Source organism: Microbacterium sp. dk485 (assembly GCF_004570445.1).
Taxonomy (GTDB): domain Bacteria; phylum Actinomycetota; class Actinomycetes; order Actinomycetales; family Microbacteriaceae; genus Microbacterium; species Microbacterium wangchenii.
In genome coordinates this window covers 112,869-559,963 of the sequence record NZ_SPQW01000002.1, presented here as the reverse complement: position 1 = coordinate 559,963, position 447,095 = coordinate 112,869, and the positions used below count along the sequence as shown (strand labels likewise).

The following is a 447,095-nucleotide window of genomic DNA, read 5'->3' as shown; positions in this document are numbered from 1 at the left end:
CTTCGCCAAGCACGAGTGGTCCAACACCGAGCTGCCCGACCTGCTGTCCGAGCTCGAGGCCACGAGCGGCCGCGACCTCGCCGGCTGGTCGAAGAAGTGGCTGGAGACGGCGGGCGTGAACACGCTCTCGCCGCTCATCGATGAATCCTCCGACGGCACGATCTCCCGCTTCGGGATCGTGCAGACCGCGCCCGCGGACTACCCGACGATCCGTCCGCATCGGCTGGGCGTGGGGTTCTACGACCTCACCGACGGCGCCCTCGAGCGCACGCACTACCTGGAGCTGGACGTGGACGGCGACCGCACCGACGTGCCCGAGCTGACCGGCCACCGCCGCCCCGACCTCGTGCTGCTGAACGACGGCGATCTCGCCTACGCCAAGATCCGGCTGGACGAGCGGTCGCTGCGCACCGCCATCGCGCACCTGAAGGACATCAGCGACCCCCTCGCCCGCTCGCTGGTGTGGGGCGCGGCGTGGGACCAGACGCGGGATGCCGAGGCCTCCGCGAGCGACTACGTCGACCTCGTGCTGCGCAACATCGGCGCCGAGACCGAGTCCACCACCGTCCGCACGACCCTTGCGCAGCTGCAGCTCGCGGCCAATTCCTACGTCGCCCCGGAGACCCGCGACGCCACGCGCGAGCGGGTCGCGGCAGGCCTCTGGGAGCTGGCGCAGGCCGCCGAGCCCGGCAGCGACAGCCAGCTGCAGTTCGTCACCGCGTTCGCCTCGGCCGCGGCGACCGCCGACCAGTGGGACCAGGTGCGCGCGCTCCGCGACGGGCAGACGCGGCTGGAAGGCCTCGAGATCGACACCGACCTGTCGTGGCAGCTGCTGGTCTCCCTCGCCGCCGGCGGACGTGTCGGGGTCGCCGAGATCGACGCCGCCCTCGAGGCAGACAACACCGCGAAGGGCGGGGAGTTCGCCGCGCAGGCGAAGGCTGCCCTGCCGGATGCGGCGGCGAAAGCCGCGGCCTGGGACGCGCTCGTCGCCAACGACGAGGCGCCCAACACGATCGTGCGGGCGGCGGCCGCGGGCTTCGTCCACCCCGCGACGGTCGACGCACTCCGGCAGTTCGTGGCGCCCTACTTCGACATGCTGCTGCCCATCTGGGAGTCGCGGACCTACCAGATCGCGCAGTACCTGATCGTGGGCCTGTACCCCGCGCCCCTCGCCGACGTCGCACTGCGCGATGCCACGCGCGCGTGGCTGGCGGAGCACCCCGACGCCCCGCCGGCCCTCCGCCGCCTCGTTCACGAGAACCTCGCGGGCGTCGAGCGCGCCCTCGCGGTGCAGGAGCGCGACGCGGAGTAGCGCGGCACGCCGCACGGATGCCTCGACGCCCAGCCGGCGCCGAGGCATCCGTCGCTAGCATGGGAGGGATGTCCGCTCCCACTCCCCCGCCCGAGACCGACGTGACGAACCCGGATTTCTGGGTGCGTGTCGGGGAGGTCGCCCTCGATGTCGGCCTCAAGGCCCTCAACGTCGTCGTCGTGATCGCGGTGAGCGTGCTGCTCGCGTGGCTCCTCCGGTTCGTGATCCGCCGCGTCGTGGGGCGCATCGTCAACGGTGCCAAGAGCAAGGCGAACGTCGACGACACGCAGGCGCTGGAGCGCTCGCCCCTGAGCGCGGTGCGACTCGTGCAGCGCACGCGCACGCTCGGCTCCATCCTGCAGAACATCGTCAACGTGGCCGTCGTGGTGATCGCCCTCGTGCTCATCGCCGGCATCGTGGCCCCCGACATCCTCGCCTCGCTGACCCTGCTGACCGCCGCGATCGGCGCCGGCCTGGGTTTCGGCGCGCAGAACATCGTCAAGGACGTCCTCAACGGCATCTTCATCGTCGCCGAGGATCAGATCGGCATCGGCGACGTCGTCGATGTCGGCCTCGCCACCGGCGTGGTGGAGTACGTCAGCGTGCGGATCACGCACGTCCGCGACGTCAACGGCACGCTCTGGTACGTCCGCAACGGCGAGATCACGCGCATCGGCAACATGTCGCAGGGGTGGTCGCGCGTCATCGTCGACCTGGCCGTGCCGGCGGACGCCGACGTCGGCGAGGTCGAGTCTGCGATGCTCGGGGCCGCCCAGACACTCACGAAAGACCCGAAGTGGCGTACCCGCATCATCGAGCAGCCCGAGATCTGGGGCCTGGAGTCCGTCAGCGGCGACGCCCTCGTCATCCGCATCGTCTTGAAGACCCGCGCGAATGCCAAGGATGATGTCGCCCGGGAGCTGCGGATGCGGCTCAAGCGCGCGATCGAAGAGCTGGGGCTGAAGATCCCCCAGCTGAACTCCATCGTCCTCTCCGGCCCCGAGGGGGCGCAGCGCGTGCGGGGGGCCAACCCGCCCAGGACGCGTCCGAACCCGGTGACACCGGAGCGCCCCGTGTGGAAGCCGCGCCGCAAGCGCGCGGCCGCGGAGGACGCCGGCGGCAAGGACACCGGCGCGAAGGACACCGGCGCTTCATCGAAGGCCCCGAAGACACCCCCGGCACCCCCGACGCCGCCGGCCGAGCGCGCCACCGGGAAGCCCGCGCCGGGCAGCCCCGAGGAGCCGGGCGCATGAGCGAACCGTTGAGCTTCTTCGACGAGGTCGGCGGCGAGGCGGTGTTCCGCCGCCTGGTCGAGGTCTTCTACCGCGAGGTGGCCCTGGACGACGTGCTCAAGCCGATGTATCCGGAAGAGGACCTGGGGCCGGCGCAGGAGCGCCTGACCCTCTTCCTCATGCAGTACTGGGGCGGACCCACCACCTACAGCCAGGGCCGCGGTCACCCGCGCCTGCGGATGCGGCACATGCCGTACGTCGTGGACGCGGATGCGCGCGACCGGTGGCTGCGCTGCATGCGCACCGCCGTCGACGAGCTCGAACTGCCTCCCCTGCACGAGGCCACCCTGTGGGACTACCTCTCCCGCGCGGCCTATGCCATGGTGAACACGATGGACGCGACGGGCGACCGGGGAGCCCGGTCATCGCTGCCACTGGCGGGAGACGACCGCCGCTGACCGCCGGGACGACGAAGGAGTCGCCATGACCGTCCGGACGCACGACACCGACGTGCTCATCATCGGGTGGGGCCTGGCGGGCCTGGTCGCCTCACGCGAGGCCCTGCGCGCGGGGAAGCGGATCGTCGTGGTCGATCAGGAATCGCGCACGAACCTCGGGGGTCAGGCGTGGTGGTCCTTCGGCGGCCTGTTCTTCATCGACTCCCCCGAGCAGCGGAGACTCGGGATCACCGACTCGCTCGACCTGGCCCGTCAGGACTGGTTCGGCACGGCCGGTTTCGATCGGCCGGAGGACGCGCGGCCGCGGGAGTGGGCCGAGGCCTACCTCGCCTTCGCCGCCGGCGAGAAGCGCGCGTGGCTGAAAGAACTCGGCATCGGGTTCTTCCCCATCGTCGGGTGGGCCGAACGCGGCGGGTACACGGCCCTGGGCCCTGGCAACTCGGTGCCCCGCTTCCACATCGCGTGGGGCACGGGCCCCGGCATCGTGGCGCCGTTCCAAGCCGCACTCGAAGAGGCAGAACGCGACGGGCGCGCCGTCGTCCTGCCGCGCCATCGGGTGACGCAGCTGCGCACCGCCGGAGGCGTCGTCGTCGGCGCGGCCGGCGACGTACTGGCACCCACGGGCGCGCCCCGGGGCGCGGCATCCTCGCGCGAGAGCATCAGCGGCTTCGAGGTGAACGCGGCGGCCACCGTGGTCTCGGCCGGCGGCATCGGCGGAAACCAGGACCTCGTCCGCGCGCAGTGGCCCGCCCGCCTGGGAGAGCCGCCGCGGTCCATGGTCACCGGCGTGCCGGCCTACGTGGACGGGTCGATGCTGGGCATCGCCGGCGAGGCGGGGGGCAGGCTCATCAACGGCGACCGCATGTGGCATTACGTCGAGGGCATCCGCAATTGGGACCCGGTATGGCCCTCGCACGGCGTCCGCATCCTGCCCGGGCCCTCCTCGCTGTGGCTGGATGCCACGGGCCGGCGCCTGCCCGCTCCCCTGTTCCCCGGGTTCGACACGCTGGGGACCCTCGCCCACCTGCGCGCCACCGGCTACGACCACTCGTGGTTCGTCCTGTCCTCGCGCATCGTGGAGAAGGAGTTCACCCTCTCCGGCAGCGAGCAGAACCCCGACCTGACCGGCAAGGACCTGGGCCTGCTCGTCCGTTCCCGCCTGGGCAAGGGCGCGGCAGGTCCGGTGCAGGCCTTCCTGGACCACGGGGAGGATTTCGTCGTGCGCGAGGACCTCGACGCCCTCATCGCCGGGATGCGGGCCCTGCCCGGCGGGGACGCGCTGGACGCCGCCTGTGTGCGCGCGGAGGTGGAGGCCCGCGACCGCGAGATGGCGAACGACTTCACCAAGGACGCGCAGATCGCGATGCTCCGCTCCGCGCGCGCCTTCCGCGGCGACCGCATCATCCGCACGGCCGCACCCCACCGCATCCTCGACCCCGCCGCCGGCCCGCTGATCGCGGTGAAGCTGCACGTCCTCACGCGAAAGTCGCTGGGCGGCCTGGAGACCGACCTGGGCGGCCAGGTCCTCGGCGACGCCGGCGCACCGGTACCGGGCCTGTACGCCGCCGGTGAGAGCAGCGGGTTCGGCGGCGGCGGGATGCACGGCTACCGGGCACTGGAGGGGACGTTCCTGGGCGGCTGCCTGTTCTCCGGCCGCGCGGCCGGACGCGCCGCGGCCGCGGCCCTGTAGCCCCGGTCGGCCCTCACTCCGGGCCGGTGCGGCGCACGGGCGTCAGCCCGGCGCGCACAGGCCCGCGCACCAGCACGTGTCCGCGCCGGAGCGAGATCCGCGTCCACGGGCCGGCGGAGCGCATGCTCGCCGTCTCCTCACCGGCGATGAAGCCGAGGGCGAAGGCCGCGAACGCCACCCCCAGCGGCAGGCCGCCCAGGGCGTCGTCGGGCGGCCCCCACACCTGGGCGCGGACGGCACGGACGGCGTCCTCGCCGGCGTCGACGGGCACCCGGTCGGCGACGGCGGCGATCCCCCACTGCGCGCGCGCGGCCAGGACGGATGCGGTCAGCTCGCCCGCCGCGGCCCATCCGCCGCGCGGCGGCGACACACCGGCCCAGCTCGCCGAGAGCGCCGTGGCCGGCAGCGCCACGGCCGCCCGGTCATCCAGCGCCGTCGTGAGCGCGTCGGCGGCGACGACGAGGTCGCATTCGAGCTCGGGATCCACGCCCATCACGCGCATCCCCAGGATCGTGGGCGTGCTGTCGCCCAGGCCGCGCGGGGCCAGCGGCGCGCACGTCACCACGAGCGTCCCCGCCGCCGCGCGCAGCCGCACCGCGCCGTCCCCGAGCCGCGAGGCGCGGGAGGCGAAGGTGAGCAGATCGGCCGCGGCCAGGGCGTCGGGGAAGATCAGGCGCGGGGACACCCGGCCTAAACTATCAAGGGGTGGTGGACGCCCGCCGGTAGGAGGACGAGTGTCGGACGCGGTCGATTCGGTGCAGGCACTGCTGGATGTCCTCGATCTGAAGGATGCCGGCGCACGCACCACCGAGGACATCTTCACCGGCACGTCCCAGCCGATGCCCACGGGGCGCGTGTACGGGGGGCAGGTCCTGTCGCAATCGGTGGTCGCCGCCGCGCGCACGCTGCCGTCCGATCGCATGATCCACTCCATGCACGGGTACTTCCTGCGCCCCGGCGATGTCGAGGACGGCATCACCTTCTCCGTCGATCGCATCCACGACGGCCGTTCGTTCTCCACCCGGCGAACCCAGGCGTACCAGGCGGGCGTGCCGATCTTCTCGATGATCGCCTCGTTCCAGGACGAGGACCCCGGCGTGGACCACCAGGAGCCGATGCCCGACGTCCCCGACCCCGACGACCTGGCCGATCCGGCGCTCGGCCCCGAGGCGCAGCATCCCATGACGCGGCGGCTCTTCAATGCGCGGCCCGTCGACCTGCGCCACGTGCCCTCTTCGATCTACTTCGAGGTCACCGGCGACCCCGCGCCGCGCCAGGCGGTGTGGATGCGCGCGCGGCGGCGTCTCCCCGACGACCGTCTGCTGCACCGCGCCGCTCTCGGCTATCTGAGCGACCTGACGATCCAGGAACCGATCCTGCGCGCCCACGGCATCCCGTGGTCGTATCCGGGACTGCGCGTGGCGAGCCTGGATCACGCCATGTGGTGGCACCGGGACGCGCGGGTGGACGACTGGCTGCTCTACGTGCAGGAGTCCCCCAGCGCCCTCGGCGGACGGGGGCTTGCCACCGGGCGGATCTACACCCGCGAGGGCGTCCTGGCCGCCAGCGTGGCGCAGGAGATCATGGTGCGCATCCCTCAGGACTGACGGCGCCGCCGGTAGTCGATCGGCTCGTCGAGGAACGGCGTCCACGCGGCGCGCTCCTCGGCGCTCCAGCGCTGGGGGCGGCCGGTGGCGGTGTCGACGATCACGACCACGGCCGTGGCCCGCGCGTACAGCACCTGCTCCTCGTCGCCGAGCGGGCTGTACACCTCGAAGCACACGTCCGCGCTGGAACCGCCGATGCGCCCGATCCACAGCTGCACGTCCAGCGGCCGCTGCCCGTACGGCACCGGCCGGTAGTACTCGATCTCCTGGCGGGCGATGAGGGTCGCACGGGCGCCGCCGTTCTCCAGCACGTCCATGTCGAACACGGCCGTGGGAAGCGGCTCCGCGGTGCCGTCGCCGCGCCAGAAAGCCCGCAGCCGGGCCTCTTCGAGCAGCTTCAGCATCGAGGTGTTGTTGACGTGACCGAGCGCGTCCAGATCGCCCCAGCGCAGGTGGATGGGGATGTGCAGCCGCGGCCGGTCAGTCACGCGTGAGCTTGCGGTAGGTGGAGCGGTGCGGGTTGGCGGCATCCGGGCCGAGGCGCTCGATCTTGTTCTGCTCGTAGGCTTCGAAGTTGCCCTCGAACCAGTACCACTTGTCGGGCTGCTCCTCGGTGCCTTCGTACGCCAGGATGTGCGTGGCGATGCGGTCCAGGAACCACCGGTCGTGCGTGATGACCACCGCGCAACCGGGGAATTCCAGGAGGGCGTTCTCCAGCGACCCCAGGGTCTCGACGTCGAGGTCGTTGGTCGGCTCGTCCAGCAGCAGCAGATTGCCCCCCTCCTTGAGCGTGAGCGCGAGGTTCAGGCGGTTGCGCTCACCACCGGAGAGCACGCCGGCCTTCTTCTGCTGGTCGGGTCCCTTGAAGCCGAACTTCGACACGTAGGCGCGCGAAGGGATCTCCACCTTGCCGACGGTGATGATGTCCAGCCCGTCGGAGACGACCTCCCACAGCGACTTGTTCGGGTCGATGTTGGCGCGCGACTGGTCGACGTAGCTGATCTTGACCGTCTCGCCGATCTTGAGCTGGCCGCCGTCCAGCGGCTCCAGGCCCACGATCGTCTTGAACAGCGTCGTCTTGCCCACGCCGTTGGGGCCGATGACGCCGACGATGCCGTTCGGCGGCAGGCTGAAGCTCAGTCCGTCGATGAGCGAGCGGTCGCCGAAGCGCTTCTGCAGATTCTTCGCCTCGATCACGACACTGCCCAGACGCGGCCCCGGCGGGATCTGGATCTCCTCGAAGTCGAGCTTGCGCGTGCGGTCGGCTTCGGCGGCCATCTCCTCGTAGCGCGCCAGGCGCGCCTTGGACTTGGCCTGGCGTCCCTTGGTGTTCGAGCGGACCCAGTCCAGTTCGTCGGCGAGCCGCTTGGCCAGCTTGGCGTCCTTCTTGCCCTGCACCTCCAGGCGCTCGCGCTTCTTCTCCAGGTACGTGGAGTAGTTGCCCTCGTAGCCGATGAGGCGGCCGCGGTCGACCTCGGCGATCCATTCGGCGACGTTGTCGAGGAAGTACCGGTCGTGCGTGACGGCGATGACGGCGCCGGGGTATTTCTGCAGGTGCTGCTCCAGCCACAGCACGCTCTCGGCGTCCAAGTGGTTGGTCGGCTCGTCCAGCAGGAGGAGGTCGGGCTTCTGCAGCAGCAGCTTGGTCAGCGCGACGCGGCGCTTCTCACCACCGGACAGCGGCGCGATCTCTGCGTCGCCGGGAGGCGTGCGCAGCGCGTCCATCGCCTGCTCGAGCTGCGAGTCGAGGTCCCACGCGTCCGCGGCGTCGATCTCCTCCTGCAGCGTGCCCATCTCCGCCAGCAGCGCATCGAAATCGGCGTCGGGGTCGGCCATGAGACCGGAGATCTCGTTGAAGCGGTCGACCTTCGCCTTGATCGCGATGCCGTCCTGGATGTTCTCCAGCACGGTCTTGGATTCGTCCAACTCCGGCTCCTGCATGAGGATGCCCACGGTGAAGCCCGGGCTGAGCTTGGCCTCACCGTTGGAGGGAGTGTCCATCCCTGCCATGATCTTCAGGATCGTCGACTTACCCGCACCGTTCGGACCGACCATGCCGATCTTGGCACCGGGAAGGAACGCCATCGTGACGTCGTCGAGGATCAGCTTGTCGCCCACGGCCTTACGGGCGCGCACCATCGAGTAGATATATTCCGCCATAACCTGTCCAGTCTACGGTCCGCCGCCTGGACGCCGCCGTCACCAGTCGATCGGACGGGTGTTGCCGACGAGGCAACCGCCGGACTCGAGCCCGGGCATCACGGCGGTCACCGGGTCGCCGGTGGCGGGTCCCACCTGCCCGATGAGGCACTCCTCGCCCCACCGCACGGAGAACTGGATGCTTTCGGCGGGGTTGCCCACCGTCGACTCGTCGGCGGTGACCTGCATCGCCGTCCGATCGAATCCGGCCGCGGTGAGAGCGTCGATATAGGCACGCCCCGCCACTCGGTCCGGGTCAGGTCCGGCCCACACCGCCTGGACGATGCCGGTGAAGAAGGGCAGGTTGTCCTCGGCGGTGCCGTCGGGCACCAGCGCCGGCGCGGCCGGCGTCGGCGGAGCGTCGGACGGCGTGGGCGCCGGTGACGCGGCCGTCTGCGTGGGAGCAGGCTCGGATGCTGGGGTGCACGCCGTGGCCGTTGCGGTCAGCGCTCCGGCGAGCAGGAGGGCGGCAAGACGCCGGGTCAGGAGCGTTCGGGCCACGAGGGCAGTCTATGCCGCCTCAGAACGGCGTCTCGTCCGGGCCTCCCGAGGCCGCGGAGACCCTGTCCGCCCCGGCACCCACCAGATCCCCGGCCGGGATGGTCCAGCCGCTCGCATCGGTGGCGCCGGCGGCGGCCTGCTCGCCCGTACGGGCCTGCTCCCCCGCTCCCCGGTCGGCGTCCCCGCCGTCTGCGCGCTGGTAGGACGTGGTGCCCCACAGCAGGTCGTGGCCGACGGAGTCGGCGTCGATCTCGGCCGTCGTGCCGCGTTTGCTCCCGGTGTCCCAGTCGCGCAGCCGCAGTCGTCCGGTGACGACCACCCGGTCGCCCTGATGCAGCGACGCGTAGGCGTGCTCACCCAGCCCGCGGAAGGCGGACACCGTGAACCAGTTCGTGTACTGCTCGACCCACTTCCCGCTCCCGCGGTCGAACCGGCGGTGCGGGGATGCCACGCGGAACGAGGTGACCCGCACGCCTTCGGCGATCGTGCGCTGCTCGGGCTCGGTGGCGATATTGCCGGTGACGGTGATGATCTCGGTCATGTCGCATCCTCTCGGTCGGATGCTCCGGTGCCCGCGTGCCCGTCGGGCACCGGAGCTGTCACCATCGTCGCGAGCGGATGCGGTCCCTGGACGGCCGCGCACCTGGGCTGGGGACAGGCTGCGCTGCACGCGGCCTGGGGAGGAGACTCAGCCGGCCAGGATGTAATCAGCGAAGCGGGCGCGCACCTTGCTCACCTTCGGGACGGCCACGGCCAGGCAGTACCCCTGCGTGGGATTCTTCGCGAAGAAGTCCTGGTGCTCGTCCTCGGCCGGGAAGAACTCCCCGAGCGGTTCGATGGTGGTGACGACCCCGCCGTCCCACCACTGCGATGCGCGGTCGCGTGCTGCCTCGAACAGCCGGCGCTGCCCGTCGTCGGCGAAGAACATCGCGCTGCGGTACTGCGTCCCGATGTCGTTGCCCTGTCGGTTCAGCTGCCGAGGGTCGTGCATCGTGAAGTACGCGTCGAGGATCACCTCGGGCGGGATGACGTCGGAGTCGAAGGAGACCGCGACCGCTTCGGCGTGCCCGGTGCGCCCCATGCACACCTGCTCGTAGGTCGGGGCAGGCGTCTCGCCCCCGGTATAGCCGGAGACCACAGAGGTGACACCGCGCAGCGCGCGGTAGGCCGCATCCAGGCACCAGAAGCAGCCGCCTGCCAGCACGAACGTGGTCATGACTCCTCCTCTGGTCCGGCCCTCGCCTCCACGCTACGCGCTTCCCCTGCCCGCCCGGCGGCGCAGCGATGTCGGAGGGGGTGCCTACCGTGGACGGCATGATCACGATGGACACGCCCGAGCTGCCGGCACTGGCCTGGGCGCGCGTGCAGGTCGTCGGCCGGGGCCGGTGGCGGGTGACCGACCGCTCCGGACGCGTTCTCGGGCACGTGCACCGCGTCGCCACCGATCGGGGCTGGCGGTACGCCGCCGAGCGGTTCCACCTCGCGTCGCGGTCGTTCCGCCGGCTGGGCGAATTCTGGACGCCGGATGAGGCACTCGAGTGCCTCAGGTATCAGCGCTGACTCACACCACGGCGTCGAAGCGCTCGGCGCGGCCCAGCGGCGCACCCGCGATCACCCCGGGCCACGTCTCGGCGAGGATCCCGGCCGCCCGCACGAGCTCGTCCGGCGGTGAGGTGAACGGAACGCGCAGGTGCCGGTCGTGACCGCCCTCGACGGCGAACCGCGCGCCGGCGGACAGGTACAGCCCGCGCGACCGTGCCGCGATCACGAGGGGCGAGCTCAGCGGGGCATCCAGCTCGACCCACAGCGACACCCCGCCCCGCACCTGCGGCACCTCCCATTCCGGCAGCAGTGCGGCCAGCGCCGCGCTCAGCGCGTCACGACCTGCGCGCAGACCCGCGGAGCGCTGGGTGATGATCTCGGCCATTCGGGGCAGCAGCGCGGCGGCGACGGCCTGCTCGAACTCGGGGGTGCCGAGGTCGTGCACCGGCCGCGCCGCTGCGAGACGACGGATGATGTCGGCCGATGCCCGCACCCACCCGACCCGCAGACCGCCCCACACCGTCTTGCCGAGCGAGCCGATCCGGACCACGCGGGTGTCGCCGGCGAACGGCTCGGGTCCGCCGTCGTCGTCGATGGCGAGGTCGGCGATCGTCTCGTCGACGACGAGGAGGGTCCCGACCCTGTCGGCCGCCGCAGACAGCGAGCCGACCTCGCCGGGCGTCATCGTGCGGCCCGTCGGGTTCTGGAAGGAGGGCATCAGGTAGGCCAGCACCGGCAGGGTGCGCGCGAAGGCCTGCTCGGCGCGGTCCAGATCCCATCCCTCCCCCGTGGTCACCGGCACCGCGACCATCCGCGCCCCCGCCCGTCGGAAGGCATCGGCGGCATGCGGGTAGGTCGGCGTCTCGATGAGGACCCGGTCGGCACGGCCGAGCAGTACGGCGGCGATGAGATGGATGGCGCTCTGCGCACCGGAGGTGACCAGCACCTCGTCCGCCCCCGTGGGAATGCCCCGGTCGCGGTAGCGCCGGGCGATCTGCTCCCGCAGGACCGGGTGCCCCACGACGTCGTACCCCGAGCGCGCCACGAGCGTCGTCGCCCCCGTGGCGACCTCGGCGATCACGCCCGCGAGTCCGGGCCACGCCGAAGGCGAGGCCTGCTGCAGATCGAGCGCGTCGGACACGCCCGGGCGGACGCCGGGGTCGGTGCGGACAAGCGGGAGGGTCACGCTCCCCGATCCGCGGAGGCTCCGGATGTGGCCGGAGTCACGGAGGCTGCGGTATGCGGCGGCCACCGTGGTCCGGCTCACACCGAGTGCCGACGCGAGCTCCCGCTCGGCGGGCAGCGCCGTGTGCGCCGCGAGGCGGTTGTCCAGGCACAGCAGGCGCACGGCATCGGCCAGCGCCTCGTAGGCCGGCTCACTGCTGCGCCACCCGCCGAGACCGGTGGCCAGCGCCCGGGCGGAGATCCGCGAATCCATGCATGCCACCGTAGCCCTATTGGACCGTACGTCGAGGGCCAATCCGGTGATGTGATGGTTCCGTGCCTCGCCGGATCCTTCAGTTGCTCATCGGTCTCGCGCTGTACGGGTTCGGCTGCGCCTTGACGATCTCGGCCGGTCTGGGGGTCGACCCCTGGACGGTGCTCGCCGAGGGGCTGTCGTTGCGCACCGGCATCGGTGTGGGATGGATGACGAATCTGCTGGGGGCGGTGGTGCTGCTGGCGTGGATCCCGCTGCATCAGCATCCGGGCATCGGCACGCTGGCCAACATCGCCCTGGTGGGGACGGCGATGCAGGCCACGCTCGCCGTCGTGTCCACACCGTCGGCCCCGCTCCCCCGCATCGCCATGCTCGCGGCCGGAGTCGTGTCGGTGGCCGTGGCGTCGGGCCTGTACATCGGCGCGCGATTCGGTCCCGGGCCCCGCGACGGGCTCATGACAGGCCTGAATGCGCGCTTCGGCACGCCCATCTGGCTGTGCCGCCTCGGCGTGGAGGGGTCGGTGCTCGTCCTGGGATGGTGGCTCGGCGGCACCGTGGGGATCGGGACCGTGGTCTTCGCGGTGTGCATCGGCCCGCTGGTGCACATCGCGCTGCCGTTGTTCGACATCCCACCGGAGGGTCCCGGCGCGCCTGTGGGCGTCGTCAGTGCTCGCGGTACTGCGCGGGCTCGGCCCCTGGCTTGAGGTGGGACTGCAGCGCGCGCTTGGCGATGTCCATCGACGGATACGTTCCCAGAGCGGCATCCGCACCGGCCATGTGGACCGTGTAGCCCTCGCCGTCCTTCTGGATGGTGCCCACCACGCCGGCCGGTCCGTATGCCACCCAGAGGCGGCGTGTGCTGGTTTCGGTCATCGTCGATCCGTCCCTTCACTCGTGCGCCTCCGACGCTACGCCGCGCGACGGAGGGGCACCAGTGCACGCGGGCTCGCGCATCGGTACCCTGGGAGATCGACCCCCAGTAGCTCAGTGGATAGAGCAGCGGCCTTCTAATCCGCCGGTCACACGTTCGAATCGTGTCTGGGGGACGTGCGGCACCGGGGGGTTCCTCGTCCTCATTAGGATGGGGGACATGGTGGGAGCTTCCGAGAACGACCGCCTCGTGTGGATCGACTGCGAGATGACGGGACTCGACCTCACCGTCGACGAACTCGTCGAGATCGCGGTCGTGGTGACCGATTTCGAACTGACCGTGATCGACCCGGGGTTCCAGATCGTCATCAAGCCAGACGAGTCGGCCCTGGCGAACATGAGCGAATTCGTCACGGAGATGCATCGCACCTCCGGGCTGCTGGAGGAGATCCCCGCGGGCGTCTCCCTGGCGGACGCCGAGTTCCAGGCGCTGGAGTACATCCAGCGGTTCGTGCCGCTCGAGGGCAAGGCCCCGCTGGCCGGCAACACGATCGGCACCGACCGCATGTTCCTGGCGAAGTACATGCCGCGCGTGGATCGCTGGCTGCACTACCGCAACGTCGACGTGTCCAGCATCAAGGAGCTGTCGCGTCGTTGGTATCCCCGGGCCTACATCCATGCTCCGGCCAAGAGCGGCGGCCACCGCGCCCTCGCCGACATCCACGAGTCGATCCGCGAGCTGGCGTACTACCGCGGCGCCGTCTTCGTTCCCGAGCCCGGGCCCTCCAGCGACGACGCGCGCGCCGTGGCGGCGGCGACGGTGTCCGCGTATCCCTTCGCGATGTGAGAGAATCGTTGGGTTGCCCCGCGTGAGCGGGGCGCATGGTGGGTATAGCTCAGTCGGTAGAGCACCTGGTTGTGGTCCAGGGGGTCGCGGGTTCAAGTCCCGTTACTCACCCCAATGTTCTCTGCGAGAACCGGGGCACCTCAGAAGGCGTGCAACGTCACCCTAGAGGGACGATGTAGGAATCGACCTGTGCGATCAAGTCCCGCTGGAACGTGAACAGGTCGCTGTATGCGAACCGAAAGCTGCCGGTCTCGCGGTGGTGCCCGCGGCCGATCCCGGTGACGACGACGGCATCATCGGCTTCCAGGACGCGTTCCACCTCGAGCAACGGACTGCCCTCGAAAGCAGGGTTCTCGATCTCGGTGTCGAATTCGGCCTTCCCACGGGTCGTCCGCATGCCGTGAAGCTTCCAGACCACGTCCTCCGTCAGGCAGTCCAGGATCGCCTCATGATCGCTGCTGCGGAAACCATCCAGGTAGCGCTGCACGGTCTGCTGCCGGTTGCTCATAGGTTCATCCCTTCTGTGCGGGTCAGATCGGTGAGGACGAGCGCGAGTCGCTCGAGGACCCCGGTCAGTCCGGTGCGTGCCTGCTCCGTCCGCAGATCGGCGGGCAGGGCACGCTGGCGGATTCGGACCATCGTGCCGACACCGGCGGGTTCCAGGCTGATCTCCGTCACCAGGCCCGAGTGGGGCGAGCTGAAGGACAGCAACGACGGCGGGTCGATGACCTCGTACCGGAAGCGGAGCGGATGACTGCAACCATCGACCCCGACCGTGGCGAGCGTGAAAGCGCCCCCGATGCGAAGGTCGGCGGACACCGAGCCGGTGCGGATCGTTGCGTGATCGCCGCCCCAGAACGCCGCCAGGTGCTCGGGAGTCGTGAACATTCGCCACACCATCTCGGGATCGGCATCGAGATGCCGGACAGCGATCAGCTCGTCGCTATCCAGGGTCGCTCTCGCTCTCATGACTCCCCCTTGACCGCCGCAAGGTGCTGCTCGAGCAGGTCGAGGCGGGACTCCCACTCTCGCCGTTGATCGGCTATCCAGTCGCTGACCTCCTGCAGCCGTTCGATGTTCAGCCGACACGGGCGCCGCTGGCCATCGACCCGCTGGTGGATCAGACCACGGCTCCGGAGGATGCCGACGTGACGGGACACGGCCTGAGGCGTCAGGTCGAATGGTTCGGCGAGTTCGCCGACGGTTGCCTCGCCCCGCGTGAGTCGGCGGATGATCGCCCGGCGAGTCGGATCCGCCAGGGCATCGAAGGCTGCATCCAGCGCGAGGTCGGACTCACTCGTGATCATGGCGACCACGGTATACACAAGCTTCTCCTTGCACAAGGATCACGCTGTGTACGCCGGGTGTACCGGCTTTCTGCCACTGTGGTCTTCCGGAGGCACCTACCCGGCGGGTCGGCTAAGTTGGAACAGTCCGCGCCGGACCCGTGATCATGCCCCCACACCACGCCCCCTGCCCCCGCCCAGCCCCGTCGCCGTCATGATCGATCTGGACGACGACGCCTCGGGGTTGGGCAGCATGGATGCCGCGACCTTCGAGCAGCTCGTGATCGATGAACTGGACCGCCTCCCCGACGACATGGTCGATGGACTCGACAACGTCGTCTTCGTGGTGGAAGACCGCCCGGAGGACGGCTCGCTCGACCTCCTCGGACTCTACGACGGGTGGTCGCTGACCGAACGCGACCGGTACGGCAGCTCCGGCGAACTGCCCGACCGCATCATCCTGTACCGCGAGCCGCACCTGGCCGCGTGCGAGAGCCTGGAGGAACTGCGCGACGAGGTGCACACCACGCTCGTCCACGAGATCGCCCACTTCTACGGCATCGACGACACACGCCTGCACGAGCTGGGGTGGGCATGACCGGCACCCTGACCGAAGAGGACGTCCGGCGCGACACCGCCGCCGTCGCCGACCGCCCCTGGCAAACGGTGGTCTGGAACGATCCGGTGAATCTGATGAGCTACGTCGTCCACGTCTTCCGGACGTACTTCGGCTACCCGCCGGCCGAAGCCACCCGCCTCATGCTCGCCGTGCACCACGACGGTCATGCCATCGTGGCCGAAGGCCCGCGCGAGCAGATGGAACTGCACACCGCGGCGATGCACGACTACGGATTGTGGGCCACCGTGCGGAAGGCCCCCGAATGAGCGGCCGCCTGCTGGTGCTCGAGCTCACCACCATCGAGGTGGCTCATCTGATCGCCATCACCGAGCAGTTCCTCGAACTGGTCGGCGATACCGGTTCATCGCGCGATCCAGCGGTCGCGCGCCTCGTGCCCGACGCCTACCCCGGCGATCCGGACGCGTCCGGCGATTTCCGCCGGCTCACCTCCGGCGATCTCCTGGATCGCCGCGCGAACGACGCGCGCACGCTGCTGGGCACGCTCGCCCAGCACGGCCCGGTCCCGCCCGTCTCGGAGCTGGACGAGCACTCCGCGATGCGTCCGCTGACGGTGACCCTCGACGCGGAGGAGTCGGCCGCATGGCTGCGCACACTGGCCGCGCTGCGGCTGGTCCTGGCGTCGCGCATGGGCATCGTGGACGAGGACGACGATCCGATCGACGATCCGCGCGCCGTCCTGTACGACTGGCTGGGCCAGCGCCTGGACGCGCTCGTGGCCGCGGTGGGCCCGGCCTGACCGCTGTCGGGCGAGAGTGCCGGTGACGCGTAGGCTCGGGAGTTATGGCCGCCGGCGCAACAGTCCACACGTTCAGCGTGAATCTGGCCGATGTCGACCGCGGCGTGTATGAGGAACTATCGCTGCGCGTGGCGCGCCACCCGTCCGAGACCGACGCGTTCATGATGACGCGCGTCCTCGCGTACTGCATCGAGTACGAGGAGGGGATCGCCTTCAGCGAGGGCATCTCCGCCACGGATGAGCCGGCCGTGCTCGTGCGCGATCGCACCGGTCGCGTCACGGCGTGGATCGAGGTGGGGGCACCGGATGCCGAGCGCCTGCACTACGGCAGCCGGCTCGCCGACCGGACCCGCGTGTACACCCACCGCGATCCCGCGAAACTCGTCGCGTCGTGGGCGGGCAAGCGCATCCACCAGGCGGACGCGATCGTGGTGCACAGCTTCGACGCGGGATTCATCGACGCCGCCGCATCCCGCCTCGAACGGCGCAGCACGATGACCCTGTCGATCACCGAACGCCGTCTCTACCTCGAACTCAACGGCGCGACCCTGGACTCCGCCGTGCACGACCTCGCCTTGGACGCCGCCTGATCACGGCAGAGTGAAGCTCGCCGTGGCGTGGCGCTGGGGGTCGTCCGAACGGAGATGCGCGTCCTCCTGCGCGGCCCAGCGCTGCCAGTGCGGTCGATAGCCCTCGCCGTCGCGCGCCAGTGCCCGCGTCCGCCGGGCCGGCTCGGGAGCGTCCAGCCACACCCGCACGTCACCGAGCAGGGCCGTGCGGGGCGTCAGGAGGCCGGAGCCTTCGACGATGAGCGGCAGCGACGGATCCACGGCATGCGCCTCGGCGCGTCGGCCGCCCTCCCAGTCCCAGCGCTGCCAGACGCCGACCGCGCCGCGCGCATGAGGCACGAGGATCGCGGTGCGCGCGTACTCCACGCCCTCGGTCAGGCCGTCCCAGCCGGGGTAGAGGGAATCCAGGGCGACCAGCTGCACGCGACCGCGCTGCGGCCAGCGCGCCACGAGAAGCCGCGCGAGCGACGTCTTCCCCGCGCCGCTCCGGCCGTCGATCAGGACGACCGGGTTGGCGGCGGCGACCCCGCGGACGGCATGTGCGACCGCATCCGCCGCCGACTCCAGCGCGCGGGCGAACGGGTCGGGACTACTTCTTGAGTGCCCGGACGACACGGCTGAGGGCGCGACCGGCCACCCACACGAACGGGATCGCCACCGCGAGGAACGAGACGATGTTCGGCTCGAACCGCAGGTCGTCCCCACGACGGATGTAGGCGCCGAGGGGCACAGTGTAGCCGCCGCCACCACCGCCGCCGTTGCCGGACTCGTCGGCCCCGCCGCCGAAGCCCGTCCAGGTGAGGGCGACCGGCACGAGACGGACGCCGTCGACGTCGAGCTGCTCTCCGTATGCGGCGGTGACGCCGAACTGCGCGGCTTGTTCACCGAGTTCGAGTGCGATGTTGGGCATGGCTCCACCGTAGCGCCCGGCAGCGACAGTTCCCAGCGTCACTCCCCGGACGGCAGCGGATGCGACGGCAGCGACCCGCCGTCGCGCCGCGGGCCGAGCAGGGCTGCGCGCGTGACGGCGCCCCGCCCGAAGCGCTCGGCGGCCCCGTCGAGCGCATCCTCCACGGCGCGCCACTCCTCATCGTCGTCCCACAGCCCCAGCGGCCCGGCGGCGGCCCGCAGCTTCTCCGCGCGCACGCCGATCAGCCGCACCGGGAGGGGCCGGGGGATGCCGTCGAACAGCTCGATCGCCGCCTCCCCGATGCGCTGCCCGACGGCGGTGGGCTCGGCGAGGGTGCGCGAACGGCTGAGCGTCGTGAAATCCGAGAACCGCACCTTGATCGCGACGGTCGCCGACTCCACGCCGTGCCGGCGCAGGCGCACGCCCACCCGGTCGGCGAGGCGGCGCAGCTCGACGTGCAGCACGCGGGTGTCGGCGATGTCGACCGAGAACGTCTCCTCGTGGCCGATGCTCTTCTCGACGTGCTCGGTCTGCACCTCGCGCGCGTCCAGGCCGTGGGACAGCTGCCACACCCGCTCCCCCATCGCCGGCCCGAGGGCGCGATCGAGGATGTGCCGCGGCGAGGCGAGCACATCGGCGACGGTGCGGATGCCGCGGGATTCCAGCGCCTCGGCGGCCTTCGGGCCCACGCCCCACAGCGCCCGCACCGGCCGGGCGGCCAGGAACGCCAGCGTCTCAGCCTCGGGCACGACCAGCAGGCCGTCCGGTTTGCTGATCGTGGAGGCCATCTTCGCCACGTGCTTGGTCGCCGCCGCACCGACACTGCACGTGAGGCCGGTCTCCTCGAGCACCCGGGCCCGCAGCATGCGCGCGATCTCGGTCGGGCTCCCCCACAGCCGGCGGGCGCCGCGGACATCCAGGAACGCCTCGTCGATGGAGAGCGGCTCCACGAGCGGGGTGAAGTCGCGGAAGATCTCCATGACCTGGCGGGAGAGCTCGGTGTAGCGGTCGAAGTGCGGCATCACGACCACCGCCGTGGGGCACAGGCGCAGCGCCTGCCACACCGGCATCGCCGAGCGCACGCCGAACCGTCGCGCCTCGTACGAGGCGCTGGAGACGACCCCGCGACCTTCGGGCGAGCCGACGATGATCGGCTTGCCCGTCAGCGACGGGTCGTCCAGAACCTCCACCGAGGCGTAGAACGCGTCCATGTCGACGTGCAGGATGCCCGCGCCGGTGTCGTCGGCGCCGTCGGCGGAGACGATACGTCCCGATCCGTCGCCGCGTCCCATACGTCCATTCTCCCCGTCGCCGCCGACATCCCCGCACCGCCCCGAATCAGGAGAATCGCCCGAGTCAGGACCGGATTGCTCCGGATGCTCCTGATTCGGGCGACTCTCCTGATGTGGGCTACTGCGCGGCGCGCTCCAGCACGAGCTCGCGCACGCGCGCGGCGTCGGCCTGGCCCTTCATGGCCTTCATGACCGCGCCGATCACCGCTCCGGCGGCCTGCACCTTGCCGTCGCGGATCTTCGCGAGGACGTCGGGCTGGGAGGCGAGAGCCTCGTCGATCGCGGCCAGGAGCGCGCCGTCGTCGGAGACCACGGCCAGGCCGCGTGCATCCACGACCTCCTGCGGCGTGCCCTCGCCGGCGATGACACCCTCCAGCACCTGGCGGGCGAGCTTGTCGGTGAGCGTGCCGGCGTCGATGAGGCGCTGCAGCGCGGCGACGTTCTCCGGCGACACGAGGTCGGGAGCCTCACGGTTCTGCGCGTTCGCGATGCGGCTGATCTCGCTCATCCACCACTTGCGGGCCGCGGCGGGCGAGGCACCGGCGGCGACCGTCGCCTCGACCTCGGCCAGCAGGCCGGCGTTGACGACGCCCTGGAAGTCGATGTCGGCGAAGCCCCACTCGCCCTGCAGCCGGCGCCGGCGCGCGGCCGGCGGCTCGGGCAGAGCTGCCCGCAGCTCCTCGATGAGCTCCTCGGAGGGAGCGACGGGGAGCAGGTCGGGCTCGGGGAAGTAGCGGTAGTCGTCGGCGTCCGACTTCGGGCGGCCGGGCGAGGTGGTGCCGGTGTCCTCGTGCCAGTGCCGGGTCTCCTGGATGATCGTGCCGCCGGCGGCGAGGATCGCGGCCTGGCGCTGGATCTCGTAGCGCACGGCACGCTCCACCGAGCGCATCGAGTTGACGTTCTTCGTCTCGGTGCGCGTGCCGAGCTTCTCCTGCCCCCGCGGGCGCAGGGAGACGTTGGCGTCGCAGCGCAGGTTGCCCCGCTCCAGACGCGCCTCCGAGATGCCGAGGGACAGCACGATGTCGCGGATCGTCTGGACGTACGCCTTCGCGAGCTCGGGAGCGGACCGTTCCGCTCCGAAGATCGGCTTGGTGACGATCTCCACGAGCGGCACGCCGGCGCGGTTGTAGTCGACCAGGGAGTATTCCGCCCCCTGGATGCGGCCGGTCGAACCGCCCACGTGGGTCAGCTTGCCGGCGTCCTCCTCCATGTGCGCCCGCTCGATCGGCACGGTCACGACCGTGCCGTCGGGCAGTTCCACCTCGACCGAGCCTTCGAAGGCGATGGGCTCGTCGTATTGGGAGATCTGGTAGTTCTTGCCCAGGTCGGGGTAGAAGTAGTTCTTCCGTGCGAACCGGCTCGAGGGCGCGATCGAGCAGCCGAGGGCGAGCCCGAGCGAGATGGAGAACCGCACGGCCTGCTCGTTGACGACCGGCAGGGCTCCCGGGAGCCCCATGTCCACGGGCGCCACGAGCGTGTTCGGCGCGGCGCCGTGGTTGTCGGAGTGGGCGGGGTTGGGCGCTCCGGAGAACATCTTCGTGCGCGTGTTCAGTTCGACGTGCACCTCGAATCCGAGGACCGGCTCGAAACGTTCGAGGGCCTCGTCGAAGTCCATCAGCGTGTCCTTCGCCATCAGCGGCTCCCTCCGTCCAGGGCGGGTGCGCGGTCCAGCAGCGGGCCGCCCCACTCGTCCACCAGCAGTGCCTCCACGGCGGCGCCCACGCGGTACAGGCGGGCATCCTCCCGCGCGGGCGCGAGGAACTGGATGCCCACGGGCAGCCCGTCCTCGGCGGCGAGACCGGAGGGGATGGAGATCCCCGGCACGCCGGCGAGGTTCGCCGGGATGGTCGTGACGTCGTTGAGGTACATCTGCAGCGGGTCGTCGATCTTCTCGCCGAAGCGGAAGGCCGTCGTGGGAGCCGAGGGCGTCGCGATGACGTCGACCTGCGCGAAGGCGGCGTCGAAGTCGCCCTGGATGAGCGTCCGCACCTTCTGGGCGCTGCCGTAGTACGCGTCGTAGTACCCCGCCGACAGCGCGTAGGTGCCCAGGATGATGCGGCGCTTGACCTCGTCGCCGAAACCGGCGTCGCGGGTGGCGGCCATGACCTCCTCCACGGTGGCCGCGGCGTGCGGGGTGACCCGCATCCCGAACCGCACCGAGTCGAACTTCGCAAGGTTGCTGGAGGCCTCCGCCGGGAGGATCAGGTAGTACGCGGCCACGCCGTACTCGAAGTGCGGCGCGCTGACCTCGACGATCTCGGCGCCCTGCGCCGCCATCGCCGAGAGGGCGTCGCGGAACGACGACGCCACCCCGGCCTGGAAGCCGCTGTCGGCGAGCTCGCGGATGACACCGACCTTCAGTGCCTTCAGGACCTGTCCGGTCGCGCCCTCGCGGGCGGCATCGGCGAAGGACGGCCACGCGTCGGTGAGCGAAGTCGCATCGTGCGGATCGTGTCCGGCGATGACGTCGTGCAGGAGCCCGGCGTCCAGCACCGTGCGCGTGACCGGCCCGACCTGGTCCAGGCTCGAAGCCAGCGCGATCGCGCCGTAGCGGCTGACGCCGCCGTAGGTGGGCTTCATCCCGACCGTGCCGGTGACGTGCGCCGGCTGGCGGATGGAGCCGCCGGTGTCCGAGCCCAGGGCCAGCGGCGCCTCGAAGGCGGCCACCGCCGCCGCCGATCCGCCGCCCGAGCCGCCGGGGATCCGCTCACGGTCCCACGGGTTGCGCGTCGGGCCGTACGCGGAGTGCTCGGTGGAGGACCCCATGGCGAACTCGTCCATGTTGGTCTTGCCCAGCGGCACGAGACCGGCCGCGCGGGAGCGTGCGACGACCGTCGCGTCGTACGGCGACAGGTAGCCCTCGAGGATCTTCGAGCCGCTCGTGGAGGGCATGTCGGTCGTGACGAGCACGTCCTTGATCGCCAGCGGCACGCCCGCGATCGGGCCGAGCTCCTCGCCGGCCGCGCGACGGCGGTCGATGTCGGCGGCGACGTCGAGGGCATGGGCGTTGACGTGCAGGAAGGCGTGCAGGTCGCCGTCGACGGCGGCGATCCGGTCGAGGTGGGCCTGCGTGGCCTCCACGCTGGACACCTCACCGGCGGACAGGCGCGCGGCGAGATCGGACGCGCTCAGGCGCGTGAGGTCGTCGGTCACTGCTCCTCCCCCAGGATCGCGGTCACGCGGAAGCGGTTGTCCGCCGCATCCGGGGCGTTCTGCAGCACCTGCTCCAGGCTCAGCACGTCGCTGGGCACGTCGGTGCGGAACACGTTCTGCAGCGGGATCGGATGACTCGTCGCGACGACCTCGGGCGTGGCGACCTCCGAGACCTTCGCGATGTTGTCGACGATCACGTCGAGCTGGCCGGTGAGGCGCTCGACCTCCTCGTCGCTGAGCTGGATCCGGGCGAGCACACCGAGATGGCGCACGAGATCGGGGGTGATTTCAGACACCCCTTCAGTCTAGGTTCTGCCGCACGACCCTCCGATGCACCCGGCGCGGAGGCGGGAGGGGTCGTGACGGACGAAATAGGGTGGCGGGATGACCACGTACGACCCGCCGCGGCCCTGGGTGAACAGCTACGCCGACGGCGTGCCCGCCGACCTCGATCCCGTGAGCGGGTCGCTCGTCGACATCGTCGCGGCATCGGCGCGCGATTATCCGGATGCTCCGGCCCTGGAGTTCTTCGGTCGCACGACGTCGTACCGCGAGCTCGAGCAGCAGATCTCCCGGGCAGCCGAAGGGCTGCGGGCCCGGGGCGTGCGGGCGGGAGACCCCGTCGCCATCGTCCTGCCGAACTGCCCGCAGCACATCGTGGCGTTCTACGCGGTGCTTCGCCTGGGCGCCGTGGTGGTCGAGCACAATCCGCTGTACACGCCTCGCGAACTGCGCAAGCAGTTCGAGGACCACGGCGCCGCGCACGCGATCGTGTGGAGCAAGGTCGTCGGCGCGGTGCAGGCCTTCCCCGACGACCTCCGCGTCGACACGCTCGTGTCGGTCGACCTCACCCGTGCGATGCCGCTGGCCACGCGCACCGCGCTGCGGCTCCCCATCGCACGGGCGCGGGAATCCCGGGCCGCCCTGCATGAGAAGGTCTCCGGAACGGTGACGTGGGAAGAGCTGCTGCGCGCCGAGCCGCTCCCCGCCACCTACCCCCGGCCGGCCACCGACGACCTCGCGATCATCCAGTACACCTCCGGCACCACCGGGACCCCCAAGGGGGCCGCGCTCACGCACCGGAACCTGCTGGCCAACGCCGCACAGGCGCGCGCGTGGGTGCCCTCCATCCACCGCGGCGACGGATGCGTCGTGTACGCGGTGCTGCCGATGTTCCACGCGTACGGCCTCACTCTGTGCCTCACCTTCGCGATGTCGATGGGCGCCCGGCTGGTGCTCTTCCCCAAGTTCGACCCCGACCTGGTCCTCGCCGTGACCAAGAAGCGGCCGGCGACGTTCCTGCCGCTCGTGCCGCCGATCGCGGAGCGGCTGCTGACGGCGTCGCGGGAGAAGGGCATCTCCCTGGCCGGCACGGGAATCGCGATCTCGGGCGCGATGGCCCTGCCGCACGACCTCGTGGTGCCCTTCGAGGAGGCCACCGGCGGGTATCTCGTCGAGGGCTACGGGCTCAGCGAATGCGCCCCCGTGCTGATGGCCAACCCCGTCGCCGACAACCGCGTACCCGGTACCGTCGGCCTGCCGCTGCCGGGCACCGAGTGCCGCGTCGTGGATCCCGACGATCCCCGCACGGACGTGCCCGCGGGCGAACGCGGTGAGCTCGTCGTGCGCGGACCGCAGGTCTTCGGCGGCTACTACGGCAAGCCGGAAGACACCGAAGCCGCCTTCGTGGACGGCTGGTTCCGCACCGGCGACATCGTCACGATCGACGAGGCCGGCTTCGTGCGCATCGTCGACCGCATCAAGGAGCTCATCATCACCGGCGGCTTCAACGTCGCCCCCACCGAGGTGGAGAACGTCATCCGCCAGCATCCGCACGTCGCCGATGTCGCCGTCGTGGGTCTTCCCAGCGACCGCTCGGGCGAAGAGGTCGTAGCCGCTGTCGTCTTGGACGACACCGACGACGACGTCGACGTGGAGGCGATCCGCGCGTTCGCGCGCAGCATCCTCACCCCCTACAAGGTGCCGCGGCGCATCTTCGTCGTCGATGAGCTGCCGCGCTCGCTCATCGGGAAGGTGCAGCGCCGTCAGGTGCGCGATCGTCTGCTCGCGCTGACATCGGGGGCCTGACGGCGGCTGTCCGTCGGGGTCCGCGGGGCCCGTTCCCCGTGGAAACAGCACGGTAACGCGGAGGAACCGGCGCCGAAATCCGCCCTCGCAACACTGGGGTCCTCGACAGAAAGCGACGGACCCCATGGCGACGACCGTTCCCCCGGCCCTCATCAGCGAACCCCCGGCCCCGAGCCGGAGCCGACGCTACGGGCGGGCGCTCCGCCACCCGGCCGCCCTCATCGGCATCGCCGCGATCGCAGGGATCGCCTTCGGACTGCTGGTGGGCGACTGGGCGGCCAACCTCAGATTCATCGGCGACCTGTTCATCCGCCTCATCCAGATGTCGATCGTGCCGCTGGTGATGGCCTCCGTCATCGTCGCGACCGGCTCGCTCACGGGCACCGGAATGGGAAAGCTGGCCGGCCGCACGTTCTCGTGGATGATCGGGTTCTCCGCCGTCGCCGCCCTCGTGGCATGGGGACTCAGCACCCTCATCCGGCCGGGCGCCGGGATGGTCTTCGACGGCGAGCTGGATCCCGCCCTGCAGGAGTCGGCCTCGCAGGCGACGGGGTGGCAGGAGACGATCCTCGGATTCGTCTCGACGAACATCTTCTCGGCGATGTCGACGGCCACGATGGTGCCGATCATCCTGTTCTCGCTGCTGTTCGGTCTCGCCCTGAACAGCTACATCGCCAAGACCGGCAGCCGCCTCGTCCTGGATTTCCTCGATCAGGTGCAGCAGATCGTCCTGACGATGATCCGCTTCGTGATGTACATCGCCCCGATCGGCGTCTTCTGCCTGCTCGCGGCGCTGGCGGGCGACGTGGGTTTCGCCGTCATCACCTCGGCCGTGGCGTATCTCGGCACGACGCTCCTCGGTGTCGTCATCATCACGGTGCTGTTCGTCGTGGTCGTCACCGTCCGCACGCGCCTCAGCCCGTGGCGCCTGCCGGCCAAGCTCGCCGAGCAGACGGTGGTGGCCATCACCACGACGAGCTCGGCGGTGACCTTCCCCACCGTCCTGCGCAACGCGGTCGAAAAGGTCGGCATCAGCCAGCGGGTGGCGAACTTCACGCTCTCGGTCGGACTCACGATGGGCTCGTACGGCGCAGTCCTGAACTACATGATCGTGGTGATGTTCCTCGCCCAGGCGGGACGCGTGGAGTTGACGGCCGGCCAGGTCGTGCTGGGCATGGCGCTGGCGATCCTGCTCAACATGGGCACGATCACCGTCCCGGGCGGCTTCCCCGTCGTCGCGATGTTCCTGGCGACCTCCATCGGCTTGCCCATCGAGGCGGTCGGACTCCTCATCGCCGTCGACTGGTTCACCGGCATCTTCCGCACGTTCCTCAACGTCAACGGCGACACGATGGTCGCGATGCTCGTGGCGCAGTCGACGGATGAGATCGACCGCGACGTGTACAACGGCACGGCGGACGCCGCCCCCGCGCACATCGACATGGCCGACCACGGCGACCGCTTCGCCCGCGCCGACGCCGCCGACTGACCCCTCATCCGCGCCGGCCGGCCTCTCCTCCATCGAGAGGCCGGCCGGTCCTTGCGCCGCTCGAAGCGTCGGACCGCGTCTTGACATGGTGTGCGCTCCAGGTGGTTTCATGCCCCCATGACGACAGACACCGCCGGCATCGCCTTGGGCACGATGTATTTCGGAACGCGGCTGGATCGGGCCGCGTCCTTCGCGATCCTCGATCGTTTCGTGGAACGGGGCGGACGCTGGCTGGACACCGCCGACAACTATGCGTTCTGGGTGGACGAGTCCGGCCTGGGCGGCGCCAGCGAGACCGTGATCGGAGCGTGGCTGCAGGCGAACCCGGGAGCGCGCGACGAGGTTCTCCTCTCGACCAAGGTCGGCGCGGATCCGACCGTGGCAGGAGCTTGGCCCGAGTCGATGGAGGGGCTGCGGCCGCAGACGATCCATGACGCCCTCGACCGCTCCCTCGCCCGGCTGGGCACCGATCACGTCGACCTGTACTGGGCGCATGTGGAAGACCGCTCGGTCGACCTCGACGCCCAGGTGGAGGCCTTCGGCTCGGTGATCGCAGACGGCCGGGCGCGCCGGATCGGAGCATCCAATCACGCGACCTGGCGGGTCGAGCGCGCCCGCAGCCTCGCCCGGCAGCGCGGAGTGGAGCCCTTCACCGCCGTGCAGCTGCGGCACACGTACCTCCAGCCGATCCCCTTCGCTCCGCTTCCCGACCAGGGGCACGTTGTGGCGACCCCCGAAGCGCTGGACTACGCGGAGTCGGAGGGACTGGCCGTGTGGGCCTACAGCACCCTGCTCACCGGCGCGTACACGCGGGAGGAACGCCTGCAGGAGCCGTACCGCCACCTGGACACGCGGCGTCGGCTGGAGGCGCTGGATCGCGTCGCCGAACAGCTCGGCGCCACGAGGAACCAGGTCGTGCTGGCGTGGCTTCTGGGGTCCACCCCACGGATCACCCCCATCGTGGGCGTGTCCGGCATCAGCCAGCTCGACGAGACGATGGACGCGCGCGACCTCCACCTGGATGCCGACGCGCGCACCCTCCTCGACGAGGCGGCGGGCCGGTGAGCGCGACACTCACGATCGGCGAGGCGAGCGCGTCGAGTGGAGTCTCACCGGACGCGCTCCGCTACTACGAGGAGGAGGGGATCATCGGGCCGCTCGGCCGGGACGCCTCGAACCGTCGGAGGTTCAGCGAGAGCGACATCGCGTGGATCGGTGTCGTGACGTGCATGAGGGAGGCTGGTCTGGGGATCTCCGAGCTGCGGGTGTTCGCCGCACTGCTGCGCGGCGGCGACACGTCGGAGGACCCCGTCACCTTCCTCCGGGGTCGGCGGGCCGCGCTCGCTGCGCGCGCCGACCTTCTCGCGCGGGCGATCGATGTCCTCGACGACAAGATCTCGTACTTCAGCCGGATGTCGGCGTCGGAGGATGGCACGAGCGCGCACGTCGCCGGTTAGCAACGACCCCTGCCTCGCCGCGGGCCGCCGGGGCCGCTGTCAGCGCTCGCGCTCCTCGGGGTCGAGCCCGTGGGCTGCGCGCCCGCCGTCGACCGGGATCACCGCACCGGTGAGGAAGGACGCCGCATCCGACAGCAGGAACCGGATGACGGCGGCCACGTCGTCCGCCTCCCCCATGCGGCCGAGCGGCTGCAGGCGGGCGATCGCTGCGCCGAAGGCGACGCGATCGGGCTCGGGCAGCTCCTGGAGGTGCCGATCGGAGCGGGCGGTGCGGATGGATCCGAGCGCCACCGCGTTCACGCGGATGCCGTCGGGGCCGCCGTCCACGGCCAGGGCGCGCGTGAGTCCTTCCACGGCGGCCTTGGCCGTGGCGTAGGCGAGGCTTCCGCGCACGGGACGCGCCGCCTGATGCGAGCTGACGTTGACGATCGCGCCGCCTCTTCCGCTGCGGCGGAACTCCCGCACGGCGGCGGCGCATCCGACCACGGCGGGGCGCAGGTTCGCGTCGATCGCGGCCATCGCCGCGTCGCCGCCCGCCTCGTCCAGCCAGACGTCAAAGAACAGCGCCGACACGTTGACCCAGCCGCCCAGTCCGCCGAGTCCTTCCGCCGCCCGTACCGCGGCGCCGGCGACCTCGGGGTCTCCCCCGTCGCCGCGCACGACGGCGATCCCATCGGCGGATGCGACGGGCGCGACGTCGACGGCGACCACCGGTGTGCCGTCCTGTCGCAGCGCGGAGACCAGCGCCGAGCCGATGCCGCCTGCGGCACCGGTCACGACGACGGCGCGGGTCATCCCGCGTCGGGTGCGATCGCGTCGAGCGCGGCGGGACCCTCCGTCACGAGCACGTGGAACTGCGCCGCGTCGATGATGCGCACGCCCAGTTCTTCGGCCTTGCCGAGCTTCGATCCGGCGCCGGGCCCGGCGGCGACGAAGTCGGTCTTCTTGGACACGCTCGATGCCGCCTTGCCGCCGGCGCGCAGGATCGCCTCCTGCGCGCCTTCGCGCGTGTAACCCTCCAGCGACCCGGTGGCCACGACCGTGACCCCGTCCAGCACCCCGCCGCCTTCGGCCGCGGCGCCGGGGCCGGGGTGGCCGGGGGTGGCGAGCTGCGCGCCCGCCGCGGCCCAGCGCTCGACGATCTCGCGGTGCCAGTCCACCGCGAACCAGTCGGTCACCGCATCCGCGATGATGCCCCCGACACCCTCGACCGCGGCGAGTTCGTCCCGCGAGGCCGCGCGGATGGCATCGACCGAGCCGAACCACTGCGCGAGGGCGCGCGCGGCCACCGGGCCGACGTGGCGGATGTTCAGCGCCACGAGGAAGCGCCACAGCTCCTTCGTCTTGGCCTTCTCCAGCTCCTCCAGCAGCGTCACCGCCTGCGCCGACGGCTGGGGTCCGGTGGCGCCGGCCTTCCTCTCCGCGGGACTGGGGTTGCGCCGGAACGGCGCGCGCCGCACCGGGTCGCCGGTCTTCTCGTCGACGCGGGGCTCGCCGGTCTCGGTGTCTCGGACGATCACCTCGATCGGCACGAGCTGCTCCAGAGTGAGGTCGAACAGGCCCGCCTCGGTCTCCAGCGGAGGCTGCTCCGGCACGCTCGGCTGGGTGAGGGCGGCCGCCGTGACCTCGCCGAGCGCCTCGATGTCCAGCGCGCCGCGCGAGCCGATGTGCTCCACGCGTCCGCGCACCTGAGCGGGGCACGCCCGCGTGTTGGGGCAGCGCAGGTCGATGTCGCCCGCCTTCGCCGGGCTCAGCGGGAACCCGCACTCCGGGCACTCGGTGGGCATCACGAACGCGCGTTCGCTGCCGTCCCGCAGCTCCACGACCGGGCCGAGCACCTCCGGGATGACGTCGCCGGCCTTGCGCAGCACCACCGTGTCGCCGATGAGCACGCCCTTGGCCTTGACGACCTCCTGGTTGTGCAGCGTCGCCTGCCGCACGACGCTGCCGGCCACGCGGGCGGGAGCCATCACCGCGAACGGCGTCGCCCGTCCGGTGCGGCCGACCGACACGACGATGTCCAGGAGCTTCGTGTTGACCTGCTCGGGTGGGTACTTGTACGCGATCGCCCACCGCGGCGCGCGACTGGTGGCGCCGAGCTCGTCGTGCAGTGCCAGCTCGTCGACCTTCACCACGACGCCGTCGATCTCGTGCTCCACGGCGTGGCGGTGCTCGCCGTACTCGGCGACGAACGCGAGCACGCCGTCGATGTCGTCGGACATGCGGAAATACGGGCTCGTCGGCAGACCCCACTCGGCCAGCAGCCCGTACACCTCGCTCTGCGACGACACCGGCGGCGCCGGCCAGGCGCCGATCCCGTGCACGAACAGCCGCAGCGACTGCAGCCGGGCGCGCCCGGCCTCCAGCTCGAGTCCGCTCTTCTTCTCCAACTGCTGCCGCAGTCCGCCACTGGCGGCGTTGCGGGGGTTGGCGAAGGCGGGGAAGCGTCGGGCGGCGCTGCGGGTCGCCTTCTCCTCGTCTCCGCCCCGCGCGAGGGATTCCGCGACGACCCGTTCGCGCAGGCGCGCCTGGAGGGCGTTGAGCTCGTCGAACGCGGCAACGGGGATGAACACCTCGCCGCGCACCTCCACCAGCGGCGGATGGCCCGTCCCGGACAGACGCTGCGGGATCCCCGTCACCTGCAGCGCGTTCCCGGTCACGTCCTCCCCCACGCGCCCGTCGCCCCGGGTGGCGGCCGAGGTGAGCACGCCGTTCTCATAGCGCAGGCTGATCGCGAGCCCGTCGATCTTCAACTCGGTGAGCCAGCGGACCGACCGCCCGGCGGAGGCGGAGGTCTTGACGCACCAGTCCCGCAATTCGTCGGAGCTGAACACGTTGTCCAGGCTCAGCATCCGCTCGGCATGCTCAATCGGCGCGAACATCGTGCTCTCGGCGGCGCCCACCGACTGCGTGGGGCTGTCCTGTCCCTGCAGCTCGGGGTAGAGCCGCTCGATCTGCTCGAGGCGGCGCATCCACTCGTCGTAGGTGGCGTCGTCGACGATCTCGGCGTCACGCCCGTAGTAGGCATCGCGCGCGTCGACGATGCGCGTGGTGAGGTCGGCCGCCTCCGCGCGCGCCTCGTCGAGGGTCAGGTCGGGGAGTTGATCACCGTTCGCCACCCGGCCAGTCTAGGGAGCACCACCGACGCCGCCCGGCCCCTTGCGCAGGTCAGGCGGGGACGGGAACCGCCGACACCGTGCGATCGATCGTGAACTGGCCGATCACCCGGGTGCCGTCGTAGAGGACCGCCGTCTGGCCGGGGGCCACGCCGTCGAAGGGGACGTCGGGGACGACGGAGAGTGTGCCGTCCACCCAGCTCGCGCGGGCGGGGACGGGGTCGGCGTGCGCACGAATCTGCACGTGGCACGCGAACTCCCCGGGCTCGGGCGCGCGACCGGCCCACGTGTATCGCGAGCCGGAGATCTCGGCGGTCGCGAGGGCCTCCTTCGGCCCGACCACGACGGTGTTGCTCACCGGACGCACCTCGAGGACGAATCGCGGCTTGCCGTCGGGTGCCGGTGTGCCCAACTGCAGCCCGCGGCGCTGTCCCACGGTGTACGCGTGGGCGCCCTCGTGGGAGCCGACGACCGCACCGGCCCGATCGACGATGGGGCCCTGCTCGGCCCCGACCTTCTCGGCGAGCCATCCGCGTGTGTCACCGTCGGGGATGAAGCAGATGTCATGGCTGTCGGGCTTGTGCGCGACGGTGAGGCCGCGAGCCTCCGCCTCGGCACGCACGAGTGCCTTGGACGGGGTGTCACCGAGCGGGAAGTACGTGTGCGCGAGCTGCTCGGCGGTCAGGACGCCCAGGACGTACGACTGGTCCTTCGCCGCATCCGACGCGCGGTGCAGCTCCCGCCCGTGGGGCCCGTCCACCAGCGCGGCGTAGTGCCCCGTGCACACGGCGTCGAAACCCAGTTCGAGGGCGCGCTCGAGCAGCGCGGCGAACTTGATCTTCTCGTTGCACCGCATGCACGGGTTGGGCGTGCGGCCGGCGCGGTACTCGGAGATGAAGTCGTCGATGACGTCGTCGCGGAAGCGCTCGGAGAAATCCCACACGTAGAAGGGGATGCCGAGGCGATCGGCGGCCCGGCGGGCGTCCATCGCGTCCTCGATGGTGCAGCATCCGCGGCTGCCGGCGCGCAGGGTTCCGCCGGCCCGGGAGAGGGCCAGGTGCACGCCGACGACGTCGTGCCCCGCGTCCACGGCGCGGGCAGCCGCGACCGCGGAGTCCACTCCACCGCTCATCGCCGCCAGAATCCGCATCCTGCCAGTCTACGAGCGGAGCCCGGGCGTGGGCTGGACGGACGGCGGGTGCTCCGCCGTCACCGCGCAGAACTCAGGAGATCCGGGCCTTTCACCGCCCCGGAGCCCACTCCCATCGGCGTGTCTCCTGAATTCTGCACAGCGCCGGGTGGCGGCCGGACGGCCGGGCGGAGCGCCGGAGTAGCGGCGTCAGCGGCGAGCGCGGGCGGCGGCGGAAGCGGCCCGCGCGTACGCGTCGGGGAGCGCCTCGAGGAAGGCGGCGACGTCGGCCGCGGTCGAGGTGCGCCCGAGGGTCAGGCGCAGCACCGAGCGCGCCTCGCGCTCGGTACGACCCAGGGCGAGCACGACGTGCGACGGCTCGGCCACGCCGGCCTGACAGGCCGAGCCTGTCGAGACGGCGATCCCGGCCTGATCCAGCAGGAACAGCAGCGTCTCCCCCGCGGCGTCGGGGAAGAGCACGTGCACGTTGCCGGGGAGGCGCTCCTGCGGGTCGCCGAGCAGCTCCACCCCCGGGACCAGGGCGCGGATGCCGCGCACCAGCGCATCGCGCAGCTCCGACAGCCGCGCGTCCTCCGCGTCGCGCTCGGCCTCGGCCAGCTCCGCGGCCACGGCGAACGCGGCGGCCCCGGCGACGTCCTGCGTCCCGGCCCGGAGCCCCCGCTGCTGCCCCCCGCCGTGCACGAGCGCGCCCAGGCGCGCCGAGCGGGCCACCACGAGCGCGCCGACCCCGACCGGGCCGCCCACCTTGTGCGCCGACAGGCTCATCCCGACCAGCCCGGCCCCGCCCGGAGCGTCGCCTCGCCATCGCGCGAAGTGCACCGGCACGTGTCCCAGCGCCGACACGGCGTCCAGGTGCAGCGGCGCGCCGGCGCGGGCGGATGCGGCGGCCAGGGCCGCGGCATCCTGCACCGTGCCCACCTCGTTGTTGGCCACGAGCGCCGTCGCGAACGCGGATCCGGCCGCGGCCTCCCCGAAAAGGCCCGGATCGATGCGTGCCACGCCGTCGAGCGGCACACGGAGGACGCCGGCTCCCTCACGCTCGACGAGCCACGCGACGGTGTCCGTCGTGGCGTGATGCTCCCCGTCGGGCAGCGCGATGACACCGGGGCGGTCGCCGCGCGCCCACCACAGGCCCTTCACCGCCGTGTTGATCGACTCCGTGCCGCCGGAGGTGAAGACCACCTCGACGGGGTCGCATCCCAGGACGGCGGCGAGACGCTCGCGGGATTCCTCCAGCACGCGGCGCGCGGCCTGACCGCCGCCGTGGATCGAGGAGGGGTTGGCTCCGACGGATGCGGCGGCCAGCCACGCCTCGGCGGCTTCCTGCCTCAGCGGGGTCGTCGCGGCGTGGTCCAGGTAGACCGGCATGCGCCACCTCCCGTCGTCACGCGCCCGACGCACGACGTAACTACTGTAGATCGCATGGCGCGACCCGAACCTGCTCTCGTGCCTCCTGCCCGCGCGGGCCTGCTGGACGCCGTCTACGACGACCTCGGGGTGCGCCAGGGGCCCGAGGGCGGCACGCTGCGGGTGTGGTCGGGGCATGCCGACAGCGTCGAGCTCGTCGTCTTCGACGACGTCGACCTCGACTGGGCGGTCGCGACCCTTCCCCTCGTCCCCGTCGGCGGTGGGGTGTGGGCCGTCACGACGGAGCTGCTGCGGCCCAGGGCGCGGTACGCCGTGCGCGCCGACGGTCCCCCCGCCCCGGGGAACACCTTCAACCGCGAGACCCTCCTGCTCGATCCCTATGCGCGCGGCATCGTGGCCGGCGGGTTCGGCGATCACCGCGCCGTCGTCGTGGACGGCGGGTTCGACTGGGGCGGGGTGACCAAACCCGCCGTGCCGATGGATCGCACGGTCATCTACGAGGCGCACGTGAAGGGGCTCACCAAACGCCACCCCGGCGTCCCGCCCGCCCTGCACGGCACCTACGCGGGGCTCGCCCATCCCGCGATGATCCAGCACCTCCTCGATCTGGGCATCACGAGCGTCGAACTGCTCCCCGTCCACGCGTTCGCGACCGAACCGCGCCTGCTGCATCTCGGGTTGACGAACTACTGGGGCTACAACACCGTCAACTTCTTCACGCCGCACGCCCGCTACGCCACCGCAGAGAGTCGTCGCAGCGGGCCCGAGGCGGTGCTGCGGGAGTTCAAGGGCATGGTCCGGCTGCTGCACGAAGCCGGGCTCGAGGTCATCCTGGACGTCGTCTACAACCACACCTCGGAGGAGGGCGTGGGCGGCCCCCGCTCCAGCCTGCGGGGGCTGGACAACCGCTCCTACTACCGTCAGCACGACGACGGGACCTATATCGATGTGACCGGATGCGGCAACTCGGTCGACACCGCCACCGACGCCGCCGCGCGGCTCGTGCTGGATTCGCTGCGGTACTGGGCCAACGACGTGCAGGTGGACGGCTTCCGTCTGGACCTCGCCGTGACCCTCGGCCGGGACGGCGCGCACACGTTCACGCCGGATCATCCGCTGCTGCGCGCCATCGTGGACGACCCCCTCCTGGCGGGGGTCAAGACGATCGCGGAGCCGTGGGATGTCGGCCTGGGCGGATGGCAGACCGGCAACTTCGGCACCGGTTGGCACGAGTGGAACGACCGCTACCGCGACCGTGTGCGCAATTTCTGGTTGAGCGACGTGGACTATGCGCGACGCGCCGACACGTCCCCGACCGGAGTGGGCGGTTTCGCGACGCGCCTGGCGGGATCGTCGAACACGTTCAGCGCCGAGCGCGGTCCCCTCGCCAGCGTCAACTTCGTCACCGCCCACGACGGGTTCACGCTGCACGACCTGGTCTCCTACGACGTCAAGCACAACCTCGCCAACGGGGAGCACGGCCGCGACGGCGCCGACACGAACCGTTCGTTCAACCACGGCACCGAGGGTCCCACCGACGATGAGGGCATCCTCTCGGTGCGCCGGAAGGCGATGCGCAACCTCCTGGGAACGCTGCTGCTGTCCGCCGGCATCCCGATGCTCACCGCCGGCGACGAGTTCGGCCGCACGCAGCGCGGCAACAACAATGCGTACTGCCACGACTCCGCGCTGACATGGCTGTCATGGGACCACGCGCCGTGGCAGGACGATCTCGCCGCGCACGTGCGGCGCCTCCTGCAGCTGCGACGGGAGAATCCCGCCCTCCGCCCCAGCCGGTTCGCGCGTCTGGGCGAGCACATCCCCTCGGCCTCGGTCATGCAGTGGTACGACGAGCACGGCGAGACGATGTCGATCGAGCGGTGGACCAGCGCGACCCACCGCACGCTGCAGTACGTCGCCGCGTCCACCCCCGAGCACGAACCGCACAACCGCATCCTGCTGATCGTGCACGGCAACGAGGCACCCATCGAGGTGACCCTGCCCGAGCTGGAGGGAGCCGAGCGATTCGTGTCGCTGTGGACCAGCCTCACCGACCGCCCGGCCGAGGACAGGCCGGAGTTCGCCGCCGGCGACGTGGTCACCATGCCCGACACCTCGATTCACCTGTTCCGGGTCGTCTGACCCAAAACGGGGCCGCTTGTCAACCGCCGGCTCTCACCTGTGCCGCTTTCGGCGGCCGGGGTAGGTTCGGATGGTGGCAGCTCCGACACGATCTTCGACCCCCCGTCCGTGGCGCAGCGGCAGCGCAATCCCGGTCCGCCCGGCGACGGATTCCGTCGTCGCGACGGTGACCCCGCGCATCCCGATGGCCGCCCCTCGCCCCTCGGTGCCCGGCGGACGTTTCCGCCCGTCCGCCTACGTCGAGGAGGCCGTGCCGTTCACGGTCACCGCTTTCCGCGAGGGGCACGACCTCATCGGCGTGCACGTGCGCCTGTTCTCCCCCGCCGGCGACGAGTCGCTGCATCGTCTATCGCCCCTCAACGACGGCCTCGACCGGTGGTCGACCCTGGTCGCCCCGCTGGAGCAGGGCGTGTGGCGGTTCCGCTTCGAGGCGTTCGCAGATGATTTCGCTACGTGGCAGCACGCGGCAGAGGTGAAGATCGCCGCCGGCGTGGACACGGCGCTCATGCGCACCTCCGGAGCGCTGCTGTTCGATCGGGCCGTCGCCGACAAGTCGCGCCCCCGCGCCGAGCGCACCGCGCTGCAGGGGGCGGCGCGGGCGCTGCGGGATACCGCCATCACCGACGAGGTGGCGCTGGGGATCGTGACCGACCCGGAACTGGCTGCGTACTTCGCCGAACGCCCGCTGGCGATGCTCGGCTCCGTCGGTGACGAGCTGGAGCTGCTCGTCGAACGGCAGCGTGCCGGTGTGGGCGCGTGGTACGAGTTCTTCCCCCGCTCCGAGGGCGCGCGGCGCCTCAAGGACGGCACCGTCAAGAGCGGCACCTTCCGCACCGCGGCCAAGCGGCTTCCGGCCGTGGCGGCGATGGGCTTCGACGTGCTGTACCTGCCCCCGATCCATCCCATCGGACAGAGCAACCGCAAAGGCCCCAACAACACCCTCCACCCCGCCCCGGGCGACCCCGGATCGCCGTGGGCGATCGGATCTTCCGCGGGCGGCCACGACGCCGTCCACCCCGACCTGGGCACCCTCGCCGATTTCCGGGCGTTCGTGCGGGCTGCGCGCAGTGCCGGAATCGAGGTGGCCCTCGACCTGGCCCTGCAGGCTTCCCCCGACCACCCGTGGGTGAGAGAGCACCCGGAGTGGTTCACGACACTTCCCGACGGCTCGATCGCCTACGCCGAGAACCCGCCGAAGAAGTACCAGGACATCTATCCGGTCAACTTCGACAACGATCCGGAAGGGATCCGCGCGGAGGTGCTGCGGATCGTGCGTCATTGGATCGCGCAGGGCGTGCAGATCTTCCGCGTGGACAACCCGCACACCAAGCCGCTGCAGTTCTGGGAGTGGCTCATCGCGACGGTGAGCGCCGAGTCCCCCGACGTCGTGTTCCTCGCCGAGGCGTTCACGCGCCCCGCTCCCCTGCAGGGACTGGCGATGGCCGGCTTCCAGCAGAGCTACACCTACTTCACGTGGCGCAACACCAAGGAGGAGCTCGCGGAGTTCCTCACCTCCCTCGCCACGGAGACCGACGATTTCCTCCGGCCGAACCTCTTCGTCAACACCCCCGACATCCTCACCGAGTACCTCCAGTTCGGCGGGCGCGCCGCCTACAAGGTGCGCGCGGCCATCGCGGCCACCGCCGCCCCCAGCTACGGCGTGTACGCCGGGTACGAGCTGTTCGAGAACGTGGCCAGGCCCGGCTCCGAGGAGAACATCGACAACGAGAAGTACGAGTACAAGTTCCGCGACTGGGAGGGCGCCGAGGAGCGCGGCGAATCGCTCGCGCCGTACCTGCGGATGCTGAACGCGGCGCGCCGCGCGCATCCCGCGCTCGGGCAGCTGCGCAACCTCTCGGTCCACTGGAGCGACGACGATTCGATCCTGGTGTACTCCAAGCACCTGGATGCCGCGCTCTCGCCCACCGGCGCATCGGACACCGTCCTGGTGGTGGCCAACGTCGACCCGCACTCCGTCCGCGAGACGATGGTGCACCTGGACACGACGCTGTGGGGCATCGCCCCGGGCGAGCCGTACCAGGTGGAGGATCTCGTCACCGGCGCGGTGTGGACCTGGACCGATCACAATTTCGTGCGTCTGGATGCGTTCACCGAGCCGGTGCACCTCCTGCATGTGAAGGAGTCACGATGACACCGTCCACCCTCCCCGACGACGCCCTGCTCGACGCGGTCGCCGCCGGCACGCATCACGATCCGCACTCGGTGCTGGGCGTGCATCCCGCCGGCGACGGCGCATGGGTGATCCGCACCCGGCGGCCGCTCGCGGCCACGGTCACGGCGAACCTCGCCGACGGCTCGTCGGCTCGCCTCGAGCACGTGCGGGCAGGCATCTGGGAAGCGCGCGTGCCCCGCCAGCCCGGGCCGTACACGATCACGTCCACCTACGAAGGCGGCACCGATTACACCGCCGACGACCCGTACCGGCACCTGCCCACCCTCGGCGAGATGGACCTCCACCTCATCGGCGAAGGGCGGCACGAAGAGCTGTGGCGGGTCCTGGGCGCGCACGTGCGCACGCTCGACGGGTCCCCCGGCGTCGCCTTCGCGGTGTGGGCGCCCGACGCCCGCGCCGTGCGCGTGGCCGGCGACGTCAACGGCTGGGACGGCACCGCGCACGCGATGCGGTCGATGGGCGGCAGCGGAGTGTGGGAGCTGTTCGTGCCGGGGATGGCCGCCGGCGACACCTACAAGTTCGAGATCCTGACCCGTCGGGGCGAGTGGATCCTCAAGGCCGACCCGATGGCGCGGTTCGCCGAGAAGCCCCCGGCCACCGCATCCGTGGTCACCGAATCGTCATACGCGTGGGGTGATGACGCGTGGATGGCGCGGCGCGCGCGCACCGCGCCGGTGTCGGCTCCGATGTCGATCTACGAGATCCATCTGGGCTCGTGGCGCCCGGGCCTGACGTACCGCGACGCGGCCGATCCGCTCGTCGAATACGTCACCGCGCAGGGTTTCACGCACGTGGAGTTCCTCCCGCTGGCCGAGCATCCGTTCGGCGGGTCGTGGGGATACCAGGTCACGGGGTACTACGCCCCCACCAGCCGCTTCGGACAGCCCGACGACCTGCGCTACCTCATCGATCGCCTCCACCAGGCCGGGATCGGCGTGATCATGGACTGGGTGCCCGGGCACTTCCCCAAGGATGCCTTCGCGCTCGCCCGCTTCGACGGCGAACCCCTCTACGAGCACCCCGACCCGCGCCGCGGCGAGCACAAGGACTGGGGCACGCTGATCTTCGACTACGGGCGCAACGAGGTCCGCAACTTCCTCGTCGCCAACGCCCTGTACTGGCTCGAGGAGTTCCACGTCGACGGGCTGCGCGTGGATGCGGTGGCCTCCATGCTGTACCTGGACTACTCCCGCAACGAGGGCGAGTGGGCGCCGAACCAGTACGGCGGCCGCGAGAATCTCGAGGCGATCCGCTTCCTCAAGGAAGTCAACGGCACCGCGTACAAGCGCTACCCGGGCATCGCGATCATCGCCGAGGAATCCACCAGCTTCCCCGGCGTCACCGCCCCCACCGATCATGCCGGGCTCGGCTTCGGGTTCAAGTGGAACATGGGCTGGATGAACGACTCGCTGCAGTACATGGCGCGCGACCCGCTGTACCGCGGCCACCACGAGGGCGAGCTGTCGTTCTCGTTCGTCTACGCGTTCAGCGAGAACTTCATCCTCCCCGTGAGCCACGACGAGGTCGTGCACGGCAAGGGGAGCCTCTTCGGCCGCATGCCCGGCGACCACTGGCAGAAGCTCGCCAACATGCGTGCCTTCCTCGCGTACATGTGGGGCCACCCCGGCAAGCAGCTGCTGTTCATGGGGCAGGAGTTCGGGCAGATGTCCGAATGGGCCGAGGGGCGGAGCCTGGACTGGTGGATGCTGGAACAGCCCTCGCACGCGCAGTTGCACGACTTCGTGGCGACGTTGAACCGGACCTATCGCGAGCAGGCGGCGCTGTGGTCGCGGGACTCCGACGGCGCGGCGTTCACGCGCCTGGGCGCGCCGTCCTGGAACTCCAACGTGCTCGCGTTCGCGCGACGCGATTGGCACGGCAACACCGTCGCGGTCGTGTGCAACTTCTCCGGCGCCCCCCTGCACGGCTATGAGCTGACTCTGCCCGAACACGGTGTGTGGGAGGAGATCCTCAACACCGATGCCGCCGAGTACGGCGGTTCGGGCGTCGGCAACCTCGGGGTCGTGCACGCCGACGACACCGGGCGCGCGGTCCTCAGCCTGCCCCCGCTGGGGGTGCTGTGGCTGCACCACCGTCGCGACAATGCGCGCCTCCCCGCGCCCGGCAAGGGCTGAGGGGCGGCACGGCCGTCGCCGGTGAACGTCACCCCGCGAGGCACTCCCCGATGACGCGGACGGCGTCGGGGAAGGCCCCGGGATTGGGCCCGGAGTAGTTCAGGCGCATGAAACGCCCCGTCGACTCGGCGGGGAACCAGTCGTCGCCCGTCGCGATCGCGACCCCGCGCGTCTCGCACTCGCGGGCCAGGCGCGCCAGGTCGGTCTCGTCGGGCAGCTGCACCCAGAGGTTCAGACCGCCGGCGGGGACGGCCTCCAGGTGGGCCGTCGGAAGGTGGGTGCAGACCGCGTCGACGAGGAGGTCCCGGCGGGCGGCCAGCTGCTCGCGCACGCCGCGCAGGTGCGTGCGCCACCCGGGTTGGGTGACGACATCCAGCGCCGCGGCCTGAAGTACGCCGCTGACGTAGAGGGAGTGGGCCTGAAGGTCGGCGAGGATCCGCTCGCGCGCAGGACCGCGGGCGATCAGGCCGGCCACGCGGAGAGCTGGGGACACGCTCTTGGTGAGCGACCGCACGTACACCACGTGCCCGGCGTCGTCTCGCGCGGCCAGGGGCGACGGTGCGGTGGAGATCCCGAAGTCATGGGCCCAGTCGTCCTCGATGAGGAACGCGCCGTGTGCGCGGATGACGCGGAGCACCTCCTCCGACCGGGCCGGCGACCACTGCGCTCCGGTGGGATTGGCGTAGGTCGGCTGCGCGTAGAACGCGCGGGCCCCCGTCTCGGTCAGCGCTCGGTCCAGTTCTTCAGGGTCGGGGCCGTGAACCCCTGAGGCGAGAGGGACGACCTGCACTCCGGCCTGTGCCGCCGCCCCGATCGCACCCCAATAGGTGGGCGACTCGATCAGGAGCGGCATGCGGGCCCCCACGAGGCTGCGGAACAGTGTGCTGAGACCGCTCTGGCTCCCCGGGAGGACCATGACGTCCTTCGCCGTCGGGGCGGCCAGGCCGGCCGGCGTGACGGCAGCCAGTTCCGCTGCGAACCAGGCCTGCAGCTCGGGGATTCCGGCCGACGGCGGTCGGGTGACCGCGACGTCGCCTCGGGCCGCCCGGGCGAGGGCCGCACGCACCAGCCGATGCGGAAGGAGATCTCGCTCGGGATAGCCTTCGTGCAGCGCGACGGCCTCCGGCGAGGTCGGACGCAGGGATGAGGACTGCGCCACACGAGCGGCGGGTGCTCCGAGGGCCGCCGTCTGCCATGCATAGTCGTGCGGCCGGGTCGCCCGCGGCCTGCTCACGAAGGTGCCGGCGCCCGGACGCGTCTCGATGAGGCCCTGCAGGGTCAAGGCGTGCAGCGCCTTCTGCACGGTCACGGGGCTCGCACCATGGGTGCGCGTCAGCGAACGCGTCGAGGGCAGCCGGGCGCCGGGCGGGGCGGCCGCGACCCACGAGCGCAGTTCCGCCGCGATCCGCGCACTGCTACTCTCTCCCATGAGACCAAAAGATAGCGCTATCGCGCGGATCCGTCCACCGCTACACGGCCGCGGGGCGGGGCTCTGGTGGGGTGCCCTCGGCGTCATCGCGTTCTCCTTCACGATGCCGTTCACACGCGTGGCCGTGGAAGACGGGGCGATGTCCCCGCTGTTCGTCGGCTCTGCCCGGGCCGTGCTCGCGGCTGTCCTCGCCGGCGCTGCCCTCGCCGTCACCCGCCAGCGCGTGCCGCGCGGCACCCAGTGGGTGCGCGTGGGGATCGTGGCAGCCGGCGCCGTGGTGGGCTTCCCGCTGCTGACCTCCTACGCCCTGACGGGGGTCGCGGCCAGTCACGGGGCGGTCGTCGTCGCCCTCCTTCCCGCGATGACCGCCGTCATGGCCGTGGTGCGCGCCGGCGAGCGGCCCCGGCCGTGGTTCTGGGTCGCCGCAGGCCTCGGGGCCCTCGCGGCGGTTTCCTTCGCCGCGCTCCAGCACGGCGGCCTGGGCGCGGCGGGAGCGCCCGACCTCCTCCTGTTCGCCGCCGTGATCGTCTGCGCGATCGCGTACGCCGAAGGCGGGCTGCTCTCCCGCGAACTCGGGTCGTGGCAGACGATCTCGTGGGCACTCGTCCTCGCCGCCCCCCTCATGCTGGTGCTGACGGGCATGGCCGTCGTCGACACGCCGCCGGAGGGCACGGCACGCGAGTGGGCGGCGCTGGCCTACCTCGGGGTCATCAGCATGTTCCTGGGCTTCGTCGCGTGGTACCGAGGTCTCGCCATCGGCCCGATCGCGCGCGTCGGTCAGGTGCAGTTGGCGCAGCCGGTGCTGAGCATCGTGTGGGCCGGCCTGATCCTGCACGAGCCGATCACCTGGACGACGATCGTGGGGGGCGCGGTCGTCGTCGCGTGCGCGCTGCTGGCCGTGCGCACGCGCGGCTCGGCAGCGGGACGCCCGGCCGCGGGAATACCCTCCGGGGTATCGGGTTCCGTGGCAGAATAGCCGTCTGCGCGGGCGGACCGCGCAGGAGGGAGGCGGACATGGGCGCGACGGCGAACATGGATCGGCAGCGTCGTGACGACGCCGAAGCACAGGCTCAGCAGCGCAAGATCGTGAACCGGCTGCGCCGCGCTCAGGGGCAACTGGCTGCGGTCATCACTGCCGTGGATGCGGGAGCCGATTGCCGCGACGTCGTCATTCAGCTGTCCGCCGTCTCGAAGGCGCTCGACCGCGCGGGCTACGCCATCATCGCGTCGGCGATGCGGACGTGCCTCGCCGATCCCACCGACGATTCCGTCACTCTCGACGAGCTGGAGAAGCTCTTCCTGACGCTCGCCTGAGCGACGGCGCGCCGCCGCGACTCAGCGTCCGAACAGCCGCGCGAGGAAGCCGGTCGAGGGCGCGCGGTCATGCCCCGGGCACCGCTGGGCGCGCGACACCCCCGCCATGACCTGGTCCACGTGCTGGCCGCATCCCGCCCACGTGGTCTTCCCGCACGTCGCGCATGTCGCTGCTCGGCACATGATCGATCTCCTTCATCCGCCGACGAGGGCGGGTTCCTTCTCGAGGATGCGGTCGGTGTCGTCACCGAGGACGGCGCGGAGGGTCTGCATGCCGCCCGACAGCGATGCCGAGTCGATGCCCGCGTGCGCCAGGACACGATGGGCGATGGCGGAACGCACGCCGGAGGCGCACAGGACGCGCACCGGCCGTCCGCCTGCGTGCTCGCGGACCTCGTTCAACCGGCCGCGCAGTTCGGTGTGCGGGATGTGGAGAGCGCCGGGCAGGTGACCGGACCGCCACTCCTCTGCGCGCCGTACGTCCAGTACGAGCGCCGACGCTCGCACCTCGTCGACATCGTCCGCGTACCACAGCGACAGCGTCCCGTTGCGCACGTTCTCCCCCACCATGCCGGCGAGATTGACGACATCCTTGGCCTGCCCATACGGCGGGGAGTACGCCAGGTCGAGATCGATGAGGTCCTCCACCGAGAAACCGGCGGCAATCGCGGTCGCCAGGACATCGATGCGCTTGTCGACACCGTCACGACCGACCGCCTGAGCGCCGAGCAGACGGCCGCTGCCCGGATCGAAGTGCACGACCAGGTGGACCGGGCTGGCGCCGGGGAAATAGCCTGCATGCTGGTTGCCATGCAGGTGCAGAGTGCGATGTGCCACACCCGCTGCCGCGAGCGTCGCACGATTGGCACCGGTGAGCGCCGCTGTCAGTGCACCCACCCGGACGATCGCCGTGCCGGCGGGCCGGGGAATCGGGCGAGCGAGCCCCGGCCTCAGGATGTCGTCGGCGACGAGCCGTCCGGCACGGTTGGCCGGCCCGGCCAGCGCGACGGGACGTCGGGACCCGGTGATCGGATCGATGCTCGCGGTGGCATCCCCCACCGCCCAGATACCAGCGACGCCGGTCCGGCCATGCTCATCGACGATCAGCGCGCCGCCGTCACAGGGGATGCCCGCGTGCTCGAAGACGGCCGTGTCCGGACGCACGCCCACCGACACGACGACGAGATCCGCGGACAGGCGGGTGCCGTCGGCGAGGACCACGGTGTCGGCGGCTGAGCCGGGCTCGACGGCGGTCGCCGCGACTCCGGCGTGCACGTCCACACCGAGGCGGCGCAGCTCCTGGGACACCTCCCACGCCAGCTCCCGCTCGAGCGGCGGCAGCGGGTGCGCGGCCAGCTCCACGAGGGAGACCTCGAGCCCCTGCGCGGCCAGCGCCTCGGCAGCCTCGACTCCGATGAAGCCCGCCCCGAGGATCACCGCCCGCCGCGCGCCCGCGCCCACCTGACGACGCAGGGCGACCGCATCCTCCACGGTGCGCAGCGTCCGCACGCGCGGCGACCGGATCCCGGGGATGGGCGGCAGGGACGCCACCGCGCCGGGCGAGAGCACGAGCGCGTCGTAGGACAGCTGCTCCACACCCCCGTCGGAGCGGACGGTCACCATCTTCCCGTCAGGATCCACTCCCACCACCTCATGCCCGGGACGGACGTCCAGGGCCAGGGATGCCCGGAGTGACACGGGCGTCTGCACGAGCAGGGCATCGGGATCCTCGATCTCCCCGCCGACGAAGTACGGCAGGCCGCAGTTGGCGAAGGACACGTGGGCACCTCGCTCGAGGACGATGATCTCGGCGTCCTCGTCCAACCGTCGCGCGCGAGCGGCGCAGCTCATCCCCCCGGCCACCCCGCCGACGATGACGATCCTCATCTTCTCTGCTGCCGTGACTTCGCCCACGCGTGACTCCTTCTGATCCTGCACCCATCGTAAGTTATACCCCCTGGGGTATAACTGGGACGGCTCTCAGGGACAGGACGCAGGCGTTTCCGGGCACGCAGAATCCCCGCCCGCGGGAGGCCGGGCGGAATGGGAGCGAAGCTTCAGAACAGAAGCGAGGACAGACGTCCGCGAGCCCGCGTGACACGCGGGTCGGCGTCGCCGACGAGCCCGAACAGCTCCAGCAGCCGCTCGCGGACGGGCGCGCGCCGATCCTCGGGCAGAACGGAGAACACGTCCAGCAGCCGATCGAAGGCGTCTTCGACGTGACCGCCGGCGACGTCGAGGTCGGCGACGAGGAACTGGGCCTCCAGGTCCGCGGGGTCGGCTGCGGCGGCGGCACGGGCGGACTGCAGGTCGGCGCCCTGCACGCGAGCGAGCAGGCGCACCTGACCGAGGCCTGCGCGCGCATCCGCATCGTGCGGATCCTCGGCCAGCGCCTGCTCGTAGGCACGGACGGCACGGTCGTAGTCGCCGCTCTCGATCGCCTCGAACGCCTCCGCGTGCAGTGGCGGCAGCGGCGGGTCGGCGGGGGCCTCGTCGCTGTCGGCCTCCGGCGCGCCGGACACCGCGACGGTCCCCGTCACGCCGTTCTGCGCCGCCAGCTGCAGCAGCTGAGCGAAGACCTCCCGCACCTGCTGTTCGGGCACGGCCCCGGTGAACAGCGGAACAGGCTGCCCGCCCACGAGCGCGACGACCATCGGGATGGACTGCGCGCGGAAACCCTGCGCGAGCTGCGGGTTCGCGTCGACGTCGACCTTGGCCAGGACCAGCCGTCCCCCGAGCTCGGTGACGACCTTCTCCAGGATGGGCGAGAGCTGCTTGCACGGTCCGCACCACTCGGCCCACAGATCCACCACGACGGGCACCGTGCGGGAGAGTTCGAGCACCTGGCCGAACGTCGCGTCGGTGACATCCATCACCAGCGAGGGCACGGCGCCGGCGGGTGCTTCCGCCTGATCGCCCGTGGGCGCGGCAGGCGTCTGCGGACGGTTGCGCAGAGCGGACAGATCGACAGCGCCGCGCAGGACGGAACCAGGCTGGGGAGTGCTCACTCGAGGACCTTCGCTTCCAGGATGTTGGACCGGTAACCCAGGAGGCGAATCGGTTCGTTCTCGCCTTCGAGGGGGACGTAGAAGAAGAGCTGATCGGCGTAGGTCGTCTGGAAGCCGGTCGCCGACTGCTCCACGCCCGTCAGCGCGCGCACAGCCGGGTTCTCGGGCAGCCGGATCACCGCGTCGGCGTTCGTCGGACGGACGATGTCGCTCTCGCGGACCTCCACGGCCACGATGGCCCCGCCGTCCAGCGTCGTCAACGCCATGGGCGCGCCCGCTCCCGCCGTGGCCTTGAACTCCAGGCTCGAGGTGCCCGACCCGGTCTGGTTGAGCTGATCCAGGCGCTGCTGCTGGTTCTCGCGGATGCTGGGCAGGAGCAGGTCGCCCGCGGTGTCGAAGTCGTTCCAGTACGCGCTCTTCTCGCCGTTGTTGATGAGGTCGGCGTACGCCGCGGCGACCTCATCCGGGCGCAGGCGCAGGAACGGGGAATCCGGCGGTGCCAGCGCGGCGCCGACGTAGGTGGCCGGCAGGTCGGGCAGCAGCGTCGCCGCCTCCAGGCCTGCGATGTAGGTGGCCTTGTACTCCGACCACGGGTCGGCCTGGGTCATCACCATGATCGTGGGCGCCACGGTGGTGTCATCGGAGGCTTCCACGACCGTCATGAACGAGCGCGGCCATTCATCGAAGGCCTGCGGCAGCACGATCTCGACCGGGCGGTCGGGGATCGGTGCGAGCGGGGTCTGCTCGGGAAGCTGCGCCCGCAGGCCGTAGTTGGTCTGCCGTTCGGCCAGCGCGGGGCCGGCCAGACGCGACGCGGCCAGGTCGGCGTCGGCCGCGGCGTCCGCCTCCGCCACCGTCGAGGCGATGCGCGCGAGGATGCGTTCGGCCTGAGTCTCGGTCACCGCCGGCGACTGCTGTCCCTCCGGGACGATGACCGACGACGTCGGCGACGGGGTGGGCGAGACGGCGAGGTCGGGCCACGCATCGGAGGAGCAGCCGGCGAACAGCAGGCTCGACATCGCGATGGCGGGGACCACGACGAACGACCGCCGTGCCTTGATCGCCCGGCGCCGCCCCGAGCTGATGACGCCCTTCTTGCCGCCTTCGACGGCCAGGTCGATGGGTTCGGTGGGCGGCAGGGGCAGCCCCTTGCGCCGCGGGCCGCGCGAGCGCCGAACATGGCGGATGCCCAGCAGATAGAGGATCACGCCGGCCACCAGCACGATTCCGCCGCCGACGATGAGCGGGCCGGCCCACGGGGTGCTGCGGTCGACCGGCCAGGTGACCGAGATGTCGGCGGGGGCCGGGGCGGTGCCGTCGGATGCCACCAGGACACTCATGTCCTCGGGCAGCTGCAGGGGCGTGGACAGCCGCCGCTCCTGCTGGAACTCGTCCAGCCACAGGTCCGATCCCACCGGGGTGCGCCCGGCGGACTCCGTCTCCTCCGAATCGTCGGCGGGTTCGGCCGCGGCCTCGTCTCCCGCGGGGGCGGCCTCGGGCTCCACCACGCGCGTGCGGAACTCCTCCCCGTCCACGGTGATCCGGTTGTAGGGAACGTCGGCCAGCCAGGCCTGCACATCGGCGGTGCGCCCGTACGCGGCGAAGATCGTGCCCTCACCCTCGACCGTGAGCGTCTGCGCGCCGGGGAACAGGTTCAGGACCTCGCCGTCGATGACGGTGTAGGCCTCCTCCTCGCCGGCGGGCAGAGCGGTGGCTTCGGCGGGGGGCGGTTCGAAGATCGTGCGCTGCGCGATGCCCGCACCGATCATCAGCGCAGCGATGACGAACGCCGCGACCGCCCACACGAAACGCACGAACCATACCTTCCCGATGCCGGCCCGTCGGGTCGGGCCACGCACACACGACATTCCAGCGTAGCGGGAACGACCTGAAAGTCGACCGGGAGGGGGTGCCTGCCGGGTTTGCGGGCCGCCGGTGCGTATCCTGACGGAACGAGATGGCGGCTTCGGCCGCAGCCGGACAGGAGCCCGCGTGAAGATCCACAATCCATTCCGTGTCGCCCTCGTGGCGACGCTCGGGGTCGGCGTCGGCCTGCTGCTGATCAACAGCGTGCAGACCCTGTCCACGATCCTCCTGTACGTCGGCACGGCGCTGTTCCTCTCGCTGGGCCTGGACCCGGTGATCTCGTGGCTCGAGCGGCGCAAGCTCCGCCGCTGGGCCGCCGTGCTGATCACGATCCTGGGGGTGCTGGGCATCTTCGCCGGCATCATCCTGACGATCGTCCCGGTGATCGTGAGCCAGGTGGCTCAGCTGGTCGGCCAGATCGAGGAGATCGCCACCGACCTGGAGTGGGATGACGTCGTCCGGGACGCACGCGCGTGGATGGAGGACACCTTCCCCGCGCTCAATGTCGACACCGCGTGGGGGTACATCGAGGACTGGTGGACCTCTCTCGACCTCGGGACGATCTCCAGCGACGTGGGTGAGGGGATCCTCGGGTTCGTCGGCGCGGTCGTGGTGGGCCTGGGCGGGGCGTTCATCGTCCTGATCCTCACGATCTACTTCACCGCGTCCACGCCGGCGCTGAAGGCCGCCGTGTACCAGCTCGTGCCCGCTTCCAAGCGCGCGCGCTTCATCGACCTGGCCGAGCAGATCACCCGCTCGGTGGGCTATTACGTCATCGGGCAGGCGAGCCTGGGCGTCATCAACGGCGTGCTCAGCGCGATCTTCCTCTCGATCATCGGCGCGCCCTTCCCCGCCGTGCTCGCCGTGGTCGCCTTCTTCTTCTCGCTCATCCCGCTCGTGGGGACCCTGACGGGCTCGACCATCATCGTGCTCACGTGCCTGATCCCCGGTCTCGGCTCCCCCACGACGGCGCTCATCGCGGCGATCTACTACCTGATCTACATGCAGGTCGAGGCCTACGTCGTCTCTCCGCGCATCATGAACCGCGCGGTCGCGATCCCCGGCTCCGTCGTGGTCATCGCGGCCCTGGCCGGCGGATCGCTCCTCGGACTGCTCGGCGCCCTCGTGGCGATCCCGGTGGCCGCCAGCATCCTGATCATCTACCGGCAGGTGCTCATCCCACGGCAGAACGAGCGGTGACGCTCAGTCCTGCGGCACCGGACCGTCCCACGTGGTGGGCAGGGGCAGTGCCGCGGGATTGACCACGCCCACGATCTCCGACAGCACTCGGCGGGTCTGACTCTCCCCCACCCACAGGTGCTTGCCGCCCTCCACCGGGACGAGCGTGGCCTCCGGTACGGCCGCGAAGCGTTCGGCGGCCTCGGCGGGGCGGAGGTAGTCGTCGAACTCGGGGACGACCACCACCAGGCGACGAGGATCTCCCGCCCACCCCGCGAGCTCGTCGGCGCTCGTGCGGTGCAGCGGCGGCGACAGCAGGATGGCACCCTCGACGTCGTGCTCGCGGCCGTACTTCAGTGCCAGCTCGGTGCCGAACGACCAGCCCAGGAGCCACGGATGCGGCAGTCCGCGCTCGGCGGCGAACCGCACCGCCGCCGCGACGTCATGGCGCTCGCCGGCGCCGCCGTCGAAGGCTCCCTCGCTCGTTCCCCGCGGCGAGCTCGTGCCGCGGGTGTTGAAGCGCAGCACGGCGAGGTCGGCCAGCGCGGGCAGGCGCGCGGCGGCCTTGCGCAGGATGTGCGAGTCCATGAATCCACCCGCGGTGGGCAGCGGATGCAGCGTCACGAGCGTCGCGACCGGATCGCGGCTCTCGGGGAGCGCGAGCTCGCCGACGAGGGTCAGGCCGTCGTCGGTGTGCAGCTCGATCTCCTCGCGGCGCGCGGGCAGGGCGAGCGGTCCTCGGATTTCCATGTCAGCCGATCCTCCAGCAGTGGGTGTGCCAGTGGCGGCGGGCGGCGAGGTCGGCGGCGTCACCGAGGACGCCGTCCGCCCGCCACACCACCACGTGGGCGACACCGGGTTCGACCGTGCCGCCACATCCGGGACACGTGTAGGGCTTCTGTGCGGCGTGGGCGGCGACCGGTTGCACGGTCCATTCGACGCCACGCCGGCTCTCGGTGCGCTTCCATCCTGCGATCAGGCGCGCCAAGGAATCATCGCCGGATGACTGCGGCCGGCGCCGCTTCCCGCGGGCCACCGGTCAATACCAGCCGCGGCTCTGCGAGCTGCCCCAGGCCCCGCACGGGTCGCCGTAGCGACTGCCGATGTACCCCAGCCCCCACGCGATCTGCGTCGCCGGGTTGGACTCCCAGTCGGCGCCCGCGCTGGCCATCTTGCTCCCCGGCAGCGCCTGCGGGATGCCGTACGCGCCGCTGGAGGAGTTGTACGCGTTCACGCGCCAGCCGGATTCCTTCTGCCACAGCGCCCGCAGGCACGCGAACTGGTCGTCGCCCCAGCCGCGGGCGAGAACAGCCTCGTAGGCGATCGCCTGCGCGGTGCCGGGGTCCGGCGCCACGAAGGGGGGCTGCCATCCCGACGATGACGAAGCCCCGGCCGGCGCCGCCACGCTGCGCGCGGTGGCAGTGGGGGTGGGCGTGGGCTTGGGGGTGACGTACACGGAGTAGGTGCCGCGCTCGAGCGCGGCCGGGGTGATGGCACCCGGGGCCGGCGAGTAGCTCTGCGTGTCGGCGAGGGCGTTCTCGAACAGCGAGACCCGATCCGGGTCGACCTCCGCCAGCGCCGCCCCCGTGGGTCCGACGTACGCCGCCACGAACCCCAGCGCGGACAGCGCGGCGAAGACGGCGAGCACCCCGCGCCGACGCGACCAGCGGGGCGTCCGGCGCGGCGGCGTAGGCGGGGGCACCACATCGAGACCGTTGGCCGGCCTGCGGACGATCGGTCCGGAGGTGGCGCGCGTCATCTCGGTGCCGGAGGTCACAATGCGCTCGATTCTAGCCGCCTGCCCCATCGCCCGCCATCCGCCGAGCCGGGGGTGCAGGACGACGTCAGCCGACGGCGAGCATGACCTCGACCACGGCATCGAGCACCGCGTCGACCTGGTCCTCGCGATAGCCGCCCCGCTGCATCCGGAACGCCACGGCTCTGACCTGGTCGGCCGTCACCGGCTCCCCCGCCGCGAGGTAGCGCGCGATCTTGTCGGCGACCAGGTCGACTTCGTCCACGCGATAGCCGTACCGCAGCACGCCGACGCGGTCGAAGCGCTGTCCACGCGGGCGCAGCAGCCGGTCCAGGACCACCTGCGCGGTCTCGCGCGACTCCGCGACCCAGGCCCGCGCGCCGCGCCGGTTCATCGCCCACTCGCGCTCGCGAGCGGCGAAGGCGTCCTCGATGCGCCCGAGCGCGGCATCGACGGGGGCGATGGCGTACCCGTGACGGACGAGCGGGAACGCCGTGGCGCGCACCTCCGTCGAGCGCAGCGCATCGGGCTCGTCGGATTCGAAGGCGGCACGGGCCCGCTCGAGGAACGCGTCCACCGCGCGCTTCTCGTAGCCCTTCTGCCGACCGGTCGCGTCGGGGAACGGCGGGCGGGTCTCGGTCGCGGCCTCCTCGGCCGGGCGCTCCGTCTCGAGGGTCATGTCACCACCAGAGGGCTCAGGAGATAGAACAGCGCCAGGGCTCCCGTGGCCGAGGGGAGGATGGAATCGAGTCGGTCGAGCACGCCGCCGTGGCCGGGCAGCCACGAGCTCATGTCCTTGATGCCGAGATCGCGCTTGATCATGGACTCACCGAGATCGCCCGCCGTGGCGGTGCCGAGGATCACCGCGCCGAAGATCAGCCCCGCCCACCACGGGAGGTGCAGCATGTACAGCGCCAGCAGGACTCCGGCCGCAAGCGCGGCGACGGCGGCGCCGGCGAAGCCCTCCCACGTCTTCTTGGGGCTGATCCGCGGGGCCATCAGATGACGCCCGCCGCGTCCGAAGGTCAGACCGGACACATAGGCCCCCGTGTCGGCGGCGACCGTCACGATGAGGAAGGCGAGAACCCACCACTCCCCTTCGGGTTGAGCGAGCAGCACCATCGCGAGGCTGCCCATGAACGGCACGTACAGCTGGATGAACCCCGCGACCAGGACGTCGGAGAGCACCGCGCCGTACGAGCGGCCGTCGCGCGCGAACATCTGGCCGAGCAGGCGCCACACCACCACGAGCACGACCGCCGCGATCACGGCGACCCAGTGCAGCCACAGGCTCGTGAATGCACCCGAGAGCAGCAGGAGCGTACTCGCCAGCAGCTGCGGGACGAGATCGACGCGACGTCCGGAGGCCTGCAGGGCGCGCGCGAACTCGAAGACCGCCAGTGAGACCGCGGCGATCGCGAAGACCAGGAAGATCCACTTGACGAACAGGAGGGATCCGAGCACCGCTGCGCCGGCGGCCAGGCCGATGAGGGTCGCCAGCAGCAGGTTGCGCCCCGTGCGCTGTGCGATGCGTGCGTTGGCCTCTTCGAACTCGGCGCGCGCGTGCGCGACCTGGCTCTCGAACTCCGTGCGTGCGGCGCGGATGTGCGTCTGGAAGCCCGCCCCGGCGTCGGCGGCGCTCTGCGCACGGCGCGCACGAGCCGCGTCGCGTCGGGAGAGCGGCGCGTCCGGGGGTGACGCGCTTTCCGGGCCGGAGGGGTCGGTCATGGGGTCTAGACCTCGAGGAGCTCTGCCTCTTTGCGCTTGAGCGCCTCGTCGATCGCGTCGACGTGCGCCTTGGTCAACGCATCCAGCTCCTTCTCAGCGCGGACGAGTTCATCCTCGCCGACCTCGCTCTTGAGCGCATCCAGCTCGTCCTTGGACTTGCGGCGGATGCCGCGGACGTGCACCTTCGCGTCCTCGCCCTTGCCCCGGACGATCTTGACGAACTCCTTGCGGCGCTCGGCGGTGAGCTCGGGCAGCGTGACGCGCACGATGTTGCCGTCGTTGGTGGGGTTCGCGCTGAGGTTCGGCATGTCGCGGATGGCGGTCTCGATCGCCTTCAGGGCCGACTTGTCGTAGGGGGTGACCACGAGGGTGCGGGCTTCGGGGTTGTTCAGCGAAGCCAGCTGGGCCAGCGGGGTGGGGGAACCGTAATAGTCCACCATCACCTTCTGGAACATCTGCGGGTTCGCGCGCCCGGTGCGAACAGTGGCGAAGTCTTCTTTCGCAGCTTCGACGGCGCGGTCCATGCGCGTTTCGGCGTCGGCCAGAACATCGGCGATCACGGGGACTCCATTCGTTGGGCTCGACGTCTCAGTCTAGACAAGCGCGCGCCATCCGGCGGGCGCACGCTCCGCTCACGCGGTGACGCGGGTTCCGATCGGCTCGCCCAGCAGGGCGCGCGTGACGCTGCCGGCCGGCACCATGCCGAACACGCGCATGTCCATGCCGTTGTCCATGCACAGGCTGAATGCCGTGGAGTCGACGACTTTGAGCCCGCGCTGGAGGGCGTCGCGGTAGGTGATGGTGTCGATGCGCGTCGCCGTGGCGTCGTGCCGCGGATCGGCGGTGTAGACGCCGTCCACGCCGTTCTTGGCGACGAGGACCTCCGTCGCGCCGATCTCCAGCGCCCGCTGCGCGGCGACGGTGTCGGTGGAGAAGTACGGCAGGCCGGCGCCGGCTCCGAAGATGACCACGCGCCCCTTCTCGAGGTGGCGCTCGGCGCGGCGCGGGATGTACGGCTCGGCGACCTGGGTCATGGAGATGGCCGACTGCACGCGCGTGGCCGCGCCGGCCTGCTCGAGGAAGTCCTGCAGCGCGAGGGCGTTCATGACCGTTCCCAGCATGCCCATGTAATCGGCCCGGCCGCGGTCCATTCCCCGCTGGCTGAGCTCGGCGCCGCGGAAGAAGTTCCCCCCGCCCACGACGACGGCGACCTCGACACGATCCACCGCCGCGGCGATCTCACGGGCCATCTGGCTGACGACGTCGGGATTGACACCCAGCTGCCCTCCGCCGAAAGCCTCACCCGACAGCTTCAGCAGGACGCGGCGGCGTCCGGTGGCCTCATCGATCACGTGTCATCCTCTCGTCGGGTACAACTTATCGTCGGGCATGGGAAAGGCCCGCACCGGTCAGCGATGCGGGCCTTCCACACGTGTTACGCGCCGACCTTGAAGCGAGCGAAGTCGGTGATCGTGATCCCGGCGTCCTTGGCGACCTGAGCCACCGACACCTTGTTGTCCTTGGCGTAGTCCTGGTCCAGGAGCACGACCTGCTTGAAGAACGCGTTCACGCGACCCTCGACGATCTTCGGCAGCGCCGCCTCCGGCTTGCCCTCGTTGCGGGAGATCTCGGTGACGATCTCGCGCTCCTTCTCGACGTCGGCCTCGGGCACGTCCTCGCGGGCGAGGTAGGTCGGGTTGGCGAACGAGACGTGCTGCGCGATGCTGCGAGCGGCCTCTGCGTTCTCGCCGCTGTAGGCGACGACGACACCGATCTGCGGCGGGAGGTCCTTGCTGGTCTTGTGCAGGTACACCGAGAAGTGCTCGCCGGTCAGCGTGCGCACGCGACGCAGCTCGACCTTCTCGCCGATGATGGCGGCCTCGTCCGAGATCAGCTCGGCGACGGTCTGCTCACCGGCGGGGGCGGCCAGGGCCGCCTCGGCGGAGTCGGCGGAGGCGGCGGCAGCCGCTTCCACGACCTTGTCGGCCAGCGCGATGAACCGCTCGTTCTTGGCGACGAAGTCGGTCTCGCACGCGAGCTCGAGCAGGGTGACCTTGCCGTCCTGCTCACGCGCGGTGACCAGGCCCTCGCTCGTGGAGCGGTCGGCGCGCTTGGCGTTGCCCTTCGCGCCCTTCAGACGCAGGATCTCGACGGCCTTGTCGACGTCGCCGTCGGCCTCCTCGAGCGCCTTCTTGGTGTCGACCATGCCCGTGCCGAGCTGCTCACGCAGCGCCTTGATGTCGGCGATCGTGAAGTTTGCCATGTGTGGTGGCTCCTAGTTCTGGTGAGTTCTGAGGGAGACGTCGGCGAGGTCGCTGGTCACGACCTCGCCGACGGGAGTGTGGTGTGGGCGCCGATTACTTCTCGGCGGACTCGGCCTGAGCGGCCTCGTCGGTGGTCTGCTCCGCGGCGGCGGCTGCCTCGGCGTCGGCGGCGGACTCGGTCGCCGCTTCGCCCTCGATGGCCTGCTCGTCGGCGATGAGCTCGTTCGCCTCGGCGGTGGCCTCGGCGACATCCGCGACCTTCTCGGTCTCGGCGGAGGACTGCGACGGGGCACCCTGCTCGAGCAGCTCGCGCTCCCACTCCGCCAGCGGCTCGGCGACCTCGGTCGCCTCCCCGGCGGGCTGGTGACGCTGGATGAGGCCCTCGGCCGCGGCGTCGGCGATGATGCGGGTGAGCAGGCTCACCGAGCGGATCGCGTCGTCGTTGCCGGGGATCGGGTACTGGAACTCGTCGGGGTCGGCGTTGGTGTCGAGGATGCCGATGACGGGGATGCCGAGCTTCTTGGCCTCATCCACGGCCAGGTGCTCGCGCTTGGCGTCGACGACCCAGATGGCGGACGGGGTCTTCTGCAGGTTGCGGATACCGCCCAGCGACTTGTGCAGCTTGTCGAGCTCCCGCTTCTTCAGCAGCAGCTCCTTCTTGGTGAAGCCGCTCTCGGCGGGGTTGTCGTAGTCCAGCTCCTCGAGCTCCTTCATGCGCGCGAGACGCTTGGAGACGGTCTGGAAGTTGGTGAGGAGGCCACCGAGCCAGCGCTGGTTCACGTACGGCTGGCCGACGCGGGTCGCCTGCTCGGCGAGGACTTCCTGCGCCTGCTTCTTGGTGCCGACGAAGAGGATGGTGCCGCCGTGGGCGACGGTCTCCTTGACGAACTCGTACGCCTTGTCGATGTAGGACAGCGACTGCTGCAGGTCGATGATGTGGATGCCGCTGCGCTCGGTGAGGATGAAGCGCTTGACTTTCGGGTTCCACCGGCGGGTCTGGTGTCCGAAGTGGACGCCGCTGTCGAGCAGCTGGCGAATGGTGACGACGGCCATGGCCGTTCTCCTTCTCTGGGCGCGGATGCGCCTGGGTTGCGGTTGGTTTCGCGCCGGCCCGGATGGGCGGCGAGCCTGGTGTCCGGCACGCATCCGCTCCCGGGCGAAAGCTCGGGAGACCGGTGGATGCGGGATGCCGCGCGGTGCAGTTCGCAGGGAACCGCGGTGCGCTGTGGACACGCGGAGTCACCCCGACGGACGGGGTGCCCTTCTACTGTACCAGCCGCGCCTCCCCAGCACCCCGCATCGCCGGCACCGTCCACCGGAGCCGTTTCCGCCCGCCGGTGGGCAGTGGTCGCGCGCGATCCTGGGGCGATGCCGCATCCGTTCCGCAGCGCCGTGACCGTGGCCGTCGCCGCAGTGTGGGCGGTGACCACTCCTGCCTCAGCGCCCCTGATGGAGCGCGGATGGACGTGGCCGACGGCGCCGGTGCAGATCGTCCGCCCCTTCGCCGCGCCCGCGCACGCGTCCGGTGCGGGGCACCGCGGCATCGACCTGGCCGCCGACGGCGCGGTGCGCGCCCCCGCCGACGGGGTCATCGCCTACTCCGGCACCGTGGTGGACCGGGGCGTCCTCACGATCGATCACGGTGACGGGCTCGTGACGACCTTCGAGCCGGTGGAGTCGGCGCTGCGTCCCGGCGACGCCGTGACTCGCGGGCAGGAGGTCGCCGAGGTCGCCTCCGGAGGCCATACCGCCGAGGGAGCCGTGCATTTCGGAGTGCGGCTGGACGGCGACTACATCAACCCGCTGCTGCTCCTGGGCGGCGTGCCGCGCGCCGTCCTCCTGCCGTGCTGCTGAAGGCGCGGATCACTGGATGGAGTTGCGGGCCCCGCCGTCGGAGATGACCGCATCGTCGTCGATGCCGCGGACGACGTTGTCGTTCCCGTCCACCGTGACGGCGTCGATGGAGTCCGTCGCGGTGACGGTGTTGCGGTCTCCGGTCATGATGAGGTCGTCGAGATCGCGCGCGGTGACCGTGGAGTCGTTCCCCACCAGCGTGAGCGAATCCGTCTCCCCCACCGTGACCGTGACACGGTCGCCTTCGATGCCCAGCACGTCGATGTCGGCGGCCGAGAGGTCCACGGCGAGGTCGTTGCCCTGCACCTGCACCGAGGGGCAGTCGCCGCGCACGGCCAGGGAGGGCGAGCCCGCCGTGAGCGTGAGCGGTGCGCCGGCGCAGTCCTGCGCGGTGCCGGGGTCGGCCGGGGCTGCTGTCGGCGTCGCCGGAGGCGAGGACGTGGCCGACGGCACGGGCCGGGCCTCGTCGGAGGGCAGGCGCGTCACGACGGGGTCGGGCGCGGCGCATCCGGACAGGATCGCCGCCGATGCCACCAGAACGGCCAGGTGTGCGCGTCGAGTCATGTTTCCACGGTAGGTCCCTCGCCCGGCGAACGAGGAGATCCGGCCGATCGAAGGTCCGAAAGACCCGGGTGCTCTCGATCCGCGAGAGTCCTCGATTCCCGCGCAGCTACGCGCGCGGGTGCGCGAGCCGGTACGACTCCTTCAGGCGCTCGCTGGAGACATGCGTGTAGATCTGCGTCGTGCCCAGGCTCGCGTGTCCGAGGATCTCCTGCACGGCGCGGAGGTCGGCGCCGCCGTCCAGGAGGTGGGTTGCGGCGGAATGGCGCAGCGCGTGGGGCCCCACCGCCGCCGATCCCACGGCCGGCCCGACCGTGCGGGTGACCAGGTCGTACACCGTGCGCACCCCCAGGCGCCGTCCGCGGACGCCGAGGAAGAGTGCGGCCCCGGCATCGTCCGCGCGCGCGGCGAGCGCGGGCCGGGCACGCACGAGGTACCCGTCGAGGGCCCGGGCGGCGGCGCCGCCGTACGGCACGACCCGCTCCTTCGATCCCTTGCCCAGCACCCGCACGGTCCGCCGCTGCGGGTCCAGGTCATCCACGTCGAGTCCGCACAGCTCCGACACGCGCACGCCCGCGCCGTACAGGAGCTCGAGCACGGCGGAGTCGCGCAGCGTCACCGGGTCGCCCTCTGCGGCGCGGACCGCGAGCTCTTCGAGCACCTCGCGCAGCGAGTCGGCCGAGGCGACCTGCGGCAGCGTGCGTCCGCGTTTGGGATTGGTCAGCCGGAGCGTCGGGTCGGACTCGATGAGGTGCTCCTCCCGCGCCCAGCGGAACAGTCCGCGCACGGCGGCGGTGCGCCGCGCCAGCGTGCTGCGCGCCAGCCCGTGCTGCGCCGCGCCCCATGACCACTCCCGCAGGTGCTCGACGTCCACCTCCGCCAGCGGCGCGTCGCCGACGGTGGCGATCAGATCGTCGAGGTCGGACCGGTAGGCGCGCACCGTCGCCGGCGCAAGCCGCCGCACCGACTCCAGGTCGGCGAGGTAGGCGTCGGTCGCGGCACTCAGCAGCACTCTCCCAGGATGCCCCGCCGCGCCGCCCGTGGGGGGCGGGCGCGCGGCGGGTCACCGGGTCGGCGCGCGTCGCCAGCCGTCCCCGTCGGCCAGGAGGTCGCCGGACAGGGCGGCCAGGCCGAGCAGCGCCTCCACCTCCGCCGGCGCCAGGCCACTGCGCCGCGCCAGCTCGAGGGCCGGCGTCGCGACACGCGTGCTCGCGGCATCGAGCAGGCGCGTGAGCTCGGAGGTGCGGCTTCCGGTCGCCACTGGCGCCGCCACGGTGAACCCGAGAAGCTCTCGCACGTCGTCGGCGCCGGTGATGCACACCCCGTCGAACTCCCGCAGGATGCGGTGCGCCCCCGCGGATGCGGCGCTGGTGACCGGCCCGGGAACAGCACCGAGCGCCCGGCCGAGGGAGGCCGCGTGCGCGGCGGTGTTGAGCGACCCGCTGCGCACGCCGGCCTCCACGATGATCGTGGCGTCGGACAGCGCCGCGATGAGCCGGTTGCGCGCGAGGAACCGCCACTTGCTGGGTGCCGTGCCGCACGGCGTCTCCCCCGCCACCACGCCGTGGCTCGCGATGCGGCGGAGAAGGTCGGTGTGACCGGTCGGATACGGGCGGTCGACCCCACCGGCCAGGAGGGCGACGGTGCGGCCGCCGGCGGACAGCGCGGCCCTGTGCGCGGCGCCGTCGATCCCGTAGGCGGCGCCGGAGACGACCGTCACCCCCTCGCCGGCCAGCTCGGCCGACAGCTCCGCGGCCACATGCTCCCCGTAGCCGGTCGCCGCGCGGGCGCCCACGAGAGCGACCGCGGGCGTGACGTTCCAGTCGCCGGGCGTCCCCTGCATCCACAGCGCATGCGGCGCGTGCTCGCCCAGGTCACCCAGGCGGGTCGGCCATTCCGCGTCCCCGGGTACGACGAGCCGGGTTCCCGAACGCCGGGCGCGCTCCAGCGCCGTGGCGACGAGTGCGGGGTCGGCCCGCGGCATCCACCGCTCCCGCGCGGTCGCCATGTCCCGCGGCGACACGGGCGACTCCGCTGCGGCGCCGGAGAGGGCGTGCCGCAATGCGGGCGCCGCGCCCAGGTGCGCGATCAGCGCTCCGGCGACGCGGTCGCCCGGTTCGGTGAGCACGCTCCACACGGCACGGGCGTACACGTCGGCGGATGCAGCGGATGCGGCGCGCACGCCGCGCAATGCCGCGGTGGACGCGTCGGCCGACAGATCGAATCCACTCATGCCATGACCCCTCTCTTGAGGAAGAGGGCGCGTCCGATGTCGCCGACGTCCACGGTGGCGCGCCCGGCGAGGTCGGCGAGGGTCCAGGCGACCCGCAGGACGCGGTCATAACCGCGCAGCGTGAGCGCGCCGCGATGCAGGGCGGCATCGAGCGGCCGACGCACGATGGGCGCCAGGGCGAGCGGGCCCTGGCGAAGCCATGTCCCCGGCACGTCGGCGTTGCGGCGCCACGGTGTCTCCTTGAGCCGCGCCAGGGTGCGCTCCCGTGCGGCGAGCACCCGTCCGCGCGCGGCGGCGCTGGTCGTCACGTGTGGTGCCGCGTCGCGGTGGGCGACGGAGACCCGCCGCAGCGACAGCTCGATGTCGATGCGGTCCAGCAGCGGGCCGGACAGGCGCCCGAGGTAGCGGCGGATCGCGTGCGGCGGGCACACGCACGTGCCGCCGGGAACCCCGTACTGACCGCACGGGCATGGATTGGTCGCGAGCACCAACTGGAACCGGGCCGGATAGGACGCGTACGCCCCGGCGCGGTGGATGGCGATCGTGCCGGACTCCAGCGGCTGCCGCAGGGCATCCAGCGCCGATGCCGCGAACTCGCCCGCCTCGTCGAGGAACAGGACTCCGCCGCTCGCACGCGCGATCGCACCCGGGCGCACGACGCGCGACCCGCCGCCCACCAGAGCGCCCACGCTCGCGCTGTGGTGGGGCGCCTCCCACGGAGGCGTGCGCGAGAGGCGGGTCACCTGGGCACCCGCGAGCGAGCGCACACACGCCGCCGTGAGCGCCGCATCGTCGTCCAGGGGCGGCAGGATGCCCGGCAGCCGCCGCGCGAGCATCGTCTTGCCCGCACCCGGCGGTCCGCTCAGCAGAACGTGATGCCCACCGGCGGCGGCGACGACCATCGCCTCGACCGCCTCGGGCTGCCCGATGACGTCCGAGAGGTCGGGCACCTCGTCGGACGCCACCGGCTCGACCCCGCCCTGTACGCTCACGGCGTCGAGTTCGGGAGCATCGGTGGCCGCTCCGTGCCAGCGCAGCACGTCGGCCAGGCACACGGCGCCGAAGACCTCGATGCCCTCCACCAGCTCCGCCTCCGCCAGGTTGGCCCACGGGACGACCGCGCGGGCGACGCCGCCGCGTGCCGCCGCGAGCACGGCGGGCAGCACCCCCGGCAGGGGGCGCAGTCGGCCGTCCAGCCCGAGCTCGCCGATGTGCACGGTCGAGGCCACACGCGCCGCATCCAGCGGATGCTCCGTGGCCAAGGCCGCGACGGCGATCGCCACGTCGAAGCCGGACCCGTGCTTGGGCACGCTCGCCGGGGAGAGGTTCACCGTCAGGCGACGCCGCGGAAGGGGCAGGTTTCGATTGGCGCACGCATTCGTCACCCGCTGCACGGCCTCGCCGATGGCCTTGTCGGGGAGGCCGATGACCCGGAACCCCGGTGTCTGCGGCGTGAGGTCGGCCTCCACCTCGACGACGGCGCCGTCCAGCCCTGACAGCGCGATGGACAGCGTGCGCGCGGTCGTCACAGCGCATCCTCGAGGTGCTCCAGCATCGCGGTGGCCGGATCGACGCCGGTCAGCGCGATCGCGTCCACGCGCAGCCGCCGGCCGCGCGCGTCGGCGGGGTGGGCCGCGATCCACGCCAGCGCCAGGCGCCACAGTCGCGCTCCCTTGCGCTCGTCGATGGCCTCGAGGGGATGGCCGAATGCGTCCGAGCGGCGGGACTTGACCTCCACGACGACGAGGTCGCGGCCGCGCACGGCGACGAGGTCAATCTCCCCCTGAGGGCACCGCCAGTTGCGGTCGAGGAGGGTGTACCCGTGCGCCCGCAGGTGCGCGGCCGCACGATCCTCGCCCGCCCTGCCGAAGTCGTCCTTGGCTGCCATGCGCTCAGCCTGACGGCGCGCGAACCCCCGGACGCGGGTGGCCGCGTCATCCGGGGACGGCGCGTGAAAGCCGGCGGTTGGGGAGGAGAGGTGGGCTCAGCCGTCGAGGGAGAGCTCTTCGGGAAGCTGGAAGTCGCGGCGCGACAGCTCCTCGACGTTGACGTCCTTGAAGGTGAGCACGCGCACGGACTTCACGAAGCGGTCGGCCCGGTAGATGTCCCACACCCACACGTCGTTCATCGAGATCTCGAAGTAGAAGTCGTGCTCGGTGTCACGACGCACGACGTTCACCTCGTTGGCGAGGTAGAAGCGGCGCTCGGTCTCGATCACGTACTGGAACTGCGAGACGACGTCGCGATACTCGCGGTACAGCGCGAGTTCGAGTTCGCGGTCGTAGTCCTCGAAGACATCGTCATCCATGGTGTCTCCATCCTAGGGCGCGGCATGCGGGTGCGGTGGGCGGAGCCCCGCCGCGTGGTCGGTCAGAACAGCGTGGGGGCGTCGGCGATCGCCCACGACTGTCGGTGATGCGGGCTCATCCCGTGCGCCCGGATCGCGTCGCGGTGCTCGGGGCTGGCGTAGCCCTTGTTGCGCACCCACTGGTAGGCCGGGGTCTCGTCGTGCAGGCCGGTCATGACCGCGTCACGGGCGACCTTGGCGATGACGGATGCCGCGGCGGCGCTCGCGCAATCGCGGTCTGCTTTGATCACGGGCGTGACGCGGAGCCCGGACGCACCGGCGGCGGTGATGTAGTCGTAGTTGCCGTCGAGGATGACGATCGCCTCTTCGGGGACCACACCGTAGGTCCGCAGGTCGGCGATGGCGCGGATCGCCGCCAGCCCGAGCGCCCGCATGATCCCGACCTGGTCGATCTCCGCCGAGCTCGCCCACCCGACGGCGCTGGCCGCGACCCACGACGACGCCCGCGCTGCCACGTCGGCACGCTTGAGCTCGGGCACGAGCTTGGAATCGCGCAGTCCGGCGGGGATCCGTTTACGTGAGCGCTCCGGGTCGATCACGGCCGCACCGACGGCCACCGGACCTGCCAGGGCACCGCGGCCCACCTCGTCGCACGCGATGACCAGCGCGTGCTCCTTCAGCAGGCGCCGCTCGAGCGTCAGACGCGGCTCCACGACCGTCACGGCGGATCCTCGGACGAGGGGACGCCGGCGAAGACGTCATGGTGGAAGTCGATCGGACCGAAGCGGCTCACCGGCCACGTCTTGAGGAACGCCCGGCCCACGACGTTCTCCAGCGGGACGAAGCCCTCCCCCGGTTGGTCCTGGTTGTACCGGGAGTCACGCGAGCTGTCACGGTTGTCGCCCAGGACCCACAGCGACCCCTCCGGCACGTCGATCTCGTACGGCACCGGCTCGGCGGCGTCGCGGCCGGGCGGAAGGTTGAGGTAGTCGGTCTCGTCGATGGGGACGCCGTTGACACTCACCTGCCCGAGCGCGTTGCAGCAGATCACGTGGTCGCCGGCGACGCCGATCACCCGTTTGATGAGGTGATCGTCGCTGTCCGGCGCGGAGAGACCCACCAGCGACAGCAGCCACTCCCCGGCCTCCACGATCGGGGGGCGCGGGGCTCGGACGGTGGGCGGGAGCCACCCGCCCGGATCGCGGAAGACCACCACGTCGCCGCGCTCGTAGCCGCCGAACCGGGGCGTCACCTCGTCGACGAGGATGCGATCATCCACGAGCAGGGTCTGCGCCATCGACGCGGATGGGATGTAGAACGAACGCACGACGAAGGTCTTCACCAGGAACGACACCAGGAGCGCCACCACGACGATGACCACGACGTCGCGCAGGAAGATCAGCCAGCCACGCCGGCGATCGTGCTCCCCGCCCGCGGGACCGGCGGCGGCCGCCGGGACGGATGCGGTCTGGTCGCTGCTCATGGGGATCCTTCACACCGGGCCCGCCGAGGACGACGCGGACCGCCCGTCAAGCGTCGCACACCTGGCGCGCGCAGCGGGAATCCACCCAGCGGTTCTGCGGGAAACCAGAAACGCCCCGGCCGGAGCCGGGGCGTTTCGGTACGGAGGCGCTCAGCGGTCGCGCTTCTCCTTGATCTTGGCCTTCTTGCCGCGCAGGGCGCGGAGGTAGTAGAGCTTGGCGCGGCGGACGTCGCCGCGGGTCACGACCTCGATGTGGTCGATGACCGGGCTGTGCACCGGGAAGGTGCGCTCGACGCCCACCTGGAAGCTGATCTTGCGGACGGTGAAGGTCTCGCGCACGCCGTCACCGGAGCGACCGAGCACGATGCCCTGGAAGATCTGGATACGAGAGCGCGTGCCCTCGGTGATGTTCACGTGCACCTTGACGGTGTCACCGGGACCGAAGTCGGGGATGTCGGAACGGAGCGAGGCCGCGTCGACGGCATCGAGGATCTGCATGATCTTCTCTTCCTGCGACCGCCACAGGTCGATCGCACGATGGTTGGTGAGGTTCGGAGTGTGCCCGAGGCCGCGGAACGCGGCGGTCTCCCCTGTGGCAGAGCCGGTCAGGGCACAATGATCCATTCTGCCATGGATGCGGAGCGCCCCCAAACCATCAGGCGTCCGGCGGGCGCTCCACGACGACGATCACGGGCGTCTCAGCGGCCTTGGGCTGCGCCTGCGGCTGAGGCTGCGGCGGAAGGTAGGCCGTGCCGTCGGCGGCGCGCAGGTAGGCCCGGGTGCCGTCCCGCGCCTCGCGCCACAGCTGCCACAGCGTCAGCCAGAACAGCGCGACGGCGACGAACAGGGTCAGCACGAGGACGGGCGCGAACCACGTGGCGTTGAACAGTCCCGTCGCGATGATGAGGGCATGCCAGACCCCGAACCCCAGCACGTCCCACCACGACACGGCTCGCGTCAGGCGCACGCTCGAGCGCGCCCGCACGAGGAACGCGAGGATCAGCTGGGAGACGAACACCGAGGGCATCGCGAGGAACAGCACCCACAGCAGCGCCCACCCGCCGGCGTCGAACGCGATCCAGCCGGCCAGCAGCCACGCCGGGAGCACGACGGCGGCAGGGAACAACCACCAGAAAAACGCGCGACGAAGCCACATGCTCCGATGCTAACGCGGGGGCCGCGCACCCGTCCCGGGCCCCGGATTTCCCTCGGCATCCTCTCGGCTGGCGCATGACGGAGAATGGAGGGGACGGAAGGACATCCATGATCGAGTTGCGCACCCCGGCGGAGATCGAGGCGATGCGGCCGGCCGGCCGCTTCGTGGCGGAGGCGCTGGCGACCCTGCGCGATGAGACCAAGGTGGGCACCAACCTGCTGGCGATCGACCGTCGCGCCCACGACATGATCCGTCGTGCCGGAGCCGAGTCGTGCTACATCGACTATCACCCCTCGTTCGGGGCGAGCCCCTTCGGCAAGGTCATCTGCACGTCGATCAACGACGCCGTGCTGCACGGGCTGCCGCACGACTACGCGCTGCGCGACGGCGACCTGGTGACGCTGGATTTCGCCGTGTCCGTGGACGGCTGGGTCGCCGATTCGGCGGTCTCCTTCGTCGTGGGCACACCGCGCGACGAAGACCTCGCACTCATCGACACCACCGAGCGTGCCCTGGATGCGGCGATCCACGCCGCGACCGTCGGAAACCGCATCGGCGACATCTCCGCCGCGATCGCCGCCGTCGCCCGCGCCGACGGGTACTCCATCAACAACGACTTCGGCGGGCACGGCGTGGGGCGCGAAATGCACGGCGACCCCCACGTGGCCAACGACGGCAAGCCCGGACGCGGCTATCCGCTGCGCGCAGGCCTCGTTCTGGCCCTGGAGCCGTGGTTCCTCGCCACCACCGACAAGCTCATCACCGACCCCGACGGCTGGACGCTGCGCAGCGCCGACGGGTCGCGCGGCGCGCACTCCGAGCACACCGTGGCCATCACCGAGGAGGGGCCCGTCATCCTGACGGATCGGTCCTTCCTCGGCGTGGACTGATCCGGCCGGATCAGGGCAGCGGAGTACTCACTCGGCCAGGAGGTCGGGGCGGCGCAGGCGCGTACGCTCCATCTGCTGTTCGCGGCGCCACGCGGCGATCGCGCCGTGATTGCCGCTGAGCAGGATCGGCGGCACCTCCCGGCCGCGCCACACGGCCGGCTTCGTGTACGACGGGTACTCCAGCAGGCCGTCTTCGTGGGACTCCTCCACGAGGCTCTGCGGATTGCCGACGACGCCGGGGATGAGCCGGCCGATGGCTTCGATCATCGCCATCGCCGCGACCTCGCCGCCGTTGAGGACGTAGTCGCCCAGGCTGATCAGCCGCACCTCGCCCAGGGTGGCGGCCTCGGCGAAGACCCGCTCGTCGATCCCCTCGTAGCGACCGCATCCGAAGACCAGGTGCGGCGCATGCGCGAGTTCGCGCGCGGTGGACTGGCGGAACACCTCGCCGGCCGGGGACGGGAAGACGAAGACGGGGCGCTCGCGCGTGTCGCGCACGATGTCATCCAGCGCCTCGCCCCACGGCTCGGGCTTCATGACCATGCCGGCTCCGCCGCCGTAGGGGGTGTCATCGACGGTGCGGTGACGGTCGTGCGTCCAGTCCCGCAGGTCGTGGACGCGGATGTCGAGCACGCCGGCCGCGCGGGCCTTGCCCAGGAGCGACACCTCGAGCGCGTCGAAGAAGGACGGGAAGATCGAGACGACGTCGATGCGCACGTCAGTCCTCCCGGGGCTCGTCCTCGTCGGATGCGGGAACGGCTTCGGCCGGCTCCGGCTCGTCGTCGGCCGCCGGGGGCAGCTCCTCGAACAGCCCGGGCGGCGGGGTGACCACCACGCGCCCGGCGGAGACATCGACCTCCGGGACGATCGCCTTCACGAACGGCACGAGGACCTCGCGCTCGCCCGCCGTCACGATCAGCAGGTCCTGCGCGGGCATGTGGTCCACGCGCGCCACGCGTCCGACCACCTCGCCGTCGCGCACGACGTCCAGGCCCACCAGCTGGTGGTCGTACCACGCGTCGTCCTCGGCGGGAGAGGCCGCGGCATCCTCATCGATCCAGAGGATGGCGCGGACGAGCTCCTCGGCGGCGGAACGGTCGTCCACGCCCTCGAAGAAGGCGACGGCGTGACTGTTCATCCAGCGGAACTCCCGCACGGTGAGCGTCTTGCCGTGCCACGGCGAGGACGTCGGCACCTGCAGTGTGAACGTCGCGCCAGGGACGAACCGGCCCTCGGGGTCATCGGTGTACAGCTCGAGCTTGAGGGCGCCCTTGAGCCCGTGCGCCTTGACCAGCCGGCCCACGCGCAGTTGCGTGCGCGGGGGCTTGGCGGGTCGGGGCTGTGCTGCGTCCGACATCAGTCGTCGGCGACGTCGACGCGAACGCGACGACCGTCCGCGAGCGCCGAGATGAGAGTACGCAGCGCTTTGGCCGTGCGTCCGCCGCGCCCGATCACGCGCCCCCGGTCGTCCGGGTGCACGCGCACCTCCAGCACGTCGCCTCGCGGGGACGTGCTGGAGCGGATGGTCACGTCGTCGGGGTGATCCACGATCCCCTTGACGACGTGCTCGAGCGCGGCGGCCAGCAACGGATTACTCGGAGTCGGACGCCGCGGGGGCGTCGTCGGCGGAGGCGTCGGCCGCGGGGGCCTTCTTCTCGGCCTTGGGCTTGACGACGGACTTCTTGGACGAGTCGACCTCGAACGGAGCCTTCGGCTCGGCGACGCGCACCTTCGAGGAGGTGTCCTTCTCGCCCTTGAACTTGGCCCAGTCACCGGTGAGCTTCAGCAGCGCGGCGACCTGCTCGGTCGGCTGTGCGCCGACGCCGAGCCAGTACTGCGCGCGGTCGGAGTCGACCTCGATGAACGAGGGCTCCTCGGTGGGGTGGTACTTGCCGATCTCCTCGATGACACGACCATCGCGCTTGGTGCGCGAGTCGGCGACGACGATGCGGTAGTAGGGCGCGCGGATCTTTCCGAGACGCTTGAGACGGATCTTGACAGCCACGATTCTCCTGGTGGTGTGGAAGGTGACGAACCGGTCGCCGGAGTGGGGTACGCATCCGACGGAAGCTCAAATGGTCGGACCGGGGCTGGATAGAGGGTCGAGCACACGGTCCAGCCCTCTATTCTGCCAGACATCGGGGGATGCTGCGAAACGAGCGGTCGCGGTGCGTCCCCGTGTCAGACTGTCGCCATGACGGTCCCGTTCGCGCCCTCCGCACGTTCGTCGGTCGGGATCGAGTGGGAATTGATGCTCGCCGACCGCGAAACCGGCGATCTCGTCCCCCGCGCGCCCGACATCGTCGAGCCGCTGGAGGAGAGCACGAAGCTCGAGCGCTTCACCATCACGCAGGAACTGCTCACCAACACCATCGAGCTGACCAGCGGCGTCGGCGACACCGTCGCGGCCGCCGTGGATGACATCGCCGACGCGATCGCCGCCGTCCGCACGCAGACCGAGCCGTTCGGCGTCGAGCTGCTGTGCGCCGGCAGCCACCCCTTCGCGCAGTGGTACGACCAGCAGGTGACCGACAAGACCCGCTACCACAAGCTCATCGAGCGCACCCAGTGGTGGGGAAGGAACATGCTCATCTGGGGCATCCACGTGCACGTGGGAGTGGAAGACGTCAACAAGGTGTTCCCCCTCATCGACGCGCTGTCGGTGTACCTGCCGCACCTGCAGGCGCTGTCGGCGTCGAGCCCGTTCTGGGCGGGAGAGCGCACCGGCTACGCCTCCAACCGCGCGCTGGTGTTCCAGCAGCTGCCCACCGCCGGGCTGCCGTGGCAGCTGGAGAACTGGGCCCAGTACGAGGCGTACCTGGATGACATGATGCGCACCGGCGTCATGGCCGACGCCACCGAGGTGCGGTGGGACATCCGCCCCGCACCGCGCTGGGGCACGATCGAGATCCGCGCGTGCGACGGGATGTCGACCCTCCCCGAACTCGCCGCCGTCGCCGCGCTCGCCCAGACGCTCGTGGAACGCTTCTCGCGCGACCTCGACGAGGGGCGGCCGATCCCCCGCATCCCGCCGTGGTACATCCGGGAGAACAAGTGGCGCGCCGCCCGGTACGGCCTGGGCGCGCGCATCATCGTCGACGCCGAGGGGACGCAAGCGCCCGTCGTGGACCACCTCCGAGAGACGGTCGATGAGGTCGCCGACATCGCCGTGGAGCTGAAGTGCGCGCGCGAGCTCGCCGCGCTCGAGACGATCCTCACGACCGGCGGCAGCTCCGCCCGTCAGCTCGCGGTGGCCGAGGCCGCCGACGGCGACCTGCGCGAGGTCGCGCAGCACCTCATCCGGGAGTTCCGCAGCGGGCCCACGCTGCGCGAGCACTTGCGCTCCTTCGCCTCCTGACCGGCCGCCGCCAGCCCGAATTCAGGAGAATCGCCGGAGTCAGGACCGAATCCGCTGCATCCCTCCTGATTCCGGTCGATCTCCTGAATCCGGTTGATCATGATGAGCGGCTGGCGAGGTGGAGACCCTGCGCGATGGCGAGCACCACGGTCTCCTCGACGTACGCCCAGTCGAACAGCACCTGGTGGAAGTCGAACCGGAGCACCGTATAGCCGCGGAGGCGGAGGCGAGCGTCGTGGGCGATATCGCGGCGGCGGTCCGCGGCCCGGTGATGGGCGAAGCCGTCCAGCTGCACCACGAGCCGCTGCCCGATGAGCACGTCCACGGGGTGGCCATCGAGCCAGACCTGCTGGCGCAGGGCGATCCCGAGGGCGCGCATGCCCGCGAGAAAACGGGTTTCGAGTCCGGAGTCCGAGAGGAGGGATGCCGCGTCGGCCAGCTCCCGCGCCGCGGGGCTCCCCCACTGGACGGCCTGCAGGATGGGCGCCTCGGCGAGCCGCAGCCGTAACGCGGACTCCCACACGGCCATCGCCTCCGTGCGTGGCAGACACCGCGCGGCGTGGAACAGCACGTTGACGAGCGGGTCTTCGTTCGACGTCGGGGCGACCGGCGCGGGCCCCGCCGCCCAGTGCACCACGAGGCCGGCGGCGTCGAAACGAGCGGCGTTCGCGGCGACGGCGACGTGCACCCCGTCGTGGTTCGGGACCCACAGCCCGACGAGGACGGCCTGCGTGACGCACGTCGTTCGGCCGCTGACCGCTGCTGCCGCGACGCGGCGGGGATCGGCGTCAGGTGCGACGAGCCAGGAGCGGCGAACGCGGCGGAGCAACCCGAGTTCCACCGCGCGGGCGACATCGGTCTTGCTGAATCCCGCGGCGCGTGCGGCCGACGTATGGGCCACACCCTTGCCCTCGCGGACCCAGCGCAGGAGGGCGACGTGTCGAGACATGTCCTGAGCGTGCCGCCCGACCGCGACGGTCGGCGCCGTCGCACGCGATCCGTGGAGAGGACGCGCCGATCGCCGCGTGGGGAGGAGACCCCGCCGCATCCGAATTCAGGAGATATGCCCGGATCAGGACGCCTGGGGCCTACTTCGGCCTGAATTCAGCTGATCTCCTGAATGTGGGCGCGGCCGCACCGGGACGGCGGCGGGTCAGCCGCGGCCGAGGAGCTTCTGCAGTTCGGCGAGGTCGGACTCGCTCGGCGCAGCCGCGCCGGCACCGCCACCCAGGCCGAAGCCCGAGCCCGTCGGTGCGGCGGGGGCGGATGCGGCCAGACCGGCGTTCTCCGCGGCCCGCTTGGCCGGGTTGCCCGAGCGCGAGCCCTTCGACTTCTGCTGCTTGCCGCGCTTGGACGAGGCTCCGGGGCGACCGGCGCCGGGGACGGGACCCATCCCCGGGATGTTCGGCACACCGCCGCGGGCCATGGTCTTCATCATCTTCGCGGCCTGCTCGAAGCGCTGCACGAGGGAGTTCACGTCGGTCACGGTCATGCCCGAACCGCGCGCGATCCGCAGGCGCCGCGAGCCGTTGAGCAGCTTCGGGTTGCGCCGCTCGGCGGGCGTCATGGAGCGGATGATGGCTTCGGTGCGGTCGATCTCGCGTTCGTCGAAGTTCTCCAGCTGCTGCTTCATGGAGCCGACACCCGGGAGCATCCCGAGCATCTTCTTCATGGAGCCCATCTTCTTCATCTGCTGCATCTGCTCGAGGAAGTCCTCGAGCGTGAAGGTCTCCGTCGCGAGCTTCTCGGCGACCTTCATCGCCTCTTCCTCGTCGAAGGCCTGCTGCGCCTGCTCGATGAGGGTCAGGATGTCGCCGAGGTCGAGGATGCGCGACGCCATACGGTCGGGGTGGAACGGCTCGATGTCGTCGAGACCCTCACCCGTGGAGGCGTAGATGATGGGTCGCCCCGTGACGGATGCGACGGACAGGGCGGCACCGCCACGGGCGTCGCCGTCGAGCTTGGACAGCACGACGCCGGTGAAGTCGACGCCCTCCTGGAACGCCTTGGCGGTGTTGACGGCGTCCTGACCGATCATCGCGTCGATGACGAACAGGACCTCGTCGGGGTCGGTCGCGCGGCGGATGTCGGCGGCCTGCTTCATGAGCTCGGCATCCACGCCGAGGCGTCCGGCGGTGTCGATGATGACGGTGTCGTGCTGCTGACGACGCGCGTACTCGACCCCGTCACGCGCGACCTTCACCGGGTCGCCGACGCCGTTGCCCGGCTCGGGGGCGTAGATCGCAGCTCCGGCGCGCTCAGCCACCACCTGCAGCTGGTTGACGGCGTTGGGCCGCTGGAGGTCGGCTGCGATGAGCAGCGGCGTGTGTCCGTCCTTCTCCAGCGAGCGGGCGAGCTTGCCGGCGAAGGTCGTCTTCCCCGAACCCTGGAGGCCGGCGAGCATGATGATGGTCGGCGGGTTCTTGGCGAACTGCAGGCGACGCTGCTGGCCGCCGAGGATCCCGACGAGCTCCTCGTTGACGATCTGCACGACCTGCTGGGCCGGGTTCAGCGCACGATTGACCTCGTCGCCGAGGGCGCGCTCGCGCACCGCCGCGGTGAAGTCCTTCACCACCGGCAGCGCCACGTCGGCCTCGAGGAGGGCGCGACGGATCTCGCGGACCGTTCCGTCCACGTCCGCGGGCGTGAGCTTGCCCTTGGTCCGGAGGTTGCGGAAGGTCTCGGTGAGCCGATCGGAGAGCGTGCCGAAGGTAGCCATGATGCGGCAAGTTTACGCGAGCGCGCCGTCCGCCTGGTCGAGGCTGTCAGCGCGCGGCACGACCGCCAGTGCGGCCGTCAGCACATCGACCAGCTCGCTGCGGCCCGGACCCCGCGCGGCCCATCGCCAGATGGCCGCGAGCACGGCTCCCCCGTAGGCCGCGCCGAGCACCTCGGCCTGAAGCGGATCGACGCCCTCCCGCCGCAGGCGCTCGGCGACCGCCTCGGCGATCCGCGCCCTGCGCACCCCCGCCTCGCGCTGGAGTTCGTCGCGGATCCCCATCGCCTCGGCCTGCGCGGCAGCCAGCGCGAGACTGTCGGGCCGGAAGCCGTCGGCGAGGGCGGTCACGGCGCTGCGCACGCGCGCGTCGGCGTCGCCGGCCGGCTCGTCGCGCAGTCGCCGCGTCAGCGCGAGGATGCGTTCATCCAGAGCCGCCCACAGCACGTCACCCTTCGAGGCGAAGTAGTTGAAGAAGCTGGAGCGGCTCACCCCGGCCCGCGTGGTGATGTCGGAGACGGAGGTGGCGTGATATCCCTGCTCGAGGAACAGCTCGCACGCCGCTTCGGCGAGAGTCTCGCGCGACGACGCCTTCGGGCGCCCGGTACGGCTCTCACTCGACATTCCTCCAGGCTAGTCGGCGCGGATTCGCCGCCGATCGCGGCGTGGGGTCCGGCTTCGCGCAGGCGGTCCGACTCAGACGGTCGGCCAGATGTAGGGCAGATCGTCGGGGATGTCGCCGAAGATCGGCCGGTAGTGCTCCGGGTCCTTCCGGATGAGGTTCGACCGATGCGAGAGGTGGAAGGCCTCGTCGCCGAGCCACGGCGGCACGTCGAGCTCTTCCTGCGGGACGCCGTCGATCTCCGGCGCGAACGCGAGCAGCTTGTCGCGCACGGTGTCGGCGCGACCGGATGCGATCCACTCGTCGGTCATCGCCAATCCGTAGGCCACGAGCGCGGGCACGTACCCGGTCCACATCTTCGCCGCCGGATGGTGGCGCCACCCGTAGCCCGGAACCGTCTGAGCGCGGAGCAGCTGGAACGCCTCGACCCTCTGCTTACCCAGTCGTGGGCGGTCCAGCACGCGCGCGGACTCGCGGAACGACGGGTAGGGCAGGAAGGTCTGCACGCCGGGGCGGTCAGTCCGCGCTCGTGACCGACTGCACGTGCCCGTCGGAGGCGAGGTTCACCAGCAGCACGTCGTCGGTGGCGTCGGGGTCCAGCGCGTACTCCAGCACCGCGAAGGGCTCGCTGCCGCCGTGCTCGTCGGCGAGGATCGTCATGCTCATCAGCTGCAGGGAGCGGATGACGTCGACCTGCACGTCGCCGGAGACGTCGACCATGAGGTCTTCCAGCTCCTCGCCCAGCACCTGCTGCTGCTGGAGGATGTACTCGATCACCTCGCTCGTGCGGTCATCGAGCTCGGACACCATGGCGTTGCGGGCCGTGCGGTCGATCGCCTCCAGAGACGACACCATCGCCGCGGCGACATCCAACGCCCCCTGCGACACATCGTCCTGGTCGGGAGCGGTCAGGTCGACCGTCACCGTCTGGTCGCCCAGTTCGACGTTCTCGGACCAGAAGATGGATCCGTCCGGGCCCGACTCTAAGAGTCCGAAGAAGTCGTGCTCGATCGCCATGGCCCTATGAAACCAGTCCCTTCGGTAGTGCGGTAGTCGCCGTGGTCAGTCCACGAGCGACGCGGCGAAGACGTGCGGCGTGAAACCGGTCAGGTCGCCGACGCCCTCGCCCTGGCCGAGGAGTTTGACCGGGATGCCGGTGCGCTCCTGAACGGCCAGGATGAACCCGCCCTTGGCCGACCCGTCGAGCTTGGTGATGACGAGGCCGGTGACGCCGGCGTGCTCGAGGAAGGCCTGTGCCTGCATCACACCGTTCTGCCCGGTGGTGGCATCCAGCACGAGCAGCACCTCGCTGATGGGGGCCTGCTTCTCGATCACGCGGCGGATCTTGCCGAGCTCGTCCATGAGCCCGCCCTTGGTGTGCAGGCGCCCTGCGGTGTCGACCAGGACGATCTCGGTGCCGGTCTCCTTCGCGTACGTGATCGTCTGGAAGGCGACGGATGCCGGGTCCTGGCCCTCGTGCTGGGGCCGGACGATCGCCGCTCCCCCGCGTTCGGCCCACGTCGCCAGTTGATCGACGGCGGCGGCGCGGAAGGTGTCGGCGGCCCCCACCACGACCGACCTGCCGTAGCGCTGGAGGAACTTCGCGAACTTGCCGATCGTCGTGGTCTTGCCCACGCCGTTGACCCCCACCACGAGCACGACGGCAGGGCGCTCGGTGAGGCGCAGCGTCGTGTCGAACTTCGCGAAGTGCTCTTCGAGGGTCTCCCGCAGCATCCGCTGGAGGTCGCGCGGATCGGTCGTGCGGAATCGCTCGACCTTCTCCCGCAGCTCATCGACGATGCGTTCGGTGATGTCGGGGCCGAAGTCGGCGGTCAGCAGCGCCGTCTCGAGGTCTTCCCACGTCGTCTCGTCGATCGTGGGCTTGACGAACAGTCCGCGCAGCGCGCGACCGAGCGACCAGGAGTTCTCCGCCATGCCTCCAGCCTACGGGCCGCGGTCAGGCCGACGCGCGATCGCCCACGCGCTGGCCCACGACCGCCGAGACGCCGTCCTGGCGCATCGAGACGCCGTAGAGGGCGTCGGCGATCTCCATCGTGCGCTTCTGGTGCGTGATGACGATGAGCTGGCTGCTCTCGCGCAGGCGTTCGAAGACGCCCAGGAGCCGGCCCAGGTTGGCGTCGTCGAGTGCGGCTTCGACCTCGTCGAGGATGTAGAACGGGCTCGGCCGGGCCTGGAAGATCGACACCAGGAACGCCACCGCAGCCAGTGACCGCTCCCCGCCGGAGAGGAGCGACAGCCGCTCGATCTTCTTTCCGACCGGGCGCACCGACACCTCGATCCCCGTCGTCAGCGGAGAGTCCGGGTCTGTGAGGGTGATGCTGCCGGTGCCACCGGGGAACAGGATGGGGAAGACCTCCGCGAACGCGGCCTTGGTGTCTTCGAAGGCGGCGACGAAGATGGTCTGCATCCGCTCGTCGAGCTCCTCGATGATGGTCATCAGGTCTTTGCGCGTCTGCGTCAGGTCGGCCAGCTGCTCCGTGAGGAAGGCGTGACGCTGCTCGAGGGCGGCGAACTCCTCCAGAGCGAGGGGGTTCACCCGCCCGAGCTGGGAGAGCTTGCGCTCCGCGTCGGCGCGGCGACGTTTCTGGGCGGCGCGGTCGAAGGCGACCAGCGGCGGCTCCTCACCCTCCGGGACCGGCGTATCCGAGGGGATCGGCTGATCGGGACCGTATTCCCGAACGAGAATATCCTCCTCCAGCCCCAACTCCGAGTGCACGCGCTCGAGGAGGCTCGTCACGTGCAGGCGCTTCTCGTGGATCTGCAGCTCCAGGCCGTGCACGTTCTCGGTGAGCGCGCCGAGGCGGTCTCGCAGGGCGGCCTCCTGGCTGCGGGCCTGCGCCAGTTCGGCCGTCACGGCCGTGCGTGCCGACTCGGCCGCGGCCAGGTCCACGCGCGCCTGGCTGACCGAGCGGTCGACGGAGTCCAGCAGCGCGGGGAGCTGGGCCGCCACATCGGCGGCGATCTCCCGTTGCGCCCGCCGCACGACGGCGCGCCGGGCGGCTTCCTCGGCGGCCGCGCGTTCGCGCTCCCGCTGGCGTTCGAGCTGGATGACGCGGGCCTCGCCGGCGCGCACGCGCTCTCGGAGCGTCTCGACCTCCAACCGCGCGCGCATCTCGGTGTCGCGCGCCTCTTCCAGAGCTGCCAGCAGGCCGTCGCGGGCGGACGCGTCGAGGATCGGGCGGGGCGCCTCCAGCGCCCGCTCCAGGGCGCTCCGCGCTGTCCGCTCCGCGGCCTCCGCGTCGGCCACGGCGGCCTGGGCCTGGGCGAGTCCGGCCTGGAGCCGGTCGCATTCAGCGACCGCGGCCTCGTGGCGGACCGTGGCCCGGTTGACCTTCTCCGCGTGCGCGGCCAGCGCGGCGTCCTGCGCGCGCAGGGCGTTCAGCGTCTCACGGGCGCGCTGACGCGCCGCGCCCTGGGCGGCCACCGCGTCCGACAGCGCCTCGCGCAAGGAGTCGGCGATGACCGTGATCTCGGCGAGCCGCTCGGCGGCGGCGTCGCGCTCGGCGGCCAGTTCGAGGCGGGAACGGCCGGCGCCGGAGCCGGCGCGCACGGTGACGGCCGTGACGACCTCGCCGGCCCGCGTGACGATCGTGAACGGACCGGGGGCGTCCTCGAGCTCGGTCAGCGCCGCGCGTGCGGCGGGGAGGTCGTCGGCGACGAGCACCCATGACAGCAGCGCGCGGACTCCCTCCGGGGCCGTCACGACGTCGGCGGCCGGGACGACGCCGGAGATCGCGGGCGGTTGCGACCGGCCGGGCGTGGCCTGTGCGGTGAGGATGTCCACAACCCCCAGGTCGCCGTCGCGCGCGAGCAGCGCCGTGGCGAAGGCGTTGTCCCGCGTGTCGACGAGGAGGCCTTCGGCCAGCGGCCCGAGGGCCGCCGCGATGGCGGCCTCATAGCCGGAGCGGACCTTGACCGCGTCGCTGACGAGCCCGCGGATGCCGGCGCCTCCTCCCGCCACGAGTTCTGCGGCGGCGTTCCGCACATCCAGGGCGCGGCCGAGGGCCGTCGTCTGCGCGGTGAGCGCCTCCCGCTCGCGTTCGGCGGCGTGGAGCCGTTCACGCAGCTCCGCCACGGTCGTCTCCGCCTCGTTGGCCTCGCGCTGCGCGCGTTCGTACGCGGCGGAGTGCTCGGCGGCCGACTCCTCCGGGGCGAACTCGGGCTCGAGCCCCTCCCGCTCGGCTTCGGCTTCCGCGCGACGGACGAGCGCGGCATCCAGCGCCCGCTGCTGACGCTCGACGGCCGATCGCACCGCTGCCAGGGCGGATGCGGCGGCCTCGGCCGTGCCGCGCAGGGCGGTGATGCGCATGTCGTGCTCGGACACCAGGGCGCTCTGTGCGGCGATGTCCACGTCGAGGGCATCGAGTTCGGCGCGGGCGCGGGTGACGCCGCGGGCGGCTTCGGCGGCAGCATCCTGCGCATCGCCCAGTCCGGCGGAGATCTCGTCGATCTCGGCGCGGGCGTCATCGATCATGCCGCGCGAGACGGTGGCGGAGAACCCGGCGGGGTCGTCGTCGTCGGCCGAGAGAAGGGTGAGGCGCTGCCCCGCGAGCGAATAGAGCCCGCGCAGCCGCTCCTGCACCTGCTGAAGGGAGAAGGCCACCCGACGCGCCCGATCGACCGCTTCCGAGCGCTGGTCGTTCTCCAGCCGCTCGATGCGCACCCGCAGGTTCTCGGCCTGGTCCTGCAGGACGACCCGTTCGGTGTGCCGTTCGTTCTCCGCGCGGGCGTGGTCGGCCAGTTGGGTGCGCAGCGCCACGAGTTCGTCGGCGAAGAGGCGGGCCTTGGCATCACGGACGACGGCGGCGATCGTCGCCGCTTCCCGCGCGATCTCGGCCTGGCGACCGAGGGGCTTCAGCTGGCGGCGCAGCTCGCCGGCGAGATCGCTCAGGCGGGTGAGGTTGGTCTCCATCGCCTCGAGCTTGCGAAGGGTCTTCTCCTTGCGCCGCCGGTGCTTGAGGATGCCGGCGGCCTCTTCGATGAATCCGCGCCGGTCCTCCGGCGTGGCCTGCAGCACGCTGTCGAGGCGGCCCTGGCCGATGATGACGTGCATCTCGCGGCCGAGTCCGGAGTCGCTCAGCAGCTCTTGCACGTCCAGCAGGCGACAGGTCTCGCCGTTGATCGCGTACTCGCTCGCGCCGTTGCGGAACAACGTGCGGCTGATCGTGACCTCGGCGTACTCGATGGGCAGCGCGCCGTCGCTGTTGTCGATGGTCAGCTGCACCTCGGCACGGCCGAGGGGTCCTCGCGTGGAGGTGCCGGCGAAGATGACGTCCTCCATCTTGCCGCCGCGCAGGGTCTTGGCGCCCTGCTCCCCCATGACCCAGGCCAGCGCGTCGACGACGTTGGACTTTCCCGAGCCGTTGGGGCCGACGATGCACGTCACACCCGGCTCCAGTGCGAAGGTCGTCGGCTGCGCGAACGACTTGAAGCCCTTGAGCGTGACGCTCTTCAGGTGCATGGATGCGCCTTCCCGGCCGGGTTCCTCACCGGCTCACGGTACCCGAACGCGTCTGGGAACCTTGCGCGGCATGCCGTACCACCGCCCCTGCACCCACCCCGACACGCCCGGGAGAGGGCAGTTCCTGAGAAAACCCTTGACGGCATCGGGTTCCCCGCGCTAGCGTCACAGGTCGCGTCTGAAGTCGAGAGGAGGTCCAGCATGATTCAGCCCACTGCGTATCGCATCGCTCCGATGGGGAACCCGTCCGGGGTCTTCGCTGTGACCGTCTCCTTCTGCGCCACTCCCACAGCCTGCTGAGAGGGCTCCAGGAGAACTCCGCCCTCTTCCGGGCGGAACGGCCTGTGTCCGCCCTTGCGGCTGCGGCCCGCCCGGCGCCGCCCCGCCTCCGCGCGCTTCTCGCCGCGCGCCCCTGCGCCCTCATCGCGCGATGACCTCCACGACTCACGAAAGCCTCCTCATGAACACCCCTCTCGACCTCGCCCGCTCTCGCGACCTCGCCGAGCACGATGTGTTGCACGAACTGCGCTCCCTCGCGCACGACGTGCGCCTCATCGACCGCATGTCGCTGCGTCTGGGACTGTGGCTGCTGCTGCGCGGCACCCGCAGCATCCAGCCCATCCCGGATCGTGACGCCCACACGCGGCGGCGGTCGGCCCTGCGCGCCCGCGAGGCGCGCGAACTGGCCGCCCAGCGAATGGCCGCGCTCCTGCCCACCCGCCCGTGACGACAAGGGTCGGGGCCGTCGCACGGCGGCCCCGACCCGGCACCCCCACCCCCATCCGTGTGAAGGAAACCCGATGAGCACCTCCCCTGCCGGCCTGGAACTGCGCCCCCTCCCCCTCCCTGCCTCCGTGGACGCCGACGATGCGGGCGACTTCGTGGAGATGGTGCGGGTGCGCAACCTCATCTCCACCGAGATCTCCGGCCATGACGACTTCCATCTCGCTCCGCACGAGCTGCTGCCGGCGTACGCGCCGGATCCGAACGAGCGACGGATGCTGTGGGTCGTCGTCCTCGACGGCGAGATGGTCGGGCGGGTCGGCGTGGACATCCCGCTGGAGGAGGGCTCGCGCGTCGCGTACTGGCTCGTGGAGCTGCGCCGCTCGGTGTGGGGCCGCGGCATCGGCACCGCCGCCTCTGAGCTCGTCGAACGCACCGCCCGCGCCCACCGGCGCACAGTGCTGCAGTCGTGGGCGCAGCATCCGGCCTCCGCCGACCCCCGTCTTCCGTCGCCGACCGGATTCGGCAGCGTCCCCCGCGATCACTCGGCGCGCTTCTACCTGCGGCACGGTCATACCCTCGAGCAGGTCGAGCGCATCAGCGCCCTCGATCTGACCGATCCTCGCCTGAACGCCCACCTCCAGGGGCTGCTGGAGCAGGCGACGGTGGCCGCCGAAGGCTACCGCGTCGTGCAGTGGGAGCTGCCGACGCCGCCGGAGTTCGTCGAGGGGTACGCGTGGATGAAGTCGCGCATGATCACCGACGCACCGGCGGCCGGCCTGGAGTTCGACGAGGAGGTGTGGGACGCCGACCGGCTGCGCCGCCACGAGCGGTTCTACCTCGACGCGCGTCGCCGGATGCTGGTGACCGCGGCCCAGCACGTCGACTCCGGCGACATCGTCGCCTTCAACGAGCTCGTCGTGGGAGGCGACGGCACGCAGGCCACGCAGCAGGAGGACACGCTCGTGCTCTCCGAGCACCGCGGCCACCGGCTGGGCATGCTCGTCAAGTGCGCAGCCCTCATCGCGTGGCGGAGCGTCGCGCCCGGCTCCCCGCGCGTGCTGACCACCAATGCCGAGGAGAACCGACCCATGCTCGACATCAACGAGGCGATCGGATTCGTACCCATCGCCTACGAGGGCGGCTGGAAGAAGGTGCTCTCCCCCGGCGAGTGAGCCGGCCGGGGAAGGCGCTGGCAGTGCGGGCAGTAGTGGCTCGAGCGGTTCATGAACGACACCCGGACGATCGGCCGGCCGCACCGCGGGCACGGCTGTCCCGTCCGCCCGTAGGCGTTCAGCGAGTGGGCGAAGTAGCCGGCTTCACCGTTGACGTTGACGTACTGCGCATCGAAGCTCGTGCCGCCCTCGGCCAGTGCCTTCTCCAGCACCGCCCGCACTTCCGCGAGGAGCCGCCGGGCGGAGCGCGTGGACAGGACCTGAGCGGGCGTCTCCGGATGCAGACGCGCCGCCCACAGTGCCTCGTCGGCGTAGATGTTCCCGATGCCGCTGACGGTGGTCTGATCCAGCAGCACCCGCTTGATGCCGGACTTCTTGCCTGCCAGCGCGGCGCGGAAGCCGGCAGCGTCGAACGCGGGGTCCAGCGGGTCGCGCGCGATGTGCGCGGCCTGCGACGGGACCTCCGCCCGCGTGCTTCCCCAGCCGCCGGGCGCACCGTCCGGCGTGGGGACGAGGGCGTCGACCGCGAGGGAGCCGAACGTGCGCTGGTCGGCGAACACGACGGCCAGCTCGCCATGACGGGGCGAATCCACGTCGATGCGCACGCGTTCGTGACGCTCCGCCGGCGCGCCCGCGGCGCGCAGCAGCAGCTGTCCACTCATCCCCAGATGCGCCATGAGGGCCTCGGGCCGCTCCGGCGCCGGGCCGGCCAGCGGCAGCCACAGGAACTTGCCGCGGCGCGCCGCGCCTTCGATGGTCCGGCCGATCAGCGCCGCCTCGAACTCGGATGGGGTGCCGGAGTGACGGGTGAGCGCCCGCTGGTCCAGCACCGTCACGCCGCTGATGCGGGCGTCGGTGACGGCGGGTTCCAGCCCCGCGCGGACGACTTCGACCTCGGGGAGCTCAGGCATGCGCGCTGAGGCGGCGCCACGCGGTGAGAGCCGCGGCCATCTCCGCCTGCTTCTTGCTGGAGCCCTCGCCGGTACCGGCCAGCTCCCCCACCCGCACGGTGGCCGTGAACCGGCGATCGTGGTCGGGGCCGCGCGCGTCGACTTCGTACGCCGGTGCGGGCATGCCTCGGCGCGCCGCGAGTTCCTGCAGGCTCGTCTTGGGGTCCATCGCCGCACCGTAGCGGTCGGGATCGGCCAGAAGAGGCTCGACGAGGCGCAGCACCAGTGCCGTCGCGGCATCCGGACCGGCCGAGAGGTACGTGGCGCCGATGACGGCCTCCATCGTGTCGGCGAGGATCGAATCCTTGTCGCGCCCCCCGGTGAGGTCTTCCCCGCGTCCGAGACGCAGGTGCGCGCCGAGGCCGATCGTCCGTGCGACCTCGGCGAGGGCGACGGTGGACACCACGCTCGCCCGGCGCTTGGCGAGCTCGCCTTCGTCGAGATCCGGATGCTGCGTGAACAGTCGCACGGTCACGGCTTGGCCGAGCACCGAGTCCCCGAGGAACTCGAGGCGCTCGTTGTGCGCGATGCCGCCGTTCTCATACGCGAAGGAACGGTGCGTCAGCGCAAGCGACAGAAGCTCGGGGTCGATGTCGACCCCGAGCTCGTCGGTGAGCGCCTCGCGCTCAGGCACGTCAGACGTCGGCGACCTTGCGGCCCTTGTACTCCAGGAACAGCTCGGTGCCCTGCGAGTCGGTGACCACCTTGGCCTGGTGAGGACGGCTGTACACGACCTTGCCGTTCTCGATCGTCTTGACCAGCGTGGGCGCTTCGGCCTTCCACTGCGCACGGCGCGAACGGGTGTTCGAGCGGGAGACCTTCCGCTTCGGGGGGTTACCTGCCATGTCTAGCTCTTTCCTGTGTTCTCTACGTCGCGGCGCGGTGCGTCGGCGTCGGGCTCTGGGGTGAAATTCTGCAGGGCGGCCCATCGGGGATCGACGGATTCCTGCGGCCGCTCCGTGGTGTTCTCGGTCAGTCGCTCGCCCGTAGCCGGGTCAAGGCCGGGGCAATCCGGCTGACACACCGGCTGGAACGGAAGCGACAGGACGATCGCGTCCCGAACGAGGATCTCCAGATCCACACGGTCGTCGCGAACCTCGAAGTCCTCCGCTTCTTCCCCAGGATACGCGAAAAGCTCCTGAAACTCGACTTCGACCGGCTGAGCGATGTCGGTCAGGCATCGCCCGCACACACCGGAGTAGGTCGCTCCGGCCGTACCGGAGACCAGCATGCCCTCATGGACGGATTCCACGCGGAGGTCGATGTCGATCGGCTCCCCCTCGGGCACCGATACGAGGCCCTCGCCCCATTTGTCGGGTGCGGGGACCTCCAGCTCGAACTCGCGCATCTCGCCGGGGCGGCGCATGATGTCGCGCACGGCCACGGAGAAGGGTCCAGGTCGGTTTCTCACGGTCGTCAATGCTACCCGCGTCCGAGCGGGCGGGATCCCTCAGTCGCGCGCGCCGGTGTCCAGGAACCGCGCGACGGCGGGCGGAACGAACGGCGACACGTCGCCGCCCAGCGCCGCCACCTGGCGCACGAGCGAACTGGACACGAGCGCGTGGGCGGGGTCGGGCAGCAGGAACACCGTCTCGACGTGGGCGAGGTGCCGGTTGACGATCGCCATGGGGGTCTCGTAGGCGACGTCGACCTGCGAGCGGATGCCCTTGACCAGCACGCCCGCTCCGACATCGGTCGCGTAGTCCACGAGCAGCCCCATCGTCCACGACGCCACGACGATCTCTGCGCCGTCGATGCCGCTCTCGGCCACGGACTGCTCCAGCAGGGTGAGCCGCTGGGCGATGGGAAGCATGGCCTCCTTGCCGGGGTTGTGCACCACGAGGACGTGCAGCTCGTCGTACAGCCCGGCGGCCCGGCGGATCACGTCGAGATGTCCCAGGGTGGGCGGATCGAACGATCCGGGCACCACGGCGATCCGACTGTTCATGACCCTCACCCTATCGGGACGGCCCTCACCCCTTCGCCAGCGCGGCGCGCTCCTCCGCGCTCACGCGGCGCTCGATCGCGGCGGCGAGTCCCCGGTGGGCAGCCAGGGCCGGATCCTCGGCGAGGACCACCTCGGCGGCGGCGCGCGCCTGCGTAATGAGGTCGGCGTCGGCGACGACGCGCAGCAGCCGCAGCGAGGAGCGGGCGCCGGACTGCGCCGCTCCCAGCACGTCTCCCTCGCCGCGCAGCTCCAGGTCGACCTCGGCGAGCTCGAACCCGTCGAGGGTGGCGGCGACGGCTTGCACGCGGGCACGGGCGGGGCTCCCCGGCCGCGCCTCGGTGACCAGCAGGCACAGCCCCGGCACTCCCCCGCGGCCGACGCGACCGCGCAGCTGATGCAGCTGCGACACGCCGAACCGGTCCGCTTCGAGGATGACCATCGTCGAGGCGTTGGGCACGTCGACGCCCACCTCGACCACGGTCGTCGCGACGAGCACGTCGATGTCTCCGCGGGCGAAGGCCTGCATCACCGCGTCCTTCTCCTCGGCGGGCATCTTCCCGTGCAGGATCTGCACGCGGATGTCTGCGAACGCCGGATGCCGCGACAGCACGTCGGCCACCTGCACGACGCCCCAGCGCGTGCGCGAGGACTCACCCGCGTCGTCGAGCACCTCCTCGCCGGTGTCGTCCTCCGCGCCGGTCTCGGCGTCGATGGCCGCGCACACCACGAATGCCTGGCGGCCCTGCGCGACCTCCTCGGCCACGCGGTCCCACACCCGCGCGAACCACGCGGGCTTCTCGGCCACCGGCGCCACGAACGTCTGGATGCCGGCGCGCCCGGCCGGCATGGTGCGGATGGTGGAGACGTCGAGGTCGCCGAAGACGGTCATCGCGACGGTGCGCGGGATCGGGGTGGCGGTGAGGACGAGGGTGTGGGGTGCCGTGCCCTTGGCGCGCAGGGCCTCGCGCTGGTCCACGCCGAACCGGTGCTGCTCGTCCACGACGACCAGCCCCAGGTCGGCGAACGTCGTCGAAGAGCTCAGCAGCGCGTGCGTGCCGACGACGATGAGTGCCTGACCCGACGCCACGCGCAGGGCCGCCCGGCGTCGCTCGGCCGCGGGGAGCTGACCGGTCAGCAACGTGGGCATGAGCTCCGGTGCGAGCGTCGGTCCCAGCATCCGTGCGATCGACCGCACGTGCTGGGCGGCGAGCACCTCGGTGGGGGCGATGAGCGCCGACTGGCCGCCGGATTCGGCCACCTGCAGCATCGCGCGCAGTGCCACGAGCGTCTTGCCCGAACCGACCTCGCCCTGCACGAGCCGGTTCATCGGCCACTCGCCGGCCAGGTCGGCGGCGATCCGGTCGCCGACGACGACCTGGTCAGGCGTGCGCTCGAACGGCAGCGCGGCGTCGAAGCGCTCGAGCAGCCCGCCCGGGGCCGCGGAGCGCTGCCGCGCCGACAGCGCACGCACGGCCTGCCGCTGCTGCAGGAGGGCGGCCTGGAGCACGAAGGCCTCGTGCATGCGCAGCGTCGCCACGGCGGGTCCCACCTGCTCCTCCACCTCAGGGCGGTGGATGCGCTCGAGCGCCGTCCGCGCATCCAGGAGTCCGTGGCGGCGTCGCAGGTCGTCCGGCAGCGGATCCTCGACGTCGCCGAGCCCGTCCAGAACGAGCGAGATGGTCTTGTGGATCAGGGGGCTGGGCAGCGAAGCGGTCGCCGGGTAGATCGGGATGGGCAGCTGCGCATAGCTCTCCGCCGTCATGCGGGCGCTCTCGACGTCTTCGAAGAGCTCGTAGTCGGGATGCGTCAGCTGCGTCGCCCCGCGGTACTCGCCCACCTTCCCCGAGAACATGCCGCGTCGCCCCGGCTGCAGGTCTTTCAGGCGCCACGTCTGATTGAAGAACGTCAGCGTCATGCGCCCGTCGCCGTCGCTGATGACGACCTCGAGGATCGACCCCTTGCGGTTCTGCATGCGGCGCTCGCCCGCGCTGACGACTTCCGCGACGATGGTGACCGGCTCCCCGAGCGGGAGGGAGGCGATGGGGGTCAGCTCCCCGCGCTTGGCGTACCGGCGGGGGTAGTGCATGAGCAGATCGCCGACCGTCGTCATGCCGAAGGCGCGCTCGAAGGCCCCCGCGGTCTTGCCGCCGACGGCACCGTCCAGGCGCGAGGCGAGGGAGAGGCCGGGCATGATCCGAGTCTAGGCATGCGCGACGACACCGATTCTCCGCTCATGCCTTTGTAGGCTGAGACGGTGACACGCATCATCGCCGGAGCCGCGGGCGGCACGGTGATCGCCGTCCCCTCCGCCGGTACCCGGCCCACGAGCGACCGTGTGCGCGAGTCGCTGTTCGGTGCGCTGGATGCGGCCGACCTCCTCCACGGCGCACGGGTGGCCGACCTGTACGCCGGCTCCGGCGCGCTGGGACTCGAGGCGGCCAGCCGCGGCGCGGCGGCCGTGGACTTCGTGGAGAAGGCTCCCGAGGCCGCATCCGTCCTGCGCCGCAACGCCGCGCGCGTCGCGCAGTCCGGGCGGCTGTCCGCGCCCCTCCGGGTGCACCGCGCCGCGGTGACGACGTTCCTCACCGCCGCCGCTCGCGGCCCGTACGACCTGGTGTTCCTCGACCCGCCCTACGACCTTCCCGATGCCGACCTGGCCGCCGCCCTCACTGCGCTGGCCGGCCACCTGAGCGAGGACGCCGTGGTGATCGTCGAACGCGCGCGCCGCTCCCCCGAGCCGCCATGGGCGGATGCCGGACTGGAGGCCCTCCGCACGCGGGCCTACGGCGACACCGTTATGTGGTGGGGTCAGCCGCGCCCGGCGTCCCAGTCGCGGTAGGGGTCCCAGCCGCCCCGGCGCTCGTACGCGACGCCGTCCACGGTCAGGGCAGCCGCACCGCGCTCCCGGACCACGCCGATGCGCCGCCCGGCCGAGGTCGTCCCCGGCGGCACGGTCAGCAGCAGCGCGTGGTCCTCGCCACCGGTGAGGGCCGCCGCCGCATCCTCTCCCAGGGTGGAGCGCTCGAGGTCGAGCGTGACACCTGAAGCCTGCGCCATGCGGGTGGCATCCAGTGCGAGCCCGTCTGAGACGTCCATCATCGCCGTCGCTCCCGCCGCGGCGGCATCCGCTCCGGCCGCGACGGGCGGACGGGGTGCGAGCTGGCGGGAGACGGCGTGCGCCGCGTCCGGCGCGAGCGCCCCCAGGGCCGCCGCCGTGACCGGCAGCGGTTCTCCCCCGGGCCCGCTGAAGCGGTCGAAGAGCACCGCGAGGCCGCGGGCCGCGATGCCGAGATCGCCGATCACACGCACCTCGTCGCCCGGCCGCGCACCGCTGCGGCGCACCGGATCGCGTCCGTCGAGGGAGCCCAGTGCGGTGACGGCGATCGTCAGGGTGTCCGACACCGTCAGATCGCCCCCCTCCACAGCGCAGCCGGGCGCCAGCTCGGCGCACGCGGCGGCCAGGCCGTCGGCGAGTCCTTCGACGAAGGCCGCCGGCGTCTCATCCGGAAGCGCGAGAGCGACCAGGAGAGCCGTAGGGCGCGCCCCCATGGCCGCCACATCGGCGAGATTGACCGCTGCCGCCTTCCAGCCCAGCTGGAACGGGGTCGACCACGCGAGGCGGAAGTCCGGACCGTGGACGAGCGTGTCGGTGGTGGCCACCACGCGCCCATCCGGCGCCGCGATCACGGCAGCGTCATCACCGGGACCGACCAGGGCCGCCGAGGCCGGCAGGCGGCTCAGGATGCGGCGGAGGATCTCCGCCTCGCCGGTCGCGCCTACTGTTGCACCCACACGACCCACGCTACCGGGCGGGTTAGCCTGGAGGAGTGATCCGCCCGCGCCGTCTCCTCGCCGCGGCGGCGCTCTCCCTGCTCGCCGCCGCGACCCTGTCCGGCTGCGCGGGGACGGTGTCGCTCCAGCCCGCCGCCAACGCCGGCGACCCCGCGTGCGCGGCGGTGTCGGTGCGCCTCCCCGACCGGGTGTCGGGGCAGGAGCGCCGCTGGACGGACGCCCAGGCCACCGCCGCGTGGGGCAGCCCGACCGCGATCATCCTCACGTGCGGTGTGGAAGAACCCGGCCCCTCCCCCCTGCGCTGCGAGACGGTCGAGGGCGTGGACTGGCTCATCGACGAATCCGAGGCGGCCGACGATCATTACCGGTTCACGACCTTCGGGCGCACCCCCGCGGTGGAGGTCTACCTCGACTACGACGTCGTGCGCAGCGGCGACACCCTCCGCGCGCTCTCGCCGATCCTCAACCCGATCCTGGAGAAGACCGGCTCGGTCTGCACGCCGCGCGTCTGAGCCGGCGCGGGGCCGTTCGATCAGGCGCGCGACAGCCCGTCCTCGATGAGCTCGCTCACCAGCTCCGGGTAGCTCATCCCCGACGCGATCCAGCAGCGCGGGAACATCGAGATGGGCGTGAATCCGGGCATGGTGTTCACTTCGTTGACGAAGAACTCCGTGCCGGTGAAGAAGAAGTCCACGCGGGCCAGGCCTTCCCCACCCAGCGCCTCGAAGGCGCGCGCGGCGATCCGCTGCATCTCGGCCAGTTCGCCGTCGCGCAGGTCGGCCGGGCAGACCAGGTCGATGCCGGGAGCGCCGAGGTACTTGGCCTCGAAATCGTAGAAGTCGCGGCCGCTGACGACGATCTCCCCCGCGACGCTCACGCGGGTCGGGGCACCCTCGCGTCCGGGGAGCACGCCGCACTCCAGCTCCCGCCCGATGACCGCCTGCTCGACCAGGACGACGGAGTCCTCCGCGAACGCCACGTCCAGCGCCGGCTCCAGCTCCTCCCACGCGGAGACCTTGGTCACCCCGACGGAGGACCCCGAGCGGTTCGGCTTGACGAACACGGGCAGGCCCAGGGCCGCGATCCGGCGCTCGGTCTCCTCGCGGTCGCGGGCGAGGTCGGCCCGGGTCAGCGACACCCACGGGACCACGGGGACGCCCGCGGACCGCAGCACGCTCTTGGTCACGTGCTTGTCCATGCCCAGCGCCGACATCAGCACCCCGGCCCCGGCGTAGGGCAGGCCGACCACCTCGAGCATGCCCTGCACGGTGCCGTCCTCGCCGAAGCGGCCGTGGAGGATCGGCAGCACCACGTCGATGTCGCCCAGGGAGCGCTCACCAGACTCGTCCAGCACCGTCAGCTCTCGCGTCGCCGTGGATTCGGGCCAGCGGATGCGGGTGCCGTTGTCGGCGACTTCGGGGAGCGTCGCACCATCCAGCGCGAACTTGTCGGGATCGTCTTCTTCCAGGACGAACGCGCCTTCGCGCGTGATCCCGACCGGGATCACGCGGTAACGCTCACGGTCAATCGCCCGAAGGACGCCGCCCGCCGTCGCGGAACTGATCGAGTGCTCGCTGGATCGACCGCCAAAGAGCACCACGACCACCGGCTTGTCCATTCTGCGTCCTTTCGCCCGTGGGCTTGTCATCATCGGTGGTGAGGTGCGGGGCGATGTCGCGGGGATCCATCGTGCCGTCCAGCACCATCTTCACCTGCTCGACGATGGGCATCTCCACCCCCACTTCGCGGGCCAGCTGGAGCACGGGGGCGACGGAGGCGAGCCCTTCGGCGGTCTGCTGCATCTGCTTGATGACATCGGGCAGCGTCACTCCCTGCCCCAGCAGCCTTCCGGCGGTGTTGTTGCGGCTCAGTGGCGACTGGCAGGTCGCGATGAGGTCGCCCAGACCCGCGAGCCCCTGCAGCGTCTCAGGATGCGCGCCCTGTGCGACGGCGAAGTCGGTCATCTCGACCAGGCCGCGCGTGATGATCGACGCCTTGGTGTTCTCGCCGTAACCGACGCCGTCGACGATGCCGATCGCCACGGCGATGAGGTTCTTCAGCACGCCGCCGAATTCGGTGCCGATGACATCCGTGTTGACGAAGGTGCGGAAGTACCGGTTACGGGCTCGCAGCGCCACGGCCTCGGCCGTGGCCTGACTCGTCGAGGAGATCACCGCCGCCGTGGGCTGCTCGCGCGCGATCTCGAGGGCGAGGTTCGGCCCGGACGCGACGGCGATCCGGGCCGGGTCGCACTCCAGCCCCTCCTCGATCACCTGGCTCATCCGCATCCCGGTGGCCTTCTCCACGCCCTTCATGAGCGAGACGATCGGAGCATCCGAGGCCGCGACGAGCGGGCGCACGGCGGCGAGGTTCTCCCGCAGCGCCTGACTGGGCACGGAGAGGTAGACCTGATCTGCGCCCTCGAGCGCCTCGGCGAGGTGGGATGTCGCCGTCATCTGGTGCGGCAGGTTGATGCCCGGCAGATACTGCGTGTTGCGGTGGGCCTGGCGGATCTCCTCCGCCTGCTCGGGCCGGCGCGACCACATGGTCACGTGCGCGCCGCCGTCGGCGAGCACCTTGCCGAACGTCGTCCCCCAGCTGCCCGCACCGAGCACCGCCACGCGCGGCAGCGGGGCGTCCTGCCTACGGCTCAAGGCGACCCGTCTCCTTCTGCCCGTGCACTGCGGGGTCCCACCGCTCGGCGGGAGCGGGGATGCCGCGCAGCTGCGAGAGCAGATCCGTGATCCGATCCATCACCACCGACGTCGCCTGCATGAGGACAGCCGGTTGCGTGCTGCCCTCCCGGTAGGCGGACAGATCCACGGGGGGCCCGAACACGATACGCACGGGACGGCGCAGGGGCCACAGCCGGGGCTTGCCGTACCGGGGCATGATCTCCTGCACGCCCCAGTGGGCGACCGGGATGATGGGCAGATCACCCGCGAGCGCCAGGCGCACCGCTCCGGTCTTGCCCCGCATGGGCCACAGGTCGGGGTCGCGGGTGAGCGAGCCCTCGGGGTACACGACGACGCCGCGGCCGTGCGCGACGAGCTCCTCGGCGCTGCGGATGGTCTCGCGGGCCGAGGCCCCCGACGCCGTCCGTGCCACCGGCACCATCCCCGTGGCCCGCAGTGCTGCGCCCAGCACCGGGATGCGGAACAGGCTCTCCTTCGTGAGGAACCGCGGCGCCCGGCCCAGCCGCCACACGGCGACCGCCACGACGCACGGGTCGAACTCGGAGAGGTGGTTGGGCGCCAGGATGTACGGCCCCTCCTCAGGGAGGTGCTCCTGGCCGGATATCTCGATCTTGGCGAGCAGGCTGACGGCAGGCTCCACCACGGCCCCCAGGAGCCAGAAGACGCTCGGTCGTGACTTCTCGCGCGACGCGCGACGACGGGATGCCACGGCTATCCGATGACGTCGAAGTCGGCGCCGACCGCGTCGAGCTTGGCGAGGAACTTCTCGTACCCGCGGCGGATGATGCCGATGTTGCGGACCACCGACTCCCCCTCGGCCGCGAGTGCGGCGATCACGTAGCTGTACCCGCCGCGCAGGTCGGGCACCACGACATCCGCGCCGTGCAGAGGCGTCGGGCCCTTGATGACGGCGGCCTGCTCGAGCGAGCGGCGGGGCACGCGGCGGTCGGGGCTGTCGATCCCCTGCGGGTGCACCACGATGTCGGCGCCCATCTGCACGAGGGCGGCGGTGAACCCGAGGCGGTTCTCGTACACCGTCTCGTGCACGACGGAGGTGCCCTCCGCCTGTGTGAGGGCGACGATGAGGGGCTGCTGCCAGTCGGTCATGAAGCCCGGGTGCACGTCGGTCTCCACCATGACGGGCTTGAGGGCGCCGTCGCGGCGGAACCGGATGCCGTCCTCCTGCACGTCGAACCATCCGCCGGCCTTGCGGAACACGTTCAGGAACGTCAGCATCTCCTGCTGCTTGGCCCCGCGGACGAAGATCTCACCGTCGGTGGCCAGGGCGGCGCACGCCCACGACGCGGCCTCGTTGCGGTCGAAGATCGCCCGGTGGTCGTAGCCGCGGAGCGAGTCGACGCCCTCGATGAGGATCACGCGGTTCGGCTCGTAGGAGATGATCGCGCCCATCTTCTGCAGCACGGCGATCAGATCCATGATCTCCGGCTCGATGGCGGCGTTGCGCAGCTCGGTGACGCCCTTGGCCTTGACCGCCGTCAGCAGCACCTGCTCGGTCGCGCCCACGCTCGGGTAGGGCAGCTCGATCTCGGCGCCGTGCAGGCCGTCGGGGGCGGTGATCCGGATGCCCTCGTAGCTCTTGTCCACCACCGCGCCGAACGCGCGCAGCGCATCCATGTGGAAGTTGATCGGCCGGTCGCCGATCCGGCAGCCGCCGAGGTCGGGGATCAGCGCCTCGCCGAGGAGGTGCAACAGCGGTCCGCAGAAGAGGATCGGGATGCGGGAGGCTCCCGCGTACGCGTCGATCTCCTCGAAGTGGGCCGTGGCGGCGCCGCTGGGGTCGAGGTGGATCTCTCCGTTCTCACCGTCCTGGACGCGCACGCCGTGCACCTCCAGCAGGGAGCGCACGATCTGCACGTCGCTGATGTCGGGCACGTCGCGCAGGACGCTGGGGGTCTCGCCGAGGAGCGCTGCCACCATCGCCTTGGTGACGAGGTTCTTCGCTCCCTTGACCTCGACGTCTCCACGCAGCGGGCGGCCCCCGCGGATGGAGAGGACCTCACCGGATTCGCCGGCGGGCCCGGAGTAGGCGGGACCGGCGTCGGGGACGAGTGCTCTCATGCAGGGGACCTCACTTGGTGTTGACGAGGGGATGGCGCCGGCCCGGGTGAGGCCTGACGTGGCTTACCGGACAGGGAGCGTCCGCGGCCGCCATCCCTCGCGGCGCGCCTCGAACTGCGCGATCTTGTCTTCGTTCCGCAGCGTGAGCCCGATGTCATCGAGCCCCTCGAGAAGCCGCCACCTAGTGTAATCGTCGATGTCGAACGCGACCCGGAGATCGCCGATCTCCGCTTCCCGCTTGTCGAGATCCACCGTCATCCGCACCCCCGGTTCGGCGTCGACGGCCGCCCAGATCCGCTCCAGGTCGCCCTCGGTGATGACGCCCGTGACCAGGCCCTGCTTGCCCGCGTTGCCACGGAAGATGTCGGCGAACTTGGGGCTCAGCACGACGCGGAAGCCGTAGTCCCGCAGCGCCCACACGGCGTGCTCGCGGCTGGATCCGGTACCGAAGTCCGCACCGGCGACGAGGATCGACGCGGCCGAGAACGCCGGCTGGTTCAGGATGAAATCGGGGTCCTGCCGCCAGTTGGCGAACAGCGCGTCCTCGAAGCCGGTCTTGGTGACCCGCTTGAGGTAGACCGCGGGGATGATCTGGTCGGTGTCGACCGCGGATCGCTTCAGCGGCGCGACGACACCGGTGTGGGTGACGAACTTCTCCATGTCAGGCCTCCGCCCCGATCGTCGCGGTCTCGTGCAACGGCGCCAGGTCGCTGGGACTGGACAGCGTCCCGCGCACCGCCGTGGCCGCAGCCACCAGCGGCGAGACCAGATGCGTGCGGCCGCCCTTGCCCTGACGGCCCTCGAAGTTGCGGTTCGACGTCGACGCGCACCGCTCGCCGGGGGCGAGCTGGTCGGGGTTCATCCCCAGGCACATGGAGCAGCCGGCGAAACGCCATTCCGCCCCGAACTCCTCGAACACCTTGTCCAGGCCCTCGGCCTCGGCTTCCAGGCGTACGCGCGCCGAGCCCGGGACGACCATGACGCGCACGCCGTCGGCCTTGGTGCGACCGCGGACGATCGAGGCGAAGGCACGGAGGTCTTCGATGCGGCTGTTCGTGCACGAACCCATGAACACCGCATCCACCCGCACGTCCTTCAAGGGAGTCCCGGGGGTCAGATCCATGTACTGCAGCGCCCGCTCGGCGGCGACCTGCTCGGCGGGGTCCGTCATCGCGGCGGGGTCGGGGACGACGTCGCTCAGCGAGACGCCCTGACCGGGGTTGGTGCCCCACGTCACGAACGGCTCCAGCTCCGCGGCATCCAGGAACACCTCGGCGTCGTAGACGGCGCCCTCGTCGCTGGGGAGGGTGCGCCAGTAGGTGACGGCCTCCTCCCAATCCTGGCCCGTCGGCGCGTGCGGGCGCCCCTGCAGGTAGGCGAAGGTCGTCTCGTCCGGGGCGACCATTCCGGCGCGCGCGCCGGCTTCGATCGACATGTTGCAGATCGTCATGCGGCCCTCCATCGAGAGGGCGCGGATGGCGCTGCCGCGGTACTCCAGCACGTACCCCTGCCCACCGTTGGTGCCGATCTTGGCGATCACGGCGAGGATGATGTCCTTCGCCGTCACGCCGGGCTTGAGGTCGCCCTCGACGGTGATGGCCATCGTCTTGAAGGGCTTGAGCGGCAGGGTCTGCGTCGCCAGGACGTGCTCCACCTCGCTCGTGCCGATGCCGAAGGCCATGGCCCCGAAGGCGCCGTGCGTGGAGGTGTGCGAGTCGCCGCACACGACGGTCACGCCGGGCATCGTGAGCCCCAGCTGCGGCCCGACGACGTGGACGATCCCCTGCTCGGCGTCGCCGAGGGAGTGCAGGCGCACCCCGAATTCGGCGGCGTTGCGGCGCAGCGTCTCGATCTGGGTGCGGCTGGTCAGATCCGCGATCGGCTTGTCGATGTCGAGGGTGGGGGTGTTGTGGTCCTCCGTGGCGATGGTGAGGTCCAGGCGCCGCACGGGACGCCCCTCGGCGCGCAGTCCGTCGAAGGCCTGCGGGCTCGTGACCTCATGGACCAGGTGCAGGTCGATGTAGATCAGGTCGGGCTCGCCGTTCTCGCCCTTGACGACGAGGTGGTCGTCCCAGACCTTCTCCGCCAGCGTGCGGGGGCGGTCGGGGATCGACGGGATTTCGGGGTGGGCGGTGCTCATGTGTTCTGCCGTTCTCCTCGGATGGGGATCAAGCCCGCGACGAACTCCGCGACGAGAGAGGCCTGTTACGAGGTCTCGCCGCGGCCGCTAAGGAGAAGGCGAGCGATCCGCACGCGCCCACGATACCACCGGGTCCGACGGCACCGATCACGGCGCGTCGGAGCCCCGATCCGGCCCCGCCCCCGTGTCGTCGTGCCCGGCTCAGCCCTCGCCGCGCTCGGTCGCCGAGCGCTCGACGGTGGGCGGCGTGCCCTTCTCGTCCGCCACGCGGGATGCGGCGGCCGTCGCGGTCGCGGCCGTCCGGCGGTCGCGCGCCGAGGCGAGGAGGCTCGCGATCGTGGCAACGGCCATGGCCACGACGATCACGACGAGGGAGGCCATGGTGGAGATCTCCGGCGCCCATTCGATGTGCTCGCCGCCGTTGATGAACGGCAGCTCGTTCACGTGCATGGCGTGGAAGACGAGCTTGACGCCGATGAACGCGAGGATGAACGCGATCCCGTAATGCAGGTAGCGCAGGCGGTCGAGGAGATCGCCGAGGAGGAAGTAGAGCTGGCGCAGCCCCATCAGCGCGAAGATGTTCGCGGTGAAGACGATGAAGGCGCTCTGGGTGATGCCGAAGATGGCGGGGATGGAGTCGATCGCGAAGAGCAGGTCGGTGACGCCGATCGCGACGAAGACGATGATCATCGGCGTCCACATCTTCTTGCCGCCCACGACCGTGCGGATCTTGGATCCGTCGTACTCGTCGCTGATGTCGATCATGCGGCGCAGCTGGCGGACGACGAAGCCCTCGCGTTTGGCGTCGTCGTCGTGGTCTCCGCCGGGGAAGGCCTGGCGGATCGCGGTGTAGACGAGGAATGCACCGAAGAGGTAGAAGATCGGGCTGAAGTTCTCGATGATGGTGGCGCCGACGAGGATGAACGCCCCGCGCAGCACGAGGGCGATGATGATGCCGACCATCAGCACTTCCTGCTGGTATCGGCGCGGCACCGAGAACTGCGACATGATCAGCACGAAGACGAAGAGGTTGTCGATCGAGAGGCTGTACTCGGTCAGCCATCCGGCGATGAACTGGCCCGCGTACTCGCCGCCGGCGAAGACCCACATGAGGCCGGCGAAGATGAGGGCAAGCGTCACGTAGAACACCACCCACAGCGTCGACTCGCGTGTCGAGGGGATGTGCGGCCGCTTGAGGATCAGCAGCAGGTCGGCCAGCAGGATGAGGGTGAGCACGACCAGCGAGCCGATCTCGAACCAAAGCGGCAGTTCCAGGTCCATCGGGGCCTTTCAAAAGGGTGAGGGGTCGGTAGACGCCGAAAGTCTCTCCCCGCGACGCGTGTCGCGGCGCGTACCCGGGGTCCGCCGAGGGGCCCGTGATGACGGATGCGCGCTGTCGGGATACTCCCTCTCGCGGCGTCGAGTCTACCGTCATGACCGCACACCGATCGGATGCGAGACGATCCCTGCCCGGCGGACACCTCCTCAGTGAGAGACAATGGGCCGGCGGCGCGGGGGCGCAGCCGGGGACGGGACGACATGACGCAGGAGCAGGTCGACGACGCGACGCTGGTGGCACGCGCCGCGGGCGGATCGGAGTCCGCCTTCCGTGCGCTGTACCGCGCGTATGCGCGACCGGTGTACTGGATCGCGCACCGCCTGCTCGAGAACGCCTCCGACGCCGAGGACGTGACGCAGGAGACGTTCGTCCTGGCGTGGCAGAAGATCCCCCGGCTGCAGCTGCAGGGCGCCTCGCTCCTGCCGTGGCTGGCGACGATCTGCCGGCTGCAGGCGGCCAACCGCCTGCGCGCCCGGCGCCGCGACCGCAACCGCTCGGCGGAGCTGGATGACCGCATCCCCGACACCATCGACGTCGAGAAGCAGGTGATCGACTCGGTGACGGTGGCCGCGATCCTGCGCGAAGTGGACGGCCTCAGCGACCTGGACCGCGAGATCTTCCGCCTCTGCGCCGCCGAGGGGTATGCCTACCAGGCAGCCGCCGAAGAGCTCGGCGTCGCCCACGGGGTCGTGCGCAACCGTCTCTCCCGCATCCGCACACGTGTGCGCGGTGCCGTGACCGAGACGGAGAACGCATGAACACGCACGACCTGGATGCGCCGGTACTTCCCGAATTCACCGACGAGCGCGTCGCCGCGATCGAGCGTGACGTGTTCGCGCGCATCGCGGACGACCGCCGGCGGCAGCGGCGGCGCCGCACACTCGCGTGGTCCGTCGGGGGCGCCGCGGCCGCGGTCCTCGTCGTCGCCGCGGTCATCGCCCCCGGTCTCATGGCGTCGCTGTCGGGCGGGGCGGACAGCTACTCGGTGGCGCCGGCAACCGACTCGGGCGGCTCGGAGTCGGCGGCGGCCGACCGCGCGACGGTGGGCGAAGCGGCCGTCGGCGAGAGCGTACGCGCGGTGATCTCCACGGCATCCGCGACGGTCGTCGTGGAGGACGTCGCCACCGCGGCGCAGCGGATCGCCGACGACGCGGAGGCACGCGGCGGGTATGTGGAGTCGCTCAGCGTCGACGCCGCCGCCGAGGGGATCACGGGGGGCGCGCCGGTCGACGGCCTGCGCTTCGACACCGACCAGGTGCTCATCGAGCCCGCCCCCGGGCCGGGCTCCGGTGCCGGTCGGGTCACGGTGCGCATCCCGGACGAGGATCTGGACGCCGCCATCGCCGCCCTCGCGGAGGTGGGCGAGGTCACCTCCTCGACGGTGTCACGGCAGGACGTCACGGATCAGGCGATCGATCTGCGTGCACGCGTGGCGGCGGGCGAAGCATCCGTCGCCCGGCTCACTGAGCTGCTTGCTCAGGCCGCCGACGTCGCGGACCTGATCGCCGCCGAGACCGCCCTCGCCGAGCGGCAGGCGGCGCTGGAGTCGGACCGCCAGCAGCTCGCGTGGCTCGAGGGGCAGGTGGACCTCTCGACCCTCACGGTGCAGCTCGTGCCGCGTTCGACGCCGGTCGAGGCCGACCCGGCCGGATTCACCGACGGCGTCATGGCGGGATGGAACGGGCTGGTCGCCGCCGCCAACGGCGTCGTGATCGCCGTCGGCTTCCTGCTCCCCTGGCTCGCCGTGGCCGCGGGAGCCGGGGCGGTCGTGTGGGGCATCGTCCGCCTCATCCGCCGTTCGCGCCGGGTGCGGGGCGGACGGCGCTCCCCCGGCGACGCTCCCCCGGCTCCCTGAGCCGCCGCCGCGCCGTTCAAAACTCAGGAGACACGCCGAGCCGAACCTCGGATCGGCCGCTCCCGGGCCCGATTCTCCTGAATTCTGAACCGACGAGTCAGACGACCTGGCGGCCGCACATGCCGCACTCGCCGGTGGCGGAGACCTCGACGAAGCAGTCCGGGCACATCGCGCGGACGGTGTCGGTGTCGACGGTGCGGCGCACGGGCGCCTCACGGCGCGGGGCCTTGGCCGCCGCAGGGCGGGCGGCACGAGGAGCACGCCCGGCCGGTGCGGCCGCCGCCGCGGGGGCGGGGGCTGCGGGCGTGTGCGCGGCGCAGTAGAACCGCACGAAACCGGCGTGGTGGTTGGGGTGACGGTGCTTGACGGCCCACAGCTCGGTACGTGGCAGCGGCTCGCCGCTCGCCCCACACGCGAAGCACCGTGTCGGCTCCCCGGGGGCGGCCTCCGCCGCCGGAGTCGGGACGTCGAAGGGGATCGCGTCCCGCCAATCGGATGACTGCACAACCCGCATGGCGTCTCCTCCCACTCCACCTTCCACGGTACGCGACTCCACGCGCTCCGGCGGCCACCTCGCGGTGACCTCGTCAGCGGCGCGGCGGCACTCCGGCCAGCAACTCCTCGAACACCCGACGGGCGTCCTCCTCCCGGGCGAGAGGTGCGGCCTGCCCCGCCCACAGCGACAGCAGCTCGCCGCGATCCTGCTGCGCCGCGGCGGCGCGGAAGCCGCCGGTGAGCCAGTTCTGCACCGGAAAGGGGGCGATCGCCCCCGCCGCCTCGATCTCCTGGACGGCGCGATTGGGGATGCCGCGCGCCAACCGTCCGCTCATCGCCCGCGTGAGCACCGTCTCCTCGGCGGAGGCGGCCGGGATGCCGGCGCGATGCGACTCGGGCGCGGCGGACTGACGCGTGCGCAGGAACGCCGTGCCGACCTGCACCCCGGCGGCACCGAGGGCGAAGGCGGCGGCCACACCGCGACGATCCGCGATGCCGCCCGCGGCGATCACCGGCACCGCGACCGCATCCGCCACCTGCGGCACCAGCGCCATCGTCCCCACGAGGGACTGCTCGGGGCCGCGCAGGAACGACACGCGGTGCCCGGCGGCCTCGAACCCGGTCGCCACCACCGCGTCCACTCCCCCCTCTTCCAGCGCGAGGGCCTCGGCGACGGTGGTCGCCGTTCCCACCACCGCGATGCCGCGGGCATGCGCGCGGGACACCATGTCAGGTGTCGGCACGCCGTAGACGCAGCTGACGGCGGCAGGCGCGGCCTCCAGCACGGCGTCCCACTGCTCCTGCACCGCCGGCACCACCGCGTCGGGCACCGCCGTGGGCACGGTCGCCCCGACGGCGGCGTACAGCGGCGCGACGGCGCGTGCAGCGCGGGTGAACTCCGCCGTCGGAGCGCCCGGGTCCGATTCCAGCGGCAACCACACGTTGAGGGCGAACGGACGGTCGGTGGCCGCGCGGAGAGCGCGGACGGTCTCCGCGATGCGGTCGGGCGCATACCCGTACAGACCGTAGGAACCCAGGCCGCCCGCCTCGCTCACGACGGCGACGAGCTCCACCGACGACAGCCCGCCGAACGGTCCCAGCACGATCGGGTGCTTCGTCCCGAGCATCCCGGTCAACGATTCCGCCACGTCACTCCTCTTCCTCGCGTGGTGCTCCGCATCGCCAGCACACCGCCCGCTCCACGATGGCGCCGCAGTCGGGGCACGTGGCTGCCAGCCAGCACGCGGGATCGCCGCCCGCCGGCGCGTCGTCGCGGCGCTCGAAGCTCACGAGGCCATTGTCCCCGCACGCCCCGATCCTCCGCATCCCTCGACGCCATCCTCGGACGCCACGAACGGGTGCCGGCGGGAAAACACCCCACGACTTGCCTTTTCCTGGTTCCGGGCTATGGTGAGGGCCATGTCCCGTTCCCCCCGTATCAGCGCCACGACCCCCGCCTCGCGCGGCGGCTTCTCGGCGCCCGGGACGCGACTGTCGAGCGGCCGAGCGGGGATCCTGCCGCCGCGGATGAGCGCCACGGGAGGCGTTCTGCTCTTCCGCACCTCGCACCGCGCCCCGCCGCCCTGAGCCTCTCCCGGCTCATCCGGCGCGTCGCATCTGCGGCGCGCTTTTCGTTTATGCGGTGCGGAGCGATCCGTCACCGCGCCCTCCGGCGCACCCGCCGACCGAAAGAGAAGAGAACCATGCGCACCGAAGACGCCACCTCGACCCTGCCCGCCGCGGGCCTCGACCTGACGGCCATCCGCCGCACTCTTCAGAGCGAGCTGACCGAGCGGGAGGAGAGGATCCGCCAACTCTCCCCCCACGCCGCCCCTCACCTCGACCCCGTCGCGTGGTCTGCGCTGGCGGCGGCCCGCCGCGCCGTCGAGCAGATCACCGCAGCCCTGGACAGGCTGTCCGCCGGGACCTACGGACGCTGCACCCGCTGCGACGGCGCGATCCTGCCCGCCCGCCTGGAAGTGCTGCCATCGGCCCCCACGTGCATCGATTGCCAGAACCGTGTCGAAAACGCATAGCGATCCGAGACCGCCCGCGCGCGTGGCGATCCTCGGGGACCCGCTGCCATGCCTGCGCGACCTGCGGGCACGCCCCGAGGCGGAGAGCTTCACCGACGTGGCGGACGTGCAGGGAGGCCACTCCGGGGCGGTGGTGGGAGTGGATGCGACGGCGGCGGGCAGCCGGGCGGAGTTGCGCGGGCACCTCCGCTGCATCGGCGACCTCGGCGAGGAACTGTGCCGGCGCCTGCCCGCCCTGGAGCACCTCATCCTCCTGATCGACCGCGTCGCGCTGCCTGCGGAGGACGTGCGGCGCGAGTGCGACACGGCAGCCCGCCGCATCCACACCCGCCTGGAGCAGGCGGGCGGGCGCTCGGTCATCGTGACCGCCCTGCTCACCGACGGATGCGACGACTACGCCCGGCTCGCCGACCGGGTGCTGGCCCGCTCGCGTCAGGCCGAGTCGCTCGACGCGGGCGTCGCACTCCTGTGGCGCGAGATCGCCCGCACGCCGATCGGGAGAGTCGCAGCCAACGACTACGTGTGACCCGTCAGCGTTCGGCCAGGAGCTTCTCGCGCACCTCCCGGCGCAGCACCTTGCCGATGAGCGAGCGGGGCAGCTCATCGACGACCACGAACCGGCGCGGCACCTTGTACGTGGCCAGGTGCGTGCGGCAGTAGTCCCGCAGGCCCTCCACGTCGAACTCGGCGCCGGGGCGCAGGACCACTGCCGCGGCGACGTCTTCGCCGCCGTCGCGGCGCGGCAGCGCCACCACGGCGGCCTCGGCCACATCCGGGTGCGTCTGCAGCGCGTCCTCGACCTCCGTGGGCGAGACGTTGAAGCCGCCGGTGATGATGAGCTCCTTGATCCGGTCGACGATCGTGACGAAGCCGTCGGGCGAAACGGATGCGATGTCTCCCGTGCGCAGCCAGCCGTCGGCCAGAAGCGTGGTGGCGGTCTCTTCGGGTCGCTGCCAGTACCCCTGGAAGACCTGGGGGCCGCGCAGGAGCAGCTCCCCGGTCTCGCCGAGCGGACGGTCGACGCTCGGATCGTCCGGATCGACGACGCGGATCTCGGTGCTGGGGAACGGCACACCCACCGTCCCGGGGCGGCGCGTGCGGCCCATCGGGTTGCCCACGGCCACCGGCGAGCTCTCCGTCATCCCGTACCCCTCGACGAGGATGCCTCCCGTCGCCTCCTCCCACCGCTCCACGGTCGCGACCGGCAGGCTCATCGCGCCGGAGATCGCGAACCGCACCGTGGAGAGGTCGATCGTGCCGCGGGATGCGGCCCGGGCGAGCCGGTCGTAGATCGGCGGTACGGCGGGCAGGAAGGTCGGCGGGCTCTTGCGGGACGCCTCCGTGACCAGGTCCAGGTCGAAGGTGGGGAACAGCACGAGCCTGGCGCCCATGCTCATCGCGAAACTCAGGCACAGGGTCATGCCATAGGCGTGGAAGAGCGGCAGCACCGCATAGAAGGTCTCCTCGCCGTCCACGAGCCCCGGCACCCATGCGCGCCCCTGCATCGCGTTGGCACGGAGGTTCGCGTGCGAGAGCATGGCCCCCTTCGGCGAGCCGGTCGTGCCGCTGGTGTACTGCAGGAGGGCGATGTCCTCCAGGGCGGGGCGGGGCGTCCGGCGCGGCAGCGGGCGGTGGTCGAGGAGCTTCTTCCACGCGATCCGGCGCTTGGTCCCGGGGGTCGTACTCAGGCGCTCCCGCGACTCCCGGGCCTTGGGGATCGGCAGGCGCAGCGCGGCGCGTTTGCCGAGCGGCAGGGCCTCGGTCATGTCGACGCTGACGATGTGCTCGACGGCGAGGTCGGACGGGAAGCCCGCGACGGTGTCGACGCACTTGTCCCACACGATCGCGAATCGCGCCCCGTGGTCTTCGAACTGGTGGCGGAGTTCACGGGCGGTGTAGAGCGGGTTGTGCTCCACCACGATGGCGCCCAGGCGCAGCGCGGCGAAGAAGGCCACGACGTGCTGAGGGCAGTTCGGCAGGACGAGGGCGACCCGGTCGCCCTTGCGGACGCCGAGGCGCCGCATCCCCTCGGCGGCCCGCGCGATCTGCTCGCCCAGGCTCCGGTAGGTCGTGACCGCGCCGAAGAACTCCAGCGCGGGCCGGCGTCCGAACCGCGCCACGCTCGCGTCGATCATGTCGGTCAGGGTCTGCGAGGGCTCCGCGATGTCGGCGGGCACACCTTCGGCATACGCGTCGAGCCACGGACGGGAGGCGTAGGGGTGGGAGGGCATGTGTCCATTTTCCCTCGCCGCTGCCGGCGCACCGACGAGGAAGCTCGCCACCAAGAGATGTGGTAAGGCCTCGGCGAAACTAGGCTGCGGCGAGGAAGGGGCGCTGGTGATAGCCCGACGAGTCGACCGTGAGCACGGTCGACTCCGGCACCTCGATGAAGGCTCCGGGCAGGTCGTTGAGCGGCTCGGACACGATCAGCCGGGCTCGCGGGCCGAAGAGCTTCAGCCGTTCGGCGTCGGGGTACATCGCCTGCAGCGTTTCGACGTCGGCGGAGTGGAACAGGGTCCGCGTCCGCCGCTCGGACGAATACCGGAACGCCCACACCGTGGCGCCGTCGGAGACGGCGACGGTCCCCTGCAGCGGGAACGGCACGCCGTGATCGCGCCCGACGTCCTCCACGTGGCGGATCGCCGCGCCCAGACCGGCGATCGGGTCGTCCTGCAGACCGAGCGTGAGGGCGAGGTGGAAGAGCACCTCCGAATCGGTGCTGCCGAGGATGTGCGGGTACAACGACGGGTCCACCGCGAAGGTCAGAGCGCGCTTGAGCGTGGGGAACTGCGCGATCGACCCATTGTGCATGAACATCCAGTTCTCGTAGCGGAACGGATGGCAGTTCGTCTGCTGCACGGGTGCCCACGTGGCCGCCCGAACGTGGCTGAAGAACAGCGAACTGCGGATGCTGCGGGTGAGTTCGCGGAGATTCCGGTCGTTCCAGGCCGGCTCCGTGCTGTGGAACAGCGCCGGCTCGCTGCCGTCGTCGGGGTACCAGCCGAACCCGAACCCGTCGCCGTTGACCGTCTCGGCACCGAGGGCGGAGCGGAGGGACTGCGCGACCAGCGAGTGCTGCGAATCGAGGACGACCGTGGAGGGCCGGAGCGCTTCACCCGAGTAGGCCAGCCATCGGCACATGTCGCACCGCCTTCTCGCCATCCGGGCCGTGACGACACGATAGGTCAGGGCGCCATCGGGCACCAGTGACCGCGATCGCCCGGAAACCGAGAAGCGCCCGTCCGTTCGGACGAGCGCTTCTCGGTGTTGGTGACCCCAGCGGGATTCGAACCCGCGTTACCGCCGTGAGAGGGCGGCGTACTAGGCCGCTATACGATGGGGCCGTCAGGCAACCGTTCGATTATGCCACGCCCCGAACGGCCCGACCAAATCGGCGCGCCCCGGCGGCGCGTCGGTTGCCGTCGCCGGGCCGGGGCGGTTGACTCGCCGGTATGCGAGTGACCAAGTACGAGCACGCGGCGCTGCGCCTCGAGGTGTCGGGCAAGCAGCTGATCATCGACCCCGGTGTGTACACCACGCCCCTCACCGACCTCGGGAACGTGATCGGCATCGTGCTCACGCACGAGCATCCCGATCACTGGACGCCCGACCACCTCGACCGCATCCTCAAGGCCACCGGCGGCGTGCCGATCTTCGCGCCGGCCGGCGTGGCGGCAGCCGCCGCCGGTTACGACATCACGGTGGTGGCCCCTGGCGACCGCGTGGAACTGGGGCCCTTCCACCTGGAGTTCTTCGGCGGGCGGCACGCCGTGATCCACGAGTCCATCCCCGTGATCGACAACGTGGGCGTGCTGGTGAACGGGGTCTTCTATTACCCCGGCGACTCCTACGCGGTCCCCAGAGGCGCCGACGTGCAGCTGCTGGCGGCGCCGATCGGCGCGCCGTGGCTGAAGATCGGCGAGGCGATGGACTTCGTCCTCGCCGTGGCGCCGCGCCGTGCCTTCGGCACGCACGATATGACGCTGTCGGTGGCGGGACGTGGAATGGGACGCGCGCGGCTGACATGGGCCACGGAGCAGGGCGGCGGGGAGTTCCTCGAACTGGAGCCCGGGGACAGCGCCGACATCTGACGGCGCCCGGTCCTCGCGCGTCAGGGTGCGTCCAGTGGAGCGCGGACCCACACGTGCACGCGCGATCCGACGTGCTCGAAGCGCAGGAAGCTGTCGGGCGGCAGGTCGCCGAACACCTGTTCCCGCATCCCCCGCCACACCCGCAGGTCGATGACGGGATCCAGGCCCGCCGGAGTGCAGTTGAAGCCCAGCACGCCGTAGCGGTCGGCGTCGATCACGAGGCACCGGTCGCCCGTGTCGGCCAGGACGACCCACACCTGAAGCGACTCGTACGCTTCGAAGCGCTGCACCTCGGCGACGGTGACCCCGGCGGCGTCCAGGAACCCCTGTCGCGCCAGGCGTTCGCCGTCGACGCCGGCGGGGATGCGTCCCAGACTCCGGTCGGACTGCGGCGCCGCCAGCTGCGCCCCGCCCCACGCGATCGCCACGACGAGCACGAATGCGATCGCGATCGCGACCATGCGCCGGCGGGCGATCCATCCCTTCGCCGACGCTGCGGCATCGCGGAGGCGTCGCCGCAGCGGGGTGCGGGTCACGGGCTGCGGGGCAGGCGCCGCGGGCTCCTGGGGTGCCCACGCGTCGCGCGCGACCGGTGGCGCGGCATCCGTCGCCGGCGCGGGGCGTTCTGCTCGTGGGGACGGCGCGGGGACGGAGGCCGGGTGCGACGCCGACTCGAGCGCTGCCAGACGTGCCAGCGCCGCCGTATCGGCGGCGATGTCGGGGTGGGGCCCGTAGGCCCGCTGACGCAGGGCGGCGAGCTCCTGAGCTTCCTCAGGACTCAGCGCCGTCGCGTCCATGATTCATTATCGCCACCGCAGCCCCGGGGGCTACCGGTCCCGGCCCGCCGATGCACGCGACGCGCTCATCCGGGGGCTCCCGTGACGATGGTCCCGCCGGCGGGAAGACGGCCGCCGAAGGTGACCGGAATCGCAGCCGCCGACGACGGATCGGTGCCGTCCATCGCCTGCACGTGCACATGGGGCTCCGTGCTGTTGCCGGAGTTGCCGCACTCCCCCACCCCGTCCCCGACGGCGACGCGCTCGCCGGGCGCGACCCGGATGCTCCCCCGGCGGAGGTGGCACACCGCGACGACGACGCCGGAACGCGGAGCGATCAGAACGTGATTGCCCGCCAGCGCCTGCCAACCCGCCGCCACGCGCCCGGCCTGCGTGAGCGCGTACCAGAGCGAGGGAAGGCCCCGGAAGGCCGCGTGGTCGTCCTCCCCGTCGTGCACGGCGACGACCGTGCCGGTCACAGGCGCCAGAACCGGCCGCCCGAATCCGACGAATACGTCCGCCGGCTCGGGGCGCACGAGCGTGCGGCCCGTGATCGCCCCCGACCGGCCGGCGCCGTCGACGGGGACGAAGTCGATCGCGAAGGCGGTGGCGAACCGCTGCGTGCCGTGACTGGGTACGCGATCGGCGGGGCTGTTCTGCACGAGGCAGCGCCCTCGGAACGGATACGCGAGGTCTATCCCGGCTCTCTCGCCGTGATGATCCCGCTCCAGCGACGCCATGCGCCCAGTGTGCACCCACGTCACCGCGAAGACGGGCCGGCCCGAACGACGGCGGGAAAGCAAGAAGCCCGGCTCCGCGTGATGCGGACCGGGCTTTCTGCGTCTTGCTGGGGTACCTGGACTCGAACCAAGAACAACGGTACCAGAAACCGCCGTGTTGCCAATTACACCATACCCCACCGGGTCAGAACCGAAGTCCTGCCGAGGATCGAGTCTACGCGACGGCGACGGCGGCTCCAAACCGGCGTGTCATCGCGCCAGGTGTTCGACCAGCGCGCCCAGGCGCCGGATGCTCTCCGGCTTGCCCAGCAGCTCCATCGATTCGAACAGCGGCGGCGACACACGGCGCCCGGTGAGGGCGACGCGCGGCGGCCCGTAGGCCACGCGGGGCTTGAGCCCGAGCTCCTCCACGAGCGCGCGGGAGAGCGCTTCCTGCACGCCGGCGGCGGTGAACTCGGCCTCCGGGACCAGTTCCAGCGCACCCACGCACGCCACCAGCACCTCCGCGGCGTTGGCCGGGAGCCCCTTGAGCGCATCCGCCTCGTACGTCACGTCGTCGACGAAGAGGAAGCCCAGCATGCCCGGCACCTGTCCCAGCAGCTGCACCCGCTCCTGGACGAGCGGGGCGGCAGCGTCGATGAGCACCTGCTGCGCGGGCGTGGGTGGCTCCTGCACGAGCCCGGCGTGCGCGAGGTAGGGCACGATGCGCTCCGCGAAGTCGGCAGGCTGCAGCATCCGGATGTGGTCGCCGTTGATCGACTCGGCCTTGGTCTGGTCGAACCGCGCGGGATTCGGATTGACGTCGGCGATGTCGAAGGCGGCCACCAGCTCGTCGAGGGAGAACACGTCGCGGTCGGGAGCGATCGACCATCCGAGCAGCGCGAGGTAGTTGAGCAGGCCCTCGTGGATGAAGCCCTTCTCGCGCTGGAGGAAGAGGTCGGCCTGCGGATCGCGCTTGGAGAGCTTCTTGTTGCCCGTCTCCCCCAGCACGAGCGGCATGTGCCCGAACCGGGGGACGAAGTCGGTGACACCGGCGTCGATGAGCGCGCCGTACAAGGCCAGCTGACGCGCCGTGGACGGCATGAGGTCTTCGCCGCGGATGACGTGCGTGATGCCCATCAGCGCGTCGTCCACCGGGTTCACGAACGTGTAGAGCGGCACTCCGCCTGCCCGCACGAGAACGAAGTCGGGGAAGGTGCCGGCGGGGAAGGTGACTTCGCCGCGGATGAGGTCGACGTAGGTGAGGTCTTCGTCGGGCACCCGCAGGCGCCACGCCGGCTCGCGCCCCTCGGCGCGGAAGGCGGCCTTCTGCTCGTCGGTGAGGTGGCGGTCGAAGTTGTCGTAGCCCAGCTGCTTGGCTCGGCCGTTGGCCTCGTTGCGTGCGTCGATCTCGGCGGCGGTGGAGTAGCTCTCGTACACCGCCCCGGATGCCACGAGCTTCGCCAGCACGTCGCGGTACACGTCGTGACGCTGCGACTGCCGGTACGGCGCGTGGGGCCCGCCCACCTCGACGCCCTCGTCCCAGTCGATGCGCAGCCACCGCAGCGCGTCGAGGAGCTGCTGGTAGCTCTCCTCGCTGTCACGGGCGGCGTCGGTGTCTTCGATACGGAAGACCAGCTTGCCGCCGTTGTGGCGCGCGTACGCCCAGTTGAACAGCGCCGTGCGGATCAGTCCGACGTGCGGAAGCCCCGTCGGCGAAGGGCAGAAGCGGACGCGGACGTCGGCGCCGGAGGCGGTGGTGGTACGGGGATCGGGCGAGGAAGGCATCCGTCCGATCCTAGTCGCCGGAGCCGAGCGCTTCCCGGGCCCACGGACCCTCGAGCACGTCGGCCACCGTCTCCAGCGTCGCGCGGATGAGGGGGACGCGGTCCGCCCCGCCGGCGGTGACGACGTGCAGTGCCCGCGCCTCGCTGCGCGGCAGCCGCCGCGCGGTGATGCCGGCCAGCAGCGGGAAGGACGCCAGCGCCATCGCCGGCAGCAGCGCGACCCCGAGCCCCTGCGCGACGAGGCTCTCCACGGCGACGTAGTTGTCGGTCTCGTAGCCGATGTCGGGCGTGAACCCGGCACGGGCGCACGCTTCGAGCAGGTGCCCTCGGCACTGCGGGCATCCCGCGATCCAGCGCTCCCCCGCCAGCAGCGCGAGCTCCGCGTCGGCGGGAGCCGCGGCCGGGTGGCCCTCCGGCATGACGACGTACAGATCGTCGTGACCCACTGTGCGCACGGAGAGCCCCGTCGCGCTCTCCCCGTGCGGATCGCCGCGATCGCCGGCATAGCTGAAGGTGAGGGCGATGTCGGCGCGGTCCTCGCGCACCGCGGCGATCGCCTCGGCCGGCTCGAACTCCACGAAACGGAGTTCGACGCCCGGCCGCCTCATCGAGATCGCGGCGATGACGCGAGGCACGAGCGTGGCGGACGCGGACGGGAAGGCAGCGATGCGCACGCGCCCCGCCCGCAGCCCGCGGAGCTCGGCAAGGTCTCCAGTGGCCGCCTCCAGTGCGGTCGTCACCACAGCGGCGTGGCGCGCGAGCACCCGTCCGGCCTCCGTCAGGCGCACGCCGCGGCCGACCCTCTCGATCAGCGGCATTCCCGCCTTCCGCTCGAGGCGGCGCAGCTGCTGGCTGACGGCGGGCTGGCTGTAGCCCAGGTGCCGCGCGGCGGCCGTCACCGAGCCATGATCGGCCACCGCCTTCACGACGCGCAGGGCGTGCGCGTCGACGCCGTCATCGACCAGAGGGTGATCGGTCATCCCCGGATCATAAGCGCGGGGCATGGATGGCATCCAGACCCTGTCGTGGTGCGATGCCTCGCGAGGGAGGAACCTCGAAGCGTGACCTCACCATCGCCCCTCCCCCTCGCCGATGCCCGGAGCGCCTTCACCAGTGGCCGCGACTACCTGTCCGCCTGCACGATGGGCCTCCCCCCGCGCGCCACGGTCGACGCCGTGACCGCCGACCTGGCCGCAGCCGCCGCCGGCCGCCCCGACGTGGCGGCGGCCGTGCACGACACCGAGCGGTCGCGTGCCGCGTACGCGCGACTGGTGCACGCGGAGGTGGACGACGTGGCGATCGCCGCTCAGGTCTCGGTCGCGGTATCGATGGTCGCCGCGTCCGCCCCCGACGGTGCCGAGATCCTGTGCGCCGACGGCGACTTCTCCTCCGTCATGCTGCCGTTCGCGCAGACCGGCCGCGGCGTGCGCGTGCGCACGGCGCCCCTGGCCGATCTGGCCGCCGCGGTCGGTCCGGACACGTGGCTGGTCGCGTACTCGCTCGTGCAGTCGGCCACCGGCGAGATCGCGGATGCCGACGCGATCAGCCGCGCAGCGCGTGCGGTCGGCGCATGGACGCTGTGCGACCTCTCCCAAGCGGTGGGCTGGCTGCCGGTCACCGCCTCCTGGTTCGACGCGAGCGTGTGCCACGCCTACAAGTGGCTCTGCGCGCCACGCGGGGTGGCCTTCGTCACCGTGACCAAGGAGTTCGGCGAGCACCTGCGGCCGGTGCAGGGCGGCTGGTATGCCGGTGAGGATCCGTGGGCGTCGTGCTACGGCGTCGACATCGAATTCGCCGCATCCGCCCGCCGGTTCGACGTGTCGCCGGCGTGGCAGGCGTTCGTAGGCGCCGCCCCGGCGCTGGAGCTGTTCGCCGACGTGGACGCCGACGCGCTGCACGATCACGCCACGGGGCTCGCCGCCGCATTCCGCGAGGGGATGGGCCTCCCCTCGCCCGCGCGGCAGTCGGCGATCGTGACGTGGCCCGACGCCGATGGGGCCGCACTGGGGCGCCTGCGGGCGGCGGGGATCACGGCGTCCGGACGCGCCGGACGCGCGCGGGTCGGGTTCCACCTGTTCAACGACGCCGAGGACGTCGCGCGGGCTCTCACCGCGCTCGGGCGTTGACGGCGACGGGGGCGCCGATGGACACGGCGACCACGAGAACGAGAGCCACGAGGGCGAGCCCGCCGTAGCCGATGCCGGCCAGCACGAATCCGGCCACGACGGCGCCGGCGGCGCCGACGAGGCTCATCGTGAAGTCGCTCAGCCCCTGGCGGCGCGTGCGGATCTCCTCCGCGGAGACCTCCGTCAGCAGCGCCGACCCGGACACGGTCGTGGCGCTCCATCCGAGTCCGAGCAGGACGAGCGCCGTGGTGACGGCAGGCATGCTGTCGGCTCCCACTGCCGCGAGGATCAGTGCGGCCGCCAGGAGCACCTGACCCACGAGGATCGTCCAGCCCCGCCCGATCCGGTCGGAGAGGATTCCGAACACCGGTGACAGCGCGAACATCCCGGCGACATGGAGGCTGATGGTCAGGCCCACCACCGACAGGCTGGCGCCGTGATGCACGAGGTGCACGGGGGTCATCGCCATCACCGAGACCATGACGGCGTGGGCGCCGGCCACCGCGAAGATGGCGTACCGGGCCACCGCGGGGCGATCGGGATGCGTCATCGCCCCTCCCGAGGCGGCGTCGCGCACCGCCACCCGGGCGGCCAGCAGCAGTGGATCCGGGCGGAGCCACACCAGGTACACGACGACCGCCAGCACCTGGCCGACGATCGTGAACAGGTACGGGCCGGTGAGGGCGGGCATGGCGAACACGGCGCCGATCGCCTCTCCCGGCCCCACCAGGTTCGGCCCCAGCACGACACCGATGGTGGTCGCCCACACCACCAGCGACAGCGACCTGCCGCGCGTGGCGTCGGTGGCGAGGTCGGTGGCGGCGAAGCGCGACTGCAGATTCACGGCCTGCCCCGCACCCACGAGCGCGAACGCGATCAGCAGCAGCGGGAAGGAACCCACCGTGGTGGCGACGAGGACGAGGAGCACCCCGGCCAGGGCGACGAGCATGCCGGTCGTCAGGCTCAGCCTCCGTCCGCGGCGCCGTGCCAGTTGGGCGAGCGGGATCGCGGCCAGCGCCGTGCCGAAGGTGAGGGAGGCGGTGGCGAGCCCGGCGACGGACTCATCGCCGGCCACGTCGGCCGCCAGCAGGACGCCGAGCGACAGGCTCGCCCCGAAGGCCACACCGCCGAGCACCTGGGCGGCGGCGAGGACGGCGACCGTGCGACGCTGGATGCCGGCGAGCCGGGAAGCGACGGGAAGGTCGGTGTCAGGCATCCCGCGCCGTGTTGCGGAGCACGCCGATGCCTGAGATCTCGACCTCGACGGCGTCGCCTGCCTCGAAGGGTCCGACACCGGCGGGCGTGCCGGTGAGGATGACGTCGCCGGGAAGCAGCGTGAACGCGGCGGAGGCGTACGCGATGATGTCGGCGACGGAGTGGATCATGTCCGTCAGGGGTGCCTGCTGCTTCACCTCGCCGTTCAGGCGCGTCGTCAGCACGGCGGCGGTGGCGTCGAACTCGGTCTCGATCACCGGCCCGAGGGGGCAGAAGGTGTCGAATCCCTTGGCGCGGGACCACTGCCCGTCGCTGCGCTGCAGGTCGCGGGCCGTCACGTCGTCGGCGACGGTATAGCCGAAGACGTACTCGAGCGCGCGCTCGGCGGGGACGTTCTTCGCGATCCGCCCGATGACCGCCGCCAGTTCACCCTCGAAGTGGGTGTTGTGCGACTGCGGCGGGCGGACGATGACGTCTCCGGGGCCGATGACGGCGGTGTTGGGTTTGAGGAACAGCAGCGGTTCGGCCGGGGCCTCTCCGCCCATCTCGGCGGCGTGATCGGCGTAGTTCTTGCCGACGCACACGACCTTGGAGCGCGGGATGACCGGCGCCAGGAGCGCGACGTCGCCGAGCGGCACGCGCTCGCCCGTCGTGTCGAATCCGGCGAACATGGGGTCTCCGGCGAGGACGACGAGTTCGCCCTCGTCGACGATGCCGTAGCGGATGGCGTCCTGGTGGCTGAAGCGCGCGATCTTCACCCGCTCAGCCTACCGACCGCCACCCCCACCGCACCGCGTCCCCCTCCCCCCGCCCCGCTCGAACCCGCGAGACTGCACGCACCCGGCGAGACCGCGACATCATGTCGCGGTCTCGCCGGTGCGGTGCAGTCTCGCGGTCCGGGGTGGGTCCGCGGGGCGGGCCGGCGGGGGCCGGCGGGCGGGGCGGATCCGGAACGGTCAGGCGTCGAGGCGGACGAGCCAGTTGTGGCGGTCTTCGGCGCGGCCGTACTGGATGTCGGTCAGCTCCTGGCGCAGCTCCAGGGCGAGGGAGCCGGTGGGCTGCTGGTCGATGAAGTCGCTGCCCTTGAGCGTGCCGATGGGGGTCACGACAGCGGCGGTGCCGCACGCGAAGACCTCGGTGATGTCGCCGGATGCGACGCCCTCGCGCCACTCGTCGAGCGAGATCGCGCGTCCCTGCACCGTGTGCCCGCGGTCGCGGGCGAGCTGCAGGATCGAGTCGCGCGTGATCCCCTCGAGGATGCTCGGGGACTCGGGGGTCACGAGCGTGCCGTCCTTGTAGACGAACACGATGTTCATGCCGCCGAGCTCCTCGACGTTGCGCTTCTCGTCCAGGAACACGACCTGATCGCACTCGTGCTCGTACGCCTCGGACTGCGGCAGGAGGCTCGCGGCGTAGTTGCCGCCGGTCTTGGCCGCTCCCGTGCCGCCGCGGCCGGCGCGCGCGTAGTCCTCGCTGAGCCAGATCGACACCGGCTGCACGCCGCCCTTGAAGTACGCGCCCGCGGGGCTGGCGATGAGGTAGTACGCCACCTTGTGCGCGGGGCGGACGCCCAGGAACGCCTCCTTGGCGAACATGAAGGGCCGCAGGTACAGGCTCTGGTCCTCGCCGGAGGGCACCCAGTCGCCGTCGAGGGCGATCAGCTCCCGCAGCGACTGCACGAAGTACGGTACGGGCAGCTCGGGCAGGGCAAGGCGCCGTGCGCTGCGCTGCATCCGCCGTGCGTTCTGATCGGGGCGGAAGGTGTGGATCGAGCCGTCGGCATGACGATAGGCCTTGATGCCCTCGAAGACCTCCTGCCCGTAGTGCAGCACCGCGGCGGCGGGGTCGAGGGAGATCGGACCGTACGGCGACACGCGCGGGCGATGCCATCCGCCGCGCACCGACCAGCAGATGTCGACCATGTGGTCGGTGAAGCTCATGCCGAATCCGGGGTTGGCGAGGATCTCCGCGCGCTGTGCCGGCGACTTCGCGGCGAGGTTGCGGGTGACGGCGAACTCGAGCGGGTCGAGTCCGGTGTCGGGATCGGTGTCGATGAGAGTCATGTTCGTCCTGGCGGGTCGGGGAGCAGTACGGCGGCGCGAGCTCGGTCTCAGACTACGCCTGGAGCCGAGCGACGATCGCGTCGCCGATCTGCGTCGTGGTGCGGGCGGTGGCGCCCCGGGCTGCGATGTCCTCTTCGACCGCGTGGGTGATGCGCTCGGCCGCCTCCCGCAGCCCGAGGTGATCGAGCAGGAGGGAGACGGAGAGGATGGCCGCGGTGGGGTCGGCCTTGTGCTGTCCCGCGATGTCGGGCGCCGATCCGTGCACGGGCTCGAACGTCGAGGGGAGGACGCCGTCGGGATTGATGCTGCCCGAGGCGGCGAGGCCGATGCCACCGGTGACGGCGCCGGCCAGGTCCGTGAGGATGTCGCCGAAGAGGTTGTCGGTGACGATCACGTCGAAGCGGCCCGGGTTCGTGACCAGGAAGATCGTGGCCGCGTCGACGTGCAGGTAGTCTACGGCCACCTCGGGGTATTCGGCCGAGACGGCGTCGACGACGCGCTTCCAGATGCCGCCGGCGTGCACGAGCACGTTGGTCTTGTGCACGAGTGTGAGCGCGCGGCGCCGCCGCTGGGCCAGTTCGAACGCGTAGCGGACGACCCGCTCGACGCCGAAGGCGGTGTTGACGGAGGTCTCGTTGGCGATCTCGTGCGGTGTGCCGCGGCGGATCGAGCCGCCGTTGCCGACGTAGGCGCCTTCGGTCCCCTCCCGCACCACGACGAAGTCGATCTCGCCGGGGTCGGCGAGCGGACCCGTGGAACCGGGGTACAGCTTGGAGGGGCGGAGGTTGACGTACTGGTCGAACTCGAAGCGCAGCCGCAGCAGCAGACCGCGCTCGATGTTGGCGTCCTTCAGCCGCGGATCGCCGGGCACTCCCCCGACCGCGCCGAGCAGGATCGCGTCGTGCGCGCGGAGGGCCTCCAGGTCGTCGTCGGTGAGCGTGTCGCCGGTCTCGAGGTAGCGCCCGGCGCCGAGGGAGAAGTGCGTGCGCTCGAACGTGACGTCGCTGCCGGCCGTGACGGCGTCGAGCACCTTGACCGCTTCGGCGATGACTTCAGGACCGATGCCGTCGCCGGGGACGACGGCGAGCTTGACGACACGCGACATGGCACTCCTTGCAGGAACCGGCGCGTCAGGACTTCGCGCCGCGGGATCCTCCCAGGCTAGCGGCCGCGACGACCCCGGCCACGACGATCAGCCCCGCGCCGATGAGTGCGGTCACGACCACGCCCGAGTCGAACGCATGCGCGGCGGCCTCATGCAGGGCAGCCCCCACATCGGGCGGCAGGGCGGATGCGGCGGCCACCGCTCCCGCGAGGGTCTCGCGCGCAGCATCCGCCGCGGCATCCGGAACTCCCGGCGGGATGACCAGGCCGGCGCGATACAGGGCGGTGAGGATGCCACCGAGGATCGCGGTGCCCAGCACCGCACCCAGCTCGTAGGCCGTCTCGGACACGGCGCTGGCAGCGCCCGACTTCGCCGAGGGGGCGCTGGAGAGGATCAGCTCGTTGGAGACCGTCTCGGCCGCGCCGATGCCGATGCCCAGGGCCGCGAAGGCCGCGATGAGCACGGGCAGGTTGCCGGCGGCGAAGGCCACCACGGCGTACGCGACGACGGAGAACAGCAGCGCGGCAGGCACCACGATGCGGGCGGGGAAGCGCTTGGCGATCGGAACGACGAGGAGGCCGGAGGCGATCATCGCCACGAGCCCTGGCACGAGCGCGAGCCCGGCCTGCATGGGCGGGAGCCCTACGACCAGCTGCAGATGCTGCGCGGCGAAGTACAGGAAGCCCACGAGTCCCACGACACTCAGGAGATTGACCACGATCGCCCCCGAGAACGTGCCCTGCCGGAACAGGCTCATGTCGAGCATGGGGGTCTCCAGGCGCAGCTGCCGCCGGACGAAGAGCACGCCCACGGCGACCCCGAGCACGAACATGACGGGCGCGATGCTGACCACGCCGTGCACCGCGAGCTCCTTGATGCCGTAGACGATCGGGATCATCGTCCCGAGCGACAACAGGATGCTGAGCGGATCGGCGCGCCCCGGGCTGGGGTCGCGGCTCTCCGGGACCAGGAGGGGTCCGAGGATCAGCAGCGGGATGAGGACCGGCACGGCCAGGAGGAAGACCGAGCCCCACGCGAAGTGCTCCAGGAGGAGCCCGCCCACGATGGGGCCGAGGGCCGAGCCGGCCGAGAACCCGGACGCCCAGATGGCGATGGCGATGCGGCGCTGGTCACGGTCACGGAAGATCGTGCGCAGGAGCGAGAGCGTCGAGGGCATGAGCATCGCCCCGAACACGCCCAGGAGCGCCCGCGCGAGGATCAGCAGCGACGCCGTCGGTGCGAACGCGGCCAGGGCGGAGACGACCCCGAAGCCGGTGGCGCCCAGCAGGAGCATCTTGCGGCGCCCGAACCGGTCGCCGAGGGTGCCCATGGTCACGAGCAGTCCGGCCAGCACCAGCGGGTAGGCGTCGATGATCCACAGCTGCTCGATACTCGTGGGTTCGAGGTCCAGGGCGATCGCCGGCAGCGCGAAGCTGAGCACGGTGTTGTCGACCGAGACCAGGAGCACCGGCAGCATGAGCACGACGAGCGCCACCCAGCCGCGCCAATCGGCTCGGAGGGTGGGCAGGGTCGAGGTGGGTTGTGACATCTGAAGCATGTGCGCGCGAAAGCCTAACTGAACCGTCCAGCCGGTATAGTAACACGAGACCCTTTCCCCACCCCTGGACCCGAGCACGCCATGAGCAGACCACCCCGCGCCCGCGAGAGCGTCCTGGACGCCTTCGCCGCCATCCTCGCCGCCGAGGGCGACCGGGCCGCCACGATGGATGCCACGGCCCGCGCCGCGGGGGTGTCCAAGGGCGGGCTCCTGTATCACTTCGCCTCGAAGGACGCGCTCGAAGCCGGCCTCATCAGCCGCATGGAGGCCCTCGCCGCCGAGGACATCGCGCAGATCAAGCAGTCGCCCGAGGGTGCCGTGGCCGCCTTCATGCGCACGTCGCTGCACAGCGGTACGCCCTTGGACAACTCCATCGTGGCCGTGTCGCGCCTGGCGCAGAACGGCTGCGCGCCCGCCGTGGCCGCCCTGCGCCGCATCCGGGAGTCGTGGGAGGAGGCCATCCGCCCGCACGCGCGCGACGAGACCGCTCTGCAGCTGATCATGCTCGTCAGCGACGGTCTCTACTTCAACAACGCCCTGACGGTCGGCTCCGTCCCCGGCCCCGTCCCCACCGGCGCCGAGCTGGACGCGCTCATCGCGCTCGTGCAGTCCGCCGCATCCGCCGACTGACCCGGCGGGGCGCGCGGATCAGGACTCGGTGATCTCGATCTGGCGGAACATGTCGGCGCCCACCGCTTCGCGCATCTTGGTCAGGATGGCGTCGGGCACCGGCGAATCCACCGTGAGCACCGAGAGCGCACGGCCACCGTCATCCGGCGCGACCTGCAGGCCCGCGATGTTGATGTTCGCGTCCCCCAGCTCCTTGCCGTAGATCGCCACGATGCCGGGGCGGTCCTTGTACCGCATCACGACGTGGTAGCGCTCCAGCGGCACCTCGATGTCGTACCCGTTGATCTCGACGACCTTGGGCACCATGCGGGTTCCCGCGAGCGTGCCGGCGACGGTCAGCACAGACCCGTCGGCGAGCGTGCCGCGCAGGATCGTGATGTTGCGGTACAGCGGGCTCTCCGGCTCGACGATGAGACGCACCTCGAGGCCGCGCTGCTCAGCGAACAGCGGCGCGTTGACGTAGGAGACGCTCTCGCTGACGATGCGGCTGAAGATGCCCTTGAGCGCGGCGAGGCGGTAGACGCTCACGTCGTAGGCGGCCAGTTCGCCGCGCACCTCGATGTCCAGGCTCGTGACCGCGCCGTCCGCGAGGCCGCTGAAGAACTGCCCGAGCATCTCCGCGAGGGCGATGCCGGGGCGCACGAACGGGTCGATGACGCCGCCGGCGACGTTGACGGCGTCGGGGACCAGGTCGCCCTCGAGCGCGAGCTTGACCGAGCGGGCCACGGAGACGCCGGCCTTCTCCTGCGCCTCGTGGGTGCTCGCGCCCAGGTGCGGCGTCACGACGACGTTGGGGAGGTCCAGCAGCCGGTGCGCGGGGCCGTCGGCGGCGGGCGGCTCGGTGCTGAACACGTCCAGACCCGCGCCCGCGATCTCACCCGTCGTGAGTGCCGTGTACAGCGCGTCCTCGTCGATCAGCCCGCCGCGCGCGACGTTGACGACGTAGGCGGTCCGCTTCATCCGCTGGAGCTGCTCGAGTCCGATCATCCCGGTGGTCTCGGGCGTCTTCGGCATGTGGATCGTGAGGAAGTCCACCTGCTCGAGGAGCTCGTCGAGGGTGACCAGCTGCACGCCCAGCTGCTGCGCGCGGGTACTGGTGACGTAGGGGTCGTACGCGATGACGCGCATGTCGAAGGCCTGCAGGCGCGCCGCGATGAGTGCACCGATGCGGCCGAGCCCGACGATGCCGACGGTCTTCTCGAACAGCTCGGTGCCGGTGAAGGCGCTGCGCTTCCACTGCCCCTGCGCCAGCGACGCGTGCGCGGCCGGGATGTGCCGGGCGAGGCTCAGGATGTGGCCGACGGTCAGCTCCGCCGCCGAGACGATGTTGGACGTGGGCGCGTTGACGACCATGACACCCGCCGTCGTGGCGGCCTTGATGTCGACGTTGTCCAGTCCCACGCCCGCACGGGCGACGACCTTGAGCTTCGGCGCCGCGGCCAGCGCCTCGGCGTCGATCTTCGTCGCGGAGCGCACGAGGATCGCGTTCGCGTCGGCCAGTGCGGCCAGGAGGGCCGGGCGATCGGTGCCGTCGACGTGTCGCACGTCGAAGTCGGGACCGAGCGCGTCGATCGTTGCGGGAGAGAGTTCTTCGGCGATGAGGACGACGGGGTTCGTCACAGAGGGATCCTTCTGGCGCACGGGTGAGGCGGGTTACGGCGCCGCCCACCTCCGGCCACGGAGGGGCGGCGAGGCCTCCGCCAGCCTAGCGCGGGCTCGCCCGTCTCCCCGACCGTATGACGGCCGCCCTCAGCCGCCGTACAGCGAGAACGACGTCACGGCGTAGGCGAGGATGTTCGTCCAGAACGCCGCAGCCACGGCGAGGCCGGCGACCAGGACGAGGGCGAACTCCCACGTCCGGCGGCGCCATCCGATGACGAATGCGACGGCGAAGGCGATCATCGGGAAGACGATGGGCAGGATGTGCACGAACCAGCCCCACCCGTTCAGCCCGAGTGGCCCGGACGCCTGGCGGATGAGGAGGTCCACGGCGCTCCACACGAGGTACGCGTAGAACAGCCCGATGAGGCCGGCGACGGCGAGGGCGCGCCACGGAGGCGTGGTGGCCCGTGCGCGTGCGGTGTCCGCGGTCATCCGAATGCTCCCGTCAGGAGGAACGGCCACGGCACCAGCAGCACGACGCCCGCGATAAGCCACGTGAAGCGCACCCATGTGCGCGAACGGCGCGTGAGGGAGTACGCGGCGGCGAACCAGATCAATGGCGCGGCGGCGGCGGCGATCGTGATCGTGATGAGCGCCACCGAGGGCACCGGGATGGCGCCGACGGACTGCAGCCGCACGCTCACGATGAGCCACCCCACGGAGTAGAGGATGAACGCGGCGGCGATCATCCCGACCCCGACGAGCCCCGCGTTCCCCAGGGGTGTGGGCTCTGCGTCGGCGGCGGTTTCGACCGCGCCACTCCCCCGGCCCACCGCGGTGAAGCCGCGCGGGAGCTTGCGCGACTCCGGCGCATCCGATGGTCTGCTCGACGCGCGCGGCGGCCGGCCGGATGGGCGCGGTGGGGCGGGCGCCGCCTCGGTGCCGGGGTCGAGCGTGGGGTCGTCGTCGCCGCCCCAGCTGAGGGCGTCGTCGTCGCGTCCGGTGCTCACTCCCCCAGCGTAATCCCCGTCGCATCCGCGCCCCCAGTCCACGCCCTTTCCGCGCGTGCGCGCCCCGCGTGCGCCCCCACCCCTCCGCGCCCCCAGCCCTCCGCGCCCCACATCCGCGCCTGTTCGGTGCGTCCGCGCCGCTTAGAAGCGTGGCGGATGCACCGAACAGGCGCGATCGTGGGATTGCGGGGCGGCGGGGCGGCGGGCCGGCTCAGTCGAGCGGCAGTGCGGCGAGGATCGCGTCGATCTCGGAGCGAGCGCGCTCGCTGCGGTCGCCGATATCGGACAGGCGGCCCAATTCCGCGGTGTCGGACCTGTCGCCGGCGTGCGAGCGGGCCAGGGCGATGTTGGCGCGCAGGTTGATGAGGGCGGCGCCCAGACCCGCCCGGAGCGATTCCGAAGCCACGCCGGTGTCGGCGACGAGGTGCGGATTGCCCACCTCCGCGACCAGGCGCAGCTGCGCGACGAGGGCGATGCCGACCTCGGCCAGATCGGCGGAGGATGCTGCGGCCGCCACGGCCGCGTCGTACAGGCGGGCGCTGCGGTCGGGGCCGTCCTCGCGCAGGGCGGCGCCGAGGGCGACCGACCGCACGCCGTCCTCCTCGGATGCCCGCAGGGACGCCGCGCGCAGCTCCCGGACCCGCTCGCCCGCCTCGGCGGCGACGGGCTCGTCGGGCGTGTACCCGCACACCATGTGCAGGAGGGCCGCGGCGAGGGCCATCATGACGCCGGCGGCCGATCCTCCGCCGGGCGCTCCGGTGGGCTCGGCCAGGCGCGCGAGCCACTCGTCCATGGCCAGGGAGGTGGGAACATCCGGATCGCTCTGCATCCGTTCACGATAGCCCCGGAACGCACGGATGCCCCGGACCGCAGTGGCCCGGGGCATCCGTCGAGGAAGGTCAGCGCGCAGCCGAGCCCTCCGTGTAGTCGCTGTCGGTCTGCTTCCACGCGAACAGCGAGCGCAGCTCCCGGCCGGTGGCCTCGATGGGGTGACCCTGCTCCTTCTCGCGCAGCGCGAGGAACTCGGGGGCACCGGCATCCTGGTCGGCGATGAAGCGCTTGGCGAACGCGCCGGACTGGATGTCGGCGAGCACGGCCTGCATGTTCTCCTTCACGCGCTCGTCGATGACGCGCGGGCCCGAGACGTAGTCGCCGTACTCCGCGGTGTCGGAGATCGACCAGCGCTGCTTGGCGATGCCGCCCTCCCACATGAGGTCGACGATGAGCTTGAGCTCGTGCAGCACCTCGAAGTACGCGATCTCGGGCTGGTAGCCGGCCTCGGTGAGGGTCTCGAACCCGTACTGGACGAGGTGGCTCATGCCGCCGCACAGGACCGCCTGCTCGCCGAAGAGGTCGGTCTCGGTCTCTTCGGTGAAGGTGGTCTTGATGACGCCGGCGCGCGTGCCGCCGATGGCCTTGGCGTACGACAGGGCGGTGTCCCACGCGGTGCCCGACGCGTCGCGCTCGACGGCGATGATGTCGGGGATGCCGCGGCCGGCGACGAACTCGCGGCGCACGGTGTGACCGGGGGCCTTCGGCGCGACGAGGATCACGTCGACGCCCTCGGGTGCGTCGATGTACCCGAAGCGGATGTTGAACCCGTGCGCGAAGGCGAGGGTCTTGCCCGGGGTCAGGTTGTCGCGGATGCTGTCGCTGTAGATGCCGCGCTGGTGCTGGTCGGGCGCGAGGATCATGATGAGGTCGGCCCACTTCGTCGCGTCGGCGACGGAGAGGACCTGGAATCCGTCCTCCTGCGCCTTCGCGGCCGACTTGGAGCCGTCCTTGAGCGCGATGGCGACCTCGACGCCGGAGTCACGCAGGTTCAGCGCGTGCGCGTGGCCCTGGGAGCCGTATCCGACGATCGCGACCTTCTTGCCCTGGATGATCGAGAGGTCGGCGTTGTCGTCGTAGAAGATCTCTGCCATGGGGTTCTTTCTCTTTGGTGGGTGGGATGCTGTCAGCCGCGCAGGACGCGTTCGGTGATGCTCTTGCCGCCTCGGCCGATGGCGACGAGGCCGGACTGCGCGAGTTCCTTGACGCCGAAGGGCTCGACGGCGCGCAGGAACGCGTCGACCTTGCCGTGGTCGCCGGTGATCTCGATGACGAGCGCGTCGGGGGCGTAGTCGACCACCGATGCGCGGAAGAGGTTGACGACCTCCAGCACGTGCGAGCGCGACGCGTTGTCGGCGCGCACCTTCACGAGCATGTGCTCGCGCTGCACGGAGCTGGCGGGGTCGAGTTCGACGATCTTGATGACGTTGATGAGCTTGTTCAGCTGCTTGGTCACCTGCTCGAGCGGGAGGTCTTCGACATCCACGGCCACGGTGATCCGCGACAGGCCCGGGATCTCGGTGACCCCCACCGCGAGCGAGGAGATGTTGAAGCCGCGGCGGGCGAACAGGCCTGCCACACGCGTGAGCAGACCGGGCTTGTCCTCCACGAGGAGGCTCAGCACATGACTGGGCATCGTCTCAGTCCTCCTGCTCGAAGGCGGGCGAGTGGTCGCGGGCGTACTGCACGTAGCTGTTGCTGACGCCCTGCGGCACCATCGGCCACACCATGGCGTCGGCGCTCACGACGAAGTCGATCACGACGGGCCGGTCGTTGGTCTCCAGGGCCGTGCGGATGGCCGCATCCACGTCCTCCTCCTTCTCCACCCGCAGGGCGAGGCATCCGTAGGCCTCGGCGAGCTTGACGAAGTCGGGGATGCGGATGCTGTCGTGGCCGGTGTTCAGGTCGGTGTGCGAATACCGGCCGTCGTAGAACAGCGTCTGCCACTGGCGCACCATGCCCAGCGAGGAGTTGTTGATGATCGCGACCTTGATCGGGATCTTGTTGATGACGCAGGTGGCGAGCTCCTGATTGGTCATCTGGAAGCAGCCGTCGCCGTCGATCGCCCACACCACGCGGTCGGGCTCGGCGACCTTGGCGCCCATGGCTGCCGGCACCGAGTAGCCCATCGTGCCGGCACCGCCGGAGTTGAGCCAGGAGTTGGGGCGCTCGTACTTGATGAACTGCGCGGCCCACATCTGGTGCTGGCCGACGCCGGCGGCGTACACGCCCTCGGGCCCGGTGAGCTCCCCGATCCGCTGGATCACGTGCTGCGGGGAGAGCAGGCCGTCTGTGGTCGGGGCGTAGCCGAGGGGGAACTCCGCCCGCAGCCCGTCCAGGAACGACCACCACTCGGAGATGTCGGGCGTACTCGTGCCGACGACGTCGCGGTACGCGGCATCCAGGTCCACGAGCACGTCACGCAGATCGCCCACGATCGGCACGTCGGCGACGCGGATCTTGGAGATCTCGGCGGGGTCGATGTCGACGTGCACGACCTTCGCGTCGGGGGCGAACAGCGCCGCCTTGCCGGTCACGCGGTCATCGAAGCGCGCGCCGAGGGAGATCAGCAGGTCGGATTCCTGCAGCGCGAGCACGGCGGGGACCGTGCCGTGCATGCCGGGCATCCCGAGGTGCTGCGGGTGCGAGTCGGGGAACGCGCCGCGGGCCATGAGCGTGGTCACCACGGGCACGCCGGTCGTCTCGGCGAAGGCGAGCAGCTCCTTGGACGCGCGGGAGCGGATCACGCCGCCGCCGACGTACAGCACGGGCTTCTTCGCGGCGGCCAGCAGCTGCGCGGCGGACTGGATCTGCTTGCCGTGCGCCTTGGTCACCGGACGGTAGCCGGGAAGGTCGATCTTCGGTGGCCACACGAACGGCGCCTCGGCCTGCTGCGCGTCCTTCGTGATGTCCACGAGCACGGGGCCGGGGCGGCCGGTCCCGGCGATCTCGAACGCCGCCGCGATGGCTCCGGGGATCTCCTCGGCGCGCTTGACGAGGATCGAGTGCTTGGTGATGGGCATCGTGATTCCCACGATGTCCGCCTCCTGGAACGCGTCGGTCCCCATGAGGGTGGAGAAGACCTGCCCCGTGATGCAGACGATCGGCACCGAGTCCATGTACGCATCGGCGATGGCCGTGACGAGGTTGGTCGCGCCCGGTCCCGACGTGGCGATGGCGACGCCGGTGCGTCCGGATGCGGCGGCGTAGCCCTCGGCGGCGTGGCCGGCGCCCTGCTCGTGCCGCACGAGGATGTGGCGGATCTCGGACGTGTCCATGAGCGGGTCGTAGACCGGCAGGATCGCGCCGCCGGGCAGACCGAACACGTCGGTGACACCGAGCAGCTCGAGGGAGCGGACGACCGCCTGCGCGCCCGTGAGCACGGGCGCGGGCGCGGTGCGAGCGGGTGGCCGGGGAACGGCCGTGGCGGATTCGGCGGGCATGGTGATTCCTCGCATGCAGATGGTTGAAGGGACGGCGATTACCCCGTGACCGCGCCCTCCGCAGCGGAGTGCACGAGCTTGGAGTACTTGGCCAGGACGCCACGGGTATAGCGCGGGGGGAGGGGCTCCCAGCCAGAGCGGCGGGAGTTCAGCTCGGTCTCGTCGACGAGTAGGTCGAGAGTGCGAGCCGCGATATCGACCCGTATCAGATCACCATCGCGCACGAAGGCGATGGGACCTGCGTCCACCGCTTCGGGTGCTATGTGGCCGATGCACAGGCCGGTTGTGCCGCCTGAGAATCGTCCGTCCGTCAAGAGTAGTACATCTTTTCCGAGGCCTGCGCCCTTGATGGCGGCGGTGATGGCGAGCATCTCGCGCATGCCGGGGCCGCCCTTGGGGCCCTCGTAGCGGATGACGACGACGTCACCGGCGGTGATCTCCCCGGCCTCCAGCGCGTCCATCGCGGCGCGCTCGCGCTCGAACACGCGCGCGGGACCTTCGAAGACGGCGGCGTCGAATCCGGCGGTCTTCACGACCGCCCCCTCCGGTGCCATCGAGCCGTGCAGGATCGTGATGCCGCCGGTGGCGTGGATGGGGTTGTCGAAGCTGTGGATGACGGTGCCGTCGACGGGGTCGGGGTCGAGGTCGCGGAGGTTCTCGGCGAGCGTCTTACCCGTCACCGTCAGGGCGTCGCCGTGCAGCAGTCCCTCGTCGAGCATCGCCTTCATGATGACGGGGATGCCGCCCTGGCGGTCGACGTCGTTCATGACGTAGTTGCCGAACGGCTTCATGTCCGCGATGTGCGGGACCTTGTCGCCGATGCGGTTGAAGTCGTGCAGGTCCAGCTCGACCTCGGCCTCGCGCGCGATCGCCAGCAGGTGCAGCACGACGTTGGTGGAGCCGCCGAGGGCCATCGCGAGGGCGATGGCGTTCTCGAACGCCTCCTTCGTGAGGATGTCGCGCGTCGTGATGCCCAGGCGGAGGAGGTTCACGACGGCTTCGCCGGAGCGGTGCGCGAAGTAGTCACGGCGGCGGTCGGCCGACGGCGGGGCGGCCGAGCCGGGGAGGCTCAGCCCCAGTGCTTCGGCGACGGAGGCCATCGTGTTGGCGGTGTACATGCCACCGCAGGCGCCCTCCCCCGGGGCGAACGAGCATTCGATGCGCTTGAGGTCGGCCTCGCTCATACGCCCGGCCAGGCACGCCCCGACTCCCTCGAAGGAGTCGATGATCGTGATCTCCTTCTCGGTGCCGTCCGACAGCTTGACCCAGCCGGGTGCGATCGACCCGGCGTAGAGGAAGACGCTCGACAGGTCCAGGCGCGCGCTGGCCATCAGCATCCCGGGGATGGACTTGTCGCAACCCGCCAGCAGCACCGTGCCGTCGAGGCGCTCGGCCATGACGACGGTCTCGACGGAGTCGGCGATGACCTCGCGCGAGACGAGGGAGAAGTGCATGCCCTCGTGGCCCATCGAGATGCCGTCGGAGACCGAGATCGTGCCGAACTGCAGCGGGTAGCCGCCGCCGGAGTGCACGCCCTCCTTCGCTCCCTGGGCGAGGCGGTCGAGGCTCAGGTTGCAGGGAGTGATCTCGTTCCAGCTCGAGGCGATGCCGATCTGGGGCTTGTCCCAGTCCTCGTCGCCCATGCCGACGCCGCGGAGCATGCCGCGGGACGTGGTGGCTTCGATTCCGTGGGTGACCACGCGGCTGCGCGGCTTGATGTCGATGGTGCTGTCGGGCATTCTCGCAGTCTATTCCCGACGCGCTCCCCGCATCCGCGCGAGCACGTCCAGGAGGTCGGCGAACGCCGCGATGTCGGCGACGGTGACGGTGGCCGCGGTCTCCCCCGGCCCCACCCGCACGCCCAGGTCATCGCGACCGAGCGAACGGATGGCGTCCTCGTCGGTGACGTCGTCACCGGCGAAGAGCACCGCCGTGGCGCCCGTGCGTTCGCGCAGTGTCCGCACGGCGGTGTCCTTGCCCTCGTGCCGGAACGCGTACTCGAGGATGTTGTGGCCGGTGCGTCGCCGCCACGCCGGCGCGTTCGCGCGCACGAGGTCGTCGACGACCCGGTTGGCGTGCTCGGCCGTCACCGCATCGGCCCGGCGGGTGTGCACGCCGAGCCCGAAGGTCTTCGGCTCGATCCACACTCCTGCCATCCCGCGCGTGGCCTCTTCGGCGAGGCCGCGCAGGCGGTCACGGAGGGCGACCTCCTCGGCATCCTCCTGGGGCTCGATGGCGCCGATGCCGGGCTGCCAGTACTCGGCGCCGTGCGACCCCGCCAGCCACAGCGGCGAGGCGTCGTCATGTTCGGCGATGATGCGGAGATCACGCAGGCTCCGCCCCGAGACGAGGGCCACCACGGTGTCGGGCAGGGCGGCGAGCGCCTCGACGGAGCGGCGTGCGGCCGGCAGCATCCGCGCGTCCATGGGCTCGTTCTGCAGCGGCGAGAGCGTGCCGTCGAAATCGAGCGCGACCAGCAGGCGCGGGGTGCGGGCGAGGGGCTCGAGGAGGTCCTCTGCGACGGTCGTGGTCATGCCGTCACCGCCTTGGCGCGGTCGTGGAAGACGGCGAGCGCGTCGAGGAAGTCACGCGACCAGTCTTCGACATCATGTTCGCGCACGCGCCGTCGCAGGGCCCGCATCCGCCGGCCCTGTTCACCGGCGGGCATGTCGATCGCCCGCATCACCGCGTCCTTGAGCCCGTCGATGTCGTGCGGGTTGACGAGGATCGCGCTGCCCAGCTCGTCGGCGGCGCCGGCGAACTCGCTGAGCACCAGAACGCCGCGATTGTCCACGCGACTGGCGACGTACTCCTTGGCCACGAGGTTCATGCCATCGCGCAGCGCGGTGACGAGCATGACGTCGGCGGCGAGGTACAGGGCCACCATCTCTTCGCGCGGATACGCCTGGTGGAGGTAGCGGATGGCCGTGTGCCCCATGGTGTCGTAGTCGCCGTTGATGCGCCCGACGGTCAGCTCGATCTCATCGCGGAGCTGGATGTAGGCCTCCACCCGCTCCCGGCTGGGACTGGCCACCTGGACGAGGGTGACGTCGTCGACGCTCACGCGGCCGTCTTCGAGCAGCTCCCCGAACGCCTTGAGACGATGGCGGATGCCCTTGGTGTAGTCCAGGCGGTCCACCCCGAGCAGGATCTTCTTCGGGTTGCCCAGGCTCTCCCGGATCTCCAGCGCGCGCGCCTGGATGTCCGGACGCTGGGCGAGCTCGATGTACGAATCGGCGTCGATGGAGATCGGGAACGCCTTCGCCAGGGCCGTCCGCGTGCCGCCCGCGCCGTCGGGCACGGAGATCCCGGACGCCTTCGTCTCGTAGCGCAGCTGGCGCCGCACCGCGCGGGCGAAGTTGCCCGCATCGGCGACGCGCTGGAAGCCGATGACATCCGCACCCAGAAGCCCCTCGAGCACCTGCCGACGCCACGGCAGCTGGGAGTACAGCCCGTATGCCGGGAAGGGGATGTGGTGGAAGTAGCCGATCGTCAGGTCCGGCCGCGCCTCGCGCAGCATCTTCGGAACGAGCTGGAGCTGATAGTCCTGCACCCACACGATGGCGTTCTCCGCCGCGACATCCGCGGCCGCGTCGGCGAAGCGCTGGTTGACCTTGACGTAGGCCTCCCACCACTGCCGCTTGAACCGGGGAGCCGCGATGACGTCGTGGTACAGGGGCCAGATCGTGTCGTTGGAGAACCCTTCGTAGTAGTTCTCGACGTCGTCGGCGGAGAGGTTCACCGGGACGAGGTGCGTCCCCTCGAAGTCGAACGGTTCCAGGTCGAGGTCGGCTTGACCGGCCCAGCCCACCCAGGCACCCTCGGCCTTGCGCATCACCGGCTCCAGCGCGGTCACGAGACCGCCGGGCGAGCGGCGCCAGCCTCCCTCGTCGTCGGGGTCGGCGTCAGCGATGCGGTCGACCGGGAGACGGTTGGCGACGACGACGAACTCTGCCTGGGTCACGCGGGCTCCTCCATGCGGTGTTCCCCCCAGGCTACCCCGCAGCCTCCGGCGCTCCCGGGCCCTTGCATGTCAAGCCCGCGCATCCCCTATCGTCGGCACCGATAGCGTGGGCGCATGCGCAAGTACCTCTTCGGCACCGGTCTTGTCAGCGCCATCACCGGCGGTCTGACGCTCCTGCGGAGCCTTCGCAGCAACGACCCGTTCACCTGGCGCACCGCGCTGGCGTTCCTGAGCTGGGGCATCTCGCTCGCACTGGCCATCGGCAGCGTCGTCGACACGCGCCGGGCCACGCGGGGCGGCATGGTGCCGTCGGACTCCCCCGTCTCGGGCAAGGAGCAGAAGCTGCTCCGCAAGCGCCTGCGCGCCTGACCCCGCCTCCCGTGGCCGCCTCCTCCCCCGTCCGCGGCTCCGTCGTGCTCATCACCGGCGGAGCGCGCGGCATGGGCGAGCTCTACGCCCGGCGGGCCGTCGCCGCCGGTGCCCGCGCCGTCGCCCTGTGGGACATCGACGCCGACGCGGCGACCGCCCTGGCGCACGATCTCTCCCGCTCGGGCACGGACGTCCGCCCCTACCGCGTGGACGTGTCGCAGCTGGCGGACATCCAGACGGCGGCGGCTGCGGTACGGGCCGACCTCGGGTCACCCGACATCCTCATCAACAACGCCGGGATCGTCCGCGGCGCACCGTTCTGGGAGCACGACCCGGTGCGCGACATCGAGGCGACTCTGCGGATCAACACCCTCGCGGCGATGTGGCTGACCCGGGAGCTCCTCCCCGACATGATGGCCGACGCATCCCGGCCCAAGCGCATCCTCAACATCGCCTCCGCGGCCGGAACGCTCGCCAACCCCAACATGAGCGTGTACGCCGCGTCGAAGTGGGCGATGATCGGCTGGAGCGATTCCCTGCGGCTGGAGCTGGCGAAAGGCGGGCACCGGCACATCGCCGTGACGACCTACTGCCCCAGCTACGTCTCCACGGGGATGTTCGAGGGCGCGCGCGGACCGCTGCTCACCCCGATCATGACGCCGCAGCAGGCCACCCGAGCCGCGTGGAACGGGATGCTGCGGGGCACGCCGATCGTCATGCGGCCATGGACGGTGAAGCTCGCGACGGCCCTGCGCGGCGTGCTCCCCACGCGGGCGTGGGACCTCGTGGCCGACAAGGTGTTCCGCGTCTACTCCTCCATGGACCACTTCACCGGTCGAAGCGGAGGGCCGCGACTATAGCTCGCGATTCCCCGGCCCGCGAGGGGGTGAGGAGCGCCAGAGCGACGACGCAGGCTGGAAGGGAATCAACGAGAGGACAGCCATGAGCGATGTCGCGAACGAACCCCCCGCCCCCAGCGAGGAGGACCGCCCCGTCCTGACCAACCGTCAGGGGCACCCGGTCTACGACAACCAGAACTCCCGTACGGTCGGCGACCGTGGCCCCGCCACCCTCGAGAACTACCAGTTCCTGGAGAAGATCAGCCACTTCGACCGCGAGCGCATCCCCGAGCGGGTCGTGCACGCGCGCGGCGCCGTCGCGTTCGGTCACTTCGAGGCGACCGGCAAGTGGGGCGATGAGCCGATCGAGAAGTACACGCGCGCGAAGCTCTTCAACACCCCCGGCAAGAAGACCGACCTGGCGATCCGCCTGTCCAGCGTGATCGGCGGCCGGGACTCGTCCGAGGCGGCCCGCGATCCGCGCGGCTTCGCCGTGAAGTTCTACACCGAGGACGGCAACTGGGACCTCGTCGGCAACAACCTGGCGGTGTTCTTCATCCGGGACGCCATCAAGTTCCCCGACGTGATCCACTCCCTGAAGCCGGATCCCGTGACCTTCCGCCAGGAACCGGCGCGCATCTTCGACTTCATGTCGCAGACCCCCGAGTCGATGCACATGCTGGTGAACCTCTTCAGCCCGCGCGGCATCCCGGCCAACTACCGCACGATGCAGGGGTTCGGCGTGAACACCTACAAGTGGGTGAACGCCGACGGCGAGACGGTGCTGGTGAAGTACCACTGGCTGCCGCGCGCGGGGGTGAAGAGCCTCACGGAGGAGGACGCCGCCAACATCCAGGCCACCGACCTCGGGCACGCCTCGAAGGATCTGTACGAGGCCATCGAGTCCGGCGACTACCCGCAGTGGGACCTCTACGTGCAGATGATGAGCGACGACGACCACCCCGAACTGGACTTCGACCCGCTCGATGACACCAAGGTGTGGCCGGAGAACGAGTTCGAACCCAAGCTGGTGGGCACCATGACGCTCACCGCCAACGTCACCGACCATCACAACCAGAACGAGCAGATCGCGTTCGGCACCGGGGTGCTCGTGGACGGCCTGGACTTCTCCGACGACAAGATGCTGGTCGGCCGCACGTTCTCGTACTCGGACACGCAGCGGTACCGCGTGGGCCCGAACTACCTGCAGCTGCCGGTGAACAGCCCCAAGAACGCCCGCGTGTCCACCAACCAGCGTGGCGGGCAGATGTCGTACGGCGTAGACCTCGGCGAAGGTCAGAACCCCCACGTCAACTATGAGCCGTCGACCATGGGCGGGCTCCGGGAAGCCGAGTATCCCACGAAGGACGAGCAGGGACCGGTCATCAGCGGCCGCCTCACGCGGGCGCGCATCCCACGGACCAACGACTACACGCAGGCAGGCCAGCGCTATCAGCTGATGGAGCAGTGGGAGAAGGACGACCTGGTGCGGAACTTCGTCACGCTGATCGGGGAGGCCACCGAGCAGGTCCAGCAGCGGATGGTGTGGCACTTACTCATGGCCGACGACGAACTCGGCCTGCGCGTGGGCGAAGGACTGGGCATCACCGTCGACGAGGTGAAGGACCTGCCGCCCCTGCAGTCCCAGACGCTCAGCGACGACGAACTGCAGCGCCTGGCGAACCTGGGGAAGAACGGCCCACGCGATGTCGCGGGCCTGAAGATGACGCACGTCGTGCCGAACGAGCGCGTCGTGGTCGAGCGGGGCGGCCCCGCGGCGGCGTGAGCGCCCTTCGGAGCACCTCCGCGTAGTGGTGCGATGCCCCGGGACCGGAAGACGGTCCCGGGGCCTAGCGCTCTTCGCCGAACAGCTTCGCCAGGAGCGGTACCGATTCCATGCCGTAGGTGACTCCGCCGACGGGGACGCGGCCATCCACGGCGGCCGCGACCTCGGCCACCACCTCCGTTCCGAAGCCACCGCAGAGCTCGATCGACTGCGCTCCGTCATCGACGAGCTCGACCGCGACGGCCACGGCGGCAGCGGGATCCGGGACGGCGACGATCGTCGTCTTCAGTCCACCCCGATCGATCACCGCGCGGTCCTGCGCAGGATCCTCCTCACCCACCCCCAGGTAGATGAATCCCCACTGGTGAAAGCTCATGTCGACCTCCCTTGAACGGATGGATTCACCAACGCCTCGCCGGGGAGGACGATTCCTTCGCGCTGCCGAGAGCGGAACGCATCCGCGCCGCCAACCGCTCAGGCGATCGTCATCCAGCGTTCACACGCGGGGAACACGATCGTCGCGGGTTGGGGCGCAGCATGGAGTCACCGTTCCGGGCTCTGGGGGCTCGGTATCCGGGTAGGGCTCTCTGCGTGCCGACGGCGCTGCGGATGGGAGCACCGCCGTCCATCGGGAGGGGAACCCCATGGCACGCATTCCATCCGCACACCATCACCGCCGCCACGGCCATGCCCAGCGCGAGCAGCCGGAGAAGGGCGGGGAGCCGACGCCCGTCATGATCCTGCTGGTCGTGGTGGCGACCATCGGGGTCCTGGCGTACACGGGGTTCCTGCTCGCCCCGGGCAGCCGCGGCGATCTGCTTCCGTACGTCATGATCATCGCCGCGGAGTCCGTCCTGGTCGTCCAGGCGCTGCTGTCGATGTGGACGATCCTCTCCAGCGGCCGCAACCCGCGCGACTATGCCGCGCACGACGCCGCCGCGCGCCTCCTGCCGCGCCTGGCCCGCGGCGACGACCGCATCCACCTGCGTGGCCGCCCGATCGTGATCGATGTGCTCGTGACGGTGTACGGCGAAGAGCTCGACACGGTCCGCCGCACGGTCACGGCCGCCGTGGGGATGCGGGGGGCGCACCGCACGTGGGTCCTCGACGACGGCCGATCCGACGACGTGCGGACCCTGGCCGAGACCGCCGGCGCGCGTTACGTGCGCCGGCTCAGCTCCCACGGCGCCAAGGCCGGGAACATCAACCACGCCCTGACGCTGGCCAAAGGCGACTTCTTCGCCATCTTCGACGCCGATTTCGTGCCGGTGCCGACGTTCCTGCTGCAGACGATGCCGCTGTTCGTGCACGACGACGTCGCGTTCGTCCAGACCCCGCAGGTGTACGGCAACCTGCACACGGTCGTCGCGCGCGGAGCCGCGTACATGCAGACGGTCTTCTACCGGTTCGTCCAGCCCGGTCGCAACCGCTTCAACGCGGCGATCTGCGTGGGGACGAACGTGGTCTTCCGCCGGACGGCGATCGACGAGGTCGGGGGGATGTACACCGACTCGAAATCCGAAGATGTGTGGACCTCGCTCCTCCTGCATGAGCGGGGCTGGCGTTCGGTGTTCCTCCCCGACGCGCTCGCGGTCGGGGAGGCACCCGAGACCATCGAGGCGTACAGCAAGCAGCAGCTGCGCTGGGCGACCGGGGGCTTCGAGATCCTCCTGCGCCACAATCCACTGAGCCTGCGACGCCGCCTGACGATGGATCAGCGCATCCAGTACCTGGTGACAGCCACCTTCTACCTCACCGGCATCTGTCCGCTCCTGCTCCTGCTCGTGCCGCCGCTGGAGATCTACTTCGACCTGCGTCCGATGACGCTGGAGACCACCGTCCTCACGTGGGCGCTGTACTACGGCGGCTTCTACGCCATGCAGATCCTGCTCGCCTGGTTCGCGGTCGGATCGTTCCGGTGGGAGACGCTGACCCTGGCGACGGTCTCGTTCCCGATCTACGCCAAAGCCCTGTGGAACGTGCTGCTGGGGCGTGACATCGGATGGCACGTCACCGGTTCCGCGTCGCGCCGCTCACCCTTCAACTTCGTCATCCCGCAGACCCTGTTCTTCGTCTTCCTCGCGCTGACGACCCTCGTGGCCGGCTGGCGTGACGTCGACAACGGCGCGCTCACCCTCGCGACCGCCTGGAACGCCACCAACACCGTGATCCTCGGCGCGTTCCTGGTGACGGCGCTTCGCGAAGCGCGCGCCATGGCACGACCGCAGGAACGCCCCGCACCCTCCGCAGCGCCGGTCGTGACCGCCCCGCTGACGGTGGTCGCACGGCCGCTCCCCCTCGCCGCCCGCCCGGCGGAGCCCGCCGCCGACGAACCGGCCCTCGTCCCGGCGGGAGGTGCCCGATGACGTGGGCGAACCGGCTGAAGATGACCGCCGGCCTCCTCATCGTCCTCGTCCTCGTGGCCGCCTTCACGGTCGTGTTCAACCAACGGCAGCAGCGGGTCCTCTCCACGAGCGCCGCGATCGTCGCGGAGAGCTACCCGGTCGGCACCGATTACGGCGGCATCGTCACCCGGCAGTACGTCGAGGTCGGTGATGAGGTGGCCGTGGGCGATCCGCTCTTCGACGTACGGAGCCTGCACCTGCAGCGCGACATCGCCACGGGCCAGGTCGCGGATCCGGCCCTCGCCGCGGGCGTCTCGGCGGACGGCACGTCCACCATCGCCGCGACGGTGGACGGCACGGTGCGGGAGATCGCCGTGCCGCAGGGAGGCTTCGCTCAGGCAGGGGGCATGCTCGCGACCGTCGATGAGAATTCCTCGCTGTTCGTGGAGGCGGAGTTCCAGCTCTCCGCACGCGACTATGCGCGCATCGCCGAGGGGAACGACGTCGAGCTGCTGCTGCCCAATCAGGCGCTGCTGGAGGGTGCGGTCGTCGGCATCGACGTGACCACCGTCGAGGGGCAGGCGCTGTCCACCGTGCGGATCGAGAGCCGAGACCTGTCGGACAAGAGCGCCACAGGGATGTTCCAGGCCGGGACTCCCGTGCAGGCGACCCTGCAGCTGCGCCAGGACGGGCCTCTGGCCGGGGTGGGCGACGCCGTGCGCGACCTCCTGCGGAAGGTCGGCCTGTGACCGCCCGCCGCCTCCCGGCGGCGCTGGCGATCGCCGCGGTTCTCGTCTTCAGCGGATGCACCGCCACGACGCCCGCGGACCAGGCGGCGCCCACCGGCACGGCCGAGCCGTCGACGTCCATCGCCGCCCTGCCGGTGGAGAGCGTGGCCGACATCGGCGAGGCCCGCCTCGCGGAAGATCTCATCCCCCCGACCAACCGCTGGTACTCCGGACTGGTCTTCGGCGCACAACCGCAGCCGGTCTATCCCTTCCCCCTCGCCTTCGCCGCCGATGACGACGCGTTCACCGTCGACCTGCCGGCCGTGACCGCGACGGAGAAGACCATCGCCGCCTCCTTCGGCGCAGGACTGCGCATCGGGCTGGACGCCGACCGTTTCGCGGCGGTGCGGGCCGATCCGGTGTCGGTCACCCTGCGCTGGTGGAGCGGCGACGACCCGATCGGCGACGTCACCATCGCCGAGGGATCCCCCGTCGTGGGCTTCACCGCTGCGCGCGAGAGCACGCTGGTCCCCGCCGCGCCGCTGCGCTCCGCGGGAGATGACGTGTGGACGGCGACGGCGGACGACACCGCCTTCGGCGTCGTCGCGCGGGGTGCTCGCTGGGACGGGAAGGCCCTGACCGTGCCGGAGGGCGGTCACGCCCAATGGTTCGCGATTCCGGAGGACTCCGACGTGAGCGCGTGGGCCGAGGCTCTGGATGCGCCCGTCGACGGGGTGCACGTCGAAACCGGCGCCGCGAGTGCGTCCACGCGCCTGACCTACACCGGGACGGACAGCACCGTGCTCGTGCCGTTCCCCACTCAGGCCGGCGCGGGCTCGGACTGCGATCTGGGCACCTTCGCCACCGCCTACGGCGAGGCCGACGCGTGTCGCGGCACGGAGCTCGCGTGGACCGTGCCCGAGACCTCGCCCCGCGCGGCGTTCGACCTCGGCGCGATCGACGATGAGACCCGCGCCGCCATCGCGGCTCAGGCCGCCGCGGATCTGGATGCCACGCCTCCCCTCCCCGCCGACACCTACTACGGGGGGAAGGCTCTCGCCCGGCTCGCCGCACTCCTCACCCTGGCCCGTGACCTGGGCGACACGGCGCTGGCCGATCGCGCCGCCGTGAGGTTGTGGACGGAGCTGGCACCGTGGGCCGAGGCGGACGGATGCCGCGAGCGGGACAGCCGCTGCTTCGTGTACGACGACGCCCTGCGGACCGTCGTCGGCAAGACGCCGACCTTCGGGTCGGAGGAGGGCAACGACCACCACTTCCACTACGGCTACTTCCTGACCGCCGCCGCCGCCCTGGTCGCCGCGCAGCCCGAGAAGGCCGACGCGCTGGCCACCGTGATGGACATCCTCGCCGCCGACATCGCCGCCGGCGCCGCCGAGGAGGCGCTGCCGCGCCTGCGCGTGTTCGATCCGTACCGCGGCCACTCGTGGGCGTCTGGACTTTCCCCCTTCGCGGACGGCAACAACCAGGAATCCAGCTCGGAAGCCGTCGCGGCGTGGAACGGCCTGGCACTGTGGGCCGAGATCCGCGGCGACGACGGACTGGCCCACACCGCCCGATGGCTGCTGTCGGCGGAAGTGGCCGCAGCCCGCGCCCTCTGGCTCGAGCCCGACTCCGACACCCTGGCCGAGGGGTTCGATCATCCCGTCGTTTCGCTGACGTGGGGCGGCAAGCGCGACTACGCCACGTGGTTCAGTCCCGAGCCGTCGGCGATCCTCGGCATCCAGGTGCTTCCGCTGACCCCCGTGGCCCTCGACTACCTGGCGCAGGACCCGGGCCGCGTCGCCCGCAACGTCGCCGACGCCGGCCCGCAGGCGTTCAGCGGACCGCTGGGCGAGTACGTCCTGATGTATTCGGCGCTGGGCGGCGCCGCCCCGCATGCCGCCGCGACGGAGGCCCTGGCGGCGCTGCCCGCCGACGGCCTGGACGACGGAAACTCCAAGGCCGTGATGATGGCCTGGCTCGCCGCGATCGAGGCCTCACCTGGGCGTTGAGTGCGCGCATCCGCGGCCTCCGGCGAGAACCCGGAAACGAAAAAGCCCCGGAAACTGGCGAGAGTTTCCGGGGCTTCGTGCACCCCCAGGGACTTGAACCCTGAACCCACTGATTAAGAGTCAGTTGCTCTGCCGATTGAGCTAGAGGTGCAGGTCGCCGGTGCCGTTTCCGGCGGGGCGAACCGAGGGATCACATTACCATCCTGATCCGCCCCGCCGCGAATCGAGCAGGCCCGGCGCCTGTAGCCTGGACGCGTGTGCCCTGCCGCCGACGCGCTGCCTTCCCCGACCGGTCCGTATGCCGACGATCTCGTTCTCGCGCTGCGACTGGCCGATGCGGCGGACGCCGTCACGATGGCACGCTTCGATGCCGGCGATCTGGACGTGACCGCGAAGGCGGACGCGTCCTATGTCACGGAGGCGGATCTGGCCGCCGAGCGGGAGATCCGCGCGATCCTCGACGCCGAGCGTCCTGACGACGGTGTCCTGGGGGAAGAGTACGGATCCCGCGGATCCGCTGCGCGGCGCTGGATCATCGACCCCATCGACGGTACGCACAACTATCTGCGCGGCATCCCGGTGTGGGCGACGCTCATCGCGCTCACTGTCGACGGAGCTCCGGTGGTCGGGGTCGTGAGCCAGCCGGCCATCGGGCGCCGGTGGTGGGCCGCGGCATCCGCCGGCGCGTGGACCACCGCATCCGATGGCGGCGTGCGTCGCATCCACGTCTCGGACGTGTCGTCGCTCGAGCAGGCCAGCGTCAGCTTCCAGAGCATCGCGCAATGGACCGACGCGGGGCACCGGTCGGCGCTGCTGGAACTCTCGCGCAACGTGTGGCGCGACCGCGGCTACGGCGACGCCCTCCCCTACATGTGGCTCGCCGAAGGCCGGCTGGAGATGGTCGCCGAGTTCGACGTGAAGGAATACGACATCGCCGCGCTCGCGCCCATCGTGACGGAGGCCGGCGGCCGGTTCACCGCCTACGACGGCTCCGATTCGCTCACCGCCGGCTCGTCACTCGCCACGAACGGCGTCCTGCACTCCGCCTTCCTCGACCTGCTCCACGCCACCGATGCCCGCGACGTGAAAGAGCTCGCATGAGAATCCCCCGCCTCGTGACCTCGCTCGCGATCGCCGTCCCTCTCGTCCTGCTCGCGGGCTGCGCGAACGAGACCACGCCGGAGACGACCCCGACGACGCCGGCTCCCCCGACCGCCGTGCCCACCTCCCCCGCACCCACGCCTTCGGGCGACGGGTCCGGAACCGATCCCTCCGAGCCGACGTGCGAGACGATCGTGCCCGCGGGTGTCGTCGACGAGTTCCAGAAGGTCGGATGGAGCGCGCAGCCGCAGCCCTTCCGCATCGGCGGCATCGAGATCCCCGGCGGGATCCAGTGCACGTGGGGCGACTATTCCGTCGCCACCGACCACGTGCAGATCTTCGGCTGGGCTCCCATCGAGGACGCGCAGATCGAGCGCGCCCAGTCCGAGCTCATCGGGTCGGGTTGGCGGCGCGAGGAGGGCGAGGACGGGTTCTACGTCACCGAGAGCGCCGACACCGTCATCGCCCCCGACGAGAACGGGTACGGCTTCACCTACTTCTTCAGCGACACCTGGGTGACGATGGCCGACACCAAGCAGGGCCTCGTGCTCGTGGAGTGGCCCCCGCGCTGACGCTGCAGGCGGTCGGGCCCGCCGAGGCGCGCCGACGCGGCGGCCTCGTCTGCCCGTCCGGCCTCGTCGGCCCGAACTCCTCAAGACCGGCCGGTTCGTCCTCGTCGGCCCGAACTCCTCAAGACCGGGCCTCGCGCGGCCGCATCCACCCGATTTCGGCGCATCTGCGCCCGGATTTGAGGAGTTCGGAACAGGCCGCTTGAGCCATCGGCAAGCGGGAGGGCCCGTGCAAGTAGGCGGGCGGTTCGTCGTCGGCTGCCCGGAATGGCCATCCCACCGCCTTCCGTTCCACCGCCACCCCACCCGAACTCCGCAAAACCGGAGCATCCACCGCCCAATCCGCCCGGTTTCGTCGCATCGGCGCCCGGATTTGAGGAGTTCGGGATCGACACCCCGGAGAGCGACACGCGTCGGGCCGCTTCAGGCGCGCTTCAGCTTCGGACGGCCAGACTGGGGAGCGATGCGGATTCTGGTGGTGGACGACGAGGTGCGCCTCGCCGACGGCGTCAGGCGGGGCCTGGAAGCCGAAGGCTTCGCCGTGGATGTGGCGCACAACGGCGTCGACGGACTGTGGCGGGCGCGCGAGACCCCGTACGACGCCATTGTCCTGGACCTCATGATGCCCGGCATGAGCGGATGGAAGGTCTGCGAAGCGCTGCGCGCCGAGGAGAACTGGACGCCCGTGCTCATGCTCACGGCCAAGGACGGCGAGTGGGATCAGGTAGAAGCGCTGGAGACAGGGGCGGATGACTACGTCACCAAGCCGTTCTCGTTCGCGGTGCTCGTGGCCCGACTTCGCGCGCTCATCCGCCGCGGTGGCGTGGAACGGCCCGTGGTCCTCGAAGCCGGTGACCTCCGTGCGGACCCGGGAGCGCGACGGGTGTGGCGGGGCGAGACGGCGGTGTCGCTCACCGCCCGGGAGTTCGCGGTGCTGGAGTACCTGCTCCGCCGCCGAGGTCAGGTCGTCTCCAAACGCGACCTCATCGCCGGCGTGTGGGACGACGACTTCGACGGCGACCCGAACATCGTCGAGGTGTACGTCGGTCACCTGCGACGAAAGCTCGACCGGCCCTTCGGTCGGGAGGCCATCGAGACGGTGCGCGGCGCCGGTTACCGGCTGGCGGCCGACGGTGGCTAGGCGGATGCTGCGGTCGGTACGCGCCCGCACGACCGCCGGCGCGACCGCCGTCGTGGCGGCGGCACTGGTCATCGGCGCATTCGCCTTCTTCGGCGTGCTGACGGCGATCGTGTTCGAATCCGCCGAGCGCGCCGCCGAGAACCGGGCGGAGGAACTGGCCGCGCGGATCGATGACGACTCCCCCCGGTTCATCTCCACCCTCGACGAGGAGGTCGTCCAGGTCCTCGACGCGAACGGCGATGTCATCGCGTCCGGCGGCGACGCCGGCTCCGAGCCCCTGCCCACGGGCAAAGCCCCCGGTGTCGTGCGCGTCGACGGGGAGCCGGTGTTCCTGGTCACCGAGGACCTCCCCGGCGGACGCGTCCTGGCCCTCGGCGTCTCCGTGGAGGACGAGACCGAGACCCTGGGCACCGTCGCACTGCTCCTGACCGCGGCCGTGCCGGTACTCGTCGCCCTGGTGGCTGCCACGACGTGGATCGTCGTGGGTCGCGCGCTCCGGCCGGTGGAACGCATCCGCGCGGATGTCGACGGGATCACCGCGGAGCACCTCGAGCGCCGTGTGCCCGTTCCCGACTCCCAGGATGAGATCGCCCATCTCGCGATGACGATGAACGGGATGCTGGACCGCCTGGACGCGAGCGCGCAGGCCCAGCGCCGGTTCGTCTCGGATGCCTCGCACGAACTCCGCTCGCCCCTGGCCACCATCCGCCAGCACGCAGAGATCGCGCAGACCCACCCGGACACCACGTCGGTGGGCGAGCTCGCCGAACTCGTGCACGAGGAGGGGCTCCGGATGCAGGGGCTGGTCGACGCCCTCCTCCTCCTCACCCGGCTCGACGAGGGAGCGGCGCCGCCGCACGAGACCGTCGACCTGGACGACCTCGTGCTCACCGAGGTGCGTCGGCTGCGGCAGTCCGGACGAACGGTCGACGGGTCGGGTATCGGCGCGGCCCGCGTCGCGGGAGATCCGAGGCTTCTCGGCCAGCTCGTGCGCAACCTCGCCGACAACGCCGCCCGCCATGCCCGCAACCGGACCGCGTTCACCGTGGGCGAGCACGCGGGCACGGTCGTGCTCGAGGTCGAGGACGACGGCTCGGGCATCCCCGAAGCCGAACGCGACCGCGTCTTCGAGCGGTTCGTGCGGCTCGACGAGGCCCGGGCACGCGACGCCGGCGGCAGTGGCCTGGGCCTGGCGATCGTGCGCGCGATCGCCGCCGCGTCCGGAGGCAGCGTGACCGTGGCGGAGTCGCGATGGGGCGGCGCGCGATTCGTGGTGCGCCTCCCCGCCGCGCCCTGAAAGCCCCTTCAGGAAGCTTCAGGAGCGCTTCAGCGGCTTCCCGGCACCATCGGATCATGACCGATCCCACCGCCCCAGACAATTCCACGCCCGACACGCCCGACTCCCCCGCAGCCCCGACCGACTCCCCCGCAGTCGCGGCCGAGCCCGCGCCGGCATCGGCATCGGCACCGGCGAAGCGCTCCCGCACACGGCGGTTCCTCGTCGCGGGAGCCGCCGTTCTGGCTGCCGCCGTCCTGGCCGGGGGTGGCATCGCCATCGGTGCGGCGATCGCCGACGAGGACGACGACGACGACCGTCAGACGAGCATGACCACGGACGCACCGAACGAGGACGATGAGGATGCGGCCGCCGACCTCGGCGACGCCGGCACCTCGTCCGCCGACGAACTGATGGAGATCATCGACGCGGCGGCCGCGGAGGCCGAGGGCGAGCCCGTCGCCATCGACGCCGAGCGTGACGGCGCGTGGGACGTCCAGTTCCGCACCGAGGCCGGCGAAGAGACGGAGGTGCGCGTGGCCGCCGACGGCACGGCGACGGTCATCTCGACCGAGGCCGCCGACGCCGACGACGCCGCGCCGACAGGGTCCCTGGACGCCGACACGGTCGAGGCCCTGGTCTCGGCCGCTCTCGCCGAGGTCGACGGCCGCGTCATCGACCTCGAGATCGACGACGACACCACCTCGCCCTACAGTGTCACCGTCGTGGCGCAGGACGGCCGCGCGGTCGACATCGCGCTGGACGCCGAGATGATCGTCGTCACCACCGACCGCGACTGAGCGGACTCACTCCGTCAGGCGCAGGATGCGGGCCGCCATCGCATCGGGATCCCACCCGTGATGGCGGCCCGCGATGCGTTCGGCCGCGCCCCCGGTCGCCGAGGCGATGGCGTGCGCGGCGTCGTGCATGAAGGGCTGGGCGTCGTCGGCGGTCAGGGCCAGCACCGGGACGCGGATCGGGGCGAGCAGCTGCGTCAGCGGTGCCGACTCCAGCCATGCCAGTGCCTCGGCGTCCGCCTCGAACGACGGGGCCATGTCCAGGAGCGACGCCCAGCCGGGGCCGGCCTTCGCCTGCTCCAGCCACTGCGGCGGCATGTCCTTCATGTAGTACTCCACGATGGCCGCCGCATCCCCCGCGCGGACGCGCTGCCGGATGCCGTCGAGGAAGCCCGCCGCTTCCCCGGTCCCGTCGAAGGGCAGTTCGAACAGCACCACTCCGCGCACGGCCTCGTTCCGGGCCGCGGCGGCCAGTGCGATCGCGCCGCCGGAGGACCATCCCACGACGATGGCCGGTCCGCTCTCGCGCAGGAGCGCGTCGATCGCCGCCAGCTCCCGTGCCAGCGTGATGGGAGGCGCCGCGGGACTGTCGCCGCGGCCGACCCGGTCGTGCACGACGGCGGTGCGGCCGGCGTCGGCCAGGACGCGGAGGGTGGCGGGCGTGATCGGATCGGTCGCGCGGGTCTGCCCCGCGGGCTGCACGAACAGCACCGACGGGCCCTGCCCGATCCGGTCGTACACGACGTGGTCGCCCTCGACGGTCTCCGCGAGCCCGGTGATGACATCCGACATGGTCATATCCTTCCGATTGATTTCACCTCGCCCGCTCCGGTGGGACGGGACTCCGGCGGCGTCGCCGGTGAGGGCGCGCCGCGCACGCCCTCGATCGCCGCGTCGACAACGGCGCCGGCGAGCGCGTCCACGACGGCCGGCGGCTGCCACTGCAGGGGTCCGTGCACGGCGATGTCGGCGAAGCCGTGCACCGCCGACCAGCACGCCCACTCCGCATGCGGGCGGCGCTCGGGGGCGAGGGCGCCGGCGGCGACCATCGCATCCAGCGCGTCCAGCAGGAGCCGGAACGGCTCGACGACCTCATCGTCGAGGGTGACGATGGCGTCGCTGGGCGTCTGATCGTGCACGGTGAACGCGAGCTCGAACCATCCGCGTTCCCGTCGTGCGAAGTCGATGTAGCCGAGGCCGAGGAGGCGCAGCCGTTCCACGGAGGCGTCGTGCGCGGACAGTCCGGCCGACGCCGTCTCCAGGCGATCCGAGATCGCCTGCGCGAGCGCGAGCTGCGCCTGCGCTGCGGCAGCACGCACGAGCTCACCCCGATCGGCGAAGTGCCGATAGGCGGCGTTGGGTGAGACGCCGACCGCGCGCGTCACCTCACGCAGCGTGACCGCGTCGGGGCCTCCCGTCCGTGCCGCGCGGAATCCCTCCTCGATCAGCGCGCGTCGGAGGTCACCGTGATGATAGGCCCGCGTCTTGCCACTGGTCATTGCATAGCCCCACCCCGGTGTGTACCGTATGACCACCGAATGTGTACGGCGTCCACATTGAGCCTACTCCCCCTCCTCCTTTTCAGCACACCCCGCGCGGAAGGATCCCCGCACATGACCGAACCCGTCGCCACGACGAGACGACCCGACGAAGCGCAGTTCACCCCCGGGCCGCGGACGGTGCGCGCGTTCGGGCACGTGCTCGCCAACACCGCGGTGGCCAACGTCACCTCCAGCTATCTGTGGTGGGCGCTGACCTTCTGGGCGTACTTGGAGACCCGCTCAGTGCTGGCGACCGCGATCATCGGCGGCTCCTACATGCTCCTGGTCGCCGCCCTCGGCGTCGTGTTCGGGGTGATCGTCGACCGGCTGAAGAAGAAGGCCGTCATGGTCCTCTCCAGCCTCGTGACGCTCACGACCTACCTCCTCGCCGGCGCGCTGTATCTGTCGTTCCCCGAGAGCGTGCTGGTGAATTGGGGCGGGCCGTGGTTCTGGGTGTTCGCGGGCGTGATCCTGGTGGGTGGCGTCGTGGAGAACATGCGCAACATCGCTCTGTCCACGACCGTGACACTGCTCGTGCCCGCCGATCGCCGCGATCGGGCCAACGGCCTGGTGGGCGCGGTGCAGGGCATCGCGTTCATGGTGACGAGCGTCTTCTCCGGCCTGTCCATCGGCCTCCTCGGAATGGGGTGGACCGTCGTCATCGCGATCGTGGCCACCGGTGCTGCTCTCATCCATCTGCTGTTCGTCCCGATCCCCGAGCGCGGCGTGGCACACGTCGAGGGCGAAGCGGCGAAGAGCATCGGCTTCCGCGGGGTCATCCCTGCCGTCGTGGCCGTCCCCGGCCTCCTCGCCCTCATCCTGTTCTCGACGTTCAACAACCTCGTCGGCGGGGTGTTCATGGCCCTCATGGACCCGTACGGACTCACGCTGTTCTCCGTCGAGATGTGGGGCATCGTGCTGGGCGTCACGAGCATCGGGTTCATCCTCGGGGGCGGCCTGGTGGCGAAGTTCGGCCTCGGGAAGAACCCCGTGCGCACCCTGCTGCTCGTGAACGTGGGAATCGCGCTGCTGGGGATGACCTTCGCGATCCGCGAGTGGTGGTGGCTCTACGCACTCGGCGTGCTCGTGTTCATGTGCCTCATGCCGATCGCCGAGGCGGCGGAGCAGACCATCGTGCAGCGCGTGGTGCCCTTCGAGAAGCAGGGACGGGTGTTCGGATTCGCCGCCAGCATGGAATCGGCCGCGGCGCCGGTGTCGTCGTTCCTCGTCGGACCCCTCGCGCAGTTCTGGCTCATCCCGTTCATGAACTCCCAGCCGGGGCGTGACTCGTTCGGGTGGCTCCTGGGTCCGGGCGAAGCGCGCGGCATCGCGCTCGCCTTCGTCGGGGCGAGCCTGGTCCTCCTGGTGGTCGTGCTCCTCGCGTTCGTCTCGCCTCCCTACCGCCGGCTGTCCGCGGCGTACGAGGCGGCTCCGCCGCCACTTGCCGCCGACGCGGCCGAGCCACCGTCCGGAGTCCGGTCAGATCCGGCCGCGCACGCCGGGGCGAGCGCTCACGCCGCGTCGGCGGGAGGAGCGACTGAGCCGGCGTGAAAGGATCGGTGGGTGGTCGACAGCTCCTCCCCCGCCTCATCCGAATACATCGTCGCAACCGACGGCGCCTGCAAAGGAAACCCCGGACCTGCGGGGTGGGCGTGGGTCGGGATGGACGGCGAATGGGCGGCCGGATCGGTGCCGGAGGGCACGAACAACATCGGTGAGCTGCTGGCTCTCCTCCGCGCGCTGCAGCACCATGCGGATGTGCCGCACCTGCGGGTGCAGGCCGACTCCAAGTACGCGATTGACACGTACTCGTCGTGGATGGACGGCCACCGCCGCCGCGGGTGGAAGACGTCGACCGGCGCGCCGACGAAGAACCGCGACATCCTCGAACTGCTGATCGTTGCCCGCGATGCGCGCAAGGCCGCCGGGCTCCCGCCGGTGACGCTCGAGCACGTGCGCGGCCACGCCGGCCACGTGCTGAACTCGTGGGCCGACAACCGCGCCGTCCGCGCCTCGCACCATGCCGCATCCGGCCTCACGCGAGAGTGGTCGACGCGCACCGGTCAGGAGCGCATCGACGTCGCGGCGCTGCCGCCCAGATCCGCGGAGGACAAGCCGGCCAAGCGCCGCTGAGTCACCGGTACGGGTTGACGGCATCCTCTCCGGATGCCGCGTGTCCGCGGTCCCACGCGTCGCCGCGCGCCTCGAGGTCGCGCGAGAGCGCATCCGCGTCGAGGATGCGCCGCGCCAGTCGCACCCAGTCGCCCCAGGATGCCGCGACCGTGGGTTCACCCTCCCCGCCGGCGTGCACGTTCCATCGCTCCGGTGCCTCGGAGGGGCTCATCGAGAGGGTGCCCGCGTTGATCGGGCGCCTGCGCGGATCGGACATCCTCTCACCCTAGTGACGCCGCCGGCGTCTCCCCCGGCGGCAGCAAGAAGCGGACTACCGCGGGTTCCGGCGTGTGCGGGGCTCCGGCGCGGGAGGCACGGGCTTGGCGGCGACGATGTCACGCACGGCGATGCGCTCGACCCCTCTTTTGCCGTCGACGACGACCGTCTCCGCATCCGCGCTGAGGAGTTCGCCGAGCGCATCCGTCGCCTGCCCCGAGGGCAGGAGGTACCGCACGACCACGCGGGCACCGACGGCGGGCGGGTTCACCATGCGCCGGGGGCGTAGTCCTTGAGGAAGACGCCGAAGAGGTCTTCACCCGCCTCGCCCCGCACGATGGGGTCGTACACGCGCGCCGCGCCGTCGACGAGGTCCAGGGGCGCATGGAACCCCTCCTCCGCGAGACGCACCTTCGTGGGGTGGGGGCGCTCGTCGGTGATCCACCCGGTGTCGACGCTGGTCATGAGGATGCCGTCGGTCTCGAACATCTCCCGGGCACTCGTTCGCGTGAGCATGTTCACCGCCGCCTTGGCCATGTTGGTGTGCGGATGCCCCGGACCCTTGTAGCCGCGGCCGAACACGCCTTCCATCGCGCTGACGTTCACGACGTAGGTGCGTCGCGCGCTGCTGGCTGCGAGCGAGGGCCGGAGCTTGGACACCAGCAGGAACGGTGCGGTGGTGTTCGCCAGCTGAACCTCGAGCATCTCGAGGGGGTCGACCTGGCCCACGCGCTGCGTCCAGGAGTTCACGTCGTCGAGGTCGGGGACGAGCCCGCCGGCATCGATCGCAGTTCCCGCGGCGAGCCGCTCGAGCGAGCTCGAGCCCGCCGCCATCGCCTGCTCGGTCAGTTCGTCCGCACGAGCGGCCGCGGCGGCGAGAATCGGATGCCCGGCGACGGAGCGCTCGAGCGCCTGCGGGTGCCGGTCGTTGGTGTGACCGAAGGTCAGCAGCTCCGGGAGCGGCCCGTCCGGCAGCGGCGCGAGCTCCGCGTCGACCAGCGGCTGGTACGCGCCGGGCGAGCGCCGCACCGTCTGGGTCGCGTTGTTGATCAGGATGTCGAGACTGCCGGCGGATGCCACGTCATCGGCGAGTCCGATGACCTGAGCCGGATCGCGCAGATCGATTCCCACGATCTTGAGCCGATCGATCCACTCCGGCGCATCCGGAAGGCTGCTGAAGCGGCGCACCGCGTCGCGCGGGAACCGGGTCGTGATGGTGGTGTGCGCGCCGTCGCGCAGCAGGCGCAGCGCGATGTACATGCCGATCTTCGCCCGGCCGCCGGTCAGCAGAGCCCGTTTGCCGGTGAGGTCGGTACGCGCGTCGCGCTTGGCGTGGCTCAGCGCCGCGCACGAGGGGCACAGCTGGTGATAGAACGCGTCGACCACGGTGTAGGGCTGTTTGCAGATGTAGCAGCCGCGCGCCTTCTTCAGGGTGCCCGCGGTGGGCGCGGTGGTGGCGGTGCTGATCGGGATGCCTCGCGTCTCGTCGTCGATGCGGTCGGGGGCGCCCGTGGCGGTGGCGGCGACGACCTCGCGGTCGGCGGTGGCGATCGCCTCCCGGATCTCCCGGCGGCGGACCTTCTTGACGGCCTTGAACATCCGCGCCGTCGCGCGCCGGACGGCGACGAAGTCGGGGTGGGTCTCATCGAGCCCGGCCATCCCATCCAGGACGCGGAGCGTGACCTCAAGATCCACCGGATCGATTCCGCTCGGGGACAGGGCAGCGGCAGGGGTCTCGGGAAGCACACACGATCTTACGACGGGGCCGATGGGCGGATCCTGTACCGTGCCACCGTGACCTCCGTTCTCCACCCCGCCCCTGCTCGCCGCATCCACGTCTCCGCGGCGGTCATCGTCGACGCGGAAGGGCGACTGCTGCTCGTGCGCAAGGCCGGGACGACGGCGTTCATGCAGCCCGGCGGCAAGCCCGAGCCGGGTGAGTCGCCGAGTGAGACCCTGAGCCGCGAGCTCGCCGAGGAAGTCGGCGTCTCCGTGGCGCCGGCCGACCTCTCCTCCCTCGGCACCTTCACCGCGGCAGCGGCGAACGAACCGGGTTTCGTCGTGGTGGCCGAAGTGTTCGCCGCCGACATCGGCTCGCAGCATCCGGCCGTGGGCGCCGAGATCGCCGAACTGCGCTGGGTGGGTGCCGATGACGCGGACGGCATCGACATCGCCCCGCTGGCCCGCGAGCACTTCCTCCCCCGCTGAGGCCGGCTATTCGTCCACCTGGCCGCCGCCCCAGCGCTCCAGCGCGACGATCGCCTCGCGGAGGGCAAGCCCACGCTCGGTCAGCGCATAGGCCCGCGTGTTGTGCCGGAGCGGCAGGCGGGACAGCACGCCGGCCGCTTCGAGCTCGCGTAGGCGCGTCGCGAGGATGTTCGTCGGCACTCCGAGGTCGCGCTGCAGGTCGCCGTAGCGCCGGGGCCCGTCGAGCAGGCGCGCCACGATGAGCAGGGCCCACCGCGGTCCGACGACGTCGAGGGCCGCGGCGAGGTCGCTCACGCTGTGGCGTCGGCGTTCGGCTTCATCCAGAACGGCGAGTAGTGGTAGCCGTCGGGGTCGTCGAACTGGCGCTGGTACATGAACGGGTAGTCGTCGGTGTCGCCGATCCGCCCGCCGGCGGTGCCGGCGTGCTCGACGAGCGCGTCGACCGCCTCACGGCTGTCGAGGTCGAAGGAGACCGTGACCTTGGAGGGCGTGTCGGGTCCGCCGACCAGTTCCTCGGAAGCGCCGATGCTCGCGTACATCTCGCGGCTGCCGAGCATGACGTACTGCTCCGGCGCGATCGCGAAGCACGACACATTGTGGTCGGACATCTCGGTGTTGAGGGTCCAGCCGAGGGCGGTGTAGAAGGCGGTCGCGCGCTCGACGCTCTCGACCGGGCAGGTGATGAAGAGGCTCATGCGGTAACACTTGCAAAATACAAGTGGGTCGTCAAGAGCCGGTCGCGCAAGGCGAGGCCACGGCGACCAGCTGCTTATCCCCTCCCCTCTCGGCTCCGGCCCTCTCGACAATGCGTAACCTGGCGGTTACGCTTCCCGGGTGGACGTCTTCGAGTGTCTCGCCGACGCGACGCGTCGCCGGCTGCTGGCTGCGCTGGCACACGGCGAGCACACCGCCGGCGAGCTCGCCGGGCGGGAGCCGATCAGCCGCCCCGCCGTCAGCCGCCATCTCCGCGTGATGCGGGAAGCAGGCCTCATCGGCGTCGCCGCCCACGGCCGTGAGCGGCGGTACCGCCTGCGGGCGGGGACGCTCGAACCGGTGCAGACGTATCTCGCGGCGCTGATGCATCCGCCCGTGCCCGAGTCGGCGTTCGACGCCCTCGACCTCGAGGTGCGCCGGGCTTCGCGCGACCAACGCCGGTCCGACGGTCCGCCGAATCAAGCCGCGGGCGCACCATCCATCGACACCGAGGAGATCGCATGAGCATTCCCACTCCGACCGGGACGGTCGGCGAAGGTCCGCGGGGACGGGAGGTGCAGTTCGTCCGTCGATACCGCGCTACGCCGGATGCGGTGTGGGCCGCCCTCACCGAGTCCGATCGGCTGGAGCGCTGGATCGGCCGGTGGGAGGGTGACTCCGCCACGGGCAGGGTCACCTTCTTCATGACGGCCGAGGGCGATGAGGTCGAAGGCGAGGAGGTGTCGATCGTGGAATGCGACCGGCCCACCCGTTTCGCCGCCGACACCCGCGTCGGCGACCAGCAGTGGCACCTCCGCTTCGAGCTGGAGCAGGAGGCGGGTGGCGTGACGGTGCTCACCTTCGCCCAGATGCTGTCCGATGACGACGTCTCGAGCGTCGGCCCGGGATGGGAGTACTACCTCGACCGCCTCACGGCCGTGATGGACCGGAGCGACGTCGATGCGGTCGACTTCGCGGACTACTTCCCCGCGATGAAGGACTACTACGCGGCGCTTTCCTGACCGGACTCCCGCCATCACGAGGGGGCGGAGAGCACCCCGTCGGACGACCTACCAGACGATGCCGCCGCCCATCGAGATGCCACCCCACGTGAGCGCCACGAAGATCGCCGCGAACACGACCGGCGCGATGCCCGTCCCGCTGCGCGCGAGCCCCTTGAGAAGCGCGATCACGGCAAGGATCGCGGCGACGATCGAGAGGCCGCCACCGAGGATCAGCCCGATGAACAGCGGGATCGGCATGAGGACGAGGCCGGCCAGAGCGAACCAGAACGCGGCCCAGGCCGCCGGGTTGGTGCGGCGTTCCACGTAGGAGGACATGCATCGATTATCCCGCGTCCCGGCCGCTACGCGCGGACGCTGCGTCAGCCAACCGAGGCGAGCCCCGGGGTTGCGGTGACGGTGGTCACGACGCGCGCGCTCAGGCGAGACCGACAGCGTCCACCGATTCGCGACGGTGTCACAGATCGGCTCTCTCGGCGGTCATTCCTGGCAGAGGCCCCGCTGTGGGCCGGATCGGAGACCGTGACATGAAGATCGTCGTCGTCGGAGGCACGGGGTTGATCGGCGCCCGCACAACGGCACTGCTCAGATCGCGAGGCCATGACGTGATCGCGGCAGCGCGGTCGACCGGGGTGGACTCGTACACCGGCGAAGGACTCGACGACGCGCTGGAGGGCGCAGAGGTGATCGTCGATGTATCCAACTCGTCGTACACCGACGAGGCCGCCGCCCGCGAGTTCTTCTACGCCTCGACCTTGAACCTGCTCACCTTCGGTGCTGCGCACGGAGTCCGTCACAACGTCACCCTGTCGGTCGTGAACACCGACAGGCTCGCGCGTGCTCAGGGCGGGTACTTCCAGGCGAAAGCAGATCAGGAGAAGCTCGTGACGACATCGGCGCGGCCGTACACGCTCGTCCACGCGACGCAGTTCTTCGAGTTCGTCCGCAGCATCACCGACTCCGCCATGCACGGTGGAGTCGCGCGGGTGGCCGACGCGCTCATCCGGCCGATGGCCGCGGATGACGTCGCGGCGGCGGTGGCGGCCGCCGCGGAGGCCGAGCCGCGCCGCGGCATCGTCGAGCACGCCGGGCCCGAGGTCTTCGAGCTGCGCGATCTCGCCGTGCGTGAAATGAGGTGGCGGCGGGACGACCGCGAGGTGGTCGCCGATCCGCTGGGCACGTACTTCGGTGCCCAGCTGTCCCGTCGCGATCTCCTCCCCGGCCCGGGCGCGCATCTCGCCGCGACGCGGTTCGAGGACTGGCAGCAGCAGGGGCGCCTCGTCGGTTCGCGCTGACGGGGGCCGGGCGCGACGGCGGCTTCCGCGCGGAGACAGGGCGGAGTAGCGTGTCGGCCGGTTCAGGCAGCGGAGGTGACATGAGCACCCACATCGCCGGCGACGACGCTGTGACGGTCTTCGACGCCGAACGACGACGGCTGTTCGGAATCGCCTACCGGATCCTCGGGTCCGCGCCCGACGCGGAGGACGTCGTCCAGGAGACCTGGATCCGCTGGCAGGGCTGCGACCGTGGCGTGGTCAGGAACACCGCAGCGTTCCTGACCACGGTGACCACGCGCCTGGCGATCAACGAACTGCGCAGCGCGCACGCGCAACGGGAGACCTACATCGGCCCCTGGCTCCCGACTCCCGTCGACACCTCGAGCGATCCGACCCTCGGGGCTGAGCGCGACGAGGCGCTGAGTCTGGCCGTCCTGCTCCTCATGGAGCGGCTGACGCCGCCCGAACGCGCGGCGTTCACCCTGCGCCAGGCCTTCGACTACCCCTATGGGCAGATCGCGGAGATCCTCGGCGTCACCGACGTCCACGCCCGCCAGTTGGTGAGCCGCGCGCGCACACACCTCGAGGCCGCCCGCACGCACAGCGTCGACGGCGAGAGACACCGCCGCCTGTTCCGGGTGTTCCTCGCCGCCGCCCGCGGCGGCGATCGTGCACGTCTGGAGAGCCTGCTGGCCGAGGATGCGGTGAGCTACACCGACGGCGGGGGCGCAGTGCACCGCACGGCCCGCCGGCCGATCGTCGGCCGGGACACGCTGGTGCGGTTCCTCCACGGGGTGTCCACGTGGTTCTGGGGCGACGTGGAGGTGGAACTCGTCGAGGCCAACGGACGGGAATCGGCCCTTCTCCGTCGCGAGGGGTCGGTGTTCGCGCTCCTCACGATCGCGGCGCGGGAGGAGCATGTGTCGCATGTCCTGTGGGTGATGGCGCCGGACAAGCTGGAGCCGCTGCGCCGCGCGGCCGCGTGAGGCCCCGGCATGCTCGCTCCGGATGCTGCGGGGCGCCTGTGCGGGCGCCCCGCAGTGAGGCTACCGACGGGGCGGGTTTGCGGGCAGCCACTCGTCCAGGCGCGTGGCGAAGATCTGCGCTCCGTCCACGGGTACGAGGGTCCGCTCCTCGATGTGCGCCCCGTAGTACGTCGCATCAGGATCCTGCACCACCTGCCGCGGGTCGTTCCGGAAGGCGAGGCCCCGGCGCACGAACTCGTCCATCGTGAACTGCTCGGGGCCGGCGATCTCGATGTCGCCGTTGACCGGTGCGCCCGCCGCAGTGCGCGCGACCGCCGTCGCGACATCCTCCGCAGCGATCGGCTGCATGAGTGCGCCGGGCAGGTGCACGGTCTGGTCGCCGTCCATCGAGATGTCGGCGATGGCTCCCAGGAACTCGAAGAACTGGGTGGCGTGCACGAGGGAGTACGGGATCCCTGAGTCTCGGATGAGCTTCTCCTGCGCGCTCTTCGCGCGGAAGTAGGGAATGTTCTGCGGCCGGTCGGTGCCGACGATCGTGAGAGCGACGTGGTGACCGACGCCCGCCGCCGCTTCGGCTGCGAGGAGGTTGGTGGTCGACGTGGTGAAGAACTCCATCACGGCGTTCTCCTCGAAGGAGGGCGAGTTGGAGACGTCCACGACGACCTGGGAGCCGGCCATGGCCTCGGACAATCCCTCTCCGGTCAGACTGTCCACGCCGGTGCTGGGCGCCGCAGCCACGGCCTCGTGCCCGTGCTCCCTGAGCTTCGCGACGACCTTCGAGCCGATCAGACCCGTGCCGCCGATGACCACGATCTTTGCCATGTCCTTGCCTCTCCGTTCCGTGGCGCCCCAGCGGCGCCTCGCAAGTCATGACCGCGGGAGTGGCCGATGTGTGACGTCACGAGGATCTGTTCCAGTGCACGAGCTTGTCGGGGTTCACGACCACCCACATCATGGCGATCCGACGCCCCCGAAGCGCCGTCACGACCACGGCGACCACCTCCGCGCCGCGCCGGACGACGAGCGCCGGAGCGCCGTTGACGGAGGCCACCGTCGCCGCGGTGCCCGCGTCGCGCGGCAGCACATCCACGAGAGCGGCCGCGGCGGCATGGCGGCCGCGCACCGGTGCCAAGGGTGCTGACACGCGTCCACCCCCGTCCACGACGAGGGTCACCGCCCTGTGCAGCGTCTCCGCCACGACCTCCGCACGGCCGTCGGCGACGGCATCACGGAGAGCGTCGAGTGCAGAGCGGCGGCGCGCGGACCTCCCCCACACGCTCCGTGCCCACGCCGACCCCAGCGGGGTCGTCATCCCCCCGCCGGAACGACGTGTCGCAGCTTGTCAGGGCTCATCACCCAGAGAAGCTGCGCGATGCCGTCGGCGGCCGACGTGATCGTGACGATCGTGGTGACCTCTCCCCCCTCGGAAAGCGTCGCGGCGGGCTGGCCGTTGACCTGCACCCAGCCGATCGTCTTGCCCGTCCAGAAATGACTCGAGAACGCCGCGACGAATTTCGCCACGCGTCCGCGGCCGTGCACGGGAATGCGCGCGGCGAGCTTGACGCCATTGCCGTCGGTGTAGCTGACGACGTCCTCGATGAACAGCTCCTCCAGGGCCGCGACGTCGCCCCCTCGCGCGGCCGTGAGGAACGCTTCGAGGAGTCGTCGCTGATCCGGAGCGGGTGCAGGGATGCGCCGACCCTCGGCCAGGTGGCGGCGAGCGCGGCTGACGAGCTGACGCGCGCTCGTGACGCTCGATCGGACGATCTCCGCGATCTTGTCGTACGGGTAGTCCAGGGCTTCCCGCAGCACGTACGCCGCCCGCTCGGTCGGGGTCAGATTCTCGAGCAGCAGAAGCACAGCGAACTGCAGGGCCTCCCCACGCTCGGCGCCGAGCGCGGGGTCGTCTTCGGTGTTGACCGGCTCGGGAAGCCACGGGCCGATGTAGATCTCCCGGCGAGCGCGCGCGGACTGCATCTCGTTGATGCAGAGCCGCGTGGTCACCGTCGTGAGAAAGGCGGCAGGTTCCCGCACGACGGCATGGTCGCTGTGCTCCCACCGGATCCACACCTCCTGCAGGATGTCCTCCGCATCCGCGACGGTCCCCAGCATCCGATAGGCGATACCGAAGAGCCGTCGTCGCTCGGCGCCGAAGACCTCTGTCGGCGTGCGCGGGTCGGTCATCGCCTGCACCTCTCTTCCTCCCATGGCGTCCATTCGCACTCCGCTCCTCACTGCGTTCCCGGCACGCACCATCGGCGCCCCTGGACCGGTTGACCGGACAGCACGTCACGTTGTGACACGACACGCCGGGGCTACCCCCGACCGGCGCCGGATGGGGCGGAATCCGCGGCGTCGGTCACACGTGGCCGCTGCGGCCGGTCATAACTCTCAACAGCCCGCCCCGGCTTCGGCCGATCGACATGAGAGGAACACCATGCCCGAACCCGTCCTGGAACCCGACGCCCAGGCGTTCGCGGACGCCGCCGCCACGCCTCCCCGCCTCGCCGACCTCGGCGTCGACGGCGCGCGCGCCCTGCTCGACAGCGTGCAGGCCGAACCCGTCGACAAGCCCGACGTCGACGAGGAATGGATCACCGTGCCCGCCGACGTCGGGGACGTGCGCGTACGCGTCGTCACGCCTCCCGGAGCGCACGAGCCCCTCCCCGTCCTGCTGTACGTGCACGGGGGCGGGTGGGTGCTCGGCAACGCCGGCACGCACGACCGCCTCGTGCGCGAGCTCGCGGTCGGAGCCGACGCGGCCATCGTCTTCGTCGAGTACGACCGCTCCCCCGAGGCGCGCTACCCCGTCGCCATCGAGCAGGCCTACGCCACCGCCCGCTGGATCGTCCGCCATGGGGTCGAGAAGGGCCTGGATACGCGGCGCGTCGCCGTCGCCGGCGATTCGGTCGGGGGCAACATGGCTGCCGCGCTCGCGATCCTCGCCCGCAAGCGCGGCGACGTGTCGTTCATCCATCAGTCGCTCTACTACCCGGTCACGGATGCGGCGCAGAACACCGAGAGCTACCGCGAATTCGCCGACGGCCCGCACCTCACGGCGAAGGCCATGGCGTGGTTCTGGGACTGCTACCTGCCCGACACTTCGCGCCGTGCAGAGTCCACGGCCTCCCCGCTGCGAGCCGACCCCGAGGAACTCACCGGGCTCCCGGAGACGCTGCTCATCGTCGACGAGAACGATGTCCTGCGCGATGAGGGCGAAGCCTACGGGCGGAAGCTCATCCAGGCCGGCGTCCGCACCACCCTCGTCCGCTACGACGCGACCCTGCACGACTTCATGATGCTCAACCCGGTGCGCCGCACCGCCGCGAGCACGGCCGCGATCGATCAGGCCGTCTCCGCCCTGCGCACGGCATTCGCCTCGCGCTGATCATCCGCATCCCTCTCCCACGAAAAGGAACAGAACAATGACCGAGCCCCAGCCCACGATCGTCCTCGTCCACGGCGCCTTCGCCGAGTCGGCCTCGTGGAACGACGTCATCGCACAACTGCAGGGTCACGGCCTCGCCGTCGTCGCCGTGGCCAATCCGCTGCGGAGCCTCGCCGGCGACGCCGCCTACGTCCGCGACGTCATCGCCTCGATCGGCGGACCCGTCATCCTCGTGGGCCACTCCTACGCCGGGATGGTGATCACCGAGGCGGCCTCGCGCAACGACGCCGTCGTGGCGCTGGTGTACGTCGCCGCCTTCGTGCCCGACACCGGGCAGAGCGCCTTCGAACTGTCGGCGAGCGAACCGGGAAGCACCCTCGGCGACGCGCTGGACGCGTATCCCGTCCGCAGCGGCGGCGACGAGTTCGTCATCCGGCAGGATATCTTCGCCCAGCAGTTCGCCGCCGATGTGCCGCCGGCGCAGGCGACGCTGATGGCGGCGACGCAGCGGCCGGTGACGCAGGCCGCCCTCACCGAGGGCCTCCCGACCGATCGGCCCGCGTGGCGGGACATCCCGTCCTGGCACGTCTTCGGCGAGCTGGACCGGAACATCCCCGCCGCCGTGCATCGCGCGGGAGCAGCACGCGCTGGTGCCCGGGAGACACGCAAGATCGCCGGCGCGTCGCATGCCGTCTCGGTGTCTCAGCCCGCGGCCGTTGCCGACACGATCGCCGCCGCGAGCAGGGCCTCCCTCACCGCTCGCGTGGCAGCCGCGACCGTCTGAACCCGTGGGCGGCGCCGGCTCTTCCGCCGGCGCCGCCCACTCAGCAGAAGGAGCAGAATGATGAGAATCGTCCTCGTGGGCGGAACGGGCCGGATCGGCTCCCGTGTCGCCGCGAAGCTCCTCGGGCACGACGTCGTCGTCGCCGCACGATCGACGGGCGTGGACTCGGCATCGGGGGCCGGGATGGGGGAAGCGCTGAGCGGCGCGGATGTCGTCGTGGACGTGACCCGCCCGCCCGCTTCCGAGCCGGCTGCGGCCGACGCCTTCTTCCGGCGATCCACGACCAACCTCCTCCGTGAGGGTCGGAGCGCGGGCGTTGGTCATCATGTCGCGCTCACGATCGTCGGGACCCGCCGTCACCCCGACATCCCCTACTACGCGGCGAAGGCGATGCAAGAACGCCTGATCCGCGGATCCGGCATGCCTTACACGCTCGTGCACGCCACGCAGTTCTTCGAGTTCGTGGGCGGGATCGCCGACGCAGCCACGGCCGGCGGCTCCGTGCGACTTCCGCGCTCACTGGTCCAGCCGATCGCCGCGGACGACGTCGCGGACGCACTCGTGCGCACCATCCTCGCCCCGCCCATGAACGACGACGTCGAGATCGCAGGGCCCGAGCGCTTCCCTCTCGATGACTTCGTGCGGCGAGCGCTCGTGGCACGCAACGACTCCCGCCTCGTCCTGGCGGATCACCGTGCGCGCTACTTCGGGGGACGCATCGGGACGCGCACGCTCCTGCCCGGCGCGCACGCCGCCATCGGCACCACGCGCTTCGACACGCTGCTCACCCAGCTCCGCAGCAGTGCGGTGACGGCCATCAGCCCCCTGCCCGCGGAGCTGTGATCGCCGTGGCGGAGCCGCCGCCCAGGCAGCGCGAGACGATGTATGGCCAGGCGGACCCGACTCGAGTGACCGCTGCGCAGGGTGCACGACGTATTCTGCGAGGCATGAACGCTCCCCGCCCCCTGCCGAACATCGGCGCACCAGCCGCGAGAGCGCTAGCGGAGGCGCGGGTGGAGGACCTGGATGACGTCGAGAAAGCCGGGATCGACTACCTTGCGACGCTGCACGGCGTCGGACCGAAAGCGGTGCGGCTCCTGCTCGCAGCTCTCGGCGAGTAGCTCCGCGACTGCGGCACGGACGATGGGGGCGTTCCCGTCGTATGGGGCGCAAGCCTCCGCACTTGGCACAATGGACTGTGACCTCATCACCTGCCGCCCCGGTTGACATTCACGCCGGACGACGAATGTGGCAGGAGTATGCCGCGGCGCACCCCGAGGCGGTTTCGGTGTGCTCCGAATACACGATCGAGCACTTCGGCGACTCGGAGAGACTGGCCGACGAACTCTTGACGCATGTGCTCAGCGGACGCAAGAGGGCGACCTCAGAACTCGTCGCAGACTACATCGCCCGTGGCGATGACATTCCCCGCGTCGGGTCGCACTGGATCGCCTGCGACGGGCGTGGTGTGCCCAGGATCATCATTCGGACTGTGGAGCTGCGCCTCGGTCCGTTCGCAAGCGCGGACGCCGCGTTCGCTGCGGATGAGGGCGAGGATGACCTGAGCCTGGCGAACTGGCAGCGTGAGCACCGTCGATATTGGACGCGCGTTGCACAGGCACAAGGGCGCGAGTGGTCGGAGGACGAAGAGATCGTCTTCGAGCGCTTCCAGGTGGTCTGGCCCCCGCAGCACACGTCCTAGAGAATCTCCCCTTCGCACTCGGCGCGACCGGTGGCGTCACGGCTCTCGCCGACGTCGCCCCCGGCGGACGCGGTGCGGCAGGATGACGGGGTGAGTTCCTACGTGCGTCCCTCGATCGATGGGCCGGTGTTCCGCGACGCCGACGGTGAGGTCATCGAGTACGGGAACCGGTGGGGCGGGTCACCTCCCGAGGACACCTACTCGGTGGACACGCACCCGGAGAGGTTCGCGCCGCTGCACGCCGTCGCGGACGCCCTCATCGCGCACCTCCGTGAAACCTACGACGTCGAAGTCGATGAAGGCGTGGAGACGGCGGCGGATCTGCTTCACCCCGCGTACCACGACGTGGTGCGCGCAGTGCGGATCCGACCGAATGATCCGGCGGCCGCATCCCTGACGTTGGTCTTCACCGCGTACCCGGGGATCTACATGCACGCCGGGCTGCTCAACGACTTCCATTACCCGGTCTGCGGCTGCGACGCCTGTGACTCGACTTGGGAGGGGGAAGCCGACGACCTCGAACGACAAGTGCTCGCCGTCGTCACCGGGCACTATCGCGAGAGCATCAAGGGCGGCATCCGTCCCTTGGTGGCGCACAGCTTCACCTACCCCGACGGGAGCGGGCGGAGTGGGGAGTCCCGCGCGCAGGACCTTCCCGCGGCACGCGTCAAGGCGGCTCGGCCGATACTCCGCAACGCCCCCGGCGGGTGGGCTGCATGGCCTCGCTCGGCCTCATGCTCTTGATCTGTTCCGGGCGACGGGCCGATCGCTTGCCGCGGGCCCGCCACGCGAGGTAGGTCGACGTCGAGGGTTGCAGTTGCCGCTCGTTCATTGAGCATTCGCTCGCGCGGGTCATACGTGCGCTCGTCGTGGGGCGTTGAAATCGCCTTGCTCGCCAGAGGCACGGCGCGCGCCAGAACCCCTCGTGGGCTCGAGATGGGCCCTCCCTGCGCCGGTCTTCCAGCGGGCGTGGCACGCTGGAGCCATGAAGGGTCCCTCTCTCCGCGCGCGGCTGCTCACGGCGCTTTCGGGCGATCCGGACGGCACGCCCCGGTGGGTGCGTGAGCTCGCCGAGGGCGACGACGACGGGTACTTTCCCGACGGGGGCGCGGTCTGGACGGTCCACGCCGGCACCGCGACCTTCGTCGCCGGCATCCGGGCGCTGCTCATCCAAGCCCTCCACCCCGGCGCGATGGCCGGCGTTCACGACTTCTCGCGCTACCGAGAGGATCCACTAGGCCGACTGACGGGCACCGTGCGGTGGATCATCTGCGTCACGTACGGCTCGACGACGCAGGCGAAGCAGGAGACGGCGCGCGTGGGCCGGCTGCACGAGCGCGTAGCGGGAACCTACGCGACGGATGCCGGGGCTCATGCCTACTCGGCGTCGGACGCCCGTCTCGTGGAATGGGTGCACCTCGCCTTCGCAGACGCGTTTCTGGGCGCGCACGAGCGGTGGGGCGGTCCGATCCCTGGAGGTGCCGACGGATACGTGCGCGAGTGGGCGACCGCTGGGCGTCTCATGCATGTGGAGAATCCGCCCGAGACCGAGGCCGACCTGAGGGAGAGGCTGCAGGGGTTCCTCGACCGTGCAGAGCTCCGCCGCGACGAGCGCGTCGACGAGGTCGTGCGGTTCTTGCGTGACGTGCCCTTCACCGGCTCGATGCGACTTGCCTATCGCGTGCTGTTCGCCGCCGCTGTCGCGAGCCTGCCGCGGCCGTACCGCAAATTGCTCGGGGTGCGTCGCACCGTCCTGCCCGTCGTGACGGCGACTCGCATCGTGCTCGCGGTATCGCAGCGCGCGCTCGGCGCGGGCCCTCGCGCACAGGATTTCGCTCGAGAGCGGCATCGCCGCCTCGCGCACGAACAAGCCGGGGCCCATCCCGCAGAGTGAGGCTTCGGCTCCCCGGCCGTTGAATCGCCCCGCTCCCCATCGAGGAACCACGCCACGCGGCTTCACAGCGCGCAGGGAGCGCCCGTTTGACGACCGGCTTGCGAGTGCCCGAATGGCAAACGATCAGGGCCTTCGCGATGTGAGCGCGGCTGCTGCGGCGCGTCGGAATGATCGCAACGCAAAGCCCCAGTACGAGCCAGGGCTGAGGCCGCAGGCGCGCAGCGCCGCCCGATGGTCGATTGCCACCACCGTCGCGGCTCCTACCGCGACGCTCCACCACGCCACGAAGACCAACCCGCGTGCCGCGGTGGGCGTTGAGGCGAATCCGACCCTGAGTTGATCGATCTGGAATGCCAGGTGGTGCTCCTCGTCGAGTGCAATCCTCCTCCCAATCGCCCGGACGACCTCGTCCGGGCCGGAACGCGCGAGCATGACGAAATACGGCATGGCAACGGCCTCCGCTGCCAAGAACAGGGCCAGCTCGGTTCGCAGACCGAGCAGCCGCCGCAAATGCGTGAACGTTCGGTCCGACCAGTGAGCCGGCAGCGGGGCCGCGCCCAGGTGCCGCAGACCACGTTCGAACAGCTCAGAGTGCAGTTGCTCCTCCACGACGAGCATGCGGAGCGCTTCCTGTTGCGCCGCGCTGCATCCCGAGGCCTTGCGCAACAGGTGCTGTCCGTCGCCACCCTCGCCCAGCTCGAACCTCTGGAACGAGTGAACGATCGCAGTCCGGACATCATCGGCGAGATCTGCAGCCGAGTCCCAGTCCACGCTGGCCTCGATCGCCTCGTGCCGGGCACGGTTGCTGGCGAAGTGGCCCACCCAACGGTCAAACTGATGCGCTGTGGACGTAGCTGCACTGACAGCCACCACCGGAGTTCTCATGTTCATCGCTGATCGCGTCCATGCCAGGGGCCGGTGGGCCGCGTGCCGCTGCGAGCTGGGAGCGGTTGCCGGTACGCGTTCATATGCTCAATGTGCCAGAAGCTGAGGGCGTGACTCCAACCAAACACACGAGGACGGATGAGCCCGCGAGGGGACCCTTTGCGATCTGCGCGACATGGGCGCGGTGCGGAGGATAGCGTCGGGAAGGTGACGGCCCATTCGATGGATGATGCCCGCTCGAACCCGACGGAAGCCCGGAGTGTGCGCGACCCGGGAGCCGCGGTGGCGGTCTTGCTCGGCGGCATCCTGGCTCTCCTTCTCGGGTCGCGGACACTTGGCCTCGTTCGAGAGACGCTGCGCTTCAACTGTTCGTGGGGTATCGGCGGGGAGTGGGGGCCGGAGGGCACGTGGGTGTGCGCCGACGGCATCGGCTACCTCGGGGCGGCTGTGGGGCTCGGCGGCATGTCGGCTCTGCTGGTGGTGGCCGGGCTGCTGGTCGCGGTGGCGAGGCCCTCGCGCGGTCGTGTGTTTCTGGTGTTGGCCGCGATCTCGATTGGGTGGATCGGATGGTGGACGTACTATGCCGCGACCGCATACTCCGGGTCCCGGCCAGCCGGCGAAACGGGATGGGGTCTGTGGGTTACGGCCGTGATGCCCGGCATTATCCTGTGCGCGATCGGCTTGGTTGTCGGAGCCGTCGGCGCCCTGACGTTGCACCGATGGTCATCGGTCGCACTGTGGTGCGGGATCGGCCTGACGATCGTCGGGACGGCGCTCCAGCCAGGCATCGGCATCGCGACGCTCGTCTCGGCCGGGATGCTGGCAGCGGCTGAGATCGGGCGGGAACGCGTACGCTAAGCCACCGCGATTCGAGCGCTGAGACAAGCGACGCGAAATCCGGGGAGGGGCCTGCCGCGATCCCCTGTTAGGGGATGTAGGTGTTGTTATTGATCCCGAGTTGGAACAGCTCCCCACCCCAGAGAATCTGGGCGGCGATGATCCCTGCCCCGGAAGCAACAATCACCGCGAGGATCGCAGCGGGAATGCCGCGCTTCCCGTAACTCCACCATCCCAGGAGCAACAGGAGGATGAGCCCGATCAGGTGGGCAAGGACGAGCGGAACGCCGCCGATGACCTCCGCAAAACCTGCCATCGTCGTGCCAGCAGATAAAGCCTTGGGCTGTTCCGTCTGCGCTTCGAACTGTGCGAGTCCGTACCAGACCCACGCGACGGCCGACGCGATGACGCCAAGCGACGCCACGATCCAGAAGGCTATCCGCGTGCCACGCGAGCCGTGATCAGTTTTCACCTCTGCGGCGGCGCTCACGCGGTCAGCCTACTCAGGACGTGCTTGGCAGACGTGCGCGCTCGCGGGCCGGCAAGCGGTCGAGGGAGTAACGGGTTCAAGTCCCGTACCCCATTCCGTGTCGGCGAGCTCGTCGTCCTGCCGACCCCGGCGCGCTTCGCATAACGATCGGGAACACGAGTTTCTCGGATCAGCGGGACGTTCCTATGCTGAGGCGATGTCGGGAGCAACGAGGATTGGTGCCGCGCCTCGTCAGCGGTCGCGGCTGCGAGGCGGGCAGATCTTGATCGCCACGCTGATCGTGATCGCCGCACTCGGCCTGGCATGGTTTGTCGCCGTGCCAGTAGGGCCGTCGTGTGCCCAGCGATCATGCCACCCGCAACGAACTGCATGCCCTCCTACCGTGCGGGCACAGCGGTCGTCCTCACTGTCGTCAGCGTTGCGGTCTACATGGCGACCGTCATCATCGCCCTCACGATCGGTCGACAACGCGCTTGCCTGACGACGACAGGCATCGTGATGCTCGGGCTCCTGCTTCTGGCGGCCTTGCCGGTCACCGGCTTTCTTCCCGGGTTTCCGTTGTCGGGATTCTGACCCCAAGCTGCGCGCGATGACCCATGTTTGTTCGCCCTGCGGATGGCACCCCGTCACACATCGCGACCCCGAGCCCCGTACGATCGCGGAATGCCGTCACCGACACCCACCGCCGTTGAGCCCGGCATCTACCAGCACTTCAAGGGTTCCCGCTACGAGGTGATCGGCGCAGGACGACACAGCGAGACCGGCGAGCACCTCGTGTTCTACCGCAAGCTCTACGACGATTACAGCTTCTGGGTGCGCCCGCTCGATATGTTCCTCGAGTCCGTCAGCCGCGACGGTTACGAAGGCCCCCGGTTTATCCGAATCGCCTGACGACGCGACGGAATGCCCCGCCCCGGCCTTGGCGCCATCGTCCATCACGAGAGCACCTACGCGCGAACACCGCTCATGCCGGAAACCTGCGACCGTTGGAGGACCGTCTTTCGCGCCAGTCGTGTCATCAGTCACAGGTTTGACTTGGTCCACCCGGTTCGACGGGTTCGGTAGATGCTTTCGTGAAACCAAGGAAGGCCAGCAGCATCGGAGAGCCGTCCTGTCATTCGTTAGCTCAAGGTGGCCAGCGGCGCCGCAAGGACCCCAGCTCCCGTCGCCCAGATCGTTTCGAGCAGGTACTGCCAGAACTTTCGTGGGGTGTTGGTCGTGCTGTTGGTGTTCGGCTTCTGAACTGCGTCCATAGGCTTCTCCTTTCGCTTGCAGATGCGACGTTCGCCAAGAAGGCGCACGAGAGCAAGGATCAGGGCGACCGCCAGCCACACTGCGCCGAGCCCGAGGTTGCGGGTGGACTCGCTGGCACCTTGAACCAACGACCTCATCATCATGGCCGGGACGAACCGTCATGGTCGAGTGTCCTCCCGCAGGTTCGTAGCCATTTGGAAGCGACGTTGTCGCCGCGGATCCTCGGCGGTGTCGGGTTCACGGCTTACGCTCTCCCCATGGGGACGGTGACAGTCAGCGCTGTGCGGCTGTCCAGCATGCTTTCCAACCGGCATCAGACGCCAGCAGATCTCGCCGCCACGATGACGCTGTCCGTCGAGCCGGATGCTTGCGTTGCTGAGGACTCGGAACTCACCCTCGATGACCTCGTCCACCTTGGGAAGTTCTTCAAGCGCCCCTGGTCGTATCTGCTGATCGATGCTCCTGAGGTGATCAGCTCGGCTGGGCTCGACAACCGGTCGCTTCGCAACCAACGCGCGGCGCCGTCGGCGGCACTCCTCGATCAGATCGACAAGGTCGCCGAGATGCTTGCGACCGCTGCAGACCTCTTCCCTGAGACTCGATACGAAGTGCCGGACGGTATTTCCACGCAGACGCCGCCGAAAACGGCGGGGCGTGCTCTCCGTGGCTTCCTCGACGTTAGCGAGCATGAGCAGCTCGCAACGAAGGACGAGTTCGCAGCACTTCGCCTCTGGAGCGATGCGCTCCAACGACGGGGCGTCTACGTTTCGCAGCGTCGCCTCGACGACGACACGGTGCGAGCCTTCAGCCAGGTTGACGGTGCGCATGCTGTCGTTGTCGTCGACACCCGCGACAGTGCGTATGCGCGGATCTTCTCGCTGATCCACGAGTACACCCACATCGTGCTTCGGACCGCTGGTATCTGCGACCTCGACGACCATTCGCGTGTCGAGCGCTTCTGCAACGCGGTGGCGGCTGCCGCGCTCATGCCCGCCCGGCTCGTGAGGAAGGCGCTCCGGGACCGCAGCTTCTCTGGCGTCACCGAAACCGACGATGAGTTGCTGCGGCTTCTTAGCCGCGAGCTGCACGTGAGCCAGGCGGCGTTGCTCATCCGCCTGCGCGAACTCGGAACGATCTCCACATCCCACTTTGACGAGATGGAGCGTCGTCGCTCGGATCGCCGATCGGATGAGGAACGCACACCGGGCGGCACGTACTACCCGCCGCGCATCAACAGGGTGGGGCGGCGCTTCGCACGAGAAGTCTTTGGCGCGCTCGATGGTGGCGAGATCGATCGTCAAGATGCGAGCGCCGCGCTCGAGATTGGTGAGCACCTCCTCGCGACGTATCGTGTCGAACTCCGAAAAGGCGAGTCCCGGTCATGAACGGCGGACCAGGACTGTTCGAGATCGAGGCAAGGTACTGCATCGATACGAACGTGCTGGTCAGCTTCCTGAGCGAGTCCGACGCCGAGTATTACGGCGCCGACATCTTCCCCGAACACTGGGCGCTCATTGAGCGTCTGGTCACGAGCGGCGAGATGGTCGCGCCAAGGCAGATCGAGTACGAACTGACTGGTCATGCGAAGAAGCACGCCAAGATCGGCCTATGGCTGCGACGAAACGACCACATGTTCCGTGACCTCGGAGGGTCCGACGAGTTGCGGCTCGCGAAGGCCATTGTCAACAAGTACGACGCATACGGGCGGAACACGAATTACCTCGGCGACCTTGAAGTGATGGTGCTCGCCGGGGCGCGCGGGCTCACCGTTGTGTCGATGGAGGTTGGACTCCAGCAGGCAGGACAGCGTCGGCCCAAGATCCCGAATGTCTGCGCCGACTTCGGCATCGCCTGCCTCTCGGTTTCAGGGTTCCTCCGGGCGGAGAAGCAACTCGCGAAGTAGCCGCCGGCAGTTTGTGCCGTCGATCCTCACCTCTCGAGAGATCGTTCATCTGAATATTCTGCACAGCACGTTCCCACCGCAGACGGCGCGATCACTTGGTGCTCTAGGCTGCTGCCGCGAGCTGATCCCACCATCTACTGCGCGGCGCGGACTTGGTCGTGCCATACTTCGTTTTCACCGTTCTCGATCGCGAGACAACGAGGCCTCGCTTTGCCCTGGAGAGCATCACCATCAGGGCCCGTGCTTCTTCGGGGTCTTCTAGCGATCGGTAGTCCGGCACGTGGCCTTCTTCGAGCCCGATTACAAAGACCCAATCGAACTGCTGTCCCTTGCCGAGATGAGCATTCAGAACGTGAACTCCTGGCGGGGCAACATCGGTGACATCCACTGCTTTCGTCCGAGCCAGGACCGCACGCACGCCCTCGCCTTCCGAGGCACGTTGCCTGAGCAGGTCGATTGCATCACCGAGAATGTTTGCCGTATCGACGTCGTCGTCGCCGGCGAGGCCATGTAGGCAGCGCTCGTTGAGCATGCGGAGCTGATCCTCGAGCGGAAGGGTGGCCGCGATGCCCGTTGCCGCGGTGCGTAGTGCGGTCAGCAGGCCGGGGTGATCGAGCGCCATGTCCCAGAATTGCAGCGGTACGTCGTCGACGGCTGACAGCTCCCGGTCGAGCGGTCCGCGTCGCCAGCCAGATCGTGCGATCACCGCCACAGCAGCCTGAGGACGCTTACGAGCTATCCCCACTGCTAGCTCGGCGATCTTCGAGGCTTCGTCCTCTTCGCTATCGAAGACGTAAGCGCGAGTTCGTTGGCCGGATCCCCAGGCGGAGGGGTCCGCTGCGTGTAGTTCAGTTGCGCCGATGGGCACCCCGACTGCGTTCACTATCGCGAGAACTTCGGGGGAAGATCGATACGAGACGTTCAGATCGACGCGTGTTGTGCAGCGATCTCGGAGGGCCGCGATCACAGCATCGGGCTGCGCTCCGGCCCACGAATAGATGCCTTGGAGCGGATCGCCCACGTATGTTCCGCGACGGGTGCAAGCTCGCGTGACGATGTCGAACTGCTGTAGCGACAGGTCCTGAAACTCGTCCACGAGGACGGCATCGAAATGTGACTGGTAGAGCCGTGCCACACCTGGGACATGGAGAAGCCGCTGCGCATGTCGAATGAGATCCTGGTAGTCGAGCCGGTTGGCGCTTCTACGCACTTGCTCGACCGCTAAGGCGAGTTCGTCCCCACTGCTTCGGAGCTGCGCGTCGATCTCTACGTCGCTAATGGGACTTGACTTGACCTCGAGCAGCCGAGACTCCGCGGCCTTTCGAGATTCCCATCCAGCACCTATCTGGGACACCGCGTCCCCGAACCATCGCTTCGTGGGCATGACGAAGTCCTTCGGGATGTCCAACGTTGTCGCGTGGGCCCTGACGATCCTTCCGGCGAGTCCGTGGAAGTTCAGCACGGTAACGAATCGACTGGTGAGTTCGGGGCCAAGTCGCTCCTGGATGCGTTGGCGCATGTTGTCGCGAGCCCGCTTGGAGTATGTGATAGCAAGTAGGCGACGCCCAGGGAGGATGCGCCCTTCGCGCACGAGAAACTCGGCGCGCATCGCGAGCAGCTCCGTCTTGCCACAGCCAGGTGGCGCAATCACCAGCACTTGATCGTCGAGGCTCTCGACGGCCTCCATTTGGCGCTCGTCGGCGACCAATTCGGTCACAGTTGCTCCACGTAATTGAGGAGGCCATTGATAGCGGGCATCGCCGAAATCTGCTGATCCGTTAGATGAAGGCCGACCGCGACCGCGTTCGTTACCTTGTCCTTCTTGACGAACGCTTCTAGTTCCGTGGGCTGAACACTTGCCACATTCGAGGCGCCGGTTGACTGCAGAATTGACTGTTCTTTGACGCCCTCCGCGATGAGTGCGGCAGCGACCGCGGGTGCGCCCATTCCGAGCACGTACTCGCCCTCAAGATCCGTCGCGCAGACGAACACTCTGCGAACATTGACGTCCTTCGGTTTCGCTCCGAGTCCGTTGATCCAGCTGCCGCTCTCCGCCGCGTCAACTAAGCCCATCAGGTCAAGCGCGAACCCGTCGGGTCCGAGGAGCCGATTGACATGGCGGAACTTTTCGGCCCCGCCGATGTCAAGAACTGCGACTCCGAGGCGGTCCAGGCTAATTCCGCGTGCGCGCGCCGCCGCTTCAACGATCGCTCGATCAGCCGCACCTTCCACGATGAGGGTGTGCGGTGCGGTCAATGATTCAAGGAGGTGCGGCGACCACCAGTTGGCCTTCTCCTTCTGGACTGTGTTGAACCTCTTCCCGGGAATCTGACGAACCGATCGATCCGCTCTGACGACGGCAACATGCCGCGGCTCGAACCGTTGCATCACGTAGGGCGAGTGGGTGACAAGCAGACGCTGAGTCGGGCTACGAGCAAAGAGCTCAGCGACAGTTCGCTGACTCGACGCGTGGAGATGTAGTTCGGGCTCGTCCACTGCAACGATGTTCGCGGCTTCGCGAGCCAAGTCGAAGAAGCTCATCGTCATGAGCTGCCGCACGCCGTCGGACTGCTCGTCAAGTGCAGCGTGCGAACCGTCACTCTTCTTAAGAAAGAGGTTGACGGCCTCGAGCATGTCCTTTCCTGGGTCGGCCGCCGTTCGCAACGCAAGATCGTCGACGGTGACACTCTTGGGCATCGACTGGGAGAGGTGGCCAGCGATTGTGGAACGTAGGTCACGGAGAACCTGGCTGGCGTCAAGTCCGTTGTTGAAGTCCTCGAGAGACGCCTGTAGGCCTTCCTCTTCGTCACCGAGCTCAGTCGCGGCGAGGAGCGTGCGAAGGGGGCTGCGGCGGCCGCTCATGTATTCCAAAGTGGTCGAACGCGCTGCCGCAAGGTAGTGCCATCCGATGACGGCGAGCTGCTCTCGGCTGACTGACCGACCACTTGTCTCGGGGAAGTATCGTCGAACGACAACCGATTGGTCGTCATCCTCGCTCACGCGCACCTCGAGTTCGATTGTGAGGGTTTCGTCGGCGTCGCCGATCACGTGAATGTCGTCCGGAAAGTTGGCTCGCTCGTCATCAGTGAAGTCCACCAGCACAGCCTTGACTGTCAGAGGCATGGCTTGGTCGGCGATGTCGGCGACGCCGAGGGATGTGTAGATCTGCTGGATCGAGGCGCCGAGCAACAAGTTGATGCACCCCAGGATTGAGGTCTTCCCAACATCGTTGGGTCCGACTAACACAAGGTGCTCGCGTACCTCAATCTCGACGTCGGGGAATCGACAGTAGTTCTTGATCTGGAGCGCCTTTAAGCGCATTGTTTCCCACCTCGGCGTGTTGGCCACGGCGGAACCGGTAGCCGTTCTTCCTGCTCTTGCACCTACAGTGCCAGCGACCACAAAGGTTGGCTTGTTGCGACGCGACGCGAATGCGCAGAAGACGCTGCTGATGGGACACTCTCAGCCCGGATGCGCGGGCGGGGCCAGTGCGTCTGAGCGCCGAACGGAGGGGCCGAGTTCCTCTAGAGTCACAGCCGGGGGGGTGATCACGGCTTGGATCCACAGTTGGCTGTGTTGTTTGCGGTTCTGAGTGCGGTGTTGGCTGTGGTCGGGATTTTGCTCGGGATTCGAAACTGGGTGTACGGCGGCAGTGTGGTCCGCGTCGAGTTCGAGCTTGCGCGCACAAGCTCCTGGGGTGCGATCATCACTCGTCCGATTGCGGCGTGGAAGAGCAGTACGGGGGAGGAACTGCAACCGAGCAAGACCCTGCCGGGCACCCAGGTGGACTTGGCGAAGGTCACCGTTCGCAACTTGGGGCGAACCTCCGCCACGGTGTACGACGTTGGTCTGCGGATCGGGCGTCCACCTTCGGCGCGTGGATCTTGGACAGCTCAGCCACAGTTCTTCACGGACGCCGGAGAAACGGAAGATCGCGTGCGTCTTGAAGCGCACGACGTGCGGGTCTTCTACTTCCACATAATTCCGATACTGCGTGGAGCTCGTATCCAGTTTGGTGAGGGAGATCTGGCTGTCCGGGCTGCTGTCAACACCGGCGTCGGAAAGTGGCGGCTCTCGCGAAGATGGCGTCGTGGCCGTTGGAATGTATGGGTAGTTCAGGGCGATCAGGATCGATCGATAATTGGCAAGCCGCTGACGAGCCGGGAACAAGCCCGCCTGTGGGTCGAGTTGTTGCGTGACTTCGATGGAGCCCGTGAAATATGGGTGCGTCAGATCGCTGACCAGGCAGCGGATGAAGTCGATGCAGGATTGAGTCGCGATGAGGTTTGTGCGCGTGTGCTCGAAACTCATCGACTCTTCGGTACCCCGCCCGACCAGCGCGCTGAAGAGTTCTACATCCGGATGCTGGTTGACAACCTGATAGCGCTGCGCGACCGCGAAGAGTGAACCGGATCGCCAATCCTTCAGGCGGAAGCTTCATCTCGCACGCTTTCGTTCCTGTTTCGGGCAATGCCCGTAGGGGATCCCTACGGGGCAACGAAAGCCCGCAGGCCGCCGGGGAACCGACGCCAGCGCTCGAAGGATGGGAAGACCTCGACGGCTTCCTCGGGATGGGAGAGAGCGAGTGAGATCATCCCCTGCGCGCTTGTCACGATCGCGCGCGGGCTGTTCGGTTCGTGCCGTAGCATGCACCGGTTGGGGAGATGGGGGAATCAGTGACGATCAACTGGCTTGGTGACGTCGTCATGCCGCTTGGGGTGTTGGCGATATCGCTGATCGTCTCCATCGGCATTGCCGTGGCGAGCGGATCAGCCGCTCGGAGAGCCGTCGTCTTTCAGCACGACGTTCGATATGCGGACGAGTTCCTCGGAACCCTGGAGATGAAGCACTGGAGTGATTTCATCCGGCCAACCACACAGGAGGCATACGCTCTGAGCGCGCGGATCAACCAGGCCCGGGTGCGATTCACCTCGCGGGCCTCGGGCGGCGCGGATACGCATCTTGCCGGATACCTGAGCCAGCGGGAGCAGATCATCTCGGCTGCGCAGCGCAACTACTTTCGTCAGCTGGATGCGCTCGGCGCCCTCGGGTTGGGGCAGTTGAGTCCCGCATAGTGGTGTAGTGCACGGTGGTCCGGCTCGTCGCTCATGACGTAGACGCGGTCACCGTGTGATCCTTCGAGGAATCTCCTACAACCCACTCGAACGGAATCAACACGATGACCGCACCTCATATTGTCGACCCTGCTGGCCTGCTTTCCGAAGCGCTGACCGATGCGTCGCCGGATCTGATGCGCAGCTTGCTGCAGACCATGATCAACGCGTTGCTGTCCGCGGACGCGGATGCCGTGGTCGGCGCGGAATGGGGAAAGCCCCATCCCGACCGGACCGCACAACGCAACGGTTACCGGCACCGCGACCTCGACACCCGGGTCGGGACAATCGACGTCGCCATCCCGAAACTGCGCCAAGGGACCTACTTCCCGGAGTGGTTGCTCGAGCGACGCAAGCGGGCAGAGGCCGCGCTGATCACCGTCGTCGCGGACTGCTACCTCGCCGGCGTCTCAACTCGGCGGATGGACAAGCTGGTGAAGACCCTGGGGATTCACTCGTTGTCGAAGTCGCAGGTGTCCCGGATGGCCGCGGAGCTCGACGAACACGTCGACCAGTTCCGGCACCGGCCCCTGGGCGACGCGGGCCCGTTCACGTTCGTCGCTGCCGACGCTCTCACCATGAAAGTGCGTGAAGGCGGCCGTGTGATCAACACTGTCGTGCTCATCGCGACCGGCGTCAACGCCGACGGCCGCCGGGAGGTCCTTGGCCTGCGGGTCGCTACGGCCGAGACCGGCGCCGCCTGGAACTCGTTCTTCGCTGACCTCGTCGCCCGCGGCCTCGGTGGTGTGCGCCTGGTCACCTCCGACGCGCACCAAGGCCTAGTCGAGGCGATCGCCGCGAACCTGCCCGGCGCTGCTTGGCAACGATGCCGCACCCACTACGCCGCGAACCTGATGAGCGTCTGCCCGAAGAGCATGTGGCCGGCGGTGAAAGCGATGCTCCACTCCGTTTACGACCAGCCCGACGCCGACAGTGTTCACGCCCAGTTCGACCGGCTGCTGGACTACGTCGACGGGAAGCTCCCCGACGCGTTCGACCACCTCGACAACGCGAGAGCAGACATCCTCGCGTTCACGCAGTTCCCCGACGGCCTCTGGCAGCAGATCTGGTCCAACAACCCCAACGAACGCCTCAACCGCGAGATCCACCGCCGCACCGACTCCGTCGGCATCTTCCCCAACCGCGATGCGATCATCCGCCTCGTCGGAGCCGTCCTGGCCGAGCAAACCGACGAATGGGCCGAAGGACGCCGCTACCTCGGCCTCGACATCCTCACCAAAAGCCGCCTCACCCTCGTCCCAGACACCGGAAGCGAGGTGAACACCGACACCGTCCTCGAACTCAGCGCCTGAACCCCCACCCGCAGGACACCGCTAACCGGGGCCCTGATCCCTCCATCCAGGAAGGTAGTAGGACTGACCTATGTTCAATCGCGAATCCCAGGAAGACCTCCAAACCAAGCTCGACTCGGCGAACGCTGCCATCGCCAGGCATCCGCTCGCATCTGAGCGAGTCACGCGAGCTCACGCCATCATCGAGTCGACCAACAGCGACGACAAGGAGTTGGTGAACAAGAAGCTGGAGGATGCGGGTCTTCCCGGTCTCGCCGAGCTCGGGAAGATCACGGTGCGACATTCGCTCAGCTGGTGGAAGCTCCACCGAGAACGGAACAAGATCGCCGAAAAGCTCGAGAAGCTCCGAGGCTGACTCGACCGACCGTCCAACCCTCGAACTCAGCACCACCCCCACGAAGGACGCCGCTACACCACTACCCGGGGCTTGACCGCTGCCGAGTCCTTCTTGGCCGACGCAGATGCTTCGCCGATTCGTCCTCTGGGTGCGTGAGTGGCGCGAGACGATTCGATTCGGGCGGTCAGGTCGGCGCGTGCGCGACTGGCGCCGGGCCCGGATGGCGGATGCGGAGGGGAGGGCATGCGTCCGCGAGGAGCGCGAAGCCGCGAGAGCCGCCCGACGCGAAGCCATCGCCCTTCGCAAACTGCAGGAGCAGTCTGCCCAGTACTACGCGAGCATCCAGGCGCCCGTCCCCTTCGAGTTCGTCGACGTGCCCCAGCCGCCGACGCGAAATACACGCCGCAGGCATGGTCAATCTCGCCACGCACGCCGAGGCGGATAGGGGACTCGCGAAGCACCTCAAACGTCGCGGATTAGCAGGAACTGCAATAGTCTCAGCCCCATGTCATGCGCTGTTGCCGGATGCACCGCGACCGCTCAGGCGGCCATCATTCTTCCGATCGTCACCGATCCCAATCCTGAGGATCTGGGCCCGTGGTCCGTGACCGTGTGCAAGTTTCATGAGCAGGCTCTGTACGCCGGGGAGCATTACGACATGCGCGCGGACGGGGTGCTCAACATTGGCACGAACGCGCCGCCGCGTCTGCTCGCTTACGAGATCACAGAGACCGGTCTCGCGCAGCCGGTTCTCACCCTGCATCTGGGACACGACGGCGTCGTCGACCAGCAGGTGCCAATCCAGGTCAGTCCCGAACTCGTACGGCATCTCGCGATGAACGAGGACTCTGAATTGGCGAAGGAGACGGGACGCAACAGTAAGCCTGAGGACTCGCCGGACGTATGAGGCTTTGCGACCCTCAGTGGCCGATTCGGGTCCGAGGATTTGGCGCTGCATGACGAATCCTGCCCGGCCGCCGTCGCCGGGGTGGCCGGAGACGATTCAAGAGAAGTGTCGTTTGCGGAGGTTGCTGAACAATACGGGGTCTCGGTCGGCGCTCCCTAGGACCCGAAAACGTCCCACCGACGGTCCCTGAATAGAACCGTTTCGAGTGTTCGATGGGGGATCCCCAAGCGATACGAAGGGATTACGCTCGCCGACATTTGACGACGTGCGCGTCAGCGCACGTGATCCTGACGGCCAGCACCGGCTCCGTGCAGGGCCTCAAACTTCTTGCGAGCCCGCCGACTTCTCAGGAGGATTATCAGCCCAATCGCGGCTCCCCCCAGCCACAGTCCCAGCCCCAGCCACGCCCAGATCTTGCTTGCGTCGTTTACGAGGTTGATGACCTGCGTGGTGACAAGGAATGCGCTCGAGCACAGCGCCCAGAGGCCCCAAAGGCGCTGCCGGTCCAGCTGCATGCGCTGCTGGATAAGCGACGGCTGCGGCGTTCGCTGGCTGCTGTCTCGGCTCGCGCCTACCTCGCCTTGCTCGGTCATGAGCGCGAGCCTAACGTCCGCCACCTGTTGTCTGTTCACCCACCCATGAGGACTCACAACTCTAGGACCGGTCCGCTGTGCTCGTCCGTAGCAGGATCCTCATCGTGTGGCGTCAGCAGCGCCCCACGACGCTGGGCGTATGGATGGAATACAGATTGGATACGCCAGGGTCTCGACCACGGATCAGGACCTCACTGCTCAACGCAACGCACTGCTGCGTTTGGGCGTTCAGGACGCGCACATCTACGTCGACCACGGCATGACCGGCGCGAATCGCGCCCGACCGGGATTGCGGGAGGCGCTTGCCGCGGTGCGAAGCGGAGACACCCTCGTCGTGACGAAACTCGACCGGCTCGCCCGGTCGCTGAGAAACGCGCGCGAGATCGCGGACGAGCTGACGTCAAAAGGCGTCGCACTCAGCCTCGGCGGGAACCGCTACGATCCCACCGATCCCGTCGGTCGACTGCTGTTCAACGTGCTCGCCATGGTGGCGGAGTTCGAGCGGGACCTGATCAGCATGCGCACACGAGAAGGGATGGCGGTCGCCCGCGCCAAAGGAAGGCTGAAGGGAAAGCAGCCGAAGCTGTCGAAGACGCAGCGGGCCGAGCTGTTCGAGGTGCACGATCGAGGCGAGTACACCCAGACCGAGATCGCGGAACTGTTCAGCGTGTCGCGCGCCACGGTTTACCGCGAGCTTCAGCATCGCCGTGAGAAGTTCCTCGCATCCTGCGAAGCGCACATCTTTTAAGCACCCCCGGAGCCCCGGCCGCCCGACTCGGGCGTCCGACTCGACACGGCCACGGGCCGCTGGGAGATCCCGCCGCGCACCCTCGCGCATCGCCCGGTCGAGCGTCCTGTCTTTAGCGCGCGTCGAGCCCGGGGCCCACGTGGCTCGGCCCGTCCCGCGACCGACCAACGGGATAGAGTGCCGCGGAGGAGGGCCCATGCTTGCGGGAAGTATGGCTGCACACTCGAGCGTCGCTGCGATCGCGGCCACTACGGCGCTCATGGCCGGCGGGTTCACGGTGGCGCTGATCGCGATCCTCCACGTACTCAAGCCCGAGTATGACGCGTCCTGGCGGATGATCAGTGAGTACTCCCTGGGGCGCCACGGGTGGGTCATGCGCCTCGCCTTCGTCACGATGGCCATAGGCCTTTATGCGACGTGCGTCGCCTTATGGCCGTTCGGCGGCGCGTGGACGATCGGCCTGGCAGCCGTCGCCCTCGGCGCGCTCGGTGCCGCGTTCATCGATGCCGATCCGATCACGACTCCGCGCGCTGATGCCACGCCAGTGGGCAGGGCACACACGGTGCTGGGCGCGGCCTTGCTGGCCGGCTTTCCTCCTGCCGCGCTGGTAGCGGGGGTCGGGGTGGCGCCCGCGCTCGGCTCGACGCTGGCCATCGCATCCGTTGTTCCATTTGCCGGACTGGTGTGGTTCCTCATCGCTTCCGCCCCCGCCCACGGGCAGGGCGGCTCGCCAGAGATTCGAATCGGATGGCCGGACAGGTTCTGCCTTCTCGCCTACCTGGCATGGGTGGTGCTCGCCGCTAGCAGCGTTCTTTCCGTCTTGAGCCTGGGGACCGCGAGGCTACCGTCGTGACCATGCGCCCGGTGACGCAGCGGCTTGCGGCGGTCGATGAGGCGAACCTCGTACTCGACCACGTCGGCCAGGTCAACGTGTTCCTCGTCGCCGGGCTGCTCGCGCCAGGCGGCTTCCTCGCTGCGGATGGAACCCCGAGCATGGCGGAACTGCGCGACGCCCTCCGCGGTCGGGTCGCGGCACTGCCCGCGCTGTGCAAGAGCGCTGTCGCGTCGGGCCGGTGGCACCGCTGGGTGGAAACGGAACCTGACCTCGAGCATCACATCCGCCTCGTAGAGCCCGTCGACGGTCGCGCAGGTCTCGAGCAGATGTGCGCTGAGCTTATGACCCGGCCGCTCCTTTTGGATCGTCCGCTCTGGGAGATCCTCGTAGTGCCAGGCGCGGCAACGGCAGCGGCCGGCGTCGTGTTGCGCATCCATCACGCGGTCGCCGATGGGATGGCGGCGGTCGCGATCGTGCAGCAGCTCTTCGACCTCCGGGAGCCGCGGCAGATGCCGGCGAACGCATCAGGTTTCCACGTGTCCACGGTGGCTCCGCGTCGCGGCCTGCGCCATACCCTGCGTCGGCTGCGTGTCGGTCTGCGTCGCATCCGCAAGACACTGCGGGGCGGTGACGTCGGGCCAACCGTGCTGCTCGGCGAGCGCAGCCCGCACCGCGGGGTCGCGTTTCTGCGTACCGACATGGAGGCGCTCGAGACGCGCGTGCGCCCGCGGGGTGCGACGGTGAACGATGCCTTACTCGCTGCAGTAGCGTCGGGGTTCCAGGCGGCTTTGACGGCTGCCGGCGAGCCGATTCCCGTCGAGCTGCCGGTGTCGGTGCCGGTGGCACTGCGGCGACGCGGAACCGCGGGCAACAAAGTGGGGGTCATGCTGGTGCGGCTGCCGCTCGGCGAATCCGACCCCGACGAGCGCCTGCGGATCATCGCGGCGCAGACCCGCGGGGAGAAGGTTCGGGCAAGAGAGCAGGGCACGCTGGAGTTCATGCGCGGCCCGGTCGGCGCGCGCATCATGGATCGCGTCGCTCGGCGGCAGCACCTCGTCGCCGGGTTCATCACCAACGTGTCCGGCCCCGAAGGCGCCCTGTGTCTTGCGGGCGCCCCGGTCGCCGCGCTCTGGCCGGTTGCGGTACTCGCCGGCAACGTTCGGCTCGGAGTCGCGGCGGTCTCCTACGACGGCAGGCTGTGCTGCGGCATCCATTTCGACGCCGCGAATGTGCCTGGCGCCGCGTTCGCGCACGCCATGGCTGAGGAGATGGCGCGTCTGGGCGAGTGAGCTCAGCGGTGAGACATGAGGCCCGCGAGCTCCGCTCCCCAGTGGCGCGCGCGCTCCAACTCGCCCTCCGCGACCGGGCCGGTATAACCGTGCACGCCGAACGTCTCGGGCTTGGCAATCGGACGGAAACCGAGCGCGACGAGTCGCTTCATCGCCTTCTTCGCCGCCGACCCGGGGAGCCGAGGGCTGACCACCCTCGTGTCGAAGGTCGCGACGGGCACTGCGCGACCGGGTGAGGTCAGCGTTTCGATCCACTCGCGGATGCCACGTGCCGGGAGGTGCTCGGCGCCCTGTTGCTTCGCCGACTCGCGTGTCGAACCAGTCGACATTGAGAACACGTGGGTCGGTCCGCCGACCACGAGCAGGTCGACATCGGAGTCCAGCGCGCTCGGCGCCGACGCCGCGTCTACCACCTCGGCTTGCTCGCCGCCGATTCCGGCCGCGATCTCGCGCGCCAGCTGCTCGGTGTTTCCCCAGAGCGACTCGAAGACCACGACAGCGTGCATGATGCCTCCTCCGTGAACGAGAGGGTAGCGGCCCGCGGGCAGATCGGCTATCGGGACGGTTCTCCTCGAGGAGTTGTCGCCTCCTCAGGTCGGCGCGGCCGATCAGACGGAGGCTCTTCTCGAATTCGGCCGGGGGCCGTGTCGGCAACCTGCTGTCGATGCCGACGCTCGATGGTTTGCCCGGCGTAGGTCGCGCTGACGATCAAGACAGCGCCGCCGAGTCCGAGCGGTCCGATCGCTTCGCCGGCGATGAGGACTCCGACAAGCAGGGCCCACACCGGTTCGGTCCCCATCAGGATGCTGGCGCGGGAAGCCGAGGTTCGCCTCACCGCCCAGAGCTGCACGATGAACGCGAACACCGAACACAGCAGCCCAAGGAAGAGCACGTTCGCCCACTGGTGCGCATCGAGCTGCGCGGCGGCGGCCGGAAGGTCGGGTCCGGCCATGGCGGTGAATGTGGCCGCGCACACGGCCATCTGGACAAGCACCACACCCCAGGTTCCCTCTGGGCGGCCGCGAGTCAGATGCGCGCTCGCCGTCACGTGGAAGGCCCGGACGATCGCGGCGGCGATCACGAGGCCGTCACCGACCGTCGGTGTGCGGAGACCGCCCTCGGAGACGAGGAGCGCGACGCCGACTACGGCAGCTACGGCGGCGATGAAGTACGAGCGGGGTAGCCACGATCGGGACGCGATGCCATCGAGGACGGGCGTCATCACGAGCGCCAGACTGATCAGCAACCCCGCATTGGTCGCGGAGGTCAGGTGCACGCCCCAGGTCTCGAGCCCGATGACGGCCGCTTGCGAGCAGCCCAGGCAGGCCGCGATCACAAGGCCTCGTCCTCTGGGGAGTCGTTCCTTTCGCACGAGACACACGAGCCACGTCGCGCCTGCGGCGACGAGGAAGCGGAGGGCGACGGCCGCGGGTACGCCCGTCTCAGCGGCGAGATCCTTCGCAGCGAGGAAGCTCGCGCCCCAGGCCGCGGCGACGCCGAGCAGGAGCAGATCGACGACGGGTTCGGAGCGCATGCGAGGTGCCATGCCACTACTCTCGAGAGAGCCGATGCGGAAGAACAACGGCCAATGTCTTGATCGACGATTTAGGAACGCTTATGGATCCTGCTCGCCTACGTCTTCTCCGTGAGCTGGGTGACCGGGGCAGCGTCGCGGCCGTTGCGACTGCGCTGCACGTCAGCGCATCTGCCGTGTCTCAGCAGCTCACTGCGTTGCAGGCCGGCATACCGGTCCCGCTGACGATGAAGCAGGGGCGCCGACTCGTACTCACGGAAGCCGGTGAAGCGTTGGCGGTCGCCTCAGCACGCGTCGACGAGGCCCTCGCCCAAGCCCGAGACGCCGTCGGGTCATTCCTCGAACACGAGGAGCGACCCGTTACGGTCTCCGCATTCCACAGTGCCGGTCTCGCCCTGTTCGGTCCGCTTCTCGACGAGCTGGGCACCGGTTCGCGTGTCTCTCTCGCTGACGCCGACGTCGCGCAAGACAAGTTCACCGGCCTCACCGCGGACTACGACCTCGTCATCGCACACCGCCTCGCGCACGACCCCACGTGGCCGACCGGACGTCTCGTCGTGACACCGCTTCTCGTCGAACCACTCGAGATCGCCCTGCACGCCGCCCACCCCCTGGCTGCGCATCCGAGCATCAGGCCTGAGCAGTTGCGGGATCAGCGTTGGATCTCCACCCACGAGGGGTTCCCCCTCACCGGCGTGCTCGCCCACCTAGGAGCCGTGATCGGTCAAGCCCCCCAGGTCGATCACCGCATCAACGAGTTCTCCGTCGCCGCCGAAGTCGTCCGCACCGGTGCAGCGATCGCCGTGATGCCACGGACGACTGCCGCCCCACTGGCGATCAACGGCATGGTCCTACGCCCGGTCACCGGCGTCTCACTCGTCCGCCACGTCGACGTACTCGCCCGCCCAGACGCCATAGCGCACGCCCCCGTCCGCAGGGTCCTCGCGGCACTACAAGAAGTCGCCGCCGCCGCCACGCGAAGAGCGAGCGCGCCATAGCCTCTCGCACCGTCGGGCGCAGGATGGCTTGCGATTCAGGGCGGCCTGAGCGGTCACCTGTCCGACCACGAACAAAGGCCTCGAAAGCCGCATGATTACGCGGCTTTCGGGGCCCTGTTCGGTGACAGCGACTTGTGGAGATGGGGGGAATCGAACCCCCGTCCATCGCTGAGATATCGCGTCTTCTCCGGGCGCAGTCTGTGCAGACGTTCTACTCGGCTCCGACCTTTGTCACAGACACCTAGGTCGACGAGCCCAGCCTGGGAAGAGTCCCGAGCGGCGTCCAGACGCCACCGCTCAGCAAGTCCCCTAGATGACGCCAGGATCCGTAGCGGGAACACCTACGGTCTGACGGAGTTCAGGCTCGCTTAGGCAGCGAGGGCGAACTCAGTGCGCTTGGTTTCGGCACTTATTGGTTTACAGGGAGCGTTTACGAGATAACCCTGTATCCTCGGCCCGCTTCTCGCGAATTCACAGGCGATGTCGAAACCGATCATCCCCGTGATCCTCCGTGTGGAGGGGCCACTGTCACGCTGTGGAGTTGTATCTTCCGGAGGCCGAAGCATCCGGCCTCACAGACTACAACGGATGCGGGGGCCATGCCATTCCCGGAGTACCCGTATGCTCGCGGCATGAGCGAGGTCATCGTCACCGTCCGGGGAGAGCAGGAGCGACGCGTCACGCCGGAGCACGCCGTGGTGCAGCTGGCGGTGCGGGCAGACGGACCCGAACGGGGCCCGGTGATCGAGCGGGTCACGGCCCTCGCCGAACCGCTGCGGGACGACCTGGTCGCCCACCAGCGCTCCGGCGAGGTCGTGGAGTGGTCGAGCGGACGCGTGTCGGTATGGTCGGAGCGGCCGTGGAACACCGAGGGGCGGCAGCTGCCTCCCGTCCATCACGCGTCGATCGACGTCACCGCGACGTTCCGCGACTTCGTTGCCCTGTCGTGGTGGATCGGCGAAGTGGCCGAAACGGATGCGGTGCAGGTGACCGATGTCCGCTGGGAGCTCTCCCCCGCCACCCGCGCCGAGGTCGAGCGTGCGGTCGCCGCCGAGGCCGTGCAGGTCGCGGTGGAGCGCGCCCGCGCCTATGCCGGTGCGCTGGGTCTGGAGTCGGTTTCGCCGCTGGAGATGGCCGACGCGGGACTCTTGCTGCCGCATCCCGACCGCGGCGGGCCGCAGATGATGCGCGCGATGGCGGCGGAGTCCTCGGGCCCCGGCGTCGCGCTCCAGCCGGCCGACATCGTGGTCAGCGCCGCCGTCGAGGCGCGTTTCCTCGCCCGCTGAGGATCAGTCGCCGAGGCGGTTGCGGGAGCGCATGGCACGTTCGGCCTCGCGCTTGTCCTCGCGCTCGCGGATCGTCTGACGCTTCTCGAACTCGCGCTTACCCTTGGCCACGGCGATCTCGACCTTCGCGCGACCGTCGGAGAAGTACAGCCGCAGCGGGACGAGGGTGTAGCCGCCCGCCGACACCGCGTGCGAGATCTTGATGATCTCGTCCTTGTGCAGCAGCAGCTTGCGGGTGCGCTTCGTGGCGTGGTTGGTCCAGTGGCCCTGCGAGTACTCCGGGATGTGAACGGCGTCGAGGAACGCCTGACCGCCGTCGATGTACGCGTAGCCGTCGGTGAGGTTCGCGCGACCCTGCCGCAGCGACTTCACCTCGGTGCCGGTGAGGACGAGGCCGGCCTCGTAGGTCTTTTCGATGGCATAGTCGTGGCGGGCGCGACGATTCGTCGCGATCACCTTCTCGCCTTTTTCGCGGGGCATGTCCCACCTCCCTCAGCATCCGGGCACACGCAGCCGTTCAGTCTACAAGGCGCGCGGCCGACTGCGCTGCGCACGGGTCGCTCGAAGCTACGTGCGCAGCCAGCGGCGGATGGCGAAGCCCGCCGACAGCGCAGCCAGCACGACGCCGATCAGCACGATCACGGGCACCACGAGGGCGACATCCTGCGGACCGACCCACGTCGTGACGAACGTGATCCGGTTGCGCAGGTAGTCGCCGACGCCGAAGGTGACGATCGCCCACACCGCCGTGCTCGCCAGCGCCGATCCGATGAGAGCCGCCAGGACTCCCTCGAGGATGAACGGTGTTTGGATGAACCTATTGGATGCTCCGACCAGCCGCATGATGCCGATCTCCCGTCGCCGGGCGAAGGCCGACAGCCGGATGGTGGTGCCGATCAGCAGCACGGCCGCGATGAGCATGAGCGCCGCGATGCCGACCGCGATATAGGTCGCGATCGTGAGGGCGTCGAAGAGCGGTTCGAGGTACTGCATCTGGTCCTGCACCTCTTCGACGCCTTCCATCCCGCCGAAGGCCTCGGCGATCACCTCCGACTGGCCCTGGTCCTTGAGGTTGATGAAGAAGCTGGCGTTGATCTGGTCGGGAGTGAGGATGTCGGCGTAATCCTCGCCGAGCTGCTCGAGCGCGTCTTCGTACGCCTCGTCGCTGGTGACGAAGCGATAGTCGCGGATCAGCGGCGCCAGGGCGTCGCCGTCGAGCCCGGCGCGCACCTGCTCGACCTGCTCCTCGGTGGCCAGCCCGTTCACGCACGTGTCGGAGTCGGACACGCTCGTGCACATGTGGACGGCGACCTGGGCGCGGTCGACCCAGAAGTCGCGCATCTGGGCGATCTGCATCTGCATGAGGATCGCGGCGCCGACGAAGGTCAGCGAAACGAAGGTGACCAAGACGACCGAGATCACCATGGAGGCGTTGCGGCGCAGGCCCGAGAAGGCCTCCGACAGGATGAGGCCGAATCTCACGAGGTGGGCCCCACTTCATCCTTGCGGTCGTCCAGGCCCAGCCGGTCGGCCAGGCCCAATTCGTCGATGTCGACCTGCGGCAGGTCGACCGCGACGGGGCGCGTGTGGGTGGAGGTTGCTTCCCCTGCGGGGGCGGGCGGCTGCTCCGTCATCACGGGGGCGGATGCGGCGGACACGGGTGCGGCCTCTCGCGGTGTCTCGGGGGCGCTCTCCGCGGGACGGACCTGCGGGGCGGCGCTGGCGCGGGGCGCCTCGGGTGCCGGCGGCCACACGGAGGCCAGCTCTTCGGTGCGCCCGAACTCGTACGACGTCTCGTGCGTGACGGCGCCCTCTGGCGCGGCGACGGGGCCCAGGGCGTCGGCGACGGCGGGGGCCAGTTCGTCGGCGGCAGCATCCAGGGCGGCGCCGGCGGCGGGGGCGACCTGGGCGACCTCGCGCTGCACCTCGAGCACTGCGGTGAGGGCGGCCACCGCGGCGGCTCCCTTCTCAACCTCGGGGGTCAGGCGCGGCAGCCCGGAGGTGTCGCCGTATCCGCCGTGACGTTCGTCGCGCATCATCTGCCCGTTCTGCAGTTCGATGACACGGCGCTGCATCTGGTCGACGAAGGCGGCCTCGTGCGTGGCCATCACGACGGTCGTGCCGCCGGCGTTGATGCGGGCCAGCAGCTGCATGATGTCGATGGAGGTACCAGGGTCGAGGTTTCCGGTCGGCTCGTCGGCCAGGAGCACCTGGGGGCGGTTCACGAGGGCGCGCGCGATCGCGACGCGCTGCTGCTCCCCGCCGGAGAGCTCGTGCGGCAGGCGCTTCTCCTTGCCGCTGAGGCCCACGAGGTTGAGCACCTCGGGCACGGCCTGCTGGATGAAGCCGCGGGAGGCGCCCGTCACCTGGAGAGTGAAGGCGACGTTCTGGAACACCGTCTTGGTGGGCAGCAGGCGGAAGTCCTGGAACACCGCACCGACGTGACGGCGGAAGTAGGGCACCTTGCGGTTGGACAGGGTCCGCAGGTCGCGGCCCAGCACGACGACGCGGCCGCTGCTGGGAGTCTCTTCGCGCAGGATCAGGCGCAGGCACGACGACTTGCCGGAACCGGAGGCGCCGACGAGGAAAACGAACTCCCCGCGCTGCACCTCGAAGTCCACCGAATCAAGGGCGGGTTTGGAGGTGCCGCGATACTTCTTGCTGACGTTTTCGAACCGGATCATGGCGCATCGAGCCTAAGCTCCGGTCGCGCGACACCCTGCAGTGACGCGCCGCCCGCACCGATGCCGCGGGCTCAGTCGTCGTCTTTGCGCTTGCGCCAGCGGATGCCGGCGGCGATGAGACCGTCGAGGTCGCCGTCGAAGACGGAGGCGGGGTTGCCCACCTCGTAGCCGGTGCGGAGGTCTTTCACGAGCTGCTGGCCGTACAGGAAGTAGGAGCGCATCTGGTCGCCCCAGCTCGCCGTGATGGTGCCGGCGAGTTCCTTCTTCTTCGCCGCCTCCTCCTCGCGCTTGAGCAGGAGCAGGCGGGTCTGCAGCACGCGCATGGCGGCCGCGCGGTTCTGGATCTGCGACTTCTCGTTCTGCATCGACACGACGATGCCGGTCGGAAGGTGCGTGAGGCGCACGGCGGAGTCGGTGGTGTTGACCGACTGGCCGCCGGGGCCGGACGAGCGGAACACGTCCACGCGCAGGTCGCCCTCGGGGATCTCCACCTCGACGGCCTCCTCCATGACGGGGATGACCTCGACGGCGGCGAAGCTCGTCTGGCGCTTGTCGGCAGAGCCGAACGGGCTGATGCGGGCGAGGCGGTGCGTGCCGGCCTCGACCGACAGCGTGCCGTACGCGTACGGCGCGTCGATCTCGAACGTGGCGGACTTGATTCCCGCGCCCTCGGCGTAGGAGGTGTCCATGACCTTCACGGGGTACTTGTGGCGCTCGGCCCAGCGCAGATACATGCGCATGAGCATCTCGGCGAAGTCAGTGGCGTCGTCGCCGCCGGCGCCCGAGCGGATCGTGACGACGGCCGAGCGGTCGTCGTACTCGCCGTCCAGAAGCGTCTGCACTTCCAGCTGGCCGATGACGTCCTCGAGCTCGGCGAGCTCGCGACGCGCCTCCTCGGCGGTGTCTTCGTCGTCCATCTCGTTGGCGAGCTCCACGAGCACGTCGAGGTCGTCGAGGCGCTGCTCGATCTCGGTGATGCGACGCAGCTCGGTCTGACGGTGGCTGAGGGCGCTGGTGACTTTCTGCGCCTTGTCGACGTCGTCCCACAGATCAGGAGCGCCGGCCTCCTCGCTCAGGCGGGCGATCTCGGCGGTGAGCGCCTCGACGTCCACAACGGCCTTGATGTCGCCGAACGTGGAGCGCAGGGCCTGGATGTCGGCGGAGAGATCGAATTCGAGCATGGCAGTTCAGCCTACCGCCGCCGGGGCTCCGCCCCGCCGCGGACGGTCCTGCGTCGCACGGGCGGCAGTGGCCGCGGTTATCCACAGATCCGAGATCATTCGAACAAATGTCCGAGGGTCCTGCGAGAATCGAGGCATGTCCAGCCCCACCGCCGCCATCGCCGAGGCCCTCTCGGCACTGGATGCCGCGTGGGGAGACGCACCCGACACCAGCGCACTCCCGGATGCGACCGTCAAGCTCATCAACGAGCGTGTCGCCGACCTCCGCCGCCGCGTCGACGGGCTGCACGCACGCGTGGCGGCGGAGGTGGCTGCGCGGTCGCGTCCGGAGCTGGGCACCGAAGGATTGGCACGGAAGAACGGATTCCGGACGCCTGCGAAGCTGATCGCGGAGGCGACCGGCGGCCACACCGCGGACGCGGTGCGGCTGATCCAGGTGGGTCAGGCGACCGCTCCGCGCATGTCGCTGTCGGGCGAGATCCTCCCGGCGAAGCATCCGCACATCGCCGCTGCACTCGAGGCCGGCAGCATCAGCGTGACCGCGGCCGGCGCGATCACGACCATGCTGGATCGGGTGTCGCTGCGTCTCGACGACGCAACCCGCGACCATGCCGAGAAGACCCTCGCGCGAAGGGCTCCACTCCTCACCTACGACGAACTCCTTGCGGTGCTGCGCCGCGCGGAGGCGCATCTCGATCCCGACGGACTCGAGCCGCGGGTCACCGAGCAGCACGGCGAGCGGTCCCTGAAGATCGCGCAAGACGCCGCCGGAATGACGGTTCTCACGGCGCGGCTCGATCCGGAGTCGGCCGCACCCGTCGTGGCCGCGATCGAGGCCATCGTCACCCACCAGCTTCGGACGTCGCGCGGTCACAACGCGGTGCCACCGACGACCGGGAACGGCGGCGATGACGTGACGGACCCTTCCGACGGAGCGGACGACGCGGACGCCGGCCGGTCCTGGCGTCGCACGGGCGCAGCCGTCGAAGAATCGCGCTCGCTCACACAGATGCGTGCCGATGCGCTGGCGGCGATCTGCCGTCATGCCATCGGCTGTGATCGTGACGCACTCCCGTCCTCGGCCGTGACCGTGGTGGTGCGGATGACGCTCGACGATGTGCGAGGCGGCGCAGGTGTCGCCACCATCGACGGGATGGAGGCGCCCATCGACGCCGGAAGCGCACGGCGGATGTCCGCTGCTGCCGACATCATCCCCTGCGTGCTCGGCACCGACAGCGAAGTCTTGGACTGGGGTCGGGCCAAGCGCCATTTCACGTCCGCGCAGCGGCTCATCCTCGTCGAGCGCGATGGCGGGTGCTCGTCGTGCCATCTGCCCCCTGCCTTCACCGAGGCGCACCACATCCAGTGGTGGGAGCGGGATTCCGGGCCCACCGACCTCGATAACGCGATCCTGCTGTGCACGTCCTGCCACCATCGCGTGCACGCCGACGGGTGGGAGATCCGCATCGACACCCCGCCGGGGGCGCCACCCAGCGCAGGCACGGTCTGGTTCATTCCTCCCCCGCACGTCGACCCGACCCGGACGCCCCGACTCGGCGGTCGACGTCGGTTCGATCCCCTCGCATGGGGTCTGACAGCCTGACGCGGTACCTCTCGGCGCCCCGCCTGCGGCAAGCGCAGCGAGCCGACGGGCGGTGCCGCGCCGGGGCCTGGCTAGGGTGGAATCGATGACGGATTCGCCGCGGCACGTGCTCGGGCGCTTCGCCCCGATGATCTACGGGCCGACGCTCCTCTTCGCGCTCGGCGAGGGCGCGGTGCTGCCCCTCATCCCCGTGATCGCGAACAACCTGGGTGCCGACGTGGCCGTGGCTGCTCTGGTGGCCTCCGCCCTGGTCGTGGGGCAGTTGTGCGGCAACATCCCCGCCGGATGGGTCGTCGCCCGGTACGGCGAGCGTCCGGCGATGGTGGGGGCCGGTCTCCTCGCCCTGGGCGCGATCGTGGCCCTGGCCCTCGCCCCCAACCTGGCGCTGTTCGCCGCCTCGGTGTTCCTCATCGGATTCTGCGCGGCCGCGTTCGGCCTCGCCCGCCACTCGTTCATGACCACCCGCGTGCCGCTGGTCTTCCGCGCCCGGGCCCTGTCGCTCCTGGGCGGCACGTTCCGGCTGGGGATGTTCCTCGGCCCGTTCGTCTCGGCGGCGCTGCTGGCGATCTTCGCCGACGAGCACGTGGCCATCTGGTTCTTCGGAGTCACGCTCCTCGGCGCTGTCCTGCTCGTCCTGTTCGGACGCGACCCCGAGGAGGCTCTCGTCGCCGAAGAGCGCGCGGCGCGGGCCAGTGCCCGGGACGCCGCGGCCGAAGACAGCGGCGAGGCGGTCACCGGTTCGATCCCCACTCTCGAACGCGCGGGCGTCTTCCGCACGATGTGGCGGTTCCGCGGGGTCCTCGGGCGACTGGGCCTGGCCGCCGCATCCCTGTCCGCCGTCCGTTCCGCTCGTCAGGTGGTGCTGCCGCTGTGGGGCGTCTCCATCGGCCTGGACGCGCAGACCATCGCGCTCGTGGTCGGAGTCTCCGGCGCCATCGACTTCGCGCTCTTCTACGCCAGCGGTCAGGTGATGGACCGCTTCGGCCGGTTGTGGGCAGCCCTGCCGGCGATGCTGCTCATGGGCGCCGGGTTCCTCGCCCTCTCGCTCACTCACGACACCGCGGACCCGGGCCTGTGGTTCGGGATGTTCGCCGCCGTGCTGGGCGTGGGCAACGGCCTCTCTAGCGGACTGCTGCTCACCCTCGGCGCCGACTCCGCCCCACAGGACGACCCGGCACCGTTCCTCGGTTCGTGGCGCACGCTCACCGACGCGGGCGGCGCGGCGGCTCCGCTGCTGGTCTCGGCCGTGACCGCCGTACTGTCACTGCCGGTCGCGATCGCCCTGGTCGGCGCGATCGGGTTGCTGGGCGCGGCCGGGTTCGTGCGGTGGGTGCCCCGCTACGTCCCGCGCATCCCCTGACCGCGCACCCCTGACCACGGTCACCGCAGCGCGTTGCGGCTCGTCGCCGTCGCCGACAGGGCGACCCCGTCGGGCACGAAGATCGTGATGACCGGCGGATGCCACGTCCCGGTCACCGTCACGCGCGCCGAGAGCCCGTCCGCCGCCGTCGCCGACACGAGCGCCGCACCCTCCCCCACCGCATCGACCATCTCCTGCGCCGCCGTGCGGACGAGGCCATCCGTCAGAGCGGTGCGCGGCTGGCCCGACTCCACGACGAGGGTGAAACCGTCCGCGGCGGCGAGCGCGGAGGCATCGGCGAGCGCGTCCAGTCGCTTCTGCGCGAGGTAGAGCGACGTCGCGTTCACGCACACAAGCACCAGCACGAGGGCGAAGACGGCGTAGCCGATCGTGAGCAGGAGGACGCTCCCCCGGTCGTCGGCGAGCGGTCGGGCCGGCCTCATCCGTCTCTCCAGAACCGGGAGACCTTCTGCGCCGACGAGGCCTCGAGCGGGATACTCGCCAGCCGGTCGAGGCCCAGCACCGGCGGCACGAACGGCAGCTGCACCTCGGTGCGCACCGTGACGACGACCGTCGCGCCGGCCTCGGGGCATGCCGAGCCCGCGTCGCGGCAAGACACGTCGATCTCCACCCTCTCGGCGTCCAGGCCGTACTCCGACACGATCGTCGCCAGGATGCCGGATGCCCGGGCGTCGGCGGCATCCGCGCCCTTGGCCGTGGCCACCGCCCGCGCGATGTGACGTGCGCCGGATTCGGCGCCGAGGCTCTGACTCTGGATCATCCCCAGCGCGATCACGAGGTAGACCACCGGCACGAGCAGCAGGAGTCCGACGAAGATGAACTCCACGGCCGCCGATCCGGTGTCGTCGGCGGCGCGTGCCCTGAGCTCAGTCCAGGGATTCCAGCGGCGCATGAGCGGTCACCTCCAGCGCCCGCTCCACTCCCAGCAGTCCGAGCAGCGGCAGCGTGGTGCGCACGGTCACCCGTACCGCCGGGGCACCCGCATCCGCCGACTCCGCCACCGTGATGTCGCCGGCGTAGGCCTCACCGACGGCACGCGCCACCAACTCGCGCGTGCGCTCGGCGCCCTGGGCCAGGGTCGTGTCGGCGAGGGCGGCGTGGAACGCTCCTTCGACGGCCGCGTCGTGGGCCACATTGCGCACGTACACCCCCAGCGCGAGCTGGATCACCGCGAGCGTCAGGAGGGTCAGGAGCGCGCCGACCAGGACGAACTCGACCGGAGAGGAGCCGGCGTCGTCGGCCAGGGCTCGCCGAACCCGGTGCCCGAGCGACTCCCCGTGCATGGACGTGCCCTACAGGCCCGATACGCGCGCGATGGCCTGCTCGAACAGCTGCGCGAGCGCCGGGCCGGCCAGCGCCCAGATCACCACGACCAGCCCGGCGGTCATGAGCGTGATCAGCACCCAGCCGGGTACGTCGCCGCGCTCGTCCGCTACGGCATCGCCCCACGCCGTGCGCAGACGCTGCATCCCGCGATGGATCCGTTGCATGCGAACCCTCCTTCCCGGCGTCAGCCGATTCCCAGTCGAAGCAGAAAGATCCCCGGAAAGACGGCGTAGAGAACGCTCAGGGGCAGAATCAAAAACACCAGCGGGATGAGCATCAGGATCTCCTTGCGGCCCGCCTGCTCGATCAGCGCGCGCTTGGCGCCTTCCCGCGCATCGGTGGCCTGAGCCTGCAGCACGTGTGCAAGCGGCGCGCCGCGCTCCAGCGCAGCCACCACCTGGTCGAGCGCACGGGAGAGCGCGGGAACCTCCAGCCGCCGGCCCAGCGCGGTGAGCGCGTCGGGAAGGGGCTCCCCGGTGCCGACGGCCAGGAGGGCGCGGCGGATCTCTCCGGTGAGCTCGCCCGACCCGATCTCGCCCACACGCCGCAGCGAGTCGAGGATCCCCTCCCCCGCCGACAGGCACAGCGCGAGGAAGTCCAGCACGGTGGGGAGCTCCTCCTCGATCCGCTGCGTCCGGCCGCGGGCGGCCCACGTCAAGCGCGCGTCGTACAGCACGACCGCGGCGGCGGCGAGGACCGGCGCCACGATGACGGCGGGCGGCGCGAGGCGTCCGGCGAGGGCGAGGGCGAGGGCGAGCAGCCCTCCCGACGCGAGTCCGGCGAGCGCCCACGCGAGCTGACGCGCACGGAAAGCGCCAGCATCCATTCGCCATCCGGACTGGCTCAGTCGCCGGTCCAGGGAGTCCGACCCGCCGACGGCTCCTGTCGCCCGCGCCACGGCCCCACGGGTGGCCTCGCGGAGCGTCGGCACAGGTGAGAGCGCCGGGCCGAGTCCGAGCGGGTCGGTCACGTCCCGGATGTACGGGGCAACGCGCCGGGCCAGACTCGGTGCGCTGACCCGCGGGGCGAGCGAGACGAGGAGGCAGACGCCGATGCCGAGCGTCGTGCCCAGGATGATCGCGATCGCCGATTCGGTGAGGAAGCCCGAGCTCATCCGAACCACCTCCGGGGCTCGGGGAGGCGCCCGATCCGCACCATCAGCCGAAACGCGATCACCGAGACGAGGCCGCCCGCGAGGATGAGGCCCACGCCCTCCGGGCTCGCATACGCCGAGGCCCCCTCGGGCCGCAGCGCCAGGAGGACGAGGATCACCCACGGCGCGACGACCCCGAGCACCGCCGCGCCGCGGATCCACGACTGGCGCGCCTCGACCTCTCCGCGCAGGAGGGCGTCGGCGCGCACGGAGGTCGCCAGCGCCCGCAGCACCGTGGGCAGTTCGGTGCCGCCGACCTGCCGTGCCATCCGCAGCGTCTCGATGATGCGGTCGGCGACGGGGTCGGCCAGCGCCGTCTTCAGGCGCCGGATGCTGGAATCGAAGTGCCCCGAGGCGTGCACGTCCACGGCGAACGCCGCGAAAGCGGAGCGCAGCGGCGGCGGACCGGCCGTGGCGAGGCTGGAGACCGCGTCGGGCAGCGACATCCCCGCCCGCACCGAGGCGATGAGCAGATCGCACACGTCGGGCCACAGCGTGCGGCGCGAGCGGAGCAGACGCACCCGGCGCGCCCGCAGCCACACGAACGGCGCCGCGGCCCCGGCAGCGGCCACCACGACGGCGAAAGCGGGCACCGAGGTGACCAGCCACGCCACCGCCGCGGCGACCAGCGCGCCCGCCGCCGCGAGGATGAGCACGACTCGCGGCCGTACCCCGGCGAAGCCGGCGGATTCGAGGAGTCGCGACACCACTCCCGCCGAGACGGGCTTCTCCGCGCGGCTCGACGTGGGCGGCCACAGCCACGGAGAGGCCGTCAGCAGCACTCCGCCGGCGAGCAGGGCGCCCAGCAGGAGGGTCACCGCCTGCTCCCGGGAACGACGCGACGCACCTCCGGCGCATCGCCGAGGATCCGTCCGGTCGGCTCCACGATCTCCGCGACCCTCCGCGCGCCGGCTGCATCGCGCTCGCAGTGCACGACGAGGTCGACCGAGCGCGCGACGGCTGCCGTCACGAACGTCGCATCGATGTTGCGTCCTGCCAGCAGCGGCAGGGCGGCGAGCTTCACGAGCGCCTCCGGAGCGGAGTTCGCGTGGATCGTCGCCGCGCACGGCACTCCGGTGTTCAACGCGAGCACGAGGTCGAGCGCCTCGGCGTCGCGCACCTCCCCCACCACCAGCCGGTCGGGGCGCATTCGCAGCGCCTCCTTCACGAGGCGGCGGAGCGTCACCTCGCCCGTGCCTTCCAGACTCGGCTGCCGCCCCTGCATCGCCACGAGATCGGGGGCCTCGACGCCGAGCTCGAACGTCTCCTCGACGGTGACGATGCGCTGGGTGGGCGCGGCTGCGGCGATGAGCGCCCCGAGCAGCGTGGTCTTGCCCGCGTGGGTGGCACCGGAGACGAGGATGCTGCGGCCCGCGCGCATCGCGTCGGCCAGCAGCTCGGCCGTCTCCCGGCTGAGCGATCCGGCGGTGACCAGGTGCGCGAGGTCGCGGTACGCCGGCGAGAACTTCCGGATGTTCACCGCCCAGTGCCGGCGCGTGATGTCGGGGATCGCCACGTGCAGCCGCGATCCGTCCGGGAGTGAGGCGTCGACGAACGGCTGACTGAGGTCGACCCGGCGCCCCGTGGTGTGCAGCATCCGTTCCACCAGGTCGTGCACGATCGCATCGGTGAGACTCAGCGGGACCCGCTCGGCCCGTCCGCCGCGCGCGACGAACACGCGATCGGGGGCGTTCAGCCACACCTCTTCGATCGTGGGATCGTCCAGATACGGCTGCAACGGTCCGAATCCCGACAACTGCGCGAGGACGTCACGCACGCACCCGGCTTCGTCGTCCACCGGCTCCAGACCGCGGGCCAAGGCATAGTCGTTGTGACGGCGCACTTCGCTCGCGGTGATGCGGGCGGCAAGCTCCGGCTCCCGCGTGGGATCGGCCTGTTCTGCACGGAGCCGCTCGCGCACCCGCTCGGCGACCACCGCAGTGGCCGAACCGGGGGACGCGTAAGCGAGGCTCACGCGGGCATCCTCGCAAAACCCCCGTCGACCCGCGGAAGTTCTCCACACCCGGCGCGTCAGGCGATGGCGGCCGTTCGTGGATCGGTGATGCCAGGGAGTTCGCACAACTTGGCGTCCGAGGTGAGATCGGCCAGGGCGTCCCGGAGGTTGCGGATCCGTTCGTGCACCTCGCGCTCGATCCGCTCGCCGAGCTCCACCCAATCGGACACCTCTGCCCGGCCCGAGGCCGGAAGCGTGGCGAGCAGATCGCGGATTTCGGCGACCGACAGCCCGACACGCTGACACACCCGGATCATGCGCACGCGGCACGGCGCGTCTTCATCGAAGCGGCGCTGGTTACCGTGCGTCCGGTGGCCCGAGATCAAGCCGTGCGTCTCATAGAACCGCACCGCGGACGCCGCCACACCGGCCGCGGCCGCGACCTGCCCCACCGTCATGCCGTCTTGCACAGCCTGGATGCTCGTCACGTCGGTCACCGCCTTGACCTCAACCAATGTTGAGGTCTTAGCGTACCGAGGCATGAACAGATTCGCCCCGACCATGCGGGATTCCCGCGCCACTTCAGCATTCATCAGTTGCTGGAACCTCCGAGACCGACAGCATCAGCTCGACGCCGCCGAAGCGGCACTCGCGACCATGCCGGCGGCGCCCGGCCTGGTGCGATTCTCCATTCTCCGCGGACTGGAGGACGACACCCTCCTGGTCCTCGCGCAGTGGACCGATGCCGACGCGCGCGACGGCTACCTCGCCGACACCCACATCCCCCGCGACACCGTCGACGCGCGCGTCCCCGGCATCGAACGGCTCTGGCGCGTGACCGCGACACCGCATCGCGTCGTATCCGGCCCCGCCATCGCTCAGGAGCCCGGCTGCTTCGTCCTCATCCGGCAACCGCTCACCGCCGCGGAGCCGGAGGAACAGAGAACCTGGATCGACGCCGAGATCGCCGCCGTCACCGCAACCGCCTCTCAAGGAGTGATCGCAACGACCTTCTATGCCACCGACGACGGTTCACCCGCACTCGCCCTCGCAGAGTGGACCAGCGAGGAGGCCCACCGGACCGCGGCGAGCGCCCGGGCGATCGCTCCGTCGGACGTCACCGAACCGCGGGAGGGCGGATCCGATCCCCTGGACCCGCCCACCGGCCGCCGCTACGCGTTCATCGGCGCCGTGGGAGCAGAGCGGTGAGCGCCGCCGGCATCGCGCAGACCAGCGCGGATGACACGGCTGTGCGGCCGCGCATCGCTCTGCTGGTCGGCAGCATCCGCCGTGGACGCAAGGGCTGTTCGGTCGCCCGCTGGGCCCAGGATCATGCCCGCAACCGACAGGACGCCGACTACGTCCTCGTCGATCTGGCCGCGATCGATCTGCCGCGCTTCGATGCGGAGACCCCGCCCAGCTTCGGCGGATACCGCGATGAGCAGACGCAGCGCTGGTCGCACCTGATCGCCGGCTTCGACGCATTCGTGTTCGTCACCCCGGAGTACAACCGCTCCATCCCCGCTGCGCTCAAGGACGCCATCGACCACCTCTACGCCGAGTGGCGGGACAAGGCGGCGGGGTTCATCGGGTACGGGGTCGTGGGCGGCGTTCGCGCGGTCGAGCACCTCCGCCTCATCTGCGGGGAGCTCCACCTCGCCGACGTCAGCACGAGCGTCGCCATCGACCTCGCCGACATCACGCGTGAGGGAGTTGACCCGGCGGGCGGCTATGAGGCGGAGCTCGACGTCATGCTCGACGAGCTCCTGTCGTGGGCGAGGGCGCTGCGGCCTCTCCGCGGCGACCGCCTCGCGGCGAGCGCAGCGTGAGGACGCCAACCCGCGCCGCAGAGGCGGACGTGAGAAGCCGCTCTATTCCGGCGTTCCGACGCGGTAGCGCAGGTGCACCACTCCTTCCCCCTCCTGGGTCGCGACCAAGCGCAGCTCCTGTGTTCCCGCGTCCGAGTCGTCGAAGAGTCGTCTGCCGTGTCCGAGGAGAACGGGAACGAGGTGGATCACGAGTTCGTCAATGAGCCCCGCGCGAAGGAGCGCCTGTGCCGCCGAGGCGCCGTGCAGCATCACGTCCCGACCGTCGGCGGCGGCCCGCGCTTCCCTGACAGCGGTGTCGAGGTCCGTCACATAGCGGGCGTGTCCGGGTGCCGGTTCGGCGGGCGGTGTCCGGGTGATGACGAAGATCGGCACCCCGTTGTGGTGGTCTCCGCCCCACTGACCGGCGAGGTCGAACGTTCGACGCCCCGTGAGCACGGCGCCGGTCTCCATCATCTCGTCGAATATCTCCGCATTCACCCGCGAGGAGGGTCGGTATGAACCGGGGCTGAGTCCGCCATCGGCAAGCCACTGGTGCAACTGCTCGCCACCGATTCCGAGTCCGCGTCCCGCTTCATCGCCCGGCGCCGCGATGAACCCGTCGAGCGACATCGACATGTACAGAACGACCTTGCTCATCTTTCCCCTATCGAACGCCATCAACGCTGCGTTGCCGGGCGCGCGCCGACGACAACTGGTGAAGGTGAAGGAGTGCCACCACCGCCGCGGTGAGCGCCGCGGTGACCCACGGGTCATACCCCTCGCCGGCGGCCGGCGACAGCGCCCACGCGAGATTGGATGAGGCCTGGCAGATGACCGCCCACCACACCGATCCCCCGGCCACGGTCAGCCGCACCAGGAGGAGCATCAGCACGACCGTGAACACGCACTGACCGACGATCCAGGATGCTGCGTGCCCGGCCTGCACCAAGGGGATGACATGCCACACCGCCCACACCACCCCCAGGAACAGGCCGCTGCGCAACTCTCCGGTGATCGCACGCAGCCGAGGCAACAGGAAAGCGGTCCAGCCGACCTGCTCAGCGAACGCGCTGACCAGGAACACCACGGCGAGCCCGAGCGCCGCCGTTCCCGGCGCCTCGAACCCGGCCCCGCGTCCTGTGACGACGGCGGAGACGATCAGCACGACCGGCATCGCCACGATCGAGATCGCGCCCGTGAACACACCGCGCGGCCGGGCGGCCAGCTGAGCGCCCAGCTGCCGCAGAGACCTCGTCCGCGCCGCCACGACCACCGCGGCGATCGCCGGGCAGACGAACATCAGCGCCGCCGCCGGCACATTCGCCCGCGTCACGGACGACAGACTGCCGATCAGCGGGCCCACCACGTAGAACACCGCACTGGCGGCCAAGAGGATCGTCAGGAACCAGGCGATGTCGACGATCTCGCGCCGTGCCGGCCGGGTGAGGCGGTTCGCAGGGCGCCGGAGGAGTCGCACGGCCCGAGCGTAGAACCGGCGGACCCGCGCGGGAAGCCCCGATGACACTCCTTCTCCCGCGCGGACGCACCCGCCGCAGGACGGAGGGCGAGGGCTGGATGCCCGATCGGGCAGCGAGATCACCCCTCCGGGTGTCCGATACTCCCCGCGCGGCAGCTGCCGCCCTGAGAGGCTGTGGACGGAGTGTGAGCGATGGCCGGACGCGTGAGGCAGCGGAATGGATCCGCGAGTCCGCTGCGTGCGAACTCGTCGGCCGTCGCGATGCTGCTCTCCTGCGCGGTGGCAGCTCCCCTCCTCGCCGGTTGCGGCCTGGGCATCCCCCTCGGCGGCGGGCTGCCCCCGGGAGCGACGAGTTCCCCCAGCTCAGCGAGTGCCCCGCCCCCGCTCGAGCCCGAGCCGGCGCCGGTGGAACCGCCCGCGCCGGCGGCACCCGCCGTTCCCCCCGTCACTGCGCCCCCGGATGCGGCCGCGGAGATCTGCGCCACTGCGCGGCTCGCGTTCGCCAGTCCCACCGTCGATGACGCGGAGGATGAGATCTTCACGATCAGGCAGCGGAACCTCGAGAGGGCGGAGTCCGATGCGCTGTTCTGGCAGGTCTGGCAGCTCGCCGATGCCTGGGACGGGTATGCGGCGCTCCGCGACACCCCCGAGCTGACGGACGGCGCGGTCGTGGTCCGAGCTGCTCTCGAGAACCTGCTCGCCGAATGTGAGGCGCTCGCCTACTGATCGCGATCCGCCTCGAAACGGCCGCCGTCGCGTGGCCGCCGAGGGGATACGGCCAGTGCGGCGCCGATGTAGCCGAGCAGGGCGCCGAACCATACGAAGAGAGCGCCGTAGCTGGGCCCGGGGTATCCGCCCGCGATGGCGGCCGAGATCACCAGTCCCGCCGTGAGCAGAGCGATCAGGACCGCCGACTCCCGCATCAGAGTGCGTGCGCGCCTGCGGAGACCGACCACCATCAGAACGGCGAGGATCAGCACGACGATCCGCGCGAGCGGCTCGATGAGGCGCTGCCATTGAAGGACGCCGTCGGGGTCGCTGAACACATCTCGGATGGCCTGCGTCGTCAGGAGGGCGGTCGCGCTCCCCTGGATCCACGGCATGAACGATCCCAGGACGACGAACAGGAAGCCGAAGAGAACGAGGACGATGCGCACCGCCGGCCGCCAGTCCGGAGTGCTCTGCACGAGGGTGGCGCTCACGGTGATCTCCCGCCACCCATCACGAGCCGTGAAGAGCAGCTGGCGAGTCAGCGATCCGGCCGCCCGAGGGCGTGGAGCGCGCACCGCGACGCCCACGGTCGCCGTCGCCTGTGCCGGGACGACGACTTCGTCCGGATCGAACCGGAGCAGCACGGCCCGGTCATCCGACTCGCCGGCCAACCAGATGTGCAGCGGTTCTACCGCATCGTTGTTGTCGACGAAGAGCTGGAGGCTGCAGCGCTGTTCGCCGGCATCGAGCCTGATCTCTGCCGGATCGACCCGGAGAGCGACCGAGGCAGGGTGCGACGGCGCGACCGGCAGGAGACATGCCGCGCAGAAGCGGTCCGAAGAGTCCAGCTCCGCGTGGCAGAACTCGCATTCCTGCGCCGCCATCGCCGTGTCCTCACACTCGACACCACACTCGAGACCGGATCGTATCGCGCGCCGTTTTCGCCGGTACGCACTGTGCCCTTTCGGGCAGGGATCGCGACTCCATGCAGCGATAGATTGGCCGCGCGAAGGCGATGACGTCATGGATCCGTTGCACTCGGCCGCCGCACCGGTCGGCACCTCTCGCGGTCCGTCCCTCGGCGCGGCGGAACCGCCGGTTCGCCGCGTGGTCGTGGCGGACGCGATCCGGGCGGTCATCTTCCTCCTCGCCGTGACGCTCGGCGCCATCGCATTCCAGCCCCTCGTCGACGCGCCGGGGCTGCAGGCCTCCGCCGGCCTGCCCGGGACGGGGTACGTGGTGCCCGCGGCGGCTGGGGTGTCGTGCGACTGGACATGCCACCGCGAGAGGAAGCCCTCCTCGCCCGAGCCCGGCACCGACTTCGCCGCTCCATACGGCACGCCGGTGGCATCAGCGGACGCGGGGACGGTGATCAGCGTGAAGTCCGACCCCTCCACTGCCACCGGCCGGCTCATCGCCATCCGACTCGACGACGGATACACCGTCCGATACCTGCACCTCTCCGAATCCCTGGTGGACCCGGGGCAGCGGGTGACGCGCGGGCAGATCATCGCGGTGTCCGGTGCCAGCGGCGGTGGGCGTGACTGGCACTACGGGCCGCACGTGCACGTGACACTGTGGCAGGGCGCGGAGTGGTCAGGGCCCACCGTCGATTTCGAGCGTTACGTCGGGAAGTGAGCGCCGCCCGCACGCTCGGCCGGAGGCAGTCCCTGATGCCCATTGGGGCACGACTCGGGATTGTTGCGGAGCGCACGTTCTAGCATTCGGCTATGGAGGCGGTCGAGGAGCCGAACGGCGTGCTGATCTGCGGCAACTGCGGCACCAAGAACCCGCTGACCGCACAGTTCTGCTCCCACTGCGACTCGTACCTCGGATGGGATCGGGGCCAGGCGACCCTCGACGGCGCACCCCTCGCCGGGGCCGCTCCGCTGGTGGTGGAGGAAGCGCCGATGGCCGGGGCCCGCGTGGACGCGCCCGCCGACGCCGACAGCGCGATCACTGCTCCGCAGGACGCGGCCGCGCCCTCTCCGGCTCCTCCCCCGCCGCCGCCCGGACCAGCCCCGCCGACCGTGCCGCCCCCCACCGCCGGCACCGGCGATGCGCGCGCCCCGACCGAGGAGGCGGCACCGACGGCCCCCACGCAACGGGTACCCGACCCGCCGGCGCCCCCGAAGGCGCTCCCACCCGAAATCGCGACACCGACGATCGCGATCGAGATCACGCCGGGATCGACGACGACCGCGGCCCTCGAGATACGGAATCCTTCACCGATCGTCGACGGCTACGTCCTCACCCCGCTGAACGCGCCGCCGTGGCTGCTGGTCACCCAGGAGGACGCCCATCTCATGCCGGGGGAAGGCCGCATCATCACCGTGACGTTCGGCACGAGACCGGGCGGGATGATCATCGCGCAGCGACTGCAGGTGACGCTGGTCCTCCGCTCGGAGGCGAGTCCCGAGGCCCGCACCGAGGTCGAGGTAGCGATCACCGTCCCTCCGCAAGGGCCCCCTGCCTCGATGGAGGTGACCCCGACGCTGCTGCGGCTCGTCGACATCGCCCTGGGATCGTTCCAGATCCGCCTCGACAACCGCCTCGCGAACTACCCGCAGCGCTTCGCCCTGCATGGCCGCGACCCCGAGAAGGTGGTGCAGTTCTCCTTCTCGCCCGCGGTGGTCGAGGTAGGACCCGGCCAGCTTGTGGAGGCGGAGGGCATGTTCACTGTCCCGGCCATCGACGCGGGCACGGAAATCAGCCGGCAGCTCACCATCAGCGCCGCCAACGACGCCGCCGAACTCACCGCGCTCGTGACGCTCCTGCAGCGGACCTCTCCCGCGCCGGAATTCGTCCCGGTGGAGGTCGAGCTCGCGCCGAGCCATCTCACGGCGGTCGACACCGACACGGTGGACTTCGACGTCCGCATCGACAACCGCAACGGCAAGGCGCCCGCGTCCCTCGAGCTGCACGGCCAGGACCCGGAGGACCGTGCGCGGTTCGCGTTCACCCCGGCGCGTGTCACCGTGCCCGAAGGCACGGAGACCGTCGTGAGGGCGAGGATCCGCTCCTCTCTGCCGGAGGAGGGCGAGACCGTTGACCGACCCTTCTCGGTGATCGCATCGCACGGCCCGCACGACGTCGAAGCCACCGGCACGCTGGAGCTGACATCGACGCCCTCTCCGCTTCGGACCGCCGAGCTGCGCATGGAGCCGGCCGTCCTCAATGTCGGCGGCTCCCAGCACGGCGTCTTCCGGCTGCTCGTCGACAACCGACGTGGCGTCCGCCCGCTCGCCGTCGCCTGGTCGGGGCAGTCCTCCGACGGTACGGTGAACTTCCGGTTCCTCCCGCCGAGCACGACCGTCATGCCGCAATCGACCGGAACGGTCCGCGTCGAGGTGGAAAGCCCCGGTCCCCCGCCGTCGCAGTCGAAGGTCTCCCAATTGCGGATCACCGCCGCCGACGGGCAGGGGATGATCGAGACGTCGGCGACCCTCGTGCAGTCCGCCAACGACCGGCGACCGCTCGCCAAGCTCCTCTTCGTCATCATCGGCGCGCTGCTCATGGTGATCGGCGCGTTCATGCCCTGGGTGGATGGCGACGACTACGCCCAGCTCGCTGACATCATCGTGAACCGCAACGTGTCCGAGGTCGAGACCGCGGTCGCGGTGGCCGCCCACCTCGCGATCGTGCTGCTGGTCGTCGCGATCCTCTTCGGCTTGTCCGGCAAGTCAGGCAGCCTCATGCGCCGCTCCGCGGTGGTCGCCTTCCTGACCTCCGCTGGCTTCGCCGTGTACGCGTTCGTGGTGGATGACTTCGTGGTGCTCCTGGTCGGGCTTTTCGTCGTGTGGGTGGGCGCCGTGCTGGTGTACATCGGCGGGATCTTCGCCCGCCCGCGCCGCTGACTCCGCTGACGGGAGGGACGCTGTCGCGCGGGTGACGACGAGGACACAATGGGGGTTGTGGAGGCCAGGCTTCACGAGGGGTTCGAGGCAGCGCGGGCTGGGTCCGCGTCGCCGCCCGGACCGGTGCGCACTCCACCCGGCGGCAAGGTCGATGTGATCCGGCCCCGACTGCTGCGCCGCCTGGAGGCCCCGCGGGTTCTGTTGATCGCCGGCCGCGGTGCGGGGAAGACCACGCTGCTGCGTCAGCTCACCGAGACGCACGCCGACCACGACCGCATCACCGTCCTGGCTCTCGGTCCCGCGCACCGCCGTCCGGCCGTCCTCGAGGACGCGCTCGGGGCCGTCCTGGCCGGACGACCGGACACCATCGCGCTGGACAACGCCGAGCACGTCGTCGCGGGACCGGCCGCCGCCGTCCTCACGCGGCTGCTCGCCGCGCCCGAAGGGTTCCCCCGGATCGTGGTGGCGAGCGGCATCGCACCGGACTTCGCGCTCGCGCGCGCCGAGTTCACCGCGGTCTCCCTCGTGGAGGAGTGCGAGCTCGTGCTGCGCCTGGACGAACTCATGGCGCTCATCCGGCACCAGCTCGGTGTGCGCGTCGCACCCGACACAGCCGCGGGGATCCTTGATGCGACCGGTGGATGGCCGGCAACCGTGCGGCGGCTCCTGCTGCACGTTCAGTGCCAGGGTCCGGCGCGCACCGACGGCGACCTCCTGGACGCACTCGCCGATCCCGGCTGGCGCGAACCGCTGTCCTCCGGAGCCGGGGGTGCCGGCCAGGCGTGGCGGCTGCCGAATCCCCCGCCTCGAGCGGACCCCGGCGCCGCCCCGGCGCTGCTCCCGCCGCGGGTGTTCCGCGCGGTCCAGCCACTCGCGGGCGGCGACGTCGTCGGCGCCACCCGCCTGCTCGATGCCCTCGTCCGATGCCCCGCCGATTCATGGGACGCGTGGGCGGCGCGGCTCGCGCTGCTCATCATCCGCGCTCCCCTGCTCGGGACCACTGCCACCGCCGACGCGCTGTTCCGGCTCGAGCGCGACGCCGCAGCGCGGGGCCTGACACGGTTGGCGCGGCTGGTGCGCGGAACCCTCGGCGCAGCCGCCGCGCTGCCCTCCGCCGACGCCGCCCTCCGGGACACCATCGCCGCCTGCGCGGCGGACGGCGACGCCGTCGGAGAGGCGATCCTGGAGGCTCTGGCCCTGCTGTGGCAGCTGCGGTCCGGCGTGGTGCCGCGCGAACGGGACGCGGTGCTCGATCTCGCGACGCGGTTCGACGCGCTCGGCTGCCCGGACGTCGCGGGATGGATCACCGCCGCGCTCGTCCTGGCGGGGATCGAGGGCGCCCACCTCGCGCCGCCCGAGCTCGATGGGAGGCGGATCGCGGCGTTCCAGGATCAGATGAGCCGCGGCGCACGAGATCTCCTCGCCGTGGCCGAGAGCGAGGACGGCGATCGCTCCGGCCGGCTGCGCGCGTCCGCGCTGCGCATCGGCGTCCCTCGCCTCCCCGCCGCCCTGCGCCCTATCGAGCGCGCACCACGACCGCGCGGCGCCGAGTCCGTGCTCCATTCGGCCGACGCGCCGGTCGTGCTGACGTGCTTCGGCTCGTTCCGCCTGCGCATCGGGGGAAGGGATGTCGATGTCTCCAGCGTCCGCCCGCAGGCGCGCACTTTGCTGCGACTGCTCGCCCTGAGCGCCGGCGGGCCGGTGCACCGCGAGTGGATCGCCGAGATCATCTGGCCCGACCTGCCGTTGGACTCGGCGGTGCACGCCCTGCACGTGAGCGTGTCGAGCCTGCGACGCGCGTTGAACGCCTACGGGCATGGGACGGGCGGAAGGCTCGTCGAGCGGCGCGGCAATGCGTACGCGCTGCGACTGGACCGCTTCGACCACTGCGATCTTGTGTCCTTCGATTCCCGTCTGACCGCCGCCACCGACGCCCGCGCCCGCGGGGACATCGACACGGCGGTGCGGCAGCTGGATGGTGCGGTGGAACTGTACCTCGGCGACGTGCTGCCCGAGGACGGCCCGGCGGACTGGGTCGTCGGCACGCGGGAGCGGTATCGCGCCCGCGCCGCCGAGGCGGCCGCGGCCCTCGCGCTGCTGGAGCTGCGCCGTGCCGACACCTCCGCGGCGCTGCACGCGGCGGAGCGTGCGGTGGAGATCGACCCGTGGACGGACGCCGCGTGGCGCGCGCTCACGACCGTGCACCGATCCGCCGACGACCTCATCGCCCTCGCGCGCACCGAGGAGCGGTACCGCCGCATGCTCCACTCGCTCGGCGTGCGCTGAGCGCCCTGTCGTCAGCCGGAGACGGGCACCAGCTCGACCTCGAGATCGAAGAGCAGGTGGGCCGGCACCGACGCGGCAGCCGCACGGGCCAGGCGGGCGCGGTCCGCTTCCTCGAGCGGCACCGTGCTGGCCACCACGATCCGCACCCGCTGCTCTGGCGCGGCAGGATCCGGCACCGTTCCTATCCACACCCCGCCCCCGTCGGTGACGGTCACCTCGGCGGCCGGTCCGGCCGCGAGGGACACGGCATGCCGGATACCGGTGGCGGTGCCCCGAAGCCGGTGCAGCGTCGCAGCCTCGGCGATGAAGCGCCGCCGCTGCTCCAGCGGCCAGTTCTGGTCGAGCTCGACGTCGACCCATCCCGCCAGCCATTCCAGGAAGTCCGCCGGGGCGGAGAAGGGGTCGATATACGCCGGCAGGCTGTCCAGCACCGCGTACACCGGCGCCACCGTCGCGTCGAAGGCCGGCAGGAAGCGCTGCAGGAAGTCGTCGTCCTGCAGGATCCCGGGCAGCCGGTCGAGAAGGGGCGCCGGTGTGCCGAGGCCGGGGATGACACCGCGCATGTCACACCCCGGCGGTCACGCGGACCCGGTGTTCATACGAGAACGGGACCGACTCGGCGCCCCATTCCAGCCGCTGCGTCGGCTCGCCACGGGTCCCCTTGTCCGCATCAGCGGGGAACAGCAGCACCTCGTCGACGAGTTCGGTTCCGGTCAGGTTGTGCAGCACCGCGTGGAGTTCGCCGGCCGACAGCGGCCGACCGAAGGGCCAGCCCGTGCCGTCGGCGCCGCCGGTGAGCGGATCGAGATAGCGGTACAGCGCCTGCAGCGCTGCCGTCCGCAGGCTCGCGACGGCCACCCGAGGACGGGCGGCGAGACTCGCCACGACCGTCACTCCGCGGTAGTCCGGTGTGCGGAGCAGGACTCGGGCACCGGCGGAGCGGCGTGGCTCCAGCTCGTCGCGGATCTGGGTCAGCAGCTCGGCCGACGGCTGCAGATCGGCCAGCTCCCGCCGGCCGTCCTCGCCGATGGCCACCCGAGGGACCACGAGCACGCGCACCTCGCCGGAGGCGCCGCTCTCGGACGCGGGGATGCAGTGCACCCGCGCGACGCCCGGCGTCGACCGTCGCACGAGCTGCTCGTAGTCCTCCGGAGTCACGGCGCGGTCGCGGGTGCGCAGGATCAACGGCCCGCGGACCTTCGCCTCCTCGACGGTCTCGCCGTCGGCTCCCCCCGTCGCAGCAGCGCGGTTCTCGCAGCGGCCCACGAACGGGATGCCGCTGCGGACGACCACGAGGGATCCGGCCGAGAGGTTCCCGACGAGGCCGCCGCCGATGCGATAGCGCCGCACCACCAGCGGCGCGCCCTTGGGCGGGACGGCCCCGAAGGCCCGCAGGCTGCCGTCGGGCTCGCGGACGGCGGGCGGGAAGCGCACGGTTCCGCTGCTGCGATCGACGGTGATGCGCCGCTCGCCGGCATCGAGCCCGGCGAATGTGTCGGTCTCACGCCAGGACTCCCACCCCGCGCCGACGCCCACCTCGACGATGAACTCCGTGCCGTCCGCGACGACCGGGTGAGCCGCCAGCGGGAACTGCTGACCGGGCACCCCCTCGGACAGTCCGAGGACCTCGTCGGCCACGGTGGTGGCGTGCACGGCGGGGGCGACCGCGCCCACCGCGTCTGCCGACGCAGACCGCACCACGGGTGATGCGCTGTACGTCGGCGCTCCCGAATCGGCCTCGATCAGGCGGCACCGCAGCCATCCGGCCCGCACTCCGCCCAGCGTCGCCGCCGCATGGCTGCGCGGCACCACGAGGAGCACCTCGCCGGCCTGGTTCAAGCCACCGGTGCCGTCCGAGACCACGTCGCACGCTGTCCAGTCCGAGCCCGTGTATGCCTCCCAGCGCAGCGGGGGCGCGAGCGGGTCGACGCCGACGCCGCGCACGGCGCAGTCGAGGGTCAGCCGCACCGCCATCGCCCCGGCCGCGTCGTTCAGCCCGAACAGCAGCCCGTCGCCGACGGCGGGATTCGGAGAGAATGCGTCCAGCCGGCCGTCGCCCAACCGCGACGCCGACCGCACCGCGGGCTCCGCGTCAGCCGGCTGCGAGCCGATATGGGTGAGGCGGCGGGGCCGGACGCTGGTCGCGTCGGTCGTCGTGAACACGACTGCCGGCCGGTCCTGCGTCCGTCGCGTGGCCGCCCCGGTACCACCGGGGATCGTGACGTCGTGCGGTCGCGGCGCGGTGAGCCAGAAGACGATGTCGGTCGTGGCCGCGGCGGGAGGATGCGGCGACACTCCCAGCAGGTTCAGGAACTCGACGTACAGGCGGTCCGGCACCCGGTTGAGGCGGTAGAGGAGCTCATCGACCATCTGTGCGAAGGCCTCGAGCAGCGTCACTCCGGGATCGGACACGTTGTGGTCGGTCCACTCCGGGCAGGAGACGGCGATGAAGCGCTTGGCATCGTCCACGAGGTCCTGGAAGCGGCGATCATCCAGACGCGGTGCGGGAAGGGTCATGACGCCGTCCTTTCATGCTGGGGGATGACATAGAACGGGAACACGAGGTTGCGTGGGTCGTTCGTACCGCGGATCTCATAACGGACGTCGATGAGCAGTACCCCCTCGGTGCTGCGCTCAAGCGAGACCGCCACGCCGACGACGTCGATGCGCGGCTCCCAGAACCCCAGCGCGTCGCGGACGGCGTTGCCGATGGCGCCGGCCGTCGTCGCATCCGCGGGGGCGAACACATACTCGTGCACAGCGCAGCCGAACTCGGGTCGCATGGGCCGCTCCCCGGGGGCGGTCGCCAGGATCAGACGGATGCTCTCCTCGATCTTCCGATCGCCCTCTGACAGGGCGATGCGCCCGGTCGGGTCGGTGCGTACGGGGAACGACCAGCCCCGCCCGACGAACTCCTGCGCCATGACCGCTCCCGCCATCAATTGATCAGGACGGTCGCGCCGCGCACGGTGGTCACGCCGTCGGAGGTCACCGTGGTGGCACCGGAGCCGGCGAGCGTCAGCTGCGCGCCGGTGATGTCGGCGGACGCCGTCGCCGCAACCTCCAGGGTGGCACCCTTCACAGACAGCGCACCGGTGGCCTCGATCGCCACCGACGCCCCACGGATGGACACGGCGCCGGACGAGGTCGAGACCGCGACATCCTGTTTCGCGGTGATGGTGATGGGGCCTTCCGCGAGCAGCGCGATGCCCCGCTCGGCGGTCTGGGTCAGCGTCAGCTTCTGCGTGCCGTCGGATGTGGACAGCTCGACGCGCTCGTCGCCGGGCGCTTCCACGAACTCCAGGCGCATGCCCGTCCGCGAGGTGAACGACCGCCGCTCGATGCGGCCGCCCGACGCCACGTGCGTGTTCCACCCGCCGTGGGGCAGGTCGTGGCCGTTGTACAGGTTGCCGAGCACCATCGGACGGTCGAAGCGACCCGAGTCGAAGGCGACGAGCACCTCGTCCCCCACCTCCGGCAGCAGCGCCCATCCTCTTCCGTCACCGGCGCCCGGCTGCACCGTCCGGGCCCATCCGCTCACGTAGTCGTCGGATCGGGTGGGGAACGAGAGCCGGACCCGCCCGCGCTGCTCCGGGTCGGCGGTGTCGGTCACCACGGCCTGCAGCACTCCGGGCAGGGGCGCATCGGCGGGCGCGGGCGATGCGGACACCAATCCGAACAGCGAGCGGTCGGAGGCGTTGCTGACGACGACCGTGGTGGTGTAGCCGAGCCGGGAATCGAAGTCGTGCACAGACTCGGTCGCCGTGTAGCGCCCGTCGAACGGCGCGCCGAACCCGGTCAGCGCGATCGCGGTGCCGCATCGGATGACCGGGTTCCCGAGGATGTGCGCCTCGACCTCGGCGAACCCGCCCGCGATGCGGTCGGCGAGGGCAGCCGCCAGCAGGTCCTGGTCTGCGGGGGTGCCGCTTCCGTTTCCGCTGAGGTACGGCGAGCCGCCGAAGCCGTCGGCAAGCCGCGCCGGGTCGGCGTCGGGCAGTTCCGCGCTCCGCGTGCGGGCTGCCGCGGTGGACACGACGGCTGCCTTGGACTCGGCATCCCACCCGCGGACGTGCACTTCGGGCACCTGCTCCGCGCTGGTCACCGTGGCGCGCAGGTAGAGGGTGTTGACGCCGTACTGCAGCACGACCGGGTCGTCGCGGGCGCCCTCGGCGCCGTCGGGGGCGTCGCCCGCGTCCGGGGGTGGACCGAAGTCGAGCTTCCCCTCCCTGACGTCGAACACGCAGCCTGCTGCATCCGCCAGCCGCCGCAGGAAGACCCAGTCGCTCACGCCGTCCTGCGCGACATGTTCCAGCACGGCGGTCGGCGCCGAGATCGTCCCGGGCGACAGGCCCGCGCGGCGGACGACGATCGCAACGATGTCGGCCACGGTGGTGTCGAGATAGGCGGCGACGTGGCGGTTGCGCAGCAACCGGTGCGACCGATCCGCACCGCGGACGCGGGTGCGCAGGGATCCGCCGATGTCCTCGCGTTCGAGGGCCGTGACCTCGGCGGTCAGCAGCGGCTCCGGCGGTTGAGGACCGTTCGCCGAGGCGATCAGCCGCACGACCGAACCGATGCGCAGCGACGCCTTCTGCAGCAGGGTGCCGTCGCTGTCGACGAAGTCGAGCTCGAATGCGTCCGGGAGACCCGAGGCGTCGGTGATGCGCCCCCGCTCCAGGAGCCCCGCGAGCTCGGCAGGGAGCGGCGTTCCGTCGACCTCGACGGTCAGCAGGCTCGTGTAGGCCTCAGTGTGCACGGAGCACCTCGCGCAGGGTTCTGCCGCGCGTCGCCGCGCGGGCCATCTCGGTCGCCGACGGCAGGAGCAGGACGGTGCCGGGGCGCAGCCGAAGCGGATCGTCGATGCCGTTGGCCTCGGCGACCTCTCGCCACAGCTCGGCGTTGCCGTACTCACGGTAGGCCAGGAGCGGCAGCGAATCACCCTCGCGCACGACATGTGAGCGGCGGGGGGCGATCCCGCCGGACGTCGGGTTCTGCTTGCGCTTGGGGTTGGCGAACTCCTCGAGCGCGACCGTGCAGACAGCGCGGAGGGGCCGACCGTCCGGGGAGAACAGCGTGTACCGGGCCGAGACCGACGTCACGTAGCCGACGAAGCCGCTGAGCGTCCCCCACATGAAGCGCACCCACGGGGCGGAGGGCTTGCCACCGGTCTTGGATCGCGCCGTGGGCAGGCACGTCTCGAACAGACGCTCCACGCTCTTCACCACGAACTCGTCCTGCGCTTTGCTGGCGTCCAGGTACATCTCGACCGTCAGCTTCTGCGCATCCGGCCCCAGGTACGTCACCGGGCCGGCTGAGCCCGAGTTGTTCTGATTCTTCTTCTCCCACTTCGCCGTCTTGGCCATCGTGAGCTCGCGGGGGTTGAACTGGAAGTCGATGGCGAACTTGAACGGCCCGAGCTTGCCCGGCTCGGGGCCCGGTTCGTGCACGTCGATCCGCGCGTGCTCGAGCTTGGAGGTGTCGGAGGACGTCGAAGTCAGCGGCATGGCCTGCTCCTAGTACTTCGAATTCGTGTCGGTGAAGCCGTGATGCGCGATCTCCAGCGTCTCGGTGACGACCTTGGGCTGATCGGGGGCGAACGAGGGTCCCGTCCACCGGACGGGCACGACGTCAACGAGGGACCAGGCGGCGATGGCGTCGCCGGACGCCGTCATCGCGCGGATGGTGCCGGCGCTGCGCGTGAAGCCGGTCGTGACGCTCAGCAGCCACTGCAGTACCTTCTCGGACTCGGGTCCGAGCGGCCGGCTCAGCTTGACGTTGGGGTACTTCAGGCGGGTCGGGAACTGCCAGACGAAGCTGTTGTTGCCGCCCTCTTCCCGCGACTCCAGCACCACCTCGACGCCCAGGCCCTCGCACCCGGTGAAGGCGCCGAGCTCGGTGTCGTCCAGTTCCACGACGTAGCGGACGCTGACCGCCGTCTCCACATCGAGGGCCATCTCGTCACACTCCGTCGATTCGGACGCCGCGGCGCTCGCGGTCGGTCAGCAGTTCAGCCCGCAACCGACGCACCATCGCGGGGTACAGCGCAGCGGCGAGCGCGTCGACCTCCTCCGGACGCGTCGGCACGGCCGCCGGCGCGGCCGGTGCGGGCACCGCGCCCGCCATGACGGACGCTGCGGGTCCGGGGTTCGGAGCCGGGGCGGCCTCCGGGGTGGGCGCCGACGCGGCATCGGCCTCACCCTCGCGAAGTTGCTGCACGCTCGGGTGCCACCCGGCTCCCGAGAACGCCTCGCTGGTGGACGGGACCCGGGGATCGCCGACGCGAGCGGAGCGGGTCGCGAGCCGCTGCACGAGCGCCGTCGCGTGGGTCGGAGCGTCCACGGGGATCGGGTCCGGCGGCTGCGGCGCGGTGGCGGGGCGCGCGGGCACCAGGGCGGCGCGCTGAATGTGGAGCGCGGCGGCCCCCGGGGCTTCGGGCGGCTGCTCCGGAGGGAGGGGCGCGACGAGAACCGGGGGGCGGAATCCCACAGCGGCGGACCCCGGCGCAGTGCTCTCGGGCCCGCGCGTCGAGAGCTGCACCGCTGGTCGAACGACTGCCGGTGCCCGAACCCGGGGCGCTGGCCCCACCGCCGGCGCGCCCGACCGGGGCAGCGATTCGGTCCGGACGGTGCGCTGCAGGACCGAAGGGGTCGGCGACGCCTGCAGCAAAGGCTGCACGTCCGCCTGGCTCGTCACCGGCGTGACATCGACCTCGATCGCTTCGGCCGGTGCCGCGCTGCCCGCGGCGGAGACCTCCGCCGCCCCCTCCCACCGACTCGCGGGCGTCGCCTCCGCCACGGCAGGGGAACCCGATCGCGATGCGTCGCCGTCCGCGTGCCGGCTTGCGACCGGCGCGGCCGGAAGGGGTTCGGCGGGGAGGCCGACGGAATCGGCGGTGGACGCGCGCGGATCCCGTGTTACCGGCACGTCCGCGGAGCGGCCGACGACAGTGCGCCGCTGGATGAGCAGAGGCTCCAGGGCGTCTGCGGTGGGCGGGATCCTGGCCACCACACGCGGCTCGGGTCCGCGGGACGCACCCGAGCGGGATACGGCGGGAAGATCGTGGCGGGAGACGGCCCTCGGCGGGATGGACCCCGCAGGCGGGAGCAGCTCTGCATCGCGGGTCGTCGGCGACGGGCGTGACGCGGTACCGCCATCGGCTGCGGCACGGCCATCAGCTGCGGCATCGTCCTCAGCATCGACCTCGACGCCCGCGTCGCCATCGGCATCGACCGCGAGCCGGCGGGACACGACAGGGGCGACGCGCCCAGCCCTCCCCGCCGACGCGCGAGGCTGCTGCCCCGGGGAGGAATCGGTGGCGGGCACCTGCGTCACCGTCGTCTCTTGCGGAGGGGAGGACGGCTCCGCGCTGCCCTCCCCGGCGTCGGAGACGGCGTCGAGACCGGGCTCGGAGGACGCGGCCTCGCGCTGGGCGAGGGCAGGCACCGGTTTCCGAGCGGGCCCGCTCGTGTCCCCCGCGGTGCGGCGGAGAGCGAGATCCGAGAAACCGGAGGAAGCGGCTGGGCTCCCGGCGACAGGGTCCAGGTCGATGGTGCCCCCCGGCGCATCGCCGGTGCCGTGCACCGCCGTGCCGCCCAGAAAGGACGGATCGGTCCTGAGCGGCAGCGACGGCAGGAAGTCGGCGGCGAGCACGCCGGGCGAGCCATCCGCGATCGTGGTCTGCACCGGCGGGAAGAACGCCCATCCGGCCGGCTCCGGCGGGGCTCCGGCGGGAACGGCAGGCGCGGCCGTGCGCGCCGTGCGCTGCCACGGCCAGCGCACGGCTCAGTCCCCCTCGCTCATATGCCGGTTGATCTTCGCGATCTCGGCGACGTAACGCTGCCGCTGGGGGTGCTCGAGGTCGAGGATGTCGTTCAAGGACCAGTGGAAGTGGTAGGCGACGTACGCGACCTCCTCGTGGATACGGCCGGCCGCGTACGTCATGATTCCCCCAGGCGCCCACCCGCGAGGTCGGCGGTGAACCGGTGATCGCACTCCGGGCAGGTGATGGCGATGCGCGTCGTGCCTTCCGCGTTGATCTGCCGGTAGAAGGCCTGCAGGAACGCGACATCCGACGCGAACATGTTCTCCACGACCGTGCCGTCGATGGTGGCGAGGGCGCCGAGGGAGGTGATGACGCGGCCCAGCAGCACGACCGTCGTGTACGCAGGATTCTCCTGCACGCGGGCGTCGTAGAGCGGAAGCAGCTCGTCACGTGCGGTCGCGAGCCGCATGACGCCGGAGCGATGCACCCGGCCCGCCGAGTCGAGGTACCCGCGGGGCAGCTCGAACGGGAACTCGGTGCGCATGGCCGTGTCATCCGGGGCCGCCGGAGCTGTCGAGGGTGCCGTGGCGAGGACGCGCTGCATCACGCCACGCTCGATTCGTCGTAGCAGACGGTGAACTTCTCCGTCGCCTGCTCGGTCGCGCCGGCCTTGAGGCTGTTCAGCTCGACGCTCTGCACCCAGCAGTTGACGAAGTTGTAGGTCTTGATGGTCTCGCCCTTGTAGTCCAGCAACGCCACCGATGCGGTCTTGCGGGCGCCGGCGACATCCCCCTCCATCACGACCTTCAGCCAGTCGGTCACTGTCTTGGAGTCGGTGAGGCCCCGCGTGACGGTGAACTGCCCGGCCTTGGGACGCCCGATGAGCTGGCGGACGATGTACTTGCCGTCCTTGGTCTGCTGCTTCAGCTCGATCTTGTCGACCTCGGTCTTCAGACCAGAGACCTCGACGACCTTGGGGATCTCGATGCCGTCGATGGTCACGGTGAACGCATTGGCGGGCGATGAGTCGAACGGATCCATTGCCATGATTCCTCCTCGATGCGGGTTCGATCACTCGGTGACGATGCTGGTGCCACCGGAGAATTGCGACAGCTCGAATACGACGAACTCCGCCGGTTTGACCGGCGCGACGCCGATCTGGCAGATGACCTGTCCGGCGTCGACGATTTCGGGCGGGTTGGTCTCTTCGTCGCACTTGACGAAGAAGGCCTCCTCCGGCGTCCGGCCGAAGAGCGCGCCCTTGCGCCACTCGTTCAGCAGGAAGCTGGAGATCGACCGGCGCAGCTTGCCCCACAGCGCGGCGTCGTTCGGCTCGAAGACGGCGAATTGCGTGGCGCCGAGGATCGACTTCTCCAGGTAGTTGAACAGGCGCCGGACGTTCACGTACCGCCAAGCGGCGTCGCTCGAGAGGGTGCGCGCTCCCCAGACGCGGATCCCCTGGCCCGGGAACTTCCGGATCGCGTTGATCCCCACGGGGTTCAGCAGTTCCTGCTCAATGCGTGTGAGCTGCGTCTCCACGGCGACGACGCCGCGGATGATCTCGTTGGCAGGCGCCTTGTGCACGCCCCGGTCGTTGTCGTTGCGCGCCCACACCCCGGCGATGTGGCCGGAGGGCGGGACGAACTGATTCGTCCCCGACATCGGGTCCAGCACCTTGATCCAGGGGTAGTAGAGCGTGGCGTACTTCGAGTCGTGGGCCGCGTCCGCCCGCCACGTCGTGATCCCCTGCGCACTCAACCCCGGTGGCGGGTCGAGGATGGCGAGGCGGTCGCCCATGAGCTCGCAGTGTGCGACCATCGCCGATTGCACGGCCTGCACCGTCTCGAGGTCGATCGCGCCCTGCTGATACGCCGCCATCAGGTCGGGTACGGCGACCATCGTCACCTCCTCGATCTCCTGGAGGCCACCGAATCCGGTGCGGTCGGCAGGATCGCCGATGTAGTCGGCAGCGCGCAGGCGGTCCACGGCGAGCGGCTGCGGCGCGGGCTCGGGCACCGCCAGATCGAACGTCCCGGTCGCAGGCTTCAGTGCCGCGCCCTGGGCGACTTCGGTCACCGTGACGAGCTTGGACTCGCTCGACACCTTCGTGACGATGTAGTTCTCGGTTCCCGGCTTCGTGGAGACGTTCTCCCAGACCTCCGGCGCACGCCCCTCGAGAATGACCGACACCTTGAATTCGTCTTCGGCGGGAGCCTCGCCGCCGGCTGGGCCCACCTCCACCTTGACCGGCTTGGCGTTGGCGGCGGCGCTCTTGGCCGTGATCGCATAGCCGCCGATGGTCACCGTCGGTGCGGCATTCACGGACTTCGCGTCCTTCTCCTTCTTGCTCTCCCGCCCGGGGCCCTGCTCCGACGTTCCGATCCGGACGATGTAGCAGTTTCCGCCCCCGTTCAGGAAATAGCCGTACACCGCGTATGCGAGGTAGGCGCCCGCGTACAGCCCGCCGAACGTGTCCACGTACTGCGTCCAGTTCGACACGAGTGTCGGCTGGTTCTGTGGGCCGTCCGGCGCCACACCCACGAAGGCGGCGACGGCGGTGCCGACACCCTCGATCGGCCGCGTCGCCGCATCGACCTCGTGCACGTAGACACCGGGAGATAAATAGGTGGGCATCTCCGACTCCTTCACTCAGACACATCCGTGCCCTCAGTGTTCGACGGCAGGTGCCCAGGATGAGAGTCCGTCGGGCCGGGCGTGCGGGTACCGGCCCGTGCGCGAAAGGGCAGGGTGGCGACGCGGCCGTAACGTCGCCGGATCGTTCGGTGCCGCTGGTCGGCATGACGCTACAGCGCGGGTGAGATCCCCGGGTTCGCGCCGCGGGCAGCGCGCTCGACGCCGCTCGCGGTCTCGGACGTGATCAGGTCATCCGGATCGACGTAGGCGTACCCCTCCGCGTTGGCGCTGATGGACAGCTCCCGATGGGTGCCGTGGCGGTCCATGTACTCACGCCCGGTGTCCTTCACCCACCACCACGAGCTCAGGAATCGATACGTCCGCAGATCGGCTGCCTTCACCAGCGCCCACTTCCCGCCGCCGGATCTCGGAGCGAAGCTGTGGTGCGACAGGACCGTGACGACCGGGGGAAAATCCTCGGAGTCGAGCTGCGTGAAGGCCCCGCCCCGGCCGTAGACATACATGTCGCGGTCGGTCCCGAAGATCGCGGAGTCCTTCACTGTCCGGACCGACCCCGGCTGACCAGCGGCGATCTCAACCTGCAGGCGGTCGTCCTGCGCCGCTTCAAGATGACTCATCAGGCTGTCCAGCTGGGGCGTCAGGATCGGGCTGAGGTGGTACCGGTAGTCCTTGTCCGCATCGCTCCATACCTTGACGGCCCATCCTTCGTCGAATCGTTTGAAGGCAGGACCGTGGGGCATGGCGGCGTTCAGTTCGTTCCACGCCTGAAGGTCCCGCACCGTGATAGCCAGGGATGCGACCATCCGGGTGAGCTCGCCGGGGTCGATCCTGTGCACGACGATCTTGTCGAACGATGGCGTCCCCGCCGGTGGTGTGTCGCTGCGCACCACCGCCCGGATCGTCTCCTGCGACAGCGAGCCGGAGACGATGGAGAATTCTCCGCTCCAGCTGCCGCGGTCGACGAGAGCGAGGTCGGGCATGACGCCGTGGCGCATCCACCAGTTGACCATCGCGATGCCCTCGTGGCTCTGCCGGATCTGCTCGAATTCCTTCGCTTCTGCCGCGGCTTGCGCCTGCTCGGCGATGTCGAGCCCGAGGCGAACGACCTCGATCGCCGCGAGGATGCCCGCGCCGACGCGCGTGAAGGCCGGCGTCGTGATGCGACCACCCGGCCCGTAGACCTGCCGTCCCCCGAGGGAGGATTCCGCGATCTCGTTGAGGCGCAACTGCCGGGCGGCGGTAATGCCGAGCGTCATGCGGAACTCGGTGCTCATCCGCCGAGAAACCACACGACGAGACAGCTGCTCGGACAGATTCTGGATACGATCGGTCGTCCAACTCTGCCGAGTCACGTCCCATGCGGCACGCACGTGCTCGGCGAAGACCCGGTTGCCGAGGACGGCCCGAGCCGCCCGCAGGAGCTGCAGCTGCTCAGCCCGGATGGCGTGGACGTCCTGGAACCGTCCGGCATCCAGAGCCATCGCCATCTTCACGACGTTCAGGAAGACACGGGAGTACGCCGACATGCTGCGGACATGCGTCTCGAGATCGCCGCGGGCCGTGGAGAGGATCGTCGTCGCGGTGGCCGATGCCAAGTTGCCCATGTCGCGGTTCACGCCGCTCACGTCACGGCTGCCCCGCATCCCGGCTTTGCCCGAGGCGCCGGCGCGCATGCTGTCCCACACCGTGTCGGCGACGGCGCGCAGTCGCGTCTCCTGATCCATCAGGTCTTTGTGGGTGCGATTCGTCGAGGCGACGAGGGCGCCGGGCGCGGCGGTGGCCGCAAGGGTCTGGGCGATGGACCCGGCGTCGGCCCGTAGCTGCGCGATCTCCGCCAGTTTGGCGTAGGCCTGGCTGAGGACGTTGCCGTGCGTTCCGGCGATCTCCAGGACCTGCCGGACGCCGGACGTGTCCATAGTCACCGTATGCAACTGAGCACCGCGGGCGCGCACGACCTCTGCGGAACCTTGCGCGCTCGGGCCGGTCGTCACCCGCTCGGTGGGGACGCCCGCGACATCCAGGAAGCCGATCGACGACGCTGGGGCGGCAGCGAAGGAGGCGCTCGTTTGAGTGATGAGGCGCGTGCTGCCGTTGCCGGACTCGAAGGCGAGTTGCAGCATCCGGAGGATGCCGGCGGCGTCGGGGCCGGTCTGTTTGCCGCCGTGGTGCGGCAGCTCCATGAGACGGAGGTTGCGGGCATCGGCGCCCAGCAGTCGCCGGAAGGCGACCTCCCCCACCGCGTTGACGATCTCGGTGAATTGCCGTCCCGCCGCGTCCGCCGTATACACCGATCGTTCGCCGGTCACCAGGTCGGTGACCACGGTGACGGGGCTCGTGCGGTTGCGGTTGAACGTCTGGCCGACGGAGGATCGCGCAGCCGTGTGCGGGGCCACCGACCGGAACTCGGTGATTTCGAGGTTGTCCAGAATCGTCCGGCTGACGTGGACGCCACCGGTCTGAGTTCCACCGCCGGTGACGTCGACGGTGATGAGGCGCTGCGTCGTCTGCACAGTGAGGTTCGCGCGGCTGAAACGGCCGCCGGCTTGGAGCTGCTCGGCGGCGACGCGGACGGCGGTGTCTGAGAACCCCGCCGTCGCCAGCAGCGGCCGCACGGCATTGATGTGGTCGGCATCGGGATGGGAGACGCGGATCTCGCTGGGCGCGCTTGCGACACCGCCCGGACCCGTGACATACCCCACGGCGGCGAGAAGCCGCGTGACGCCGGGCGCCGTCGGCGAGAACGACGTTCCGCTGCCGGCATCGAGCATGATGCTGCGGCCGCCGATCGATGACAGCAGCACGCAACGTCCCTTGGCGACCTTGAACAGGTAGGCCTCCGCACCGGCCGCCAACGGCGCAGGAGCGACGACCTGCAGAGCCGCGACGCGCACCAGGTCGAGCCGGGTCGGCGTCGAGAGGGACAGCAGCAGATCCGGACGCGGGGCGATCGAGAACCCGTGGGGGAACACCGCGGCCAGGCGCGCCTCGTCGTCTCCCTCCAGCACGACGTCATGACGGACGAGCTCGTCCTTCTCTTTCGCGTCCAGCACCGGAGCCGGGGCCCCTGGCGTGGCGTCGGGAACCGGACCACCCCGCTGCAGGTTCCTCGCGATCGCTTCGTTCCCCGCGATCCGCTGCCACGTGACGACGTCTGCAGTCGACCACCGGCTCACCGAAGGAACAGGAAGGCGAGACGCCGCTGCACCTCCGCCTTCCGTGGCGCTCCTCTTCGCCGCCTCCGGCACGCGCGCGCGGGGTGAAGGCGATTGCTCGCGGACCACGGTCTTCGTCCCCTCACCTGCTCAAGCACGCCGCGGACAGGGCGCCCTGGTCAGCCGGCCTCCTCCGAAATCTCCTCCTCCGGCTCCCCGGCCGCATCCTCGCGTTGTGCCACGGCTCCGGCGATATCCGCCCCCTCCTCGCCGATGTCGCGCTGCACCGCCGACGCGACGGGAGCCGGAGCGCTGAGCACGCGGCTGGCGTTCTCCGAAGCCGCGCGCTCGAAGCGGTCACCGGGGTCGCTGACGCTGATCCCCCCGGCGGTCGGCGTCCCCGCCACCGGACCCTCGCGCTGCTGCATGACGTGCGTGAGCTCGTGCGCGAGGGTGGTCCTGCCCTCCTCCGAATGGGGGTCGTAGGCGTCGCGCTGGAACACCACATCCGGCCCCACTGTGTACGCCCGGGCGCCGACGGACTGAGCGGACTGCGCCGCCGCGGCATCCGTGTGCACGCGCACGTCACCGAAGCTCGCTCCGAGACGGGACTCCATGTCGGCGCGGACGTCGTCGTGCAGCGCATCTCCGCCCGACGCGATCGTGTCGAGCACCGGCGAGCGTTCCTCCTCGACCAGGTCGGAGGTGGCAGCGTTTCCGGCTTCCCGCTGCAGCTGAAGGACGCGGTCCGCGCTCAGGACGTCGAGACGCGACTGCGGCACCGTTCGGCGGAGCTCCTGCCGCCCACTCATCGAAGGACGCGCCGTCGCCGGCCGCTCCCCGTACTCCCATCCCGGCATCACCATCACCCCTTCTGATCTCCTGCTTGCCTACCGTCGGTCGGGAGCGGGGAATCGCCTTTTCAGGCACCCCTTCGGGCACACTTCCGGATGCCGGGGCGGCAGGCATAGTCACTTCCCCGCCGCCCCACCACCCGCGGTCGCCGCCGCAGCCGCGCCCACAAGACGCGGAATGGGCTGACCGGCGACCTGTGCGGCCCGCGCAAGCGCAGCGATGAGCCCTTCGTACCCAACCGCAGCCGCGCCCAGGGCCTGGGGCGCCACGGCGAGAGCGGCGACACCGGCCATTCCCAGCGCCACCATCGACTCCACTCCCGCGCCCGCACCCGCCGGCTGATTGATCTGCTCGCGCACATGCTCCGGGCTCTCGATCATCTGATTAACGAAGGCGTACAAAATCGCGCCGGGTACCGGGCATCCCCAGACGAGGACACCCGGTCTGCCTTGATCCGCGAACGGAAGCACCCCCGTGGTCCCTGGGTTGCCCGGACTTCCGGGGCGGAAACCTGCGGCCGCATCCACGAGGAGGCCGTTGAGCAGGCTCACGTAATCGAGCGCTTCCCCCACCGCCAGACCTTGGGAGCCTAGGGGCTTGATCTCGAACACCTCGAGCCGCGGCAGGTCGACGATGTCCGGTCGCATGTCCACATTGGTGAACAGGTCCGCCGCCCCGCCGCGCACCCGGAACTTGGTGGCCACCCGAGCGATGTAGGCCGCCGCGGGCAAGTCGTAGAAGGAAAGGGGGTTCAGTGATTCATAGATGCCGCCGATCATCTGGTGCGCGAGATTCCCGGCAGCCAGGGCCGGGGGCTGCGGCCCCTTCGGGACGAAGGCCGCACCCATGGCCGTGGCGAGCGTGCGGTCCAGTTGTTCCGAGCCCGCCTCGGTACCGGCGCCCTCCACCGTCCGCACGTTCAAGCACAGGCGCGTGTAGGCGAGGGCTGCCGCATCCGGCATCCCCGCTTCGCGCATGAGCCCCACCACGGTGAGCGTGCGGGTTCCCAACGGGTCGGTGGAGACGGTCTCGTAGCGCGCCCGGATCCCGTCGAGCACGCGACTCCGGCTGACTCCGGACATCGCTCGAACGGCCGCGTCGGCGAAGTCCGTCAGAACCGTTGAGTCCAGCGCCGCCACGCGTTCCCGGATCCCGCGGTCGTCGAATCCGTTCACCGTCACCGCTGCGGTCATCCAGTCCTTCGCGGCGACAGCGAGGTTCCATTCCTCTGCGAGCAGCGCGCCACGGACCCGGTGCAATTCGGGCGGGCACGAGGAGCGGATCGCTCCTCGGTCGGTGACCGTGAGTGATTGTGCGCGGGCCCGCAGGTCGACGTCAGGGAATTCGTCGAGCACCCGTGCGGCATCGGCCCATCGGAGTTCGCCGCGCGCGCGACTCAGCCGATCGTCGCGCCCGTCGGCGGCGGTCGGCGGGCCCGCCGGGTCCCCGCGCTGCACCGTGGGCATTTCTCCGGCTCGCAACAGTTGAACGGTGGCCGCGTTGCCTGCCGCGCGCTGCAGGCTCAGGGCGGCCGGCGAGGGCGACGGAAGCAGCCGGCCCTCGGACTGACGATGCGCACGGCCCGAGGGCTGCGGCGATCGTCGGTGATCTGCGTGCGATGGGCTGTGCTGTCGCTCCTCGTGCATGACTCACCGCGCGATGAGGGTCCAGTACTTGCCGAACTCGCGTTCGGCGGTGAGACGACCGAGCTTGCGGTATTCGCGCTGCACCGCCGTGATGACGTGCTCCATCGTCAGGACGCCCCTCGCGCCGGCCGCGAAATACGCCGCCGTCACGGCGGCTGCCCGGATCGCGCCGCCAGCCAGTTCGAACGCGCTCCCGAGGAACTGCAGGTCCAGGTCGTCGTCCCGCGGTATCCGCACCCCTAGGCACCGGTCCCACAGCACGGCGCGGTGCGCGGCATCCGGAAGCGGGAAGTCCACGACGACGTCGAGTCTGCGCGTGAAGGCCTCATCGATGTTCGCGCGGAGGTTGGTCGCGAGCAGCGCCAGGCCGTTGAAGCTCTCCATCCGCTGCAGCAGGAACGCGCTCTCGACGTTCGCATACCGGTCGTGCGCATCTTTCACCTCGGATCGCTTGCCGAAGATGGCGTCCGCCTCGTCGAACAGGAGCACCGCGTTCACGTCCGCGGCCGCGGCGAAGATCTTGTCGAGGTTCTTCTCGGTCTCGCCGATGTACTTGTCCACCACCGTCGCCAGATCGACGACGAACAGGTCGAGTCCGAGCTCTCCCGCGACGACCTCGGCCGACATGGTCTTGCCCGTTCCGGAATCTCCCGCCAGGAGAGCGACCACGCCATGCCCGCGGCCGCCGCCGGGGCGCATGGTCCATTCGCCGAGGACGCGCTCGCGGAAGCGGGCGCGCAGTTCGATCTCGTGCAGCGCGTTGAGCACCGCGGGGGGCAGGACGAGATCGGTCCAGCGCACCGCCGGCTCAACGCGACGGGCGAGGCGGTCCAGAGCGGATCCGTTTCCGGCGCGGGCTCCGGCACCCAGGTGATCCGCGGTGACCGTGCCCGTCGGCGTCAGCGCCGCCTGCGTGCGTGCTGCGGCGGCGGCGCGGGCCACCTGCTCCGGCTTGAGCCGGAACTGCTCTGTGGCTCCCGCCACATCCACACCGAACGCGGCGGGCCCCAGCGCCCCCTGCCACAGCGCGACCCGTTCGTCGATCGTGCTGGGAGGCACCTGCACGAGTGCCGGCAGCTGCTGCGTCCACGACGCGTCCCACGCGCCCTCGCCGATCAGGATGGTCGGCCGGGACACGGCGTCCACCGCCGCGACGAGAGCCGGCTCGATGCCACCGACGACCGGCCCGGCCACGAGACCGCATCCGCGCAGCCGGACTTCGCGCACCGCCGCACGCGCGAGCTGCACGGAGTCCGGGGCGCTTCGGAGCTTCTCGAGGTCCAGGACGAGACTGTCGCTGCCCACCGTCGACAGCGCGCGCACCGCCACGGACGTGCCGGATCCGGTGCTGGAGTCCCGCAGATACACGGAGCGGATGCCAGCACGCAGCGCCCGCACGATCTGCGCGGGATCACCCCACTCGGCCGCCAGCGGCTCAGCCAGCACGCCCGCCAGCGGCAGGTCGGTCGTGTCGTCGCCGAGCAGGTGTCCGACGACACGATCGGGGACGCGGAGCATGCGCGCCGGCAGGGCTCGATCCGGCTCGTCGAGCGTGAGAAGGCCCCCGGTGAGGAGCGGGCCGTGCAGCAGTCGTCCCCGATCGGCGACCAGGATCAGGGACGCGCCGCACAGCTCCAATGCCAGCCCGACCGTCGGGCGGCGCTGTGTGACGTCGTCGTTGAGGTACCCGAAGAAGCGCTCGAAACGCGGGTCCACGTCGGCGGCGAGCGCCACCAGAAGGAGTTCCACGTCGAGCGGCGAGAGTGCGAACTCCCGTGCCAGCTCGCGCAGCCGGGACGGGTGACCGGCCGCTTCGGCCAGATCCGCCTCCCGCTCGCTCGCGAGGAATGCCGTCGACGCATCGGGCCGCAGCGGCGGTCGGCGCTCGGTGTCCAGCAGGCGATCCACCATCTCGTCGCTCAGGTACAACCCCCGGAAGGGGTCGTCCGGCTGCGGATCGTCCGCGCGCCGCGCCGCCACGAGCCTTCGGATGCGCTCCTCCACCGCCGCGACGCGGCCCAGGAGATGCGCGGCGCTGGGGTCGCGGCGCATGTCAGCGTCGCCCGTCTCGAGGACGCGCGGCCCGGGGCGTCCGCGGGATGTCGGCAGACCGCGCTGGGTCCGGAGCCGCCGCTCGGAACAGCCGTTCCTCAACCGCGTCCGGCATGTTCTGGAACGTCGCTCCCACACCCTCGGTCACCGGCGCGCCCGCGGTCCGGGACACACCCGGGAGCACCGGTGCGAGGACCACAAGGTCCAGTGACGGCTTCAGCTCCCCACCGAGGGAGGACCACACATCGGCGAACGCACGGTCCTCCGGGGGTGGCAGCCCCACCGTGATCTGCACGGGTTGGCCGGTGTCGGCGATACCACCCACGCGGAATTCGTCCGGCAGCGCGTCGAATCGCAGGAAGCATTGCAGGAGCTGGTCCAGCAGCCGGTGCTCGTCATCGGGCCGCTGCGTCCATGCGGTCACGAGGTAGGAGAGCTTGAAATAGCGCGGCGCCGGGGTTCGTCCCACCACGATGCCGCGCGGATCCCGCCGTTCCAGGAACCCGTTCTCACGGCGGCGCGTGTCCTCCCGGATGTCGTAGAGGTACAGATCCACGGTCGGCGCGTTCCGGCGCGCGGCCCAGTCGGTCGTCGGCGCATCGAGCACGACGTCCACGTCCGGGTCGGAGATCGCGTCGGTGCGCACGATCGCCCGGATGGCGTCATCCACCTCCCCGATCACGCGCCCACGCGCGACGTTCCGGTCGCATGGCGGATCATGCGCGCCTCCCCTCCTCGCCTCCATGGTCGCCACAGCGCGGTCGTGCGTGCGCGGAATGCGGGCACGGCGGCGGGCACCGTGCGGTGCCCTCTCGGGCAGAGCGATGCGCGGTGATCAGATGAGTCCCTCCCGCAGGGCGTAAGCGACCGCGTGGGACCGGTTGCGCAGCTGCAACCGCGTCGTCACGTCGTGCAGGATGTTCTTCACCGTCCGTTCGGAGTACGACAGGCGCAGCGCGATCTGCGCGGTGCCGAGGCCCTCGGCGACCAGGCGAAGGACCTCCACCTCGCGTGCGGACAGGCCGTTGAAGGCGATCCCGCGCGGATCGAGGACGGTGCGCTGAAGCCTGCCGATCTGCTCGAGGAGGCGGCCCAGCATGTCTGGTGGGACAGCGCCCTCACCTGCGGCGGCGGAGCGGATCGCCGATACCAGCCGCTCCGGCGTGGCTTCGACGCGCCGGACGATCCCCACCACGCCCACTTCGATCGCGCGGACCAGACCCTGATCATCGAGGCTGGCAGGGATCAAGATGACCTTGGCGTCACCGTTGCGGCGCAGGAAGCGCAGGGTGTTCAGCGACTCCTCGTCCACGGCATCCACGAGCACCAGCACCACCTCAGGGTCCTCGTCCTCACGCGGAGAAACGACGCGCACCTCGGGACGGGGACGGAGCTGGCTGGACAGGCCAGCCTCCGAAATAGGGTCACGGGCGAAGACCCGGACCGCGATACGTGACATCATGTCCTCCTCCTCGGGGGTCGGCGAGCTGCCGGGCCCAGCCTGCTCCCCCGCACTCTTCGTGCACTCAACACCGGCTCAACGGGCACGCTGATTGCCCCCACGCCCGCACCGGCGACCCGCCCCTTTCCCTCACGCTGGGGTACCGTCGCCCGCACCGGCTCCCCTCCCCGGAGGTGACACCCGGCCGGCGTTGCTCCCCCGCGAGAAAGGAGCCGGATCGTGCCCACTGGGCCTGCCCTGCGCGTCGGTGACATGGCCGCTTGCCCGCTGTCGGAGGGCGTCACGGTGCACATCGGCGGTCCCATCACGCCGGCGGCGGGCGTCCCCGCGGTCCTCATCGGCGGCATGCCGGCCGCGGTCGCGGCCGGCACCCCCGGCGGAATCGTGTGCGCCTCCCCCGCCCCGAACGGGCTGGCGACCGGCAGCGCGACGGTCCTCATCGGCGGGCGTCCGGCGGCGCGACTGGGCGATATGTCGATTCACGGGATCCCGGTGGGCCCCGGGCCCGGGTGCACGACCGTGATCATCGGCGGCTGACGCGCTCCTGGCCCCTGAGCCGAATTCACCGGCGGTCGGTCGCTCCGGAGTCAGCGAGGATGACCTCCACCTGGCGTACGGTGCCGGTGCCACGGAACACGAACCTGGCCCCGCACGGGGGCGGCCCATCCACGCGCGGCGCGCTGAGCGGGCGGAGCTGCTCCGCCCAGGTGAAGGCGACGTGCCGGTAGGGGCGTGATGCGACGACGAGCCCGTGTTCGTCGAGCAGGTCGACGTCGAAGTCGATCGCCCCGGGCCCGTCGGCGGTCACGGTGACCATCGACACCGGCGCGGCCTCCGCGAAGCGAATGGTCAGGGCGTCACCCGGGGCGACCGCGACCGGGATGGCTGCCCGGTCATCGACCAGTGCTTCCAGCCCTGCAGACGTCCTGTCGGCGCGCGCGGGGTGCGCGAGGTCCTGGACCGGCTGCGAGAAGCCGTGCAGTGTGCGGGAGGAGATGGGGCGAGAGTGTCGGGCCCACCCCGTCGGGGTGGACGACAGCTCGAAGTCGATGCGGCAGCCGCGTTGTAGGACGTCGTGACCGATGCTGATGTCGTGCCACTCCCTCCCGTCGACGCGGACGGAGGAGATGAACGAATCATCGGGGTCACCGCGGACGATCCGGATCTCAACCTCGTTGCCCCCGAAGGGACGCAGCACAGCGCGGCGCACGGACGGCGGCACCAGCACGTACGTGCCCGTGGCGGGGACCAAGGGGTACAGGCCGAGCGATGCGAACAGATACCAGGCGCTCATCTCGCCGTTGTCCTCATCGCCGGGGTACCCCTGGCCGAAGTCGGATCCGACGAAGAGCCGGTCCAGGCATTCCTTGACGAGCCGATGGGCGTCGTCGTGCCTGCCTGCGAACATGTACATGAAAGGGATGTGGTGCGCGGGCTGGTTCGACATCGCCAGCAGCCCCATCCTGGTGTCGCGTGCCTCGAGCATCTCGTGGATGACCCTGCCGTAGTGGCCCACATTGGTTTCGCTGGCCCGTTCCGGGATCTCACGCAGTTCATCGAGGCGCGCGCCGAACGCTCCTTCCCCACCGTGCAGGTCGACGAGCCCGGCGCCGTCGTGCGGTGCGGTGAACGCGGTGCCCCAGGCATGGGTCTCGGTGTAGTCGATGCCCCATTCGAGGGCGTCGAAGGGCGTGCGCCAGCCCCCGTCGATGTCGCGCCCGATGAAGAATCCCCGCTCGCGGTCGAACACGCGCTGGTAGCCGAGGGAGCGCCGCGCGAAGTACTCGCGTTCGACGGCAAGTTCCTCTCGGCGCGGCGCGGAGTGTTCGGCACCGTGCAGCCGGTCGGCGAGGACGGCTATGCTCCAGTCGTTCAGCGCGTTGTCCAGCGACCAGGAGAGCCCCTCGTGGGTGGACGTCGGCGTCCATCCCAGGTACCGCGATTCCCGCAGCCCCTTGCGCCCGACCGCGGGGTCGGTCGCAGGCACCGTCGCCCCTTTCACCGCGGCGGCGTACCCGCCCGCCAGGTCGAGCCCAGGCAGATCCTTCGCGGCGAGGTCGGCGAACACGAGGTCGAAGGTGGTCCCCGTCATGCAGTCCTCCGCGGCGGGAGCACTCCACCTCGGGGTCCAGCCGGAGACGCGAGCGTGGTTCACGAAGCCGTTCGCGAGTGCGACCGACGCCCCAGGATGCAGGAGCGCCACAAGCGGCCATGCCGTGCGGTAGGTGTCCCAGAAACCGTTGTTGACGGCGAGCGCACCGTGCTCGATCCGGCCTCGCTGGGAGGGCGAGCCGAACGCGAAGCCGCCGTCGGGGACGGGCTCGGAGTACCAGTTGGGGTAGAGGAATGCACGATACAAGCCGCCGTAGAGGCTCGCCCGCTGCTGCTCGCTGCGCGCGTCGATGTCGAGAAGCCCCATGATCCGCGACCACTCTTCCCGCGCCGCGTGCTTGCGGTCGGCGAAGCGCACGCTCGGTCGTGCGTTCTCGCGGGCCTGGGCGGGGCTGACGGTGGACAGACCGACGACCGCCTCCGCAACCTGCGCCCCATCGGCGAGACGGAGGTGACCGCGCACGGTGTCGCCATGCTGCCGCACGTCGCTGCTGTGCACGTGCGAGAAAGCGCAGTGCACGAAGTAGGCGGGCTTGGCAGCGAAAGCGTGGAGGTGCACGTCGAGTTCGCGGCCGTCGGCGGTCGAGGACTGCGACAGCAGCGTGGCATCCCCGAGATGGTCGACGATGATCGACCCTTCCCCGCCGTCGAAGCTGAACCGCGCCGCGATCGCGAACTGGTCGGGGACGATCTCGGCGGTGATTCCGCCGTCCAGTGCCACCTCATAAAGGTGCGGGCGCGCTTTCTCATCGCGATGCTCGAAGCCGAGTGCGCGCTGCGTGCGGTCCAGGGCCGGCTCGCGCAGCGGGCTGGGCATGAGCTGGAAGACGCCGTGGTCGCCCATCCACGGGCTGGCGATGTGCGAGGTCGCGAAGGCCTGTACCGCGGGCCTGCCGTCGTGAGCGCGGTTGTGCGCCGCCCAGGAGTACGGCCAGTCGCTCACGGATGCGTCGGTCATGGGCACAGCGAAGACGCCACCGTGCGGGAGCCCGACCAGTGGCGCGGTGTTGCCGCGGGAGAACGTCGGGGTGGAGTGGCTGCCGCGTCTCGTGTCGACCGTGTCCAGGTCGTCGACGGGCGCGGGCACGGGCAGGATGCCCACCTCGTCCAGGTACGCCCGCACCGATGCGCCGGGGACTGTGCCCAGGGACGCGGTGACACGGCGGATGACGCGCCCCACGGCAGGCTCGAGCGACACCCGCCGGAGGTTCCACTGATCGGGCCAGAGCTTGCGGGCCGCCCCCTGTGCGTGCACGGTGATGCCGTCACCGTATTGATCCACCGCCCCCATCCGGGACAGCTGCGCTCCGTCGGTGAATTCCACATCGACCGACACCGCCGTCGCCTGCCACCGGTCGTGAGGCGCATCGCCGGCGACCGGCAGCACGATCCAGACCAGTTCGGTGTCCGGTTGCACCTGCTGCCCGACGAGCTCGGTGGCGACGATGACGGTGACCGCACCTGCCTCGGCGTCGAGGAGCAGGGGGCGCCGGGCCGAGTACCCTGCCCTCGCCCGCCCGGTCAGCGATGTGGGCCCGGGATCGGTCTCGGTCATCGGGATCAACCGCGGCGGCCGGTGACGATCTCACGGATGCGCGCGGCGGCGAACTTCGGCTCCCTGTCCGCCGTCAGCAGGCCGTTCGTCTCCTGCAGCGTGTCGGTGAGCTGCGTGTAGCAGAACCCCGCGAGCACTCCGCTGGCGTGGACCCCGGCGAAGATCGCGCCCATCCGTTCGGCGAGGTCGTCCGGCGACGATGCGGTGGAGTACCCCCACGCGCCCGCCTGCTGCGACGTGTCATACGAGACTCCACCGAATTCGGTCAGCATCACCGGCTTGTCGTCGACGTCGCCGGCGAGGACCAGGCGGCGCCCCGCGGGCCCGAGGGTTTCGAGCATCCGATCGATTGCCGGTCGATCCGCGTAACGGGCGGCGATGACGTCGGCCTGCCACTCGTAGTCGTGGATGGCGATGATGTCGGTGTCGACCTGCTCCCAGCCGTCGTTGCTCACGACGGGCCGGGTCGGGTCGATCGCCCGGGTCAGGGCGGCGATACTGCGGGCGAACTCGACCATCTGCGGGTCGTGCCGTATCTCCTGCACGCCCCAGCTCTCGTTGAGCGGAACCCACGCAACGATCGAGGGATGGGAGTAATCGCGTTCGAGCGCCGCGATCCACTCGCTGATCGTGCGCTGAACTGCGGTCGGCCCGAACGCGAATGCCGCGGGCGCCTCCCCCCAGACGACGAGACCGAGACGGTCGGCCCAGTAGAGGAAGCGAGGATCCTCGAACTTCTGGTGGATGCGGGCAGCGTTGAACCCGAGCTCCTTGATGAGCTCCACCTCTCGGCGCAGCGCATCGGCGCCCGGCGCGGCGAGGTGCGACTGCGGCCAGTACCCCTGGCTGAGCACCGAGCGCAGGTAGTACGGGCTGCCGTTGAGCAAGAACCTGCCACGGTCGACTTCCACACTGCGCAGCCCGAGGTAGGAGCTCACCTGGTCGACGCCGGCACGGACGACGGCGTCGAGGAGGTGAGGTCGTTCCGGACTCCAGAGCAGATCGTGATAGCCCTGCCCGTTGGCGATCGCGGCAACGGGGAGAGCGACGGTGATCTCGCGCTCGGTGGCGGTCGTCGTGACCGTGGCCAGGGGTGTGCCGTCGCTGACCAGGTCGATGCTTATGGGTGTCGGCGTCGACGGACGGTCGTTCAGCACGATGCGGGCGGTGACAGTGGCGGCGGTGAAATCCGACCGCCAGTGCAGGGTCTGAACGAAGATGCTCGGGACGGATTCCAACCACACCGGCTGCCAGATTCCACTGGTGCGGTGGTAGTAGATGGCGTGCGGATCGTCCTGCCAGTCCTGCTTGCCCCGCGGCTGCGTGACGTCCCTCGGGTCGTCCTCGACGCGGACCACGAGCAGCTGAGACGCGCGGGAGTCGTCGACAGCGCTGCTGATGTCGATCCCGAACGGGGTCTGCCCGCCTTCGTGCCTGCCCACCAGCTCGCCGTTCAGCCACACCGAGCAGCGGTAATCAACCGCTCCGAACTGCAGGAGCAGCCGCCGGCCGTCCTCGTGACCGGCGGCCGCGATCTCCTGTGCCGACACCTCGCGCCGGTACCAGAAGATCCTCCGCGGCTCGGTCACTCCCACTCCGGATGCGGTGGACTCGGGGGGGAACGGCACCACGATGTCGAGGTCGAACGCGGGCTCGCGATGCCAGCCGAGCCCTACACCGAGATCGTCCTCGTCGAAAGCGAACCCCCATGTCCCGCTCAGGTCGGTCCAGGATCCACGGACCAACTGCGGTCGGGGGTAGCTGCCGCCGTCTGTGCGGGCCAGGGAAACCGGCAGGACATCGTTTTGAGGCATGCGACGAATCGTAGCCGCATGATGTGTAGCGCTGCAAAGAGGCTCATTCGCCACCGGCGGCCGGCGGCGGGGAGCTTTCCCGCCGCACGATCGAATGGGAGGTGACGACGTGGCGTCCAGCCCCGGCGTACCCATCGATCCGCTCGGCGAGCAGGCCGAACGCGGTCGAGGTCAGCGTCGCCAGATTCGGGCTCACGGTGGTGAGGCCGGGAAAGGCGAGCGCACTGGCCCACGTGTTGTCCCACCCGGTGATGGCCAGATCTGCGGGGATCCGCAGCCCGCGTTCCTGAGCGGCACGGATCGCACCGAAGGCGACCAGGTCGTCTCGGCACACCAGCGCGTCGGCGTCCAGACCCCGGTCCAGAGCACGGCCGATGGGCAGGTGGGCGGAGGGCACGGTGCCCACGGGAGCCGCGTCGAACGCGACGAGTCGCGCCGGGTCGACGCCGAGCCCCGCCGCCTGGAGCGCCTCCTGGTAGCCGAGCAGACGCTGCCGCGAGGTCTCGCTGAGCGCGGTCTCCTCATGACCGACGAACGCGATCCGCCGGCACCCCGCGGCGATCAAGTCAGCCGTGATCTCGCGGGCCGCCGCGACGTTGTCGATCATCACATGGTCGAGGGTGAGCGGAGCCGACGCCTCCCCCAGCAGGACCAGGGGAACGTCGGTGCGAGTACGGGCGAGCTCGCGCTGCGAGATGGCGGAGGGCTGCAGGAGGATGCCGTCGACCAGGCTGGAGTCCAGGTCCGTCAGCAGTTCGCGCTCCGCCTCCAGGGAGGCCCCGGTCTCCTCGAACAGCACGCGGTACCCGGCCCGTTCGGCCACGCGCGACATCATCTGTCCCAGCTCCGCGAAGTACGGATTCGTGATCTGCATGAACGCCAGCGCGATGAACCCGGTCCTGCCGGTGGCCAGCTGCCGGGCGACCCGATTGGGGCGATAGCCGAGCTCGTCGATCGCCGTCTGGACCTTGTGGCGCATCTTCGCCGACACGTGCGGTCGGTCCCGCACGACGTTCGACACCGTCGAGACCGATACCCCCGCCTTATCCGCGACGTCCTGCAGCCGTAGCCCACGCATCCGGACTCCTCCCCTAGGTGCTGAATTCTAGCGCCCGCCTTGACAGCGGTTTGTAGCGCTCTAAACTCACCGGTGTGACGTGGTCGCGGATCCCCCGGGCCGACCTTCAAAGGAGAAGCAATGAAGTTCACGAGAGGACACGCGACGACCGTCGCCGCAGTGACCGTCCTGGCGTTCGCGCTCTCGTCGTGCAGCGGGCAGTCCGCCGGCACCGGCGCGGAAGTGACCGTCAGCGGAGACAGCTATGACGGTCCCGATGTCGCGCTGACGGTCTGGAATCCCTTCACCGGCGCGGACGGGCCGCACTTCCAGACGATGGTGGACGAGTTCAACGAGTCGCAGGAGTCGATCACGGTCACGGCGACCTCGATGCCCGGCAGCGATCTGTACGGGAAGATCGGGACGGCGATCAGGGCCGACAAGGGACCGGATGTCGCCGTGATCCATGTCCAGAACGTGGCTTCGCAGGTCGCGCAGGGAAATCTGCTCGCGATCGACAACGTCGTCGAAGCCCTCGACCTGACCGGCGATGACTTCGCGGAGAACGTGTGGGACGCGGCTGAGTACGACGATCGCCGATACTCGATCCCGCTCGATCAGCACATGTACGGGCTCTTCATCAACAAGGAGGTTTACGCCGAGGCGGGGCTTGACCCCGTTGCACCCACCGACAAGGACGAGTTGATCGCACAGCTCGACGCGTTCAAGGCCGCCGGCATCCAGGGATTCTGGCAACCCACCTCAGACGAGTGGGGCTTCCGCACGTTCCTCTCCCAGTTCGGGGGCAGCGAGTTCAGCGAGGACGGCACCGAAGCGACGTTCAACTCCGCCGCCGGCGTCGAGGCGCTCGCCTGGCAGCGGTCCCTGATCGACGACGGGTACAGCCCGGAGAACGTGGACGACCCGTGGAAGGCCTTCCTCGCGGGCGAGAACGCGATGGGCTTGTTCGGCATCTGGCACCTCGGCGACCCGGCCCTGGCCGAGGTGGACTTCATGGCCGCAGAGGTCCCCCAGGTCGGCGACCAGCCGGGTGTGTGGGGCAGCTCGCATCAGCTCACCATCACCACGCAGGCGGAGGGTGACGAGAACAAGACGGCGGCCGCGGCCTACTTCGTGAACTACCTGTCGCAGAACTCGCTCGAGTGGGCGCATGCGAATCAGGTTCCGGCACGCAAGAGCGTCCGCGAGAGCGCCGAGCAGGAGCTGACGATGCTGCAGCCGTTCGCCGCGCAGATCGAGGACATCGCGTTCAACCCGCTCTACCCCGGACTGGAGAGCTCGCTGACCCCGCTGACGGACGCGATCAACGAGGTGATGACGTCGGGTGCAGACCCGCAGGAGGCGCTCGACAAGGCGGCGGAACAGACGAACGCCATCATCGAGGACAACAGGCAGAAGTACGGCTACTGACCATGGCATCCGTCCTGCCCGCGGTGGGGGCGCGCGAGTCCGAACCCGTGAGCCCCCGACGCGGGGACACCGGCAAGTCCTCGCGCCCCATCCGACGGTTCGCCTGGTACACGCCCTGGCTGTTCCTCGCCCCGTTCCTGCTGTTCTTCGGGTTGTTCGTCGCGTTCCCCTCCGTCTTCGGGGTCTGGATCAGCCTCCACAACTACGACTACAACTTCCCGGTGCAACCCTGGGTCGGGTTGCAGAACTACATCGACCTGTTCACGCCGGGCACACGTGATTTCGACGGATGGTGGCAGTCGCTCGGCAACACGGGCCTCTTCGTACTGATCAGCGTGGTTCCGCTGGTCGTTCTGCCGCTCCTGGTCGCCCTCGCACTGAACCGGAAGTTCCGGGGGCGCACCGTCTATCGTGCGATCTTCTTCGCCCCGTACGTGCTCTCGGTATCGGTGATCGGGCTTCTCTGGCGGTACCTGCTGGACGCTCAGTTCGGTCCCGTGAACGCGATCCTCAAGGCGCTGGGATTGCCGGCGGTGTCGTGGTTGCAGACACAGCCCGGGGCCTGGGTGTCGATCCTCGTCGCCACGGTGTGGTGGACGCTCGGCTTCAACACGATCGTCTTCCTCGCGGGGCTGCAGAACATCCCCGCGGACCAGTACGAAGCGGCAGCGCTGGACGGAGCGAACTCCCGGCAGGTCTTCCGCTTCATCACGCTCCCCGGTCTCCGCACGGTCACGGCGCTGATCATCGTCCTGACCGTCCTAGCCTCGGCGAACCTGTTCGGACAGCCCTACATCATGACCCTCGGCGGTCCATCGAACTCGACGCGCACCGCGATCATGTACATCGCCGAGTCCGGGCTGACTCAGTCGCGTATGGGGGTTGCGTCCGCGATGGGCTACCTCCTGGGAATCATCCTGGTGGTCGTCAGCATGATCAATTTCTGGCTCACCTCGGGCCGCGGAAGGAAAGACTCGTGAGATCCACGCCGCGCCTCGCGAACGTCGTGTCCTATGTCGGGCTGACCCTTCTCGCGCTCGCCATCGTGATGCCGCTGCTGTCGTTGCTGTCGGCGTCGTTCAAATCGCCGTTCGAAGTCCAGACCAACGCGTCGCTGATTCCGGAAGCCCCGACCTTCGCGTCGTACCTGCCACTGCTGTCCTTCGAGGGGCCGACGCCGGTCCTGCGATGGTTCATGAACAGCGTGATCGTCTCCACCACGTCGGCAGTGCTCTCCGTCGTGTTCGCCGCATTGGCCGCGTTCGCCCTGACCCGTATGCGGTTCCGCGGGCGCGGGCTCGTGTTCGGTGTCCTGGTCGCCACCCTCTTCGTTCCCGGCTTCGTCTTCCTGATCCCCAACTTCGTCACCGTCGACCGTCTCGGTCTGCTCGACACGCTTCCGGCCCTCATCCTGCCGTCCCTCGGCGGGGCGTTCGGGGTGATCTTCCTCAGCGGGTTCTTCGCCGGCCTGCCCAAAGAACTGGAGGAGGCGGCATCCATCGATGGAGCCAATCAGTGGCGCATCTTCATCTCGGTGATGCTGCCGCAGGCGCAGGGCGCTCTGTCGACCCTGCTCGTCCTGAGCTTCTTGGGGGCCTGGAACGATCTCCTGTGGCCGACGTACGTGATCTTCGACACCAACAACCTGACCCTCACGGCGGGCCTCCCCCTGCTGCAGTCCGCGCATCTCGGGAACCTGCCCGCAGCCATGGCCGGGTCCGTCATCTCCGCGGTCCCCGTGCTGGTCGTCTTCGTCCTCGCCCAGCGGAAGATCGTGGAGAGCGTCGCCAACGTGGGGCTGAAGGGGTGACCGCTCGGTCGACGGTGGGGGTTATCCCCCCTGTGGGTGTCACAGGGCTCGCCTAGACTGAACCCACTCGCGGGAGTGGTGGAATTGGCAGACACGCAGGATTTAGGTTCCTGTGCCTCCGGGCGTGTGGGTTCAAGTCCCACCTTCCGCACGGGGACGCTCTGTACCCGCCCTCTCCGCCGACCGAAACGACGGGACATTCCGTGATCACCGACGCCGCGCTCATCCCCTGGCTCGACCCTGAGACGATCATCACGGCCGCCGGGCCGTGGGCGCTGCTCGTGGTGTGCCTCATCATCTTCGCCGAGACCGGACTGCTGGTCGGATTCCTCCTCCCCGGCGACACGCTGCTGATCATGGCCGGCCTGCTCTCGCACCCCTCGGCGGTCGCGCCGGACGGTGTCTTCGGCATCAACGTCTGGTTCGTGGGGCTCCTGATCGGCCTGGCCGCCTTCGTCGGCGGTGAGGTCGGCTACCTGATCGGGCACAAGGCCGGCCCGGCGATCTTCGAACGCAAGGAATCCGGACTGTTCAGCGTCAAGAACGTCGAGCGCACCAACGCGTTCTTCGAGCGGTTCGGCGGGCTGACCGTCATCCTCGCCCGCTTCGTCCCGATCGTGCGCACGTTCGCGCCGATCGCGGCGGGAGTGGGCCACATGAACAAGTGGAAGTACACCCTCTACAACCTCATCGGCGCGCTCATCTGGGGCTTCGGGCTGACGGTGCTCGGCTACGGCATCGGACTCATCCCCGGTGTGGGCGACTTCGTGGCGGAGTACATCGACGTGATCCTGCTCGTCGCCGTCATCGGCACCGTCGGGTTCGTCGCGTTCCACTACTTCCGCGAGCGCGCCGCCGCCAAGCGGGCCCCGCACGGCGGTGACCCGGAGACGGATGCCGCCGAGGCACGCTCGCTCGCCCTCGACACCGACACGTTCGAGCAGCCGCACTCCCCTGACGCCCCGAAGGGCTGAGCCTCAGGAGGCCTTCGCGGTCTTCTTCGCGGGCGTCTTCGACGCCGAGCTCTTCGTCGCAGAACTCTTCGCCGTCGAACCCTTGGACGTCGAGGACTTCGACGCGGGCTTGCTCTTGGCCGTCGACGTCTTGCCGGATGATGCGGACTTCGACGAATCGGATGACGCGGAGCCCGACTTCTTGCTCGCCGACTCCCCCGTGCCGTCCCGCGCGGCCCGGCTGCGCTCCACGCTCGCGCGCAGGGCCTCCATGAGGTCGATGACCTCGCCGCCGGAGTCGGCTTCCTCCTCCTCGCCGAAGGTCGCAGCCGTGTCCAGCGCGTCGCCCTGCTCGAGCTTGGCGTCGATGAGGGTGCGCAGCTCCGCCTGGTACTCGTCGGTGAACTCCTCCGGGTCGAAGTCCTTCGCGAAGCTGTCGACCAACGCGGCCGACATCTCCAGTTCCTTCGACGAGATCCGCACCGACTCATCCAGCGACGGGAACGCCGCTTCCCGAACCTCGTCGGCCCACAGGAGCGTCTGCAGCACGAGGACGTCCCCGCGCACGCGCAGCGCGGCGAGCCGCGTCTTCTGCCGCAGCGAGAACCGGACAATCGCGGTACGGTCGGTATCCTCCAGCGTCCGCCGCAGCAGCACGTAGGCCTTGGGCGAGGCGGAGTCGGGCTCAAGGTAGTACGCGCGATCCAGGGTGAGCAGGTCGACCTGATCGCTGGGCACGAACTCGACCACGTCGATCTCGCGGCTGCGCTCGGAGGGCAGGGACTCCAGGTCTTCCTTGGTGAGAACCACCGTGCGCTCGCCGTCGTCATAGGCGCGGTCGATGTCGGAGTACGGCACGACCTCGCCGTCGACTTCGCAGATGCGCTGATAGCGGATGCGTCCACCGTCTTTGTTGTGCACCTGATGCAGCGGCACGTCGTGGTCCTCGGTTGCGGAATACACCTTGACCGGCACGTTCACGAGCCCGAAGGTCAGCGCACCTTTCCAGATCGCCCTCATCCCACCAGTGAACACCTGTCACAGCAATCCCCGAAACCCCTTGCATCCGCGCCGCTACGGTGGTGCCATGGCGGCGGGTGAACAGACGGTGCGCATCGAGGGCCGGCGACTGCGCATCACCAACCTCGACAAGGTGCTCTACCCCGACACCGGCACCACCAAGGGCGAGGTCATCGCCTACTACACCCGCATCGCCCCCGTGCTCATCCCGCATGTCACGGGACGACCGGTCACGCGCAAGCGCTGGCCCGACGGCGTCGGCACGGCGGATGACCCCGGCATGTCGTTCTTCGCGAAAGACCTCGAGGCCGGTGCGCCGTCGTGGGTGCAGCGCCGAGCGATCCCGCACTCCTCCGGCCCCAAGGACTACCCGCTCGTGGGGGACGTGCCCACTCTCGTCTACCTCGCGCAGGTCGCGAGCCTGGAACTGCACGTGCCGCAGTGGCGGTTCGCGCCCGACGGCGAGCGCGGCAACCCCGACCGCCTCGTCCTCGACCTCGACCCCGGCCCCGGGGTCGGGCTCGCCGAGTGCGCCGAGGTCGCCCGGCAGGCGCGCGCCATCCTCTCCGGCATGGGCATGGAGCCCTACCCCGTCACCAGCGGCAGCAAGGGCATCCACCTGTACGCGCCGCTCCCCGGCGAGCAGTCCAGCGACGCGATCACGGCGTTCGCGAAGGAGCTGGCCCGCGCGATCGAGGCCGACTCCCCCGACCTCGTCGTCAGCCAGATGGCCAAGTCCGCCCGGCCCGGCAAGGTGTTCATCGACTGGAGCCAGAACAACGGCGCCAAGACCACCATCGCGCCGTTCTCGCTGCGCGGACGCGCGCACCCCACCGTCGCCGCGCCCCGCACGTGGGAGGAACTCGACGACCCGGAGCTGCGTCACCTCCTGTTCTCCGAGGTGCTGGAGCGGGTCGAGGCCTTCGGCGACCCGATGGCGGAGCTCGGGTTCACCGCCGGCGCGCGCACGGCGGAGGACGGCCCGCTGGGCCAGTACATCGCCAAGCGCACCGCCGGCGCCACCCCCGAGCCGGTGCCAGCCAACCCCGCCGGCGCCGCCGCATCCGGGGGCCTGCCGCGCTTCGTGATCCAGGAGCACCATGCCACCCGGCTGCACTGGGATCTGCGTCTGGAGCGCGACGGGGTGCTGGCCAGCTGGGCCGTGCCCAAGGGCGTGCCATCCACCACCGCGCGCAACAACCTGGCGGTGCAGACCGAAGACCATCCCATGGAGTACGCGACGTTCGCCGGCACGATCCCCGCCGGTCAGTACGGCGCGGGCTCCATGACGATCTGGGACGAGGGCCGGTACGAGCTGGAGAAGTGGCGCGACGACGAGGTGATCTTCACCCTCGAGAGCCGACCGGGCGGTCCGCTCGGGCGCGTGCGCCTCGCCCTCATCCGCACCGACGGGAGCGGTGAGAAGTCGACGTGGCTGCTGCACCGCATGAAGACGGATGCCGCGGGCCACCCGCAGGCCGACGGTGCCGCCGTCGTCCCCACCGATGCCGACGACGCCGCGCCTGCACTCACCCACCACGCGGCCGCTGATGGCGACACCGATCCGCCCGCCGACGCCGACGACGCCCGCCCGTCACTGTCCGACGCCGACGCCGACGCCGCCAGGATCCCGCCGCGCGCCGAGCTGCGGCCGATGCTCGCCACCACGGCGACACCGGGGATCGCACGCCAGGCCGCGCGGCGCTGGTCGGGCGCGGGTGACGCGTGGGTGGAGGCGAAGTGGGACGGCATCCGCGCGATCGGAGTGTGGGACGGGCGGCGGCTGCACCTGCGCGCCCGCAGCGGCAACGACATCACCGCGAAATACCCCGAGCTGAGCACCGTCGACCTGGGGCTCGGCCGCGGAACCGCGGTCCTCGACGGCGAGGTCGTCGCCTTGGACGGGCAGGGGCGGCCGAGCTTCCCGCTCCTGCAGGCCCGGATGAATCTGGAGAAGCCTCGCGAGATCGCCCGAGAGGCGCCGCGCACGCCGGTGAAGCTCTTCCTCTTCGACGTTCTCGCACTCGGCCGCCGCGATCTGGCCTCCCGGCCGCTGAGCGAGCGCCGCCGGGCCTTGGAGAAGCTTGCCGCCGGCGCGTCCGGGCCGGTCGTGCTCCCTCCCGTGTTCGACGACGTCGATGCCGCGCTCGCGGCCAGTCGCAGTCTCGGGCTGGAGGGCATCGTCGTGAAAGACCCCGCGTCGCCGTACCGCCGCGGCGAGCGCACGGAGCAGTGGCTCAAGGTCAAGCTCACCCGCACGCAGGAGGTCGTCATCGGCGGCGTCCGCCCGGGCAAGGGCGGGCGCAGCGGAACCATCGGGTCCCTTCTCCTGGGGCTGCCGGGCGACGAGGGCCTGCACTACGCCGGGCGCGTCGGGTCGGGCTTCAGCGAGGCCACGCTCGCGCAGCTGGAGGCTCGGCTGACTCCGCTCCGCACCGACGAGAACCCCTTCGTCGACGTCCCGCGCCCGGACGCCAGCGACGCGCTGTGGGTGCGACCCGACCTGGTCGGCGAGGTGGAGTTCGCCGAGTTCACCCCGGGCGGCATCCTGCGTCACGCCCGCTGGCGGGGCCTGCGGCCCGACAAGACCCCGGACGAGGTGGTCAGGGAGTCGTGAGCCTCACGCGTGGCGCGCGTCGTCGTGCTCGACGTGCCCGGCCGGCTCGAGCTGGAACGTGGAGTGCGCGACGTCGAAGTGTTCCGACAGGCAGCCCTGCAGCGACGACAGGACGCGTCCGGATCCTTGGCTGCGCAGGCACTCCTCGTCCACGACGACGTGCGCGCTGAACACCGGTGCACCGCGCGTCAGCTGCCACACGTGCACGTCATGCACGCCGACGACGCCGGGGGTGCCCAGGATGTGGTCGCGGATCTCCTGCACGTGCATGCCGTCGGGCGTCGATTCCCACAGCACCGATCCCACTTCGCGGAGGAGGCCCACCGCACGCGGCACGATCATGGCGGCGATCAGCAGCGAGGCCACGGCATCCGCCGGCGCCCATCCGGTCACGACGATCACGATGGCCGCGACGATGACGGCCGCCGAGCCGAGCAGGTCTCCGAGCACCTCCAGGTAGGCGCCGCGCACGTTGATGCTGTGCCGCTGCGCGCTGCTGAGCAGCCACATCGAGACGGCATTGGCGACGAGCCCCGCCACCGCGACGGCGAGCATGAGGCCGCCGACGATCTCGGTCTCACCCGGGTCGATGAGGCGCAGGATCGCCTCGACCGCGACCCACGCCGACAGGGCGAGGAGGATCACCCCGTTGACGAGGGCACCGAACACCTCCGCGCGCCGGTAGCCGAAGGTGCGCCGGTCATTCGCGGGCCGGGCGGCGAGCGTGCTGGCCACGAGGGCGATCACGAGCGCTGCGGCGTCGGTGAACATGTGCGCGGCGTCGGCGAGCAGGGCGAGGGAGCCGGACAGGGCGGCGCCGACGATCTGCACGACCATGACGAGCGCCGTGATCGCGAGCGAGATCGCCAGCAGGCGGCGATTGCTCGCCCCGCGGATCCCGGGCGCGTGATCGTGCATGCTCCCAGGCTAGGCCGGGGCCAGGGCCCGCGCGCCGCTTTCGCCCAGTCGGGAACGAGAACGAGATTCGATCTCACAAGTGTTCCCAAAGGATCGCGGGCCGCCGCGGGCACGTGTGTCCAAAGTTGTGCCCCAACCGAAGGTATCTGAACCCCCTTCCTGCGACGTACAGCAGGAAACAGGACGGGGAATCAGATGGAGAATCCGAGACAGCTTCCGAGTGAGAAGTGGCAGGGCCGCGTGACCGGCCCGGACGGCAAGCACTACAGCGCGGGCGTCCACACCAGCCTCCGCAAGGCTCCGCAGGCGCAGGCCATGAGGCTCGCCGAGCTGGAGGCCCTGGCCGAGGAGGACTATGACCCGAAAAGTCAGACGCGCTTCGACAACTACGCGAAGCAGCACCTGTGGAGCCGTCGGCCTGGCGAGATCACCGGCTACGCGCCCACGAGCTACTACGAACGGCAGCACGCCCTCCACGGCGAGGGGATCAACCGCCGCGCTCTACGTCGACCACGCGCAGAGCGGCGCCAAGCGCAGCCGCCCCGAGTTTGATCGGATGCTGTCCAACCTGAGCGAGGGCGATGTCGTCGTCGTCTCCGAGCTGGACCGCCTGGACCGCGATGCCGGGCATGTCATCCTCACGATGAGCGACCTCCGCGCCCGTGGCATCTACGTGCGCAGCATCGCCGACGCGATGGACACGTCCACCGACATGGGCGAGGCGATGATGAGCATCCTCGCGATCTTCGCGCAGATGGAACGCCGGTTCATCCAGCGCCGGACCCGCGCCGGTCTCGCCGAGGCGAAAGCTCAGGGCCGTGTTGGAGGCCGTCCCCGTGCCCTGGACGACAAGAAAGCGGCACTCGACGTCCGACTCTCCGACGAGGGCGAGAAAGCCGCCGACATCGCCCGCACGCTGGGCGTCAGCGTCCCGACCGTCTACCGCTACATCGCCGCGGCCAACTAGGGCGGTCCTCTATTTGCCGTCGACCGGATACGCGCCTATGAGTAGCCGTGCGTTATTGATTAGCCACCGAGCGTCCTCGCCACTGACCTCGTCGAAGCGACCGTGCGCGGCGGCGTTGCGCATGTCCTGCATCCGATTCAGCAGTTGAAGCGCACGATTATCGATCACGTCCCGCTGTTTCAGTGCCGCGCCGTAGGCACTGAGCTTGGGGCTGCTGGGAAGCGCGAAGTTCCGCGAAGTCATGAGAACACGGAGGTGCCGTTCCACGACTGCGCCTGCGTGAGCAGCAGCGGCGGCCGGGTGTGCGTCGGTTCGCCGGAGTATCTCATCCGCGAAGTGGAGATGTTGCGCTGATTCCGACCCAGATCCGAGGACTGTACGTCCGAGGCGCAGCGCCGGGTGATCATCCATGGAGCTAGCGTGCTGGGCAACCCACTTGGTCAAGCGACGGGCCTCAATCTCGCCGATTGATCGAACGATTTCGGCGTAGCCGTAGCCTCGCTCGATTCCGATTGCTCGGAGACTAGCGGTCAGGTGCTGGGGCGTCAGTGCGTACTCCAAACCCGCTCGCATTCCGATGCGCTGAGTAGACCTCAACAGTGTGTGGCGAGTGAACGTCGTGTCCCATTTACTGCGCACTAGTGCGCCTGCGCCGCGCACTTCTGCGAGTCGGCTGACGACAACCGCGAGTGGCTCGCACAATGGAACGAACGGGCGAAGCCCGGACTTGGCCCGTCCAGGCAAACGCAGGAGCGTTACGCCGTCGGCCTCACTTATATCGCGAACGTCGGCCTCGCGAAGTTCGTTCGACTTCAGCCCGCACAGCCCTAGTAGCCCAACGATCGCTCGCTCATCATCTCGCTTGCAGACTTCCCACAGCGTGCGTAGTTGTTCGGTGTCTGGGTACTGGCGAGCGGCTGCTGTCGGGACAGACGGAACGATGTCCTCAGCAGGGCTGCGCGTGAGAACGCCTCGCTGTACGAGAAAGCGGTAGAAGGCGCGAACGATAGTGAGCTGACCGGATACTGTCGACGGCTTGTTGATCCGCTCCAGGTGCACGCGATACTCGTATATTTCAGCCGGCTCGATGCGAAGCGGCGCGTATCCCAGCGAGTCGCACCATCCTGAGTACTTGCGCAGCGCCATGTCGTATTGGCCCCGCGTGCTGGATGAGACACGAGAGCCAGCCAAGAACGCAACCCGTTCGTTCCTCCAGAGACGATCATCATGCTGCGCGTCCAAGAAAACCCCCTCACAATCACCTGGGTGGCCCAAACACTACGGCTTCGCGTCGACATGCAGGCACAGCGCTTAGCAGCGGTTCGAAAGTTCGCGCCCGCTATGCCGAAATGCAGCGGGAGCCCTGGCGTCAGTGTTGGACAGCCCTTGCGCACTTCCACGGGCCGCACAGCGGCTGTCTGAGGTCTCCTCAGCTCGCTCTAGCTCCTCGCGCTCAACACAGGCACGATCCCGTTCCTCACGAGCACGTGCACGCTCCGCTCGCTTGACTGCCGCCAGCTCCTCACGGGCACGTGCACGCTCAGCTTGCTCCCATTCCCGTTGGATGCGTTGACGCTCCACATCGACGCTTGCTCGACGCGCCAGATTCGCTATCTCGATCACGACGCCGAGGTCGGTGCGGATGGCCTCGTCCACGATCTTCCAGGTGGGCCGCATCCGCGCCTCCACCTCCGGGGCCAGCTCCTGGTGCATGGCCATCAGGTTACGTCCACCATCTCGTCGTCGTTCAGGTGCGTGCCCATCTCATGCCCAAAACGGCGCGCACGTGTTAACTTGATCCCGCAGGGAGTCGCCTTCGTTCCTGGAAACGATGGCGATCGACACCCAGTCGGGAACGAGAACGATTCTCGGTCGCGCTCAGATGCGCTCCAGCAGCGGCACGAGCGCCGCGAAGGCCCGCGCACGGTGCGACACCGCGTTCTTCTCCGCGGCCGACCACTCCCCGACCGTGCGCTCGGCGCCGGGCTCCTGCCCGTCCGGGATGAAGATGGGGTCGTAGCCGAATCCCCCCTCGCCGGATGCCGCCGTGGCAAGACGCCCGGACCACCGGCCCTCGACGGTGTCTTCGCCGCCCCCGGGCCGCACGAGCGCGATCGTGGAGACGAAGTGCGCCGTGCGGTGCGGGTCGGCGACGTCGGAGAGCTGGTCGAGCAGGAGCGTCAGGTTGGCCGCGGCATCCTTCGCGTGCCCCGCCCAGTACGCCGAGAAGACGCCGGGCGAGCCGCCCAGCACGTCCACGCACAGGCCGGAGTCATCCGCAAGCGCCGGGAGCCCCGTGTGGGCGGCTGCGGCACGCGCCTTGATGAGCGCGTTCTGCGCAAAGGTCACGCCGTCTTCGACGGGCTCCGGCCCGTCGTAGCCGATGACTTCGAGGTCGGGGCGCACGGCGGTGACGATGGCCCGGAACTCCTCCACCTTGTGGGCGTTGTGCGTGGCGAGGACGACCTGTCCGGCCATCGCTCAGCCCGCCAGGGCGGCGGCCTGGGCGTCACGCAGGCCGGCGCATCCGGCCACGCCCAGCTCGAGCAGCCGGTCGAGCTCGCGCTTGTCGAACGGCGCTCCCTCCGCGGTGCCCTGCACCTCGACGAAGAGCCCGCGCCCGGTGACCACGACGTTCATGTCGGTCTCGGCACGCACGTCCTCCACGTACGCGAGGTCGAGCATCGGGGTGCCGTCGATGATGCCCACCGACACGGCCGCGACGGAGTCGTGCAGCACTTCGGAGCGCTGGGCGATGAACTTGCGCTCCTTGCCCCACGCGATCGCGTCCGCCAGCGCGACGTACGCGCCGGTGATCGCGGCGGTGCGGGTGCCACCGTCGGCCTGCAGCACGTCGCAGTCCAGCACAATGGTGTTCTCACCGAGCGCCTTGGTGTCCACGACGGCGCGGAGAGCGCGTCCGATCAGGCGCGAGATCTCGTGCGTGCGTCCCCCGACGCGGCCCTTGATGCTCTCGCGGTCGTTGCGGTCGTTCGTCGCGCGCGGCAGCATCGCATATTCGGCGGTGACCCATCCCTTGCCCTTGCCGGTGAGCCAGCGCGGCACGCCGTTCGTGAACGAGGCGGTGCACAGCACGCGCGTTCCGCCGAAGCTGATGAGCGCCGAGCCCTCGGCGTGGCTGGACCAGTTCCGCTCGATCGTGACGGGACGCAGCTGGTCGACGGCGCGGCCGTCTGCGCGGGTGATGTCGGTCATGGGATGCCTTTCATTCGGGTGTCTCCCTCTTCTGCGGGCGTTCGGGTCGATCTCCCGCAGCGGAGGGAAGGGTGCGCCTCAGCGCGGAATCTCGATCGCGCCGGTCTGCACGAGCTGCACGTCGCGCACCTCGCGGCCCATCAGGCGGTGCGCCAGGCGGACGAAGTCGTCGACCGAGGCTCCGGTGGCCTCGTACACGTGGGATGCCACGGCGTCCGCTCCAGCGAGCAGGTCGCGGCCCACCAGCTGGCGATAGACGTCCTTGGCGGTCTCGGTGTCGCTGGAGACCAGGCTCACGTCCGGACCCATGACGTAGCTGATCGCCCCCTCCAGGAACGGGTAGTGCGTGCAGCCGAGCACGAGCGTGTCCACGCCGGCGTGGCGGAGCGGCGCGAGGTACTCCTCGGCGACGGCCAGCACTTCGGGTGAATCGGTGACGCCGGCTTCGACGAACTCCACGAAGCGCGGGCAGGCCTGGGCGAACACGGTGAGACGCTCGTTGACCTCGAGCATGTCCTGGTAGGCGCCGGATGAGATCGTGCCCTCCGTGCCGATGACGCCGATGCGGCCGTTGCGCGTGGTCGACATCGCCGTCCGCACGGCGGGGCCGATCACTTCCACCACGGGCACGTCGTAGCGCTCGCGTGCGTCGCGCAGCATCGCCGACGACGCCGTGTTGCACGCGATGACGAGCATCTTCACGCCCTGCTCGACGAGGGAATCCAGCACCTCGAGGGAGTACCGGCGCACGTCGGCGATGGGCTTGGGCCCGTACGGGGAGCGCGCGGTGTCACCCACGTAGAGGAGGGATTCGCGGGGCAGCAGGGCCGAGACCGCACGTGCGACGGTGAGTCCACCGACCCCCGAGTCGAAGATCCCGATGGGCGCGTCATCCACGAGAAACCACCCTACCCGCGTGCGCCTGGGCGCCGGATCCGTGGATAGGGTGACGGCATGACCGCGAGCTCCGCCCTGCACACCGATCGGTACGAGCTGACGATGCTGGACGCCGCCCTGCGCGACGGCACCGCGCAGCGCCGGTGCGTCTTCGAGGTGTTCGGCCGGCGCCTTCCCGGTGCCCGCCGCTTCGGCGTGGTGGCCGGCACCGGCCGCCTCCTCACCCTCCTCCGCGACTTCCGCTTCGGCGACGACGAACTGCGGTTCCTCCGCGACGAGAAGATCGTCGATGCCGAGACGCTCGACTATCTCGCCGGTTACCGCTTCACCGGCACGCTGACCGGATACCGCGAAGGGGAGCTGTACTTCCCGGGCTCGCCGATCCTCACCGTGGAGGGCACGTTCGCGGAAGCGGTCGTGCTGGAGACGCTCGTCCTGTCGGTGCTCAACCACGACTCGGCGATCGCGTCGGCGGCGGCCCGCATGAGCGTGGCGGCCGGCGACCGCCCCCTCGCCGAGATGGGCTCCCGCCGCGCGGGTGAGGACTCCGCGATCGCCGCGGCGCGCGCCGCGTACATCGCCGGGTTCAACGCCACGAGCAACCTCGCCGCCGGCCGGCGGTGGGGCATCCCCACGATGGGGACGGCAGCCCACGCGTGGACGCTCCTGCATGACACCGAGGAGGACGCCTTCCGCTCGCAGATCGAGGCGCTCGGCACCGACACGACGCTGCTCGTGGACACCTTCGACATCCGCGCCGGCGTGGAGATCGCCGTGCGCGTGGCCGGCACGAGCCTCGGCGGAGTCCGCATCGATTCCGGGGATCTGCCCACCGTCGCCGCCGACGTGCGCGCGCAGCTGGATTCCCTCGGCGCCACCGGCACCCGCATCACGGTCACGAGCGACCTGGACGAGTTCGCCATCGCCGCCCTCGCCGCGTCGCCCGTGGACTCCTACGGGGTCGGTACGTCGGTCGTCACCGGCTCAGGAAGCCCCACCGCCGGCATGGTCTTCAAGCTCGTCGCCCGCCAGGACGACGCCGGCGCGTGGATCGGCGTCGCGAAGGCCTCCACCGACAAGGCCTCGCGCGGCGGCCGGAAGGCCGCCTTCCGCACGCGGGAGGACGGCGTGGCCACGAGCGAACTCGTCGTCGTGTCCGACGGATACGAAGAGCTCGACGACGCCGCGGCTCACCCCGACGCCCGCGCCCTTCAGGTTCCGCTGGTCGTCCGGGGCGACATCGACGCGAGCGCCGAGGGCCCGGCCGGCGTCGCTGCGGCGCGCGCGCATCACCTGCGAGTGCGGGAGGAGCTGCCGGTGCGCGCGCTGGCGCTCAGCCGCTCCGATCCGGCGCTGCCGACGGTGTTCACCGAGGCGGCCGAGGTGACCGGTCAGGTCTGAAGCGACTCGTAGATCTCTTTGCACGTCGGGCAGACGGGGAACTTCTCCGGATCGCGGCCCGGCGTCCACTTCTTGCCGCACAACGCGCGCACCGGCTTGCCGGTGAGGGCGGACTCGAGGATCTTGTCCTTCTTGACGTAGTGCGAGAACCGCTCGTGGTCGCCCGGCTCGACGCTCTCTTCGCGGATGAGCTCTTCGAGCTCGCGGTCGAGGGTGGCGACTCCGCCCGGATCGGGCTGGTCCAGTGGCGTGCTCATGATGTGCCAGTGTAGCGGCGCGCACGCGGGGTCGGTCAGGAGGCCTCCGCGAACTCCATGATGCGATCGCCCCGCCGCTCGAAGACGACGGCCCCGATCGCGACGCCCACGACCAGGACGAGCGCTCCCGTCACCAGCCCGCCCCACAGTGCAGCGGTGGCGTAGGAGAGGTCGCCTGTGACGGCGAGCCAGGCCCACCACAGCGCAGGCGCGCTCAGCACGATGGCACCGATCATCACAAGCGCCTGCGACATGGCGCCACGCGAATCCGTGCGCTGAGGCTGCTGGAACGGGCTGTCGCCGGGGTGGGAGACGGCGTACGGGGCTGCGGCGGACGCGATGCTGGACAGCCCCAGACCCGACAGGAACAGCGATGCGCTCACGCCGGCCAGCGCGGGCAGCACCGCCCACCGCCCGTGCAGCGCTGAGGCGACCGACACGGCGATCGACAGCAGCGGCAGCGCGATCAGCACGATCGGCACGAGCCGGCCGAGCCGGTCGGCGCGACCGCGCATGCCGCTGGCCAGGTGCATCCACACCGCGGTGGAGTCGTACGCGACGTCGTTGTGCGGCAGCCATCCGAAGAACAGGGCCATGATCGGCACGGGCACGAGAGCGGCGATCGGCAACGGCACGCCGGCGATCAGGAGGGGCACGACGGTGAGCACCGCCGCCACCGGCACGACCAGGATGTTCACGCGGTAGCGCCGGTCGCGCAGCCAGTACACGAGGCTGCGGGCCGCGACCGCGCCGCCCGGGGTGCCCGGCGCCACGGCGAACCAGCCCAGTCCCCCACGCTCGCGCACCGCGGCGGGGCGTTCCACGTGAGAGAGCATCCGCTGCACGAGCGCGACCCACAGGGCAGCCAGGGCCACCACCGTGGTGACCGCGATCGCCAGCAGCGCTGCGACTGCGCCTCCGGAGGCGGACGGCAGCGCCCACGCGGCTCCGAGGGGCGTCAGGGCGAACGCGTCGGCCGCCCCCCGCAGCTCGACGGGCACCGCGGCGCCCCACTCGAGGGATGCGAGGAACACTCCCACCGGGACGATCACCACGAGAACGGCGACGAGGAAGACGCCGGTCAGCTCTCTCGAGCGTCGTTCGCGCACCACGAGCGCGGCGACGGCTTCGCCGACGCGGGCAAGGAGGGTGCAGGTGAGCACGGCGAGCACGACGGATGCCGCGCCCAGGGCGGGCGAGGCGCCGTGAGAGTCCCACATCACCGCCGCGCACACCGCCAGGGCGAGCACGACGGCGATGGGGACGCTGATCAGACCCGCGACGACCAGTCCCGCCGACAGGGGCCCCGGCGGCAGACCGAGCACCGCGAAACGCCGCGGGTCCAGGGGGTCGGCGGCGCCGAGCACGAGGGGTGCCACCGCGAAGCCGAGCGTGATCGCCGATCCGCCCAGCACCGTCACGACGCGCGCCTCCGCGGGGGTCGCGTCGCCGAGGCTCAGGATCGCGACGCATGCGACGGCCGTCGCGGCTGCCAGGAGGACCAGGCCCACGCTCAGTCGGATCACGTCACGGCGCTCGCCTCGCAGGAGGCCGAGCATCGAGGCCAGCCTCAATCGGAGAAGGCGTGCAACCACTCCAGGCCCTCCACATCGCCCGCTCCGCCGGCCAGCTCGAGGAAGCGCTCCTGAAGGGTGCCGGCACCGCGCACCTCGTCAATCGTGCCCTCGGCGAGCACCTGGCCGGCCACGAGCACCGCGACGCGGCTGCAGACGCGCTCGACCAGCTCCATGCCGTGGCTGGAGAGGATCACGGTGCCGCCATGGGCGACGTAGGCCGAGAGGATGTCGAGGATGACCGCGCTGGAGACGGGATCCACCGATTCGAACGGCTCGTCCAGCACCAGTAGGCGCGGGGAGTGGATCATGGCTCCGGCCAGCATGACCTTCTTGGTCATGCCGGTGGAGTAGTCCGACACCGACCGCCCGAGCGCGTCGACGAGGTCGAACGCGCGCGCGAGGTCGACGATCCTGCTCTCCACGACCGCCGAGGGCAGGCCCCGCAGCACACCGTAGTAATACAGCAACTGCCGGCCGGTCAGACGGTCGAACGTGCGCAGCCGATCGGGCAGGACGCCCATGGCACGCTTGGCCTGCGTCGAACGAGTGCGCGCGTCGATGCCGTTGACCGTGATCACACCCTCGTCGGGGCGCAGGAGACCGGCGATCATCGACAGGGTCGTCGTCTTGCCCGCTCCGTTGGGGCCGACGATCCCGTAGAACGACCCGGCCGGAACGGTGAGGTCGATCCGGTCGACGGCCCGCGTGCCGCCGAAGGTCTTCGTCACGCCCTCGAGGGCGAGTGCGGGCACCGCGGCGTCGGCGCCGGTCTCCGGGGCGGGGTCCAGGGTGACCAGCAGGGTCTCCGACGCGTTCGCGTCGACGGCGGGCTCGCCGCCCGGCACATCCGCGGTCAGAACCTGAGTCGGCGCGGGTTCTGACGCCGCCGGGGTCTCGGGCTCGGTCTCCCGGTCGGCCACGAGCTGTTCGAGCTCCACGACCGGATCGGGCTCCGGCTCGGCGACGGCAGGCTCGGGCTCCACGGCGGCAGGCTCGGGCTCCACGGCGGGGGGCTCGGGGGCGACCGACGGGATGTCGGCCGCCGGCACGGACGGGACCGGCGGCAGTGGCGGACGCGGCGGGATGACCAGCCCATCCGGCACTGCCGGCGGTCCAGGTAGCGGGGGCGGCGGGCCCGGCAGCGGCGGGGGCGGACCGGGCAACGGCGGCGGGACCGCGCCGACCTTCGCACCCACCCCGCCGTCGACGACGGCGCGGGCGGCGGTGGAGCGCGGTCTGCTCGCAGCGGGCTTCTGCGCAGGCTTCTCCGCCGTGACCTTCTTCGCCGCCGGCTGCTGGGCTGCGGGCTTCTTGGCCGCGGCTTTCTTGGCCGCAGGAGCCTTGCCTGCAGGTTTCTTCACCGCCGGCTTCTTCGCGGCGGGCTTCTTGTCTGCAGCGGGCTTCGCGGCACTCGGCTTGGTCGCCGCCGTGGGGCTGATCGGCTGCTCCTCCGCGCCCGCGGCGGCAGGGGTCTCCGCCCTCTCCCGAGGCTCGGCGACCACCGCGACGGGGGGTGTCACGGCGGGGAACGGCGCGTTCTTCGAAGCCGCCTCCGTGTCGATTTCCCCATCGACGTCCGGGGGCGAATCGTCAGGCAGCGGCAGCGAAGCTGTCATCGTCCCAAACTAGCAAGTCGAACCGACAGAGAGGCCTGGTGTTACCTGAGACCCGGGACTACACCATGCATCACGAATCGGCAACGGGTCGCGGTTATGATGTCTCTCTTCAGGCTTCCTCGCTACCATGAGGGGCGCACAACGGAGTGGCATTCCGGTTAACCGGACATGAACCAACCCCAGGAGCAACAGTGTCCCCTCAGATCGTCATCCTCGCCGCCGGCCTCGGTTCGCGGCTGGGCCGAAGCCTCCCCAAGCCCCTCACCGAGCTGGGTGACGGCCGCAGCATCATGCAGCAGCAGCACGACAACATCCACGCGGCCTTCGGCCCCGGCGCCCGCATCCTCACCGTCGTGGGTTACCGCGCCGAGACCATCGTCGACGCGTTCCCCGAGGCGGACTACGTCTACAACGAGCGCTACGACCAGACCAACACGTCCAAGAGCCTTCTGCGCGCCCTCGCCCAGACCGGCAAGGGCGGGGTGCTGTGGATGAACGGCGACGTCGTCTTCGACCCCCGCATCCTCGGGCGGGCGCTGCCCCTGATCGAGCGCGACCAGTCCTTCGTGACCGTCAACACGGCCAAGGTCAGCGACGAAGAGGTCAAGTACACCGTCGGCCCCGACGGCTTCATCAAGGAGCTGTCGAAGACCGTCGTCGGCGGCATCGGCGAAGCCGTGGGCATCAACTTCATCTCCGGACGCGACAAGAAGTCGTTCCAGCGTCAGCTCGCCCGCGTGGGTGACCAGGACTACTTCGAGCGCGGCCTGGAACTGGCCATCGCCGAAGACGGCCTGCGACTGGAGCCGATGGACATCTCCGACCTCTACGCCGTCGAGGTGGACTTCGCCGAAGACCTCGAGCGCGCGAACCTCTTCGTCTGAGCGCCCTGAGCACTCCCGCCACGACGTCGATCGGATCGCCCGGATGAGCGAGAAGGTGCACCGCATCCACTCGCTCCCGCAGGACGCGCCGTGGTCGGGCGGGCTCCCGCCCGTCGGCTCCGACGAGCACCCCCGCACCATCCGCGCGCTCGACCGCGTGCTGGCCATCCAGCGGCCCGTCGTGCTCGCGCACCTGCGGAGCATCCGGTTGCGTCATCCGAGCGCCACCCCCGCCGAGCTGGTGCGGATCCTCGAGCGTCGCTACCTCGCCGGAGTGACCGCGGGCGGCGCTGCAGTGGGCGCCACGGCCGTCGTCCCGGGAGTGGGCACAGGCGTCACCCTCGCCCTCAGCGGCGCGGAGACGGTGGGGTTCGTCGAAGCCACGACGCTGTTCGCCCAGTCGGTCGCCGAGGTGCACGGCATCGCCGTGTCCGATCCTGATCGCGCCCGCGCCCTCGTGCTCACGATGATGCTCGGCAAGGAGGGCGTCGATCTCCTCGCCCAGTTCGCCGGCGAAGTCACCGGCCGCGGGACCTCACGCGCGGGGTACTGGGGCGAGATGGTCACCAAGACGCTCCCTCGGGCTGCGGTCGGCCCCGTCGTCGACCGGCTCAAGTCCGTGTTCGTGCGGCAGTTCGCCGCGCGCGCAGGCGCCTCCTGGGTGGGCAAGGCCCTGCCTTTCGGGGTCGGCGCGGCCGTGGGCGGTGCGGGCAACAACATCCTCGGGCGGCGGGTGCTCGTCGGGTCCCGTCGCGCCTTCGGTGCGCCGCCGGTCCAGTGGCCGGCCGAACTGGAGCCTCGCCCCGGGGCGAGGCGCGCCGAAGCCGCCGCGGTCGTCGGTGCCCAGCGGGTCGGCGGGGCAGTCGCGGGCGTGGCCGGCAGTGCGGCCAGAGGCATCGCCTCGGCGGGCCGGTCGGTGGGCGGCGCCACGCGCCGCGCCGGCGGGGCCGCACGTCGCGCGCTGCCCGGACGCACCTCCCGCAGCACTGCGGACGCGGATGATGCGCCCGTCGAGGGCCCCGCAGGGATCGACGACTCCCCCGACGGCGGCGAACGATAGCTCCGCCATGGACAGCACACTGACGTGCCTGGGCGAATGGATGCCCCGCCAGCGGTGGTACGCCAACAAGGGCGCGGCGCCGGATCTGCGACTGGTCGCGGAGTGGGACCTCGGCGGCTCCCCGGACGCGCGGGTGCAGGTGCTGCTGGTGTGCGACAGCAGCGGAGGACGCCCCTCGCTCTACCAGATTCCGGTGGTGTGGCGATCCGAGGCCTCCCCCGCGGAGATCGGGCGCCCTCACGGCGCGGTGCTCGTGGACGGTACCGCCGACGCCGCCTTCCACGCCGTCCTCTACGCACTGGTCACGCGCGGTGGACGCTTCGGCGGCGCGGACGGACCGCTGTACGGGGAGCCATCGCCGCGGCATGTCCGCGGGTCGCACCATCCGCTCCCGGCCACCGTGCTCGAGGGCGAGCAATCCAACACCTCCCTCATCTTCCGCGGCGCCGGCCGCGCGCACCCGGTGATCTGCAAGGTCTTCCGGCAGGTGCACGCCGGGCTCAACCCCGACATCGAGCTGCAATCCGCTCTCTCCGAAGCCGGCGCCCGCTCGGTGCCGCCGGTGGTCGGTGCGGTGTCGGCCATGTGGCGCGCACCCGGCGACGAAGGCCACCTGGTGGCCGGGTCCCTCGCCTTCGCCCAGGAGTTCTTCCCGGGCGTGCAGGACGCGTGGCGCGTGGCGCTGCGGGCTGCCGAACAGGGCGCCGACTTCTCCGGACCGGCCGAGCGGCTCGGCGTGGCGGTCGCGGAGACCCACGCCGCCCTGGCCCGACTGTTCCCCACCCGCCCCGCCACCGCTGCAGACCTGGACACGACGGCCGCACGCTGGCGGGCGCGGCTCCACGCCGCGCTGGAGGCCGTCCCTGAGCTCGAGGCCTCCGTCCCGGCGGTCGAGGCCACCTTCGCGCGCGCCCTCGCCGCGCCGTGGCCGCGGCTGCAACGGGTGCACGGCGATCTGCACCTCGGCCAGGTCATCGACGTGCCGGGGCGCGGATGGGTGCTGCTGGATTTCGAAGGCGAACCGCTGCGACCCATGTCCGAGCGGCACGCACCGGATTTCGCGGTGCGCGACGTCGCCGGCATGCTCCGCTCCTTCGCCTACGCCGCCGACTCCGTGCCGGCAGGATCCGCGGGCGACCCGCACGCCTGGGCCGCCACGACGCGCGCGGCGTTCCTGCGCGGGTACGCCGCATCCGGCGCGGCCGAGACGGCGGACCCGCGCGTGCTGAGCGCGTTCGAGGTCGACAAGGCGCTCTACGAGACGGTGTACGAAGCCAGGAACCGCCCCGACTGGGTGCGCATACCGCTGGCCGCGGTGGAACGGATCGCCGCCGGCTGATCAGTCGTCGACGTCGGCTTCTTCGTCGCCGTCGCGGATGTCGTCCTGGGCCCCGGGGCGCGAGTGCCAGTGCTCCCACCGCTCCATGAGCGTCTCCACCGCCGCTTCGAACCGCGCCGACGCCGCCCCCGGCGTGGTGTCGCCGAAGTAGTACCGGACCCAGTGCTGAAGACGAGCGACCGATTCCGGGTCGCGGAGCACGCGCTCGGCCCGCGCGATGATGTCAGGCGCCTCCGCCGCATCCAGCCACTCGCAGGCGGAGAGGTAGCCGTGGGTGTCCACGATCGCCTCCGGGTCGGTGGGGCGCGTGATCAGAAGGGGCTTGTCGGCGGCGAGACGGTCGTAGACCATCGCCGAGATGTCCACGACAGCGAGGTCGGCCGCAGCCAACTGCCAGCCCAGCTGCGGGCCGTCGTCGTACACGTGCTGGGCTGCCGGATCGGCCGCGTTCGCCGCGGCGAGGGCGGCGATGATGCGCTGGTTCGCCCGGCCGTACTCCGGATCCACGACCCCCGAGCGGGGGTGCGGACGGTAGATGACGCGGTGGCGCCCGCCGGCCAGCAGCGCGGAGACGAGCGCCTCGCCGTGGGTGCGGATCGATCCGTAGTGCGCCGAGGGGCGGTCGCCCTCCCACGTCGGCGCGTACAGCACGACCGTGCGGTCATCGGGCGAATAGGGCAGGACGCCGGAGTAGTGATCGGCCTGCGGACGGCCGATCGAGAACGTGCGCGCGTCGAGGTCGTAGTCCCACAGCACCCGCGCCAGGCGATCGCGTGCGGCGTCGCCGGCGACGAACGCATAGTCGTACGCCTTGAACTGGTTGGTCGTCATGTACATCTTGTCGGACTCGCCGTGGTTGATGAACACGTGCCAGCGACGGCCGTACCGGAACATCTGGAAGTTGCGGGTGTTCTGGTTCACGTAGAGCACGACCCGGATGTCCTGCCCCGCCACGAACTGCTCCAGGTCGCGCACCGAGGGCACGTAGGCCACCGGCAGGGCGCCGTCGGCCAGCAGCGCCCGCGTGCCGAACGCCGACCGGGCGAGCACGACCACGGGCCACCGGTGCGCGAGAGCGGCGAGCGGTTTGTACCACTGCCGCATCTGGTACATGTTCACCGCGCCATCGGCGAAGTACACCGCCACGCGGTAATGCTGGGGCGGATGCGGCGGCTGCGACTGGATCGCGCCGCGCACGGCTTTCACGGCGGCGCGGTTGGACAAGCCCTTGCGGAACAGGCCCCACGCGAGCTTGGCGTCGCCGATCAATCGCATCCTTCCAGCGTACCCACCGGCCCCGCCATGACATGATCGTCGGATGCATGTCGCCGCGCCCGGACGCCGGGACGCCCCCGTGCCCGAGGAGGGATCCGGCGTCACCTTCGTCATGCCGGTCCTCAACGAGGAGCGGTACCTGCGTCGCGCCGTCGAGACCGTGCTGGCCCAGGACGTCCCCGGCCCGGTCGAGCTCGTCCTGGCCCTGGGCCCGTCCTCCGACGGCACGGACCGCATCGCGCGCGACCTCGCCGCGGAGGACCCCCGCATCCTGCTCGTGGACAACCCCGCCGCCGATATCCCGGTGGGCTTGAACCGCGCCATCCGCGCCGGTCGCTATCCCACGATCGTGCGCGTGGACGCCCACTCGGAGATCTCGCCCGACTACACCCGCCGTGCCCTCGCCACCCTCGCGCGCGTGCGGGCGGCCAACGTCGGCGGCGTCATGCACGCCGAAGGGCGGACCCCCTTCCAGCGCGCGGTCGCGCGCGCCTACAACTCGCCCATCGGCCTGGGCGGGGGCGCGTACCACGGCGGGACGGTGGAGGGCCCGGCCGAATCGGCGTACCTCGGGGTCATGCGACGCGCAGTCCTGGAGGAAGTCGGCCTGTTCGACGAATCCATCCGCCGCGGCGAGGACTGGGAGCTGAACCTGCGGATCCGCCGCGCCGGATACCGGGTGTGGTTCGATCCCGAGCTGTCCGTCGTGTACTGGCCGCGGGAGAGCTGGACGCGCCTGGTGCGGCAGTTCCGTGCGACCGGCGCATGGCGCGGCGAGCTGGTCCGGCGGTACGGGCGGGGCAACTCGCTGCGCTTCTTCGCTCCCCCCGCACTCGTGGTCGCCGTGGGCGTGAGCATCGCCGTGGGCCTGCTCCAGGTCACGCGCGTGATCAGCGGTGTCTGGACGCTCATCGCCTCGATCGTGCATCTGCCGGTGGCCGTGTACGCGGCACTGATCGGGGCGGTCGCCGCCGGTCCCGGCGGCGGGAAGGGCTGGCGCGACAAGCTGTGGACGCTTGCGGTGCTGCCCACGATGCACCTGTCGTGGGGAGCCGGTTTTCTGGCGGGCCTGCTGCGGGGCGCGCACGACACAGTCGACACCTCACGGCTGGGCGACCGGAACACCCCGCTTCCCTGATCCCGGCTACTCCGGGCCGCGCACGAACCCCTGATCCAGGATCCGCGCCACCACGCGCTCGGCGGCCGATCCGTCGTCGCGCGCGTTGAACGTGCGCCGCCACCTCTCATACCGGTCGGCGTAGTCGGCGGGGTCGCCGTCGCGCAGGGCGGACACGAGGTCGGCCTGCGTCCGGACGACCGGGCCGGGGACGGCGTCTTCGAGGGTGAAGTAGAACCCGCGCAGTTCTCCCCGGTAGTGCTCCATGTCGGGCACGAGGAAGTACATCGGCTTGCCCGTGACCGAGAAGTCGAACATCACGGAGGAGTAGTCGGTGATGAGCGCGTCGACGGCCGTCAGCAGCAGCGAGGTGTCGGGGAAGCCGGTGACGTCGATCACCTGCGCGCCCACGGCGTCGCGCCCGGGCTGCAGCGTGCGCGAGTGCCCGCGCACGAGCACCACGGCGCCGGCCTGCTCGGCCAGAGCCGCGGGGTCGAGGAAATCGACGATCTCCTCCCGGTCGTCACGCCACGTGGGCGCGTACAGCAGGACGCGCGCATCCGGGGCGATCCCCAGCGCGCGGCGCGTGGCCGCGCCGTCGTCGGTGACCAGGACGTCGTTGCGGGGATACCCCTCGACCCAGATCGGCCGCCGGAAGAAGGCGTACGCCTTGCGCAGAATGCCCGCGGCGTACGGATTCTGAGCGAGCAGCACGTCCCAGCGGCGCGACTCCCGGAGAACCGCGAGCGCGCGGCGCGGATCGAACCCGGGCCGGTGCAGGGCGAGCCGCTTGACCGGCGTGCCGTGCCACGTCTGCAGCACGACCTGCCCGGGGCGCCGCGCGAATCGCCGCCGCATCCAGTCGTTGATGACGAGCAGGCGCGACGCGCCGCGTGCGCGCCACCATTCCGGCGTGCCCTCCACGACCGGCACGGCACCGTCGGGCACGTGCACGGAGAGATCCACGACGCTCCAGTACCGCGTGACGGCGGGAGCGCGGCGAGCGAGCTCGCGATCGATCGCGAGCGGATTGCAGCCGGCGTTGCGCCCGTAGAAGCTCTCGAAGAACACCGCGTTCTCCAAGTCCCCTCCCCCGGCGGCGTAGCGGCGCTCGAGCGCCTCCTGTCCTTCGCCGGAGTCGTACGCCGGATTCACCGGCGGACCGATCCGCACGTGCTCGCCGTCCCACGACGCCCGCAGCGTCCGCAGGAGGGTGACCGGCACGGCGTCGGCCGGCAAGCCCGTGTCGGTCGCCTCGCCCGGCTCGATCACGAGCGAATAATCGCCGGTGGGCAGGGGCAGCTCGGGGCCGCCCCATCGTGCGGCCTGCAGCGCGATGCTCGCGCGCCACGTGCGCCCCCGTCCACTCATCCGGCCCTCGGCGCGCGCGCGGCGGCCCACGAGAGCCACGGCGTGCGGGCGCGGCCCGGTGCCGGAAAGCTCCAGCGTCGCGACTCCGTCGTCGCGGACGAGGAAACGCACATCGGTCATGAGACTCCTCTCGGCGCGCCGAGAGCGGCGCGGATGGCGCGGTACACCCGTTCGGTGTTGCGCCCGTCACGGTAGGCGTGCATGTGTTCGCTCAGAGCGAACGAGCGGGCCGTGCGCTCGTCGGGATCGCGCAGCACGGCCTCCAGTTGCGCGCAGGCCTGCGTCCACGACGCCGCCCAGTCCTCTCCCGCGACGTCCGTGTAACGGCCGTACATGCCGCGACGGGCGCGGTACTCCGCCAGATCGGGGGCCAGGAACACCACCGGCAGCGGCACGAGGCCCGCGTCGAAGGCGAGTGAGGAGTAGTCGGTGATGAGCACGTCCATTCCCGGAAGCAGCGGTGTCACGTCGGCGACGAGGTCGGACCCGAGGCTCCGCACGCGGTCCGTTCCCACCGGCGGGCGGTACTCCCCCGCACCCAGGGGGTGCGAGCGCACCAGCAGCACGGCGTCGCTGCGTTCGAGCACCTCGAGAAGCGTGCGCCATTCCTCCGGGGAGGGAACGGCGGGATCGGGCGCGCCGTCGCGCCACGTGGGCGCGTACAGCACCACGCGCGTGTCGTCGGGGAGCGGACCGGCGACCCGGTCGATCGCGGCGCGCGCGCGGCGACGGCGTTCGTCCGCCGTGCCCCGCGACAGCACGTCCACGCGCGGCTCCCCGGTGACCGGGACGCGCTCGGCGGGGAGGCCGAACGCCGACTCCAGGCGCCCCCGCACGAGGTGGGACGCGGCGGGCAGGACGCGGATGCGCCGCGTGGCTCCGGCATACATCCGCCGCAGCATCCCGCGCACGATCCGGGAGTCGGGCAGGATGCCGCTGCGCAGCGTCTCGGCCGAATCCAGGCCGATGCGCTTGAGCGGGATGCCGTGCCACAACTGGACGAGAACCGCGCCGGCCACCGCATAGCGGTTGACGTCGCCGAAACCGTGCGTGACGACCACGACGCGCGCGCGGGCGGTGCGCCAGAAGCCGCGCAGACCCGTCTTGCGCACGTGCGGGATACCGCGGCGCTCGGCCTCGCGCGCCTCGTCCGCGGTCCCGGTGAGCCACACCGCCCGTTCACCACGGGCGGTGGCCTCCTCCCACAGCGCGAGCGCGCCGTCGGCGATGCCCACGGCGCATCCGAAGACCCACTGGTCGCGCGAGCGCGGGATGAGCCGGGTGAGGAGCCCTCCGGCGGCGTACAGCGGGATGCTGAGGAGCTTCCGCGCATTCCCCGCGCCGAACGAGAAGGACGCCACCCCGCGAGCCTATCGCGGGGTGGCGTCCGTTCCGTTGCGCTTACGCGCCGAGCTCTCCCAGTGTCACGTCGGCGGTGCGGGTCTCCCCGTCGCGCACGTACGTGAGGGTCGCGTCGGCTCCGGCGGCGAGGGCACGCACCTGCGCCGTGAGGTCGATCGACGTCGTGATGGGCTTGCCGTCCACGGCCGTGACGATGTCACCCTCCTGCAGCCCCGCCTCGTCGGCGGCGCCGCCGGGGGTCACCTCCGCGATGTAGGCACCGGCGATCTCGGTGCCCTCCACTGCCGAGGCGGGCTGAACAGTGGCGCCCAGCAGGCCGTGCGTGGCCGAGCCGGTCTCGATGATCTCGTCGGCGACGCGCTCGGCGATGTCGGACGGGATCGCGAAGCCGACCCCGATGTTGCCGGCCTGGCCGGACGCGCCGCCGGCCGAGGCGATCGCGACGTTGATGCCGATGAGGCGTCCCTCGGAGTCCACGAGCGCGCCACCGGAGTTGCCGGGGTTGATGGCCGCGTCGGTCTGGATGACGGCGATGCTGATGGTCTCGTTCGACCCGGTCTGCTGCTGGCCCTGCCCGAAGTCGAAGAAGAACGGGCCTTCCTGGCCGGGCGCGGGCTCCCCGCCGTCTTCGCTCTCCGCGTCGTCGGGCACGGCGGCCGAGGCGACCGAGATGGAACGCTCGAGGGCGCTGATGATTCCGGTGGTCACGGTGTTCGACAACCCCAGGGGCGCGCCCACCGCGACGGCCACGTCGCCGACGTTGAGCTTGTCGGAGTCGGCGAACTCGATCGGCGTGAGGCCCTCGGCGTCCTGCAGCTGGATGACGGCGAGGTCGTAGATCGGGTCCACTCCGACGATCTCGGCGTCGTACACGCGGCCATCGGACGTCGTGGCGGTGATGACCGGGTCGGCGGACTGCCCGTCGAGGGTCACGACGTGCGTGTTGGTGACGACGTGACCCTCGTCGTCCAGGATGACGCCGGAGCCGGTGCCGCCGCCGTCACCGCTGGTCGCGCTGATGGTCACGACGCTCGGGACGACCTTCGCCGCGATGGCGGTGGTCAAGGTGGCGTCGTCGGGGTCGTTGATCGTGATGGACTCGGGTCCGGCGACGGGCGTCGATTCGGACTCCCCGCCCCACAGGGCAGCGCCCGCGTAGCCGCCGCCGAGACCTGCCGCGCCGCCGACGAGGGCCGCCGCCACGATGAGCCCGACGACCTTGCCCGCGCCGGACTTCTTCCGCGGCTCCTCCGGCGCGTCCGGGGACAGCGGCGTGGTGGGCTGGGTGGTCTGAGCGGCGGGCCGGCCCGCGTAGGGGGGCTGCGGCGCGCCGTAAGCCTGCGGGGGACGGGCGTAGGGACCCTGGGGGTTCTGCGCCGTGGGCGCGGTCCATCCGGCCGGTGCCTGCGGGGCGGCCTGCGGCGGGACGGGGCCCGGGTGCGGCGGTGCAGCCGGGACGTTCTCTTCGGGACGGTTGCCCTGGTTCTCGCTCATGGGATGCTCCTTCTGCCAAGCACTTTCAGCGTGGCTCCGGTTGCTGTGGTTTTCCTATGCCGCGACCGGGATCAGACTATGCGACTAGCGTGAGGCGGATGCGAGAGATTCCGGGCGCCTGGCGGCGAGCCGCCGAAGGCGCCGGCCTGCGGGCACCGGACGGAACGACCGTCCCCACCATCTTCGCCGAGATGAGCGCACTGGCGGCGCAAACCGGGGCAATCAACCTGGGACAGGGCTTCCCCGACGAGGACGGTCCCGCCCAGATCCTCGAGGCCGCCCGCGAGGCGATCGCCCGGGGCATCAATCAGTACCCTCCGGGGCGCGGCTTCCCGGATCTGCGCCTCGCGATCGCGGAGCACCAGCAGCGGTTCTACGGCCTGCGCCCCGACCCCGAGCGCGACGTGCTCGTCACCGCCGGCGCGACCGAGGCGCTCGCGGCCACGCTCCTCGGCCTCGTGGACGGCCCCGGCGACGAGGTCGTGGTCTTCGAGCCGTTCTATGACTCCTACGCCGCGTGCGTCGCCCTCGCGGGCGCCCGGCTGGTCCCGGTGCCCTTGCGGTGGCCGGATTTCCAGCCCGACCTCGACGAACTCGCGGCGGCGGTGACCGATCGCACGCGCGTCATCCTGGTCAACGATCCGCACAACCCCACCGGATCGGTCTTCTCGCGCGAGGTCCTCGAGCGCATCGTCGAACTCGCCGAGCGCCACGACGCCGTGATCGTGACCGACGAGGTGTACGAGCATCTCGTCTTCTCCGGCCCGCACGTGCCCATCGCGACGCTTCCGGGCGCGTGGGAGCGGACGGTGTCGATCTCTTCGGCGGGCAAGACGTTCTCCGTCACGGGCTGGAAGATCGGATGGGTCACCGGTCCCGCCCCGCTGGTGTCCGCGGTGCTGGCGGTCAAGCAGTTCCTGACCTACGTCAACGGCAGTCCCTTCCAGCCCGCCATCGCCACGGGGCTGCGCCTGTCGGACGACTTCTTCCGGGGCATCGCGCAGTCCCTGCGCGCCAAGCGGGATCTGCTGGGAGACGGACTGCGCGCGGCGGGTTTCGGCGTGGCCGAGCCCGCCGGGTCGTACTTCACGGTGGCCGACGCCGAGCCCGTGGGAGCAGCGGATGCGGCGGAGTTCTGTCGCACGCTGCCGGAACGGGCGGGCGTGGTGGCCGTCCCGCTGCCGGCTTTCGCCACCGCGCCGCATCGCGACCGCTACCGCACGCTCGTGCGCTTCGCGGCGTGCAAGCGCGTGGAGGTGCTCCAGGACGCCGCATCCCGGCTGGCGGCGCTGCGCGCGTGACGGCGAGCGTCAGGCCGGCACGACGCGGAACCGCCGCAGCTTCAGCGCTGGATTGACACGGCGCACGCGCCCGATCGCGTCGCGGTCGAGATGCGCGACGGCGACATCCGTGCCCGTCCCCACGCCGGCGATCACGACGCCCTGCGGGTCGACCACGAGGGAGTTGCCCACCCCGAGCGGCGGCGGGTGATCGGCGGCGGCCACGAAGAAGGTGTTCTCGATCGCCCGCGCCTGCAGGAGCGTGCGCCAGTGATGCTCCTTCAGCGGCCCGCGCACCCAATCGGCGGCCGTGAGCACCACGTCGGCGCCGGCGTCGGCGAGTACGCGGGAGACCTCGGGGAATCGCAGGTCGTAGCAGGTCATGAGGGCGAACCTCATCCCGTCCACCACGAACGTCTCCGGGTCGGTGATCTCCCCCGGCTGCACCCAGTCCGATTCCCGTTGCCCGAACGCGTCGTACAGGTGCAGTTTGCGGTAGGTGGCCAGCACGCCGGTGCCGTCGACGGCCACGACGGTGTTGCGCACACGTGCGCCGTCATCCGCCCGCTCCAGGAGCCCGGCCGCGATGGTGAGGCCGTGGGTCCGGGCCAGCCCGACGAGGGCCGAGACGAACGGTCCGTCCACGCTCTCGGCGTTGTCGGCGAGGGAGGCGTCGAAGGGATCGATGAAGTAGCTGGAGTACTCGGGGAAGAGCACCACACGCGCCCCGCGCGCGGCCGCACGCCCCGCGAGGGTGCCGATGGCCTCCAGGTTCGACGCGACGGATGCGGCGGGGGCGAACTGTGCGACGGCGAGGCCGATCGAATCTGCACTCATGCGTCTCCTCCCGTGTGCCGGACGCGGATGGTCACGGGCATCACCACCCACAGTACGAGGATGAGCCCCGCCAGCGAACCCGCAGCCACCGCGGCGAGGGGCCACCCCACCACCACGTCGAAGACGAACGCCACGACGCCGGCCAGCAGGAGCGACACCGTCAGCAGCGCCGACAGCAGCGCCACGTGGCCGTACCGCACGACGGAACCCTTCGCGCGCTGGCGGAAGAGCACGCGATGCAGCGCGACGGGGGCGAGGGCGACGATGGCGCTGACCGCCGAGATGACCACGAGCGCCAGGTAGAACGCGCGCTGCCCGTCGTCCAGGTCGGCGAAGGCGGGCTGGAAGGCGAGGGCCAGCAGGAACCCCGTCAGGATCTGCGTGCCCGTCTGCAGGACGCGCAGCTCCTGCAGCACCTCGTTCCAATTGCGGTCGGCGCGCTCGGCGGCCGTCTCGTCACGACCGTCGGAGGTGTCGTCACACGGCTGCGCCGGGTCGGTGTGCATTCGGGCATCATGGCGAGGCGCCCGGATGATGGCAACCCCCTGGCTGGCGTGAAGTGGTCGTCGGGGCGTGCTAAGCTGAATCTCGTGCCGCGGGGTGGAGCAGTTCGGTAGCTCGCTGGGCTCATAACCCAGAGGTCGCAGGTTCAAATCCTGTCCCCGCAACGAAAAAGAGAAAAGGCGCCCCGCACGGGGCGCCTTTTCTCGTTCCAGGATGATCCCACCGCCGACGCGGCTCAGCGCGGGTCGACCGCCTCGGCCAGTTCGCCCAGGAACCGGGCGATCACGCCGAGCTCCTCGTCGGTGTACTCCTCCGCGACGGCGGTCATCGAGGCCAGGTGCGCTCCGAAATGCGTGAAGAACTCGCGCCTCGTGCGGTCGGTCAGCACCACCACGCGCGCACGCCGGTCGTGCGGATGCGGACGACGCTCGAGGTGCCCCGTCGCCGACAGCCGATCGAGCAGCTTCGTGGTGGACGCCGTCGAGATGCGCAGATGGCGCGCGACGTCGTGCGGACTCACCGTCTCCCCGCGCTGCTCCCGGACGATCAGCATCCGGAGGGCGGCCAGGTCGGTGTTGTTCATGTCCATGTCGCCCTTCATGCCGCTGTGCATGCGGTCCATGGCGTCGCTGAACGCACGAACGGCGAACAGCGTCTCGGTGATCGACTCCCGTCTTGTGCCGGGGGCCGAAGCGGCGTATGACATGTGGACACCTCCTCCCTCACCTATGTATAGTCGACCACAATCGCTAGCTAAACTAGCAAATAGGAGGCGCTAATGATCGAGACCGAGTACGTCGTCCTTCTCGATGATGACGGCCGCGAGATCGGAACGGCGCCCAAGAGCAGCGTGCACGGTACGGATACCGCCCTTCATCTGGCATTCTCCTGTCATGTGGTCAACGACGCGGGGCAGGTTCTCGTGACCCGCCGGGCCCTGGGCAAGACCGCATGGCCGGGAGTGTGGAGCAACTCGTTCTGCGGACACCCCCGTCCTGCTGAGCCCGTGATCTCCGCGGTCCGGCGGCGGGCGTCGCATGAACTGGGGCTGACGCTGGACGACATCGAACTCGCCCTCCCGCTCTTCCGCTACCGGGCGACCGACGCGAACGGCATCGTCGAGCACGAGATCTGCCCGGTGTACACCGCGCGTACGACGGACGACCCCGAACTCAACCCGCTCGAGGTCGTCGATGCCGAATGGGTCGACCCCGCCGATCTGGCCACCGCTCTGAGTGCCACGCCGTGGGCCTTCAGCCCGTGGCTGGTGCTGCAGGCCGAGCAGCTGCGCCTGTTCGGTGCGCCACGTGAACGGCGCCGCGCCTCATGATCACCCTCGCCTCGGCCCCGGCCACGCGTGAGGCGATCGACACGGCCATCGATGCGGCGCTGCAGCGTCTGCGGACCCGTATGACGCCGATGAACGGCTCGGCAGACGCGCTGGGCGCTGCCATCCAGCGCGCCGCCGGCGGGGGCAAGCGCTTCCGCCCGACGCTCGTGGTGGCCGCGTACGAGACCCTGGGTGCTCGTCGCGATCCGTCGGCGGTGTACTCCGTGGCGGCGGCGTTCGAGCTGCTGCACTCCGCGTTCGTCGTCCACGACGACGTCATCGACCACGACACGCACCGTCGCGGCGTGCTGAACATCGGCGGCGAGTTCCGCGAGCGCGCGCGCGTGCGAGGGGCGGATGCGTCGGGGGCCGCGCTGCTCGGTGACGCCGCCGGCATCCTGGCCGGCGATCTCCTCCTGTACGAGGCCGTCCGCCTCGTCGCCCTCGCCGACGTCGCCCCCGACGTTCGAGCCGATCTCCTGGCCCTGCTGGAGGACGCCGTGGTCATCTCGGCCGTCGGGGAGCTCGCCGACGTGGAGAACGCCGTCGTCTCGGACTCCGTCGTCGCCGCCGAGGCCATCCTGCTGGCCACCGCCAACAAGACGGCGGTCTATTCGTTCTCGGCCCCACTGGAGGCCGGTGCCGTCCTGGCCGGCGCGCGGCCGGAAGTCCGCCTCGCCCTCCGCTCCTTCGGTCACCGCCTGGGTCTGGCCTACCAGCTCGTGGACGACCTCATCGGCGCCTTCGGGCCGGCCGAGCTCGCCGGCAAGGCCGCCGGCGGCGACCTCCGCGAGGCCAAGCGCACACCGCTGATCGCGCTGGCCCGCGAGAGCGAGCAGTGGCCGCAGGTCAGCGATGCGCTGGCCCAGGCCCACACCGGCCCCGTGGCCGTCCGCGCCGCGCAGCGAGCCCTCGCGGCATCCGGTGCGCGACAGCGCATGGAGCTCCTCGTCGGCGAGACCCTCGACGAGGCGTGCGGACTCGTGGACGGCTCCGTCCTGCCCGAGGCGGGCCGCGTGATGCTGCTCGACCTCGTCGAGGCCGTCCGGGAGCGCGTCCCGTGAGCCACGCCCCCACCGGTCTCGCCCTCTACGACCGCACCGCGCAGGATGCCGCCGCCGCCGTCATCGCCGGCTACTCGACGTCGTTCGCCCTGGCGTGCCGCCTGCTCGGCTCCCGCCCGCGGCCGCACGTGCGCAACGTGTACGCGCTCGTGCGGGTGGCCGACGAGGTGGTCGACGGCCCCGCCGCCGACGCGGGTCTCAGCCCGGCGAGCGAGCGCGAGGTGCTCGACGGCCTCGAACGGGAGACCCTGGCGGCCATCGAGCGCGGCTTCAGCGCGAATCTCGTCGTCCATGCCTTCGCCCGCACCGCCCGCGAGTGCGGGATCGGAGCGGACCTGGTCGCGCCCTTCTTCGCGTCGATGCGCACCGACATCGACACCACGGCGCACGACGCGGGGTCGCACGACGCCTACGTGTACGGCTCCGCGGAGGTCGTCGGCCTGATGTGCCTGCAGGTGTTCCTCAACGCCGGCTCCGCCCGCCCCTCCCCCGCACCCGGCGAGCTCGTGGACGGCGCCCGGCGCCTGGGAGCGGCGTTCCAGGACGTCAACTTCCTGCGCGACCTCGACGACGATGCCGGCAGGCTCGGGCGCGACTACCTCGCGGGTGCGGCCGCCGGCGCGCGACGCGTCGCCGTGCTCGACCGCATCGACGCCGACCTCGCCGCGGCGGCCGCCGTGATCCCTCGCCTGCCGAGCGATTGCCGCCGGGCGGTGAGCACCGCTCACGACCTCTTCGCCGAGCTGTCGCGGCGCCTCCGCCGGTCTCCGGAGGGCGCCGGGCGGGTCCGCGTCCCCGACGCCGTGAAGGCCGCCCTCGCACTGCGGGCCGCCGCGACGGCACGGCCCAGGGAGGTCCGCCGATGACCCGCACCGTGATCGTGGGCGGCGGCATCGCGGGCCTGGCCACCGCGGCGCTGCTCGCCGCTGAAGGCCATGACGTCACCGTCTGCGAGGAGCTGAACGAGGTCGGCGGCCGGGCCGGGTCGTGGGAGCGCGACGGCTTCCGCTTCGACACCGGCCCCAGCTGGTACCTCATGCCCGAGGTGTTCGACCACTTCTTCGCGCTGCTGGGCACGAGCGCGGCCGAGCAGCTGGACCTCGTGCCGCTGAAGCCCGCCTACCGCGTGTTCGGCCCGCAGGGCACCGACCCGCTGGATGTGGTCTCGGGCCGCGCGGAGGCCACGGCCCTGTTCGAGTCGATCGAGCCGGGGGCCGGTGCACGGCTGGACACCTACCTCGAGTCCGCCGCCGACGCGTACGAGCTCTCCGTGACGCGCTTCCTCTACGACCCGTACACGACGACCGCAGGCCTGCGGGATCCCGCTCTGCTGCGCCGTCTCCCGCGGCTGCTGCCGCTGCTCACCCGCACGCTGGCCGACCACGTCGAGGCGCGCTTCACCGACACGCGCCTGCGGCAGATCCTCGAGTACCCCGCGGTGTTCCTGGGCGGATCGCCCTACGGCGTGCCGAGCCTGTACCACCTGATGAGCCACCTGGACATGAACGACGGCGTCCTGTACCCGCGCGGGGGCTTCACGGAGGTGATCGCCGCGATCGCACGGCTCGCCCGCGAGCGCGGAGCCGACGTGCGCACCGGCGCCCCCGTCGAGGAGATCCTCGTCTCCGACGGGGCGACCCGCGGCGTGCGGCTGCGCGGCGGCGAGATCGTCCCGGCCGACGTGGTGGTCTCCACCGCCGATCTACACCACACCGAGACGCAGCTGCTGACGCAGGCCTCGGACCGCACGTATCCGGAGAAGTGGTGGGAGCGGCGCACCCCGAGTCCGGGCGCCCTGCTCGTGCTGCTCGGGGTGCGCGGGGGCCTGCCGCAGCTCGCCCACCACTCGCTGCTGTTCGCCCCGAAGTGGCGGGAGAACTTCGAGTCGATCTTCGGCCCGGATGCGCGCATCCCCTCGCCGGCGTCGCTGTACGTGTGCCGACCCAGCGCGACCGATGACACCGTGGCGCCGGAGGGGTACGAGAACGTGTTCGTGCTCGTCCCGATGCCCGCCGACCCGAGCCTCGGACGCGGCGGCGTGGACGGTGCCGGCGACGCCGCGATCGAAGCCGCCGCCGACGAGGTCATCGGCCAGATCGCGCAGTGGTGCGACATCCCCGATCTCGCCGAGCGCATCGTCGTACGCCGCACGATCGCGCCCGGCGACTTCGCCGCCGACCTGCACTCGTGGCGCGGCAACGCCCTGGGACTCGCGCACACGCTGCGCCAGAGCGCCGTGTTCCGCCCGCGCAACGCGTCCCGGCGCGTGCGCGACCTCTACTACGCGGGCACGTCCGCGCTGCCGGGCATCGGCCTGCCGATGTGCCTCATCTCCGCCGAGCTCGTCCTGAAGCGGCTCCGCGGCGACGCCTCACCGGGGCCGGTCGCCGAGCCCGCGCGCGCGGCGGTGTGACGTGCCGGGAGCGTATCTCCTCGCCATCGTGCTGTCCGCCGCCGGCATCCTCGTCCTCGACGTGCGGCTGCGCCTGATCGGACCCCGCGCACCCGCGGCTACTCTGGCTGCCGTGGGCATCGGCACGCTCTTCTTCCTCGTGTGGGATGCCGCCGGCATCCTCACCGGAGTGTTCGTCAAGGGTGGCAGCGATCTGCTGCTGGGAGTCGACCTCGCGCCGCATCTGCCGCTGGAGGAGCCGGTCTTCCTCGCGTTCCTCTGCTATCTCGCCCTGGTCGCGTGGGCCGGTGGCGAGCGGATACTGAGCCGCCGGGAGGTGCCGCGGTGACCTATCCCCTCCTGGTCCTCCCGTTCGTTCTCGTCACCGCCGTGGTCACGGCGCTGTCGGCGCGGCGTCCGCGCTTCGCGGCGCGCATGGCGGCCTCGGGCGTGGCCGCGGTGGTGCTCCTGGCGCTGACGGCGGTGTTCGACAACGTCATGATCGCGCTGGATCTGTTCACCTATCCGCCCGAGCACCTGTCGGGGCTGCGCATCGGCCTCGCTCCGGTGGAGGACTTCGCCTATCCGCTGTGCGCCGCGTTCGGCGTGCCGGCGGTGTTCGCGCTGCTGCGCCGGACGGAACCGGCGACATGAGCGCGGGGTCCCTGTCGGCCGCCCGCGTGAGCCGGGAGCTGCTGATCTCCTCCCGCCCGGTGAGCTGGATCAACACCGCCTACCCCTTCGCGGCTGCATACCTGTTGACCACCCAGCGCATCGACGCGGCGCTGATCGTGGGGACGATCTTCTTCCTCGTGCCCTACAACCTCGCGATGTACGGCATCAACGACGTGTTCGACTACGAGTCCGACCTGCGCAATCCCCGCAAGGGGGGCACGCACGGCGCGGTGCTGGATCGCCGGATGCATCGGATCACGCTGTGGGCGGCGGCGGTGTCGTGCCTGCCCTTCCTCGGAGTCCTCGTCGCGCTGGGAGACCCGCTGTCCTGTCTCGTCCTGGCGGCGAGTCTGTTCTTCGTCGTGTTCTACTCCGCGCCACCGCTGCGGCTGAAGGAACGGCCCTTCGCGGACTCCGTCACCAGCAGCATCCACTTCTTCTCCCCCGCCGTATACGGCCTCGTGCTGGCGGGGGCGACCTGGACGTGGCAGCTGGCGGCCATCATCGTGGCGTTCGCCCTGTGGGGCGTGGCCTCCCACGCGTTCGGGGCCGTGCAGGACGTGGCCGCCGACCGCGCCGCGGGCATCTCGTCGATCGCCACGGCACGCGGCGCCCGGTGGACGGTGTGGTTCGCGCTGGCGTGCTACGCGCTGGCGGGTCTGACGATGCTGCCGACGACATGGCCCGGGCCGCTGGCGGCACTCCTCGTGCTGCCCTACCTCATCGTCGTGTGGCCCTACCGCACGGTGACGGACGACACCGCCGAGCGGGCGACCACCGGATGGCGCCGCTTCCTGTGGGTGAATCAGCTGGCCGGATTCGGAGCCACCCTGCTGCTCATCTGGTGGTCGATGATCCGTCCCACCGCCTGAGCCACGCCGGCCGTGGCCTGATCGGGCTGCTGCAGGTTCTGACGGATCAGAACCCGCAGCAGCCGGACCTCACTCCTCGCCCTGCGACTCCTCGAGCGCGAGCAGACGCTCGACGGCGGCGGTCAGGCGGGCGTCGGCCTCGCCGAAGGCGGCGAAGTCGCCGGCCTGCAGTGCGGCCTGGCGTTCGGTGAGCGCCGTGCGGGCCTCTTCGAGAGCGGCCTGGTACTCGTCGACCGGGACCGTGGGGGTCTCCGGCTCCTCGCCGGTCTCCTCACCGGGTTCGGTCGGGGCCTGGTCGGGCTCGGTCGGGATGACCTCGCCGTCGCCGGTGTCGGCACCGGAGTCGCCGCCGAAGAGGACGTCGAGCGCTTCGCTGAGCGTCTCCTCGAACGCGATCTGGTCGCCGAAGGCCACCAGCACGCGCCGCAGCTGCGGCAGCTGCGTGCCACCGGAGGACTGCACGAACACCGGCTGGACATACAGCAGCCCGCCGCCGACCGGGAGGGTCAGCAGGTTCCCGTTGAGCACCTCGGACTGACCCTGCTGCAGGATGTTGATCTGCGAGGACACCGCCGTGTCGGAGTCGAAGGTGTTCTGCACCTGTCCGGGTCCGGGGACGGTCGTGGCGGAGTCGATGACGAGCATCCGCAGCTTCCCGTATCCCTCGCCCTTGACGCCCTCCTCGGAGCCGGCGCTGGAATCCACGGCGAGGTAGCCCGTGAGCACGTTGCGGCTCGCCCCCTGGGAGGACGGGATGAACGTCGTGAACATGGAGTACGACGGCTCCTCCTGACCGGGCATCTGCATCGTCAGGTAGTACGGCGGCTGGAGGCGGTCGCCATCCTGCGGGTCATCCGGCGTCGCCCACGCGTTGTCGCGCTGGTAGAACGACCGCGCGTCGTCGACGTGGTACACCCCGAGCATGGCCCGCTGCACCTTGAACAGGTCGGTCGGGTAGCGCACGTGGGCCATGAGGTCGGCCGACATCTCGCTGTACGGCTTCAGCGTCGTCGGGTACACGTTCTGCCACGACTGCAGCACCGGATCCTCGTCGTCCCACGCGTACAGGGTCACACTGCCGTCGTACGCGTCGACGGTGGCCTTGACGGAGTTGCGGATGTAGTTGATCTCATCCAGCGCGTAGCGCGGCGCCACGTTGTTCGAATCGGCGATGGCCTGCGACAGGCTCACCCCCGAGGAGTACGGGTAGTTCGCGCTCGTGGTGTAGCCGTCGATGACCCACTTGATCCGGCCGTCCACGACCGTCGGGTACGGGTCGCTGTCCAGCGTGAGGTACGGCGCCACCTTCGCCACGCGCTCGCGCGGGTCGCGGTCGTACAGGATCTGGGAGTCCTCGTTGACGTAGTCGGAGAAGAGGATCTGCTCGGACTGGAACTTCAGCGCGTAGATGAGGCGGTTGAAGACGCTGCCGATGCTCGGACCGCCCTCGCCCTCGAACGTCGTGCGGGTGTCGCTGTCGCCGTCGCTGCCGATCGGGTAGTCCAGCTCGATGGGGTCGGTGCCCTCGGGTGCCCCGACGATCGAGTACTCGGGCGAGTACTCGCCGAAGTACACGCGCGGCTGGAAGTCGCCGCGCTCGGTCAGGAAGCCGCTGGCGGGGATCGCCTGCTCGAGGAACACAGGGTCGCCGTCGGTCGTGCGCTCGTTGCCGGCCGCGGCCACCAGGCCGTAGCCGTGGGTGTACACGAGCGTGGTGTTCTGCCACGAGGCGGCGTCGGAGAGCTGCTCCATGTTGAGCTCGCGCACCGCGACGATGGTGTCCTGCGACTGACCGTCGATCTCGTAGCGGTCGACGTCCAGGACGTCGGGGAACTGGTAGTAGGCGCGGTACTGCTCGAGCTGGCGCACCGTGGGGCCGATGATCGCGGGGTCCATGATGCGGATCTGCGTCGTCGTGGCGGCATCCTCGCGGAGCTGCCCGGCCTCGGCGGTCGTCTCAGCGGTGAAGTTCTGCTTCTCCAGCTCGTTGATGCCGTAGGCCTGCTTGGTCATGTCGATGTTGCGCTGATAGAACTCGCTCTCCAGCGCCAGCTGGTTCGGCCGCACCTGGAAGGTGTTGACCACCCACGGGTAGCCGGCCCCCAGCACGATGGCCGAGACGACCAGCAGGGCCGTCGCGATGAGCGGGTAGCGCCAGCGGCCGATGATGGCGGTGACGAAGAAGAGCACCGCCACGAGCACCGCGATGATCGCGAGGATCGTCTGCCCGGGGATGGTGGCGTTCACGCCGGTGTAGCCGGGGCCGGTGATGCGGTCGCCGGCCTCGACGAGCGTGCGATACCGGTCGAGGTACAGGCTCGCGCCCTGCAGGAGCACGTAGAGGCCCGCGAGGACGGCGAGCTGGATGCGGGCGGACTTGGAGATCCGCAGCTCCCGCTGCCCCACGCGCACCGACCCGTACAGGTACGACACGAGTGCGGTGACCAGGAGGCAGACGAGCACCACGGCGGAGGCGAATCCCAGCGCCGCGCCGTAGAAGGGCAGGGCGAACAGGTAGAACCCGGTGTCCATGCCGAACTGCGGGTCCACGACGTCGGTGGCCACGCCGTTGAACCACAGCCACGTGGTCTCCCACTGCGCAGATGCGGCGAATCCGGCGAAGAAGCCGAAGAAGATGGGGATGCCCCACATCGCCAGGCGCCGCAGCGGCTCGACGACCTCCTGGTAGCGGTCCAGCTGCGAGCTCAGACGCGCGTACACCGGGCGCAGACGGTACGCGAGCTGGATGGCGCCCCACACCGGCACGGCCATGGCGAGGAAGCCGACGACGAACATCACCACGCGGGCGATCCACTGCGTGGTCAGCACCCCGCTGAACCCGAGCTGCGCGAACCACAGCCAGTCGGCGTACAGGCTCGCGAAGACGAAGAAACCCACCACGAGTGCCGCGATGATCGCGAGGCTGATCGCGATGATGCGGCGGGATCGGTTGGGAGTGGCCGGCTTCGGTGTCGAGGTCGTGGTCACCCCTCCATCCTAGGCGGCTGGCCCTGCGGGTTCGCCGTGCGTCACGGCGGCCCCCGACCACGTGCGCGAAGGGGGTCGCGGGTCTCAGCGGCTGCAGCTGGGCAGCGCGCTGAGATCGGCGTCGGTGCGGATGGCTTCCAGCACGTCGAGGGCATCATCCAGATCGGCGACGGCGAACACCTCCACGCCCGACGGGATGTGACCGACCACCTCGTCGCAGTTGCCCTCCGGCGCGAGGAAGTACTCCGCGCCCGCGTCGCGCGCGCCGTACAGCTTCTGCCGGATGCCACCGATCCGTCCGACCTCGCCGGCGGCGTCGATGGTCCCGGTGCCGGCGATGCGCTCGCCACCGGTGAGGTCGCCCGGAGTCAGCACGTCCATGATCCCCAGCGCGAACATCATCCCGGCGCTGGGTCCTCCGACATCGTCGAGCTGGATGGTGACGTCGACGGGAAGGTCGAACTCCGCCATCAGCTGCACGCCGATGAGCCACGTCGTCTCACCCTCGGACTCGACCTCGCGGGGGGTGACCGTGACCTCCCTGCGCTGCCCGTCCCGCTCGACCACGAGCGTGACGGCGTCTCCCTCGCCGGCCACGACGGCGTCGCGCACCTGCTGGGCATCGGCGGCGGGGGCCTCGTCGACGGTGAGGATGACATCCCCCGCCTCCAGGAGACCCTCGGCGGCGGAGTCGTCGGTGAGCGAGTGGACCGCGATGCGAGAGGTCACCTCGTACCCCAGCTCGGACAGTGCTGCGGCGGCGGCCTCCTGCTGCGAGTCCACCATGAGGGCGGCGTTCTGCTCGTTGCGCTGCTCGGTGGTCTGCCCCGGCGGGAAGACCGCCTCCAGGGGGAGCACCGCACGGGACGGGTCGAACCACGCCACGGCGAGCTCGAACCACGACGGGCGGCGCTCGGGATTCCCGACCACCTGGACCGTCAGCAGGTCCAGCGCCCCCTCGGGCGGGTAGGTCTCGGCGTCCTCGACGGAGATCAGCGGCACCTCTTCGCCGTCGGCGGTCTTCACCGTGCCGAGGGTGTTGTACACGGGGCCGGGCTGCTGGATGACGTAGGCGGTGGGCAGGAACGTGATCACCAGGAGTACGACGAGGGCGATGACCAGTGCCCACAGCCCGGCGACGGTTCCTCGGCTGAACCGGGGTCGCGTGCGCGGCACGATCGTGGTGTCCTGGTCGAACAGCGCCACGGGGAACCTTTCTTCGCCTGGTCGTTCGCGACCGGCGTAAGGAAGCGCGGGGGCAGCCGGGGAGTGCGAGTGATGCGTGCGACTAGCGTAGATCGCCAGGAGTAGACCCGGCTGAAAGGCGGCTGAAGTGGCGGACGACGACCGCAGTCCCGAGGAGGAGTTCCAGGAGCTCCTGCGCAAGCTTCTGGCCGGAGAGGGCGGCGGGATCGACCCGGAGCAGCTGTCGCGCCTGTCGGGCATGCCCATCGACCCCGCGACGATGCAGACGATGATGCGCCACCTGCAGGGCGCCTTCGCCTCCGGCGACGAGGGCATCTCGTGGGACCTGGCCAAGCGGCAGGCCCTGCACATCGCCAATCAGAGCAGCCTGGCCATCACGTCGGGCCAGCGCACCGACCTCGATGCCGCATTCGCCCTCGCCGCCCTGTGGCTGAGCGAGGCCACGACGATCTCGGAGCTGCCCGCCCCGCCGCGGGTTCTCACGCGCGGCGCATGGGTGGAGGCGACCCTGCCGGTGTGGCAGGAGCTCGCCGAGCCGGTGGCCACCAGCATCGCCGACGCGCTGACCAGCGCGCTGAGCTCGCAGGCGCCCGACGACATGCAGGAGCTCATCGCCGGCGCCGGACGCCTCATGCGCACGGTGGGCGGATCGCTCTTCGCGACCCAGCTCGGCCACGTCGTGGGCCGCCTCTCCACCGAGGTGGTCAGCGGCGGCGATGTCGGCATCCCCGTCATGCCCGACGGCGACGCGGCGATCCTGCCGCAGAACTTCGCCGATTTCGGACGGGATCTGGAGATCCCCGACGATCAGCTGGCCCTGTACCTCGCGACGCGCGAGCTCGCCCATGCCCGCCTGTTCCGCCACGCGCGGTGGCTGCGACTGCACGTCATCTCGCAGGTGCGTGATTTCGCCGCCGGCATCCACGTCGACACCGACGCCTTGGAGGACCTGGCCGGCCGGTTCGACCCCTCCGAGCCGGAGGAGCTGCGTCGCGCGCTGGAGAGCGGCGCGCTGCTGCCGGCGCGCTCGGAGGAGCAGACGGCCGCCCTGACCCGGCTGGAGAACCTCCTGGCGACCATCGAGGGCTGGGTGGATGTCGTCACGGCCGAGGCCACGACACGACTTCCCTCCGCCGACCGGATCGCGGAGGCCGTGCGCCGCCGCCGCGCCGTGGGCGGGCCGGCCGAGCAGGCGCTCGGATCGCTCGTGGGCCTGGAGCTGCGCCCCCGGCGCATGCGGGAGGCGGCGGCGATGTGGCAGGCCGTGACCGACGCCGTGGGCTCAGCCGCGCGGGACGCCCTGTGGGACTACCCCGACCTCATGCCCAGCGCCGACGACATCGACGACCCGGCCGCACTGGTCGCCCGCGTGTCGGCGCAGGCGCGGGGCGAAGCGCCGCAGCACGACGAACTCGACGACGCCCTCGCCCAGCTGCTGGCCGAGGAGGCGCAGGGGGGCACGTCGGAGGACACCGCCGCTCCCGACGCCGGCGACGCCGGCTCCGGTGACACCGACCCCGGCGAGCCGGATGCGGAGGGGCCCCGCCCCGTCTGATCTCTCCTCCCCAGGCGTGCACCCGCCCGCCGGCCGCGGGCGGGTGTGGACAGCCCGACGAGAGCGCGGGGTGCGACGAGCACAATCGGGGGATGCTGCGCTTGAACCCCGCTCATCCCCCCTTGTGGCGCGATGCCACCACCCTGCAGTTCGGTGTCGACGACGTCGCACGGCTGGAGGAGCCGCAGCCGTGGGAGGAGGTCCTGCTGGCGGACCTGGCCCGCGGCGTCCCCGAATCCGCCCTCCCGGGGCTGCTGAAGACGCGTCGGATCGGCCGCGCCGAGGCGGAGGCGTTCTTCGCGGAGCTCCAGCCGGTGCTCGAGCGCACCGCGCCTGAGGCGCGCATCGTGCTGCAGACCACGGACGACCTCGACCCGGGGCTGCGGGCGACGGTGGCCGACGCCCTCACCCGCAGAGGTGCGCACGTACGGGAAGCCCACTGGTCGCCGTTCGCCGCCACCGTCGTCCCTGCGGGGTGGACGGCCGTCCTGCTGGCGGCACACCTGGTCGAACCGCGGCGGGCGGCCGCCCTCGTCTCCGCCGACGCCCGCCATGCTCCGCTGGTGTTCGACGGCGCCGGCGCCACCGTGGGCCCTGTCGTCGAGCCCGGCGTGACGGCGTGTCTGGCGTGCGACGCGGCGCACGCCCGCGACGCCGACCCGGCATGGCCGGTCGTGGCCAGTCAGCTGGTGGGGCGCCCGTGCATCGTCGATGCCGATCTCGCGGTGGAGGCGGCGCGCGCGGCGGCGCAGCTGATCACCGCCCCGACGACCACTCCCGCGCGGTCCGTGCGTCTGCGCGCGGACGCACCGAACCGCGTGTGGCGGGTGCATCCCCCGCACGAAGACTGCGCGTGCCGATTTCCTGCAGGAACCGCGACGGATTCCGCGCCGACCGCCCGCGTCCGCGCGACCAGCTCACCGACAGGGTTCGCCCGGCCCGCGTGATGCCGACGTAGGCCAGGCGCCGCTCTTCGTCGATGTCCTCGAAGCTCGTGGCGTAGGAGATCGGCAGCAGCCCCTCGCTCAGGCCGACCAGATGCACGTGGTCCCACTCCAGGCCCTTCGCCGCGTGCAGCGTGGCGAGGGTGACGGTGCGCGTGGTCGGCTCGTGCTGGTCCTTCGCGCGCGCGACCAGGCCGTCCGTGAAGGCGCGCAGGCTGGTTCCCGGCTCGGCGTTCTCCGCGAGCCGCAGGAGCGCGGCGCGCGCTTCCCACGACTCCCGGAGCGCGCCGCCGGCCGGCGGCGGCTCGTCCGTGAGCCCCAGCGAGCGCAGGATGTCACGCACCGTGGTGACGAAGTCGGTCTCGATGGGTGCGACCGAGGCGGCCCGCAGGGCGAGGACCGCCTGGCGGACCTCGGGCTGATCGAAGAAGCGCCGGCCGCCGAGCACCGTCGTGGCGACGCCGGCAGCAGCCAGCGCGGCCAGGAGCGGCGCGGACTGCGCATGCGAGCGGTACAGCACCGCGATCGCGGAGGGCTCCACGCCGCCGGCGATGGCGTCGGCGATCGAACGTGCCACCGCCGCGGCCTCCGCCTCGTCGTCGTCGAACGCGCGGACCACCGGCGTCGGCGCAGCTCCGCCGGGGCGGGCGGGGACGAGTTCCAGGGCGCCCGGGCGGCCCCGCATGAGGGCGTTGGCCACCTCCAGCACCGGCGCGGCAGATCGGTAGTTCGTCTCCAGCCGGAACAGCTGGGCGTCTTCGTGGGTGCGCGGGAAATCCAGCAGGTAGCGGGCGTCGGCGCCGGCGAACGAGTAGATCGTCTGACTCGCGTCCCCCACGACGCACAGGTCGCGCCGATCCCCCAGCCACAGCTGCAGGAGGCGGTACTGCAGCGGCGAGACGTCCTGGAACTCGTCGACGGTGAAGTGGCGGTACTGCTCGCGCACCTCCTGCGTGACGCGCGGTTCGGCTTCCAGCATCCCCGCGCACGTGAGCAGGACGTCTTCGAAGTCCATCTGGCGGCGCTCGTCCTTGAGCTTCTCGTACGCGCGCTGCAGATCGGCCACCTGCTGCACGTCGAGACGGCCGATCGGGGTGGGGCGTGCCGCCACGAAGGCGTCGACGCTGCGCATCGTGATCTTGCGCCATTCGATGGCGCTGGCCACATCCCGAAGGGTCGGGGTGTCCGGCGCCAGCCCGATGCCGTCTGCCGCGTGGGCGAGGAGCTTGACCTTGTTGCTGACGAGGTTCGGCGCCCCGTCGCCGGTGAGAGAGGGCCAGAAGTAGTTCAGCTGCGCCAGGGCCGCGGCGTGGAACGTCCGGGCCGCGACGCCGTCGATCCCCAGCGCCCGCAGCCGCCCGCGCATCTCGCCCGCGGCCTTCGCGGTGAACGTCACCGCCATCACGCGACCGGGCGAGTACGCCCCGGTGTCCACGCCGTGCGCGACGCGGTGCGTGATGACGCGCGTCTTGCCGGTACCGGCGCCGGCGAGCACGCACACCGGGCCGCGGAGGGCGGATGCGGCGGCCCGCTGGTGTTCGTCGAGGTTGTCCAGTGCGCTCACGGTGTGCCGTCGTGCCATTCACGGATCAGGCGGGAGGCGATGGAGGCCGGGCCCGGCAGCTGGAGGGCGCCGCGCCCGGCCAGCGCGTCACCGATCTCGGACCGCGTGAACCACCGCACCGCGACGATCTCCTCACCGTCGGCCCGGGCGATCTCGGGCGCGGTGGCCACCGCCGTGAACCCGAGCATCAGCGAGCGCGGGTAGGGCCAGCCCTGAGAGCCGCGGTACCGGAGCGCGCCGACGGTGACGCCGGCCTCCTCGCGCACCTCGCGCACGACGGCGTCCTCGAGCGACTCCCCTGCCTCGGCGAAGCCGGCGAAGCACGAGTAACGGTCGGCGCCCCACAGCGCGTTGGAGCCGAGCAGCAGCAGATCGGGGTCGTCCGCGCGCGTGACGGCGACGATGACGGCCGGGTCGGTGCGGGGGAAGTGCTCGCGCCCGCAGTGCGGGCAGCGCCGCGCCCACCCGGCGTGCTGGAGCTCGGTGCGCGTGCCGCACGCCGGGCAGAACGGGGCATCCACGAGCCACCGTCCGAGCGCGATGGCGGGCATGAGCACCGCCGTGTCGTCGGCGGGGAGGTCGCCGCCGATCGACCGCAGCGCCCCCCATCCGCCGGGAGCATCGACGGGGTCATCGCGGTCGGGTGGGAAGGCGGCCGCCAGGACCGCGGCGCCGTCGGGCCGGCGGCCCAGGAACGCCCACACGGCGTCTTGCGGCACGTCCGCGACCGCGACCGCGGTCAGGCCGCCGTCGGGGGCGAGCGGGGCGGCGTCGCCGCGCACGACGAGCACTCTCGTGCGCGGATCGCGCTGCGCGAGGGCGATCAGGTCGTCGGTCATGCGTTCGGTGGGCGATCTGTCGACCGGGCCGAAACGCGGAGAAGACGTGACGGGAACCGTCATCGAGTACCTCTCTCACAGGCGTGGCGCGGGGTCGGGGCGGCGGGCCCGGCCTACCCTGGGCGCATGGCACGCTCACCACTCACTCTAGCCGCGTCGGCGACGGCGGCCCTGCCGCGCATCGCCGTGGTGGGAGCCGGTCCCCTCACGGAGCACGCGGCGGGTCGTTTCGACGCCGCCTTCGTGCGCTTGGAGGACGGGCGCGACGCGGTCGTCCGCATGCCTGCCGGCGAGGATTCCGCGGCCGACCTGGCGGCAGAGTCCCGCGCGCTCGTCGCCCTCACCCCCGGCGTGCGCGCTCTGCTGCCCTTCCGCGCGCCGGAGGTCCTCGGCGAATGCGGTTCGGGTGCCGCCCGCGTCCTGGTGGTGGACTTCCTTCCCGGCTACCGGGTCGACCCCGCGCACTTGCCGAAGGGGCGCGGCATCGCCACGGCCGTGGGCGCCGCCCTCGCCGCCGTGCACGCGCTGCCGCCCTCGATCGTGCGGACCGATGGCCTGCCGGTGCGCACTCCCGAGCAGGTGCGCGACGACGTGGTGCGACTCCTCGACCGCGTGGAGGGGACGCGACGGGCACCCGACGTGCTCGCCGAGCGCTGGCGCCGGGCGGTCGAATCCGACGAGCTGTGGCGTTTCGAGTCGGCAGTCGTCCTCGGCGGCGCGACGTCGTCCACCTTCCTGCTCGCCGACGACGGCGATGACGTCCGCGTCGTGAGCGCACTGGAGTGGGCCGGCCTGAGCGTGGGAGATCCCGCCACCGACCTGCGGTGGCTCGCCTCGGCACCGGAAGCGGCAGACGCCGTGCTGTCCGGCTACACCGCCGACGCCGCCCGTGCGCCCGACGCGCTGCTGCGCGAACGCGCCCGCCTGTACGCCGAGCTGGAGTTCGCCCGGTGGCTCGTGCACGGCGTCGACACCGGCGACGACACGGTCATCGACGACGCCGTCGCCCTCCTGGATGCACTCGCCGACGGCGTGCGCGGGGATCGGATCGTGCCGAATGCGCCGGTCGATCTGGAGAGCGCGATGGCGTTCGTGGAGCGCATGCCGGAGCCGGGCACCGTCGCGGCGGACACCTCGATGCAGACGGACACGTACGACCCCGAGATGCTCTCGCTGTTCATCGCCACCGAACGCGACCGCACCGACAGCCCGCCCGACTCCGCCGACTCCCCCGACTTCGGTCTCGACGGTCTGCGCCACCCGGAGGAGACCGCGACGGCTCCGATCGACATCACCGGGTGGGCGCACCGCTCAGACGACGGCTCGCCGGTCCCCGCCGACACCGGATCCCCCGCGGGGCCCGACGCATCCGACCAGGACGGCCCGCTCGAGGAGGAAACGGCCCGCGCATCGCGCGCGGCGCTGCGGTGGTGGGGACGCGACGGCTCGACGCGTCTCAGTTCCGGAGGATGAGGCCGTCGGCGACGTAGAACAGCGCCACGTCGATCCGCTCCCGAGGCACCCCGTGCCGCTGCGCGTACGCCTCGCGGTACAGCTCCAGCTGCAGCATCCGCTCGCGTCGCTCCGCGTCGGTGACGGGCGGACGCCCCGTCTTCCAGTCCACGATCTCGATCCGCTCGCCGCGGCGGTACACCGCGTCGAGCTTGCAGATCACGATGTGCGGACGGCCGTCCAGGTCGGTCGCGACGTAGTCGATCTCGGTCTCGACCTCCAGAGGTCGCAGCGGCGCCCACTCCGACCGCTCGAAGTTCTCCTGCAGGACGGCCAGGTCGGCCGCGTCGGCGGGGAGCGCGTCGGAGACGTCGTCATCCCACAGCCCGTCGTCCCACAGAGCGTCGTCGAGGCCGCCGCCCGCACCCACGAGGCCTGAGCGGCGCTCGACCCACGCGTGGAACAGCGTGCCCAGGCGCGTCTGGCGATAGGGCCGCTCGGGCATGGGCCGATCCAGCGCCTCCACAGCGCCGGCGTAGTCGGCGACGTAGTCCTTGTAGCGGGATGCCGGGATGCGCACCGGCGCGGTGCGCTGCAGCGGTCGCATCCGCTCCGCGCGCTCGGCCAGCAGCAGCCCGGCCTCCTCATCCGGCTCGGGGAGGGGATCCCTGCGGGCACGTTCCACCTCCGCCGCGGCCGCGGCCACCGCGGGCCGGCGCACCCCGAGCGGGTCCATCGGCCAGTGCAGCAGCCGCCGCTCGTCGCCGTACGGGTTGTCGCCGGGGTCATCCTCGGGCAGCTCGATCCCCAGGGCCTCCACCACCTCGGTGAGGAAGGGGCTGCGCGTGCGCGGCCGCTTGGTGCCCGCCCAGCTGGAGCCGGAGAGCAGCAGGGAATCGCGGGCGCGCGTGATGGCGACGTATGCCAGGCGCCGGTCCTCGTTGAGCTGCCGTCTGCGGTTGGCCGCCACGTAGTCGTCGATCGCCGCTTTGAGCTCCTGCTGGGTCGCGGCCGAGCGCCACGCCAGTTCGGGCAGCCACGGCGCGTCTCCGCGGAAGGCGGTGGGCAGCACGCCGAAGCCGAGCCATCCGGCGGTGTCGCGCGGCAGCGAGGGGAGTTCGTCGGTGACCAACCGCACCACCGCGACGGCGTCCCACTCCAGCCCCTTCGAGCCGTGGATCGTGAGCAGCTGGACCACGTCGTCCTCGGGGGGCTCGGTGCGCGGGGCGAACTCGTCCAGCTTCTCGGCATGGTCCAACCACGCCAGCAGGTTGGGCACCGAACCGGACTCGTCGGCGGCGAGGAAACCGGAGATCTCGTCCACGAACGCCCGCAGCTGCGCGGAGGCGATGCGGGCCGGCCCCCGCGTCTCGTTGGCGGCGAGTTCGACGTCCAGGCGCAGCTCGAGCTCGATGAGGCGCACGAGTTCGGGGATCGGGGCGCCGATCGCGCGCCGGAGGCCCGCGAACACCGCGCCGGCCTCCCGCAGGCGGGCCCGCGCGGCAGGGGTGAACTCCGCCAGCCACCCGTGGTCGTCCCGCTGGCGCGCGACGAAGTCGAGTGCGTCGACGAGCGAGGCCCGGTCGGCACCGGGGATCGAGCGCAGCCGTTCGGTCACGACGGCATCCAGCGGCTGCAGCGCGGCATCGGAGGTGGCCAGGCGGCGGGCCAGCAGCGCGAGGCGGCGCAGGTCGGCCAGGCCGATCGCCCACCGCGGACCCGACAGCAGCCGAAGGAGCGACGACCCCGCGTCGGGGTCGCTCAGCACCCGCAGCGCGGCCACCACGTCGACGACCTCGGGCGTGGTGAGCAGCCCGCCCAGCCCCAGGATGCGGTGTGGGATGCCGCGACGCCCGAGTGCGTCGCCGAAGCGCACCATGTGCTTCTTGCTGCGGAACAGCACGGCTCCCGTCGTGGGCGAGCCCTCCGCCGCGCGCGCGGCGCGGACGCCGACGAACCACTCCGCGACGCGGTCGGCTTCCGCGTCGAGGTCCCGCTCGAATACCGCCGTGATCTGCCCGGCGGGGGCTCCCGGGCGGGAGCGGAGCTCTTCGACGTCGACCGCGGCGCCGTGCGCGAGCGGCTGGAGCACCGCGTTGGCCGCTGTCAGCACGCGCGAGCTGTTGCGCCAGCTGGTCAGCAGCGAGAAGCGCAGGCAGTCGCCGCCGAAGGCCGCGGGGAAGCCGGCCAGGTTGCCCGCGCTCGCCCCGCGCCACGCGTAGATGGCCTGGTGCGGGTCGCCCACCGCCATGACGCCGGTGCCGGCGAACAGCGCGGAGAGGAGGTCGGTCTGCACGACCGAGGTGTCCTGGTACTCGTCCAGCAGCACGACGCGGAAGCGGGCGCGCACCTCGTCGACGACGGCGGGATGACCGCGCACGATCTGCAGGGCCCCCGCGACCTGGTCGGCGAAGTCCATGACCCCGAGCCGCTCCTTCTCGCGCGCGTACTCCCGCGCCAGTTCGGCGAGCATCCCCAGCGCGTCGACACGGCCGACGGCGGTCTCGACGGGCTTGAGCACCCCCGTGCCCTTGCGGGCGGAGGGAAGCTGCAGCACGGAGGCGAACCGGGCGGGGAAGGCGGCGAGCGCGTCGAGGTCGACGAGGTTGTCCACGCCGTCGCGGGCGATCCGAAGGGCCGCGTCGATGATCGTGCGCGGCGCCTCCGGACGCTGCTCGAGGCGGGGATCGTCGGAGGCGAACACGACGCGGCGCATCAGCAGCCACGCGGCGGATTCGGACAGGATCGCCGCTTCGGCGTCGCGGCCGATGCGCAGGCCGTGCTCGCGCACCAGTGCGTCGGCGAAGCTGTTGTAGGTCGCCACCGTGGGACGGTGCAGCAGCTCGTCGCCGTCCCCCTCGGCAGGCCGGGCCCCCGCGCGCTGGGCGAGGCCGTCGAGGATCGCGGCGCGCTCCGCGTCGGCGCGCGCGCCCTCGCCGAGGTCCGCCAGCGGCGCCAGCTCTCCCGCGCGGTGCAGTTCGGGCAGGAGCGCGAGCAGGCCCCGACGCTCGTACTCGCTCAAGCGGTGCAGGCGCCGGGCGATGCGCTCGGCGAGCTCGCCGGCGGCCTTGCGCGTGAAGGTCAGTCCGAGCACCTCGTCGCGGCGGACCAGTCCGTTGGCCACGAGCCACACGACGCGTCCGGCCATCGTCTCGGTCTTCCCGCTGCCGGCGCCGGCGACCACGAGGGCCGGCTCCAGCGGCGCCTCGATGACGGCGGCCTGCTCGGGCGTGGGCGCGAACTGCCCCAGGGCGGCCGCGATCGTCGCGGCCGGGATCACGCCGCTCACGACGCGCTCACCGCCGCGATCGTGTGGATGCGGCACACCCCGTACGCGTACTCGTCGCGGCAGTGCTCCTCGTACGCGGCCGCGAAGCTCGTGCCGCGCATGACGTCGACGGCATCGGCCACGCGCGCGACGAACGCGGTCCGCTGATCGTCGTCGAAGGGGGGCTGGCGGGGCGTGACGTAGTCCGCCGTCGCGGCAGTGGGCCGCAGCACCAGCAGCTTGGCCCCGCCCGACGGCATGCCGGCGACGGCGTCGATCGCCCCGGCCGCATGGGCGAGCTGGTACGCCGCGAGCTGGGGGTTCTCGGCCACCTTCGCGTCGGTCTGCGGCTCGCTCTTGCCGGTCTTCAGATCGACGATCACCACCGAACCGTCGGGGGCGAGCTCCACGCGGTCGATGTCGCCGCTGAGCACGGCGCCGTGCGCGCCGGCGTCTTCCAGCGGGATGGGCACTTCGAAGTGCCGCTCGGCGCCGAGGAGGCGGCCGCCGTCGGCGGCGAACCGCGCGAGGTACAGCGCGAGGCGGCGGACGAGGTCGCGCGCCCGCGTGCGCTCGGCACGCTCGCGCCACGCCGCTTCGAACTCCAGTTCGCCCCAGCGCGCCTCCACCGCCGCCCACAGCGCCTCCTCGTCCGGCGACTCGGCGGTCTCCAGCGCCGCGTGCAGGACCGTCCCGATGCCGGCGGTCATACCCTGGCGGTCTCCGCCCAGGTCGGAGATGACCCAGTCGAGCTGACACTCCTCCAGCGCGTGCAGCCGCGAGGGCGACACCCGCACGGGCTCGCGGTCGAGGTCGCGCAGCGGCGCGGTGGAGGTGGGCGGCAGCATCCCGTACCACGACTCCGGGGCGGCTCCGGCGACCTCCGCACCGGCGAGCACGGCGAGCTGTCCCGCCGCCGCCCGTCGCTGTGCGGCGGTGGACCGTGCTGAGGTCAGCGTGCGCCGGTGCTGGGCGACGAGGCCTCGCAGCGACAGCGGATGCTCCGCCAGCGAGCCGGCCGGCTCAGGGGCCGGCAGCATCTCGAAGAACACGCTGGGACCCTGGTCGTCGTCGTCCACGGCCGTGACCACGAGGCGCCTGTTCGCGCGGGAGACGGCGCGGGCGAACAGGCGCAGCTCGTCGTGCATCGCCTGTCGCCGGCGGTCGAGGATGCCCGCCGTGGGCGCATCGGGGCGCAGCACCGCATCCGCGAGCCGCCAGGTCTGCAGGAGCCCGCCGCGCACGCGCGTGTTGGGCCAGATCCCGTCCTGCACCCCGGCCACGATCACGGTGTCGAACGATCGCGCCGCGGCGGCTGCGGGAGTGAGGACGTGCACGGCGTCGGCCCGCTCGACGTCGTCGAGGCGGTCTTCGGCGACGTCGCTGTCGCGCACGGCCCGAACGAACGTGGCGGCCGGTTCGCCCGGCTGACGCTCGCCGAAGCGCTTCGCGGCCTGGAAGAGTGCGACGACCGCATCCAGGTCGCGGTTGGCCTGATCGGCGACGGGCCCGTTTCCCCGGGCGGCTTCGCGCCACGCCCGCTGCAGTCCGCTGCGCTCCCACACGGTCCACAGCAGCTCGTGGGCGGTGGCGTGCTCGTCCGCCTGCGCGCGCACGGCCGCAAGCGTCAGCCCCAGGCGGGCGGCCCGTCGCGCCTCGCGCGTGTCGAGCGCTTCAAGTTCGAGTGGATGCCGCAGGCCCGAGACCAGCAGGTCGCCCGCCGTGCGCTCTCCGCCGTCGGCGATCTCGGCCGAGCGCAGCAGCATCCGCAGCCGCCGCACTTCGATGGGGTCCAGTCCGCCGCACACGCCCAGCAGCGCGTCGGTGAGGGCCGGCGCGGTCCACTCCTGCGGGTCCTGCACGGCCAGTTCGACCACTGCGAGCAGGTCCCGCACGGGGCGCTGCGCGCCGAGGGGGCGGCCGGGGCCGCTCGCCCGCGCCGGCACCTCGCGCGCGGCGAGCTCGGTCTCCAGCGCGGAGACCTGCCGGGAGTCGTGGGCGATGACCGCGCACTCCCGCCACGGCACGCCGTCCAGGACGTGCCGCTCGCGCAGGAGCCGGGCGATGGCGTCGAGCTCCTCGCCGGGTGAGCGCAGCAGGTAGGTGCGCACCGAGCCGTCCGGGGCCGCCCCCTCGGGCGCCCGGCGGTGCGCGACCACGCCGGCCGCGCCGATGCGCGCGGTGACCGAGCGGACCAGGTCGACCTGCGCACGGGTGCCGCGGTGCACCGTGCCGAGCACCTCGACCCTGCCGAGCACGTGCGCCAGGCGCGCGAAATTCTCCGGTGTGGCACCGCGGAAGGCCCCCGAACCCACGTCGGGGTCTCCCCACGCGACGACGCCGATCCCGCGGGCGCGGCACGCCTCGAGAAGTTCGACGCCTCCGGCGGTGAGCTCCTGGGCATCGTCCACGAGGATGCAGCGCAACCCCGCGAACCGGCCGAGGACGGCGGCCGGGGCGGTGCGCACGATGCCGATGGCCTCGCGCACGAGACCCGCCGCATCGCGGTACGCGCCGCGCATGTCGGAGCGGACGCGGTGGTACTCGCGGGCGAAGGAGGCCAGTGCGGCCCACGCCGGAACGTCGCAGCGCGCCGCGAGCGCGTCGAGGTCGTCCGGCTGGATCCCGAGCGTCGTGCACTCGGCCAGGAAAGCCCGCACGTCGCTGCGGAAGCCCCGCGTCCCGCGGATGCCCGCCCCCAGGTCGTCGGGCCAGCGGCGCAGTCCGGCGGCTTCGTCCTCGGCATCGCCGGCGAGGAGGTCCTGGATGATCTGGTCCTCGTCGCGGCCGGTGAGCAGCTGCGGCGGTTCGCCACCGGCGTGCACCTCGGCCCCGCGGACGAGGTGGTAGGCGAAGGAGGCCACCGAGCGCGCCATCGGACCGGCCGTCGCGCGGCCCACGGCAAGACCCAGCGGATCGCGCAGGGCGGTCGCGCTCGGACGCGTCGGGGTGAGCACGAGCAGGTCGTCCGGGTCGAGTCCGGCGGCCACGAGGGCACGCACCCGCGCCACCAGCGACGCGGTCTTGCCGGATCCCGGCGCGCCGGCCACGACGGCGGATGCGTCCGCCGGCAGTGCCGTCACCGTGCGCTGCGACTCGTCCAGGGCGGCATCCGCAACGAACGTCTCGCCCCGAACCATGCCGCTACGCTACCTCCGGTTTCCGACATCGTTCGCCCAGAGCGTTGCGCCGCCGGTCGGGGAGGCCGGAGGGCTGTCGTAGAGTCTTTCGTGGTGCCGGACCGTCCCCGGCAGGAAGGCAGTTCCCGTGGAGATCCGTATCGGAATCGCGAACACCGGCCGCGAACTCACCTTCGAGACCAACGAGTCGCCGGAGGTCGTGAAGAAGGCCGTCGCCGACGCGCTGGACGCCTCCGCGACGCACGTGACCTTCACCGACAGCAAGGGCAACGCCTACCTCGTCCCCACCGCCGGGCTCGCGTTCGTGGAGATCGGCACGGAGGACACCCGCCGCGTCGGCTTCGTCGCCTGATCCCGTGCAGATCCTCCTCGGCATCCTCGTCGCTGCCGTGATCGGCGTGGCGGCGCACTTCGCGCTGCCGCGGCGGCTCACCCGCGGTGTCGCGCTGGCTCCGCTGATCGCGGCGGCCTCCGGCGCAGTGGCCTGGACAGGGCTGACGTGGGCGGGCCTGGGTCCGGAGGATCCGCTCATCTGGGTCGCGGCGCTGGCTGTCCCGGCACTCGTGACCGTGCCCGTGGTCACGGTGCTGTCGGCTGCACGCGTGCGCAGCGACACCGCCGAGCGCGAGCGGCTGCGCCTGCGCTGACGCGCTCCCCCGCCGGTCTCAGGCCGCCAGGCCCATCGCGTCCATCCGTCGCGCGTGACCGCGCATGAGGTCGGTGAAGACCGGTTCGACCTTGGCCTCGTCCGCCGCATCCAGTGCGCGCGTGCGCAGCGCCGAGCGCGCCACCAGGAGCGTGTCGCCCACCAGGCGGCGACCCCACAGCGCCAGCAGCGACGCCCACTCCTGGTCGCTCGCGATCGTCTGCTGCGTGATCTCGACGATCGCCTGACGATCGTCGTCGGCGCGCAGGATGCGCGCGACACGGCGTCCGGTGTCGCCGTAGCTGGCCGAGAGCGCGAGGTAGAAGTCGTCCAGCATTCCGGCGGTGATGTGCACCGAGAGCATCGTCTCCTGCGGGCGCAGGCCGTGCGTGGCACGGCGGAACGCGTCCAGCTGCTCACGGAAGGGGAGCATGAGCGCCGTGGGGTCGTCGCCGCGTTCCCGGATGAGGGCCACGAGCTCCTCGTGCTTGCGCAGCGCGGCGCCGGCGGCCCGGGAGAGCGATTCCTTCTGCGCCAGTTCGGGCGTGGAGGCGATCAGCTCGCTGAGCGTCTCGAAGAACCCCAGCTGCAGGTAGGCCGCCTGGCCGAGGTAGGTGTCGACGTCGGGCGCGAGCTCCTCGAAGTCCACGCGCGTGGCATCCCCCAGATCGCCGCGGGACCGCAGAGTCAGGGGGCGCCCTTCGGGCCGGTTACGACGACGGAACCACTCGAACACGGGGTACAGCCTAGGCGTGACCGGGGTGGAGCCGCGGGACCGGTATCCTGGAAGTGCCCCGGCATCGGATCGGGGCCCCGCGCCTGTGGCTGAGGAAGGGCGTGGACCCCTCGACACAAGGCGGCACTCGTCCGCCGGACAGGCATCTATCGTGACGACTTTCGCCGAGCTCGGCGTGGACCAGGACATCGTCGACGCACTCGCGTCGAAGGGCATCATCGATGCCTTCCCCATCCAGGAGCAGACCATTCCGCTGGGCCTGCCCGGCCAGGACATCATCGGTCAGGCCAAGACCGGAACCGGCAAGACCTTCGGCTTCGGCATCCCCGTCGTCCAGCGTCTGGGCCTGGATCCCGAGCACGGCGTGAAGGCGCTCATCGTGGTGCCCACGCGCGAGCTCGCGGTGCAGGTGTACGAAGACATGGACATGCTCACCCAGAACCGCTCGACCAGCGTCGTGGCGATCTACGGCGGCAAGGCGTACGAGGGCCAGATCGAGCAGCTCAAGGCCGGCGCCCAGATCGTCGTCGGCACCCCCGGGCGCCTCATCGACCTGTCCAACCAGCGGCTCCTCGACCTCTCGCACGCGACCGAGGTCGTGCTGGACGAGGCCGACAAGATGCTCGATCTCGGGTTCCTCCCCGACATCGAGAAGATCTTCACCAAGCTCCCCACCGTCCGGCACACGCAGCTGTTCTCCGCGACCATGCCCGGGCCGATCGTCGCGCTGGCGCGGCGGTTCATGTCCAACCCCATCCACATCCGCGCCAACGACCCCGACGAGGGCCTGACGCAGGCCAACATCGAGCACCTCGTCTACCGCGCGCACTCGCTCGACAAGGACGAGATCATCGCCCGCATCCTGCAGGCCGAGGGTCGCGGCAAGACCGTCATCTTCACGCGCACCAAGCGCGCCGCGCAGAAGCTCGTCGACGAGCTGGGCGACCGCGGCTTCAACGCCGCCGCCGTGCACGGCGACATGAGCCAGGAGTCGCGCGAGCGCTCCATGGCCGCCTTCAAGGCCGGCAAGCGCGATGTGCTCATCGCCACCGATGTCGCCGCCCGCGGCATCGACGTCGACGACGTCACCCACGTCATCAACCACACCATCCCCGACGACGAGAAGGCGTACCTGCACCGCGTGGGGCGCACCGGCCGTGCCGGCAAGACCGGCATCGCGGTGACCTTCGTCGACTGGGACGACCTGCATAAGTGGGCTCTCATCAACCGCGCGCTCGAGTTCGGCCAGCCCGACCCGGTGGAGACGTACTCGTCCAGCCCCCACCTCTACGCGGCCCTCGGCATCCCCGAGGGCACCAAGGGTCGCCTCGTCACCGCGCCCAAGGCGTCGGCGGAGAAGAAGACGACCGAACGCCGCCCCGCCGACAAGCCCGCCGAGGGCTCCTCGGACGCGCCGCGTCGGCGTCGGCGGCGCCGGACCGCCGGGGAGGAAGGCGCGCCCGCCGAGTCCTCCGCCGACCGTTCGCCCGGAGGCGGCGGCACGCACGACGGCGGCGGCAAGGAGCACCACGACGGCAACTCGGCGCCTCGCCGGCGTCGTCGGCGCCGGGGCGGCTCACGCGCCGACGGCGCTCCCGCGGCCTGACCCACTCCGCCGTCGGGGACTGCTACGGGAAGACCGGAGCACTCCCCGAGCCGGCGGCGAGGATGCGCTCCACCATGTCGTCGGAGGTCGTGTTCTCGCCCGGCTCGTTGGGCTTTCCCAGCCCGTGGTAGTCGCTGGAGCCCGTGACGATCAGGTCGCGCTCTTCCGCGATCCGGCGCAGGGTGCGCGTGGGGGCAGGGAGGTTCTCCCTGTGACCGAGCTCGAATCCGGCCAGTCCCGCCGAGAGCATCTCGTCCAGCAGCCCTGAGGGCAGGAGACCCGCTCGCGCGGCGGGGTGGGCCATGATGGGCACGCCGCCGGCGTCGGCGATCAGTCGCACGGCGGTCACCGGGTCGGGCGCGTACAGTGCGACGTAGTACTCCCCGCCCGGGCTGAGGATGCCCCGGAACGCCTCCGCCCGGTCTCGCACGACACCCCGCGCGATCAGCGCGTCGGCGATGTGCGGCCGTCCCACCGTGGCGCCGTCGGTCGTCTGGGCCAGGATGTCGTCCCAGCCGAGGTCGTAGTCGCGCGAGATGCGGTCGGCCATCACCTGGGCGCGCTCGAGGCGGGAGGAGCGGATGCGATCGGTCATCGCACGCAGGCCGGGGTCGTCGGGATCGATGAGATAGGCCAGCAGATGGACGCTGCGCCACTGATGCCGGGCCGACAGCTCCATCCCCGGCACGAAGGTCATCCCGAGGGAGGTCGCTGCGTCCGCGGCCTCCGCCCATCCGGAGGTCGTGTCGTGGTCGGTCAGGGCCGCGGTGCGCAAGCCGTGCCGGTGGGCGGCGGCCACCACGAGAGCGGGCGGCTCGGTGCCGTCGGAGTGGATGGAGTGAAGGTGGAGGTCGGTCGGGCCTTCGAACCTGCGCGCGTGCTCCACGCTTCGAGCGTAGCGCGGGAGTATCGCCCGACGGGGTGTCGCATCCGCCCACCTCCCAGACTGCTGCCATAGAGTTCCCGACGTGCGTCGCATCCTGGGTCTCCTCGGAGCTGCGGTGTGCATCGTGGGTGCCGCCGTGCTCACGTGGCCGCAGTTCTTCCACCTGGAGCGCATGCTCCCCGTCGCCCAGGTGATCGCGTTCCGCGGGCCCATCGCGGTCGTCTTCGGCGCCCTCGCCCTCGTCTTCCTGCTGCTGGCCCTCGCCCGCCCGATGCGCGTGTTCGCGCTGACCCTCGCCCTCGTCCTCGGCGCCGCCGCCGTCGTCAACGGAGGCATCCTGGCCGGGCGCGGGCTCGGCAACGACGCAATGCCGGAGAAGACGGAGACCAGCATCCGGGTCCTCACCTGGAACACCGCAGGGTCGGCGACCACCGCAGACACGATCGCCCAGATCGCCGTCGCGATGCGCGCCGACATCGTGACGCTGCCGGAGACGACCATCCAGACCGGCGAGCAGGTCGCGGTGACGATGCGCGAGCTCGGGGCGCCGATGTGGGCCCATCACGCCGCGTACGGTGAATACGGTGTGGACGGGTGGGATGCCACGTCCACGACCATGCTCATCTCCCCCGAGCTGGGCGACTACTCCGTCATCGCCTCCTCGCAGGATGGGACGAGCAACACCTCCACGGTGCCCAGCGCCGTGGCCATGCCCGTGGACGGTCAGGGGCCCACCGTCGTGGCCGCGCACGCGGTCGCCCCCCGCGGGGAGTACATGCAGGCGTGGCGCGATGACCTGCAGTGGCTGGCCGATCAGTGCGCGAGCGGCAACGTGATCCTCGCCGGCGACTTCAACGCCACCCTGGATCACATGCAGGGGATGGGCGTGGACGGCGGCGTGCTGGGGCGGTGCGGAGCGACCACCGTGGAGACCGGCAACGGGGCGGTGGGCACATGGCCGACCGCGATGCCGGCCCTGCTCGGCGCGCCCATCGACCACATCCTCGCCACCCCGGACTGGACCGCCACCGGCTCCGCCGTGCTGACCTCGCTGGACGGGCAGGGCGGCGACCACCGGCCGCTGGTCGTGCAGTTGGAGCCATCCGGGAACTGAATCCGGCGACGTCGGTGAGAGACTGGGAGTCATGGACACGACAGGCGAGAGCGACACGATGACTCCGGCGGATGCGACGGAATCGACCACGACGAACCGCCGTCAGCCTTTCCCCCGCGGCTTCCTCGACACCATCTCCACCGGCTGGGCCGACCGCCCCGAGATCATCCCGCCCCGACGGGAGGCCGCCACGTGGGCCGTCGCTCGCCGCGACGCGGTGTCGCGCGCCTTCCCGGGACGACGCGTCGTCGTGCCCGCCGGGAGCCTCAAGCAGCGCAGCAACGACACCGATTACCCCTTCCGCGCCCACTCCGCCTTCGCGCACCTGACCGGGTGGGGGTCGGACGCCGAGCCCGACTCCGTGCTGGTGCTCGATCCGACGGGCCGGGCCGGTCACGAGGCCACGCTGTACTTCCGCGAGCGGGCCGACCGCACCTCGGCGGAGTTCTACAGCGACGCCTCCATCGGCGAATTCTGGATCGGGCCCCGTCCCGCTCTGGCGGGCGTGGCCGCCGAACTCGGCCTCGCCACCGCCCACATCGACAGCCTCGACCGGCAGGACGGGGACCTCGTCGTCGACGAGGACGCCGACCTCACGCGGTTCGTGTCGGAACTGCGCCTGATCAAGGACGAGTTCGAGATCGCGCAGATGCGTCACGCCGTCGAGGTCACGGCGCGCGGCTTCGACGACATCGTCGCCGACCTCCCCCGCATCATCGCGCACCCGCGCGGCGAGCGGCTCGTGGAGGGTGTGTTCCACACGCGCGCCCGCGCCGACGGCAACACCGAGGGCTACGACACGATCGCCGCCTCGGGCCCGCACGCGTGCTACCTGCACTGGACCCGCAACGACGGCCCCGTGCACCCCGGCGACCTCATCCTGGTGGACGCCGGCGTGGAGATCGACACCCTCTACACCGCCGACATCACCCGCACGATCCCGGTGAACGGCCGGTTCTCCCCCATCCAGCGCAAGATCTACGAGACCGTGCGCGAGGCCGCCGACGCCGCCTTCGCCGCGGCGCGCCCCGGCGTGAAGTTCCGCAGCGTGCACGAGGCGGCCATGACCGTGATCGCGCAGCGCGTGGCCGAATGGGGACTGCTCCCCGTGACCGCCGAGGAGGCGCTGGATGCCGATGCCGGCGGTCAGCACCGCCGCTACATGGTGCACGGCACGAGCCATCACCTCGGCCTCGACGTGCACGACTGCGCCCAGGCGCGGCGGGAGATGTACTACGACGGGATCCTCGAACCCGGCATGGTGTTCACCATCGAGCCGGGGCTGTACTTCCAGGCCGACGACCTGACCGTTCCCGAGGAGTACCGCGGCATCGGCGTGCGGATCGAGGACGACGTCCTGATGACCGCCGACGGTGCGGTGAACCTCTCCGCGGCCCTTCCGCGCACCGCGGACGAGGTCGAGGCCTGGGTCGCACGCGCCCGCTGACCTGCGGCCTGCGTCCGTCAGGCGCGCTCGCGGAGGAAGCCGGCGACCAGCGGCGCGAGGTCCGCGCCCAGGCGCGCGGGGTCGCGCGGGCGTCCTGCTCCCTCGAAGGAGTGCGCCGCGCCGTCGATCCACACCAGCCGCGCATCCTGGCACGTGGCCACCGCCTGCTCGAGCTGCTCGTGCGGGTCGACGAAGGGGTCGCGTGTCCCCGAGACGAACAGCTGCGGCTGCGGCACGTCGGGCAGGTGCGCGACGCGGGCCTTGGCCGGATCGCCGGGCGGATGCAGCGGATAGCCGAGGTAGACGAGGCCGGCGGGGTCGATGACGCCCTCGGCGGCCGCCATCGACGCCATGCGCCCGCCGTACGACTTCCCCGCGGCCCAGACCGGGCCCGGCGCTGCGCGCTCGGCGAGCCAGGCCAGCACGGCGTGCCACGTCGCGACGGCGTGCGCGGCCGGTCCCGGCATCCGCCGCCCCGCCTCGCGGTACGGGAAGTCGAACAGGAGCGTCGCGACCCCGGCCCGCTGCATCCCGTCGGCGAATCCGGTGAGGAAGGGATGCGTGCGGCCGGCGCCGGCACCGTGGGCGATGGCGATCGTCGCCCACGCCGAGGGCGGGCGGACGGAGTCGGCGGAGATGGTGACGGTCCCCGCCAGAAGCTCGACGGGGATGCGGGCAGCCCCCGCCGCGGCGGTCACCCCTCGGTGCGCTCGCCGTACCGCGGCGGCTCCGGCGGGGTCCGCCCCGGCTCCTGGGCGCCCGGCGCGGCATCGGAAGGCGGTGCGGCGGGCGGGCCCGCCACGGGCGGACCCACCGGATCCGGCAGGCGCTCGCCGTAGCGCGGCGGCTCGCCACCGGCGGCGGGCGGGGGCGGCGGGGGCGCGGCTACGGTCGCTGCCGCACCGAGGGTCTGGCGCGCCTTGGCCAGGCTCGCCGGCACGATGCACACCTCATACCGGTCGGCGGTCACCTGCATGACCGAGGCGAAGTCGCGGCGGCGACGCACGATCGAGTACGTCACCAGGCTGAACAGCATCCCGATCGCCACACCGACCAGCAGCACTCCGAGGAAGACGGAGATCTGCACGGTGGGCGTGCCCAGGACGAAGATGAACGAGAACAGCAGGCCCAGCAGCAGGCCGTTGAGCGCACCGGAGCGGGCTGCCGTGGCGTAGCCGAGCCGGCCGGTGACCCGCTCGATCGAGCGCAGCCCCTGACCGACGATCGCGATGTCGCGTGCCGGGATCTCCGCGGCGATGAGAGTCGACACGGCCTTCTGGGCGGCCTCGTACGTGGGGTAGGACGCCAGCGTCTCTCCGACCGCCTCGCGGCCGGCCGGAACGCGTCCACCGAGCATGCTCATCGCTCTATCTTGTCACGCGCGCATCCGGGCACCCCCTGTCGCAGGACGCCCCGGGGCTACGCTGTTAGCGTGAGCACGCAGAGGGTTTTCGTCGCACGGCTGGCCGGCTGCGCGGTCTTCGACCCGGCCGGTGACCGGCTGGGCAAGGTGCGCGATGTCGTGGTCATCTATCGCGCCGCCGATCCGCCTCGCGTGGTGGGTCTGGTCGTGGAGATCCCCGGCCGGCGCCATGTGTTCCTCTCCATCGGCCGGGTCACCTCCATCGCCAGCGGTCAGGTCATCACGACCGGCCTGATCAATGTGCGCCGGTTCCAGCAGCGCGGCGGCGAGGTGCGCGTCCTCGCCGAGCTGGTCGGCCGGCGCGTGTACCTCAACGACGGCTCGGGCACCGCCGTCATCGAAGACGTCGCGATCGAACGCAGCCGACTGGGCGACTGGGACGTCGGCCAGCTGTTCCTGCGCCGCCCCAAGACCAGCGCCTCCCCCTTCGCCAAGGGCCCGACGACGTTCGCGACGTGGAGCGAAGTGCGCGAGCAGCAGACGGCAGGGCAGGCCCAGTCGGCCGAGCAGCTGGTGGCCACCTACGCCGACCTCAAGCCCGCCGACCTCGCCAACACCCTGCTGGACCTACCGGAGGAGCGTCTCCTCGACGTCGCCGAGGAGCTCCCCGACGAGCGGCTCGCCGACGCACTGGAGGAGATGCCCGAAGACGAGCAGGTGCGCATCCTCGAGCGCCTGGGCGACGAGCGGGCCGCCGACATCCTCGACGCCATGGAGCCCGACGACGCCGCAGACCTCCTCGGCCAGCTCCCGGAGAAGCGCCTGCAGCAGCTGCTGGAGCTCATGGAGCCCGAAGAGGCCGACGACGTCCGTGCGCTGCTGAAGTACGGCCCCGACACCGCGGGCGGTCTCATGACGCCCGAACCCATCGTGCTCTCCGCCGACTCCACCGTCGCCGAGGCACTGGCCCTCATCCGCCGGCACGAGCTGCACCCCGCCCTCGCCGCATCCGTTTTCGTCACGCTGCCGCCGTACGAGACCCCCACGGGGCGGCTGCTGGGGACCGTCCACTTCCAGCGGATGCTGCGCTACCCGCCGCACGAGCGGCTGGGGGCGATCATCGACGACACGCTGGAACCGGTGCCGGCGTCCGCGTCGGCCGCCGAGGTGGCACGCCTGCTGGCCAGCTACGACCTCGTCTCGCTCCCGGTGGTGGATCCGGCGCACCGGCTGGTCGGCGCCGTCAGCGTCGACGACATGCTCGACTACCTCCTGCCGGAGGACTGGCGCTCGCACGACGGCGATGATCCGAGAACCCGGACCGCCACCCGTCCCCAGCCCGCGAACGCGGGCATCCCCACGACCACCCCGAGGAGGCGCTGATGGCCCGCTCCCCACGGCAATCCGCCGCCCTCGACGCGCCCCTCGGCCGCGGTGGCGTGCTGCCGCCGCGCACCCCGCGCCCCTCCCGCGATCGCTTCGGCCGGTTCTCCGAGTCGTTCGCGCGGGCGATGGGCACGTCCGCGTTCCTCCTCGGCATGACCGCGTTCGTCGTGGTGTGGCTGGTGTGGAACACCACCGCCCCGCGCGAGTGGCAGTTCGACCCGTCGTCGATGAACTTCACCCTGCTCACCCTGATCCTCTCGCTGCAGGCCTCCTACGCCGCCCCGCTGATCCTCCTCGCCCAGAACCGGCAGGATGACCGCGACCGCGTGCAGATCGAGCAGGACCGGCAGCGCGCCGAGCGCAACCTCGCCGACACGGAGTACCTCGCACGCGAGATCGTGGCGCTGCGGATGGCGGTGCACGACATGACGCAGGACACCCTCACCAAGGACACGCTGCGCGCCGAGCTGCGCTCGCTGCTGAAGGAGCTCGATCACCCCGAGCGCGAGGCGACCGCGCAGTGACCGACGCCGCGCAGACCGACGCGGTGCGTTCGGCGGTGTCCGCCGTGGGCGATCCCGAACTGCGCCGTCCCCTCGGCGAGCTCGACATGGTGCGCGCCGTCGCGGTGGAGGGCGACGTCGCCCACGTGGAGATCGCCCTCACGATCGTGGGGTGCCCCGCCGCCGACCGCATCGAGCGCGACGTGCGCGCCGCGGCGGCGATGGTGCCGGGGATCGCCGCGGTCGACCTCACGATCGGCGTCATGACGCCCGAGCAGCGCCGCGCCCTGACCGAGCGGCTGCGTGGCGGGCGGCCCGCGCGCACGATGCCGTTCGGACCAGATTCGCTCACGCGTGTGATCGCGGTCACCAGCGGCAAGGGCGGCGTGGGGAAATCCACCGTGACGGCGAACCTCGCCGTCGCCCTCGCTGGCCGTGGGCTTCGGGTGGGGCTCGTCGACGCCGATGTGCACGGCTTCTCCATCCCGGGCCTGCTCGGTCTCGTCGACGCCGACGGACTGCCGCCGGCACCCACGCGGCTGGACGACCTGATGCTCCCCCCTGTCGCGTACGACGTGAAGGTCATCTCGATCGGCATGTTCCTGCGGCGCCCGGGCGATTCGGCGGCCGGGGCGGTGGCGTGGCGGGGACCGATGCTGCACCGAACCGTCCAGCAGTTCCTCACCGAGGTGTACTTCGGTGACCTCGACATCCTGCTGCTGGACATGCCACCGGGCACCGGTGATGTCGCGATCTCGGTGGGGCAGCTGCTCCCGCACGCCGATGTCCTCGTGGTCACGACTCCCCAGGCCGCGGCATCCGATGTCGCCGTGCGCAGCGGTCTGGTCGCCCGCCAGACCGGCCAGCGCCTCATCGGTGTCGTGGAGAACATGGCCGCCATGACCCTCCCCGACGGCTCGACGCTCGACCTCTTCGGCGCCGGCGGCGGCGAGCAGGTCGCCCGCGCGCTCTCGGACGACTCCGGCGGCGATGTGCCGCTCCTGGCCTCCGTCCCGCTGAGCCCGGCCCTGCGCACGGGCGGGGACGTCGGTGTTCCGGTCGTCATCGCGCACCCGGCCGATCCGGCTGCCCAGGCCATCGACGCGCTGGCCGCCTCGGTCGCCACCGGCGGTCGCGGGCTCGCGGGTCGCTCCCTCCCCTTCACGCCGCGCTGACCGTCGCGGGCGAGCGGCGCCGGCGAGCGGGGCCGGCGAGCGGCCCGCGCCGGCCCGGCGGTCGTCGCGCGCCCGAACTCCGCAGGAACACGCCGGATACCGGCCGAACAGCGGGTGGAACCGGTTGCGGCCGCCAAACTTGAGGAGTTCGGGTCGGGCTCACGCTCCCCCGCGCCGCTGTTGTGCCGGGCTGCCGCGCGGGCGGGGTCGGGCTCACGCTCCCCCGCGCCGCTGTTGTGCCGGGCTGCCGCGCGGGCGGGGTCGGGCTCACGCTCCCCCGCGCCGCTGTTGTGCCGGGCTGCCGCGCGGGCGGGGGCGGGCGGGCAGGCCGCATCGTCGCGATCGCGGGCGCGCTGCGAACAGGGGCGGCGCCGGCGGATGCCGAAACTCCGCAAGAACACGCCGGATACCGGCCGAACAGCGGGCGGAACCGGTTGCGGCCGCCGAACTTGAGGAGTTCGGGCGGGACGCCCACCTGAGGCGCGTGTTGACGTCGCACGCGGGCGAGGGCGACGCGGGTCAGGCGGCTCCGGGTCAGGTGGCTTCGGAGTCGAACGGCGGCGCTTCGCCGGCGCGGAACGCCGGGGGCGAGGGCGGCGGCGCGGCGGCGGATGCGGCGACCCCGGCGACGGCGGCGGTGCGCACCGTGGCCACCGGCGCGTCCTCCAGCAGCGCCTCGCGGATGATGCGCCGCGGGTCGTACTGGCGGGGGTCGAGCTTGCGCCAGTCGACCTCGTCGAACTCCGGGCCCATCTCCTCCCGCATGCGGGAACGGGCGCCCTGGGCCATGTCACGGGCACGCACGGCCAAGCGGGCGAGGTTCTCGGCATACCGGGGCAGACGCTCCGGCCCGATGAGCATCGCTGCGATCAGGCCGATCAGCAGCAGCTTCTCGATCGTGAGCCCGAAGAACATGTCTTCAGGTTACCCGCCGCGCCTCGGCGATCGGCGGGACGTCGCCGCGTAGTCTGTCCGAGGAGGTCGGCATGAGCGGAACAGAGGCGAATCAGCGGTTCGTTCTCGAGGCGACGGTGGAGCCCGAGCACATCGCGCGGGCGCGCGCGCACGCTCTGGAACTGGGCGCCGACCCGATCAGCCCGCCCATCGGCGCGCAGATCGCGGTCCTGGCCGCAGCCTCCCGCGCCCTGAACATCGTGGAGATCGGCACCGGTGGCGGTGTCTCGGGCCTGTGGCTGCTGCACGGTTCGCCGCGCGCGACCCTCACGACCATCGACAGCGAGCCCGAGCACCTCGGCGCCGCGCGCGCGGCGTTCGCCGAGGCACGCATCCCGGCCGCGCGGGCGCGCTTCATCACCGGGCGCGCCTCCGACGTCCTCCCCCGGATGAACGAGGCGTCCTACGACATCGTCTTCGTCGACGCCGAGCCGGAGGGCGTCATCGAGTACGTCGAGCACGGGCTGCGCCTCATCCGTGCGGGCGGGACGGTGCTGGTGCCGCGTGTCCTGGCCGGTGGCGCCGTGGCCGACCCCGTGCGCCGCGACCCCGTCACGACGGCCTATCGGTCCCTCATCCAGGAGACCCAGTCCTCCCCGGCCGTCATCGGTGCGCTGTCCACCTCGGCCGAGGGCCTGCTGCAGCTCACCTCGATCACCGAGGGCCGCTGACGCGAGAACGGCCGGCCCCCGAAGGGACCGACCGTTCTGCTGCCGTGGAGGCGCCGGGCGTCACGCGCCGACGACACCGCCCAGCACGTCGTAGAGTTCTTTGGCTTCGGCGTCGTTGACCGAAACGACGAGACGGCCCCCGCCCTCGAGCGGGACACGGACGATGATGAGGCGCCCCTCCTTCACAGCCTCCATCGGTCCGTCACCGGTTCTCGGCTTCATGGCTGCCATTGCGGGCTCCCTTTCGTCATAGGTCGCTCCTAGTTTATCGTGCTAGCCGTCTGTGGTGGCACGTTGTCCCCGGGCGCGGCGACCTCAGGGGATCTGCCAGTACGTGTTGCCGAGGGCGTACATGTTGTAGATCCACCACCACTGGCCCACCAGGCCCGCCACCAGGACGCCGATCCGCCACGCCGGGGAGCGGGGAGCGGCGAGGGCGCCCACCAGAGGGGCGAGGGGGAACAGGAGGCGGAAGATGCTCGACTGCGGGAAGAACACCGCCACCAGGTACACGAGGTAGGCGGCCGACCATAGCCGCACCTCCACCCCGAGTCGCCGCACGTGCGGCTCGAACAGCAGGGCGGCGGCGACCGCGGCCACCAGCACGCCGAGCGCGATGTACCCGGCGATCGCGTCGAGCCCCCACGCCTGGAACCAGAATGCGGCGGCGGCGGGGAATCCTTCGAACGGCACGAAGACCCCGGATGCATCGGGGATCCAGTTGCGCCGCCACGCCAGCTCGGTCGCGAGGTAGGCGCCGGGGTCGCCGGTGATGATCGCCGCGACCCCCTGCCACGCGAACCCCACCCCGGTGGCGAGGGCCCCGAGGGCGACGATGTGGACGATCTCCGACACCGGCAGCGGCTCTGCACGGCGGCGGATCCAGCGCCAGATGCCGAACAGTCCGAGGAACAGCGCGAAGGCGAGGATGCCGGGACGTGTGAAGCCCATCACCGGCACGAGCGCGTACAGCCACCCGTAGCGTCGCCGGACGACGCACGTGAGGGCCAGCAGCAGGAGGAACACGAACAGCGCCTCGGCGTACGCGATCTGGAAGAGCGCGCCCAGCGGCCCCGCCGCGAAGAACGCGACGGCCCAGATGGATGCGGCCGGCCCCAGTCGCGGGTGCAGGAGCCGGTGCAGCGCCCAGCAGGCGCCGTAGCCGGCGAGCAGCGAGATGACCACGGCCCCCGCACCCCAGGAGCCGAGCAGTGCGCCCAGGCCCGCCGCGAGGTAGGCGTACAGGGGCATGAACGCCCACGCGTTCTCGGCCACGGCGCCGGATTCCGTCAGCGGCAGGTCGGCGGGGTACCCGTTGACGGCGGCGAACCAGTACCACTGCCCGTCCCAGCCGAGAGCCAGATCGGCGATCGTGGCATCAGGACCGAACCGCGACCCCGGGCCCGACAGCGCGGCGGCGAGGACGAAGAACGCCGTCGTGACCACTCGCGCGGCGAGGTAGACGACGGCGACGACCGCCGCGTCCGGCAGCCGGCGCCCCCGCGTCAGGGGGCGCTCAGCCACGCCCGCAGACCGCGTTCGACCGACACGATCTGCGCCAGCGGCACGCGCTCCTGGTCGTGGTGGGCCAGGTGCGGGTCGCCCGGTCCGTAGTTCACCGCGGGCACGCCCATCGCCGAGAAGCGCGCGACATCCGTCCACCCGTACTTGGGCCTGGGCTCGGCGCCGACGGCCGCGACGAATTCCTGCGCGAGCGGCGCGTCCAGGCCGGGGCGGGCACCGGGGGCGAGGTCGACCACCTCGACCTCGAAGCCGGCGAACACATCGTGCACGTGCTGCGTGGCCTCCTCGGCGGTGCGGCTGGGGGCGAAGCGGTAGTTCACCTCCACCTCGCACGCGTCGGGGATGACGTTGCCCGCGACGCCGCCGGAGATCCGCACGGCGTTGAGCCCTTCGCGGTACACCAGGCCCTCCACCTCGACATCGCGGGGGCGGTACTCCGCGAGGCGCGCGAGGATCGGAGCGGCGCGATGGATGGCGTTCTCCCCGACCCACGCGCGGGCACTGTGCGCTCGGACGCCGGTCGTGCGCACGAGGGCGCGCAGATTGCCGTTGCATCCGCCTTCGACCTCGCCGTTGGAGGGCTCCCCCAGGATCGCGAAGTCGCCGGCGAACAGCTCCGGTCGCGTCCGCGAGAGGCGGGTGAGGCCGTTCAGGTCCGCGTCGACCTCCTCGTGGTCGTACCACATCCAGGTGATGTCGACCCGGGGAGCGACGAGTTCGGCGGCCAAGCGCAGCTGCACCGCGACGCCCGCCTTCATGTCGACCGTGCCACGCCCCCACAGGTACGCCTCACCGTCGACGTCGATGTCGCGCGTGGGCAGGTTGTCGTGAATCGGCACCGTGTCGATGTGGCCGGCGATGACCACCCGCTGGGCGCGGCCGAGATCCGTGCGCGCGATGATCGTGTCACCCTCGCGCAGCACCTCCAGGTGCGGCAGGGCGCGGACGGCGGCCTCGATGGCGTCGGCGAGCGGGGTCTCCTCCCCCGACACGCTGGGGATGTCGCAGATCACGCGGGTCAGGTCGACGGAGGATGCGGTGAGGTCGAGGTCGGGCACTCCCCGATCCTACCGAGGCGGATCGGCGCGGCCGAGGGCGGGCGGTACCGTGGAGGGATGAGCGATGAGCGGTGGATGTGGGGTGTCGGGCTCGCCACGGTGTCCGGCGACGGCACGGTGCTGGACACGTGGTATCCGGAGCCGGCCCTGGGCCGCCTGCCGATGGGGTTCAACCCGGCCATGCCGCCCGCCGGGCTGGAGCAGTTCGCCGTCGACGACGCGCGCCGCGCGGTGTCGGTCGAGGTCGTGACGCGGGAGATCGACCTGGATGCGCCGCCCACCTCCACTTCGGACGCATACCTCCGGCTGCACGCGCTGTCGCACCGCCTGGTGCGCCCCAACGAGGTGAACCTCGACGGCATCTTCGCGCATCTCCCGAACGTGGCGTGGACGACTGCGGGCCCGATGCATCCCGACGACGCGACGCGGCTGCGCCCGATCCTCCTGCGCGAGGGCGTGCAGGTGCAGGGCCTGGACAAGTTCCCGCGCCTGCTGGACTACGTCACGCCCCCGGGGGTCCGCATCGCGGATGCGTCGCGCGTGCGGCTGGGCGCCTACCTCTCCCCCGGCACGACCGTCATGCACGAGGGCTTCGTCAACTTCAACGCCGGGACCCTGGGCGCCTCGATGGTCGAGGGGCGCATCTCGCAGGGCGTCGTCGTCGGGGACGGCAGCGACATCGGGGGCGGCGCCTCGGTCATGGGAACCCTCTCCGGCGGGGGGACGCACCGCGTGTCGATCGGTGCGCGGACGCTCCTCGGCGCGAACGCGGGCATCGGCATCTCGCTCGGCGACGACTGCGTCGTGGAGGCCGGGCTGTACGTGACCGCCGGGACCAAGATCCGCCTCGCGGGTGAGGCCCCCCGGCCCGACGGGACGCACCCCGTCGTGAAGGGCGCGGAGCTCTCCGGCCGGCCGGGCCTGCTCTTCCGCCGCAACTCCCTCACCGGCGCGGTCGAGGCGGTCCGGCGCGAGGGCGTCGGCGTGGTGCTCAACGACGCACTGCACGCCTGAGCGTCAGAACACCAGGTAGAGGGTGAAGCTCCAGAGGCAGATGACGGCGAGCATCCCCAGGCTGTAGAGGATCGACGCGCGCAGGATCTCGCTCTCCCTCCCCGACAGCCCCACCGCCCCGGCGGCGATCGCGATGGACTGGGGCGAGATCACCTTGCCGGTGTTGCCACCCGCCGTGTTCCCGGCGACGGTGAGCGCCGGATCGGCGCCGATCCCCTCCGCGGTGACCACCTGCAGCGGCGCGAAGAGTGTGTTGTTGTTGACGACGGAGCCGGTGAGGAACACCCCGATCCAGCCGATGATGGGTGCCAGCAGTGGTACGACGGGGCCGAGTGCGGCCAGCGCCGACCCCATGGAGCTCGACCCGCCGGAGTAGTTCGCGATGTTCGCGAGCGCCAGGATGAGCGCGATCAGCACGAGCGCCTGCCACAGGGTGCGCAGCGTCCCCCCGAGCTCGCGGAACAGCACCTTCGCGTCGATGTTCGGTGTCGTCAGCGCCGACACGATCACCGCCAGGAGGATCGCCGTGCCGGTGGCGTTCAGCGGCGTGAAGTCCCACGTGGCGGTCACCGGATCGCCCGCGGCGTTGGCGATCTCCCCGGTGAGCCCGGGGATCGCGAAGGGGAAGACGGCACCGGCGAGCGGGCCGCCGGCCGAGAACAGACCCTTGAACGCCGGGAGGCTCCAGATGAGGACGAACGCGGTGAGGATGTAGAAGGGGCTCCACGCGACCGCGATCGCCCGGACGCCGTGCCGCTCGATCACGGGCGCCGCGCCGCCGTCCTCGCGGAAGTGGCTGCGGGGCTGCCACACCCGTCCGAGCGCGAACAGGGCCACCATCGCCCCCAGACCCGCGCCGATGTCGGCCAGCTCCGGGCCGAGGAACCACAGCACGCCGCCCTGGATGCCGTTGAAGACGATCGTCACGGTGAGGGTCGCCGGCAGCGTCTCCTTCAGGCCTCGCCATCCGTCCAGGATCATCACGAGCAGGAACGGGATCAGGATCGTCAACGGCTGGAGGATCACGACCATCGACCGCGACAGGATCGTGAGGTCGATGCCGGTGACCTGCGACGCCACGATCACCGGGATGCCGATGGCGCCGTACGCGCCGGCTGCGGCGTTGGCGACGAGGCAGATCATGGCCGCCTTGACCGGGCGGAAACCCAGCTGCACGAGCAGGGCGGCGCAGATGGCGATGGGCACGCCGAACCCGGCGGCGCCTTCGAGGAAGGCCCCGAAGGCGAAGCTGATGAGGAGCACCTGGATGCGCTGGTCGGGCGATATCCCGCCGATCGACGAGCGGATGACATCGAACCTGCCACTGGCGACGGCGAGACGGTACAGCCACACCGCCATGACGATGATGTAGGCGATCGGCCAGATCGCCGTGAGCACACCGATCAGACCCGCACCGGCCACGGCCGATCCCGGCATCCCGAACGCCCAGAGGGCGACGACGATCTCAGCGACCAGCGCGATGACCGCGGCGATGATGCCCTTGAGCTTGAGCACCACGAGGCAGAACAGGAACAGCAGGATCGGGATCGCCGCCACGAGCGCCGACAGCCACAAACTCCCGAGAGGGTCGGTCGTCTGCTCCCACATCGCCGCCTCCGCTCGTGCGGATTCGTCCCGCGGTCCACAAAGTACCCGGGGCGGCGGCCGGGGTCACCCCCTGGCGGTGCCGGCGGGACGAACGACCCGGATCAGACCCCGGGGTACTGGCGCTCGGTGGCCCCGGTGTACAGCTGCTGCGGGCGCCCGATCTTCGTCTGCGCGTCGCCCTGCATCTCGCGCCAGTGCGCGAGCCAGCCCGGAAGACGGCCGATGGCGAAGAGCACCGTGAACATGCGGGTCGGGAAGCCCATCGCCTTGTAGATGACGCCCGTGTAGAAGTCCACGTTCGGGTAGAGGCGACGTTCCTTGAAGTAGTCGTCGCTGAGGGCGATCTCCTCGAGCTCCTTCGCCAGGTCCAGCAGCGGGTCGCTCACGCCGAGGGCTTCGAGCACCTCGTCGGCCGACTCCTTGACGAGCTTGGCGCGGGGGTCGTAGTTCTTGTAGACCCGGTGGCCGAAGCCCATGAGCTTGACCCCGTCCTCCTTGTTCTTCACCCGCTCCACGAACCGCTCGACACTCTCGCCGGAATCGCGGATGCGTCCGAGCATGTCGAGCACGGCCTCGTTCGCGCCGCCGTGCAGCGGCCCGTAGAGCGCGTTGATGCCGGCCGAGATGGAGGAGAACTGGTTGGCCCCCGTCGACCCGACCAGCCGCACCGTGGAGGTGGACGCGTTCTGCTCGTGGTCTTCGTGCAGGATGAGCAGCCGCTCCAGGGCGCGCGACATCACCGCGTTGACGTCGTAGTCCTCGCTGAGCACTCCGAAGTTGAGCTTGAGGAAGTTGTCCACGAAGCCGAGGGAGTTGTCGGGGTACAGGAAAGCCTGCCCGACGCTCTTCTTGTGCGCGTAGGCGGCGATCACCGGGAGCTTGGCCAGCATCCGCACGGTGTTCAGCTCGACGTGCTCGGGGTTGTGGGGGTCGGACTCGTTCTCGTAGTACGTCGAGAGGGCCGCCGTGGCCGCCGAGAGCACCGACATCGGGTGCGCGGTGTGCGGGAGGGCGGAGAAGAAGCGCTTGAGGTCTTCGTGCAGCAGCGTGTGACGGCGGATGCGCTCGTCGAAGGCGGACAGTTCGTCGGCGGTGGGCAGCTCGCCGTAGATCAGCAGCCACGCCACCTCGAGGTACGTGCTGTTCTTGGCCAGCTGCTCGATCGGATAGCCGCGGTAGCGGAGGATCCCCTGGTCGCCGTCGATGAAGGTGATCGCCGACTTCGTGGCCGCGGTGTTGACGAAGCCGTAGTCCAGCGTCGTGTGGCCGGTCTGCCGCATGAAGGTCGAGATGTCGACACTCGGCGTGCCGTCGGTGCCGTTCAGCACCGGGAATTCAGCCGTCCGATCACCCACCGTGAAGGTGGCCTTCTGATCCTGGTTTCCCGCGTCGCTCACTGCGCCTCCTTGCGATTTCTGGTCGCGCCCATCAGGTCGCCCCGGAGGCGGGTCGGTGCTCGCCGGGTCGGCACGGACGACGCGGAAGGTCACCTCATCCCCGTGCTCGTACAGCCTAATGTGCCCGCGCGGGTACTGCGGACACGGCCAAAGGAACGGCCGTCCTGATGGCTCGGGTCGCCAACGCCTACCGTCCGCGGAGGCGCTCGGCGGCGGCAGCGACGCGCTCGTCCGACGCCGTGAGCGAGATCCGGACGTGCTGCGGGAAGTGCGGACCGTAGAAGTGCCCCGGTCCGGCGAGGATCCCCAGTTCCGCCAGGCCGTCCATGCTCACCCACGCGTCGCGGCCCTCGGTGGCCCACAGGTAGAGGCCGCCCTCGCTCGCATCGATGCGGAAGCCCGCGTCCTCGAGAGCGGGCTTGAGCAGCATCCGCCGCGCCCGGTACCGCTCTTTCTGCTCCTGCACGTGCCGGTCGTCGGAGAGAGCGGCCGTCATGGCGGCTTGCACGGGCGCCGGCGGCATGAGCCCGAGGTGGCGCCGCGCGGTCAGCAGCCGGTCGACGAGGGCCGGATCTCCCGCGACGAACGCGGCGCGGTACCCGGCGAGGTTCGACTGCTTGCTCAGCGAATAGACCGACAGCAGCCCGGTGAGATCTCCACCGGTCACGCGCGGGTCCAGGACGCTCGGGACGGGCTGATCCTGCCACGGCCCCTCCCAGCCCAGTTCGGCGTAGCACTCGTCCGAGGCCAGCACGATCCCGCGCTCCCGCGCCGCGTTTGCGGCACGGCGGAGGGCGGGGACGTCCAGCACGCGGCCGTCGGGGTTGCCCGGCGAGTTGAGCCACACCAGCCGCGTGGCCGCCGGCCACTCGTCCGGGTCGTCGGCGGCGACGGGGGCGGCTCCCACCACGCGGGCCCCGACGTCGTACGTCGGATAGGCGGCGCGCGGGTGCACGACGACATCCCCCGGGCCGAGATCCAGCAGCAGGGGCAGCAGGGCCACGAGCTCTTTCGACCCCACGGTGGGGATGACGTGCGCCGCCGTGAGGGCGGGCACCGCCCTGCGGCGCTCGTACCATGCAGCGATCGCGTCACGCAGGGCAGCGGTGCCCGAGGTGAGCGGGTAGGAGTGGGCGTCGGTGGCGCGGGCCAGCGCGGCCGCGACGACGTCGGGAGTGGGGTCGACGGGCGAGCCGATCGACAGATCCACGATGCCGCCGGGGTGGCGACGCGCCTTCTCGGCGTACGGGGCGACGGCGTCCCACGGGTAGTCCGCCAGTTCGGCGACCCCCATCAGCGGGGGCTCACTCGCCCTGCGGCGGCAGCGCCGAGATGACGGGGTGATCCTTGTGGATGACCCCCACCTTCGCCGCACCGCCGGGCGAGCCGATGTCGTCGAAGAACTCCACGTTCGCCTTGTAGTAGTCCGACCACTCCTCGGGGAGATCGTCCTCGTAGTAGATCGCCTCGACGGGGCAGACCGGCTCGCACGCACCGCAGTCGACGCATTCGTCCGGGTGGATGTAGAGCGAGCGTTCGCCCTCGTAGATGCAATCCACGGGGCACTCGTCGATGCACGCACGGTCTTTGACATCCACGCACGGGAGGGCGATCACATACGTCACGCATCCAGTCTACGTGGGCTCGCGGGGGCCGGCGGCCCCGAGGCGCGGAGGTGCGAGAGGTCGGGCCAGGCGACCACGATCGCGACCAGGACCGGCACCGCAAGCGTCCACGTGAGCGGGATCCACTCCGTCGCCGGGGACGCGGGGGCCACGATCGCCGATCCGCCGGGTCCGACGTTGCTGAACAGCAGGGTGGCCGCCACGACGCCCAGGCCCCCGGCCAGCGCGGTCCACCGATCCCCCGTCAAGGTGCGGAAGGCGACCAGCAGCGCGCCCGTGCCCACGATCGCCAGCACGAGTCCCAGCGGCAGGCCGGCGACGGTGTAGGCGTGCGCGACGGTCGCCGCGGTGCCGTACACGGCGCCGATGACCAGCGACAGGGTCCAGGTCAGGACGCGTGCTGCCAGCACGGGGAACGCCGGGGAGGTCACCGCGACAGTCTAGGCGCCGCGATCATGCCGCCCATCCCCACAGCCGCAGCAGCGCCGCCGTGACGGCGGCGGCCACGACGACGACCAGGAACGGCGCGCGCACCGCGAGCAGGCCGCCGGCCACGAGCACCGCCGGGATGCGCGCATCCACGACGACGGCCTGACCGGCTCCGAGGGTCTGCACCGCCACGAGCGCCGCGAGCAGCGCCACGGTGAGCAGGTCGGCGATGCGGGCGGGGCGCGGCGCCTCCACCCAGCGGGCGGGCAGGAGGTATCCGACCGCCTTCAGCGCGACACAGATCACGGAGGCCAGGAGGACGGCGTTCCACAGGGTCACGGGAGCCCCTCTCGCTCGGGCACGTCCGGCGGCTCGGGCGCCGGACGCTCGGATCGCCCCAGCCAGTTGAACCAGCCGACCACCACCGCCACCGCTGCCGCGACGATGACGGGCAGACCCGGCATGAGGCCCGGGGTGAGGACCGCGGCGAGAACGGCGGCCGCCGCCCCCACCGCCAGCGCCTGCCGTCCGCGCAGCCGCGGCCACAGCAGCGCGAGGAACGCCGCGGCTGCCGCCGCATCCAGCCCGTACTGGCGCGGGTCGCCGAGCACGTCGCCCAGCAGCGCCCCCAGGAGCGTGGAGATGTTCCAGCCGATGTAGATGCCGATGCCGGTGACCCAGAAACCCCGCGTGCGTGCGCGAGGGTCGGTCTGCGCCAGCGACACCGCGGTGGACTCGTCGATCGTGAACTGGGCGGCGCCCGCGCGGCGCCAGAAGCCCGGTCCGATCACCGGCGACATGCGCATGGCGTAAGCGGCGTTGCGCACCCCGAGGAGCGCCGAGGAGGCGATGGCCGCGGGCGCGGCGGCCACTCCCCCCGCGCCCACGACGCCGACGAAGGCGAATTGCGATCCGCCCGTGAACATCAGCGCGCTCAGGACGCACGTCTGCCACACGTCCAGGCCGGATGCGACGGCCAGGGCGCCGAAGGACACTCCGTACGCGCTCGTGGCCAGCGCCACCGCGAGGCCCTGCCGCGTCGCCCTGCGCTGTTCGTCGGCGGGTTCGGGCGCTGCACTCACTCGTGGGAGCCTACCGAGGACCGGCGACGTCGGCGCACCGTCCGCCGCCGCTCCGCTCTCGGCCTCGCCGCACGTGCGGGATCAGACGTTGGCATCCTGGCGCTTGAGCCGCGCCGTGGCACGGCCGCGCTCGGTCGCATCCAGCACGACCTTGCGGATGCGGACCTTCTCCGGGGTGACCTCCACGCACTCGTCCTCGCGGGCGAACTCCAGGCTCTCCTCGAGCGACAGCTGACGCGGCGGGGTCATCGACTCGAACGTGTCGGAGGTGGACTGACGCATGTTCGTCAGCTTCTTCTCCTTGGTGATGTTCACGTCCATGTCGTCGTTGCGCGAGTTCTCACCGATGACCATGCCCTCGTAGACCTCTTCGGTCGGCTGCACGAAGAACGACATGCGCTCCTGCAGGGCGATGATCGCGAACGGGGTGACCACGCCGGAGCGGTCGGCCACGATGGAGCCGTTCTGGCGCGTCACGATCTGGCCGGCCCAGGGCTCGTAGCCGTGAGAGATCGCGTTGGCGATGCCGGTGCCGCGAGTGGTGGTGAGGAACTCGGTGCGGAAGCCGATGAGTCCGCGCGAGGGCACCACGAACTCCATCCGCACCCAGCCGGTGCCGTGGTTGGTCATGGACTCCATGCGACCCTTGCGGCTGGCCAGCAGCTGCGTGATCGCACCGAGGTACTCCTCGGGAGCATCGACGGTGAGGTGCTCGAACGGCTCGTACGTCTTGCCGTCGATCTTCTTGGTGACCACCTGCGGCTTGCCGACGGTGAGCTCGAAGCCTTCGCGGCGCATGTTCTCGACGAGGATGGCCAGCGCCAGCTCGCCGCGGCCCTGCACCTCCCACGCATCCGGCCGGCCGATGTCGACGACCTTGAGGGAGACGTTGCCGATCAGCTCACGGTCGAGGCGGTCCTTCACGAGGCGCGCGGTGAGCTTGTGCCCCTTGACCTTGCCGGCCAGCGGCGAGGTGTTGGTGCCGATCGTCATGGAGATGGCCGGCTCGTCGACGTGGATCTGCGGCAGCGGACGCACGTCCTCGGGGTCGGCGATCGTCTCGCCGATCGTGATGTCGGGGAACCCGGCGATCGCGACGATGTCACCGGGCCCGGCGCTCTCGGCCGGGTACCGCTCGAGCGCACGGGTCTTGAGCAGCTCCGTGATGCGGGCGTTGCTGGTGGTGCCGTCGGCGCGCACCCAGGCGACCGTCTGGCCCTTCTTCAGCGTGCCGTTGAACACGCGCAGCAGCGCCAGGCGCCCGAGGAACGGGCTGGAGTCGAGGTTCGTGACCCACGCCTGCAGCGGCGCCTCGTCGTCGTACGACGGGGCCGGCACGTGCTCGAGGATCGCCTCGAACAGCGGCTCGAGGTCGTCGTTGTCGGGCAGCGAGCCGTTGTCGGGCCGGTTGCGGGATGCGGCGCCGGCACGCCCGGAGGCGTACACGACCGGCACGTCCAGCAGCGCGTCCACGTCGAGGTCGGGGACGTCGTCGGAGAGGTCGGAGGCCAGACCCAGCAGGAGGTCGTGGCTCTCGGCCTCCACCTCCGCGATGCGGGCGTCCGGGCGGTCGGTCTTGTTCACCAGGAGGATGACGGGCAGCTTCGCCTCGAGGGCCTTGCGCAGCACGAACCGCGTCTGGGGCAGCGGCCCCTCCGACGCATCCACCAGCAGCACGACGCCGTCGACCATCGACAGGCCGCGCTCGACCTCGCCGCCGAAGTCGGCGTGGCCGGGGGTGTCGATGACGTTGATGGTCACCGGGACGTCGGTGTGGGCGCCGTTGTAGGTGATCGCCGTGTTCTTGGCGAGGATCGTGATGCCCTTCTCACGCTCCAGGTCGTTGGAGTCCATGGCGCGCTCCTCCATGTGCTCGTGCGAGCCGAAGGAGCCCGTCTGGCGCAGCATGGCGTCAACGAGCGTCGTCTTGCCGTGGTCGACGTGAGCGACGATCGCGACGTTGCGCAGATCGGAACGGAGGGCATGCGCCATGAAGGAATCCTTGAAAGTCGGGGTGCGCCCGGAATCGGGCCGACCCATTCTACCGGGACGGCGCTGCGAACCGGCTGCACCCGGAGATCAGGAGGCTTCGCCCTCGGCCAGGAGCAGCTGGTGACGCAGGTCGCGACGGGCCGCCTGCACCTCCGGATCGGGCACCGGGATGGCCGCGATGAGCCGCTGCGTGTACGGCTCCTTGGGGGCACGCAGGATCTCATCGCGCGTGCCCTGCTCCGCGATCCGCCCGCGGTGCAGCACCACGATGCGGTCGGCGAGCGCGTCCACGACGGCGAGGTCGTGGCTGATGAACAGGCACGCGAACCGGTATTCGCGCTGCAGTTCGCTCAGCAGCTCGAGAACCCGCGCCTGCACCGAGACATCCAGCGCGCTCGTGGGCTCGTCTGCCACGAGCAGACGCGGCTTCAGCGCCAGGGCGCGGGCGATGCCCACGCGCTGCTTCTGACCGCCCGACAGCTCGTGCGGGTAGCGGTTGCGATAGTTGCGCGGAAGCCGCACCTCATCCAGGAGCGCTTCGACACGGCGATCGAGGTCCTTGCCCTTGGCCTCGCCGGCGAGCATGATCGGCTCGCCGATGCTCTCCCCGATCGGCATGCGCGGGTTCAGTGACGACGACGGGTCCTGGAACACGATGCCGACCTTGCGCCGCAGGGACGACACGACCTTGCGCGAGCCGGAGCTGATGTCGATCCCGTCGACGACGAGGCGGCCCTCGGCGATCGGCTGCAGACCGATCGCGGCGCGGCCGATCGTCGACTTGCCGGAGCCGGATTCGCCGACGAGCCCGACGATCTCCCCCTCCGCGATCCCGAGGGTCACATCGTCCACCGCGCGGAACGCCGCCACGCGGCGGCGCTTGCCGTACTCGACCGACACGTGGTCCAGCTCCAGGACGGGCTGGGCGATGACGGGCGCTTCGGCGGCGGCGGCGATCGCCTCCGCGTCGACACCGGCCTCGACCTCCTCCACGACGTGCGCGAGGCTCTCCACGACATCCACGGCGCCGTGCTCGGCGGACTTCTCGCCCAGCCGCGGCACGGCGGCGAGCAGTTCGCGCGTGTACTCCTGCTGGGGGTCGCTGAGGACCTGCCGGACATCTCCCTGCTCGACGATGTCGCCGTCCTTCATGACGACGATCCAGTCGGCCAGGTCGGCCACCACGCCCATGTCGTGGGTGATGAGGAGGATCGCCGAATCCAGGCGGTCGCGCAGGTCGCGCAGCAGGTCGAGGATCTCCGCCTGCACCGTGACATCCAGCGCCGTCGTGGGCTCGTCCGCGATCAGCAGCGCCGGATCCAGGCTGATGGACTGCGCGATCATGGCCCGCTGCCGCTGTCCGCCGGAGAGCTGGTGCGGGTAGGACGCGAAGGCCTTCTGCGGATCGGGCAGCCCCACCATCCCGAGCAGTTCGAGGGCACGCGCCTCGGCTTCGGCGGGGCTCTTGCTGGTGTGGGCGCGGATGGCCTCGACGACCTGGAAGCCGACCGTGAGCACGGGGTTCAGCGCCGTCATCGGCTCCTGGAAGATCGCGGCGACCTCCGTGCCGCGCAGCTGGCGCAGCGCGCGCGGGTTCAGTCCCAGGATCTCGCGGCCGTTCACCTTGATGCTGCCGCGGACGCGGCTGTTGCGGGGCAGCAGCCCGAGGATCGACATGGAGCTGGCGCTCTTGCCCGACCCCGACTCCCCCACGACGGCGACCACCTGGCCGCGCTGGATCGAGTAGGTCAGGTTCTTGGCGGCGGGAACCCAGACGTCGTCGACGGCGAAGTCGACGCTGACGTCGGTCATCTCCAGCGCCGGGGTCGCCGGCTGTGCGGTCGAGGTCATGAGAGGGTCCTTCCCGTCCCGCGCGGCGGGAGCGAGACGTCGGGGGATGGGAGAATGAACGGATGCCACGCATCGTGTTCCGCTCGAGGTTCAATCAGGTGCTGAGCATCGTCGCGTGGGTCGCGCTGGGGGCGGTGGCCCTGGGCACCCTGCTGACGCCCGGCGCCTTCACGGCCGCACCCGGCATCGTGCTGGGCGCCGTCAGCGGCGCAGCCCTCGTGTGGGCGCTGCTGTGGTCGCCGTACGTGGCGGTCGACGACGAGGCCGCCGAGGTCGCGAACGTGCTGATGGAGTACCGCGTCCCGTGGGCCGCGCTCATCCACGTCGACACCCGCTACGCCCTCGTGCTGCACACCCCGCAGCGTCGCATCAGCGCCACCGCGGCACCGGCGCCCGGCGCCATGACCTCCGTCCGCGCCGCGCGCGCCCATCGGCGCTCCGGCACGCCCGCCCAGCCGGGCGTGCGTCCGGGCGAGCTGCCCACGACCGACTCCGGACGGGCGGCGGAACTGGTCCGCGATCGCTGGCACCACCTGCGCGACACCGGCCGCATTGAATCCGGTGTGGCCGACCGCATCCCGCTGCAGGCGCGCCCGCGGCTCACGGCGATCGTCGCGATTGTCCTGGGTGTGACCGGGCTGGTGGGCGCGATCCTCCTGGCGTGATCTGAGCGACGGGGTCATGGCGATGGCGGAGTCGAGGACGAGGGCGCCGTCGCCACCGACGACGTCGCCGGAGCGTCGGAGTCCTTCGCGGCCGGCTCCTTCGTCCGCCGCAGCGAGAACCGCTTCTGGCGCGGGTCGAACGCGTCACGCAGCCCGTCTCCGACGAAGTTGACCAGCAGCGCCAGCAGCACGATGAACGTCGCCGGCCACCAGAACAGCCACGGCCGCGTCTGGAAGGCGGACTGGTTGTCGGAGATGATCAGGCCCAGTGACACGTCCGGCGGCTGCACGCCCAGGCGGAGGAAGCTCAGCGCCGTCTCCAGGAGGATCGCGGCCGCTGCCAGCAGGGTCGCCGCGACGATCACGACGCCGATGGCGTTGGGGAGGATGTGCTTGAAGATGATGCGCGCATCGCTGGCCCCGGCCACGCGCGCGGCCTCGACGAACTCGCGCTCGCGCAGGCTCAGGAATTCCGCCCGCACCAGGCGCGCGATCGTGGTCCAGGAGATCAGCGCGAGGAAGAACGCCAGCGGCCACACCCCCAGCCCGCCAGTCGCCCGGCCCACGACGGCACCGATGACGATGATCGGGATGACGATGACGACGTCGGTGATGCGCATCAGGATCGCGTCCACGATGCCGCGGTAGTAGCCGGCGATCGCGCCGACGACCGTGCCGATGACGGTGCCGACGATGCTGATGACGAACATCACGACGATCGAGTTCTGGATGCCGCGCATCGTCATCGCGAAGTAGTCGATGCCGATCCGGTCCTGCCCGAAGGGGTGCTCGCCGAAGGAGATGCCGGAGCCGCCCAGCCACTGCGGGATGAGCGAGAGCGTGGGCGCCCCGCCGTCGAGCTGGGGGTTGAGGGAGGTGTAGTTGTGCTTCCACCATCCGGGGATGGGCCCGAGGCCGACGGCCGAGACGGAGAAGACGGCGATCAGGAGGAACAGGATGCCGGAGACGACGGCGACCTTGTTCCCGAGGAAGCGCCGGAGGATGAGGCGCCCCTGACTGACGCCGACGGTGTGCTCCTCCTCCGGGGAGGGCGGCGCCGGGGTCAGTGCCGGTTCGGGCATCATCTGGGTCATCGGGTGACCTCCGCAGGTCGGGGGACGGCGATCATGCGACGACCCGAACGCGGGGATCGAGCACGGCGTACGCGAGATCGGCGAGGAAGTTGAAGACGATCGCGGTGATGGCGATCACGAGGAAGTACCCCATGACGGGGTTCACATCGACACGTTCGATGGAGGCGACGAACAGCGACCCCATGCCGCTGATGGCGAAGACGCGCTCGGTGATGACCGCGCCGCCGAGCAGGGTCCCGACGTCGGTGGCGATGAGGGTGACGATGGGGATGAGCATGTTCCGCAGCGCGTGACGCATGACGACGGTGCGCTCGGAGACGCCCTTGGCGCGTGCGGTGCGGATGTAGTCCTGGTTCATCACGTCGAGCATCCCCGCGCGGGCGTAGCGGGTGTAGCTGGCGAAGGAGATCAGCAGCAGCGCGATCGTGGGCAGGAGCAGGTGGGTGAACGAGTCGATCCCCGACAGCCACACGTCGCCGGAGAAACCCGGGGTGCTCGCGCCGACGGTCGCGATCGGCCGGCCGTTGATCCGGGGGTTGTCCATGTACACCGGCCAGGCCTGCATGAAGCGGTCCAGCACGACGAATCCCGAGGAGATGACCGCGACGATAGCTCCCACGCGTGCCGCCAGGCCGCGATCGGTTCCGCCGAGGAGGAACCCCGACGCGATGCCGACGGCGAGGGCGACCAGCCCCAGGATCACGAGCGTGCCGAAGCTGGAGACGTCGAACAGTCCCTGCAGCGCGAAGTAGCAGATGTACGCGATCGCACCGTTCAGGCCCGCCACGAGGAGCGCGCGCCGGTTCTCCAGACCCGTCAGGAGGGCCGTGGTCAGGATGACGGTCCCGCCGATGATGAGCAGGAGGCCGATCGGACCGAGCCCGGGCTGGCGGAACCAGTCCGTGACGTCGAAGTACACCAGCAGTGCCGCCGTGGCGGCGCCGGAGATCCCCGCGACGGCGAGCCGACGGCGCATCGGGCCGCCGATCATGGCCTGCCACACGATCGCGCTGACGACGGTGACCACGGCGATCAGCCAGATCGGGATCGTCGTCTCGGACTGGAGGAAGTTGTTGAAGCCGATGGCCAGGAACTCCTTGAGGAGCACGGCCACGAGGAAGGCGGGGAGGGAGTAGAGGAAGAAGCTCAGCAGCGTGACGCCGAAGTCGAACCCGCTGTACTGCCGCAAAGCGGTGACGACGCCGACGGCCACACCCAGGACGATCGCGACGAAGAAGGCGATGGTCACCAGCTGCAGGGTCGAGGTCATCGCCATGGGAAGGATGGCGGTGACCTCCGCGTTGGAGATCGTGGTGCCCAGGTCGCAGGTGCCCACGAACGGCACGAGACACTGCGCGGCACCCCCGAGCCACAGGAAGTAGCGCAGCACCGGCGGCACGTCGAGATCGAGTGCGGCGATGCGGGCGGCGATGAGCTGCTCGCGGTTGGGGGCGTTGCTGCCTTCGAGGTCCTGGAGCGGGTTGCCGGCGTTCGCGGACAGCACGTACATGAGGAACGAGGCTGCCAGCAGCACCAGGATCGAGACGGCGATGCGCCTGAGGACGAATCCGACCATCGCGTTGTCACTTCTTTCGATCGGGCCGAGTCACGCGTTGTGCGCGCTTCGGACAGGATAGTCGCGCTCGTGGCACGAACGTGCGGGGCGCCGGAGCCCGTGGACTCCGGCGCCCCGTGGGCGCGTGTGCGCCCGGGTGTCACCTAGCGGGGATCAGCCGGCGAGGGTCCACTCCTGCGCGTTCCAGACGATGCCGGTCTGGCCACCGAAGTACTCGATGCCTTCGACCGTGCCGTTGTCTGCGAACAGACCCGGCGACTGGAAGAGGGGCAGACCGTAGAAGTCGGCGGCGGTGGCCGCGTCGATCTCGATCTTGATCTCCGACAGGCGGTCCTCGTCGAGGGTCACCTGGCTCTCGTCCACGAGCGCGTCGACCTCGGGGTTGGAGTAGAAGTTGTAGTTTCCACCACCGTTGGTCTTGAAGATCTGCGGCAGGGCGGCGTTACCGGCACCCGGCGAGACCCATCCGAAGATCGACGCGTCGTAGCTGCCGCTGCCCAGGAGCGCGCTCCAGTCGGGCGAGCCGGCGTCCTCGATGATGAAGCCCGCCTCCTGAGCCGACTGCTGGATGGCCCGGAAGCTGTCCACGCGGTTGGGGTTGTTGGTGTTGTACAGGATGCGGACCGTCGGGGTCGCACCGGCGAGGAGCGCCTTGGCGCCCTCGATGTCGGGCTCGGTGAACTGGTCGTATCCGCTCGCGGACACGGCCTCACCGTACTCGGCGTCGGTGGGCAGGAAGATCTGCGAGTTCAGCACGCCGGCCTCGGGGTTCACCGGGGTGACCATCGACTCGAGGATCTGCTGACGCGGGATCGTCTTGAGGAACGCCTCGCGAACGGCCGGGTCGGCGAAGACACCGGTGAAGTTCAGGTCGAGGTGGTCGTACGCGAGCTGGTCGCCCGGGATGACCGTGGCGTTGGCGTTCTCGAGCGCCGTCAGCGTGTCGGCCGAGGGCTGCGGCTGGATCGCGTTGACCTCGCCGTTCTGAAGAGCCGTGACCTGTGCGTTGGCGTCGCCGATGAAGCGGACGATCAGCTGGTCGTACGCCGGCGACATGTCGCCCTTGTACTCGGGGTTCTTCTCCAGCGTGATGCTGGACTCCGGGACGAAGTCGGTCACGATGAACGGACCGCTCGCGACGAGGAGGCTCTCATCCTCGGGCATCGCGGTGACGTCGTAGCCGGTGTTCCAGAACTCGGCGGCAGCCTGCAGCGTCGGGTTCGGCGCGACGGGGGCCTCCGGGTTGCCCTCGGGGAGGGTGTTGATGAGCTCGATGAACTCCTCGAGCGACACGCCGGCCTTCTCGGCGATCACGTGCGCGGGCTTGCCGATCGGGTTGACCAGCTCCCAGTCCACGAACGGCGTCTCGTAGGTCAGCGTCATCGACATGTTGTCTTCGCTGATCTCGGGGAACGAGGTGGTGTCCAGACCCGCCGTGCTGCCGGCGAGGGTGAAGTACTGCGTGCCGCCGTTGGTCGAGTCGCCCGTGGCGGGGTCGATGATCGCGTCGTCGAACCATCCGGAGTCGATGACCCAGTTCACGAGCATGTCATCGGCGGTGATGGGCTCGCCGTCGCTCCAGGTGAGGCCCTCGTTGAGGGTGTACTCGACCGTCAGCGGGTCGTCGGAGATCTTCTCGAAGGTGCCGAAGTCCTCGTTGGGCAGGACGGAGTAGTCGGAGTCGAGGCGCTGGAAGCCACCGAGTCCGAGATCTCCGCTGACGCCGGTGAGGTACCCGATCATGCCGTTGGTGTCGAGGTTGGCGTCGGGGGTGTCGCCGTTGAACGACGTGAACGCGTTCGTCGTGGCGATCGTGATGGTGCCGCCGTCGGACGCGGTCTCCTCGTCCGTCCCACCGCTGGTGGTGCAGCCGGCGAGCGCGAGAGCCGCCACTGCGACACCTGCCCCTGCCGTCAAGGCGCGCTTGCGCCATGTCATTCCTGACACATTTCCTCCTGTGCAAAGGGTGATGCGCCCGCCCAGGCAGCGATGCCCATTCCGGGGGGCGCGGATAGGGAAACGATAAGGACGGGTGCAGGGTTGGTCAAAACTCCTGTGGAAAACGTTACAGACCCTTAATTCGCGAGGAACGAAGTGTGGCAATCTGACAAGGTGCGGATGTCCGACCCGCGGATCGCCGCGACTTTCCCCCCGCCGCTGCCGGTCTCCGCGCGCGCAGACCGTGTGAGGCTGTGCTGGGAGGTCGGCCTCGTCCTCGCGGTGAGCGTGGGCCAGTCGGCGCTGTACTCGGTGCTGTCCCTCATCCGCGCGTCGCTTCGCACGACCCCGATCGGCCAGCAGCAGACGCAGCTGAACCCCGCTCGCGACGCCGAGGCGCTGTGGGATGTGCTGTACCGGTTCCTCGACATCGCCTTCTCCCTCGCGATCGTCGGACTCGTGATCTACCTCCTGTGGGAGCCGGGTCGCAGCGCCCTGCAGCGCATCGGCCTGGACTTCCGCCGGTTCGGGGGCGACCTCGGCCGGGCCGCGGTGCTCATGGCGGTCATCGGCGTCCCCGGGCTCGCGCTGTACGCCGCATCCCGCCTGCTGGGGCTGAACGTCGCCGTCGTCGCCTCCCCGCTGGACTCGGCGTGGTGGGTCGTGCCCCTGCTGGTGCTCTCGGCGCTGCGGGCGGGGCTGACCGAGGAGGTCATCTTCCTCGGCTACCTCTTCGACCGGCTCCGACGGCTGGGGTGGTCGTGGTGGGGCATCATCCTCACCACCGCCGCCCTGCGCGGCGCCTACCACGCATACCAGGGCGTCGGCGCGATCGTCGGGAACTTCGCGATGGGCCTCGTCTTCGGGTGGTGCTACCGCCGGTGGGGCCGCGTGATGCCGCTCGTGATCGCCCACACCCTGATCGACATCGTCGCGTTCGTCGGCTATCCGCTGGCCGCCGCCCTGTGGCCCGCCGTCTTCGCCCCGCCCTCCCCCTGACCCTCCCCCGCCGTCCCGCCCGCCCGCCCGCACCATCCGCGCGGCCTGCGGCCACACCATCCGCGAGACTGCACGCCACCGGCGAGACAGCGGCTTTATGTCGCGGTCTCGCCGGTGCGGTGCAGTGTCGCGGGGACGCGAGGCGTCGCGGCCCGGCCTGCACAGGGCGCGCCGTGGGGGCGGCTGTCCACAGAACGTCGGCGCGGCGGCAGGGAAGGCGGGCCGGAGCAGAGGGTGGCCGGATGACAGACGTGATGCCGCTCCTGACGAGCCCGATCCCCCTCATCCACGCGCGGGATGCTCCGCACACGACGCGAGCCGTGCGGGCCGGCGAGCTCGTGCCGGTGCTGCGCGGCGTGTATGCGCCCGCGGCGGATTGGGCGCGCTTGGCTCCGTGGGAGCGGCACCTCGCACGCGTCCACGCGCTGGTGCTGCTGCGGCCGGACGATCCGGCGTGCCTGGAGTCGGCGGCGGCGCTGCACGGCCTGCCGATCTTCGGCGATCCGGGAACCGTCCATGTGATCGCATCCGCCGACGCGACCTCGCGGCTCATCGGCGGGGTGCAGACGCACACGACGCGGGATGCCCGGGAGATCGGCACCGTGGGCGGCGCGCTCCTGACCGGACTGGTCGACACGGTGATCGACATCGCGCGCGTGCGCCATCCGGCGATCGCCCTCGCCACGGCGGATGCGGCCCTGCGCCGAGACCCGTCGCTCACCGTGGAGGCGCTGGTGGCGGCGAATGAATCCCGCTCGTCCACGCGCGGCCGGCGCCATGCACGCTGGGCGCTGCACCGGGCGTCCGCCCTGCCGGAGTCTCCGTTGGAGTCCATCGACCGGGCGGTGATCGAGTGGCTGGGATTCCCCGAGCCGGAACTGCAGGTGCACATCGGCGATGACCGCGTCGACAAGTGGTGGGCCGACCGCGCCGTGGCCGGCGAGAGCGATGGCGACCTCAAGTACGACGGCCGGTTCGGCGACCCGCTCACCGCGTTGCGGGAGCGGCACCGGCGGGACGCGCGGCTGTTCCGCCACGGTGCCCGCGCGGTACCGCATTGGGGCTGGTCGGAGGCGCTGGCCGCCGATCCGCTCGACTCGCTCCTCCGCTCGGCGGGGCTGCGCAGCATCCGTCCCCGCGAGCACGCGCCGCTGTTCTCCCTTCAGCGCGCCCTATCCCGCCCCCGTTGACCCCGCCCCGTGGACCCCGCTCGCCCGCGAGACTGCGCGCCACCGGCCAGACCGCGACATTATGTCGCGGTCTCGTCGGGTGCGTGCAGTCTCGCGGTAGGGGCGGTAGGGGGCCGGGGCCGGGCGGGGTCAGGCGAAGGCCTCGGGTGGGGGGCAGGCGCACACGAGGTTGCGGTCGCCGTAGGCCTGGTCGACGCGGCGCACGGGGGGCCAGTACTTCGTCCGGACGAGGGACCGCACGGGGTAGACCGCCTGCTCGCGGGAATACGGATGCGTCCACTCGCCGCTCACGACCGACTCGGCCGTGTGCGGGGCATTGGTCAGCGGATTGTCGTCGGCGGGCCAGTCCCCCGCCGCCACCGCGTGCGCCTCCGTGTGGATCGCGATCATCGCCTCGACGAACCGGTCGAGCTCACCGAGGTCCTCCGACTCGGTCGGCTCGACCATGAGCGTCCCGGCGACGGGGAACGACATCGTGGGCGCGTGGAAGCCGTAGTCGATGAGCCGCTTGGCGACGTCGTCGACCGTGACGCCGGTCTCCTCCCGCAGCGGACGCAGGTCGAGGATGCACTCGTGCGCGACGAGCCCACCCTCCCCCGCGTACAGCACGGGGTAGTGCTCGCGCAGGCGCGCGGCGATGTAGTTCGCGGCGAGGACGGCGGATGCGGTGGCCTCCCGCAGCCCGTCGGCTCCCAACATCCGCACGTACGCCCACGAGATCGGCAGGATGCCCGCCGACCCGTGCGGTGCCGCCGACACCGGACCGCCGTCGAAGACGCCTCCCGCATGGTCGGCGCGCTGGGAGAAGGGATGCGACGGCAGGTGCGGCGCGAGGTGCGCCTTGGCCGCGACGGGCCCGACGCCGGGCCCGCCTCCCCCGTGCGGGATCGCGAACGTCTTGTGCAGGTTCAGGTGCGACACGTCGCCGCCGAGATCGCCGAACCGCGCGTAACCGAGCAGGGCGTTGAGGTTCGCGCCGTCGACGTACACCTGGCCGCCGGCGTCGTGCACGGCCTGCGTGATCTCCAGCACGTCGTGCTCGTAGACGCCGTGCGTGGACGGGTAGGTGATCATGAGCGCCGAAAGCTCGTCGGCGTGCGCGGCGATCTTCGCGCGCAGATCGTCGACGTCGACGTTGCCGGCCTCGTCGCACGCCACCACGACCACGCGCATGCCGGCCAGCACGGCGGATGCGGCGTTGGTGCCGTGCGCGGAGGACGGGATGAGGCATACGACGCGGTCGAGGTCGCCGTTGGCGCGGTGGTACCCGCGGATGGCCAGGAGCCCGGCGAGCTCGCCCTGGGATCCGGCGTTGGGCTGCAGCGACACCGCGTCATAGCCGGTGACCTCGGCCAGCCACCGCTCGAGCTGCTCGATGAGCACGAGGTATCCCCGCACGTCGTCCTCCGGCGCGAACGGGTGGACGCGGGAGAACTCCGGCCACGACACCGCCGCCATCTCGGTGGCCGAGTTCAGCTTCATCGTGCACGAGCCCAGCGGGATCATCCCTTGATCCAGCGCATAGTCGCGGTCGGCGAGCTGCTTGAGGTAGCGCATCATCGCCGTCTCGCTGCGGTGGGCGGAGAACACCGGATGCGTCAGGTAGGCCTCCTCGCGACGAAGCCCGTCGGGCACGGCCCGCACGGGATCGGCCGCGGCGTAGTCGAGGCGCCGGTCGCCGGTCTCGGGCAGCCCGAACGCGGCGGCGACGCCGGCAAGGTCTGCGGCGGTGGTCGTCTCATCGACCGAGACCCCGACGGTGGTGTCGTCGACCCACAGCAGCTGGTAGCCGCGGTCGCGGGCCCGGCGCACGACGTCCCCGGCGCGTCCGGGCACGGAGACCCGGATCGTGTCGAAGAACGCGTCCGAGGCCAGTGCGAAGTCGTACCCGCGCAGGGCATCGGCGAGGGACTCGGCCTTGCGCGCGACGTCGGTCGCGATCGCGCGGATCCCCTCGGCGCCGTGATAGACGGCGTACATCGCCGCCATGACGGCCAGCAGCACCTGGGCGGTGCAGATGTTGGACGTGGCCTTCTCGCGGCGGATGTGCTGCTCGCGCGTCTGCAGCGACAGGCGGTAGGCGGGGTGGCCCGCGGCATCCTGCGACACTCCGACCAGGCGCCCCGGGAGCTGCCGCTCCAGCCCTGCGCGGACGGCGAGGTAGCCCGCGTGCGGCCCACCGAACCCCAGCGGCACTCCGAAGCGCTGCGTGGTCCCCACTGCGACGTCGGCGCCGAGCGAGCCCGGGGAGCGCAGCAGGGCGAGGGCGAGGAGGTCGGCGGCCACGACGACGAGCCCGCCCTGCCCGTGCACGGCCTCGATGGTCGCCGACGGATCCCACACGCGCCCCGAGGCGCCGGGGTACTGGATGAAGGCCCCGAACGCCTCGACGGGAGCGTCGCCGGCCCCCGCGAAGCCCACTTCGCGCAGCTCGATCCCGAGGGCCGCCGCGCGGTGGCGCAGCAGGGCCTTCGTCTGCGGCAGCGCGTCGGCGTCGACCAGGAAGACGTTCGAGGCCGACCGCGTCGCCCGCCGCACCAGCAGCATCCCCTCCACGACGGCGGTGGCCTCATCCAGCATCGACGCGTTCGCCGTGGCGAGGCCGGTGAGGTCGGCGACCATCGTCTGGAAGTTGATGAGCGCCTCCAGGCGCCCCTGCGAGATCTCCGGCTGGTAGGGCGTGTAGGCGGTGTACCACGACGGGTTCTCCAGCACGTTGCGCGCGATCACCGACGGCGTGAGGGTGTCGTAGTACCCGAGCCCGATCATGGGCCGCGCGGTGCGGTTCTGCGCCGCCAGCTCGCGCAGTTCGGCGAGCGCTTCGGCCTCGCTCGCGGCGGCGGGGATGTCGCTCGTGGGGCGCTCGTGCACCTGGATGCCGGCGGGGACGGCTGTGCGCAGGAGGTCGTCGACGCTGTCGTAGCCGAGCACATCGAGCATGCGGCGCTGGGCGGTGGCGTCGGTGCCGATGTGCCGATCGGCGAAGCGCGCGACGCCGGAGGTTGCGCCGTTCACGCGTCGCCGCCGGTGAGCGCGACATAGGCGGCGCGGTCGAGCGTGCCGGCAGGCTCCGATTCGACCCGGATCTTCACGAGCCATCCCCGTCCGTACGGGTCGCTGTTGACGATCGAGGGGTCCTCGACGACGGCATCGTTGACGGCGACGACCGATCCGGTCAAGGGTGCGTAGAGCTCTCCGACCGACTTCGTCGACTCGATCTCGCCGCACACCTCCCCGGCGCGCACGGCGGAGTCGGCGGCCGGGAGGTCGACGAACACGACGTCGCCGAGCTGGTCGGCGGCGTAATCGGTGATCCCCACGGTGGCGATGTCGCCGTCCACGGCGATCCACTCGTGCTCGGCGGTGTACATGAGGGCGTCGAGATCGGTCATTGCTTCCTCCGGTAGAACGGCAGGGCGGTCACGGTGGCGGGGATGCGGGTCCCCCGGACATCGAGGGTGAGTTCGGTGCCGGATGCGGCGACCGGCGGGGCGACGAAGGCCATCGCGATGGGGTGCCCGAGGGTCGGGCTGAGGGCGCCGCTGGTCACTTCCCCCACCCGGGTATCGCCGTCGTACACGGCGTAGCCGGCGCGTCCGGCGCGGCGGCCCTCGCTGACGAGCCCGACGAGAACCGGAGCATCCGGATCCGGGGCGGCGCCCTTGCCCACGAAATCGGCCTTGTCAGCGGCGACCACCCGGCCGAGCCCGGCCTGGGCCGGATGGATGCTGCGCTCGAGCTCGTGCCCGTACAGCGGCATGCCCGCCTCCAGTCGCAGGGTGTCGCGGGCGGCGAGGCCCGCGGGCACGAGGCCCACCGACTCCCCCGCGGCCAGCAGCGCGTCCCAGAGGCCGGCGGCGCCGGCGGCGGGCAGGAGGAGCTCGAAACCGTCCTCGCCGGTGTAGCCGGTGCGGGCGATGAAGAGGTCGGCGTCGCGCCACCGGGCAGCGCGTCCGGCGTAGGAGGGCAGGTCGGCGAGCTCCCACGGGAGCCGGGGTTCCCCCGCCCGCCGCGCCGGCTCGGTGAGGTCGAGGTCGGGGAGCGCCGCGAGGATGTCGCAGGCGCGCGGTCCCTGCACGGCGATCAGGGCGGTCTGGTCGGTCAGGTCTTCGACGTGCGGAGCTTCCGCGCCGGGAATGCCCGCCCACGTGCCGTCGACGGGGCCGTCGAGGAACGGCAGGATGCGGGGCCACGCCGCTTGCGCGTCGGCGAACGCGCCCGCCACCGCGTCCCGGTTGCCCGCGTTGGCGATGACGAGGAAGTACTCCTCCCCGGTGCGGTAGACGATCACGTCGTCGACGATGCCGCCGTCCTCGGCGAGGACGAGCGAGTACTTGGCCTTCCCGATCGGCACCGCCGAGATCCGTCCCGCCAGCACATAGTCGAGGAAGTCCGCGGCCCGGCCGCCGTGCACCCAGAACTCGGTCATGTGCGAGATGTCGAACAGGCCGGCCGATTGCCGTACAGCGTGGTGCTCGGCGAGGTCGGAGCTGTAGCGGACGGGCATGAGCCAGCCACCGAAATCCGTGAAGGACGCACCCAGCGCTTCGTGGCGGTCGTGCAGCGGAGTCGTGCGGGGGCCTGGCATGAGTTCTCCCGTTCGCGTGCGGGTAGACACCCGATGGTGTCTGGGAACTCCCCCTCTGTCGTAGGCCTGAGAGTTTCGTCGCCTCATCCAGCGGATGCGGCGGCTTTCACCGTCGGCGGACCGGGGCGGTGCATCCCGATCGCTTTCCAGAGTGGCCTGACCCGCGCGGTACGCGGACCTGAGAGATTGGCGGGGAGGCTTGCTCCTTCGGTGCCCGGTGACCGGGGCTCTCCCGCGAGGGTCGTGGCCGATGTTCGATTGTCAGCCGGAGCCGGCGGCCGCCCGGAGGCGGGACGCGCGGCCAGCATAGCGCGCACGGTCGTCGGGCGACATGGAGGCGTCGGCCCAGGTGGGACCTCGGGACTCGCCGCTCCCGGTGACCACCACGTCAGCCCGGCGTCATGGCCGGAGCCGTGACGGGCGCGCCGCCTCAGCGCCGGCAGGAGCCGGAGGGGACAGCCGCGTCGAACGCGTCGAGCTGGGCGAGCACGGGGTTCAGCTCCGCCGGCGTCATCGCGTAGCCGAGGTCCTCACCGACGTCGGAGCGGGCGAAGACGACACCTGCCACGCGGCCGTCGGGAGTGAGCACGGGACCCCCGGAGTTGCCGGGCTGCACGGTCGCGGCCAGCGCGTAGATCTCGCGCAGCGCGGCGGAGGAGTCGGAGATGTCGGGAACGGCCACGGTGCCCACCGACACCACCTGCGCCGCGCCGGAGGTGAACGGCCCGCCGTGCGGGTAGCCCTGCACGACCGCGGCGTCGCCGACGGCCAGGGTGGGGGCCACGGTGAGGGGCTCGGCGCCGAGATCGTCCACGGCCACGACGGCCAGATCGTCGATGGGGTCGAAGTACACGACACGTCCATCGCGCGCCGCCTCGCCGGGCAGCTCCACCACCGGCTGGGTCACGCCCGCCACCACGTGCGCGTTGGTCACGACGAGGTCGGGCGAGACGGCGAAGCCTGTGCCGCTGGCGGTGATGCCGCATGCGTACGCGACGCCGGTGATCTTGGCCACCGACTGCGCGGCGCGGGTCAGAGACGGGTCATCCAGGGCGACGTCGGGGGCCTCCGGTGTGACGACCGGCTCGAGGAGCCGGCCCAGGGTGGGCAGCCCCTCGTCGAACACCGATCCGCGCAGCTGCGCCAGCGCGGCGCGTACGGGGGCGGGGGTGCCGGCATCGATCGTGCGCAGCACTGCGGAGGACGCCAGCGCGCTGGAGACGACGGGGGTTCCGGTGGAGACGAGCGCCCCGCCAACGAACGAGATCGCCAGCACCGCCGCCACGAGGTTCACCGCGGCGCCCAGGAGCCGCTCGGGGATGCGCAGGCGGATGCGGTCGACGCCGCGCCGCAGCATCCGTCCCACCGCCGATCCGATCGCCGCGCCCGCCAGCAGGAGGAAGATGCCGGCGCCGGCCACCGCGAGCGTGCGCCATCCGGCCACGGGCACCCAGCGCCCCACGACCGGCATGAGCCAGTACGCGGCGAGGGCGCCGACGGCCAGGCCCGCGAACAGCCCGACGCTGGCGAGCAGCCCGCGGCGCAGTCCCACGACGACCGCGATCACGAGCAGCACGATCAGCAGGACGTCCACGAGCAGCACGGGTTCACGCTATGGCGACACCCTGGGAGACCCCCGACGACGACGACGCTCGGTCCGCATCCGAGGGCCCGCGTCGGTCGACGCAACGGGGGCCGAGCGCGACCGTCGCAGTGCGACGCGCTGGCGGCATCGGTGGCGGCGGTACGATCGGGCGCGTGAGCGCGATCACCGTCATCGTGCCGGGGCACGACGTCCAGTCCTACGCCCAGGAGGCGCTGGACTCCCTCGTCGCGCAGACCCGCACCGACTGGACCGCGGTCCTCGTCGACGACGCCTCCACGGATGCCACGGGCGAGCTCTTCGCCGCGGCGGCCGCCGCCGACCCGCGCTTCCGTGTCGTGCGGCACGACACCCGTCGCGGCCTCGCCGCCGCGCGCAACACCGGCCTCGACCTCGTCGACACGCCCCTCCTCGGCTTCCTCGACGCCGACGATCGGCTGCGTCCGCACGCCCTGGAGCGGCTCATCGGCGCGCTGGATGAATCCGGGAGCGACTTCGCCGTCGGGGCGTACGTCCGGCTGCGTCCCGACGGGGTCGGCGGGTATGCCGCCGGCGCCGTGCAGCCGTGGGTGGCGGCGGCGACGACCCCTGCGCGCACCGCGACGACGCTCGCCGAGCACCCCGGTGCATCCGCCAACATCGTGGCGTGGTCGAAGGTGACCCGCACGGAGTTCTGGCACCGGGCGGGTCTGCGCTTCCCCGACGGGCGCCTGTATGAGGACCAGGTGGTCGCGCAGCAGATGTACGCCCGTGCCCGCGCGTTCGACGTCGTGCCCGACGTGGTCGTGGAGTGGCGCGAGCGCGCCGACGGCACTTCGATCACCCAGGGCCGGCACGCCCTCCCCGTGCTGCAGGAGTACCTCGCGGCCATGCGCGGCGGGATCGACGTGCTCGAGGCCGCGGGGATGCACGCCGCCGTGCAGCATCGCGTGCGCCTGATCCTCGCGATGGACGTTCCTCCGCTCGTGCAGATCGCCCGCACGCATCCCGACGACGCCTACCGGCGTGCCCTGGGCGCGTTCGTCCGCGACATCCACGCGCTGTCGGCCCCGTCCGCGCCGCCGCCACCTCCCGTCGCCGCCGCCCTGCTCTGGTAGCCCGACGCTTCGCCGAAAGTGCATGACCCCGGCGAATCCGCACCATATCCGGTGCACTCTCGCCGGGATGGTGCACTCTCGGCGTTAGGACGTGGCGGGCGGGCGGGCGGGTCAGGACTCGGCCGCGGAATGACGCCAGCCTCACGGTGCAGGCGTGGCGAGAAGCAGCCAGGAGCAAGCCGGAGCGCCGATAACGCCCTCGTGTGTCAGTTCGAATCCCGTGCGCTCACCCAGGCCCTCCTCATTCGCGAGATCCTCAACGGCGTATCGCACGTGTGCTTCCAGCCCATGCCAACGCAAGACGGGGGTGGCAGACGCTTCATCGAGCGCGAACGCGGCCACGAGGGATCCCGACGGCGCGTCAAGTTGAAACACCGGCCGACGCTCACCCGAGCCCCCTCGAAGGGGCGGTCCGGTGAGGCGCCGCAAGACTCCTTCGCGTACGAGGGGTGCCAGCCTGCGACGGTACAGATCGACGTTCACGGCCACGCGTTGGGCCAGCACCGCGGGCAGCCCCGTCAGCTTCATCGACATCCCGAACCGATGGAGCAGCGCAGCACGCAACATCATGTCGAAGCGCGCCGGAGGGAGCGTCTCGATGTCGAGGGCCTGATGCGGGTGCTCGCCTCGCCACTGCGACCACGTCCAGTGCAGCATGGCCACCGGAGGCAGCATGAGGCTCGCCCCCCACAGCACCTGAAGATGATGCTCGGTCCAGTCGGGGTCGGAGAGGAAGCTGCAGTGGACGTGGCGGGCGAGACCGAGATCCAGCCGAAGACCGCCGGAAGAGCAGGCCTCGAGGATCACTTCAGGGTGTCTGGCGCGGAAATCGTCGAGTACGGCGTACAAACCCTCGTAGTGCCGGAGGAGGCCGTCGCCGGCGCCGTGTCCGTGATCCACGCGGTCGCACCCGGCCCCGGGATCGACGTTGAAATCGAGCTTCAGCCACCGCGCGCCCGTCGTCCGGACGGCGCTGTCGAGCGCCTCGGACACGAACGACCGGGCCGCCGGTGCGCCCAGGCAGAGATAGCCGAGGAACTCAGGGACGTCAGGATCCAGCGACACCGTGATGCGGGCGCCGTCGTCGTCGGGCCCACTGCGCATCGCAACCAGCTCAGGGTGATCGCGCCGGAGCATCGAGGACGCTCCCACCGCTTCCGCTTCGAGCCAGATTCCGAACTCGACGCCCTCCCGCCGCACGCCGTCCGCGAGCGCGCCGAGGCCGAGGGGGAATCGGGCCGTGTTGACCAGCGACCAGTCGCCGCGCTCCGCCTGCCAGTCGCTGCCTGTGTCCGATCGGCCGAACCACCCCGCATCCAGCGTCGTCACTTCCAGGCCGAGCGATGCGGCCGCGGCGGCTTCGGCCAGGAAAACGCCCTCCTCGATCTCGACGTCCTCATAGGGCCACCAGTGGTTCCACTCCGTCGGCAGACGGTCCGACCACTCCGCGCGGGGCACGAGATCGGCGCCCACAGCTCCGGCGAGCAGGGCTCCGGCCTCATCGAGGTCGGCGGCAGCCGCCACGAGCACCGTGGGCAGCGTGACGGCTTCGCCCGGCGCGAGCTCCACGAAGAACCGGTCCGGCGAGATCCCGGCCGCGATGCGTCGGTGCTCGTCGATCTCGATGTGCCAGTTCCCGCTCCAGGCGACCGACAGGATCAGGGTGCCCGCGTCGCACTCCAGGGCGAGGAAGGGATGAACGCCGTGGGAGGAGCGGCCCGAGCGCGCCACGAGCGTCAGTCCCTCCCGCAGCTCGCCGCGTACCGGTTCGAACTCCGCGCCCCACCCACTGTTGAAGTGAAGCGTGCGCCACCCCCGGTCCGGAAGCCTTCCGACGAGCGCGTCCGCACGGTCCACTGTCGCGGGTGAGGGACCGTCATTGACCAGCGTGAGTTGGAACTCCCACACCCCGCCGTCCACCCCGAGGGACCGCGGTGACCACACGGCTCGGACGCCGTCGGGGAGGTCAGGGAGCGGGCCGATCTCGCTCAAGAGCGTCGACGCGCGGCCGATCGCGTCGCCCTGGAACCACGCCCGCGTCATCGGCCGAAGCTCGCGCCCAGGCCGCTCATGACGTACTTCGCGGCGAAGGACAGCAGGAGCAGCGGGGGCAGCGCGGTGAGGATCAGCCCCACGGCGACGAAGGGCTGATCGTTCGTGAATCGGCCGCCGATCTGTGCCAGCGCGGGCGTGATCAGTCTCAGCTGGTCGTTCGGCAGCAGGATGTAGGCGAACAGGAGCTCGTTCCACATGGAGATGAACTGCAGCACGAGCAGTGTCGCCAGCCCGGGCACCGCCATCGGGCTGGCGACGTTGAGGAAGGTGCGCCAGAACCCCGCCCCGTCCACGCGGGCCGCCTCCAGCACGCTCGTGTCGAGCGACCGGTAGGTCACCGTCATGAAGAAGGTCGCGAAGGGCAGGCCCGTCGCGACGTACACGAGGATCAGACCCGGCAGTGAACCGACAAGACCGATCCGCGACAGCAGGAGGTAGATCGGGATGATGAGCACCTGCGAAGGGATCAGCATGACGGAGACGAGCGTCCCCGAGATGTACTTCGCGCCAGGCACGGGGTACTTGGCGAGAGAGAACCCGGCGAGACCGGCGACCAGGAGCTGGATGGCGAGGCCGATCGTGACAACGATCACGGTGTTGAGCAGCGCGCGGCCGATGCCGTAGTTGTTCCACACCGCCACGAAGTTCTGCAGCGTGAGCTCGGTGGGCAGTCCGAACGGATCGGCGAGGTAATCGGCGCGTGTGCGGAAGGCGGTGAACGCGAGATACAGGATCGGGTAGGCGATCGAGACGCCCACGAGCACCAGCACGAGGAAGATCGGCACTCGGGCTCGACGCGGGAGCGTTGCACTGACGTTCGACATCAATCATCCTCCGCGACTCTGAAGAACTTGAGCTGGACAACCGTGAGGGTGCCGATGAGCAGGAACACCATGACCGCCAGCGCCGACCCCTCTCCTAGGCGCGTGGACGAGAAGGCCAGCGTGTAGATGAGGTAGTCGAGGGTGGTGGTGTCGTAGCCGGGGCCTCCGGCTGTCATGACGAAGATGAATCCGAACAGCGCTGTGAACGTGTAGAGCACGTTGAGGATGCAGACGAGGGCGAGGACGCCGCGGATGTTGGGCAGCGTGATGTACCACAGGCGCTTCCACCATCCGGCGCCGTCCACCGTCGCGGCTTCGAAGATCTCGGGGTTGATGGAACTCAGGCCGCTCAGAAGGATGATCGTCTGATAACCGAATCCCGACCACACGAGCGCGAGGATGATGACGAATATTGCCGGCCCTGCGTTCGCGAAGAAGTCGATCGGAGGGAGTCCGAACTGCTGGAGGATCGCATTGATGGGGCCGCGGTAGGAGAACAGCGACTTGAACATGAGTCCGATGACGGCGGTCGAGAGCACGTTCGGCACGAAGAACAGGATGCGGAACAGTCGCCAGCCGCGGATCCGCTCGTACAGCAGCACCGAGCAGACCAGGGCCGCGAGGATGACCAGCGGCACGGAGATCAGGAAGAGGACGTTGTTGAGGAACACCTTGTGCAGCAGTGGATCGACGAGGAGTTTGACGTAGTTGTCGAGCCCGATGAACTCGAAGCTGACCCCATTGGTCTTGTTCAGAGAGATCCACACGGCGTAGCACACGGGATAGACCATGAAGCCGAGAACGAGCACGATGGCGGGCGCGACGGCGGCGATTCCGATGACGCGCTCGCGACGGCGCCACGAGGAGGGACGAAGGGGCTGTCCACCGGTCGCCCCCGCCTGCGCGGAGGCGACCGGTGCCGCCAGGGTGGGCGAGGTCATCCGCGCTCGCTGTCGTAGGCGTCTTGCAGCTGCTGCGCCGCGTCCTCGGGGGTGGTCTGCCCGGTGTAGACGGTGGCGTTGACCTTGTAGAACAGGTCGATGACCGACTGCGGCATCACGTTGTCGAATGGGTAGACCACCTCGTCGCCGGCGGCGGCGACGAACTCGGCCTCGGTCTTGAGGTAGTAGTTGGTGATGACGGAGGGGTCGGCCTGCGCACTGTTGGACGGCTCGGTCTGGAACAGCTCGACGTAGGTGTCGATCGTCTCGGGCTCGGCCAGGAGCGCCAGGAACTCCTTGGCGAGCGCCTCGTTCTCCGAGTAGTTCGTGACCGATACAGCCACGTTGGGGCCGCCGGCGATCGTGCTGGGGAATTCAGCCCCCTCCAGCATGGGGATCGGGAAGACTCCGGCGCCCTCCCCGACAGCCTCTTCAAGAGCGCCGTTCTCCCAGGCTCCGGAAATCATGAACACGCCGTTGCCCTGAATGAATCCGGGGAGCAGGTCTGCATTCCCGATGCTGCCGGCGTCGGGGTTCGTGAGCCCGCGAGCGTACAGCTGGGAGTACGCTTCGTAAGCCTTCGCCATCGCAGGATCGGCCAGGTCGATGTCGCCGTTGTACATGTCGGTGAAGGCCGTCGGGCCCAGCTCGCCGCCGACCAGCGCTGCCATCACCCAGGCGCCGACGTACCCTTCCTGGTTCGGCGTCCAGAAGGGAACGGCGTCGGTCTTCCCGAGCGCCTGCTCACCGAGTTCGAGGAGCTCCTCCCACGTACTCGGCGGCACGCTGAGGTCTAGGCCCGCCTCGTCGGCCAGTTCCTTGTTGTAGAACACGTAGAAGTAAGAGCCACCGCCGTAGGGCAGCGCGAGGAGGGCGCCGTCCTCCGAATAGCCCTCGCGGACGGTGTTCCATCCGGTCAGGTCGCTCATCACCTCCTCGCTGAAGGCACCCTCGAGATCGAGCAGGAAGTCCGAGTAGTCGATCGTGTTCCCGCCGGTATAGCCGATGCGGATGTCAGGACCGTTTCCCGCAATGGACGCTGCCTGGAACTGTGCCGCATCCGCCGCGATATCCCCCGATGTGCTGACGATGTCGACCTTCACGCCCTCATGCTCAGCCTCGAACCGATCGGCGACCTGGTGGAGAAAGGAGTTGTCGGCGATCGAGCCGTCGTCGGTCTTGCGGGTCAGCTGACCGCCATCCCAGATGGTGAGGGTGGTCTCCCCCGTCGCGCCGTCGCCGGATGAGCATGCAGCCAGCCCGGTGACAAGGCCCGCTGCGACCACGACGGCGCCGATTCGGATCGTTTTCATTGCTGTTCCTTCCTGATGCGGCAGGGATGCCTCGACCCCGCCTGGTGCGCGGGCCGTGTGATGTCGCGCTCCGCCTGCGCGGCGGCTTCGCCGTCGCGCGGGCGGACTCGCACACTTGATCGTTCAAATTTATGGCGCATCAGAACGTCGCCGTCAGTCCGCCGTCGACGGGGAGCACCACGCCCGTCACGTAGGTATTCTCCGCCGACACCAGGAACTCGGCCGCCACGGCGACCTCGTCGGCTTGGGCGGGACGACGCAGGGGGATGCGGCCGTGGCGGATGTAGACGTCCTGGAACCATTCGGTGTCGTACTCCGTCCCCCCGACGGGGAGGCGGGCCATCGGTGTATCGATGAAGCCAGGCGCGAGCGCGTTGACCAGGATGCCGCGGGGGGCCAGGTCGACCGCGAGCGCGCGGGTCAAGCTGTGCAGTGCGCCCTTGCTGACGGAGTAGCCCAAGGATCCGGCAGCGGACGCGAACCCCTGCACGGAGCCCACATTCAGGACGCGCGCGCTGGGCGACGCGTCCAGGAGGCGTGCGCATGCGCGGGTCACCAGGAGGGCACCCGTCAGGTTGACCTCGATCGTGCGGCGGTACACATCCAGATCTCCATCGATGGCAGTGTCTGGCGCGATGCCGGCGGAGTTCACGAGCACGTCGACGGCCGCCAGACCGGAGACGGCATCGCGCACGGCGCGCTCGTCGGCCACATCAGCGGTGAGCGTCGCACCCCCGCCCGATTCCTCCGCGCCGCGCGATCTGCCGTGGTCCCGATCGAGGACGTGGACGAGATATCCGCGTGCAGCCAGGCGGCGGGCGATCGCGGCACCGATGCCGCTCGCAGCCCCGGTCACGAGGGCGGTGCGGCGTCGCTCGGTCATAGCATCCCCGTCGGAAGAACGTCAATGGTCTTACCTATCTGGAGGCATCCGGAAGTGTCGAACCCTGCAGACGGAAGACACTGTAGCGCCTTCTAGGCTTACGTCATACCTAAACGCTTCTTTCGTACGAGGTAAGGACGCCCATGCACTTGGACACCACCGACCGCCGCGACGATCTCGGCGGCGCATCGGCCGGGTTCGAACCCTCGAGGGCGGAGCAATCCCGCTACCCGTGCGCGGGCAGCGCAATGGCGACGATGCCGGGACGACGTGGGGTCGTCGAACGACACTGGAGTGCGGGGGGTTGCAGGTGAACCGCGCGCCGCTCTCGCTCGAGTGGTCTCACGGCGTGGTCGTGGTGGACCCGCTGTCAGCCATGATCCGGGATGCGGTGTTCCGAGTGGGCGGCGCGGACGTGCGCCCCCTTGCAGCGGCACTCTGGGAGGACCCCGGTCCACACTCCGGCTTGCCCGGGCACGTGCGGGTCCTGGGCGGCGACTTCGTCTGCGTACCGTTCGGCTCCGCCGCCGTGCCGCCGGACGCGGACGCGGCATGGAACACGGCGGCTGCAGCAAACGACCCACCTCATGGCCTCTCCGCGGAGCTGACGTGGTCCGCCCCACAGCCCACCGGGGATGCCCTCCTGCTCACCCTGGAGTATCCGCCGGCGCATCCGATCGAGCGCCTCGAGCGCCTCATCCGCGGCGTTCCGGGGCAGTCGGCAGTCGAGTTCGAGCTGCGCGTGCACGCCCGAGCACGACACGAGACCTCTATCGGCCTCCACCCGATCCTCCGCATTCCCGACGAAGGAACGCTCGTACTCGACGTCGCCTTTGGCAGCGGACGAACCTACCCTGGGCTGATGCCGGGGGGCCACCAGCGCCTGCTTCCAGGGGCACGCTTCGACTCACTGGCCACCGCACCAGCGGTCGGAGGCGGCGTCGTGGATGTGAGCCGACTCCCCCTCCCCATGCCGACCGAGGAGGTGATCCAGCTGCTCGACGTCACACCACCGCTGACGGCCCGGACGAGCGCGTACGTGGTGACGCTGGACTGGGACTCCGACATCCTCCCGCACGTGCTCCTGTGGATCTCCGATCGGGGCATCGCGGAACCGCCGTGGGATGGGCACTATCGAGGATTCGGGGTGGAGCCGATCGCCGCGGCCTTCGACTTCCCCGACGAGGTGTCCACCTCCACCAACCCCCTGCGCGTCGAGGGTGCCCGCACCTCCGTCTGGCTCGATCCGTTCTCGCCGCTCGTCGTGAGGCACCGGATCAGCGTCAAAGGTACGACGTGACGCACCGTAGTGGACGAATTCGGTCGCGCGGAATGGCAGTTACATCGCTATCGTATGATGAAATGCCACCCGGGAAGGAGCACGCTCATGCGCATCGACACCGTCGACTTCTTCTACGCGAGCATGCCCGAGGTGACGATGGACGCCGACGGGAGTCAGGATGCCCTCCTGGTCCGCGTCGCCAGCGACGACGGACACGTCGGCTGGGGCGAGTGCGAGGCGTCTCCACTCGTGTCGATCGCAGCGTTCATCACGCCGCCGTCGCACGGGGTCTGCCAGCCTGTCTCGGTTTCCGTCATGGGGGAGGTCCTGGACTCCCCCGCTGACATCTCGCGTATCGCCAGGCTCGTCGGGCGCAACAGCATGGATCTCCTCCAAGCGCCGCACACGTTCTCCGGCATCGAGATCGCTCTGTGGGACCTCCTCGGCCGCGCGCGTGAGGAGCCGGTGTGGCGGATGCTGGGCTATCAGCGGAACCACTCCAAGATCCCCTACGCGTCGCTGTTGTTCGGAACAACGCCCCAGGACACGCTGGAGCGGGGACGCGATGTCGTCGCGCGCGGCTTCCGCGCTGTGAAGTTCGGCTGGGGAAGCTTCGGCACGGGGTCCGCTGAGGAGGATGCGGACCATCTCGCCGCAGCGCGTGAGGCGTTGGGCCCCGAACGCCAGCTACTTGTGGACGCGGGTCAGATCTGGATGGACGATGTCGATGCAGCCGCAGCCCGGCTGGAGGCACTGGAGTATGCGGCGGTGACATGGCTCGAGGAGCCGTTCGCCGCGTCGGAGTACTCCGCCTACGCGGCGCTGGCCGCGCGAACCCGCACCGTGCGCCTCGCCGGGGGCGAGGGTGCCCACGAAGAAGCGATGGCGCGGAACCTCATCCGCTTCGGACGCGTGGGATTCGTCCAGATCGACACCGGACGGATCGGGGGAATCGGTCCGGCAGCGAGGATCGCCTCGCACGCGGACTCCGCCGGCGTAACGTTCGTCAATCACACGTTCACGTCGCACCTGGCCCTCTCCTCGTCGCTGCAGCCATTCGCGGGCCTCGAGAGCCACCGGATCTGCGAGTACCCGGCGGAGCCGAAGCAGCTCGCGCTGGACGTCACACGTAGTCACATCGTTCCGGATGACGACGGCGAGATCGCCGCGCCCGACGCACCCGGTCTCGGAATCGATGTCAATCTGGAGTCACTGAGCCCCTATCTGCGCAGCCTCGAGGTGCTGCTGGATGGGGTGACGCTGTACTCTAGCCCGCAGCCGAGCGACCCCCTGCTGGGCGCACCATGAGCACGGGAGGACTCGTGCCGCATCCCCCATCCCCGAGCGACTCGGCATCCGGTTACTCCCTCCGGGGACGCCAGGGGCACGTGATCGAGGCCATCGGCCGCGCCATCGTCGGGGGCGCCTACCGGCCCGGTGATCTGCTCCCCCGCGAGGCCGAGTTGACCGAAGAGCACGGCGTGAGCAGAACCTCGGTCCGTGAAGCCATGAAGGTGCTCGCTGCCAAAGGCCTCGTTGACATCCGTCCCAAGATCGGCACCCGCGTGCGCCCGCGCGAGTTGTGGAACACCTTCGACTCGGACCTGCTCGCGTGGACACATGCGGAGGGACTGGCCACCCAGCTCATGCAGGACCTCATCGAGCTCCGGCAGATCGTGGAGCCCAACGCCGCCCGCCTCGCCGCCGGCCGGGCCACGATGACCGACCTGGCCGGCCTGGAAAGGGCTGCTCTCGCGATGAGGACGCGCGCCGGCGACCACGTGGCCTACGCGGACCGAGACGTGGCCTTCCACCTCGCGGTGTACACGGCCTCACACAACGCTCTTCTCGCAAGGTTCGGCATGCTGGTGGCGGACTTCATGAGGCTCGCCTTCGACGTGCAGCAGGCTGCCGCGAGCGATTCGCTCGACTTCGAACAGGACGCGCTGAAGCACCTTGCCGTCTTCGAAGCCATCAACCGGGGTGACCCGGAGGGCGCGTCTGCGGCGATGCTCGAGGTCGTGCTCGACGGCAAAGCGGCTCTGATCGCTGCGCTCGCCGACCGCTCGCCCGACTGACCCCCGACCGACACCGAGGAGAAGACATGAGAACGGCCGTCATCACAGGAGGCGGACGTGGACTGGGCGCTGCGACGGCCTCGCGCCTCGAGAGCGACGGCGTTCGGGTCGTGACCCTTGACATCTCCGGCGACGTCGACCATCGCGTCGACATCACGGATTCGGAAGCCCTCGCCGCGGTGGCCCGAGATATCGGGCAGGTCGACATCCTGATCAACTCTGCGGGGATAGTCGGCCCCGGCGTGCCATTGTTGGAGACCTCGGACGACGAGTGGAGGCGGGTGCTGGAGGTCAACGTGCTCGGCACGGTCGGAACTATGCGCGCGTTCGTACCGGGGATGGTCCAGCGCGGGTGGGGGCGGGTCGTCAATTTCGCCAGCATGGCCGGGAAAGACGGCAATCCCGCGCTGTCGGTGTACTCCGCCTCCAAGGCCGCCGTCATCGCGCTCACCAAGTCCGCCGGCAAGGAGCTGGCGACGACGGGCGTCCTGGTCAATGCGATCGCCCCCGCGGTCATTGCCACCCCAATGAACGCGGACACCGCCCCGGCGGCGCTGGCCCACATCACCAACCTCATCCCGATGCGGCGGGTGGGCCGTCCCGAAGAGGTCGCCGAGCTCGTCGCCTGGCTCGCCTCCGATCACGTCAGCTTCTCCACCGGAGCGGTCTACGACATCAGCGGCGGTCGCGCCACCTACTGAATCCCTTCCGCCGCACGGCGGCACGGCGGCACGGCGGCACGGCGGCGCGGCGGGCCGGGCGGGCGTGTCAGGACTCGGCGGCGGATTCCTCGGTGAGGATGCGGCTGGCGGCGAGCTGCTCGGCGGCCAGGCTCGCATACAGCCCCTCGCGCGCGAGCAGTTCGGCGTGCGTGCCCGACTCCACGATGCGGCCGGCGTCCACGACATGGATGACGTCGGCGCCGATCACGGTGGACAGCCGATGCGCGATCGTGAGGGTCGTGCGGCCGCGCGCGGCGGCATCCAGCGCCTCCTGCACGATGCGCTCGGATACGGTGTCCAGTGCGCTGGTGGCCTCGTCCAGCAGGAGCACGGGCGGGTCCTTCAGCAGCACGCGGGCGATCGCGATGCGCTGCTTCTCCCCGCCGGACAGGCGATACCCCCGCTCGCCCACGATCGTGTCGTAGCCGCGCTCGAAGCCGGCGATGACGTGATCGATGTTCGCCGCCCGGCAGGCTTCCTCCAGCTGCGCGTCGGTGGCGTCCGGCTTGGCGTAGCGGAGGTTGTCGCGGATCGTGGCGTGGAAGAGATACGTCTCCTGCGACACGATGCCGATCTCATCGATGATCGACGCCTGCTGGAGCCGCCGCACATCCGCGCCGGCGAACAGCACGGATCCCTCTGATGCCTCGTACAACCGCGGCGTGAGGTACAGGATCGTCGTCTTCCCCGCCCCGGAAGGCCCGACGAAGGCGACGTGCGAGCCGGGCTCGGCGACGAACGAGACGCCGTGGAGGGTCGCACGTGTCTCCGCCGAGGCATCCGGGTAGCGGAAAACGACGTCGCGGAACTCGATGCGCCCGAGCGGACCGGGGGCGTCCGCGACGGCGATGGCGTCGGGCGCGTCGCGGATCGCCGGCACCAGGTCGAGGTACTCGAAGATGCGGGCGAACAGGGCCGCGGAGGTCTGCAGGTCCAGCGAGACGCGCATGAGGCCCATGAGCGGCATGAGCAGTCGGGCCTGCACGGTCGTGAACGCCACGATCGTGCCGGCGGTGATGGTGTCGACACCGCCGGTCACGAGGTATCCCGCGACCAGGTAGATGAGCGCCGGAACGCTGGACATGATCACCTGCACGACGGCGAAGAACCCCTGGCCGCTCATCGCGCGCCGCACCTGCAGTCGCACCTGATTGACGTTCTCGGTGGCGAAGCGCTCCGACTCCGTGCGCTGGCGGTTGAACGACTTGGACAGCAGTATGCCCGACACGCTGAGGGTCTCCTGCGTGATGGAGGTCAGCTCGCTCAGCGACTCCTGGGTCTCCCCCGCGATTCGCGCCCGCACCTGCCCGACGCGCCGCTGCACGAGGATCAGCACCGGCATCATCACGACCGCGATGATCGTGAGGCGCCAGTCGATGAGGACCATCGCCACGAGAGAGGCCACCACCGTGACCGCGTTGCCCAGGATGCTGGTGACGGTGTTGGTCAGCACGCCCGACACCCCGCCGACATCGTTCTGCAGGCGCGACTGGATGACGCCGGTCTTGGTGCGTGTGAAAAAGCCCAGCTCCATCGCCTGCAAGTGGTCGAACAGGCGCACGCGCAGGTCGCCGGTGACGCGGTTTCCGACGGTGGAGGTCAGCCACGTCTGGACGACCCCGAGAGCGGCCGAGAGCAGGAACAGCCCGATCATGATCGCCACGAGGCGCAGCAGCAGCGCAAGGTCAGGCGAGCCGCCCTCGACGGGGAAGAGGGCATCGTCGAAGATCCGTTGCACCAGCAGCGGGGGGATGACCGCGACCGCGGCGCCGGCGATGACGAGGATCGCCGTCAGGATGATGCGCCCCCGGTAAGGGCGGAAGAGCTCCACCACGCGCCTGCCCAGGTGCGCGACGCGCGGCGCCTGCGCGTTCAGACGACGCTGGGCCTGGATGTCGACCCCGCGGAACGCGGCGCCGCCGCCACCAGCGCCCCGGCCACCCATACTCATGCGAGCCAGCCTATGTCGGTGCGCCCGGGCCCCGGGCTAGGGTGGCAGGTCGGGGCCGGACGCCGGGACGCGCACGCACGCGGCCCGATGGGGGAATACCACGTCGGAGGCCACCGTTATCGTCGCTTGCCACCGCCGGGGCTGGCGACCTGGCTTTCCCCAAGAACTCTCGAGGAGCACCCGTGGCCGCCACTGACACCGACAGCATCCGCCTTCCGGCGCCGGCCGCGGAGATCACCCCGCAGCAGAGCCGCGTCATCTGGCTCCTGCTCGTGGCGGCGTTCGTCGCGATCCTCAACGAGACGACGATGGGCGTGGCGATCCCGAGCCTCATCGTCGACCTCGGCATCACCGCCGTTGCGGCGCAGTGGCTGACGACGGCTTTCATGCTCACGATGGCGGTGGTCATCCCCATCACGGGGTTCCTCCTGCAGCGATTCACCACGCGGCAGGTGTTCATCGCGGCGATGACGCTGTTCTCGCTGGGGACGCTCGCCGCCTTCCTCTCCCCCGGATTCCCCGCGCTCGTGGCGGCACGCGTCATCCAGGCGTCGGGCACGGCGATCATGATGCCCCTGCTGATGACGACGCTCATGACGATCGTGCCGGCGCACCAGCGCGGCCGGATGATGGGGCGCGTCAGCATCGTGATGGCCCTCGCTCCCGCCATCGGACCGACCATGTCGGGCATCATCCTGGACACCCTGGGCTGGCACTGGAACTTCGGCATCATGCTGCCGATCGCCCTGGTCGCGCTGTTCGTGGGCGCACGGTGGATCACGAACCTCGGCGAGACGCGCAAGGCGCCGATCGACGTGCCCTCCGTGATCCTGTCGGCGTTCGGGTTCGGCGGCCTCGTCTTCGGCCTGAGCCAGATCGGCGGGGGCGGGCATTCCGGACCGGGTGCGGCAGCGGCGGATGCGATGTCCACGACGACCCTCGTGGTCTCCCTCGTCATCGGTGCCGTCGGTCTCGCCCTGTTCGTGTGGCGCCAGCTGGTCAAGCAGCGCTCGGACTCCGCGCTGCTGGATCTGCGGGTCTTCCGCTCGACGAACTTCTCCCTCTCGGTGGCGCACCTGGGCATCATGTCGATGGCCTTCTTCGGGGCGATCACCCTCCTGCCGCTGTATCTGCAGGACGTGCGGGGGGTCTCGGCTCTGGAGACGGGATTGATCATCCTGCCCGGTTCGCTCGCGATGGGCTTCGCCGGCCCGCTGATCGGCCGCGTCTACGACCGGTGGGGCACCCGCGTGCTCCTGATCCCCGGTTCCATCATCACGAGCGGGATGCTGTGGATGTACACCACGGTCGGGGCGACCACCCCGATCTGGCTGATCGTCGTGCTGCAGTCGATCCTGTCGCTGGGTCTGGCGATGTCGTTCACCCCGCTGTTCACGGCGTCGCTGGCCTCACTCCAGCCGCGGTTCTACTCCTACGGCTCGGCCGTGGTGGGCACCGTGCAGCAGGTGGCCGGCGCGGCCGGGATCGCGTTGCTGATCACGGTCATGTCCTCGGCAAGCGCCGCCTCGGGAGCCGCCGGCACGGTCGACGAGCAGGGCACCCAGACGGCGTACCTGATCGCCGCGCTGCTGTCGCTGCCGACGATCCTCGGCGCCTTCCTCATCCGCAAGCCCGCCGACGATCCCGCTGCGCCGCGCGGCGACGCTCCGATCGCGCACTGACTCCGAGGTAGCGCGGTCGCGTCGCAGCCGCAACCCCCGGCGGCGGCTCGGCCGTTCTTCCTAGCGTGGAGACACCGAACGAACACGTGAGGAGAGCATCATGACCGAAGACCTCAACGGCAAGCGCGTCGCCTTCCTGCTGACCGACGGCTTCGAGGACAGTGAACTGACCTCGCCCTGGGAGGCCGTGACCGGCGCCGGCGCGACGGCCGTCCTCGTGTCGCCGGCCGATGGCAGCGTCACGGGCAAGAACGGCCACGAGCAGTCCGTCGACCTCGCCTCCGGTGCAGCGGATGCGGCGGAGTTCGACGCGCTCGTCCTCCCCGGTGGCGTCGTGAACGCCGATCACCTCCGCATGGACACGGCGTCGGTGGGCTTCGCCCGCGACTTCTTCGCCCAGCACAAGCCGGTGGGCGTCATCTGCCACGGCGCGTGGATCCTCGCCGACGCCGACGTTCTGCACGACCGGACGCTCACCAGCTATCCGAGCCTGCAGACCGATCTGCGCAACGCCGGCGCCACGTGGGTCGACGAAGAGGTGGTGGTGGATGCCGGCCTGGTCTCCAGCCGCACCCCCGACGACCTGCCCGCCTTCAACGACAAGCTCGTGGAGGAGATCGCCGAGGGCGAACACTCCGGGCAGACGACCTGACGATTCCGGGCCCGTCGGTCCCGCGGGGGGCGTAGCCTTCCCCCGTGGGATCGACGGAACCTGTCGGTCAGCCGCTGCCGGGGCCGCAGCCGCTGACGGACGAACAGTGGCAGCGCATCGTCCTCTTCGGCACGCCTGAGGAGGTGGCAGCCGGCGACTACCTCATCCGCTCGGGCGAACGCGACTACGACCTGATCCTCGTCGACACGGCGGAGGTCGAGCTTGTGCGCGACAGCCTGTGGTGGCTGGACGAGTCGGTGCTCGCCGTGAACGGCGCGCGCACGTTCGCCGGCGAGCTCGGGCTGCTCAACGGCCAGGGGGCGTTCCTGTCGGCACGGGCATCCAGGGCGGGACGTGTGTACCGGGTTCCGCGCGCCGGGCTGCGCAAGGTCATGAGCGAAGACGACGAACTGTGCGACCTGCTGCTGCGCACCCTGTGGCAGCGGCGCGAAGCGCTGCGGAAGGGCCCCGCGGCCCTGACCCTGAAGTTCGTCGGGTCCCCGGCGTCGAAGGACTTCGAGTCCCTGCGCCGCTTCGCCGAGCGGCTTGACCTCGTGCACACCGCCTTCGAGATCGAGCCCGGTGACCCGTACGCCTTCGAACACCACGACGTGGCCCCGGAAGACCTGCCGATCGCGTTCATCCAGGGCGAGCCGATCCTGCGCGCGACGCCAGGCCTGGTGGCAGACCGCCTCGGGCTCAGCTACAGCGGCGACTCCGATGAGGTCGTCGATCTCGTCGTGATCGGCGGCGGCCCGGCCGGCCTCGCCGCCGCCATCTACGGCGCATCCGAGGGCCTCAGCACGGTCCTGCTGGACGCGGTCGCCCCCGGCGGGCAGGCCGCCGCGACGTCGCGCATCGAGAACTTCCTCGGCTTCCCGTTCGGTGTCAGCGGCGGAGAGCTCATCGGTCAGGCGTCCCTGCAGGCACTGAAGTTCGGCGTGCGGGTGTACGCGCCGTGCGAAGCGGCGCGACTGCGCTCGAGCGAGGACGGCCTGGAGGTCACGCTGACCGACGGCCGTGTCATCCACGCCCGCACCGCCATCGTCACCTCCGGCGCCGCCTACCGGCGCCTCCCCCTGGCTCGCTGGGACGAATTCGAGGGGGCTGGGATCTACTACGCCGCGACGCAGTTCGAGCTTCGCCATGTCGTCGATTCGCCCGTCGTGGTCGTCGGCGGCGCGAACTCCGCGGGCCAGGCGGCGCTGTACCTCTCCTCGCACGGCTCGCCGGTGCGCCTGGTCGTACGCGGGGACGACCTCGGCCGGCGCATGTCGGCATATCTGGTCGACCGTCTGCAGGAGGACCCGGCGATCGAGGTGCTCACGGGGGCCAACATCACCGCCCTGGAAGGCGACGGCTCACTCGAGCGCGTGCGCATCGACGCCGCCGGCGAGGTGGATGCCCGCGGACTGTTCTGCTTCATCGGCGCCGACCCGGCCACCGGATGGCTCGACGAGCTCGACCGCGACGCGGGCGGGTTCCTGCGGACGGGCACCGACATCCCCGAGGAGCGCCTGGACGGCCCATGGGTGCGCCTGGGCCGCGAGCCGCTCCCGTTCGAAACGTCGGTGCCCCGCGTTTTCGCCGCCGGGGATGTGCGTCGCGGCTCGATGAAGCGGGTGGCCGCCGCCGTCGGCGAAGGCTCCAGCGCCGTCGCGTCGGTGCACCGCGCTCTGGCCGGCTGACCCCCAGGCGGGCCTCAGACCGGCTGGGGCACCCCGCCGGTCTGACACTGCGGGCAGTACTGGGCCGCCCCCTTGGAGCCAGGCACGTCCGCCACCTCGCCCCCGCACTGCGGGCACGGCTCACCGGTGCGGCCGTGCACCCGCATCGATGCCACCTTCTCGGCCTTCTGCCGGTCGGGGGGCACGCCGCGGCGGTCGGCGAAGGCCTCGCCGAGCACCGAACGGATGGCGTCGTACAGGCGCCCGCGGTCATCCGGGGTGAGATCGGCCGCGTGCGCGAGCGGAGAGATCCGCGCGGTGAACAGGATCTCGTCGGAGTAGGCGTTGCCGATGCCTGCGAGACTCTCCTGCTCCTGCAGCAGCGCCTTGACCTGTTTGCGCCGCGTTCCCAGAACGCGCTCGAGGTCGGCGCGCGACCAGTCCTCTGCCGTCGGGTCGGGCCCGAGCTTGGCGATCGCGGGCGCGTCGGCGGGTTCATCGACGACCGACAGCCCGAGCGAGAGCCACTGTCCCGCATCCGTCAGCGCCAGGACACCGCGGCCGGGGAAGTCGAGCGTGGCGATGACGGGAGGCGCCTCGGCGGTGGGATCGGCCGGCGCGCCGGAGCCGGCGGCCCACGTCGCCCAGCCGGCGCGGCCGAAGCTGATCACCAGCACCGGGCCGTCGGTGAGCAGGGCGATGTGCTTGCCGTATCGGCGGACCTCGGCGACGACGTGGCCGCTCACTTGCGTGAGCGGGCGGTCACGGGGCTTCAGCGCCCGGAACTCCGCGAGGTCGGTGTCGCCGACCTGCGCGCCGCGCAGGGTGTCGCGGAGGAATGCGGCGAGCGCATCGACCTCGGGGGATTCGGGCACGGCGTGGTCCTCCGACTCGGTCGGGGATCGCGCTGCGCCCTCGACGATGGATGCTGCCCCGATGCTACGGACTGGCCGCCTTCAGACGCCACCGCCCGCCGCGAGTCGGGGCGCGCCGCGCAGTGCCACTCGCGCGGGGGATGCGGCGGCCGCGATCGCTTGCGACACTGCTGACATGACGCACATGGGCGCGGCGACGTCGGGCCTCGGGCGCGTGCGCCCGGACGTGCTCGGCAGCCTGGCGCTCGGGGTGTTCCTGCTCCCGGTCACCGTGGCGGCGGTCGTGCAGGCCTCGGACGAGCCCTGGGTGTGGACGGAGCCCGCGACGATCGCGCTCTTCGCGGGGCTGCATGCGACGTCGCTCTTGTGGTCGCGCCGCACCCGCTCCGCCCTGGTCGCCGGCTCGGCGATCATGCTCGCCTTGGCATTCCTCCCGCTGGATGCCACGACCACTGCAGCGATGCTGCCCTCGAGCCTGGCGTACCTCCTGATCGTGTTCGGCGCGGCACGCGACCCGGACGCCGCCCTGGGCAGGGCGGGGCTGGCACTGGGAGTGGCCGGCGCCCTCCTGATCGTGGCGGGGCATCGTGTCGTGGTGTCGGCCGGCCCGCTGCACGACGACCTCCTCGTCGACGGGCTCGCCTTCGCCGGCCTGACCGCCGCGGTGGTGGCGGTGTGGGCGGTGGGGCGTCTCATGCGGGCCCGCGACGAACGCGCGAGCGAGCGTGCGGCCGAGCACGTGCGGGACGCGATCGCCGCTGAGCGGCGCAGCATCTCACGCGACCTGCACGACATCGTGGCCCACTCGATGACGGTGATGGTCGCTCAGGCCGAGGCCGGCATCGTCGCCGGCCGACACGATCCCGCCGCCTCGACGCAGGCGCTCACCCGGATCGCCGACGCGGGACGGGAGTCCATGCGTGACATGCGCGCGCTGCTGAACGTCCTGGGCGAGGGCGGCGATGCCGCCGCGTTGACCCCCTCCCCCGCCATCGACGATCTGACCGCCCTCGTCGACGGTGCCGCCGGCCCCGGACGGGCCATCTCGCTGATCGAGACGGGGCACCGGGGCCGGCTCGCGCGCGACGCGGAACTGGCCGTGCACCGGGCCGTGCAGGAGGCTCTCACCAATGTCGTACGGCATGTGCGCCCACCCGTGCGCGTGCAGGTCGCCCTCCGCTGGTCGCCCGCAGACCTCACCCTCGAGATCGCCGATGACGGCGGCAGCGGGCCCCTCGAACCGAACCGCACCGGGAGCGGACGCGGGCTCATCGGCATGCGCGAGCGGGTCACGCGAGCAGGCGGCACGCTGGAGATCGATCGCTCGCCGGCGTGGACGGTGCGGGCACGGTTCCCCACGATGCCGGTGGCGGGATGACCGTACGCGTCCTCGTCGTCGACGACCAGGAACTCATCCGCACCTCGCTGGCGACCGTGCTGGGCGATGATCCGCGGATCGAGGTCGTGGGTCTGGCGGCCGACGGGATGCAGGCGGTGGAGGCGTGCCGGCAGCACCCGGCGGATGTCGTCGTGATGGATGTGCGGATGCCGCGGATGAACGGCATCGACGCCACGCGCGCCATCCTGCAGCTCAGCCCGCGCACGAGCGTCCTCATCCTCACGACGTTCGACCTCGACGAGTACGTGTTCGCGGCCATCCGCGCCGGTGCGTCAGGTTTCCTGACCAAGGACTCCCCGGGCCGGGAGATCGTCGAGGCGGTGTGCCGCGTGGCCGACGGCGACGCCGTGGTGGCCCCTCGTGCGGCGCGGTCGCTGCTGTCGTACGTGCGCACCGGCCCTGGTGACCCGTCCGGGGCCGAGGCAGCGCTGGGCGCACTGTCACCCCGTGAGCGGGAGGTCGTGGCTCTGCTGGCGGCGGGGGCCTCCAACGACGCGATCGCCGCGCGGCTGTATCTGACCACCAACACGGTGAAGACCCACGTGAAGTCGATCCTCGCCAAGCTCGGGCTCCCCGACCGCATCCATGTCGTCATCTGGGCCTACGAGCACGGAGTCGCCGGGCGCTGACGATCACCCGTAGGGGTGAGCGGTGCCGCCCCCGCGGGCGAGGCGCCACGGCGCACGACGGAGGACCCTCGTGGGCATGGACACGTCTTCTCCTCCGCGCGCGGCGACGCGACCCTCCATCGCCCTCACCGCCGCCATGTTCACGGTGAGTGCTGTGCTGGGCGCGCAAGCCCTGGCCTGGATCGCCTTCCCAGCGGCCAGCCCCTTCCGCGTCGATTCCTCCGCTCCGATCGCCGCGGCACTGGGCCCCTCGGCGGCTGCCGTTCTCGAGCTCGCCCTGGGAGCAGCCGGCATGGCCCTGGCCGCACTGCACCTCGCCCCGCCCGTGCGCGGCGGCAGGGTCCTCGCGGTCGTGGCCGCGGTGCTCACGATCAGCGCGGGCTTCGGGTTCCTCGGGTTCACCAGCCTGGCCTTCGCCGGATACGCCCTCGTCGGGATTATCCCCCTCGCCGTGCTCACCGCCCTGATCCTGCTCGCCCGGCGCCATCCGTGGGCGGCGACCGGGATCGCCGTCGTGATCGTCGCACTGACGATCGTGGGCCAGGCATCGGGGCTCTTCCCCATCGGCGATGTCGCCGTCCGGTTCGCCTCGGCACTGAAGGACGGGGGCATCGAAGCCGGCTCCGCCCTCTCGGCGATCGCCTTCACGGGGGTGTGGATGCTGGCCGCCACGCGCGGGTGGGGCGACGGCCCGCTCGCGCGCGCCGTCCTGCGCCGGCGCGTCCCGCTCACGATCGCCGCCGCCGCCTGCGCGCTCCCCTACGTGTTCTCACGTCTGAGCTGGCTCACGCCGTGGCCGCTGCTGGGTTCACCGGCCTCCTTCCCCGCGGATGAGAGGGCGGGTGTGTTGGTCATGGGGCTGGCCCTGGGCACCGCCATGGCCCTGGGCGGCATCCTGACCCTCGGTCTCATCCTCCCCTGGGGCGAGCGGTTCCCGAGGTGGATGGGGCTGCTCGGGGGCGCGCCGATCCCTGTGCCCCTCGCTGTGACGCCGGCGCTCGTGGTGGCCGCGCTGTTCACCTTCGGCGGGGTCGGACTGGCCGTCGATTCGCTGGGCGGCATCGCACCGCTGGGTGAGGCCAGTTGGACGATCGCCCTCGTCCTGCCGTTCTGGCTGTGGGGTCCGTTGCTGGGCCTGGCGACGTGGGGCTACGCGCTGCACCGCAGGGCGGCGGCGGGTTAGCAGGACGCTCGGGTCACCGCAATCCCGAACGCCACCGGCCCGCGCCTTTTCTAGATTCGATGCGAGGGAAGGAGCTCCGATGGATCTGGTGGAACGACTGGCAGAGGTGGCGGCGGCGCGCGGTGTCACGATCGCGGTGGCCGAGTCGCTCAGCTGCGGTGCGCTCAGCTCGGCGATCGGTCGTGGGCAGGGCGCTTCGGAGTGGTTCGCAGGGGGCGTCGTGGCATATCAGGTGTCGTCCAAGCACACCGCGCTGGGCGTGGACGCCGACATCGATCCGTGCTCCGCCGCGTGCGCGACGCAGATGGCCCGGGGAGTCCGGCAGCTGCTGGAAGCCGACCTGGCAGTCTCCATCACGGGTGTCGGCGGCCCCGATCCCGAGGACGGCCATGAGCCCGGAACCGTCTACATCGGAGTGTCCGACCCCGATGGCACGGATGCCGGCCTGCACCGATTCGACGGCGACCCCGCAGCGGTCATCGCGCAGAGCGTGGATGCCGCGCTCCACGTGCTGCTCGACCGCGCCGGAGCGCTCGCCGGCCAGCGCTAGGCTGAGCCGATGGACGCCCGCACCCTCGCCGACGGGGCCGTGCTGCGGCCGGCCCGACCGGGCGACGAAGCCGGCATCCTCGCCTGCATCGTGGCCCTCGCGGTCTACGAACGCGAGCCGGATGCGGTGGAGAACACCGTCGAGGCACTCCGGGAGTCGCTGTTCGGCGCCGATCCGCGCGTGTTCGCGCACGTGGTGGAGCGCGAGGGCGACATCGTCGGCATCGCGGTGTGGTTCCTGACGTACTCCACGTGGACGGGGCGCCACGGCATCTGGCTGGAAGACCTGTTCGTCGACCCCGACCGGCGCGGGGCGGGATACGGCAGTGCCCTGCTGGCCGCCCTGGCGGCGCTGTGCATCGAGCGCGGGTACTCCCGCCTGGAGTGGACCGTGCTGGATTGGAACGCCCCCTCGATCGCGTTCTATCGCGCCCTGGGCGCGGCACCGATGGAGGAGTGGACCACGCAGCGCGTGACCGGCGAAGCCCTCGCCGCCCTGGCCGCACGCTGACCGCCGCACGCTGACCGTACCGGCACGTCAGCGACGCGGGGTCCACCCCGTCGGCAGGGGGCCTTCCGCACCATCCGCCCGGTCGCGGTCGGCGCGCGCCGACCAGCCCTGCGCGGCTCCCACGGTCGCGAAGCCTCCGCGGGCGACACGGAACCCGACGTCGTCATGACGCGCGCGCGGCGGCCCGCCGCGCCTGGTGCCCGCGCGCACGCTCCACGCGTCGTCGGCGAAACCGCCCCCGCGGAAGACGCGGTAATCGTCGTAGCGTGCGGGGTCGAGAAGATCCCAGCACCACTCCCACACATTGCCCAGCATGTCGAACAGGCCGTTGAGGTTCGGCAGCTTGAGCCCCACGTCCTGCGGAGTGCTCACTCCGTCTGCGCTCGTCCAGGCGATCTCGGCGAGCGGCCCGTAGTGCGGGCCGGTCGAGCCGGCCCGGCACGCGTACTCCCACTCCGCCTCCGTCGGCAGGCGGTACCCGTCCGCATCCACGTGCCACGTCACGTCTTCACCGTCGAACGTGTAGGCCGGGTCGAAGCCCTCCCACTCGGACGCGGCGTTGCAGAAGCGGATGGCTCGCAGCCAGCTGACCTCGACCGCGGGCCGGCGCGGATGCGGCGCCGGCTCGCCGATCGCCTGCCCCAGCTGCTCCTGCGTGACCGGGAACGCACCGATCTCGAACGGTTCCAGCGCAACGTCCCATCGGACACGGCGCCGCGCGTCGTGCAGTTGCACACTGCCCGCGGGGATCCGCGCCATCTCGAGGTCAGCCACCGAGGCAGTCTCGCACGACGACGGGGCTGTGCGGATCGCACAGCCCCGTCGTCACGTTCTCAGCGGACCTTGGCCCGCGTGACCTCAGTCGATCACCGCGTGCGCGCGCCGCGGCGAGTCGCGAAGACATAGATCGCGAGCACGATGATCGCGCCGATGATCGAGCCGATGATGCCGGCCGGCTGCAGGAAGCCGCCGGCGGGGTCGGCGCCGAAGATCAGGAAGCCGAGGAAACCTCCCACGAACGACCCGACGATTCCGAGGACGATGGTCATCACGATGCTCATGCTCTGCTTGCCGGGGATGACGGCACGCGCGATGAAGCCGGCGATGAGGCCGACCAGGATGAGGCCGAGGATGGTCCAGAGCATTGGTTTTCTCTCTTTCGTCGGTGGGCGCCGGCCGGTGTGCGCGGCACCCGCGGTGACCGCTCCAGCTAACCGGATGCTGACTCTTCGTCACGAATCGGGCCTGCGCTCTTGTCATCGCGTCCGTCGCGGAATAACATTCGCGTCCGCGGGAAGGCCCGAAGCCGATCGACGATCATCATCCTGACGGCGGATGCGGATCGGTCTGAGGGCCGACGCCCCGTCGGCGGAAGCTTCGTAGCGTCGAAGACATGACCCATGCCATCGCCACCGCATCCTCTCCCCGCCGCGAGCTCTCGCCGCTGACTGCGGGTCTCCTCGCCATCGCTGGGAACGTGCTGGTCGTGGGCGTCATCCTCGTCGCAGGCCTCCTCACCCTCGCGGGCGCCGCCGTCGTGTTCGGTTCTGCGCTCATGGATCTCGTCTGAGCTGTTCCCACAACGCCGCCGCGCCGCTGTCAACCCCTCGCCGCTGCGCCATGCGGCGGACGTACCGTGTCAGCCCCTACTCAGGAGAGGATCGGGACAATGGTCTCTGCACGCGACATCATGTCGCCGAACGCCCAGTGCGTCGGCGAGAAGGACACCCTCGTCGACGCGGCACGGTTGATGGCGGGCCTGGGCGTCGGCGCCCTCCCCATCTGCGGGGAGGACGAACGTCTCAAAGGCATGCTGACCGACCGCGACATCGTCGTGAAGTGCATCGCCCAGGGCGGCGATCCGGCACGGACGACCGCCGGTTCCCTCGCGGAGGGTCCGGTGGTCACGGCCCGTGCCGAAGACGCCATCGCGGCGGTGCTGGAGCTCATGCAGGAGCACCAAGTGCGCCGCATCCCCGTCATCGACGACCACCGCCTGGTCGGCATCATCAGCCAGGCCGACATCGCCCAGACGATGTCGTCGGAGGCGACCGGCGCGACGGTGGAGGAGATCTCCGCCGACCTGCCGTGACCACCCGGGATGTGCACACCCGCGCCGTGGACGGCGCGTGGCGCGTGGTCGTGGAGGGGAGCCCGGGGCACAGCCGCACCTTCCCCACCCGCATGGAGGCGCTGCACGCCGGCCAGGTGCTGGCCATGGTGCTGCACAGCCGCCATCTCATCGACGATACGGAAAGAAGCGAAAGGGCAGGATGAGCGCAGATCAGGCGACGGTCTCGGACGTCATCGTGGAGCGTCTTCGGGCGTGGGGCGTGGAGCGGGTCTACGGGTACAGCGGCGATGGGATCAACGGCGTCATGGACGCCCTGCGCCGGGCGGATCCGAAGGTCGCCTTCGTTCAGGCCCGGCACGAGGAGAACGCCGCCTTGATGGCCGTCGGGGAGGCGAAGTTCACCGGGGGCGTCGGCGTGGTCATGTCGACGCAGGGCCCCGGGGGCGGTGCACCTCCTGAACGGCCTGTACGACGCCAAACTCGACCACGTCCCCGTCGTGGCGATCGTCGGACAGCAGCGACGCAGCGCCCTGGGCTCCGGGTACATGCAGGAGATCGACCTGCGAGCACTCATGGGCGACGTGGCGAGCGCGTTCCTCGGCGAGGCGTCCGATCCCGCCCAGGTCCCCATGCTCGTGGACCGCGCGTTCCGCAGCGCACTGGCCCGGCGCGCGCCCGCCGTCGTCATCGTTCCGCATGACGTGCAGGTCGCCCCGGCCGATCCGCCGCGACACGCTCATGGCGTGGTGCACACCTCGGCCGTTTTCGAAAGCGGATCGGTTGCGGCCACCGACGACCAGCTCCAACGCGCCGTCGACGTCCTGGCCGGCGCGGAGCGCCCAGTGATCCTCGCCGGGGCGGGAGCGCGGGGCTGCCGGGACGTCCTCTGCCGCCTGGCCGAGCGGATGGGGGCGGCCATCGTGACCAGTCTGCGCGGCAAGACCTTCGTCGACGAGGCCCACCCGCTGTGCGCGGGGACGCTCGGCCACCTGGGCACCACCGCGAGCGCGGATGTGCTGGAGGCCTGCGACGCGCTGCTCATCGTCGGGGCGAACGATCCCTGGACGGAGTACTACCCGGCCCCCGGGCAGGCCAGGGCTGTCCAGATCGACATCGATCCCGCCCAGATCGGCAACCGCTACCCGGTGGAGGTGCCGGTGGTCTCCGATGCTCACCACGCCCTCGTGCACCTGCTCGCCCGCATCCCACAGGCGCAGGATGCGTCGTGGGGTGAGCGCGTCCGCGACCGCGTCGCCCGGTGGCACCGCATCGCCGCGCGCCGCGCCGAGGTGCCCATGCGCGGCGTCAATCCCGAGCACGCCGTGCGGGCGCTTCGACCCCACGTCGCCTCCGGGATGCGGGTGGCGCTGGACGTCGGGAGTGTCGTGTACGCCTATGCGCGCCAGCTCGTCGTGCCCTCCGATGTCGACGTGCACCTCTCCTCGACGCTCGCGAGCATGGGATGCGGCGTGCCCTACGGCCTCGCTGCCAAGCTCAGCGACCCCGCCCGACCGGTGCTGGTGCTCGCCGGCGACGGCGGCATGCAGATGACCGGGCTCAACGAAATGCTCACGGTCGCGGCGCGGTGGCGCGACTGGCGCGACCCGCGATTCGTCGTGGCCGTGCTGGACAACCGCGACCTCGCCGAGGTCAGCTGGGAGCAGCGCGAGATGGAATCGGCGCCGAGGTTCCGCGAGAGCCAGGAGCTGCCGGCGGTGGACTATGCCGCCTATGCCCGGCTGCTGGGGCTGGACGGGGTCTCCGCGGGCTCACCGGATGAGGTGGAGGAGGCGTGGACCCGGGCGTTCGCCGCCGAGCGTCCATGCGTGGTGCACCTGCGGACAGATCCCGCTGCCCCACTCGTACCCCCCTCGCAGGTGGACGTCGCGCAGCTGTGGGAGACACTGCGCGCGGAGGCCGACGCCGGCGGCGAGCACGGCCGTGCCGCCGTCGAACTGCTGGACGCCTACCTCGCGATCGACGAGGAGGAGCCCTAGGTCTGCCGGCTCATTCCGGCTCGTACCCGATCAGCCACGTCAGGCCGTATCGATCCCGCACGGTTCCGTCGCTGGCGCCCCACGGGCGCGCCTGAAGAGGCTCCACCACGGTTCCCCCCTCCGACAGCGCCGCGAACCACCGCTCGAGGGTGGCCGCCGGAGCGGCGCCCAGCAGTGACAGGAGCATCCCCTCCACGGCCACCGTCGGCTCGCCCTGCGCCGAATCCGCGGCGAACAGGTCGACCGGGCCCGCCAGGATCCCGTGCGCGATCGCTTCGCCGGGTCCATCGTCCCGGCCGAAGTCGGCGAAGGTGTGCAGGGTGAGCTCGCCGCCGAACACTCCGCGGTAGAACCGCAGCGCGTCGGCGGCGACGCCGGGGAAGAAGACGTAGGGCGCCGGGGCGGTCATGCTGCCACGTTAGTGCCCCGACCGCTACGGCCGCTCGAGTCCGACGCGATCGACCTTGCGGTGATAGCGCATGCCCGCCATACCGCCGAGGATCGCGCCCGCCAGCGTCACGATCGCCGCGCCCACGGCCGTCAGGATGCCGGTCGCCGTCGCGGACTCGGGCGTGACCGGGATGCGCGGGAAGCCGTCGAGGTTCGCCAGGATGTCCCACTGGCTGCCCGCGATGGCCGACACGACGGCCACGACCACGGCGATCACGATCGCCCACAGCCACACGGCGAGGCCCTGCTTGGCTCCGCTGAACCGAGCCATCCGGCCGGCGACGTATCCGCCGGCGAAGTAGGCGATGAACAGCACCACGGCCAGGACGATGGCGCTGCCGATGCCGACCGCATCGCTGTTCTCGGCCGCGGCGTCGGCCGCCTCCTCCACCGACGTCCCGGAACCGACCCCGATGGCCGCTCCCACGGCGGCGACCAGCGCCGCGAGAAGGACCGCGGCCCCCATCGCAGTGAGCCAGCCGAAGAACGCGGCGCCGAATTTGAACCCACCGAAACGCTCCTTCTCGCGAGCGAGAACGTCGCGGTGGAGCGTGTCATGCTGTGCGTCCGCCACGACCCGGGGCTCATCTCGGGGGTCCGAGCTTCGGGGTGGCACGGCATCCCGGCGATCTGCGTTGTCTGCACTCATGGGCCGAAGGTAGGTCGGGCCGCCCCCTCACTGCACACGGTTGCCCTCGGGGCCGGACCCGCGTAACCTGCCCCGGCCCGCGCGCTCCCCTGTCACTCGGCCTTGAGCAGCTCGCTCACCCGGTAGGGGATCACTTCACGCAGGAAGAGGCTCGTCGACGTCCGCAGGATACCCGGGCACAGGCGGATGACCTCCGCCACGCGGTACAGGTCGTCCGGGCTCTTCGCGACCACCCGCAGCAGCAGGTCCGTGTCACCGGCGGGCGCGAAGCACTCGAGCACCTCGGGCACCCCGCGCAGCGCCTCGATGGCGTCGGCGATCGAATGCTGGTCGAGTTCGACGCGGATGGATGCGGCCACACCTCGCCCCAGCGCGGCCGGTCGCACGCGGGCGCTGTGCGGTCGGAGCACGCCGGAGGACGCGAGACGCTCCAGCCGCGCGTGCACGGTGCCGCGCGCCAAGGAGAGCCGCTGTGCCAGGAGTGCGACGGGGATGCGGGGGTCGTCGTCGAGGGCGAGCAGGATCCGCCGGTCGGTCTCGTCCAGGCCGTTCATACTGTCCAATCCTCTTCTTCGTGCACGGAGACAACTGATCAGATCGACTAGTCGATCGCGGCGCTATTGCACTGATTGCGCGGTGGGTGTTGTGATCATTGCACACACGAGCGCACGCCGCCACGAGCAGCGAGCGTCGGGATCGGCGAGCACACCCCGCTCCGCGAGCCCTTCGTGGAAGGGCTCGCGCTTCACCGGCGCTCTGCCCGGCCCGTACCGGAGAAGCGCCCCCGCGGGGGCGCTTCTTCCGTCTGCGCAGTGCGGGGCCCGCGACACCACGACGACGCGGACGCGCGCATTTTAGGGGATCGTTCCTTCTGTTCCGGGAGGGGCTTGCACAGCGGGACTGCGGGCACTGGAGTGGTGCGATGACCAAAGACATCGCGCCGCCCGCGCCGGGTGCGAAGGTGGGACTGAAGCGTGCTGTCGGCACGCCGCTCCTCTTCGCCTTCATCGTCGGCGACACGCTCGGAGCGGGCATCTACACCCTCGTCGGGACGATGGCCGACGATGTGGGCGGTGTCATCTGGCTGCCGCTGCTGATCGCGCTCGTGGTGGCGCTGCTGACGGCGGGGACGTACGCGGAGCTCATCACGAAGTACCCGCACGCCGGCGGCGCCGCCCGTTACGTCGATCGCGCGTTCAACGTCCCCTATCTGTCGTTCCTCGTGGGCTTCCTCATGATGGCTTCGGGCATCACGACGGCAGCCGCCCTCGCGAACGCGTTCGCCGGCGACTACCTCGGCGCGCTCATCGACGTCCCCCAGATCCCGACGGCGATCGTCTTCATCATCCTGCTGACGCTGATCAACCTCCGCGGCGTGCGCGAATCGCTGGCAGCCAACCTGATCGCCTCCGTCATCGAGGTGACCGGACTGGTCATCGTGATCGTCATCGCGGCCATCGTGCTGGGCAGCGGAAACGGCGAGCCGGCGCGCATCTTCGAGTTCGCCCCCGACGTGCCGCCGCTGCAGGGGGCCTTCGCCGCATCCATCGTCGCGTTCTTCTCCTTCCTCGGGTTCGAAGCGGCCGCGAACATGGCCGAGGAGGTCAAGAACCCGTCGAAGGCCTACCCTCGCGCGCTGTTCGGCGCCATCATCACGGCGGCCGTGGTCTACCTGCTCATCGCCATCGGCGCAGTCATCGTGCTGCCGCCGGCGGACCTGGCCGAGTCGACCGGCCCGCTCCTGGACGTCGTGGCCGCCAGCGGCCTGGGCGTGCCGAACTGGCTGTTCGGACTCATCGCCCTGGTCGCCATCGCCAATGGTGCGCTGCTGTTCATGGTCATGGCCAGCCGCGTGAGCTACGGGCTGGCCACGGCGGGCCTCCTCCCCCGCATGTTCGAGCGCGTGCTGCCCAAGCGCCGCACTCCGTGGGTGTCGATCCTCGCCGTGGCCGGTGCCACCATCCTGCTGAGCCTCATCGGCGATGTCGCGACCCTGGCCGAGACGACCGTGCTGCTCCTGCTGCTGGTGTTCCTCTCGGCCAACGTCAGCGTCCTGGTGCTGAAGACGAAGGATCCCGTCGACCATCCGCACTTCACGGTGCCGCGGATCGTGCCGATCCTGGCGATCATCGCCAGCATCGTGCTGCTGACGCAGCAGTCGTGGACGGTGTGGCTGGGAGCCCTGGCCTACATCGCGGTCGGCTCGGCCCTCTTCCTCGTCGCCCGTTACACGCGCAAGCGCGGCGACGACCGCGCCAGCGCGCGCGAGGACGCCGCGACCGCTCCCGGCGCCGCCGCATCCGATCCGGAGTGACCCCGGCGCGGCGCCGCCGCATGCGCAGAACTCAGGAGAAACGCCGCCGGCGCGCCGCCCGGGCGCACCCGGACGACCGATCTTCCTGAGTTCTGCGCATGTCCGGTGGCGACCTCAGCACTGACCGATCGGAGGTGCGGCGTCAAGGGGCATCGCGTCGAACACGGCGGGGTGCACCCTCGAACCATGACATCGAACGGGAACCCTCTCGAGGCTTCGGAGGCCGACGACGCCGAGGTGGTCGAGCACATCGCCGAGGACGTGCGCGACGAGATCCGTCATGGGCACGTGGAGGATGACGTGACGCACGTGCTGGCGGAGCGGCTGGACGAAGCCGGCGTGCACCTGCGCCCGGAGAAGATCGAAGACCTCGCCGAGGACATCGAGACCGACGCCTCGATCTGATCAGCTCTCGGCTGGAGGCGGATGGTGCATGAACTCGATCCGGATCCCGTCGTCGTCTTCCACGAACGAGGCGTAGTAGCGCTCCGAGAAGCGCGGGTACACCTTGGGATCGCGCACTGCTGACCAGCCGGCGGCGAGGGCGACCGCGTGCAGGCGGTCGACCTCATCCCGGGAGTCGACGGCGAACGCGAGATGCTGCCATCCCACGCGGCCGTGCCGGTGCGGCCCGGTGCCTTCCTCTCGTGCGGGGAAGAGGATCAGCTCGGTCTCCCCCTCCCGGTACCACGACACCGAGCCGTCGGCGTCGTAGCGCGTGCAGCCGAGCGCCTGCAGCACGGGGTCGAACTGCGCGATCCCGCGCGAGAGGTCTTCGACGGTGATGCCGAGATGGTCCAGAAGGGGCATGCACCGATTATCACGATGCCCTCCGACGCCGGAAAGGGCCGGATGCCGTCAGGCGGACTTCGCCGGACCGCCTCCGCCGCGCGGGCACAGGACCGCGGCAGCCGCCTTCATCGACGCCGGCCACGCGACCATCGTCAGGGCGAACGCGATCGGCCACGCGATGAGGAACTGCAGCGGCCACGCGGCCAGCCACTCGAGGGAGAACCCGGCGAAGATCAGGCCCATGATGCCCGACATGCAGGCGGCCATGATGAAGGTCATGAAGACCTGAGAGAGAAAGATGTGCTTCTTGCTCATCGTCCGTTCCTTTGTCCGGGACGACGAAGCCGACGGGGGGTCGCGGCGCCACCGTCCACATCGTTGATGGATCAGGCGCCACGGGTTCGCGCGGATGCGCGACGTCATCTCAGGAGGACCGAGGGCTGGAATAACCACACCAGCCTGAATCTTTTTGGCCTCCCGATTCTATCGCGACGACCGCGCCGGCCGATGTCACGCAGGCAGCCGCTGTCTCAATGATCCGGCCGGAGGAACGGCCGGGGCGCACGGGTGCGCCGCAGCGGGCTGTACGTGCGCCACACACTCACGTAGCCGTAGCCGGAGTACCACACGAGCCCACCGAACAGCGCGAGACCGACCACGACGCCCACGCCCAGCGCCCACCCGACCGATCCCCCGCCCACCGTGACCAGGGCGCCGGCGAACAGCCCCAGGACGCAGCCGTCGACGACGAACAGCAGCATGGACGAGCTCCCGATCAGCACGCTCGGTCCCCGGCGGCGGAGGAACGAATAGGTCTGCTTCATCCCGTCCTGGTCGTCTGCGCTCGCAGCCAGGAGATACTTCTGCACCGCCGGATCGAGGTCGACATACGCACCGCGCAGCCGGTTCATCGCGACGACGTACATCATGTCCTCCTCGGCGACGTTCATCACGCGCACCACCGTCATGAACCCGATGAGGCACAGGAAGGCAAGGATCGCCAGCATCGCCGTCGCGAATCCGCCCGCGAATTCGGAGGCCTGCCGCAGGAGCCCGATCGTGACGAGCCCCGCCGACACGAGCGTGAGGAAGATCGTGATGCGCGTGAGCACCTCGCTCTGCGCCGTGCCGCGCGCCGCCAGCAGCCCCCGGTGCTCGGTGGCGAGGATCTGTGCTCGGCGGCTGAGCACGGCGTCGGATTCGGGCGGCGTGTCATCGGAAGGCGATGCCTCGCTCATGCCGACATTGTGCACCTCCCGGCGGCCACGGGACAGGGAGCAGCGACCCCGGGACGCATGCAGCGCAGCTGCCGCGACGGCGGCAGCGCGTGGGGTCCCGTCAGACCCCGGCTAGCCTGGGATGAGCCCGCACGGCGGGCGAGGGAAGGCGCACAGTGAACATCTCGGCACTCAGACGGTTCGTCGTCGTCGCGGAGGAGCTGCACTTCCCGCGCGCGGCCGAGGAGCTGGGCATCCCGCTCGCCGCCCTCTACTCCACGATCGAGAAGCTGGAGGAGGAGGTCGGTCAGCCCCTGTTCGCCCGCGGCAAGGGGAAGACGCAGCTCACCAAGGCCGGTGCGCTTCTGCTGGCCGAGGCGACCGAACGCATCGCTGCAGCGCCGCCGCCGGAGGCCAAGCCTGCCGCTCCGGCCGGCGGCAAGGCCAAGGCGTCCAAGGGCCGGGGTCGCGCCCCGGTCGTGAAGGGTCAGCCGAAGCCCTTCAAGAAGCGGCAGGGGCGCTGAAGCGCCGCATCCCCGTCTACGCCTCGGTGACGCGTCCGTCCTCGACCCGCCAGTGCCGGTCGGTGTGCACCGTCGCCAGCATCCGCCGGTCATGGGTGACCAGCAGCAGCGTTCCCTCGTAGGACTCCAGCGCCTGCTCGAGCTGCTCGATGGCGGGGAGGTCGAGGTGGTTGGTGGGTTCGTCCAGGACCAGGACGTTGACCCTGCGCGCCTGGAGCAGCGCGAGGGATGCGCGCGTGCGCTCGCCCGGTGACAGCTCGTCGACCGGACGGTTCACGTGGTCGGCCTTGAGCCCGAACTTGGCCAACAGCGTGCGCACCTCACCGGATGCCATCTCCGGGACGAGCGACTCGAACGCGGCGGCCAGGGGCCGGGAGCCGGCCAGCAGGGAGCGGGCCTGGTCGATCTCACCGATCTGCACGCTCGCGCCGAGGCTCGCCGTCCCCTCGTCGGGCGCCTGCCTGCCCAGGAGCACGCGCAGGAGCGTCGACTTGCCAGCGCCGTTGGGTCCGGTGATACCGATGCGCTCCCCCGCGTTGACCTGCAGCGACACGGGGCCCAGCGTGAAGTCCCCCTGGCGCACGACGGCGTCGCCGAGGGTCGACACCACGGAGCTGGAACGGGGCGCCGCACCGATCGTGAACTCCAGCTGCCACTCCTTGCGGGGCTCCTCGACCTCGTCCAGGCGCGCGATACGGCTCTCCATCTGCCGGACCTTCTGGGCCTGCTTCTCGCTGGACTCGGTCGCGGCCCTGCGCCGGATCTTGTCGTTGTCGGGCGCCTTCCGCATCGCGTTGCGCACACCCTGACTGGACCATTCGCGCTGGGTGCGCGCTCGAGCGACGAGGTCGGCCCTCTTCTCGGCGAACTCGTCGTACTTCTCCCGCGCGTGCCGGCGGAGGGTCGCCCGCTCCTCCAGGTACGCGTCGTATCCGCCGCCGAAGACGCGGTTGGCGCCCTGCGCGAGGTCGAGCTCCAGCACGCGGGTGACGCACCGGGCGAGGAACTCTCGGTCATGGCTGACGAGCACCACCCCGCCCCGCAGTCCCCGCACGAACGCCTCCAGGCGCTCGAGCCCGTCCAGGTCGAGATCGTTGGTCGGCTCGTCCAGCAGCACGATGTCGAAGCGCGAGAGCAGCAGCGCAGCCAGGCCGACGCGGGCCGCCTGACCGCCCGAGAGCGAGGTCATGAGGGCCTCCTCCGGCGCACCGCCGAGGTCCAGGCCCAGCTCGGCGAGCACGACGGGCAGTCGCTCGTCCAGGTCGGCCGCACCGCTGGCGAGCCACCGGTCCAGGGCGAGCGAGTAGGCATCGGCCGGATCCACTCCCGGTGCGGCGAGCGAGGGATCGCCGAGAGCTGCGGCTGCGGCATCCATGTCCTTCGTCGCCTCCGCGCACCCCGTCCTGCGGGCGATGTAGGCGGAGACCGTCTCCCCGGGTACGCGCTCGTGCTCCTGCGGCAGCCAGCCCACGAAGGCGTCGGCCGGCGTGAGCGAGACGGTGCCGGCCTGCGGCTCATCGATGCCCGCGAGCAGCCGCAGCAGCGTGGACTTGCCGGCGCCGTTCGCACCGACGACTCCGACGACATCCCCGGGTGCCACGGTCAGGTCGAGGGAGTCGAAGAGCGTGCGGTGGCCGTACCCGCCGGCAAGGTTCGAGGCGACGAGTGTTGCGGTCATCCTTCGATCCTGTCACCCGCACGGGCGCGCGCCGCACGCGGGCGCGGACCCGTCAGCGGTGGTGGCGGATGCCGACGCTGAAGTAGGCCAGCGGCCCGATCCAGTTCACCAGGATGGCGGGGATCCATGCCTGCTTGGGCCCGCGCACCTCGTCGGCGTCGCGGAACGCGAGATCCCAGAACGCCAGGAACGCGAACGCCACCTGCACGACGCCCAGGGCTCCGACGCCGATCTTCGCTCCGGTGGACAGCCGGGTGTGTGTCTTGGTCATCGTGCGCCTTCCCGTCGTGGGTTCTTCCATCCTGCCCCCTGAACGCGGGATACGCACTCCTGCCCGGGACACGGTCCGGCGCAGCCCTCACTCCTCCGCTGCGGCGGCCTTCTCCTGACGCACGCGCACGACGCGCGAGATGGAGAGGAGGGCGAGCCCGGCGACCACGAGGGTCCAGGCCGACACCCATCCTTGGGCCACCGCCGCTCCGGTGGTGGCGAGCACGCCGAGGCTGGTCGCGTTCAACTGGTACATGGTGGATCTCCTTTCGGTGCGGATGTCCGTCAGGCGGACGAGACGGCTGCCGGGGCCGGCGTCACGTGGTTCCACGCCGTGTCCCGGTGGAGCACGCTGAGGATCGCGGCGTGGACGAAGGCCGTCTGGAGGGCGATGTCGTATCCGATCTCGGGGAGCACCGCTGCGGCCACCCATCGGCCCGCTGCCCCGACGGGCCACACCGTCACAAGGCGTTCGACCACGAAGATGCATCCGATGACGAGCCAGAACGGCCGTACGGTGAAGGTGCCGCTGGCCACCGCCAGGCCGGTGAGGGCGAGCAGCAGCGCGATCGTGATGATGCCGGTGCCGATCATCAGCTGCTGTCCGATGTAGCGGAGGGTGACACGCGTCACGCCGTATTCGCCGAGGTTGTCCAGCATCCCCTTGTACCAGCGCACCCGCTGACGGTGCAGGTCGCCCCACGTCGGCATGAGCTCGGTGGTGCACGTGCACGCGGCCGGTGCCGTCATCATCCAGCCACAGGATTTGAGGGCGAGGGTCAGCTCCGAGTCCTCGGTGATGGCCGACCGGTCGTACACGTCGCCGGCGGTGCCGGGGATGTCGGACCCGCGGTGGGCGGCGACGTCCCGCAGGGCGGTGTACCGGAACACCGACGCCGTGCCCGTCACGACGCTGACGCGGTGGGTCGATTCGATCTGAGTCCGGTAACGGATGTACTCGTTCGCCTGGAACTGCTGGAGGAGGCCCGACGGCTTCTCTCCGACGAACAGCCCGCTGACGGCACCCATCCGCGGATCACGCGCGACCTCACGCAGCGCCGTCTCGATGAAGCGGGGCGACAGCCGCGTGTCGGCATCGACGACCATCACGAACCGGGGCGGTGCCGCCTCGAGCCGGGCCAGCGCCTGGTTGAGCGCGCCCGCCTTGCGGTGGGTGTTCCCCACGGTGCACATCACCTCCGCACCCAGATCCTCGGCGACCGAGGCGGTGCCGTCGTCACAGTTGTCGGCGACGACGATGACGCGCTCGGGAGCGGCCGTCTGTCGTTGGAGGGCCCGTAGCGTGGGGCCGAGGGCGTCTTCCTCATTGTGCGCGGGGATAAGCACCGTGAGGACGTTGCCGGCGACCCTCGCAACCATCCCACACCCCTCCTGTTCTGCGGCTGATCCCTGTCTTTCGCGACATAGATCTCAACGCAGCGAGGGAGGCGGCTTCGTGGTGGGAGCACCTGATGGAGTACCGGGAGGGGCACGCACCAGCACTGCCGCGCGGGAGATGAGCACCGGGTGCGGGCGCGGTGTGCACGGCACCGCGGATTCGACGGAGCCGCGGCCGGTCAGAGGAGCGAGGCGAGCTCGTCGCGAGAGGTGATGCCGAGCTTGCGGAAGATGCGGTAGACGTGGTTGTCGACGGTGCGCTCGCTCACCACGAGCCGCCGGGACACCTCCCGGTTGCTGAGTCCCTCGACGATGAGACGCGCCACCTCGAGTTCGCGCGCCGTCAGCTGGGCTTCGGGGGCGAGCACGTCCGGTGCGAGCAGCCGCAGGTCATCGCCGTAGTCACGGACGAGCCTGCGCAGGTCGGCCGACGCCGACGCGGCCGCCTCGGCGTCGCCGGCCTCCCGGAGAAGCTCGATCGCCCGGGCGCGGGCGCGCGTGGCGTGCAGGACGAGGCCGCGGGAGCGGAGCAGGTCGCCGCTGCGCAGCAGACCGCGCGGGGAGCGCGCCGCGGCACTCTCCAGGTATTCCGCGATGGCCGGCAGGATCAGACCTTGGCCTGCCCCGGCCACCTGGATCAGGCGTGCGGCCCGCTCGTCGTCGACGTGGAGATCGATGAGCCAGGCACCGTCGAAGGCCGCGGCCAGGAAGTGCCCCTCGTCGATGAGGGTCTCCACCCGCCGCCACGCACGCTGGGTCGCGGCAACGGCCGGCTGCCCCTCGGCGACGGCGAGCGCCGCGGACGCCGGTTCGGCCGCCGTCAGGGGGAACGGCCCGCCGGCGGCGCCCTCGAGCTGGGCGATCATCGAACGTGCGCTGCGGTGGTTCCGCTCCAGAAGCGACAGCAGGGCGGCCAGCGTCAGCAGCCCGGCACGAGAGGCCGGTCGCAGCGGCGCCGGAGCGTTGATGGCGAAGAGCCCGGTGAGCTGGGCGCGCAGGCTCGACAGCCGGCCCTGCAGGAGAAGCCCCAGCGCGAGGACATACCCGTGCGGCTCGATCAGGGCGCGGTCGAGCGTCCCTCGTGCGATGTCGAGCTGACGGGCCGCCCGACCGATCGCTCCGTCGATGTCCCCGGCGCACAGTTGACCGAGGGGAACGAGCGCGTCGGGGTCGTACCGGGTCGGATCGGTGGGTGACACACCGGAGAACTCGGCGGCGGCATCGTCCACCCGCCCGCCGGCGAGGAGGATCTCCCCGCGCACCATGCGGATCACGTCGACAGCGGTCAGCGCGGGCAGCCCGAGCGCGTCGCCCTCCCCCGTCGCCGCTGCCGGTCCCGGTTCGGGCAGGGCGGGCAGTACTGCGGCCTGCCCGGCCCCGGCGATCAGTCCGATGTGCTGCCCGATCGCGGCGAGGACCGCACCCGCGCGTGGCACCGCCTGCTCGGCGCGAGCGAGCACGGCCGCGCCGGCACCGACATCGCCCGCCACGAGCGCGCGATACATCGCCTCCCACCCGGCCAGACGCACCATGTCGAGTTCGGACGGGTGCGCGCGTGCGGCGGCGAGAACCCTCTCGATCTCGTCGGGCGGCGCCGCGTGGTCGAGCAGGGCGTGCACGTACAGCACGGCCGTGGCATCCGTCGGATCGGTCTCCCACTCGGTGCGGCAGCGCGCGACGCGCGCGGCGGTGTTCTCGCGCAGCACTCGCCCGAGGATGGCGGCGGCTTCCGGGGACGACGACCAGCGCAGGGGCCTGCGGACGAGCGGGCGGGCAGGCAGGTCGTGCGGCCCGGGGGCGCTTCGCCGCAGAGCCGCGGCGGCGACCTCCGCCGCACGTCGGCGCCGCACCCCGTGCGGGTCGTGCCGGAGGTGGTCCTCCAGCAGCGGGGGGAACAGCGCACCCAGCATGCGGTCCTCCTCCTGGACGAAGCGGAACAGTCCGCGATCGTCCAGGCTGGTCGCGACATGCCACGGCACCACGTCGCGGACCGACTCGACATCGGTCGGCCCGGCCTCGGCGAGCACGCGCAGCGCGTCCTTCTCCTCGTCGGTGAGCCCCTGGGTCAGGCGTCCGACGACGACGGCCAGCGCCGGGGTCCACAGGTCCTCACCGGCCGACCAGGAGGAACCGTCGAAGACCAGCCTCCCCTCGCGGCGTGCCTCGACGGCGATCGAGCGCGCGATGCCGGGCAGGCCGCCCGACAGGGCGTAGATGCGCCCCGCCGCATCCGTCTGCACATCCCCGCCGAGGGCATCCGCGACGAGATGATGCACATCCTCGAACGGGAGCGTGGGCAGCCACAGCGCCGTCGTCTCCACGCGGCCCGTGAGCACGTCCAGCGCAGACGCCCCGGGAAAGGGAGGCCGGACCGTGGCGACCGCGGTGATGTCATGCTGCGAGAGCGCGGCGGCGATGACACCAGCGGAGGTCTCATCGAGCAGGTCGGCATCCTCCAGGAGCAGCAGTGCGGGCCCTGTCGCCGCCCGCGCCGACAGCGCCTGGACGGTCGCGGCGAGCCCCGCCAAGGGCCCGGCACCCGGAATCGTGGATGCGGCGATGCCGGCGAGTGCGAGGGACTCCAGCGGGCGTCCCCGCACGCCGGGCACCTCGATGACGCTCCACTCGCGGCGCTCGAATCGTTCGCGGACCCGGGCGAGCAGCCACCGGCGCCCCGACCCGGGAAGACCCACGGCCACGACGGAGGTGCGGGATTGGACGGCCTCGCTGACACTGTCGGTCACGGCCGAGCGGAGGTCTGGGCGCGCCATCACCCCACTATGCGGGTGAGAACGCCCCGGGCATAAGGGTCGCGCGCGTCCCGGTCACGGCTTCCGGACGGTGCACAGGCTCCGGGGTCGGTGTGGGGGAACGGTCAGTCCCAGGCGAGGTAGTCCTCGATCTGCATGCCGATCTCCCCCGGGTGCGTCATCGGGAACAGGTAGCCGCCCCCGTCGATGCGCGCCGCGCTGGCCCGGTCGGCGGCGGATGCCTGCAGCCGATCGCCGTTCGCCGGCACGGTGACGCGGTCGTCGGTGCCCTGCAGGATCAGCACCGGCAGGCTCGGGGCCAGCGGCACCCACTCCTCCTCCGCGGTGGCGGCCAGGGCCGCCGTCTGCATCGGCTCGACGGCGTTCGCGCGTGCGCGGGAGAAGACGTTCCACGCCCACGTCGGATCGACGCCGCCGCCGGCCAGAACGGGCATGGCCTCCAGGGGCGCCGCATCCGTGAACGCGGCCTGCAGCGCCTCGGCGACGTCGGCGGCCACCGGCTCGCCGCCCTCCACACCCAGCAGGAGGATCCCCTCGGTGCGGTCGGGGTGATCCAGCGCGACCGTGCGGGCGACCGCGCCGCCGAACGCGTGCCCGCCGATCCACGCGGAGTCCAGGCTCAGCTGATCGAGTACGTCGACGACGTCCTGCGCCAGGTCGTGCATCGTGACCGCGGCATCCGATACCGGCGTGCGGGAGCCGATCCGCACGATGCGGAAGCCTTCTTCGACCAGGACGTGGGCGAGCGTGCCGAGGTAGGAGATGTTCAGCCCCCGGCCGGGCAGCAGCACCACCGCCGGCCCCTCGCCCTCGTCGACGAAGGGGATGGCGCGGCCATCGGGTTCGAAGGTCTGGGGCGTCGCGAGCGTCATGCTTCCATTCTCCCGGATCGCGGAGCACGCGCCGGCACTGGACGCCCTTGCGCAGGCACGCGGCGCCACTAGCGTGCAGGTATGACGTGGCCGGACTTCTGGAGCACGACGTTTCCCGCGTACCTGGGCGCCCTGGGTTCCATCGCCGCCAGCGCGGTCGCCGTGGCCGCGTTCGTCCGAGATATCCGGACGCGCGCGGGCCTGCGGGAGGTGGCAGGGGCGGCCACCTCGACGATCGAGGTACCGCGGGCCGGAGGGTCCCCCGCTTCCGACGGAGGACCCACCGTATGGCCGGTGCGCGGTCGCGCCGGCGACGATCCTGGGGACGACCCGCGCCTGGAGCTCACGGTCCGGGGCGGGCAGGGCGTCCTGCGCAACCTCGGAGCGGAGACGGTCTCCGTCATCGGAGCGCACGTGCCCTCCGGCGGGAAGACGTTGACGTTCTCGGCCGCGCTCCCCGCGGGCGTCGGGCCGGGGGAAGACCTCGGCTTCACCCTCCGCGACCAGCTCGCCGGTCCGGCCGTCACCGCGCTCCTGGTGGAGTGGACGGATGCCGCCGGCACGACTCGCGTCAGCCGCTTCTACGCCTGAACCCGTCCGGCCGTGGCACGCCGGCCCGGCTCAGGCATGCTCGACCGGCAGCCACAGGTCGCACGTGGCGGTGCGGAAGTCCGGCGCCCGCTCGAGCACGGCGACGAGGGAGGGTCCCGGTCGCAGCCGCCACGGGTTCGAGGGGAACCACTCGGTGGCCGTCGCGGCCCACGCTGCCTGCAGCGCGGCGGGGTGCTCGCCGGAGGTCCGGAAGACCGCCCACTCCCCCGCTTCCACGTCGATCGCGTCGAGGTCATCAGGGACGGCGGCCCCCGCCTCGACGGCGACGCCGTGCAGATAGGTGAGCTCGCTGCCCTCTTCGTGATCCGGGTCGACGTCAGCGCTCACCTGCAGGAGTCCGGCCGGCTCGGTGCTGCTCAACAGCTTCAGCCGCTGGTGCTCGGCCGTGGGCAGCGACGCGATGTGCTCCTGGATGGCGGAATTGACCCCCTCGTATTGAAGCGGCACACGCGCGGCGTGGCCGACGAGGCGGAAAGCGGGGCGTTGGAGGATGCGGGTGTCCATGGGCGTAGTCCCTTCGACGGTCAGGCGGAACCTGAGTTGCGGTTGGCTGCGAAGGGGACCGCCGTCGCGACGGACGTCCCCGTGGCTCACGCCGTGCACCGCACGGAATGCGCGACCGAATGCCTCGGTCGATCCGTATCCGTAGCGGACGGCGATGGCCAGGAGATCCTCCGCACCGATGACGTCGGCGGCCGCGACGGTCATCCGTCGACGGCGGACGTACTCCGAGACCGGCATTCCGGCCAGCGACGCGAACATCCGTCGCGCGTGGTAGCCGGTGGTCCCCAGTTGCCGCGCAAGCGCGTCGACGTCGAGCTCGTCGTCAAGGTGTGCTTCCACCTCGTCGACCAGACGGTTGAGGACTTCGATCACGGTGGCTCCCTTCCCGATCAAGGTTCGTCGCCCACGGATCCGCGTGCCCGACAGTTCACGTCCGATTCGATCGGGCGAGCGGGCTCAGGCCGTCGGAATCCACACGGCACGACCCTGGCACACGTCGTCGATGCGGGCGATGACATCCTCGACCCGGTCCGCGGGGACCTCGAACGCCATCTCGACGTCCGCCCCGTGGCGCACGTCCGCCAGGTCTGCGTCGTGGACGGCGAGCTCACGGCGCAGCGCCCCCTCGAACGCGTATGGCACCCGCAGGCGGAGCGTCTGCGTGCGGATGAGGGGCACGCGCTCGGCGCCGAGGAGGGCCTGAGCCACCGCATCCGTGTAGGCGCGCACGAGTCCGCCGGCACCCAGTTTCACTCCGCCGAAATAGCGCACGACAGTGGCGAGCACACCCTCCAGCTCCTGATGCCGCAGCACGTCGAGCATGGGGCGTCCCGCGGTGCCGCCGGGCTCGCCGTCATCGTTCGCGGCGGAGTGCCCGCCGGCCATCAGCGCCCAGCAGACGTGCCGGGCGTCCGGATGCTGTGCACGCAGCTCGCCGACCCTCGCGACGGCGTCCTCTCGGCCGGCGACGGGCTCGACGCATCCGAGGAACCTGCTCTTCTTGATGAGCAGTTCGCTGTGGACGGGAGCGGCAAGCGTGAACGGCATCGGCAGCTCCACGATAGGCGCGCCCGTGGCGGTCCGCGTGGAACCGGGTCAGACGCCCGGTCGGATCGTCAGCTCCGGGATCTGCGCGTCACGCGGGAGGTCGAGCACGGTGAGCATGCTCGTGACCACCGACTCCGGATCGATGAACGCCGAGGGATCGTAGGGCCTGCCCTCCTGCTCGTGCACCCGCTCCTGCATCGCCGTCGCCGTGCGCCCGGGGAAGACCGATGACACCCGCACCCCGTGCGGGGCCTCCTCCGCCCGCAGGGAATCGGCGAGCGCCTTGAGCCCGTGCTTGGATGCCGCGTACGCGGCCCAGTCGGGAGCCGCGCGCAGGCCGGCCCCCGAGTTCACGAACAGGACCTGCCCGTGCGCCGCCCGCACCGCCGGGAGGAGCAGCCGGGTCAGCTCCGCCGGCCCGACGAGGTTGACGTTCAGCTGCGATGTCCACAGTGCGACGGGCATCTCGGCCACCGGTCCGAGATCCACCACGCCGGCGACGTGGATGACGGAGTCCAGCCGCGCGGGGAGCTCCTGTCGCGCCAGCGCTGCCGCGAGGTCGGCCGGAGCCGCGAGATCGGCGACGACGGTCCGTGCGCCCGGGAACCGCTGCGGGAGTTCCGCGGCGCGTGCCGCGCTGCGCGCCACGAGGACGAGGTCGTCGCCGCGGGCCTGCAGACGCGTTGCGAGCGCCGATCCGATGCCGGAACCTGCGCCGGTGAGGAGATGCACACTCATGAATCCATCGTGGCACCTCTCACCCGTCGGCGGCTCCGGCGGCGAGCGCCACGGCGTGGGACCGGCTGCGCGCGCCGAGCTTGGACAACACGTTGGACACGTGCGTCTTGACCGTCGCGAGCGAAATGCCGAGCTCGTCGGCGATCTGCGAGTTCGAGCGGCCGGCCCGCATCGCCTCGAGCACCTCGCACTCCCGGACGGTGAGCATGCTCAGCCGATCGTGGGCCGGGGCCGCAACGTCGTCGCCCCGCGGGATCAGGGCCAGCGCCCGTCGCGTGACCCGGGGATCGAGCACACCCTCCCCCGCTGCCACGCGTCGCACCGCGTCGATGAGGGTCGCGGCATCCGCCGTCTTCAGCAGGAACCCGGCGGCGCCGGCGCGGAGGGCTCCGGCCACGAGCTCGTCCTCGTCGAAGCTCGTGAGCACGAGCACGTGCGCCCATCCCGCGTCCACGATCTCCCGCGTAGCCGACACGCCGTCCGTCCCCGGCATCCGCAGGTCCATGAGCACGACATCCGGCCGCAGGGCTGCGGCGTTGCGGACGGCGACCGCACCGTCGGCGGCCTCGCCGACGACGACGACTCCGTGGGCTTCCAGCATGATCCGCAGAGCCTCCCGGATGGCGCCGTGATCGTCTGCAAGGAGGACGCGGGGGTGGGTGCCGGTCATGCCGGCACCTGCGTCGGCAGCGTGGCCCGCACCGACCATCCGTCGCCGTCGGGTCCCGCCTCCAGCCGGCCGCCCAGGGCGCGCGCCCGCTCACGCAGCAGCTCCAGCCCCCATCCGTTCCCCTGAATGGGCGGGGTGGTCACGGCAGCGCCGCCTCGCGAGTCCACCCGCACGTGCACATCCCCCTCACTCCCCGCGCTCAGCACGACATCGACGTCCGCACCGGCCGCATGACGCGCGCAGTTCGCCAGCGATTCCTGGACGATGCGCGTCACGGCGTGATCGACCGGTGACGGGATCCCCTGCGGTAACGAGTCCTCGACGGTCACCCTCAGTCCCCGCCGGCGGGCCTCCGCCACCAGGCCGGGCAGTGCGTCCCGGCCCCGGGCGGCGACGTCACCGTCGCCGTTGCGCAGGACGGCGATCATCGATCGCAGCGCCTCGTGGGCCTGAAGGCTGGAGTCGCGCACCGCGCGCAGCGCCGCACGATCGGAGTCGGGTGAGCCGTCGACCGAGAGCGCCGCCTCGGCGCGGATCGCGATCGCCGACACGTCACCGGCGACCACATCGTGCAGTTCCCGCGCCATCTGCTCACGCTCCCGGCGCACCACCTCGGCGCGTTCGTGCACGGCCTGTCTGGCAGCATCCTCGGCACGCTGACGGTGCAGGGCCACGAGCTCGTGCGCCTGCGCGACCGACGTCGCGTACCAGTAGTCCATTCCGGCGAGAGCGCCGAGCTGCAGTCCGATCAGGATGCCGACCCGGACATCGTCCACCCGGCCCAGCGCCGCCGCCGTCATCCCTGCCACCGCGACGGCGATGCCCACCAGGATGCCGCGTCGGCGAGACGGCGAGGCCGCCACCGTGGCCGCGTAGAGGAGATCGAGCACGACGATGAGGGTCGCCACGCCACCCACCGTCAGCAGATCGATCAGGAACAACGCGAGCGCAACGCAGAGAAGCGCCAGCGGTGCCCGCGAGCGGAACAGCACCAGCGCGCAGGCGGGGAGCCCCGTGAGCAGCGACCACCACGGCGAGACGGGGACGGGAAGCACGGAGAACAGGCTCCACAGCCCGACGAATCCGAGCGCAGCCGCGGCGATCGTGAACGCGGCATATCCCAGCGCTTCCGCCGCACCGCGGTGCATCCGTACCCATGCGGTCACGGATGCCCGGACGGCGGCTGGGCTCTCGCTCACCCTCTCATGCAACCACGTCGGACCTGCGGGGCGATATCCGCCGAAAGGACGACCCGATGCGGCCGCTGCTTCCCCCTTCCGCCCGATCCGCTCCCGCGCCGCAGCGGCCAGCGTGGGGACATGGACATCGTCTCGGACGCCCCTCTGGCGATCACGCTCACCGTGCTCGCCCTCGTGGACGGGCTCAGCATCGGAACACTCCTCATCCCTGTGTTCCTTCTGCTCGCTCCCGGCCGCGTGCGCGGCGACCGGGTGCTCCTGTACCTCGTCACGATCGCGCTCTTCTACCTGGCCGTGGGCATCCTCTTCACGCTCGGCCTGGTGAACCTCGTCGACGTCGCGCACGAGGTCCTCTCCTCAACGGCGGGGCAAGTGGTCCAGCTCGTCGTGGGCGGAGGGTTCCTGGTGACCGCGATCTTGATGGGCGGAGGATCGAAGAAGACCGCGGCCGCCGCGGCCCGGGCCGACCGCAGCGGGCGATCCGGGGAGGTGTCATCCCCCTCGTCCGGCGGCACCGCCACGGCGACCGTGAAGAGCGCACGACTCGCCCGCTGGCGGGACCGGCTGCTCTCCCGCGACGCGTCGCCGGGGGCCGTGATGGCCGTCGCCGTCGGCGCCGGGGTCATCGAGATCGCCACGATGCTGCCCTACCTCGTGGCGATGGGGATGCTGGCCGAAGCGCCGCTCGCCATGCCCGTGCGGTTCGCCTCGCTGGCGGGCTATTGCGCCGTGATGGTGCTGCCCGCCCTCGTGCTGTTGGCGCTGCGGATCATCGCCGCTCCGCTGGTCGAGCGTCCGCTGGCACGCCTGGCCGCATGGATGGAGCGCACCGGCCGCGAGAACACGGCCTGGATCGTCGGCATCGTGGGATTCTTCATCGCGCGCGCCGCGGCGAACGAGCTCGGTCTGTTCGACGGGCTGGCGCAGCTGGGTTGAGCCGCACGGACGTCGAAGGCCCGGCGCCGCACACCGGACACGGTGCTGCGTTGCGGGACCGGCGGCGGTCCGCCGGCGTCTGCGGAGCGTAGGGTCGTGGCATGGCGGATACGCGCAGCGCGCCGGTCGGCCGGCCGAGGGAATTCGACGTGGACGCGGCCATCGACCAGGCGCTCCTGGTCTTCTGGCAGCGCGGATACGAGGGTGCGAGCCTCGCCACGCTGACCGAGGCGATGGGCATCAGCAAACCCAGCATGTATGCGGCGTTCGGCAAGAAGGACGAGCTGTTCCGCCTCGTCCTCGAGCGCTACGTCGAGGGGCCTGCCTCCTACACCGCGCGGGCGCTGGAGGAGCCGACCGCGCGGGAAGTCGCCGAGGCGATGCTCCGAGGTGCCGTGCGCACCACCACGATGCCGGATGGGTTCGGCGGATGCCTGACCGTGCAGGGTGCGCTCACCTCCAGCGAGGGATCGGCCGCTGCCTTCGACCTCCTCGTGCGCTGGCGCAACGACGCAGGACGGCAGCTGGAGGAGCGTTTCCGTCGCGCGGCTGCCGAGGGCGACCTTCCTCGCTCCGCCGACCCCGCTCAGCTGTCCCGGTACATCATGACCGTGGGATTCGGGATCGCCGTGCAGGCTGCCGACGGCGTCGCCCGCGCAGACCTCGACGAGGTGGCGAGCGTCGCACTCCAGGCCTGGCCGCACTGACGCGCGAGGCGCAGGCAATTCTTTACCGCTCGGAATAGAACTCCGTGTACGACGTTCCACCCGTGGACGCTCCGGCGTCTGCGCGGGCACATCCGGCTGCGCGCATCACGCACCACGGCACACAAGGACGACTATGACGATCACCCTGATCACCGGCGCCAACCGAGGGATCGGTTACGAGACAGCACGACAGCTCCGCGAGCGCGGGCACGAGGTCTACCTCGGTGCGCGGGACATTGACCGGGGCCGGCGCGCGGCGGAGACCATCGGCGCACGGTTTGTGGAGCTCGACGTCACGGACGACGCATCCGTCGCCGGGGCGGTCGCGACCATCGAGGCGACGGAGGGTCGTCTGGATGTGCTCGTCAACAACGCGGGCGTCCTCGATCTGGGCGACGTCGACGGTCCGAGAGCGCTGCGCTCGTTCGACATCAACGCGGTGGGACTGATTCGCGTCACCGAGGCCGCCCTCCCCCTTCTGCGGCGTTCCGAGCGACCTACGGTCGTCAATGTCACGAGCAGCATGGGATCGTTCTGGGCGGTGACCAACCCCGAGCGCGTCGAGCACGGACTGCCCAACGCCCTGTACGCCGCATCCAAGGCCGCGGCCAACATGCTCACGGTGCAGTATGCGAAGGCACACCCCGGCGTCGGCTTCACCGCGATCGAGCCGGGTTCACCGACACCGAGATGACCGCGTCCCTCGGCGGCGGACGTCCGGCGGCTGAGAGCGCCGCCGTGATCGTCGGCCTGGCCACGCGCGAACGCGGCCCGAGCGGCACCTTCCACGACGAGCGGGGACTGCTCGCCTGGTGACCTGCGCCGTCCCGCCCTGCTACGCGGGGCGGGACGCGGAACCGCCGCGCCTGCGCAGCAGGAGCGACCCGAGCAGCCACGTCGACAACGCCGTCGTGAGCCACACGATCAGCGGCCCGAAGAACCACGCCGACAGGTCGGAGATACCCAGTCGGGGAGGACGCTACTCCACCGTGCGGCGGTCGGGGAGACTGCGGTGAAGGACGGGCTCGTCCGGCGCGGGTTTACCCTCCCGCAGCGCCCGCAGGCCCAGCCACGCCGAGAGCGTGACCCCTCCCACGAGGATGATCATCAGCAGCGCGTTGAAGACGCCCCCGGCGATACCCCATCCGGACACGTCGGGCTGGCCGGCGAGGAGCACGACGCCTGCGCCACTGTCGATCGCGACGGCCACGGTGGGCAGGCCGGCGACGAACCACCCCGGACCGTGTCCGCGGATGAGCAGCCACGCGACCCACACGAGGGCTGTCACAACCAGCACGAGCGCCGTGACGAAGAGAGGAAATGCCGGGACATCCCCCAGTGGCGACTTGTCGCCGACACCGCGACTCATCAGGTTCAGGCGCACCCGGTCGCGCTCGAGCGCCGAGGCGGCCCGCACCAGTCGCGACACGGCGATGTACAACCCCCAGCCGCCCACCCAGGCGACCACGAGACGGGGCACCCAGACCACCTTGTTCGCGAGAATCCATCTGCGCACGCGCTGCATCGACGCCCCCTCCAACCACAGCCGATCACGACCCTATCCCCCTCCCACCGAAGCCCCGGGCAGCGGGTGACCGGCGCTCGGACGAGACGGCGGATCTCGAGCCGGTACCGTCTACGTTGTGCCGGCGCATCCGCGTGCCCCCGCACCACCTCCCCCTGAAAGGCAGACCGCCGAGCCGTGTACTCGCTCCTCCTCGCGATCATCTACATCGCCTTCGTCAGCCTGGGACTCCCCGATTCGCTCATCGGTGCCGGCTGGCCCGTGATGCACCGGGATCTCGATGTTCCCGTGGCCTTCGCCGGCATCGTGACGATGATCATCGCCGGCGGCACGATCCTCTCCAGCCTCGCCTCCGAGCGGGTCACGCGCCGATTCGGGGCCGGGCTCGTCACGGCGGTCAGCGTCGGGCTGACCGCGGCGGCCCTTGTCGGATTCTCCGTCTCCGGCTCGTTCTGGATGCTGTGCCTGTGGGCGATCCCCTTCGGGCTCGGAGCCGGCGCCGTCGATGCTGCGCTGAACAACTACGTCGCCCTGCACTACGCCGCGCGGCATATGAATTGGCTGCACAGCTTCTGGGGCCTGGGCGCATCGATCAGCCCGTTCATCATGAGCTACGCGCTGACCGCCGAGCTGGGGTGGTCCAGCGCCTACCTCATCGTCGGTCTCATCCAGGCGGCCCTGACGTTCGTGCTGCTCATCAGCCTCCCGCTGTGGGGGAAGGTCAACCAGATCAGCCCCGACGACCACACGGTCGAGCCGTCGGGCAAGGGCAGTGCGCACGTGCCGCTGGCGCGGGCGCTCCGCATCCCCGGGGTCGTGTCGATCCTGGTCGCGTTCTTCGCCTACTGCGCGCTGGAGACGACCGTGATCCTGTGGGCGTCGACCTGGCTGGTCACCGACCGGGGAGTCGCCGCGGCGACGGCGGCCGCGTTCGCGTCGCTGTTCCTCCTGGGCATCACCGCGGGGCGGTTCCTGGCCGGTTTCTTCGCCGATCGGGTGGGTGATCGTCAGCTGATCCGCGGCGGCTTCGCGACGGTGGGGGTCGGTGTCGTGCTGCTGGCGCTCCCCGTGCAGACCGACGCCCTCGCCCTCACCGGCCTCGTGCTCGCGGGGCTCGGCTGCGCCCCGATCTACCCCGCGATCATCCACTCCACGCCGGTCAACTTCGGCCGCCGCAACTCGCAGGCGATCATCGGCATCCAGATGGCCGCGGCGTACACCGGCTCCACGTTCGCCCCGCCCCTGTTCGGCGCGCTCTCGGCGTGGACCGGCATGTGGGTCTTCCCGCTGTTCCTCGGCGCGCTCGTGGTGCTGGGGCTGCTCATGTCGGAGCGGCTCAACCGGCTCGTCGCCCGGCGCGGAAAGGTCGAACAGCCCGCCCCAACGCCCTGAGCGCGCCGTCTCAGCCGCCGGAGGTCCACCCCTGCGCGTGCAGCCGCTCGAAGCCGTCGAGCAGGATGTCCAGCGCGAAGGCGAACTCCGCGTCGTCGTCGCAGGCCTCCCCCGCATGGGGGGCGGTGGTCGCCATCCGCACGATGGCCGGGTAGGAGGCAGCGAACCCGGTCATCGCCCGCGCGCGCTCGGCAGGATCGTCCGGGACCGCGGGCGTGGGCAGCACGTCCCGCGTGATCCCCCACATCCGGGTGCTCAGCGCGTGCATCGCGTGGTGCACGAGGTCAGGCGACAGTCCCCCCTCGAACATGATCGCGATCAGGGAGTCCATGTAAGCCAGAACCGTGGGGCTCGCGTTCGTCCGCGTCTCGATGGCCGTCTGAGCCCACGGGTGGGCGGCCATCACGGCTCGGGCCGACCGGATGCGGGCGCGCAACGCGTCCTTCCACCCGAGCCCCGGCGCCGGAACCTCGATGCTCAGCACGAGGCGGTCGAGCATGCCGTCGATCAGCTGTTCCCGGTTCGCGACGTGCTTGTACAGCGCCATGGCGGTGACCCCGAGCGCGTCGGCCAGTTTCCGCATGCTGGTGGCCTCGAGGCCGGCCTCGTCGGCGAGCGCGATGGCGGCATCCAGAACGCGCTCGCGATCGAGAGCGTGGCGCGGCGCTGGAGTTGACACGTATACAGCGTATACCTAAGGTGATCTCACGCCGGTATACGGCGTATACCTTCCTAGATCGGCACATCATGACCAGAAGCCTTCGCACCTACTACGCCCGCACCGCCGGCATCCTCTACCTCGTCACCCATGTGACCTCGGTCACCGCGGTCGCCGCCTACGCGGCGGGCGGCATCGCACTGGGGGTGGCCCTCGAACTGGTGCTGGCCGCGGGATGCCTGGGCACCGGCATCCTGCTGTGGCTGCTGCTGCGCGACGTCGGCCAGGCTCGTGCTGCCGCCTTCGCCGGGCTGCGCGCACTGGAAGCCGCCGTCATCGCGGCCGGCACGCTGCCGATGCTCGTGCTGCTGTGGACGGCACCGAGCCCGCCGCTGGGCGAGACTCTGGTCGCACTGCACACCGCGGCATTCCTGGTCGGTCAGGGCCTCGTGATCAGCGTGAACACGATGATCCTGGGCTGGCTGCTCTTCGACGCGCGTGTCGTGCCGCGCAGCCTCGCCATGCTCGGCATGCTCGGCGGCGCGGTCGTGCTCGCCAGTAACACGGCGCAGCTGTTCGGGGTGATCCCGCAGGGCGGCATGGTCGCCGGATTGTGCGCCGTGCCGGTGTTCGCCTTCGAGGTCTGGCTCGCGATCCACCTCATCGTGGTGGGTCTGCGTGCCCGGGTCGCGTCTCCTCCTGCGTCCGCGCGGACGGCGTCGCCGGCGTGAGGACGAGGACCGCCCCACCGGCGTGAGGACCCTGGGTGCGCGGCCCCTCCGACCACGCGGCGTTCCTAGGCTGGTGAGGTGATCGATACGGCGCCCGACCCCCGGGCCTGCCCCACGTGCGGCGATCCGCTGCGTTTCGAGATCCTCGACGAGGAGCGCTTCCTCGTCGCGTGGTCGTGCCTGAACTGCGGTCTCGTGCGCGCGACCGAACCCTCGTGACGGTCGAGCGGATCCGTCCTGGTCTATCGCCTATCCCGCCGCAGGAGGGGCCGGCCCACCTCGCGCTGAGCATTGGCACCATTTCTTGTACGGGCGTTAAGGGAGGCTGGCCATGGCGATCACCGCGAGCGAGGCTCGACGGGATCTGCTCGGTCTGATCGAACGCGTCAGCCTCGATCACTCCGAGATCGAGATCACGTCCAAACGCTGGTCTGCCGTGCTCATGTCGTAGGACGAGTACGACTCCCTCGTCGAGACCAGCTATCTGCTCCGCTCCCCGAGAGCGCCCGCCGCCTGCTCAGCGCTCTGGACGGCGCACGGTCCGGCGACGTCGCATCGACGAAGCGAACCGCCTCGTGCACATCGCGAGCGAGACGCACGTCACCATTTTGCAGGCGCGCTACCACTACTGAACGGATGCGCTGAACGCGCTGGCTTCGGTTCGCCGCTGGGACCGCCGCGCGCAGGGCTCAGTCGGCCACGGATCGGATGATCTCCGCGACGCGCTTCTCCGTGACAGCGTCGACGGTCTCGAAGTACCACGCGGCCGGCATGAGGTTCCCGTCGACGCCACCCGCAGGCCGGAAGTCCGCCTTCTCGGTGATCGCGAGATTGAGCCGTTCGTCGTTACGCAGGGTCACGAGCGCGGGTGTGCTCGCCGACTTCGCGTAGGCGGGCATCCCGTACCAGATCCGCGGCTTCAGATCTGGGGCGGCAGCCATGACGATGTCGTGCACCTGCTGCATGACCGAACGTCTCGGCTCGTCCATGTGGGAGATCTTCTCGATCACCTGTGCGAGATTCTTCTCGTCCTTCGACGACATGCCATGTCCTTTCGCCAGCCGATGTCACGCATCGGCGAATGAAGTCGGCGCACTCATGCGCCGCAACCCCATCCGGACATGTCCTGAACCGCTCAGGCCTCTCCGCGATGATTCACGTGGTCGTCACGTGGAAGCGTGTCGGTGGCCGTGCCACCGCAGTCAGATTAGCGGATCATCCGCCGGCTCCGGGAGAGGCGATTTCCCCAGCGAGGAGCCGCACCGGAGGACGCGTCGTTCAGCCCACGACCGCGTCCCACAGGACGACGACGGTGATGGCGAGAGGGAGGAGGACCAGCGCCCACAGGGCGGGAACCGCGCCGCGCTCGGCGAGGCTGACCGATCCGGGATAGCGACGATGGGCTTGGAGCGGAGTGAGAGGAGTGGCGACGATCTCCGGCGAGAGCCCGCCGACCGCAAGCTGCCGGACGAGCTCGGCATCGCGCGGCGTGAACCCGGCGAGCGTGCGCCCCTGCGAGCGAAGCACTACCCGCTGCGGCGGCGTGGATGCGACGCGAGTCGGCAGGAGCAGGGAGCGCAGCACCACGACCTCATCGATATCCGTCATCGGCACCGTCCGGCTCCGGCCCACCGCGGGGCGGATCGAGAGCCCTTCGCTCGTGACGGCGGCGTCCGCGAATCGCGACGAGAGGGCCGAGCCCACTCCCAGCGCGAGGAGGGCAACGGCGCCGATCACTCCGGGCAGGAGGGTCTCGGGCGCCCACGGCCCCGAAACCTCCCACGCGACGAGCAGCCACACGACGCAGGTCGCGGCCGCACCCAGCGCGACGACGAGGACCACCCGTACGCCGGTCACGGCGCCAGGCCGTCCGAAGGTCATCACAGGAACATCGTGCCGCATCCCGCGGGTATCGCCCGTCGACCCGCGGCAGCTCGCCACCACTCGACCAGCGTCCGCGCGAACTCGACCTCAGCCGTCTCGTCGCTCACCGCGAGGCCAGAGTCGGCGCGGAGAAATCGAACGATCCGCGCGCTCACCTCGCTATTCGAGCGCCTCGATCGCGTCAGCCAGCTCTTCGACGCCGTGGCGCCCGTCGAGCTCGATGGTTGCGCCACGACGGAGCAATGGTTCGACCTCCGTCGCATATCGGCGGATCTCCGTCTGCTGCTCGGCCGTACGCCCATAGGGATTGTTCGTCCGCGTAGCCACGCGCTCGATCAGCACATTCACCGGCGCGCTCAGCAGCACCACGTGATCGAACCGGTCGTAGAACCGCCCCTGGTTCTCGACCGTCCCCGATACCACGACGTCGTCGCAACGCTCCAGGAGGTCGCTCATACGACGTTCGTCCCACAGTCCCCCCGGCAATTCCCATCCGTCGTCGTTGGTGTCCACCGTGAGGCGTCCTCGCCGCGCCAACTCGGCGAGCAACGTCGACTTCCCGGCGCCCGACATACCGGTGACGAGGATGCGTGTCATGCGCGCCAGCATAGGGATCGTTGCCGGAGGAACAAGGCCATTCAGTTGTTGAAGCGGAACTCCACGACGTCGCCGTCCTTCATGACGTAATCCTTGCCCTCCAGGCGCGCCTTGCCCTTCGCGCGCGCCTCGAGCACCGAGCCGGCCTCGATGAGGTCGTCGAAGGAGATGACCTCGGCCTTGATGAACCCCTTTTCGAAGTCGGTGTGGATGACACCGGCCGCCTGCGGAGCCTTCCAGCCCTTGCCGATCGTCCAGGCACGCGCTTCCTTGGGGCCGGCGGTGAGGTAGGTCTGGAGGCCGAGGGTGTCGAATCCGATCCGTGCGAGCTGGTCGAGACCCGACTCCTCCTGGCCGGTCGAGGCGAGCAGCTCCGCGGCATCCTCGGGGTCGAGGTCGATGAGCTCGGACTCGATCTTGGCGTCCAGGAACACCGCCTGCGCGGGGGCGACGAGGGCGGCGAGCTCGGCCTTGCGCGCCTCATCCGTCAGCACCGCCTCATCCACGTTGAAGACGAAGATGAACGGCTTGGCCGTCAGCAGCCCCAGTTCCTTGATCGGCGTGATGTCGATGCCCGACGCCGACAGGAGCTGTCCCTTCTGCAGGGCCTCCTCAGCGGCACGCGCGGTCTCCAGGACGGACGGGTCGAGCTTGCGGCCCTTCACTTCCTTCTCGTACCGGGTGATCGCCTTCTCCAGCGTCTGGAGGTCGGCCAACTGCAGCTCGGCGTTGATCGTCTCCATGTCGCTGGCGGGGTTCACGGCGCCCTCGACGTGGACGACGTCGTCGTCGGCGAATCCGCGCACGACCTGCGCAATGGCATCCGCCTCGCGGATGTTCGCGAGGAACTGGTTGCCCAGCCCCTCCCCCTCACTCGCACCGCGGACGATGCCGGCGATGTCGACGAACGACACCACGGCGGGCACGATCCGCTCCGACCCGAACACCTCGGCGAGCTTCTCGAGCCGCGGGTCGGGGAGATTCACCACACCGATGTTCGGCTCGATCGTCGCGAAGGGGTAGTTCGCCGCGAGCACCTGATTCTTGGTCAGGGCGTTGAACAGGGTCGACTTGCCGACATTCGGGAGACCGACGATTCCGATGGTGAGAGCCACGGGAGTCCAGTCTACGTGGGCGGATGCGGCGACCCCGCGTCCGGCTCCTTCCCCGCCCTCAGCGCCGAGACACCACGATTCGTCCGAGACACCCGGCGACGCATGGTGTTTCGGACGGGATGTGGCGTCTCGACGGCCGGCCGGGCGGTGGGGAGGCCGGAAGGGCGCGGGCGGGGCGGGGGCTCAGGGGCGGATGCTGCGGAAGGCACGGGTGACGTAGGGAAGGTCGACCACGGCGTCGCCGACGGCTCCGACCTCATCGCACACCGCCGCAAGCCCCTGCTCGATCCGGGCGCGCTCGGCCGGCTCGGCGGTGAGGACGTAGCTGCGGGAGCGGGCCATGGCGAACAGGTCGTCGCGGGTCATGGGGCGCGTCCACCGCCACGTGCGGTCTTCCAGCCCGTCGAACGGCGCCGCGACGGCGGGCCCCCCGCCCGCCATCATCTCCTCCGCGTGGCTGCCGTGCATCGCTTCGGTCATGCGCCGCACCCACGGGGTGCGTTCGTCGCGGACGTTCCACACGAGGCCCAGCACTCCCCCGGCCCGCAGCACGCGGGCCGCCTCCGCCGAGGCGGCGGGTACGTCAACCCAGTGCCACGCCTGACCCAGGAGCACCGCATCCACCGCCGCATCCGGCAGCGGCAGGGACTCGGCGCGTCCGACGAACGTGGGAACGCCGGCGACGTTGGCACGGAGATTCTCGAGCATGCCTGCGTCGGGATCTATCGCCACGACCTCCGCCCCGTGCTCGACGATGGCGCGGGTGAGTTTGCCGGTTCCCGCTCCCACGTCGGCCACGCGCAGGGAGCGCCCCGCGCCGCGGACGGGCTGCAGCATCCACGCCACCGCCTCCGCGGGATAGGACGGGCGCCCGGCCTCGTAGGTGTCGGCTGCGGCTCCGAACGACGTGGACATCTCTTCGCGGCTGGCCATTCCCCGACCCTACGCCGCGCAGAACTCAGGACGAACGGGTTGTGGAGGGGGCACCGGGACCCCTACGCCGCGAGCTCTCGACACGCCCGGCGATACCGTCGCCCCCGGCGCGCCTGACGGGCGCGGAGGACAGCGACGGAGAACCTGGGACCGTGGCACTGGATTTCACCGCGATCGACTTCGAGACGGCGAACTCCAGCAATGCCTCTGCGTGCGCGGTGGGAATGGCCCGCGTGCGCGACGGCCAGGTCGTGGCGACGGCGGGATGGCTCATCCGCCCGCCGGCCGGGCACGACGTGTTCTTCGACTTCAACATCGGCATCCACGGGATCCGCCCGGAAGACGTCGCGAACGCCCCGGGATGGAGCGCGCAGCTGGATCGCCTCACCGCGTTCGCCGGCTCGGACGTCCTGGTGGCGCACAACGCCGGCTTCGACATGGCGGTGCTGCGTCGCGCGTGCGAGGCCACCGGCGACGTGTGCCCGCCCTACCGCTACCTGTGCAGCCTTCAGGTCGCCCGGCGCACCTATGAACTGCCCTCCTACCGGCTGCCGCTGGTCGCCACCGCGGCCGGCTTCGCGGATTTCGCGCACCACGACGCCCTCGCGGATGCGCTGGCCTGTGCGCACATCGTCATCGACGCGGCACGCCGCGTCGCCGCCGATGACCTGACCGCTCTCGCGGAGACGACCGGCGTGCGCCTGTCCGCCATCCCCGCCGCGCCCGCCGTCCCCGTCCCCGCCCCCGCCGCCGCGGCCGCGCCCGCCATCCCCGCCCCCGCCGCGGAGGCGATGCTCGCCGTCGCGTGAGGCGATGTCGGCGGCTCCCCGCACAATGAGCGGTATGGACACACTCGCACTCCCCCTCGTCGCGATCGCCTGCGTGCTCGTGGGCGCCCTGGCGGGGTTCGCCGTCGGCACGGCGCGTGCCGCGGCGCGCGGGATCGGCGAGCGCGCAGAACTGACCGCCCGCCTGGCCGCGAGCGACGCGGCGCGCGCGGGCGTCCAGGCGCAGCTGGACCACCAGCAGCTGCTGTACCGCGAGCTGGCGGGGCAGACCCGGGCCGAGCAGGCCGCACGCGAGGAGCGCGAACGGCGGGAGCAGACGGTGCTGCGGGCCCTCGAGCCGGTGCGCGAGACCCTCGGCACGATGCAGCGCAAGGTGGAGGAGCTCGAGCGCGACCGCGGCAGTCAGTTCGCCACGCTCAGCGAGCAGCTGCGGCGCGCCCACGAGGCCGACGAGTCGCTGCGGGCCACGACCGAATCGCTCGCGTCGGCGCTGCGCTCGGGCAGCACGCGCGGTGTGTGGGGTGAGACCCAGCTGCGGCGCGTCGTGGAGGCGGCGGGGCTGCTCCGCTACGTCGACTTCGACACGCAGGCAACGATTACGACCGACTCCGGAGGCACGGCCCGGCCCGACCTCGTCGTGCGCCTCCCCGGAGGGAAGGCCCTCGCCGTCGACGCGAAGGTGCCCCTCGATGCCTTCCTCGAAGCCAGCGCGATCCCGCTGACCGCCGACGGCGCGGAGGGTGCGCGGCGGAAGGTCCTGCTCGACAAGCACGTGCGCGCCGTCCGCGCCCACGTGGAGGCCCTCGCGAAGAAGACGTACTGGGCCGGGTTGCCCTCGAGCCCCGAGTTCGTGGTGTGCTTCATCCCCAGCGAGTCGCTCCTGGCCGCCGCGCTCGAAGAAGATCCCGTACTGCTGGACTTCGCCTTCTCCAAGCGCGTGGCACTGGCCTCACCTGTGAACCTGTGGGCCGTGCTGAAGACCGTGGCCTACACATGGACGCAGCAGGACGTCACCGAGGAAGCCCGGGCGCTGTTCGCCCTGGGCAGTGAGCTGTATGAGCGCATCGGCACGCTCGCCGGGCACGCGGACGATCTGCGCCGTGCGATCGAGCGCACCGTCGACAGCTACAACCGCTTCGCCGGGTCGCTGGAGACGCGCGTGCTCGCCAGCGCACGGCGTTTCCCGGGCATCGACGACACGAAGCTGGATGCGGTGGCCCCCCGCCCGCCCGTCGAACGGGCCGTCCGGCGCTGGAGCGCACCAGAGCTCGTCAGCCCCGAACCCACCGACGCTGTTCTGGCCGCGGACCTGGGCGACGTGCGCGAGCGCATCGACCTGGAGCGCATCGAGCTCGATACAAAGGAGTGAGAGCCCCCTCGAGTCGACGCTCAGGCGCCGCCGGGGACGAAACTCAGCAGCGTGATGACGGCGCCGGAGACGAGCACAAAGGCTCCCACCATCCACCAGGCACTGATCTGCTGGCCCTCTTCGCGCCGGACACGAAAGAGCACGTCGGGGCGACGTGCGGGGTCGACGGCGTTGGCGATGACGGCCTGGGCGCCGGTCTTCGGCGCGGACGTGCTCGTCTGGGCGGACATCTGGCGTACCCCTCGATGATCGGTTCTGAGAACAGCATCCCCATCGACACCACTCACGATTTTGCCAGACGAACCTGGGAAGCGTTCGTCACGACTCGGTCACGGCGCCGATGTGCTTCGAGGCTCGCAGTCATCCTCCGGGCCCTCGACACCCTTGCGCCTCGAACACTCATGGCGTAGCGGTGGCGCGCTCGGCTCCCCGGGCGGCGCCCGTGGGGGACGGAGCGGTGCCAGGCGTCAGCACCGTCCCCGTCCGCCGCGTTCGGATCGCCACGACGATGACGGCGCCGATCACGAGCGGGATCGGCAAGAGCGCACTTGGATCCACCGCCGCGGCGGACCGGTCCGTCGCAGCGGCCGGGTCGACGTGGAGTGCCGCGTCGATGACGAACTGCGTGGCGTTGAACACCGCGTGGAGCACGACGGCGATCTCCAGCCCGCCGGTGCGCCACGTGATCCACGCGGTGCCGACCGCGAAGACCAGGTACCAGACGTTCAGCAGTCCGCTCGTGGAGAAGTGGACCAGGGCGAAGAGCACGCTCGAGACGATGATGGCGAGGATGAGTCCGGCGCGGGGGCTGCGCGTCCAGCCGCCCACGACGCGGAGGATCAGACCACGGAAGCCGTATTCCTCGCCCGCCGCCTGGAACGGCGTCAGGACGAGTGCCGTCGCGACGAGAAGAAGAGTGTCGTGATATCCCCAGCCGGTCTGCGGCAACGGCGTCCAGTAGTACACGATCTGGAACACGCCGACCACGGGCAGGAGGACGACGAGGGCGCGACCGAGGATGTCGAATCGGAAGCGGGACAGCACCGACGAGAGCGACCCGCCGCGCACCCCGTAGAGCCACCGCTGGATCAGCATGCTCCACGGGATGAGGAGGGCCACCGAGAACGCGCCGGCGGCGTGGACGAGCGGGGTGTACCCCGCCCTCGCGTCCGTGCCGATGCCGCTGTCGATGAGGGCGGCGACGATCACGAGCGCGAAGATGAAGAACTGCATGCCGCCGAGGAGGAGAGCGATCGCGAGGATCCCTCGCCCGATACGGCGTTTTCCGTTCGCGAGCCCGCGGTGGTAGTCGACAGCCGTCGTTTCCATGCTCATCGGAGCAACCTTTCTGCCAGCGTTGCGTCTCTCGCGCACCCGGGTGCCCACCCGTCCCGCCAGTGAAGACCGTGTCCTCGGCACAGGGTCAACCTCCGCGCGCACGGAGCTCGAAATCACGACGGGGTTCAGCAGCGGCACTCGTGCGTCCGGTCGCGATGTCGGAGGTATATGCGAGGCTCAATGCATGCCCAGCACAGCCATTCGCGAAAATAGAAACGATAGCGTGGAACTCGCACGCATCGTCGACGGGCTGTGCGCGAACCAGGAAGCGGTTGCCGCACTAGAAGCCGAGGCCGTCCTGCACTTCGCGGCGGGCATGCGCATCGCCCTCGACCGGATGGCCACCCGGCCGCGGCCGCAGCAGACGCGCGAGATGGAGCTGCGAGCCGTCGCCGCCGAGATCGGCCTGGCCCTGCGGTTGAACGATCGCACCGTGCAGCGACGCATGGGGGATGCGCTGGAGTTGACGGAGAAGTTCCCGGCCACCGTCGACGGCCTCTCGGCGGGGCGGATCACCCTGCGACACGCGACGGCCATCTGCGACGCGGGCGCCGTTCTCGACGATCCGAACGAGCGGGCAGCGTTCGAGACCGTCGTGCTCGACCGCGCGGAGCGGGAGACGGTCGCGCGTACGAAGGCGTTCGCCGTGGCGCTGGCCGAGCGGATGCGGCCGGAGTCCATCACGGTGCGCTTCCAGCGCGCGGTCCAGACGCGCAGCGTCACGGTCGCCGAGATCGACGACGGGATGGCCGAGGTCCGCGCCATCCTCCCGGCCGCGGAGGCGTTCGCGGTGCATGACCGCTTGACCCGGCAGGCCCGAGCCATCCGCGCCATCGCCACGGAGCCGGACGAGCACACCTCTTCATCGCCGTCCGAAGAGAGCGCGACGGTGCGCGACACCCGCACCCTCGACCAGATCCGCGCCGATCTGTTCTGCGACATGCTGCTGACGGGCCAGCCGGCCATCGATCCGGCGAAAGACACCCTCCCCGGTGGGCTGGGTGCCATCCGCGCGGAGATCCAGGTGACCGTCCCGGTTCTCACGGCCGCCGGCCAGGACGACCGGGGGGGCCAGCATCGAAGGCAAGGCGCCCATCGACGCCGACACGGCCCGGCGCCTGATGGCCGGATGCCCCGGGTGGGATCGGATCCTCACGCATCCGGTGACCGGCATGGTTCTCGCTGTCGATCGCTACCGCGCCGGGGCCACCATGGAACGCTTCCTCGCCGCCAGCGACGTGCACTGCCGCTTCCCGGGGTGTCGCCAGCCTGCGCGCTTGTGCGACCACGACCACAACCTCGACTGGGCTCTGGGCGGAACGACCGACGTCTGCAACATGGCGTGCCTGTGCCGACGGCATCACACCCTCAAGACCGAGACGGAGTGGACGGCCGAGCAGCTGCCCGACGGGTCGATCCGCTGGACCTCACCGCTTCAGCGCGACTATGTCGATGAGCCGACCCCGCGCGTGGTGTTCCGCAGCGACGGCGACCCGCCGCCCTTCTGAGATCTCAGGCGGTCACAGCCACTTCGAGGTGAGGTGCTCCGAGGTGACGCGCCGCAGCGTGCCGGAGGCGCTGCGCAGCACGACGCTCTCGGTGTAGACCCAGTCGCCGTCGCGTCGCACGCCCGCCACGAGCTGGCCGTCGGTGACGCCGGTGGCCACGAAGATCGTGTTCTTGCCCTTCACCAGGTCATCGGCCTCGTAGACGTAGTCGTCGAACTTCAAGCCGGCGTCGATGCCCTTCTGCTTCTCGTCGTCGCTCTGCGGGCGCAGGCGGCCCTGGATGTGGCCGCCCAGCGCCTTGATGGCGCACGCGGTCACGATGCCCTCGGGGCTGCCGCCGATGCCGACGCACATGTCGGTGCGGGCGTTGTGGCGTGCCGCGTTGATGCCGCCGGCCACGTCGCCGTCGCTCATGAGGCGGGTACCGGCACCGGCCTCGCGGATCTCCCGGATCAGCTGCTCGTGGCGGGGACGGTTCAGCACCGATACGACGATCTCGTCCACGGGCTTGCCCAGCGCGGCGGCCAGGCGGTGGATGTTCTCGCCGATGGGCAGCCGGATGTCGACGACCCCGACGCCGGCGGGGCCGGTGACGAGCTTGTCCATGTAGAACACCGTCGAGGCATCCAGCATCGTCCCCGCGTCCGAGACCGCGATGACCGACAGGGCGTTCTGGCGGCCGGCGGCCGTGAGCGACGTGCCGTCGATGGGGTCCACGGCCACGTCGCACTGCGGCCCGCGCCCGTTGCCGACCCGCTCACCGTTGTAGAGCATGGGCGCGGAGTCCTTCTCGCCCTCCCCGATGACGATCGTGCCGTCGAAGTTGACGGTCGAGAAGAACGCCCGCATGGCGTCGACGGCCGCGCCGTCGGCGGCTTCCTTGTCGCCGCGTCCGATGAACGGGACCGCGCGGATGGCGGCCGCCTCCGTCGCGCGCACCAGCTCGAGTGCGAGGTTGCGGTCGGGATGCAGGGGGCTCATGTCGGCCGTCAGACTCACCATGTGGTCAGCCTATCCAGCGTGCTGTCACGAACTGCCCGAATCGCCTCGGCACGGCAGCGAAGGATTCGCGTTTCTTTACAGCTAGGAAGAAGCGCAGGTCCCGGATGGTGCCGCCGGGACTCTCGGGCGACCGTGGCCCTTCGCTAGAGTGACCGAGAACCCCACTCCACGACAGAGGAGCCCCCATGCCCGTCGCAACGCCCGACCAGTACGCCGAGATGCTCGACCGCGCCAAGGCCGGCAGCTTCGCGTACCCCGCCATCAACGTCTCCAGCTCGCAGACCATCAACGCGGTGCTGCAGGGCCTCACCGAGGCGGGTTCGGACGGCATCCTGCAGGTCACCACGGGCGGGGCCGACTACTTCGCCGGCCACACCGTCAAGGGCCGCGCCACCGGTGCCATCGCGTTCGCGAAGTTCGTCACCGAGGTCGCCAAGAACTACCCGATCACCGTCGCCCTGCACACCGACCACTGCCCGAAGGACGCACTCCCCGGCTTCGTCCTGCCGCTGCTGGAAGCCTCCGAGGAGGAGGTCAAGGCCGGCCGCAACCCGATCTTCCAGTCCCACATGTGGGACGGCTCGGCGGTGCCCCTGGACGAGAACATCCAGATCGCCCAAGAGCTCCTCCCCCGCATGAAGGCGATCAACGCGATCCTCGAGATCGAGGTCGGCGTCGTCGGCGGCGAGGAGGACGGCGTTCAGCACGAAGGATCCAACGAGGCCCTGTACACCACCGTCGCCGACGTCACCAAGGCCGTCGAGGCGCTCGGACTCGGCGAGAACGGCCGCTACATCTCCGCGCTGACCTTCGGCAACGTGCACGGCGTCTACAAGCCGGGCAACGTCAAGCTCCGCCCCGAGCTCCTCGGCGAGATCCAGGAGGGCATCGCGCAGCGCTTCGGCACCGGCCCGAAGCCCCTCGACCTCGTCTTCCACGGCGGCAGCGGCTCCACCGACGAGGAGATCGCCCTCGCCGTGCGCAACGGCGTGGTGAAGATGAACATCGACACCGACACGCAGTACGCCTTCACGCGCTCGATCGCCGGCTACATGTTCAGCAACTACGACGGCGTGCTGAAGGTCGACGGCGAGGTCGGCAACAAGAAGCAGTACGACCCGCGCGCGTGGGGCAAGGTCGCCGAGTCGGCGATGGCCGCGCGCGTCGTCGAAGCCACGCAGCAGCTGGGCTCGCACGGCAAGTCGCTCGGCGCGTAATCGCCGCACCTCGGAGGCCCCGGCCGATCGGTCGGGGCATCCGGCGTTTCACTCGGGGGCGCGGAAGACGTCGCGGATGCTGGGGGCGCCTTCGGGCACCGAGAGCACCTCGATCGGGTCACCGGCGCGGATGGCGCCGACCCGGCGCACCCGCAGGTACGGGCCCAGGCGGCGCTCCTGCGCGAAACGGCGCACCCATCCCCGCGCCTCGGCCCCGCCCACCCACCGGGCGAACGTCGCGCACGGCGTGCGCGGCATCGTGACCTCGACCTCCACGGTCTCGCCGATGCGCCACACCTCGCCGATGCGGGCGGCGTTGACGTCGAGCCCCTCGACCCGCAGGTTCTCGCCGAACCATCCGGGCGGCAGCTCGCGGCCGAGCTGCTCCTCCCAGAATCGCGCGTCCTCCTGCGCGTAGGCGTACACCGCCTTGTCGAGCCCGCCGTGGTGCTTCCGGCTGGCCTGCACGTCGCCGCGCAGGCCGTACCGACCTGCGTGCACCGCGCCGCGCACGGGACGCTTGTCGATGCCGGTCACCCCGACGAAGCCAGAGTCGGGGCGGAGCTGGTGGACGACGCACACGGCGAGGACGCGGGGCATCCCGCGATGTTATGGCACCGAGGGGCTCATCCGCCGGTGGAGAGCCGTTCCACGAATCCGGTGAAGGCGGGGTCTCCCGACAGCGGCACCGTCAGCAGGGCGGAGACGACCAGGACCGTGACGATCGCCCCGACCAGCGGGATCCAGAAGGCGACGCGCCTGCGCCGCAGGCGCCGCCACGACAGCAGCGCCGTCACGACCCAGCCCAGGATGAGTACGGTGCCGGCGATCGGGCCCCACACCCGGGCGGCGTCGAAGTTCGTGAACGACTCGTTCACGCCCAGCAGTCCGAGGTAGTCGTCCGCGAAGGTGGCGAAGCCGAAGAGCCGCGGTGCGGTGGTGAGCACATTGAACAGCCCGTACACCAGCAGGCCGATCGTGACGATGCGGTCGGCGAGGCGCCACCCGGTCAGCTGCCCGGCGGAGGCCGTCACCGGCGTCGATGCCGCCTTGGGCGCGGGGTGCACGCCTGCCACGAGCGCGTCGGTCGTGTCGGGGCGGGCGATGCGGGCACGCTGCTCCTCGGGAGTGGCGTACTCGCCGTACTGCGGAACCGGGCGAGGGTCCGGATCGCTCACGACCGCGCCCGTCCGCCGAGGGCCCGCGCGTCGCGGCGGCCGGCCGCATCCGAGCGCAGCTCCTTCGGCAGCGAGAACATGAGGTCCTCCTCGGCGGTGCGCACCTCTTCGACGTCGCGGTACCCCGCGCCGGCGAGCTCGGCGAGCACTTCGTCCACGAGAACCTCGGGCACGGATGCGCCGCTGGTGACGCCGACCGTCTCGACACCGTCGAGCCACTCCTGCTGCACCTCGTCGACGTAGTCGACGCGGTAGGCCGCCTTGGCTCCGTGCTCGAGCGCCACCTCGACCAGCCGCACGCTGTTGGAGGAGTTCGCCGAACCCACCACGATGACGAGGTCGGCGTTCTTGGCGACCTTCTTGATCGCCACCTGACGGTTCTGCGTGGCGTAGCAGATGTCATCCGAGGGCGGGTCCTGCAGCTGCGGGAAACGGGCGCGGAGGCGGCGCACCGTCTCCATCGTCTCGTCCACCGAGAGCGTCGTCTGCGACAGCCACACGACCTTCGAGGGGTCGCGCACCTCCACGGTGTCGGCCTCCTCCGGCGAGTTCACGATCGTGACGTGGTCGGGCGCCTCCCCCGCGGTGCCCTCGACCTCCTCATGGCCGAGATGCCCGATCAGCAGGATCTCGTGGTCGTCGCGGGCGAACCGCACGGCCTCGCGGTGCACCTTGGTCACCAGCGGGCACGTCGCGTCGATGGCCTGCAGGCCGCGATCGGCGGCGGCGGAGACGACCGCCGGCGAGACGCCGTGCGCGCTGAAGACCACGTGCGCCCCGGGCGGGACCTCGTCGACCTCTTCGACGAACACCGCGCCCTTGGCCTCGAGCTCGGTGACGACGTGGATGTTGTGGACGATCTGCTTGCGCACGTACACGGGCGATCCGAAGCGCTCCAGCGCCTTCTCCACCGCGATCACGGCACGATCCACACCCGCGCAGTATCCACGGGGTGCGGCCAGCAGCACCTTCTTGCGTCCGTCGACCGGGATATCCTGGAGCCGCCCGCGACGCCCCGGGATGCGGGGGACGGGAAGCGAAACGACAGGGGTGCTCACCCTTCGAGTCTACGAGGACCCCCTGGACGACGGCCCAATACCGGCCGATCCGCCGATACCTGCGAGAAGCGATGACCACGTTCCAGCCCGAAACCGTTCCGGGGCAGCCCCCGCCGCCCGATTCCGTGCCACCGCGGGACTCCACCGTGCACGCTCCGACCTCGGTCGCGCGCCTGAACGACACCATCCGCGGGTTCGTCGACCGCTGGGGCTCGGTGTGGGTCGAGGGCGAGATCACCTCCTGGAACCTGCGCGGGGGCAACGTCTTCGGGCGGATGAAGGACCTCACCACCGACGCCACGATCTCCTTCCGCGTGTGGTCGAGCACGGCGCAGCGCCTCCCGAAGGACTTCGCCACCGGCGACCACGTCGTCGCGTGCGTCAAGGCGGACTACTTCCCCCGCTCGGGCGACTTCAGCTTCGCCGTCTCCGCCATGCGCCACGTGGGCCTGGGCGACCAGCTCGAACGCCTCGAGCAGCTGCGCACGAAACTGCGGGCCGAGGGGCTCTTCGACGCCTCGCGCAAGAAGCGGCTGCCGTTCCTCCCCGGCCTCATCGGGCTCATCACGGGCGAGAACTCCGACGCCGAGAAAGACGTGCACCGCAATGCCGAACTGCGCTGGCCGCAGGTGCGCATCCGCACCAAGCACGCCGCCGTGCAGGGCGACCGGTGCGTTCCGGAGACGATCGCAGCGCTGAAAGCGCTGGATGCCGACCCCGAGGTCGCCGTCATCGTGATCGCCCGCGGTGGCGGCGATCCGCAGACGCTCCTGGGGTTCAGCGACGAACGGCTCCTGCGCGCGGTGGCCGCCGCATCCACGCCGGTGGTCAGCGCGATCGGGCATGAGAACGACCACCCGCTGCTGGATGACGTCGCAGACCTGCGCGCGTCGACGCCGACCGACGCGGCGAAGCGCGTCGTTCCGGATGTCAGCGAGCAGCGCGCCCTCGTCGCGCAGCTGCGCGCGCGCCTGAGCAGCCGCCTCTCCCAGCGCGTGACGCATGACATCGCGCAGCTGGAGCAGCTGCGCTCACGTCCGGTGCTGCGCACCCCCGACGCCCTGTTGACCGGACGCGCGCAGGAGACGTGGATGCTGGTCAACCGCGGCCGCGACATCCTCGAGCGCCGCGTGGCCGCCGACGACCGGCGGACGAGGGAGCTGCGCGCGTCGCTGCGGGCGCTCTCCCCCCTGGCGACGCTGTCGCGCGGCTACGCCATCGCTCATCTGCGCGACGGGGTCATCGTGCGCGACGCGACACAGGCCCCGGCGGGCGCCGACGTGCTCGTGACCGTGGCGCAGGGCTCGTTCGCCGCCCGCTCCGAAGGCCCCGTGGAGGAGTCCCCCGCGGCGGCGACGCAGGACGGGGACAACTAGGATGGACGGCATGACCGCGTCGCAATCCGGCCCCGCCGAAGTCGCGGCTCTGTCGTTCGAGCAGGCCCGCGACGAGCTCGTCCGCGTCGTCGCCGAACTCGAGCAGGGCGCTCCCACCCTCGAGGAATCCCTCACGCTGTGGGAGCGCGGTGAAGCTCTCGCGGCGCGCTGCGAGGAGTGGCTGCTGGGGGCAAAGCGCCGACTCGACGCGGCGCGCGCCGACGCTTCGGAGTCGTGATGGCCCGCGTCGTGGCGGAGCTCGGTCGTCCCGAGACTCCGGATGAGACCGCCGCCCGCAAGGCCGCGTCCTCCCAGGCGTACCGCTCCAGCAAGACCTTCCGCAATCTCCTGGTCGCCCTCGGGGTGATCCTGGCCGTGGTCGCCGTGGTGATCTTCGGCGTGCCCCGTGGCGAGATCCCCGAGCCGCCCCCCATCGACGTCACGGCCGAAGCCGCCGCGCTCAGTGAGACGCTGCAGCGCCCCGTGCTCGACCCCGACCTGCCCGAGGGCTGGCGCGTGAACGCGGCATCCCTGGAGGGTGGCAGCGTGGACGCCTGGACGGTCGTGACCGTCCCCGCCCGCACCGCCGGCTTCCTCCGCGTGTCGCAGGGCTTCGACGCCGACGAGTCGTGGCCGCTCGAGCTCCTCGCCGGCACCCGCCCCGACGGCACCCTGACGATCGACGGCATCGTGTGGGACGAGTACCACGTGTCCGACCCCTCGCGGGCCGGCAACGTGTCGTACGCGCTGGGCACGCAGGCCGGAGCCGATCGCATCCTCGTCTACGGCTCGTCCTCCCCCGAAGCTGCGGCCTCCCTCGCCGAGGCGCTCGCGCCTCAGATCACCGACCTGCGAGCGACCCCGTGACCGCCCCCGCCGCCACACCCCGCGGGGTGTGGGATGAGATGCGGCAGGGCAACGCCCGCTTCGTCGCGGGCGAACCCCGCCATCCCCGGCAGGACGTCGAACGTCGCCACGAGCTGGCGGGCGGGCAGCGTCCACGCGCGGCCCTGTTCGGATGCTCCGACTCGCGCCTCGCGGCGGAGATCATCTTCGACGAGGGCCTGGGCGACCTGTTCGTCGTGCGCAACGCCGGCCAGATCATCTCCGACTCGGTCGTGGGCAGCCTGGAGTACGCCGTCGCGGTGCTGGAGGTGCCGCTCATCGTCGTGCTCGCCCACGATGCGTGCGGCGCCGTGGGCGCGGCGATCGAGAGCGTGCAGCCCGACGCCCCGCTGCTGCCCCCGCTCATCTGGCGTCAGATCGCCTCGATCGTGCCCGCCGTCCGGCGCGTGCAGCGCGCCGACCCCGCCGCGGCCGCCGGCGCGATCGACCCGGAACAGGTCGGTCGCGTGCACCTGCGCGACACCGTGACGCAGCTGCTGCACGCATCCGAACTGATCAGCGAGGCCGTCGCCGAGGGGCGCCTGGCCGTCGTCGGCGCGAACTACCGACTCGCCGAGGGCACCGCCGCCCCCGTCGTGATCGTTGGCGACGCGGGCGACCCGCTGCCCTGACCATCCAGACCACCATCGGCAACAGGAGGACGACGACGTGACCGAGACCGAGTACCGCATCGAGCACGACACCATGGGCGAGGTGCGCGTTCCCAAGGACGCGCTGTACGCCGCGCAGACCCAGCGCGCGGTGGAGAACTTCCCCATCTCCGGTGACGCGCTCGATCCGGCGCAGATCGTGGCGCTGGCGCGCATCAAGAAGGCCGCGGCGCTGGCGAACAAGGAGCTCGGCACCCTCGACGGCGCCGTCGCCGACGCGATCGCGCGCGCCGCCGACCGCATCATCGCCGGCGAGCACGCCGACCAGTTCCCCATCGACGTCTACCAGACCGGCAGCGGCACGTCGTCGAACATGAACATGAACGAGGTGCTCGCCACCCTCGCCACGCGCGACCTCGGCTCCCCCGTGCACCCCAACGACCACGTCAATGCGTCGCAGTCCTCCAACGACGTGTTCCCCACGTCGGTGCACATCGCCGCGACGCAGGCGCTCATCGACGACCTCATCCCCGCGCTGGACCACCTCGCCGTCGCCTTCGAGGAGAAGTCCGAGGCGTGGAAGGACGTCGTGAAGTCCGGCCGCACGCACCTGATGGATGCAACGCCCGTCACCCTCGGCCAGGAGTTCGGCGGGTACGCGCGCCAGATGCGCCTGGGCATCGAGCGCGTCCAGGCCGTCCTGCCCCGCGTCGCGGAGGTCCCCCTCGGCGGCACGGCCGTGGGCACCGGCATCAACACGCCTGCGGGGTTCCCGCAGAAGGTCATCCAGCTCATCGTGGATGAGACGGAGCTGCCGATCACCGAGGCGAAGGACCACTTCGAGGCCCAGGCCAACCGCGACGGCCTGGTCGAGGCATCCGGCGCCCTGCGCACGATCGCGGTGTCGCTGACGAAGATCAACAACGACCTGCGCTGGATGGGGTCTGGCCCGAACACCGGCCTGGCCGAACTGCACATCCCCGACCTGCAGCCGGGGTCGTCGATCATGCCGGGCAAGGTCAACCCGGTCGTCCCCGAGGCCACCCTCATGGTGTGCGCGCGCGTGATCGGCAACGACGCCACGATCGCGTGGGCCGGGGCATCCGGATCGTTCGAGCTGAACGTGGCCATCCCGGTCATGGGCACGGCGCTGCTGGAGTCGATCCGCCTGCTCGCCAACACCATGCGCGTGCTGGCCGACAAGACGATCGACGGCCTGCAGGCCAACGTCGAGCGCGCCGCCGCCTACGCGGGCATGTCGCCCTCCATCGTGACCCCGCTGAACAAGCTCATCGGGTACGAAGCGGCCGCCAAGATCGCCAAGCACTCCGTCGCCAAGGGCATCACGGTGCGCGAAGCCGTCGTCGAGCTCGGGTACATCGAGCGCGGCGAGCTGACCGAGGAGGCGCTGGACGCCAAGCTCGATCTGCTCTCCATGACGCACCCCGGGTGAGCCACGCCCCGCACGTACCGGGTTCGGCCCCGGCGCGCGCGATAATCAGACGATGAACCGCCCGCCGAGAACGGTCTCGGCGCGCGCACGGATCCTGGGGGCTGTCCTCGCCGTCGCGTGCGCCGGGCTCGTCGTGGTGGGCGGGATCACGTTCTGGGTGCAGCAGGACACCGTGCTGCGGACGGCCGATGGGCAGTTGCGCACGTTCGCCGCGAGCGTCGCGACGGAGCCGATGCCCGACCGCGCAGCCGTCATCGACGTCGTGCACAGCATCGTCCCCGACCGCACCGACGGCACGATCGCCGTGGCCGACGGCGAGGTGATCGCCGCCGCACCCAGCGCGACGGGCCTGCACCTGGCCGACGACGAGGAGTTCGTGCGGGCGCTGTCCGCGTCCTCGCCCACGGCCGCCGAGTACGGGACGGTGAACGGCGACCACGGCACGCTGCGCTACGTCGCCCTGCCCGTCGACGGCGCCGTCATCGCCCACGCCGTGCTGCTGGATGCCCGCATGCAGCTCGTGATCACCGGCATCCTCACCTACACCGTGACGGGGCTCGGGATGCTGCTGGCCATCGGCGTGGTCGGGTGGTTCGTGATCGGGCGGCTGCTCCTGCCGCTGCGCGACCTCCGCGCCACCGCCGACGCCGTCACGATCGGCGACTTCGGCGCGCGCCTGCCCGCCGACGGCAACGACGAGATCTCCGACCTCACCCGCACCGTCAACTCCATGCTCGACCGGATCGAGGTCTCCGTCGACGTGCAGCGCCAGCTGCTGGATGATGTCCGGCATGAACTGAAGACCCCCATCACGATCGTGCGCGGGCATCTGGAGACGATGGATGTCACGGATCCGGTGGATGTCGCGACCACGCGCGAGATCGGCATGTCCGAGCTGGACCGCATGACCCGCCTCGTCGACGACATCGATCTGCTGGCAGCTGTCGAGGACGGCGCGCTGACGATGAACATGATCGATGTCGACGCCCTCACGGCACGCGTGGGAGAACTGGTGGCGGTCATCCCCGGCCATTCGTGGAGTGTCGAGTCCCGCGGGTACGGTCGCGTCGAGGGCGACTACGACCGCCTGCTCCAAGCGTGGCTGCAGCTGGCCGACAACGCCGCGAAGTACACCCCCGAGGGCACGCCGGTGGAGATCGGCAGTTCCGTCGACGACGCCGGCGCGCATCTGTGGGTGCGCGACCACGGCCCCGGCATCCCGCCGGCATCCCGCCACCGCATCTTCCGCCGCTTCGACCGCGCCGAAGGGCGCCGCACCGTCGGCGGCTCGGGGCTCGGACTCGCCATCGTGGACGCGATCGTGAAAGGCCACGACGGCCACTGCTCGGTCACCGAGACCCCCGGCGGCGGCGCCACCTTCACCATCCACATCCCGCCCGGACGCGGGCGGGCACCGGCCGACCTGCCGGCGCCCGTGCGCGCCGGTGACGTGGTCCAGCAGCGAGAGGCCTCCGGATGACGCTCATCCTCATCGCCGAAGACGAGACCCGCATCTCGGCCTTCATCAGCCGCGGACTCGAGTCCGCCGGCTACCGCACCCGCGTGGTCGAGGACGGGGGCGACGCACTCGAAGCCGCGCTGTCGGGCGAGGTCGACCTCATGCTCCTGGACATCGGGCTCCCCACCATGGACGGGTTCGAGGTGCTGCGCGACCTGCGCGGCCAGGGGTCCACGCTCCCCGTCATCATCCTCACCGCCCGCTCCAGCACACGCGACACCGTGGACGGCCTGGACGCGGGCGCCAACGACTACGTCGCGAAGCCGTTCAAGTTCGACGAGCTGCTCGCCCGGGTCCGATCCCGCCTGCGCGAGACCGTGCAGACCGGCACGATCGCGGTCGTCCACGGCGACGTGTCGCTCGATGTGCTCACGCGACGGGCCACCGTGGCGGGCCGGGAGATCGATCTGAGCGCGCGGGAGTTCGCGTTGGCGGAGCAGTTCCTCCGCCACCCGGGACAGGTGCTCAGCCGCGAACAGCTGCTCAGCCGCGTGTGGGGCCTGGACTTCGACCCCGGATCCAACGTGGTCGACGTCTACGTCCGCTACCTGCGCGGCAAGTTCGGGCACGAGTGCATCACGACGGTGCGAGGTGCAGGCTACCGCTGGGAGTGAGCCGCCCTCGCGCCAAAGAGAGAGCCCCCGGCGCTGGGGGACGCCGAGGGCTATGGGAGAGCCGGAGTCGGGGGGAACTCCGGATGTATCGACCGCGCTACCCGAATAAGCGCGGTGACCTTTTCTCCACGACGGGCCCTGATCGGTCCCGTGCTTCTCTATTGGGGGGTATCCGCCGCGGGGGCGGTGCGAGGTCTCCCTCGCTGCATCCATCATGGGGCAGATTCGTGAGAGAAGGCGGAACCGGGGGTGAGAGTGCTCTCATCTACGCGGTTCCGCCTCGCCCTCACGACAGCTCGCCCGCCTCCAGCAGGTCGGTGACCAGGGCGGCGATCGCCGAGCGCTCCGACCGCGTCAGCGTGACGTGCCCGAACAGGGCGTGGCCCTTGAGCGTCTCGATGACCGACGCGATGCCGTCGTGCCGGCCCACACGCAGGTTGTCGCGCTGACCGACGTCGTGGGTGAGGATGACGCGGGAGTTCTGCCCGACGCGGCTGAGGACGGTGAGGAGGACGTTGCGCTCCAGCGACTGGGCCTCGTCGACGATCACGAACGCATCGTGCAGTGAGCGGCCGCGGATGTGCGTGAGGGGCAGCACCTCGAGGAGGCCGCGTGCCAGCACCTCCTCCAGCACGTTCGGCGAGACGACCGAGCCGAGCGTGTCGAAGACCGCCTGCCCCCACGGATTCATCTTCTCCGCGGCGTCTCCGGGGAGGTATCCGAGTTCCTGCCCGCCGACGGCGAACAGCGGACGGAAGACGATGATCTTGCGCTGCTGCTGGCGTTCGAGCACCGACTCCAGGCCCGCGCACAGGGCGAGGGCCGACTTCCCGGTTCCCGCCCGGCCGCCGAGGGAGACGATGCCCACGTCCGGGTCCAGCAGAAGGTCGATCGCGATGCGCTGCTCGGCCGAGCGGCCGTGCAGGCCGAACACCTCCCGGTCGCCCCGGACGAGCCGGTAGGCACCGTCCCCCGTGACGCGCCCGAGGGCCGAGCCCCGCTCGGAGTGGATGATGAGGCCCGTGTTCACCGGCAGCCCCACGACGTCGTCGCTGGCGGCGACCTCGGACTCGTAGAGGTCGCTCATGTCGTCGCCGCCCACGTTCAGGTCGGCGATGCCGGTCCATCCCGAGTCGACTGCCTGCTCGGCGAGGTACTCCTCGGCGTGCAGGCCCAGCGACGCGGCCTTGACCCGCATCGGGAGGTCTTTGGAGACGACCGTGACCTCACTGCCGTCCTGCGCGAGGTGCATCGCGACGGCGAGGATGCGGGTGTCGTTGTCGCCCAGCCGCATGCCCGAGGGCAGCACCGTGGGGTCGGTGTTGTTCAGCTCGACCCGCAGCGTGCCGCCGTCACCGACGGGCACGGGGAAATCCAGCCGGCCGTGCTCGACGCGCAGGCCGTCCAGGTGGCGCAGGGCCTGACGGGCGAAGTAGCCCAGCTCGGGGTCGTGCCGTTTGCTCTCCAGCTCGGTGACGACCACGACGGGGATCACGACGGAATGCTCGGCGAAGCGGAAGAACGCCCGCGGATCGCTCAGGAGGACGGAGGTGTCCAGCACGTACGTCCGGAGGTCCTGCTCCGTGGTCTCGTCGGTGAACTCCCGGCTCTGCTGCTGCGGTGCTCGTGCGGTCACAACCCACTCCCCACCCGGGTGTGTCACCCGGCAGTCACGAGTCGACCAGGGTAGCGAGTCGCGATCCGGAAGGCCGACCCGACCGGACTCCGTGCCCGGTGCGATCACCGTACGACCGGCGTGCGGGCGGCGAGGTGCGCGACACGCCCCCGCCGGTGTCGGGCACGGGAATTCTCCGTGTCATCCGCCGTAGCGGCGGTCGCGATCGGCGTAGTCGCGGATGGCGCGGAGGAAGTCGACCTCGCGCAGGTCGGGGCCCAGCGCCTCGACGAAGTAGAACTCGCTGTGGGCGCTCTGCCACAGCAGGAAGTCGCTCAGGCGCTGCTCGCCCGACGTGCGGATGACGAGGTCGGGGTCGGCTTGACCGCCGGTGTAGAGGTGCTCGCCGATCTGCTCGGGGGTCAGGCTGGCCGCCAGTTCCTCCAGCGACCCGCCCTCGCGGTCGTGCTGGGCGATGATGCTGCGCACCGCGTCGACGATCTCGCTGCGACCGCCGTAGCCGACGGCCAGGTTCACGTGCAGCCCGGTGTGCTCGCGGGTGCGCTCCTGCGCGTCGGCGAGCACTCGCGCCAGGTCGGGCGGCAGGAGGTCGGCGCGGCCCACGTGCTGCACGCGCCAATCGGACTCGCGCGAGAGCTCGTCGGCGAGCTCGGCGATGATGTCGATCAGGTCGGCCAGTTCCCGGGACTCGCGCTTGCGGAGGTTGTCGGTGGACAGAAGGTACAGCGACACGACCTCGATGCCGAGGTCGTCGCACCAGCGCAGGAACTCGCGCATCTTGGCCGCGCCGGCCCGGTGGCCGTGTGCGGCGGTCTCGTAACCCAGCTGACGCGCCCACCGCCGATTGCCGTCGATCATCATCGCCACGTGGTGCGGCACCGTCTCCGGGTGCAGGCGCCGGCGGAGGCGGTTGATGTAGAGCCGATACAGCGGCCCTCTGCCCTGATTGCCGCCGCCACCGCTCACGCGTCTACGCTACCCCCCACCCCCGTGTGTTCCCCGTCCGGCATACAGCGACCTTTAGGCTGGAGAGGTGACCCGACGCACCCCCGACCCCCACTTGGAATCCGAGGGCGCCCACGTTCCCGAGCTGCCGCTGATCGAGGCCGGAGCCGTCGGCGCGCAGAGCGACGTCAAGCCCACGTGGCGCGGCTGGATCCACGCCGCGACGTTCCCGATCGCCGTCGTGGCGGGCGTCGTGCTGATCAGCCTCGCGCAGGGCGCACCGGCGAAGTGGGCCTCTGCGGTGTTCATGGTCACCTCGATGATGCTGTTCGGCAGCTCCGCGTTGTATCACCGCTTCAACTGGAAGCCCCGTACGCTGGCCGTGCTCAAACGCATCGACCACGCCAACATCATGCTCCTGATCGCGGGCACCTACACGCCGCTGGCCGTGCTGGCCCTGCCGACGCAGAAGACGATCATCCTGCTGTCGGTCGTGTGGGGAGGGGCGATCGTCGGCATCCTCTTCCGCGTGTTCTGGCTGCATGCGCCCCGGTGGTTGTACGTCGCGCTGTACCTGGCCCTCGGCTGGGCGGCGGTGATGTACCTGTTCGACCTGTTCGATGCCAACGCGACGATGATGACGCTCGTCCTGATCGGCGGACTGCTCTACACCGCCGGCGCGGTCGTCTACGCGCTCAAGCGCCCCAACCCGTGGCCCGGCCACTTCGGGTTCCACGAGATCTTCCACGTGTGCACCGTCTTGGCGTTCCTGTGCCACTGGGCGGCGAGCCTGCTCATCGCGATGCATCCGGCGTACCACGCCGGCTGAGGACGCTAACGCCGCGCGGGATCGGCGTCCGGGTCGATGTCCTCGTCGTCGGTGTCGGTGGCGCGCGTGGATGCGCGTGCCTGCTCCTCGGCGTCGAGTTCGGCCCGCACGTCCTCGCGGTAGCCGCTGCGGCGGATGCGGCGGAGCATGTCGACGACGAGCAGCACGACGGCCAGGGTGAGTACGGCGATCACGCCGAACCCCCACGGACCGGGGGTGACGAGCTCGGCCGGCGGCGCCTGGGGCGTAGGCGACGGAGTGGCGGCGGCGGCCATGAGCAGGTCGTACATTGGTCCTCGTTCCGCGCCGGAGCGCATAGCCTGGAAAGACCAGCCTAGAACGACCCGAGGAACGATGACCACGCAGCAGCTGCTCGACGAGCGATACGGCCGGCGGCGATCTCGGACCCGGCGCGTGGTGGGCTGGGTGATCGTCGGGGTGATCGCCGCGGCGCTCGTAATCGCACTCGGCTGGAGCACCGTCGCGCGCACGCTCAACGCCGTCGACGTCGTCGGCACCGGTTACGACGTCGCCGACGAGCGCACCGTCACGGTCGAGTTCCAGATCACCGCTCCCCCCGGCGCGGCCGTGGCATGCGCCCTGGAGGCCCAGGACGAGGAGCACGGAGTGGTGGGCTGGCGGATCGTGGAGTACCCCGCGGCCGAGGCGCATGAGCGCGCGTTCACCGAGACCATCCCCACGGTCGCCCTGGCCACCACGGGTTTGGTGAACAGCTGCTGGGTCCCGTAGCATATCCTGATACGACGCCCCGGCCTGAGCCGGGGCGTTTCGATATCCCGGGCCCGGTTCGTACCGGGCCACCCGAACGAAGGAGAGCGACGTGTCCAGCGACGCACAGGTGACGTTCCTCACCCAGGAGGCATACGATCGGCTCGCCGCCGAGCTCGAGCACCTCTCCACCACCGGGCGCGAGGAGATCGCCAAGCGCATCGAGTCCGCCCGCGAAGAGGGCGACCTCAAGGAGAACGGCGGCTACCACGCCGCCAAGGACGAGCAGGGCAAGCAGGAGGCGCGCATCCGCACGCTCCAGCAGCTGCTGAAGAACGCCAAGGTGGGAGTGGCTCCCCAGAGCACGGGCGTCGTGGAACCGGGCACCGTGGTGACGGCGCTCGTCGCCGGCGGTGAAGAGGTCTTCCTCCTGGGCAACCGCGAGATCGCCGTCGACTCCGAGCTCGACGTCTACAGCGAGGCCTCCCCGCTGGGCGCTGCGATCATCGGCATGCGCGAAGGCGACAAGGGCTCGTACACCGCACCGAACGGCCGGGAGATCCCGGTCGAGGTGGTCAAGGTGGAGACCTACTCGGGTCAGTGATCGGCCCCGGCCGGGAACGGGTCAGTCGGCGACGATCGTCGACTGGAACCCGGCGGCCTCCAGCGTGGCGATCACGACGGCCTGGTGGTCGGCGCCCCGCGTCTCGACGCTCAGCTGCAGGATCACTTCGCTGATCTGAAGGCCCTGGCCGTGCCGCGTGTGCAGCACCTCGATGACATTGGCGCCCGCCTGCGCGAGGAGCTCCGCCACGCGCGCGAGCTGGCCCGGACGATCGGGGAGCGGGATGCGCAGCGTCATGTACCGCCCGGAGGCGGCCAACCCGTGCGCCACGACGCGCTGCAGCAGCAGCGGGTCGATGTTGCCACCGGAGAGGACCGTCACCGTGGGGCCGGTGGGGCGGACCTTGCCCGCGAGGATGGCGGCCACCCCCGCCGCACCGGCGGGCTCGACGACCTGCTTGGCGCGCTCGAGCAGGACCAGGAGGGCGCGCGCGATGTCGTCCTCGGTGACTGTGACGACCTCGTCGACGTACTCCTGGACCAGCGCGAAGGTCAGGTCGCCCGGACGCGCCACCGCGATGCCGTCGGCGATCGTCGGGCGCGTCTCCACCACGAGCGGACGGCCCGCCTGGAGGGAGGACGGGTAGGCGGCGGAGTTCTCCGCCTGCACGCCGACGACGCGGACGGTGCGTCCCACCGCGGCCGCGCGCAGCTTGACGGCGGCGGCGACACCGGCGGCCAGTCCCCCGCCGCCGATCCCGATCACGACGGTGGCGAGGTCGGGCAGCTCCTCGAAGAGCTCCAGGCCGAGCGTGCCCTGACCCAGGACGATGTCGGGGTGGTCGAAGGGGTGGATGAGCACGGCGCCCGTGCGCTCGGCATGTTCGGCGGCCAGGCGCAGGGGCGTCTCGACGGTGGCGCCCTCCAGGATGACCTCGGCGCCGTACCCGCGCGTGGCCAGCAGCTTGGGAACGGGGACACCGAGCGGCATGAAGATCGTGGCGGGGATCCCCAGCTGCTGCGCGGCCAGCGCCACACCCTGGGCGTGGTTGCCCGCCGAGGCCGCCACGACGCCGCGTGCGCGCTCCTCGGCGGTCAGGCGCGACAGGCGATACGTGGCGCCGCGGATCTTGAACGAGCCGGTGCGTTGCAGGTTCTCCAGCTTCAGGTGCACCGGGACCCCCAGCACCTCGCTGAGGTGCTGGGACTCGTCCAGCGGCGTGCGCGCGATGATGCCGTCGAGGACGGCCGCGGCATCCTCGAAGCCGGCCAGGGTGGGAGCGGTCACGGCGGGAGATGCGGATACGGTCATGCGGTGTTCCCTCGTCGACGCGGCACGGTACTCCAGATGAGATCGGCGGAAGCCGGTGGCCGACCGCTCTCCCACGATCGTGAGCTCAGGTAGACGGCCACGACGTTGACGAACGCGGCCAGGGGCACCGCGAACAGCGCGCCGGGGATGCCGCCGACCATCGCTCCGCCGGCGACGACCAGCACGACGGCGAGCGGGTGGACCTTGACCGCCGAGCCCATGAGCAGCGGCTGCAGCACGTGGCTCTCCAGCTGCTGCACTCCCAGCACGACCACGAGCATCCAGAACGCGATCCACGGCCCGTTGTACACCAGCGCGATGAACACGGCGACGGCCCCGGTGACGATCGCGCCGACGAACGGCACGAAGGCGCCCAGGAAGACCAGCACGCCGATGGGGATCGCCAGCGGCACGCCGAGCAGGAACGCACCCAGGCCGATGCCCACCGCGTCGATCGAGGCGACCAGCAACTGCGTGCGCGCGTAGTTGACCACCGTCACCCAGCCCGCGCGTCCGGCTCCGTCCACGGCCGGTCGCGCCTTCCGCGGGAACAGCCGCGTGGTCCAGCGCCAGATCCCGCCGCCGTCGGCGAGGAGGCACAGGAGGATGAACAGGGTCAGCAGGAGCCCCGTCACGACGTGTCCGACGGTGGTGCCGATCGCGAGCGCACCCGACCACAGCAGTTCCGCCTGCTCCTCGAGGAAGACGACGGCCTGGTTCAGGCCGTCATCGATCTGCGTGGCGGTCAGATGCAGCGGTCCCTGAATGAGGTACTGGCGCAGCTGTTCTGTGGCTTCCACCGTGCGGTCGCGCACGTCGCCCCACTGCCGCGTGATCTGCCAGACCGCCAGCCACAGCAGGCCCGTCACGATCGCGAGGGTCGAGATCACCGAGACGACGATGGCCAGCCAGCGCGGCCACCGGTGCCGCAGCATCCACGAGAAGGCCGGCCACAGCAGCGCCGACACCAGGATCGCGATGAGCAGGGGGATGATGAGCAGCTTCAACTGGATGACGAGCCAGACGGTCACGCCGGCCGCCGCGGCCAGGACGAGCAGGCGCCATGCGTAGGCGGTTGCCACTCGGAGGCCGCGGGGGACGGTGTCTCCGCTTTCGGGATCCGCGGTGACGGCGGGCCCCGGGGGGCGGCGGAAGGCACCGAAGAACGAACCGCGTGCGTCGGGTCCGGAGCCGGTCATCCCGCCAGTCTAGGCGTCGCGTGCAGCCGCGGTGATGTCCGTGGCCGTGGTTAGGCTGGGGCGGGTGAGACCGACCTTGAGCGCCGCGGAAGCCCGTCGTGTCGCGGTGTCGGCACAGGGTTTCGGGCGTCCCCCGGCGGGCGCTCCCGGCACCCGCGCGCTCTCGGCAGCGGTGCGGCGGATGGGCACGCTGCAGATCGATTCGGTGAACGTCTTCGCGCGTTCGCACTACATGCCGCTGTTCTCGCGCCTGGGCCCGTACGACACCGACGCCCTCGACCGGCTGCTGTTCGCCCGCCGCGCGCCGTACGTGGAGTACTGGGCGCATGTCGCGTCGTTCATCCCCGCCGGGGACTGGTCGCTGTTCGACTTCCGCATGCGGGAGTTCCGGGAGAAATTCGCTTCCGCGCCCGACTCCTGGGCGCGCACGCACGCCGACACGGTCGCGTGGGTGCGGGCGGAGCTCGCCGCCCGCGGGCCGCTGCGCCCGGCCGAGCTCGAAGGCGGCCTCGCCCGCGGCCGGGTCGGCTCCTGGTGGGAGTGGAGCGACGTCAAGCACGCCCTGGAATACCTCTGGCTCTTCGGTGACGTCGCGATCGCCGGGCGTCGCGGCTTCGAACGTCGCTACGCGCTGGCCGAGCACGTGATCCCCGCCGACGTGCTCGCCGCCCCGGTGCCCCGCGGCGACGCGGTGCGGGAGCTGGTGCGGCGCGCGGCACGGGCGTACGGCGTCGCGACAGCGGCCGACCTCGCCGACTACTGGCGCATCCGCGACCGTCCCGCTGTGCTCGCCGCGGTGCGCGATCTCGTCGACGCCGGCGAGCTCACCCCCGTCACCGTGCAGGGATGGACGTCCGGGGGCCGGCCCGCGCCGGCCTGGATGCACCGGGATGCGGTGGTGCCGCGTCGGGTGGATGCGGCAGCGGTGCTCACGCCCTTCGATCCGCTGGTGTGGTTCCGGGAGCGCGCCGAGCGGCTCTTCGGATTCGCCTACCGCATCGAGATCTACACGCCCGCCCCCCGCCGCCGTTACGGGTACTACTCCCTCCCGGTGCTGGTGGGCGACGACGTCGTGGGACGCGTGGATCTGAAGGCCGACCGTGCGCGCAGCACGCTGCTGGTCCAGTCGGCGTGGTGGGAGCCGGGCCGCCCGGCCGACGCGCCCGGGCGCCTCGCCGAGGTGCTCGAGGCCGCGGCGCGCTGGCAAGGGCTGGCGGACGTGTCGATCTCGCGCTGGGGTGACGCCGTGGAAGACCTCGCGGCTGCTCTCCCCCGGGCGGGCCGGCACGACCGCGCCGACGCCGAACCGGTCGCCCTCGCGTCAGAGGAACCGGGATGAGGCGCCGCACCGCCGTGATCGGCAGCATCGCCGCCGCCCTCCTGATCGCCGCGGGGGCGGTGGCGTGGGTGGCCACGCGGCCCGTCGGCGCGGAGAGCACCGCTCTCGCCTTCCTGCGGGCGCTGGAATCCGGCGATGCCGACGCTGTGGCGGACCTGATCGTGCCGGCGGACCCCGAGCCTGCCGACGCATTCGCCGCCGCCTCGTCCTACCCCCAGCGGCTGCGCATCGACCAGCTCACCGAGACCGGATCGCACGCCGCCGTGCGGGCCACGGCCGTCTTCGACGGCGCCGAGCGGGAGATCTCCTTCGGACTGCGCCTCGTCGATGGCCGGTGGCGCGTAGCCGACGACGCCCTCGCCGCGGTGGAGGTCAGCACGACCGTCGGCGACGCTGTCGCGGTGGGCGACGTGCTCGTCCCTGCGGGCACGGTGTCGCTGCTTCCTGCCGTGTACGAGTTCTCCGCGGTCCCGCGCGGACTCGTCGACGGCTCGGTGACCGCCGCGGTCTCCACCGACCGGACGACGGATGTGCAGGTGGAGGCGTCGCTGTCGCCCGAGGCGGTTCCGCGCCTGCAGGAGCAGCTCGACGCCTACGCGCGGGAGTGCACGAGCGGTGGCGCGGCGGTTCCCGAAGCCTGTGGCCTGCGGATCCCGTGGGCCGCGGATCTGGCCTCGGCATCCGCGTTCGCGTACCGCGTCGAACGGTTCCCCGTCCTCGCCCTGTCCCCCGATGTGCGCACGTTCACCGCATCCGGAGGGATCGTCGTCGCGACGGTGACCGGGGTGGACCGCACAGGTGCGGAGGCCTCGTTCACCTACCGCGACGACGCGTGGACGCTGCGCGGAGACGTCGTCGTCACCGGTGAGGACATCGTCCTCGCCGTGCGCTGACGCGTCAGAACTGAACGCGCGGCGGCTCGGAGATGGGCGCGCCGTCGACGACCTCGAAGAACTCGCGCTCGGTGAAGCCGAGGTTGCGGGCGAAGAGGTTGTTCGGGAACACCTTGATCTTGGTGTTCAGCTCCCGCACTCCGCCGTTGTAGAAGCGGCGCGAGGCCTGGATCTTGTCCTCGGTGTCGACGACCGCCTGCTGCAGCTGCAGGAAGTTCTGACTCGCCTGCAGCTGCGGGTACGCCTCCGCGACGGCGAAGATCGACTTCAGCGCCTGCTGCATGTGGCCTTCAGCGATGCCTGCTTCGGCCGGTCCGCCCGCCGAGAGCGTCTCCGCACGCGCACGCGTGACGTTCTCGAAGACCGCCTTCTCGTGTCCGGCGTAGCCCTTGACGGTCTCGATGAGGTTGGGAAGCAGGTCGGCGCGCCGTTTGAGCTGCACCGTGATGTCGCTCCATGCCTCGTCGACGCGCACGTTCAGCTGTACCAGCGAGTTGTACGTCGCCCACAGGTAGATGCCGGCGATGACGATGATCGCGACCACGATCAGGACAGGGATGAGAACTTCCCACATGTCCGAGTCTCCGTTCGATGAGTGCACTCATCCTAACGGGGCGATCGCGGCGTTCTGTGCACTGTCTGCATCTCCCAGTTCTTACCCACCCAGAACCCGGTCGAGGTAGCCGTTCGCGAACACGCGGCCAGGGTCCAGGCGGTCGCGCACGGCCGCGAAATCGTCGAAGCGCGGGTAGCGCGCGCGCAGGGCGTCGGCGTCCAGCCCGTGCTCCTTCCCCCAGTGCGGCCGGCCGCCGTGCGCCGTCATGAGCTCCTCAACCGCCTCGAAGTACTCCGTGGGGTCTTCGCGCCAGTACCGGTGCACGGCGAAATACGCGCTGTCGCGTTCGTACGCGGTGGAGAGCCATCGATCATCGGCGGCGGCGACGCGCACCTCCACCGGGAACGAGATCCGCCACCCGCGATCGGCGATGAGGTCCCGCAGGTCGCGCATCACGGCCACGAGCCGTTCGGCCGGGACGGCGTACTCCATCTCGCGGAACCGCACCGAGCGATCCTGCGTGAACACGCGCGCGGAGTGGTCGGTGTACGTGCGGTTGCCGAACGTGCGTCCGGCCAGCCGGGAGACCGGAGGGATGACCGCGGGAACGACCGCGCCGGCCGCGCACGCGACGCGGTAGACGCCATTGGCCATGAGGGACTCGTCCACGAAGCGGCGCACGCGCGGAAGCGGGCGGCGCACTGCTCGCTCGGGCAGGCGCGTATTCGTCTTGGTGACCGCCACGTCGGTGCCGGGGAACCAGTAGAACTCGAAATGGTCGGCACCCGTGTGCGCTGCGATGCCGGCGAGGGTCTCGGCGAGCGGTTCGGGCCGCTCGACCGCTTCCAGGAGGAAGGCCGGTACGCACTGCAGCGTCACCTCCACGATCACCCCGAGAGCGCCCAGACCGAGCGCGAGGGCGGGAAGCAGCTCCGGGTCGTTGTCTTCGTCGACGGTGAGAAGCGCGCCGTCGCCGGCGACGAGGGTCACCCCCACGACCTGTGCGGAGAGCCCGGCGAAGCGAGCGCCGGTGCCGTGCGTGCCGGTGGAGATCGCGCCCGCGACCGTCTGCCGGTCGATGTCGCCGAGGTTCTGCATCGCCAGGCCGTACGGCGCGAGCAGGCGCGGCATCTCCCACAGCCGCGTGCCAGCCCGGACGGTCACGCGGGCTCGCTCGGTGTCGACGGCGACGAGCCCGCGGAGATCCGACAGGTCCACCAGCACGTCGTGCGGCACCGCGATCCCGGAGAAGCTGTGGCCCGCCCCCACGGCCTTCAGGCGCAGCGATCGGGAGGCCGCGGCGGTCACCGCGCGGCGCACGGCGGGGACGTCGGCGGGATACTCCACGCGCGCCGGGCGGGCGGAATGGGTGCGCGCCCAGTTGCGCCACGTGCCTCCGGGCCGGGTCACAGGAAACTCCGTCCCTCGCCGCGGTAGGTCGGCAGCTCGCCCACCGTCCGGCCGTTCTCCACGAGATGGTAGCGGTCGACGCGTTCGGCGAGCTCGCCGCTCTTGGCGTGACGGAACCACACCCGCTCGCCCAGCCGCAGCGGCCGTGCCGCCCGTCCGCGCAGCGGCGTCTGCACCTCGCCGGCTCCCTCGCGCGGGAGCATCCGCAGGCCCGCGGGCCAGACCGGCGTCGGCTGTCGTGACCCCGACGGCGGACCCGAAGCGATCCACCCGCCGCCGAGCACGGTGACCACGTCGGGCAGCGGTTTGCGCACGACCTCGAGCCCGAACGCGGCGGCCGGCGCGGGCGTGAAGGCGCGGTACCCGTCGAAGAGGTGACCGGCGAGCAGTCCGCTGCCGGCGGTGAGCTCGGTGACCGCCGCCTCGGCGGCGGTGCGCTCGAGCGAACCGGTCCCGCCGCCGTTGACGAACTCGAGGTCGGCGAGCTCCCGCACACCGTCCACGACGGCCGCCCGGCGCTCGGCCAGCTCGACGGCCGAACGCTGCTGCATCCACCGGATCACCGGGTCGCCCACTCCGGTGGCGTCGCCTCGCCCCGCCACCTGTGCCTCGTACATCATGAGACCCACCAGACGGAACCCGGGGCGGGCAGCCACGCGGCGGGCCAGGCCGGCGGCCTCACCCGGGTCGTGGACGGGTGAGCGCCGCACGCCGATGTGCCCGAGGACACCGGCCCGCCACGACGCGTCGACATCGATCGCGACCCGGATCTCCGGGCGCGATCCGGGAGCGGCGACGGCATCGACCAGGTCCAGCTGGGCGGGATCGTCGATCATGAGCGTGATGCGCGCGGCGGCGCGGTCGTCCGCGACCAGTGCCGCCAGCGCCTTCCGGTCGACGCTCGGATACCCCAGCACGATGTCGTCGTGGTCGCGCGCGAGCCACAGTGCCTCGGGGAGCGTGAAGGCCAGGATGCCGCGGTACCCGGGCAGGGCGAGCACCGCGTCCAGCACCCCGCGCACGCGCACCGACTTGCTCGCCACCCGGATCGGCACTCCGCCGGCGCGCACGAGCAGGTCGGCGGCGTTGTAGCGGAGCGCCTCGAGCGAGAGGACGGCGACCGGTCCCGACAACTCCTCCGTCGCCGCGTCGAGGGCACGCCAGTGCGCGGGTCCGCCCTCGGGAGAGGCGGGGCCCGAGAGGAGATCGATCGTCATGGGGCGCACCCTCGCACACGCATGGGGTCAGCCTACGAGACCGGTCAGGCCACGGCGGGCAGGGCGACGGTGAACGTCGCGCCCGAACCGGGGCGCCCCTCCGCCCGCACGGAACCGCCGTGCAGCTCGGCGATCCGCGCGACCGACGCCAGTCCCAGGCCCGTCCCGGAGAACTCCTCCTGGGAGTGCAGCCGCGCGAGCGGCCGGAACAGCCGCTCGGCGTCTTCCGGGGCGAAGCCGTCGCCGTCGTCGCTGATCGCGAACGTCATCGTGCCCTCGCCGGCACTCACCGCGGTGACCGCGATGCGGGCGGCCGCCTTGCGTGCGGTGAACTTGACGGCGTTGCCCAGGAGGTTCTCCAGCAGCGAGTGCAGCAGCACGGGATCAGCCCATGCCTGCAGGTGCTCGTCGACGTCGATCCGCAGGTCGCGGTGGGGATGGCGGCGGCGCAGGTCGTCGGCGATCGTCCGAGCCATCCCGGTGAGGTCGCAGCGCTCCGGCTGGAGCGGCTGCCCCGTGATGCGGTAGATCGACAGCATCCGCTCGATCTGAGCCGACATCCGCTCCCCCGCCCGCAGGATGGCGGCGGCGTACTCGGCGGCATCGACGGCGTCGGCGCCCTCGGAGACGAGTTCGGCGTAGCCGGTGACCACCCCGAGCGAGCCCCGCAGGTCGTGCACGAGCGTGTGCATGGCGGCGTCGAGGTCGTCGGCGCGTGCCGCGAACCGATCGCGCTCGGCACTGCGGCGCCCGATCGCCCCGCGCAGCTCGAGATTCTCCACCGCCACGGCAGCGGTGTCGGCCAGGACCTCCAGCCGTCGCAGGACCTCGGGGTCGGGGTGGGTCTGCTCCGCCCAGTACGCTCCCAGCGCGCCGATCGGATCGGCCGAGCGCACGGGCGCCATCGCGAGGCTGGCGACGAAGGTCGGGCGATACGCATCGTGGGGGACGCGGTCATCCGAATAGATGTCGGGGATGACGACGGTCTCGCGGTGCAGCATCGCCCAGCCGCTGACACAGGAGGTCAGGGGGAACCGGTGCCCCTTCCACAGCGGGGCGATCGCGTTCTCCTCGGCGTAGAAGCACTCCCCGTCCTCCCGGAAGACGAAGGTCGCGCCATCCGCCCCGGTCAGCTCGCGCACCGCTTCGGCCACGATCTCGGTGATCTCCGACAGCCGCAGGGCGGTGGAGAGTCGCTCGACGGTGCGCGTGAGCGCATCCGGGCCGACGACGGGCGCCGTTGTGGTCACGCTCATTGATGTCCCCCCACGGAACGGACACGGGTATCCGCCGCGCCAGCTTATCCCCTACGCTGTGCCGCAGAAGCTGTCTCCGCGCCCCGATCCGGGAGGTCCGCATGGCTGTGTTCTCGCGAGGATTCGGCGCCCGGCGCCGCGAATCGGCGCCGGATCTGCCGCCGGGGCAGTACCTCACCGAGGACTTCCCCGTCCTCTCAGCAGGGCCCACCCCGCGCATCCCCACCGACGAGTGGTCCTTCACGATCCGCAACGAGCACGGAGCGGCCCGCACGTGGACGTGGGACGAGTTCCTGGCCCTGCCCATCGAGGAGGTCGCCACCGACATCCACTGCGTGACGCGCTGGTCCAAGCTCGGCACATCCTGGCGCGGGGTGTCCTTGGACACGCTCCTGGCCGAGGTCGAGACGGAGTACGAGTATGCGATGGCGCATTCGTACGGGGGCTACACGACCAACGTGCCGCTGGAGGATCTCACCGATGGCAAGGCGTGGGTCGCGTTCGAGTTCGACGGCGCTCCGCTGGATCCCGAGCACGGCGGCCCTGCCCGCCTGCTGGTCCCTCACCTGTACTTCTGGAAGAGCGCGAAGTGGGTGCGCGGTCTCACGATGCAGAACCACGACGACCCCGGGTTCTGGGAGCAGAACGGCTACCACCTCCACGGCGATCCGTGGCGCGAGGAACGCTACTGGTGATCGTCGGGGGCTGGTCACCGGCCCAGGTGGCGCACGTGGAGAACGCGACGCCCACCGCGCGGATCCTCCGACTGCGGGTGCCGGGCTGGCCGGGGAACCTCCCGGGGCAGCACCTGGATCTGCGCCTGACGGCCGAGGACGGCTATCAGGCGGTGCGGTCGTACTCGATCGCGTCCTCCGGGCCCGGCGAGGAGGTCGAGCTCGGTGTGGACGAGGTCGCGGACGGGGAGGTGTCGCCCTATCTCGTCCACGACGTGCGCCCCGGTGACGAGCTGGAGGTGAAGGGGCCCCTCGGCGGGTTCTTCGTGTGGCACGCCGACGATCCCTCACCCGTGCAGCTGATCGCGGGCGGCTCCGGGATCGTGCCCCTCTTGGCGATGGCCCGCGCCCGGGCCGCTTCGGCGTCCACGGCACCGTTCCGCCTCCTGTATTCGGTGCGCTCAGCCGATGACGCGATGTTCCGCGCAGAGGTGGAGCGGCTGGATGCGGCGGGCGTGGCGCTCACGTGGGTCTACACGCGCAGCGCCCCTGTGGGGTGGGGAGGGCGGGTGGGCCGCGTCACGGCCGCGGATCTGCGCACCGCCACGGCCCCGGTCGAGGAGACGCCCGCGGTGTTCGTGTGCGGGCCGACCGGGTTCGTCGAAGCCGTCGCATCCGCCCTCGTCCAGCTCGGTCACGACCCGGCCCGCGTGCGGACCGAACGATTCGGAGGTGCATGATGGTCGGATCCGATCCCCCCGGACCCGTGCGCGTGGTGGACGGCAATGCTCTGGCCGGAATGCTCGCCGGCGCCCTGGCCGTGGACGCGACGGCGCTGCCGCTGACCTGCGGGCATTGCGGTTCGCGGTTCGTGCTGGCTCAGACGGTCGTCGAACGGGAGCCCGCGTCCGCGCTCGTGCGGTGCCGATCGTGCACGCACACGCTCCTGACCCTCACCGAGGAGCCGGACGAGCTCGTCGTGCGGATGGGCGCCGTGGAGATGCGCTTCCCCCGTTAGCCCGGCTCCGGCTCCGCCGACCGTGCCGCCCACGTTCGCGGGGCGGTGCGACGGTACCCCCGGTGGGACTCGAACCCACACTGAAGCGATTTTAAGTCGCCTGCCTCTGCCATTGGGCTACGGGGGCCGGTGCCTCCGTTCCCACCGTAGCGGTCAGCCCTGCGCGGCGACCTTCTCGCTCGCGGCGGACTTCGCGGCGGGCTTCTTCTCCTCGACGGCCGGGGCCTGCGCCGGACGCGGACGCGCGGCGAACTCCTCGAACACACGACGCGGGGTCTGCACGGCTTCGAGGTTGACGATGTCGCGGCCGAGCCAGAGGTTGTTCCACCAGCCCCACAGGACGCGCCACTTGCGCTCCCACGTCGGCATCGCCAGGCCGTGGTAGCCGCGGTGGGCGATCCACGCCAGGAAGCCCTTGATCGCGATCTTGCCCGACTGGAACACGCCGTTGTACAGGCCCAGGCCCGCGACGGCACCGAGGTTCTTGTGGAAGTACTCCTTGGGCTCCTCGCCGCGCAGCACGGCGGTGATGTTCTTCGCGAGCAGCTTGCCCTGACGCACCGCGTGCTGGGCGTTGGGGACGCAGTATCCGCCCACTCCCCCGCCGGTCAGGTCGGGGACGGCGGAGACGTCGCCGGCCGCCCATGCGCCGTGGACGATCTCCTCGGCGGTGCCCACGCGCAGGTCGGGGCGCGTGCGGATGCGTCCGCGCTCCTCGACGGGCAGGTCTCCGCCGCGCACGACGGTGGGGTTGGCCATGACGCCGGCCGTCCACACGATGATGTCGGTGGGGATCGTCTCACCCGAGGACAGCTCGACGTTGCCGCCGACGGCGCCGGTGACCTGCGTGTCCAGGTGCACGTAGGCGCCGCGCTTGGCGAGGTCCTTGAGCACCCACTCGCTCGTCTTCAGCGACACCTCGGGCATGATCCGGCCCATGGCCTCGATGAGGTGGAAGTGCGTCTCGTCGAAGGAGAGCTGCGGGTACCGCTTCAGGAGCGAGGAGGCGAAGGAGCGCAGTTCGGCGAACGCCTCGATGCCCGCGAACCCGCCACCGACGACCACGACCGTCAGCAGACGCTCGCGTGCGGGGCCGGGAGGAAGCACGGCCGCCTTGTCGAAGTTCGACAGCAGCAGGTCGCGCACGGCGACGGCCTCTTCGATGGTCTTCAGGCCGATGGCGTTCTCGGCGATGCCCGGGATGGGGAAGGTTCGCGAGACGGCACCGGCGGTCACGACGATCTGGTCGTACTCCTGCTGCCACGGCTCGCCCGCGATCGGGGTGATCGTGGCCACCTTGTGGGCGTGGTCGATCCCGGTCACCTTCGCCGCGATGACGGTGGTCCGCCGCAGGTGGCGGCGCAGGGCCACCACCGCGTGCCGCGGCTCGATCGAGCCGGCGGCGACCTCGGGAAGGAACGGCTGGTAGGTCATGTACGGCAGCGGGTCGACGATCGTGACCTCTGCTTCGCCGCGTCGGAGCTGCTTCTCGAGCTTCCACGCGGTGTAGAAGCCTGCGTAGCCGCCACCGACGATGAGGATTCTGGGCACGGTGCTGGTCACGGTGGAAGGGACTCCTAGGTGGGTGGACGGCTCGGCGTGCGAGACTCGCGTGCCAATCGGATGCGCCGGGCAGCAGCGGTGAGGCCGAGCACGACCATTATAGACGCGATGGTGCCTGCGGCGAGCGGCAGGCTGCCGTACCGCAGGGACTCCTCGGTCGGCAGGAGCGGATTGGGCGGCTCCGTGGCCGCCTCCGCGGCCGCCAGCGGGGGCACCTCGACGGGTCCGCTCGTGGGCTGCGGCACCGGATCCGCATCGGCGCGCCGGTAGAGCCGGATCCACTCGGCAAGGTCACCCATGGGGTTCGCCGACACCGGCGGAACCGGTGCGCTGACGGCGGCGGCGGCGTTGACGAGGCCGTATCCGTACAGCAGATCGGGGCGCGAGGTGGCCCCGGCGGCCGGGGTCGCAGTGCTGATGATGCGGTTGAGTACGTTGTTCGCATCCATCCCCGGGTGGGCGGAGCGCACGAGGGCCACGATGCCGGCGACGATGGGCGCGGCGCCGCTGGTGCCGTTCCACTGCACGAGCGTGCCGTCGGCCGAGACGCCCATGAGCCGTTCACTGGGCGCGGAGACCCCGATCGTGATGCCCTGCGTGGATGCGTCGACGCTGGCGGTGCCGGAGGGATCGACGCCGCCGACGGTGAGCACGCCGGGGATGGTCGCCGGGGCGCCCACGCGCGTCGTACCGCTGCCGCGGTTTCCCGCCGCGACCACGATGACGACGTCGTTGTCGAATGCGTACGAGAACGCCTCATCCCACGACGGGTCCCAGTCCAGGGTGTTGGTGGTGAGCGACATGTTGATGACCTGGGCGCCGTTGTCCACCGACCAGCGGATCGCCTGCGCGATCTGGTCGCGCACGGGCACCTCGCGCCCGGAGATGTCGATGGACACCGACAGGATCTCCGCCTCGGGCGCCACGCCGATCATGCCGCGCCCCTCGCCGGTGCCGCGCGCCCCCGCGAGGGAGGCGACCCAGCTGCCGTGGTTGGCGTTCATCCCGCCGATGGGTGTGCGGCCGTCGGGGCTGCCCAGTTCCGACACATCCGTGCCGTCCACGACACCGGCGAACTCGACGGGGTCGCGGCCGACCCCCGTGTCGATCACAGCGATGCGGATACCGGCCCCGCGCGTGGTCTGCCAGGCGTCACGCACACCGTACTGGTCGAGCCAGTACTCCCCCGCCCGTACCGGATCGGTCGGGTCCTCGGGCACGACGGCCGCCCCGGTCAGGCTGCCGGCGACGGCCAGCGCGGCGGCGGCGGCCCACAGGCGTCTCATCCCGATGCCCCGGGATTCGCGCACGTGCAGCGCTGCAGCGACCAGCCGGCGCGTTCGAGGGCCCGGTCTCCGATGGGGTTCACGCCCGGCCCCGCGGCCAGGGCGTGGCCGGCGAGGGCGTGCAGGCACTTCACGCGCGTGGGCATGCCCCCCGCCGAGATCCCGGCGATCTCGGCGGGCTCCCCATAGGCGGCCCGGTCGCGCAGGTAGGACTCGTGGGCCCGCTGATAGGCGGCCCGCAGCTCCTCGTCCTCGTCGAGCTCCGCCGCGAACTCACGCATGACGTGATCGGCCTCCAGCACCGACATCGCCGCGGTCGCGCCGGGGTGGCTGAGGTAGTAGAAGGTGGGGAACGGCGAGCCGTCCGTCAGGCGCGGCGCCGTGGCCACGACGACGGGGTTGCCGCACACGCAGCGCGCCGCGATGCCGACGACGTCGCGGGCGGGCCGGCCGAGCTGTTCGTGCAGGACCGCGAGGTCGGCGTCGCTGGCGGGCGGCAGGGTCGGCGTGCTCATCCTCGCCAGATTATCGCGAGCGACTGCGAAGGCGCTGGAGACGGTCGTACGACGTCACGGAGCCGGTGGCGCCGGGACGCCGATCGTCGGCGCGGCAGTGCGGGCGAGACCGGCGGTGGCCACCGAGCGCACCAGCTGCGACATCCAGTCGGTGCGTGTCACGGCGACGTCGTCGGTGACTTTGTCCTCCTCCTGCGGCACCGCCGCGGCGGGCAGGTCGTTGTCGACGAGGTACACGACTTCGCCCGGGCGCACGTAATACAGCCGCTCGCGCGCCTGGGTCGTGATGTACGCGGGATCGGTCCACCGCTCGCGCTGGGCCTCGAGGTCGGCGACCTCCTTCTCGCTGAGGGCGACCGCCTCCTGTAGCGCAGCGATCTGCTGCCGCTGATCCAGGTAGGTGCCCACCGTCGGCGCCAGCACGAAGGCTGCCAGCACGACGAGCCCGAGCATGATGACCATGAACCCGGACAGGCGGATGCCGCCGAGCCATCCGCGGACGTCGACGCGGTCGCGTCCGGACGTGCGAGAGGGGGAGGCCGGTCCTGTGGGCACGGCCTCCCCCTCTCGTCGTGGCTTCGTGTCGCTTACGCGGTGTAGCGCGGGAAGGCCGAGCGGCCCGCGAACTCCGCCGCGTCGCCCAGCTCCTCTTCGATGCGCAGAAGCTGATTGTATTTCGCGACCCGCTCGCTGCGCGCGGGCGCGCCGCTCTTGATCTGCCCCGAGTTCACTGCGACGGCCAGGTCGGCGATCGTGGTGTCCTCGGTCTCGCCGGAGCGGTGCGACAGCATCGTGGTGTAGCCCGAGCGGTGAGCCAGGTCGATCGCGTCCAGGGTCTCGGAGAGGGTGCCGATCTGGTTCACCTTGACCAGGAGCGAGTTGGCGGCGCCGCGGGCGATGCCGTCGGCCAGGCGCTGCGGGTTCGTGACGAACAGGTCGTCGCCCACCAGCTGCACGCGCTTGCCGAGCTTCTCCGTCAGTGCGGTCCAGTTCTCCCAGTCGTCCTCGGCGAGGGCGTCCTCGATCGTGACGATCGGGAAGGCGTCGACGAGCTCGATGTAGTAGTCGGTCAGCTGGTCGGCAGTCCAGTCGCGGTTGTCGAGGCGGTACACGCCGTCGGTGAAGAACTCGGTGGCGGCGACATCCAGCCCCAGGGCGATCTCGCTGCCCGGGGTGAAGCCGGCCTTCTCGATCGCGCGGACGAGGAACTCCAGGCCCTCGCGGTTGCTGGGCAGGTCGGGGGCGAAACCGCCCTCATCGCCGAGGCCCGTGGCGTAGCCGGCGGCCTTCAGCTCGCCCTTGAGGACGTGGTAGACCTCCGCACCCCAGCGCAGCGACTCCGCGAAGCTCGACGCGCCGATCGGAGCGAGGAAGAACTCCTGCATGTCGATGCCGTTGTCGGCGTGCTCGCCGCCGTTGATGACGTTGAACAGGGGAACGGGCAGGAGGTGCGCGTTGGGTCCGCCCAGGTAGCGGAACAGCGGCAGGTCGGCGCTGTCGGCGGCCGCTTTGGCCACCGCCAGGCTCACGCCGAGGATCGCGTTCGCGCCGGCGCGCGACTTGTTCTCGGTGCCGTCGGTCTCGATGAGGATCTCGTCGACGATGCGCTGCTCGCTCGCCTCCACGCCCTCGATCGCGGGGCCGAGCTCGTCGATGACGGCGGCGACGGCCTTCAGCACGCCCTTCCCGCCGTAGCGGCTCTTGTCTCCGTCGCGCAGCTCGTAGGCCTCGAAGGCGCCGGTGGATGCGCCGGACGGGACGGCCGCGCGCTGGACGATGCCGTCGTCCAGCAGCACCTCCACCTCGACGGTCGGGTTTCCGCGCGAGTCCAAGATCTCGCGCGCGTTGACAGCCTCGATAAGTGCCACGAAGGACTCCCTAGGTTCTGGGGGTGAGGTTTCAGCGGAGCATCGTCGGTCCGGGTCGAGTCTAGTGATCCACCGGTGGCGGCACAGGGCCGTCAGCCCGCCGCATCCGTCACGATCGCCAGCGCGACGCCGTCCCAGCCCTTGCGATCGAGGGTCTGCAGGGCCGTCGCGTCGAAGCGGGGATCCGACCCGAGCATCTCCAGGCCGCGCTGCGTGCCCGTCACCTGGGAGTTCCGGCTGTGCGGATCGGCGACCTCACCGGATCGGCCGATGTTGTCGACGACGACGACCGTTCCCGGCCGCCCGAGCCGTGCCGCCCAGTCGAGGTAGACCGTGTTGGACTCCTTGTCCGCGTCGATGAAGACGAGGTCGAAGGGCTCCTCGCCCGCCAGGTTCGGCAGCACATCGGCCGCGCGCCCCTCCCGCACCTCGACCCGATCGGCCACACCCGCCCGCTGGAGATTTCCCCGCGCGATGGCGGCGTTGCGCGGTTCGGCTTCGATCGAGACGACACGCCCGCCGGCGGGGAGGGCGCGCGCGAGCCAGATCGTGGAGTAGCCGCCGAGGGTGCCGATCTCCAGCACACGGCGGGCGCCGCTGATCCGCGCCAGCAGGTGCAGGAACTTGCCGTTCACCGGCGCCACTTCGATGGCGGGCAGGCCTGCCTCCTCCTGCGCGGCGATGGCCGCCTCCAGGTCGGGGTCGTGCCCGACGAGGGTGTCGGAGAGGTAGGCGTCGAGGCGGTTCCAGGCGTCGGCGGTGGGTGCGGTCATCCCTCCACACTTCCCATGCCGCCGCGCGCGGTCAAGCCTGCGTGCGTTCGACGACGGCCTGCAGCAGGGCCACGCCCGTCTCGGCGTCGTCGACCGTGACCACGAACTGCTTCCCGTCGCGCTTGGTCACCTGGATCGCCTCGCCGGCGCGCGTGACGATGCCGAACCGGCCGGGCGTCCAGCGCCACCCCCATCCGCCGAACTCTCCGACGGGGTTGACGAAGACGACCTCGGCCTCGCGGATGTCGTGCGGGGCGACGCGCCAGCGCGGCAGCCCGACGACGGTCCGCACGGTCAGGCCGGTGTCGTCGACGACCACGCGGTAGACGAGGCCTCCGCCCACCAGAAGCGTCAGGACGACGCCGAGGGCGAGCGAGATCCACCCGGACCCCTCTCCCGTCGCCACGAGCCATACGCCGATCCCGAGGACCAGCAGGGCGGCGGCGACCAGCACCACGCTCGGGGCGAGTGAGGTCGTGGCGGTGCGCACCCACACGGCGCTCTCGTCCGCTCCGAGGGGCAGCGGCTCGACGGGATCGGACGGAACGTCCTCACGCGCGGCGGCGGGCTGCGCGAACCACCCCGCGAGCCCCGCGACGACCCCGGCGGCAAGCCCCGCGAGCAACGGGGCACCCACCATCGGCACGTCGGGCTCCGCCGCGGTCGCCTGCGTGATGACGAGCGCCGTCGGCAGCACGCTCAGGAACGTCACCGTGCCGAGGACGAGCGCGCCCAGGAAGCGGGTCTGACCGCCCACGCCACCCGTGCGCGCGTGGGCGCGCCGGGCCGCGCGTTCGCTCGCGAGCGCCGTAACGCCCAGAAGCACGGAGAGTCCGGCGCCCATCGCGAGAGTCAGGACGGGGAACGACCATGCCGGCCCGAATCCGTCGGCTTCGCCGGTCATGCTCCAGTGGATCGCGACGGTCTCCGGCAGCGACGGCAGCAGCGCCGTCTGGACGATCGCGGCGATCGCCGACATCACGACGGGCACCACGATGCCCACGAGGATGAAGCGGCGACGGGCCTGGTCCGGGCGGCGGATCATGAGGCGTTCCTCTCGTTCGGCTCGCTCGTTTCCGTCCGGGCTCGTGCCACCGTGGGGTGCGGGGCAAGCTCCTTCACGAGGGCGGCGAGCGTGTCGGCCCCGATCCCTTCGGCGGCGGCGCGGGCGACGAGGTCGGCGAGGTCGGCACGCAGGTCGGCGAGCCGCACTGCGGCCGGCGTGATGACCGCACCCCGACCGCGCCGCAGCTCGATGAGCCCCTCGTCTCTCAGGTCCTGGTAGGCGTGCAGCACGGTGTGCAGATTTACGCCGAGAGAATGAGCCACCTCTTTCGCGGACGGCAGCCGCTCGCCCGCGTGGCCGCGCCCGGCCGCGATCTCGCCGCGCACGGACGCCGCGATCTGCGCGAACAGCGGCGTGCCGGCGTGCGGGTCGATCCGGATGAGCATGGCCCAATTCTAGGAGGAATAGAACAAGCGCGTTTCGCGATCCGCGACGGGGCACGACGTCAACCGCGGGCCGGTGGCGTGCGCGTGCGCCGATACGTCGACGGGGTCAGCCCGAGGACCGTGCGGAAGTCGCGCGCGAGGTGGGCCTGATCGGCGTACCCGGCGTCGGCGGCGACCAGCGCCAGCGGCACGGTCGGGTCCTCCCGGATGCGCGCGGCGGCCTCCTGCAGGCGCCGGCGCCGGATGATCGCCGCCGGCGGCAGCCCCACCGTCCGGTGCGCGAGCCGCTGCACCGTCCGCACCGAGACCCGCAGGCGCCGGGCCGCGTCCTCCACCCGCACGACCGCGGGATCGGAGGAGAGCAGATCGACCATGTCGTTGGCCAGCTCCCGCTCGCCCTCGACGGGGCCGACCCGGTCGGCGACCCACGCGGCCATGACGGCGCACGCGGCCGGAACATCCGGCATGGCTGCGCCCACCGCACGCACGAGGCCCGGTTCGTCCAGTCGACGCGAGTCGTCCACGAGGGCGCTCGGCGCGTCGGTGAGCGCGGCCGGGCGCAGCAGCGCGCCCACGGCCCATCCGCGTCCCTGCAGCACCCGCTCCCCCACCCGCGTGGTGGCACCCCACAGGCGCGCCTCTCCGTCCTGGACCACGAGGTTCGCCGCCGGGTACGCGAGGATCGGCTGGCGGGAGACCACCCCGGCGGGCAGATCCCACTGCGGCACCCAGAACCACGACACCGCCCCGACCGCGTCCCCCGGCGCCACGCGGTCCAGTCGCGGAAGACGCTCGGGGAAGAGCACACCACGGGTGCGGTCGGCCATGCCGACACGGTAGCGACCCGCCCCGACACGTGAGGTGTCGCGAATATGCAAGACCGCGTGCCCGCGTCCGGCGCACGATGGCGGCATGACCACGACAGACACCCGCGGCGTCACCGGCGCCCACACCACCGACGGCCGTCCGAACGCCGCCACGAGCCTCACGCCGTTCCTCGTCGTCCCCCGGGCCAAGGACGCGCTGGAGTTCTACCGCGACGTCTTCGGCGCCCGCATCACCGACGTCACCGAGTTCGACGGCGTCGTCGTGCACGCCGGCCTCGACTTCGGCATGGGTCTGCTGCAGCTCGGAGAGCCCTCACCGCAGTACGGCACGGTGCCCCCGCCCGGCGGCGACGCCGCGTGCTACTCGATGGGCGTGTACGTCGCCGACGTCGACACGGTGGTCGCGCGGGCGGCAGCGGCGGGGGCTGCGGTGCGCGAGGAGCCCTCGACGTTCGTCTCCGGAGACCGGTTCGCCAGCATCCGCGATCCGTTCGGCGTGCGCTGGTCGGTCATGAGCCGCGTGGAGGACCTCACCGAGGAGGAGAGCGCCCGCCGCGTCGCCGAGTGGGCGGCGTCCGGCGGGGCGGAGTGAGCGCGGCTCACGACAGCGGGCGGATCTCCAGGTCGCCGACCGTGGCGCCGGGCGAGACCGTGGCGAAGGCGGCATAACCGTCCGCGGCGGCGCGCTCGAGCAGCGCCTTGAGGTTCTTCGTCCGCTGCTCCAGCCGCACGCGGCGGCCATCGGCGACGAGCGCGGCTTTGAGCGCGACCAGTTCGGCAGGGGCGACATCACGGTCGTGCACGAGCACGACGGCGGCGGATGCGGCGTCCTCGCGCTCGGCGACGAGGTCGACGATGCGCTCGAACCCGATCGAGAAGCCCACGGCGGGCACGTCCTGGCCGAGGAACCGGCCGATCATGCCGTCGTAACGGCCGCCGCCTCCCAGCGAGTACGACACCGACGGGTGGGCGAGCTCGAAGATCGTGCCGGTGTAGTAGCCCATGCCGCGCACGAGGAACGGATCGAACTGCAGCGGCACGTCGGCGTCCGCTCGCGCGGCCCCGACGGCATCGCCGAGGGCGACAAGCCACGCGACGACGTCGTCGGGCGCTCCCTCGGGGAGCGCCGCGCGGATCTGCCGCTCGCCGTACGGGTGGTGCTCCAGCGTCCGCGGGCGCTCCAGGAACGCCGCGAACGCGTCGACGGCGGAGGGTGTCGCGCCGCGCTCGCGCAGTTCGCCGGCGACCCCGGCTGCGCCGATCTTGTCGAGCTTGTCGATCGTGATGAGCACGCCCGGGCGCTCCTGGGCGGTGAACCCGAAGCTCCCCAGCATCCACTCCAGCGCCCGGCGGTCGTTGATGCGGATCGTGCCGCCGGTCAGGCCCAGGGCGTCGAGGGTGTCCAGGCTCGCGACCAGCAGTTCGGCCTCGGCCCGGCCGCCGGCGTCGCCGATGATGTCGATGTCGCACTGCATGAACTGCCGGTACCGGCCCTTCTGCGGGCGCTCGGCGCGCCACACCGGGGCGATCTGGACGGCGCGGAAGACCGTCGGCAGCTCGGCGCGATGACTGGCGTAGAACCGCGCCAGCGGCACGGTGAGGTCGTAGCGGAGCCCGAGGTCGGTGAGGGCGGCGGGGTCGTCGGCGGCCGCGCGGATGGCGTCGGCGTCGAGCCCGCGCTTGAGCACGTTGAAGGCGAGCTTCTCGTTGTCGCCGCCGATGCCCGAGTGCAGGCGCGCGTACTCCTCGAGCACGGGCGTCTCGATCTCGTCGAACCCGTGGGCGCGGTAGCGCTCGCGGATGACGGCGAGCACGCGCTCGCGGCGGGCCTTGTCGGCGGGCAGGAAGTCGCGCATGCCGCGCGGTGGGGTGACGGAGGGCACGGACCTCATTCTTCCAGGTCGCGCCGCGCCTGTTCGGCCGCGCGGACGTCGGTCGTCAGCATCCGGAGCCGTTCGCGCAGCGCACGCTCCGCGTCCCATCCCTGCGCGCGGGCGAGCGCGACGAGCCCCAGCAGCGCGTCGCCCAGCTCCGCTTCGCTCGCCGGGTGAGACACCACATCCTGTCCGAGACCCCCGGCATCGCCCGGTGTCTCAGCCGAAGAGTGGTGTCTCACGGGGTCGACGCCCACCTGGGCGGCCTTGCCGAGGAGCTTCTGCGCGAGCGCGAGCGACGGCATGTGCGACGACACCCCGTCCAGCACGCTCGTGCGCTCGCGCTTCTCCGCCGCCTTTGCGGCGTTCCAGTGCACGAGCACCTCCTCGGGCGTGGTCGCCACCGCGTCGCCGAAGACGTGCGGATGCCGCCGCACCATCTTCTCCGTCAGCCCGCGCGCCACGTCGTCGATGCCGAAGGGATGCGCCGCATCCCGCGACGCGATCTCGGCGTGGAACAGCACCTGCCACAACAGGTCGCCGAGCTCTTCACGCAGCTCGTCGGGGGATCCGGCCTCCACCGCGTCGATGACCTCCGCGCTCTCCTCCACGAGGTACGGCACGAGGGCGCGGTGATCGATCCGCTGGGTCCAGACGCAGCGGTCGCGCACGGCCCGCATCGTGTCGGCCGCCTCGCGCAGCGGATCTACGGCTGCGCCGCGGGCGTGGTCTTCCGGTAGTGCCATGCCCGCCACGATACGAGCATCACGGCCAGGACGAGCGAGGTGAGCGAACCGGCCAGCACTCCGAGGGTCGCCTGGTCGCGGAGTGCGGGCTGATCGGCGAAAGCGAGCTCGGCCAGCAGGAGGGAGACGGTGAAGCCGATGCCGCCCAGCGCGCCCACCGCGAGGAGGTCGGCGAGCGGAAGCCGCGCCGTACCGGCGCCGGCGGTGCGCTGGGCGATCCATCCGAACACAGCGATACCGACGGGCTTGCCCGCCACGAGGCCGGCGAACACCCCCCAGAACGCCGGGGAGAGATCGGTCAGCGGCACGGCGGGGATCACCACGAGCGCCGCGGTGAAGGCGAACAGCGGCAGGACCAGCGCGTTGACCCATGGCTCCAGCGCGTGCCGCGTCCGCCGCGCAGGGCCCTGCGACATCGCCAGTCCCAGCGCGACGCCGGCGATCGTGGCGTGCACGCCGGAGCGCGACACGAGCACCCACGTCATCACCGCCAGGACGACCAGCACGACCGAGATCAGGACGTGCCGGGGTCCCCCCAGCTGACGGCTGAGCACGCCGAACACGACGACGAGAGCGAGGGCTGCCAGGAGGCTCACGGCATCGATGCCCGTGGTGAACAGCACCGCGATCAGCACGATCCCCACGATGTCGTCGAGGATCGCCAGCGCCAGGAGGAACACGCGCACGGAGGAGGGCAGGCCGCGGCCGACCACGGCGAGGACCCCCAGCGCGAAGGCGATGTCGGTCGCCGTCGGCACGGGCCATCCGGGCGCAGACGGCCCGCCGCCGGCCATGCCGAGGAAGATGCCGATCGGAAGGAGCACGCCGCCGGCGGCGGCGATCGCCGGCTGCAGCGCCTTGCGGGCGGAGTTCAGCTGACCGCGCGTGAGCTCGACCTGCAGCTCCACCGCGACGGCGAAGAAGAACAGCGCCAGCAGCCCGTCGGCGATCCAGTGGTGGATCGACAGGGTGAACAGTCCCGGCGCCCCGACCTCGAGGTGCAGGACGTCCTGCATCCCCGGACCCAGCGGCGAGTTCGCCACCGCGAGCCCCGCCGCGGCAGCGCCCAGCAGCATCGCGGCGGGCAGGCGAGCCGAGCGCAGGACGGACATGGCACCTCCGGACGAGGCGGATCCCGGTGCGGCGACCGGGGCCCCCGCCCGCCAGAGCCACAGCCTACGTCGCCGCCCGCGCCAGGACACGGGTCCCGGGCGGGTAGCGTTGGCGGGTGCAAGAACTGACCCCCACGGAAGCCATCGACCTCGTCGGCCGCTTCGAGGCCGGCCAGGAACTCCCCGAGGAGATGCGCGCCGACGTGCGCGTGCTCGGCTCGCTCCTGGGACGCGTCCTACGGGAGAGCGGGTCACCGGGGCTGTTCGAGGACGTCGAGCGGCTGCGGACCGCGACGATCCAGGCGTACACCGACGAGACCCCCGAGGCGTTCGCCCGGGCGGCGCGCATCGCCGACGGATTCTCGGTGGCACGCGCCGACGAGGTGGCGCGTGCGTTCACGTGCTACTTCCACCTCGTGAACCTCGCCGAAGAGCACCAGCGCGTGCGCATCCTCCGCGAGCGCGACGGTCGCGCCGGTTCGGCGGATGCGGCGGACTCGATCGCCACCGCGTTCGCCCGCCTGTCGGAGGAGGTGGGCGAAGACGCCGCCCGAGAGCGCCTGCGCGGCCTGCGGTTCCACCCCGTCTTCACCGCCCACCCCACCGAGGCCCGCCGTCGTGCGGTGTCGGCGAGCATCCGCCGCCTGTCGGAGCTGCTCGACGGCTACGACACCGCCGCCGAGGACGGGACCGCCCGCCGCCGCGCCGAGCGTCGCATGCTGGAGGAGATCGACGTGCTGTGGCGCACGGCTCCCCTGCGTGCGGAGAAGCCCTCGCCCACCGACGAGGTGCGATCGGTCATGGGCGTCTTCGACGAGACGCTCTACACCGCCGTCCCGCACGTGTACCGCCGCGTCGACGACACCCTGCAGGGCGACGAGGCCGGGGCACGCGCGCCGATCGTGCGCCCCTTCGTCCGTCTGGGCTCGTGGGTGGGCGGCGACCGCGACGGCAACCCGTTCGTCACCGCATCCGTCACCCGCAAGGCGGCCGCGATCGCGAGCGAGCACGTGCTGCGGGGGCTGGAGCGCACGGCGCTCCGCGTCGGACGCGGACTCACGCTGGATGCCGCATCCACGCCGCCCAGCGACGCGCTCGTGGCCCTGTGGCAGCGGTTGCGCGCCGGTGACGAGGAGGCGGCCGCCGACATCGCGCAGCGGTCGCCGAACGAGCCGCACCGTCGCATCATGCTCCTCCTGGCACGCCGGATCGCGGCCACCCGCACGCGCGACGCCGATCTCGCCTACCGCGACCCCGAGCATCTGCTGGCCGACCTCCGCATCGTGCAGGAGTCGCTGGTCGCCGCGGGAGCCGCGCGCCAGGCGTACGGGCACCTGCAGCAGCTGGTGTGGCAGGTCGAGACGTTCGGCTTCCACCTCGCCGAGCTGGAGGTGCGTCAGCACTCCGCCGTGCACGCGCGCGTCCTCGCGCGCCTGGATGCCGGGGACACCGACGACGAGACCGAAGAGGTGCTCGACACCTTCCGCGCGATCGCGTACATCCAGGAGCGCTTCGGCCCCAAGGCGGCGGGGCGCTACATCGTGTCGTTCACCCGCTCTGCCGACGATCTCGCCGCCGTGCACCGCCTGGCCCGGCACGCCGTGGGCGAGAACGGCACGCCGCCCGTGCTCGATGTCATCCCCCTGTTCGAGACCTTCGCCGACCTGCGGGCGGCCCCCGGCATCCTCGCCGAGATCGTCGGCCACCCCGCCTTCGCGGCCCGCCTGGAGCAGACCGGGCGGCGCCTGGAGGTCATGCTGGGATACTCCGACTCGTCGAAGGACGTCGGCCCCGTCGCGGCCAACCTCGCCCTGTACGAGGCACAGGCCGAGATCGGCGAATGGGCCCAGCGCACCGGCATCGAGCTGACGCTCTTCCATGGGCGCGGCGGGGCGCTCGGGCGCGGCGGCGGTCCGGCGAACTCCGCCATCCTCGCCCAGCCGCCGCACTCGGTCGAGGGGCGGTTCAAGCTCACCGAGCAGGGCGAGGTCATCTTCGCGCGTTACGGCGACCCGGCCATCGCGATGCGCCACATCGACCAGGTCGCCGCCGCGGTGCTCATGGCCTCCGCTCCGTCGAACGAATCCCGCAACCGCGCGGCGGCCGAGAGGTACGCCGACATCGCGCGCACGATGGATGCGGCATCCCGCGAGCGCTTCTTCGCCCTCGTGAAGGCGCCCGGGTTCGCCCCGTGGTTCGCGCGCGTGACCCCGATGGAGGAGATCGGCCAGCTCGCGCTCGGCTCCCGGCCCGCGCGTCGTGGCCTGTCGGTGGAGTCGCTGGAGGACCTCCGCGCCATCCCGTGGGTGTTCGCATGGACGCAGGCGCGCATCAACCTCGCCGGATGGTTCGGCCTGGGCACCGCCCTGGAGGCCGTCGGCGACGAGGAGCGCCTCCGGGAGGCCTACCAGGAGTGGCCGCTCCTGCGCACGCTGATCGACAACGTCGCCATGAGCCTGGCCAAGGCCGACGCCCGCATCGCGCGGCACTACCTCGACCTGGACGACCGCGCCGACCTGGCCGACCTCGTCATGGCCGAGATGACCCTCACGCGGTCGTGGGTCATCCGGGTGACGGGCGGCGACGAGCTGCTGGCCACCAAGCCGGTCCTCCAGCGCGCCGTGAAGATGCGCAGCCCCTACGTCGACGCCCTGTCGCTGCTGCAGCTGCGTGCCCTGCGGGCGCTGCGCGATCCGGACGCCCCCCGCGACCCGGAGCAGGAGCGCCTGCTGCTCCTGTCGGTCAGCGGTGTGGCCGCGGGCCTGCAGAACACCGGCTGACGCGCGCCCGGGCCGCCGAGAGTGCATCGACTCGGCGAGAGTGCACCGGATCTGGTGCACTCTCGCGGGCTTGGTGCACTTTCGGCGTCAGGAGGCGGCGGCGGACACGGCGGGGACGGGCTCGGGGAAGAGCTGGTCGAGCAGCTGCGCCGTCCACGCGATGAGCGCGGCATCCGAATCCGCCGCCGGAAGCGGTACGACAAGGGCCTCGCCGCCGGCGACGACCTTGGCCTTGGGGTGCAGACGCTGCAGGCGCACGCGCATCGAGTCGGGGAGGTTCGCCGGTGCCAGGCGCAGGTTCGGGCCCATCGCCACCACATCCGTGAGACCGGCACGCGCGGCGCGACGGCGCAGGCGCGCCACCGCGATGAGGCCTTCCACTTCGCGCGGCGGTTCGCCGTAGCGGTCGCGCAGTTCGTCGACGACCGCGTCGATCGCGTCGTCCTTGGCGGTGGCGGATGCCGCGGCCGAGAGCTTCTGGTAGGCCTCCAGGCGCAGCCGCTCGCTGTCGATGTACGTCTCCGGCAGGCGCGCATCCACCGGAAGCTCCAGGCGCAGCTCGGTGGGTCCTTCGGTCTCCTCGCCGCGGAAGGTCGACACCGCCTCGCCGATCATGCGCAGGTACAGGTCGAAGCCCACTCCGGCGATGTGCCCGGCCTGCTCCGCGCCGAGCAGGTTTCCCGCGCCACGCAGCTCGAGGTCTTTCAGGGCCACCTGCATGCCGCTGCCCAGGTCGTTGTTGACCGCGATCGTCTCCAGGCGGTCGGCGGCGGTCTCCGACAGCGGCTTGGTGTCGTCGTAGAGGAAGTACGCGTAGGCGCGCTCGCGTGCGCGGCCCACGCGCCCGCGCAGCTGGTGCAGCTGCGACAGGCCGTACTTGTCGGCGCGATCGATGATGATCGTGTTCGCGTTGGAGATGTCCAGCCCCGTCTCCACGATCGTCGTGCACACCAGCACGTCGGCCCGGCGCTCCCAGAAATCGTCCACGACGTGCTCGAGCGCGTTCTCGCCCATCTGGCCGTGGGCGACGGCGATGCGGGCCTCCGGCACGAGTTCGGCGAGGTCGGCAGCGACCCGCTGGATCGACTTCACGCGGTTGTGCACGTAGAACACCTGGCCCTCGCGCAACAGCTCCCGGCGGATGGCGGCGGCGATCTGCTTGTCGTTGCGCGGGCCCACGTACGACAGGATCGGGTGCCGGTCCTCGGGCGGGGTCTGCAGCGTGGACATCTCGCGGATGCCGGTGACGGCCATCTCGAGCGTCCGCGGAATGGGCGTGGCGCTCATCGCGAGGATGTCGACGTTCTTCTTGAGCTTCTTCAGCGCGTCCTTGTGCTCGACGCCGAACCGCTGCTCCTCGTCGATGATGAGAAGACCCAGGTCTTTGAACACGACCTTCTCGGTGAGGATGCGGTGCGTTCCGATCACCATGTCGATCGTGCCGTCGGTGAGACCGGCGAGGATCTCGCGGGCGTCCTTGTCGCTCTGGAACCGGGAGAGGGCGCGCACCTTGACGGGGAATCCGGCGAAGCGCTCGGTGAAGGTCTCGGTGTGCTGTTTGACCAGCAGCGTGGTGGGGACGAGCATCGCCACCTGCTTGCCGTCCTGGATCGCCTTGAACGCCGCGCGCACGGCGACCTCGGTCTTCCCGAATCCCACGTCCCCCGACAGCAGCCGGTCCATCGGGATGGGCTTTTCCATGTCGGCTTTGATCTCGTCGATCGTCTGCAGCTGGTCCGGCGTCTCGGCGAAGGGGAACGCCTCTTCCAGCTCCCGCTGCCACGGGGTGTCGGGGCCGAACGCGTGGCCCTTGGACGCCATGCGCGCCGAATAGAGCTTGACCAGTTCGACGGCGATGTCGCGCACCGCCTTGCGCGCGCGTCCCTTGGCCTGCGCCCAGTCGCTGCCGCCCATCTTCGACAGGGTCGGGGCCTCGCCGCCGACATAGCGCGAGAGGAGGTCGAGCTGGTCGGTGGGGACGAACAGCTTGTCGCCCGGGTACCCGCGCTTGGAGGGGGCGTATTCCAGCACGACGTATTCGCGCGTGGTCTTGACGGGGTTGCGCCCGCCGCTGGACACCTCGCGCTGAGCGAGTTCGACGAAGCGGCCGATGCCGTGAGTGGCATGCACCACGAAGTCGCCCGGCTTCAGCTGCAGCGGGTCGACGACATTGCGGCGCCGGGAGGCGAGCTTCTTCACCACGCGGGCGTCGCTTCCGATCGTGCGCCCGTAGAACTCCGACTCGGTGAGCACGGCGAACCGCACCTCGGGCAACTGGAATCCGCGTTCCAGCGGCGCGGCGACCACGTGCACGACGCCGGGCTCGGGCGCGTGCAGCACGTCGTCCACGCGCCGGGCGGCGATCCCGCGCTCGGAGAGCACGTCGCGCGCGCGGTCGACCAGGCCGGCGCCGGATGCGGCGACCACGACGCTCCATCCCTCGGCGACGAGCTCGCCCACGTGGGTCGTGGCGCCCTCGACGTTGCCGTGGAAGGACGGCACCGCCTCACCGCGGATGCGGAGCGTGGTGTCGTCGGTGTCGAGCCCTTCGGCGAAGGCATCCGCCGCGCCGGAGTCGAACGCCGACAGCGTCCACCACACGTCCCCGCGCTCGCGGGCGGCGTCGCGCAGCTGCGCCAGCGTCAGGAAGTCGCCGGCGCCCAGGTCGATCGGCGCGCGCGCCCCCGCCGTCGCCGCCGACCACGCCGCCTCCAGGAACTCCCGGTTGGTCTCGCCCAGGGTCTGCGCCCGGGCCGTGGAGCGCTCGGGGTCGACGAGGGCGACCGCGGCCTGAGCGGGCAGGAAGTCCACCAGCGGCACCAGGGCGTCGACCAGGACCGGCATGAGCGACTCCATGCCGTCGGTCGGGATGCCCTCGCTCATGCGCTCGAGCATCGTGGCGAGTCCCGGCAACTCGTCCTTCAGGGCCTCGGCCCGCTCCCGCACGTCGGCGGTCAGGAGCAGTTCGCGGCTGGGGATGAGGGTGACGCTGGGGACGGCGCCGGGAAGGGAACGCTGGTCGGCCACGGAGAACGCGCGGATCTCGTCCACTTCGTCGCCGAAGAAATCCACCCGCAGCGGGTGGTCGGCGTTCGGGGGGAACACATCGAGGATGCCGCCGCGCACGGCGAACTCGCCCCGACGGGAGACCATGTCGACACGGTGGTAGGCCAGTTCGACCAGCCGCACCACGACGGCCTCGAGGTCGTGGCCGCGGCCCCCGACGGTCAGCTCGATCGCCTCGACGTCACCCAGGCCCGCCGCCAGCGGCTGCAGGGCGCTGCGCACCGACGCGGTCACCACGAGCGGGGCCGCACCATCCCACGCCGCGATGCGGCGGAGGACGTCGATGCGCCGCCCGACCGTCTCGGGGCTCGGGCTCAGCCGCTCGTGCGGGAGGGTCTCCCACGCGGGGAAGTGCAGCACCTCGGCGCCGGGCAGAACGGCGGCGAGCGCCGGCCCGAGCGACTCCGCCCGTCGCCCCGTGGGGGCCACGACGAGAAGGCACGCCGGTCTGCCGTTCTCCCGGCGGCGCTCGACCAGCCCGGCGAGAACCGGCACATCGAGGCCGTCGACGAGGGAGAGGTCGAGGTCGGACACCGCCGCCGAGGCAGCGTCACGGAACGACTCCGCCTGCTCGAGGGCGCGAACGATTCCGGGGACTGTCACCGAAAGATTCTACGGCCCGCCCCGACATCCGGCGGTGCGGTCGATGGCCGCGACGGGCCACCCCTAGACTGACCGCGACATTGACCCGTGACAAAAGGAGCACTCATGAGCAACACCTCACCCGACCCCGCCAATCAGCCCACGCCGCCGCCTGCCTATCCGGCGCCGTCGGCACCCGGGTACGCACCCGCGGCCGGACAGCCCACCGGCAACGAGAAGGGCCCGGCACGCCTCGGGATCATCGCCTTCGCCGCCTCGCTGGCCGGTGCCGTCATCGGCTCGATCATCGCCTTCATCGCCGGTATGCAGTTCGGCGGTCTCGTCGCCTACACCGACAGTTCGGGGAACTTCTCCGGTGCGGTCCCGCCCGAGGCGGAGCAGATCGCCGTCACGTCGGTCGTGCTCGCCGTCGTCGCCTTCGTGGTGTGGGGCGCCCTCGCCCTGTGGGGCTTCATCCAGGGCATCATCGCGGCCGTGAAGAACCGCGGACGCGTGTGGGGCATCGTCGCGATCGTGATCGCCGTGATCGGCGTCGGGGCCGTCTCGATGTTCTACGGCATCGGCGCCGCGGCAGGCGCGGCGCCCTACCTGGCGTGATCGCCGGCGGTTCCACGCGTCGCGCTCAGCGGGGCGCGTGGAACCGCTGCTGCGCGGCCAGCAGTCCCTCGTCCACGACGAGCTCCACCGCATCCGCGGCATCCACGATCAGATTGGGCAGCGTCGCCCGCTCACCCGCACCGAAGGGTTCGAGCACCCAGTCGGCCGGATCCTGGCGACCCGGCGGCCGCCCGATGCCCACGCGCACGCGCGCGAACTCCGGCGTGCCCAGGGCCTTCGCCACATCCCGCACCCCGTTGTGGCCCCCGGCACCCCCGCCGATCTTGAGCTTGAGGGTGTCGAAGGGGATGTCGAGTTCGTCGTGCACCACGACGATGTGGTCGGCATCGATCCCGTAGTACTTCGCGAGATTGGCCACCGGGCCGCCCGAGACGTTCATGAAGCTGAGCGGCTTGGCCAGCACGAGCTTGGCCCCGCCCGGTCGCAGCCACGACTCGGCGACAGCGGCGTGGGCCTTGTGGGAGGTGAACCGCTCGCCGCGGCGACGCGCGAGCTCGTCCAACACCATCTGCCCCACGTTGTGCCGCGTGCTCTCGTACCGGGGACCTGGGTTGCCCAGGCCCACGATCAACCATGTCTCAGCCATCGACATCATCCTCCCGGATCCCCGCACAGACGCCGAAGGGGCGCACGAGGCGCCCCTTCGGGAAGATCGGACCGGTCACTCGGACTCGGCGGCCTCCTCGGACTGCTCCTCGGCCACTGCGGCATCGGCCTCGGCGATCTCGTCCTCGGCGGCGAGCGTCGCGGACGGAACCGACACGCCGACGATCAGCGTCTCCGGGTCGGCGATCAGCACGGAACCGGCCGGCAGGGTCAGGTCGGCGGCGGTGATGTGCGTGCCGTCCTCCAGACCCTCGACGCTGACCTCGATCGACTCGGGCAGGTGGGTGGCCTCGGCCTCGATGAGGATCGTCGTGGCGTCGAGGTTCGCGATGGTGCCGGGGGCCGACTCACCGGTGACGATGATCGGGACGTCGACGGACACCTTCTCACCCTTCTTCACCACGAGAAGGTCCATGTGCTCGATGATCTGGTGCACCGGGTCCTTCTGCACGTCCTTGACGAGGGCGTACTGGCTCGTACCGGCCACGTCCAGGTCGAGCAGCGCGTTGGCGCGGCGGATGAGCAGCGACACCTGGTGACCGGGAAGGGCGAGGTGGATGGGGTCAGCGCCGTGACCGTACAGCACGGCCGGGATCTTCCCGGTGGCGCGCAGGCGGCGGGCGTGGCCCTTGCCGAAGTTCTCACGCAGCTCGGCGTGGACCTTGTTGTCTTCCGACATGTTGGATTCTCCTTGCGGGCACACGGGCCCGATGTGGGGTCTGGTTTCGACTCGAACGCGAGCGCGTGAGGAAAGCCGTGAGCCTGCTTCACCGCGTCGATCACGGACGCGTCGCCCTGGGCGGACGCATCCCTCGCCGAAGTATGTGTCTCCAGCCTACCAGCGGCCCCGATACGATGAGAACGCAGCCGATATACGGAGGACCCATGCCCGCGGAATTCTTCTCGCACCTGATGCTGTGGATCGTCGGCGGCATCGCCGCAATCGGTCTCCTCGGCACCATCGGGGCGTTCTGGTCGCTCGGCCGCTCCGGCTACCGCAACGACTGACCCCCGCCGCGCAGCCCCCGAGCTCCGGGGGCTGCGCCGATTCCGCCCCCGAAGACCAGGAGCCCGCGTGTCCGCAAGCGATCCCGCCCAGACTCAGCTGTCCACCGATCAGGATCAGGCACCGGACGAGGCCACCACCGAGCACGAGGGCGCACCCGCGCCCGAAGACGTCCCCCGCCCCACGACCGAGGCGGGTACCGACGCCCCCGCCGACGGCAGCGGGACCGCCAACATCGGCGTCGTCGGACTCGCGGTGATGGGGTCCAACCTCGCCCGCAACCTCGCCAGCCGCGAAGGCAACACCGTCGCTGTGCTCAACCGTTCCCGCTCCAAGACGGACGAACTGGTCGCCGCCCACCCGGAAGCCGGATTCGTCCCTGCCTTCTCGTACGAGGAGTTCGCCGGGTCGCTGCAGCGCCCGCGCACCGCGGTCATCATGGTCAAGGCCGGTGGCGCGACGGACGCGGTCATCGAAGAGCTCGTGCGCGTGTTCGAACCCGGCGACATCATCGTCGACGGCGGCAACGCGCTGTTCACCGACACCATCCGACGCGAGAAGGCGGTGCGCGAGACGGGGATCAACTTCGTCGGCATGGGCGTCTCCGGCGGTGAGGAGGGCGCACTGAACGGCCCGTCGCTCATGCCGGGCGGGTCGGACGAGTCCTGGGCCACGCTGGGCCCCATCCTGCGCTCGATCGCCGCGGTCGCCGACGGCGAACCGTGCGTGACGCACATCGGCCACGACGGCGCCGGGCACTTCGTGAAGATGGTGCACAACGGCATCGAGTACGCCGACATGCAGCTCATCGCCGAGGCGTACGACCTCATCCGCCGCGGCACCGGCAAGAGCCCCGCCGAGATCGCGGATGTGTTCGCCGAGTGGAACCGCGGTGAACTCGAGTCGTACCTCATCGAGATCACCGCAGAAGTGCTGCGGCAAGTGGACGCCGGAACCGGCCGCCCGCTCGTGGACCTCATCGTCGATCAGGCCGGAGCCAAGGGCACCGGCGCGTGGACCGTGCAGACGGCGCTGAGCCTGGGCGTACCGGTCTCCGGGATCGCCGAGGCCACCTTCGCCCGGTCGCTGTCCAGCCACCCCGAGCAGCGCGAGGTCTCCCGCGAACTGCCGGGACCCGCGGAGGACACGCGCGACGCGCTGCGCGTGGACGACGTGGACGCCTTCATCGAGAAGATCCGCCTCGCCCTGTACGCATCCAAGATCGTCGCGTACTCGCAGGGCTTCGACGAGATCCGCGCGGGGGCGGCCGAGTACGGGTGGAACATCGACCTCGGCCGGATCGCGGCCATCTGGCGCGGCGGGTGCATCATCCGCGCGCAGTTCCTCAACCGCATCACCGAGGCCTACGCCGCCACGCCCGAGCTGCCGGTGCTGCTGACGGCCCCCTACTTCGTCGACGCGCTCACGCGGGCGCAGTCGGCCTGGCGTGACGTCGTGGCCACCTCCGCGCGCGCGGGCATCCCCGCGCCGGCCTTCTCGTCGTCGCTGGCGTATTACGACGGGCTGCGCGCCGAGCGCCTGCCGGCCGCGCTCATCCAGGGACAGCGCGATTTCTTCGGCGCGCACACCTACAAGCGCATCGACAAGCCGGGCACCTTCCACACGCTGTGGTCGGGCGACCGCACCGAGATCGAGGCCGAAGACACGCACTGACCGCTCATCATGACGTGCCGTCCGCGATCGCGGGCGGCACGTTGTGGTTACGGCGGAACAGATTGCCCGGGTCCCACGTCCGCTTGATCGCCGCGAGGCGCGACCAGACCGGCTCCGGGTACATCCGGCGGGCCCACTCCGGATCGGTCGAGACGCTGAAGTTGGCGTACCGCGCCAGTCCGTGCGCCTCGATGCCGGCCCACTCCCGCTCGGCGGCGGCGACGCCCTCCGCATCCAGCAGTCCCGGCACGTCGAAGGCCCCGGCCATCGCGAACCACGTGGCCGACCGGGCCGGGAAGGGAGTGTCCCCGGCGGGCACGTCGCCGTACGCACCCCCCAGCGAACGCAGCAGCACGACCGCCGCGGGCCGCGTGGCGCGGAACGTCACGAGCGCGTCGATGACGTCGTCGCCGAGCTCGGGCAGCAGCGTGTTGCCGCCGATGAAACCGGGCGGGGGCTGGTCGGGATCGTGCCCGGGCATCTCCATGAGCACGTCGGGGTAGGCGCGCACCTCGATCTCCTCCGCCGCCACGCCGGACACCGCCAGCACCGGCTCCAGGAAGGCGCGCGTGGCCGCGACGTCGGTGTCGATCCCGCACAGTGTGATCGTCGCGCCCGCGGGGGCGTTGGGGTCCATCGCCGGCACGTCCATGTACGTCACGGTGAACCCGCGCGGCGCGTCGCGCATCAGATCGCGCAGCACCCGCAGGGTCGCGCCCGCGTCGCCCGAGATCCGCACCACCGCGAACACGATGTCCCGCAGCGGGTGGGCGAGGAAGTCGAACCGCGTGACGACGCCGACGTTGCCTCCGCCGCCGCGCAGGGCCCAGAACAGGTCGGGATGCTCCGTGGCCGAGGCCTCCACGACCTCGCCCGAGGCGGTCACCACCTGCGCGCCGACGAGCTGGTCGGCCGCGAGCCCCCACGCCCGCACCATCCAGCCGACCCCGCCGCCCAGCGTCAGTCCTGCCACGCCCACCGAGGCGGTGTCGCCCGAGCTGAGACCGAGCCCCTCCCCCGCCAGGGCCCGGGCGACCTCGCCCCACGTGGCTCCCCCGCCCACCGACACCCGGCCGGTGGCGGCGTCGGCGCGGATGTCGCGGAGGGCCGCGAGGTCGATGAGGACGCCACCGGGGACGCTCCCCCACGCGCTGTGCCCGCCGCCGCGCACACCGACGGGGAGGTTGTGCGCGGCGGCGTAGGCGACCCCCGCGCGCACGTCGTCGATGTCGGTGGCCTGCACGATGAGGTCGGGCTCGCCGATGCCCGAGTGGAACAGCCGCGCCCGATCCCAGTCCGGGTCGCCGGGGCGCACGAGCGCGCCGCTCACGCGCGCCGAGAGTTCTGTCGTGTTCATGCGCCACACGGTAGACCCGCCCGCCGACACGGGGAAGAAGGGGAGGTCTAGGGTCGTCGTGTGAGCTCTCGACGCATCCTCTTCCTGGGCGGTTCCGGTGTCATCAGCACGTCGTGCGTGCGCGCCGCCGTCGCGGCGGGTCACGACGTGACCGTCCTCAACCGCGGCCGGAGCCCGCGAGCGCTGCCCCGCGACGTGCGGGAGCTCGTCGCCGACGTCCGCGACGCCGAGGCGGTGAGCGCCGCGCTCGCGGGCGCCGATTTCGACGTCGTCGCCGATTTCCTGTCGTTCGTGCCTGCGCACGTGCAGACGGCGCTCGAGGTCGCCGGCGGACGTGCCGGGCAGTACATCTTCATCAGCTCCGCTTCGGCGTACCAGAAGCCGCCCACGCGCGTGCCCGTGACCGAATCCACGCCGCTGCGCAACCCGTTCTGGCAGTACTCCCGCGACAAGATCGCGTGCGAGGACCTCCTCGTCGCGGCCTACCGCGACCGCGGCCTCCCCGTCACGATCGTGCGCCCCTCCCACACGTACGACGACACGCTGCTGCCCACGATGGGCGGGTGGACCGACGTGGCGCGCCTGCGCGCCGGCAAGCCCGTCGTGGTCCACGGCGACGGCACGACGCAGTGGACGCTGACCCACAGCGACGACTTCGCCGTCGGCTTCACCGGGCTCCTGGGCAACCCCGCCGCGATCGGCGAAGCGTTCACGCTCACGGGCACGCACGCGCCGACGTGGAACCAGATCTACTCGTGGCTCGCCGACGCCGCCGGCGTGGCCGATCCGCAGTTCGTGCACATCGCCAGCGAGGCGATCGCCGCGTGGGACCCCGACCTGGGGCCGGGGCTCCTCGGGGACAAGGCCCACTCCATGGTGTTCGACAACACCAAGGTGTCGGCCCTGGTGCCGGAATTCCGGACGACGATCCCCTTCGACGAGGGCGCACGGCGCATCCTGGCCTGGTTCGAGTCGCACCCCGAGCGGCAGCAGATCGACGAACGCCGGGATGCGATGTTCGACCGGATGATCGCGCACGCGCGCTCCGCAGGCGCCTGATCGGGCCCGCCTCACGGCGCTCACAGCCTGCACATAACCGGGACCATAGGAATGTCATAGTTCAAGGCGCACAATGGCCTCATGAACGCGGCTGCCACCCCCACCGCCCTGACCCGACCCGACGGCACTCCGCTGCGCGTTCTCGTCGTCGATGACGAGCAGATGCTCACCGACCTTCTTTCGATGGCGCTGCGCATGGAGGGCTGGGACGTGCGGACGGCCTCGTCCGGGCTGCAGGCCCTGCAGGCCGCCCGCGACTTCGCGCCCGATGCCATGGTGCTGGACATCATGATGCCCGACCTCGACGGCATGTCGGTGCTGCAGCGCCTGCGCCACTCGGGCAACGACGTGCCGGTGCTGTTCCTGACCGCCAAGGATGCCGTGGCCGATCGCGTCGCCGGCCTCACCGCCGGCGGCGACGACTACGTCACCAAGCCGTTCAGCCTTGAGGAGGTCGTGGCCCGCCTGCGCGGGCTCATGCGACGCGCCGGGACGGCGACCGCGGGAGACGCCGAGCCGATCCTGCGCGTGGCCGATCTGTCGCTGAACGAGGACAGCCATGAGGTCTTCCGCGGCGACGACGAGATCGAGCTCACCGCGACCGAGTTCGAGCTGCTGCGCTATCTCATGCGCAACCAGCGGCGAGTGGTGTCCAAGGCGCAGATCCTCGACCGCGTGTGGAACTACGACTTCGGCGGTCGCTCCAGCGTCGTCGAGCTCTACATCTCCTACCTGCGCAAGAAGATCGACCAGGGGCGCGAACCCCTCATCCACACTGTGCGCGGCGTCGGCTACATGATCAAAGCGCCGCAGTGACGGGGCCCCGTCATCGCCTCCCGAGCTACCACACCTGGAGCCTGCAGGCGCGGTTGATGACCGCGATCATCGGGATGGTCGCGGTCATCCTCGCGATCATCGCGCTGTCCACGGCCGCGATCCTCGGTCAGGTGCTGCAGGAGAACCTCGACACGAACGTGCGCAAGGCCGCGGAGGACGTGCGGCTGAACCCGCAGAGCACGGCCCAGGAAGTGCTGACCACGGGCCGCTTCGGCGACGGCACGCTGCTGGTCACCCGGACAGCGGGCGGCGGCACCACCGGCGCGTACGTCGACGACGGCACCGTGCGCGTGCTGGACCGGTCGCAGATCTCCGACATCCTCGAGTCGGTGGGCGGGGCCACGTCCTACACCGTCGAGCTGGCCGCCCTGGGCGACTACCGGGTGGCGACGCTGGAGGGCCGCCAGGTGCTCGCGATCATCGGCCTGCCGCTGACGGAGATCACCGGCACGCTGTCGCAGATCCTCGCGACCGTCGTCATCGTCACCACCGGCGGCCTGCTGCTGCTCTCGGCGATCATCGCCGTCGTCATCCGGATCGGGCTCGGCCCGCTGCGCGCCGTCGCCGACACCGCCACGCGTGTGGCGAAGGTGCGCATGGACTCCGGCGACGTGTCGATCACCGAGCGGGTGCCGGCCGATCAGGCGGACGAGAGCACCGAGATCGGGCAGGTCGGCGCAGCCTTGAACACCCTGCTCGACCACGTGGATGCCTCGCTCACGGCCCGCCAGCGCAACGAGGAGCTGATGCGCAGCTTCGTCGCCGACGCGAGCCACGAACTGCGCACGCCCCTCACCTCCATCCGCGGGTACTCGGAACTGTCCCTGCGCGATCCGTCGCTGACCCCCGGCATCCAGGCGGCGCTGGAGCGGATCCAGGCGCAATCACTGCGGATGACCGCGCTCGTGGAGGACCTGCTGCTGCTGGCCCGACTGGACGAGGGAACCGAGCTGGTCTACGACGAGGTCGACCTCACCCGGCTCGCCATCGAAGCCGTCGAGGACGCCCGTCCGGCGGGGCCCGACCACCGCTGGGTGCTGGACGTCGACGACGAACCCGTCACGCTGGCCGGCGACGCCGCGCGCCTTCGCCAGGTCGCCGACAACCTGCTGGCCAATGCGCGCACGCACACGCCCGCCGGCACGGTCGTGACGGTATCGGTGCGCCGGGAGGGCGAGGAGGGCGTGCTCAGCGTGCACGACGACGGGCCCGGTGTCGATCCGGCCGTGGCCGACCGGCTGTTCGAGCGGTTCTCGCGCGGCGACGTGTCCCGCGCACGTCAGACCGGCGGCACCGGCTTGGGGCTGTCGATCGCGCGGGCGATCGTCGCGGCGCACGACGGCACCATCGGCGTTCGCAGCACGCCGGGCGACACCACCTTCGAGGTGCGCCTGCCGTTGCGGCACGCCGGCTCCGCGTGAGGGCTCAGTACCCCGAGAACGCGTCGGTCGTGAGCGAGCGGGCACGCTCCAGCGCCGGTGCCAGATCGGCCAGCAGTGCCGGCGGACCGGAGATGTAGGCGTGGCGAGCGGTGATGTCGGGCACCATCCGCAGGAGCCCGTCCGCGTCCACCCGCACGCCGCGGCCGGCCCAGCGCCAGTGCGCCGGCAGGTCGGCGGGCGCGTCGCGCGAGTACACCACCACCGGGATCCCGGAGCGCTCGATCTCGTCGCGATACGCCAGCTCCGAAGCATCCGAGACGACGTAGACCAGCACGATGTCACGGTCCTGCTCGGTGGTCACGACGTGGCGCAGCTGCGACACGAACGGCGTCACCCCGATCCCGGCGGCCACCAGCAGCAGCGGCGCCGTGGTCCGGGTGGGCAGAAGGAAATCGCCCCACACGCCCGTCACCGGGAGGGTGGCACCCGGCGGCACAGCGGCGAGGGCCCGCTTGTAGCTGGATTTGGAGCCCTCCTTGAAGGCGATCCGCACGACGGGCATCTCCTCCGGAGTGGAGGCGATGGAGAACTCCCGCCGTGTGCCGCGGGCATCCGGGCGCCGGTGCGGCACTTCCAGCTCGAGGTACTGCCCCGGTCGGAAGGCGAAGGGACGCCGGGTGCGGAAGGTCAGCTCGCGCACCGTCGGTGTCACCTCCCGCCGTCCTTCCAGGACGAGCCGGACGGCCGCGCGCCACGTGAAGGCGAACGCGAGGAGGTTGCCCGCCAGGAGGGCGAACTCCTGCCCGAGCGTGATCGCCCCCACATCGATCGGCCAGCCCGCGAGCACGCCGACGAGGGCCGCGACGGCGAACTGCTGCCAGCGGCGCGGGGGCATCGTGAGCGGTTCGGACAGCATGAAGGCGCCCAGGAACAGGTACGGCGACGACAGCGCCACTTGCGTGAGGATGGCGAGCGCGTCCACCTCGACACCGGCGGCGGAATCCAGGGCCACCGCCCGCAAGAACGCCACCCCCACCGCGATGACCCAGAACCCCGCGACCATGCGCAGCTTCTCGGTGCGCCACAGCACCGCCACCCCCAGCACGAGCACCGGGACGGCCATCGCGGGAGTCCCCACCCACCATGCCGAGGCGCCCAGCGCCGGCACGGCGACGCCGACGAGGGTGAGCGCCGCCGCGCCCACCGCGGCGGGGTTGAAGACGTGGCGCCCGCGCCAGGCGAGCACGTATTTCGACAGGGAGGCCACGGCACCGGCTCCCGCGATGCCGGCCAGGCCCGCGGGATCCACCGTCGGGAACAGCACGAACAGCAGGATCGCGGCGGTGATGAGGGAGGATTCCACCCGCAGCGGCACCCGCAGCATCCGGTGCAGCGCGAGGTCGACGACGACGCAGACGGCGCCGAGCACGATCGCGGTGACGATGAGCTCGAGCGGGCCGGGGCCCACCAGGCCCACGAGGGAGAGCACGACGGCGATGGCGGCGAGGGCGGCCAGCGACAGCAGCACGAGGCGGTAGCTGGAGAGGCGGCCGAGGACGCCGAACACGCGCGTCCACCCCGCGGTCAGTGCACCGATCACGAGAACAACTCTGCCGTACATCCGGGCGACCACTCCACGCGGCCGTCGGTGCGCATCCGCACCCACTGCGCGCCCCACGCGGCGGCCAGCTCCGGCCCGCCCTCGAAGAACAGGGCGGTGGCCAGCGCGTCGGCGTGCAGTGCGGTGCCGGCGACCGCCCACGTGGCGGCGTAGGCGCGCACGGGCGCTCCGGTCCGGGCGTCCAGGACGTGATGGAGCCCCTGCCCCCACGCGCGCCGGGTGACGCCGGAGGCGCACAGGGCGGCGTCGGCGACCTCGATCACGCCGATCGCGCGACGGGGGTCGAACGGATGCTCCAACCCGATGCGGTGCGCGGCGCCGCGGACGGCGAGGTCGCCGGACGCATCCACGAGCACGTCGGCCGCGCCGGATTCCTGCACGGCGGCCAGCACGAGGTCGACGAGGCGCCCCTTCCCCACGGCGCCCACGTCGATCATCGCCGGAGCATCGAGGGCGAGCCGGCCGTCCTCCCACGTCAGGCTGCGGCGCCAGTCGGCCGGAGCGGGCACCGGGCTTGCGGCGGCGGACAGGCGGTATCCCGCGCCGTAGCCGAGACGCGCGAGCGCGTCGCCGACGAGCGGGTTGACGCCCCCGCCGGTGGCGGTGTCCAGTGCGGTGTAGACCTCGAGCATCGCCGGAGCATCGAGCGGAAGGGGCACCGTGCCGCCCGAGCCGGCCAGGACGCTCACGAGGGAGTCGGGGCGGAAGCGCGACCAGGTCCGGTCGAACGCATCCACGATCCCCTCGACCCGCGAGCGCACCTCGGGCGGAAGCGGCTCAGCGGTCTCCACCGACCAGAGCGTGCCGATCGCGTCGAACGTCCAGACCGCGCGCGGTGCCGGCCGCATCGGCTCAGGCCGCGGCCTCTGCCTTGATGGTCTCGAGGGCGTCGTTGAATCCGCCGCTGGTGAGCGAGGAGCCCGCCACTCGGCTCACCGAGATCTCGTCGATGTCGCGGCCGACGACCTCATCCGAGATGCCGCCGATGAAGCGCCCCTGGTACTGCACCGACTGCGGCGCCTGCGGGTCACCGACCACCTCCACGGCGGTGATGACGTCATCGGCCAGGGTGATCGTGACCTCGATGGTCTCGGTCGTCTCGGGGGTGCGATACGAGCCCTCGGCCGTGTAGGTGCCGTCGGTGTAGGCGATGTCCTCCGACGGCGCGCCGGCCTGCGCGCCGGAACCGGCGCAACCGGACAGGCCGGCCAGGCCCACGACCCCGGCGAGGGCAGCACCGACACGGACGGGGCGGGGTGGAGCGCTGGGGTGGAGCATGGGGTTCTCCTTCACGCGGGGGTCAGGCCTCGCCGCCGAACATGCTGGTGACCGAGCCGTCTTCGAAGACCTCGCGGATCGCGCGCGCCAGCAGCGGCGCGATGGACAGCACGGTGAGGCCCTCGAACCGTTCGTCGGCGGGGATCGGCACCGTGTCGGTGACCACGACCTGGTCGATCGCGACGTCCTGCAGCCGCTCGATGGCGGGCGGGCTGAAGATCGCGTGGGTGGCGGCGACGATGACCTTGCGCGCGCCGGCCTCCTTCAGCGCCTGCGCCGCCTTGACGATCGTGCCGCCGGTGTCGATCATGTCGTCCACCAGCAGGCACGTTCGGCCGGAGACCTCACCGACGATCTCGTGCACCGTGACCTGGTTCGCGACCTTCGGATCGCGCCGCTTGTGGATGATCGCCAGCGGCGCGCCCAGGCTGTCCGACCACGTGTCGGCCACGCGCACGCGGCCCATATCGGGCGAGACGACCGTGAGCGTCTCGCGGTCCTCTTCGCTCAGGTGCTCACGGAAGTACTCCAGCAGCACCGGCTTGGCGAAGAGGTGGTCCACGGGTCCGTCGAAGAAGCCCTGGATCTGCGCGGCGTGCAGATCGACGCTCATGATGCGGTCGGCGCCGGCGGTGGTGAGCAGGTCGGTGATCAGGCGCGCGCTGATCGGCTCGCGGCCGCGGCCCTTCTTGTCCTGCCGGGAGTACGGGAAGTACGGCGCCACGACGGTGATGCGCTTGGCCGACGCGCGCTTGAGGGCGTCCAGCATGATGAGCAGCTCCATGAGCCACTCGTTGACCGGCGGGCCGAAGGACTGGATGACGAAGACGTCGCATCCGCGGATGGACACCTCGAAGCGCGTGTAGATCTCCCCCGACGCGAAGGTGCGGTGCTCTGTGGGGGCGAGCTCCGTGCCGAGCTGCGCGGCGACCTGGGCCGCCAGCTCGCGGTGGGAGCGACCGGCGGCGACGACGAGACGCTTCTTCGTCTTGGCCACCAGGCCGGGGGCGATGCCGTTGACCCGATCGAGATCAACCGTGTTCTTCTTGCGACCCATCGCCAGCTTCCTGTGCAGCCCGGGCGTGAGCTGCGGCGGATGCCGCGCCCGTGCCCGGTCGGTTCTTTTCGACCCACCCCTCGACGTTGCGCTGGGGGGCCACGCTCAGTGCCAGGGCGCCGGGGGGAACGTTCTTGCGGATCACCGCGCCGGCCCCGGTCTTGGCACCTGCTTCGATCCTAACCGGCGCCACGAACACGTTGTGCGAGCCGGTGTGCACCTCGTCGCCGATCTCGGTGCGGTGCTTGGTCAGATCGTCGTAGTTCGCCGTGATCGCACCGGCACCCAGGTTCACGCCGCGCCCGATGGTGGTGTCGCCGATGTAGGACAGGTGCGGCACCTTGCTGCCCTCCCCGATCGAGGAGTTCTTCGTCTCGACGAAGGTGCCGATCTTGCCGCCCTCGGCCAGCGTGGTGTTGGGGCGGAGGAACGCGAAGGGGCCGACGTTCGTGCGCGCGCCGATGACGGCGAGGGTCGCGTCGGTGCGCCGGACGACGGCGTCCTCCCCCACTTCGCAGTCCACCAGGCTCGTGTCCGGCCCCACCGTGGCACCGGCGGCGATGGTCGTTGCGCCCAGGATGTGCGTGTTGGGCAGGACCGTCACATCCGGAGCGAGGGTGGCGTCCACGTCGATCCACGTCGTCGCCGGATCCTGCACGCTCACGCCCTCCAGCTGCCAGCGACGGACCGTCCGGGCGTTGAGGATGCGCGCCGCCTCAGCCAGCTGCACGCGATCGTTCACGCCGAGCGCCGCGGTGGCATCGGGGGCGAGGGCGGCGGCCACCAGCAGCCGGGAGTCGCGCAGCAGTCCCACGACGTCGGTCAGGTAGCGCTCGCCCTGCGCGTTCGCCGTGCCCACGAGGTCGAGGTGGCTGCGCAGCGCGGGGGCCTGGAAGACGTAGACGCCGACGTTGATCTCCGCCACGGCGGCCTCGTCGTCGCTGGCGTCCTTCTGCTCGACGATGCGCTGCACGTCGCCGTGGGAGTCGCGGATGATGCGGCCGTAGCCGGTGGGGTCGTCCACGCGCGCGCTGAGGATGGTCGCCGCCGCCCCCGACGCCCGGTGGGTGGCGAGGAGGTCGGCGAGGGTGGAGGTCTCCAGCAGCGGCACGTCGCCGCTGAGCACGAGGACGTCGCCGGCGAAGTCGCCGAGGTCGTCCAGCGCCACCTGCACGGCCCGGCCGGTGCCGGGGATCTCGTCCTGGTCGACGACGTGCACGCCGGGGGCGAGGTCGTTGACGGTCTCCACGACGCGGTCGCGGTCATGGCGGACGACCACCTCGATCCGCACGGGATCCAGGGCAGCGGCGGTGTCCAGCACGTGCCCCACGAGCGGTCGCCCGCCGAGGGGATGGAGCACCTTGGGCAGGCGCGAGCGCATGCGCGTGCCTTGACCGGCGGCGAGGATCACGATGGCCAGATCATTCGTCATGCTCCGCCGCCAGGATTCGAACCTGAACCTCACAGCTCCAAAGGCTGTCGTGCTGCCGTTACACCACAGCGGACCGCCGCCGCGTGATGCGAGGGCGCCTTCCAGTCTGCCATCCCCCGCGCCGGGAGATCGGCCCGGTGCTGGCCATAATGGGACGGTGAGCCAGGAGAGCGACGAGGTCGACCGCATCGTCGATGCGTGGGTGCGGCAGCGACCCGACCTGGACTTCTCTCCGCTGGAGGTCCTCTCCCGCGTCGACCGGCTCTCCCGCCACCTCGACCGCGCCCGCAAGGAGGCCTTCCGCCGCAGCGAGCTCGAACCGTGGGAGTGGGACGTGCTCTCGGCCCTGCGGCGCGCGGGCGAGCCGTTCCAGCTGAGCCCCAAGCAGCTCCTGCAGCAGACCCTCGTCTCCAGCGGCACGATGACCAACCGCATCGACCGCCTGGTCGGCCGCCGCCTCGTGCGCCGCGAGGCCGACCCCGCCGATGGCCGCAGCGTCCTGGTGACCCTGACCCCGGACGGACGAACCCGCGTGGACGCCGCGATCACGCGCCTCGTGGATGCCGAGGCGATCCTGCTCGACAGCCTCTCCCGCAGCGACCGCGAGCGCCTGGCCAACCTGCTGCGCAAGCTCAGCCTCGGCTTCGACGCCTGACCCGACCCCGCCCGAGGCCGCCTGTTCCGGGGGGATCAGCCGAGCGCTTCGCCCAGCTCGTACCAGCGGGTCTCGAGATCGTCGCGCTCCGCCTCCATCGCCGCGATCCGCTGCATCTCGGCGGCCAGGCCCGCGTAGTCGGCCTGATCGTGCTCGGCCAGCGCCATGCGGGCGGAGCCGATGTCCTTCTCCAGCTTGCCGATGCGCCGCTCGAGGGCGGCGACCTCCTTCTGCGCGGCACGCAGGTCGGCGCCGGAGAGTCCAGGGGCGGCCGCGACGGGGCCGGCGGCCGATCGCGCGGCGGTATCGGGCTGCGTCCGGCGCAGCCGCAGGTACTCCTCCACGCCGCCGGGCAGGTGACGGAGGTGCCCGTCGAAGATGGCGTACTGCTGATCGGTCACCCGCTCCAGGAAGTACCGGTCGTGCGAGACCACGAGAAGCGTGCCCGGCCACGAGTCCAGGAGGTCCTCCATCGCGGCGAGCATGTCGGTGTCGAGGTCGTTGGTCGGCTCGTCCAGGATCAGCACGTTCGGCTGGTCCAGGAGGATCATGAGCAGCTGCAGGCGGCGCTTCTGGCCTCCGGAGAGATCTCGGACCGGGGTGGACAGCTGCGCGCTGGAGAATCCGAGGCGCTCCAGCAGCTGTCCGGGCGTGAGCTCCTGCGCCTTGGACCCGGCGCCGAACGTGTAGCTGGTGCGCAGGCCCGCGACAACGACCCGCACGGGATCATCGAGGTGATCCTCCAGCTCGTCCAGGCGCTGCGTGAGGGTCGCCACGCGCACGGTCTTGCCGCGCTTGACCCGCCCGGCCGTCGGATGCACCGTGCCGTCGATGAGCCCCAGGAGGGTGGATTTGCCCGCGCCGTTGACGCCGAGGATGCCGGTGCGCTCCCCCGGCGCGATGCGCCACTCGACCCCGCGCAGCACCTCTCGGTCGTCGTACGCGACCGAGACATCGAGCAGGTCGACGACGTCCTTGCCCAGGCGCGAGACGGCGAGGGACTGCAGCGCGACGGGGTCGCGGATCTCCGGCACGTCCGCGATGAGCGCGTTGGCCGCGTCGATGCGGAACTTCGGCTTCGCCGTCCGCGCCGGAGCGCCGCGGCGCAGCCACGCGAGCTCCTTGCGGGCGAGGTTCTGGCGACGCGCCTCGATGGAGGCGGCCTGGCGGTCGCGTTCGACCCGCTGCAGGATGTAGGCGGCATATCCGCCTTCGAAGGCCTCGACGATGCGGTCGTGCACCTCCCACGTGACGGTGCAGACCTCATCGAGGAACCACCGGTCGTGCGTGACGACCAGGAGGCCTCCCGACCCCGCCGGCCAGCGCCGCTTGAGGTGCTCGGCGAGCCACGTGATGCCCTCGACGTCGAGGTGGTTCGTCGGCTCGTCCAGGAACAGCACGTCCCAGTCGCCGACGAGCAGACGCGCCAGCGCGACGCGCCGGCGCTGGCCGCCCGAGAGGGTGCCCAGGGGCGCATCCCACGCCAGGTCGGTCAGCAGGCCCGCGATGACATCGCGCACGCGGGGGTCGCCCGCCCACTCGTGATCGGCGAGGTCGCCGACGACCGCGTGTCCCACGGTGTCGTCGTCGTCGAGGACGTCGGCCTGATCCAGCACGCCGATGCGCACCCCGCCCCGTACCGTCACACGGCCGGAGTCGGGTTGCGCGCGCCCGGCCAGCATCGCCAGCAGGCTGGATTTGCCGTCGCCGTTGCGACCCACGATCCCGATGCGGTCGCCTTCGTTCACGCCGAGTGAGACGGAGTCGAAGACGACGGTGGTGGGGTATTCCAGGTGCAGGGCTTCGGCCCCGAGAAGATGCGCCATGTCCCTCCCAGCCTAGGCGGGCGGGCGTAGCGTGGCCGCCATGAGGCGAACCCGCGTGCGATCCAGCGCGATCGCGTCGGTCGGATACGACCCTGCGACCGCCGTCCTGGAGATCGAGTTCACCAGCGGCGACGTCTACGAGTACTTCGCCGTGCCGCCCTCCGCGCACCGCGGGCTGGTCGAGGCCGAGAGCATCGGCCGGCACTTCCTCGCGCACATCCGCGACGTGTACCCCGACCGGCGCGTGCGGTGAGTGCGGGGCGGGCCGTCGCCGGCCCGCCCCGACGGGTCAGTTCAGGCCGTTCTCCTCCAGCCACGCCTCGGCGATGTCTTCGGAGGACTCCTGGTCGACGGTGCTCTGCACGTTGAGCGCCACGAGTGCCTCGGGGGTCAGAGCGGCGCTGACGGCGTTGAGCACGTCGGCGATCTCGTCGGAGACATCGGCCTGCACGAGCGGCACGACGTTGGAGGCGAGGATCAGGTTCTCCGGGTCCTCCAGCGCGACGATCTCCTCGGTCTCGAACGCGGGGTCGGCGGTGTAGATGTCAGCGATGTTGACCGTGCCGGCCAGCAGGTCCTCGAGCGTGGTGGGGCCGGTCGCGGAGAAGGCCACGTCCACGCCGTAGACCTCCTTCGCCCCTGCCGGTCCGTACGGACGCTCCTCGAACTCCGGTGCCGCGCCGATCGTGAGGGGGACGTCCACCTCCGCCAGGTCGGCGATGGTCGTCAGGCCGTACTGTTCCGCGAACTCGGTCGTGACGGTGTAGGTGTCCTGATCGCTCGCCGGGGCGTACTCGAGGACCGTGAGCCCCTCGGGCAGGGCCTCCTGCAGTGCGGCGTACACCTCATCCGGCGCGGTCGCCGTCGCCGAAGGGTCGAAGTACTCCAGCAGGTTGCCGGTGTACTCCGGGAACACGGTGATGTCGCCGTCCTCGATGGCCGGCATGTACGCGTCGCGCTGGCCGATGTTGAATTGGCGTTCGACGTCGAATCCGGCGTCTTCGAGGGCCTGCGCGTAGATCTCCGCGATGATCTCGTTGGAGTAGTACTCCTGCGAACCGACGACGATGGTGGTGTCGTCGTTCTCGCGGCTGCTCTCCCCACCGGCGGGATTGTCGTCTTCGAGCGGGTTGCTCGATGCGCATCCCGCCAGGAGGAGGGTGCTGACGGTGCCGGCGGCGAGGAGGGCGCCGAGGCGCGAGTGCTTCGCTGTGGACATGGTGTTTCTCTCTCTGTGGGGGTTTTTCAGGATGCCGGAACCGGCCGCGCAGGGGAACCGCCCACCACGGAGCGGGCTGTGACGGTACGCTGTCCGGCCGGGACGACGGCGCGCTGCAGCAGTCCGAGTGCCAGATCGAGCGCGAGCGCCAGGAGGGCCACGAGCAGCGCCGCCCCGAGCACCTGGTCGAACCGCTGGAGCGGGATGCCCTGGATGATCGGATAGCCCAGGCCGCCGAGGTTCACGTAGGCGGCGATCGTGACGGTGGCCACCACCTGCAGCACCGCCGAGCGCAGTCCGCCCACGAGCAGCGGCAGGCCCAACGGCACCTCGACCCGCCACAGGATCTGCCACTCGGTCATCCCCACCGCCCGCGCCGCGTCGATGACGCGGCGGTCGATGGCCTCGAAACCCGTGAAGGCTCCGGCCAGCAGCGGCGGCACGGCCAGCAGCACGAACGTGATCACGGCCGCCTCAACGCGGTGGACGACACCCAGCAGCAGCACCAGGAGGATGAGGAGCCCGAAGGAGGGCACCGCGCGAGCCGCCCCCGACACCGCGAGAGCGATCTCGCGGCCCTTGCCGGTGTGACCGATCGCCCACCCCGCGGGCACGGCGATGACCGCGGCGAGGAGCACCGACACCGCGGTGTACCCCAGCTGCTGTCCGAACAGGGTCGGGAGCGAGTAGCTGCCGGTGAGGCGATCGGGCGAGAAGATCCACGCGAGCGCGTCGAGGAAGAGATTCATGCCGTCCTCCGAGCAGCGACCGCGGACGGGGCGGGGCGGGTCGTGGCGGTGCGCCGCGACCACGGCATGAGCAGACGGCCCGCCAGCACCAGCAGGACGTCGACGACGAGGGCGACCACGACGACGGCGACGATCCCGGCGAACACTTCGCTGAGGATGCGCCGCCCCAGGCCGTTGGTGAAGAGGTAGCCGAGGTTGGTGACCCCCACCAGCGCGCCGACTGTGGCCAGGGAGATCGTGGACACCGCCGCGACACGGAGGCCGGCCAGCACGACCGGCCCCGCCAAGGGGAACTCCACGCCCCAGAACCGCCGGAACGCTCCGAATCCGACGGCGGTGGCGGATGCGCGCACCGCGGCGTCGACGGAGTCGAGACCGTCGGCCACCGAGCGCACCAGGATCGCCACGGCGTAGATCGTCAGCGCCACCAGCAGGTTCAGCTCGCTGGTCGCGCGGTATCCGAACAGCGCGGGCAGGAGGATGAGCAGCGCGAGCGAGGGGATCGTGTACAGCAGGCCCGTGATGCTGATGATCCCGCCGCGCAGCAGGCGGAAGCGGAAGGCGAGCCAGCCGAGGGGCACCGACAGGATGAACCCGGCCGCGATCGCGACGACGCTCTGCCGCAGGTGCACCAGGGTCAGCTCGCCGATCAGGTCGAGGTTGTTCCAGACCCAGGTCACCCCGGCGACTCCTCCACGAGCGACCCCTGCGTGCGGCCGTCGCCGTCGACGACGATCGTGCCGGTCGGGGTGCGCTGCAGCCGCAGGGCCCGCTTCCCCCGCTCGGCGCCGATGAAGTCGGCGACGAATCCGGCTGTCGGGTCGGCGAGGATCTCCTCCGGCGTCCCCTGCTGCGCGATGCGGGCGCCCTTCTCCAGCAGCACCACCTGGTCGCCGAGGAGGAAGGCCTCATCCACGTCGTGCGTGACGAACACGATCGTCTTGCCGATCTCCCGCTGCAGGCGCAGCAGCTCCTGCTGCAACTCGGCGCGGACGATGGGATCCACCGCCCCGAAAGGCTCGTCCATGAGCAGGATGTTCGGATCGGCGGCGAGCCCGCGGGCAACGCCCACGCGCTGCTGCTGTCCGCCGGAGAGCTGGCCGGGATACCGGTCGGCCATGGCGCGGTCCAGTCCGACGGTGTCCATCAGCTCCAGCGCCCGGGCGCGGGCCTCGGCTCGCTTCACGCCCTCCAGCACCGGCACGGTCGCGATGTTCTCCGCCACGGTGAAGTGGGGCAGGAGGCCGGAGTTCTGCATGACGTAGCCGATCTGGCGCCGCAGGCGCACCGGCTCGCGTCCGGCGACGTCCTCCTCGTCGATCGAGACGGTGCCCGAGGTCGGGTCGACCATGCGGTTGATCATGCGCAGCAGGGTCGTCTTGCCGCATCCCGACGAGCCGACCAGCACCGTGGTGCGGCGCGAGGGGAGAACGAGACTGAAGTCCTCCACGGCGTGCGTGCCGTCGGGGAAGACCTTCGACACGTGCGAGAACTCGATCATGAGAGGCGAGGCGTCATTCGACGACCTCGACCTCCTTCCAGAAGGCGACATAGCCGGAGAAGTCTTTGCCGACGCGTTCGATCGCGGTCGGGTAGGGGTCGGGGTAGGCCCATGCCCGGTCGGTGAGTTCACGATCCCCCGCCGCCACGGTGTAGTACTGGCAGGCGCCCTTCCACGGACACGTGTACGGGGTGGGGCTGTCGGAGAGGACGCCGGCGCGGACGCTGTCCGGCGGGAAGTACCAATTGCCCTCGATCGAGATGAGGTCCTGCCGGTCGGCTTCGGCGATCACCGTGCCGTCGAGCACTGCTTTCATGTCTTCCTCCTGCACAGGGCGCCGTCGCCGGCGGTGGGATGGGCGTCACGCTACCCGAGGTCTCCGACGTGGCGCGTGACGCACTCTCGTGTTGTCAGCGCCGCGCGGGCACGGTAAATTCCCGCCGCTCAGATGAGGCGCGCCCCTGGCACCGGACCGTGCACGTGCATCGCGTGCAGGCCGGCCCCCGACAGGCTCACGCGCAGATCCAGCGCGGCGGCCTCGTCGGGTGCCAGGAAAGCCAGGGTGGGGCCGGAGCCGGACACGATGCCCGCCAGCGCTCCGCTGCGCTCCCCCGTCTCCAGCACGGCGGCCAGGTCGGGGCGCAGGTGCAGCGCAGGCGCCTGCAGGTCGTTGCGCAACGAGGCGGCCAGCATGCCCGCATCTCCCTGGCGCAGCGCGTGCAGCACGCCGGGGTCCACCGCCGGGCGGCGCGGCGCCCGCCCGATGTCGGCGAGGTGGCGCTCGCGATGCGCGTCCAGCTCCCGGTACACCACCGGGGTGGACATCCCCTCGTCACTCGGAACCAGCACCCAGTCGAAGCGACCCCTGGCCAGGGCGGAGCTCACCTCGTCGCCGCGTCCGGTTCCCACCGCGGTGCCGCCCAGCAGGGCGAAGGGCACGTCGGCGCCCAGGCGCGCGGCCAGGCGCAGCAGCTCGGCGGTGGAGAGCCCGGTCTCCCACAGCGCGTCGCATGCGACCAGGGCGGCCGCCGCATCCGCCGATCCGCCGCCCATGCCGCCGGCCACCGGCACCGCCTTGCGGATCTCCAGGTGCACACCCGCCCGCACTCCGGTGGCGTGCGCGAGGAGGCGTGCCGCGCGGACGGCGAGATTGCGGTCGTCGGTGGGGACCTCGTCCAGGTCGATGGCGCCGGAGACCGCGACCGTGATGCCATCGGCGGGGCTGGCCCACAGCTCCTCGTAGATCGACACGGCCTGGTAGGCCGTGGCGACCTCGTGGTATCCGTCGTCCTGGACGTCGCCGACTTCGAGGAAGACGTTGATCTTCCCGGGCGCGCGGACGTGGACGGCGTCGCTGGGGGTGGCCAGGCTCACCGGGCCGATTCCGCCCAGCGATCGAGATCGATCGTGTCGGCCAGCGCGTCGATGCGCTCCAGCTCTTCGGTGTCGAATGCCGGCCCGTTCACGGCGGCGAGGTTGTCGTCCAGCTGCTCGACGCGGGAGGCGCCGATCAGCGCGGAGGCCACGGTCGGCTCCCGCAGCACCCACTGGATCGACATCTGCGCGAGCGTCTGACCGCGCTCCTTGGCGATCAGGTTGAGCCCGCGCAGCGCCGAGACCGCCGCGTGCGGGAGGGGCGCGTCCGGGAGGGAGGAGCGGCGCTGGGCGCGCTGGGCACGGCCGTCGCCGAGGTACTTGTCGGTGAGGACCCCCTGGGCAAGGGGGGTGAAGGCGATCGCCCCCATCCCCTCCTGCGCGAGGACGCCGGTCAGTCCGTCCTCGACCCAGCGGTTCACGATCGAGTACGACGGCTGATGGATGATCAGCGGCGTCCCGAGCGACCGAGCCACCGCCGCCGCCACGGCGGTCTGCTTCTCGTCGTACTGGGAGATCCCGACGTACCGGGCCTTCCCCTGGCGCACGAGCGTGTCCAGTGCCCCGATCGTCTCCTCGATGGGGGTGACGGGGTCTGGACGGTGCGAGTAGAAGATGTCGACGTAGTCCAGGCCCATGCGGCGCAGCGACTGCTCGGCGCTGGCGAGGATGTACTTGCGCGATCCGAGGTCGCCGTACGGGCCCGGCCACATGTCCCACCCGGCCTTGGACGACACGATCAGCTCGTCGCGGTACGGGTGCAGATCTTCGCGCATCGCCCGGCCGAAGTTCGTCTCGGCGGAGCCGTAGGGCGGGCCGTAATTGTTCGCCAGATCGAAGTGCGTGACCCCCCGATCGAAGGCGTGCCGCAGCAGCTCGCGCTGGCGGTCGAAGGGGATGTTGTCGCCGAAGTTCCACCACAATCCGAGGGACACCGGCGGGAGGTACACTCCAGACGTACCCACCTGTCGGTAGTCGGTCGTCGCATAGCGATCCCCGGCAGCGGCGTAGGGGCGATGGAGGTCGGAGACGTCCGGGCGGAAGCGCGGTCGGTCGGTCACCCTCCGACCCTAGCGCGCACCCCCGGAACGAACGACCCCTCGGTGAAACCCGGTCGTAACGGGACTGATCTACCGTGGGCCCACTCCGCGTCCGCGGAGGAGCCCGCCCCTGAATGTTCTCGGAAGGAGAGCCCAGTGCGTCGATTCGTTCCCCTCCCCACTGAAATCGATCCGTGGCGGGCTCTGCTCGCCCGCGAGGACGTTCGCCTCCTCGACGGCGTGCTCCACCTCGTCACCGACGAGGTATCCCCCGCCGAGGCGCTGTCGCAGGACCTCCTCGACGTCGCCGACGCCCTGGAGGCGGCCGGGATCGACGTGCTCCTGGTCCGCGACAGCAACCGGCGCCCCAAGCTCGTCGCGGACGCCCGCACGGCTCCGGCGGCACTGGCGGCGCTGCGATCCGCGCGCCCCGGCGAGCCCTTCTACCTCAAGGGCCGCGGGGCCGACCCGGTGCCGATGCACGGAGTGGTCGTGGAAGCCGACGCCCTCGCCTCGTACGCGGTGTTCCGGCCGCGCACGAGCACCAACGGCGCCTACCGTTACGGCTCCTCGCTTGCTCCGCGGCTGGAGTTCTGGCGGTTCGGCGACACCCTCGTGGAGGCGCCCCGCCCCACCGTCCTCACCCGGCGCGTGACGCCGCGCGAAGACGTCGCTTTCGTGCGCACCGAGCGCTACGGCCGCTCGTGGCGGACGCTGGCCGGCATGTTCGACCCGCACCCCGACGAGGTCCGCGTCGACATCGACATGGTCTTCTCGTGGGTGGACGGATCGTCGACGGAGTTCCAGCGTCAGCGCGCCGCCCAGATGGACGGCTACGTCGTGGGCGACGGCGACGACTCGCCCGCCCGGTTCCGCCAGATCGACGAACTGCGCTACGCACTGCGCAGCGTCCACATGTACGCGCCGTGGGTGCGACGGATCTTCATCGCGACCGACTCCCCCCGGCCGGCCTGGCTCGCCGAGCACCCGAACGTGACCCTCGTGCGCAGCGAGGAGTTCTTCGCCGACACCGCCGTGCTGCCCACGCACAACTCCCACGCCGTCGAGGCGCAGCTGCACCGCATCAAGGGGCTGGCCGAGCACTTCCTCTACAGCAACGACGACATGTTCTTCGGCCGCCCGGTGACCCCGGAGCTGTTCTTCAGCGCCGGCGGCGTCAGCCGTTTCGTGGAGAGCGGCGTGCGCATCGGCACGGGCGCGCCGCATCCGGGGCGATCAGGGCACGACAACGGCCTGCGGGTGAACCGTGCGCTGCTGCAGGAGCGTTTCGGGCGTGTGATCACGCACGACCTGGAGCACTGCGCCGTACCGATGCGGCGCTCGGTCGCCGCTGAGCTGGAGCGCGAGTTCGCCGCGGACTATGCCCGCACCGCGGCCAACCGCTTCCGCGCCGCCACCGACATCTCCGTCACCAACAGCCTGTACCACTACTACGCGCTGCTGACGGGGCGGGCCGTGGTCACGCGCGAGCCGCGCGTGCAGTACGTGCAGACCACGCAGCTGGACTCCCTGCGCACCATGGAGCGGCTCGTCACGCGACGCGACACCGACATGTTCTGCCTCAACGACGGCAGCGTGCCCGAGATCCCGGAGGAGATGCGGGTGCGCGCCCTGCGCTCGTGCCTGGAGCGGGCCTTCCCGGTGCGCGCGCCGTGGGAGCACCCCGACGTCAGCGCAGGACCGGCAGCGGAGCGGTCGGCGGTGCTGTCCGGCTGAGGTCGGCCGAGGAGGTGGGCACTTCGATGCCCGCCTCGCGCAGGCGCACCGCGGAGGCGGCGGCGTCGACGTACTGCAGCGGCGGCGCATCCACCAGCGGCACGACCGAGTGCACGATCGTGTGGTCGTACACGTGGATGAGGTTGAACCCCTGTGCCGCGTCGTGCGGACGCGTGCCCCCCACCGGCACGGTCAGATCCTGCGTGTAGCACGTGGCCGACGCGACCGACACGGGGATGCCGGCGAAGGTGGCGAACGTGGAGTAGTGCAGGTGGCCGCCGATGATGGCGCGCACGTCGGTGCCCCGCAGCACGCGTGCCAGCCGCGCCTGGTCGCGCAGCTCCACGGTCGCGGCGAGGTCCAGCACGCTGGGCACCGGAGGATGGTGCAGCGCCAGGATCGTGCCGTGCGGGGCGGGGGTGGCGAGCACGTCGGCCAGCCACCGCAGTTGCGCGTCGGAGACCTCCCCGTGGTGGGAGCCGGGCACCGTGGTGTCCAGCGTGACGATCCGCAGTCCGTCCACCTCGTCCACACGGTCCACGGGGGCGGTCGGGTCCGATTCGTCGCCCGGCATCAGCTGCGCCCGGAAGGCCGTGCGGTCATCGTGGTTGCCCATCACCCAGATGACCTTCGCGCCCAGGCGTTCGGCGAGCGGTTCGACCAGCTCCCGCACCCGCGCGTACGCCTCGCCCTCGCCGTGATCGGCCAGGTCGCCGGTGAACACCAGCGCGTCGGGGCGGACCCCGGAGGCTTCGATCGCCGTGAGCGCCCGGGCGAGGGAGGCCTCGCTGTCGATCGCGTCGTACAGACGTGATCCGAGGGCACGCACGTGCGTGTCACTGAGATGGAGCAGGATGCGTTC

The 447,095-nt window shown here is 70.8% G+C and carries 455 protein-coding genes, 9 tRNA genes, 1 other RNA gene, 1 pseudogene and 1 riboswitch (2 of these 467 cut by a window edge); of the genes and pseudogenes, 186 read left to right on the top strand and 280 right to left on the bottom strand.

Annotated elements, in window-relative coordinates:
* The 4 genes from pepN to E4V99_RS13425 all read left to right on the top strand — a co-directional run.
* Window positions 1-1,312 carry the 3' portion of an aminopeptidase N gene (pepN, locus tag E4V99_RS13440; protein ID WP_135117560.1) on the top strand. It extends 1,232 nt beyond the left edge of the window, so the window shows 1,312 of its 2,544 coding nt (coding positions 1,233-2,544); its start codon lies off the left edge, out of view; the stop codon is at window positions 1,310-1,312.
* A gap of 68 nt (window positions 1,313-1,380) precedes the next feature.
* Window positions 1,381-2,565: a mechanosensitive ion channel domain-containing protein gene (locus E4V99_RS13435; protein WP_209305631.1), complete on the top strand. Its 1,185-nt coding sequence runs from the start codon at window positions 1,381-1,383 to the stop codon at window positions 2,563-2,565.
* On the top strand, window positions 2,562-3,002 hold the full coding sequence (locus tag E4V99_RS13430; RefSeq protein WP_135066941.1) for a globin: 441 nt from the start codon (window positions 2,562-2,564) through the stop codon (window positions 3,000-3,002). Before E4V99_RS13435 ends, E4V99_RS13430 begins: the two co-directional genes overlap by 4 nt.
* 25 nt (window positions 3,003-3,027) lie before the next feature.
* A complete protein-coding gene (locus E4V99_RS13425) occupies window positions 3,028-4,692 on the top strand; it encodes an FAD-binding dehydrogenase (protein ID WP_135117558.1) in 1,665 nt (554 codons plus the stop codon).
* Between the two features lie 13 nt (window positions 4,693-4,705).
* Here E4V99_RS13425 and E4V99_RS13420 read toward each other — a convergent pair whose 3' ends face one another.
* The gene (locus E4V99_RS13420) at window positions 4,706-5,377 is read right to left on the bottom strand and encodes a hypothetical protein (RefSeq protein ID WP_135117557.1); all 672 of its coding nucleotides are present in this window, start codon (window positions 5,375-5,377) and stop codon (window positions 4,706-4,708) included.
* A gap of 49 nt (window positions 5,378-5,426) precedes the next feature.
* Here E4V99_RS13420 and E4V99_RS13415 point away from each other — a divergent pair, with 49 nt between their 5' ends.
* The gene (locus E4V99_RS13415; protein WP_245233189.1) at window positions 5,427-6,299 is read left to right on the top strand and encodes an acyl-CoA thioesterase II; all 873 of its coding nucleotides are present in this window, start codon (window positions 5,427-5,429) and stop codon (window positions 6,297-6,299) included.
* Here E4V99_RS13415 and E4V99_RS13410 read toward each other — a convergent pair.
* From E4V99_RS13410 to msrA, 5 genes are all read right to left on the bottom strand, one after another.
* Window positions 6,290-6,787, bottom strand: coding sequence for a thioesterase family protein (locus tag E4V99_RS13410; protein WP_135066950.1), 498 nt, complete (start codon window positions 6,785-6,787; stop codon window positions 6,290-6,292). The genes E4V99_RS13415 and E4V99_RS13410 overlap by 10 nt on opposite strands.
* The gene (gene ettA, locus E4V99_RS13405; protein ID WP_135066953.1) at window positions 6,780-8,459 is read right to left on the bottom strand and encodes an energy-dependent translational throttle protein EttA; all 1,680 of its coding nucleotides are present in this window, start codon (window positions 8,457-8,459) and stop codon (window positions 6,780-6,782) included. The genes E4V99_RS13410 and ettA overlap by 8 nt, the downstream gene beginning before the upstream one ends.
* 39 nt (window positions 8,460-8,498) lie before the next feature.
* Window positions 8,499-8,999 (bottom strand): hypothetical protein, encoded by a 501-nt coding sequence (locus tag E4V99_RS18650; protein WP_240742653.1) that lies wholly within the window; start codon window positions 8,997-8,999, stop codon window positions 8,499-8,501.
* 19 nt (window positions 9,000-9,018) lie between these two features.
* Window positions 9,019-9,540 carry a single-stranded DNA-binding protein gene (ssb, locus tag E4V99_RS13395; protein WP_135066956.1) on the bottom strand — a complete coding sequence of 174 codons (522 nt, stop codon included), beginning with the start codon at window positions 9,538-9,540 and terminating at the stop codon, window positions 9,019-9,021.
* A gap of 147 nt (window positions 9,541-9,687) precedes the next feature.
* Window positions 9,688-10,215, bottom strand: coding sequence for a peptide-methionine (S)-S-oxide reductase MsrA (msrA, locus tag E4V99_RS13390; protein WP_135117556.1), 528 nt, complete (start codon window positions 10,213-10,215; stop codon window positions 9,688-9,690).
* A gap of 98 nt (window positions 10,216-10,313) precedes the next feature.
* Here msrA and E4V99_RS13385 point away from each other — a divergent pair, with 98 nt between their 5' ends.
* Window positions 10,314-10,559: a hypothetical protein gene (locus E4V99_RS13385; protein WP_135117555.1), complete on the top strand. Its 246-nt coding sequence runs from the start codon at window positions 10,314-10,316 to the stop codon at window positions 10,557-10,559.
* Window position 10,560: 1 nt separating this feature from the next.
* Here E4V99_RS13385 and E4V99_RS13380 read toward each other — a convergent pair whose 3' ends face one another.
* Window positions 10,561-11,979: a PLP-dependent aminotransferase family protein gene (locus tag E4V99_RS13380; protein WP_135117554.1), complete on the bottom strand. Its 1,419-nt coding sequence runs from the start codon at window positions 11,977-11,979 to the stop codon at window positions 10,561-10,563.
* Window positions 11,980-12,041: 62 nt separating this feature from the next.
* On the opposite strand from E4V99_RS13380, the gene E4V99_RS13375 reads away from it, so the two are divergent.
* A complete protein-coding gene (locus E4V99_RS13375) occupies window positions 12,042-12,683 on the top strand; it encodes a hypothetical protein (RefSeq protein ID WP_245233188.1) in 642 nt (213 codons plus the stop codon).
* On the opposite strand, the gene E4V99_RS13370 is transcribed toward E4V99_RS13375, so the two are convergent.
* Window positions 12,643-12,852, bottom strand: coding sequence for a methyltransferase (locus tag E4V99_RS13370; protein ID WP_135066968.1), 210 nt, complete (start codon window positions 12,850-12,852; stop codon window positions 12,643-12,645). The genes E4V99_RS13375 and E4V99_RS13370 overlap by 41 nt on opposite strands.
* Window positions 12,853-12,952: 100 nt before the next feature.
* Here E4V99_RS13370 and E4V99_RS13365 point away from each other — a divergent pair.
* The 3 genes from E4V99_RS13365 to E4V99_RS13355 all read left to right on the top strand — a co-directional run bounded on the left by E4V99_RS13365 (window position 12,953) and on the right by E4V99_RS13355 (window position 13,810).
* Window positions 12,953-13,025: transfer RNA gene (locus E4V99_RS13365), tRNA-Arg, on the top strand.
* 44 nt (window positions 13,026-13,069) lie between these two features.
* Complete coding sequence (gene orn / locus E4V99_RS13360; protein WP_135117553.1) at window positions 13,070-13,696, top strand: oligoribonuclease; 627 nt, start codon at window positions 13,070-13,072, stop codon at window positions 13,694-13,696.
* Window positions 13,697-13,734: 38 nt separating this feature from the next.
* Window positions 13,735-13,810, top strand: a tRNA-His gene (locus tag E4V99_RS13355).
* A gap of 43 nt (window positions 13,811-13,853) precedes the next feature.
* Here E4V99_RS13355 and E4V99_RS13350 read toward each other — a convergent pair.
* From E4V99_RS13350 to E4V99_RS13340, 3 genes are read right to left on the bottom strand one after another with little or no spacing between them, the layout of a single operon-like run.
* On the bottom strand, window positions 13,854-14,204 hold the full coding sequence (locus tag E4V99_RS13350) for a nuclear transport factor 2 family protein (protein ID WP_135117552.1): 351 nt from the start codon (window positions 14,202-14,204) through the stop codon (window positions 13,854-13,856).
* The gene (locus E4V99_RS13345) at window positions 14,201-14,665 is read right to left on the bottom strand and encodes an SRPBCC domain-containing protein (protein WP_135117551.1); all 465 of its coding nucleotides are present in this window, start codon (window positions 14,663-14,665) and stop codon (window positions 14,201-14,203) included. The genes E4V99_RS13350 and E4V99_RS13345 overlap by 4 nt, the downstream gene beginning before the upstream one ends.
* Window positions 14,662-15,003 (bottom strand): metalloregulator ArsR/SmtB family transcription factor, encoded by a 342-nt coding sequence (locus tag E4V99_RS13340; protein WP_135117550.1) that lies wholly within the window; start codon window positions 15,001-15,003, stop codon window positions 14,662-14,664. Before E4V99_RS13340 ends, E4V99_RS13345 begins: the two co-directional genes overlap by 4 nt.
* A 193-nt stretch (window positions 15,004-15,196) precedes the next feature.
* Here E4V99_RS13340 and E4V99_RS13335 point away from each other — a divergent pair, with 193 nt between their 5' ends.
* Genes E4V99_RS13335 through E4V99_RS13320 form a run of 4 tightly spaced genes read left to right on the top strand, consistent with a single transcriptional unit; the run spans window position 15,197 to window position 16,948 of the window.
* Window positions 15,197-15,580 (top strand): metallopeptidase family protein, encoded by a 384-nt coding sequence (locus E4V99_RS13335; protein WP_245233187.1) that lies wholly within the window; start codon window positions 15,197-15,199, stop codon window positions 15,578-15,580.
* Window positions 15,577-15,867 (top strand): ATP-dependent Clp protease adapter ClpS, encoded by a 291-nt coding sequence (clpS, locus tag E4V99_RS13330; RefSeq protein WP_135117549.1) that lies wholly within the window; start codon window positions 15,577-15,579, stop codon window positions 15,865-15,867. The genes E4V99_RS13335 and clpS overlap by 4 nt, the downstream gene beginning before the upstream one ends.
* Entirely contained in the window at window positions 15,864-16,358 is a 495-nt protein-coding gene (locus tag E4V99_RS13325) for a DUF2017 family protein (RefSeq protein WP_245233186.1), read from the top strand. Before clpS ends, E4V99_RS13325 begins: the two co-directional genes overlap by 4 nt.
* A gap of 44 nt (window positions 16,359-16,402) precedes the next feature.
* Window positions 16,403-16,948, top strand: a complete 546-nt coding sequence (locus E4V99_RS13320) for a YaeQ family protein (RefSeq protein ID WP_135117547.1) — start codon at window positions 16,403-16,405, stop codon at window positions 16,946-16,948.
* On the opposite strand, the gene E4V99_RS13315 is transcribed toward E4V99_RS13320, so the two are convergent.
* The 6 genes from E4V99_RS13315 to gatC form a co-directional block, all read right to left on the bottom strand.
* Window positions 16,949-17,542: a hypothetical protein gene (locus E4V99_RS13315; RefSeq protein WP_135066983.1), complete on the bottom strand. Its 594-nt coding sequence runs from the start codon at window positions 17,540-17,542 to the stop codon at window positions 16,949-16,951.
* Window positions 17,517-17,837, bottom strand: coding sequence for a hypothetical protein (locus E4V99_RS13310; RefSeq protein ID WP_135066986.1), 321 nt, complete (start codon window positions 17,835-17,837; stop codon window positions 17,517-17,519). The genes E4V99_RS13315 and E4V99_RS13310 overlap by 26 nt, the downstream gene beginning before the upstream one ends.
* A 38-nt stretch (window positions 17,838-17,875) precedes the next feature.
* Window positions 17,876-19,129 (bottom strand): DNA polymerase IV, encoded by a 1,254-nt coding sequence (locus E4V99_RS13305; protein ID WP_135117546.1) that lies wholly within the window; start codon window positions 19,127-19,129, stop codon window positions 17,876-17,878.
* Window positions 19,130-19,247: 118 nt separating this feature from the next.
* Complete coding sequence (gene gatB, locus E4V99_RS13300; RefSeq protein WP_135066992.1) at window positions 19,248-20,762, bottom strand: Asp-tRNA(Asn)/Glu-tRNA(Gln) amidotransferase subunit GatB; 1,515 nt, start codon at window positions 20,760-20,762, stop codon at window positions 19,248-19,250.
* Complete coding sequence (gene gatA, locus E4V99_RS13295) at window positions 20,762-22,282, bottom strand: Asp-tRNA(Asn)/Glu-tRNA(Gln) amidotransferase subunit GatA (protein WP_135117545.1); 1,521 nt, start codon at window positions 22,280-22,282, stop codon at window positions 20,762-20,764. The genes gatB and gatA overlap by 1 nt, the downstream gene beginning before the upstream one ends.
* Window positions 22,279-22,578 carry an Asp-tRNA(Asn)/Glu-tRNA(Gln) amidotransferase subunit GatC gene (gene gatC / locus E4V99_RS13290; protein ID WP_135066997.1) on the bottom strand — a complete coding sequence of 100 codons (300 nt, stop codon included), beginning with the start codon at window positions 22,576-22,578 and terminating at the stop codon, window positions 22,279-22,281. Before gatC ends, gatA begins: the two co-directional genes overlap by 4 nt.
* 88 nt (window positions 22,579-22,666) lie before the next feature.
* Between gatC and E4V99_RS13285 the strand changes: the two genes are divergently transcribed.
* The 4 genes from E4V99_RS13285 to E4V99_RS13270 all read left to right on the top strand — a co-directional run bounded on the left by E4V99_RS13285 (window position 22,667) and on the right by E4V99_RS13270 (window position 27,316).
* On the top strand, window positions 22,667-24,370 hold the full coding sequence (locus E4V99_RS13285) for a long-chain-fatty-acid--CoA ligase (RefSeq protein ID WP_135067000.1): 1,704 nt from the start codon (window positions 22,667-22,669) through the stop codon (window positions 24,368-24,370).
* 124 nt (window positions 24,371-24,494) lie between these two features.
* Window positions 24,495-25,859, top strand: a complete 1,365-nt coding sequence (locus tag E4V99_RS13280; protein ID WP_135117544.1) for a dicarboxylate/amino acid:cation symporter — start codon at window positions 24,495-24,497, stop codon at window positions 25,857-25,859.
* A gap of 117 nt (window positions 25,860-25,976) precedes the next feature.
* Complete coding sequence (locus E4V99_RS13275) at window positions 25,977-26,924, top strand: aldo/keto reductase (RefSeq protein ID WP_135117543.1); 948 nt, start codon at window positions 25,977-25,979, stop codon at window positions 26,922-26,924.
* The gene (locus E4V99_RS13270; protein WP_135117542.1) at window positions 26,921-27,316 is read left to right on the top strand and encodes a MerR family transcriptional regulator; all 396 of its coding nucleotides are present in this window, start codon (window positions 26,921-26,923) and stop codon (window positions 27,314-27,316) included. Before E4V99_RS13275 ends, E4V99_RS13270 begins: the two co-directional genes overlap by 4 nt.
* A 39-nt stretch (window positions 27,317-27,355) precedes the next feature.
* Here the strand turns inward: E4V99_RS13270 and E4V99_RS13265 are convergent, their stop codons facing one another.
* From E4V99_RS13265 to E4V99_RS13250, 4 genes are all read right to left on the bottom strand, one after another.
* A complete protein-coding gene (locus E4V99_RS13265) occupies window positions 27,356-28,111 on the bottom strand; it encodes an SDR family oxidoreductase (RefSeq protein WP_135117541.1) in 756 nt (251 codons plus the stop codon).
* Complete coding sequence (ligA, locus tag E4V99_RS13260; RefSeq protein ID WP_135117540.1) at window positions 28,108-30,435, bottom strand: NAD-dependent DNA ligase LigA; 2,328 nt, start codon at window positions 30,433-30,435, stop codon at window positions 28,108-28,110. Before ligA ends, E4V99_RS13265 begins: the two co-directional genes overlap by 4 nt.
* A 49-nt stretch (window positions 30,436-30,484) precedes the next feature.
* Window positions 30,485-31,582: a tRNA 2-thiouridine(34) synthase MnmA gene (gene mnmA, locus E4V99_RS13255; RefSeq protein WP_135117539.1), complete on the bottom strand. Its 1,098-nt coding sequence runs from the start codon at window positions 31,580-31,582 to the stop codon at window positions 30,485-30,487.
* 189 nt (window positions 31,583-31,771) lie between these two features.
* Window positions 31,772-32,950, bottom strand: a complete 1,179-nt coding sequence (locus E4V99_RS13250) for a cysteine desulfurase family protein (protein ID WP_135117538.1) — start codon at window positions 32,948-32,950, stop codon at window positions 31,772-31,774.
* Between the two features lie 54 nt (window positions 32,951-33,004).
* Here E4V99_RS13250 and glgX point away from each other — a divergent pair, with 54 nt between their 5' ends.
* The 3 genes from glgX (at window position 33,005) to glgB (ending at window position 39,421) form a co-directional block, all read left to right on the top strand.
* Window positions 33,005-35,092, top strand: a complete 2,088-nt coding sequence (gene glgX, locus E4V99_RS13245) for a glycogen debranching protein GlgX (protein ID WP_135117537.1) — start codon at window positions 33,005-33,007, stop codon at window positions 35,090-35,092.
* A gap of 184 nt (window positions 35,093-35,276) precedes the next feature.
* Window positions 35,277-37,244 (top strand): alpha-1,4-glucan--maltose-1-phosphate maltosyltransferase, encoded by a 1,968-nt coding sequence (locus E4V99_RS13240; protein WP_245233230.1) that lies wholly within the window; start codon window positions 35,277-35,279, stop codon window positions 37,242-37,244.
* Complete coding sequence (gene glgB / locus E4V99_RS13235) at window positions 37,241-39,421, top strand: 1,4-alpha-glucan branching protein GlgB (RefSeq protein WP_135067040.1); 2,181 nt, start codon at window positions 37,241-37,243, stop codon at window positions 39,419-39,421. The genes E4V99_RS13240 and glgB overlap by 4 nt, the downstream gene beginning before the upstream one ends.
* Window positions 39,422-39,449: 28 nt before the next feature.
* On the opposite strand, the gene E4V99_RS13230 is transcribed toward glgB, so the two are convergent.
* Window positions 39,450-40,850: a PLP-dependent aminotransferase family protein gene (locus E4V99_RS13230; protein WP_135117535.1), complete on the bottom strand. Its 1,401-nt coding sequence runs from the start codon at window positions 40,848-40,850 to the stop codon at window positions 39,450-39,452.
* On the opposite strand from E4V99_RS13230, the gene E4V99_RS13225 reads away from it, so the two are divergent.
* Window positions 40,849-41,826, top strand: a complete 978-nt coding sequence (locus E4V99_RS13225; protein WP_135117534.1) for a DMT family transporter — start codon at window positions 40,849-40,851, stop codon at window positions 41,824-41,826. The genes E4V99_RS13230 and E4V99_RS13225 overlap by 2 nt on opposite strands.
* Before the next feature lie 38 nt (window positions 41,827-41,864).
* On the top strand, window positions 41,865-42,164 hold the full coding sequence (locus E4V99_RS13220) for a metal-sensitive transcriptional regulator (RefSeq protein WP_135117533.1): 300 nt from the start codon (window positions 41,865-41,867) through the stop codon (window positions 42,162-42,164).
* A 21-nt stretch (window positions 42,165-42,185) separates the two neighbouring features.
* On the opposite strand, the gene E4V99_RS18495 is transcribed toward E4V99_RS13220, so the two are convergent.
* The 4 genes from E4V99_RS18495 to E4V99_RS13205 form a co-directional block, all read right to left on the bottom strand.
* Complete coding sequence (locus tag E4V99_RS18495; RefSeq protein ID WP_167758129.1) at window positions 42,186-42,347, bottom strand: hypothetical protein; 162 nt, start codon at window positions 42,345-42,347, stop codon at window positions 42,186-42,188.
* A gap of 12 nt (window positions 42,348-42,359) precedes the next feature.
* Window positions 42,360-44,051 (bottom strand): FAD-dependent oxidoreductase, encoded by a 1,692-nt coding sequence (locus E4V99_RS13215; protein ID WP_135117961.1) that lies wholly within the window; start codon window positions 44,049-44,051, stop codon window positions 42,360-42,362.
* Between the two features lie 170 nt (window positions 44,052-44,221).
* Window positions 44,222-45,172, bottom strand: coding sequence for a tetratricopeptide repeat protein (locus E4V99_RS13210; RefSeq protein WP_135117532.1), 951 nt, complete (start codon window positions 45,170-45,172; stop codon window positions 44,222-44,224).
* A complete protein-coding gene (locus E4V99_RS13205) occupies window positions 45,169-47,031 on the bottom strand; it encodes a glycosyl transferase (protein ID WP_348630748.1) in 1,863 nt (620 codons plus the stop codon). The genes E4V99_RS13210 and E4V99_RS13205 overlap by 4 nt, the downstream gene beginning before the upstream one ends.
* Window positions 47,032-47,164: 133 nt before the next feature.
* Here E4V99_RS13205 and E4V99_RS13200 point away from each other — a divergent pair, with 133 nt between their 5' ends.
* Window positions 47,165-48,238 carry an AI-2E family transporter gene (locus E4V99_RS13200; protein WP_135117530.1) on the top strand — a complete coding sequence of 358 codons (1,074 nt, stop codon included), beginning with the start codon at window positions 47,165-47,167 and terminating at the stop codon, window positions 48,236-48,238.
* A 3-nt stretch (window positions 48,239-48,241) separates the two neighbouring features.
* On the opposite strand, the gene E4V99_RS13195 is transcribed toward E4V99_RS13200, so the two are convergent.
* The 9 genes from E4V99_RS13195 to rpsB all read right to left on the bottom strand — a co-directional run bounded on the left by E4V99_RS13195 (window position 48,242) and on the right by rpsB (window position 55,018).
* Window positions 48,242-48,967, bottom strand: a complete 726-nt coding sequence (locus E4V99_RS13195; RefSeq protein ID WP_135117529.1) for an alpha/beta hydrolase — start codon at window positions 48,965-48,967, stop codon at window positions 48,242-48,244.
* Between the two features lies 1 nt (window position 48,968).
* Window positions 48,969-49,253 (bottom strand): hypothetical protein, encoded by a 285-nt coding sequence (locus E4V99_RS13190; protein WP_135067061.1) that lies wholly within the window; start codon window positions 49,251-49,253, stop codon window positions 48,969-48,971.
* A 3-nt stretch (window positions 49,254-49,256) separates the two neighbouring features.
* Window positions 49,257-49,994 carry a lytic transglycosylase domain-containing protein gene (locus E4V99_RS13185; RefSeq protein WP_240742658.1) on the bottom strand — a complete coding sequence of 246 codons (738 nt, stop codon included), beginning with the start codon at window positions 49,992-49,994 and terminating at the stop codon, window positions 49,257-49,259.
* Between the two features lie 67 nt (window positions 49,995-50,061).
* Window positions 50,062-50,652, bottom strand: coding sequence for a DivIVA domain-containing protein (locus E4V99_RS13180; RefSeq protein ID WP_135117528.1), 591 nt, complete (start codon window positions 50,650-50,652; stop codon window positions 50,062-50,064).
* Window positions 50,649-51,701 (bottom strand): phosphatidate cytidylyltransferase, encoded by a 1,053-nt coding sequence (locus E4V99_RS13175; protein ID WP_135067067.1) that lies wholly within the window; start codon window positions 51,699-51,701, stop codon window positions 50,649-50,651. Before E4V99_RS13175 ends, E4V99_RS13180 begins: the two co-directional genes overlap by 4 nt.
* 5 nt (window positions 51,702-51,706) lie before the next feature.
* Window positions 51,707-52,261 carry a ribosome recycling factor gene (gene frr, locus E4V99_RS13170; protein WP_135067070.1) on the bottom strand — a complete coding sequence of 185 codons (555 nt, stop codon included), beginning with the start codon at window positions 52,259-52,261 and terminating at the stop codon, window positions 51,707-51,709.
* A 72-nt stretch (window positions 52,262-52,333) separates the two neighbouring features.
* Window positions 52,334-53,053: a UMP kinase gene (pyrH, locus tag E4V99_RS13165; protein ID WP_135067073.1), complete on the bottom strand. Its 720-nt coding sequence runs from the start codon at window positions 53,051-53,053 to the stop codon at window positions 52,334-52,336.
* Between the two features lie 83 nt (window positions 53,054-53,136).
* Window positions 53,137-53,964 (bottom strand): translation elongation factor Ts, encoded by an 828-nt coding sequence (gene tsf, locus E4V99_RS13160; RefSeq protein WP_135067076.1) that lies wholly within the window; start codon window positions 53,962-53,964, stop codon window positions 53,137-53,139.
* A gap of 94 nt (window positions 53,965-54,058) precedes the next feature.
* A complete protein-coding gene (gene rpsB / locus E4V99_RS13155) occupies window positions 54,059-55,018 on the bottom strand; it encodes a 30S ribosomal protein S2 (protein WP_135067079.1) in 960 nt (319 codons plus the stop codon).
* 315 nt (window positions 55,019-55,333) lie between these two features.
* Between rpsB and E4V99_RS13150 the strand changes: the two genes are divergently transcribed.
* Window positions 55,334-55,819, top strand: a complete 486-nt coding sequence (locus E4V99_RS13150) for a M23 family metallopeptidase (protein WP_135117527.1) — start codon at window positions 55,334-55,336, stop codon at window positions 55,817-55,819.
* A 9-nt stretch (window positions 55,820-55,828) separates the two neighbouring features.
* Here E4V99_RS13150 and E4V99_RS13145 read toward each other — a convergent pair whose 3' ends face one another.
* The 10 genes from E4V99_RS13145 to E4V99_RS13100 all read right to left on the bottom strand — a co-directional run bounded on the left by E4V99_RS13145 (window position 55,829) and on the right by E4V99_RS13100 (window position 63,560).
* On the bottom strand, window positions 55,829-56,383 hold the full coding sequence (locus E4V99_RS13145) for a DUF3060 domain-containing protein (RefSeq protein WP_135067085.1): 555 nt from the start codon (window positions 56,381-56,383) through the stop codon (window positions 55,829-55,831).
* 106 nt (window positions 56,384-56,489) lie between these two features.
* Window positions 56,490-57,392 carry a tyrosine recombinase XerC gene (locus E4V99_RS13140; RefSeq protein WP_135067088.1) on the bottom strand — a complete coding sequence of 301 codons (903 nt, stop codon included), beginning with the start codon at window positions 57,390-57,392 and terminating at the stop codon, window positions 56,490-56,492.
* A gap of 51 nt (window positions 57,393-57,443) precedes the next feature.
* Window positions 57,444-58,613 (bottom strand): DNA-processing protein DprA, encoded by a 1,170-nt coding sequence (gene dprA / locus E4V99_RS13135; protein WP_135117526.1) that lies wholly within the window; start codon window positions 58,611-58,613, stop codon window positions 57,444-57,446.
* Entirely contained in the window at window positions 58,610-60,142 is a 1,533-nt protein-coding gene (locus tag E4V99_RS13130; RefSeq protein ID WP_135117525.1) for a YifB family Mg chelatase-like AAA ATPase, read from the bottom strand. The genes dprA and E4V99_RS13130 overlap by 4 nt, the downstream gene beginning before the upstream one ends.
* On the bottom strand, window positions 60,139-60,501 hold the full coding sequence (locus tag E4V99_RS13125; protein WP_135117524.1) for a YraN family protein: 363 nt from the start codon (window positions 60,499-60,501) through the stop codon (window positions 60,139-60,141). The genes E4V99_RS13130 and E4V99_RS13125 overlap by 4 nt, the downstream gene beginning before the upstream one ends.
* Before the next feature lie 96 nt (window positions 60,502-60,597).
* Window positions 60,598-60,921, bottom strand: a complete 324-nt coding sequence (locus tag E4V99_RS13120) for a DUF2469 family protein (RefSeq protein WP_135067100.1) — start codon at window positions 60,919-60,921, stop codon at window positions 60,598-60,600.
* Between the two features lie 62 nt (window positions 60,922-60,983).
* Window positions 60,984-61,643 carry a ribonuclease HII gene (locus E4V99_RS13115; RefSeq protein WP_135067103.1) on the bottom strand — a complete coding sequence of 220 codons (660 nt, stop codon included), beginning with the start codon at window positions 61,641-61,643 and terminating at the stop codon, window positions 60,984-60,986.
* A complete protein-coding gene (gene lepB / locus E4V99_RS13110) occupies window positions 61,640-62,404 on the bottom strand; it encodes a signal peptidase I (protein ID WP_135117523.1) in 765 nt (254 codons plus the stop codon). Before lepB ends, E4V99_RS13115 begins: the two co-directional genes overlap by 4 nt.
* Window positions 62,405-62,554: 150 nt before the next feature.
* On the bottom strand, window positions 62,555-62,902 hold the full coding sequence (gene rplS / locus E4V99_RS13105) for a 50S ribosomal protein L19 (protein WP_135071207.1): 348 nt from the start codon (window positions 62,900-62,902) through the stop codon (window positions 62,555-62,557).
* Window positions 62,903-63,059: 157 nt separating this feature from the next.
* Window positions 63,060-63,560, bottom strand: a complete 501-nt coding sequence (locus tag E4V99_RS13100) for an MFS transporter permease (RefSeq protein ID WP_135067109.1) — start codon at window positions 63,558-63,560, stop codon at window positions 63,060-63,062.
* 107 nt (window positions 63,561-63,667) lie between these two features.
* Between E4V99_RS13100 and map the strand changes: the two genes are divergently transcribed.
* Window positions 63,668-64,450 (top strand): type I methionyl aminopeptidase, encoded by a 783-nt coding sequence (gene map / locus E4V99_RS13095; RefSeq protein ID WP_135067112.1) that lies wholly within the window; start codon window positions 63,668-63,670, stop codon window positions 64,448-64,450.
* 27 nt (window positions 64,451-64,477) lie between these two features.
* Here the strand turns inward: map and trmD are convergent, their stop codons facing one another.
* The 4 genes from trmD to rpsP are packed head-to-tail and all read right to left on the bottom strand — an operon-like array spanning window position 64,478 to window position 66,455.
* Window positions 64,478-65,167 (bottom strand): tRNA (guanosine(37)-N1)-methyltransferase TrmD, encoded by a 690-nt coding sequence (trmD, locus tag E4V99_RS13090; protein WP_135117522.1) that lies wholly within the window; start codon window positions 65,165-65,167, stop codon window positions 64,478-64,480.
* A 1-nt stretch (window position 65,168) separates the two neighbouring features.
* Window positions 65,169-65,807 carry a ribosome maturation factor RimM gene (gene rimM / locus E4V99_RS13085; RefSeq protein ID WP_135117521.1) on the bottom strand — a complete coding sequence of 213 codons (639 nt, stop codon included), beginning with the start codon at window positions 65,805-65,807 and terminating at the stop codon, window positions 65,169-65,171.
* Window positions 65,807-66,037 carry an RNA-binding protein gene (locus E4V99_RS13080; RefSeq protein ID WP_135067122.1) on the bottom strand — a complete coding sequence of 77 codons (231 nt, stop codon included), beginning with the start codon at window positions 66,035-66,037 and terminating at the stop codon, window positions 65,807-65,809. Before E4V99_RS13080 ends, rimM begins: the two co-directional genes overlap by 1 nt.
* A gap of 4 nt (window positions 66,038-66,041) precedes the next feature.
* Entirely contained in the window at window positions 66,042-66,455 is a 414-nt protein-coding gene (rpsP, locus tag E4V99_RS13075) for a 30S ribosomal protein S16 (RefSeq protein WP_135067124.1), read from the bottom strand.
* Window positions 66,456-66,644: 189 nt separating this feature from the next.
* Between rpsP and E4V99_RS13070 the strand changes: the two genes are divergently transcribed.
* Window positions 66,645-67,808, top strand: a complete 1,164-nt coding sequence (locus E4V99_RS13070; protein ID WP_135117520.1) for a glutamate--cysteine ligase — start codon at window positions 66,645-66,647, stop codon at window positions 67,806-67,808.
* A 97-nt stretch (window positions 67,809-67,905) separates the two neighbouring features.
* Here E4V99_RS13070 and E4V99_RS13065 read toward each other — a convergent pair whose 3' ends face one another.
* From E4V99_RS13065 to smc, 7 genes are all read right to left on the bottom strand, one after another.
* Entirely contained in the window at window positions 67,906-68,757 is an 852-nt protein-coding gene (locus tag E4V99_RS13065) for a type IV toxin-antitoxin system AbiEi family antitoxin domain-containing protein (RefSeq protein WP_135117519.1), read from the bottom strand.
* Window positions 68,758-68,961: 204 nt separating this feature from the next.
* Entirely contained in the window at window positions 68,962-70,527 is a 1,566-nt protein-coding gene (gene ffh / locus E4V99_RS13060; RefSeq protein ID WP_135067133.1) for a signal recognition particle protein, read from the bottom strand.
* 12 nt (window positions 70,528-70,539) lie between these two features.
* A complete protein-coding gene (locus E4V99_RS13055; RefSeq protein WP_135117518.1) occupies window positions 70,540-71,148 on the bottom strand; it encodes a TetR/AcrR family transcriptional regulator in 609 nt (202 codons plus the stop codon).
* A gap of 72 nt (window positions 71,149-71,220) precedes the next feature.
* A complete protein-coding gene (locus tag E4V99_RS13050; protein WP_135117517.1) occupies window positions 71,221-71,652 on the bottom strand; it encodes an MSMEG_6728 family protein in 432 nt (143 codons plus the stop codon).
* A gap of 10 nt (window positions 71,653-71,662) precedes the next feature.
* The gene (locus tag E4V99_RS13045; protein WP_135067142.1) at window positions 71,663-72,163 is read right to left on the bottom strand and encodes a DUF2004 domain-containing protein; all 501 of its coding nucleotides are present in this window, start codon (window positions 72,161-72,163) and stop codon (window positions 71,663-71,665) included.
* A 45-nt stretch (window positions 72,164-72,208) separates the two neighbouring features.
* The gene (ftsY, locus tag E4V99_RS13040; RefSeq protein WP_135067145.1) at window positions 72,209-73,081 is read right to left on the bottom strand and encodes a signal recognition particle-docking protein FtsY; all 873 of its coding nucleotides are present in this window, start codon (window positions 73,079-73,081) and stop codon (window positions 72,209-72,211) included.
* 22 nt (window positions 73,082-73,103) lie between these two features.
* Window positions 73,104-76,628, bottom strand: a complete 3,525-nt coding sequence (gene smc / locus E4V99_RS13035; protein WP_135117516.1) for a chromosome segregation protein SMC — start codon at window positions 76,626-76,628, stop codon at window positions 73,104-73,106.
* Window positions 76,629-77,058: 430 nt separating this feature from the next.
* On the opposite strand from smc, the gene E4V99_RS13030 reads away from it, so the two are divergent.
* The gene (locus E4V99_RS13030) at window positions 77,059-77,355 is read left to right on the top strand and encodes a hypothetical protein (RefSeq protein ID WP_135117515.1); all 297 of its coding nucleotides are present in this window, start codon (window positions 77,059-77,061) and stop codon (window positions 77,353-77,355) included.
* A gap of 73 nt (window positions 77,356-77,428) precedes the next feature.
* Window positions 77,429-78,526 carry a GNAT family N-acetyltransferase gene (locus tag E4V99_RS13025; RefSeq protein ID WP_135067154.1) on the top strand — a complete coding sequence of 366 codons (1,098 nt, stop codon included), beginning with the start codon at window positions 77,429-77,431 and terminating at the stop codon, window positions 78,524-78,526.
* Here the strand turns inward: E4V99_RS13025 and mutM are convergent.
* The 6 genes from mutM to E4V99_RS12995 form a co-directional block, all read right to left on the bottom strand.
* Complete coding sequence (mutM, locus tag E4V99_RS13020) at window positions 78,484-79,437, bottom strand: bifunctional DNA-formamidopyrimidine glycosylase/DNA-(apurinic or apyrimidinic site) lyase (RefSeq protein WP_135067157.1); 954 nt, start codon at window positions 79,435-79,437, stop codon at window positions 78,484-78,486. The two genes, E4V99_RS13025 and mutM, sit on opposite strands and share 43 nt — an antisense overlap.
* Window positions 79,430-80,110, bottom strand: coding sequence for a ribonuclease III (gene rnc, locus E4V99_RS13015; protein WP_135067160.1), 681 nt, complete (start codon window positions 80,108-80,110; stop codon window positions 79,430-79,432). Before rnc ends, mutM begins: the two co-directional genes overlap by 8 nt.
* Before the next feature lies 1 nt (window position 80,111).
* On the bottom strand, window positions 80,112-80,321 hold the full coding sequence (gene rpmF / locus E4V99_RS13010; RefSeq protein ID WP_019179169.1) for a 50S ribosomal protein L32: 210 nt from the start codon (window positions 80,319-80,321) through the stop codon (window positions 80,112-80,114).
* A gap of 2 nt (window positions 80,322-80,323) precedes the next feature.
* On the bottom strand, window positions 80,324-80,824 hold the full coding sequence (locus tag E4V99_RS13005; protein ID WP_135071210.1) for a YceD family protein: 501 nt from the start codon (window positions 80,822-80,824) through the stop codon (window positions 80,324-80,326).
* Between the two features lie 102 nt (window positions 80,825-80,926).
* Window positions 80,927-81,424 carry a pantetheine-phosphate adenylyltransferase gene (coaD, locus tag E4V99_RS13000; RefSeq protein ID WP_135067163.1) on the bottom strand — a complete coding sequence of 166 codons (498 nt, stop codon included), beginning with the start codon at window positions 81,422-81,424 and terminating at the stop codon, window positions 80,927-80,929.
* A gap of 25 nt (window positions 81,425-81,449) precedes the next feature.
* Window positions 81,450-83,615: an ATP-dependent DNA helicase RecG gene (locus tag E4V99_RS12995; protein ID WP_135067166.1), complete on the bottom strand. Its 2,166-nt coding sequence runs from the start codon at window positions 83,613-83,615 to the stop codon at window positions 81,450-81,452.
* Window positions 83,616-83,678: 63 nt separating this feature from the next.
* On the opposite strand from E4V99_RS12995, the gene rsmD reads away from it, so the two are divergent.
* Window positions 83,679-84,263 (top strand): 16S rRNA (guanine(966)-N(2))-methyltransferase RsmD, encoded by a 585-nt coding sequence (gene rsmD, locus E4V99_RS12990; RefSeq protein ID WP_135117514.1) that lies wholly within the window; start codon window positions 83,679-83,681, stop codon window positions 84,261-84,263.
* Here rsmD and thiL read toward each other — a convergent pair.
* Window positions 84,233-85,216, bottom strand: coding sequence for a thiamine-phosphate kinase (gene thiL, locus E4V99_RS12985; RefSeq protein ID WP_245233184.1), 984 nt, complete (start codon window positions 85,214-85,216; stop codon window positions 84,233-84,235). The genes rsmD and thiL overlap by 31 nt on opposite strands.
* A gap of 35 nt (window positions 85,217-85,251) precedes the next feature.
* Between thiL and E4V99_RS12980 the strand changes: the two genes are divergently transcribed.
* Window positions 85,252-85,728, top strand: coding sequence for a DUF3515 family protein (locus tag E4V99_RS12980; RefSeq protein ID WP_135117512.1), 477 nt, complete (start codon window positions 85,252-85,254; stop codon window positions 85,726-85,728).
* A 20-nt stretch (window positions 85,729-85,748) separates the two neighbouring features.
* On the opposite strand, the gene E4V99_RS12975 is transcribed toward E4V99_RS12980, so the two are convergent.
* From E4V99_RS12975 to E4V99_RS12945, 7 genes are all read right to left on the bottom strand, one after another.
* Window positions 85,749-86,834 (bottom strand): D-alanine--D-alanine ligase family protein, encoded by a 1,086-nt coding sequence (locus E4V99_RS12975; protein WP_135117511.1) that lies wholly within the window; start codon window positions 86,832-86,834, stop codon window positions 85,749-85,751.
* On the bottom strand, window positions 86,740-87,870 hold the full coding sequence (locus tag E4V99_RS12970) for an NAD(P)H-dependent glycerol-3-phosphate dehydrogenase (protein ID WP_135117510.1): 1,131 nt from the start codon (window positions 87,868-87,870) through the stop codon (window positions 86,740-86,742). The genes E4V99_RS12975 and E4V99_RS12970 overlap by 95 nt, the downstream gene beginning before the upstream one ends.
* Window positions 87,860-88,621 carry a lysophospholipid acyltransferase family protein gene (locus tag E4V99_RS12965; protein WP_240742661.1) on the bottom strand — a complete coding sequence of 254 codons (762 nt, stop codon included), beginning with the start codon at window positions 88,619-88,621 and terminating at the stop codon, window positions 87,860-87,862. Before E4V99_RS12965 ends, E4V99_RS12970 begins: the two co-directional genes overlap by 11 nt.
* 2 nt (window positions 88,622-88,623) lie before the next feature.
* Complete coding sequence (murA, locus tag E4V99_RS12960) at window positions 88,624-89,991, bottom strand: UDP-N-acetylglucosamine 1-carboxyvinyltransferase (RefSeq protein WP_135067180.1); 1,368 nt, start codon at window positions 89,989-89,991, stop codon at window positions 88,624-88,626.
* A 63-nt stretch (window positions 89,992-90,054) separates the two neighbouring features.
* Window positions 90,055-90,651, bottom strand: coding sequence for a 3-isopropylmalate dehydratase small subunit (gene leuD, locus E4V99_RS12955; RefSeq protein ID WP_135067183.1), 597 nt, complete (start codon window positions 90,649-90,651; stop codon window positions 90,055-90,057).
* Window position 90,652: 1 nt separating this feature from the next.
* A complete protein-coding gene (gene leuC, locus E4V99_RS12950) occupies window positions 90,653-92,131 on the bottom strand; it encodes a 3-isopropylmalate dehydratase large subunit (protein WP_135067186.1) in 1,479 nt (492 codons plus the stop codon).
* A 201-nt stretch (window positions 92,132-92,332) separates the two neighbouring features.
* Window positions 92,333-93,412 (bottom strand): TerC/Alx family metal homeostasis membrane protein, encoded by a 1,080-nt coding sequence (locus tag E4V99_RS12945; protein ID WP_187270381.1) that lies wholly within the window; start codon window positions 93,410-93,412, stop codon window positions 92,333-92,335.
* A 258-nt stretch (window positions 93,413-93,670) separates the two neighbouring features.
* Between E4V99_RS12945 and E4V99_RS12940 the strand changes: the two genes are divergently transcribed.
* Both E4V99_RS12940 and E4V99_RS12935 read left to right on the top strand, forming a co-directional pair.
* On the top strand, window positions 93,671-94,228 hold the full coding sequence (locus tag E4V99_RS12940) for a sigma-70 family RNA polymerase sigma factor (RefSeq protein WP_135067189.1): 558 nt from the start codon (window positions 93,671-93,673) through the stop codon (window positions 94,226-94,228).
* Window positions 94,225-95,325, top strand: coding sequence for a DUF4349 domain-containing protein (locus E4V99_RS12935; protein WP_135067193.1), 1,101 nt, complete (start codon window positions 94,225-94,227; stop codon window positions 95,323-95,325). The genes E4V99_RS12940 and E4V99_RS12935 overlap by 4 nt, the downstream gene beginning before the upstream one ends.
* 97 nt (window positions 95,326-95,422) lie before the next feature.
* Here the strand turns inward: E4V99_RS12935 and E4V99_RS12930 are convergent, their stop codons facing one another.
* The 3 genes from E4V99_RS12930 to E4V99_RS18490 form a co-directional block, all read right to left on the bottom strand.
* Window positions 95,423-95,839 carry a glucose-6-phosphate dehydrogenase gene (locus tag E4V99_RS12930; protein ID WP_135067196.1) on the bottom strand — a complete coding sequence of 139 codons (417 nt, stop codon included), beginning with the start codon at window positions 95,837-95,839 and terminating at the stop codon, window positions 95,423-95,425.
* A gap of 73 nt (window positions 95,840-95,912) precedes the next feature.
* Window positions 95,913-96,947: a DUF561 domain-containing protein gene (locus tag E4V99_RS12925; protein ID WP_135071222.1), complete on the bottom strand. Its 1,035-nt coding sequence runs from the start codon at window positions 96,945-96,947 to the stop codon at window positions 95,913-95,915.
* Between the two features lie 22 nt (window positions 96,948-96,969).
* A complete protein-coding gene (locus tag E4V99_RS18490) occupies window positions 96,970-97,110 on the bottom strand; it encodes a hypothetical protein (protein WP_167747672.1) in 141 nt (46 codons plus the stop codon).
* A 129-nt stretch (window positions 97,111-97,239) separates the two neighbouring features.
* On the opposite strand from E4V99_RS18490, the gene E4V99_RS18485 reads away from it, so the two are divergent.
* The 3 genes from E4V99_RS18485 (at window position 97,240) to E4V99_RS12915 (ending at window position 98,382) form a co-directional block, all read left to right on the top strand.
* Complete coding sequence (locus E4V99_RS18485) at window positions 97,240-97,407, top strand: hypothetical protein (RefSeq protein WP_167747771.1); 168 nt, start codon at window positions 97,240-97,242, stop codon at window positions 97,405-97,407.
* A gap of 116 nt (window positions 97,408-97,523) precedes the next feature.
* A complete protein-coding gene (locus E4V99_RS12920) occupies window positions 97,524-97,856 on the top strand; it encodes a TraR/DksA C4-type zinc finger protein (protein WP_135067199.1) in 333 nt (110 codons plus the stop codon).
* Between the two features lie 22 nt (window positions 97,857-97,878).
* Window positions 97,879-98,382: a hypothetical protein gene (locus E4V99_RS12915; RefSeq protein ID WP_135067202.1), complete on the top strand. Its 504-nt coding sequence runs from the start codon at window positions 97,879-97,881 to the stop codon at window positions 98,380-98,382.
* 4 nt (window positions 98,383-98,386) lie between these two features.
* On the opposite strand, the gene E4V99_RS12910 is transcribed toward E4V99_RS12915, so the two are convergent.
* From E4V99_RS12910 to E4V99_RS12900, 3 genes are all read right to left on the bottom strand, one after another.
* Complete coding sequence (locus E4V99_RS12910; protein WP_135117509.1) at window positions 98,387-100,087, bottom strand: long-chain-fatty-acid--CoA ligase; 1,701 nt, start codon at window positions 100,085-100,087, stop codon at window positions 98,387-98,389.
* A 79-nt stretch (window positions 100,088-100,166) separates the two neighbouring features.
* Window positions 100,167-100,997 carry a class II glutamine amidotransferase gene (locus tag E4V99_RS12905; protein WP_135117508.1) on the bottom strand — a complete coding sequence of 277 codons (831 nt, stop codon included), beginning with the start codon at window positions 100,995-100,997 and terminating at the stop codon, window positions 100,167-100,169.
* A 127-nt stretch (window positions 100,998-101,124) separates the two neighbouring features.
* A tRNA-Glu gene (locus tag E4V99_RS12900) sits at window positions 101,125-101,200 on the bottom strand.
* A 108-nt stretch (window positions 101,201-101,308) separates the two neighbouring features.
* Between E4V99_RS12900 and E4V99_RS12895 the strand changes: the two genes are divergently transcribed.
* A complete protein-coding gene (locus E4V99_RS12895) occupies window positions 101,309-101,947 on the top strand; it encodes an MBL fold metallo-hydrolase (protein WP_135117507.1) in 639 nt (212 codons plus the stop codon).
* A 20-nt stretch (window positions 101,948-101,967) separates the two neighbouring features.
* Here E4V99_RS12895 and E4V99_RS12890 read toward each other — a convergent pair whose 3' ends face one another.
* The 5 genes from E4V99_RS12890 to E4V99_RS12870 all read right to left on the bottom strand — a co-directional run bounded on the left by E4V99_RS12890 (window position 101,968) and on the right by E4V99_RS12870 (window position 106,209).
* Window positions 101,968-102,744: a hypothetical protein gene (locus E4V99_RS12890; RefSeq protein ID WP_135117506.1), complete on the bottom strand. Its 777-nt coding sequence runs from the start codon at window positions 102,742-102,744 to the stop codon at window positions 101,968-101,970.
* A gap of 65 nt (window positions 102,745-102,809) precedes the next feature.
* Entirely contained in the window at window positions 102,810-103,463 is a 654-nt protein-coding gene (locus E4V99_RS12885) for a M23 family metallopeptidase (RefSeq protein ID WP_135117505.1), read from the bottom strand.
* A gap of 107 nt (window positions 103,464-103,570) precedes the next feature.
* A tRNA-Gln gene (locus E4V99_RS12880) sits at window positions 103,571-103,642 on the bottom strand.
* A gap of 70 nt (window positions 103,643-103,712) precedes the next feature.
* Window positions 103,713-105,230, bottom strand: coding sequence for a glutamate--tRNA ligase (gltX, locus tag E4V99_RS12875; protein ID WP_135067215.1), 1,518 nt, complete (start codon window positions 105,228-105,230; stop codon window positions 103,713-103,715).
* Between the two features lie 10 nt (window positions 105,231-105,240).
* Window positions 105,241-106,209, bottom strand: a complete 969-nt coding sequence (locus tag E4V99_RS12870; protein WP_135117504.1) for a LysR family transcriptional regulator — start codon at window positions 106,207-106,209, stop codon at window positions 105,241-105,243.
* A gap of 81 nt (window positions 106,210-106,290) precedes the next feature.
* On the opposite strand from E4V99_RS12870, the gene E4V99_RS12865 reads away from it, so the two are divergent.
* Window positions 106,291-107,355 (top strand): aminotransferase class V-fold PLP-dependent enzyme, encoded by a 1,065-nt coding sequence (locus tag E4V99_RS12865; protein WP_245233183.1) that lies wholly within the window; start codon window positions 106,291-106,293, stop codon window positions 107,353-107,355.
* Here the strand turns inward: E4V99_RS12865 and E4V99_RS12860 are convergent.
* The 5 genes from E4V99_RS12860 to E4V99_RS12840 form a co-directional block, all read right to left on the bottom strand.
* Window positions 107,336-108,571, bottom strand: coding sequence for an MFS transporter (locus tag E4V99_RS12860; protein ID WP_135067221.1), 1,236 nt, complete (start codon window positions 108,569-108,571; stop codon window positions 107,336-107,338). The two genes, E4V99_RS12865 and E4V99_RS12860, sit on opposite strands and share 20 nt — an antisense overlap.
* Window positions 108,564-109,328: a fumarylacetoacetate hydrolase family protein gene (locus E4V99_RS12855; protein ID WP_135067222.1), complete on the bottom strand. Its 765-nt coding sequence runs from the start codon at window positions 109,326-109,328 to the stop codon at window positions 108,564-108,566. Before E4V99_RS12855 ends, E4V99_RS12860 begins: the two co-directional genes overlap by 8 nt.
* Window positions 109,329-109,526: 198 nt before the next feature.
* On the bottom strand, window positions 109,527-110,633 hold the full coding sequence (locus E4V99_RS12850; RefSeq protein WP_135117502.1) for a branched-chain amino acid aminotransferase: 1,107 nt from the start codon (window positions 110,631-110,633) through the stop codon (window positions 109,527-109,529).
* 52 nt (window positions 110,634-110,685) lie between these two features.
* Window positions 110,686-111,738 (bottom strand): 3-isopropylmalate dehydrogenase, encoded by a 1,053-nt coding sequence (locus E4V99_RS12845; protein ID WP_135117501.1) that lies wholly within the window; start codon window positions 111,736-111,738, stop codon window positions 110,686-110,688.
* A gap of 25 nt (window positions 111,739-111,763) precedes the next feature.
* Window positions 111,764-113,287, bottom strand: a complete 1,524-nt coding sequence (locus E4V99_RS12840; RefSeq protein WP_240742886.1) for an MFS transporter — start codon at window positions 113,285-113,287, stop codon at window positions 111,764-111,766.
* Between the two features lie 90 nt (window positions 113,288-113,377).
* Here E4V99_RS12840 and E4V99_RS12835 point away from each other — a divergent pair, with 90 nt between their 5' ends.
* On the top strand, window positions 113,378-113,926 hold the full coding sequence (locus tag E4V99_RS12835; RefSeq protein ID WP_135067230.1) for a TetR/AcrR family transcriptional regulator: 549 nt from the start codon (window positions 113,378-113,380) through the stop codon (window positions 113,924-113,926).
* A gap of 18 nt (window positions 113,927-113,944) precedes the next feature.
* Here E4V99_RS12835 and serA read toward each other — a convergent pair whose 3' ends face one another.
* The 10 genes from serA to otsA all read right to left on the bottom strand — a co-directional run bounded on the left by serA (window position 113,945) and on the right by otsA (window position 124,776).
* On the bottom strand, window positions 113,945-115,546 hold the full coding sequence (gene serA / locus E4V99_RS12830; RefSeq protein WP_135067232.1) for a phosphoglycerate dehydrogenase: 1,602 nt from the start codon (window positions 115,544-115,546) through the stop codon (window positions 113,945-113,947).
* Between the two features lie 129 nt (window positions 115,547-115,675).
* A complete protein-coding gene (locus tag E4V99_RS12825; RefSeq protein ID WP_135067234.1) occupies window positions 115,676-116,020 on the bottom strand; it encodes a bacitracin resistance protein in 345 nt (114 codons plus the stop codon).
* Window positions 116,017-116,538, bottom strand: a complete 522-nt coding sequence (locus tag E4V99_RS12820) for a DNA polymerase III subunit gamma/tau (protein ID WP_135067236.1) — start codon at window positions 116,536-116,538, stop codon at window positions 116,017-116,019. The genes E4V99_RS12825 and E4V99_RS12820 overlap by 4 nt, the downstream gene beginning before the upstream one ends.
* Before the next feature lie 211 nt (window positions 116,539-116,749).
* Window positions 116,750-117,367 (bottom strand): cyclodeaminase/cyclohydrolase family protein, encoded by a 618-nt coding sequence (locus E4V99_RS12815; RefSeq protein ID WP_167747772.1) that lies wholly within the window; start codon window positions 117,365-117,367, stop codon window positions 116,750-116,752.
* A 70-nt stretch (window positions 117,368-117,437) separates the two neighbouring features.
* Window positions 117,438-118,463, bottom strand: a complete 1,026-nt coding sequence (ilvC, locus tag E4V99_RS12810) for a ketol-acid reductoisomerase (protein ID WP_135067240.1) — start codon at window positions 118,461-118,463, stop codon at window positions 117,438-117,440.
* Between the two features lie 32 nt (window positions 118,464-118,495).
* A complete protein-coding gene (gene ilvN, locus E4V99_RS12805) occupies window positions 118,496-119,005 on the bottom strand; it encodes an acetolactate synthase small subunit (RefSeq protein ID WP_135067242.1) in 510 nt (169 codons plus the stop codon).
* Window positions 119,006-119,009: 4 nt separating this feature from the next.
* Window positions 119,010-120,812 carry an acetolactate synthase large subunit gene (locus tag E4V99_RS12800; RefSeq protein WP_135067244.1) on the bottom strand — a complete coding sequence of 601 codons (1,803 nt, stop codon included), beginning with the start codon at window positions 120,810-120,812 and terminating at the stop codon, window positions 119,010-119,012.
* A gap of 38 nt (window positions 120,813-120,850) precedes the next feature.
* Complete coding sequence (ilvD, locus tag E4V99_RS12795) at window positions 120,851-122,551, bottom strand: dihydroxy-acid dehydratase (protein WP_135067246.1); 1,701 nt, start codon at window positions 122,549-122,551, stop codon at window positions 120,851-120,853.
* Between the two features lie 9 nt (window positions 122,552-122,560).
* Window positions 122,561-123,346, bottom strand: a complete 786-nt coding sequence (gene otsB / locus E4V99_RS12790; RefSeq protein WP_135117500.1) for a trehalose-phosphatase — start codon at window positions 123,344-123,346, stop codon at window positions 122,561-122,563.
* Window positions 123,343-124,776 (bottom strand): alpha,alpha-trehalose-phosphate synthase (UDP-forming), encoded by a 1,434-nt coding sequence (otsA, locus tag E4V99_RS12785; RefSeq protein ID WP_135067250.1) that lies wholly within the window; start codon window positions 124,774-124,776, stop codon window positions 123,343-123,345. The genes otsB and otsA overlap by 4 nt, the downstream gene beginning before the upstream one ends.
* A gap of 114 nt (window positions 124,777-124,890) precedes the next feature.
* Between otsA and E4V99_RS12780 the strand changes: the two genes are divergently transcribed.
* The 3 genes from E4V99_RS12780 to E4V99_RS12770 all read left to right on the top strand — a co-directional run bounded on the left by E4V99_RS12780 (window position 124,891) and on the right by E4V99_RS12770 (window position 127,770).
* Window positions 124,891-125,145, top strand: a complete 255-nt coding sequence (locus E4V99_RS12780; RefSeq protein ID WP_135117499.1) for a hypothetical protein — start codon at window positions 124,891-124,893, stop codon at window positions 125,143-125,145.
* 11 nt (window positions 125,146-125,156) lie between these two features.
* A complete protein-coding gene (locus E4V99_RS12775) occupies window positions 125,157-126,005 on the top strand; it encodes an SDR family NAD(P)-dependent oxidoreductase (RefSeq protein WP_308195122.1) in 849 nt (282 codons plus the stop codon).
* 82 nt (window positions 126,006-126,087) lie between these two features.
* Window positions 126,088-127,770, top strand: coding sequence for a catalase (locus tag E4V99_RS12770; protein WP_135067254.1), 1,683 nt, complete (start codon window positions 126,088-126,090; stop codon window positions 127,768-127,770).
* A gap of 64 nt (window positions 127,771-127,834) precedes the next feature.
* Here E4V99_RS12770 and E4V99_RS12765 read toward each other — a convergent pair whose 3' ends face one another.
* Window positions 127,835-128,146 (bottom strand): DUF6506 family protein, encoded by a 312-nt coding sequence (locus tag E4V99_RS12765; protein WP_135067256.1) that lies wholly within the window; start codon window positions 128,144-128,146, stop codon window positions 127,835-127,837.
* A 268-nt stretch (window positions 128,147-128,414) separates the two neighbouring features.
* Here E4V99_RS12765 and E4V99_RS12760 point away from each other — a divergent pair, with 268 nt between their 5' ends.
* Genes E4V99_RS12760 through E4V99_RS12750 form a run of 3 tightly spaced genes read left to right on the top strand, consistent with a single transcriptional unit; the run spans window position 128,415 to window position 132,855 of the window.
* Entirely contained in the window at window positions 128,415-130,136 is a 1,722-nt protein-coding gene (locus E4V99_RS12760) for a cellulose synthase catalytic subunit (protein WP_135067258.1), read from the top strand.
* Window positions 130,133-130,864 carry an HlyD family efflux transporter periplasmic adaptor subunit gene (locus E4V99_RS12755; RefSeq protein ID WP_135067260.1) on the top strand — a complete coding sequence of 244 codons (732 nt, stop codon included), beginning with the start codon at window positions 130,133-130,135 and terminating at the stop codon, window positions 130,862-130,864. The genes E4V99_RS12760 and E4V99_RS12755 overlap by 4 nt, the downstream gene beginning before the upstream one ends.
* Window positions 130,861-132,855, top strand: coding sequence for a glycosyl hydrolase (locus tag E4V99_RS12750; RefSeq protein ID WP_135117498.1), 1,995 nt, complete (start codon window positions 130,861-130,863; stop codon window positions 132,853-132,855). Before E4V99_RS12755 ends, E4V99_RS12750 begins: the two co-directional genes overlap by 4 nt.
* A 78-nt stretch (window positions 132,856-132,933) precedes the next feature.
* On the opposite strand, the gene E4V99_RS12745 is transcribed toward E4V99_RS12750, so the two are convergent.
* Window positions 132,934-133,006, bottom strand: a tRNA-Lys gene (locus tag E4V99_RS12745).
* A 104-nt stretch (window positions 133,007-133,110) separates the two neighbouring features.
* Here E4V99_RS12745 and hisN point away from each other — a divergent pair.
* From hisN to E4V99_RS12720, 5 genes are all read left to right on the top strand, one after another.
* A complete protein-coding gene (hisN, locus tag E4V99_RS12740) occupies window positions 133,111-133,956 on the top strand; it encodes a histidinol-phosphatase (protein WP_240742662.1) in 846 nt (281 codons plus the stop codon).
* On the top strand, window positions 133,953-134,528 hold the full coding sequence (locus tag E4V99_RS12735) for a hypothetical protein (protein WP_135067264.1): 576 nt from the start codon (window positions 133,953-133,955) through the stop codon (window positions 134,526-134,528). Before hisN ends, E4V99_RS12735 begins: the two co-directional genes overlap by 4 nt.
* Window positions 134,529-134,988: 460 nt before the next feature.
* Window positions 134,989-135,666, top strand: a complete 678-nt coding sequence (locus E4V99_RS12730) for a response regulator transcription factor (RefSeq protein WP_135117497.1) — start codon at window positions 134,989-134,991, stop codon at window positions 135,664-135,666.
* A gap of 4 nt (window positions 135,667-135,670) precedes the next feature.
* Window positions 135,671-136,963: a HAMP domain-containing sensor histidine kinase gene (locus E4V99_RS12725; protein ID WP_135117496.1), complete on the top strand. Its 1,293-nt coding sequence runs from the start codon at window positions 135,671-135,673 to the stop codon at window positions 136,961-136,963.
* A 56-nt stretch (window positions 136,964-137,019) separates the two neighbouring features.
* Entirely contained in the window at window positions 137,020-137,742 is a 723-nt protein-coding gene (locus E4V99_RS12720; protein WP_245233182.1) for a hypothetical protein, read from the top strand.
* Between the two features lie 6 nt (window positions 137,743-137,748).
* Here the strand turns inward: E4V99_RS12720 and E4V99_RS12715 are convergent, their stop codons facing one another.
* Both E4V99_RS12715 and E4V99_RS12710 read right to left on the bottom strand, forming a co-directional pair.
* Window positions 137,749-138,531, bottom strand: a complete 783-nt coding sequence (locus E4V99_RS12715) for an alpha/beta hydrolase (protein WP_167758128.1) — start codon at window positions 138,529-138,531, stop codon at window positions 137,749-137,751.
* A 2-nt stretch (window positions 138,532-138,533) separates the two neighbouring features.
* A complete protein-coding gene (locus tag E4V99_RS12710; RefSeq protein ID WP_135117494.1) occupies window positions 138,534-139,238 on the bottom strand; it encodes a TetR-like C-terminal domain-containing protein in 705 nt (234 codons plus the stop codon).
* A gap of 114 nt (window positions 139,239-139,352) precedes the next feature.
* Here E4V99_RS12710 and E4V99_RS12705 point away from each other — a divergent pair, with 114 nt between their 5' ends.
* Both E4V99_RS12705 and E4V99_RS12700 read left to right on the top strand, forming a co-directional pair.
* The gene (locus tag E4V99_RS12705; protein ID WP_135117493.1) at window positions 139,353-140,831 is read left to right on the top strand and encodes an MFS transporter; all 1,479 of its coding nucleotides are present in this window, start codon (window positions 139,353-139,355) and stop codon (window positions 140,829-140,831) included.
* A 12-nt stretch (window positions 140,832-140,843) separates the two neighbouring features.
* Window positions 140,844-141,413 (top strand): ribonuclease H, encoded by a 570-nt coding sequence (locus tag E4V99_RS12700; protein WP_135117492.1) that lies wholly within the window; start codon window positions 140,844-140,846, stop codon window positions 141,411-141,413.
* A 1-nt stretch (window position 141,414) separates the two neighbouring features.
* Here E4V99_RS12700 and E4V99_RS12695 read toward each other — a convergent pair whose 3' ends face one another.
* Genes E4V99_RS12695 through E4V99_RS12685 form a run of 3 tightly spaced genes read right to left on the bottom strand, consistent with a single transcriptional unit; the run spans window position 141,415 to window position 143,414 of the window.
* Window positions 141,415-141,669: a hypothetical protein gene (locus E4V99_RS12695; protein ID WP_135117491.1), complete on the bottom strand. Its 255-nt coding sequence runs from the start codon at window positions 141,667-141,669 to the stop codon at window positions 141,415-141,417.
* Window positions 141,670-141,723: 54 nt separating this feature from the next.
* The gene (locus tag E4V99_RS12690) at window positions 141,724-141,942 is read right to left on the bottom strand and encodes a hypothetical protein (protein ID WP_135117490.1); all 219 of its coding nucleotides are present in this window, start codon (window positions 141,940-141,942) and stop codon (window positions 141,724-141,726) included.
* Window positions 141,936-143,414, bottom strand: coding sequence for an SDR family NAD(P)-dependent oxidoreductase (locus E4V99_RS12685; protein ID WP_135117489.1), 1,479 nt, complete (start codon window positions 143,412-143,414; stop codon window positions 141,936-141,938). Before E4V99_RS12685 ends, E4V99_RS12690 begins: the two co-directional genes overlap by 7 nt.
* A gap of 48 nt (window positions 143,415-143,462) precedes the next feature.
* Between E4V99_RS12685 and E4V99_RS12680 the strand changes: the two genes are divergently transcribed.
* A complete protein-coding gene (locus E4V99_RS12680; RefSeq protein ID WP_209305630.1) occupies window positions 143,463-143,876 on the top strand; it encodes an NUDIX domain-containing protein in 414 nt (137 codons plus the stop codon).
* 6 nt (window positions 143,877-143,882) lie between these two features.
* Here the strand turns inward: E4V99_RS12680 and E4V99_RS12675 are convergent, their stop codons facing one another.
* Window positions 143,883-144,170 carry a helix-turn-helix domain-containing protein gene (locus E4V99_RS12675; RefSeq protein ID WP_135117488.1) on the bottom strand — a complete coding sequence of 96 codons (288 nt, stop codon included), beginning with the start codon at window positions 144,168-144,170 and terminating at the stop codon, window positions 143,883-143,885.
* Window positions 144,167-144,571, bottom strand: coding sequence for a VOC family protein (locus E4V99_RS12670; RefSeq protein WP_135117487.1), 405 nt, complete (start codon window positions 144,569-144,571; stop codon window positions 144,167-144,169). Before E4V99_RS12670 ends, E4V99_RS12675 begins: the two co-directional genes overlap by 4 nt.
* Before the next feature lie 139 nt (window positions 144,572-144,710).
* Between E4V99_RS12670 and E4V99_RS12665 the strand changes: the two genes are divergently transcribed.
* Together E4V99_RS12665 and E4V99_RS12660 are read left to right on the top strand one after the other, a co-directional pair.
* Window positions 144,711-145,094 (top strand): metalloregulator ArsR/SmtB family transcription factor, encoded by a 384-nt coding sequence (locus E4V99_RS12665; RefSeq protein WP_135117486.1) that lies wholly within the window; start codon window positions 144,711-144,713, stop codon window positions 145,092-145,094.
* Window positions 145,091-145,591 carry an SRPBCC family protein gene (locus E4V99_RS12660; RefSeq protein ID WP_135117485.1) on the top strand — a complete coding sequence of 167 codons (501 nt, stop codon included), beginning with the start codon at window positions 145,091-145,093 and terminating at the stop codon, window positions 145,589-145,591. The genes E4V99_RS12665 and E4V99_RS12660 overlap by 4 nt, the downstream gene beginning before the upstream one ends.
* A 48-nt stretch (window positions 145,592-145,639) precedes the next feature.
* On the opposite strand, the gene E4V99_RS12655 is transcribed toward E4V99_RS12660, so the two are convergent.
* Window positions 145,640-145,909 (bottom strand): hypothetical protein, encoded by a 270-nt coding sequence (locus E4V99_RS12655; protein ID WP_135067296.1) that lies wholly within the window; start codon window positions 145,907-145,909, stop codon window positions 145,640-145,642.
* A 209-nt stretch (window positions 145,910-146,118) separates the two neighbouring features.
* On the opposite strand from E4V99_RS12655, the gene E4V99_RS12650 reads away from it, so the two are divergent.
* Window positions 146,119-146,886 carry an NAD-dependent epimerase/dehydratase family protein gene (locus E4V99_RS12650; protein WP_135117484.1) on the top strand — a complete coding sequence of 256 codons (768 nt, stop codon included), beginning with the start codon at window positions 146,119-146,121 and terminating at the stop codon, window positions 146,884-146,886.
* 80 nt (window positions 146,887-146,966) lie between these two features.
* Entirely contained in the window at window positions 146,967-147,854 is an 888-nt protein-coding gene (gene sigJ / locus E4V99_RS12645; RefSeq protein ID WP_135117483.1) for an RNA polymerase sigma factor SigJ, read from the top strand.
* Window positions 147,855-147,914: 60 nt separating this feature from the next.
* Here sigJ and E4V99_RS12640 read toward each other — a convergent pair whose 3' ends face one another.
* From E4V99_RS12640 to E4V99_RS12630, 3 genes are all read right to left on the bottom strand, one after another.
* Window positions 147,915-148,676 (bottom strand): SDR family oxidoreductase, encoded by a 762-nt coding sequence (locus tag E4V99_RS12640; RefSeq protein WP_135117482.1) that lies wholly within the window; start codon window positions 148,674-148,676, stop codon window positions 147,915-147,917.
* Between the two features lie 76 nt (window positions 148,677-148,752).
* Window positions 148,753-149,166, bottom strand: a complete 414-nt coding sequence (locus tag E4V99_RS12635) for a hypothetical protein (protein WP_135117481.1) — start codon at window positions 149,164-149,166, stop codon at window positions 148,753-148,755.
* Window positions 149,163-150,038, bottom strand: a complete 876-nt coding sequence (locus E4V99_RS12630; RefSeq protein WP_135117480.1) for an RNA polymerase sigma-70 factor — start codon at window positions 150,036-150,038, stop codon at window positions 149,163-149,165. Before E4V99_RS12630 ends, E4V99_RS12635 begins: the two co-directional genes overlap by 4 nt.
* 253 nt (window positions 150,039-150,291) lie before the next feature.
* On the opposite strand from E4V99_RS12630, the gene E4V99_RS12625 reads away from it, so the two are divergent.
* From E4V99_RS12625 to E4V99_RS12595, 7 genes are all read left to right on the top strand, one after another.
* Complete coding sequence (locus tag E4V99_RS12625) at window positions 150,292-151,242, top strand: alpha/beta hydrolase (protein ID WP_135117479.1); 951 nt, start codon at window positions 150,292-150,294, stop codon at window positions 151,240-151,242.
* 37 nt (window positions 151,243-151,279) lie between these two features.
* Window positions 151,280-152,026 (top strand): alpha/beta hydrolase, encoded by a 747-nt coding sequence (locus tag E4V99_RS12620; protein ID WP_135117478.1) that lies wholly within the window; start codon window positions 151,280-151,282, stop codon window positions 152,024-152,026.
* A 57-nt stretch (window positions 152,027-152,083) separates the two neighbouring features.
* A complete protein-coding gene (locus E4V99_RS12615; protein ID WP_245233181.1) occupies window positions 152,084-152,869 on the top strand; it encodes an NAD(P)H-binding protein in 786 nt (261 codons plus the stop codon).
* 104 nt (window positions 152,870-152,973) lie between these two features.
* A complete protein-coding gene (locus E4V99_RS12610) occupies window positions 152,974-153,147 on the top strand; it encodes a helix-hairpin-helix domain-containing protein (RefSeq protein ID WP_135117477.1) in 174 nt (57 codons plus the stop codon).
* A gap of 125 nt (window positions 153,148-153,272) precedes the next feature.
* Window positions 153,273-153,728: an ASCH domain-containing protein gene (locus E4V99_RS12605; protein WP_135117957.1), complete on the top strand. Its 456-nt coding sequence runs from the start codon at window positions 153,273-153,275 to the stop codon at window positions 153,726-153,728.
* A gap of 90 nt (window positions 153,729-153,818) precedes the next feature.
* A complete protein-coding gene (locus tag E4V99_RS12600) occupies window positions 153,819-154,472 on the top strand; it encodes a DUF6226 family protein (RefSeq protein ID WP_135117476.1) in 654 nt (217 codons plus the stop codon).
* Between the two features lie 241 nt (window positions 154,473-154,713).
* Window positions 154,714-155,622: an oxygenase MpaB family protein gene (locus E4V99_RS12595; protein ID WP_135117475.1), complete on the top strand. Its 909-nt coding sequence runs from the start codon at window positions 154,714-154,716 to the stop codon at window positions 155,620-155,622.
* A 123-nt stretch (window positions 155,623-155,745) separates the two neighbouring features.
* Here E4V99_RS12595 and E4V99_RS12590 read toward each other — a convergent pair whose 3' ends face one another.
* Complete coding sequence (locus E4V99_RS12590; RefSeq protein ID WP_135117474.1) at window positions 155,746-156,513, bottom strand: ferritin-like domain-containing protein; 768 nt, start codon at window positions 156,511-156,513, stop codon at window positions 155,746-155,748.
* Window positions 156,514-156,714: 201 nt separating this feature from the next.
* Between E4V99_RS12590 and E4V99_RS12585 the strand changes: the two genes are divergently transcribed.
* Complete coding sequence (locus tag E4V99_RS12585; protein WP_135117473.1) at window positions 156,715-157,365, top strand: hypothetical protein; 651 nt, start codon at window positions 156,715-156,717, stop codon at window positions 157,363-157,365.
* Between the two features lie 67 nt (window positions 157,366-157,432).
* On the opposite strand, the gene E4V99_RS12580 is transcribed toward E4V99_RS12585, so the two are convergent.
* On the bottom strand, window positions 157,433-157,834 hold the full coding sequence (locus E4V99_RS12580; protein ID WP_245233180.1) for a hypothetical protein: 402 nt from the start codon (window positions 157,832-157,834) through the stop codon (window positions 157,433-157,435).
* A gap of 369 nt (window positions 157,835-158,203) precedes the next feature.
* Between E4V99_RS12580 and E4V99_RS12575 the strand changes: the two genes are divergently transcribed.
* Both E4V99_RS12575 and E4V99_RS12570 read left to right on the top strand, forming a co-directional pair.
* The gene (locus E4V99_RS12575) at window positions 158,204-158,407 is read left to right on the top strand and encodes a hypothetical protein (protein ID WP_135117472.1); all 204 of its coding nucleotides are present in this window, start codon (window positions 158,204-158,206) and stop codon (window positions 158,405-158,407) included.
* 90 nt (window positions 158,408-158,497) lie between these two features.
* Entirely contained in the window at window positions 158,498-158,725 is a 228-nt protein-coding gene (locus E4V99_RS12570; RefSeq protein ID WP_135117471.1) for a DUF1653 domain-containing protein, read from the top strand.
* A 230-nt stretch (window positions 158,726-158,955) separates the two neighbouring features.
* On the opposite strand, the gene E4V99_RS12565 is transcribed toward E4V99_RS12570, so the two are convergent.
* Window positions 158,956-159,216 carry a hypothetical protein gene (locus tag E4V99_RS12565; RefSeq protein WP_135117470.1) on the bottom strand — a complete coding sequence of 87 codons (261 nt, stop codon included), beginning with the start codon at window positions 159,214-159,216 and terminating at the stop codon, window positions 158,956-158,958.
* A 129-nt stretch (window positions 159,217-159,345) separates the two neighbouring features.
* On the opposite strand from E4V99_RS12565, the gene E4V99_RS12560 reads away from it, so the two are divergent.
* Together E4V99_RS12560 and E4V99_RS12555 are read left to right on the top strand one after the other, a co-directional pair.
* Complete coding sequence (locus E4V99_RS12560; RefSeq protein ID WP_135117469.1) at window positions 159,346-160,473, top strand: ImmA/IrrE family metallo-endopeptidase; 1,128 nt, start codon at window positions 159,346-159,348, stop codon at window positions 160,471-160,473.
* A complete protein-coding gene (locus tag E4V99_RS12555; RefSeq protein ID WP_135117468.1) occupies window positions 160,470-160,991 on the top strand; it encodes a DUF4411 family protein in 522 nt (173 codons plus the stop codon). Before E4V99_RS12560 ends, E4V99_RS12555 begins: the two co-directional genes overlap by 4 nt.
* A 103-nt stretch (window positions 160,992-161,094) precedes the next feature.
* Here E4V99_RS12555 and E4V99_RS12550 read toward each other — a convergent pair whose 3' ends face one another.
* Window positions 161,095-162,708: an ATP-dependent helicase gene (locus E4V99_RS12550; protein ID WP_135117467.1), complete on the bottom strand. Its 1,614-nt coding sequence runs from the start codon at window positions 162,706-162,708 to the stop codon at window positions 161,095-161,097.
* Window positions 162,705-164,339: an AAA family ATPase gene (locus tag E4V99_RS12545; RefSeq protein WP_135117466.1), complete on the bottom strand. Its 1,635-nt coding sequence runs from the start codon at window positions 164,337-164,339 to the stop codon at window positions 162,705-162,707. The genes E4V99_RS12550 and E4V99_RS12545 overlap by 4 nt, the downstream gene beginning before the upstream one ends.
* Window positions 164,340-164,546: 207 nt before the next feature.
* On the opposite strand from E4V99_RS12545, the gene E4V99_RS12540 reads away from it, so the two are divergent.
* The 5 genes from E4V99_RS12540 to E4V99_RS12520 all read left to right on the top strand — a co-directional run bounded on the left by E4V99_RS12540 (window position 164,547) and on the right by E4V99_RS12520 (window position 168,662).
* A complete protein-coding gene (locus tag E4V99_RS12540; RefSeq protein WP_135117465.1) occupies window positions 164,547-165,398 on the top strand; it encodes a hypothetical protein in 852 nt (283 codons plus the stop codon).
* 269 nt (window positions 165,399-165,667) lie between these two features.
* Complete coding sequence (locus E4V99_RS12535; RefSeq protein ID WP_135117464.1) at window positions 165,668-166,066, top strand: hypothetical protein; 399 nt, start codon at window positions 165,668-165,670, stop codon at window positions 166,064-166,066.
* 104 nt (window positions 166,067-166,170) lie between these two features.
* On the top strand, window positions 166,171-167,418 hold the full coding sequence (locus E4V99_RS12530) for an IS256 family transposase (RefSeq protein WP_135117463.1): 1,248 nt from the start codon (window positions 166,171-166,173) through the stop codon (window positions 167,416-167,418).
* A 70-nt stretch (window positions 167,419-167,488) separates the two neighbouring features.
* The gene (locus E4V99_RS12525; protein ID WP_135117462.1) at window positions 167,489-167,773 is read left to right on the top strand and encodes a hypothetical protein; all 285 of its coding nucleotides are present in this window, start codon (window positions 167,489-167,491) and stop codon (window positions 167,771-167,773) included.
* Between the two features lie 487 nt (window positions 167,774-168,260).
* Window positions 168,261-168,662, top strand: a complete 402-nt coding sequence (locus tag E4V99_RS12520; RefSeq protein WP_135117461.1) for a hypothetical protein — start codon at window positions 168,261-168,263, stop codon at window positions 168,660-168,662.
* A gap of 272 nt (window positions 168,663-168,934) precedes the next feature.
* Here E4V99_RS12520 and E4V99_RS12515 read toward each other — a convergent pair whose 3' ends face one another.
* Window positions 168,935-169,255, bottom strand: coding sequence for a hypothetical protein (locus E4V99_RS12515; protein WP_135117460.1), 321 nt, complete (start codon window positions 169,253-169,255; stop codon window positions 168,935-168,937).
* Between the two features lie 139 nt (window positions 169,256-169,394).
* On the opposite strand from E4V99_RS12515, the gene E4V99_RS12510 reads away from it, so the two are divergent.
* The 3 genes from E4V99_RS12510 to E4V99_RS12500 all read left to right on the top strand — a co-directional run bounded on the left by E4V99_RS12510 (window position 169,395) and on the right by E4V99_RS12500 (window position 172,127).
* Complete coding sequence (locus tag E4V99_RS12510; protein ID WP_209305629.1) at window positions 169,395-170,003, top strand: recombinase family protein; 609 nt, start codon at window positions 169,395-169,397, stop codon at window positions 170,001-170,003.
* Window positions 170,004-170,214: 211 nt separating this feature from the next.
* On the top strand, window positions 170,215-170,856 hold the full coding sequence (locus E4V99_RS12505) for a DUF998 domain-containing protein (protein WP_167758127.1): 642 nt from the start codon (window positions 170,215-170,217) through the stop codon (window positions 170,854-170,856).
* Between the two features lie 2 nt (window positions 170,857-170,858).
* Window positions 170,859-172,127, top strand: coding sequence for a wax ester/triacylglycerol synthase domain-containing protein (locus E4V99_RS12500; RefSeq protein ID WP_135117954.1), 1,269 nt, complete (start codon window positions 170,859-170,861; stop codon window positions 172,125-172,127).
* 2 nt (window positions 172,128-172,129) lie between these two features.
* Here E4V99_RS12500 and E4V99_RS12495 read toward each other — a convergent pair whose 3' ends face one another.
* Together E4V99_RS12495 and E4V99_RS12490 are read right to left on the bottom strand one after the other, a co-directional pair.
* Entirely contained in the window at window positions 172,130-172,621 is a 492-nt protein-coding gene (locus E4V99_RS12495) for a hypothetical protein (protein WP_245233179.1), read from the bottom strand.
* Between the two features lie 59 nt (window positions 172,622-172,680).
* Complete coding sequence (locus E4V99_RS12490; protein ID WP_245233178.1) at window positions 172,681-173,661, bottom strand: DMT family transporter; 981 nt, start codon at window positions 173,659-173,661, stop codon at window positions 172,681-172,683.
* 83 nt (window positions 173,662-173,744) lie between these two features.
* On the opposite strand from E4V99_RS12490, the gene E4V99_RS12485 reads away from it, so the two are divergent.
* On the top strand, window positions 173,745-174,659 hold the full coding sequence (locus E4V99_RS12485) for a LysR family transcriptional regulator (protein WP_135117457.1): 915 nt from the start codon (window positions 173,745-173,747) through the stop codon (window positions 174,657-174,659).
* A 132-nt stretch (window positions 174,660-174,791) separates the two neighbouring features.
* On the opposite strand, the gene ssrA is transcribed toward E4V99_RS12485, so the two are convergent.
* Window positions 174,792-175,160, bottom strand: a transfer-messenger RNA (tmRNA) gene (ssrA, locus tag E4V99_RS12480).
* A 131-nt stretch (window positions 175,161-175,291) separates the two neighbouring features.
* On the opposite strand from ssrA, the gene E4V99_RS12475 reads away from it, so the two are divergent.
* The gene (locus E4V99_RS12475; RefSeq protein ID WP_135117456.1) at window positions 175,292-175,945 is read left to right on the top strand and encodes an SIMPL domain-containing protein; all 654 of its coding nucleotides are present in this window, start codon (window positions 175,292-175,294) and stop codon (window positions 175,943-175,945) included.
* 3 nt (window positions 175,946-175,948) lie between these two features.
* Here E4V99_RS12475 and smpB read toward each other — a convergent pair whose 3' ends face one another.
* The 4 genes from smpB to prfB all read right to left on the bottom strand — a co-directional run bounded on the left by smpB (window position 175,949) and on the right by prfB (window position 179,810).
* Complete coding sequence (gene smpB / locus E4V99_RS12470) at window positions 175,949-176,425, bottom strand: SsrA-binding protein SmpB (RefSeq protein WP_135067402.1); 477 nt, start codon at window positions 176,423-176,425, stop codon at window positions 175,949-175,951.
* 87 nt (window positions 176,426-176,512) lie between these two features.
* Window positions 176,513-177,427, bottom strand: a complete 915-nt coding sequence (gene ftsX, locus E4V99_RS12465; RefSeq protein ID WP_135067404.1) for a permease-like cell division protein FtsX — start codon at window positions 177,425-177,427, stop codon at window positions 176,513-176,515.
* Window positions 177,424-178,629, bottom strand: coding sequence for a cell division ATP-binding protein FtsE (gene ftsE / locus E4V99_RS12460; RefSeq protein WP_135117455.1), 1,206 nt, complete (start codon window positions 178,627-178,629; stop codon window positions 177,424-177,426). Before ftsE ends, ftsX begins: the two co-directional genes overlap by 4 nt.
* Before the next feature lie 71 nt (window positions 178,630-178,700).
* Complete coding sequence (gene prfB, locus E4V99_RS12455) at window positions 178,701-179,810, bottom strand: peptide chain release factor 2 (protein WP_135067408.1); 1,110 nt, start codon at window positions 179,808-179,810, stop codon at window positions 178,701-178,703.
* 136 nt (window positions 179,811-179,946) lie between these two features.
* On the opposite strand from prfB, the gene E4V99_RS12450 reads away from it, so the two are divergent.
* Window positions 179,947-181,413: an HNH endonuclease signature motif containing protein gene (locus E4V99_RS12450; RefSeq protein ID WP_135117454.1), complete on the top strand. Its 1,467-nt coding sequence runs from the start codon at window positions 179,947-179,949 to the stop codon at window positions 181,411-181,413.
* A gap of 85 nt (window positions 181,414-181,498) precedes the next feature.
* Entirely contained in the window at window positions 181,499-182,773 is a 1,275-nt protein-coding gene (locus E4V99_RS12445) for an MFS transporter (protein ID WP_135117453.1), read from the top strand.
* 20 nt (window positions 182,774-182,793) lie between these two features.
* On the opposite strand, the gene E4V99_RS12440 is transcribed toward E4V99_RS12445, so the two are convergent.
* Genes E4V99_RS12440 through E4V99_RS12405 form a run of 8 tightly spaced genes read right to left on the bottom strand, consistent with a single transcriptional unit; the run spans window position 182,794 to window position 187,724 of the window.
* The gene (locus tag E4V99_RS12440; protein WP_135067414.1) at window positions 182,794-183,216 is read right to left on the bottom strand and encodes a pilus assembly protein TadG-related protein; all 423 of its coding nucleotides are present in this window, start codon (window positions 183,214-183,216) and stop codon (window positions 182,794-182,796) included.
* Window positions 183,213-183,686, bottom strand: coding sequence for a TadE family protein (locus tag E4V99_RS12435; RefSeq protein WP_135067416.1), 474 nt, complete (start codon window positions 183,684-183,686; stop codon window positions 183,213-183,215). The genes E4V99_RS12440 and E4V99_RS12435 overlap by 4 nt, the downstream gene beginning before the upstream one ends.
* Window positions 183,661-184,077: a TadE/TadG family type IV pilus assembly protein gene (locus E4V99_RS12430; protein ID WP_135067418.1), complete on the bottom strand. Its 417-nt coding sequence runs from the start codon at window positions 184,075-184,077 to the stop codon at window positions 183,661-183,663. The genes E4V99_RS12435 and E4V99_RS12430 overlap by 26 nt, the downstream gene beginning before the upstream one ends.
* Window positions 184,078-184,086: 9 nt before the next feature.
* Window positions 184,087-184,284 carry a hypothetical protein gene (locus E4V99_RS12425; RefSeq protein ID WP_135067420.1) on the bottom strand — a complete coding sequence of 66 codons (198 nt, stop codon included), beginning with the start codon at window positions 184,282-184,284 and terminating at the stop codon, window positions 184,087-184,089.
* Between the two features lie 20 nt (window positions 184,285-184,304).
* Window positions 184,305-185,234 (bottom strand): type II secretion system F family protein, encoded by a 930-nt coding sequence (locus E4V99_RS12420; protein WP_135117452.1) that lies wholly within the window; start codon window positions 185,232-185,234, stop codon window positions 184,305-184,307.
* Complete coding sequence (locus E4V99_RS12415; RefSeq protein ID WP_135117451.1) at window positions 185,231-186,091, bottom strand: type II secretion system F family protein; 861 nt, start codon at window positions 186,089-186,091, stop codon at window positions 185,231-185,233. The genes E4V99_RS12420 and E4V99_RS12415 overlap by 4 nt, the downstream gene beginning before the upstream one ends.
* Window positions 186,088-187,248, bottom strand: a complete 1,161-nt coding sequence (locus E4V99_RS12410) for an ATPase, T2SS/T4P/T4SS family (protein WP_135117450.1) — start codon at window positions 187,246-187,248, stop codon at window positions 186,088-186,090. The genes E4V99_RS12415 and E4V99_RS12410 overlap by 4 nt, the downstream gene beginning before the upstream one ends.
* Before the next feature lie 56 nt (window positions 187,249-187,304).
* Window positions 187,305-187,724 carry a MerR family transcriptional regulator gene (locus tag E4V99_RS12405; RefSeq protein ID WP_205805747.1) on the bottom strand — a complete coding sequence of 140 codons (420 nt, stop codon included), beginning with the start codon at window positions 187,722-187,724 and terminating at the stop codon, window positions 187,305-187,307.
* 43 nt (window positions 187,725-187,767) lie between these two features.
* On the opposite strand from E4V99_RS12405, the gene E4V99_RS12400 reads away from it, so the two are divergent.
* Both E4V99_RS12400 and E4V99_RS12395 read left to right on the top strand, forming a co-directional pair.
* Window positions 187,768-188,436, top strand: a complete 669-nt coding sequence (locus E4V99_RS12400) for an antibiotic biosynthesis monooxygenase (protein WP_135117449.1) — start codon at window positions 187,768-187,770, stop codon at window positions 188,434-188,436.
* Entirely contained in the window at window positions 188,433-189,056 is a 624-nt protein-coding gene (locus E4V99_RS12395) for an NAD(P)H-dependent oxidoreductase (RefSeq protein ID WP_276321923.1), read from the top strand. The genes E4V99_RS12400 and E4V99_RS12395 overlap by 4 nt, the downstream gene beginning before the upstream one ends.
* 42 nt (window positions 189,057-189,098) lie before the next feature.
* Here E4V99_RS12395 and E4V99_RS12390 read toward each other — a convergent pair whose 3' ends face one another.
* Both E4V99_RS12390 and E4V99_RS12385 read right to left on the bottom strand, forming a co-directional pair.
* On the bottom strand, window positions 189,099-189,692 hold the full coding sequence (locus E4V99_RS12390) for a dihydrofolate reductase family protein (RefSeq protein ID WP_135067430.1): 594 nt from the start codon (window positions 189,690-189,692) through the stop codon (window positions 189,099-189,101).
* Between the two features lie 7 nt (window positions 189,693-189,699).
* A complete protein-coding gene (locus E4V99_RS12385; protein WP_135117448.1) occupies window positions 189,700-190,512 on the bottom strand; it encodes a CPBP family glutamic-type intramembrane protease in 813 nt (270 codons plus the stop codon).
* A 279-nt stretch (window positions 190,513-190,791) separates the two neighbouring features.
* Between E4V99_RS12385 and E4V99_RS12380 the strand changes: the two genes are divergently transcribed.
* Window positions 190,792-191,238, top strand: a complete 447-nt coding sequence (locus E4V99_RS12380) for a hypothetical protein (RefSeq protein ID WP_135117447.1) — start codon at window positions 190,792-190,794, stop codon at window positions 191,236-191,238.
* On the opposite strand, the gene E4V99_RS12375 is transcribed toward E4V99_RS12380, so the two are convergent.
* Window positions 191,232-192,107 carry a hypothetical protein gene (locus E4V99_RS12375; RefSeq protein WP_135117446.1) on the bottom strand — a complete coding sequence of 292 codons (876 nt, stop codon included), beginning with the start codon at window positions 192,105-192,107 and terminating at the stop codon, window positions 191,232-191,234. The genes E4V99_RS12380 and E4V99_RS12375 overlap by 7 nt on opposite strands.
* A 139-nt stretch (window positions 192,108-192,246) precedes the next feature.
* Here E4V99_RS12375 and E4V99_RS12370 point away from each other — a divergent pair, with 139 nt between their 5' ends.
* The 3 genes from E4V99_RS12370 to E4V99_RS12360 all read left to right on the top strand — a co-directional run bounded on the left by E4V99_RS12370 (window position 192,247) and on the right by E4V99_RS12360 (window position 197,366).
* Window positions 192,247-192,861: a M23 family metallopeptidase gene (locus E4V99_RS12370; protein WP_135117445.1), complete on the top strand. Its 615-nt coding sequence runs from the start codon at window positions 192,247-192,249 to the stop codon at window positions 192,859-192,861.
* 92 nt (window positions 192,862-192,953) lie between these two features.
* Window positions 192,954-195,080, top strand: coding sequence for a zinc ribbon domain-containing protein (locus E4V99_RS12365; RefSeq protein ID WP_135117444.1), 2,127 nt, complete (start codon window positions 192,954-192,956; stop codon window positions 195,078-195,080).
* Between the two features lie 123 nt (window positions 195,081-195,203).
* Window positions 195,204-197,366 (top strand): bacterial transcriptional activator domain-containing protein, encoded by a 2,163-nt coding sequence (locus E4V99_RS12360; RefSeq protein ID WP_135117443.1) that lies wholly within the window; start codon window positions 195,204-195,206, stop codon window positions 197,364-197,366.
* An 11-nt stretch (window positions 197,367-197,377) separates the two neighbouring features.
* Here the strand turns inward: E4V99_RS12360 and E4V99_RS12355 are convergent, their stop codons facing one another.
* The 17 genes from E4V99_RS12355 to E4V99_RS12275 form a co-directional block, all read right to left on the bottom strand.
* A complete protein-coding gene (locus E4V99_RS12355; protein ID WP_135067445.1) occupies window positions 197,378-197,929 on the bottom strand; it encodes a phage tail protein in 552 nt (183 codons plus the stop codon).
* Between the two features lies 1 nt (window position 197,930).
* Window positions 197,931-199,883 (bottom strand): putative baseplate assembly protein, encoded by a 1,953-nt coding sequence (locus E4V99_RS12350; RefSeq protein ID WP_135117442.1) that lies wholly within the window; start codon window positions 199,881-199,883, stop codon window positions 197,931-197,933.
* A complete protein-coding gene (locus E4V99_RS12345) occupies window positions 199,880-200,290 on the bottom strand; it encodes a GPW/gp25 family protein (RefSeq protein ID WP_135117441.1) in 411 nt (136 codons plus the stop codon). The genes E4V99_RS12350 and E4V99_RS12345 overlap by 4 nt, the downstream gene beginning before the upstream one ends.
* A 14-nt stretch (window positions 200,291-200,304) precedes the next feature.
* Window positions 200,305-202,122 (bottom strand): VgrG-related protein, encoded by a 1,818-nt coding sequence (locus E4V99_RS12340; protein ID WP_135117440.1) that lies wholly within the window; start codon window positions 202,120-202,122, stop codon window positions 200,305-200,307.
* Window positions 202,112-202,870: a LysM peptidoglycan-binding domain-containing protein gene (locus E4V99_RS12335; protein WP_135117439.1), complete on the bottom strand. Its 759-nt coding sequence runs from the start codon at window positions 202,868-202,870 to the stop codon at window positions 202,112-202,114. The genes E4V99_RS12340 and E4V99_RS12335 overlap by 11 nt, the downstream gene beginning before the upstream one ends.
* Window positions 202,871-202,879: 9 nt before the next feature.
* Window positions 202,880-203,320: a phage tail protein gene (locus E4V99_RS12330; protein ID WP_135117438.1), complete on the bottom strand. Its 441-nt coding sequence runs from the start codon at window positions 203,318-203,320 to the stop codon at window positions 202,880-202,882.
* A gap of 4 nt (window positions 203,321-203,324) precedes the next feature.
* The gene (locus E4V99_RS12325) at window positions 203,325-205,145 is read right to left on the bottom strand and encodes a hypothetical protein (RefSeq protein WP_135117437.1); all 1,821 of its coding nucleotides are present in this window, start codon (window positions 205,143-205,145) and stop codon (window positions 203,325-203,327) included.
* Window positions 205,146-205,148: 3 nt separating this feature from the next.
* Window positions 205,149-205,307: a DUF6760 family protein gene (locus tag E4V99_RS12320; RefSeq protein WP_135117436.1), complete on the bottom strand. Its 159-nt coding sequence runs from the start codon at window positions 205,305-205,307 to the stop codon at window positions 205,149-205,151.
* Entirely contained in the window at window positions 205,304-205,672 is a 369-nt protein-coding gene (locus E4V99_RS12315; protein ID WP_245233177.1) for a hypothetical protein, read from the bottom strand. The genes E4V99_RS12320 and E4V99_RS12315 overlap by 4 nt, the downstream gene beginning before the upstream one ends.
* A 59-nt stretch (window positions 205,673-205,731) precedes the next feature.
* The gene (locus E4V99_RS12310; protein ID WP_135067461.1) at window positions 205,732-206,175 is read right to left on the bottom strand and encodes a phage tail protein; all 444 of its coding nucleotides are present in this window, start codon (window positions 206,173-206,175) and stop codon (window positions 205,732-205,734) included.
* Between the two features lie 24 nt (window positions 206,176-206,199).
* Complete coding sequence (locus E4V99_RS12305) at window positions 206,200-207,762, bottom strand: phage tail sheath subtilisin-like domain-containing protein (RefSeq protein ID WP_135117435.1); 1,563 nt, start codon at window positions 207,760-207,762, stop codon at window positions 206,200-206,202.
* Window positions 207,763-207,932: 170 nt separating this feature from the next.
* Window positions 207,933-210,956 (bottom strand): hypothetical protein, encoded by a 3,024-nt coding sequence (locus E4V99_RS12300; RefSeq protein ID WP_135117434.1) that lies wholly within the window; start codon window positions 210,954-210,956, stop codon window positions 207,933-207,935.
* A gap of 158 nt (window positions 210,957-211,114) precedes the next feature.
* Entirely contained in the window at window positions 211,115-211,747 is a 633-nt protein-coding gene (locus E4V99_RS12295) for a DUF4157 domain-containing protein (protein WP_245233176.1), read from the bottom strand.
* A gap of 159 nt (window positions 211,748-211,906) precedes the next feature.
* Window positions 211,907-213,256: a hypothetical protein gene (locus E4V99_RS12290; RefSeq protein WP_135117432.1), complete on the bottom strand. Its 1,350-nt coding sequence runs from the start codon at window positions 213,254-213,256 to the stop codon at window positions 211,907-211,909.
* Window positions 213,257-213,439: 183 nt separating this feature from the next.
* Window positions 213,440-215,488: an ATP-binding protein gene (locus E4V99_RS12285; protein ID WP_135117431.1), complete on the bottom strand. Its 2,049-nt coding sequence runs from the start codon at window positions 215,486-215,488 to the stop codon at window positions 213,440-213,442.
* A gap of 1 nt (window position 215,489) precedes the next feature.
* Window positions 215,490-216,158 carry a DUF4255 domain-containing protein gene (locus E4V99_RS12280; protein ID WP_245233175.1) on the bottom strand — a complete coding sequence of 223 codons (669 nt, stop codon included), beginning with the start codon at window positions 216,156-216,158 and terminating at the stop codon, window positions 215,490-215,492.
* Between the two features lie 165 nt (window positions 216,159-216,323).
* Complete coding sequence (locus tag E4V99_RS12275; protein ID WP_240742671.1) at window positions 216,324-216,950, bottom strand: response regulator transcription factor; 627 nt, start codon at window positions 216,948-216,950, stop codon at window positions 216,324-216,326.
* A 219-nt stretch (window positions 216,951-217,169) separates the two neighbouring features.
* Here E4V99_RS12275 and E4V99_RS12270 point away from each other — a divergent pair, with 219 nt between their 5' ends.
* Window positions 217,170-217,487, top strand: coding sequence for a PAAR domain-containing protein (locus E4V99_RS12270; protein WP_205805749.1), 318 nt, complete (start codon window positions 217,170-217,172; stop codon window positions 217,485-217,487).
* 25 nt (window positions 217,488-217,512) lie between these two features.
* Here the strand turns inward: E4V99_RS12270 and E4V99_RS12265 are convergent, their stop codons facing one another.
* From E4V99_RS12265 to E4V99_RS12255, 3 genes are read right to left on the bottom strand one after another with little or no spacing between them, the layout of a single operon-like run.
* A complete protein-coding gene (locus E4V99_RS12265) occupies window positions 217,513-220,617 on the bottom strand; it encodes a GH92 family glycosyl hydrolase (protein WP_135117429.1) in 3,105 nt (1,034 codons plus the stop codon).
* A gap of 5 nt (window positions 220,618-220,622) precedes the next feature.
* Window positions 220,623-222,431, bottom strand: a complete 1,809-nt coding sequence (locus E4V99_RS12260; protein WP_135117428.1) for a glycoside hydrolase family 2 TIM barrel-domain containing protein — start codon at window positions 222,429-222,431, stop codon at window positions 220,623-220,625.
* A 43-nt stretch (window positions 222,432-222,474) separates the two neighbouring features.
* Entirely contained in the window at window positions 222,475-223,509 is a 1,035-nt protein-coding gene (locus tag E4V99_RS12255; protein WP_135117427.1) for a LacI family DNA-binding transcriptional regulator, read from the bottom strand.
* A gap of 120 nt (window positions 223,510-223,629) precedes the next feature.
* Between E4V99_RS12255 and E4V99_RS12250 the strand changes: the two genes are divergently transcribed.
* The 5 genes from E4V99_RS12250 to E4V99_RS12230 all read left to right on the top strand — a co-directional run bounded on the left by E4V99_RS12250 (window position 223,630) and on the right by E4V99_RS12230 (window position 227,703).
* Entirely contained in the window at window positions 223,630-224,919 is a 1,290-nt protein-coding gene (locus E4V99_RS12250; protein ID WP_135117426.1) for an ABC transporter substrate-binding protein, read from the top strand.
* Between the two features lie 2 nt (window positions 224,920-224,921).
* Window positions 224,922-225,899 carry a sugar ABC transporter permease gene (locus E4V99_RS12245; RefSeq protein ID WP_135117425.1) on the top strand — a complete coding sequence of 326 codons (978 nt, stop codon included), beginning with the start codon at window positions 224,922-224,924 and terminating at the stop codon, window positions 225,897-225,899.
* On the top strand, window positions 225,896-226,729 hold the full coding sequence (locus E4V99_RS12240; RefSeq protein ID WP_209305628.1) for a carbohydrate ABC transporter permease: 834 nt from the start codon (window positions 225,896-225,898) through the stop codon (window positions 226,727-226,729). Before E4V99_RS12245 ends, E4V99_RS12240 begins: the two co-directional genes overlap by 4 nt.
* A gap of 69 nt (window positions 226,730-226,798) precedes the next feature.
* Window positions 226,799-226,880: transfer RNA gene (locus tag E4V99_RS12235), tRNA-Leu, on the top strand.
* Window positions 226,881-226,935: 55 nt separating this feature from the next.
* A complete protein-coding gene (locus E4V99_RS12230) occupies window positions 226,936-227,703 on the top strand; it encodes a VTT domain-containing protein (protein ID WP_135117951.1) in 768 nt (255 codons plus the stop codon).
* A gap of 3 nt (window positions 227,704-227,706) precedes the next feature.
* Here the strand turns inward: E4V99_RS12230 and E4V99_RS12225 are convergent, their stop codons facing one another.
* Entirely contained in the window at window positions 227,707-228,702 is a 996-nt protein-coding gene (locus E4V99_RS12225) for a Ku protein (protein ID WP_135117424.1), read from the bottom strand.
* Between the two features lie 67 nt (window positions 228,703-228,769).
* On the opposite strand from E4V99_RS12225, the gene E4V99_RS12220 reads away from it, so the two are divergent.
* Complete coding sequence (locus tag E4V99_RS12220) at window positions 228,770-231,319, top strand: ATP-dependent DNA ligase (RefSeq protein ID WP_135117423.1); 2,550 nt, start codon at window positions 228,770-228,772, stop codon at window positions 231,317-231,319.
* Window positions 231,320-231,322: 3 nt separating this feature from the next.
* Here the strand turns inward: E4V99_RS12220 and E4V99_RS12215 are convergent, their stop codons facing one another.
* On the bottom strand, window positions 231,323-232,237 hold the full coding sequence (locus E4V99_RS12215) for a cation diffusion facilitator family transporter (RefSeq protein ID WP_135117422.1): 915 nt from the start codon (window positions 232,235-232,237) through the stop codon (window positions 231,323-231,325).
* A gap of 195 nt (window positions 232,238-232,432) precedes the next feature.
* Between E4V99_RS12215 and E4V99_RS18645 the strand changes: the two genes are divergently transcribed.
* Together E4V99_RS18645 and E4V99_RS12210 are read left to right on the top strand one after the other, a co-directional pair.
* Window positions 232,433-232,789, top strand: coding sequence for a hypothetical protein (locus E4V99_RS18645; protein WP_245233174.1), 357 nt, complete (start codon window positions 232,433-232,435; stop codon window positions 232,787-232,789).
* A 4-nt stretch (window positions 232,790-232,793) separates the two neighbouring features.
* Entirely contained in the window at window positions 232,794-233,204 is a 411-nt protein-coding gene (locus E4V99_RS12210) for a recombinase family protein (protein WP_245233173.1), read from the top strand.
* Between the two features lie 9 nt (window positions 233,205-233,213).
* On the opposite strand, the gene E4V99_RS12205 is transcribed toward E4V99_RS12210, so the two are convergent.
* From E4V99_RS12205 to murI, 5 genes are all read right to left on the bottom strand, one after another.
* Complete coding sequence (locus E4V99_RS12205; protein WP_280790886.1) at window positions 233,214-234,395, bottom strand: DUF4145 domain-containing protein; 1,182 nt, start codon at window positions 234,393-234,395, stop codon at window positions 233,214-233,216.
* A 120-nt stretch (window positions 234,396-234,515) separates the two neighbouring features.
* A complete protein-coding gene (locus tag E4V99_RS12200) occupies window positions 234,516-234,917 on the bottom strand; it encodes a hypothetical protein (RefSeq protein WP_135117419.1) in 402 nt (133 codons plus the stop codon).
* Window positions 234,918-235,082: 165 nt separating this feature from the next.
* Entirely contained in the window at window positions 235,083-235,682 is a 600-nt protein-coding gene (gene rdgB / locus E4V99_RS12195; protein ID WP_135067483.1) for an RdgB/HAM1 family non-canonical purine NTP pyrophosphatase, read from the bottom strand.
* A gap of 3 nt (window positions 235,683-235,685) precedes the next feature.
* A complete protein-coding gene (rph, locus tag E4V99_RS12190) occupies window positions 235,686-236,420 on the bottom strand; it encodes a ribonuclease PH (protein WP_135067484.1) in 735 nt (244 codons plus the stop codon).
* 78 nt (window positions 236,421-236,498) lie between these two features.
* Window positions 236,499-237,317, bottom strand: coding sequence for a glutamate racemase (gene murI / locus E4V99_RS12185; protein WP_135117418.1), 819 nt, complete (start codon window positions 237,315-237,317; stop codon window positions 236,499-236,501).
* 57 nt (window positions 237,318-237,374) lie between these two features.
* On the opposite strand from murI, the gene E4V99_RS12180 reads away from it, so the two are divergent.
* A complete protein-coding gene (locus tag E4V99_RS12180) occupies window positions 237,375-238,718 on the top strand; it encodes a nicotinate phosphoribosyltransferase (protein ID WP_135117417.1) in 1,344 nt (447 codons plus the stop codon).
* Here E4V99_RS12180 and E4V99_RS12175 read toward each other — a convergent pair.
* The 3 genes from E4V99_RS12175 to E4V99_RS12165 are packed head-to-tail and all read right to left on the bottom strand — an operon-like array spanning window position 238,709 to window position 242,168.
* On the bottom strand, window positions 238,709-238,975 hold the full coding sequence (locus E4V99_RS12175; RefSeq protein ID WP_135067488.1) for a DUF3039 domain-containing protein: 267 nt from the start codon (window positions 238,973-238,975) through the stop codon (window positions 238,709-238,711). The genes E4V99_RS12180 and E4V99_RS12175 overlap by 10 nt on opposite strands.
* A gap of 35 nt (window positions 238,976-239,010) precedes the next feature.
* Window positions 239,011-240,534, bottom strand: coding sequence for a hypothetical protein (locus E4V99_RS12170; protein WP_245233172.1), 1,524 nt, complete (start codon window positions 240,532-240,534; stop codon window positions 239,011-239,013).
* A gap of 11 nt (window positions 240,535-240,545) precedes the next feature.
* Entirely contained in the window at window positions 240,546-242,168 is a 1,623-nt protein-coding gene (locus E4V99_RS12165) for an ABC transporter ATP-binding protein (RefSeq protein WP_135117415.1), read from the bottom strand.
* 191 nt (window positions 242,169-242,359) lie between these two features.
* Between E4V99_RS12165 and E4V99_RS12160 the strand changes: the two genes are divergently transcribed.
* The 3 genes from E4V99_RS12160 to E4V99_RS12150 are packed head-to-tail and all read left to right on the top strand — an operon-like array spanning window position 242,360 to window position 245,451.
* Window positions 242,360-243,052 carry a phosphocholine cytidylyltransferase family protein gene (locus E4V99_RS12160; protein WP_135067495.1) on the top strand — a complete coding sequence of 231 codons (693 nt, stop codon included), beginning with the start codon at window positions 242,360-242,362 and terminating at the stop codon, window positions 243,050-243,052.
* 43 nt (window positions 243,053-243,095) lie between these two features.
* A complete protein-coding gene (locus tag E4V99_RS12155) occupies window positions 243,096-244,112 on the top strand; it encodes a hypothetical protein (RefSeq protein WP_240742673.1) in 1,017 nt (338 codons plus the stop codon).
* Between the two features lie 7 nt (window positions 244,113-244,119).
* A complete protein-coding gene (locus E4V99_RS12150) occupies window positions 244,120-245,451 on the top strand; it encodes a phosphotransferase (RefSeq protein WP_135117414.1) in 1,332 nt (443 codons plus the stop codon).
* Here E4V99_RS12150 and E4V99_RS12145 read toward each other — a convergent pair whose 3' ends face one another.
* Window positions 245,452-246,726 (bottom strand): CDP-glycerol glycerophosphotransferase family protein, encoded by a 1,275-nt coding sequence (locus E4V99_RS12145; protein WP_135117413.1) that lies wholly within the window; start codon window positions 246,724-246,726, stop codon window positions 245,452-245,454.
* 43 nt (window positions 246,727-246,769) lie between these two features.
* On the opposite strand from E4V99_RS12145, the gene E4V99_RS12140 reads away from it, so the two are divergent.
* Window positions 246,770-247,864 carry a glycosyltransferase family 2 protein gene (locus tag E4V99_RS12140; RefSeq protein ID WP_135117412.1) on the top strand — a complete coding sequence of 365 codons (1,095 nt, stop codon included), beginning with the start codon at window positions 246,770-246,772 and terminating at the stop codon, window positions 247,862-247,864.
* 6 nt (window positions 247,865-247,870) lie between these two features.
* Here the strand turns inward: E4V99_RS12140 and E4V99_RS12135 are convergent, their stop codons facing one another.
* From E4V99_RS12135 to E4V99_RS12125, 3 genes are read right to left on the bottom strand one after another with little or no spacing between them, the layout of a single operon-like run.
* Entirely contained in the window at window positions 247,871-249,334 is a 1,464-nt protein-coding gene (locus tag E4V99_RS12135; protein WP_135117411.1) for a CDP-glycerol glycerophosphotransferase family protein, read from the bottom strand.
* Window positions 249,331-250,575 (bottom strand): CDP-glycerol glycerophosphotransferase family protein, encoded by a 1,245-nt coding sequence (locus E4V99_RS12130; protein ID WP_135117410.1) that lies wholly within the window; start codon window positions 250,573-250,575, stop codon window positions 249,331-249,333. Before E4V99_RS12130 ends, E4V99_RS12135 begins: the two co-directional genes overlap by 4 nt.
* 40 nt (window positions 250,576-250,615) lie before the next feature.
* Entirely contained in the window at window positions 250,616-252,070 is a 1,455-nt protein-coding gene (locus E4V99_RS12125; RefSeq protein WP_135117409.1) for a trypsin-like peptidase domain-containing protein, read from the bottom strand.
* Window positions 252,071-252,168: 98 nt separating this feature from the next.
* Here E4V99_RS12125 and E4V99_RS12120 point away from each other — a divergent pair, with 98 nt between their 5' ends.
* Window positions 252,169-253,371, top strand: a complete 1,203-nt coding sequence (locus E4V99_RS12120; RefSeq protein ID WP_135117408.1) for a pyridoxal phosphate-dependent aminotransferase — start codon at window positions 252,169-252,171, stop codon at window positions 253,369-253,371.
* 9 nt (window positions 253,372-253,380) lie between these two features.
* On the opposite strand, the gene E4V99_RS12115 is transcribed toward E4V99_RS12120, so the two are convergent.
* Window positions 253,381-254,187 (bottom strand): carbon-nitrogen hydrolase family protein, encoded by an 807-nt coding sequence (locus tag E4V99_RS12115; protein ID WP_135117407.1) that lies wholly within the window; start codon window positions 254,185-254,187, stop codon window positions 253,381-253,383.
* Window positions 254,184-254,693: a DUF6328 family protein gene (locus E4V99_RS12110; RefSeq protein ID WP_135117406.1), complete on the bottom strand. Its 510-nt coding sequence runs from the start codon at window positions 254,691-254,693 to the stop codon at window positions 254,184-254,186. Before E4V99_RS12110 ends, E4V99_RS12115 begins: the two co-directional genes overlap by 4 nt.
* A gap of 88 nt (window positions 254,694-254,781) precedes the next feature.
* Here E4V99_RS12110 and E4V99_RS12105 point away from each other — a divergent pair.
* A tRNA-Met gene (locus E4V99_RS12105) sits at window positions 254,782-254,855 on the top strand.
* A 71-nt stretch (window positions 254,856-254,926) separates the two neighbouring features.
* On the opposite strand, the gene E4V99_RS12100 is transcribed toward E4V99_RS12105, so the two are convergent.
* The gene (locus E4V99_RS12100) at window positions 254,927-255,397 is read right to left on the bottom strand and encodes a MarR family winged helix-turn-helix transcriptional regulator (protein WP_135067516.1); all 471 of its coding nucleotides are present in this window, start codon (window positions 255,395-255,397) and stop codon (window positions 254,927-254,929) included.
* A 72-nt stretch (window positions 255,398-255,469) separates the two neighbouring features.
* Between E4V99_RS12100 and idi the strand changes: the two genes are divergently transcribed.
* The 7 genes from idi to E4V99_RS12065 are packed head-to-tail and all read left to right on the top strand — an operon-like array spanning window position 255,470 to window position 261,024.
* A complete protein-coding gene (gene idi, locus E4V99_RS12095) occupies window positions 255,470-256,021 on the top strand; it encodes an isopentenyl-diphosphate Delta-isomerase (RefSeq protein ID WP_135067518.1) in 552 nt (183 codons plus the stop codon).
* Complete coding sequence (locus E4V99_RS12090) at window positions 256,018-257,085, top strand: polyprenyl synthetase family protein (protein WP_135117405.1); 1,068 nt, start codon at window positions 256,018-256,020, stop codon at window positions 257,083-257,085. Before idi ends, E4V99_RS12090 begins: the two co-directional genes overlap by 4 nt.
* Window positions 257,082-257,951 carry a squalene/phytoene synthase family protein gene (locus tag E4V99_RS12085; protein ID WP_135117404.1) on the top strand — a complete coding sequence of 290 codons (870 nt, stop codon included), beginning with the start codon at window positions 257,082-257,084 and terminating at the stop codon, window positions 257,949-257,951. The genes E4V99_RS12090 and E4V99_RS12085 overlap by 4 nt, the downstream gene beginning before the upstream one ends.
* A complete protein-coding gene (crtI, locus tag E4V99_RS12080) occupies window positions 257,948-259,498 on the top strand; it encodes a phytoene desaturase family protein (RefSeq protein ID WP_135117403.1) in 1,551 nt (516 codons plus the stop codon). Before E4V99_RS12085 ends, crtI begins: the two co-directional genes overlap by 4 nt.
* A gap of 1 nt (window position 259,499) precedes the next feature.
* Entirely contained in the window at window positions 259,500-259,826 is a 327-nt protein-coding gene (locus E4V99_RS12075; RefSeq protein WP_135117402.1) for a lycopene cyclase domain-containing protein, read from the top strand.
* Window positions 259,823-260,131 (top strand): lycopene cyclase domain-containing protein, encoded by a 309-nt coding sequence (locus E4V99_RS12070; RefSeq protein ID WP_135067527.1) that lies wholly within the window; start codon window positions 259,823-259,825, stop codon window positions 260,129-260,131. The genes E4V99_RS12075 and E4V99_RS12070 overlap by 4 nt, the downstream gene beginning before the upstream one ends.
* Window positions 260,128-261,024 (top strand): prenyltransferase, encoded by an 897-nt coding sequence (locus tag E4V99_RS12065; RefSeq protein WP_209305627.1) that lies wholly within the window; start codon window positions 260,128-260,130, stop codon window positions 261,022-261,024. The genes E4V99_RS12070 and E4V99_RS12065 overlap by 4 nt, the downstream gene beginning before the upstream one ends.
* A 69-nt stretch (window positions 261,025-261,093) precedes the next feature.
* Here E4V99_RS12065 and E4V99_RS12060 read toward each other — a convergent pair whose 3' ends face one another.
* Together E4V99_RS12060 and E4V99_RS12055 are read right to left on the bottom strand one after the other, a co-directional pair.
* A complete protein-coding gene (locus tag E4V99_RS12060) occupies window positions 261,094-264,012 on the bottom strand; it encodes a UPF0182 family protein (protein ID WP_135067529.1) in 2,919 nt (972 codons plus the stop codon).
* A gap of 84 nt (window positions 264,013-264,096) precedes the next feature.
* The gene (locus E4V99_RS12055) at window positions 264,097-265,218 is read right to left on the bottom strand and encodes a S16 family serine protease (protein WP_167747778.1); all 1,122 of its coding nucleotides are present in this window, start codon (window positions 265,216-265,218) and stop codon (window positions 264,097-264,099) included.
* Window positions 265,219-265,345: 127 nt separating this feature from the next.
* Between E4V99_RS12055 and E4V99_RS12050 the strand changes: the two genes are divergently transcribed.
* On the top strand, window positions 265,346-266,773 hold the full coding sequence (locus tag E4V99_RS12050) for a zinc-dependent metalloprotease (RefSeq protein ID WP_135067531.1): 1,428 nt from the start codon (window positions 265,346-265,348) through the stop codon (window positions 266,771-266,773).
* A 756-nt stretch (window positions 266,774-267,529) separates the two neighbouring features.
* On the opposite strand, the gene E4V99_RS12045 is transcribed toward E4V99_RS12050, so the two are convergent.
* On the bottom strand, window positions 267,530-269,299 hold the full coding sequence (locus E4V99_RS12045; protein ID WP_135067533.1) for an ATP-dependent helicase: 1,770 nt from the start codon (window positions 269,297-269,299) through the stop codon (window positions 267,530-267,532).
* Entirely contained in the window at window positions 269,278-270,183 is a 906-nt protein-coding gene (nudC, locus tag E4V99_RS12040) for an NAD(+) diphosphatase (RefSeq protein WP_135067535.1), read from the bottom strand. The genes E4V99_RS12045 and nudC overlap by 22 nt, the downstream gene beginning before the upstream one ends.
* 63 nt (window positions 270,184-270,246) lie before the next feature.
* On the opposite strand from nudC, the gene E4V99_RS12035 reads away from it, so the two are divergent.
* Entirely contained in the window at window positions 270,247-271,593 is a 1,347-nt protein-coding gene (locus E4V99_RS12035) for a phosphotransferase (protein WP_135117401.1), read from the top strand.
* Here the strand turns inward: E4V99_RS12035 and E4V99_RS12030 are convergent.
* A complete protein-coding gene (locus E4V99_RS12030; RefSeq protein ID WP_135117400.1) occupies window positions 271,577-274,861 on the bottom strand; it encodes an ATP-dependent DNA helicase in 3,285 nt (1,094 codons plus the stop codon). The two genes, E4V99_RS12035 and E4V99_RS12030, sit on opposite strands and share 17 nt — an antisense overlap.
* Window positions 274,858-277,980, bottom strand: coding sequence for an ATP-dependent DNA helicase (locus tag E4V99_RS12025; protein WP_135117399.1), 3,123 nt, complete (start codon window positions 277,978-277,980; stop codon window positions 274,858-274,860). Before E4V99_RS12025 ends, E4V99_RS12030 begins: the two co-directional genes overlap by 4 nt.
* 127 nt (window positions 277,981-278,107) lie before the next feature.
* Between E4V99_RS12025 and E4V99_RS12020 the strand changes: the two genes are divergently transcribed.
* Both E4V99_RS12020 and E4V99_RS12015 read left to right on the top strand, forming a co-directional pair.
* Window positions 278,108-278,332, top strand: a complete 225-nt coding sequence (locus tag E4V99_RS12020) for a DUF3107 domain-containing protein (RefSeq protein WP_135067543.1) — start codon at window positions 278,108-278,110, stop codon at window positions 278,330-278,332.
* A 4-nt stretch (window positions 278,333-278,336) separates the two neighbouring features.
* Window positions 278,337-278,627, top strand: a complete 291-nt coding sequence (locus tag E4V99_RS12015) for a hypothetical protein (RefSeq protein ID WP_135067545.1) — start codon at window positions 278,337-278,339, stop codon at window positions 278,625-278,627.
* Window positions 278,628-278,645: 18 nt separating this feature from the next.
* On the opposite strand, the gene E4V99_RS12010 is transcribed toward E4V99_RS12015, so the two are convergent.
* On the bottom strand, window positions 278,646-279,362 hold the full coding sequence (locus tag E4V99_RS12010; RefSeq protein ID WP_135067547.1) for a ferritin-like fold-containing protein: 717 nt from the start codon (window positions 279,360-279,362) through the stop codon (window positions 278,646-278,648).
* 151 nt (window positions 279,363-279,513) lie between these two features.
* On the opposite strand from E4V99_RS12010, the gene E4V99_RS12005 reads away from it, so the two are divergent.
* Window positions 279,514-280,968 carry a DEAD/DEAH box helicase gene (locus E4V99_RS12005; protein WP_135067549.1) on the top strand — a complete coding sequence of 485 codons (1,455 nt, stop codon included), beginning with the start codon at window positions 279,514-279,516 and terminating at the stop codon, window positions 280,966-280,968.
* Window positions 280,969-280,990: 22 nt separating this feature from the next.
* Here E4V99_RS12005 and E4V99_RS12000 read toward each other — a convergent pair whose 3' ends face one another.
* Complete coding sequence (locus E4V99_RS12000; RefSeq protein ID WP_135067552.1) at window positions 280,991-281,854, bottom strand: PHP domain-containing protein; 864 nt, start codon at window positions 281,852-281,854, stop codon at window positions 280,991-280,993.
* Between the two features lie 82 nt (window positions 281,855-281,936).
* On the opposite strand from E4V99_RS12000, the gene E4V99_RS11995 reads away from it, so the two are divergent.
* Together E4V99_RS11995 and E4V99_RS11990 are read left to right on the top strand one after the other, a co-directional pair.
* Window positions 281,937-282,968, top strand: a complete 1,032-nt coding sequence (locus E4V99_RS11995; RefSeq protein ID WP_187270452.1) for an endonuclease/exonuclease/phosphatase family protein — start codon at window positions 281,937-281,939, stop codon at window positions 282,966-282,968.
* Between the two features lie 58 nt (window positions 282,969-283,026).
* Complete coding sequence (locus E4V99_RS11990; RefSeq protein ID WP_240742888.1) at window positions 283,027-284,415, top strand: aminopeptidase P family protein; 1,389 nt, start codon at window positions 283,027-283,029, stop codon at window positions 284,413-284,415.
* A 17-nt stretch (window positions 284,416-284,432) separates the two neighbouring features.
* Here the strand turns inward: E4V99_RS11990 and E4V99_RS11985 are convergent, their stop codons facing one another.
* The gene (locus E4V99_RS11985; protein WP_209305626.1) at window positions 284,433-285,113 is read right to left on the bottom strand and encodes an alpha/beta family hydrolase; all 681 of its coding nucleotides are present in this window, start codon (window positions 285,111-285,113) and stop codon (window positions 284,433-284,435) included.
* Window positions 285,110-285,778 carry a general stress protein gene (locus E4V99_RS11980; RefSeq protein WP_187270454.1) on the bottom strand — a complete coding sequence of 223 codons (669 nt, stop codon included), beginning with the start codon at window positions 285,776-285,778 and terminating at the stop codon, window positions 285,110-285,112. The genes E4V99_RS11985 and E4V99_RS11980 overlap by 4 nt, the downstream gene beginning before the upstream one ends.
* A 69-nt stretch (window positions 285,779-285,847) precedes the next feature.
* On the opposite strand from E4V99_RS11980, the gene E4V99_RS11975 reads away from it, so the two are divergent.
* From E4V99_RS11975 to E4V99_RS11965, 3 genes are read left to right on the top strand one after another with little or no spacing between them, the layout of a single operon-like run.
* The gene (locus E4V99_RS11975; protein ID WP_135067554.1) at window positions 285,848-287,161 is read left to right on the top strand and encodes a CBS domain-containing protein; all 1,314 of its coding nucleotides are present in this window, start codon (window positions 285,848-285,850) and stop codon (window positions 287,159-287,161) included.
* Window positions 287,161-287,688: a DUF1003 domain-containing protein gene (locus E4V99_RS11970; protein WP_135067555.1), complete on the top strand. Its 528-nt coding sequence runs from the start codon at window positions 287,161-287,163 to the stop codon at window positions 287,686-287,688. The genes E4V99_RS11975 and E4V99_RS11970 overlap by 1 nt, the downstream gene beginning before the upstream one ends.
* Window positions 287,685-288,842: an Mrp/NBP35 family ATP-binding protein gene (locus tag E4V99_RS11965; RefSeq protein WP_135067556.1), complete on the top strand. Its 1,158-nt coding sequence runs from the start codon at window positions 287,685-287,687 to the stop codon at window positions 288,840-288,842. The genes E4V99_RS11970 and E4V99_RS11965 overlap by 4 nt, the downstream gene beginning before the upstream one ends.
* 534 nt (window positions 288,843-289,376) lie before the next feature.
* Here E4V99_RS11965 and E4V99_RS11960 read toward each other — a convergent pair.
* Window positions 289,377-289,757, bottom strand: a complete 381-nt coding sequence (locus tag E4V99_RS11960) for a Sec-independent protein translocase TatB (protein ID WP_135067557.1) — start codon at window positions 289,755-289,757, stop codon at window positions 289,377-289,379.
* 71 nt (window positions 289,758-289,828) lie between these two features.
* Here E4V99_RS11960 and E4V99_RS11955 point away from each other — a divergent pair, with 71 nt between their 5' ends.
* The gene (locus E4V99_RS11955) at window positions 289,829-290,467 is read left to right on the top strand and encodes a class I SAM-dependent methyltransferase (protein ID WP_135067558.1); all 639 of its coding nucleotides are present in this window, start codon (window positions 289,829-289,831) and stop codon (window positions 290,465-290,467) included.
* Between the two features lie 60 nt (window positions 290,468-290,527).
* On the opposite strand, the gene E4V99_RS11950 is transcribed toward E4V99_RS11955, so the two are convergent.
* The 3 genes from E4V99_RS11950 to dapE form a co-directional block, all read right to left on the bottom strand.
* Window positions 290,528-290,698 (bottom strand): DUF3117 domain-containing protein, encoded by a 171-nt coding sequence (locus E4V99_RS11950; protein WP_135067559.1) that lies wholly within the window; start codon window positions 290,696-290,698, stop codon window positions 290,528-290,530.
* A gap of 84 nt (window positions 290,699-290,782) precedes the next feature.
* A complete protein-coding gene (locus E4V99_RS11945) occupies window positions 290,783-291,991 on the bottom strand; it encodes a hypothetical protein (protein WP_135067561.1) in 1,209 nt (402 codons plus the stop codon).
* Complete coding sequence (gene dapE / locus E4V99_RS11940) at window positions 291,973-293,049, bottom strand: succinyl-diaminopimelate desuccinylase (RefSeq protein ID WP_135117398.1); 1,077 nt, start codon at window positions 293,047-293,049, stop codon at window positions 291,973-291,975. Before dapE ends, E4V99_RS11945 begins: the two co-directional genes overlap by 19 nt.
* Before the next feature lie 57 nt (window positions 293,050-293,106).
* Between dapE and dapD the strand changes: the two genes are divergently transcribed.
* A complete protein-coding gene (gene dapD, locus E4V99_RS11935; protein WP_135067566.1) occupies window positions 293,107-294,063 on the top strand; it encodes a 2,3,4,5-tetrahydropyridine-2,6-dicarboxylate N-succinyltransferase in 957 nt (318 codons plus the stop codon).
* Between the two features lie 3 nt (window positions 294,064-294,066).
* Here dapD and E4V99_RS11930 read toward each other — a convergent pair whose 3' ends face one another.
* From E4V99_RS11930 to E4V99_RS11890, 9 genes are all read right to left on the bottom strand, one after another.
* Entirely contained in the window at window positions 294,067-295,671 is a 1,605-nt protein-coding gene (locus E4V99_RS11930; RefSeq protein ID WP_135067568.1) for an L-lactate permease, read from the bottom strand.
* 101 nt (window positions 295,672-295,772) lie between these two features.
* Window positions 295,773-297,068 carry a citrate synthase gene (locus tag E4V99_RS11925; protein WP_135067570.1) on the bottom strand — a complete coding sequence of 432 codons (1,296 nt, stop codon included), beginning with the start codon at window positions 297,066-297,068 and terminating at the stop codon, window positions 295,773-295,775.
* Window positions 297,069-297,255: 187 nt separating this feature from the next.
* Complete coding sequence (gene dapC / locus E4V99_RS11920; protein ID WP_135117397.1) at window positions 297,256-298,362, bottom strand: succinyldiaminopimelate transaminase; 1,107 nt, start codon at window positions 298,360-298,362, stop codon at window positions 297,256-297,258.
* A gap of 10 nt (window positions 298,363-298,372) precedes the next feature.
* A complete protein-coding gene (gene fdxA, locus E4V99_RS11915) occupies window positions 298,373-298,693 on the bottom strand; it encodes a ferredoxin (RefSeq protein ID WP_135067574.1) in 321 nt (106 codons plus the stop codon).
* The gene (locus E4V99_RS11910) at window positions 298,690-299,124 is read right to left on the bottom strand and encodes a histidinol dehydrogenase (protein ID WP_240742674.1); all 435 of its coding nucleotides are present in this window, start codon (window positions 299,122-299,124) and stop codon (window positions 298,690-298,692) included. The genes fdxA and E4V99_RS11910 overlap by 4 nt, the downstream gene beginning before the upstream one ends.
* Before the next feature lie 22 nt (window positions 299,125-299,146).
* A complete protein-coding gene (locus tag E4V99_RS11905) occupies window positions 299,147-299,461 on the bottom strand; it encodes an AzlD domain-containing protein (RefSeq protein ID WP_135067576.1) in 315 nt (104 codons plus the stop codon).
* Window positions 299,458-300,204, bottom strand: coding sequence for an AzlC family ABC transporter permease (locus tag E4V99_RS11900; RefSeq protein WP_135067578.1), 747 nt, complete (start codon window positions 300,202-300,204; stop codon window positions 299,458-299,460). The genes E4V99_RS11905 and E4V99_RS11900 overlap by 4 nt, the downstream gene beginning before the upstream one ends.
* An 81-nt stretch (window positions 300,205-300,285) precedes the next feature.
* Window positions 300,286-302,196: a translational GTPase TypA gene (typA, locus tag E4V99_RS11895; RefSeq protein WP_135067580.1), complete on the bottom strand. Its 1,911-nt coding sequence runs from the start codon at window positions 302,194-302,196 to the stop codon at window positions 300,286-300,288.
* An 87-nt stretch (window positions 302,197-302,283) separates the two neighbouring features.
* Window positions 302,284-304,047 (bottom strand): ABC transporter ATP-binding protein, encoded by a 1,764-nt coding sequence (locus E4V99_RS11890; RefSeq protein ID WP_135117396.1) that lies wholly within the window; start codon window positions 304,045-304,047, stop codon window positions 302,284-302,286.
* Between the two features lie 62 nt (window positions 304,048-304,109).
* Between E4V99_RS11890 and E4V99_RS11885 the strand changes: the two genes are divergently transcribed.
* Complete coding sequence (locus E4V99_RS11885) at window positions 304,110-304,712, top strand: PH domain-containing protein (RefSeq protein ID WP_135117395.1); 603 nt, start codon at window positions 304,110-304,112, stop codon at window positions 304,710-304,712.
* A gap of 14 nt (window positions 304,713-304,726) precedes the next feature.
* Here E4V99_RS11885 and E4V99_RS11880 read toward each other — a convergent pair whose 3' ends face one another.
* The 3 genes from E4V99_RS11880 to E4V99_RS11870 form a co-directional block, all read right to left on the bottom strand.
* Window positions 304,727-305,794, bottom strand: coding sequence for an ABC transporter permease (locus E4V99_RS11880; RefSeq protein ID WP_240742889.1), 1,068 nt, complete (start codon window positions 305,792-305,794; stop codon window positions 304,727-304,729).
* Between the two features lie 43 nt (window positions 305,795-305,837).
* Entirely contained in the window at window positions 305,838-307,382 is a 1,545-nt protein-coding gene (locus E4V99_RS11875; RefSeq protein WP_135067588.1) for an ABC transporter permease, read from the bottom strand.
* A gap of 153 nt (window positions 307,383-307,535) precedes the next feature.
* Window positions 307,536-309,320 (bottom strand): ABC transporter family substrate-binding protein, encoded by a 1,785-nt coding sequence (locus E4V99_RS11870; RefSeq protein WP_135067590.1) that lies wholly within the window; start codon window positions 309,318-309,320, stop codon window positions 307,536-307,538.
* A 180-nt stretch (window positions 309,321-309,500) separates the two neighbouring features.
* Between E4V99_RS11870 and E4V99_RS11865 the strand changes: the two genes are divergently transcribed.
* The gene (locus E4V99_RS11865; protein WP_135117394.1) at window positions 309,501-310,319 is read left to right on the top strand and encodes a CPBP family intramembrane glutamic endopeptidase; all 819 of its coding nucleotides are present in this window, start codon (window positions 309,501-309,503) and stop codon (window positions 310,317-310,319) included.
* A gap of 242 nt (window positions 310,320-310,561) precedes the next feature.
* Window positions 310,562-311,509, top strand: coding sequence for a hypothetical protein (locus E4V99_RS11860; protein ID WP_135067594.1), 948 nt, complete (start codon window positions 310,562-310,564; stop codon window positions 311,507-311,509).
* A 129-nt stretch (window positions 311,510-311,638) separates the two neighbouring features.
* Here E4V99_RS11860 and gcvP read toward each other — a convergent pair whose 3' ends face one another.
* From gcvP to E4V99_RS11840, 4 genes are all read right to left on the bottom strand, one after another.
* Window positions 311,639-314,524: an aminomethyl-transferring glycine dehydrogenase gene (gene gcvP / locus E4V99_RS11855; RefSeq protein ID WP_280790854.1), complete on the bottom strand. Its 2,886-nt coding sequence runs from the start codon at window positions 314,522-314,524 to the stop codon at window positions 311,639-311,641.
* On the bottom strand, window positions 314,521-314,901 hold the full coding sequence (gene gcvH / locus E4V99_RS11850) for a glycine cleavage system protein GcvH (RefSeq protein WP_135067598.1): 381 nt from the start codon (window positions 314,899-314,901) through the stop codon (window positions 314,521-314,523). The genes gcvP and gcvH overlap by 4 nt, the downstream gene beginning before the upstream one ends.
* On the bottom strand, window positions 314,898-316,097 hold the full coding sequence (locus tag E4V99_RS11845; RefSeq protein WP_135117392.1) for a glycine cleavage system aminomethyltransferase GcvT: 1,200 nt from the start codon (window positions 316,095-316,097) through the stop codon (window positions 314,898-314,900). Before E4V99_RS11845 ends, gcvH begins: the two co-directional genes overlap by 4 nt.
* Before the next feature lie 156 nt (window positions 316,098-316,253).
* Window positions 316,254-316,342, bottom strand: a riboswitch (glycine riboswitch).
* A 185-nt stretch (window positions 316,343-316,527) separates the two neighbouring features.
* Entirely contained in the window at window positions 316,528-317,700 is a 1,173-nt protein-coding gene (locus tag E4V99_RS11840) for a MarP family serine protease (protein WP_135117391.1), read from the bottom strand.
* A gap of 155 nt (window positions 317,701-317,855) precedes the next feature.
* Between E4V99_RS11840 and E4V99_RS11835 the strand changes: the two genes are divergently transcribed.
* Window positions 317,856-318,797: a glycosyltransferase family 2 protein gene (locus tag E4V99_RS11835; protein ID WP_245233171.1), complete on the top strand. Its 942-nt coding sequence runs from the start codon at window positions 317,856-317,858 to the stop codon at window positions 318,795-318,797.
* Window positions 318,798-318,938: 141 nt separating this feature from the next.
* Here the strand turns inward: E4V99_RS11835 and E4V99_RS11830 are convergent, their stop codons facing one another.
* From E4V99_RS11830 to E4V99_RS11810, 5 genes are all read right to left on the bottom strand, one after another.
* Window positions 318,939-320,840 (bottom strand): alpha-galactosidase, encoded by a 1,902-nt coding sequence (locus E4V99_RS11830; protein ID WP_135117389.1) that lies wholly within the window; start codon window positions 320,838-320,840, stop codon window positions 318,939-318,941.
* A complete protein-coding gene (locus tag E4V99_RS11825; RefSeq protein WP_135117388.1) occupies window positions 320,837-321,676 on the bottom strand; it encodes a carbohydrate ABC transporter permease in 840 nt (279 codons plus the stop codon). The genes E4V99_RS11830 and E4V99_RS11825 overlap by 4 nt, the downstream gene beginning before the upstream one ends.
* Window positions 321,676-322,617, bottom strand: a complete 942-nt coding sequence (locus tag E4V99_RS11820; RefSeq protein WP_135117387.1) for a sugar ABC transporter permease — start codon at window positions 322,615-322,617, stop codon at window positions 321,676-321,678. Before E4V99_RS11820 ends, E4V99_RS11825 begins: the two co-directional genes overlap by 1 nt.
* Window positions 322,614-323,930: an ABC transporter substrate-binding protein gene (locus E4V99_RS11815; protein WP_135117386.1), complete on the bottom strand. Its 1,317-nt coding sequence runs from the start codon at window positions 323,928-323,930 to the stop codon at window positions 322,614-322,616. Before E4V99_RS11815 ends, E4V99_RS11820 begins: the two co-directional genes overlap by 4 nt.
* 139 nt (window positions 323,931-324,069) lie before the next feature.
* Window positions 324,070-324,813, bottom strand: coding sequence for an SDR family oxidoreductase (locus E4V99_RS11810; protein ID WP_135117385.1), 744 nt, complete (start codon window positions 324,811-324,813; stop codon window positions 324,070-324,072).
* Between the two features lie 310 nt (window positions 324,814-325,123).
* Between E4V99_RS11810 and E4V99_RS11805 the strand changes: the two genes are divergently transcribed.
* The 4 genes from E4V99_RS11805 to E4V99_RS11790 all read left to right on the top strand — a co-directional run bounded on the left by E4V99_RS11805 (window position 325,124) and on the right by E4V99_RS11790 (window position 328,874).
* Window positions 325,124-326,113, top strand: a complete 990-nt coding sequence (locus tag E4V99_RS11805) for a hypothetical protein (RefSeq protein WP_135117384.1) — start codon at window positions 325,124-325,126, stop codon at window positions 326,111-326,113.
* Window positions 326,114-326,200: 87 nt separating this feature from the next.
* A complete protein-coding gene (locus tag E4V99_RS11800; protein WP_135117383.1) occupies window positions 326,201-327,403 on the top strand; it encodes a mandelate racemase/muconate lactonizing enzyme family protein in 1,203 nt (400 codons plus the stop codon).
* Window positions 327,400-328,173: a FadR/GntR family transcriptional regulator gene (locus tag E4V99_RS11795; protein WP_135117382.1), complete on the top strand. Its 774-nt coding sequence runs from the start codon at window positions 327,400-327,402 to the stop codon at window positions 328,171-328,173. The genes E4V99_RS11800 and E4V99_RS11795 overlap by 4 nt, the downstream gene beginning before the upstream one ends.
* Window positions 328,174-328,199: 26 nt before the next feature.
* A complete protein-coding gene (locus E4V99_RS11790) occupies window positions 328,200-328,874 on the top strand; it encodes an SDR family NAD(P)-dependent oxidoreductase (protein WP_135117381.1) in 675 nt (224 codons plus the stop codon).
* Window positions 328,875-328,941: 67 nt separating this feature from the next.
* Here E4V99_RS11790 and E4V99_RS11785 read toward each other — a convergent pair whose 3' ends face one another.
* Window positions 328,942-330,840 carry an ABC transporter ATP-binding protein gene (locus E4V99_RS11785; RefSeq protein ID WP_135117948.1) on the bottom strand — a complete coding sequence of 633 codons (1,899 nt, stop codon included), beginning with the start codon at window positions 330,838-330,840 and terminating at the stop codon, window positions 328,942-328,944.
* A 188-nt stretch (window positions 330,841-331,028) separates the two neighbouring features.
* Here E4V99_RS11785 and E4V99_RS11780 point away from each other — a divergent pair, with 188 nt between their 5' ends.
* From E4V99_RS11780 to E4V99_RS11770, 3 genes are all read left to right on the top strand, one after another.
* Complete coding sequence (locus E4V99_RS11780) at window positions 331,029-332,528, top strand: MDR family MFS transporter (protein WP_135117380.1); 1,500 nt, start codon at window positions 331,029-331,031, stop codon at window positions 332,526-332,528.
* 100 nt (window positions 332,529-332,628) lie between these two features.
* Entirely contained in the window at window positions 332,629-333,180 is a 552-nt protein-coding gene (locus tag E4V99_RS11775) for a type 1 glutamine amidotransferase domain-containing protein (protein ID WP_135067612.1), read from the top strand.
* Window positions 333,181-333,224: 44 nt separating this feature from the next.
* Entirely contained in the window at window positions 333,225-334,868 is a 1,644-nt protein-coding gene (locus tag E4V99_RS11770) for a cyclic nucleotide-binding domain-containing thioredoxin-disulfide reductase (RefSeq protein WP_209305625.1), read from the top strand.
* Between the two features lie 14 nt (window positions 334,869-334,882).
* On the opposite strand, the gene E4V99_RS11765 is transcribed toward E4V99_RS11770, so the two are convergent.
* Window positions 334,883-335,722 carry a DNA-formamidopyrimidine glycosylase family protein gene (locus E4V99_RS11765; protein ID WP_135117379.1) on the bottom strand — a complete coding sequence of 280 codons (840 nt, stop codon included), beginning with the start codon at window positions 335,720-335,722 and terminating at the stop codon, window positions 334,883-334,885.
* Between the two features lie 175 nt (window positions 335,723-335,897).
* Here E4V99_RS11765 and E4V99_RS11760 point away from each other — a divergent pair, with 175 nt between their 5' ends.
* From E4V99_RS11760 to E4V99_RS11740, 5 genes are all read left to right on the top strand, one after another.
* On the top strand, window positions 335,898-337,100 hold the full coding sequence (locus E4V99_RS11760) for a histidine kinase (RefSeq protein ID WP_167758126.1): 1,203 nt from the start codon (window positions 335,898-335,900) through the stop codon (window positions 337,098-337,100).
* Window positions 337,097-337,750, top strand: coding sequence for a response regulator transcription factor (locus E4V99_RS11755; protein WP_135117377.1), 654 nt, complete (start codon window positions 337,097-337,099; stop codon window positions 337,748-337,750). The genes E4V99_RS11760 and E4V99_RS11755 overlap by 4 nt, the downstream gene beginning before the upstream one ends.
* A gap of 76 nt (window positions 337,751-337,826) precedes the next feature.
* Window positions 337,827-338,933: a hypothetical protein gene (locus E4V99_RS11750; protein WP_135117376.1), complete on the top strand. Its 1,107-nt coding sequence runs from the start codon at window positions 337,827-337,829 to the stop codon at window positions 338,931-338,933.
* 79 nt (window positions 338,934-339,012) lie between these two features.
* A complete protein-coding gene (locus E4V99_RS11745) occupies window positions 339,013-339,483 on the top strand; it encodes a CinA family protein (protein WP_135067622.1) in 471 nt (156 codons plus the stop codon).
* A 9-nt stretch (window positions 339,484-339,492) separates the two neighbouring features.
* Entirely contained in the window at window positions 339,493-339,993 is a 501-nt protein-coding gene (locus E4V99_RS11740) for a GNAT family N-acetyltransferase (RefSeq protein WP_209305624.1), read from the top strand.
* A gap of 27 nt (window positions 339,994-340,020) precedes the next feature.
* Here E4V99_RS11740 and E4V99_RS11735 read toward each other — a convergent pair whose 3' ends face one another.
* Both E4V99_RS11735 and E4V99_RS11730 read right to left on the bottom strand, forming a co-directional pair.
* Complete coding sequence (locus tag E4V99_RS11735; protein WP_209305623.1) at window positions 340,021-340,767, bottom strand: SUMF1/EgtB/PvdO family nonheme iron enzyme; 747 nt, start codon at window positions 340,765-340,767, stop codon at window positions 340,021-340,023.
* Window positions 340,768-340,859: 92 nt separating this feature from the next.
* The gene (locus E4V99_RS11730; RefSeq protein ID WP_135067624.1) at window positions 340,860-341,138 is read right to left on the bottom strand and encodes a GlsB/YeaQ/YmgE family stress response membrane protein; all 279 of its coding nucleotides are present in this window, start codon (window positions 341,136-341,138) and stop codon (window positions 340,860-340,862) included.
* A 248-nt stretch (window positions 341,139-341,386) separates the two neighbouring features.
* Here E4V99_RS11730 and E4V99_RS18480 point away from each other — a divergent pair, with 248 nt between their 5' ends.
* The 5 genes and pseudogenes from E4V99_RS18480 to E4V99_RS11715 all read left to right on the top strand — a co-directional run bounded on the left by E4V99_RS18480 (window position 341,387) and on the right by E4V99_RS11715 (window position 344,064).
* On the top strand, window positions 341,387-341,563 hold the full coding sequence (locus tag E4V99_RS18480; protein ID WP_167747780.1) for a hypothetical protein: 177 nt from the start codon (window positions 341,387-341,389) through the stop codon (window positions 341,561-341,563).
* Between the two features lie 99 nt (window positions 341,564-341,662).
* On the top strand, window positions 341,663-342,085 hold the full coding sequence (locus E4V99_RS11725) for a CBS domain-containing protein (protein WP_135117375.1): 423 nt from the start codon (window positions 341,663-341,665) through the stop codon (window positions 342,083-342,085).
* Window positions 342,082-342,270: a hypothetical protein gene (locus E4V99_RS11720; RefSeq protein WP_135067628.1), complete on the top strand. Its 189-nt coding sequence runs from the start codon at window positions 342,082-342,084 to the stop codon at window positions 342,268-342,270. Before E4V99_RS11725 ends, E4V99_RS11720 begins: the two co-directional genes overlap by 4 nt.
* Window positions 342,267-342,449, top strand: a pseudogene (locus tag E4V99_RS18640) (thiamine pyrophosphate-binding protein); the annotation flags it as partial. The gene E4V99_RS11720 and the pseudogene E4V99_RS18640, both read left to right, overlap by 4 nt.
* A 64-nt stretch (window positions 342,450-342,513) precedes the next feature.
* On the top strand, window positions 342,514-344,064 hold the full coding sequence (locus E4V99_RS11715; RefSeq protein ID WP_245233170.1) for a thiamine pyrophosphate-dependent enzyme: 1,551 nt from the start codon (window positions 342,514-342,516) through the stop codon (window positions 344,062-344,064).
* 10 nt (window positions 344,065-344,074) lie between these two features.
* On the opposite strand, the gene E4V99_RS11710 is transcribed toward E4V99_RS11715, so the two are convergent.
* The 3 genes from E4V99_RS11710 to E4V99_RS11700 form a co-directional block, all read right to left on the bottom strand.
* Window positions 344,075-344,473, bottom strand: a complete 399-nt coding sequence (locus E4V99_RS11710) for a VOC family protein (protein WP_135117374.1) — start codon at window positions 344,471-344,473, stop codon at window positions 344,075-344,077.
* Between the two features lie 24 nt (window positions 344,474-344,497).
* On the bottom strand, window positions 344,498-345,088 hold the full coding sequence (locus tag E4V99_RS11705; RefSeq protein WP_308195157.1) for a hypothetical protein: 591 nt from the start codon (window positions 345,086-345,088) through the stop codon (window positions 344,498-344,500).
* A gap of 167 nt (window positions 345,089-345,255) precedes the next feature.
* Window positions 345,256-345,717 carry an Lrp/AsnC family transcriptional regulator gene (locus E4V99_RS11700; RefSeq protein WP_135117372.1) on the bottom strand — a complete coding sequence of 154 codons (462 nt, stop codon included), beginning with the start codon at window positions 345,715-345,717 and terminating at the stop codon, window positions 345,256-345,258.
* Window positions 345,718-346,085: 368 nt separating this feature from the next.
* Here E4V99_RS11700 and E4V99_RS11695 point away from each other — a divergent pair, with 368 nt between their 5' ends.
* The gene (locus E4V99_RS11695) at window positions 346,086-347,477 is read left to right on the top strand and encodes an APC family permease (RefSeq protein WP_135117371.1); all 1,392 of its coding nucleotides are present in this window, start codon (window positions 346,086-346,088) and stop codon (window positions 347,475-347,477) included.
* A 186-nt stretch (window positions 347,478-347,663) separates the two neighbouring features.
* Window positions 347,664-347,882 (top strand): hypothetical protein, encoded by a 219-nt coding sequence (locus E4V99_RS11690; RefSeq protein WP_135067640.1) that lies wholly within the window; start codon window positions 347,664-347,666, stop codon window positions 347,880-347,882.
* Here the strand turns inward: E4V99_RS11690 and E4V99_RS11685 are convergent, their stop codons facing one another.
* The 3 genes from E4V99_RS11685 to E4V99_RS11675 all read right to left on the bottom strand — a co-directional run bounded on the left by E4V99_RS11685 (window position 347,883) and on the right by E4V99_RS11675 (window position 349,507).
* The gene (locus E4V99_RS11685; protein ID WP_135067642.1) at window positions 347,883-348,287 is read right to left on the bottom strand and encodes a VOC family protein; all 405 of its coding nucleotides are present in this window, start codon (window positions 348,285-348,287) and stop codon (window positions 347,883-347,885) included. It lies immediately after the preceding gene.
* Window positions 348,288-348,335: 48 nt separating this feature from the next.
* On the bottom strand, window positions 348,336-348,584 hold the full coding sequence (locus E4V99_RS11680; protein WP_135117370.1) for a DUF2798 domain-containing protein: 249 nt from the start codon (window positions 348,582-348,584) through the stop codon (window positions 348,336-348,338).
* A gap of 215 nt (window positions 348,585-348,799) precedes the next feature.
* Window positions 348,800-349,507, bottom strand: coding sequence for a hypothetical protein (locus E4V99_RS11675; protein ID WP_135117369.1), 708 nt, complete (start codon window positions 349,505-349,507; stop codon window positions 348,800-348,802).
* A 155-nt stretch (window positions 349,508-349,662) separates the two neighbouring features.
* Here E4V99_RS11675 and E4V99_RS11670 point away from each other — a divergent pair, with 155 nt between their 5' ends.
* On the top strand, window positions 349,663-350,010 hold the full coding sequence (locus E4V99_RS11670) for a LysR family transcriptional regulator (RefSeq protein ID WP_135117368.1): 348 nt from the start codon (window positions 349,663-349,665) through the stop codon (window positions 350,008-350,010).
* 16 nt (window positions 350,011-350,026) lie between these two features.
* On the opposite strand, the gene E4V99_RS11665 is transcribed toward E4V99_RS11670, so the two are convergent.
* The 6 genes from E4V99_RS11665 to E4V99_RS11645 all read right to left on the bottom strand — a co-directional run bounded on the left by E4V99_RS11665 (window position 350,027) and on the right by E4V99_RS11645 (window position 356,999).
* Entirely contained in the window at window positions 350,027-351,688 is a 1,662-nt protein-coding gene (locus tag E4V99_RS11665) for an ABC-F family ATP-binding cassette domain-containing protein (RefSeq protein WP_135117367.1), read from the bottom strand.
* A gap of 52 nt (window positions 351,689-351,740) precedes the next feature.
* The gene (locus E4V99_RS11660) at window positions 351,741-351,959 is read right to left on the bottom strand and encodes a PLDc N-terminal domain-containing protein (protein WP_135117366.1); all 219 of its coding nucleotides are present in this window, start codon (window positions 351,957-351,959) and stop codon (window positions 351,741-351,743) included.
* Between the two features lie 87 nt (window positions 351,960-352,046).
* On the bottom strand, window positions 352,047-352,214 hold the full coding sequence (locus E4V99_RS18475) for a hypothetical protein (protein WP_167758125.1): 168 nt from the start codon (window positions 352,212-352,214) through the stop codon (window positions 352,047-352,049).
* 29 nt (window positions 352,215-352,243) lie between these two features.
* Entirely contained in the window at window positions 352,244-353,338 is a 1,095-nt protein-coding gene (locus E4V99_RS11655; RefSeq protein WP_135117365.1) for a glycosyltransferase family 2 protein, read from the bottom strand.
* A gap of 197 nt (window positions 353,339-353,535) precedes the next feature.
* Complete coding sequence (locus tag E4V99_RS11650; RefSeq protein ID WP_135117364.1) at window positions 353,536-356,127, bottom strand: LuxR C-terminal-related transcriptional regulator; 2,592 nt, start codon at window positions 356,125-356,127, stop codon at window positions 353,536-353,538.
* A gap of 104 nt (window positions 356,128-356,231) precedes the next feature.
* Window positions 356,232-356,999, bottom strand: coding sequence for an alpha/beta hydrolase (locus E4V99_RS11645; protein ID WP_135067664.1), 768 nt, complete (start codon window positions 356,997-356,999; stop codon window positions 356,232-356,234).
* Between the two features lie 81 nt (window positions 357,000-357,080).
* Between E4V99_RS11645 and E4V99_RS11640 the strand changes: the two genes are divergently transcribed.
* A complete protein-coding gene (locus tag E4V99_RS11640; protein WP_135117363.1) occupies window positions 357,081-357,590 on the top strand; it encodes a hypothetical protein in 510 nt (169 codons plus the stop codon).
* A 30-nt stretch (window positions 357,591-357,620) separates the two neighbouring features.
* On the opposite strand, the gene E4V99_RS11635 is transcribed toward E4V99_RS11640, so the two are convergent.
* The 5 genes from E4V99_RS11635 to E4V99_RS11615 form a co-directional block, all read right to left on the bottom strand.
* Window positions 357,621-358,487, bottom strand: coding sequence for an AraC family transcriptional regulator (locus E4V99_RS11635; RefSeq protein WP_187270458.1), 867 nt, complete (start codon window positions 358,485-358,487; stop codon window positions 357,621-357,623).
* An 84-nt stretch (window positions 358,488-358,571) separates the two neighbouring features.
* On the bottom strand, window positions 358,572-359,162 hold the full coding sequence (locus tag E4V99_RS11630) for a YigZ family protein (RefSeq protein ID WP_135117362.1): 591 nt from the start codon (window positions 359,160-359,162) through the stop codon (window positions 358,572-358,574).
* Between the two features lie 48 nt (window positions 359,163-359,210).
* Window positions 359,211-359,900 carry an SDR family oxidoreductase gene (locus tag E4V99_RS11625; RefSeq protein WP_135117361.1) on the bottom strand — a complete coding sequence of 230 codons (690 nt, stop codon included), beginning with the start codon at window positions 359,898-359,900 and terminating at the stop codon, window positions 359,211-359,213.
* Between the two features lie 19 nt (window positions 359,901-359,919).
* A complete protein-coding gene (locus E4V99_RS11620) occupies window positions 359,920-360,570 on the bottom strand; it encodes a response regulator transcription factor (protein WP_135117360.1) in 651 nt (216 codons plus the stop codon).
* On the bottom strand, window positions 360,567-361,769 hold the full coding sequence (locus E4V99_RS11615; RefSeq protein ID WP_245233169.1) for a histidine kinase: 1,203 nt from the start codon (window positions 361,767-361,769) through the stop codon (window positions 360,567-360,569). The genes E4V99_RS11620 and E4V99_RS11615 overlap by 4 nt, the downstream gene beginning before the upstream one ends.
* A gap of 120 nt (window positions 361,770-361,889) precedes the next feature.
* On the opposite strand from E4V99_RS11615, the gene E4V99_RS11610 reads away from it, so the two are divergent.
* The 4 genes from E4V99_RS11610 to E4V99_RS18740 all read left to right on the top strand — a co-directional run bounded on the left by E4V99_RS11610 (window position 361,890) and on the right by E4V99_RS18740 (window position 364,228).
* On the top strand, window positions 361,890-362,705 hold the full coding sequence (locus tag E4V99_RS11610) for a GAP family protein (RefSeq protein WP_135117359.1): 816 nt from the start codon (window positions 361,890-361,892) through the stop codon (window positions 362,703-362,705).
* 101 nt (window positions 362,706-362,806) lie between these two features.
* Entirely contained in the window at window positions 362,807-363,412 is a 606-nt protein-coding gene (locus E4V99_RS11605) for a TetR/AcrR family transcriptional regulator (protein ID WP_135067676.1), read from the top strand.
* A gap of 133 nt (window positions 363,413-363,545) precedes the next feature.
* The gene (locus E4V99_RS11600) at window positions 363,546-364,106 is read left to right on the top strand and encodes an SDR family NAD(P)-dependent oxidoreductase (RefSeq protein WP_245233168.1); all 561 of its coding nucleotides are present in this window, start codon (window positions 363,546-363,548) and stop codon (window positions 364,104-364,106) included.
* Window positions 364,103-364,228: a hypothetical protein gene (locus tag E4V99_RS18740; RefSeq protein WP_280790843.1), complete on the top strand. Its 126-nt coding sequence runs from the start codon at window positions 364,103-364,105 to the stop codon at window positions 364,226-364,228. Before E4V99_RS11600 ends, E4V99_RS18740 begins: the two co-directional genes overlap by 4 nt.
* A 163-nt stretch (window positions 364,229-364,391) precedes the next feature.
* Here E4V99_RS18740 and E4V99_RS11595 read toward each other — a convergent pair whose 3' ends face one another.
* A complete protein-coding gene (locus E4V99_RS11595; protein ID WP_135117358.1) occupies window positions 364,392-364,937 on the bottom strand; it encodes a hypothetical protein in 546 nt (181 codons plus the stop codon).
* A 177-nt stretch (window positions 364,938-365,114) separates the two neighbouring features.
* Here E4V99_RS11595 and E4V99_RS11590 point away from each other — a divergent pair, with 177 nt between their 5' ends.
* A complete protein-coding gene (locus E4V99_RS11590) occupies window positions 365,115-366,329 on the top strand; it encodes an MFS transporter (RefSeq protein WP_135117357.1) in 1,215 nt (404 codons plus the stop codon).
* A gap of 10 nt (window positions 366,330-366,339) precedes the next feature.
* Here the strand turns inward: E4V99_RS11590 and E4V99_RS11585 are convergent, their stop codons facing one another.
* Window positions 366,340-367,008 (bottom strand): TetR/AcrR family transcriptional regulator C-terminal domain-containing protein, encoded by a 669-nt coding sequence (locus tag E4V99_RS11585; protein ID WP_135117356.1) that lies wholly within the window; start codon window positions 367,006-367,008, stop codon window positions 366,340-366,342.
* 68 nt (window positions 367,009-367,076) lie between these two features.
* Between E4V99_RS11585 and E4V99_RS11580 the strand changes: the two genes are divergently transcribed.
* From E4V99_RS11580 to E4V99_RS18750, 4 genes are all read left to right on the top strand, one after another.
* Window positions 367,077-367,718: a DUF4386 domain-containing protein gene (locus E4V99_RS11580; RefSeq protein ID WP_135117355.1), complete on the top strand. Its 642-nt coding sequence runs from the start codon at window positions 367,077-367,079 to the stop codon at window positions 367,716-367,718.
* A 78-nt stretch (window positions 367,719-367,796) separates the two neighbouring features.
* Window positions 367,797-367,937 (top strand): hypothetical protein, encoded by a 141-nt coding sequence (locus E4V99_RS18470; protein WP_167747673.1) that lies wholly within the window; start codon window positions 367,797-367,799, stop codon window positions 367,935-367,937.
* Window positions 367,938-368,049: 112 nt separating this feature from the next.
* The gene (locus tag E4V99_RS18565) at window positions 368,050-368,169 is read left to right on the top strand and encodes a type II toxin-antitoxin system prevent-host-death family antitoxin (RefSeq protein ID WP_209305621.1); all 120 of its coding nucleotides are present in this window, start codon (window positions 368,050-368,052) and stop codon (window positions 368,167-368,169) included.
* A gap of 124 nt (window positions 368,170-368,293) precedes the next feature.
* Window positions 368,294-368,350, top strand: a complete 57-nt coding sequence (locus tag E4V99_RS18750; RefSeq protein ID WP_348630755.1) for a hypothetical protein — start codon at window positions 368,294-368,296, stop codon at window positions 368,348-368,350.
* A gap of 57 nt (window positions 368,351-368,407) precedes the next feature.
* Here E4V99_RS18750 and E4V99_RS11565 read toward each other — a convergent pair whose 3' ends face one another.
* From E4V99_RS11565 to E4V99_RS11545, 5 genes are all read right to left on the bottom strand, one after another.
* A complete protein-coding gene (locus E4V99_RS11565) occupies window positions 368,408-368,761 on the bottom strand; it encodes a DUF1801 domain-containing protein (RefSeq protein ID WP_135067689.1) in 354 nt (117 codons plus the stop codon).
* 235 nt (window positions 368,762-368,996) lie between these two features.
* Window positions 368,997-369,599: a hypothetical protein gene (locus E4V99_RS11560; protein ID WP_135117353.1), complete on the bottom strand. Its 603-nt coding sequence runs from the start codon at window positions 369,597-369,599 to the stop codon at window positions 368,997-368,999.
* A 162-nt stretch (window positions 369,600-369,761) separates the two neighbouring features.
* The gene (locus tag E4V99_RS11555) at window positions 369,762-370,199 is read right to left on the bottom strand and encodes an AAA family ATPase (RefSeq protein WP_135071307.1); all 438 of its coding nucleotides are present in this window, start codon (window positions 370,197-370,199) and stop codon (window positions 369,762-369,764) included.
* 41 nt (window positions 370,200-370,240) lie between these two features.
* On the bottom strand, window positions 370,241-371,314 hold the full coding sequence (gene ychF, locus E4V99_RS11550) for a redox-regulated ATPase YchF (protein ID WP_135067693.1): 1,074 nt from the start codon (window positions 371,312-371,314) through the stop codon (window positions 370,241-370,243).
* Between the two features lie 183 nt (window positions 371,315-371,497).
* Window positions 371,498-372,247: a class I SAM-dependent methyltransferase gene (locus tag E4V99_RS11545; protein WP_135117352.1), complete on the bottom strand. Its 750-nt coding sequence runs from the start codon at window positions 372,245-372,247 to the stop codon at window positions 371,498-371,500.
* 152 nt (window positions 372,248-372,399) lie between these two features.
* Here E4V99_RS11545 and E4V99_RS11540 point away from each other — a divergent pair, with 152 nt between their 5' ends.
* Window positions 372,400-373,056 carry an exonuclease domain-containing protein gene (locus E4V99_RS11540; protein ID WP_135117351.1) on the top strand — a complete coding sequence of 219 codons (657 nt, stop codon included), beginning with the start codon at window positions 372,400-372,402 and terminating at the stop codon, window positions 373,054-373,056.
* Window positions 373,057-373,090: 34 nt separating this feature from the next.
* A complete protein-coding gene (locus tag E4V99_RS11535) occupies window positions 373,091-374,404 on the top strand; it encodes a DNA recombination protein RmuC (protein WP_209305620.1) in 1,314 nt (437 codons plus the stop codon).
* Between the two features lie 20 nt (window positions 374,405-374,424).
* Here E4V99_RS11535 and E4V99_RS11530 read toward each other — a convergent pair whose 3' ends face one another.
* Entirely contained in the window at window positions 374,425-374,634 is a 210-nt protein-coding gene (locus E4V99_RS11530) for a UDP-N-acetylmuramyl pentapeptide phosphotransferase (protein WP_135067702.1), read from the bottom strand.
* Window positions 374,635-374,803: 169 nt separating this feature from the next.
* Window positions 374,804-375,739, bottom strand: a complete 936-nt coding sequence (locus tag E4V99_RS11525) for a type II CAAX endopeptidase family protein (RefSeq protein ID WP_209305619.1) — start codon at window positions 375,737-375,739, stop codon at window positions 374,804-374,806.
* On the opposite strand from E4V99_RS11525, the gene E4V99_RS11520 reads away from it, so the two are divergent.
* Window positions 375,732-377,198: a DUF222 domain-containing protein gene (locus tag E4V99_RS11520; RefSeq protein ID WP_135117349.1), complete on the top strand. Its 1,467-nt coding sequence runs from the start codon at window positions 375,732-375,734 to the stop codon at window positions 377,196-377,198. The two genes, E4V99_RS11525 and E4V99_RS11520, sit on opposite strands and share 8 nt — an antisense overlap.
* A gap of 64 nt (window positions 377,199-377,262) precedes the next feature.
* Here the strand turns inward: E4V99_RS11520 and glpX are convergent, their stop codons facing one another.
* Entirely contained in the window at window positions 377,263-378,252 is a 990-nt protein-coding gene (glpX, locus tag E4V99_RS11515; protein ID WP_135117348.1) for a class II fructose-bisphosphatase, read from the bottom strand.
* Between the two features lie 185 nt (window positions 378,253-378,437).
* Here glpX and fbaA point away from each other — a divergent pair, with 185 nt between their 5' ends.
* A complete protein-coding gene (fbaA, locus tag E4V99_RS11510) occupies window positions 378,438-379,469 on the top strand; it encodes a class II fructose-bisphosphate aldolase (RefSeq protein WP_135067710.1) in 1,032 nt (343 codons plus the stop codon).
* 48 nt (window positions 379,470-379,517) lie between these two features.
* On the opposite strand, the gene E4V99_RS11505 is transcribed toward fbaA, so the two are convergent.
* The 3 genes from E4V99_RS11505 to E4V99_RS11495 are packed head-to-tail and all read right to left on the bottom strand — an operon-like array spanning window position 379,518 to window position 381,705.
* Window positions 379,518-380,069 carry an MOSC domain-containing protein gene (locus E4V99_RS11505; protein ID WP_135067713.1) on the bottom strand — a complete coding sequence of 184 codons (552 nt, stop codon included), beginning with the start codon at window positions 380,067-380,069 and terminating at the stop codon, window positions 379,518-379,520.
* A 26-nt stretch (window positions 380,070-380,095) separates the two neighbouring features.
* Window positions 380,096-380,647 (bottom strand): DUF6264 family protein, encoded by a 552-nt coding sequence (locus E4V99_RS11500; RefSeq protein WP_135117347.1) that lies wholly within the window; start codon window positions 380,645-380,647, stop codon window positions 380,096-380,098.
* Window positions 380,644-381,705 (bottom strand): 4-hydroxy-3-methylbut-2-enyl diphosphate reductase, encoded by a 1,062-nt coding sequence (locus tag E4V99_RS11495; protein WP_187270461.1) that lies wholly within the window; start codon window positions 381,703-381,705, stop codon window positions 380,644-380,646. The genes E4V99_RS11500 and E4V99_RS11495 overlap by 4 nt, the downstream gene beginning before the upstream one ends.
* A gap of 71 nt (window positions 381,706-381,776) precedes the next feature.
* Between E4V99_RS11495 and xseA the strand changes: the two genes are divergently transcribed.
* Genes xseA through E4V99_RS11460 form a run of 7 tightly spaced genes read left to right on the top strand, consistent with a single transcriptional unit; the run spans window position 381,777 to window position 388,163 of the window.
* The gene (xseA, locus tag E4V99_RS11490; RefSeq protein WP_135117346.1) at window positions 381,777-383,081 is read left to right on the top strand and encodes an exodeoxyribonuclease VII large subunit; all 1,305 of its coding nucleotides are present in this window, start codon (window positions 381,777-381,779) and stop codon (window positions 383,079-383,081) included.
* Window position 383,082: 1 nt separating this feature from the next.
* Complete coding sequence (locus E4V99_RS11485; protein ID WP_135117345.1) at window positions 383,083-383,319, top strand: exodeoxyribonuclease VII small subunit; 237 nt, start codon at window positions 383,083-383,085, stop codon at window positions 383,317-383,319.
* Entirely contained in the window at window positions 383,319-383,948 is a 630-nt protein-coding gene (locus E4V99_RS11480; RefSeq protein WP_135067722.1) for a DUF4245 family protein, read from the top strand. The genes E4V99_RS11485 and E4V99_RS11480 overlap by 1 nt, the downstream gene beginning before the upstream one ends.
* A 38-nt stretch (window positions 383,949-383,986) precedes the next feature.
* Window positions 383,987-384,598, top strand: a complete 612-nt coding sequence (locus E4V99_RS11475) for a carbonic anhydrase (RefSeq protein WP_135071313.1) — start codon at window positions 383,987-383,989, stop codon at window positions 384,596-384,598.
* Between the two features lie 37 nt (window positions 384,599-384,635).
* Complete coding sequence (locus tag E4V99_RS11470; protein WP_135067724.1) at window positions 384,636-386,030, top strand: class II fumarate hydratase; 1,395 nt, start codon at window positions 384,636-384,638, stop codon at window positions 386,028-386,030.
* 52 nt (window positions 386,031-386,082) lie between these two features.
* Window positions 386,083-387,510: a HAMP domain-containing sensor histidine kinase gene (locus E4V99_RS11465; protein WP_135117344.1), complete on the top strand. Its 1,428-nt coding sequence runs from the start codon at window positions 386,083-386,085 to the stop codon at window positions 387,508-387,510.
* On the top strand, window positions 387,507-388,163 hold the full coding sequence (locus E4V99_RS11460) for a response regulator transcription factor (RefSeq protein WP_135067728.1): 657 nt from the start codon (window positions 387,507-387,509) through the stop codon (window positions 388,161-388,163). Before E4V99_RS11465 ends, E4V99_RS11460 begins: the two co-directional genes overlap by 4 nt.
* A 286-nt stretch (window positions 388,164-388,449) precedes the next feature.
* On the opposite strand, the gene E4V99_RS11455 is transcribed toward E4V99_RS11460, so the two are convergent.
* Together E4V99_RS11455 and E4V99_RS11450 are read right to left on the bottom strand one after the other, a co-directional pair.
* Window positions 388,450-389,799, bottom strand: a complete 1,350-nt coding sequence (locus tag E4V99_RS11455; RefSeq protein ID WP_135117343.1) for a PhoH family protein — start codon at window positions 389,797-389,799, stop codon at window positions 388,450-388,452.
* 180 nt (window positions 389,800-389,979) lie between these two features.
* A complete protein-coding gene (locus E4V99_RS11450) occupies window positions 389,980-390,765 on the bottom strand; it encodes an isoprenyl transferase (RefSeq protein WP_135067732.1) in 786 nt (261 codons plus the stop codon).
* 67 nt (window positions 390,766-390,832) lie between these two features.
* Between E4V99_RS11450 and E4V99_RS11445 the strand changes: the two genes are divergently transcribed.
* Entirely contained in the window at window positions 390,833-391,573 is a 741-nt protein-coding gene (locus tag E4V99_RS11445) for a hemolysin III family protein (protein ID WP_240742678.1), read from the top strand.
* 5 nt (window positions 391,574-391,578) lie between these two features.
* On the opposite strand, the gene E4V99_RS11440 is transcribed toward E4V99_RS11445, so the two are convergent.
* Window positions 391,579-391,863 (bottom strand): hypothetical protein, encoded by a 285-nt coding sequence (locus E4V99_RS11440; protein ID WP_135067734.1) that lies wholly within the window; start codon window positions 391,861-391,863, stop codon window positions 391,579-391,581.
* 64 nt (window positions 391,864-391,927) lie between these two features.
* Between E4V99_RS11440 and E4V99_RS11435 the strand changes: the two genes are divergently transcribed.
* Window positions 391,928-392,323 (top strand): DUF4307 domain-containing protein, encoded by a 396-nt coding sequence (locus E4V99_RS11435; protein ID WP_135067736.1) that lies wholly within the window; start codon window positions 391,928-391,930, stop codon window positions 392,321-392,323.
* A 91-nt stretch (window positions 392,324-392,414) separates the two neighbouring features.
* Window positions 392,415-392,906 (top strand): transcription elongation factor GreA, encoded by a 492-nt coding sequence (gene greA, locus E4V99_RS11430; protein ID WP_135067738.1) that lies wholly within the window; start codon window positions 392,415-392,417, stop codon window positions 392,904-392,906.
* Window positions 392,907-392,927: 21 nt separating this feature from the next.
* Here the strand turns inward: greA and ilvA are convergent, their stop codons facing one another.
* Window positions 392,928-394,178 (bottom strand): threonine ammonia-lyase, encoded by a 1,251-nt coding sequence (ilvA, locus tag E4V99_RS11425; protein WP_135067740.1) that lies wholly within the window; start codon window positions 394,176-394,178, stop codon window positions 392,928-392,930.
* Window positions 394,175-395,377 (bottom strand): AI-2E family transporter, encoded by a 1,203-nt coding sequence (locus E4V99_RS11420; RefSeq protein ID WP_135067742.1) that lies wholly within the window; start codon window positions 395,375-395,377, stop codon window positions 394,175-394,177. The genes ilvA and E4V99_RS11420 overlap by 4 nt, the downstream gene beginning before the upstream one ends.
* A 64-nt stretch (window positions 395,378-395,441) precedes the next feature.
* Here E4V99_RS11420 and E4V99_RS11415 point away from each other — a divergent pair, with 64 nt between their 5' ends.
* Window positions 395,442-396,716: a crosslink repair DNA glycosylase YcaQ family protein gene (locus tag E4V99_RS11415; protein ID WP_245233167.1), complete on the top strand. Its 1,275-nt coding sequence runs from the start codon at window positions 395,442-395,444 to the stop codon at window positions 396,714-396,716.
* Entirely contained in the window at window positions 396,713-397,609 is an 897-nt protein-coding gene (locus E4V99_RS11410) for a hypothetical protein (RefSeq protein WP_135117341.1), read from the top strand. Before E4V99_RS11415 ends, E4V99_RS11410 begins: the two co-directional genes overlap by 4 nt.
* Before the next feature lie 4 nt (window positions 397,610-397,613).
* Here the strand turns inward: E4V99_RS11410 and E4V99_RS11405 are convergent, their stop codons facing one another.
* From E4V99_RS11405 to E4V99_RS11390, 4 genes are all read right to left on the bottom strand, one after another.
* On the bottom strand, window positions 397,614-398,183 hold the full coding sequence (locus tag E4V99_RS11405) for a LemA family protein (RefSeq protein WP_135067748.1): 570 nt from the start codon (window positions 398,181-398,183) through the stop codon (window positions 397,614-397,616).
* 81 nt (window positions 398,184-398,264) lie between these two features.
* A complete protein-coding gene (locus tag E4V99_RS11400) occupies window positions 398,265-399,575 on the bottom strand; it encodes a D-arabinono-1,4-lactone oxidase (protein WP_135067750.1) in 1,311 nt (436 codons plus the stop codon).
* A complete protein-coding gene (locus E4V99_RS11395) occupies window positions 399,572-400,792 on the bottom strand; it encodes an alanine racemase (RefSeq protein ID WP_135067752.1) in 1,221 nt (406 codons plus the stop codon). The genes E4V99_RS11400 and E4V99_RS11395 overlap by 4 nt, the downstream gene beginning before the upstream one ends.
* Before the next feature lie 44 nt (window positions 400,793-400,836).
* Complete coding sequence (locus E4V99_RS11390; RefSeq protein WP_135067754.1) at window positions 400,837-402,048, bottom strand: HAMP domain-containing sensor histidine kinase; 1,212 nt, start codon at window positions 402,046-402,048, stop codon at window positions 400,837-400,839.
* A 101-nt stretch (window positions 402,049-402,149) separates the two neighbouring features.
* Between E4V99_RS11390 and E4V99_RS11385 the strand changes: the two genes are divergently transcribed.
* Genes E4V99_RS11385 through E4V99_RS11375 form a run of 3 tightly spaced genes read left to right on the top strand, consistent with a single transcriptional unit; the run spans window position 402,150 to window position 403,740 of the window.
* Window positions 402,150-402,743 carry a sulfite oxidase-like oxidoreductase gene (locus E4V99_RS11385; RefSeq protein WP_135067756.1) on the top strand — a complete coding sequence of 198 codons (594 nt, stop codon included), beginning with the start codon at window positions 402,150-402,152 and terminating at the stop codon, window positions 402,741-402,743.
* The gene (locus tag E4V99_RS11380; RefSeq protein ID WP_135067758.1) at window positions 402,740-403,462 is read left to right on the top strand and encodes an FAD-binding oxidoreductase; all 723 of its coding nucleotides are present in this window, start codon (window positions 402,740-402,742) and stop codon (window positions 403,460-403,462) included. The genes E4V99_RS11385 and E4V99_RS11380 overlap by 4 nt, the downstream gene beginning before the upstream one ends.
* Window positions 403,459-403,740: a DUF6510 family protein gene (locus E4V99_RS11375; protein ID WP_240742680.1), complete on the top strand. Its 282-nt coding sequence runs from the start codon at window positions 403,459-403,461 to the stop codon at window positions 403,738-403,740. Before E4V99_RS11380 ends, E4V99_RS11375 begins: the two co-directional genes overlap by 4 nt.
* 54 nt (window positions 403,741-403,794) lie before the next feature.
* On the opposite strand, the gene E4V99_RS11370 is transcribed toward E4V99_RS11375, so the two are convergent.
* The 10 genes from E4V99_RS11370 to E4V99_RS11325 form a co-directional block, all read right to left on the bottom strand.
* A tRNA-Leu gene (locus E4V99_RS11370) sits at window positions 403,795-403,867 on the bottom strand.
* A gap of 26 nt (window positions 403,868-403,893) precedes the next feature.
* The gene (locus E4V99_RS11365; RefSeq protein WP_135071322.1) at window positions 403,894-405,291 is read right to left on the bottom strand and encodes an FAD-dependent oxidoreductase; all 1,398 of its coding nucleotides are present in this window, start codon (window positions 405,289-405,291) and stop codon (window positions 403,894-403,896) included.
* A 26-nt stretch (window positions 405,292-405,317) separates the two neighbouring features.
* Entirely contained in the window at window positions 405,318-406,589 is a 1,272-nt protein-coding gene (locus E4V99_RS11360; RefSeq protein WP_135067760.1) for a S8 family serine peptidase, read from the bottom strand.
* Window positions 406,586-407,104, bottom strand: coding sequence for a DUF501 domain-containing protein (locus E4V99_RS11355; protein WP_187270462.1), 519 nt, complete (start codon window positions 407,102-407,104; stop codon window positions 406,586-406,588). Before E4V99_RS11355 ends, E4V99_RS11360 begins: the two co-directional genes overlap by 4 nt.
* Window positions 407,105-407,158: 54 nt before the next feature.
* Complete coding sequence (locus E4V99_RS11350) at window positions 407,159-407,659, bottom strand: septum formation initiator family protein (protein WP_240742681.1); 501 nt, start codon at window positions 407,657-407,659, stop codon at window positions 407,159-407,161.
* 32 nt (window positions 407,660-407,691) lie between these two features.
* Window positions 407,692-408,972, bottom strand: coding sequence for a phosphopyruvate hydratase (gene eno / locus E4V99_RS11345; protein WP_135117340.1), 1,281 nt, complete (start codon window positions 408,970-408,972; stop codon window positions 407,692-407,694).
* Between the two features lie 92 nt (window positions 408,973-409,064).
* Window positions 409,065-409,745: an O-methyltransferase gene (locus tag E4V99_RS11340; protein ID WP_135117339.1), complete on the bottom strand. Its 681-nt coding sequence runs from the start codon at window positions 409,743-409,745 to the stop codon at window positions 409,065-409,067.
* A gap of 31 nt (window positions 409,746-409,776) precedes the next feature.
* Complete coding sequence (locus E4V99_RS11335; protein WP_135117338.1) at window positions 409,777-410,790, bottom strand: DUF1648 domain-containing protein; 1,014 nt, start codon at window positions 410,788-410,790, stop codon at window positions 409,777-409,779.
* Window positions 410,787-411,197 (bottom strand): GntR family transcriptional regulator, encoded by a 411-nt coding sequence (locus E4V99_RS11330; protein WP_135067770.1) that lies wholly within the window; start codon window positions 411,195-411,197, stop codon window positions 410,787-410,789. Before E4V99_RS11330 ends, E4V99_RS11335 begins: the two co-directional genes overlap by 4 nt.
* 59 nt (window positions 411,198-411,256) lie before the next feature.
* The gene (locus E4V99_RS11325; RefSeq protein ID WP_135117337.1) at window positions 411,257-412,024 is read right to left on the bottom strand and encodes a helix-turn-helix domain-containing protein; all 768 of its coding nucleotides are present in this window, start codon (window positions 412,022-412,024) and stop codon (window positions 411,257-411,259) included.
* 85 nt (window positions 412,025-412,109) lie between these two features.
* On the opposite strand from E4V99_RS11325, the gene E4V99_RS11320 reads away from it, so the two are divergent.
* Window positions 412,110-412,616, top strand: coding sequence for a VOC family protein (locus tag E4V99_RS11320; RefSeq protein ID WP_135067774.1), 507 nt, complete (start codon window positions 412,110-412,112; stop codon window positions 412,614-412,616).
* Window positions 412,617-412,623: 7 nt separating this feature from the next.
* On the opposite strand, the gene hisS is transcribed toward E4V99_RS11320, so the two are convergent.
* The 3 genes from hisS to nhaA are packed head-to-tail and all read right to left on the bottom strand — an operon-like array spanning window position 412,624 to window position 415,756.
* Window positions 412,624-413,880: a histidine--tRNA ligase gene (gene hisS / locus E4V99_RS11315; protein ID WP_222707566.1), complete on the bottom strand. Its 1,257-nt coding sequence runs from the start codon at window positions 413,878-413,880 to the stop codon at window positions 412,624-412,626.
* Between the two features lie 32 nt (window positions 413,881-413,912).
* Complete coding sequence (locus E4V99_RS11310; RefSeq protein ID WP_135117336.1) at window positions 413,913-414,644, bottom strand: MazG family protein; 732 nt, start codon at window positions 414,642-414,644, stop codon at window positions 413,913-413,915.
* A complete protein-coding gene (nhaA, locus tag E4V99_RS11305) occupies window positions 414,605-415,756 on the bottom strand; it encodes a Na+/H+ antiporter NhaA (RefSeq protein WP_135117335.1) in 1,152 nt (383 codons plus the stop codon). The genes E4V99_RS11310 and nhaA overlap by 40 nt, the downstream gene beginning before the upstream one ends.
* 116 nt (window positions 415,757-415,872) lie before the next feature.
* Here nhaA and E4V99_RS11300 point away from each other — a divergent pair, with 116 nt between their 5' ends.
* A complete protein-coding gene (locus tag E4V99_RS11300) occupies window positions 415,873-418,536 on the top strand; it encodes a phosphoenolpyruvate carboxylase (protein WP_135117334.1) in 2,664 nt (887 codons plus the stop codon).
* A gap of 87 nt (window positions 418,537-418,623) precedes the next feature.
* Here E4V99_RS11300 and mfd read toward each other — a convergent pair whose 3' ends face one another.
* A complete protein-coding gene (gene mfd / locus E4V99_RS11295; protein WP_135117333.1) occupies window positions 418,624-422,205 on the bottom strand; it encodes a transcription-repair coupling factor in 3,582 nt (1,193 codons plus the stop codon).
* 105 nt (window positions 422,206-422,310) lie between these two features.
* Between mfd and E4V99_RS11290 the strand changes: the two genes are divergently transcribed.
* On the top strand, window positions 422,311-422,802 hold the full coding sequence (locus E4V99_RS11290) for a hypothetical protein (RefSeq protein WP_135117332.1): 492 nt from the start codon (window positions 422,311-422,313) through the stop codon (window positions 422,800-422,802).
* Between the two features lie 25 nt (window positions 422,803-422,827).
* Here the strand turns inward: E4V99_RS11290 and pth are convergent, their stop codons facing one another.
* Together pth and E4V99_RS11280 are read right to left on the bottom strand one after the other, a co-directional pair.
* Window positions 422,828-423,409 (bottom strand): aminoacyl-tRNA hydrolase, encoded by a 582-nt coding sequence (pth, locus tag E4V99_RS11285; RefSeq protein WP_135117331.1) that lies wholly within the window; start codon window positions 423,407-423,409, stop codon window positions 422,828-422,830.
* A 75-nt stretch (window positions 423,410-423,484) separates the two neighbouring features.
* On the bottom strand, window positions 423,485-424,108 hold the full coding sequence (locus tag E4V99_RS11280) for a 50S ribosomal protein L25/general stress protein Ctc (RefSeq protein WP_135067790.1): 624 nt from the start codon (window positions 424,106-424,108) through the stop codon (window positions 423,485-423,487).
* A gap of 206 nt (window positions 424,109-424,314) precedes the next feature.
* Here E4V99_RS11280 and E4V99_RS18735 point away from each other — a divergent pair, with 206 nt between their 5' ends.
* Window positions 424,315-424,437, top strand: a complete 123-nt coding sequence (locus tag E4V99_RS18735; protein ID WP_280790830.1) for a hypothetical protein — start codon at window positions 424,315-424,317, stop codon at window positions 424,435-424,437.
* 232 nt (window positions 424,438-424,669) lie between these two features.
* Entirely contained in the window at window positions 424,670-426,109 is a 1,440-nt protein-coding gene (gene gndA / locus E4V99_RS11275; protein ID WP_280790885.1) for an NADP-dependent phosphogluconate dehydrogenase, read from the top strand.
* Window positions 426,110-426,116: 7 nt separating this feature from the next.
* On the opposite strand, the gene E4V99_RS11270 is transcribed toward gndA, so the two are convergent.
* The gene (locus E4V99_RS11270; RefSeq protein ID WP_135117329.1) at window positions 426,117-427,466 is read right to left on the bottom strand and encodes an FAD-binding oxidoreductase; all 1,350 of its coding nucleotides are present in this window, start codon (window positions 427,464-427,466) and stop codon (window positions 426,117-426,119) included.
* Window positions 427,467-427,526: 60 nt separating this feature from the next.
* Between E4V99_RS11270 and E4V99_RS11265 the strand changes: the two genes are divergently transcribed.
* From E4V99_RS11265 to E4V99_RS11255, 3 genes are all read left to right on the top strand, one after another.
* Window positions 427,527-428,525, top strand: coding sequence for an SDR family oxidoreductase (locus E4V99_RS11265; RefSeq protein ID WP_135117328.1), 999 nt, complete (start codon window positions 427,527-427,529; stop codon window positions 428,523-428,525).
* An 81-nt stretch (window positions 428,526-428,606) separates the two neighbouring features.
* Complete coding sequence (locus E4V99_RS11260; RefSeq protein WP_135067798.1) at window positions 428,607-429,341, top strand: response regulator transcription factor; 735 nt, start codon at window positions 428,607-428,609, stop codon at window positions 429,339-429,341.
* Window positions 429,342-429,397: 56 nt separating this feature from the next.
* A complete protein-coding gene (locus tag E4V99_RS11255; protein WP_245233166.1) occupies window positions 429,398-430,783 on the top strand; it encodes an ATP-binding protein in 1,386 nt (461 codons plus the stop codon).
* Window positions 430,784-430,787: 4 nt separating this feature from the next.
* Here E4V99_RS11255 and E4V99_RS11250 read toward each other — a convergent pair whose 3' ends face one another.
* The 6 genes from E4V99_RS11250 to E4V99_RS11225 form a co-directional block, all read right to left on the bottom strand.
* Complete coding sequence (locus E4V99_RS11250; RefSeq protein ID WP_135117327.1) at window positions 430,788-432,344, bottom strand: flavodoxin reductase; 1,557 nt, start codon at window positions 432,342-432,344, stop codon at window positions 430,788-430,790.
* Entirely contained in the window at window positions 432,341-433,213 is an 873-nt protein-coding gene (locus E4V99_RS11245; protein ID WP_135117326.1) for an FAD:protein FMN transferase, read from the bottom strand. Before E4V99_RS11245 ends, E4V99_RS11250 begins: the two co-directional genes overlap by 4 nt.
* A gap of 4 nt (window positions 433,214-433,217) precedes the next feature.
* A complete protein-coding gene (locus E4V99_RS11240; RefSeq protein WP_135117325.1) occupies window positions 433,218-433,643 on the bottom strand; it encodes a hypothetical protein in 426 nt (141 codons plus the stop codon).
* A gap of 22 nt (window positions 433,644-433,665) precedes the next feature.
* Window positions 433,666-434,700: a ribose-phosphate diphosphokinase gene (locus E4V99_RS11235; RefSeq protein WP_135067806.1), complete on the bottom strand. Its 1,035-nt coding sequence runs from the start codon at window positions 434,698-434,700 to the stop codon at window positions 433,666-433,668.
* Window positions 434,675-436,132, bottom strand: a complete 1,458-nt coding sequence (gene glmU, locus E4V99_RS11230; protein WP_135067808.1) for a bifunctional UDP-N-acetylglucosamine diphosphorylase/glucosamine-1-phosphate N-acetyltransferase GlmU — start codon at window positions 436,130-436,132, stop codon at window positions 434,675-434,677. The genes E4V99_RS11235 and glmU overlap by 26 nt, the downstream gene beginning before the upstream one ends.
* Window position 436,133: 1 nt before the next feature.
* Window positions 436,134-436,205, bottom strand: a tRNA-Gln gene (locus tag E4V99_RS11225).
* An 84-nt stretch (window positions 436,206-436,289) separates the two neighbouring features.
* On the opposite strand from E4V99_RS11225, the gene E4V99_RS11220 reads away from it, so the two are divergent.
* On the top strand, window positions 436,290-436,787 hold the full coding sequence (locus E4V99_RS11220; protein ID WP_135117324.1) for a MarR family winged helix-turn-helix transcriptional regulator: 498 nt from the start codon (window positions 436,290-436,292) through the stop codon (window positions 436,785-436,787).
* Window positions 436,788-436,822: 35 nt separating this feature from the next.
* Here the strand turns inward: E4V99_RS11220 and E4V99_RS11215 are convergent, their stop codons facing one another.
* Window positions 436,823-438,613, bottom strand: coding sequence for an ABC-F family ATP-binding cassette domain-containing protein (locus E4V99_RS11215; RefSeq protein WP_135067812.1), 1,791 nt, complete (start codon window positions 438,611-438,613; stop codon window positions 436,823-436,825).
* 40 nt (window positions 438,614-438,653) lie between these two features.
* Here E4V99_RS11215 and E4V99_RS11210 point away from each other — a divergent pair, with 40 nt between their 5' ends.
* Complete coding sequence (locus E4V99_RS11210) at window positions 438,654-438,866, top strand: KTSC domain-containing protein (protein WP_135117323.1); 213 nt, start codon at window positions 438,654-438,656, stop codon at window positions 438,864-438,866.
* 36 nt (window positions 438,867-438,902) lie between these two features.
* Here E4V99_RS11210 and E4V99_RS11205 read toward each other — a convergent pair whose 3' ends face one another.
* The 7 genes from E4V99_RS11205 to E4V99_RS11175 form a co-directional block, all read right to left on the bottom strand.
* Window positions 438,903-439,832, bottom strand: coding sequence for an ABC transporter substrate-binding protein (locus E4V99_RS11205; RefSeq protein WP_135067816.1), 930 nt, complete (start codon window positions 439,830-439,832; stop codon window positions 438,903-438,905).
* Window positions 439,833-439,858: 26 nt separating this feature from the next.
* Window positions 439,859-440,581: an ABC transporter permease subunit gene (locus E4V99_RS11200; RefSeq protein ID WP_135067818.1), complete on the bottom strand. Its 723-nt coding sequence runs from the start codon at window positions 440,579-440,581 to the stop codon at window positions 439,859-439,861.
* Window positions 440,578-441,261, bottom strand: a complete 684-nt coding sequence (locus E4V99_RS11195) for an ABC transporter permease subunit (protein ID WP_135067820.1) — start codon at window positions 441,259-441,261, stop codon at window positions 440,578-440,580. Before E4V99_RS11195 ends, E4V99_RS11200 begins: the two co-directional genes overlap by 4 nt.
* Window positions 441,258-442,082 carry an ATP-binding cassette domain-containing protein gene (locus E4V99_RS11190; RefSeq protein ID WP_135067822.1) on the bottom strand — a complete coding sequence of 275 codons (825 nt, stop codon included), beginning with the start codon at window positions 442,080-442,082 and terminating at the stop codon, window positions 441,258-441,260. Before E4V99_RS11190 ends, E4V99_RS11195 begins: the two co-directional genes overlap by 4 nt.
* A 13-nt stretch (window positions 442,083-442,095) precedes the next feature.
* Complete coding sequence (locus tag E4V99_RS11185) at window positions 442,096-442,398, bottom strand: DUF427 domain-containing protein (RefSeq protein ID WP_135067824.1); 303 nt, start codon at window positions 442,396-442,398, stop codon at window positions 442,096-442,098.
* Window positions 442,399-442,526: 128 nt separating this feature from the next.
* Window positions 442,527-443,456 carry a 4-(cytidine 5'-diphospho)-2-C-methyl-D-erythritol kinase gene (locus E4V99_RS11180; RefSeq protein WP_167758124.1) on the bottom strand — a complete coding sequence of 310 codons (930 nt, stop codon included), beginning with the start codon at window positions 443,454-443,456 and terminating at the stop codon, window positions 442,527-442,529.
* Window positions 443,453-444,517, bottom strand: a complete 1,065-nt coding sequence (locus E4V99_RS11175) for an aldo/keto reductase (protein WP_135067826.1) — start codon at window positions 444,515-444,517, stop codon at window positions 443,453-443,455. The genes E4V99_RS11180 and E4V99_RS11175 overlap by 4 nt, the downstream gene beginning before the upstream one ends.
* Before the next feature lie 135 nt (window positions 444,518-444,652).
* Between E4V99_RS11175 and E4V99_RS11170 the strand changes: the two genes are divergently transcribed.
* Window positions 444,653-446,233, top strand: coding sequence for a stealth conserved region 3 domain-containing protein (locus E4V99_RS11170; protein WP_245233165.1), 1,581 nt, complete (start codon window positions 444,653-444,655; stop codon window positions 446,231-446,233).
* Here E4V99_RS11170 and E4V99_RS11165 read toward each other — a convergent pair.
* Window positions 446,187-447,095, bottom strand: partial view of a phosphodiesterase gene (locus tag E4V99_RS11165; protein ID WP_135117321.1) — the 3' portion only. Its footprint extends 27 nt past the window's final position; the window shows 909 of its 936 coding nt (coding positions 28-936); its start codon lies beyond the right edge, outside the window; it ends in the stop codon at window positions 446,187-446,189. The two genes, E4V99_RS11170 and E4V99_RS11165, sit on opposite strands and share 47 nt — an antisense overlap.

Bases quoted from the DNA above. Each gene is read 5' to 3' on its own strand.
- E4V99_RS18495 (WP_167758129.1), bottom strand. From the start codon at position 42,347: ATGTGCCGAGCAGCGACATGCGCGACGTGCGGGAAGACCACGTGGGCG.
- E4V99_RS11875 (WP_135067588.1), bottom strand. From the start codon at position 307,382: ATGGTCGGATTCGTCCTCAGGCGCATCGCCGTCTCGATCCTGGTGCTG.
- orn (WP_135117553.1), top strand. From the start codon at position 13,070: ATGGTGGGAGCTTCCGAGAACGACCGCCTCGTGTGGATCGACTGCGAG.
- E4V99_RS13065 (WP_135117519.1), bottom strand. From the start codon at position 68,757: ATGTCTCGACACGTCGCCCTCCTGCGCTGGGTCCGCGAGGGCAAGGGT.
- idi (WP_135067518.1), top strand. From the start codon at position 255,470: ATGATCGAGACCGAGTACGTCGTCCTTCTCGATGATGACGGCCGCGAG.
- E4V99_RS12755 (WP_135067260.1), top strand. From the start codon at position 130,133: ATGACGTGGGCGAACCGGCTGAAGATGACCGCCGGCCTCCTCATCGTC.
- E4V99_RS11690 (WP_135067640.1), top strand. From the start codon at position 347,664: ATGACATCGAACGGGAACCCTCTCGAGGCTTCGGAGGCCGACGACGCC.
- E4V99_RS12025 (WP_135117399.1), bottom strand. From the start codon at position 277,980: ATGGTTCGGGGCGAGACGTTCGTTGCGGATGCCGCCCTGGACGAGTCG.
- E4V99_RS11440 (WP_135067734.1), bottom strand. From the start codon at position 391,863: ATGTACGACCTGCTCATGGCCGCCGCCGCCACTCCGTCGCCTACGCCC.
- E4V99_RS13345 (WP_135117551.1), bottom strand. From the start codon at position 14,665: ATGAGAGCGAGAGCGACCCTGGATAGCGACGAGCTGATCGCTGTCCGG.
- E4V99_RS11870 (WP_135067590.1), bottom strand. From the start codon at position 309,320: ATGACATGGCGCAAGCGCGCCTTGACGGCAGGGGCAGGTGTCGCAGTG.
- E4V99_RS12170 (WP_245233172.1), bottom strand. From the start codon at position 240,534: ATGCTCGGCCTCCTGCGAGGCGAGCGCCGTGACGTGATCCGACTGAGC.
- map (WP_135067112.1), top strand. From the start codon at position 63,668: ATGATCGAGTTGCGCACCCCGGCGGAGATCGAGGCGATGCGGCCGGCC.
- leuC (WP_135067186.1), bottom strand. From the start codon at position 92,131: ATGAGCACCGCCCACCCCGAAATCCCGTCGATCCCCGACCGCCCCCGC.
- E4V99_RS12505 (WP_167758127.1), top strand. From the start codon at position 170,215: ATGGCTGCACACTCGAGCGTCGCTGCGATCGCGGCCACTACGGCGCTC.
- E4V99_RS13220 (WP_135117533.1), top strand. From the start codon at position 41,865: ATGGGCGCGACGGCGAACATGGATCGGCAGCGTCGTGACGACGCCGAA.
- E4V99_RS13380 (WP_135117554.1), bottom strand. From the start codon at position 11,979: ATGGATTCGCGGATCTCCGCCCGGGCGCTGGCCACCGGTCTCGGCGGG.
- rimM (WP_135117521.1), bottom strand. From the start codon at position 65,807: ATGTCGGACGCAGCACAGCCCCGACCCGCCAAGCCCCCGCGCACGCAA.
- E4V99_RS12595 (WP_135117475.1), top strand. From the start codon at position 154,714: ATGAAGGGTCCCTCTCTCCGCGCGCGGCTGCTCACGGCGCTTTCGGGC.
- E4V99_RS12945 (WP_187270381.1), bottom strand. From the start codon at position 93,412: ATGGACCTGGAACTGCCGCTTTGGTTCGAGATCGGCTCGCTGGTCGTG.
- E4V99_RS12725 (WP_135117496.1), top strand. From the start codon at position 135,671: ATGCTGCGGTCGGTACGCGCCCGCACGACCGCCGGCGCGACCGCCGTC.
- gltX (WP_135067215.1), bottom strand. From the start codon at position 105,230: ATGCCTTCCTCGCCCGATCCCCGTACCACCACCGCCTCCGGCGCCGAC.
- E4V99_RS11685 (WP_135067642.1), bottom strand. From the start codon at position 348,287: ATGCCCCTTCTGGACCATCTCGGCATCACCGTCGAAGACCTCTCGCGC.
- E4V99_RS11815 (WP_135117386.1), bottom strand. From the start codon at position 323,930: ATGAAAACGATCCGAATCGGCGCCGTCGTGGTCGCAGCGGGCCTTGTC.
- E4V99_RS12860 (WP_135067221.1), bottom strand. From the start codon at position 108,571: ATGCCTGACACCGACCTTCCCGTCGCTTCCCGGCTCGCCGGCATCCAG.
- E4V99_RS11860 (WP_135067594.1), top strand. From the start codon at position 310,562: ATGACAGACGTGATGCCGCTCCTGACGAGCCCGATCCCCCTCATCCAC.
- E4V99_RS12215 (WP_135117422.1), bottom strand. From the start codon at position 232,237: ATGCACGATCACGCGCCCGGGATCCGCGGGGCGAGCAATCGCCGCCTG.
- E4V99_RS12285 (WP_135117431.1), bottom strand. From the start codon at position 215,488: ATGCGCCGCGACCCCAGCGCCGCGCATCTCCTGGGCCGCGTCGCGGCG.
- E4V99_RS11800 (WP_135117383.1), top strand. From the start codon at position 326,201: ATGCGCATCGACACCGTCGACTTCTTCTACGCGAGCATGCCCGAGGTG.
- E4V99_RS11355 (WP_187270462.1), bottom strand. From the start codon at position 407,104: ATGAGCACGCCGACCCTGCCGCCCGCCAGCGACGCCGACCTCGCGGTC.
- typA (WP_135067580.1), bottom strand. From the start codon at position 302,196: ATGGCGCATGCCCTCCGTTCCGATCTGCGCAACGTCGCGATCGTCGCT.
- E4V99_RS11185 (WP_135067824.1), bottom strand. From the start codon at position 442,398: ATGAAAGCAGTGCTCGACGGCACGGTGATCGCCGAAGCCGACCGGCAG.
- E4V99_RS12690 (WP_135117490.1), bottom strand. From the start codon at position 141,942: ATGGTGAACCCGCCCGCCGTCGGTGCCCGCGTGGTCGTGCGGTACCTC.
- E4V99_RS12430 (WP_135067418.1), bottom strand. From the start codon at position 184,077: ATGCACGGGGAGTCGCTCGGGCACCGGGTTCGGCGAGCCCTGGCCGAC.
- E4V99_RS12760 (WP_135067258.1), top strand. From the start codon at position 128,415: ATGGCACGCATTCCATCCGCACACCATCACCGCCGCCACGGCCATGCC.
- msrA (WP_135117556.1), bottom strand. From the start codon at position 10,215: ATGACCACGTTCGTGCTGGCAGGCGGCTGCTTCTGGTGCCTGGATGCG.
- E4V99_RS13425 (WP_135117558.1), top strand. From the start codon at position 3,028: ATGACCGTCCGGACGCACGACACCGACGTGCTCATCATCGGGTGGGGC.
- coaD (WP_135067163.1), bottom strand. From the start codon at position 81,424: ATGAACAGTCGGATCGCCGTGGTGCCCGGATCGTTCGATCCGCCCACC.
- E4V99_RS12425 (WP_135067420.1), bottom strand. From the start codon at position 184,284: ATGCAACGGATCCATCGCGGGATGCAGCGTCTGCGCACGGCGTGGGGC.
- E4V99_RS12720 (WP_245233182.1), top strand. From the start codon at position 137,020: ATGACCGATCCCACCGCCCCAGACAATTCCACGCCCGACACGCCCGAC.
- E4V99_RS12330 (WP_135117438.1), bottom strand. From the start codon at position 203,320: ATGGCCCTCGATGTGGAGACGGCGGTCAGCGTCCGCTACGTCGTGGAA.
- E4V99_RS12315 (WP_245233177.1), bottom strand. From the start codon at position 205,672: ATGCGCACCGAGTTCCCGTTCGAGCTGCCCCGCGGGTACCTCGACTCG.
- E4V99_RS11210 (WP_135117323.1), top strand. From the start codon at position 438,654: ATGAGGCGAACCCGCGTGCGATCCAGCGCGATCGCGTCGGTCGGATAC.
- E4V99_RS11245 (WP_135117326.1), bottom strand. From the start codon at position 433,213: ATGCGGCCGGCACCGCGCGCGGTCTGGACGTTCGACGCGATCGGCACG.
- E4V99_RS11730 (WP_135067624.1), bottom strand. From the start codon at position 341,138: ATGCTCTGGACCATCCTCGGCCTCATCCTGGTCGGCCTCATCGCCGGC.
- E4V99_RS12525 (WP_135117462.1), top strand. From the start codon at position 167,489: ATGTTCAATCGCGAATCCCAGGAAGACCTCCAAACCAAGCTCGACTCG.
- E4V99_RS11360 (WP_135067760.1), bottom strand. From the start codon at position 406,589: ATGAGACGCCTGTGGGCCGCCGCCGCCGCGCTGGCCGTCGCCGGCAGC.
- crtI (WP_135117403.1), top strand. From the start codon at position 257,948: ATGACCCGCACCGTGATCGTGGGCGGCGGCATCGCGGGCCTGGCCACC.
- E4V99_RS13150 (WP_135117527.1), top strand. From the start codon at position 55,334: ATGCCGCATCCGTTCCGCAGCGCCGTGACCGTGGCCGTCGCCGCAGTG.
- E4V99_RS18735 (WP_280790830.1), top strand. From the start codon at position 424,315: ATGCCCGCGGAATTCTTCTCGCACCTGATGCTGTGGATCGTCGGCGGC.
- E4V99_RS11525 (WP_209305619.1), bottom strand. From the start codon at position 375,739: ATGAGCATGGAAACGACGGCTGTCGACTACCACCGCGGGCTCGCGAAC.
- E4V99_RS12355 (WP_135067445.1), bottom strand. From the start codon at position 197,929: ATGCGCGGTGTCATCCCCGGCCTCGGCACACCGGCGCCCCTTCTCGAC.
- sigJ (WP_135117483.1), top strand. From the start codon at position 146,967: ATGAGCACCCACATCGCCGGCGACGACGCTGTGACGGTCTTCGACGCC.
- E4V99_RS12650 (WP_135117484.1), top strand. From the start codon at position 146,119: ATGAAGATCGTCGTCGTCGGAGGCACGGGGTTGATCGGCGCCCGCACA.
- E4V99_RS11260 (WP_135067798.1), top strand. From the start codon at position 428,607: ATGAACGCGGCTGCCACCCCCACCGCCCTGACCCGACCCGACGGCACT.
- E4V99_RS11280 (WP_135067790.1), bottom strand. From the start codon at position 424,108: ATGTCGGAAGACAACAAGGTCCACGCCGAGCTGCGTGAGAACTTCGGC.
- nudC (WP_135067535.1), bottom strand. From the start codon at position 270,183: ATGACGGTTCCCGTCACGTCTTCTCCGCGTTTCGGCCCGGTCGACAGA.
- E4V99_RS12390 (WP_135067430.1), bottom strand. From the start codon at position 189,692: ATGAGCAAGGTCGTTCTGTACATGTCGATGTCGCTCGACGGGTTCATC.
- E4V99_RS12200 (WP_135117419.1), bottom strand. From the start codon at position 234,917: ATGCACCAGGAGCTGGCCCCGGAGGTGGAGGCGCGGATGCGGCCCACC.
- E4V99_RS11240 (WP_135117325.1), bottom strand. From the start codon at position 433,643: ATGCTCCACCCCAGCGCTCCACCCCGCCCCGTCCGTGTCGGTGCTGCC.
- E4V99_RS18485 (WP_167747771.1), top strand. From the start codon at position 97,240: ATGTCCCGTTCCCCCCGTATCAGCGCCACGACCCCCGCCTCGCGCGGC.
- E4V99_RS11205 (WP_135067816.1), bottom strand. From the start codon at position 439,832: ATGTCCACAGCGAAGCACTCGCGCCTCGGCGCCCTCCTCGCCGCCGGC.
- rpsB (WP_135067079.1), bottom strand. From the start codon at position 55,018: ATGGCCGTCGTCACCATTCGCCAGCTGCTCGACAGCGGCGTCCACTTC.
- E4V99_RS12635 (WP_135117481.1), bottom strand. From the start codon at position 149,166: ATGACGACCCCGCTGGGGTCGGCGTGGGCACGGAGCGTGTGGGGGAGG.
- E4V99_RS12840 (WP_240742886.1), bottom strand. From the start codon at position 113,287: ATGTCACAACCCACCTCGACCCTGCCCACCCTCCGAGCCGATTGGCGC.
- E4V99_RS12570 (WP_135117471.1), top strand. From the start codon at position 158,498: ATGCCGTCACCGACACCCACCGCCGTTGAGCCCGGCATCTACCAGCAC.
- E4V99_RS18565 (WP_209305621.1), top strand. From the start codon at position 368,050: ATGGCGATCACCGCGAGCGAGGCTCGACGGGATCTGCTCGGTCTGATC.
- E4V99_RS13275 (WP_135117543.1), top strand. From the start codon at position 25,977: ATGACGACAGACACCGCCGGCATCGCCTTGGGCACGATGTATTTCGGA.
- E4V99_RS11270 (WP_135117329.1), bottom strand. From the start codon at position 427,466: ATGAACACGACAGAACTCTCGGCGCGCGTGAGCGGCGCGCTCGTGCGC.
- E4V99_RS11215 (WP_135067812.1), bottom strand. From the start codon at position 438,613: ATGGCGCATCTTCTCGGGGCCGAAGCCCTGCACCTGGAATACCCCACC.
- E4V99_RS11375 (WP_240742680.1), top strand. From the start codon at position 403,459: ATGATGGTCGGATCCGATCCCCCCGGACCCGTGCGCGTGGTGGACGGC.
- ftsE (WP_135117455.1), bottom strand. From the start codon at position 178,629: ATGATCCGGTTCGAAAACGTCAGCAAGAAGTATCGCGGCACCTCCAAA.
- E4V99_RS12705 (WP_135117493.1), top strand. From the start codon at position 139,353: ATGACCGAACCCGTCGCCACGACGAGACGACCCGACGAAGCGCAGTTC.
- E4V99_RS18740 (WP_280790843.1), top strand. From the start codon at position 364,103: ATGACCGCGTCCCTCGGCGGCGGACGTCCGGCGGCTGAGAGCGCCGCC.
- E4V99_RS11810 (WP_135117385.1), bottom strand. From the start codon at position 324,813: ATGACCGAGCGACGCCGCACCGCCCTCGTGACCGGGGCTGCGAGCGGC.
- E4V99_RS11785 (WP_135117948.1), bottom strand. From the start codon at position 330,840: ATGGGTGGCCGGGGCGCTGGTGGCGGCGGCGCCGCGTTCCGCGGGGTC.
- E4V99_RS11435 (WP_135067736.1), top strand. From the start codon at position 391,928: ATGACCACGCAGCAGCTGCTCGACGAGCGATACGGCCGGCGGCGATCT.
- E4V99_RS12375 (WP_135117446.1), bottom strand. From the start codon at position 192,107: ATGGCGGCGCAGGAATGCGAGTTCTGCCACGCGGAGCTGGACTCTTCG.
- E4V99_RS12845 (WP_135117501.1), bottom strand. From the start codon at position 111,738: ATGTCGCGTGTCGTCAAGCTCGCCGTCGTCCCCGGCGACGGCATCGGT.
- E4V99_RS12100 (WP_135067516.1), bottom strand. From the start codon at position 255,397: ATGTCATACGCCGCTTCGGCCCCCGGCACAAGACGGGAGTCGATCACC.
- E4V99_RS12155 (WP_240742673.1), top strand. From the start codon at position 243,096: ATGAGCGAGAAGGTGCACCGCATCCACTCGCTCCCGCAGGACGCGCCG.
- E4V99_RS11820 (WP_135117387.1), bottom strand. From the start codon at position 322,617: ATGACCTCGCCCACCCTGGCGGCACCGGTCGCCTCCGCGCAGGCGGGG.
- murA (WP_135067180.1), bottom strand. From the start codon at position 89,991: ATGAGAGCACTCGTCCCCGACGCCGGTCCCGCCTACTCCGGGCCCGCC.
- E4V99_RS12365 (WP_135117444.1), top strand. From the start codon at position 192,954: ATGGAGGCGGTCGAGGAGCCGAACGGCGTGCTGATCTGCGGCAACTGC.
- ftsY (WP_135067145.1), bottom strand. From the start codon at position 73,081: ATGGCGGAGAACTCCTGGTCGCTCGGTCGCGCGCTGCGCGGACTGTTC.
- E4V99_RS12145 (WP_135117413.1), bottom strand. From the start codon at position 246,726: ATGCGATTGATCGGCGACGCCAAGCTCGCGTGGGGCCTGTTCCGCAAG.
- E4V99_RS13100 (WP_135067109.1), bottom strand. From the start codon at position 63,560: ATGTGGCTTCGTCGCGCGTTTTTCTGGTGGTTGTTCCCTGCCGCCGTC.
- xseA (WP_135117346.1), top strand. From the start codon at position 381,777: ATGACCACGTTCCAGCCCGAAACCGTTCCGGGGCAGCCCCCGCCGCCC.
- E4V99_RS12150 (WP_135117414.1), top strand. From the start codon at position 244,120: ATGGACAGCACACTGACGTGCCTGGGCGAATGGATGCCCCGCCAGCGG.
- E4V99_RS11530 (WP_135067702.1), bottom strand. From the start codon at position 374,634: ATGTCCGCCCAGACGAGCACGTCCGCGCCGAAGACCGGCGCCCAGGCC.
- glgX (WP_135117537.1), top strand. From the start codon at position 33,005: ATGGCGCGACCCGAACCTGCTCTCGTGCCTCCTGCCCGCGCGGGCCTG.
- E4V99_RS12765 (WP_135067256.1), bottom strand. From the start codon at position 128,146: ATGAGCTTTCACCAGTGGGGATTCATCTACCTGGGGGTGGGTGAGGAG.
- E4V99_RS12290 (WP_135117432.1), bottom strand. From the start codon at position 213,256: ATGCCCACGGTGCAGCGCGGGGACCCGGCGGGCCCGCCGACCGCCGCC.
- E4V99_RS12995 (WP_135067166.1), bottom strand. From the start codon at position 83,615: ATGCCCGGCCTCTCCCTCGCCTCGCGCCTGGACGGTGCCGTCGGCGGC.
- E4V99_RS12640 (WP_135117482.1), bottom strand. From the start codon at position 148,676: ATGGCAAAGATCGTGGTCATCGGCGGCACGGGTCTGATCGGCTCGAAG.
- E4V99_RS13045 (WP_135067142.1), bottom strand. From the start codon at position 72,163: ATGGCGATCGAGCACGACTTCTTCGGACTCTTAGAGTCGGGCCCGGAC.
- E4V99_RS12485 (WP_135117457.1), top strand. From the start codon at position 173,745: ATGGATCCTGCTCGCCTACGTCTTCTCCGTGAGCTGGGTGACCGGGGC.
- E4V99_RS12870 (WP_135117504.1), bottom strand. From the start codon at position 106,209: ATGACCGATCACCCTCTGGTCGATGACGGCGTCGACGCGCACGCCCTG.
- E4V99_RS12370 (WP_135117445.1), top strand. From the start codon at position 192,247: ATGGATCCGTTGCACTCGGCCGCCGCACCGGTCGGCACCTCTCGCGGT.
- E4V99_RS12175 (WP_135067488.1), bottom strand. From the start codon at position 238,975: ATGAGCACGCCACTGGACCAGCCCGATCCGGGCGGAGTCGCCACCCTC.
- dapD (WP_135067566.1), top strand. From the start codon at position 293,107: ATGAGCGATGAGCGGTGGATGTGGGGTGTCGGGCTCGCCACGGTGTCC.
- E4V99_RS11565 (WP_135067689.1), bottom strand. From the start codon at position 368,761: ATGTCGTCGAAGGACGAGAAGAATCTCGCACAGGTGATCGAGAAGATC.
- E4V99_RS11700 (WP_135117372.1), bottom strand. From the start codon at position 345,717: ATGAACGGCCTGGACGAGACCGACCGGCGGATCCTGCTCGCCCTCGAC.
- E4V99_RS12940 (WP_135067189.1), top strand. From the start codon at position 93,671: ATGACGCAGGAGCAGGTCGACGACGCGACGCTGGTGGCACGCGCCGCG.
- hisS (WP_222707566.1), bottom strand. From the start codon at position 413,880: ATGCGCGACTTCCTGCCCGCCGACAAGGCCCGCCGCGAGCGCGTGCTC.
- E4V99_RS11695 (WP_135117371.1), top strand. From the start codon at position 346,086: ATGACCAAAGACATCGCGCCGCCCGCGCCGGGTGCGAAGGTGGGACTG.
- E4V99_RS12490 (WP_245233178.1), bottom strand. From the start codon at position 173,661: ATGCGCTCCGAACCCGTCGTCGATCTGCTCCTGCTCGGCGTCGCCGCG.
- smpB (WP_135067402.1), bottom strand. From the start codon at position 176,425: ATGCCCCGCGAAAAAGGCGAGAAGGTGATCGCGACGAATCGTCGCGCC.
- E4V99_RS13340 (WP_135117550.1), bottom strand. From the start codon at position 15,003: ATGATCACGAGTGAGTCCGACCTCGCGCTGGATGCAGCCTTCGATGCC.
- E4V99_RS11830 (WP_135117389.1), bottom strand. From the start codon at position 320,840: ATGACGCGGGCGTGGTTCCAGGGCGACGCGATCGGCCGCGCGTCGACG.
- E4V99_RS12515 (WP_135117460.1), bottom strand. From the start codon at position 169,255: ATGACCGAGCAAGGCGAGGTAGGCGCGAGCCGAGACAGCAGCCAGCGA.
- rph (WP_135067484.1), bottom strand. From the start codon at position 236,420: ATGACCGACATCACCCGCGCAGACGGCCGCGCCGTCGACCAGCTGCGT.
- E4V99_RS12615 (WP_245233181.1), top strand. From the start codon at position 152,084: ATGATGAGAATCGTCCTCGTGGGCGGAACGGGCCGGATCGGCTCCCGT.
- E4V99_RS12475 (WP_135117456.1), top strand. From the start codon at position 175,292: ATGAGCGAGGTCATCGTCACCGTCCGGGGAGAGCAGGAGCGACGCGTC.
- E4V99_RS13230 (WP_135117535.1), bottom strand. From the start codon at position 40,850: ATGGGAGAGAGTAGCAGTGCGCGGATCGCGGCGGAACTGCGCTCGTGG.
- E4V99_RS13250 (WP_135117538.1), bottom strand. From the start codon at position 32,950: ATGCCGGTCTACCTGGACCACGCCGCGACGACCCCGCTGAGGCAGGAA.
- E4V99_RS12345 (WP_135117441.1), bottom strand. From the start codon at position 200,290: ATGGCGCAGGAGTTCGTCGGGCGGGGCTGGTCGTTCCCCGTACGCACC.
- E4V99_RS13265 (WP_135117541.1), bottom strand. From the start codon at position 28,111: ATGACCCGCGCCGTCGTCGTGACCGGTGCCGCAGGCGGCATCGGCTCG.
- prfB (WP_135067408.1), bottom strand. From the start codon at position 179,810: ATGCTCGAATTCGATCTCTCCGCCGACATCCAGGCCCTGCGCTCCACG.
- E4V99_RS11320 (WP_135067774.1), top strand. From the start codon at position 412,110: ATGACCACGACAGACACCCGCGGCGTCACCGGCGCCCACACCACCGAC.
- E4V99_RS11610 (WP_135117359.1), top strand. From the start codon at position 361,890: ATGGACATCGTCTCGGACGCCCCTCTGGCGATCACGCTCACCGTGCTC.
- rplS (WP_135071207.1), bottom strand. From the start codon at position 62,902: ATGCAGATCCTCGATGCCGTCGACGCGGCCTCGCTCCGTTCCGACATC.
- ilvC (WP_135067240.1), bottom strand. From the start codon at position 118,463: ATGGCAGAGATCTTCTACGACGACAACGCCGACCTCTCGATCATCCAG.
- E4V99_RS11990 (WP_240742888.1), top strand. From the start codon at position 283,027: ATGACTCCGGCGGATGCGACGGAATCGACCACGACGAACCGCCGTCAG.
- E4V99_RS11675 (WP_135117369.1), bottom strand. From the start codon at position 349,507: ATGAGCGAGGCATCGCCTTCCGATGACACGCCGCCCGAATCCGACGCC.
- E4V99_RS12310 (WP_135067461.1), bottom strand. From the start codon at position 206,175: ATGGCAATGGATCCGTTCGACTCATCGCCCGCCAATGCGTTCACCGTG.
- E4V99_RS11335 (WP_135117338.1), bottom strand. From the start codon at position 410,790: ATGATCCGCCGCCCGGACCAGGCCCGTCGCCGCTTCATCCTCGTGGGC.
- E4V99_RS12710 (WP_135117494.1), bottom strand. From the start codon at position 139,238: ATGACCAGTGGCAAGACGCGGGCCTATCATCACGGTGACCTCCGACGC.
- E4V99_RS12305 (WP_135117435.1), bottom strand. From the start codon at position 207,762: ATGCCCACCTATTTATCTCCCGGTGTCTACGTGCACGAGGTCGATGCG.
- E4V99_RS11600 (WP_245233168.1), top strand. From the start codon at position 363,546: ATGACGATCACCCTGATCACCGGCGCCAACCGAGGGATCGGTTACGAG.
- E4V99_RS12560 (WP_135117469.1), top strand. From the start codon at position 159,346: ATGGGGACGGTGACAGTCAGCGCTGTGCGGCTGTCCAGCATGCTTTCC.
- E4V99_RS11190 (WP_135067822.1), bottom strand. From the start codon at position 442,082: ATGATCGAGTTCTCGCACGTGTCGAAGGTCTTCCCCGACGGCACGCAC.
- E4V99_RS13215 (WP_135117961.1), bottom strand. From the start codon at position 44,051: ATGAGGATCGTCATCGTCGGCGGGGTGGCCGGGGGGATGAGCTGCGCC.
- E4V99_RS11390 (WP_135067754.1), bottom strand. From the start codon at position 402,048: ATGAGCGTGACCACAACGGCGCCCGTCGTCGGCCCGGATGCGCTCACG.
- E4V99_RS11340 (WP_135117339.1), bottom strand. From the start codon at position 409,745: ATGACCGCACCCACCGCCGACGCCTGGAACCGCCTCGACGCCTACCTC.
- E4V99_RS12590 (WP_135117474.1), bottom strand. From the start codon at position 156,513: ATGAACATGAGAACTCCGGTGGTGGCTGTCAGTGCAGCTACGTCCACA.
- E4V99_RS12625 (WP_135117479.1), top strand. From the start codon at position 150,292: ATGCCCGAACCCGTCCTGGAACCCGACGCCCAGGCGTTCGCGGACGCC.
- E4V99_RS13435 (WP_209305631.1), top strand. From the start codon at position 1,381: ATGTCCGCTCCCACTCCCCCGCCCGAGACCGACGTGACGAACCCGGAT.
- E4V99_RS12035 (WP_135117401.1), top strand. From the start codon at position 270,247: ATGGCACGCTCACCACTCACTCTAGCCGCGTCGGCGACGGCGGCCCTG.
- E4V99_RS11485 (WP_135117345.1), top strand. From the start codon at position 383,083: ATGGACGGCATGACCGCGTCGCAATCCGGCCCCGCCGAAGTCGCGGCT.
- E4V99_RS12735 (WP_135067264.1), top strand. From the start codon at position 133,953: ATGAGAATCCCCCGCCTCGTGACCTCGCTCGCGATCGCCGTCCCTCTC.
- E4V99_RS11665 (WP_135117367.1), bottom strand. From the start codon at position 351,688: ATGACCGCAACACTCGTCGCCTCGAACCTTGCCGGCGGGTACGGCCAC.
- E4V99_RS13350 (WP_135117552.1), bottom strand. From the start codon at position 14,204: ATGAGCAACCGGCAGCAGACCGTGCAGCGCTACCTGGATGGTTTCCGC.
- E4V99_RS11325 (WP_135117337.1), bottom strand. From the start codon at position 412,024: ATGGCCGACCGCACCCGTGGTGTGCTCTTCCCCGAGCGTCTTCCGCGA.
- E4V99_RS12450 (WP_135117454.1), top strand. From the start codon at position 179,947: ATGTCCAGCCCCACCGCCGCCATCGCCGAGGCCCTCTCGGCACTGGAT.
- ilvD (WP_135067246.1), bottom strand. From the start codon at position 122,551: ATGCCCGACAGCACCATCGACATCAAGCCGCGCAGCCGCGTGGTCACC.
- E4V99_RS12800 (WP_135067244.1), bottom strand. From the start codon at position 120,812: ATGCCCGCCGAATCCGCCACGGCCGTTCCCCGGCCACCCGCTCGCACC.
- E4V99_RS12930 (WP_135067196.1), bottom strand. From the start codon at position 95,839: ATGCGGGTTGTGCAGTCATCCGATTGGCGGGACGCGATCCCCTTCGAC.
- E4V99_RS11750 (WP_135117376.1), top strand. From the start codon at position 337,827: ATGGACACGTCTTCTCCTCCGCGCGCGGCGACGCGACCCTCCATCGCC.
- E4V99_RS13280 (WP_135117544.1), top strand. From the start codon at position 24,495: ATGGCGACGACCGTTCCCCCGGCCCTCATCAGCGAACCCCCGGCCCCG.
- E4V99_RS12715 (WP_167758128.1), bottom strand. From the start codon at position 138,531: ATGTCGGATGTCATCACCGGGCTCGCGGAGACCGTCGAGGGCGACCAC.
- E4V99_RS11595 (WP_135117358.1), bottom strand. From the start codon at position 364,937: ATGCAGCGCGTGCGCAGATGGATTCTCGCGAACAAGGTGGTCTGGGTG.
- E4V99_RS13370 (WP_135066968.1), bottom strand. From the start codon at position 12,852: ATGACCGAAACCAGCACACGCCGCCTCTGGGTGGCATACGGACCGGCC.
- E4V99_RS12090 (WP_135117405.1), top strand. From the start codon at position 256,018: ATGATCACCCTCGCCTCGGCCCCGGCCACGCGTGAGGCGATCGACACG.
- E4V99_RS12220 (WP_135117423.1), top strand. From the start codon at position 228,770: ATGGCGGCGGGTGAACAGACGGTGCGCATCGAGGGCCGGCGACTGCGC.
- E4V99_RS12730 (WP_135117497.1), top strand. From the start codon at position 134,989: ATGCGGATTCTGGTGGTGGACGACGAGGTGCGCCTCGCCGACGGCGTC.
- E4V99_RS12135 (WP_135117411.1), bottom strand. From the start codon at position 249,334: ATGACCGATGTGCGTTTCCTCGTCCGCGACGACGGAGTCGCGACGCTG.
- E4V99_RS12925 (WP_135071222.1), bottom strand. From the start codon at position 96,947: ATGCTCGGGACGAAGCACCCGATCGTGCTGGGACCGTTCGGCGGGCTG.
- E4V99_RS11880 (WP_240742889.1), bottom strand. From the start codon at position 305,794: ATGCCCGAACCGGCACTGACCCCGGCGCCGCCCTCCCCGGAGGAGGAG.
- E4V99_RS12420 (WP_135117452.1), bottom strand. From the start codon at position 185,234: ATGAGCTCGGGCTTCCTCACCGAATCGGCGATCGCGATCATCCTGGGC.
- E4V99_RS11710 (WP_135117374.1), bottom strand. From the start codon at position 344,473: ATGACCGCCCCGGCGCCCTACGTCTTCTTCCCCGGCGTCGCCGCCGAC.
- E4V99_RS11465 (WP_135117344.1), top strand. From the start codon at position 386,083: ATGAACCGCCCGCCGAGAACGGTCTCGGCGCGCGCACGGATCCTGGGG.
- ssb (WP_135066956.1), bottom strand. From the start codon at position 9,540: ATGACCGAGATCATCACCGTCACCGGCAATATCGCCACCGAGCCCGAG.
- E4V99_RS11535 (WP_209305620.1), top strand. From the start codon at position 373,091: ATGGACACACTCGCACTCCCCCTCGTCGCGATCGCCTGCGTGCTCGTG.
- E4V99_RS12520 (WP_135117461.1), top strand. From the start codon at position 168,261: ATGTCATGCGCTGTTGCCGGATGCACCGCGACCGCTCAGGCGGCCATC.
- E4V99_RS11950 (WP_135067559.1), bottom strand. From the start codon at position 290,698: ATGGCAGCCATGAAGCCGAGAACCGGTGACGGACCGATGGAGGCTGTG.
- E4V99_RS12295 (WP_245233176.1), bottom strand. From the start codon at position 211,747: ATGAGTGGGCGGCAGGAGCTCCGCCGAACGGTGCCGCAGTCGCGTCTC.
- E4V99_RS12065 (WP_209305627.1), top strand. From the start codon at position 260,128: ATGAGCGCGGGGTCCCTGTCGGCCGCCCGCGTGAGCCGGGAGCTGCTG.
- E4V99_RS12165 (WP_135117415.1), bottom strand. From the start codon at position 242,168: ATGACAGCTTCGCTGCCGCTGCCTGACGATTCGCCCCCGGACGTCGAT.
- E4V99_RS12045 (WP_135067533.1), bottom strand. From the start codon at position 269,299: ATGGCACGACGGCACACCGTGAGCGCACTGGACAACCTCGACGAACAC.
- E4V99_RS11740 (WP_209305624.1), top strand. From the start codon at position 339,493: ATGGACGCCCGCACCCTCGCCGACGGGGCCGTGCTGCGGCCGGCCCGA.
- E4V99_RS18645 (WP_245233174.1), top strand. From the start codon at position 232,433: ATGGAGAATCCGAGACAGCTTCCGAGTGAGAAGTGGCAGGGCCGCGTG.
- E4V99_RS12770 (WP_135067254.1), top strand. From the start codon at position 126,088: ATGAGCGATGTCGCGAACGAACCCCCCGCCCCCAGCGAGGAGGACCGC.
- E4V99_RS12510 (WP_209305629.1), top strand. From the start codon at position 169,395: ATGGATGGAATACAGATTGGATACGCCAGGGTCTCGACCACGGATCAG.
- ffh (WP_135067133.1), bottom strand. From the start codon at position 70,527: ATGGCTACCTTCGGCACGCTCTCCGATCGGCTCACCGAGACCTTCCGC.
- E4V99_RS11235 (WP_135067806.1), bottom strand. From the start codon at position 434,700: ATGGGTCGCAAGAAGAACACGGTTGATCTCGATCGGGTCAACGGCATC.
- rdgB (WP_135067483.1), bottom strand. From the start codon at position 235,682: ATGGCCGGACAGGTCGTCCTCGCCACGCACAACGCCCACAAGGTGGAG.
- E4V99_RS12400 (WP_135117449.1), top strand. From the start codon at position 187,768: ATGAACAGATTCGCCCCGACCATGCGGGATTCCCGCGCCACTTCAGCA.
- E4V99_RS13180 (WP_135117528.1), bottom strand. From the start codon at position 50,652: ATGACCCTCGAGACGGAGCGCCCGGCCGAGGAGGCCGCGACCGAGACC.
- E4V99_RS12435 (WP_135067416.1), bottom strand. From the start codon at position 183,686: ATGCGCCGCTGGAATCCCTGGACTGAGCTCAGGGCACGCGCCGCCGAC.
- E4V99_RS12885 (WP_135117505.1), bottom strand. From the start codon at position 103,463: ATGGCGTCGCTGGAGCGGGATCATCACGGCGAGAGAGCCGGGATAGAC.
- E4V99_RS13055 (WP_135117518.1), bottom strand. From the start codon at position 71,148: ATGTCGAGTGAGAGCCGTACCGGGCGCCCGAAGGCGTCGTCGCGCGAG.
- E4V99_RS12825 (WP_135067234.1), bottom strand. From the start codon at position 116,020: ATGACCGCGGACACCGCACGCGCACGGGCCACCACGCCTCCGTGGCGC.
- E4V99_RS13005 (WP_135071210.1), bottom strand. From the start codon at position 80,824: ATGCGCGAGTTCGAGCTGGAGGTCCCCGCACCCGACAAATGGGGCGAG.
- E4V99_RS12120 (WP_135117408.1), top strand. From the start codon at position 252,169: ATGCGAGAGATTCCGGGCGCCTGGCGGCGAGCCGCCGAAGGCGCCGGC.
- E4V99_RS11645 (WP_135067664.1), bottom strand. From the start codon at position 356,999: ATGACGCTCGCGACGCCCCAGACCTTCGAACCCGATGGCCGCGCCATC.
- E4V99_RS11200 (WP_135067818.1), bottom strand. From the start codon at position 440,581: ATGAATCTCTTCCTCGACGCGCTCGCGTGGATCTTCTCGCCCGATCGC.
- E4V99_RS12265 (WP_135117429.1), bottom strand. From the start codon at position 220,617: ATGACCGAGACCGATCCCGGGCCCACATCGCTGACCGGGCGGGCGAGG.
- E4V99_RS11640 (WP_135117363.1), top strand. From the start codon at position 357,081: ATGACGTGGCCGGACTTCTGGAGCACGACGTTTCCCGCGTACCTGGGC.
- leuD (WP_135067183.1), bottom strand. From the start codon at position 90,651: ATGGAGAAGTTCGTCACCCACACCGGTGTCGTCGCGCCGCTGAAGCGA.
- glpX (WP_135117348.1), bottom strand. From the start codon at position 378,252: ATGGTGAGTCTGACGGCCGACATGAGCCCCCTGCATCCCGACCGCAAC.
- E4V99_RS11745 (WP_135067622.1), top strand. From the start codon at position 339,013: ATGGATCTGGTGGAACGACTGGCAGAGGTGGCGGCGGCGCGCGGTGTC.
- E4V99_RS12500 (WP_135117954.1), top strand. From the start codon at position 170,859: ATGCGCCCGGTGACGCAGCGGCTTGCGGCGGTCGATGAGGCGAACCTC.
- E4V99_RS11760 (WP_167758126.1), top strand. From the start codon at position 335,898: ATGACGCACATGGGCGCGGCGACGTCGGGCCTCGGGCGCGTGCGCCCG.
- E4V99_RS11475 (WP_135071313.1), top strand. From the start codon at position 383,987: ATGCGGCAGGGCAACGCCCGCTTCGTCGCGGGCGAACCCCGCCATCCC.
- E4V99_RS12895 (WP_135117507.1), top strand. From the start codon at position 101,309: ATGCGAGTGACCAAGTACGAGCACGCGGCGCTGCGCCTCGAGGTGTCG.
- E4V99_RS12115 (WP_135117407.1), bottom strand. From the start codon at position 254,187: ATGAGTGCAGATTCGATCGGCCTCGCCGTCGCACAGTTCGCCCCCGCC.
- E4V99_RS12110 (WP_135117406.1), bottom strand. From the start codon at position 254,693: ATGCACACCGACCCGGCGCAGCCGTGTGACGACACCTCCGACGGTCGT.
- E4V99_RS12260 (WP_135117428.1), bottom strand. From the start codon at position 222,431: ATGCCTCAAAACGATGTCCTGCCGGTTTCCCTGGCCCGCACAGACGGC.
- E4V99_RS11955 (WP_135067558.1), top strand. From the start codon at position 289,829: ATGAGCGGAACAGAGGCGAATCAGCGGTTCGTTCTCGAGGCGACGGTG.
- glgB (WP_135067040.1), top strand. From the start codon at position 37,241: ATGACACCGTCCACCCTCCCCGACGACGCCCTGCTCGACGCGGTCGCC.
- E4V99_RS13175 (WP_135067067.1), bottom strand. From the start codon at position 51,701: ATGACCGACCCCTCCGGCCCGGAAAGCGCGTCACCCCCGGACGCGCCG.
- E4V99_RS12320 (WP_135117436.1), bottom strand. From the start codon at position 205,307: ATGACGTACGCGGCCGGCCGTATCCACGAGGAGGTCGCGTACGTCGCC.
- E4V99_RS11930 (WP_135067568.1), bottom strand. From the start codon at position 295,671: ATGTGGGAGCAGACGACCGACCCTCTCGGGAGTTTGTGGCTGTCGGCG.
- E4V99_RS11555 (WP_135071307.1), bottom strand. From the start codon at position 370,199: ATGACACGCATCCTCGTCACCGGTATGTCGGGCGCCGGGAAGTCGACG.
- smc (WP_135117516.1), bottom strand. From the start codon at position 76,628: ATGCACCTGAAGAGCGTCACGCTCAAGGGCTTCAAGTCGTTCGCGCAG.
- E4V99_RS11480 (WP_135067722.1), top strand. From the start codon at position 383,319: ATGGCCCGCGTCGTGGCGGAGCTCGGTCGTCCCGAGACTCCGGATGAG.
- E4V99_RS11825 (WP_135117388.1), bottom strand. From the start codon at position 321,676: ATGTCGAACGTCAGTGCAACGCTCCCGCGTCGAGCCCGAGTGCCGATC.
- E4V99_RS12620 (WP_135117478.1), top strand. From the start codon at position 151,280: ATGACCGAGCCCCAGCCCACGATCGTCCTCGTCCACGGCGCCTTCGCC.
- E4V99_RS12910 (WP_135117509.1), bottom strand. From the start codon at position 100,087: ATGCCCTCCCACCCCTACGCCTCCCGTCCGTGGCTCGACGCGTATGCC.
- E4V99_RS13070 (WP_135117520.1), top strand. From the start codon at position 66,645: ATGACGGTCCCGTTCGCGCCCTCCGCACGTTCGTCGGTCGGGATCGAG.
- E4V99_RS12555 (WP_135117468.1), top strand. From the start codon at position 160,470: ATGAACGGCGGACCAGGACTGTTCGAGATCGAGGCAAGGTACTGCATC.
- E4V99_RS11625 (WP_135117361.1), bottom strand. From the start codon at position 359,900: ATGAGTGTGCATCTCCTCACCGGCGCAGGTTCCGGCATCGGATCGGCG.
- E4V99_RS11255 (WP_245233166.1), top strand. From the start codon at position 429,398: ATGACCGCGATCATCGGGATGGTCGCGGTCATCCTCGCGATCATCGCG.
- E4V99_RS11795 (WP_135117382.1), top strand. From the start codon at position 327,400: ATGAGCACGGGAGGACTCGTGCCGCATCCCCCATCCCCGAGCGACTCG.
- E4V99_RS12670 (WP_135117487.1), bottom strand. From the start codon at position 144,571: ATGAGCCTCTTCATCACCTGCCCGGTCGAGAGCGTCGAGCGCGCGACC.
- rpmF (WP_019179169.1), bottom strand. From the start codon at position 80,321: ATGGCAGGTAACCCCCCGAAGCGGAAGGTCTCCCGCTCGAACACCCGT.
- E4V99_RS12605 (WP_135117957.1), top strand. From the start codon at position 153,273: ATGTGGCAGGAGTATGCCGCGGCGCACCCCGAGGCGGTTTCGGTGTGC.
- E4V99_RS11395 (WP_135067752.1), bottom strand. From the start codon at position 400,792: ATGACGATCGATCTCCTCTCGGGCCCCGCCTCTCCCGAGGGCGGACCC.
- dapC (WP_135117397.1), bottom strand. From the start codon at position 298,362: ATGGGGGTCGCCGAACTGGCGGACTACCCGTGGGACGCCGTCGCCCCG.
- E4V99_RS11970 (WP_135067555.1), top strand. From the start codon at position 287,161: ATGGCCCGCTCCCCACGGCAATCCGCCGCCCTCGACGCGCCCCTCGGC.
- E4V99_RS11520 (WP_135117349.1), top strand. From the start codon at position 375,732: ATGCTCATCGGAGCAACCTTTCTGCCAGCGTTGCGTCTCTCGCGCACC.
- E4V99_RS11845 (WP_135117392.1), bottom strand. From the start codon at position 316,097: ATGCCAGGCCCCCGCACGACTCCGCTGCACGACCGCCACGAAGCGCTG.
- mutM (WP_135067157.1), bottom strand. From the start codon at position 79,437: ATGCCTGAGCTCCCCGAGGTCGAAGTCGTCCGCGCGGGGCTGGAACCC.
- glmU (WP_135067808.1), bottom strand. From the start codon at position 436,132: ATGACGAATGATCTGGCCATCGTGATCCTCGCCGCCGGTCAAGGCACG.
- ilvN (WP_135067242.1), bottom strand. From the start codon at position 119,005: ATGCCCAGTCATGTGCTGAGCCTCCTCGTGGAGGACAAGCCCGGTCTG.
- E4V99_RS11385 (WP_135067756.1), top strand. From the start codon at position 402,150: ATGGCTGTGTTCTCGCGAGGATTCGGCGCCCGGCGCCGCGAATCGGCG.
- E4V99_RS12210 (WP_245233173.1), top strand. From the start codon at position 232,794: ATGCTGTCCAACCTGAGCGAGGGCGATGTCGTCGTCGTCTCCGAGCTG.
- E4V99_RS11580 (WP_135117355.1), top strand. From the start codon at position 367,077: ATGACCAGAAGCCTTCGCACCTACTACGCCCGCACCGCCGGCATCCTC.
- E4V99_RS13195 (WP_135117529.1), bottom strand. From the start codon at position 48,967: ATGGAAATCCGAGGACCGCTCGCCCTGCCCGCGCGCCGCGAGGAGATC.
- E4V99_RS11790 (WP_135117381.1), top strand. From the start codon at position 328,200: ATGAGAACGGCCGTCATCACAGGAGGCGGACGTGGACTGGGCGCTGCG.
- E4V99_RS13225 (WP_135117534.1), top strand. From the start codon at position 40,849: ATGAGACCAAAAGATAGCGCTATCGCGCGGATCCGTCCACCGCTACAC.
- E4V99_RS11310 (WP_135117336.1), bottom strand. From the start codon at position 414,644: ATGGCACTACCGGAAGACCACGCCCGCGGCGCAGCCGTAGATCCGCTG.
- E4V99_RS13305 (WP_135117546.1), bottom strand. From the start codon at position 19,129: ATGGGACGCGGCGACGGATCGGGACGTATCGTCTCCGCCGACGGCGCC.
- E4V99_RS13120 (WP_135067100.1), bottom strand. From the start codon at position 60,921: ATGGATGACGATGTCTTCGAGGACTACGACCGCGAACTCGAACTCGCG.
- E4V99_RS12780 (WP_135117499.1), top strand. From the start codon at position 124,891: ATGCGCAAGTACCTCTTCGGCACCGGTCTTGTCAGCGCCATCACCGGC.
- E4V99_RS11775 (WP_135067612.1), top strand. From the start codon at position 332,629: ATGACCGAAGACCTCAACGGCAAGCGCGTCGCCTTCCTGCTGACCGAC.
- E4V99_RS11605 (WP_135067676.1), top strand. From the start codon at position 362,807: ATGGCGGATACGCGCAGCGCGCCGGTCGGCCGGCCGAGGGAATTCGAC.
- E4V99_RS11755 (WP_135117377.1), top strand. From the start codon at position 337,097: ATGACCGTACGCGTCCTCGTCGTCGACGACCAGGAACTCATCCGCACC.
- E4V99_RS12920 (WP_135067199.1), top strand. From the start codon at position 97,524: ATGCGCACCGAAGACGCCACCTCGACCCTGCCCGCCGCGGGCCTCGAC.
- pth (WP_135117331.1), bottom strand. From the start codon at position 423,409: ATGGCTGAGACATGGTTGATCGTGGGCCTGGGCAACCCAGGTCCCCGG.
- E4V99_RS12850 (WP_135117502.1), bottom strand. From the start codon at position 110,633: ATGACTCTCATCGACACCGATCCCGACACCGGACTCGACCCGCTCGAG.
- E4V99_RS13240 (WP_245233230.1), top strand. From the start codon at position 35,277: ATGGCCGCCCCTCGCCCCTCGGTGCCCGGCGGACGTTTCCGCCCGTCC.
- E4V99_RS13145 (WP_135067085.1), bottom strand. From the start codon at position 56,383: ATGACTCGACGCGCACACCTGGCCGTTCTGGTGGCATCGGCGGCGATC.
- E4V99_RS13325 (WP_245233186.1), top strand. From the start codon at position 15,864: ATGAGCGGCCGCCTGCTGGTGCTCGAGCTCACCACCATCGAGGTGGCT.
- E4V99_RS13030 (WP_135117515.1), top strand. From the start codon at position 77,059: ATGACCTCCACGACTCACGAAAGCCTCCTCATGAACACCCCTCTCGAC.
- E4V99_RS11420 (WP_135067742.1), bottom strand. From the start codon at position 395,377: ATGACCGGCTCCGGACCCGACGCACGCGGTTCGTTCTTCGGTGCCTTC.
- E4V99_RS12935 (WP_135067193.1), top strand. From the start codon at position 94,225: ATGAACACGCACGACCTGGATGCGCCGGTACTTCCCGAATTCACCGAC.
- E4V99_RS12335 (WP_135117439.1), bottom strand. From the start codon at position 202,870: ATGCCGCTGACTTCGACGTCCTCCGACACCTCCAAGCTCGAGCACGCG.
- E4V99_RS12630 (WP_135117480.1), bottom strand. From the start codon at position 150,038: ATGACCGACCCGCGCACGCCGACAGAGGTCTTCGGCGCCGAGCGACGA.
- E4V99_RS12140 (WP_135117412.1), top strand. From the start codon at position 246,770: ATGCATGTCGCCGCGCCCGGACGCCGGGACGCCCCCGTGCCCGAGGAG.
- E4V99_RS12835 (WP_135067230.1), top strand. From the start codon at position 113,378: ATGAGCAGACCACCCCGCGCCCGCGAGAGCGTCCTGGACGCCTTCGCC.
- E4V99_RS12255 (WP_135117427.1), bottom strand. From the start codon at position 223,509: ATGCGTGGGCTACGGCTGCAGGACGTCGCGGATAAGGCGGGGGTATCG.
- nhaA (WP_135117335.1), bottom strand. From the start codon at position 415,756: ATGTCCGTCCTGCGCTCGGCTCGCCTGCCCGCCGCGATGCTGCTGGGC.
- E4V99_RS13310 (WP_135066986.1), bottom strand. From the start codon at position 17,837: ATGCCCAACATCGCACTCGAACTCGGTGAACAAGCCGCGCAGTTCGGC.
- otsB (WP_135117500.1), bottom strand. From the start codon at position 123,346: ATGACCACGACCGTCGCAGAGGACCTCCTCGAGCCCCTCGCCCGCACC.
- tsf (WP_135067076.1), bottom strand. From the start codon at position 53,964: ATGGCAAACTTCACGATCGCCGACATCAAGGCGCTGCGTGAGCAGCTC.
- E4V99_RS11655 (WP_135117365.1), bottom strand. From the start codon at position 353,338: ATGGTTGCGAGGGTCGCCGGCAACGTCCTCACGGTGCTTATCCCCGCG.
- E4V99_RS13385 (WP_135117555.1), top strand. From the start codon at position 10,314: ATGATCACGATGGACACGCCCGAGCTGCCGGCACTGGCCTGGGCGCGC.
- E4V99_RS12180 (WP_135117417.1), top strand. From the start codon at position 237,375: ATGACCGCGAGCTCCGCCCTGCACACCGATCGGTACGAGCTGACGATG.
- E4V99_RS11545 (WP_135117352.1), bottom strand. From the start codon at position 372,247: ATGGCCAGCCGCGAAGAGATGTCCACGTCGTTCGGAGCCGCAGCCGAC.
- mnmA (WP_135117539.1), bottom strand. From the start codon at position 31,582: ATGCGGATTCTGGCGGCGATGAGCGGTGGAGTGGACTCCGCGGTCGCG.
- E4V99_RS12350 (WP_135117442.1), bottom strand. From the start codon at position 199,883: ATGACCCTTCCCGCACCGCGTCTGGATGATCGCCGCTTCCAGGACCTC.
- E4V99_RS11725 (WP_135117375.1), top strand. From the start codon at position 341,663: ATGGTCTCTGCACGCGACATCATGTCGCCGAACGCCCAGTGCGTCGGC.
- E4V99_RS18480 (WP_167747780.1), top strand. From the start codon at position 341,387: ATGACCCATGCCATCGCCACCGCATCCTCTCCCCGCCGCGAGCTCTCG.
- E4V99_RS12575 (WP_135117472.1), top strand. From the start codon at position 158,204: ATGCCCTCCTACCGTGCGGGCACAGCGGTCGTCCTCACTGTCGTCAGC.
- E4V99_RS11890 (WP_135117396.1), bottom strand. From the start codon at position 304,047: ATGACCTCGACCGCACAGCCGGCGACCCCGGCGCTGGAGATGACCGAC.
- E4V99_RS11460 (WP_135067728.1), top strand. From the start codon at position 387,507: ATGACGCTCATCCTCATCGCCGAAGACGAGACCCGCATCTCGGCCTTC.
- gcvH (WP_135067598.1), bottom strand. From the start codon at position 314,901: ATGACCGATCTCGACGCCCTCATGTACACCGCCGAGCACGAGTGGATC.
- E4V99_RS12245 (WP_135117425.1), top strand. From the start codon at position 224,922: ATGGCATCCGTCCTGCCCGCGGTGGGGGCGCGCGAGTCCGAACCCGTG.
- lepB (WP_135117523.1), bottom strand. From the start codon at position 62,404: ATGAGCAGCGACCAGACCGCATCCGTCCCGGCGGCCGCCGCCGGTCCC.
- E4V99_RS13430 (WP_135066941.1), top strand. From the start codon at position 2,562: ATGAGCGAACCGTTGAGCTTCTTCGACGAGGTCGGCGGCGAGGCGGTG.
- E4V99_RS12975 (WP_135117511.1), bottom strand. From the start codon at position 86,834: ATGGACAAGCCGGTGGTCGTGGTGCTCTTTGGCGGTCGATCCAGCGAG.
- E4V99_RS11660 (WP_135117366.1), bottom strand. From the start codon at position 351,959: ATGACCAAGACACACACCCGGCTGTCCACCGGAGCGAAGATCGGCGTC.
- E4V99_RS12275 (WP_240742671.1), bottom strand. From the start codon at position 216,950: ATGATGTCACGTATCGCGGTCCGGGTCTTCGCCCGTGACCCTATTTCG.
- E4V99_RS12530 (WP_135117463.1), top strand. From the start codon at position 166,171: ATGACCGCACCTCATATTGTCGACCCTGCTGGCCTGCTTTCCGAAGCG.
- E4V99_RS11290 (WP_135117332.1), top strand. From the start codon at position 422,311: ATGAGCAACACCTCACCCGACCCCGCCAATCAGCCCACGCCGCCGCCT.
- E4V99_RS12695 (WP_135117491.1), bottom strand. From the start codon at position 141,669: ATGTCCGATCCGCGCAGGCGCCCGATCAACGCGGGCACCCTCTCGATG.
- fbaA (WP_135067710.1), top strand. From the start codon at position 378,438: ATGCCCGTCGCAACGCCCGACCAGTACGCCGAGATGCTCGACCGCGCC.
- ettA (WP_135066953.1), bottom strand. From the start codon at position 8,459: ATGGCGGAATATATCTACTCGATGGTGCGCGCCCGTAAGGCCGTGGGC.
- E4V99_RS11865 (WP_135117394.1), top strand. From the start codon at position 309,501: ATGTCCGACCCGCGGATCGCCGCGACTTTCCCCCCGCCGCTGCCGGTC.
- E4V99_RS12610 (WP_135117477.1), top strand. From the start codon at position 152,974: ATGAACGCTCCCCGCCCCCTGCCGAACATCGGCGCACCAGCCGCGAGA.
- E4V99_RS11410 (WP_135117341.1), top strand. From the start codon at position 396,713: ATGAGGCGCCGCACCGCCGTGATCGGCAGCATCGCCGCCGCCCTCCTG.
- E4V99_RS11405 (WP_135067748.1), bottom strand. From the start codon at position 398,183: ATGTGGGAAGTTCTCATCCCTGTCCTGATCGTGGTCGCGATCATCGTC.
- E4V99_RS12125 (WP_135117409.1), bottom strand. From the start codon at position 252,070: ATGAGCGAGAACCAGGGCAACCGTCCCGAAGAGAACGTCCCGGCTGCA.
- E4V99_RS12440 (WP_135067414.1), bottom strand. From the start codon at position 183,216: ATGAGGCCGGCCCGACCGCTCGCCGACGACCGGGGGAGCGTCCTCCTG.
- E4V99_RS12890 (WP_135117506.1), bottom strand. From the start codon at position 102,744: ATGGACGCGACGGCGCTGAGTCCTGAGGAAGCTCAGGAGCTCGCCGCC.
- E4V99_RS12445 (WP_135117453.1), top strand. From the start codon at position 181,499: ATGACGGATTCGCCGCGGCACGTGCTCGGGCGCTTCGCCCCGATGATC.
- E4V99_RS11960 (WP_135067557.1), bottom strand. From the start codon at position 289,757: ATGTTCTTCGGGCTCACGATCGAGAAGCTGCTGCTGATCGGCCTGATC.
- E4V99_RS11980 (WP_187270454.1), bottom strand. From the start codon at position 285,778: ATGAGCATGCTCGGTGGACGCGTTCCGGCCGGCCGCGAGGCGGTCGGA.
- E4V99_RS13320 (WP_135117547.1), top strand. From the start codon at position 16,403: ATGGCCGCCGGCGCAACAGTCCACACGTTCAGCGTGAATCTGGCCGAT.
- E4V99_RS18475 (WP_167758125.1), bottom strand. From the start codon at position 352,214: ATGTACCAGTTGAACGCGACCAGCCTCGGCGTGCTCGCCACCACCGGA.
- E4V99_RS11505 (WP_135067713.1), bottom strand. From the start codon at position 380,069: ATGCCCCGCGTCCTCGCCGTGTGCGTCGTCCACCAGCTCCGCCCCGAC.
- E4V99_RS13285 (WP_135067000.1), top strand. From the start codon at position 22,667: ATGACCACGTACGACCCGCCGCGGCCCTGGGTGAACAGCTACGCCGAC.
- E4V99_RS11680 (WP_135117370.1), bottom strand. From the start codon at position 348,584: ATGAGCAAGAAGCACATCTTTCTCTCTCAGGTCTTCATGACCTTCATC.
- dprA (WP_135117526.1), bottom strand. From the start codon at position 58,613: ATGAGTGGATTCGATCTGTCGGCCGACGCGTCCACCGCGGCATTGCGC.
- E4V99_RS13025 (WP_135067154.1), top strand. From the start codon at position 77,429: ATGAGCACCTCCCCTGCCGGCCTGGAACTGCGCCCCCTCCCCCTCCCT.
- E4V99_RS12815 (WP_167747772.1), bottom strand. From the start codon at position 117,367: ATGCAGAGCGATCCGGATGTTCCCACCTCCCTGGCCATGGACGAGTGG.
- E4V99_RS12225 (WP_135117424.1), bottom strand. From the start codon at position 228,702: ATGAGGGCGATCTGGAAAGGTGCGCTGACCTTCGGGCTCGTGAACGTG.
- E4V99_RS12655 (WP_135067296.1), bottom strand. From the start codon at position 145,909: ATGTCCTCCTACGTGGAACGCCGCACCAACCCGGCGGCCTGGGCCGCG.
- E4V99_RS12905 (WP_135117508.1), bottom strand. From the start codon at position 100,997: ATGTGCCGATGGCTGGCCTACTCGGGTGAAGCGCTCCGGCCCTCCACG.
- E4V99_RS13125 (WP_135117524.1), bottom strand. From the start codon at position 60,501: ATGGCAGCCAAGGACGACTTCGGCAGGGCGGGCGAGGATCGTGCGGCC.
- clpS (WP_135117549.1), top strand. From the start codon at position 15,577: ATGACCGGCACCCTGACCGAAGAGGACGTCCGGCGCGACACCGCCGCC.
- ilvA (WP_135067740.1), bottom strand. From the start codon at position 394,178: ATGACCGTATCCGCATCTCCCGCCGTGACCGCTCCCACCCTGGCCGGC.
- E4V99_RS11630 (WP_135117362.1), bottom strand. From the start codon at position 359,162: ATGCCGTTCACGCTTGCCGCTCCCGTCCACAGCGAACTGCTCATCAAG.
- E4V99_RS12250 (WP_135117426.1), top strand. From the start codon at position 223,630: ATGAAGTTCACGAGAGGACACGCGACGACCGTCGCCGCAGTGACCGTC.
- E4V99_RS11650 (WP_135117364.1), bottom strand. From the start codon at position 356,127: ATGGCGCGCCCAGACCTCCGCTCGGCCGTGACCGACAGTGTCAGCGAG.
- E4V99_RS13335 (WP_245233187.1), top strand. From the start codon at position 15,197: ATGATCGATCTGGACGACGACGCCTCGGGGTTGGGCAGCATGGATGCC.
- E4V99_RS11330 (WP_135067770.1), bottom strand. From the start codon at position 411,197: ATGCTCATCCGGATCGACCCGCACGCCGGCACGCCGCTGTTCGCGCAG.
- E4V99_RS11560 (WP_135117353.1), bottom strand. From the start codon at position 369,599: ATGACCTTCGGACGGCCTGGCGCCGTGACCGGCGTACGGGTGGTCCTC.
- E4V99_RS11885 (WP_135117395.1), top strand. From the start codon at position 304,110: ATGCCACGCATCGTGTTCCGCTCGAGGTTCAATCAGGTGCTGAGCATC.
- E4V99_RS11620 (WP_135117360.1), bottom strand. From the start codon at position 360,570: ATGACCGGCACCCACCCCCGCGTCCTCCTTGCAGACGATCACGGCGCC.
- E4V99_RS12660 (WP_135117485.1), top strand. From the start codon at position 145,091: ATGAGCATTCCCACTCCGACCGGGACGGTCGGCGAAGGTCCGCGGGGA.
- gatB (WP_135066992.1), bottom strand. From the start codon at position 20,762: ATGGCGAAGGACACGCTGATGGACTTCGACGAGGCCCTCGAACGTTTC.